The organism is Gordonia sp. NPDC003422, assembly GCF_053588675.1.
The window spans coordinates 1-365,518 of record NZ_JBSFQL010000002.1 but is presented as its reverse complement, the minus strand read 5'-3'; the positions used below and the strand labels follow the sequence as shown (position 1 = coordinate 365,518).

The 365,518-nt window shown below is 66.4% G+C and carries 320 protein-coding genes, 2 tRNA genes, 1 pseudogene and 3 riboswitches; of the genes and pseudogenes, 177 read left to right on the top strand and 146 right to left on the bottom strand.

What is annotated here, in order from left to right; genetic code table 11:
• A partial coding sequence (locus tag ACWDTF_RS03375) for a transposase (RefSeq protein ID WP_449753954.1) occupies positions 1–264 on the top strand: 264 nt, incomplete at its 5' end.
• A gap of 309 nt (positions 265–573) precedes the next feature.
• Here the strand turns inward: ACWDTF_RS03375 and ACWDTF_RS03370 are convergent.
• Positions 574–798, bottom strand: coding sequence for a hypothetical protein (locus ACWDTF_RS03370; protein ID WP_240856566.1), 225 nt, complete (start codon positions 796–798; stop codon positions 574–576).
• 95 nt (positions 799–893) lie between these two features.
• Between ACWDTF_RS03370 and ACWDTF_RS03365 the strand changes: the two genes are divergently transcribed.
• Complete coding sequence (locus ACWDTF_RS03365) at positions 894–2,195, top strand: trypsin-like peptidase domain-containing protein (RefSeq protein WP_433259447.1); 1,302 nt, start codon at positions 894–896, stop codon at positions 2,193–2,195.
• Positions 2,196–3,169: 974 nt separating this feature from the next.
• Here ACWDTF_RS03365 and ACWDTF_RS03360 read toward each other — a convergent pair.
• The 6 genes from ACWDTF_RS03360 to ACWDTF_RS03335 all read right to left on the bottom strand — a co-directional run bounded on the left by ACWDTF_RS03360 (position 3,170) and on the right by ACWDTF_RS03335 (position 8,905).
• Positions 3,170–4,477, bottom strand: a complete 1,308-nt coding sequence (locus ACWDTF_RS03360) for a hypothetical protein (RefSeq protein ID WP_449753953.1) — start codon at positions 4,475–4,477, stop codon at positions 3,170–3,172.
• Positions 4,478–4,499: 22 nt separating this feature from the next.
• Positions 4,500–4,943, bottom strand: a complete 444-nt coding sequence (locus ACWDTF_RS03355) for a hypothetical protein (RefSeq protein ID WP_433258648.1) — start codon at positions 4,941–4,943, stop codon at positions 4,500–4,502.
• Positions 4,940–5,185 (bottom strand): hypothetical protein, encoded by a 246-nt coding sequence (locus tag ACWDTF_RS03350; protein ID WP_355277584.1) that lies wholly within the window; start codon positions 5,183–5,185, stop codon positions 4,940–4,942. Before ACWDTF_RS03350 ends, ACWDTF_RS03355 begins: the two co-directional genes overlap by 4 nt.
• Positions 5,182–7,137: a hypothetical protein gene (locus ACWDTF_RS03345; protein WP_449753952.1), complete on the bottom strand. Its 1,956-nt coding sequence runs from the start codon at positions 7,135–7,137 to the stop codon at positions 5,182–5,184. The genes ACWDTF_RS03350 and ACWDTF_RS03345 overlap by 4 nt, the downstream gene beginning before the upstream one ends.
• Positions 7,138–7,198: 61 nt before the next feature.
• A complete protein-coding gene (locus ACWDTF_RS03340; protein ID WP_449753951.1) occupies positions 7,199–7,612 on the bottom strand; it encodes a nitroreductase/quinone reductase family protein in 414 nt (137 codons plus the stop codon).
• A 36-nt stretch (positions 7,613–7,648) separates the two neighbouring features.
• Positions 7,649–8,905, bottom strand: coding sequence for a hypothetical protein (locus ACWDTF_RS03335; RefSeq protein WP_374246549.1), 1,257 nt, complete (start codon positions 8,903–8,905; stop codon positions 7,649–7,651).
• A 509-nt stretch (positions 8,906–9,414) separates the two neighbouring features.
• Here ACWDTF_RS03335 and ACWDTF_RS03330 point away from each other — a divergent pair.
• From ACWDTF_RS03330 to ACWDTF_RS03320, 3 genes are all read left to right on the top strand, one after another.
• On the top strand, positions 9,415–10,380 hold the full coding sequence (locus ACWDTF_RS03330; protein ID WP_240856572.1) for a helix-turn-helix domain-containing protein: 966 nt from the start codon (positions 9,415–9,417) through the stop codon (positions 10,378–10,380).
• 65 nt (positions 10,381–10,445) lie between these two features.
• Complete coding sequence (locus ACWDTF_RS03325; protein WP_240856573.1) at positions 10,446–11,093, top strand: TetR/AcrR family transcriptional regulator; 648 nt, start codon at positions 10,446–10,448, stop codon at positions 11,091–11,093.
• Positions 11,080–11,862 carry an SDR family NAD(P)-dependent oxidoreductase gene (locus ACWDTF_RS03320; RefSeq protein WP_355277573.1) on the top strand — a complete coding sequence of 261 codons (783 nt, stop codon included), beginning with the start codon at positions 11,080–11,082 and terminating at the stop codon, positions 11,860–11,862. The genes ACWDTF_RS03325 and ACWDTF_RS03320 overlap by 14 nt, the downstream gene beginning before the upstream one ends.
• A gap of 30 nt (positions 11,863–11,892) precedes the next feature.
• On the opposite strand, the gene ACWDTF_RS03315 is transcribed toward ACWDTF_RS03320, so the two are convergent.
• Positions 11,893–11,966: transfer RNA gene (locus ACWDTF_RS03315), tRNA-Leu, on the bottom strand.
• A gap of 105 nt (positions 11,967–12,071) precedes the next feature.
• Between ACWDTF_RS03315 and ACWDTF_RS03310 the strand changes: the two genes are divergently transcribed.
• From ACWDTF_RS03310 to ACWDTF_RS03300, 3 genes are all read left to right on the top strand, one after another.
• Positions 12,072–14,354 carry an MMPL family transporter gene (locus ACWDTF_RS03310; RefSeq protein WP_449753950.1) on the top strand — a complete coding sequence of 761 codons (2,283 nt, stop codon included), beginning with the start codon at positions 12,072–12,074 and terminating at the stop codon, positions 14,352–14,354.
• On the top strand, positions 14,296–15,030 hold the full coding sequence (locus ACWDTF_RS03305) for a TetR/AcrR family transcriptional regulator (RefSeq protein WP_355277602.1): 735 nt from the start codon (positions 14,296–14,298) through the stop codon (positions 15,028–15,030). Before ACWDTF_RS03310 ends, ACWDTF_RS03305 begins: the two co-directional genes overlap by 59 nt.
• 106 nt (positions 15,031–15,136) lie before the next feature.
• On the top strand, positions 15,137–16,015 hold the full coding sequence (locus ACWDTF_RS03300; RefSeq protein ID WP_240856576.1) for a Bax inhibitor-1/YccA family protein: 879 nt from the start codon (positions 15,137–15,139) through the stop codon (positions 16,013–16,015).
• Positions 16,016–16,410: 395 nt separating this feature from the next.
• Here ACWDTF_RS03300 and ACWDTF_RS03295 read toward each other — a convergent pair whose 3' ends face one another.
• Together ACWDTF_RS03295 and ACWDTF_RS03290 are read right to left on the bottom strand one after the other, a co-directional pair.
• Entirely contained in the window at positions 16,411–17,634 is a 1,224-nt protein-coding gene (locus ACWDTF_RS03295) for an acetyl-CoA C-acetyltransferase (protein ID WP_449753949.1), read from the bottom strand.
• A 48-nt stretch (positions 17,635–17,682) separates the two neighbouring features.
• Positions 17,683–18,615, bottom strand: a complete 933-nt coding sequence (locus tag ACWDTF_RS03290; protein WP_240856578.1) for an SGNH/GDSL hydrolase family protein — start codon at positions 18,613–18,615, stop codon at positions 17,683–17,685.
• Positions 18,616–18,654: 39 nt separating this feature from the next.
• Here ACWDTF_RS03290 and ACWDTF_RS03285 point away from each other — a divergent pair, with 39 nt between their 5' ends.
• The 4 genes from ACWDTF_RS03285 to ACWDTF_RS03270 all read left to right on the top strand — a co-directional run bounded on the left by ACWDTF_RS03285 (position 18,655) and on the right by ACWDTF_RS03270 (position 25,903).
• Positions 18,655–20,049 (top strand): cystathionine beta-synthase, encoded by a 1,395-nt coding sequence (locus ACWDTF_RS03285; protein WP_240856579.1) that lies wholly within the window; start codon positions 18,655–18,657, stop codon positions 20,047–20,049.
• A 9-nt stretch (positions 20,050–20,058) separates the two neighbouring features.
• Positions 20,059–21,231 carry a cystathionine gamma-synthase gene (locus ACWDTF_RS03280; protein WP_449753948.1) on the top strand — a complete coding sequence of 391 codons (1,173 nt, stop codon included), beginning with the start codon at positions 20,059–20,061 and terminating at the stop codon, positions 21,229–21,231.
• Positions 21,232–21,246: 15 nt separating this feature from the next.
• Complete coding sequence (gene ilvA, locus ACWDTF_RS03275) at positions 21,247–22,449, top strand: threonine ammonia-lyase (protein WP_240856581.1); 1,203 nt, start codon at positions 21,247–21,249, stop codon at positions 22,447–22,449.
• Positions 22,450–22,543: 94 nt separating this feature from the next.
• Positions 22,544–25,903: a protein kinase domain-containing protein gene (locus ACWDTF_RS03270; RefSeq protein ID WP_449753947.1), complete on the top strand. Its 3,360-nt coding sequence runs from the start codon at positions 22,544–22,546 to the stop codon at positions 25,901–25,903.
• A gap of 541 nt (positions 25,904–26,444) precedes the next feature.
• Here the strand turns inward: ACWDTF_RS03270 and ACWDTF_RS03265 are convergent.
• Positions 26,445–26,960: an SRPBCC family protein gene (locus ACWDTF_RS03265; protein ID WP_355273868.1), complete on the bottom strand. Its 516-nt coding sequence runs from the start codon at positions 26,958–26,960 to the stop codon at positions 26,445–26,447.
• Positions 26,961–27,018: 58 nt separating this feature from the next.
• Here ACWDTF_RS03265 and ACWDTF_RS03260 point away from each other — a divergent pair, with 58 nt between their 5' ends.
• Positions 27,019–30,285: a BTAD domain-containing putative transcriptional regulator gene (locus tag ACWDTF_RS03260; RefSeq protein ID WP_449753946.1), complete on the top strand. Its 3,267-nt coding sequence runs from the start codon at positions 27,019–27,021 to the stop codon at positions 30,283–30,285.
• Here ACWDTF_RS03260 and ACWDTF_RS03255 read toward each other — a convergent pair.
• The 3 genes from ACWDTF_RS03255 to ACWDTF_RS03245 form a co-directional block, all read right to left on the bottom strand.
• Complete coding sequence (locus ACWDTF_RS03255) at positions 30,267–31,100, bottom strand: ABC transporter permease (protein WP_449753945.1); 834 nt, start codon at positions 31,098–31,100, stop codon at positions 30,267–30,269. The two genes, ACWDTF_RS03260 and ACWDTF_RS03255, sit on opposite strands and share 19 nt — an antisense overlap.
• Positions 31,097–32,116, bottom strand: a complete 1,020-nt coding sequence (locus ACWDTF_RS03250; RefSeq protein WP_449753944.1) for an ATP-binding cassette domain-containing protein — start codon at positions 32,114–32,116, stop codon at positions 31,097–31,099. Before ACWDTF_RS03250 ends, ACWDTF_RS03255 begins: the two co-directional genes overlap by 4 nt.
• Before the next feature lie 76 nt (positions 32,117–32,192).
• On the bottom strand, positions 32,193–32,510 hold the full coding sequence (locus ACWDTF_RS03245; RefSeq protein ID WP_240856586.1) for a hypothetical protein: 318 nt from the start codon (positions 32,508–32,510) through the stop codon (positions 32,193–32,195).
• A gap of 126 nt (positions 32,511–32,636) precedes the next feature.
• Between ACWDTF_RS03245 and ACWDTF_RS03240 the strand changes: the two genes are divergently transcribed.
• Both ACWDTF_RS03240 and ACWDTF_RS03235 read left to right on the top strand, forming a co-directional pair.
• Positions 32,637–33,425 (top strand): hypothetical protein, encoded by a 789-nt coding sequence (locus ACWDTF_RS03240; RefSeq protein WP_240856587.1) that lies wholly within the window; start codon positions 32,637–32,639, stop codon positions 33,423–33,425.
• Positions 33,426–33,472: 47 nt separating this feature from the next.
• Positions 33,473–34,549, top strand: coding sequence for a hypothetical protein (locus ACWDTF_RS03235; RefSeq protein ID WP_240856588.1), 1,077 nt, complete (start codon positions 33,473–33,475; stop codon positions 34,547–34,549).
• Positions 34,550–34,628: 79 nt separating this feature from the next.
• Here the strand turns inward: ACWDTF_RS03235 and ACWDTF_RS03230 are convergent, their stop codons facing one another.
• The 5 genes from ACWDTF_RS03230 to ACWDTF_RS03210 all read right to left on the bottom strand — a co-directional run bounded on the left by ACWDTF_RS03230 (position 34,629) and on the right by ACWDTF_RS03210 (position 39,165).
• Positions 34,629–35,285 carry a hypothetical protein gene (locus tag ACWDTF_RS03230; protein WP_240856589.1) on the bottom strand — a complete coding sequence of 219 codons (657 nt, stop codon included), beginning with the start codon at positions 35,283–35,285 and terminating at the stop codon, positions 34,629–34,631.
• A 138-nt stretch (positions 35,286–35,423) separates the two neighbouring features.
• A complete protein-coding gene (locus tag ACWDTF_RS03225; protein WP_449753943.1) occupies positions 35,424–37,151 on the bottom strand; it encodes a SulP family inorganic anion transporter in 1,728 nt (575 codons plus the stop codon).
• A gap of 146 nt (positions 37,152–37,297) precedes the next feature.
• Complete coding sequence (gene greA, locus ACWDTF_RS03220; RefSeq protein ID WP_240856591.1) at positions 37,298–37,792, bottom strand: transcription elongation factor GreA; 495 nt, start codon at positions 37,790–37,792, stop codon at positions 37,298–37,300.
• 147 nt (positions 37,793–37,939) lie between these two features.
• Positions 37,940–38,707, bottom strand: coding sequence for a queuosine precursor transporter (locus tag ACWDTF_RS03215; RefSeq protein WP_240856592.1), 768 nt, complete (start codon positions 38,705–38,707; stop codon positions 37,940–37,942).
• Complete coding sequence (locus ACWDTF_RS03210) at positions 38,704–39,165, bottom strand: DUF4307 domain-containing protein (protein ID WP_240856593.1); 462 nt, start codon at positions 39,163–39,165, stop codon at positions 38,704–38,706. Before ACWDTF_RS03210 ends, ACWDTF_RS03215 begins: the two co-directional genes overlap by 4 nt.
• Positions 39,166–39,213: 48 nt before the next feature.
• On the opposite strand from ACWDTF_RS03210, the gene mca reads away from it, so the two are divergent.
• The 3 genes from mca to ACWDTF_RS03195 are packed head-to-tail and all read left to right on the top strand — an operon-like array spanning position 39,214 to position 42,423.
• Positions 39,214–40,113: a mycothiol conjugate amidase Mca gene (gene mca, locus ACWDTF_RS03205; protein WP_449753942.1), complete on the top strand. Its 900-nt coding sequence runs from the start codon at positions 39,214–39,216 to the stop codon at positions 40,111–40,113.
• Positions 40,110–40,412 carry a hypothetical protein gene (locus ACWDTF_RS03200; protein ID WP_449753941.1) on the top strand — a complete coding sequence of 101 codons (303 nt, stop codon included), beginning with the start codon at positions 40,110–40,112 and terminating at the stop codon, positions 40,410–40,412. Before mca ends, ACWDTF_RS03200 begins: the two co-directional genes overlap by 4 nt.
• Positions 40,387–42,423, top strand: coding sequence for a thioredoxin domain-containing protein (locus tag ACWDTF_RS03195; protein ID WP_449753940.1), 2,037 nt, complete (start codon positions 40,387–40,389; stop codon positions 42,421–42,423). Before ACWDTF_RS03200 ends, ACWDTF_RS03195 begins: the two co-directional genes overlap by 26 nt.
• Here the strand turns inward: ACWDTF_RS03195 and ACWDTF_RS03190 are convergent.
• A complete protein-coding gene (locus ACWDTF_RS03190; RefSeq protein ID WP_240856596.1) occupies positions 42,410–43,036 on the bottom strand; it encodes a histidine phosphatase family protein in 627 nt (208 codons plus the stop codon). The two genes, ACWDTF_RS03195 and ACWDTF_RS03190, sit on opposite strands and share 14 nt — an antisense overlap.
• Positions 43,037–43,056: 20 nt before the next feature.
• Positions 43,057–45,120, bottom strand: coding sequence for an ornithine--oxo-acid transaminase (gene rocD / locus ACWDTF_RS03185; protein WP_449753939.1), 2,064 nt, complete (start codon positions 45,118–45,120; stop codon positions 43,057–43,059).
• Between the two features lie 97 nt (positions 45,121–45,217).
• Here rocD and ACWDTF_RS03180 point away from each other — a divergent pair, with 97 nt between their 5' ends.
• Both ACWDTF_RS03180 and ACWDTF_RS03175 read left to right on the top strand, forming a co-directional pair.
• Positions 45,218–45,664, top strand: coding sequence for an Lrp/AsnC family transcriptional regulator (locus ACWDTF_RS03180; protein ID WP_240856597.1), 447 nt, complete (start codon positions 45,218–45,220; stop codon positions 45,662–45,664).
• A 237-nt stretch (positions 45,665–45,901) separates the two neighbouring features.
• Positions 45,902–46,978 carry a 3-deoxy-7-phosphoheptulonate synthase gene (locus tag ACWDTF_RS03175; RefSeq protein WP_240856598.1) on the top strand — a complete coding sequence of 359 codons (1,077 nt, stop codon included), beginning with the start codon at positions 45,902–45,904 and terminating at the stop codon, positions 46,976–46,978.
• 211 nt (positions 46,979–47,189) lie between these two features.
• On the opposite strand, the gene ACWDTF_RS03170 is transcribed toward ACWDTF_RS03175, so the two are convergent.
• Together ACWDTF_RS03170 and trhA are read right to left on the bottom strand one after the other, a co-directional pair.
• Positions 47,190–48,791, bottom strand: coding sequence for an alkaline phosphatase D family protein (locus tag ACWDTF_RS03170; protein ID WP_374246471.1), 1,602 nt, complete (start codon positions 48,789–48,791; stop codon positions 47,190–47,192).
• Between the two features lie 102 nt (positions 48,792–48,893).
• Positions 48,894–49,568: a PAQR family membrane homeostasis protein TrhA gene (gene trhA, locus ACWDTF_RS03165; protein ID WP_355273839.1), complete on the bottom strand. Its 675-nt coding sequence runs from the start codon at positions 49,566–49,568 to the stop codon at positions 48,894–48,896.
• Positions 49,569–49,643: 75 nt separating this feature from the next.
• Here trhA and ACWDTF_RS03160 point away from each other — a divergent pair, with 75 nt between their 5' ends.
• A complete protein-coding gene (locus tag ACWDTF_RS03160) occupies positions 49,644–50,426 on the top strand; it encodes an isoprenyl transferase (protein WP_240856712.1) in 783 nt (260 codons plus the stop codon).
• A gap of 70 nt (positions 50,427–50,496) precedes the next feature.
• Positions 50,497–51,621 carry a nitronate monooxygenase gene (locus ACWDTF_RS03155; RefSeq protein ID WP_240856600.1) on the top strand — a complete coding sequence of 375 codons (1,125 nt, stop codon included), beginning with the start codon at positions 50,497–50,499 and terminating at the stop codon, positions 51,619–51,621.
• A gap of 23 nt (positions 51,622–51,644) precedes the next feature.
• Here ACWDTF_RS03155 and pdxR read toward each other — a convergent pair whose 3' ends face one another.
• Positions 51,645–53,132: a MocR-like pyridoxine biosynthesis transcription factor PdxR gene (gene pdxR / locus ACWDTF_RS03150; protein ID WP_355273836.1), complete on the bottom strand. Its 1,488-nt coding sequence runs from the start codon at positions 53,130–53,132 to the stop codon at positions 51,645–51,647.
• A gap of 73 nt (positions 53,133–53,205) precedes the next feature.
• On the opposite strand from pdxR, the gene ACWDTF_RS03145 reads away from it, so the two are divergent.
• Positions 53,206–53,994 (top strand): SDR family oxidoreductase, encoded by a 789-nt coding sequence (locus ACWDTF_RS03145; RefSeq protein WP_240856602.1) that lies wholly within the window; start codon positions 53,206–53,208, stop codon positions 53,992–53,994.
• 73 nt (positions 53,995–54,067) lie between these two features.
• On the opposite strand, the gene coaA is transcribed toward ACWDTF_RS03145, so the two are convergent.
• Positions 54,068–55,009, bottom strand: a complete 942-nt coding sequence (gene coaA, locus ACWDTF_RS03140; protein ID WP_240856603.1) for a type I pantothenate kinase — start codon at positions 55,007–55,009, stop codon at positions 54,068–54,070.
• A 95-nt stretch (positions 55,010–55,104) separates the two neighbouring features.
• On the opposite strand from coaA, the gene ACWDTF_RS03135 reads away from it, so the two are divergent.
• The 4 genes from ACWDTF_RS03135 to ACWDTF_RS03120 all read left to right on the top strand — a co-directional run bounded on the left by ACWDTF_RS03135 (position 55,105) and on the right by ACWDTF_RS03120 (position 60,199).
• Positions 55,105–56,313: a DUF885 domain-containing protein gene (locus ACWDTF_RS03135; protein ID WP_240856604.1), complete on the top strand. Its 1,209-nt coding sequence runs from the start codon at positions 55,105–55,107 to the stop codon at positions 56,311–56,313.
• 10 nt (positions 56,314–56,323) lie between these two features.
• Positions 56,324–57,631, top strand: a complete 1,308-nt coding sequence (gene glyA / locus ACWDTF_RS03130) for a serine hydroxymethyltransferase (protein ID WP_240856605.1) — start codon at positions 56,324–56,326, stop codon at positions 57,629–57,631.
• Between the two features lie 44 nt (positions 57,632–57,675).
• Positions 57,676–58,545, top strand: coding sequence for an acyl-ACP desaturase (locus ACWDTF_RS03125; RefSeq protein ID WP_240856606.1), 870 nt, complete (start codon positions 57,676–57,678; stop codon positions 58,543–58,545).
• A gap of 343 nt (positions 58,546–58,888) precedes the next feature.
• Entirely contained in the window at positions 58,889–60,199 is a 1,311-nt protein-coding gene (locus ACWDTF_RS03120; protein WP_355273830.1) for a PhoH family protein, read from the top strand.
• 112 nt (positions 60,200–60,311) lie between these two features.
• Here the strand turns inward: ACWDTF_RS03120 and ACWDTF_RS03115 are convergent, their stop codons facing one another.
• On the bottom strand, positions 60,312–61,124 hold the full coding sequence (locus ACWDTF_RS03115; protein WP_240856608.1) for a class I SAM-dependent methyltransferase: 813 nt from the start codon (positions 61,122–61,124) through the stop codon (positions 60,312–60,314).
• Positions 61,125–61,262: 138 nt separating this feature from the next.
• Between ACWDTF_RS03115 and ACWDTF_RS03110 the strand changes: the two genes are divergently transcribed.
• Positions 61,263–62,150: a L,D-transpeptidase family protein gene (locus ACWDTF_RS03110; protein ID WP_449753938.1), complete on the top strand. Its 888-nt coding sequence runs from the start codon at positions 61,263–61,265 to the stop codon at positions 62,148–62,150.
• 145 nt (positions 62,151–62,295) lie between these two features.
• On the opposite strand, the gene ACWDTF_RS03105 is transcribed toward ACWDTF_RS03110, so the two are convergent.
• The 3 genes from ACWDTF_RS03105 to ACWDTF_RS03095 are packed head-to-tail and all read right to left on the bottom strand — an operon-like array spanning position 62,296 to position 64,998.
• Positions 62,296–62,907 (bottom strand): class I SAM-dependent methyltransferase, encoded by a 612-nt coding sequence (locus ACWDTF_RS03105; RefSeq protein WP_240856610.1) that lies wholly within the window; start codon positions 62,905–62,907, stop codon positions 62,296–62,298.
• Positions 62,904–63,584: a PIG-L deacetylase family protein gene (locus ACWDTF_RS03100; protein ID WP_240856611.1), complete on the bottom strand. Its 681-nt coding sequence runs from the start codon at positions 63,582–63,584 to the stop codon at positions 62,904–62,906. Before ACWDTF_RS03100 ends, ACWDTF_RS03105 begins: the two co-directional genes overlap by 4 nt.
• 13 nt (positions 63,585–63,597) lie before the next feature.
• Complete coding sequence (locus ACWDTF_RS03095; RefSeq protein ID WP_240856612.1) at positions 63,598–64,998, bottom strand: class II fumarate hydratase; 1,401 nt, start codon at positions 64,996–64,998, stop codon at positions 63,598–63,600.
• Positions 64,999–65,199: 201 nt separating this feature from the next.
• On the opposite strand from ACWDTF_RS03095, the gene ACWDTF_RS03090 reads away from it, so the two are divergent.
• Positions 65,200–66,159, top strand: a complete 960-nt coding sequence (locus ACWDTF_RS03090) for a hypothetical protein (protein ID WP_449753937.1) — start codon at positions 65,200–65,202, stop codon at positions 66,157–66,159.
• Between the two features lie 38 nt (positions 66,160–66,197).
• Here the strand turns inward: ACWDTF_RS03090 and ACWDTF_RS03085 are convergent, their stop codons facing one another.
• Together ACWDTF_RS03085 and glpX are read right to left on the bottom strand one after the other, a co-directional pair.
• Positions 66,198–67,898 carry a fumarate hydratase gene (locus tag ACWDTF_RS03085; RefSeq protein ID WP_449753936.1) on the bottom strand — a complete coding sequence of 567 codons (1,701 nt, stop codon included), beginning with the start codon at positions 67,896–67,898 and terminating at the stop codon, positions 66,198–66,200.
• Between the two features lie 61 nt (positions 67,899–67,959).
• The gene (gene glpX, locus ACWDTF_RS03080) at positions 67,960–68,955 is read right to left on the bottom strand and encodes a class II fructose-bisphosphatase (RefSeq protein ID WP_240856615.1); all 996 of its coding nucleotides are present in this window, start codon (positions 68,953–68,955) and stop codon (positions 67,960–67,962) included.
• A 136-nt stretch (positions 68,956–69,091) separates the two neighbouring features.
• On the opposite strand from glpX, the gene ACWDTF_RS03075 reads away from it, so the two are divergent.
• Together ACWDTF_RS03075 and ACWDTF_RS03070 are read left to right on the top strand one after the other, a co-directional pair.
• On the top strand, positions 69,092–69,670 hold the full coding sequence (locus ACWDTF_RS03075; protein ID WP_240856616.1) for a DUF4245 domain-containing protein: 579 nt from the start codon (positions 69,092–69,094) through the stop codon (positions 69,668–69,670).
• A gap of 136 nt (positions 69,671–69,806) precedes the next feature.
• Positions 69,807–70,103 (top strand): hypothetical protein, encoded by a 297-nt coding sequence (locus ACWDTF_RS03070; RefSeq protein WP_240856617.1) that lies wholly within the window; start codon positions 69,807–69,809, stop codon positions 70,101–70,103.
• Positions 70,104–70,105: 2 nt separating this feature from the next.
• Here the strand turns inward: ACWDTF_RS03070 and ACWDTF_RS03065 are convergent, their stop codons facing one another.
• From ACWDTF_RS03065 to ACWDTF_RS03055, 3 genes are read right to left on the bottom strand one after another with little or no spacing between them, the layout of a single operon-like run.
• Positions 70,106–70,339 carry an exodeoxyribonuclease VII small subunit gene (locus tag ACWDTF_RS03065; RefSeq protein WP_240856618.1) on the bottom strand — a complete coding sequence of 78 codons (234 nt, stop codon included), beginning with the start codon at positions 70,337–70,339 and terminating at the stop codon, positions 70,106–70,108.
• Complete coding sequence (gene xseA / locus ACWDTF_RS03060; RefSeq protein WP_449753935.1) at positions 70,336–71,604, bottom strand: exodeoxyribonuclease VII large subunit; 1,269 nt, start codon at positions 71,602–71,604, stop codon at positions 70,336–70,338. Before xseA ends, ACWDTF_RS03065 begins: the two co-directional genes overlap by 4 nt.
• Positions 71,601–72,317, bottom strand: coding sequence for a lipid droplet-associated protein (locus ACWDTF_RS03055; protein ID WP_240856620.1), 717 nt, complete (start codon positions 72,315–72,317; stop codon positions 71,601–71,603). Before ACWDTF_RS03055 ends, xseA begins: the two co-directional genes overlap by 4 nt.
• Before the next feature lie 80 nt (positions 72,318–72,397).
• Here ACWDTF_RS03055 and ACWDTF_RS03050 point away from each other — a divergent pair, with 80 nt between their 5' ends.
• Complete coding sequence (locus ACWDTF_RS03050) at positions 72,398–73,351, top strand: 4-hydroxy-3-methylbut-2-enyl diphosphate reductase (RefSeq protein WP_449753934.1); 954 nt, start codon at positions 72,398–72,400, stop codon at positions 73,349–73,351.
• Positions 73,352–73,590: 239 nt separating this feature from the next.
• Here ACWDTF_RS03050 and mycP read toward each other — a convergent pair whose 3' ends face one another.
• Both mycP and eccD read right to left on the bottom strand, forming a co-directional pair.
• A complete protein-coding gene (mycP, locus tag ACWDTF_RS03045; protein WP_240856622.1) occupies positions 73,591–75,000 on the bottom strand; it encodes a type VII secretion-associated serine protease mycosin in 1,410 nt (469 codons plus the stop codon).
• 3 nt (positions 75,001–75,003) lie between these two features.
• A complete protein-coding gene (gene eccD / locus ACWDTF_RS03040; RefSeq protein ID WP_240856623.1) occupies positions 75,004–76,497 on the bottom strand; it encodes a type VII secretion integral membrane protein EccD in 1,494 nt (497 codons plus the stop codon).
• Positions 76,498–76,621: 124 nt separating this feature from the next.
• Here eccD and eccCa point away from each other — a divergent pair, with 124 nt between their 5' ends.
• Both eccCa and ACWDTF_RS03030 read left to right on the top strand, forming a co-directional pair.
• Positions 76,622–80,704, top strand: coding sequence for a type VII secretion protein EccCa (gene eccCa / locus ACWDTF_RS03035; RefSeq protein WP_355273804.1), 4,083 nt, complete (start codon positions 76,622–76,624; stop codon positions 80,702–80,704).
• A gap of 8 nt (positions 80,705–80,712) precedes the next feature.
• Entirely contained in the window at positions 80,713–82,035 is a 1,323-nt protein-coding gene (locus tag ACWDTF_RS03030; protein WP_449753933.1) for a type VII secretion-associated protein, read from the top strand.
• Between the two features lie 10 nt (positions 82,036–82,045).
• On the opposite strand, the gene ACWDTF_RS03025 is transcribed toward ACWDTF_RS03030, so the two are convergent.
• Positions 82,046–83,956, bottom strand: a complete 1,911-nt coding sequence (locus ACWDTF_RS03025; RefSeq protein WP_240856626.1) for a vWA domain-containing protein — start codon at positions 83,954–83,956, stop codon at positions 82,046–82,048.
• A gap of 230 nt (positions 83,957–84,186) precedes the next feature.
• Entirely contained in the window at positions 84,187–85,749 is a 1,563-nt protein-coding gene (locus ACWDTF_RS03020; protein WP_355273797.1) for an HNH endonuclease signature motif containing protein, read from the bottom strand.
• Between the two features lie 173 nt (positions 85,750–85,922).
• Between ACWDTF_RS03020 and ACWDTF_RS03015 the strand changes: the two genes are divergently transcribed.
• The 5 genes from ACWDTF_RS03015 to ACWDTF_RS02995 all read left to right on the top strand — a co-directional run bounded on the left by ACWDTF_RS03015 (position 85,923) and on the right by ACWDTF_RS02995 (position 89,304).
• On the top strand, positions 85,923–86,063 hold the full coding sequence (locus ACWDTF_RS03015; protein WP_449753932.1) for a hypothetical protein: 141 nt from the start codon (positions 85,923–85,925) through the stop codon (positions 86,061–86,063).
• Between the two features lie 160 nt (positions 86,064–86,223).
• A complete protein-coding gene (gene rplM / locus ACWDTF_RS03010; protein ID WP_240856628.1) occupies positions 86,224–86,667 on the top strand; it encodes a 50S ribosomal protein L13 in 444 nt (147 codons plus the stop codon).
• Positions 86,664–87,266, top strand: coding sequence for a 30S ribosomal protein S9 (rpsI, locus tag ACWDTF_RS03005; protein WP_240856629.1), 603 nt, complete (start codon positions 86,664–86,666; stop codon positions 87,264–87,266). The genes rplM and rpsI overlap by 4 nt, the downstream gene beginning before the upstream one ends.
• 2 nt (positions 87,267–87,268) lie before the next feature.
• On the top strand, positions 87,269–88,612 hold the full coding sequence (glmM, locus tag ACWDTF_RS03000) for a phosphoglucosamine mutase (protein WP_240856630.1): 1,344 nt from the start codon (positions 87,269–87,271) through the stop codon (positions 88,610–88,612).
• On the top strand, positions 88,609–89,304 hold the full coding sequence (locus ACWDTF_RS02995; RefSeq protein WP_240856631.1) for an HAD family hydrolase: 696 nt from the start codon (positions 88,609–88,611) through the stop codon (positions 89,302–89,304). Before glmM ends, ACWDTF_RS02995 begins: the two co-directional genes overlap by 4 nt.
• 248 nt (positions 89,305–89,552) lie before the next feature.
• On the opposite strand, the gene ACWDTF_RS02990 is transcribed toward ACWDTF_RS02995, so the two are convergent.
• The 13 genes from ACWDTF_RS02990 to ACWDTF_RS02930 form a co-directional block, all read right to left on the bottom strand.
• Positions 89,553–90,305 (bottom strand): SDR family NAD(P)-dependent oxidoreductase, encoded by a 753-nt coding sequence (locus ACWDTF_RS02990; protein WP_240856632.1) that lies wholly within the window; start codon positions 90,303–90,305, stop codon positions 89,553–89,555.
• A gap of 40 nt (positions 90,306–90,345) precedes the next feature.
• Positions 90,346–91,632 carry an acyl-CoA dehydrogenase family protein gene (locus ACWDTF_RS02985; RefSeq protein ID WP_240856633.1) on the bottom strand — a complete coding sequence of 429 codons (1,287 nt, stop codon included), beginning with the start codon at positions 91,630–91,632 and terminating at the stop codon, positions 90,346–90,348.
• Positions 91,633–91,689: 57 nt separating this feature from the next.
• Positions 91,690–92,742 (bottom strand): phosphotransferase family protein, encoded by a 1,053-nt coding sequence (locus ACWDTF_RS02980; protein WP_449753931.1) that lies wholly within the window; start codon positions 92,740–92,742, stop codon positions 91,690–91,692.
• 82 nt (positions 92,743–92,824) lie between these two features.
• Positions 92,825–94,645: a helix-turn-helix domain-containing protein gene (locus ACWDTF_RS02975; protein ID WP_240856635.1), complete on the bottom strand. Its 1,821-nt coding sequence runs from the start codon at positions 94,643–94,645 to the stop codon at positions 92,825–92,827.
• 51 nt (positions 94,646–94,696) lie between these two features.
• A complete protein-coding gene (locus tag ACWDTF_RS02970) occupies positions 94,697–95,941 on the bottom strand; it encodes a bifunctional 3,4-dihydroxy-2-butanone-4-phosphate synthase/GTP cyclohydrolase II (protein WP_240856636.1) in 1,245 nt (414 codons plus the stop codon).
• Positions 95,938–96,390 (bottom strand): flavin reductase family protein, encoded by a 453-nt coding sequence (locus ACWDTF_RS02965; protein ID WP_276614663.1) that lies wholly within the window; start codon positions 96,388–96,390, stop codon positions 95,938–95,940. The genes ACWDTF_RS02970 and ACWDTF_RS02965 overlap by 4 nt, the downstream gene beginning before the upstream one ends.
• A 142-nt stretch (positions 96,391–96,532) precedes the next feature.
• Complete coding sequence (locus ACWDTF_RS02960; protein WP_240856638.1) at positions 96,533–97,624, bottom strand: LLM class flavin-dependent oxidoreductase; 1,092 nt, start codon at positions 97,622–97,624, stop codon at positions 96,533–96,535.
• 49 nt (positions 97,625–97,673) lie between these two features.
• Entirely contained in the window at positions 97,674–98,099 is a 426-nt protein-coding gene (locus ACWDTF_RS02955) for a nuclear transport factor 2 family protein (protein WP_240856639.1), read from the bottom strand.
• A gap of 120 nt (positions 98,100–98,219) precedes the next feature.
• The gene (locus ACWDTF_RS02950; protein WP_240856640.1) at positions 98,220–98,966 is read right to left on the bottom strand and encodes an SDR family oxidoreductase; all 747 of its coding nucleotides are present in this window, start codon (positions 98,964–98,966) and stop codon (positions 98,220–98,222) included.
• Entirely contained in the window at positions 98,963–99,763 is an 801-nt protein-coding gene (locus ACWDTF_RS02945) for an alpha/beta fold hydrolase (RefSeq protein ID WP_240856641.1), read from the bottom strand. Before ACWDTF_RS02945 ends, ACWDTF_RS02950 begins: the two co-directional genes overlap by 4 nt.
• On the bottom strand, positions 99,744–100,946 hold the full coding sequence (locus ACWDTF_RS02940) for an LLM class flavin-dependent oxidoreductase (protein WP_240856642.1): 1,203 nt from the start codon (positions 100,944–100,946) through the stop codon (positions 99,744–99,746). Before ACWDTF_RS02940 ends, ACWDTF_RS02945 begins: the two co-directional genes overlap by 20 nt.
• Before the next feature lie 38 nt (positions 100,947–100,984).
• Positions 100,985–102,610 (bottom strand): long-chain-fatty-acid--CoA ligase, encoded by a 1,626-nt coding sequence (locus ACWDTF_RS02935; protein WP_449753930.1) that lies wholly within the window; start codon positions 102,608–102,610, stop codon positions 100,985–100,987.
• A complete protein-coding gene (locus ACWDTF_RS02930; protein ID WP_449753929.1) occupies positions 102,607–103,647 on the bottom strand; it encodes an LLM class flavin-dependent oxidoreductase in 1,041 nt (346 codons plus the stop codon). Before ACWDTF_RS02930 ends, ACWDTF_RS02935 begins: the two co-directional genes overlap by 4 nt.
• 156 nt (positions 103,648–103,803) lie before the next feature.
• Here ACWDTF_RS02930 and ACWDTF_RS02925 point away from each other — a divergent pair, with 156 nt between their 5' ends.
• The 6 genes from ACWDTF_RS02925 to ACWDTF_RS02900 are packed head-to-tail and all read left to right on the top strand — an operon-like array spanning position 103,804 to position 109,766.
• The gene (locus ACWDTF_RS02925) at positions 103,804–104,169 is read left to right on the top strand and encodes a hypothetical protein (RefSeq protein ID WP_240856645.1); all 366 of its coding nucleotides are present in this window, start codon (positions 103,804–103,806) and stop codon (positions 104,167–104,169) included.
• Positions 104,166–105,158, top strand: coding sequence for a hypothetical protein (locus ACWDTF_RS02920; protein ID WP_449753928.1), 993 nt, complete (start codon positions 104,166–104,168; stop codon positions 105,156–105,158). Before ACWDTF_RS02925 ends, ACWDTF_RS02920 begins: the two co-directional genes overlap by 4 nt.
• Complete coding sequence (locus ACWDTF_RS02915) at positions 105,155–105,409, top strand: hypothetical protein (RefSeq protein ID WP_240856647.1); 255 nt, start codon at positions 105,155–105,157, stop codon at positions 105,407–105,409. Before ACWDTF_RS02920 ends, ACWDTF_RS02915 begins: the two co-directional genes overlap by 4 nt.
• An 18-nt stretch (positions 105,410–105,427) precedes the next feature.
• Entirely contained in the window at positions 105,428–106,420 is a 993-nt protein-coding gene (locus ACWDTF_RS02910; protein ID WP_449753927.1) for a dienelactone hydrolase family protein, read from the top strand.
• A 31-nt stretch (positions 106,421–106,451) separates the two neighbouring features.
• The gene (gene glmS, locus ACWDTF_RS02905) at positions 106,452–108,314 is read left to right on the top strand and encodes a glutamine--fructose-6-phosphate transaminase (isomerizing) (RefSeq protein ID WP_355273746.1); all 1,863 of its coding nucleotides are present in this window, start codon (positions 106,452–106,454) and stop codon (positions 108,312–108,314) included.
• 21 nt (positions 108,315–108,335) lie between these two features.
• Complete coding sequence (locus ACWDTF_RS02900; protein ID WP_449753926.1) at positions 108,336–109,766, top strand: NAD(P)H-hydrate dehydratase; 1,431 nt, start codon at positions 108,336–108,338, stop codon at positions 109,764–109,766.
• A gap of 19 nt (positions 109,767–109,785) precedes the next feature.
• Here ACWDTF_RS02900 and ACWDTF_RS02895 read toward each other — a convergent pair whose 3' ends face one another.
• Entirely contained in the window at positions 109,786–110,220 is a 435-nt protein-coding gene (locus ACWDTF_RS02895) for a hypothetical protein (RefSeq protein WP_240856651.1), read from the bottom strand.
• A gap of 216 nt (positions 110,221–110,436) precedes the next feature.
• Between ACWDTF_RS02895 and alr the strand changes: the two genes are divergently transcribed.
• The 7 genes from alr to ACWDTF_RS02860 all read left to right on the top strand — a co-directional run bounded on the left by alr (position 110,437) and on the right by ACWDTF_RS02860 (position 116,078).
• Entirely contained in the window at positions 110,437–111,588 is a 1,152-nt protein-coding gene (gene alr, locus ACWDTF_RS02890; protein WP_449753925.1) for an alanine racemase, read from the top strand.
• 2 nt (positions 111,589–111,590) lie between these two features.
• Positions 111,591–112,712 carry an alpha/beta fold hydrolase gene (locus ACWDTF_RS02885; RefSeq protein WP_240856713.1) on the top strand — a complete coding sequence of 374 codons (1,122 nt, stop codon included), beginning with the start codon at positions 111,591–111,593 and terminating at the stop codon, positions 112,710–112,712.
• Positions 112,709–113,197: a tRNA (adenosine(37)-N6)-threonylcarbamoyltransferase complex ATPase subunit type 1 TsaE gene (gene tsaE / locus ACWDTF_RS02880; RefSeq protein ID WP_449753924.1), complete on the top strand. Its 489-nt coding sequence runs from the start codon at positions 112,709–112,711 to the stop codon at positions 113,195–113,197. Before ACWDTF_RS02885 ends, tsaE begins: the two co-directional genes overlap by 4 nt.
• Positions 113,190–113,903, top strand: coding sequence for a tRNA (adenosine(37)-N6)-threonylcarbamoyltransferase complex dimerization subunit type 1 TsaB (gene tsaB, locus ACWDTF_RS02875; protein WP_449753923.1), 714 nt, complete (start codon positions 113,190–113,192; stop codon positions 113,901–113,903). The genes tsaE and tsaB overlap by 8 nt, the downstream gene beginning before the upstream one ends.
• Positions 113,900–114,409 (top strand): ribosomal protein S18-alanine N-acetyltransferase, encoded by a 510-nt coding sequence (gene rimI, locus ACWDTF_RS02870; RefSeq protein ID WP_355273731.1) that lies wholly within the window; start codon positions 113,900–113,902, stop codon positions 114,407–114,409. Before tsaB ends, rimI begins: the two co-directional genes overlap by 4 nt.
• 44 nt (positions 114,410–114,453) lie before the next feature.
• Entirely contained in the window at positions 114,454–115,500 is a 1,047-nt protein-coding gene (tsaD, locus tag ACWDTF_RS02865; RefSeq protein ID WP_449753958.1) for a tRNA (adenosine(37)-N6)-threonylcarbamoyltransferase complex transferase subunit TsaD, read from the top strand.
• Positions 115,501–115,595: 95 nt separating this feature from the next.
• The gene (locus ACWDTF_RS02860) at positions 115,596–116,078 is read left to right on the top strand and encodes a nuclear transport factor 2 family protein (RefSeq protein ID WP_449753922.1); all 483 of its coding nucleotides are present in this window, start codon (positions 115,596–115,598) and stop codon (positions 116,076–116,078) included.
• On the opposite strand, the gene ACWDTF_RS02855 is transcribed toward ACWDTF_RS02860, so the two are convergent.
• Entirely contained in the window at positions 116,061–116,498 is a 438-nt protein-coding gene (locus ACWDTF_RS02855) for a MarR family winged helix-turn-helix transcriptional regulator (RefSeq protein WP_240856657.1), read from the bottom strand. The two genes, ACWDTF_RS02860 and ACWDTF_RS02855, sit on opposite strands and share 18 nt — an antisense overlap.
• Before the next feature lie 98 nt (positions 116,499–116,596).
• Between ACWDTF_RS02855 and ACWDTF_RS02850 the strand changes: the two genes are divergently transcribed.
• The 3 genes from ACWDTF_RS02850 (at position 116,597) to groL (ending at position 120,271) form a co-directional block, all read left to right on the top strand.
• Complete coding sequence (locus tag ACWDTF_RS02850; RefSeq protein WP_240856658.1) at positions 116,597–118,099, top strand: MFS transporter; 1,503 nt, start codon at positions 116,597–116,599, stop codon at positions 118,097–118,099.
• A gap of 148 nt (positions 118,100–118,247) precedes the next feature.
• The gene (gene groES, locus ACWDTF_RS02845; protein WP_006334733.1) at positions 118,248–118,547 is read left to right on the top strand and encodes a co-chaperone GroES; all 300 of its coding nucleotides are present in this window, start codon (positions 118,248–118,250) and stop codon (positions 118,545–118,547) included.
• Positions 118,548–118,657: 110 nt separating this feature from the next.
• Positions 118,658–120,271 carry a chaperonin GroEL gene (gene groL, locus ACWDTF_RS02840; protein WP_240856659.1) on the top strand — a complete coding sequence of 538 codons (1,614 nt, stop codon included), beginning with the start codon at positions 118,658–118,660 and terminating at the stop codon, positions 120,269–120,271.
• 78 nt (positions 120,272–120,349) lie between these two features.
• On the opposite strand, the gene ACWDTF_RS02835 is transcribed toward groL, so the two are convergent.
• Positions 120,350–120,646: a WhiB family transcriptional regulator gene (locus ACWDTF_RS02835; RefSeq protein WP_240856660.1), complete on the bottom strand. Its 297-nt coding sequence runs from the start codon at positions 120,644–120,646 to the stop codon at positions 120,350–120,352.
• 668 nt (positions 120,647–121,314) lie between these two features.
• On the opposite strand from ACWDTF_RS02835, the gene ACWDTF_RS02830 reads away from it, so the two are divergent.
• From ACWDTF_RS02830 to ACWDTF_RS02820, 3 genes are all read left to right on the top strand, one after another.
• Positions 121,315–121,890: a hypothetical protein gene (locus tag ACWDTF_RS02830; protein ID WP_449753921.1), complete on the top strand. Its 576-nt coding sequence runs from the start codon at positions 121,315–121,317 to the stop codon at positions 121,888–121,890.
• Between the two features lie 110 nt (positions 121,891–122,000).
• Positions 122,001–122,588, top strand: coding sequence for a sigma-70 family RNA polymerase sigma factor (locus ACWDTF_RS02825; RefSeq protein WP_240856662.1), 588 nt, complete (start codon positions 122,001–122,003; stop codon positions 122,586–122,588).
• On the top strand, positions 122,572–123,669 hold the full coding sequence (locus tag ACWDTF_RS02820; protein WP_449753920.1) for an anti-sigma-D factor RsdA: 1,098 nt from the start codon (positions 122,572–122,574) through the stop codon (positions 123,667–123,669). The genes ACWDTF_RS02825 and ACWDTF_RS02820 overlap by 17 nt, the downstream gene beginning before the upstream one ends.
• 52 nt (positions 123,670–123,721) lie before the next feature.
• Here the strand turns inward: ACWDTF_RS02820 and ACWDTF_RS02815 are convergent, their stop codons facing one another.
• Positions 123,722–124,111 (bottom strand): DUF5319 domain-containing protein, encoded by a 390-nt coding sequence (locus ACWDTF_RS02815; RefSeq protein ID WP_240856664.1) that lies wholly within the window; start codon positions 124,109–124,111, stop codon positions 123,722–123,724.
• A gap of 134 nt (positions 124,112–124,245) precedes the next feature.
• On the opposite strand from ACWDTF_RS02815, the gene guaB reads away from it, so the two are divergent.
• From guaB to ACWDTF_RS02800, 3 genes are read left to right on the top strand one after another with little or no spacing between them, the layout of a single operon-like run.
• Entirely contained in the window at positions 124,246–125,757 is a 1,512-nt protein-coding gene (gene guaB / locus ACWDTF_RS02810; protein ID WP_240856665.1) for an IMP dehydrogenase, read from the top strand.
• 28 nt (positions 125,758–125,785) lie between these two features.
• The gene (locus ACWDTF_RS02805; protein ID WP_240856666.1) at positions 125,786–126,943 is read left to right on the top strand and encodes a GuaB3 family IMP dehydrogenase-related protein; all 1,158 of its coding nucleotides are present in this window, start codon (positions 125,786–125,788) and stop codon (positions 126,941–126,943) included.
• A 43-nt stretch (positions 126,944–126,986) separates the two neighbouring features.
• Entirely contained in the window at positions 126,987–128,732 is a 1,746-nt protein-coding gene (locus tag ACWDTF_RS02800) for a GMC family oxidoreductase N-terminal domain-containing protein (protein ID WP_240856667.1), read from the top strand.
• 652 nt (positions 128,733–129,384) lie between these two features.
• Here ACWDTF_RS02800 and ACWDTF_RS02795 read toward each other — a convergent pair.
• From ACWDTF_RS02795 to ACWDTF_RS02785, 3 genes are read right to left on the bottom strand one after another with little or no spacing between them, the layout of a single operon-like run.
• Complete coding sequence (locus tag ACWDTF_RS02795; RefSeq protein WP_355278388.1) at positions 129,385–129,987, bottom strand: energy-coupling factor transporter transmembrane component T family protein; 603 nt, start codon at positions 129,985–129,987, stop codon at positions 129,385–129,387.
• Positions 129,984–130,658, bottom strand: coding sequence for an energy-coupling factor ABC transporter ATP-binding protein (locus ACWDTF_RS02790; RefSeq protein WP_449753919.1), 675 nt, complete (start codon positions 130,656–130,658; stop codon positions 129,984–129,986). The genes ACWDTF_RS02795 and ACWDTF_RS02790 overlap by 4 nt, the downstream gene beginning before the upstream one ends.
• Positions 130,659–130,668: 10 nt before the next feature.
• Complete coding sequence (locus tag ACWDTF_RS02785) at positions 130,669–131,322, bottom strand: biotin transporter BioY (RefSeq protein ID WP_240856670.1); 654 nt, start codon at positions 131,320–131,322, stop codon at positions 130,669–130,671.
• Between the two features lie 127 nt (positions 131,323–131,449).
• On the opposite strand from ACWDTF_RS02785, the gene guaA reads away from it, so the two are divergent.
• Positions 131,450–133,057 (top strand): glutamine-hydrolyzing GMP synthase, encoded by a 1,608-nt coding sequence (guaA, locus tag ACWDTF_RS02780; RefSeq protein ID WP_240856671.1) that lies wholly within the window; start codon positions 131,450–131,452, stop codon positions 133,055–133,057.
• Positions 133,058–133,066: 9 nt separating this feature from the next.
• Here guaA and ACWDTF_RS02775 read toward each other — a convergent pair whose 3' ends face one another.
• Positions 133,067–133,276 (bottom strand): hypothetical protein, encoded by a 210-nt coding sequence (locus ACWDTF_RS02775; protein ID WP_240856672.1) that lies wholly within the window; start codon positions 133,274–133,276, stop codon positions 133,067–133,069.
• A complete protein-coding gene (locus ACWDTF_RS02770; protein WP_449753918.1) occupies positions 133,273–134,586 on the bottom strand; it encodes a PspC domain-containing protein in 1,314 nt (437 codons plus the stop codon). Before ACWDTF_RS02770 ends, ACWDTF_RS02775 begins: the two co-directional genes overlap by 4 nt.
• 85 nt (positions 134,587–134,671) lie before the next feature.
• Between ACWDTF_RS02770 and ACWDTF_RS02765 the strand changes: the two genes are divergently transcribed.
• A complete protein-coding gene (locus ACWDTF_RS02765; RefSeq protein WP_374246533.1) occupies positions 134,672–135,949 on the top strand; it encodes a PspC domain-containing protein in 1,278 nt (425 codons plus the stop codon).
• Positions 135,946–136,638, top strand: a complete 693-nt coding sequence (locus ACWDTF_RS02760; RefSeq protein WP_276614650.1) for a response regulator — start codon at positions 135,946–135,948, stop codon at positions 136,636–136,638. Before ACWDTF_RS02765 ends, ACWDTF_RS02760 begins: the two co-directional genes overlap by 4 nt.
• Positions 136,639–136,655: 17 nt before the next feature.
• Here the strand turns inward: ACWDTF_RS02760 and ACWDTF_RS02755 are convergent, their stop codons facing one another.
• Complete coding sequence (locus ACWDTF_RS02755) at positions 136,656–137,915, bottom strand: serine/threonine-protein kinase (protein WP_449753917.1); 1,260 nt, start codon at positions 137,913–137,915, stop codon at positions 136,656–136,658.
• Between the two features lie 90 nt (positions 137,916–138,005).
• On the opposite strand from ACWDTF_RS02755, the gene ACWDTF_RS02750 reads away from it, so the two are divergent.
• The 3 genes from ACWDTF_RS02750 (at position 138,006) to ACWDTF_RS02740 (ending at position 141,726) form a co-directional block, all read left to right on the top strand.
• Positions 138,006–139,037, top strand: coding sequence for an Rv2578c family radical SAM protein (locus tag ACWDTF_RS02750; RefSeq protein ID WP_449753916.1), 1,032 nt, complete (start codon positions 138,006–138,008; stop codon positions 139,035–139,037).
• A 398-nt stretch (positions 139,038–139,435) separates the two neighbouring features.
• A complete protein-coding gene (locus ACWDTF_RS02745) occupies positions 139,436–140,158 on the top strand; it encodes a hypothetical protein (protein WP_355278375.1) in 723 nt (240 codons plus the stop codon).
• Positions 140,158–141,726 (top strand): DNA polymerase Y family protein, encoded by a 1,569-nt coding sequence (locus tag ACWDTF_RS02740; RefSeq protein WP_240856676.1) that lies wholly within the window; start codon positions 140,158–140,160, stop codon positions 141,724–141,726. The genes ACWDTF_RS02745 and ACWDTF_RS02740 overlap by 1 nt, the downstream gene beginning before the upstream one ends.
• A 16-nt stretch (positions 141,727–141,742) precedes the next feature.
• Here the strand turns inward: ACWDTF_RS02740 and ACWDTF_RS02735 are convergent, their stop codons facing one another.
• Both ACWDTF_RS02735 and ACWDTF_RS02730 read right to left on the bottom strand, forming a co-directional pair.
• Positions 141,743–143,665 (bottom strand): SDR family oxidoreductase, encoded by a 1,923-nt coding sequence (locus tag ACWDTF_RS02735; RefSeq protein WP_449753915.1) that lies wholly within the window; start codon positions 143,663–143,665, stop codon positions 141,743–141,745.
• Positions 143,666–143,845: 180 nt separating this feature from the next.
• A complete protein-coding gene (locus tag ACWDTF_RS02730; RefSeq protein WP_308221016.1) occupies positions 143,846–144,493 on the bottom strand; it encodes a TetR family transcriptional regulator in 648 nt (215 codons plus the stop codon).
• Between the two features lie 74 nt (positions 144,494–144,567).
• Between ACWDTF_RS02730 and ACWDTF_RS02725 the strand changes: the two genes are divergently transcribed.
• Complete coding sequence (locus ACWDTF_RS02725; protein ID WP_240856679.1) at positions 144,568–144,855, top strand: acyl carrier protein; 288 nt, start codon at positions 144,568–144,570, stop codon at positions 144,853–144,855.
• Positions 144,856–145,018: 163 nt separating this feature from the next.
• On the opposite strand, the gene ACWDTF_RS02720 is transcribed toward ACWDTF_RS02725, so the two are convergent.
• A complete protein-coding gene (locus ACWDTF_RS02720) occupies positions 145,019–145,669 on the bottom strand; it encodes a TetR/AcrR family transcriptional regulator (RefSeq protein WP_240856680.1) in 651 nt (216 codons plus the stop codon).
• Between the two features lie 60 nt (positions 145,670–145,729).
• Between ACWDTF_RS02720 and ACWDTF_RS02715 the strand changes: the two genes are divergently transcribed.
• From ACWDTF_RS02715 to ACWDTF_RS02700, 4 genes are read left to right on the top strand one after another with little or no spacing between them, the layout of a single operon-like run.
• Positions 145,730–147,073: a GDSL-type esterase/lipase family protein gene (locus tag ACWDTF_RS02715; protein ID WP_449753914.1), complete on the top strand. Its 1,344-nt coding sequence runs from the start codon at positions 145,730–145,732 to the stop codon at positions 147,071–147,073.
• A gap of 10 nt (positions 147,074–147,083) precedes the next feature.
• Positions 147,084–147,332 (top strand): hypothetical protein, encoded by a 249-nt coding sequence (locus tag ACWDTF_RS02710; protein WP_433258761.1) that lies wholly within the window; start codon positions 147,084–147,086, stop codon positions 147,330–147,332.
• Between the two features lie 42 nt (positions 147,333–147,374).
• Complete coding sequence (locus ACWDTF_RS02705; protein WP_433258763.1) at positions 147,375–150,644, top strand: error-prone DNA polymerase; 3,270 nt, start codon at positions 147,375–147,377, stop codon at positions 150,642–150,644.
• 10 nt (positions 150,645–150,654) lie between these two features.
• Complete coding sequence (locus ACWDTF_RS02700) at positions 150,655–150,882, top strand: DUF167 domain-containing protein (RefSeq protein WP_240856684.1); 228 nt, start codon at positions 150,655–150,657, stop codon at positions 150,880–150,882.
• 51 nt (positions 150,883–150,933) lie between these two features.
• Here ACWDTF_RS02700 and ACWDTF_RS02695 read toward each other — a convergent pair whose 3' ends face one another.
• Positions 150,934–151,398, bottom strand: coding sequence for a tRNA (cytidine(34)-2'-O)-methyltransferase (locus ACWDTF_RS02695; RefSeq protein WP_355274568.1), 465 nt, complete (start codon positions 151,396–151,398; stop codon positions 150,934–150,936).
• Positions 151,399–151,969: 571 nt separating this feature from the next.
• Positions 151,970–152,920 (bottom strand): serine/threonine dehydratase, encoded by a 951-nt coding sequence (locus tag ACWDTF_RS02690; protein WP_374246540.1) that lies wholly within the window; start codon positions 152,918–152,920, stop codon positions 151,970–151,972.
• 32 nt (positions 152,921–152,952) lie between these two features.
• Between ACWDTF_RS02690 and ACWDTF_RS02685 the strand changes: the two genes are divergently transcribed.
• From ACWDTF_RS02685 to ACWDTF_RS02675, 3 genes are all read left to right on the top strand, one after another.
• On the top strand, positions 152,953–153,825 hold the full coding sequence (locus tag ACWDTF_RS02685) for a bifunctional methylenetetrahydrofolate dehydrogenase/methenyltetrahydrofolate cyclohydrolase (RefSeq protein ID WP_449753913.1): 873 nt from the start codon (positions 152,953–152,955) through the stop codon (positions 153,823–153,825).
• A complete protein-coding gene (locus tag ACWDTF_RS02680; RefSeq protein ID WP_240856687.1) occupies positions 153,822–154,145 on the top strand; it encodes a DUF3017 domain-containing protein in 324 nt (107 codons plus the stop codon). Before ACWDTF_RS02685 ends, ACWDTF_RS02680 begins: the two co-directional genes overlap by 4 nt.
• Before the next feature lie 206 nt (positions 154,146–154,351).
• Positions 154,352–155,785 (top strand): Hsp70 family protein, encoded by a 1,434-nt coding sequence (locus ACWDTF_RS02675; protein WP_355274546.1) that lies wholly within the window; start codon positions 154,352–154,354, stop codon positions 155,783–155,785.
• Between the two features lie 228 nt (positions 155,786–156,013).
• Here ACWDTF_RS02675 and metX read toward each other — a convergent pair whose 3' ends face one another.
• Both metX and ACWDTF_RS02665 read right to left on the bottom strand, forming a co-directional pair.
• Positions 156,014–157,162: a homoserine O-acetyltransferase MetX gene (gene metX / locus ACWDTF_RS02670; protein WP_355274543.1), complete on the bottom strand. Its 1,149-nt coding sequence runs from the start codon at positions 157,160–157,162 to the stop codon at positions 156,014–156,016.
• Between the two features lie 23 nt (positions 157,163–157,185).
• Complete coding sequence (locus ACWDTF_RS02665) at positions 157,186–158,511, bottom strand: bifunctional o-acetylhomoserine/o-acetylserine sulfhydrylase (RefSeq protein WP_449753912.1); 1,326 nt, start codon at positions 158,509–158,511, stop codon at positions 157,186–157,188.
• A 60-nt stretch (positions 158,512–158,571) separates the two neighbouring features.
• A riboswitch (SAM riboswitch) is annotated at positions 158,572–158,693 on the bottom strand.
• Positions 158,694–158,944: 251 nt separating this feature from the next.
• Here ACWDTF_RS02665 and ACWDTF_RS02660 point away from each other — a divergent pair.
• The 3 genes from ACWDTF_RS02660 (at position 158,945) to ACWDTF_RS02650 (ending at position 163,123) form a co-directional block, all read left to right on the top strand.
• Complete coding sequence (locus ACWDTF_RS02660; RefSeq protein WP_449753911.1) at positions 158,945–160,924, top strand: cutinase family protein; 1,980 nt, start codon at positions 158,945–158,947, stop codon at positions 160,922–160,924.
• Positions 160,925–160,953: 29 nt separating this feature from the next.
• On the top strand, positions 160,954–161,769 hold the full coding sequence (locus ACWDTF_RS02655) for a hypothetical protein (protein ID WP_240856692.1): 816 nt from the start codon (positions 160,954–160,956) through the stop codon (positions 161,767–161,769).
• A gap of 79 nt (positions 161,770–161,848) precedes the next feature.
• A complete protein-coding gene (locus ACWDTF_RS02650; RefSeq protein ID WP_449753910.1) occupies positions 161,849–163,123 on the top strand; it encodes an MFS transporter in 1,275 nt (424 codons plus the stop codon).
• Here the strand turns inward: ACWDTF_RS02650 and bfr are convergent.
• Both bfr and ACWDTF_RS02640 read right to left on the bottom strand, forming a co-directional pair.
• Complete coding sequence (gene bfr / locus ACWDTF_RS02645; protein WP_240856694.1) at positions 163,081–163,566, bottom strand: bacterioferritin; 486 nt, start codon at positions 163,564–163,566, stop codon at positions 163,081–163,083. The genes ACWDTF_RS02650 and bfr overlap by 43 nt on opposite strands.
• A 103-nt stretch (positions 163,567–163,669) precedes the next feature.
• Positions 163,670–163,849 (bottom strand): (2Fe-2S)-binding protein, encoded by a 180-nt coding sequence (locus tag ACWDTF_RS02640; RefSeq protein ID WP_240856695.1) that lies wholly within the window; start codon positions 163,847–163,849, stop codon positions 163,670–163,672.
• A 124-nt stretch (positions 163,850–163,973) separates the two neighbouring features.
• Between ACWDTF_RS02640 and ACWDTF_RS02635 the strand changes: the two genes are divergently transcribed.
• From ACWDTF_RS02635 to ACWDTF_RS02625, 3 genes are all read left to right on the top strand, one after another.
• Positions 163,974–164,810 (top strand): exodeoxyribonuclease III, encoded by an 837-nt coding sequence (locus tag ACWDTF_RS02635; protein ID WP_449753909.1) that lies wholly within the window; start codon positions 163,974–163,976, stop codon positions 164,808–164,810.
• Between the two features lie 22 nt (positions 164,811–164,832).
• Positions 164,833–165,867, top strand: a complete 1,035-nt coding sequence (trpS, locus tag ACWDTF_RS02630) for a tryptophan--tRNA ligase (RefSeq protein ID WP_240856697.1) — start codon at positions 164,833–164,835, stop codon at positions 165,865–165,867.
• Between the two features lie 75 nt (positions 165,868–165,942).
• Positions 165,943–167,046 carry a YhjD/YihY/BrkB family envelope integrity protein gene (locus tag ACWDTF_RS02625; RefSeq protein WP_355274527.1) on the top strand — a complete coding sequence of 368 codons (1,104 nt, stop codon included), beginning with the start codon at positions 165,943–165,945 and terminating at the stop codon, positions 167,044–167,046.
• 9 nt (positions 167,047–167,055) lie between these two features.
• Here ACWDTF_RS02625 and ACWDTF_RS02620 read toward each other — a convergent pair whose 3' ends face one another.
• Genes ACWDTF_RS02620 through ACWDTF_RS02610 form a run of 3 tightly spaced genes read right to left on the bottom strand, consistent with a single transcriptional unit; the run spans position 167,056 to position 170,207 of the window.
• The gene (locus ACWDTF_RS02620) at positions 167,056–168,321 is read right to left on the bottom strand and encodes a D-alanyl-D-alanine carboxypeptidase family protein (protein WP_449753908.1); all 1,266 of its coding nucleotides are present in this window, start codon (positions 168,319–168,321) and stop codon (positions 167,056–167,058) included.
• A gap of 51 nt (positions 168,322–168,372) precedes the next feature.
• Positions 168,373–169,746 (bottom strand): aspartate aminotransferase family protein, encoded by a 1,374-nt coding sequence (locus tag ACWDTF_RS02615; protein ID WP_240856700.1) that lies wholly within the window; start codon positions 169,744–169,746, stop codon positions 168,373–168,375.
• A complete protein-coding gene (locus ACWDTF_RS02610; protein WP_240856701.1) occupies positions 169,743–170,207 on the bottom strand; it encodes an Lrp/AsnC family transcriptional regulator in 465 nt (154 codons plus the stop codon). The genes ACWDTF_RS02615 and ACWDTF_RS02610 overlap by 4 nt, the downstream gene beginning before the upstream one ends.
• A gap of 134 nt (positions 170,208–170,341) precedes the next feature.
• Between ACWDTF_RS02610 and ACWDTF_RS02605 the strand changes: the two genes are divergently transcribed.
• Both ACWDTF_RS02605 and ACWDTF_RS02600 read left to right on the top strand, forming a co-directional pair.
• The gene (locus ACWDTF_RS02605; protein ID WP_374246553.1) at positions 170,342–171,808 is read left to right on the top strand and encodes an aminobutyraldehyde dehydrogenase; all 1,467 of its coding nucleotides are present in this window, start codon (positions 170,342–170,344) and stop codon (positions 171,806–171,808) included.
• On the top strand, positions 171,808–173,223 hold the full coding sequence (locus ACWDTF_RS02600; protein ID WP_449753907.1) for an NAD(P)/FAD-dependent oxidoreductase: 1,416 nt from the start codon (positions 171,808–171,810) through the stop codon (positions 173,221–173,223). The genes ACWDTF_RS02605 and ACWDTF_RS02600 overlap by 1 nt, the downstream gene beginning before the upstream one ends.
• 679 nt (positions 173,224–173,902) lie before the next feature.
• Here the strand turns inward: ACWDTF_RS02600 and ACWDTF_RS02595 are convergent.
• From ACWDTF_RS02595 to ACWDTF_RS02580, 4 genes are all read right to left on the bottom strand, one after another.
• Complete coding sequence (locus ACWDTF_RS02595; protein ID WP_240858685.1) at positions 173,903–174,799, bottom strand: universal stress protein; 897 nt, start codon at positions 174,797–174,799, stop codon at positions 173,903–173,905.
• Positions 174,789–176,294 (bottom strand): APC family permease, encoded by a 1,506-nt coding sequence (locus ACWDTF_RS02590; protein WP_355274514.1) that lies wholly within the window; start codon positions 176,292–176,294, stop codon positions 174,789–174,791. The genes ACWDTF_RS02595 and ACWDTF_RS02590 overlap by 11 nt, the downstream gene beginning before the upstream one ends.
• Positions 176,295–176,483: 189 nt before the next feature.
• Positions 176,484–177,212: a type 1 glutamine amidotransferase gene (locus tag ACWDTF_RS02585; RefSeq protein ID WP_449753906.1), complete on the bottom strand. Its 729-nt coding sequence runs from the start codon at positions 177,210–177,212 to the stop codon at positions 176,484–176,486.
• An 11-nt stretch (positions 177,213–177,223) separates the two neighbouring features.
• Complete coding sequence (locus ACWDTF_RS02580) at positions 177,224–177,691, bottom strand: hypothetical protein (RefSeq protein WP_449753905.1); 468 nt, start codon at positions 177,689–177,691, stop codon at positions 177,224–177,226.
• Between the two features lie 127 nt (positions 177,692–177,818).
• On the opposite strand from ACWDTF_RS02580, the gene ACWDTF_RS02575 reads away from it, so the two are divergent.
• Positions 177,819–178,430 carry a dihydrofolate reductase family protein gene (locus ACWDTF_RS02575; protein WP_355274508.1) on the top strand — a complete coding sequence of 204 codons (612 nt, stop codon included), beginning with the start codon at positions 177,819–177,821 and terminating at the stop codon, positions 178,428–178,430.
• Positions 178,431–178,473: 43 nt separating this feature from the next.
• On the opposite strand, the gene ACWDTF_RS02570 is transcribed toward ACWDTF_RS02575, so the two are convergent.
• Genes ACWDTF_RS02570 through sdhC form a run of 4 tightly spaced genes read right to left on the bottom strand, consistent with a single transcriptional unit; the run spans position 178,474 to position 181,907 of the window.
• Positions 178,474–179,262: a succinate dehydrogenase iron-sulfur subunit gene (locus tag ACWDTF_RS02570; protein ID WP_240858695.1), complete on the bottom strand. Its 789-nt coding sequence runs from the start codon at positions 179,260–179,262 to the stop codon at positions 178,474–178,476.
• The gene (gene sdhA / locus ACWDTF_RS02565) at positions 179,262–181,016 is read right to left on the bottom strand and encodes a succinate dehydrogenase flavoprotein subunit (RefSeq protein WP_355274504.1); all 1,755 of its coding nucleotides are present in this window, start codon (positions 181,014–181,016) and stop codon (positions 179,262–179,264) included. The genes ACWDTF_RS02570 and sdhA overlap by 1 nt, the downstream gene beginning before the upstream one ends.
• A gap of 16 nt (positions 181,017–181,032) precedes the next feature.
• Positions 181,033–181,485: a succinate dehydrogenase hydrophobic membrane anchor subunit gene (locus ACWDTF_RS02560; RefSeq protein ID WP_240858704.1), complete on the bottom strand. Its 453-nt coding sequence runs from the start codon at positions 181,483–181,485 to the stop codon at positions 181,033–181,035.
• Between the two features lie 14 nt (positions 181,486–181,499).
• Positions 181,500–181,907, bottom strand: coding sequence for a succinate dehydrogenase, cytochrome b556 subunit (sdhC, locus tag ACWDTF_RS02555; protein ID WP_240858709.1), 408 nt, complete (start codon positions 181,905–181,907; stop codon positions 181,500–181,502).
• 225 nt (positions 181,908–182,132) lie between these two features.
• Here sdhC and ACWDTF_RS02550 point away from each other — a divergent pair, with 225 nt between their 5' ends.
• The 3 genes from ACWDTF_RS02550 to ACWDTF_RS02540 are packed head-to-tail and all read left to right on the top strand — an operon-like array spanning position 182,133 to position 184,950.
• Entirely contained in the window at positions 182,133–182,534 is a 402-nt protein-coding gene (locus ACWDTF_RS02550) for a cytidine deaminase (protein WP_355274495.1), read from the top strand.
• A complete protein-coding gene (locus ACWDTF_RS02545; protein ID WP_355274492.1) occupies positions 182,531–183,844 on the top strand; it encodes a thymidine phosphorylase in 1,314 nt (437 codons plus the stop codon). The genes ACWDTF_RS02550 and ACWDTF_RS02545 overlap by 4 nt, the downstream gene beginning before the upstream one ends.
• Complete coding sequence (locus ACWDTF_RS02540) at positions 183,841–184,950, top strand: adenosine deaminase (RefSeq protein WP_240858719.1); 1,110 nt, start codon at positions 183,841–183,843, stop codon at positions 184,948–184,950. The genes ACWDTF_RS02545 and ACWDTF_RS02540 overlap by 4 nt, the downstream gene beginning before the upstream one ends.
• 115 nt (positions 184,951–185,065) lie before the next feature.
• Here the strand turns inward: ACWDTF_RS02540 and ACWDTF_RS02535 are convergent, their stop codons facing one another.
• The 3 genes from ACWDTF_RS02535 to ACWDTF_RS02525 all read right to left on the bottom strand — a co-directional run bounded on the left by ACWDTF_RS02535 (position 185,066) and on the right by ACWDTF_RS02525 (position 187,796).
• Entirely contained in the window at positions 185,066–186,385 is a 1,320-nt protein-coding gene (locus ACWDTF_RS02535; protein WP_240858721.1) for a primosomal protein, read from the bottom strand.
• A gap of 116 nt (positions 186,386–186,501) precedes the next feature.
• Positions 186,502–187,467: a C40 family peptidase gene (locus ACWDTF_RS02530; RefSeq protein ID WP_240858724.1), complete on the bottom strand. Its 966-nt coding sequence runs from the start codon at positions 187,465–187,467 to the stop codon at positions 186,502–186,504.
• The gene (locus tag ACWDTF_RS02525; protein ID WP_240858728.1) at positions 187,467–187,796 is read right to left on the bottom strand and encodes a type VII secretion target; all 330 of its coding nucleotides are present in this window, start codon (positions 187,794–187,796) and stop codon (positions 187,467–187,469) included. Before ACWDTF_RS02525 ends, ACWDTF_RS02530 begins: the two co-directional genes overlap by 1 nt.
• Positions 187,797–187,867: 71 nt before the next feature.
• Here ACWDTF_RS02525 and upp point away from each other — a divergent pair, with 71 nt between their 5' ends.
• Positions 187,868–188,491: a uracil phosphoribosyltransferase gene (gene upp / locus ACWDTF_RS02520; protein ID WP_240858730.1), complete on the top strand. Its 624-nt coding sequence runs from the start codon at positions 187,868–187,870 to the stop codon at positions 188,489–188,491.
• Here the strand turns inward: upp and ACWDTF_RS02515 are convergent.
• The 3 genes from ACWDTF_RS02515 to ACWDTF_RS02505 are packed head-to-tail and all read right to left on the bottom strand — an operon-like array spanning position 188,488 to position 190,680.
• Complete coding sequence (locus ACWDTF_RS02515; RefSeq protein ID WP_240858738.1) at positions 188,488–189,276, bottom strand: ABC transporter ATP-binding protein; 789 nt, start codon at positions 189,274–189,276, stop codon at positions 188,488–188,490. The two genes, upp and ACWDTF_RS02515, sit on opposite strands and share 4 nt — an antisense overlap.
• Positions 189,273–189,872 carry a hypothetical protein gene (locus ACWDTF_RS02510; RefSeq protein WP_240858740.1) on the bottom strand — a complete coding sequence of 200 codons (600 nt, stop codon included), beginning with the start codon at positions 189,870–189,872 and terminating at the stop codon, positions 189,273–189,275. The genes ACWDTF_RS02515 and ACWDTF_RS02510 overlap by 4 nt, the downstream gene beginning before the upstream one ends.
• A 4-nt stretch (positions 189,873–189,876) precedes the next feature.
• Positions 189,877–190,680, bottom strand: coding sequence for a purine-nucleoside phosphorylase (locus tag ACWDTF_RS02505; protein ID WP_240858742.1), 804 nt, complete (start codon positions 190,678–190,680; stop codon positions 189,877–189,879).
• A 119-nt stretch (positions 190,681–190,799) separates the two neighbouring features.
• Here ACWDTF_RS02505 and ACWDTF_RS02500 point away from each other — a divergent pair, with 119 nt between their 5' ends.
• Together ACWDTF_RS02500 and ACWDTF_RS02495 are read left to right on the top strand one after the other, a co-directional pair.
• On the top strand, positions 190,800–191,495 hold the full coding sequence (locus ACWDTF_RS02500; RefSeq protein ID WP_240858744.1) for an enoyl-CoA hydratase/isomerase family protein: 696 nt from the start codon (positions 190,800–190,802) through the stop codon (positions 191,493–191,495).
• Positions 191,496–191,532: 37 nt separating this feature from the next.
• Positions 191,533–192,699 (top strand): amidohydrolase, encoded by a 1,167-nt coding sequence (locus ACWDTF_RS02495; protein ID WP_240858747.1) that lies wholly within the window; start codon positions 191,533–191,535, stop codon positions 192,697–192,699.
• Here ACWDTF_RS02495 and ACWDTF_RS02490 read toward each other — a convergent pair whose 3' ends face one another.
• Positions 192,700–193,182, bottom strand: a complete 483-nt coding sequence (locus tag ACWDTF_RS02490) for a gamma-glutamylcyclotransferase (protein WP_240858749.1) — start codon at positions 193,180–193,182, stop codon at positions 192,700–192,702.
• Between the two features lie 275 nt (positions 193,183–193,457).
• On the opposite strand from ACWDTF_RS02490, the gene ACWDTF_RS02485 reads away from it, so the two are divergent.
• From ACWDTF_RS02485 to ACWDTF_RS02470, 4 genes are all read left to right on the top strand, one after another.
• A complete protein-coding gene (locus ACWDTF_RS02485; protein ID WP_240858755.1) occupies positions 193,458–194,861 on the top strand; it encodes an NAD(P)H-quinone dehydrogenase in 1,404 nt (467 codons plus the stop codon).
• Between the two features lie 595 nt (positions 194,862–195,456).
• Entirely contained in the window at positions 195,457–196,770 is a 1,314-nt protein-coding gene (locus tag ACWDTF_RS02480) for a hypothetical protein (RefSeq protein WP_355274473.1), read from the top strand.
• A 2-nt stretch (positions 196,771–196,772) separates the two neighbouring features.
• Positions 196,773–197,204, top strand: a complete 432-nt coding sequence (locus ACWDTF_RS02475) for a hypothetical protein (protein ID WP_240858759.1) — start codon at positions 196,773–196,775, stop codon at positions 197,202–197,204.
• A 504-nt stretch (positions 197,205–197,708) separates the two neighbouring features.
• Entirely contained in the window at positions 197,709–198,374 is a 666-nt protein-coding gene (locus ACWDTF_RS02470; protein WP_355274470.1) for a DUF3558 family protein, read from the top strand.
• Between the two features lie 374 nt (positions 198,375–198,748).
• Here the strand turns inward: ACWDTF_RS02470 and glpK are convergent, their stop codons facing one another.
• Positions 198,749–200,236: a glycerol kinase GlpK gene (gene glpK, locus ACWDTF_RS02465; RefSeq protein ID WP_355274559.1), complete on the bottom strand. Its 1,488-nt coding sequence runs from the start codon at positions 200,234–200,236 to the stop codon at positions 198,749–198,751.
• A gap of 90 nt (positions 200,237–200,326) precedes the next feature.
• On the opposite strand from glpK, the gene ACWDTF_RS02460 reads away from it, so the two are divergent.
• Together ACWDTF_RS02460 and ACWDTF_RS02455 are read left to right on the top strand one after the other, a co-directional pair.
• Complete coding sequence (locus ACWDTF_RS02460; RefSeq protein ID WP_240858764.1) at positions 200,327–202,069, top strand: glycerol-3-phosphate dehydrogenase/oxidase; 1,743 nt, start codon at positions 200,327–200,329, stop codon at positions 202,067–202,069.
• 86 nt (positions 202,070–202,155) lie between these two features.
• Positions 202,156–202,584, top strand: coding sequence for a pyridoxamine 5'-phosphate oxidase family protein (locus tag ACWDTF_RS02455; RefSeq protein ID WP_240858976.1), 429 nt, complete (start codon positions 202,156–202,158; stop codon positions 202,582–202,584).
• Between the two features lie 4 nt (positions 202,585–202,588).
• Here the strand turns inward: ACWDTF_RS02455 and ACWDTF_RS02450 are convergent, their stop codons facing one another.
• From ACWDTF_RS02450 to ACWDTF_RS02440, 3 genes are all read right to left on the bottom strand, one after another.
• Entirely contained in the window at positions 202,589–203,308 is a 720-nt protein-coding gene (locus ACWDTF_RS02450) for a Clp protease N-terminal domain-containing protein (protein ID WP_449753904.1), read from the bottom strand.
• A gap of 265 nt (positions 203,309–203,573) precedes the next feature.
• Entirely contained in the window at positions 203,574–204,362 is a 789-nt protein-coding gene (locus ACWDTF_RS02445; protein ID WP_240858769.1) for a DNA-formamidopyrimidine glycosylase family protein, read from the bottom strand.
• On the bottom strand, positions 204,355–208,971 hold the full coding sequence (locus ACWDTF_RS02440; protein ID WP_449753903.1) for an ATP-dependent helicase: 4,617 nt from the start codon (positions 208,969–208,971) through the stop codon (positions 204,355–204,357). Before ACWDTF_RS02440 ends, ACWDTF_RS02445 begins: the two co-directional genes overlap by 8 nt.
• Before the next feature lie 93 nt (positions 208,972–209,064).
• A riboswitch (cobalamin riboswitch) is annotated at positions 209,065–209,142 on the top strand.
• Between the two features lie 57 nt (positions 209,143–209,199).
• On the opposite strand from ACWDTF_RS02440, the gene ACWDTF_RS02435 reads away from it, so the two are divergent.
• From ACWDTF_RS02435 to ACWDTF_RS02420, 4 genes are all read left to right on the top strand, one after another.
• The gene (locus ACWDTF_RS02435; RefSeq protein ID WP_355274456.1) at positions 209,200–209,424 is read left to right on the top strand and encodes a CbtB domain-containing protein; all 225 of its coding nucleotides are present in this window, start codon (positions 209,200–209,202) and stop codon (positions 209,422–209,424) included.
• A gap of 28 nt (positions 209,425–209,452) precedes the next feature.
• Positions 209,453–210,283: a CbtA family protein gene (locus ACWDTF_RS02430; protein WP_355274453.1), complete on the top strand. Its 831-nt coding sequence runs from the start codon at positions 209,453–209,455 to the stop codon at positions 210,281–210,283.
• A gap of 4 nt (positions 210,284–210,287) precedes the next feature.
• Positions 210,288–210,761 (top strand): histidine phosphatase family protein, encoded by a 474-nt coding sequence (locus tag ACWDTF_RS02425; protein ID WP_355274450.1) that lies wholly within the window; start codon positions 210,288–210,290, stop codon positions 210,759–210,761.
• A 150-nt stretch (positions 210,762–210,911) separates the two neighbouring features.
• Positions 210,912–212,135 (top strand): acyl-CoA dehydrogenase family protein, encoded by a 1,224-nt coding sequence (locus ACWDTF_RS02420; RefSeq protein ID WP_240858779.1) that lies wholly within the window; start codon positions 210,912–210,914, stop codon positions 212,133–212,135.
• A gap of 7 nt (positions 212,136–212,142) precedes the next feature.
• On the opposite strand, the gene ACWDTF_RS02415 is transcribed toward ACWDTF_RS02420, so the two are convergent.
• The 4 genes from ACWDTF_RS02415 to ACWDTF_RS02400 form a co-directional block, all read right to left on the bottom strand.
• Complete coding sequence (locus tag ACWDTF_RS02415; RefSeq protein ID WP_240858785.1) at positions 212,143–213,387, bottom strand: Nramp family divalent metal transporter; 1,245 nt, start codon at positions 213,385–213,387, stop codon at positions 212,143–212,145.
• 69 nt (positions 213,388–213,456) lie between these two features.
• Positions 213,457–216,309, bottom strand: coding sequence for a molybdopterin-dependent oxidoreductase (locus tag ACWDTF_RS02410; RefSeq protein ID WP_449753902.1), 2,853 nt, complete (start codon positions 216,307–216,309; stop codon positions 213,457–213,459).
• On the bottom strand, positions 216,306–217,121 hold the full coding sequence (locus ACWDTF_RS02405) for an FAD binding domain-containing protein (RefSeq protein WP_355274439.1): 816 nt from the start codon (positions 217,119–217,121) through the stop codon (positions 216,306–216,308). The genes ACWDTF_RS02410 and ACWDTF_RS02405 overlap by 4 nt, the downstream gene beginning before the upstream one ends.
• Positions 217,121–218,479 carry an 8-oxoguanine deaminase gene (locus tag ACWDTF_RS02400; protein ID WP_355274436.1) on the bottom strand — a complete coding sequence of 453 codons (1,359 nt, stop codon included), beginning with the start codon at positions 218,477–218,479 and terminating at the stop codon, positions 217,121–217,123. The genes ACWDTF_RS02405 and ACWDTF_RS02400 overlap by 1 nt, the downstream gene beginning before the upstream one ends.
• 109 nt (positions 218,480–218,588) lie before the next feature.
• Between ACWDTF_RS02400 and ACWDTF_RS02395 the strand changes: the two genes are divergently transcribed.
• The 4 genes from ACWDTF_RS02395 to ACWDTF_RS02380 all read left to right on the top strand — a co-directional run bounded on the left by ACWDTF_RS02395 (position 218,589) and on the right by ACWDTF_RS02380 (position 222,531).
• Positions 218,589–219,137 (top strand): hypothetical protein, encoded by a 549-nt coding sequence (locus ACWDTF_RS02395; protein ID WP_240858803.1) that lies wholly within the window; start codon positions 218,589–218,591, stop codon positions 219,135–219,137.
• Positions 219,138–219,415: 278 nt separating this feature from the next.
• A complete protein-coding gene (locus ACWDTF_RS02390) occupies positions 219,416–220,786 on the top strand; it encodes a PepSY-associated TM helix domain-containing protein (RefSeq protein ID WP_355274433.1) in 1,371 nt (456 codons plus the stop codon).
• Between the two features lies 1 nt (position 220,787).
• Entirely contained in the window at positions 220,788–221,318 is a 531-nt protein-coding gene (locus ACWDTF_RS02385; protein ID WP_240858808.1) for a copper chaperone PCu(A)C, read from the top strand.
• A gap of 10 nt (positions 221,319–221,328) precedes the next feature.
• The gene (locus ACWDTF_RS02380) at positions 221,329–222,531 is read left to right on the top strand and encodes a Dyp-type peroxidase (RefSeq protein WP_240858815.1); all 1,203 of its coding nucleotides are present in this window, start codon (positions 221,329–221,331) and stop codon (positions 222,529–222,531) included.
• A gap of 545 nt (positions 222,532–223,076) precedes the next feature.
• On the opposite strand, the gene ACWDTF_RS02375 is transcribed toward ACWDTF_RS02380, so the two are convergent.
• Together ACWDTF_RS02375 and ACWDTF_RS02370 are read right to left on the bottom strand one after the other, a co-directional pair.
• A complete protein-coding gene (locus ACWDTF_RS02375; RefSeq protein WP_449753957.1) occupies positions 223,077–224,531 on the bottom strand; it encodes an MFS transporter in 1,455 nt (484 codons plus the stop codon).
• Positions 224,532–224,646: 115 nt separating this feature from the next.
• Positions 224,647–226,074, bottom strand: a complete 1,428-nt coding sequence (locus tag ACWDTF_RS02370) for a short-chain fatty acyl-CoA regulator family protein (RefSeq protein ID WP_355274426.1) — start codon at positions 226,072–226,074, stop codon at positions 224,647–224,649.
• A 119-nt stretch (positions 226,075–226,193) separates the two neighbouring features.
• Here ACWDTF_RS02370 and ACWDTF_RS02365 point away from each other — a divergent pair, with 119 nt between their 5' ends.
• The 4 genes from ACWDTF_RS02365 to ACWDTF_RS02350 all read left to right on the top strand — a co-directional run bounded on the left by ACWDTF_RS02365 (position 226,194) and on the right by ACWDTF_RS02350 (position 233,352).
• Positions 226,194–227,768, top strand: a complete 1,575-nt coding sequence (locus ACWDTF_RS02365) for an MmgE/PrpD family protein (RefSeq protein ID WP_433258823.1) — start codon at positions 226,194–226,196, stop codon at positions 227,766–227,768.
• The gene (gene prpB / locus ACWDTF_RS02360) at positions 227,768–228,682 is read left to right on the top strand and encodes a methylisocitrate lyase (RefSeq protein ID WP_240858831.1); all 915 of its coding nucleotides are present in this window, start codon (positions 227,768–227,770) and stop codon (positions 228,680–228,682) included. Before ACWDTF_RS02365 ends, prpB begins: the two co-directional genes overlap by 1 nt.
• Positions 228,679–229,827 carry a bifunctional 2-methylcitrate synthase/citrate synthase gene (locus ACWDTF_RS02355; RefSeq protein ID WP_240858833.1) on the top strand — a complete coding sequence of 383 codons (1,149 nt, stop codon included), beginning with the start codon at positions 228,679–228,681 and terminating at the stop codon, positions 229,825–229,827. The genes prpB and ACWDTF_RS02355 overlap by 4 nt, the downstream gene beginning before the upstream one ends.
• A gap of 135 nt (positions 229,828–229,962) precedes the next feature.
• Positions 229,963–233,352 carry a pyruvate carboxylase gene (locus ACWDTF_RS02350; protein ID WP_355276989.1) on the top strand — a complete coding sequence of 1,130 codons (3,390 nt, stop codon included), beginning with the start codon at positions 229,963–229,965 and terminating at the stop codon, positions 233,350–233,352.
• Positions 233,353–233,600: 248 nt separating this feature from the next.
• On the opposite strand, the gene ACWDTF_RS02345 is transcribed toward ACWDTF_RS02350, so the two are convergent.
• Together ACWDTF_RS02345 and ACWDTF_RS02340 are read right to left on the bottom strand one after the other, a co-directional pair.
• Entirely contained in the window at positions 233,601–235,217 is a 1,617-nt protein-coding gene (locus ACWDTF_RS02345; RefSeq protein ID WP_355276986.1) for a 4-hydroxyphenylacetate 3-hydroxylase family protein, read from the bottom strand.
• A gap of 71 nt (positions 235,218–235,288) precedes the next feature.
• A complete protein-coding gene (locus ACWDTF_RS02340; RefSeq protein WP_355276983.1) occupies positions 235,289–235,855 on the bottom strand; it encodes a flavin reductase family protein in 567 nt (188 codons plus the stop codon).
• A 120-nt stretch (positions 235,856–235,975) separates the two neighbouring features.
• Here ACWDTF_RS02340 and ACWDTF_RS02335 point away from each other — a divergent pair, with 120 nt between their 5' ends.
• On the top strand, positions 235,976–236,920 hold the full coding sequence (locus ACWDTF_RS02335; protein WP_355276980.1) for an AraC family transcriptional regulator: 945 nt from the start codon (positions 235,976–235,978) through the stop codon (positions 236,918–236,920).
• 68 nt (positions 236,921–236,988) lie between these two features.
• On the opposite strand, the gene metE is transcribed toward ACWDTF_RS02335, so the two are convergent.
• Positions 236,989–239,280: a 5-methyltetrahydropteroyltriglutamate--homocysteine S-methyltransferase gene (metE, locus tag ACWDTF_RS02330; RefSeq protein WP_449753901.1), complete on the bottom strand. Its 2,292-nt coding sequence runs from the start codon at positions 239,278–239,280 to the stop codon at positions 236,989–236,991.
• Between the two features lie 164 nt (positions 239,281–239,444).
• Positions 239,445–239,618, bottom strand: a riboswitch (cobalamin riboswitch).
• Between the two features lie 202 nt (positions 239,619–239,820).
• Between metE and ACWDTF_RS02325 the strand changes: the two genes are divergently transcribed.
• Positions 239,821–240,027, top strand: coding sequence for a cold-shock protein (locus ACWDTF_RS02325; protein ID WP_240858851.1), 207 nt, complete (start codon positions 239,821–239,823; stop codon positions 240,025–240,027).
• A gap of 346 nt (positions 240,028–240,373) precedes the next feature.
• Here ACWDTF_RS02325 and uraH read toward each other — a convergent pair whose 3' ends face one another.
• The 3 genes from uraH to ACWDTF_RS02310 are packed head-to-tail and all read right to left on the bottom strand — an operon-like array spanning position 240,374 to position 243,243.
• Complete coding sequence (gene uraH / locus ACWDTF_RS02320) at positions 240,374–240,700, bottom strand: hydroxyisourate hydrolase (RefSeq protein ID WP_240858861.1); 327 nt, start codon at positions 240,698–240,700, stop codon at positions 240,374–240,376.
• Positions 240,700–241,230, bottom strand: coding sequence for a 2-oxo-4-hydroxy-4-carboxy-5-ureidoimidazoline decarboxylase (uraD, locus tag ACWDTF_RS02315; protein WP_240858868.1), 531 nt, complete (start codon positions 241,228–241,230; stop codon positions 240,700–240,702). The genes uraH and uraD overlap by 1 nt, the downstream gene beginning before the upstream one ends.
• Before the next feature lie 9 nt (positions 241,231–241,239).
• Positions 241,240–243,243: a solute carrier family 23 protein gene (locus ACWDTF_RS02310; RefSeq protein WP_355276974.1), complete on the bottom strand. Its 2,004-nt coding sequence runs from the start codon at positions 243,241–243,243 to the stop codon at positions 241,240–241,242.
• A 231-nt stretch (positions 243,244–243,474) separates the two neighbouring features.
• Here ACWDTF_RS02310 and ACWDTF_RS02305 point away from each other — a divergent pair, with 231 nt between their 5' ends.
• Positions 243,475–244,047 (top strand): NTP transferase domain-containing protein, encoded by a 573-nt coding sequence (locus tag ACWDTF_RS02305; RefSeq protein ID WP_433259460.1) that lies wholly within the window; start codon positions 243,475–243,477, stop codon positions 244,045–244,047.
• On the opposite strand, the gene ACWDTF_RS02300 is transcribed toward ACWDTF_RS02305, so the two are convergent.
• Entirely contained in the window at positions 243,969–244,673 is a 705-nt protein-coding gene (locus ACWDTF_RS02300; protein WP_449753956.1) for a TetR/AcrR family transcriptional regulator, read from the bottom strand. The genes ACWDTF_RS02305 and ACWDTF_RS02300 overlap by 79 nt on opposite strands.
• Before the next feature lie 96 nt (positions 244,674–244,769).
• Here ACWDTF_RS02300 and ACWDTF_RS02295 point away from each other — a divergent pair, with 96 nt between their 5' ends.
• Positions 244,770–246,323 carry an MFS transporter gene (locus ACWDTF_RS02295; RefSeq protein WP_355276972.1) on the top strand — a complete coding sequence of 518 codons (1,554 nt, stop codon included), beginning with the start codon at positions 244,770–244,772 and terminating at the stop codon, positions 246,321–246,323.
• A gap of 121 nt (positions 246,324–246,444) precedes the next feature.
• A complete protein-coding gene (locus ACWDTF_RS02290) occupies positions 246,445–247,194 on the top strand; it encodes a hypothetical protein (protein ID WP_355276969.1) in 750 nt (249 codons plus the stop codon).
• Positions 247,195–247,426: 232 nt separating this feature from the next.
• On the opposite strand, the gene ACWDTF_RS02285 is transcribed toward ACWDTF_RS02290, so the two are convergent.
• The 5 genes from ACWDTF_RS02285 to ACWDTF_RS02265 all read right to left on the bottom strand — a co-directional run bounded on the left by ACWDTF_RS02285 (position 247,427) and on the right by ACWDTF_RS02265 (position 252,725).
• Positions 247,427–247,771 carry a hypothetical protein gene (locus ACWDTF_RS02285; RefSeq protein WP_240858982.1) on the bottom strand — a complete coding sequence of 115 codons (345 nt, stop codon included), beginning with the start codon at positions 247,769–247,771 and terminating at the stop codon, positions 247,427–247,429.
• A 5-nt stretch (positions 247,772–247,776) separates the two neighbouring features.
• Positions 247,777–249,585 (bottom strand): acetyl/propionyl/methylcrotonyl-CoA carboxylase subunit alpha, encoded by a 1,809-nt coding sequence (locus ACWDTF_RS02280; protein WP_240858875.1) that lies wholly within the window; start codon positions 249,583–249,585, stop codon positions 247,777–247,779.
• 199 nt (positions 249,586–249,784) lie between these two features.
• Positions 249,785–251,380, bottom strand: a complete 1,596-nt coding sequence (locus ACWDTF_RS02275) for a condensation domain-containing protein (RefSeq protein WP_355276966.1) — start codon at positions 251,378–251,380, stop codon at positions 249,785–249,787.
• Positions 251,377–251,829, bottom strand: a complete 453-nt coding sequence (locus ACWDTF_RS02270; protein ID WP_240858880.1) for a SufE family protein — start codon at positions 251,827–251,829, stop codon at positions 251,377–251,379. Before ACWDTF_RS02270 ends, ACWDTF_RS02275 begins: the two co-directional genes overlap by 4 nt.
• Positions 251,826–252,725 (bottom strand): sulfurtransferase, encoded by a 900-nt coding sequence (locus tag ACWDTF_RS02265; RefSeq protein ID WP_240858881.1) that lies wholly within the window; start codon positions 252,723–252,725, stop codon positions 251,826–251,828. Before ACWDTF_RS02265 ends, ACWDTF_RS02270 begins: the two co-directional genes overlap by 4 nt.
• Before the next feature lie 87 nt (positions 252,726–252,812).
• Between ACWDTF_RS02265 and ACWDTF_RS02260 the strand changes: the two genes are divergently transcribed.
• Positions 252,813–253,796 (top strand): neutral zinc metallopeptidase, encoded by a 984-nt coding sequence (locus ACWDTF_RS02260; protein ID WP_240858883.1) that lies wholly within the window; start codon positions 252,813–252,815, stop codon positions 253,794–253,796.
• Between the two features lie 36 nt (positions 253,797–253,832).
• Here the strand turns inward: ACWDTF_RS02260 and ACWDTF_RS02255 are convergent, their stop codons facing one another.
• On the bottom strand, positions 253,833–254,126 hold the full coding sequence (locus ACWDTF_RS02255; protein WP_240858885.1) for a hypothetical protein: 294 nt from the start codon (positions 254,124–254,126) through the stop codon (positions 253,833–253,835).
• Here ACWDTF_RS02255 and ACWDTF_RS02250 point away from each other — a divergent pair.
• Positions 254,125–254,841 (top strand): neutral zinc metallopeptidase, encoded by a 717-nt coding sequence (locus ACWDTF_RS02250; protein ID WP_240858888.1) that lies wholly within the window; start codon positions 254,125–254,127, stop codon positions 254,839–254,841. The two genes, ACWDTF_RS02255 and ACWDTF_RS02250, sit on opposite strands and share 2 nt — an antisense overlap.
• 124 nt (positions 254,842–254,965) lie before the next feature.
• Here ACWDTF_RS02250 and ACWDTF_RS02245 read toward each other — a convergent pair whose 3' ends face one another.
• Genes ACWDTF_RS02245 through ACWDTF_RS02235 form a run of 3 tightly spaced genes read right to left on the bottom strand, consistent with a single transcriptional unit; the run spans position 254,966 to position 257,510 of the window.
• Positions 254,966–255,628, bottom strand: a complete 663-nt coding sequence (locus tag ACWDTF_RS02245) for a Maf family protein (RefSeq protein ID WP_240858890.1) — start codon at positions 255,626–255,628, stop codon at positions 254,966–254,968.
• 14 nt (positions 255,629–255,642) lie between these two features.
• Positions 255,643–255,885 (bottom strand): acyl-CoA carboxylase subunit epsilon, encoded by a 243-nt coding sequence (locus tag ACWDTF_RS02240; protein WP_240858892.1) that lies wholly within the window; start codon positions 255,883–255,885, stop codon positions 255,643–255,645.
• Entirely contained in the window at positions 255,882–257,510 is a 1,629-nt protein-coding gene (locus tag ACWDTF_RS02235) for an acyl-CoA carboxylase subunit beta (protein ID WP_240858894.1), read from the bottom strand. Before ACWDTF_RS02235 ends, ACWDTF_RS02240 begins: the two co-directional genes overlap by 4 nt.
• A 119-nt stretch (positions 257,511–257,629) precedes the next feature.
• Between ACWDTF_RS02235 and ACWDTF_RS02230 the strand changes: the two genes are divergently transcribed.
• Positions 257,630–258,430 (top strand): biotin--[acetyl-CoA-carboxylase] ligase, encoded by an 801-nt coding sequence (locus ACWDTF_RS02230; RefSeq protein ID WP_240858896.1) that lies wholly within the window; start codon positions 257,630–257,632, stop codon positions 258,428–258,430.
• An 8-nt stretch (positions 258,431–258,438) separates the two neighbouring features.
• Here the strand turns inward: ACWDTF_RS02230 and ACWDTF_RS02225 are convergent, their stop codons facing one another.
• The gene (locus tag ACWDTF_RS02225) at positions 258,439–259,029 is read right to left on the bottom strand and encodes a DUF6069 family protein (protein WP_240858899.1); all 591 of its coding nucleotides are present in this window, start codon (positions 259,027–259,029) and stop codon (positions 258,439–258,441) included.
• A gap of 112 nt (positions 259,030–259,141) precedes the next feature.
• Between ACWDTF_RS02225 and ACWDTF_RS02220 the strand changes: the two genes are divergently transcribed.
• Genes ACWDTF_RS02220 through ACWDTF_RS02210 form a run of 3 tightly spaced genes read left to right on the top strand, consistent with a single transcriptional unit; the run spans position 259,142 to position 261,726 of the window.
• Positions 259,142–259,687 carry a PH domain-containing protein gene (locus tag ACWDTF_RS02220; protein ID WP_240858900.1) on the top strand — a complete coding sequence of 182 codons (546 nt, stop codon included), beginning with the start codon at positions 259,142–259,144 and terminating at the stop codon, positions 259,685–259,687.
• Entirely contained in the window at positions 259,684–260,358 is a 675-nt protein-coding gene (locus tag ACWDTF_RS02215) for a response regulator transcription factor (RefSeq protein WP_240858902.1), read from the top strand. The genes ACWDTF_RS02220 and ACWDTF_RS02215 overlap by 4 nt, the downstream gene beginning before the upstream one ends.
• Positions 260,359–260,379: 21 nt before the next feature.
• Positions 260,380–261,726, top strand: a complete 1,347-nt coding sequence (locus ACWDTF_RS02210; protein WP_355276957.1) for a sensor histidine kinase — start codon at positions 260,380–260,382, stop codon at positions 261,724–261,726.
• Here the strand turns inward: ACWDTF_RS02210 and ACWDTF_RS02205 are convergent.
• Positions 261,698–262,258: a GtrA family protein gene (locus tag ACWDTF_RS02205; RefSeq protein ID WP_240858906.1), complete on the bottom strand. Its 561-nt coding sequence runs from the start codon at positions 262,256–262,258 to the stop codon at positions 261,698–261,700. The genes ACWDTF_RS02210 and ACWDTF_RS02205 overlap by 29 nt on opposite strands.
• A gap of 78 nt (positions 262,259–262,336) precedes the next feature.
• On the opposite strand from ACWDTF_RS02205, the gene ACWDTF_RS02200 reads away from it, so the two are divergent.
• Positions 262,337–263,626, top strand: a complete 1,290-nt coding sequence (locus ACWDTF_RS02200; RefSeq protein WP_374247111.1) for a 5-(carboxyamino)imidazole ribonucleotide synthase — start codon at positions 262,337–262,339, stop codon at positions 263,624–263,626.
• Complete coding sequence (purE, locus tag ACWDTF_RS02195; RefSeq protein ID WP_355276954.1) at positions 263,619–264,131, top strand: 5-(carboxyamino)imidazole ribonucleotide mutase; 513 nt, start codon at positions 263,619–263,621, stop codon at positions 264,129–264,131. The genes ACWDTF_RS02200 and purE overlap by 8 nt, the downstream gene beginning before the upstream one ends.
• A 9-nt stretch (positions 264,132–264,140) precedes the next feature.
• On the opposite strand, the gene ACWDTF_RS02190 is transcribed toward purE, so the two are convergent.
• The 4 genes from ACWDTF_RS02190 to ACWDTF_RS02175 form a co-directional block, all read right to left on the bottom strand.
• Positions 264,141–264,971 (bottom strand): dienelactone hydrolase family protein, encoded by an 831-nt coding sequence (locus ACWDTF_RS02190; RefSeq protein ID WP_240858910.1) that lies wholly within the window; start codon positions 264,969–264,971, stop codon positions 264,141–264,143.
• Between the two features lie 5 nt (positions 264,972–264,976).
• Entirely contained in the window at positions 264,977–265,351 is a 375-nt protein-coding gene (locus ACWDTF_RS02185; protein ID WP_240858917.1) for a nitroreductase family deazaflavin-dependent oxidoreductase, read from the bottom strand.
• A 108-nt stretch (positions 265,352–265,459) separates the two neighbouring features.
• Positions 265,460–266,173 carry a TIGR03089 family protein gene (locus ACWDTF_RS02180; protein ID WP_240858919.1) on the bottom strand — a complete coding sequence of 238 codons (714 nt, stop codon included), beginning with the start codon at positions 266,171–266,173 and terminating at the stop codon, positions 265,460–265,462.
• Between the two features lie 8 nt (positions 266,174–266,181).
• The gene (locus tag ACWDTF_RS02175) at positions 266,182–267,711 is read right to left on the bottom strand and encodes an LCP family protein (RefSeq protein ID WP_374247114.1); all 1,530 of its coding nucleotides are present in this window, start codon (positions 267,709–267,711) and stop codon (positions 266,182–266,184) included.
• A gap of 796 nt (positions 267,712–268,507) precedes the next feature.
• Between ACWDTF_RS02175 and rfbD the strand changes: the two genes are divergently transcribed.
• Genes rfbD through ACWDTF_RS02160 form a run of 3 tightly spaced genes read left to right on the top strand, consistent with a single transcriptional unit; the run spans position 268,508 to position 271,560 of the window.
• Positions 268,508–269,470, top strand: coding sequence for a dTDP-4-dehydrorhamnose reductase (gene rfbD, locus ACWDTF_RS02170; RefSeq protein WP_240858986.1), 963 nt, complete (start codon positions 268,508–268,510; stop codon positions 269,468–269,470).
• 4 nt (positions 269,471–269,474) lie between these two features.
• Entirely contained in the window at positions 269,475–270,386 is a 912-nt protein-coding gene (locus ACWDTF_RS02165; RefSeq protein WP_355279768.1) for a glycosyltransferase family 2 protein, read from the top strand.
• A 46-nt stretch (positions 270,387–270,432) separates the two neighbouring features.
• The gene (locus ACWDTF_RS02160; RefSeq protein ID WP_433258858.1) at positions 270,433–271,560 is read left to right on the top strand and encodes a mannose-1-phosphate guanylyltransferase; all 1,128 of its coding nucleotides are present in this window, start codon (positions 270,433–270,435) and stop codon (positions 271,558–271,560) included.
• Positions 271,561–271,601: 41 nt separating this feature from the next.
• Here ACWDTF_RS02160 and ACWDTF_RS02155 read toward each other — a convergent pair whose 3' ends face one another.
• The gene (locus tag ACWDTF_RS02155) at positions 271,602–272,240 is read right to left on the bottom strand and encodes an O-methyltransferase (protein WP_240858930.1); all 639 of its coding nucleotides are present in this window, start codon (positions 272,238–272,240) and stop codon (positions 271,602–271,604) included.
• A 296-nt stretch (positions 272,241–272,536) separates the two neighbouring features.
• On the opposite strand from ACWDTF_RS02155, the gene sigE reads away from it, so the two are divergent.
• From sigE to tatB, 4 genes are all read left to right on the top strand, one after another.
• Positions 272,537–273,142 carry an RNA polymerase sigma factor SigE gene (gene sigE / locus ACWDTF_RS02150; protein ID WP_355279764.1) on the top strand — a complete coding sequence of 202 codons (606 nt, stop codon included), beginning with the start codon at positions 272,537–272,539 and terminating at the stop codon, positions 273,140–273,142.
• 145 nt (positions 273,143–273,287) lie between these two features.
• Positions 273,288–273,827, top strand: coding sequence for an anti-sigma factor (locus ACWDTF_RS02145; RefSeq protein ID WP_240858939.1), 540 nt, complete (start codon positions 273,288–273,290; stop codon positions 273,825–273,827).
• A gap of 80 nt (positions 273,828–273,907) precedes the next feature.
• A complete protein-coding gene (locus ACWDTF_RS02140; protein ID WP_355279770.1) occupies positions 273,908–275,392 on the top strand; it encodes a S1C family serine protease in 1,485 nt (494 codons plus the stop codon).
• 9 nt (positions 275,393–275,401) lie between these two features.
• The gene (tatB, locus tag ACWDTF_RS02135) at positions 275,402–275,878 is read left to right on the top strand and encodes a Sec-independent protein translocase protein TatB (protein WP_355279761.1); all 477 of its coding nucleotides are present in this window, start codon (positions 275,402–275,404) and stop codon (positions 275,876–275,878) included.
• Between the two features lie 108 nt (positions 275,879–275,986).
• Here the strand turns inward: tatB and ACWDTF_RS02130 are convergent, their stop codons facing one another.
• The 4 genes from ACWDTF_RS02130 to ACWDTF_RS02115 all read right to left on the bottom strand — a co-directional run bounded on the left by ACWDTF_RS02130 (position 275,987) and on the right by ACWDTF_RS02115 (position 280,387).
• Positions 275,987–277,132, bottom strand: coding sequence for an Mrp/NBP35 family ATP-binding protein (locus ACWDTF_RS02130; RefSeq protein ID WP_240858950.1), 1,146 nt, complete (start codon positions 277,130–277,132; stop codon positions 275,987–275,989).
• A gap of 35 nt (positions 277,133–277,167) precedes the next feature.
• Positions 277,168–278,274: a lytic transglycosylase domain-containing protein gene (locus ACWDTF_RS02125; RefSeq protein WP_240858951.1), complete on the bottom strand. Its 1,107-nt coding sequence runs from the start codon at positions 278,272–278,274 to the stop codon at positions 277,168–277,170.
• A 263-nt stretch (positions 278,275–278,537) separates the two neighbouring features.
• A complete protein-coding gene (locus tag ACWDTF_RS02120) occupies positions 278,538–279,065 on the bottom strand; it encodes a DUF1003 domain-containing protein (RefSeq protein ID WP_240858952.1) in 528 nt (175 codons plus the stop codon).
• Positions 279,062–280,387, bottom strand: coding sequence for a magnesium transporter MgtE N-terminal domain-containing protein (locus ACWDTF_RS02115; RefSeq protein WP_355277140.1), 1,326 nt, complete (start codon positions 280,385–280,387; stop codon positions 279,062–279,064). Before ACWDTF_RS02115 ends, ACWDTF_RS02120 begins: the two co-directional genes overlap by 4 nt.
• 102 nt (positions 280,388–280,489) lie before the next feature.
• On the opposite strand from ACWDTF_RS02115, the gene ACWDTF_RS02110 reads away from it, so the two are divergent.
• From ACWDTF_RS02110 to ACWDTF_RS02090, 5 genes are all read left to right on the top strand, one after another.
• The gene (locus tag ACWDTF_RS02110) at positions 280,490–280,978 is read left to right on the top strand and encodes a general stress protein (protein ID WP_240858954.1); all 489 of its coding nucleotides are present in this window, start codon (positions 280,490–280,492) and stop codon (positions 280,976–280,978) included.
• Positions 280,979–281,279: 301 nt separating this feature from the next.
• Positions 281,280–282,713, top strand: coding sequence for an extracellular solute-binding protein (locus ACWDTF_RS02105; protein WP_240858961.1), 1,434 nt, complete (start codon positions 281,280–281,282; stop codon positions 282,711–282,713).
• The gene (locus ACWDTF_RS02100; protein ID WP_449753900.1) at positions 282,710–283,948 is read left to right on the top strand and encodes a carbohydrate ABC transporter permease; all 1,239 of its coding nucleotides are present in this window, start codon (positions 282,710–282,712) and stop codon (positions 283,946–283,948) included. The genes ACWDTF_RS02105 and ACWDTF_RS02100 overlap by 4 nt, the downstream gene beginning before the upstream one ends.
• A 3-nt stretch (positions 283,949–283,951) precedes the next feature.
• A complete protein-coding gene (locus ACWDTF_RS02095) occupies positions 283,952–284,782 on the top strand; it encodes a carbohydrate ABC transporter permease (protein ID WP_240858963.1) in 831 nt (276 codons plus the stop codon).
• A 3-nt stretch (positions 284,783–284,785) separates the two neighbouring features.
• Entirely contained in the window at positions 284,786–285,955 is a 1,170-nt protein-coding gene (locus tag ACWDTF_RS02090; protein ID WP_240858965.1) for an ABC transporter ATP-binding protein, read from the top strand.
• A gap of 212 nt (positions 285,956–286,167) precedes the next feature.
• Here the strand turns inward: ACWDTF_RS02090 and ACWDTF_RS02085 are convergent, their stop codons facing one another.
• Together ACWDTF_RS02085 and ACWDTF_RS02080 are read right to left on the bottom strand one after the other, a co-directional pair.
• The gene (locus ACWDTF_RS02085) at positions 286,168–287,025 is read right to left on the bottom strand and encodes a chromosome partitioning protein ParB (protein WP_240860358.1); all 858 of its coding nucleotides are present in this window, start codon (positions 287,023–287,025) and stop codon (positions 286,168–286,170) included.
• On the bottom strand, positions 287,015–287,707 hold the full coding sequence (locus tag ACWDTF_RS02080; RefSeq protein ID WP_355277135.1) for a metallophosphoesterase family protein: 693 nt from the start codon (positions 287,705–287,707) through the stop codon (positions 287,015–287,017). The genes ACWDTF_RS02085 and ACWDTF_RS02080 overlap by 11 nt, the downstream gene beginning before the upstream one ends.
• A 24-nt stretch (positions 287,708–287,731) precedes the next feature.
• On the opposite strand from ACWDTF_RS02080, the gene ACWDTF_RS02075 reads away from it, so the two are divergent.
• The gene (locus ACWDTF_RS02075; protein WP_355277133.1) at positions 287,732–288,307 is read left to right on the top strand and encodes a suppressor of fused domain protein; all 576 of its coding nucleotides are present in this window, start codon (positions 287,732–287,734) and stop codon (positions 288,305–288,307) included.
• Here the strand turns inward: ACWDTF_RS02075 and ACWDTF_RS02070 are convergent, their stop codons facing one another.
• On the bottom strand, positions 288,308–289,393 hold the full coding sequence (locus ACWDTF_RS02070; RefSeq protein WP_240860371.1) for a magnesium and cobalt transport protein CorA: 1,086 nt from the start codon (positions 289,391–289,393) through the stop codon (positions 288,308–288,310). It lies immediately after the preceding gene.
• A 95-nt stretch (positions 289,394–289,488) separates the two neighbouring features.
• On the opposite strand from ACWDTF_RS02070, the gene ACWDTF_RS02065 reads away from it, so the two are divergent.
• Positions 289,489–290,109: a MarC family protein gene (locus ACWDTF_RS02065; protein WP_240860352.1), complete on the top strand. Its 621-nt coding sequence runs from the start codon at positions 289,489–289,491 to the stop codon at positions 290,107–290,109.
• A gap of 49 nt (positions 290,110–290,158) precedes the next feature.
• Positions 290,159–291,076, top strand: coding sequence for a glycine betaine ABC transporter substrate-binding protein (locus ACWDTF_RS02060; protein WP_355277130.1), 918 nt, complete (start codon positions 290,159–290,161; stop codon positions 291,074–291,076).
• A 10-nt stretch (positions 291,077–291,086) separates the two neighbouring features.
• Here the strand turns inward: ACWDTF_RS02060 and ACWDTF_RS02055 are convergent, their stop codons facing one another.
• From ACWDTF_RS02055 to ACWDTF_RS02035, 5 genes are all read right to left on the bottom strand, one after another.
• Positions 291,087–291,719 (bottom strand): NifU family protein, encoded by a 633-nt coding sequence (locus tag ACWDTF_RS02055; protein ID WP_240860350.1) that lies wholly within the window; start codon positions 291,717–291,719, stop codon positions 291,087–291,089.
• A gap of 7 nt (positions 291,720–291,726) precedes the next feature.
• Positions 291,727–293,778, bottom strand: coding sequence for a ferrous iron transporter B (feoB, locus tag ACWDTF_RS02050; protein WP_449753899.1), 2,052 nt, complete (start codon positions 293,776–293,778; stop codon positions 291,727–291,729).
• Positions 293,775–294,023 (bottom strand): FeoA family protein, encoded by a 249-nt coding sequence (locus ACWDTF_RS02045; protein WP_240860348.1) that lies wholly within the window; start codon positions 294,021–294,023, stop codon positions 293,775–293,777. Before ACWDTF_RS02045 ends, feoB begins: the two co-directional genes overlap by 4 nt.
• Positions 294,024–294,239: 216 nt before the next feature.
• A complete protein-coding gene (locus ACWDTF_RS02040) occupies positions 294,240–295,070 on the bottom strand; it encodes an SDR family NAD(P)-dependent oxidoreductase (RefSeq protein ID WP_355277124.1) in 831 nt (276 codons plus the stop codon).
• 21 nt (positions 295,071–295,091) lie between these two features.
• Positions 295,092–296,630, bottom strand: coding sequence for a flavin-containing monooxygenase (locus ACWDTF_RS02035; protein ID WP_240860346.1), 1,539 nt, complete (start codon positions 296,628–296,630; stop codon positions 295,092–295,094).
• Between the two features lie 133 nt (positions 296,631–296,763).
• On the opposite strand from ACWDTF_RS02035, the gene ACWDTF_RS02030 reads away from it, so the two are divergent.
• Positions 296,764–297,348, top strand: coding sequence for a TetR/AcrR family transcriptional regulator (locus tag ACWDTF_RS02030; protein ID WP_355277149.1), 585 nt, complete (start codon positions 296,764–296,766; stop codon positions 297,346–297,348).
• A gap of 61 nt (positions 297,349–297,409) precedes the next feature.
• Here the strand turns inward: ACWDTF_RS02030 and ACWDTF_RS02025 are convergent, their stop codons facing one another.
• The 4 genes from ACWDTF_RS02025 to ACWDTF_RS02010 form a co-directional block, all read right to left on the bottom strand.
• Positions 297,410–301,270: a multifunctional oxoglutarate decarboxylase/oxoglutarate dehydrogenase thiamine pyrophosphate-binding subunit/dihydrolipoyllysine-residue succinyltransferase subunit gene (locus tag ACWDTF_RS02025; RefSeq protein ID WP_355277121.1), complete on the bottom strand. Its 3,861-nt coding sequence runs from the start codon at positions 301,268–301,270 to the stop codon at positions 297,410–297,412.
• A 192-nt stretch (positions 301,271–301,462) separates the two neighbouring features.
• Entirely contained in the window at positions 301,463–305,329 is a 3,867-nt protein-coding gene (locus tag ACWDTF_RS02020; protein ID WP_449753955.1) for an ABC transporter ATP-binding protein, read from the bottom strand.
• Positions 305,326–306,066 carry a hypothetical protein gene (locus tag ACWDTF_RS02015; protein WP_240860345.1) on the bottom strand — a complete coding sequence of 247 codons (741 nt, stop codon included), beginning with the start codon at positions 306,064–306,066 and terminating at the stop codon, positions 305,326–305,328. Before ACWDTF_RS02015 ends, ACWDTF_RS02020 begins: the two co-directional genes overlap by 4 nt.
• 35 nt (positions 306,067–306,101) lie before the next feature.
• Positions 306,102–307,169: a glutathione S-transferase family protein gene (locus tag ACWDTF_RS02010; RefSeq protein ID WP_449753898.1), complete on the bottom strand. Its 1,068-nt coding sequence runs from the start codon at positions 307,167–307,169 to the stop codon at positions 306,102–306,104.
• Positions 307,170–307,266: 97 nt separating this feature from the next.
• On the opposite strand from ACWDTF_RS02010, the gene ACWDTF_RS02005 reads away from it, so the two are divergent.
• The 5 genes from ACWDTF_RS02005 (at position 307,267) to ACWDTF_RS01985 (ending at position 313,827) form a co-directional block, all read left to right on the top strand.
• Entirely contained in the window at positions 307,267–307,929 is a 663-nt protein-coding gene (locus tag ACWDTF_RS02005; RefSeq protein WP_240860343.1) for a PadR family transcriptional regulator, read from the top strand.
• Positions 307,926–309,440 carry an MFS transporter gene (locus ACWDTF_RS02000; protein ID WP_240860342.1) on the top strand — a complete coding sequence of 505 codons (1,515 nt, stop codon included), beginning with the start codon at positions 307,926–307,928 and terminating at the stop codon, positions 309,438–309,440. The genes ACWDTF_RS02005 and ACWDTF_RS02000 overlap by 4 nt, the downstream gene beginning before the upstream one ends.
• A gap of 56 nt (positions 309,441–309,496) precedes the next feature.
• Positions 309,497–310,726, top strand: coding sequence for an exonuclease SbcCD subunit D C-terminal domain-containing protein (locus ACWDTF_RS01995; protein WP_433258888.1), 1,230 nt, complete (start codon positions 309,497–309,499; stop codon positions 310,724–310,726).
• Complete coding sequence (locus tag ACWDTF_RS01990) at positions 310,723–313,695, top strand: AAA family ATPase (RefSeq protein WP_449753897.1); 2,973 nt, start codon at positions 310,723–310,725, stop codon at positions 313,693–313,695. Before ACWDTF_RS01995 ends, ACWDTF_RS01990 begins: the two co-directional genes overlap by 4 nt.
• 56 nt (positions 313,696–313,751) lie before the next feature.
• Positions 313,752–313,827 (top strand) — tRNA-Arg (locus ACWDTF_RS01985).
• Positions 313,828–313,955: 128 nt separating this feature from the next.
• Here the strand turns inward: ACWDTF_RS01985 and ACWDTF_RS01980 are convergent.
• The gene (locus tag ACWDTF_RS01980; RefSeq protein ID WP_240860322.1) at positions 313,956–314,756 is read right to left on the bottom strand and encodes a DUF305 domain-containing protein; all 801 of its coding nucleotides are present in this window, start codon (positions 314,754–314,756) and stop codon (positions 313,956–313,958) included.
• Positions 314,757–314,771: 15 nt separating this feature from the next.
• On the bottom strand, positions 314,772–315,593 hold the full coding sequence (locus tag ACWDTF_RS01975) for a DUF3105 domain-containing protein (RefSeq protein WP_240860321.1): 822 nt from the start codon (positions 315,591–315,593) through the stop codon (positions 314,772–314,774).
• Between the two features lie 188 nt (positions 315,594–315,781).
• On the opposite strand from ACWDTF_RS01975, the gene argS reads away from it, so the two are divergent.
• From argS to rho, 6 genes are all read left to right on the top strand, one after another.
• A complete protein-coding gene (argS, locus tag ACWDTF_RS01970; RefSeq protein WP_240860320.1) occupies positions 315,782–317,434 on the top strand; it encodes an arginine--tRNA ligase in 1,653 nt (550 codons plus the stop codon).
• On the top strand, positions 317,431–318,852 hold the full coding sequence (gene lysA / locus ACWDTF_RS01965) for a diaminopimelate decarboxylase (protein WP_240860319.1): 1,422 nt from the start codon (positions 317,431–317,433) through the stop codon (positions 318,850–318,852). Before argS ends, lysA begins: the two co-directional genes overlap by 4 nt.
• Positions 318,852–320,186, top strand: coding sequence for a homoserine dehydrogenase (locus tag ACWDTF_RS01960; protein ID WP_240860318.1), 1,335 nt, complete (start codon positions 318,852–318,854; stop codon positions 320,184–320,186). The genes lysA and ACWDTF_RS01960 overlap by 1 nt, the downstream gene beginning before the upstream one ends.
• Positions 320,179–321,258, top strand: a complete 1,080-nt coding sequence (gene thrC / locus ACWDTF_RS01955) for a threonine synthase (RefSeq protein ID WP_240860317.1) — start codon at positions 320,179–320,181, stop codon at positions 321,256–321,258. Before ACWDTF_RS01960 ends, thrC begins: the two co-directional genes overlap by 8 nt.
• Positions 321,239–322,228 carry a homoserine kinase gene (gene thrB, locus ACWDTF_RS01950; RefSeq protein ID WP_240860316.1) on the top strand — a complete coding sequence of 330 codons (990 nt, stop codon included), beginning with the start codon at positions 321,239–321,241 and terminating at the stop codon, positions 322,226–322,228. Before thrC ends, thrB begins: the two co-directional genes overlap by 20 nt.
• 330 nt (positions 322,229–322,558) lie before the next feature.
• Positions 322,559–324,532, top strand: a complete 1,974-nt coding sequence (gene rho, locus ACWDTF_RS01945; RefSeq protein ID WP_355276719.1) for a transcription termination factor Rho — start codon at positions 322,559–322,561, stop codon at positions 324,530–324,532.
• Positions 324,533–324,584: 52 nt separating this feature from the next.
• On the opposite strand, the gene ACWDTF_RS01940 is transcribed toward rho, so the two are convergent.
• The 4 genes and pseudogenes from ACWDTF_RS01940 to ACWDTF_RS01925 all read right to left on the bottom strand — a co-directional run bounded on the left by ACWDTF_RS01940 (position 324,585) and on the right by ACWDTF_RS01925 (position 334,465).
• Positions 324,585–326,159, bottom strand: coding sequence for an aspartate:alanine exchanger family transporter (locus tag ACWDTF_RS01940; protein WP_355276721.1), 1,575 nt, complete (start codon positions 326,157–326,159; stop codon positions 324,585–324,587).
• 93 nt (positions 326,160–326,252) lie between these two features.
• Positions 326,253–327,251, bottom strand: coding sequence for a ChuX/HutX family heme-like substrate-binding protein (locus ACWDTF_RS01935; RefSeq protein WP_240860310.1), 999 nt, complete (start codon positions 327,249–327,251; stop codon positions 326,253–326,255).
• Between the two features lie 40 nt (positions 327,252–327,291).
• Positions 327,292–329,130 carry a sulfite reductase subunit alpha gene (locus ACWDTF_RS01930; RefSeq protein ID WP_240860309.1) on the bottom strand — a complete coding sequence of 613 codons (1,839 nt, stop codon included), beginning with the start codon at positions 329,128–329,130 and terminating at the stop codon, positions 327,292–327,294.
• Between the two features lies 1 nt (position 329,131).
• Positions 329,132–334,465, bottom strand: a pseudogene (locus ACWDTF_RS01925) (glutamate synthase-related protein).
• Between the two features lie 304 nt (positions 334,466–334,769).
• Between ACWDTF_RS01925 and rpmE the strand changes: the two are divergent.
• The 17 genes from rpmE (at position 334,770) to ACWDTF_RS01840 (ending at position 350,574) form a co-directional block, all read left to right on the top strand.
• The gene (gene rpmE, locus ACWDTF_RS01920) at positions 334,770–334,997 is read left to right on the top strand and encodes a 50S ribosomal protein L31 (protein WP_240860304.1); all 228 of its coding nucleotides are present in this window, start codon (positions 334,770–334,772) and stop codon (positions 334,995–334,997) included.
• Positions 334,998–335,125: 128 nt separating this feature from the next.
• Positions 335,126–336,202 carry a peptide chain release factor 1 gene (gene prfA, locus ACWDTF_RS01915; RefSeq protein ID WP_240860303.1) on the top strand — a complete coding sequence of 359 codons (1,077 nt, stop codon included), beginning with the start codon at positions 335,126–335,128 and terminating at the stop codon, positions 336,200–336,202.
• Positions 336,199–337,068, top strand: coding sequence for a peptide chain release factor N(5)-glutamine methyltransferase (gene prmC / locus ACWDTF_RS01910; RefSeq protein ID WP_355276724.1), 870 nt, complete (start codon positions 336,199–336,201; stop codon positions 337,066–337,068). The genes prfA and prmC overlap by 4 nt, the downstream gene beginning before the upstream one ends.
• Before the next feature lie 111 nt (positions 337,069–337,179).
• On the top strand, positions 337,180–338,022 hold the full coding sequence (locus ACWDTF_RS01905; protein ID WP_240860298.1) for a hypothetical protein: 843 nt from the start codon (positions 337,180–337,182) through the stop codon (positions 338,020–338,022).
• Positions 338,023–338,072: 50 nt separating this feature from the next.
• The gene (locus ACWDTF_RS01900) at positions 338,073–338,732 is read left to right on the top strand and encodes an L-threonylcarbamoyladenylate synthase (protein ID WP_240860296.1); all 660 of its coding nucleotides are present in this window, start codon (positions 338,073–338,075) and stop codon (positions 338,730–338,732) included.
• Positions 338,729–339,946, top strand: coding sequence for a serine hydroxymethyltransferase (locus tag ACWDTF_RS01895; protein ID WP_240860294.1), 1,218 nt, complete (start codon positions 338,729–338,731; stop codon positions 339,944–339,946). Before ACWDTF_RS01900 ends, ACWDTF_RS01895 begins: the two co-directional genes overlap by 4 nt.
• Positions 339,947–339,998: 52 nt before the next feature.
• Positions 339,999–341,171 carry an MraY family glycosyltransferase gene (locus ACWDTF_RS01890; RefSeq protein ID WP_240860360.1) on the top strand — a complete coding sequence of 391 codons (1,173 nt, stop codon included), beginning with the start codon at positions 339,999–340,001 and terminating at the stop codon, positions 341,169–341,171.
• Positions 341,172–341,807: 636 nt separating this feature from the next.
• Entirely contained in the window at positions 341,808–342,221 is a 414-nt protein-coding gene (locus ACWDTF_RS01885) for a hypothetical protein (protein ID WP_240860291.1), read from the top strand.
• The gene (gene atpB, locus ACWDTF_RS01880) at positions 342,218–342,973 is read left to right on the top strand and encodes a F0F1 ATP synthase subunit A (RefSeq protein WP_240860290.1); all 756 of its coding nucleotides are present in this window, start codon (positions 342,218–342,220) and stop codon (positions 342,971–342,973) included. Before ACWDTF_RS01885 ends, atpB begins: the two co-directional genes overlap by 4 nt.
• A 96-nt stretch (positions 342,974–343,069) precedes the next feature.
• Entirely contained in the window at positions 343,070–343,324 is a 255-nt protein-coding gene (locus tag ACWDTF_RS01875; protein WP_240860289.1) for a F0F1 ATP synthase subunit C, read from the top strand.
• A 51-nt stretch (positions 343,325–343,375) separates the two neighbouring features.
• Positions 343,376–343,879, top strand: coding sequence for a F0F1 ATP synthase subunit B (locus tag ACWDTF_RS01870; protein WP_240860288.1), 504 nt, complete (start codon positions 343,376–343,378; stop codon positions 343,877–343,879).
• Positions 343,880–345,226, top strand: coding sequence for a F0F1 ATP synthase subunit B/delta (locus ACWDTF_RS01865; RefSeq protein ID WP_449753896.1), 1,347 nt, complete (start codon positions 343,880–343,882; stop codon positions 345,224–345,226).
• 150 nt (positions 345,227–345,376) lie between these two features.
• Positions 345,377–347,005 carry a F0F1 ATP synthase subunit alpha gene (gene atpA, locus ACWDTF_RS01860; RefSeq protein ID WP_240860286.1) on the top strand — a complete coding sequence of 543 codons (1,629 nt, stop codon included), beginning with the start codon at positions 345,377–345,379 and terminating at the stop codon, positions 347,003–347,005.
• Positions 347,006–347,065: 60 nt separating this feature from the next.
• On the top strand, positions 347,066–347,995 hold the full coding sequence (locus tag ACWDTF_RS01855) for a F0F1 ATP synthase subunit gamma (protein ID WP_240860285.1): 930 nt from the start codon (positions 347,066–347,068) through the stop codon (positions 347,993–347,995).
• A 69-nt stretch (positions 347,996–348,064) separates the two neighbouring features.
• On the top strand, positions 348,065–349,513 hold the full coding sequence (gene atpD / locus ACWDTF_RS01850) for a F0F1 ATP synthase subunit beta (RefSeq protein ID WP_240860284.1): 1,449 nt from the start codon (positions 348,065–348,067) through the stop codon (positions 349,511–349,513).
• A 9-nt stretch (positions 349,514–349,522) separates the two neighbouring features.
• Positions 349,523–349,903 (top strand): F0F1 ATP synthase subunit epsilon, encoded by a 381-nt coding sequence (locus tag ACWDTF_RS01845; protein WP_240860282.1) that lies wholly within the window; start codon positions 349,523–349,525, stop codon positions 349,901–349,903.
• Positions 349,904–350,112: 209 nt separating this feature from the next.
• Positions 350,113–350,574, top strand: a complete 462-nt coding sequence (locus ACWDTF_RS01840; protein ID WP_355276732.1) for a DUF2550 domain-containing protein — start codon at positions 350,113–350,115, stop codon at positions 350,572–350,574.
• Positions 350,575–350,994: 420 nt separating this feature from the next.
• Here the strand turns inward: ACWDTF_RS01840 and ACWDTF_RS01835 are convergent, their stop codons facing one another.
• Positions 350,995–351,606: a cob(I)yrinic acid a,c-diamide adenosyltransferase gene (locus ACWDTF_RS01835; RefSeq protein WP_240860278.1), complete on the bottom strand. Its 612-nt coding sequence runs from the start codon at positions 351,604–351,606 to the stop codon at positions 350,995–350,997.
• A gap of 45 nt (positions 351,607–351,651) precedes the next feature.
• Between ACWDTF_RS01835 and murA the strand changes: the two genes are divergently transcribed.
• The 12 genes from murA to ACWDTF_RS01775 all read left to right on the top strand — a co-directional run bounded on the left by murA (position 351,652) and on the right by ACWDTF_RS01775 (position 363,900).
• Complete coding sequence (gene murA, locus ACWDTF_RS01830) at positions 351,652–352,926, top strand: UDP-N-acetylglucosamine 1-carboxyvinyltransferase (protein ID WP_240860276.1); 1,275 nt, start codon at positions 351,652–351,654, stop codon at positions 352,924–352,926.
• A gap of 5 nt (positions 352,927–352,931) precedes the next feature.
• Positions 352,932–353,261, top strand: coding sequence for an ArsR/SmtB family transcription factor (locus tag ACWDTF_RS01825; protein ID WP_449753895.1), 330 nt, complete (start codon positions 352,932–352,934; stop codon positions 353,259–353,261).
• Between the two features lie 172 nt (positions 353,262–353,433).
• Entirely contained in the window at positions 353,434–354,153 is a 720-nt protein-coding gene (locus ACWDTF_RS01820; protein ID WP_240860270.1) for an energy-coupling factor ABC transporter permease, read from the top strand.
• The gene (locus ACWDTF_RS01815) at positions 354,150–354,614 is read left to right on the top strand and encodes a PDGLE domain-containing protein (RefSeq protein ID WP_449753894.1); all 465 of its coding nucleotides are present in this window, start codon (positions 354,150–354,152) and stop codon (positions 354,612–354,614) included. Before ACWDTF_RS01820 ends, ACWDTF_RS01815 begins: the two co-directional genes overlap by 4 nt.
• Position 354,615: 1 nt before the next feature.
• Positions 354,616–355,392 carry a cobalt ECF transporter T component CbiQ gene (gene cbiQ / locus ACWDTF_RS01810; protein WP_240860266.1) on the top strand — a complete coding sequence of 259 codons (777 nt, stop codon included), beginning with the start codon at positions 354,616–354,618 and terminating at the stop codon, positions 355,390–355,392.
• The gene (locus ACWDTF_RS01805; protein WP_240860265.1) at positions 355,389–356,159 is read left to right on the top strand and encodes an energy-coupling factor ABC transporter ATP-binding protein; all 771 of its coding nucleotides are present in this window, start codon (positions 355,389–355,391) and stop codon (positions 356,157–356,159) included. The genes cbiQ and ACWDTF_RS01805 overlap by 4 nt, the downstream gene beginning before the upstream one ends.
• Before the next feature lie 190 nt (positions 356,160–356,349).
• Positions 356,350–357,642 (top strand): NDMA-dependent methanol dehydrogenase, encoded by a 1,293-nt coding sequence (gene mdo, locus ACWDTF_RS01800; protein ID WP_240860264.1) that lies wholly within the window; start codon positions 356,350–356,352, stop codon positions 357,640–357,642.
• Positions 357,643–357,730: 88 nt separating this feature from the next.
• Positions 357,731–359,023 (top strand): AAA family ATPase, encoded by a 1,293-nt coding sequence (locus ACWDTF_RS01795; RefSeq protein WP_240860263.1) that lies wholly within the window; start codon positions 357,731–357,733, stop codon positions 359,021–359,023.
• A gap of 20 nt (positions 359,024–359,043) precedes the next feature.
• Positions 359,044–360,570 (top strand): VWA domain-containing protein, encoded by a 1,527-nt coding sequence (locus ACWDTF_RS01790; protein WP_240860262.1) that lies wholly within the window; start codon positions 359,044–359,046, stop codon positions 360,568–360,570.
• Between the two features lie 63 nt (positions 360,571–360,633).
• On the top strand, positions 360,634–361,821 hold the full coding sequence (locus ACWDTF_RS01785; RefSeq protein ID WP_355276742.1) for an iron-containing alcohol dehydrogenase: 1,188 nt from the start codon (positions 360,634–360,636) through the stop codon (positions 361,819–361,821).
• A gap of 1 nt (position 361,822) precedes the next feature.
• On the top strand, positions 361,823–363,247 hold the full coding sequence (locus tag ACWDTF_RS01780; protein WP_240860260.1) for a MadS family sensor histidine kinase: 1,425 nt from the start codon (positions 361,823–361,825) through the stop codon (positions 363,245–363,247).
• Complete coding sequence (locus tag ACWDTF_RS01775; RefSeq protein ID WP_240860259.1) at positions 363,244–363,900, top strand: MadR family response regulator transcription factor; 657 nt, start codon at positions 363,244–363,246, stop codon at positions 363,898–363,900. Before ACWDTF_RS01780 ends, ACWDTF_RS01775 begins: the two co-directional genes overlap by 4 nt.
• A gap of 69 nt (positions 363,901–363,969) precedes the next feature.
• Here ACWDTF_RS01775 and mftM read toward each other — a convergent pair whose 3' ends face one another.
• Complete coding sequence (mftM, locus tag ACWDTF_RS01770; RefSeq protein WP_449753893.1) at positions 363,970–364,809, bottom strand: mycofactocin oligosaccharide methyltransferase MftM; 840 nt, start codon at positions 364,807–364,809, stop codon at positions 363,970–363,972.
• A gap of 232 nt (positions 364,810–365,041) precedes the next feature.
• Positions 365,042–365,518, bottom strand: a 477-nt coding sequence (locus ACWDTF_RS01765) for a hypothetical protein (RefSeq protein WP_449753892.1), incomplete at its 5' end; no start/stop codon positions are given.

Genomic DNA, 365,518 nt, shown 5'->3' with positions numbered 1-365,518 from the left:
GGGCTGCCCATCTACTTCGCCGACCCGCATAGCCCCTGGCAGCGGCCGTGCAACGAGAACATCAACGGCCTGCTACGCCAGTACTTCCCCAAAGGCACCGACCTGTCCTTCCACGGCCCCGGCATCCTGGCCAACGTCGCCGCCGAACTCAACGCCCGCCCCCGCAAACGCCACCAGTGGGCCAGCCCCGCCGAAAAACTCGACGAGCTACTAAACTCACCACCGTCAGGATCCGAATCAGGTCCTGTTGCATCCACCGCCTGAATCCGCCCCGAGGTTCACAGTCGTCCCCTACAAATTTCTGGGAGAAGACACCAAGGGTCGGGGACGAAGTTTCTTCCCCGACTTTTGTGGGCGCATGTTCCTGGCGTCGCCGTCGGAGGAACGCGGCGACCGGCAATCGGTGACTGAGATCGGGCCCGTCAGCGTCCGCTTCCGGGACATGCCCGGAGGACCATCGTCAGGGGCCCGATCCTGGCCACCGGCCCGACCTCCAACACTGGCCGGCGGCTTGCGATCCTCCTCGCTCGGCCAGGGCGAGGTCCACCACAGAAGGCCGACGCGGTTGAGAGTTCAGTGCACGCTGCTGAGAATGGCGAGTACGACACCGACGATGGTGAGGATGCCGACGATCACGGCCATCGCGATCGCCAGGCGACGACGTCCGTGCCTCGCCGCATTGATACCCACGCCGATGCAGATGAGGATCACGGCGGAGTAGAGCGAGATGCTCAGGGTGAGCAGGGCGGCGGAGGAACTGGATGAGTCGGCCTGGGCGAGAACGGTGCCGGTGATCATCCTTCGAGTACATCACCTCGACGTATCTGGCCGTTTCCTGGGTGGATTGTCAGCAGATTGGTGGTCTTGGTCTTGGTCTGCTCTCAGTGTTCGAGATCACTGTGGACGCGGTGAACACCGAGAACTGGCACTCCGATGGCTATCCCGCACAGCCACATTCCCCGCAGCCGCACTCGTCCGGGTGGTACCCGGGCTCGCAAGCACCTGGCGGATACGCGCCCACTTATGCCCAGCCGCAACCAGAACCGCAGCCCGGGCCACCGACGCGTCGTCGACGAACCGTGACCGCTCCGATCATGGCGACGGCACTCATCGCCGGGCTGCTCGGCGGCGCTGTCGGCGTCGGGGGCAGTCTGCTCGTCGACCGGTCGGACAACGTTGCGGCACCGCTGCTCACCTCCGTGCCGGCCGGCAACAACCCGGCCGACCAGCAACCGGGATCGACAACCTATGCGGCGCAAGTGGCTTCGAAGTTCACCGCCGACATCAAGGTCGCCGGAAGCCAGGGGACCGCCGTCGGCAGCGGGATCGTGTTGTCGCAAGACGGTCATGTGCTGACCAACAATCACGTCGTCGATGGTGTCGGGAACAGCGGACGCATCCAGGTGACCACGTCGGACGGTAAGACGTTCGCGGCGTCGGTGACGGGAACGTCTCCGTCCTACGACCTTGCGGTGATCAAGCTGCAGGACGCAAGCGGGTTGACGCCTGCCGCTCTGGGCGAGTCCTCGGGCGTGAAGGTCGGCCAACAAGTTGTCGCCGTCGGATCGCCGGAGAACCTCTCCAACACCGTGACGTCGGGGATCGTCAGTGCGTTGTCGCGCACCGTGACAGCCGGTGACGGCAGTGGCGGCCCGGTCGCGGTCTACAACGGTCTGCAGACCGACACCGCGATCAACCCCGGCAATTCCGGTGGACCACTGGTGAATCTGAGCGGCCAGGTGATCGGCGTGAACTCGGCCGTCAACACCGGTCAGGCGGCATCGGGCGGCGTGCAGGCCTTTGGACTCGGCTTTGCGATACCGGTGGACGTTGCCAAGCGAGTCGCGAATGAGATTCTGCAGCAGGGACACTCGACCAAGCCGGTGCTCGGTGTGTCGGGCTCGATCGGCGGCGACTCCTCGGACCAGGGGGCGCGAGTGGCCTCCGTCCAGTCCGGCGGCCCGGCTGACTCGGCAGGCATTCGGCAGGGCGACGTCGTGACCAAGATCGGTGACGCCACCATCGGTGGCTATGCAGATCTGATGGCCCAGACGTTGACGCACACACCCGGCGATACAGTGCCGGTGACCGTCGAATCGAACGGTCGCACCCGGACCGTGAACGTCACACTGGGTTCGGTGGTCGATCAGGAACAGACCGTCGTGCGCGAATCCGATGATGGCTCAGGTGAATAGGGGATCGTCGACTGCCGAACAGAAACCGTACATGCGGCCAGAAACCGCGGGCCTGGTCGGAAACCCCTGGTGCGCAGCGGGTTTCTAGCCAGACACGCGGCCTCTGGGTTCGCGACTCGCTGGCGCGCACTCGGACGAGGGCGGTCGTCCGGCCACCCCAGGTCGGAGCGTCGCTCACCGACCTCCTCGGATCAGCGACCCACCCGCCGACGTCGTCGGCAATCGTGGAGGCGGAAAGAGTGAGGCCGTCCGGAACGGTCTACGTGAGGAGCCACCGAGGGCACATTTCCCTCGGAGGCACTTCAGCACGACCGTTTCGGACACGAGGTCGACCGGCCGGCCATCTGGCCCGCCAGGAGCGCCGATCGATCCGCCGGCGCGCATAGATGGCAGCATCGTTGGGGACGAAAAACGCTGTAGCAGAGGGTGCCCGCCAGGCGACACCTTCTGCTACGACGTTGGCTGGGCGGCCCGACACCTGGCGCGGACAAGCACCGACAGAGGTTTCAGCTTGCTCCGTTATCCGACGCAAATTGAAACGCTTCGGTGCGAGTGTTCACCCACTGGCCGGACGCTGCGGACATGGCGATCGCGTTTGCGCAGGTCGGCGGCCCGGTCACGTAGCTCTTCGAGTCAGCGACTCACCGTCGGCGTTGCCGACGATCATGGAGGCGGGAAGAGCGCGGCCTCGTCGCAGAAACCGCATTGGTCGCCAGAAACCGCTGATGTGGCCAGAAACCGCTGGTGCGCCTCGGGTTTCTGACCAGACACGCGGTTTCTGAAACCACGACGCGCCTCGGGTTGGTGAAGCGGCCGCCACGGACCACCCATCACAGAGACCTCACTTGTGGTCAGGGACCGTCGGCAGTTCCGAAGGTCTCTGACCAGATATGAGGTCCCTGTCGACGCGCGGTCCTCGCGGCCGCGACGCCACGTAACCCCAGGTCACGACGCTGGTCACTTAACTCTTCGGATCAGCCACCGAACAACAGGTACAACCCACCGAAGGTGTAGGCGACCATCACGACGATGAGTCCGAGCTGGCCGGTCAGTTGGTGTCCCTTGGGGAGGATGCGCAACGAGCGGTCATGCGCGGCAATGACACCCAATACATGGCCGCACAGGACGAACAGCACCTTCATGGTCGCCAACGCGCCCTGATGTTCCGAAAGAACGTAGGACACGGTGAGATTGGAGATACCCAGAACGTTCCAGCCCGCGTCGGCCGGGTCGGCGAGCAGGATCAGGGTGGCCTGTCCCTTCTCGACCAGATAGGACAGGTAGTGAGCGAAGATGTAGCCGACCACGATCGGCACGATCGAATGGATCAGCTGCCCGGGCAACAGGCGCCGCTGCGCCCAGGTCATACCGCCGACCATCTGCGTGGAAACCCAATAGCTCAGCGCCACGATCAACACAGCGCACGCGAGGCCGACGGTCCGCCACAACTGGGGTGCACCGCTGTCCTCGACGAACCTGCCCCATCCCGGGAAGGCGTTGAAACTGTCGAAGGCAGTGGAGCCCAGCAAGACTGCCACAACCGTCACGATGCCGGGTCCGGGGACGAGGCCGCCGAGCGCGTCGAGCGGATTGCGCCAGGCCAGGCGGCCGTCGGGCCCGCGCCCGACGATGGCCAGGTGGGAGATCAGCGTGCTGTACACCTCGAACGGGTCGGCGGCTGCACACCATTCGCGCCCGAAGACCACGGCACCGACGAGAACCACGGCGACATAACACAGCAGCCATGCGCGTACGGCCCACACCTCGCCGTTGCTGCTGCATGCCAGCTCCAGCCAGGCGAACGCGAACAGGCCCAGTGCGCCGGGCCACACCCCGACCCACGCGGGTAGCCGGACCAGCGGAGACCGATCCCGAAACACCCAGCGGTGCAACGTTCGCCACGGTGACAGGACCCGCCAGAACGGACCCAACAGCAGGGATGCGGGAACCAGACCCACCCACACGAGCACGTAGAGAAAACCGGATAGCGGATTGCGACTCGGCTCCGACGATCCGGCGAAGGCCGCGATCGCCACCCAGCCGACCAGCGCGACGGCCAGCATCCGCAGGACACCTCGGACACGCGCATCGTCCGACACCGCGGCAAGCACCGCGGGTAGCCGTGATCCGACGCGCTCCGGGTCGAGGCGTGGGGTCTTCCACACCAGAATCGTGATGACGAACGAAAACGTCAGTGCCCACGCGCCGCCGATGAGCGCGTACGTGAACGGAATGGGCAGGTCCGTCGAGCCGCCGATCCCATGGGCGACAACAAGACTCACTGGTGCGGCCACCGAGGTCCGGTCAACGGACCTGCAGAGTCGCGACGGTCACGTCGGCCTCGTGCAGTTCGACCGCCACCGACCCCGGCACGGTGACGGTGAACTCGAAGCGCTCGCGCTGCGCTCCTGCCGCCACCTCGAAGCTGTGCTCCGGTGTCGAATGAACGTGCACCTCGTCGGCGGCGTCACTGGTGACGTACAGGACGATGGGTGTGCCGACGGTCGCGTCGATCCGGGCATTGCGCGGGGTGACGGTGCCGTTGGCGATGGTGATGTCGATGGTTGTCGCGGTGTCTGCGGAGGGCGGGGGTGACACCTTCGACGCCCCGGACGGTGAAGCGGCGGCACTGCTCGCGCCCGCACTCTCGTCGGTGCCACCGCATCCGGCCAGGCCGACGGCAACGACCACCGCACCCAAGGCTGCGGTCCACCGAATCATCTTGTGCGACATCGCGTCGTGCGTCATGGATCTCCTTTGGTCACATCGTCGTCATCGGGATTGCGTTCGGATGCCTGTCCGTTCTCCGGTGTGGTGGATTCGTCTTCCAGCGCCTCGTGTGCCATCGCTTCCTCCAGCGCCTCGGCGCGGCGGTCGCGGATCACGATGACCAGGATGACGATGACGATGATCGCCACCGGCAGAAGTGCCGGAATCGCCAGCAGGACCGAATGATCGGCCAGATAGATCGTTTGTGCGGCCGACGTCACCGCGTGTGTCCGGTGGTGTGCCGGGCGCGGGGGGCCGAGTCGCCCCCGTCGTCGGCACGCTGGTCTGCTGGTTCGCCGTCGACCTCGGCCATCTGCTCGCGCCGTGCCCGGTTGACGCGCACCGCACCCCAACCCAGCAACCAGATGAAGGCGAGCGTGCAGGCGAGCACCACAAGCGACGCCATGCCGAACGCCAGAGCCGACGCGTCGGCCTTGCGTTCGCGCTGCAGAATCGAGAGTTCCTGCTGGAAGGGATATGGCTGTCCGGACGCTGCCACGACCTCGGTGGCGTCGATACCGGGATCCGCGGGCAGGAAGAGCGGTACCGCACCCATTTCCTTGCCATTCTGGACTCGCAACAACGTCTTCCAGGTTCCGCCGACGGGGAACGGCTTGGTGGTCTCGTAGGTGGTCGGACCCACCTTGCGCAGGGTGTCGATGTGCAGACCACGCAATTCGCTTTCACCGCCCTGCCAAGCCATGACCTGCACCCACTCGGCGTCGTCGGGGATTTCGCGACTGAGTTCGATGGTGGCGGTGCGCATGGTGTTGCCGTCGTCCTCGGCGGCATCGGCAAAGGTGACAGTGGCTGTGAGATCCGGTGTGTGATAAGTCAATCCGTTGGCAGTGACGATGGCGGCGATGGCCACGAAGCCGACCATGATGCCGCGCCGGATCGCGGGACGCGGGAGTTCTTCGCCGCGAACCGCCACCACGAACAATGCGGCGACCAGGCCGGAAATGGTGGCCGACGGAATTGCCATCAACAGTGCCTCGGTGTTGAAACCGTGATTCCACGGAATCGGGAACACGGCGTTCACCCAGATGCGCTCGAGGAAGAAGCCGAGAGTTCCGGCCAGCACGCCGGCGACCGTCCCGAACAGCAGGCGACGGTGGACAAGCGGTGTCAGCGCAAGGATTTCGACGATGATGGCGATGCCGAGATAGAGCGGGAAGTCGCTGTGCGGTGCTTCCGCCGGTACCCAGACGATCCAGGCGATGACCTCGCGGATGATCGCGGCGGCGAGCACGGCGAAGAGGGCTGCGCCCCGTCCGGCGAGCAGTCGGGCGATCACGAGTGCGAAGACGCCGGCCGCCAGCATCAGCGTCGGATGGAAGACGGCCCGGAACTGCTGGACACCGAAGTCGAACTCCACCTGGTACACCGACATGCCGATGACGAGACCGGCGGCCATCATCGCCCGCCCGAACCAGACCATGAAGCTGCCGCGCCCGGGTGGGCGGCCGTCCTCGCCGACGAGTTCGCCTGCGTCGTCGCGGTGGAGCTTGGGAGCCGCTGCACCTTCCCAGTCCAGGATGATGATCGCGAGCAGCGACAGTCCGGCGCCGCCGATGAGCATGAGATGCGTCGGCCCCCAGAGCGTGACGTCCTGCCCGAAGATGCGATGCCAGACGTCATCGAGCGGGAAACCGATGAGCGCGTAGAGGCCTGCGGTGGCGATCAGAATGCCGCCGGTCGGCGCGTACCAGGTGCGGGTGATCTTGACCGGGATGCGCCCCGACTGTGAGCCGGGCGGAGTCCCTTCTTCTTCGCGCGGCAGGATCATCGCGAGTACGCCGCCGATGAAGAGGAAGAACAGGCCGAACAGGATGAAGTAGTGCGCGGGGTTCGCGAGCGGACCCGAGTCGCGCCCGCGTCCGATGTGAAGACTGACATCCCAGATGAACCCGAACATCGCGGTGATGATCGTCGTGGTGAACAGCAGGCTCGGCAGGGCCACCCACGGGGGCCGCCGGAACAGGCGCCCGGCGAATTCGGCAAAGGTCTGTAGCCACGTGATCTTGCGGGTGCGGTGCAGATAGGCGATGAGGCCGAGGCCGGCCGAGATGACGCCGGCGATGGCGGTCATGAGTGCAACTTGATCGAGCGCCGCGCCGCCGCCCTCATCCGCGGCGAGCAGGAGTCCCGGATGCACGACGACAGTGTCCATCAGGTCACAATGCCTGGTTCACCCATATTGTGTCAATAGTCGTTGATATGGTTTCTGGTGCTCAGGTCGCCCGTGTCAACGCGACCACTGCGATCGTCCTGGTGACCTTGTCCTGGTAGGTCTGATAGTCGAAGACATCGTCGATGAGTTTGCGCCAGACGGCATCGCGCTCGGCGCCGGTGATCTCGGCGCCGGTGACCGGAATCGTGTTGCCGTCCAGGGTGATCGACGCCGGAGTAGCCGCCTTGAGGTTCAGCCACCAGCCGGGCTGCCAGTCGGCGCCACCGTTGGAGGCGACGACGATCCATCGCTCTGCGTCGACCATGTACATCAGGGGAGTGGTCCGGGTCTTGCCGCTCTTGCGTCCGGTGGTGGTGAGCAGGAGCAGATCGGCGCCGCGGAATCGCTTGGGGCGAAGCTTGGTCACGACAGCGTTGACCGCGCGATTGAGGGTGACGAACAGCCGCCGTTTCATGCCGGAAGGATAGTCCGCGCGCGCGCGATGCGTGGTTCAGCTGACCGATACCGCGGTGTGCGACGCCGCGTCCGCCAGGATCTTGTGGAGATTCCAGACCGGTCGGTGCGACTCGAACTGGGTCTCGTAGGGAACCTTCATGGTGGCGACGAGGTTGCCGAATCGGTTGTTCACCCAATCCTGGTAGCGGGGCAGGAGTTCGGTGGTCACGTAACGCCAGCGCAGGTCGAACTTCGACCAATCCCAATTGGCGATAGGGGTTTTCACGCTCAGCGTGCGGCCGTCGGCCATCTTTGCCCGGTAGGTGAACGGGATGAAGTTCCGCAGAGCGGGCACACCCGCGATCGACGGTGAGCCGGCGAGCGTCATGGCATAGGTCAATGCCGCGCCGACACCATCGGCCTTGCGGTAGTTGCGGACGTTGTCGAATTGCCAACCGACGACGTTGAATTGCTCACGTCGCAGCAGGGTGGCATTGCCCTGGGAGACCAGCTTCGGATTGCCCGAGGCGATGTCGCGCCAGGCGTTGAGGACGCCGGCGTCGATGAGTCCCGCGTTGTAGAACTCGGTGACACCCTTGAGGCCGTCGCGAGTGAACGCAACGTGCAGAGGCATCAGGTCGGAGAAGATGGCCTTCTGCATGACCAGGATCTGCTTGGAGAACCACTGCAGGTCGTTGGGGGTGATCTTGTCGGCGCCGTAGGCCAGCGTCTGCAGGCCCTTCGGGAAGATCCCGATGAACTGCTTGCCTGCGACCGACGTCGTCGCCTCGATGATCTGCGCAGCCAGCGGCTGCAGGCCTCGGATGGCATAGATGTCGCCCATCATGACGACGTCGGCGATGCCGCCACCGAAGTCCGCCCCGACGAGTCCGGCCATACCCGACCACTGCAGGTTGCGGTGCGCGATCTGGAAGTTCTCGTAGTACCGGTAGGACTTGATCATGTTGCCGCGCATGGCGTGGAAGCCCTTGTCGGGGTCCCAGGTTGCGAGGTCGATCCCGGCCGTGGAGGTGGCCTGTACGAGCCGGTACTGGAACAGCAACGCCCCATAACGCTGCGGCGCAACGCCACTGGCCCGAGCCTCGCCGACGAGACGGGTCAGCTGCGCGAGATCGGTGGGCAGTGCCTTGTTGACCCCGCCGGCGTCGTGGTCGGCGAACCGGTTGGTCAGCGGGAGGTCGAGATAGCGCTCGAAGGTCGACGCCGTCGCCGGCGCTGAGCTCAGAGCGAGGCCACTGATCGCGCACACGAATGCAACAGCCAGGCCAAGGAGTCGGGTGCGCACGTGAATACCTCGGTTTCTCGGAAGTACGAGGAAACGTGCGGCGACGAGACGCGAATCGCTTTCCGCGACACAGCCCCCCGACTGTCTTGTCGTCAGGTGCTCCTCGAGGAACATTTGACGGGTTTGAAAGCTACCGTCGGGTCAGGAGCTCGTCAAAAGGCGACGGAGTGCGCGGAGTATCCATGTTCGAGCAGGTGGGGGGCTGTTTTCGGGTCGATGGCCGCGCGTGCGGCAGGAAAATGTGATGAGACGCACACGCTTATTCGTCTCATTGGTCGGATTGTGGAGGTTCCGCGGCCCGGGCGGGTCGTGCGCGCTCGGGAGGTGCCGCGCCGTGGGAGATGGCCGATGCGGCGTGAACGCCGGCCGCGGCGTCGACCAAGATCTGAACAGCGGTGCTATCTCGCACTCGGGCAATGGCTTTGGAGGCCGTTGAAGGATTCATGGTTCCACTGTCCAGCCACTGCGCCCCGAACAACAGTGGCACCAATGCCTACTATCGATAAGATAGTGACATGCATGATGTGGCGATCCTTGCCTACGGCGGCATGTCTGGTTTCGAGGCCGGTATCGCGGCCGAGATCTTTGGTATGGCGGAGCTCTCCCGACCGTTCGCGGAGGGGATTCCAAGACCCTGGTATCGCGCCTTCTTCTGTGCGGCCGAAGGGCAGGTCGACATGATCGGGGGTGCCACGCTCACGGTGAGTCACGGTCTCGATGACCTGTCGCGGGCCGACACGATCGTCGTGCCGAGCGTGGCCGACGTCTTCGCATCGCCCTCAGGCGATGCGGTCGAGGCCGTGCGCGCGGCCGCCGAGAACGGTGCACGGCTCGTGTCCATCTGCTCTGGCGCGTTCCTGCTGGCCGAGGCCGGTGTGCTCGACGGGCGGCAGGCGACGACGCACTGGATCTACGCCGAGGAACTCGGTCGCCGATACCCGCGCGTCGATGTGGACCCGCGGCCGCTGTACGTCGACGCCGGAAACGTGTTCACCAGTGCGGGCTGTGCCGCGGGCCTTGATCTCTGTGTCCATATCGTGCGGCTCGATCGAGGTCCTCGGGTGGCGAATGATGTGGCACGACGCCTGGTCATCGCGCCGCATCGTTCGGGTGGGCAAGCCCAGTACGTCGAGACGCCGACCGGCGTCGCCGAGCGCGACGGCGTGATCGCCGCCAGCATGGCGTGGGCGCTGGACAACCTGGACCGGCCGATCGGTCTCGATGAACTCGCCGGCGTCGCGCATCTCTCTCGGCGTAGCTACCTTCGGCAGTTCGCCGCGGAAACGGGTACCACTCCCATCAGATGGCTTATCGGGCAGCGAATCTCGGCCAGTCTTGCGCTCCTCGAGGACGGTGGCACGCCGATCGAGGAGATCGCCACGAGCGTCGGGTTCGGTTCGGCGGTGACGTTCCGTCACCACTTCACGAGAACCATGCACACGACGCCGAGCGAGTATCGGGCGTCGTTTCGCATGGTGTGACGGCAGGAAGTGGAAAACCTACCGCATGGTTTGTAAAAACCTACCGGATGGTTTATTCTTGCGAAGTGAGTCCTGCCGAGCCGTCCACCGCCAAAGGCGCCGCGACGCGTGCGCACCTGCTGACCGTCGCTGCGTCCGAGTTCGCGGAAAACGGCTACGAGGCAACCAAATTCAGTGCTCTGATCGCGGCTTCAGGGCTCACCAAAGGTGCGTTCTACTTCTATTTCTCGTCCAAGGCGGAACTCGCTCGCGCGGTGATCGACCACCAGGAGCAACTGTGGATCGACGTGGTCGAGCGTCGCGTGCTGGCTCAAGAGACACCGATCGCCCAACTCATGGAGGTGCTGCCTGCCATGCTCGAACACCTCGAGAGTGATCCTGGGGCGTGGAGTGTGATTCGACTGGTGCGTGAACTCGGCGACTCGGGAAGTCCCCATAAGCCGATCGAAACGTGGATCACGCTGATCGCCAACATCATCCGCGATGGACAGACGGCCGGACAGATGCGTGCCGACATCGACGCGACCGCATTGGCGACTGTCCTGGTGGGCGCGTTCGACGGCATCAAGACACTTGTGGACGCCGGCGCGACCGAGCAGCGCGACCACGACCTTGCCCACTACACCGAAGTTCTCATGTCGTTGGCCGCAGGCGGGCTCGACATCAACCTCGACGACATCAACCCGACAGGACCGAACCATGAATCATCGTGACTCCACCGTTCTCATCACCGGCGCCAGCTCCGGCATCGGCAAGGACTTCGCCGAGACCCTCGCGGCCCAGGGGGCCAACCTGATTCTGACCGCGCGCAGTGTGGACAAGCTCGACGCCCTGGCGGGCGATCTGCGTGCCCGGCACAGTATCCGGACCGACGTGATCGGCGCTGACCTGTCCGTACCGGGCGCGGCGGCCGAACTCGTCGGGGAGATCGACAAGCGCGGTCTCGACGTCGACTTCCTCATCAACAACGCGGGATTCGGCACTCACGGTGATCTTGCCGATGCCGACCCAACCCGAATCAGCAGCGAGGTCGCGCTCAACGTCGCCGCACTGACCGACCTCACGACCGCCTATCTGCAGCTGATGACTGCGCGAGGTTCGGGCGCGATCATCAACGTCGCGAGTACGGCCGCATTTCAGCCGGTGCCGCACATGGCCGTCTACGCCGCGACAAAGGCTTACGTCCTCTCCTTGAGCGAGGCGCTGTGGTGGGAAGCCCGCCGCAATGGTGTGCGGGTGCTCGCGCTCTGCCCGGGTGCCACGGACACCGAGTTCTTCGACGTCGTCGGCTCCGACGATGCCGCGGTCGGCGCCCGACGCACCACTCGTCAGGTCGTCGACACGGCCCTCGATGCGCTCGCTGCGGGGAAGCCGAGCGTGGTCGATGGGCTGCTGAACAAGGTGAGCGCCAATTCTCCCCGATTCGCACCCCGGCGAGTGGTGCTCGCGATCGCCGAGCGGGCGGTCCGTCCGCGCGGCTAGGCCGCTCGGGCGCGGCTTGCGCCGCGGGCGTGCCCCCAGTCGGACTCGAACCGACACTGTGCCGATTTTAAGTCGGCTGCCTCTGCCTATTGGGCTATGGGGGCTCGCCGTACAGCATGTCATCTGTTCGACGGAAACTCGTTGACCGGTCTAACTTACTGCTGATAACTTAACGCCGGAAAGTGTCCGACAACTCTCGGGGGAGTTCTATGTTGGTCCGGATGACCAGATCGATCATCGCAATGCCACGGCGCGTCCTGCTGGTGGCGGTGGTGTTGCTCGCCCTGTGTGGTGTGTACGGAATCGGGGCCGCGCAACATCTGCTTTCCGGTGGGTACAGCGATCCCAACGCGGAATCCACGAAGGCGGAAAAGGTTCTCGACGAGACCTTCAACCGGGGTGGCGTGCAGGTCGTCGTCAAGCTCGACGGTCCGGCCGGGATGAACATGGCCACCGACCCGGCGGCGCGTGCGGTTGGTCCCGATATCGTCCGTGAGCTTTCGGCCACAGAGTATGTGCAGCAACCGATTCTGGCGGTCTGGACGAGTCCGAGCTTGGCGTCGTCGCTGGTGAGTCGGGACGGATCGTCGGCGCTGATCATCGCAACCCTCAGTGGCGGTGAGGAACTCGCGCCCGCGCATGCGGAGGAGATCGAGGCAAAGCTCTCCGGTGAACGGCAAGGGATTTCGGTCCGGGTCGGTGGCCAGGGGTTGGTCTTCAGCCAGGTCAACGAGCAGACGTCCAAGGACCTCGCGGTTGCCGAGGGGATCGCGATCCCGATCAGTTTCCTCGTGCTCATCGTGATTTTCGGCGGAGCGGTCGCCGCCGCGCTCCCGGTGATCATCGGCATCGTGTCCATCGTTGCGACCTTCGCATTGCTGCGGTTCATCGCGGTGTTCGCCGACGTATCCATCTTCGCGCTGAACCTCACCACCGCACTGGGTCTCGCGCTCGCGATCGACTACACCCTGCTCTTGGTGACCCGATATCGGGAAGAGGTCGCCGGAGGAATGAATCGCGACGACGCGATCATCCGCACGTTTGCGACGGCCGGGCGCACGGTCGCGTTCTCCGCTGTGACGGTGGCGCTGTCGCTGTCGGCACTGGCGATCTTCCCGATGTACTTCCTACGTTCCTTCGCCTACGCCGGGCTCGGGGTGGTCTTGGTGGCGGTGCTGGCGGCCCTGGTGTTGACACCGGCGATCCTCATGCTGCTCGGCGATCGGATCGATGCGGCCGACGTTCGGAAACCGTTGCGGCGCTTGTTCGGTCGGCCGGAACCCGTGATCAAGGCCGCCGAGGACACCTGGTGGTATCGCGCGGTGCAATGGGTGCTGCGGCACGCGTTGCCCGTGGCGGCGGTGACCACGGCGTTCCTCCTGGTTCTCGGCGCGCCCTTCCTGTCCATCAGTTTCGGGTTTCCCGACGACCGCGTGCTGCCGCCGAGCGCCAGCGCGCACGCGATCCAGCAAGAGATCCGTGAGGACTTCGAACACGACCTTTCCTCGACGGTCACCATCGTCGCTTCCGGTGCGGTCGATCCTGCTCAACTCGGCGATTACACCCGTACGCTCTCGACCGTCGACGACGTCGGTTCGGCATCGTCGTCGGCCGGTACGTTCATCGAGGGCAAACAGGTGAGTCCGGGGAACCCCGCAGACACCAAGGGTGACGTGCACATCGTGACCGTTGCCACCGATCGTGAGCCGATGTCCGACGCCGGTCTCGACCAACTCGAAAGCCTGCGCGACGTGCCGGTGCCCGCGGGCGTCGAGGTCAAGTTCGCCGGCGTTGCCGCCGCAAACGACGACACGGTGAGTTCGATCTACGCGCACTTACCCTGGGTTCTCGCGGTGATCGCGATCGCGACGTTCATCCTGCTGTTCCTGTTCACCGGCAGCGTGGTCATGCCACTGAAGGCATTGGTGCTCAACATCTTGTCGCTGTCGGCGACGTTCGGTGCGATGGTGTGGTTCTTCCAGGACGGGCATCTCGACGCGCTGGGCACCACCGCGACCGGCTATCTGGTCGCCACGATGCCGGTCCTGATGTTCTGCATCGCCTTCGGCCTGTCGATGGACTACGAGGTATTCCTTCTCGGCCGTATTCGTGAGGAGTGGTTACGGTCCGACGGAACCCGCGCCGCCAACGACCACGCAGTTGCCCTCGGCCTGGCCAAGACCGGTCGCGTGATCACCGCCGCCGCGCTGCTGATGAGCATCGTGTTCGCCGGGATCGCGGCCTCCGAGGTGTCGTTCATGCGCATGTTCGGAGTGGGTTTGACGCTGGCCGTACTGATGGACGCGACTTTGATCCGCATGTTGCTCGTGCCGGCATTCATGCGGCTGCTCGGCCGGGCGAACTGGTGGGCTCCCGGCCCGTTGCGGCGACTCCACGATCGGTTTGGGCTATCGGAGGAATCTCCCGTCGGTGATGATTCGGAGGTGTCCAGTGACCACACGGCGAGCCCGGTCACCCCGCGGATCCGGTGAGATCCTCGCCGAGGAGATCATCGAGGCCGCCAGCGATCTCCTCGTCGAACACGACGACGAGACGGCAGTGTCGATCCGCGCGGTGGCGAACCGGGTCGGTGTCACACCACCGTCGATCTACCTGCACTTTGCCGACAAGGACGCACTGCTCGACGCCGTCTGCGCACGCTATTTCGAGCACCTCGACGCCGAGATGGCGGTCGCCTCCGAGGGCATCGCCGATCCACTCGAGAACGCGCTTGCGCAGGGGTTGGCGTACGTGCGGTTCGCGCTGGCGACGCCCGTGCTGTACCGGGTTGCGTTCCGCAGGCCTCCGGACAGTGGCGAACGCCTCAAGGTCGACGACGTCCTCGCCGCGTCGGCCTACGCGCGATTTCGGAGCACGGTGGCGGCGATGGCCGACGAAGGCATTTGTGCCGCGGCCGACATCGACGACGTCGTCCTCGAACTCTGGGCCGTGGCCCACGGTATCGCGTCGCTGATGATCGCCAAACCCGGTCTGCCGTGGGGCCGTGATCTCCGGCATGCCGAGAACGTCCTGCGTTCGGTGGGTCTGGGTCGGGCGACGCTGACCAGGCTCGGCGAACGCGCCGACCACGACACCGCGCGGGCGTGGTTTGCGGCTCGGGACGTCCGGAGCGAGTCGTCGAACGACAACATGGTCAAGAGAAGGTAAAGTCGCGGGGGAACGGTGCTCGTTTGCGGAACCCGCACGCAGTCGCCGTCGTTGTCACCACAGATATCCGCAACGAATCAGATATCCGTAACGTAAGGAGCGCTTCGTGCGAGAGAGTAGCAATCCGGTGATGCGCGGGGTGGTCCGCGACAATCAGACCGGGTACGCGGGCTTCGGGACCGGCATGGCCGGCGCCGGACAGGCCGCGATGTTCAACCAGTACGGACAGCAGGTCGATCAGCAAGGACGGCCGGTCGACCCGTACACCCAGCCGGCGCCGCCGAGCACTCGCCAGCTCACCATCGACGACGTCGTCACCAAGACCGCCATCACCCTGGCAGTGCTGACGATCTCGGCGATCGCCACGTACTTCCTCGTCGACCAGAACACCGCACTCGCGACGCCCATGATGGCGCTCGGCGGGATCGTCGGCTTCGTTCTCGTACTGGTCGCATCGTTCGGGCGCAAGCAGGACAACCCGGCGATCGTGCTGGCCTACGCTGTCTTCGAAGGCCTTTTCGTCGGTGCCATCTCGTTCGTGTTCGCCGAATTCATGGTTGGGGATTCCGTCTCGGCGGGTGCGCTGATCGGGCAGGCCGTGCTCGGCACCTTCGGTGTCTTCTTCGGAATGCTCGTCGTCTACAAGGTCGGCGCCATCCGCGTCACTCCAAGGTTCACGCGCATGCTGTTCGCCGGAATGATCGGCGTGATCGTGCTGATGCTCGGCAACCTCGTGATCGGCCTGTTCAACGGTGGTGAGGGTTTTGGTCTCCGTAACGGTGGCCCGCTGGCGATCGTCTTCTCGCTCGTCTGCATCGCGCTCGCGGCGTTCAGCTTCCTGCTCGACTTCGACGCCGCCGATCGCCTCATCCGCGCCGGTGCGCCGTCGCGCGCCGCGTGGGGTGTGGCACTGGGCCTCACCGTCACCCTGGTCTGGCTCTACATCGAGATCCTGCGCCTGCTGAGTTACTTCAACTCCGACTAGTCGCAGCAATGACCACGACGAGGGCCTCGCACCAATGGGTGCGAGGCCTTCGTCGTTGGTGCGGCGGACACTTCCCGCTCAAGGGGGTGCTGGTGACATCTGCTCGCGTGTCTCCCACCTGCGCGCGATGCATTGCGAGGAAATGGGAGAAACGCGAGCACCTGCGTCGTCGAGCCCGCGACCATCGATCGGCGCGTTCCGCGGAACGCGCCACGCGCTCGTGGCGCCCGCAGAAAATAGGGGAAGAAACTTCGTCCCCTACCCTCAGAGTCCTCCCCTAGAAACTTCTGGGGGAGGACTCTGAACCTAGGGGAGGAAAACTCTTCCCCTAGATTCTGCGAGCACGACGCTGACGTATTTGCCCAGGTCAGCGGGCTAATCTCCGAATCTTCGGGTCAGCCGAGCCGCTCGAGCACCATCGCCATGCCCTGTCCGCCACCGACGCACATCGACTCGATGCCGAAGGTCTTGTCGTGGGTCTGCAGGTTGTTGAGCAGGGTCGTGGTGATGCGGGCGCCGGTCATGCCGAACGGGTGGCCGAGGGCGATGGCACCGCCGGAGACATTGAGCTTGTCGTGGTCGATGCCGAGTGCGTCGGCCGAGCCGAGCACCTGCACGGCGAACGCCTCATTGATCTCGACGAGATCGATGTCGGAGATCGACATGCCCGAGACGCGCAGCACCTTGCGGATCGCCTCGATCGGTCCGAGGCCCATGATCTCCGGAGACAGGCCGGTGGCCGCTGTGGCGACGACTCGCGCGAGGGGCGTCAGACCGAGTTCCTTGGCCTTGGTGTCACTCATGATCACCAGTGCGGCGGCGCCGTCGTTGAGCGGGCATGCGTTTCCGGCGGTAATGGTGCCATCCGGACGGAAGACCGGCTTGAGCTGCGACACCTTCTCGTAGGTGGTGCCCGCGCGCGGACCGTCGTCGGTGGTCACGAGCGTGCCGTCGGGCAGGGTGACCGCGTCGATCTCGCGCTCGAAGAAGCCCGCCTTGATGGCGTCCTCCGCGCGGTTCTGACTGAGCACGCCCCAGCGGTCCTGGTCTTCGCGAGAGATGCCCGTGGAACTCGCCACATTCTCGGCGGTCTGGCCCATCGCGATGTAGACATCGGGGATCAGGCCGTCCGCGCGCGGGTCGGTCCACGCCGGAGCGCCACCCTCGGCGGCTTTCGCAGTCCGGGCCTGCGCCTCGTCGAACACCGGGTTCTTGGAGTTCGGTGCGCCGTCGGCGCCGCCCGAGATCCCGAAGCTCGAGACGCTCTCCACGCCGCCGGAGATCAGCACGTCGGCCTCGCCGGCCTTGATGGCATGTAGAGCCATGCGCGTGGTCTGCAACGACGACGAACAGTAGCGGTTCACGCTGACACCGGGGATGTGGTCGTAGCCGAGTTCGACGGCGATCACACGGGCGATGTTGTACCCGCCCTGGCCGCCGGGTTGTCCGATGCCCCAATGGATGTCCTCGATGTCGGCAGGGTCGAGTTCGGGGACCTTGGCGAGCGCGGCGGCGACCATCTGGCGGGAGAGTTCGTCGGGGCGGACGTCCTTGAGCGACCCCTTCCCGGCGCGGCCGATCGGGGAGCGGGCATGGGCAACGATCACGGCTTCAGGCATGAGCCCAAGCTACACCTGCCTACCAAGCGGGTGCTTGGTCAGGGCTGCTCAAGAGACACCGATAGCGCGCCGCACCCGATTGATGAGTCGATTCTGCTCGGCGGCCTCCGACACCTCCGGAGGTTCGGGCAGCGGAGCCGGCCCCCATTCGCCGATGGCGGCCAGCACCTCGGGCAACAGGATGTCGGCGGCCAGCGCGTAACCCGCTGCGGACGGGTGATATTGGTCGGGGGAGAACATGTGCTCCGGTTTGGCGAGGAACTCCTTGGCCATGACGTCGGCCATGGGTACCGGACGGCCTCCCGCCGAACGCACGGCACCGCGCTGGGCGGCCGCCAACCGCAGACCCCACCGGCGCAACACCGTGCGAAGCGGCTGGGGTATCGCGGTGATGACGCCGAAGTCGGGGCAGGTCCCCACGACCACCGCGGCGCCGCCGGCGACGAGCATCCGTACCGCCTCGCCGAGCCGCTGGGCCGACGAGCGGATGCCGTTGGTCGCGGTCACGTCGTTGGCGCCCACGAGGATGACCGCGATATCCGGCCGGTCGCCGGCGATGTGCATCGCCTCCACCTGCGCGGCAAGCCCGCGCGACGTGGCGCCGACGATCGCCTTGTTGCTGTACCGGATCGTTCGCCCGGTCTCCGCCGAGACCCGGCGGGCGAGGATCACGCCAGGTGTTTCGTCGGCGGTGTCGGCGCCGAGTCCTGCCGCCGTGGAGTCACCGAAGACGGTGAGGTGGAGGTCGACGGGGTGGTCGCGCCGATAGGGCACGGGCCCGGTGCCGTCGGGGTAGTAGATCCCGTCGCCGTCGGGTGCATTGTCGGTGCGGTGCGGAATGGTCGTCCGGGCGGCGGCAGCCTGATAGTGCAGAAAGTTGTAGAACGCCCATGACGCACCGGCGCTCGCTGCCGCGGCGGCCACGGTGGCGCCGATGTCACGGAGTCGGTTGTCGGTCGCACCATCACCCACGTCGGACACGGCCCACAGTCTAATCGTCGGGCATGGGACGATGGACGCATGCGCATTGCCAATCACGTCGTTGATCTGGTGGGCAACACCCCGCTGGTCAAACTCAACTCGGTGACCACGCCCGGATCGGGTCTCGTCGCCGCCAAGGTCGAGTACCTCAATCCCGGTGGAAGCAGCAAGGATCGCATCGCCGTCCGCATGGTCGACGCGGCCGAGCGCTCCGGCGAGCTGAAGCCCGGCGGGACCATCGTGGAGCCGACGTCGGGTAACACCGGTGTCGGACTCGCCCTGGTGGCGCAACAGCGCGGCTACAAGTGCGTGTTCGTGTGCCCCGACAAGGTCGGCGAGGACAAGCGCAACGTCCTGCGCGCGTACGGCGCCGAGGTCGTGGTCTGCCCGACCGCCGTCGAGCCGTCACACCCCGACAGCTACTACAGCGTCTCAGACCGCCTGACTCGCGAGATCGAGGGCGCATGGAAGCCCAACCAGTACGCGAATCCGGCGGGTCCGCAGAGTCACTACGAGACCACCGGCCCGGAGATCTGGAACGACACCGACGGCAAGATCACCCACTTTGTGGCGGGGGTCGGAACCGGCGGGACCATCACGGGCACCGGTCGCTACCTCAAAGAGGTGTCGGGCGGCGCGGTGAAGGTGGTGGGCGTCGACCCGGAGGGTTCGGTGTACTCGGGTGGAACCGGTCGCCCGTACCTCGTCGAAGGCGTCGGTGAGGACTTCTGGCCGGACGCTTACGACCCGAGCGTGCCCGACGAGATCATCGCGGTGAGTGACGCCGACTCCTTCGACATGACGCGCCGACTCGCCCGCGAGGAGGGACTGCTGGTGGGCGGGTCCTGCGGGATGGCCGCGGTGGCCGCCCTGCAGGTGGCGCAGCGCGAGGGGCCCGACGCGGTGGTCGTGGTGCTGCTGCCCGACGGCGGCCGTGGCTACATGGCCAAGATCTTCAACGACGAGTGGATGAGCAGCTACGGATTCCTGCGCACGCCCCTCGACGGGAAGACCAAGGAGTCGCTGGTGGGCGACGTCCTGCGGGGCAAGACCGGCGCGCTACCGGACCTCGTGCACACCCACCCGCAGGAGACACTGCGCGACGCCATCGAGATCCTGCGCGAGTACGGCGTCTCCCAGATGCCGGTGGTCGGGGCCGAGCCGCCGGTGATGGCGGGCGAGGTTGCCGGTGCGGTCACCGAACGGGATCTGCTCAGCGCGGTGTTCGAAGGACGAGCGAGCCTCGCCGACCCGGTGTCGGCGCACATGGGCGAACCGTTCCCGTTGATCGGGTCCGGCGAGCCGGTGTCGGCGGCGACCAAGGCGCTGAGCGAATCCGACGCCCTCATGGTGGTCGAAGAAGGCAAACCCATCGGCGTCATCACCCGCCACGACCTGCTGGCCTTTGTCAGCACCCACCCCATCGTCGGTTAGGAGCATCGAGTGAGTGAGAAGCGCAGCGCTGCGGATTCTGTTCGCTGGCAAGGCTTTTCGACCAGAGCAATCCACGCCGGGTACGACCCGGATCCGCAGACCGGCGCGGTCAACGTGCCGATCTACGCGAGTTCGACCTTCGCCCAGGACGGGGTCGGCGGGCTGCGCGACGGATTCGAATACGGCCGCACCGGCAACCCCACCAGGCGTGCTCTCGAAGCCAATCTCGCGGCGCTCGAACATGGAACCTACGGTCGCGCTTTCGGATCCGGCATGGCGGCCACCGATACACTGCTCCGCTCGACGCTGCGTCCCGGTGACCATCTCGTCATCCCGAACGATGCGTACGGCGGAACGTTCCGACTCATCGACAAGGTGTTCAGCCAGTGGGGGATCAGCTATTCGGTTGCCCCGGTCACCGACGTCGACGCGGTGCGCGCGGCGGTCCGACCGGAAACCAAACTCGTCTGGACCGAGACCCCCACCAACCCGCTGCTGAACGTGGGCGACATCGAGGCGCTGGCCGGGGTGGCGCACGACGCGGGCGCGAAACTGGTGGTGGACAACACGTTTGCCTCGCCCTACCTGCAGCAGCCGTTGTTGCTGGGTGCCGACGTCGTACTCCATTCCACCACCAAGTACCTCGGCGGACACTCCGACGTGGTCGGGGGTACCCTGATCACGGACTCCGAGGAACTCGACGAGGCGTTCGCGTTCCTGCAGAACGGCGCCGGTGCGGTACCCGGCCCGTTCGACGGATACCTGACCATGCGCGGCATCAAAACCCTTGCGGTGCGTATGGATCGGCACTGCGACAACGCCGAGAAGGTCGTCGACTACCTGTCGTCGCACGACAAGATCGAGAGCGTCCTCTATCCGGGGCTGTCGACACACCCCGGCCACGGGGCCGCGAGTAAGCAGATGAAGCGTTACGGCGGCATGGTGTCGGTGCTCGTGAAGGGCGGCATCGAGCCGGCCAAGGAGTTCTGCGCGCGCACCGAGGTTTTCACGCTTGCCGAATCGCTCGGCGGGATCGAGTCGCTGATCGAGCATCCGGGTGCGATGACGCACGCATCGACCGCGGGCTCGCTGCTCGAGGTGCCGGCGAATCTGGTTCGCCTGTCGGTGGGCATCGAGGACATCGACGACATCCTCGGTGATCTCGACAACGCACTGGCCTGAAATCCGAAGGCGCCGATGCTGATCACCCGCACTGACATCGACGACGCGGTGGCGGCGCTCGCCCCGGTGATGCGTCGAACCCCGTTGGTCGCCTCGCGGGTGCTCTCGGAGCGCTCGGGCTGCGAGGTGTGGCTCAAGTGCGAGAATCTGCAGCGCACCGGCTCCTTCAAACCACGCGGCGCCTACTTGCGGATCTCGCGACTCGCGCCCGACGAGCGGGCCCGTGGTGTGGTCGCGGCCAGTGCGGGCAACCACGCGCAGGGTGTTGCGTGGTCGGCGACGGAACTCGGCATCCCGTCGCGCGTCTACATGCCGACCGGCGCGTCACTACCCAAGATCGCGGCCACCAAAGCCTATGGCGCCGAGGTGGTTCTGGAGGGTTCGACCGTCGACGAGGCGCTCGTCGCGGCCAAGCGGTATGCCCAGGAGACCGGCGCCGCGCTGATCCACCCGTTCGACCACCCCGACATCGTCACCGGGCAGGCGACCGTGGGTGCGGAGATCCTGCAACAGATGCCCGATGTGTCGGCGGTGGTGGTGCCGCTCGGCGGTGGCGGGCTGCTCGCCGGAGTGGCCGCGGCCATCAAAGTGCAGCGTCCCGAGGTGAAGGTGATCGGGGTGCAGGCGGCGGACGCCGCGGCATGGCCCCGATCGATCCAGCAGAATCGTCCGGTCGCGGCGGAGTCGATGAACACGATGGCCGACGGTATCGCCGTCGCGATGCCCGGAGAGGTGCCGTTCGAGCACGTGACGGCGTACGTGGACTCGGTCGTCACGGTCAGCGAGGACATGCTGAGCACGGCACTCCTCACGATTCTCGAACGTGCCAAACTCGTCGTCGAACCCGCGGGTGCAGCAGGTGTCGCGGCGATGATGGCACCGGAGTTGGCCGACCTCTCCGGGAAGGTCTGTGTCGTCGTGTCCGGCGGCAACATCGACCCGCTCCTGCTCACCCACGTGACCACGCACGGACTCACCGCGGCTGGGCGCTACCTGACGGTCACCGCGACCATCTCCGACCGTCCCGGCGGGCTGATCGCCTTCCTGGAGTTGCTGCGCGACCATGGGGCCAGCGTGCTCGACGTCGTGCACTCCCGCGTCGCCGACGATCTGTATCTCGACGAGGTGCAGGTGACGGTCAGCGTCGAGACACGCGGGCACGACCATCAGCGCGAGTTGCGAGCGGCGCTGGCCGACGCCGGTTTCCTACGAGGGTGAACCGTCGGGTCCGTTTGGGGCCGGGGGCTTGCGGGTCGGATTAGTCTGGATTGGTAGCCCGGGTCGAAGGTCCCGGGCCGACCGAGGGACACCGATGGTCGAGTTCGATCCGCTGTCGACACAGCGCGACGTCAGCCCCGACGCCGCCGCAGAGTTGATTGCGGCCGGATTCGGCGACCCGATGCTGATCGGCCGCGGCGGATTCGGCGCCGTATACCGCGCGGAGCAGCCGGGACTCGAGCGCACCGTCGCGATCAAGATCCTCACCGATCACCTCGACGAGGCGAGTCTGGAACGCTTCTTCCGCGAGCAGCGGGCGATGGGGCGGCTGTCGGGGCATCCGAACATCGTGAACATCCTCGAGATCGGTTCGACGCCGAGCGGCATGCCGTTCATCGTGATGCCGTATCACCCGCACGATTCGCTCGACGCGCACATCCGCAAACATGGCCCGCTCGCCTGGCCGGATGTGATGCGTCTCGGAATCAAGATCGCGGGCGCCCTCGAGACGGCGCATCGGGCCGACATTCTGCACCGCGACATCAAGCCCGGCAACATCTTGCTCACCGAGTACGGCGAACCGCAGCTGACCGACTTCGGTATCGCTCGGATCGTGGGCGGGTTCGAGACCGGCGCCGACATGGTCACCGGGTCGCCCGCGTTCACCTCACCCGAATTGCTGGTCGGCGATGCGCCGAGCGTCGCGTCGGATCTGTACGGCCTCGGCGCGACCCTCTTTTGCGCGCTCACCGGACATGCCGCGTTCGAGCGGCGCAGCGGTGAACGGGTGGTGGCGCAGTTCCTGCGGATCGCCAGTGAACCGGTGCCCGATCTCCGTGGCGGCGACATTCCCGACGAGGTGTCGCGCGCCGTCGAACACGCGATGGAGCGCGAGCCGGCCGAACGTCCCGAGAGCGCGGCAGCCTACGGCGAGGAACTGCAGGACATCGTGACGCGGTGCGGTCAGGCGCCCGTCGAGATGGCGCTGCCCACCCGTAAGCCCGCGGAAACGCTCGGCGGGACGCCGGGGCGACGATCGGGGGCGACGACCGCGCCGCCCACCCCGGCGACCAAGTTCCGGCCGCCGTTGCGGCCGCGCGCGCAGGTGGCGCGAGAACGCCTGATGGACATCCTGAGCGCCGGCGAACGCCGCCGCCTCATCCTGATCCACGGCCCGGCCGGGTATGGGAAGACGACCGTCGCCGCACAGTGGGCGGAACGGCGTCACGGTGAGGGCGTGCACGTGGCGTGGCTGACCGTCGACGACGACGACAACAATTCGTCGTGGTTCACCACCCACCTGATCGAGGCGATCCGGCGGGTCGATCCCGAGGTCACCGCCGACCTCGACGACGTGCTCGAAGACCACCGGGAGCGTGCCGATCTCCACGCCCTGACCACCCTGATCGACACCATCCACGAGTGGGGCGAGGTGATCCTCGTCGTCGTCGACGACTGGCATCGGGTCACCGATCCGGCCGCTCTTGCCGCAATGGAGTTCCTGCTCGACCACGGATGCCATCATCTTCAACTGCTCATCACCAGCAGATCGAGGACGGGTCTGCCGATCAGCCGCATGCGGGTTTCCGACGAACTCGTCGAGATCGACATCGCGGAACTGTGTTTCGACGCCGACGAGGCGCGCACCTTCCTGGTCGATGTGGCCGGACTGGACCTCGAGAGCCGCGACATCACCGAGTTGTGGAATTCCACCGACGGCTGGGTCGCGGCGCTGCAGCTGGCGTGTCTGTCGTTGCGCGGCAACGATTCACCGGCCGAACTGATCGCCAACATCTCCGGTCGCCATCGGGCGATCGGTGACTTCCTTGCCGAAAACGTCTTGGGCACACTGCCGCCCGATATCCTGCGGTTCCTCCTGACGACGTCGGTGCCCGACCACATCTGCGCCGGCTTGGCGTCGGCCCTGTCCGGACAAACCCGCGGGCAGGCCCTCCTCGAGGACATCGAGTCGCGAGACCTGTTCCTGCGCAGGACAGATCCCGACGGCGACTGGTTCCGCTACCACCCGCTGTTCCTGGAGTTCCTGCGCCGTCGACTCGAGCGTGACGATCCGGATGCAGTGACCGGTCTGCATGTCCGTGCGTCGGAGTGGTTCGGCGATCACGACATGCTCGCCGAAGCCGTCGATCACGCTCTGTCGGCAGGGGATACCCGGCGCGCGGTGGAACTCGTCGAAGCCGATGGCCGGACCCTGCTGGAGCATTCGCAGATGTCGACGGTGCTCGGTCTCATCGACAAACTGCCACCGAGTGTGGTGGTCACCAGTCCGCGGCTGCAACTGACGGTTGCGTGGTCGAATGTGCTTCTGCACCACACTGATCGGGCGCGCGCGGCCATCGACCGGGTCAATGCGGGGCTTGATGCCGTTGCCGATGATCAGCCCCGAAAGGCCCGAATGCGGATCGAGGCCGACGTCGCACTCGCGTGTACCGACGCCACCGCAGATCGCGTCGACCGCATCGACGGCCTGATCGCCGAGTGCCTGTCCCGGCCGGAATCGTTGCCTCCCTTCGTGGTGTCGTCGGCCGCCGACGTGGCGACGATGACCGCGACGCTGCGCCTCGACTTCGACGAGGCGCATCGGATGCAGGCATGGGCTGCGCCGTTTCATGAGCAGAACACGGGAGCATATGCCGTGATGTACGGTCATGCGCTCGACGGCCTCGCCTTCATCGAGGAACTCGAACTCGACTTTGCGGAGCGAAGCCTGCGCAGCGCACTGCAGGTGTCGTTGCGTCCGGGCGTCGGTCGAACGCAGGCGTATCGTCTGGCCGCTGGACTGCTGGCCCAATTGCTCTATCAGAGAGGGGCTTCCGAGGAAGCGAGCGGGCTGCTGGAAGAGAGTCTCATCTTGGAGCCGGACGAGGGGATCATCGACATGATCCGAGCGCGGTACGTCACCGCCGCGCGACTTGCCGTTGCGCAAGGCGACCTCGACGCCGGGGCCCGATTCCTCGAGGACGCCGGTGCGGTCGCCGATCGTCTCGGTGCCCGACGACTCCGCGCCTACGTCGAGAGTGAACTGGTCGCGCTCGAGGTGCCAACCCGGCGTGCTCTGGCACCACGCGTCGACTTCGAGCATCGCGACTCCACTGCCACCGGCTGGTTTCAGATCGTCGCGCAAGCCGAGGAAGAGGCAGCGATCCGCCTGCTGCTCAAGGACTCTCGTGATCCCGAGCTCGCGTGCCGGTGGGCCGGAGAGTGGGTCGAGCGCCTCACCGGCACTCGGCGTCGACGCGCTCTCTTGCAGGCCAGGCGACTACTGGCTCTCTGCCTCGCCGCCGCAGAACGCTCCGACGACGCCGCTCACGAGGTGGCCCTCGTGTTGCGAACCTGCGACGACGCCGGGATGGTCCGGTTTGCCGCCGACGGTGGCGGCGGGATCGCCGAGGTGGTCGACGCCGCGCGGTCGGCCGCCGGCGGGCACCTGTAGTCGCTTCCGCTGATCCGAAGAGTACTGATGGTGAGACGACAATGTCGTCTCACCAACCCCTTCGATCGTGGAAGGTAGATCTGGGCCCCGGATCTCCGCTGCCTGATCCGAAGAGTTCGGGAAACAGCGCCGCTGACCTGCGGAAATGAGCCCGCGTCATGCCCGCAAAATCTAGGGGAAGAACTTCTTCCCCGGGGTTCGTAGTCGTCCGCGAGAATTTTCTGGGGGAGGACTCGAAGGGTAGGGGAAGAAGTTTCTTCCCCTACTTTTGTGGCGCCGGTTCGCGCCGCCGACGAGAATGCCGGTGCTGCGCACTCATGGCAACCACGTGGTCGGCCGGCCATTGATCCGTTGGAAGTTGAGCCCGGCTTCCGGGCCCAACTTCAAACGGATCGTGCGTCCATGCTCGACGACGACACTCTTCCCACCTCCACGATCGCCGACGACGTCGGCGGGTGGTCTCGGCTAGCGCCTCCAGCACCTCAGGGAGCGGTGGGGCTGATGAACTGAAACCTCAGGGATCAGTAGAGATTCCGAGCGTTCAGGTCTGCGAGGAAAGGTTCGCGAAGTGCCGGAGCGTGTCCGTTTCGACCGTCTTGAACACCTTCGACGCGGTCGGTCCGGAGAATGCGTTCACCAGCTTCGCCGAGCTGCCCAGCTCTATGCCGAACAGCCACACGAGGCGAGCGCCGACGTCGGCCGGAGCGACCTGGGTGAGTTCGCCGAATCGTCGCACCCCGGGCGCCGACATGGTCGTGGCGTAGAAGGCGTTGCGGTAATTGCCCGTTGACGCATCTTCGTCCCACACGAAGAAGTGTTCGGACAGCCCGGCTCCGGGAAGGGCTGCCTTGCGGGTGGTTCCGACACCGTAGGGAGCGGGCGACGTGAACTCGATCGACTTGATCGCCCGGCACCAGTCGAGAGTGTTCTGCCGGGTGAGCTCCGACCACGCTCGGGCGGGCGTCACCGGCAGATTGACGTCGATGCGGTAGGTGATCGGCGCGTCGTCGAAGAATGCGACGTCGGCGACGGGCTCGAGTTGATAGCTGCGCGGCATGCGTCCATTCATACACGCCAGGGCGGGGGAGGTTCCGCGTTGGCGCTAATCTTGCTGGGTGTATCCGACCACCAGGCACACAGTGATCGGCCTGCTCGGGCCGGTCGCTGTGGGTGCGGTGGATGGCGGTCCCGAGGGCTTGGCGCCGGTCCCTGGTGTTCGCGCACGCCGACTGCTGGTCGCCCTGGCGTTGGCCGGCGGTCGCATCCGTTCCGCGGAACGGTTGATAGCCGATGTCTGGGGCGACAAACCGCCCAAATCGCCGGTGTCGGCGCTGCACACGCAGATCTCTCGGTTGCGGCCACTCTTGGGCGACGGCCGGTTGGAAGGTGTCGGCAACGGGTACCGCATCGCCGATTGCCGTGCCGATCTCGACATCGTCGCCGAGCTCGCGCAGTCACCCGACCCGGCGGATCTCGATGCGGCACTGGCGTGGTGGCGGGGCGTTCCCGGCGACGATCTGGGCGACGACGGCGAGGCGGACCTCGATGCCGAGCTGCGGACACGGGCCGGCCGGGTCCGCGATGTGCTCGAGCAGCGTCGGACCACGTTGGCGTTGGCCGACGGTGATTACGCACTGGCACGCGAGCTGGCCGACAAGCGTTGCGCCGCTGACTCGTTGGATGAACCCGCGCACGTCGATCTGATGCGCGCGCTGGCCGGTGAGGGGCGGGTACCCGAAGCGCTCGCCGTCTTCGCGAGACTGCGTCGGGCACTGTCCGAGCAACTCGGTGTGGACCCCGGACCCGAGATCGCCACGCTGAACGCGGAACTGGTCGCGGCCGAGACCCCCGCCCCGAAGCCACTGCGCCGTGGCCGCAGCGTCGGGCTGAGCACCAAGGTATCGGAACTCATCGGGCGCGACGACGACATCGCCACCATCGTCGGGCTGCTCGGCCGGTATCGACTCGTCACCGTTCAAGGCCCGGGTGGAGTCGGCAAAACCCGTGTCGCCCAACGGGTCGGCCGCACCGTGGCCGATGGGGGCCGTCCCGTCTTCTACGTGCCGCTCGCCCCGATCCGCAACGACGACGACGTGGTCGCGGCGATCGCGACCACCCTGGGCGTGGGAGAGACCGAGCTCGGCGGTGGCGGCCGTCCGCGGCTGGCTGTGGGTGATCTGGCCGACCGGCTCGTCGACGCGGTACGCGGTCAGCGGGCGGTGGTGATCCTCGACAACTGTGAACAGGTCATCGACGCCTGTGCCCGCGTCGCCGCCGATCTCCTTGCCGCAGAACCGGAACTGTCGATACTGACCACCAGTCGCTCGCCGCTGATGCTGGCGGCCGAGCGGATCTATCTCCTCCCCGTGCTCGATGTCGGGGAGGGCGGATCCGCCGTCGAACTCTTCGAGCGTCGGGCTCAGGCCATTCGTCCGGACGCGCGGCTGTCCCGACGCGACGTGTCCGAGTTGTGTGGACATCTCGACGGGTTGCCGCTCGCAATCGAACTCGCCGCTGCCCGTGTGCGTACGATGAGCGTTTCGGAGATATCGGAAGGCCTCGCTGAAAGGTTCGCCCTGTTGCGAGGTACGGACCGAACCGCGCCCGACCGGCACCGCACTCTCTACGCCGTCATCGAGTGGAGCTGGGATCTCCTGGATTCCGGCGCGCAGTCGGCGATGCGTCGTCTGTGCCGGCTCCCCGGCGGATTCACCGTGGATACGGCGTCAACAATGCTGGGGCAAGACGGTTTTCGCCTGGTCGACGTGCTGGCTGCACTGGTGAACCAATCGCTGCTGACGGTGGTCGAAACCGATGGGAACATCCGCTACCGGATGCTGGAGATGGTGCGCGAATTCGGGGAGCAGAAGCTTGTCGCGGCCGAATCGGATGCCGTGGATCGCTCGATGTGGCGCTGGGCGCGCCGCTTTGCGGTCGAGGTGGAGAAACTGCACGCGCGTCGCGTCGACGAGCAACTGTTCGACCGGATCGCCGCCGACGTCGAGAACCTCGTCTGGGTGTTGCGCGGCTGTGCCGAAGCGGTTCACGCTGGGCCGCCTGATCGGGCCGCCGAGGCGGTGGACACCATGGTCACGGTCTTCCCGGTGCTCGGCGGATTCTGGATGGCGCGCGGCTTGCACGGTGAGGTGATGACCTGGGGTGGGCGGCTGATGGCCGTGTTGCCACCTCCACCAACCGATCCCGACGACGACACGCGTCGCAGGTGGCAAGCCACGGTGCTCGCCTCGATGGCGCGTCTGATGATGCGGCGTAACCTGCGCGGCGTGGCCACCGGCCGCTACTATCTGCGCCGGCTGCATCGGCCGCAGCGCAACTACGAGCAGCCGACCGAACTGATGTCGGCGTGCGTGCTGAGCCCCAATATGTTTGCGGCCGTGCGCTATATGGTCCGGGGGGCGCGATCTGAGACGGATCAGGTGCGGGTCGTCGCGTTGTCGGCGCTGATGAACGGACACGAGAACTTCGGTGATCTCGGCCGTGCACTGTCTGACGGACTCGCGCTGCGTGAACTCGCAAAGGGACAACACAACACCTGGATGTCGGCGATGACGCAGACCTCGATCGCCGGCATCTACGCGCAGCAGGCACTGTGGTCGTCGGGAATCCCTTTTTATCGCGAGGCGATCGAGGCGCTGTCGCGACTGGGGGCCCGCGACGACGAGTTGCAGGCACGATCGGCGCTGGTGGCCGCCCTGGTCGCGGATGGGCGTCTCGACGAAGCCGCCGCCGAACTTGCAGTCGTCGCCGATGGTTGGCGACCGGGCGATCCCGACCCGCAGGGCAATCCGGAGGTCGTCGGCGGAATGATGATCGGTGCGGCAGAACTCGAATTGGCGCGCGGCAACGTCGAATCCGCACGAGTCGCCTACGCGCAGGCTGTCCGGCTGATCGACCGTGACCACCCGTTCGGCGCGGAGGATCCCGGCATGGTGATGCTCATCGGGGCCGCGATGATCGGACTGATGCGTGCCGGTGACGGCCAACGTGCAGGCGAGTATGTGAGTGTGCTCGCCGACGGTCTGCACTCGATGTACGGCCCGCTGGGCTGGTTCGACCGGCCGCAGGCCGGTGCGTCGGCCATGGCCATCGGGTACGTGCTTGCTCGCACGGAGCCCACGTCGGCCGACGGTCCGCGACTGCTCGCGCTCTCGGCGGTTCTCGGTGCGCGACAAGACTATGCGTCGCTGCACCACGTGCACACACATCTGGCCGAGGTCTCCGGACTGTCGTCGGATCAGTGGGCCGACCTGTCGGACGAGATACGAACGATGTCGCGACGCCAGGCGCTGGACGAGGTCCGAGCGATCCTGGCGTCGCGACGGAGTGCGCAAGCCCGATCAGATCAGGTGTTGCGCATGTAGGCACGCACGGCCAGCGGCGCGAACACCGCGGTGATCACGGCAGGACCGACGAGCGCCCACACAACGTGCATACCGGCATGACCGGTGGCGGTGAGTTCGCGGACAGCGGTCACGATGTGGCTGATCGGGTTGATGTTCACAAACGTCTGCAACCAGCCGGGCATGGTGTCCACCGGCACGAAGGCGTTGGACATGAAGGTGAGCGGGAACAGGATCAGCATCGAGATTCCCTGTACGGCAGAGGCTTTGCTCATCACGCAGCCCATGAGGGCGAAGATCCAGGAGATCGCGAAGCTGCACACGATCGCCAGCACAGCTGCAGCGATGGTGCCCCAGAAGTCGGGCCGCCAGCCCATGATGATGCCCATGACGATGGTCAGTGTGGTGGCGATCAGGTAGCGGATCATGTCCGCCAGCAGCGCCCCGGCCAGTGGGCTGATCCGGGCAATCGGTAGCGAGCGGAAGCGGTCGAACACGCCCTTGTCCATGTCTTCGCGCAACTGGGTGCCGGTCACGATCGAGGTGGTGATCACGGTCTGCACGAGGATGCCGGGAATGATGACGGGCAGATAGTCGTGGACGTTACCGCTGATGGCGCCACCGAAGATGTAGGTGAACATCAGGGTGAAGATGATCGGCTGCAGCGTGACGTCGAACAGTTGCTCGGGATTGTGGCGGATCTTCAGGACTCCGCGATAGGCCATCGAAAGTGATTGGCGCACAGCCTCGGTGAGGCTGACCGAGGTCTTGGTCTCGGTGCGTGCGGGTCGCGTGGTGATCGCGCGGGGCGCGGGCGAGCGGGTGATCGTGGTCATCGGGCCACCTCATCGGAATCGTCGGTGTCGGCCGGCTGGCCGGTGATGGTGAGGAACACCTCGTCGAGACTCGGCTTCTGCACCGTGATCTCGTCGATGGCGATGTTGTTCTCGCGCAGGGCGATCAGGACGTCAGGCACCAGGTCGGAACGATGCAGCCCGACGGTGATGCGGGCTGCCTCCGGGGACAGTGTGGGTTGTTCACCGAGAACCTGCTCGGTGATCTCACAGACCCGTGCCGCGTCGGACTTGTCGACGGGGGTGAGTTGCAGCGTGCTCGCGCCGATCGATTGCTTGAGTTCGTCGGCAGTGCCGTCGGCGATCACGACGCCGTGGTCGATGACCGCGATGCGATCGGCGAGCTGGTCTGCCTCGTCGAGGTACTGGGTGGTGAGCAACACGGTGGACCCGCGAGCGACGAGGTCGCGGATGGTGTCCCACATCTGGGCGCGTGTTCGGGGATCGAGGCCGGTGGTGGGCTCGTCGAGGAACAGCAGTGGGGGAGTGTCGATGAGGCTGGCGGCCAGATCGAGGCGTCGTCGCATGCCGCCGGAGAAGTTCTTCAATGGCCGGTCGGCTGCCTCGGTGAGCGCGAACTGTTCGAGCAGTTCCTCGGATCGCGCACGAGCCGCGGGGCGGGAGAAGCCGAGCAGCCGGGCGAAGAGGACGAGGTTCTGCGTCGCGGTGAGGTCTTCGTCGACCGACGCATACTGCCCGGTGACGCCGACGAGCGAACGCACCGCGACGGGTTCGCGGACGATGTCGTGGCCGAAGACCGTGGCCGTGCCGGCATCCGGTCGTAGGAGGGTGGCGAGCATGCTCACCGTGGTGGTCTTCCCGGCTCCGTTGGGGCCGAGCACGCCGTACACCGATCCGGTGGGTACGGCCAGATCCACGCCGTTGACGGCGCGGGTCGATCCGAAACGCTTGACCAGGCCGTGTGCGTCGATCGCCAGGTCACCGGAGGTGCCGGCCGACGTCTGCACAGGCAGGTCGGTACTCGTGGTTGTTGTCATGCCACCACGATGACCGATGCCGCTGTCGTGGCGCTTGCGTCGCCTTGCGTCGGCTGTCAGCAGCTGTATTGCCTGATCAGGCGGCTACGGTTCCCGACGGTGCGCTGTGTGGGAGGTCGGCGGCGTAACGGACGACAGCGGCAACCGTGCCGAGTCGTTGTTCGGTGATCGCGATGGCTTCGGCGAGCTGGTTGGGGTCGTCGACGTCGGCGACCAGCGCGACGGTGTATCCGTTGTTGCCGAGCATGAACGGAACCACTTGCGAGTAGTGGGCGCTGACGACGGCCAGCGGGGCTTGCGCGGCGAACAGCGTGCGCGCGTGGTCGGCGACGGAGGCATCGTCGTCGAGGACCACCAGTGTCACATCGGGGCGGGGGTTGCGGATTCTTCTCATGTTCCGACGATGAACCCGCAGGTTACGGACGGTCTTGGGCGAGGCTGTGCATTCGCTGTGGGTGGCGCGAGCGTGCCTGTGGAATTTGCGGCGGCGTCAGGCCGACGCCGACCTACGGTTGCGCGCATGGGAAACCGACATAGCGCACGATCGCATTCGACTCGACGGTCACGTCTGTGGCTGGCCGGCGCCCTGCCGCGGATACATGACGAGCTGGGCGAGGCGTACTTTGCGTTAGCCTACGAGTACTTGCAGTACCTGCACATTCTCGAGCAACGCCTCTTCGATCTGGAATTCGAGATCGAGGACCTCGAGGATTCCGGCTCGGGCCCGGGTGACAGCGAGTTCGACAGGGCGGTGCAGAAACACGCCGACGACGAGGATCTCCAGCGGCTGCTCAGCGGCACCTTTGTGCATGCCCTCCGTGCGGTGGACGTGTTGAAGGACTTGGCGCCGGTCTGGGTGCCCGCCGCAGTGAATGACGTACTCGCCTCCCTCGAGGTCGACGCCGACGATGCACGGGGCCTGGCACAGGTCGGTGCGACAGGAATGGTCGTCTTCGACAAGTCCCCGATGAGGATGCGCGAGGTGTTGCCGTCGGGTCCGCAGATGCCGGAGGTCGACGTCGACGGCGTGCTGTGGTGGACCAAGCGGGCCGCCACCGACGTCGTGCCTGCCAGGTTGGTGCTGGCGCCGCTCACTCGTAGTCGCGATCTGCAATGGTTGCGCGGCGACGGTTGGAAGCCCTCGACCTTGACGGAAGTGACCTGCTTCGACGTCACCGCATCCGCCGAGGCAGGCGTCGACGCCAACCTGCTGCCCTGTGTCGCATTGCTGGCCAAGATCGGACTCGCGCAGCAGCACAACGCGATTCGTGTCGTTGACGGGTCGATGCGCATTTCCCACGCCGCGTAGTCGGACTCGGAATACACTCGCTGACATCGTCGACGTCGGGAGGCACGATGCGTTCAGCGAGGGTCCGTCACGTGATCGTGGTGATATCCGCGATGGTATTGCCGCTGGTGGGTGGAGCGGTCGCGGTGACTCCGACGTCGGCACAGGCCGCGGTCCGCACGCCGGCCGCCGGCTACGGCTTCTCGCAAGGTGCGGCAACGCTGTTTCTCGGTGCTGCCGATCTCGAGCGTGAATTGGCAGCGGTGTCGAAGACCGACGCGCAGTGGCTGCGGGTGATGGTCGACTGGCGGACCGTCGAACGGGTCCGCGGCCGCTACGACTGGACCATGCCGGATCGGGTCATCGGTGCCGCGCGGCGACACCATCTGAAGGTGCTGTCCATCGTGCTGACCGTGCCGACGTGGGCACGCCAGGGCGGCGCGCTCGGGTCCATCTACGCTCCACCGTCGAATCCGGCGAGACTCGGCGACTTCATGAAGGCGTTCATCAAGCGCTATCCCGACGTCACACGGCACGAGATCTGGAACGAACCGAACCTCCCGATCTTCTGGGGGCTCCAACCCGCGAACCCCGCGCAATACACGGCACTGCTCAAGGCCGCTTACCGGGCGATCAAGTCGGTTCAGCCGTCGTCGACGGTGGTGGCCGCAGGATTGAGTCCGGCCGCTGGTGCCGTCGACTTCGTTCGCCGGATGTATGCGGCAGGTGCCAGAGGCTATTTCGACGCTGCCGCGATGCATCCCTATGTGTTCCCGAAGGGCATCGGGGCCGCACCGAACGGGTGGACTGAGACGCGCCAGATTCGTGCGGTGATGGTCGCGAACGGCGACGGCGCCAAGAAGATCTGGCTGACCGAGATGGGCGCCCCCACCAAGCCGGTTGCTCTCGGGTCGCGGACGCCGCCACCCGGATTCGGATCGAATGAGATGGTCTCCCAACGCGAGCAGGCCACCCAGATCGTCGACGTGCTCCGGGCGGCCGCGGTGTCGGGCTATTGCGGTCCGGCGTTCATCTACTCGGTCCGGGACTCGGGAACCTCGACCAACAACCGTGAAGACAACTTCGGTGCACTGCTGACCAACAACTGGCGGCCCAAGTACACGGCGTCCGTGCTGGCGCGGTGAGCGAGTGAGGTATACCGGAATCCCCTCGGCGCTCGAGTATCTGGGGCTCTGAACGACGAGGGGATCCGATGCGTCCGGGCTACTTGTCCTTCTTCTTCGGCTGGTTGAGTAGCTGGATGAACGGTCCTGCGTTGGCAATTGCTGCGCCGATGCCGCCGATCGCGGTTCCGGCCAGTGATGCGCCGGCTCCGAGTAGCAGCGCGCCGCCGATGCAACCGGCCAGCGGTCCGGCGCCGAACAGTAGTACAGCGGGAGCCGACACCACCCCGGCCGCGACGGCGCCCAGTATGCAGCCGACGGTCAAACCCGAAGCCGCACCGATGTATCCACCGATGGCGGCGCTCAAGGTGATGTTGTCGCGAACCCCGGACACGGCTGCCTGTAGATCGGCCTTGTGCTTCACGGGCTGGAAGCGAGAAAGTGCTGGGCTCGTGTCGAGCCGAAGGGTTGCGTTCTTGGCGGTGACCTGTGCGACGACCGGATGTGCATAGTCGTCGACCGCCACGATCAGTGGAACGGTCTCGACGACGCGTCCGGACCGGTTGTGCAGGCGCAGTTGGCCATTCGACTGCGACAGCGTCCCGTTGTCGGTGGCGACCACGACATTCTGGCCGTGACGAGTGACATTCCAGTGCGTGGCATCCTCCGTTCTTGGTGCTGCGTGCGTGGTCCCGCTGGCGACGCCCATGGCTGCGATCACCAAGGTGGCAATGGCCACGAATCTGTTGAGCTTCATCGGATGTGTTTTCCCCCTGAGCTTTCCGGCCGAGTGGCGCGATTGTGGTGGCGCTCAAGTTAGGGCGGGAATCCCAGCGGCGGCAAGGGGGAAAATGGCACGGGCGTTCGGAGTGCGGAAACTTCCGATCACCGAGGTTCAGATGTCACCGCGCAGGCACCCGGTGATCTCGTCGACCTTGGCTCCCGTGGTGGGCGCGAACTGTGTGTCGTCGAATCGTGGCTCACCGTCGACCGTGAGATCGTATTGCGCCAGCTGATCGCGCACAGGGGATTTCATCTCGGCGAAGACAAGGGTGATGTTGTTGCTGCGAAGATAATCATCGAGTTCGACGAGCTCGTCGACCGCGGTGGCGTCGATCTCGGTGATCGGTTCGGCCGCGAGGATCACGGTGTGTACCTCACGCCCTTCCTGTTGGCTCTGCACCACCTCGGAGCGCACGTAATCGTCGAACATGCCGCCGTTGGCGAAGAACAGCGGTGCGTCGAACCGGAGGATCAGCACGCCGGGAATGCGTTGCGCCGTCGGGTTGCGGGTGACGTCGTGGTAGCCACGCAGACCGGGCACCCGGCCGAGTTCGGTGCGATAGGGGCGCCACGCGAGGTTGACGAAGGCGATGAAGGACAGGCCGATCGCGACCAGGATACCGTCGAGCACACCGAGGGCGGCGACACCGACGAAGGCTGCCACGGACAGGATTCCCTCGACCCGGTTGACCCGGAACAGGTAAACAACCCCGCGAATGTCGATGAGCGAGAACACCGCCGAGATCACCACGGCGGCAAGAGCAGATGATGGCAGGTATGCGGTCACGCCTGGTGCCGCGAGGATGAACGCCACGATCAGCAGTGCGCCGAACAGTGGTGCGACCTGACTCTTGGCGCCCGCCTGCTCGGCGACCGGCGTCCTCGACGACGACGCGGAGATCGCGAAGCCGCTCAGGAATCCGCTGGCCACGTTGGCCACACCGATCGCGGCCATCTCCTGACTACCGTTCACGTTCTGTCCGGCCCGGGCCGCGAAAGTCCTTGACAGGACACTGGTGTCGGCGAACGCGATCAGGGCGATTCCGACCGCGGGCACGATGAGGTCGACGACGTCGTTCAGCGTGATTCCGCCGAGAGCCGGTGTCGGCAGTCCGCGCGGCATGGCGCCGGCCACTGACAGGTCGTCTTCCCAGCCGAAGGCCCACACCGCGATGATCGCCCCGACCACCGCGATGAGCACACCCGGAATTGTCTTGCGCCACTGTTTGAGTCCCAAGATGACCGCGAGACAGATGACGCCGATCGCGGTGGCCAGCCAGTCGATCTCGCCGTTCGCGATGCCCTTCACGATGTTCACGGCCTCGTCGACGATCGAGTCGCCGTCGACGCTGAACCCGAGCAGTTTGGGCAGCTGGCTGAGCAGCACGACGAGGGCGATGCCGTTGAGGTAACCGATCCGGATAGGTTTGGACAGCAGGTCGGTGACGAAGCCGAGCTTCAGCAGGCCGCCGATGATGAGGATGACTCCCACCTCGATGGCCAGCACGCCGGCCAGTGCGATGCGCTCGGAGTCGAGAGCGGCAAGGGGGATGATCGCGGCCGCGATGATCGGGGCGAGCGACGAGTCGGGTCCGAGCACGAGGATGCGCGACGGGCCGACGATCGCGTAGGCGATCAGCGGGATGATCGTCGCGTAGAGGCCGGTGACCGGCGGCAGCCCCGCAACCTCCGCGTAGCCCATGCCGGCCGGGATCAGCAGCGCGGTGAGGACCGCTCCGGCGACAAGGTCGCCGCGCAGGTAGCCGCGTTCATAGGTGCGCAGGGTCTGCACGCCGGGGAGCAGCGATATCTTGTCGCCGATGCGAGCTGTGTCGGGCATGGAGGGATTATGCCAACAAGGCAGCGGCCGTCGTGGGAGGACCTGTTCCGACACCGCACACAGAGAACTCCCACATACACATGTGATCTCGTGTGTATGTGGGAGTTCTGTGTGTCTTGCCGTGACCCGTGTCGACGGGTCAGCGATCAGCCGTGGTAGGGCTCCGCGCTGACGAGGGTCACCTTGATCGTCGCGCCGGACGGCACGGTGTACTCGCGCGTCTCGCCGACCTTGGCGTCGATGAGCGCCGAACCCAGCGGCGAGCTGGGCGAGTAGGTTTCCAGGTTGCCGCCCTGTGCACCTTCTTCGCGGGTGGCGATGAGGAAGGTCTCGGTGTCCTTCTCGTCACCGTCGTAGTAGACGGTCACGACGGAGCCGGGGAGCGCGACACCCGACTGGGTCGGGGCCTCGCCCACCTTGGCGTTGTTCAGTAGTTCTTGCAGCTGGCGGATGCGGGCCTCTTGCTGGCCCTGCTCTTCGCGAGCGGCGTGGTAGCCGCCGTTCTCCTTGAGGTCGCCTTCTTCGCGACGCTCGTTGATCTCTGCGGCAATGACCGGACGGTTGGCGATCAAAGAGTCGAGCTCGCTCTTGAGGCGGTCGTGCGACTCTTGGGTCAGCCAGGTCACCTGGGTGTCGGTCATCGGTCACTCCTTATGTGTTGTCCGCGCCCGGGCTCGATTCTCGACCCGGGCATGTGGACTGCTCGGCGCGCGTGGAGCACGCTCTAAATGCAGCAACACGACCCCTCGCGGAGCCGTGTATCAGTACAGGGTACCAGCCGATGAGAGCTAAGGCACATCGTCACCGTCGGCCGACGCCGATCGGAGCGCTTCTTGATAGGTCGGCTCGGCCCGTTTCAGCCACCCGACAACGAGGTAGGTCACCGGCATCACGATCAGCTCGACCAGGGTCTTCCAGAGGAATCCGATGACCGTGTAGTTGATGAAATCGCCCCAGGTGGAAATGCCCAGGGCCGACGCCGCGATCGAACAGAACACCAGCGTGTCGGCGAACTCGCCGACCACCGTCGAGCCGATCAGACGAGCCCAGAGTCGGCGTTCACCTGCGCGTTCCTTCATCTTGACCAGGACAAACGAGTTCAGGAACTCGCCGACTACGTACCCGGCGAGGCCCGCGAGCAAGAACTGGGGGACCACCCCGGCCACTCGCTCGAAGGCTTCCTGGCCGTCGTAGAAGCCTGCGGCGGGCAGGTGAATGGTCAGCCAGAAACACAGGGAGGCGAGGATCAGCACGGCGAAACCGGCGAAGATCGTGCGACGCATCGCCCGGAATCCGTAGACCTCGCTGATCACGTCGCCGAGGACGTAGGCGAGCGGGAAAAGGAAGAACGCGCCGTCGGTGACCAGGCCATTCAGGTGAATGGGACCGAGATCGAAATGCAACCAGTCCTCGAACAGCAGTACACCTTTGGTGCCGGTGATGTTGCTGATCAGCATGACGCCGACGAACAGCGCGACGAGCAGCGGGTAGTACGGGCTCGAGATCGACGCGAACGCCGCGCGCCCACGTGACTGCGGCCGATCGTCGGTCGTCATGCGTCCGTCTCGGACAGGTATGCCGGGATGTCGGTGGTGCAGCCGAAGACCTCGCCGATGACGGGTGGCGCAGAAGTCTTCACCTCAACACGTACGCCCTGCTGCTTGTCGGTGCCGGGGCCGATGAGAACCTCGCGTCGGCCGGTCTCGCTGCCGTCCTTGGATCGCCCGCGCACCACGCAGGCGGCCGGACGACTGGGATCGGACCTGGTCAGCGTGAACTGGACCGCAACAGTGGAGGAGTCGAGGAGCTCGTAGCCGGTGCCCTCGCCCTTGACCTCTTCGTCGGCGAACTTTGTGTAGCCGAGGGCAGCGAGACCGACTCCGGCCACGACGACGAGAACAGATAGTCCGATGAACCAACGCCGGCGGCTCCGGGGGTCGCCGGAGGGCTCCGGGTAGGTGGCGCGAGGTCCGCTCCGCGGAGTCTGCGCGGTGCCCCCGTCCGAACTGTTCACGCGTCAATACCTACCATGGGTGGAGTAGCGACCCGAAGGTGAGGAACCGTGACCGAATCCCAGCCAGGCGGCCCCGGCGCCGGGGCGTTCCGTCTGATGGCGGTCCATGCGCACCCGGACGACGAGTCCAGCAAGGGTGCGGCGACGACGGCGCGGTATGCGGCCGAAGGCAACGAGGTGTTGGTTGTCACACTCACCGGCGGCGAACGCGGCGACATCCTCAATCCGGCGATGGATCGTCCGGGCATCAAGGAACGGATGACCGAGGTCCGCCGCGAGGAGATGGCGAAGGCCGCTGCGGCGCTCGGCGTCGAACAGACATGGCTCGGTTTCGTCGACTCGGGCCTGCCCGAGGGCGATCCGCCCCCGCCCGTGCCGGAAGGGTCGTTCGCGGCCATTCCACTCGAGGTCGGCACCGAGGCGCTCGTCCGTGTGGTCCGCGAATTCCGCCCGCACGTCATGATCACCTACGACGAGCACGGCGGCTATCCGCACCCCGACCACATCCGATGTCACGAGGTGTCGGTCGCGGCGTACGAGCAATCCGGGGACCCCGACGCGTTCCCGGGTAGCGGTGCGCCATGGACGGTCTCGAAGCTGTACTACACACACGGATTCATCCGCGACCGGATGGTGTTGTTCTCCGACGAGTTCGAGCGGCACGGCCAGGAGAGCCCGTTCACGGAGTGGCTCAGCAAATGGGATCGGCGTCGCGGTGACCTCATGGGCCGGGTCACCACCCAAGTGGAATGCGGCAAGTACTTCCCGCAGCGCGACGACGCCCTGCGTGCGCACGCGACACAGATCGACCCCAACGGTGTGTTCTTCGCCGTGCCACTGGAGTGGCAGCAACGGCTGTGGCCGACCGAGGAGTTCGAACTCGCGCAGACCAGAGTGAAGACCTCGATCCCCGAGACAGACCTCTTCACCGGAATCGAGACGGCATGAGTGTGATGACGACGGTGACTGTGCTTGCAGCGCAGCAAGAGCCGCAAGGTCCCGAGTTCGGCAAGGCGTCCCCGCTCGGACTCCTGATCATCCTCGTGCTGCTCATCGCCACCGCTTTCCTGATCTGGTCGATGAACAAGCAACTCAAGAAGCTGCCGAAGACCTTCGACACCGAACATCCCGAGGCCGACCAGGCCTTCGACGAGGGGACGGACACGCGTTCGGCAGTCGTGACGGACGTCGAAACCCATTCCGACACCGCTGCGGCTGCCGATGAACGGAAATCCGCCGACACCTGACGGCGCGCGCAACCGGCTGAGCGCGTCGTCGAGTCCGTACCTCCGTCAGCACGCGAACAACCCTGTCCACTGGTTCGAGTGGGACGACGCCGCGCTCGACGAAGCCCGTCGGCGCGACGTCCCGATCCTGTTGTCGGTCGGATACGCGGCATGCCACTGGTGTCACGTGATGGCGCATGAGTCCTTCGAGGACGACGCCACCGCAACCCAGATGAACGCCGACTTCGTGTGTGTCAAGGTCGACCGCGAGGAACGCCCCGACATCGACGCCATCTACATGAGCGCTACCGTCGCGATGACCGGTCAGGGCGGCTGGCCGATGACGTGCTTCCTGACGCCGGCCGGCGAACCCTTCTACGCCGGGACGTATTTCCCTTCGGTGCCGCGGTCGGGTATGCCGTCGTTCCGTCAGGTGATGGCCGCGGTCACCGAGGCCTGGACGGATCGGCGCGCCGAGATCGACGCGATGGCCGACAAGGTGCGCGAGCACGTCGAGGCCAACGCAGGAGCGCTGCCGCCGGGAACACTGCCGATAGATGAGCGGCTGCTGGCGCATGCCGTGACCGCGGTGCTCGACGACGAGGACCGTGCGGCAGGCGGTTTCGGCGGTGCGCCGAAGTTTCCGCCGTCGGCGTTGCTCGAGGGGCTGATCCGGCACAGCGAGCACACCGGAGATTCGGTGGCCATCGACGCGGCGGTCCGGACCTGTGCCGCGATGGCTCGCGGAGGTATCTACGACCAGATCGCCGGTGGATTCGCCCGATACGCTGTCGACAAGGACTGGGTGATACCGCATTTCGAGAAGATGCTGTACGACAACGCGCAGTTGCTGCGTGCCTATGCACATCTCGCGCGTCGCACAAGTGACCCGTTCATGCGGCGAGTGACCGCTGAGATCGTCGACTTCTTGGACCAGGACCTGCGTGTCGGTGGCGGCTTCGCGTCGTCGCTGGACGCCGATACCGCTGGGGTGGAGGGTTCGACGTATGTGTGGACGCCCAGCCAGCTCGTCGAAGTCCTCGGCGAGGACGATGGACGCTGGGCCGCAGAGCTTTTCGTGGTCACCGAAGCCGGCACCTTCGAACACGGGACCTCGACGCTGCAGCTGCCGTCCGAACCCGACGACCTCGACAGGTTCGATTCTGTCCGTCAACGGCTTCGGGTGGCCCGCGCGGCTCGCACGCAGCCGGCGCGCGACGACAAGGTGGTCACCGCCTGGAACGCGATGGCGATCACGGCTCTCGCCGAGGCCGGTGCCGGGCTCGGCGAACGGCAGTGGATCGACCATGCCGTCTGGTGTGCGGAACAGATTGTCGCGACCCATGTGGTCGACGGCGCCGTCCGTCGGTCGTCGCTCGGAGGGGTGGTCGGGGTGCCGTCGGGTGGTCTCGACGACCATGCCGCATTGGCCACCGCGCTGCTGACCCTGTTCACGGTGACGGGCGATCAGCGTTGGCGCACAACCGGTCTGACCATTCTGGACCGAGCGGTCGACGTCTTTGCCGATCCGGCGGAGCCCGGTTCCTGGTTCGACGCGGCGGGGGAGGGGCTGATCACTCGGCCGCGCGATCCGGTCGACGGCGCCACGCCGTCGGGTGCGTCGCTGATGGCGGAGGCGTTGCAGATCGCAGTGCCGCTGGCCGACGCCGGCGATGCCGGTCGTTACGCCGAGTTGCTCGAGCACACGCTGTCGCGGGGCGCCATCTTGCTCGCGAAACTGCCCCGGTCGGCCGGACATTGGCTCGCCGTGGCACAGGCGCGGGTCGCCGGTCCGATCCAGATCGCGGTCGCGCAGGTGCACGACTCGGACGGGCGGATGACGCGACGAGCCCGTGAGATTGCTCCCGGTGGTGCGGTGATCGTTGCCGGACAGCGTGATTCGCAGACGCTACTGCAGGATCGCGGACCGGTCGACGGCCGCGACGCGGCTTACGTGTGCCGTGGGCAGGTGTGCGGACTGCCGCTGACCGAACCGGAAGCGTTGACGGAGAACGTGATCAGAGGGCGGTAGTCGAGAGGCTCGCGCCCTCGGGTCCGACGAGGTGTGTCATGCGTCGGTCCCCGGCGACGTCGGCCAGCATCGCCGTGCCGGCCGGCCGAAGATCGATGTTGGCGCCCTGGGCGATCGGCCAACCCAGGAAGCGGCAGATGAACGATCGCGAGAGGTGTCCGTGCGACACGATCACCACATCGGAGGTCTCGAGCCGCGCGTCGACCACCCGCACGGCCTCGTCGACACGCTGCGTCATCTGTTGCACCGATTCACCTTGTGGCGCACCACTTGTCCAGATCGCCCAGCCGGGATCGTGGTCGGCGTGGATCTGGACGCGCGTCAGCCCCTCGTAGTCTCCGTAGTCCCACTCGGCCACCAGATCGGACACCTCGTCGGCCACCAGACCCGCGAGTTCCGCGGTGCGCTGCGCACGTCGTCGTGGCGAGACGATGACGTAGGGATCGAACATCCCGAGCCGGTCGGTGACACCCTGCAGCGCCGCGGCATCATGTTCGCCCTTCGCCGTGAGCGCGATGTCGGTCCGTCCGGTGTGGCGGTCGCTCAGTGACCATTCGGTCTGGCCGTGCCGGATCAGCAGGACGCGACGGTGGGTACGTGTGGACGCGGTCATTTCGTCAGCGTAGTCCCGGTTCAGCGGCGGCTCAGTACCTCGCCGAAACGATCGGCCATCCAGTCGATCTCTTCGTGGGTGATGACCAACGGCGGTGCCAGACGCAGCGTCGAGCCGTGGGTGTCCTTGGCGAGCACACCGCGTTGCGCCAGGTTGAGGCAGAACTGCTTGCCGCTGCCCAACTCCGGGTCGATGTCGATCCCGGCCCACAGACCGAGTCCGCGGACGGTAATCACCCCGTGGCCGATGAACGCGCGAAGCCGAGTGTGCATGTGGTCGCCGAGTTCGGCGGCGCGGGCCTGCCAGCTGCCATCGGCGAGCATGTCGACCACGGTGTGACCGACCGCGGCGGCGAGCGGGTTGCCGCCGAACGTCGAACCGTGCTGGCCCGGGTGCAGGACGCCGAGGATGTCGCGGTCGGCGACCACGGCCGACACCGGCAGCACGCCGCCGCCGAGAGCCTTGCCGAGGGTGTAGACGTCGGGGACCACACCCCAGTGCTCGCACGCGAAGGTGGTGCCGGTGCGTCCGAGTCCGGACTGGATCTCGTCGGCGATCATCAAGACGTTGCGGTCGGTGCACAGGGCGCGCACGCGGGGCAGGTAGTCGGCGGGCGGCACGATGATGCCGGCCTCGCCCTGGATCGGTTCGACGAGCACGGCGACCGTGTCGTCGGTGATCGCGGCCGCCAGTGACTCCACGTCACCGAACGGCACCCGCACGAATCCTGGTGTGTAGGGACCGAATCCGGCGCGCGCCTCCTCGTCGTCGCTGAAGCTGATGATGGTGGTGGTGCGACCGTGGAAGTTGCCGCCCGCGACGATGATCTGCGCACGACCGTCGGCGACGCCCTTGACGTCGTAACCCCACTTGCGGGCCACCTTGATCGCGGATTCCACCGCCTCCGCACCGGTGTTCATCGGCAGCACCATCTCTTTGCCGCAGAGGTCGGCGAGGGCGGCGCAGAACGGCTCGAGTTGGTCGGACATGAAGGCGCGGCTGGTGAGTGTCACGCGGCTGAGTTGGTCGATGGCAGACGCGACGATCCGGGGATGACGGTGTCCGAAATTGACTGCCGAGTACGCACCGAGGCAGTCGAGGTAGCGGCGTCCGTCGACGTCGGTGATCCACGCACCTTCGGCCGTCGCCGCGGTGACGGGCAGCGGCGAATAGTTGTGCGCCACGTGCGGTTCGGCGCCGTGGGGTTCGGGGGAGTGGGGTTTGGGGGCGGTGGTCTCTTTCATGGCTCTCAATTCCAGTGTGCAGCATTTGACCCCGCCGCCACCCTTGAGCAACTCGGAAAGGTCGAGAGTGATCGGTTCGTAACCGGCTTGACGCAGTTGCGATTCCAGATGCGGTGCCCGATCGGTCATGATCACGTGCTTGCCGTCGGAGACGAGGTTGAGCCCGAGGACCTCGGCGTCGGCTGCGGTCGCGATGATCGCGTCCGGGAAGAGTTCGTCGAGCAGGGCGCGCGACGCGTCGGAGAAGGCGCCGGGGTAGTAGGCGATGGTGTTCTCGTCGAGCACCCCGAGTGCGGTGTCGAGGTGATAGAACCGCGGATCGACGAGGTCGAGGGTGATCACGGGCAGCCCGGTGACCGCGGCGACCTCGGCGTGGGTGTCGCGGTGCGTGCGGAACCCGGTGCCGGCGAGGATACGGTCGCCGACGACGAGGAAGTCGCCCTCGCCCTCCTGGATGCCGTCGGTGCGGTGGACCGGGCCGAATCCGGCGGTGTGGAACCAGTCGGCGTAGTGGTCGCCTTCGGCTGCACGTTCAGGGAAGGCGAAGCGTGCGGCGATCGCCTTGCCGTCGATGACGAGACCGCCGTTGGCGGCGTAGACCATGTCCGGCAGGCCGGGTTGCGGCTCGACCAGATGCACGGTGTGGCCCAGGGCTTGGTAGGTGTCGAGCAACGTCTGCCACTGCGCGAGCGCGCGCTGGGCGTCGACCGGAACGCTGGGATCCATCCACGGGTTGATCGCGTAACTGACCTCGAAGTGTGCGGGCGGGGTCATCGCATAGGTGCGGGTGCGGTGGGCTCGTACGAACGGCGCGGCGAAGGAAGGGGTCGTCAACGTCATTTTTCGAGGGTATCGTCGGGTGCTGACGCAATCAATCGCCATAGATTGCTCTCATGTTTAACGAATAGCCGAACCAACAGTGTAGAGGATCGATACATTGCGTGCGCTCGATGATTTGGACGACAAGGTGCTCGCTTGCCTCGCGCGGGACGCGCGGGCGACCTACGCGGAGGTGGGTGCCGAGGTCGGCTTGTCGGCCCCCGCGGTGAAGCGACGGGTGGACCGACTCCTCGACGACGGCGTCATCAAAGGCTTCACCACGGTGATCGATCCAGCGGCGATGCAGTGGACAACCGAGGCCTACGTGCAGGTGTTCTGTCGCGGGAACATCTCGCCCGATGACCTGCGCGCGGCCTGGGAGCCGATCCATGAGGTGGTGAGTGCCGCGACCATCACCGGCACGGCCGACGCGATCCTGCGCATCATGGCGCGCGACGTCCACCACCTCGAGCAAGCGTTGGAGCGCATCCGGCAGGCCAGTCCGGTCGATCGGACCGAGTCGATCATCGTCCTGAGTCAGTTACTCGAACGAGGGCATCCGTAGGGGTGGTGTTCGGTGTGCTAGCGTGGTCGCCGTGATCAGCAACGTGCGCGCCTATTGGCGCTTCTTTATCGAGGCTCCGGTCGAGCCTGCGATGAAGCGCTGATTGCTGCACGCACACAACACCGGAGCCCCGAGCAGTGACCGAGAGGTCGCTGCTTTTGTCATTTCAGGGGTTCCGGCCACATCTGGGCGTGCCCCGCAGAAATCGCAGGGCATGACCATGAAAGGCACATCGAAGTGACCACACTCCCGGAACTCACCCCGGTCGGCGAATCGACTTCCGACCGGCGCATCACCGCATTCCGGCCGATTCCTTCACCGGACACCATCCGCACCGAACTGCCGCTGACCGCGCGGCGGGCGATCGCGGTCCAGCGCGACCGCGACGAGATCGCCGACATTCTCGCCGGCCGCGACGACCGACTGCTCGTCGTCGTCGGACCGTGCTCGGTGCACGATCCGATCGCCGCCATCGACTACGCACGCCGGCTTGCCCCACTCGCCGACGCCTACGCCGACCGCCTCAAGATCGTGATGCGCGTGTACTTCGAGAAGCCGCGCACCACCGTCGGCTGGAAGGGTCTCATCAACGACCCCGGCATGGACGGGTCGTTCGACGTGGAGCGCGGGCTGCGCACGGCACGATCGTTGCTGCTCGACATCATCGATCTCGGGTTGCCCGTCGGCTGCGAATTCCTCGAGCCCACCAGCCCGCAGTACATCGCCGACGCGGTGGCCTGGGGCGCGATCGGCGCCCGGACCACCGAGTCGCAGGTGCACCGTCAGCTCGCATCCGGGCTGTCGATGCCCATCGGCTTCAAGAACGGCACCGACGGCAACGTCCAGGTCGCCATCGACGGTGTGAAAGCCGCTGCGGCACAGCATGTCTTCTTCGGCGTCGACGACTTCGGCAACGGTGCGGTGGTGGAGACCGCAGGCAACGAGGACTGCCACATCATCCTGCGCGGCGGCACCGGTGGACCGAACTTCGACACCGACTCCATCGCCACGGCAACCACAGCACTGGAGAAGGCGGGACTGCCCGCACGCGTGATGATCGACTGCAGCCATGCCAATTCGGGCAAAGACCATGTCCGTCAGGCGGAGGTGGCGACCGAGATCGCCGCGTCGGTCCGCGCCAGGCGGGAGCAGGGGTTGGGGTCGCAGATCAGCGGCGTGATGCTGGAGAGCTTCCTGGAGCCGGGTGCACAGTCGCCGGACGCGCGGCCGCTCACCTACGGCCAGTCGGTCACCGACAAGTGCATGGGCTGGGAGGCCAGCGCCGACGTGCTGGCGGCGTTCGCGCGGGTCTGAGCTCCATCCGCTACCTGAGTCTGGGATCCGTGGAAGCACCTTGAGGGGTGCGCCCCAGCAACCCACGCCGGCCCATCTCCGCTCCCTGAGGTGCTCGAGGCTCGTCGCCAGCGCTCCTCGCTCAGGCAGCGGAGGGAGGGGCTTCGGGGCTCGCAGGCTCAGCCAGCGACGGTGGGCTCGCAGCCCGGCGGGAGGGTGGCCTCCGAAGAACTCAGACCACGTCGACGTCGGACCTGCGCGTCGGAATGGTGATGAGCGCGCGACGATACAGACGTGCACCCGGATCGGCGACGGTGTCGGTCACGCGCATCTCGCATTCCCAGCGGTCGGGCCGGACTCGGTTCAGCAGGTAGCCGCGCTGTGCGTTGCCGAACCGAACATGTGGTGAGGCCGCCTTGAGGCGCCGATCATTGTCGTCGCTGTCCTCGCCGTCGCCGCCCGACGAGATAGACGTGCCCGCGAGCTCGACACCGACGACCGGTGACTCGGTGCGATAGTCGGACCGCAGATCGGCGACGACGTTGCGATGGATGTCGCCGGCCAGCGACACGAGACCGGTGACGTCGCGTCGGTGCGCGCCGTCGAGGATGCGCGTCCGGGCGGGTTCGTATCCGCTCCAGCCGTCCATGCTGACTGCGCGCGTGGTGCCATCGAGCCGGGCTAGGTCTGCCATCGGAAGTTGTTGTGCGATCACGTTCCATCGGCGCCGAGGTTGCGCGAGACCGTCGAGCAGCCACTGTTCCTGTGCGGAACCGAGCATGGTGCGTGTCGGGTCGGCGGTGCGAGCGTCCTGTGCCGTGTCGCGATCGCCGTTGACCTGGTCGCTGCGATGGCTGCGGGTGTCGAGCAGATGGAACTGCGCGAGATCGCCAAAGGTGAAGCGGCGGTAGGCGCGCATGTCGACACCGGGCCGGCGGGCCGAGATGCGCGTCGGGGTGTTCTCCCACCATGCGCGCAATCCGGCCGCCCGCCGAATCACGAAGTCGCGCATCGCTGTTCCGTCGGCTGGGACGTCGCCCGCCCAGTTGTCGGCCACCTCGTGGTCGTCGAATCCCATGATGAACGGCGAAACCCGGTGGGCCTCCTGCAGATCGGCGTCGGCGCGGTACAGCGCGTAACGATCTCGGTAGTCGTCGATCGACGTCGCGGCGCGAAACGCCGAGCGTGGGCGTGGATCACCACGACGCGGTCCGCGGGCCGGTGGTGGCGTCTCGTATATGTAGTCACCAAGGTGGAAGACCACGTCCGGAGCGTGCGCGGCGAGGTCTCGGTAGGCGACGAAGTAGCCCTCACCCCAGTTCTGGCAGGACGCGACGGCCACCGTGAGAAGACGGGGCTGCGCGCTGGCCGCAGGAGCCGTGCGAGTGCGTCCGATCACCGAGATGTCGCCCAACGCCCGGAACCGGTAGAAGTACTCGGTCGAGGGTTGGAGCCCACGCAGATCGATGTGCACGGAGTGGCCACCGTCGGCTGTTGCAATCGTGGTGCCGCGCCGAATGACTCGACGCATCGTCTCGTCGGTGGCGACCTCCCAGTCGACGTTCACCGGTACACCGCACATGCCGCCGCCGCGAGCCATCGGGTCGACGGCAAGACGCGTCCACAGCACGACCCCGTCCGGCAGCGGGTCGCCGGACGCAACACCCAGGGTGAACAGCGCATCGTCGGGTCCGGGAGGGGGTCGCATGGAGTCCGCTTCGGCCGAACACAGACTCGAGCTGAACGCGAGGCCGACGGCGAGGGCCGACCAGTTGAGGAACCGTCGGCGCGTCAGTCCGTCGATGTGCGCGTCGCGAAGCGGAGGTCCGGCCACGCGCACAGAACAGCAGGCCAGCCTGTCCAGACATTGACCTCAGATGGACGCGTCGGTGAGAACGAGGTGAACCGGGCAGTGATTCCGTCCGCGGATGATCGTTCAGGCGAGAATAACCAGCCAGACGGCGATGTAGTGCAGTAGTGCGGCGACTGCCGTGCAGACGTGGAACACCTCGTGATGGCCGAAGGTCGAGGGCCACGGGTTGGGCCAGCGGAGGGCGTAGAGGATGCCGCCGATGCTGTAGAGCGCCCCGCCTACTGCCAGCAGGACGATGATCGCGACACCACACTGCGCGATCAGCGCCGGTGCGACGGCGATGATCACCCATCCGAGCAGGATGTAGAGCGTCACTCCCAGCCAGCGCGGCGACGACGGCCAGAGCAGTTTGAGCACCACCCCGGCAACGGCACCCGTCCACACGATGCCCAGAACCCACCAGCGTGCGGGGGACGGCAGGCCCATCGCGCAGAAGGGTGTGTAGGTACCCGCGATGAACAGGAAGATCATCGAGTGATCGGCGCGTTTCATGCGGATTTGCGCGCGCACGGTCTTCCACGGGATGCGGTGATAGGACGCACTCACCGCGAACACGCCGAACACCGTGATCGCGTACACCGCGCAGGCCGCAGCCGCGACCGCACCGCGCGCCATGGCGGCACCGATGACGACGGCGATGCCCGCGACCGCGGCGACGTAGGCCGAGTAGTGATGGATCACGCCTCGGAGTCGGGGCCGGTCGGGGATCGACGGCAACGGTGGGATGATGGTGCTCACGCAACCTACGGTAGCGTAAGTTACTGGCGAGATCGAGGCGCGTAAGGTGTGCCACGTGACACCGAGGACCCGACGATGAAGCTGCTGCCGGACCGGTTGCGGCGCCCGGTGCTCAGCGTCTATGAACGCCGGCTGATCCAGTTGATGGATGGGACGCGCATCCCTCATCATGTGGCGATCATCTGCGACGGAAACCGTCGGTGGGCCCGGGAGGCGGGTTTCGAGGACGTCAGCCACGGCCATCGGGTGGGTGCGCAGCGCATCGCCGACATGCTCGGATGGTGCGCGGACCTCGGCATCGGAGCAGTCACCATCTATCTCTTGTCCACCGAGAATCTGAGTCGAGCATCCGAGGAACTCGACGCACTGATGGAGATCGTGCCCGACATCGTCGACGAGATCTCCGCCCCGGACGGCCAGTGGCGGGTCCGCATCGTCGGCACCCTGGATCAGTTGCCCGCGCCGGTGGCCGACCGTCTGCGCGCGGCGTCGGATCGGACTGCCGGACGTGACGGCATGAATGTCAATGTCGCGGTCGGGTACGGGGGCCGGCAGGAGATCGTCGACGCGGTGCGTGCGCTCCTCGAGGAACGGCTCGAGCAGGGCGCCTCGCCGGCCGAGATGATCGACGCGGTCACCGTGGAGGCTATCGACGCGAACCTCTACACCAAGGGGCAGCCGGATCCGGATCTGGTGATCCGGACCTCTGGTGAGCAGCGGCTGTCGGGCTTTCTGCTGTGGCAGAGCGCCTATTCGGAGATCTGGTTCACCGACGCGTACTGGCCGGAGTTCCGTCGGGTCGACTTCTTGCGAGCCCTGCGCGACTTCTCCGCACGGAACCGTCGCTTCGGCAAATAGTGTCGGGCGCCAGACACCAGTGCTAAATTAGAACACGTTCTAATTTGCGCCGCGTCGAAGGAGTCCGTTCATGCACACCCAGATCTGCGACGAACTCGGAATCGAGTTCCCGATCTTCGCATTTACCCATTGCCGAGACGTGGTGGTCGCGGTCAGCAAGGCAGGCGGATTCGGCGTCCTGGGGGCTGTCGGTTTCACGCCGGAACAACTCGAGATCGAACTCAACTGGATCGACGAGCACATCGGCGACCATCCCTACGGCGTCGACATCGTCATCCCCAACAAATACGAGGGCATGGACGCCGAGATGTCGGCCGACGATCTCACCACGATGCTCCAGTCGATGGTGCCGGAGCAGACGCTCGACTTCGGTCGAAAGTTGTTGCGCGACCACGGTGTTCCACTCGACGAGGACAACGACAACTCGCTGCAGTTGCTCGGCTGGACCGAGGCCACCGCGACCCCGCAGGTGGAGATCGCGCTGCAGCATCCCAAGGTGAGTCTGATCGCCAACGCGCTCGGCACGCCTCCGGTGGACATGATCGGCAAGATCCACGACGCCGGACGCAAGGTGGCCGCGCTGTGCGGCTCGCCGAAGCAGGCGCGTAAGCACGCCGACGCCGGGGTGGACATCATCATCGCGCAGGGCGGCGAGGGTGGTGGCCACTGCGGAGAGGTCGGGTCGATCGTGCTGTGGCCGCAGGTGGTCAAAGAGGTTGCGCCCGTGCCGGTTCTGGCCGCCGGTGGGATCGGCAGTGGTCAGCAGATCGCCGCGGCGCTTGCCCTCGGTGCGCAGGGCGCGTGGAGCGGATCGCAGTGGCTGATGGTCGAAGAGGCCGAGAACACGCCGGTCCAGCAGGCGGCCTACATCAACGCCGGCAGTCGCGACACCGTGCGCAGTCGGTCGTTCACCGGCAAGCCGTGCCGAATGCTTCGCAACGACTGGACCGAGGCCTGGGAGAACCCGGAGAATCCGGATCCGCTCGGAATGCCGTTGCAGTACATGGTCTCCGGCATGGCGGTGGCCGCCACGCACAAGTACCCGGACGAGAGCATCGACGTCGCCTTCAACCCGGTCGGCCAGGTCGTCGGACAGTTCCAGAAGGTGGAGCGGACGGCGGCGGTCATCGAGCGGTGGGTGCAGGAATACATCGACGCGACAAGCGCTTTGGAGACGCTCGCCAGTTCGGTGTGAGCGAGGGGCCCTCGAACCTCAGCTCAGGGACTGGCTGGGACTGGTCGGATCAGGCGCGTCAACGCATCGAGGCCGGCGTCGAAGGCCGATGCCGCGGGGGTGCCGAAGCCCACGGCGATGCCGCCCTGTGGTAGCGGCTCCGCGTCGGCGTGGCGAAACAGGTCGAGTCCGAACACGGCGATGCCGTCGGCGTGTGCCCGCGCAACCACGGTGGGCTCGTCATCCCGCGGCACCGGAATGAGGACGTGCAATCCTGCTGCGATACCCGGGATCTCGATGCCGATGGACGCCAGTCGATCGGTCAGCTGGTCGCGTCGTCGTCGATAAACCTGTCGGCTTCGTCGGATGTGGCGATCGTAGGTTCCCGACGTGATCATCTCGGCGAGCACGAGTTGATCGACGATGCTCGCGTCGGGCTCGCGGGCGCCCTTGGCCGTGGTCACCGGATCGATCAGGTGCGACGGCAGGACCAGCCACCCGGCTCGCACCGCGGGCGAGAGGCTCTTGGAGACCGACCCGGTGTAGATGACGACGTCAGGAGCCAGGCCCTGTAGGGCGCCGACCGGGTCACGGTCGTACCGGAGTTCGCCGTCGTAGTCGTCTTCGACGATCAGTGCACCGGTGCGTCGCGCCCACTCCACCAACCGCATTCGGCGTTCGGGGTGCAGGGCGACCCCGGTCGGGTATTGATGGCTCGGCGTCACCAGAACGGCGGTGGGGGCCGCGCGCTCCACATCGTCGACCAGCAGTCCGTTGTCGTCGATCCTGATCGGGACGATGTCGGCACCCCCACGCACCAGTGCGTCACGGTGGAACGGAAGTCCATAGGCCTCCACGGCCACACGTGGTCCGAGTACGGTGCGCGCCAACAGTTCCAGCGATGCCTGGACGGCGGTCATCAACACGATCGACTCCGCTGTTGTGCGGACCCCGCGAGCGCGAGCGAGATACGTGCGCAGCGCTTCCCGCAGTTCGGGTCGTCCGCCGGGATGAGACGGTGCGAAGGCGCTGTCGGGCGCTCTGGTCAGGGCGTGTCGGGTCGCGTTGATCCAGTCGGCACGCGGAAACAGCCCGGCGTTGGGTTGGCCCATCGAGAAGTCGTGGCGTACCTGGGCCATGGCCTGCGCTTGCGGCGCTCGTGGCTCTACGCCCGGAAGTCCCTCTGCGACAACGCCGGATGCCACTCGTGTGCCCGACCCTCGACGGGCGGTGAGCCATCCCTCGGCGATGAGTTCGGTGTACACGGCGGACACGGTGTTGCGGGCCAACCCCAGGTCCGCGGCCAGGGATCGGTAGGGCGGCAGCAGGGAACCGGGTGGTAACTGCCCGGTCGAGATAGCGTGGCGCAGTGCTGCGGCCAGCGTGTGCCGTCGCTGCGAGCCGCGGCCGCGAGGATTCCCGTCCGGGTCGGGCTGAAGGTCGAGGTACAGGTCGGTTCCCAGGCGACGCGCGACCGAATCCCACGGATCGGTGTCGGGAGAGTTCTCAGAATTGACCCGCATATCTGCCATCGAATTGCACCACCTTTCTGGTGCAATTCTGCCCTACTGTGGACGTTGTCGAACCACCACGAACGGAGATGAGATGAAGGCAGTTGTGTTCGGGGCGACGGGCACGCTCGGCTCGGCGCTCACGCAACGATTGAGCGACAACGGTGTCGACGTGGTGTCGGCGTCGCGGGCATCTGGCGTGGATGCCTATCGCGGAGAAGGATTGGACGCGGCGATTGCGGGAGCAGACGTGGTGGTGGACTGCCTCAACGTCACGACCATGAAGGCGAAAGAGGCTGTCGACTTCTTCACGACCGCTGCGGGCAACGTGGGTCGCGCAGCAGCGGCAGCGGGAGCGCCCGTTGTGTGCCTGTCGATCGTCAACGCGTCCGACCCGGCGGTGAATCGCAAGTTCGGTTACTACCAGGGGAAAGCCGCGCAGGAGGAGGCCTACGCCAGCGTCGTGGCGCCCGAGAACCTGACCATCGTGAAATCGGTGCAATGGTACGAACTCGCCGAACAGTTGCTGGGCATGATGCGGCTCGGGCCGATCGCTGCGGTGCCGCACATGCGCGCTCGGCCGGCCGCCGCCGCCGATGTCGCGTCGGTACTCGCCGACGTCGTCGCGGCAGCGCAGCACAAGCCCGCCGATGGCGTAATCGAGGTGGCCGGTCCGCAGGTTCTCGACCTGGTCGATGTCGCGAAAGCCATTGCGCGACAGAAGGGGTCACCCAAGTGGGTGGTCGGGATCCGCTTCGGTGGTGCCGCCATCCGGGACGGTGGGCTGGTGCCGTCCGCGCCGGACATCGTGACACCGACCGGCCTCGACGACTGGCTGGCCGAAAGATCCGGTCCTGCCGCGACCGTGGAGAACCGGCGATGAGCACCGCCACGCGGCCGGCGACCCGGATGTGGATTCCGCCGGGCTCGACGAGCGTTCGCCGGACCGGCGCGGGTCACAGCTTCCGCAGCCGCACCCGATTGATCGAATGATCGACGTCCTTGCGCAGCACCAGGGATGCCCGGGGTCGGGTCGGGAGGATGTTCTCGATCAGATTGGGGCGGTTGATGGAAAGCCAGAGATCGCGTGCGGCCGCCGTCGCCTGGTCGTCGGTGAGGGACGCGTAGGCGTGGAAATGTGAGTTGGGATCGGCGAACGACGTGGTTCGCATCTTCAGGAATCTCGACACGTACCACTGTTCGATGTCGTCCATCTTGGCGTCGACGTAGATGGAGAAGTCGAACAGGTCCGACACCATCAGCGTGGGACCGGTCTGTAAGACGTTGAGTCCCTCCAGGATCAGGATGTCGGGCTGGCGCACGTAGTGGTAGACGTCGGGCACGATGTCGTAGGCGATGTGGGAATAGACGGGAGCGGTCACCTCGCGTGCGCCGGACTTCACCTCGGTGACGAACCGCAGCAGTGCACGCCGATCGTAGGATTCTGGAAAACCCTTGCGATGCATGATTCCTCGGCGTTCCAGAACCGACGTCGGCAACAGGAAGCCGTCGGTGGTCACCAAGTCCACCTTGGGGTGGGAATCCCATCGGGCGAGCAGGGCGGCGAGGACGCGGGCGGTGGTCGATTTGCCGACCGCCACGCTGCCCGCGATGCCGATCACGAAGGGGACCTGCCGGGAGTGCTGCCGTTCGCCGAGGAACGTCGACGTGGCGGCGAACAACCGCTGCCGGGCGGCGATCTGTAGGTGGATGAGACGCGAGAGCGGTAGATAGACGTCGGCGACCTCGTCGAGGTCGATCTGTTCACCGAGGCCGACGAGTTCGGCGAGCTCGTACTCGTTGAGCACCATCGGCATCGATTGCCGCAGGTCACGCCACTGCTTGCGATCGAGTTCCAGATACAGACTGGGATCGCGATCGGAGGTGTGGCGCGCCATCAGAAGCGACTTCCGGTCACCGTGGGGGGCTCGGACCTGGTCGTCATGCGCTACAGCCTATTAGTGTCACCTCACGGTCGCGTAGCCTGCCTCCCATGTCCTCATTGGTCGCCGACTACCTGCGCTTGGGCCTGGCTTTCGACCGCCTCGAAGAGGGATTCGTCGACGCCTACACCGGCGACCCCGCGATCCTTGCCGAGGTGGCGGGTGCGCCGACGCCCGAGCCTGCGGCGCTGGCACGGCGCGCACGTGACCTGCGTGCTGAGTTGCCCGCCGGCCTCGACTCCGATCGGGCTGCCTTTGTCGGTGCTCATCTGCGGGCGCTCGAGTGCTCGGCTCGCACATTCGCGGGCGAGCAGATCGGGTTCGTCGACGAGGTCCGTGCCTACTTCGACGTCGACATCGCGATGGGCGACGAGGAGACCTACCGTCGCGCACACGTCGAGCTCGGCGAGGCGCTCGGTGTCGCCGATGCCGAGGGCGACCGACTCACCGGCGCGTACACGGCTTATCGCAAGGCCGACGAGATCGGCCCAGAGAAGGTCGACGAGTGCGTGCGGGCGTTCAGCGGAGCGTTGCGGGAGAAGGTGCGTGATGCATATCCGTTGCCGGACAACGAGATCGTCGAGTTCGAGGTGGTCACCGACAAGCCGTGGTCGGGGTTCAACTACTACCTCGGCGACTATCGCTCCCGGGTGGCCATCAATGTCGATCTCACCCAGCACATGTCGAACCTGCCGCACCTGATCGCGCACGAGGCCTATCCCGGCCACCACACCGAGCATTGCCGGAAGGAACAGTTCCTCGTCGAGCAGAGCGGTCAGAACGAGCAGTGCATCTTCCTGGTCAACACACCGCAATGCCTGATGGCCGAGGGCCTCGCCGACCACGCTCTCGGAGCCATCGTCGGTCCGGACTGGGGGATGTGGGCGCAGGAGATCTACGCCGATCTGGGTCTGCGATTCGACGGTGAACGTGCGCAACGGGTTTCGCGGGCAGCGGGCGGCCTGCTCGGGGTTCGGCAGGACGCGGCCCTGCTGCTGCATGATCGGCACGCCGACCACGACAGCGTCGTCGCGTATCTGCGGCGATGGCTGCTCGCCCCCGAGGAACGGGCGCGCCAGATGCTGCGGTTCCTCACTTCACCGCTGTGGCGTGCCTACATCTCCACCTACGTCGAGGGCTATCGGCTGCTCGACCAATGGCTCGACGCCGATCCGGCCGGCGACCGCGCTGCCCGTTTCGGCCGGCTCCTCGACGAACCCCTGATCCCGGCGTCCTTGCGCGCGGAACTGACCCAATAGACTGTCCGGCATGACCGCGAACTCTGAGTCCGTGAACTCCCAATCGCTCGCCGATCTCGACCCCGACGTGGCCGCCGCCATGAACGGTGAGCTGAGTCGCCAGCGCGACACCCTGGAGATGATCGCGTCGGAGAATTTCGTGCCGCGTGCCGTGTTGCAGGCGCAGGGCAGTGTGCTGACCAACAAGTACGCCGAGGGTTACCCGGGTCGCCGCTACTACGGCGGGTGTGAGTACGTCGACGTGGTCGAGGACATCGCCCGCAACCGCGCCAAGGAGCTGTTCGGCGCCGACTTCGCGAATGTGCAGCCGCATTCGGGCGCGCAGGCCAACGCCGCCGTGCTGGCCGCGTTGATGGAACCGGGGGAGACGCTGCTCGGCCTCGACCTCGCGCACGGCGGGCACCTCACCCACGGCATGCGGCTGAACTTCTCGGGCAAGCTCTACGAGAACGCCTTCTACGGCGTCAGCAAAGAGGACTTCCGCGTCGACATGGACGAGGTGCGCAAGATCGCCCTCGACACCCGGCCCAAGGTGATCGTCGCCGGCTGGTCGGCGTATCCGCGCACCCTCGACTTCGAGGCGTTCCGCTCGATCGCCGACGAGGTCGGCGCCTACCTCTGGACCGATATGGCGCACTTCGCCGGACTGGTGGCCGCCGGCCTGCATCCGTCTCCGGTCCCGCACTCCGACGTCGTGTCCTCGACCGTCCACAAGACACTCGGCGGGCCGCGGTCGGGCATCATCCTGGCCAAGCAGGAGTGGGCCAAGAAGCTCAACTCGGCGGTGTTCCCCGGCCAGCAGGGCGGCCCGCTGATGCACGTCATCGCGGCCAAGGCCGTCGCCCTGAAGATCGCCGGCACCGACGAGTTCAAGAAACGTCAGCAGCGCACGCTGTCGGGCGCCAAGATCCTGGCCGAGCGGCTGACCGGTGAGGACGTGTCCAAGGCGGGCGTGTCCGTGCTGACCGGCGGTACCGACGTCCACCTGGTGCTCGTCGACCTGCGCAACAGCTCGCTCGACGGTCAACAGGCCGAGGACCTGCTGCATCAGGTGGGCATCACCGTCAATCGCAACGCGGTGCCGTTCGACCCGCGCCCGCCGATGGTCACCTCGGGTCTGCGCATCGGTACGCCCGCACTCGCCACCCGCGGATTCGGCGACGAACAGTTCACCGAGGTCGCCGACATCATCGCCACCGCGTTGGCAGCAGGGGAGTCGGCGGATGTCGCAACGCTGCGTGGTCGGGTGTCGCAGCTGGCGCTGGACTTCCCGCTCTACGACGGTCTCGAGCAGTGGGGACTGATGAGCGGGTCCTGACCCGGAATTGCTCCCGCCCCGCACGCGTCCGTATCCTTGCACCGATGAACGCCTTGGATGAAGACGACCTGATCATCGCGCTCGAGAAGGCCCTTCCCGAGATCGCGGAAGACCACCAGGCGGCAGCCACGCCGTGGAGCCCGCACGACTGGGTGCCGTGGGACGACGGCCGCAACTTCGCGTTCCTCGGCGGTGACGACTGGGATCCGTCGCAGGCGACGCTGTCCGACGAGGCACGTGCCGGATCGCTGGCCCTGCTGCTGACCAAGGACAACCTGCCGTCCTACCACCGGGTGCTGGCCAAGCATTTCCCGGCGTTCTCGGACTGGCGGCAGCTGGTCGGTGTGTGGACCGCCGAGGACAACCGGCACGCGATCGTGCTGCGCGACTACCTGGTGGTCAAGCGCGCGATCGATCCGGTGGACTCCGAGGAGCGTCGCCGTGAGCACGTGACCAAGGGCTACCGGCAGAACACCGCCGCAGAGGGCGAATTGGGTCCGCTCGACGTCCTGGCCATGATGGCCGTCCACGAGAACCAGTGTGTGCACTTCATCAAGCGGCTCTCCGCTGTCGTCGGCGACGACGTCTACCAGCAGATCCTCACGAAGATCTCCAACGACGACCGCGTGCAGGGCGAGACGTTTGCCGCATTCCTGAATGCCGGACTGGTGGCCGACCAGGACACCACCGTCCTCGCCCTCGACAAGGCGCTCGCCCGCAACGAGGCGATCGGTAGCGACATCGACGATTTCGAGCCCGAATGGGCGCTCATCTCCGACTACGAGAACGCCGACACCAGGCAGGCCACCGCCGCCACGATCGTCGACGCGATCAAGCTGGAGAGCGTGCACGGACTGGGTGACGACGCCGAGGCCGCGCGGCAGCGGATTCTCGCACTCGCCGGCCGCGGGTGAACCTCGACTGAACTACTGAAGCGATTCGGCGCCACCGGGGGCGAAGAAAACCCTGGTGGCGCCGATTTGCGTCCCTGTGAAAAAGATACGTCCGGTTAACGCACAATTCACGCCGACACCCCCGTGTCGGCGCGCCGCGCCGACCGTACGCGCGTACGTTGACGAGTGACGGGCCGCGGGGAAGCGGTTCGTCCGGGAGGTTCAATTCGTGGTTTGCACCAGCAGCACGAGGGGGCCGGCCCCGGTCCTCGTCCACCTCGGCTGACGCCGAGGACCGCAGACACTGGACCGACCGGTCGACCTAACAGGTTTGTGCGGGCGCCGCACAAACGTAGGAGCCCACGTGACCACACGCACCTACGTCCTCGACACCTCCGTCTTGCTGTCCGACCCCTGGGCGGTCATGCGCTTCGCCGAGCACCATGTGGTTCTGCCACTGGTGGTCATCGGCGAACTCGAGGGCAAACGTCACCATCACGAGCTCGGCTGGTTTGCGCGCGAATCCTTGCGCATGCTCGATGACCTGCGATTGGCCCACGGTCGCCTCGATGTCCCGATTCCGATCGGCGACGACGGCGGCACGCTGCAGGTGGAGCTGAACCACACCGATCCCGCGGTGCTGCCGGCCGGTTTCCGTACGGAGACCAACGACTCACGCATTCTGGCGTGTGCGCTCAACCTGCGTGCCGAGGGCCGCGACGTCACGCTGGTCTCCAAGGACACCCCGTTGCGCGTGAAGGCGGGTGCTGTCGGCCTGGCCGCCGACGAGTATCACGCCCAGGACGTGGTGGTCTCCGGTTGGTCGGGCATGACCGAACTCGACGTCGACTCCACGGTGATCGATACGCTGTTCGCCGACGGAGTGGTGGATCTCGATGCCGCACGGGAACTGCCGTGCCACACCGGAATCCGACTTCTCGGACATGGCTCGTCGAGTGCGCTCGGACGGGTGACGGCCGAGAAGCGCGTCCAGCTGGTGCGTGGTGACCGAGAGGCCTTCGGACTGCACGGCCGTTCCGCGGAGCAGCGCGTCGCTCTCGATCTGTTGCTCGACGAGAGTGTGGGCATCGTGTCGCTCGGCGGCAAGGCCGGCACCGGCAAGTCGGCGCTGGCATTGTGCGCGGGACTCGAAGCGGTGCTCGAGCGTCGTACGCAGCGCAAGGTCGTCGTCTTCCGTCCGCTGTATGCGGTCGGCGGCCAGCAACTCGGCTACCTGCCGGGCAGCGAGGCCGACAAGATGGGCCCGTGGGCGCAGGCGGTCTTCGACACCCTCGAAGGCCTTGCGTCTCCCGAGGTCATCGAGGAGGTCCTGGCGCGCGGCATGCTGGAAGTGTTGCCGCTCACGCACATTCGTGGCCGGTCGTTGCACGACTCGTTCGTGATCGTCGACGAGGCGCAGTCGCTGGAACGCAATGTGCTGCTGACGGTCCTGTCGCGCCTGGGTACGGGGTCACGGGTGGTGCTCACCCACGACGTCGCGCAGCGCGACAACCTGCGCGTCGGGCGGCACGACGGTGTGGCCGCCGTGATCGAAAAGCTCAAGGGTCACCCGCTTTTCGCGCATGTCACCCTCACCCGCAGCGAGCGGTCGCCGATCGCGGCGCTGGTCACCGAGATGCTCGAGGAATTTGGGCCGGGCGCACCGGGAGCGTAGCGAGCGGGCGCCATTCAGGCTCAGCGCACCGGGAGCGTAGCGAGCGGGCGCCATTCAGGCTCAGCGCACCGGGAGCGTAGCGAGCGGGCGCGATCGAGCTGAGCCTGCGTGATCAGGCCGGGGTGCATTCGAAGAGGTTGAGCTTGTAGGTGCTCACCATGGGTGTCCACCCGATGGCCTTCAGTCCGTAGCGGTACAACGGGGGCCAGGTACGGGCGACGTCGGGTTGCGGCTGCGCGAAGGTGCGTGATTCGAGTAGCCGCAACCCGCACGACTCGAGAGTGCTCGGGTCGTCGCACACCCATTTCATCCGTGCCGCAACGGCTTTGAACACCGGATTGCGATCCTGCGTGCTCATCATGGCCTTGCCGCCGGTGTCGATGGCGAGTTTGCTGCCGGCGAATGCGCGTGCGATCGAGGACAGGACGGCGGTCACCTCGTCGGCGTCGAAGTAGAGCAGGACCGCTTCGCTGAGCAGGAACACCAGTCCGTCGTTCGCGGATACTGTTGTGTGCCAGTCGGTGTCGAATATGGACCCGGCGAGCATCGTGTACCGGTCGGAGTCGGAGAAGAATTTTCGACGCAGTGCCATGGTGTCGTCGACGTCGAGGTCGAACCAGCGCACGCGTCCGTTGTCGAGTCGTTGGAATCGCGTCGACAGACCGCACCCGAGATCGACGACCCTGCCGTCGGGATGCTCGGCGAGAAAGTCCCGGACGTACTGATCGAAGATCGACGCCCGTGTCACCGAACCGCCGAGCGACGGTCCGCGGAACTTGGCGAAGTCGTAGTCGATGGCGTCGACGAGTTCGGCGGCCTTGCGATCGTGCAGCACGCTGTTCTTCTTGCCGGCGTCGAGCGCCCGACCGTAGAGGGGGATGAGGAGAGTTTCTTGGATGTCGCCGAGTGCGACCGGTTCGCCCATGCCCGACAGCGTACTTAGGGTTACCTAATTCAGCTAGGTCCGCTTGACCCTATCCAAACCGCACCGTGACCGTCGCGTGACTCACGGCCACTTGCGCACTGGCACACTGATGTGGTGCGAAAGTTACTGATGAGGCGAATGAGACTGTTGGTGCTGATGGTGATTGCGGTGCTTGCCGCCTTCGCGGTCGGTGCCGGCCAGTCCGTTGCTGCGCCGGGAACGACGACCACGCCGCCGCCGAGCCCCGGGCCGACCGGGCAGACCCCTGGCCTGGGCATTCCCATTCTCGACGGGCTGCTGAACATGTTGGCCGGTGGGCTCGGATCCACCGAGGGCAACGGCGCGAATGGCGACTCCAACCAGCTGATTGTGGTGAGCGCCCCCAAGGAGGCAGACACGACGGCCACGTTGACCGCCTTCGAACGTGGCTCCGACAAGAGCTGGAAGCCGGTCATCGGCCCGACCAAGGCCTTCCTGGGATCGCTCGGCATGGGAGAGCCCAAGGACAACGTCTACCGGACGCCGAAGGGCAACTTCGCTCTCGACCAGGCATTCGGACGTCAGGTCAACCCCGGCACCAAGATGCCGTACTTCAAGACCGACGCCCAGGACTGGTGGGACTCCAACATGAAGTCGCCGACCTACAACACCCATGTGCGGTCGGTGAACGGGCCGGGCGGCGACAGCGAGAACCTGTACAAGGTCGGCGCGATGTACGACTACGCGGTCAACATCGCACACAACCCGCAGCGGACTCCCGGCAAGGCGTCGGCGATCTTCCTGCACGTCACCGACAATCAGCCGACGATGGGTTGCGTAGCCATTGAACGCGAGCTGATGAAGAAGACGCTCGTGTGGCTGGACCCGGCGAAGAAGCCGCGCATCGTCATCGGCGTCAACGAGAAGGCGCCGTCGGGCAATTCGACGACGCCGGCACCCGGTGGCGACCTCCTCACCGGTCTGCTGACCCAGCTGATGAACCTCGTCCCGGCGCTATTGGGAGCCGGAGCGGGCAGTCTCAACTGACCTGCTCCCGCCGGCTGATCACCCCCGCTGCCTGAGGTGCGAGGAGCGCTAGCGACGAGCCTCGAAGGCCTGGTGAGACAACAATGTCCTCTCACCAGGGGCTTCGAGGCTCGCAGGCTCGCACCTCAGCCATCGGTAGGGTGACTCAGGGAGCGGAACTTGGCTTGCGCAGAACGGTGACCGCGAAGTCCGCCTCTGGGTGCCACGCGCGCAGGTCCCAGGTGGCAAACCGATGCTCGACGCGGAGCCCCGCGTCGGCCACTGCCGCGTCGAAATCGGCGAGGGCGAGTGTGCGATTGGTATGGAAGCCGACCACGATGACCCCGTCTGGCGTCAGGTGTCGGGCGAGCGCACGCAGGACGTCGGCTTCGGTGCGGGGAGCGACGAACACCATCACGTTGCCGGCGCAGACGATCGCGTCGAAGGGTTCGGTGATGCCGTGCTCGCCGAGGTCGAGACGGGCGAGGTCGGCGACGATCCACTGCGGACCCGGATGGTCTGCTTGGGCGGCCGCGATCAGTTCGGGGTCGACGTCGACACCGACCACCCGATGTCCGGCGTCGTGCAGATACGCGCCCACCCGGCCCGGACCACAACCGGCGTCGAGGATGTGCGCGCCTCGCGGCACCATCGCGTCGATCAGTCGGGCCTCCCCGGCGAGATCGGCGCCCTCGGCGGCCATCGTGCGGAATCGGTCGATGTACCACTCGCTGTGGCCGGGTTTGGTGTCGGTGAACCACCGCGGCGTCGACGTCATGGCGCACTCCGCTTGAGTTCGAAACATGCTGCGCGACAACCGCCGAAGTCGTCGCGCACCGGGGTCATCATGTCCACCTGTTGACGAGCTTGATCGATCACAGGGGTGTCCGGGTCGAGCACCGACAGGTACTTCTCATGCGCGGCCAGTGAGGCCACCGCCGCATCGACGTGCTCTCCGACGTCGACGCCGTGCGTCGGATGTGGTCCGTTCTCGAACAGCCATGCGGGCCGCAGCGTGGGATCGAGGGCGTCGTAGGCATCGAGCACGGCGGCCGAGAACTCCATGTGGTCGCGCTGGTTGGGCGCACCCGGAGCCCACTCCGGGCCACCGTACAGCGACAGGATCACTTGCGGTGCAACATCTTCGATGCACTGGGTGATTCGTTGCCGCAACTCGGGGGTGTTGCGGATGTCGCTGTCCGGAAAGCCCCAGAACTCTACGACGCCGACTCCGACGATCGCCGCCGATGCCCGCTGCTCGGCCTCGCGCAGCGGGCCGGCCTCGGCCGGTGGCATGCCCTCGATACCTTGTTCCCCGCTGGACGCGAGGGCATAGACCACGCGTTTGCCCTCCGACGTCCAGCGATCGACGGCCGCGGCCATGCCGTACTCCGGGTCGTCGGGGTGGGCGACGAGGACCAATGCCGTCTGCCAGTCCGTCGGAAAGCTCTCCATTGTGTGGAGTATGTCAGCGTTCGCGGTCGAGGTTGGCCATCTTCAGGACGTCGAGACGCTTGTCGAGTTCTTCCTCGGAGAGCTTCTCGCCGATGAGGCCGCGGTCGATGACGGTCTGGCGGATGGTCTTGCCCTCCTTGAGGGCCTGCTTGGCCACGGCTGCCGCTTCCTCGTAGCCGATCGCGGAGTTCAGCGGCGTGACGATCGACGGTGAACTCTCGGCCAGGGTGCGCAGACGCTCTTCGTTGGCGCCGAGTCCGGTGATGCAGCGGTCGGCGAACAGGCGAGACACGTTGGCCAGCAGCTTGATCGACTCCAGCACGTTGCGCGCCATCATCGGGATGTAGACGTTGAGCTCGAACGCGCCGTTGCCGCCACCCCAGGTGACCGCGGCATCGTTGCCGATGACCTGTGCTGCGACCTGGGTAACGGCTTCGGGGAGAACCGGATTGACCTTGCCTGGCATGATCGACGAGCCAGGCTGCAGGTCGGGCAGGTGGATCTCGCCGAGGCCGGTGAGCGGACCCGAACCCATCCAGCGCACGTCGTTGGCGATCTTGGTCAGTGACACCGCAACGGTTTTCAGCTGTCCGGACAGTTCGACGAGGCCGTCGCGCGCGGCCTGTGCCTCGAAGTTGTCCTTGGCCAACGACAACGCGTCGACGTCGGTCAGCTGGACCAGGGCGGCCACCACCTTGGTGCCGAAGCCGGCCGGTGCGTTGAGGCCGGTGCCGACCGCGGTGCCGCCGATCGGAAGCTCGCCGACGCGCGGCAGGGTCGCGGTGAGCCGCTCGACACCTGCTTCGACCTGGCGGGCGTAGCCACCGAACTCCTGGCCGAGGGTGACCGGCACCGCATCCATGAGGTGTGTGCGGCCGCTCTTGACCACCTCGCGCCATTCGGTTGCCTTGCCCAGCAAAGCAAGTCGGAGGTGATCGAGAGCCGGGATCAAGTCGGTGACGGTCGCCTCGGTCGCCGCGACGTGAGTGGCGGTGGGAAAGGTGTCGTTGGAGGACTGCGACATGTTGACATGGTCGTTGGGGTGGACCTCGACCCCGGCTGCCTTGGCGATCGACGCAATGACCTCGTTGGCGTTCATGTTGGAGCTGGTCCCGGACCCGGTCTGGAACACATCGATCGGGAACTGGTCGTCGTGCTGACCGTCGGCGATCTCCTTGGCCGCGGCGATGATCGCGTCGGCCTTGTCGGCGTCGAGCAAGCCCAGATCCTTGTTCACCTGGGCACAGGCCGCCTTGAGCAAGCCCATCGCCCGGATCTGCGTGCGCTCCAGTGGCCGGTGGCTGATGGGGAAGTTCTCCACTGCACGCTGGGTCTGTGCGCGCCAGAGGGCGTCGACCGGCACTTTGACCTCGCCCATGGTGTCGTGCTCGATGCGGTATTGCTGCTCGGTCATGGTGCGCTGGTCCTCCGAAGGTCGCGAACAAGTAAGGGTCTCCTTATGACCGTACTCCGTGGCATATGGTGACCTGTCAGTGCCGTGGATCTACGCCATGTGGCGTGGATCTACGGCACAAGTGATCAGCGGGAACCGAAGTTGTCCACAGATGTCCTCGGAGGGCGCTATTCCGCCGAATGCCCGGCGACACTGTGCGATGTGCCGGCACCGTCGAAACCGCCAGATCGCAAGCGGCTGGAGAACCTGCTCCGTGCGCAGGATGGCGTCATCGCTCGCCGGCAGGTTGCCGAGTGCGGATTCACAGATCCATATATCCGGCGCAAAGTTCGTCGTCGCGAATGGGCACCCGTGTACTCGGGCACATTTGTCAATCACACCGGGCCGCTGACATGGGAGCAGCGCGCGTGGAGCGCCGTGCTCGATGCGCACCCGGCCGCGCTCAGTCATGCGTCGGCAATGCGCGATCCCGGTCAGTTCGACGACGGGCTGATCCACATCACGGTCGACCGTCAACGTCGCGTCACCCGACGACCTGGCATCGTCGTCCACTACGGATCACGGCTGGAAGAGAAGGTGCTGTGGCACGCGCATCCGCCACGGTTCCGTCCTGAAGAGGCGGTGTTGGACATCGCCGAGGCGGCGTCGTCGGAGTTTCGCGTGATCGCCTGCTTGTCGGACGCAGTGCAGGCACGCAGGACGACCGTCGATCGATTGCTGGCCGCGATGAGCAGACGGCCACGGATGCGCAGGCGTGCGCTCGTGGAGGGGGTACTCGCGGATGTCCGCGACGGGACGTGCTCGGTTCTCGAACACGGTTATGTTCTGAGAGTCGAACGTGCGCATGGTCTTCCGAATCCCCAGCGGCAAGCACCGACAGGCGTTGGACGCCGCGGATTCCGCGACGTCGACTACCCCGAGTGGGGTCTCGTCGTGGAATTGGACGGCCGAGCCGATCACGACGGCCCCGCCGCACGGGACCGCGACTTGGAGCGGGACCTCGATGCGGCCGTGGATGCCGACCGTCTCACCCTGCGGATCGGCTGGGGGCAGGTCTATGACCGCCCGTGTTCGACCGCCCGCAAGGTGGCCCGTGCCCTGAGCAACCGTGGGTGCACAGGTGCAGTAACTCAATGCCCTTCATGCCCTACAGTGCCGTAGATCTCAGTCATCTGATGACTCGGATCTACGGCGTTGCTTCACCGCTCCTTGGAACGAATCCGCACTCCGCCCAGCGGGACAGTGACTGCGCCACCGGGGTCGGTGAAGAAGTCGTTGCCCTTGTCGTCGACGACGATGAAGGCGGGGAAGTTCTCCACCTCGATCTTCCACACCGCCTCCATACCCAGCTCGGGGTACTCGATGACCTCCTGGCTCTTGATGCAATCGAGCGCGAGGCGGGCGGCGGGGCCGCCGATCGAACCGAGGTAGAAGCCGCCGTGACTGTCGCAGGCGTTGGTCACCTGCTTGGAGCGATTGCCCTTGGCGAGCATCACCATCGAGCCGCCCGCAGCCTGGAACTGCTCGACGTAGGAGTCCATGCGGCCGGCGGTGGTGGGTCCGAACGATCCGGACGCCATGCCTTCGGGTGTCTTCGCGGGGCCCGCGTAGTAGACGGGGTGGTCGCGCAGGTAGTCCGGCATCGGCTCACCGGCGTCGAGGCGTTCCTTGATCTTGGCGTGGGCAATGTCGCGGGCGACGACCAGCGGGCCGGTCAGCGACAGTCGAGTCTTGACCGGGTGCTTCGACAGTTCGGCGAGGATCTCCGGCATCGGACGGTTCAGGTCGATGTCGACGACCGCGCCGCCCTCGATGTCCTCGGCGACGCCCGCGTCGGGCATGTAATGCGCGGGGTCGGTCTCCAGCTGCTCCAGGAAGACACCGTCCGCGGTGATCTTGCCGAGGGCCTGACGGTCCGCGGAACACGAGACCGCGATGGCCACCGGGCACGACGCGCCGTGCCGGGGGAGGCGTACGACGCGGACGTCGTGGCAGAAGTACTTCCCGCCGAACTGCGCCCCGATGCCGAAGGACTGGGTCAGCTTGAAGACCTCTTCCTCAAGCTCGGTGTCGCGGAACCCGTGCGCCGACATCGACCCCTCGGTCGGCAAGGTGTCGAGGTAGTGGGCCGACGCGTATTTCGCTGTCTTCAAGGCGAATTCGGCGGAGGTTCCGCCGATCACCACGGCGAGGTGGTATGGCGGGCACGCCGCAGTGCCGAGTGAGCGGATCTTCTCGTCGAGAAACTCCAAGAGCCGCTTGGGATTCAGGATCGCCTTCGTCTCCTGGAACAGGAACGACTTGTTGGCCGAACCGCCGCCCTTGGCCATGAACAGGAACTTGTACTCCGGGCCCTTCGGTCCCTGCTGGGTGGAGTAGATCTCCACTTGCGCAGGCAGATTGGTGCCGGTGTTCTTCTCGTCGTACGTCGTGAGCGGCGCCAGCTGCGAGTATCGGAGGTTCAGCTTGGTGTAGGCGTCGTAGACTCCGCGCGAAATCCACTCGCCGTCGTCGGCGCCGGTCAGCACGCCCTCGGATTTCTTGCCCATCACGATGGCGGTGCCGGTGTCCTGGCACATCGGCAGCACACCGCCGGCCGAGATGTTGACGTTCTTGAGAAGGTCGAGCGCGACGAAGCGGTCGTTGCCCGACGACTCCGGGTCGTCGATGATCTTGCGCAACTGCGCGAGGTGGGCGGGCCGCAGGTAGTGGCTGATGTCGTGCATCGCCTCCGCGGTCAGCTTCTGCAGTGCTTGCGGCTCGACCTTCAGGAACTTCTGGCCGTCGACCTCGAAGGTCGACACACCGTCGGTCGTGATCAGGCGATAGGGCGTGTCATCGGCGCCGGAGGGCAGCAAATCGGCATAGCGGAACTCCGGAGCAAGGGCTGGTTTGCTCACCAGGAAATCGTATCGCCGCGTCGTGCGGCGCTCCTGGTGAGCCCAGGCTCACTAAATCGGGTCAGAGATCGAGGCGTGCGTACTCGCGCAACTTGGTGGTCTGGTGTACGGCCTCGATGCGGCGGATGGTGCCGGACTTGGACCGCATGACCAGCGAACGGGTGGTGGCGCCGCCGGGACGGTAGGTCACGCCGCGCAGCATGTCGCCGTTGGTGACGCCGGTCGCGCAGAAGAAGGAGTTCTCACCGGCCACCAGGTCGTCGTTGGTGAGGACGCGGTTGAGGTCGTGTCCGGCGTCGATGGCCTTCTGGCGCTCGGCGTCGTCCTTCGGCCACAGCTTGCCCTGGATCTCGCCGCCCATGCACTTCATCGCGACGGCGGTGATGATGCCCTCGGGGGTGCCGCCGACGCCCATCAGCATGTCGACGGTCGAGTAGTCGCCGGCCGCTGCGATGGCCCCCGCGACGTCGCCATCGGAGATGAGGCGGATCTTGGCACCGGCCTGCCGGATCTCGCCGATCAGGTCGGCGTGGCGCGGGCGGTCGAGCACGACGACGGTCATGTCGGCGACGTCGATGCCCTTGGCCTTGGCGACCGAGTTGACGTTCCACTCGATGGATTCGTCGATGTTGATGGCGCCCTTGGCTTCCGGTCCGACGGCGATCTTGTCCATGTAGAAGACGGCGGACGGGTCGTACATGGTGCCGCGCTCGCTGACCGCGATGACGGCGATCGAGTTCGGGCGGCCTTCGGCCATCAGGGTGGTGCCGTCGATCGGATCGACCGCCACGTCGCAGTCGGGTCCGTCGCCGTCGCCGACCTCTTCGCCGTTGAACAGCATCGGGGCCTCGTCCTTCTCACCCTCGCCGATCACGACGACACCGCGCATCGATACGGTGGAGAGGAGCTCGCGCATCGCGTCGACCGCTGCGCCGTCGCCACCCTTCTTGTCGCCGCGGCCCACCCAGCGCCCGGCCGCGAGGGCCGCCGCCTCGGTCACCCGAACCAATTCCATGGCGAGGTTGCGATCTGGTGCCTGATTGGTGCTCGTGGACATGTACTCGACTCCTCGGCGTCGGCGACGGTGCTCTGGTTCCCATCCTTGCATGTCACGCCGGACGTTCGGTCGGCGACCCCGCCGAGGTCAGAGGTGTCGGCCGCAGTGGGATTTGCCTCAGTGGGATACTCGGGGCATGGCACAGAAACCGCGGTATCTGACCAGCGGCAAGGACATGATCTGGTCGCTGATCCCGCTGCTGGCGATCTGCGCGTTCGTCGCGATCGTCTCCGGCAACTGCTCGGTGGGGCTCACCGGCCGCGCCGACGACGACCGTACGCAGGCCTTCGACGTGGAGCACGCGCTCAAGGCCGACGCGGCGGACATGCCGTTCCCGATTCGTCTGCCGGTCATGCCGTCGTCGTGGAAGCCCAATTCTGGTTCGGCGCCGTCGGTCGACGGGCATCGTGTCAGCACGGCCGGATGGGTGAGCGCCAACGGTGCCTATGTGCAGTTGACCCAAAGCGATGCATCCGAGGAGTCCCTGATCGGCTACTTGCGCGGCGACGAGGGCTACGACGCCGTGACCGCGGGTGGCACCCGGGAAGTCGCCGGTCGCACCTGGGTGACGTACTCGACGGGCGAGAAGAAGAAGTTCTGGATCACCGATCTCGGTGACGTGCGGATCGCGGTGCTCTCGCGTGGCTCCGACGCGGACATGGAGCAACTGGCGACCGCGACCCTCACGCAACAGCCGCTTCCGCGTCGCGGGTAGCGATACCTGCACATGAATGGCCACATCTGCGGTGACCCCGCGCACATCTGTCGTTCGAATGACCCGAATTCGAGTAGTGCGCTACTCGTGAGGTAGTGGCTCCGGATCCATAGCGTTTCCTATCAGGAGGCGCGCCATGATGAATGACTCGAGATGGATCGGAGTGCTCTGGCTGCGCGGGGTCCAGGTGGCCGCTCTCATGGTGGTGGTGATCGCGGCAGTGGTGCCGTTCGCCCCCGCCGAAGGCCACGGCCTCACCCCAGACCTGACGAATGTCACCATCGACCCGATGGTGACGGCGATACCGGTCCGGGTAGCGGTGACCGAGCGGCCGGCCGGAAGCGTCGCTGTTCCGCCAGATTGCGCGCGATGCCGGGCCGCGGCCGCCGTGTTGTGGATGACCGACGCGGGGCAGCGGGCGGCACTGAGCTGAGGTCAGTCCTCTTCGGGATCGCCCTGGGACAGAACGGCTTCGATGCGTTCCCGTGCGCCGCTGAGGTGGTGTTCGCAACGCGTGGCCAAGGCCTCGCCGCGTTCCCACAGGGCCAGCGACTCGTCGAGATCGAGTCCACCGTGTTCGAGGGTGGCGACGATTTCGGCGAGTTCGTCGCGTGCCTGTTCGTAGCCGAGTTGTTCGACCGGGACGCGTTCGTCGTCGGGGCTGCTCACGAATCGTCTCCCTTGTTCGAGTTCTTTCCGTCGGCGGGCCCGTTCACGGTTGCCCGTGCAGCGCCGGTGGCGACGCGGATCCGCAGTTTCGCGCCGGGCGGCATGTCTGTCGCATCGGTGACGATCTGCGGGGCCGAACCGGCGGGCACGTCGGTGCGCTGCACCACCGCGTATCCGCGGGCGAGTGTCTGTGCCGGTCCCAGTGTGCCGAGTTGTGCCGACAGGTGGTCGACGCGGCGGTCCTGCATATCGATTTGCCGGCCGATGTCGCGCCGCAGAGCGCGACGCAGGTCGCCAACACCTGCGGCCTCGGCATCGATCAGCGTGTGCGGGCGTGCCAGCACCGGCCGGGCGCGCAGGCCTTCGACGATGTGGGTTTCGCGGCGCACCCAGTTGCGCAGGGCGTGCGCGCTGCGTCGGCGCAACGTGGCGATTGCGGCGAGCTCGGCGTCGACGTCGGGCACCACGCGTTTGGCGGCGTCGGTGGGGGTCGCGGCCCGCACATCGGCGACGAGGTCGAGGAGCGGGGCGTCGGGCTCGTGGCCGATCGCGGAGATCACCGGGGTGGTGCAGGCGGCGACCGCGCGCAGCAGCGCCTCGTCGGAGAACGGCAGCAGGTCTTCGACGCTGCCGCCGCCGCGGGCGATGATGATGACCTCGACGTCGGGGTGCTCGTCGAGAGCGGAGAGCTGGCCGAGGATGGCCGCGACGGCGGTCGGGCCCTGGACTGGTGCGTCGCGGATCTCGAAGCGGACCGCCGACCAACGCTGCGTCGCCACCGCCACGACATCCCGTCCGGCTGCGCTGGCACGGCCGGTGATGAGGCCAATGCTCTTGGGTAAGAAGGGAAGTGGCCGTTTGAGCCGACGGTCGAAGAGGCCTTCGGCGGCCAGGAGTTGCCGCAGACGTTCGATCCGGAGCAGGAGTTGGCCGATGCCGACCGGTCGGATGTCGCTGACGCGCAGCGAGATGGTGCCGCGTCCGGTGTAGTAGCTCGGGCGGCCCAGGACGACGACGTGACTCCCGTCGGTCAGCGGAACTTCGGTGCGCGCCAACAGATCCGGACTGCAGGTGACGGAGATGGAGATGTCGGCGGCCGGGTCGCGCAGGGTCATGAAGGCGGTTCGGGTGCCGGGACGCCGACTGATCTGGGTGACCTGCCCCTCGACCCAGATCTGGCCGAGCCGGTGAATCCAGTCGGCGATCTTGGTGTTGACGGTCCGAACCGGCCAGGGGTGCTCGGCGCTGTTCGGCGAGGAGGTCACGTGGTGGAGTGACGCTTGTTCTGCGCGGCGATCCGGTTGTCGAGCATCGTCACGAAGGGCGCGCGATTGCGGTTGGCCTTCTCGTAGTCGATGAGCGCTTGGAGGTCGTCGGAACTCACCGAGCGCAGCTTGGCACGCAGCTGCGCGAGGGTGAGGCCGTCGTACTCGATGTACTCGACGACCTCGGGTGCCGACTTACCTGCTGCTGCGGGCTTCTTCGCGGGCTCGGGTGTGGAACTGATCACATCGTCGGGTGCGGAGCTGTACAGCGCGAACCGGCCGGCGGCGGGTGCGTCACCATCCGGCGATGTGGCGGATTCATCGGTCGCGGGCTCGGGGGTGGTCGGCTCGGCCGGCTTCTTGGTGGGCGTCTTCTTTGCCGGGGTCTTCTTCGCGGGCTTCTCCGCAGCGGGTTTGGGTTTGGCCGGTTTGGTCTCGATGGGCGTCGCGGTCTGTGCGGTGAGGGCGTCGTCCTCGTCGAAATGCGCCCATGCAGGCTGTTCGTCGGGCTTGTCGAAGAGCATCTCGAGAGCGGCGTCGCCCTTGATGGCCAGCTCGGCTATGTTCTGTTGCGCGCGCATGCCCGCCTGCAGCGTCTGGCTGACCGCCGTCATCGGCAGGGTCACCAGCAGCGTGGGCAGTTTGCGGGTCTCCTCGATGGCCGTGACGATCAGTCCAGCGGCGATACGGGCCGGGTACGGTGCGCGAACCATGCCAACACTCTGCCATCACATCAGCGTGCATCCAACATGTGTATCCAACCGCGGGGCGTTCAGCCCGTACCCTGGAATCCATGAGTGATTCGAAGCGTGTTCTGCTCGCCGAGCCGCGCGGCTATTGCGCCGGGGTCGACCGTGCGGTGGAGACCGTGGAACGTGCACTCGACAAGCACGGCGCGCCCGTCTACGTCCGCAAGGAGATCGTGCACAACCGCCATGTGGTGGAAACCCTGAGCGATCGGGGTGCGATCTTCGTCGGCGAAACCGACGAGGTGCCCGAGGGCGCCATCGTGGTGTTCTCCGCGCACGGCGTGTCCCCGGAAGTGCACAAGACGGCAGCTCAGCGCAGCCTCAGGACGATCGACGCGACCTGCCCGCTGGTCACCAAGGTGCACCAGGAGGCCAAGCGGTTCGCCCGTGACGACTACGACATCCTGCTCATCGGCCACGAGGGCCACGAGGAGGTCGAGGGCACCGCGGGCGAGGCGCCCGAGCACATCCAGCTCGTCGACGGCCCGGACAGCGTCGAGAAGGTGTCGGTGCGCGACGAGTCCAAGGTGATCTGGCTGTCGCAGACCACCTTGTCGGTCGATGAGACGATGGAGACGGTCAAGCGGCTGCGCGAGAAGTTCCCGCTGCTCGCCGACCCGCCCAGCGACGACATCTGCTACGCCACCCAGAACCGTCAGGTCGCGGTGAAGGCGATGGCGCCGCACTGCGAGCTGGTCATCGTCGTCGGTTCCAAGAACTCGTCGAACTCGGTGCGCCTGGTGGAGGTCGCCGTGCAGAACGGCGCCCAGGCCGGCTACCTCGTCGACTACGCACGTGAGATCGACGACGCGTGGCTCGACGGTGTGACCACCGTGGGTGTGACGTCGGGCGCGTCGGTGCCCGAGGTACTGGTGCGTGGAGTGCTCGACTACCTGGCCGAACGTGGCTACGACTCCGTCGAGACCATCAACACCGCCAACGAGACCCTCACCTTCGCGCTGCCCCGCGAGTTGCGACCGGCGCGCACCGCGCGCTGAGTCTCCGCCGTCCGCCGGCTCAGGTACGGAGCACCGACCCTCCGCTGGCAGGCTGCGTTCCCCCCAGGTCAGAGCGCTGGTCATAAGACTCTTCGGAACAGCGTCCCACCCGCCGACGTCGTCGGCGATCGTGGAAGCGGGAAGAGCCAAGGTCGCCGAAGCGGTCTTCCGCAGCCCGATGGCGCCTCGGACTGCAGCGTTTCCGCAGTTCAGGAGGCCGAAGGGAGTACTTCTTCGCGTCAGAATTCGTCCGGATCGAGTCGTTTGATGCGTCGGTGCGGGAAGGCGATCGCCAGTACGGCAGCGATGACGATCCCGCAGACTCCGACGCCCGCGATCGCCACATTGCGGGCCGTGTGGTCGGGCGCCGGTGCCACCTGCGGCGCCGCGATGGGCGCGGGCGCATTCGGATCGGGTTCGCCCGCAGGAAGATCGGCGGTGAGCGCGGCGAGCGGATCGATGACCCCGTGGCCGATCTGCTGGTCGTGTCCGGTGCCAGGGGCGTGCGCGGTACGGATGATCCGATCCATCACCTGGCGGGCGGACAGTTGCGGGTATCGCGCGCGGATCAGCGCGGCGGTCCCGGCCACGTATGGTGTGGCAAAACTGGTGCCGGTCAACGGGATCGGGCCGTTCTGTGTTCGCTGGGCAGACACCAGCCTCGACGATCCGCGGGCGCTGTCGAGGCTGACGATCTCGGTGCCGGGCGCCGCCACCGACACCCACGGGCCGTTCAGACTGTTGGAGACCGGTGCGCCCGTGGCGGCGTCGGCCGAAGCGACCGCGAGAACCAATGGGGAGAACCAAGCGGGCGCGGCCACCGTGGTGACCGATCCCCAGCCCCGCTGATCGTCGGCGGCGGGCGGTGGATTCTGCGGCGTGCAGGCGCCATTGGACTCGACGTTGCCGGCGGCGACCACGACCACCACGTCGTGGTCGTAGGCGTATTTGACCGCCGCACCCAGGGCGGGATCGTCGAGTTGGTCTGCCGTCGGCGCGCAGGCCACCTGCGAGATGTTGATGATCGTCGCATCGAGATCCACCGCGCGGACGATGGCGTGCGCCAAGGTGCGGAGCGTTCCGAAACCGGCACCCACACCGGGATTCTTGTCGTCGCCGCGCCGATCCTTGGCCGCAAATGCGCCGCTCGACTGTCGGATGGCGATGATCGTCGCTGCCGGAGCGACACCCGAGAAGGCGTCGGTGCTACTCGGACGCCCGGCGATGATGCCGGCGACGAGCGTGCCGTGGGCGTCGCAGTCGTCGAGTCCGGTGCCGGTCGACACGTAGTCGCCGCCAGCGATCACGCGCCCGAGGCGAGGGTGCGGGGTCACCCCGGTGTCGATCACCGCGATCCGCTGCCCGGCACCGCGGCTGAACCGCCACAGCGCAGGGAGATTCATCATCGCCTGTGCCGGACTGGGTTTGAGGTATCCGCGCGTGGAGATCGCGGTGGTGCACAGGTGACTTTGTCTGGTGGCCTCGGGCGGGGCGACGGGGGCCGAGCGGATGAGGGACCGCGGGTTGATCGTCGGTGGGGTGATGGCCGCCGCGGGAATCGCGACCGACGCGAGGAGGGCCGATGCGAAGAGGGTTGGGGCGATCAGCGCCACCAGACCTGTCCCGCTTCGCCGCCGCCGATGAGCCATCGTCTACAGCTCCCGGACCATGCGGTAGAGGTCGAGTATCCACAGGAGCAGCGGCACGATGGCGGTGACGAGCACGTACTCCAGGACCTCGGCGCCGCGGCGCATGACGGGGGAGAACGCGATCTTCGGTGCGATCACCCCGAACACGATCGATGCCGCGAGCACCAGGACGGCGAGCGTGAAACCCACCACCGGCCACCGGTCGTCACCGAAGGCGAGTCCGGCGATCACGGCGATCACGGTGACAGCACCGCCGATGATCAGGGTTGCCGCCTGAATGAGATCGGTGTGTGAGCGGCCGCGCAGGCACAGCACCGCGCCGATGATGAACGCGAAAACGGTCGTCTTTGCGTTGAATCCGGTGTACGGGGCTGCCGCGAGGATCGCGGCGCAGGTGGTGACGGCGGTGACCCCGACGATGATTCCCGTCAGATACGCGTTCGCCACATACGACCGGCTCTCGAGTGCATCGGCCTTGGGTAACGCCATCGCGCCGATCGCGCCGATGCCCTCGATCGCCGGCCGCGGCTCGAGGTCGTCGACGTCGATGGGGGCGCCGGCCGTCGGCACCGGCGGCAGCGGCAACTTGGCGAGCACGATGGTGGCCCGTGGAGCGAGCGCGAGTACCAGGAGACCGACGGCGGCCACCACCGCAGCGACGTCGGCCACCGACGCCTCGATCAGGACTCGTGCTCCACATCCGAGCAATCCGAGAAGCGCGACGCTCGTGACGGCACTGTGCGTTGCGGGTCCGGTGCCGGTGACCCGGTAGGAGACCACCGCCGCAGCGAGCGTCATCGCGAAGCCCAAAGTCAGGTGCGCCGCACCGAACTGGCCCGGTGTGATGAGCATGCCGGTGACGCAGACCGCCGGCATCGCACACAGCGAGAGGATCGTCGACGTCGCTGTGTCCCGGTAGTACCTCGACACGATGGTGGCAGCGGTGATCAATGTGATCGCCAGCAACCCGCCGAGCCCGGCGACCCACAGGGTGCCGTCGGTGCGGCGGACCGAACCCAGGGCCACCGATCCGGCGACCGCCGCGACAATCGCAAGCCCGTAGCCCACGTGGCGCGCCGATGCTGCCGACCAACTGACGAACCGGGACTCGTTGAGGCGAGCCACCGCGTCGACCACATCGTCGAACAACACCGGCGACTCGCCCGTCCGTGTCGATGTCAGTAGCAGCAGATCACCGTCACGTATTCCAGACTCGGACAGGGATCGATTGAGGGCCAACGGGTTCTGACCCACCAGAGCGAGGGTCCAGCGGTTCTGCCGGTCGTGGGGACGGCCCCCGGCCGAAGCCTCGGAGTCCGGATGGTCGGGGTCGCGCCGCGCGGGGTTGCGCGACTCGATCTGCGCGACGAGGTCACCCATCAGGGCGGCAATCGGGACGGCGGCAGGCAACGCCACATCCAGCTGGGTGTTGCCACCCAGTACCGATACCCGGACGAGCGCGGGTTCGATCGCCAGGTGTGTGTCCACAGGCGTCATCAGGTGATCCTCCCCGAACAGTTGAACCGCTAACATAGCCAACCTCGGCGCAGTCCACTGCGGAGAATGCACAAGCTGGGGACGATGCACATGCGGGGTTGCTGGATCGGCAGGGGGAGGCGTGATGGTGACGACGACCGAGGGGTTCGTTCGACGACCCCGCATCACGCCGCCACGAACTCCGGGCGGAGAAGTCAACATCCAGGCCCCACCGGACGTTCCGCGCGTCGTGCCCGGCAGTCTCCTGGTCAAGCTGTTGCCGGTGGTCATGATCGTGGCCGTGGTCGGCATGCTCGCGCTGATGTTCGTCACCGGCGGACGCAACATCCTGTCCAACCCGCTGTTCATGATGTTTCCGCTCATGATGGTGATGTCGATGTTCGGGATGTTCGCTGCCGGTGGACGCGGTGGTCCGAAACGCGCGGCCGAACTCAACGAGGAACGCAAAGACTATTTCCGCTACCTCGGTCAGATGCGCGCGCAGGTGCTCGAGACGGTCGACAAGCAGCGCGCAGCACTCAGTTGGAGTCACCCCGACCCGACGGTACTGCCGAGTGTGGTCGGGACCCGACGAATGTGGGAGCGCCGGCCCAACGACGCCGACTTCGTGCACGCCCGGGTCGGCGTGGGGTCGCAGCGGCTCGCGACGCGGCTGATGGCACCCGAGACCGGTCCTCTCGAGGACATCGAGCCGGTCTCGATGGTCGCGCTCCGCCGTTTCGTTCGCACGCACTCGGTGGTGCATCGGCTACCCACGGCCATCTCGCTGCGGGGCTTTCCCGCGGTGAACATCGAAGGAGCGCGACAGGAGACACGAACCCTGGTCCGCGCGATGCTCCTCGAACTGTGCGTCTTCCACGGCCCGGATCACCTGCGAGTGGGCATCGTGACCGGCGATCCGGCGGGGGAGGTGTGGGACTGGGCGAAATGGCTACCGCACGTTGCACATCCGACCCTGCGCGATGGTGTCGGAGCGGCGCGGATGGTCTATCCGTCGTTGGTCGACCTGGAGAACGCGTTGGCGGCCGACCTGCTCGAGCGCGGCAGGTTCAGCCGGTCGGCGCCCCCGTCGGCCGGGCGGGCGCACCTGGTGGTGATCATCGACGACGGCTATGTGACCGGCGACGAGCGGCTGATCAACGACGCCGGGACGGAGGGCGTCACCGTCATCGACCTCACCGCCCCTGACGACGGTCTGGCCGCGCGACGGGGCTTGCAACTGGTCGCTCGTGACGGTCGCGTCGCCGCACGGAGTGCATTCGGCGTCGAGGAGTTCGCCGACATGGACTCGATGAGCGGCGAGGAGGCCGAAGCCATCGCGCGTCGGCTCGCGCGGTACCGCTTGGCGACCGCCGCCACGATGGCCAATCTCGAGTCGGAGGTAACCTCGACCGACCCGGGTCTCCCAGCGCTGCTGGGGATTTCCGATGCATCGCGATTCGACCCGAACATCGGCTGGCGGGGACGATCTGGTCGCGAGCGTCTGCGCGTACCCATCGGCTATACGCCGGCCGGGACGACGGTGGAACTCGACATCAAGGAGAGCGCACACGGCGGCATGGGGCCGCACGGATTGTGTATCGGCGCAACCGGTTCGGGTAAGTCGGAGTTTCTGCGCACCCTGGTGCTGGCGATGCTGGCCACCCATTCGCCATCCGAACTCAACCTGGTACTCGTCGACTTCAAGGGCGGCGCAACCTTCCTCGGGCTCGAGTCCGCACCGCACGTGGCAGCGATCATCACCAACCTCGAGCAGGAACTCTCGATGGTGGACCGGATGAAGGATGCTCTCTCGGGCGAAATGAACCGCCGCCAGGAGATCCTGCGCGCGGCAGGCAACTTCGCCAATGTCACCGACTACGAGCGCGCCCGCGCGTCGGGTGTGCGGCTGAAGCCGCTGCCCGCGCTGTTCATCGTTGTCGACGAATTCTCTGAACTCCTCTCGCAGAAGCCGGATTTCGCCGAGCTGTTCGTCGCCATCGGCCGGTTGGGACGGTCGTTGCACATCCACCTGCTGCTGGCGTCACAACGACTCGAAGAGGGCAAGCTGCGCGGCCTCGATTCGCATCTGTCTTACCGCATCGGGTTGAAGACCTTCTCCGCCAACGAGTCCCGCACGGTGTTGGGAGTACCCGACGCCTACCACCTGCCGAGCGTGCCGGGTTCGGCGTACCTCAAGTGCGATTCGTCGGAGCCGTTGCGATTCAACACCTCCTACGTGTCCGGCCCGTATCATCCGCCCGTCTCGGCGGATGCCGCCTCCGAACCGGCCCCGGCGTCTTCCGTGCCGCAGGGTCACCTCAAGGTGTTCACGGCACTGCCCGTGCCCTGCGACGATATGTCACCGCCGGGAGCGGGCCGCATGTCACCGACCGAGTCGCTGCTCGATCGCGCGGCAAGTCTTCTCGACGAAGAGCCGCCCGCTGGGTTGTCTGCGGTGGCGGTACCGAGTCTGCTGGAGACCCTGGTAGGCCGGATGGCGGGCAGCGGGCCGCCCGCACATGAGGTGTGGCTGCCTCCGCTCGACGAATCGCCGACCATCGACCAACTCCTCGGTCCGCGCGATTGGACTCGGCCTGCGGCGGTGGGGAATCTGGCGCTGCCGGTCGGCATCGTCGACCGGCCTTACGAACAACGACGCGACCAGTACGTCATCGATGTGTCCGGCGCCGCCGGAAACGTCGCGGTCGTCGGTGGGCCACAGTCGGGCAAATCGACAACGCTGCGCGCGCTCATCATGTCGGCGGCGGCGTCGCATACGCCGGAGCAGGTTCAGTTCTACTGCTTGGACTTCGGTGGTGGCAGTCTCGCCGGTATCGCGGGACTGCCGCACGTCGGCTCCGTGGCTACGCGCGGCGACATGGATGCGGTACGACGCACGGTCGCCGAGGTGGCTGCGATCGTCCGGGCTCGTGAGCTTCTGTTCGCGCGGTTGGGAATCGAGTCGATGCGCGACTATCGCACTCGGCGCGCCGAGTGGTTCGCGACCGGGCTCCTCGATCCGGCCGATCCGCTCGCCGAGGACCGATTCGGTGACGTCTTCCTCGTCTTCGACGGAATCGGGGTGCTGCGCAACGAATTCGAGTCCCTCGAAGACCAGATCAACGTGATTGTCGCCCAGGGTCTGTCCTACGGCGTGCACATCATCGTGTCCGCGTCGCGATGGGCCGAGGTGCGTCCGGCGATGCGTGATCTCATCGGCAGCCGACTCGAGTTGCGTCTCGGTGATCCGATGGACTCCGAAATGGGCCGTCGGGCTGCGCAATTGGTGCCACAGAACCGGCCAGGGCGCGGGCTCACCGCGCAAGAGTTGCACATGCTGATGGCCCTGCCGCGGCTCGACGGTGTCTCGACGGCCGAGTCCTTGCCCGCCGGGGTGGCCCAGGCCGTGGAGAAACTGTGTGCGGCCTATCCGGCACGCGCGGCGATGCCGGTCCGCAAACTCGGTACCGAGATCGGCGCCGAGGTGGTGGTTGCTGCGGTCGAGTCCGCGGGAATCACGCTGCGTCCCAACCAGGTTGCCATCGGTGTGGGGGAGCTCGAGCTCGCCCCGGTGGTGTTGGATTTCGGAACCCAGCCGCATTTCATGGCGTTCGCCGACGTCGAACACGGCAAGACGAATCTCCTGCGAACCATCGTGACGGGTCTCGTCGCGGGTGCGACACCCGACCAGGCGCGGATCGTGTTCGTCGACTATCGACGCACCATGCTCGGCGTCATCGACGGTGATCATCTGGCCGGCTACGCGAGTTCGGCCGAGCGGGCGGCAGTGATGATGCAGCAATTGGCCGGCTATCTGTCCGAGCGGCTGCCGCCGGAGGATCTGACGGTCCAGCAACTGCGCGAGCGTAATTGGTACGAGGGCCCGGACGTGTACGTCGTCATCGACGACTACGACATGGTCGCCACTGCGTCGGGCAACCCGATGCTGGCCCTCGTCGACCTCGCTGCGCATGCCCGCGACATCGGCCTGCATATCGTGCTCGCCCGACGGTCCGGTGGAGCGGGGCGGGCTCTGTTCGACCCGCTGATCGCGCGGCTCAAGGATCTGTCGTCCGATGTGCTGTTGATGAGCGGGGACCGGGACGAGGGGTACATCATCGGCCGGGCCCGGATGCAGAACCTCATTCCTGGCCGCGGCGAACTCATTTCGCGCAGCCGGCCACAGGAGATGATCCAGATCGCGTATACGGCGCCGGTCGAATGAGTCACGTGATGACGCAGGCGATACTCGGGAAGAGGGTTGCCGATCCGTCCGTCGTGATCGACCTCGGCTACGGTCGGGTCACCTCGTCGAGGACACCGGGTGCGGTGCTTGCCGACGTCGGTCAGATCCTCGATGCGGTCGACTCACCCACCGTGCGTACGGCTTCCGGAACCATGCCCGTCCGTCAGGCATGGCGGATGGTGTTTCACCAACTCGGACCTGCGATCGGCGGAGTGGACTCGGCTGCGCCCCTGATCGTCGGGCATCCGAGTACGTGGGGTCCGCGCCGTGCGTCGGTGCTGTCGGAGGTCGGTGTCTATGGCCGTGCGGTATCTCTCGTGCCGCGAGCGATTCTGATCGCGCGAAGTCACTGCGACCCAGCCGTCCTCAGGTGCGCGGTGGTCGAGACCACGCACGTGCCGCGCCCGATCGTCGACCCGGCCCGGCCGCCGAAGCCGGCCTGGGATGTGGCGATCCTGCGGCGCGCAAGCTCCGGATGGATGGTCGAGCGCAATGCGGTGCTCGACCCTGCCGATGGGCAGGCCGGCGTGATGTCGATCATCGACGACACGGTCGAGGCCGTGTTCGTCGATGGTGCCGACCCGGCCGATGTGGATGCCGCGGTCGAAGTCGTCACCGCGCATGCCGTTGCGGGGCGAGTGGTACCGGCCGAGCCTCGCCTGGTGCTGCGCTACGGCGCACGGACGGGAGTGACCGCTCGTCCACACTCCGATGCGGCCGAGCCGGTGCTCGCTGTCCCGGCACGATCGACCCGCCCCCGCACGGCGATCCTCGTCGCGGCTGCGGTGGTTGCGATGCTCGCCGCGGCAGGTGTGGTGGCGGTGGGTATGGCGTCGCACCGCGAGCAGACGCGGGCGGTGGAACCCGAGTCGGTGGTCGTCGGTCGCACCACCCTGACGGTGCCCGGAGGTTGGCGCCAGACCGCGCAACCCACCCCGAGCGGCACACGCGCCGACCCGTCCACGTCGCGGACCTTGTTCGTGTCGGCCGAGGACGGGCGGCGGATCCTCCTCATCCAGACGCGCGTACGGAGCGATTCGACGCTGTCCTCGGTGGCGACCAGCCTGGGCAACCGGATGCGGCAGCGCGGCGACGACGTGGTCACCGAGTTCTCCCCGTCGACGCGATTCGCCGGACGCGACGTCATCAGCTACCGCGAGGAGCCCGCGTCGGGAAGCGCGATCCGTTGGTATGTCATCGTCGACGACGGGCTGCAGGTGTCCATCGGCTGTCAGCCGGGTAACGCGGCCGAACCCGTCGACACCGAATGCGAGCAAGCGGTGCGGACCGCGGTGATCGCGCCGCGGTGAGAAGAACGCATCACTCGAACGGGCAGTGCTGTCCGTCGGTGAACCCAGTCCGCGCCCTGAGGGACGTCACGCGGCCGTCGGTGTCAAAAACCGCAGCAACGTAGCGTCCCGTGCTGGGCTCGAGGAAGAAATCTGCGGTCCCGTCGACCGACGACGTACGGCAGGTGCCCCTGGGGTAGCCGGCGTACGCCTGTCTGACGTCTGCGCGTGACGAACCGAGTTGCACGCCCTTGTCGGTGGCGAACCAGTCGAAGGCTGCGATCGTGCCATCGGGGTCAGCCCTGACCTGAGCGCTGTACTGATTGGAGTTCTGCGGGCGGAAGAAGAACAGTTGGGTTCCGGGTGGGTAGAGGCCCTGAGTGACCACCGTCTTGCTGACGTAGGTGTTCGGAATCTTCGACGACGGATCGCCGATGTACACCCCGCCTGCACCGCCGAAGGTCAGCAGGCTGGTGGGGCTCAGTGTCACCGAATCGTTCGTCGGCTCAGCGCGGCTCCCTTGGCAGATGTCCACCACGAAGTCCGAGGTGGCCAGTCCCGCGCGTGACGACGCGCGGCGCACCGAGCGGTATGTCCAGACGTCGTTGCACCAGCCGAGATCCGTGGCGAGCAACCAATCCGGAGTCTTCGGCTCGTCCGGCCCGTTCTGTTGACTGCTCCCTACGCCGATCGCTTCCGGCCCGCCCCACGACTCCCACACGATGTCGCTGATGGTGCTCGACGCGGTCGATGCGAACGAGATGCCGTTCGGTCTCTCTGTGCCGAAGCCAACCGCGTACTGCTCGTAGTTCGCCCGGCCCAGCACGGGAGGAGTCGCCGGCGCCTTGCTCGGCAGGCAGTGGCACAGCACCACCGACCGGACGGTACCGTCCGCGATCGCGTCGGCCCCGGAATAGCCGATCTGGTAAGCGGTTCCGGCCGCCTCGTCTGCGACAAAGACTGCCGTGTGGTCGCTGTCGGAGCGAGGTTGCCCGTACAGCTCGACCGCCCGCGACCCCGCGCTGCCGGCTGTCACACCGTCGATCGTGACGCCCGACGCGCCAGGCGGATTCCCGGGCGCGATCTCGACCAGCGTCCCACTCGCGTCGAACACGTAGGTGCAGTTCTCCCACACGATGATCGTGCGGTCGCCGTCTCGGGTGCCGGTGCGCGGGAAGCCCGGCACCTTGCCGGCGACGGTGTCGATTGAGTCGCCGATCGTGGCCTGTCCCTGGCCGTTGGGCGACAACCTCGACCGTGCGGCCTGCGCGTTCTGCGCGGCTGCCAGACGCGCAGTCATTTGTGCGGCGTTGTCGGCGGTCAGGAATACTCCGCCGCCCTGTTGGGCCACACACTGCAGCGACGGTGCGTCGGTCTTGAATCCGACGGCGCTGATCGTGACGTTCGGATGTTGCGTGCGAATGGCTTGGGCGGTCGCGCACGGATCGGGCTGACAGTTGGACTCGCCGTCGGACACCAGGACCATTGACGATGCGGTGTCGGGCAGCAACTTCGCCGCCTCGGTGAGGGCATCGCCGATTGGCGTGAAGCCCTGCGGGGTGAGTGCGCCCAGGGCGGCGTCGACCGACGACGGTTCGACCTTGCCCATCGGGACCACGACCCGCACGTCCCGGCAGCCCTGAGCTTGCGTGGTCGTCTTCGCCGACTGCTGCGAGCCGAACACGACGACGCCCGCCTCGGTCCCCGGCGGCAGCGAACCGACGAGAGCCTTGACCGCCGCGCGTGCGGCGGTCCACCGCGGACCTGGCGCGTCCTCTATCAGCATCGACTCCGACGCATCGACCACGACGACTGTCGGTACCGCGGCCGGCGCCACCACGTCGCCCGACTCGGGCGAGCTCTCGCCATCGATCGACGAGCACGCGCTGAACACCAGCGTCGCCAAAACGAAGGGGACCAACCATCGCCAGGTTGTCGACATGCGCGAAGTCTAGGAATCCGTTGACCGGGACGCAGCGCGATGCGGCCGATACAACTGTTCGGACGAAGATCCGTCAGCCGCCCCGACTTGCTGCTAGTGGCGTCGAGCCATTCCGCTCCCTGAGGCGCCGCCCTGAGGAGCGAGCATGCGAGCGTCTCGAAGGGTGCCCGAGGCGCTGGCCGAGGGCCTCGAAGGGCAAGCAACCCAACAGCATTGGCGACCACGAGAGCCTACGGCCAGGTGATGATGGTTTTGCCGGTGGTGGCGTGTCGCCAGATGACTGCGCGTCCTTCGGCCAACGTGGGTATCCAGATGTCGAGGTGTTTGAACTGGTGGCAGGGGATGCAGAGTGGGATGAGGTCGTCGGTGATCGTCCAGCCGCCGGCCATCGGGTCGGCGTGGTTGTAGGGCCGTACGTGGTCGAGTTGGCATTCGGCCACGGGTCGGCCGCAGTAGGGTCCGCGGCAGTGGTGATCAGTCAGCGCGATGGCGCGCCGCTGCGCGTCTGTTGGTTCGTAGTCCAACGCCCCGACCGGGGGTACAGGTAGCCCACCGTGTCCGGTGGGGTCGATCGGCTTCGGGTTCGGCGGGCGAGACAACACACGGATCGCGCCGGAACTGTCGCTGCTGCTGTCGAGGTGGGCGGGCACGTGGATACGCCCGGCCTTGCGGGGTCGTCCGGCGCGCAGCATCGTGATGCGCCCGTGCGGGTCGGGGTCGGTGGGATCGGTGCGATGCATGAACCGTTGGGCTTCGCGGTACATGCCGGTCCAGGTGGCGTCGGTGGCGAGTGCGCGGGCGTGGGCTGGGTCGATGACGCCGTAGCCGGGGACGAAGGGCACCATCTCCCCGGTCAGACCGGCCAGGGTGGGCGCATCGGTCACAACGACGACGGCAGCTTTGGTCGGTACCAGCGCTGTGGAGGGTTTCGCGGGCGCAGCGTCCGGCTTTGCAGCGACGTCAGCATCAATATCGATGTCGGTGACGTCGTCGGCGGGTTCGGGTTCGGGGTGAGGCTTCTGGTTCGCGCGCGCACCGCAGGTGTCTGACCCGCATTGGCACTCCAACTCGGTACGGCCGCGGGTGATGGCCACCAGCGCATCGGCACGTTGTTGACCGGGCAGGCGCGGGTCGTCGGCGCAGAGGTAGTGGTTGATCAGTCCGGTGATCCGGGATTGCAGGTAGCGGGCGTCGCCGAGTCCGAGGGTGGCTGAGATGGCGACCTGCCCGTACGGGGCTTTGGAGAAGCGGACGTCTTGGTAGCGTTCGGCGAACTCTTCCCGCACCTCGGCCGCCGCCAAGGGGTCCAGCGCGATCACCAGTTCATCCAACTTGTCCGAGAGCACCGCATTCGTCGACGCATCGGCCGCCAGGATCAGGGCGGCCTCCTCAGCAGCCGCCCGTTGCTCAGCATCCACGCCGCACACCGCGTGCGCGACCAGCGATGCCCGTGATTCGGACAGATCCCCGGCGAGGAACGCTGCCCGTACTTGCGGGAGGTCTTGCAGCAAAGCGCCGAGGGTCATCCACCGGCCGGCCGTCGCCGGGGGGACGGCGAAATGCAGGGAGACTTCGCGCAGGGCGGCTTTGTCGGGCATGCGTTTGCGATACCGGTCCGAATCGGCGGCCTGCACGCGGTCGAACACTTTGCGGCCCAGGTGGTAGGCGGCCAGGATTTTGCGGGCCATCACCTCGAACTCGATCCGGGTGAACGCCGAAGCTGCTGTGGCCAGGTCGGTTTCACCCGCGTCGGCCAGGGTGGCCTCGCTGGTGTCCCGCCCCGGTTCGAACATGTGTTCACTATCGCATGGGGGTACGACAAGAATTGTTCGGCGGAGTTCGGGGTGTGCACAACTTGTGGTCGCTGACATGAACGGCTCACCAGTGGTCTCGACACGACGCCTCGCCTGGCGGCTCGGAGTCGGCTCGACCAGCGTGACGGGGGCTCGGAGTCGGCTCGATCAGCGTGACCGGGCTCGGAGTCGGCTCGATCAGCGGGACCGGGCTCGGTGTCGGCTCGATCAGCGTGACCGGGCTCGGTGTCGGCTCGATCAGCGGGACCGGGCTCGGAGTCGGCTCGATCAGCGTGGGGGTGGCCGCGTTTTGACCCCGGACCTGGCGCTCCCGTACTCTGGATCGCTGGTGCGTGGCACCTGTTCACCTTGTGTGCGCAGGTAACAGCAGCTCCGGGTCCCCGCTGGTCGCCGGAATCCCTGCCGCCGATGCGCCCGACCAGTAGCAAACGACAACAAGAGTTGAGGACAACTGTGCCCACCTACACCCCGAAGGCCGGTGACATCACGCACGCGTGGCATGTCATCGACGCCACCGACGTGGTGCTCGGCCGCCTCGCCGTGCAGAGCGCGAACCTGCTCCGCGGCAAGCACAAGCCGACCTACGCGCCGCACATCGACGGCGGCGACTTCGTCGTCATCATCAACGCCGAGAAGGTTGTGCTGACCAGCAACAAGGCCGAGCGCAAGCTGAACTACACCCACTCCGGACATCCCGGTGGGCTCAAGTCCCGCACCACAGCCGAGCTCCTCGAGTCGCACCCCGAGCGGGTCGTCGAGAAGGCCATCAAGGGCATGCTGCCCTCGAACAAGCTCGGCCGTGCCATCGCTTCCAAGCTGAAGGTGTACGCCGGCCCGAACCATCCCCACGCGGCCCAGCGCCCCGTCCCCTTCGAGATCAAGCAGGTGGCCCAGTGACCAACGAGAACATCAGCGACGAGGCCGTGGAGGCCGCCGTGGAGAATGCAGCCGAGGCTCAGGCCGAAGCCGGTGACAACACCGCTGCCGCCGAGACCGCCGTCGAGCAGGCCGTGGAGAGCGTCGAGGCTGTGGAAGCCGCTTCCGACGACTACGACACCGCCGCCCCGGCCGCCGAGGTTGTGGCCGATCGCGGACCGGTCGTCATCGACCGCCCGATCCAGACCGTCGGCCGCCGCAAGGAGGCCGTCGTCCGCGTGCGTCTCATGCCCGGCACCGGTCAGTTCAGCCTCAACGGTGGACGTTCGCTCGAGCAGTACTTCCCCAACAAGGTTCACCAGCAGCTGATCAAGGCTCCGCTGGTCACCGTCGAGCGCACCGAGTCCTTCGACATCTACGCCAAGCTCGTCGGCGGCGGCCCCTCGGGCCAGGCCGGCGCGCTGCGGCTCGCGATCGCACGTGCCCTCATCGAGGTCACCCCGGAGGATCGCCCGGCACTGAAGAAGGCCGGCTTCCTCACTCGCGACCCGCGTGCGGTGGAGCGCAAGAAGTACGGCCTGAAGAAGGCCCGCAAGGCGTCGCAGTACTCCAAGCGCTGATCTTGGCACGCCTTTTCGGAACCGACGGCGTCCGGGGCCTGGCCAACGCGGAGCTCACACCCGAGCTCGCGTTGCGCCTGGCCTCGGCCGCCGCGGTCGTTTTCGAGGAAGACTCGCAAGCACCCACCACCCGCCCCCGGGCAGTGGTGGGCCGCGACCCGCGCGCATCCGGCGAGATGCTCGAGGCGGCGGTGTGCGCCGGCCTCGCCGCGACCGGCGTCGACGCCATCCGCGTGGGTGTTGTACCCACGCCTGCGGTGGCCTTCCTGACCGCGGACTACCGCGCCGACTTCGGCGTGATGATCTCCGCCTCGCACAACCCGATGCCCGACAACGGGATCAAGTTCTTCTCCGGCGGCGGACACAAGCTCGACGACGCGGTCGAGGACCGGATCGAGGCCGCCATGGCCGACGAGTTCATCCGGCCCATCGGAGCCGCGGTCGGTCGGATCGTCGACGCGCCGGATGCCGGTGAACGCTACGGCCGTCACCTCGCGGCCGCGATCAAGCAGCCGCTCGACGGGCTGACCCTCGTGGTCGACTGTGCGCACGGCGCCGCATCGACGCTGGGACCGCAGATCTACGAGGCCGCCGGCGCCACCGTCATCGCGATCCACGCCGAACCCGACGGCATCAACATCAACGAGGACTGCGGCTCCACCCACATGGACAAGCTGCAGGCCGCTGTGCTCGAACACGGCGCCGACCTCGGCCTGGCCCACGACGGTGACGCCGACCGCTGCCTCGCCGTGGACTCCACCGGCGCACTCGTCGACGGCGACGTCATCATGGCGATCCTCGCGACCGCGCTGCGCGAGCGAAACCAATTGCGCGACAACGTTCTCGTCGCCACCGTGATGAGCAACCTCGGTCTGCACATCGCGATGCGCGAGTCCGGGATCGAGTTGCGGACCACGGCGGTCGGCGACCGCTACGTGCTCGAGGAACTTCGTCGCGGCGGCTACTCCCTCGGCGGTGAGCAGTCGGGGCACATCGTGATCCCGGAGTTCGGCACCACCGGCGACGGCATCCTGACCGGCTTGCTACTTGCCGAACGCATCGCCGTCACCGGTAAGCGTCTCGCCGATCTCGCGAGTATCGTCACGGTGCTCCCGCAGGAGCTCATCAACGTCCGAGTTGGCGACAAACACGCTGTGGCGCAGTCGCAATCGGTGAAGCAGGCAGTCGTGGCCGCCGAGGTGGAACTCGGCGACACCGGACGGGTTCTGCTCCGTCCGTCGGGCACCGAACAACTCGTGCGGGTGATGGTCGAGGCGGCCAGCGCCGACGCCGCGCACTCGGTTGCGCGTCGGATCGCCGACGTCGTGGAGACCGCAGGCGGATGAGCGCTCCCCAGGCGGTCCTGTTCGACTTCTCCGGCACCCTGTTCCGGTTCGAGGCCCGCGACGACTGGTTCGACGGGCTGCACGACGAGCACGGCGACCCGCTGCACGTCGACACCCAGGCCGAACTGATCCGGAAGATGACGCAGCCGGTCGGCGTTCCCGACACCATCACCGGTGACGACCGAATCGCCTGGGAAAACCGGGATCTCGATCCCGCACAGCATCGCCGCGCCTATCTGGCGATGCTCGGACAGTCGGGTCTCACCGTTCCCGAGCACGCGGTGTCGCTGTACGAGCGGGTCCTCGATCCCGACTCGTGGGTGCCGTTCGACGACACGGTCGCCGTCCTGCAGGGGTTGTCCGCCGCCGGAATCCCGGTGGGCGTCGTCAGCAACATCGCTTTCGATCTGCGCCGGGTGCTACGCAAATACGGAGTGTTCGAACTCGTCAGCACGTACGCGCTGTCCTACGAAGTCGGTGCGATCAAACCGGATTCGGCAATTTTCGAAGCGGCACTCGACGCTATCGGCGTCGAACCGAAACACGCCCTGATGGTCGGCGACAGCGACGTCGCCGACGGTGGTTCCGTCGAACTCGGTTGCGCGTTCGCGCTCGTGCACGACGTCTCGCCGGCGCAGCGGCCGACCGCATTGCTCGATGCCGTGCGCGCGCACGGTATCGAGATCGGCTGAAGCCGCAGTCTCGCTGGTCGTGCGTTCCGCGACTCTCTTCCGCTGCCTGAGGTGCGACGAGCGCAGCGAGGAGCGTCGAAGGCCTGGTGAGCGGACATCGTTGTCTCACCAGGCCTTCGAGGCTCGTCGCTAGCGCTCCTTGCACCTCAGGCAGCGGTTGTTTGTTGCTCGTCGCACCTCAGGCAGCGGTTGTTTGTTGCTCGTCGCACCTCAGGCAGCGGTATGGGATAACCCAGCAATCGCTGAGATCAGAAGTTGCCCTTGGCCGCCCAGCCGCCGTCGACGGGGTAGATCTCGCCGGTGAGGAAATCGCCCTCGCGCATCAGGTAGGCGACCATCGACGCGATCTCCGACGGCCGGCCGAGCCGACGGACGATGTGCGCGTTGGCATTTGCCTGGCGCATCTCCTCGGTGATGTCGGCGAGGATGGGGGTGTCGATGGTGCCGGGGGCGATCGCGTTGATGAGCACGTTGTGCGGACCGTACTCGTAGGCGGCCTGCTTGGTGAGGCCGATGACGCCGCCCTTGGCGGCGGAATACGAAGCGAGATTGGGTAATCCGCGCAGCGCGGCCATCGACGAGATGTTCACGATGCGACCACCGCCGCCCTCGATCATGTTCGGGATCACCGCGCGCATACCGAGCCACACGCCCTTGAGGTCGGTGCCGACGACGTTGTCCCAGGCCTCCTCGGTGAGCCCGACCACCGAGTCCTCGCTGATCATGTTGACCACGCCCGCGACATTGGCCAGGCAATCGACCCGACCGTGCCGGTCGATGATGTCGGCCACCGACGACGCCCAGTCGTCGGCGACCCGGACGTCCAGTCGGATCGCCTCGGCGGAACCCCCGGCCTCGGCGATCTCCTTGAGGGTGACCTCGCAGTCCTGCAGGTCGGCGGCGGCGACGTGCGCGCCGTCGGCGGCGAGGCGGATGGCGGTGGCCTGTCCGATGCCCTGATGGGCTCCGGTGACGATGGCGATCTTTCCGTTGAGAGACATGTGTTCTCGATACCTTTCGTTGACTATGGGTGGTGGACGATCAGGGTTGTTCGGCGAGCAGGTCGGCAAAGCGCTCGATGGCGGCAGCGCGTCGGGTCGGGACGTGTTCGGACGGAACCTGCTGTGGGGGAGGGGAATACGCCTTCAAGTACTGGCGTGCCACGCTGTCACGATGCACCTCGTCGGGTCCGTCGTAGAGACGTGCGGCGCGAGCGGCCCGATACATGAACTCCAATGGCAGGTCGGCGCTGTAGCCGAGGGAACCGTGGACCTGGACCGCGCGATCGATGACGTCGTGCAGGATGCGGGCGCCGAAGAACTTGATGAGGGCGATGTCCTTGCGTGCGTTGGACGTACCCTCTTCGTCGATGCGCCACGCGGCGTGCAGGGTCATCAGGCGCAGGGCCTGAATCTCGGCGGCCGAATCAGCGATCCAGTTGCGGACCGTCTGCTTGTCGGCGAGCACCGAGCCATGCGCCGATCGGTAGGTTGCGCGCTCGCACATCATGTCGAAGGCACGGCAGGCTTGGCCGATCCAGCGCATGCAGTGGTGAATCCGGCCCGGCCCCAACCGGATCTGCGCCACCACGAAGCCCTCACCGCGGCCACCGAGCATCGCTTCCTGCCCGACCTTCACGTCGCGCAGGCGCACCTCACAGTGGGAGCCGTACGTGTTGTCGCGGGGACGCGGATTCTCGATCGAACCGATGTCGCGGACCACCTCGAGGCCCGGGGCGTCGATCGGGATGATGAACTGCGATGCGCGGCGGTGCCGGTCGGCGTCCGGATCGGTCACCGCCACCACGATCATGAAGTCGGCGGTGCTGGCGTTGCTGATGAACCACTTGTGGCCGTTGAGCGTCCACTGCTCACCGTCCCAGGTGGCGGTGGTGGTGAGATTGGTGGGATCGGCGCCCGCGTTGCCCGGCTCGGTCAGGGCGAAGGCCGAGTACATCTCGCCGGCCAGTAGCGGGTCGAGCCAGCGGCGACGCTGCTCGTCGGTGCCCACCGCGGCCAGGATCTCGGCGTTGCCGGAATCAGGTGCCTGACAGCCGAATACGAGCGGACCGTACGGACTCGCACCCAGGATCTCCTGCATGAGACCCAGCTTCACCTGTCCATAGCCCTGGCCGCCGAGCTCGGGGTCGAGGTGGGCAGCCCAGAGTTCTTGTGCGCGCACCTCCTCCTGCAGTGGGGCAATGGCGCGCAGCAGCGTCGGCCAGTCGAGATCGAGGACCTCGAGTGGGAAGATCTCGGCGCGGACGAAATCCCGCATCCAGTCGAGCTTCTTCTGAAATTCGGGTTCGGTGGAAAAGTCCCAGGCCATTCTGGTGTGCTCCGTTCAGTGAGAAAGAGGTTGGGGGGACGGGTTGGGTTCGATGGATCAGCCGACGATGCGGTGTGCTCGGTCGAAGAGTCCATTGGCGTAGCGGCGCAGCCGTTCTCCGACGTCACGACCGGCTGCACCGGCACACGATCGGGCGTAGGTGCCCTCGAGGATCATGCCGATCTTGAAGCACGCCAGGACGGTGTACCAGTCGATCGCGCTGAGGTCGCGGTCGGACTGCGCGGCATACCGCTCGAGCATCGAGGCTCGGCTGGGCAGGTCGCCGGTGGCGCCGAGGGCGCTCTCGTAGAGATCGGACTCGCCGTCGTACTCCGGCCAGATCGCCGACAGCATGCCGACATCGAGCAACGGATCGCCGATGGTGGCCATCTCCCAGTCGACGATCGCGGCCACCTCGGGGCGTTCCATCGCGTACATGACGTTGGCGATGTGGTAGTCGCCGTGCAGGATTCCGGGCCGGCTGGCACCGGGCCGGTTGTCGTCGAGCCACGACGCCAGCTTCCCGACGTCGCCGAACTCCGGTCCTGGGTACCCGGGAGTGTCTGCATAGCGGTCGAATTCGCCGAGCCAGCGCGGGACCTGGCGCTCGAGGAAGCCGTCCGGCCGGCCGAAATCGTCAAGGCCGACATCAGTGTGGTCGACGGCGGCGAGTGCGGCGAGGGCATCGACGAGCGCGAAGCCCATCACGCGACGCCCCGCGGGTGCCGCGGCATACGCGGCCGGCAGGTGCGTCGCCGCGTTGAACCCGTCCACCGGCTCCATCAGATAGAACACCGCGCCGAGGATCTCCTCGTCGGTGCTGCCGGCGATGAATCGAGCGTGCGGCACCGCGGTGTCGGCCAGGGCGGCCAACAGGCGCATCTCGCGTGAAATGGCCGAGTTCGACCCGGGCCTCAGATGCAGCGGGCCGCGCCGCAACACGAACTCGGTGTCACCGCGGGAGAACCGGACCATGATGTTCTGCGTGCCCCCGCCGATGGGGGCCGGATCAGTGATCGCGCCGTCCGGTAAGCCCTCACGCTCCATCCAGTCGCTCAGCGCGGCGAGATCGACGCCGGCGATCGCTTCGCTGGTGGGGGTCGTGGGCATGTCTCCACGCTATGAGCGCACGCCATTGAGTGGAACCGTCGAGTTGAGGTGGCGTTGTGGAGAACTACAAACCGAACCGACGTCACTCACCCGAAAGTTCGAGCACCTGAAAGGCCATCTTCGCCGACAACAGGCTGTCGAGACTGGTCGGATCCTGTCGACAGATCTCTCGGATCCGGCCGAGCCGATAGCGAATCGTGTTCTCGTGCACGTCCAATGCCTGGGCAGTGGCCTGCACCTTGCCGTCGGCTGCGACAAACGCGCGCCACGTCGCCAGCAGGGTGCCGTCGTCATGATCGCGCACGGCCGCGACGTAGGAGTGCGCGAAGTGCAGCGCTTCCTTGACGTGTCCACTGCTGACGACGACGCGGAAGAGTCCCAGGTCGTCGAGGCTGACCACGCGGGTGCCCCAGTCGAATGAGCGTGCGATGGAACCGATGTCGCGCAGTTCGCGATGGGCGTGGGGGAAGTCGGTGGGCACCCGGCAGACACCGGAGATGACGGTTGTGCCGAGCGACAATTGGCCGGCGAGACGATCGGCGATCGTCGAAACGTCGGTGCGGATCGCGTCCACGTCGGGATTGTCGTGGGAGAGGCGCACCATCACGATCACCGCGCCCGGCAGCCGCACTGCGGGTGGCGCGGGGATCGACATCACCGCCGAGAAGGTGCGGGTGACCAGCGACTGAATCGCCGACGCCGACATCTGACCCTGCGCGTCGTCGACCGTGAAGCGCACCAGCACATGCGGATTGGTGAGGTCGATGCCGAACTGCGGACCGCGTCGAACCAGATGTTCCTTGTCTCGGCCGCTGCGCAGGAGGTCGGAGAGGTAGTCGTCGCGGGCCTGACCCTCGGTCTCGATCTGCCGGCGTTCGGAGAGCATCTGCAGCGCGAGCACGGTCGCGCCGCGTTCGGCGATGTTGGCGTCGATCGATTCCAGGCTGCGACCGACCTCGACGATCCCGAGGAAGCCACTCGGTTTGCCCTCGATGACCATGCGGCACATGAGATGCCGACGACCCAAACCCACGGCGAGCTGGGCGGGGACCACGGCCGACGGGGTGTTCACACTCAGCTCGGCGAGCGTCGCCCGTACCGACGCGGTGTTGCGGACCTTGGCGCTGATGATCGGTGGCGCATCCATTCTCAGCGCTTCCGGTGCCGCCCAGGCGAGTACGTCGAAGTCGTTGTTGTAGAGCACCACGGGTTTTGCCGACAGTTCGCTGAGCAGGCCGACGACGCGCCCGATGTTGGCGCCCTCGAGGACCGCGTTGGTCAGCCGTTTGTGGACGTCGGCGAGATAGGCGAGAGTCGAGTTGTTGCGGGCGATCTCGGCAGCCTGGCGCCGAAGCCGGGTGTTGAGCATGGCCTGGCTGATGAACAGCGCCGACAGTCGCGCGAACAACGTCGCGAGCTCGATGTCGTCTGCGGTGAACTCGTGATCGCGGCCGCGGCTGTCGACGAAGATCACGCCGATGACCTCGTCGTCGAACACGAGCGGAACACCGAGCATGGCGCGGACATCCCAGTGCGCCATGGTCCGGTGATGGGGCCGCGGATCGTTGAGGGCGTCGCGGATCACCACCGGCTGGCGGGTGGTGATGACCTCCTGGCTGAAGCGGTCGCCGTCGAACCCGGATTCCTGGCGTTTGACCGCCTGGGTGATGTCACCGGCCTCCTGGCAATAGCCGGCGGCGCCGCGATACCGACCGTTGCCGTGGCGCAGGTAGACCGAGCACCGCGTCACCCCGAGCAGGGCGCACAGCCGTCGGCCCACCAGGGTCAGCAGGTCCTCGAGTTTCGCGTCGGTGATCGCCTCGGTGGTGACCTGGGCGAACGCCGCGATGACCTCGCGCTCCCGGCTGACCAGGGTCGACGGGGGATCAGCGGAGACGGTCATCCTCACCTCGAACGTGAAACGGTGTGCTGCTGATCACACTAGCAGCGGTTTTCAGGCACCGGTGACGGCCTGCGCCTCGAGTACGTGCCCCATGCGTTCCTGTTTGGTCCGCAGGTAGCGCACGTTGTGCGGTGTCGTGACGGTGGGTAGCCCGACGCGTCCCACGATCTCGAGGTCGAAACCGTCGAGCCCGCCGTACTTCGCGGGGTTGTTGGTGATCAGACGCAATCGACGGGCTCCGAGATCGGCGAGAATGGCGGCCCCGACGCCGTAGCTGCGGGAGTCCACCGGCAGGCCCAGCGCGGTGTTGGCGTCGACGGTGTCGAGCCCCTGCTCCTGCAGCGCGTAGGCACGGATCTTGTGTGCGAGCCCGATCCCGCGACCCTCGTGTCCGCGCAGGTAGACCACCGCGCCGCAGCCTTCTTCGGCGATCGCGGCGAGGGCCTGCTCGAGCTGTGACCCGCAGTCGCAGCGCAGGGATCCGAGGATGTCACCGGTGAGGCATTCGCTGTGGACCCGCACCAGGGCTCCGCGGTCGGTGTGGCTGGCTGCGGCGAGGTCGCCCATCACCAACGCGAGGTGCTCGGTGCCGTCGAGTTCGCTGCGGTAGGCGACGGCCCGGAAGTCGCCGAATACCGTCGGCATGGTGGCCGAGGCGACCTGATGCACCAGCGATGTCGATGTACTGCGGTGATGGACCAGGTCGGCGATCCGCAGGACCGGGAGGTCGTGCGCCGCGGCGAAGGCGAGCAGGTCGTCGCCGCACCGCATGGTGCCGTCGTCGGCGACGATCTCACCGATCACGCCGACGTCTCCGACACCGGCCATCGTGACCAGGTCGACGGCCGCCTCGGTGTGGCCGGCGCGGGTGAGGACGCCGCCCTCGCGAGCACGGAGCGGGAAGACGTGACCGGGGCGCCGCAGGTCGGCCGGGCGGGTGGTGGGGTCGGCGAGCGCACGCACGGTGGCCGCCCGATCGGCCGCCGACACTCCGGTACCGGTGTCGACGTGGTCGACGGTGATGGTGAATGCGGTGCCGTGCGCGTCGGTGTTGTGGGTGACCATCTGCGGCAGGTCGAGTGCACGCGCTCGTTCGTCGGTCATGGGTGCGCAGATGATCCCGGTGGTGTGACGCACCATGAACGCCATCGCCTCGTCGGTGACCAACGACGCCGCACCGATCAGGTCGCCCTCGTTCTCGCGGTCGGCGTCGTCGATGACGACGGCGAGACCACCCGCGGCGATGGCTGCGACGGCGTGCGACACGGCCTCGGCGGGCCCGATGGCGGCGGTCATGACGCGATCTCCAGCGCGCGATGTGTACCGAAGATCCGCGCGTGATAGGTCAGCGGGTCGGCGGACGTGTGCCCGGTGGCGACGACATTGCCGAGGGCGATGACGTGATCGCCACCATCGACCAGGGATTCGGATGTGCAGGCGAGCCAGCCCGACGACCCGGTGAGCCGCGGTAGGCCCGCGTCTGCGGTCCAGTCGACGCCGTCGAACTTGTCGGCGCCCTTGCGGGCGAACTGCAGTGCGACGTCGGCCTGCTGGTGGGCCAGGACATTGACGCCGAACGTGCCTGTCTCGCGGATGATTGCGAGCAGATCGGAGCCGCGGTCCAGGGATACGAGCACCATCGGCGGAGTCATCGACAGTGAGGTGAACGCACTCACCGTGGTGCCGTGCGGTCGTTCGCCGTCGAATGCGGTGACGACGGCGACGGGGGTGCAGACCCGCGACATCACCTCACGGAACTCGGGTACGACGCCATCGGCGATTGGATCGCTCACTGTGAACTCCTGGAAGATCTGTGGGTTGGGGGGCCGTGGCGCCGGCGCGGATGGGCGGCACCGGCGCCACGGTTGCCTGGTGGGCGGTCGGGCGTTACACGCCGACCGGTGTTTTGGCGGTCATCTTGTGCACTTCGGGAACGACCTTCTCGCCGAACAACTTCAGGCTCTTCTCGGCCTCGGCGAGTGGGAGTCCGCCGAAGGAGAACGCCGCGTTGGGCAGGAAGTCGCCGATCAACTCGTGCCGGTGGGCGTACTTCTCGACGATCTGCTCGGGCGTGCCGTAGACGTTGGCCTCCACATACGCGTCGGCCGCAGCTTCCATGCCCGCCTCACGGATCATGTCGGCGCCTGCCTGATAGGTCTCGTAGCCCGGTGTCTCGCGCCAGTGCTTGCCGGCGAAGTCGTAGTGCTTGATCACCGACAGGAAGTACCGGTTGATGTGCTCGTAGGCGAGGCGTCGGGCTTCTTCCTCGTCCTCGTGGCAGATCACGAAGTCCTGGATGACCGGCGGGCCGGGTTCGGTGCCCTGGGCATCGCGGAACAGTTGCTTCCAGCCGTTGATCTGCTCGGCATGCTTCTCGAACGGGAACTGCATGAAGGTCATCATCTGCACGCCCATGTCGGCCACGATCGGCACCGAATCCGGCGACATGGCGGCGGCGAAAAGCCTTCCGTCCCAACTGGTCGTCGGGTTGGGACGCGGGCGGACCTCGACCTCGACCTGCGGGAAGTTCGGTCCCTCACTGGAGACGAGACCGGTGCGGATGCCGCGCATCACGACGTCGGCGCCCTCGTTGAAGCGCGAGCGTGCGTCCTCCATGGGGATGCCGAAGGTCTCGTACTCCATCTTGGCCAGTCCGCGGCCCATGCCGAGAAGCACACGGCCACCCGACATCTGGTCGAGCATGACGGCCTTCTCGACCACCCGCAGCGGATCGTTCCACGGCAGGATGACCGCGCCGAGGCCCAGCTTCACCCGTGAGGTGCGGCCGGCGAGATACGACAGGATCGCGAAGTTGTCGGGGCACATCGAGTAGTCGTCGAAGTGGTGCTCGGCCGACCAGACCGAATCGAATCCGACCTTCTCGGCGAGCACGCCGAGTTCGAGGTCGTGGCGGAAGACCTCTTCGTCGCTGATGTTCTCGTGATAGTTCTGGAAGACCAGAAGAATGCCGACGTCCATGTGGGGCTCCTTGAGGGTTGAGAGGTGAATGTGATTGGGGGAGTTGTGGTCAGGGTGCGAGGAAGACGGCGCGGGTGTGCTCGGTGTCGAGGAACTCCTTGACCGTCTCGATCTTGCCGTCGCGTACCACGAAGACGAAGTGGTAGAGGTTGTTGTAGACGCGACCGTTGGTCATCTCCGAATACGACTCGGTCTCGACCGCGACGCGCTCGCCTTCGGCGGTGAACGCCAACGGGGTGAGCCGGATGGCACCGGTGGTGGTGGCGGTGGACAAGCTCGACAGCATCTCGCCGAACGCCTGCTTGTCCTTGGTGCCGGAGATCCCGTCGATGGTGCCGCCCACCCACCAGGTCGCGGTGGGGGACAGGTAGGAGAGAATTCCCTCCACATCGCCTGTCGAGAACACCTCCATGAAATCGGCGACGAGCTCCTTGTTCTGCTGCTCGAGACTGACGTTCGCGGTACTGGTTGCCACCGGTTACTCCTTCTGTGGTGTCAGCGAGTGCTGAATTCGTTTGCAGTACAGACGCTATGGAAAAGTGTGGTCTGCGTCACCGGCCGAGTTGGGAGCTGTTGTGGGTTGCCACAACAGGCCTCAGCGCGCACCACCGCTGAAGGAGTTCAGCAGACCGCCGTCGACCGGCACGGTGGCGCCGTACATGTAGGTGGCACCTGCGACATCGACGATGACCTGCGCGATCTCCTCGGGTTTTCCGGTTCGGCCGGCCGGGATGGACGACACGATGCGGGCGCGTGCCCGTTCGGACAGACCCGACGTCATGTCGGTATCCACAAAACCCGGCACGACGAGATTGACCCGGATGTTGCGCGGGGCCAGTTCCGCGGCGAGAACCTGCGTCATGCCGGACAATCCGGCCTTCGCGGATCCGTAGGCCACGTCGCCGGGGAAGCCGCGCAGGCCTACGACTGCACCGACATTGACGATGGCGGAGCCGGATTCGAGAAGCGGGACGGCCGCTCGGGACATCTCGAAAGCGCCGGTGAGATTGGTGGCCAGCACCAGATCCCAGGATTCGCGGGTGAGGTCGTCGATCCGGCCGCCGCGGTGGACGCCGGCGACATTGATCAGCGCGTGCGCGGAACCGTATTCCTCGGCAACGGTTTTCATCGCGCGCCCGACCGAGTCGGAGTCGGTGACGTCGGTCTTGATCTCCATCACCCGCTGCGGATGGGTGAAGGGCGAGGTGGCCACCCCTCTCGCGAGCGAGATGACGTGATCACCCTGTGCGGTCACCCGTTCCACCACCGCGCGGCCGATTCCGCGGGACCCGCCGGTGACGATCCAGACCAGGGGCCGGGTGTTTGCCGGTTGCGTGCTCATGCTTTCAGGAACTCCTGCAGCTCGGTGAGATAGCGGTCGCGGTCCTGCAGGAACGGCGCATGTCCGCAGCCCTCAAAGGTGACGAGCCGTGCGTTCACGGCCAACTCGACGGCGGCCTGCGCGCCGGAGTACGGGACAAAGGCGTCGTCGGTGCCGTGCAGCGACAGGATAGGGGCGGTGATCGCGGCGAGCTCCTTGCGGAGGTCGATGCGCGCGAGGTCGCGCAGGGAGTTGTCGCCGAGGGGTCCCATCTCCATGAACATGCCCCAGATCCAGTTCAGGACATCGTCACTCGGTGGTTCGGAGAACACGGCCTGTGCCACACCGCGGAAGGTGTCGGCCCGATTGGCAGCAGCACTGGCGAGGACCTGCTCGACGTCGTCGACGGTGCCGCCGTGCGGCCAGTCGTCGGTCGCGGTGTAGCGCGGCGACGCGCCGCCGGTGAGGACGAGTCCACCTGCGCGGTCGCCGAGTTTCGCGACGGCAGCAGTCGCCACGGCACCTCCGAACGACCATCCGTTGATCACCGGCGCTTGAAGCGACAGGTGGTCGACCACGGCAACCACGTCGGCGGCGTCGCTGTCGATCGAGACGTCGTCGAAGTCCTTGTCGGACTTACCGCATGCCCGCAGATCGATGAGCACGACCTCGTGGCCGGCGGCGCGCAGTGCCGGCGCGACGGTGTCCCAGCATCGGGTGTTGGCGCCCCAGCCGTGCAACAGGACCACTGCGCGGCCAGTGCCGGTGTGGTGTTCGAAATAGATGCGGCGGTCGTTCTCAACGGCGAGATAGCTCATGGTGTTCTCCTTCTTGATGGGATTCGAGGTCGAGCAGTTCGGCGGTGGACAGATCGTCAAAGATACTGTTGCCGTGCGATTTAGGGGTATGGTCCCGCAGGCTTCGGGGCAGGAGCGCGGGTGCGTCGGCGAAGACGGGCATGACGTGTTCGGCGAGGAGTTCCATCGACTCGACGACGTGCTCGTGGGCCATGCCGCCGAACTTCATCCAGCAGATCAGGTGATCGAGTCCGGTCTCTTCACGCAGGATCTCGATCTCGCGAACGAGTCCGGCCGGGTCACCGAGGTAGCAGACGCCGCCCTCGCGGAGGCCGTCGAGACTCATCGCTCCCTCGCCGGCGCTGGCGGCGAGTTCGGCGTACCGCTCGTAGCCGACGGCGTCGGAGCCCTGGGGGATCGCCGACATGACGGTGTCGAAATACCAGCGCAACGGCTCGCGAGCACGTTCGACGGCGGTCTGCTCGTCGCGTGCCAGGTGGATCTGCCAGTTCATCGGGAAGTCGATGGCGGTGGGTTCACATCCGTGGTCGAGCAGGGCGCGTTTGGTGCGAACCACAAAGCCGTTGAGTTCGGGCAGCGTCATCAGGGTGGGGGTGACGAGGAGGTTGTGTCCGTCGTCGGCGAGCAGATCGAAGGTCTCCGGCGAGATCGACGCGATGTAGATGGGAGGTGCAGGACGCTGGAGGACGCCGGGGCGGCAGTCGGCCTCGACGATCTGAAAGTGCTTGCCGATGAACGTGTACGGTTCCCCGACCGGTTTGGTCCACAGGCCGCTGATGATCTGCAGCGCCTCGGCGAACACCTCCCGGCTGACGTCGCGACGATCCTGCGCGCCCATGGCCCGGAACTCGTGTGGCTGATAGCCGCGTCCGACTCCGAGGTCGAGGCGGCCGCCCGAGAGCACGTCGACCATCGCGTAGTCCTCGGCGATGCGCACCGGCCAGTTGAAGGTCAGGTTGCTGACCGCGATGCCGATGCGCATGCGTTCGGTGCGCTCGGCGATGGCTGCGGCGGCGATCTGCGGCGACGGCATGGACCCGTAGTCGCTGCCATGGTGTTCGGCGAGCCACACCTCGTGAAAGCCCAGTTCCTCCGCGATCTCGACCTGCGCAAGCATCTCGTCGTAGGCCCGGCGGAAATCGCGGTCGGGGGTCTCGAGCACGTAGAACACGCTGAACTTCATGCCCGATCCCTTCCGTTCTCGATGTGATACCTGACACGTTAGGAATCGGCGGCCGCCACCGGTACCGGCTCCGCTGCGCCGTTTGTGGGTTCCCACAAAGGTGGGTCGGCCGACACCCGCTCACGGAGGGTGCGCTTGTCGAGTTTCCCGACGCTCGTGCGGGGCAATGCGTCGACGACGACGATGTGGTCGGGAATCCACCACCGGGGCAGCCGTTCGCGAAGGTCGGCGTACAGAGCCTCGATGTCGGATGGGGCGTCCCCGGCGCCGACGACGAAGGCGACGGGCCGCTCCTGCCAGCGAGGATGCGTCATCGCCACCACGGCGGCCTCGGCGACCGCCGGATGGGCGAGCAACTGTTCCTCCAATGCGACCGAGCTGATCCACTCACCGCCGCTCTTGATCAGGTCCTTCGCCCGGTCGACGATCTCGAGGTAGCCGCGGGAGTCGATGGTGCCGATGTCGCCCGTCCGCAACCAGCCGTCGACGAAGCGATCCGGGTGCGGGTCGCCGAAGTACTCGGTGGCGACCCAGGGCCCGCGGATGAGGACCTCGCCACGGCTGACGCCGTCGTGCGGGGCGTCGGACCCGTCGTCGGCGAGCAGGCGCCACCGCAGTCCGGGCAGTAGGCGCCCCTGTTTACGGATGTAGTCGGCGCGCGCCGCGGAGTCGTCGTCGGCGACCGAGGCGGGCGGTCGAGAGAAGGTGGCCATCGGGGAGATCTCCGTCATTCCCCAGCCCTGGAAGGCCGGCACGCCCAGTCGTTCCTCGATGTCGCGGATCAGCCCGGTGCTCGGTGTCGAGCCGCCGAGTACGAGTGCTCGCAGTGAGGTGAGGTCGATGTGCTCACGAATGGCATGGGCGACGAGGTCGACCGCGACGGTCGGCACCATGCCGGTGTAGGTGACCTGGTGTCTTTCGATGATGGCAGCGATGGCGGCGGGAGCGGGATGCGGACCCGGCAGAACCTGATCGGCGCCGGACATCAACGCCGCGAACGGAACTCCCCAGGCGTTGGCGTGGAACATCGGCACCACGAGCAGCACGCGATCACGCTCGCTGATCGCGTGACCGTCGGCCAGACAAGCGGCAAAGGTGTGGAGGTACAACGATTTGTGGCGATATCCAACGCCTTTCGGCGATCCGGTGGTGCCGGAGGTGTAGCAGAGCGCGGCCAGGTCGTCGTCGCGGCGGGGAACCGGCTGCGTCAGAGGTGGGTTCGTGGCGATCAGGTCCTCGTACTCGCCGTCATCAAGGGAGACCACGGGCATGTCCGGACGGCGCCGTCGCGCCTCCGACAGCAGGTGCTCCAGCGAAGGATCGGCAAAGACGAGCGTGTCGTCGGCGTGGTCGACGATGTAGGCGATCTCGTCGGCCTCGAGGCGGATGTTGATCGTGTGGAGGACCGCGCCGGCGAGCGGGATCGCGAGGTAGAGCTCCAAGTGCCGGTGGTGATTCCAGGCCAGGGTGCCCACCCGGTCGCCCGGGCGGACACCACGTGCGACGAGGGCGGCGGCCAACCGCAGAACCCGGTCGGAGTAGGTGCGGTAGTCATAGCGCATCGTCTCGACACCGTCGACGTGGTCGATGATGAGCTTGTCGCCGAACATCTCTCGCGCCCGAAAGAGAAAGTCGGTGATCACCAGTGGCGCGGCGTCGGTCATGCGAGCACCTCGGCCGGCTCGGGATCGGCGAGCCGGGCGCGAACGCGTGGGATGACCTCGGTGGCAAGGAGTTCGACGCGCGCACTACCGGATTCCACCGACTCACCGGGCAACTGCGCCCAGAAATGGACGTCGACGATCTCCGGTGTGGCACGCAGCAATTCGCTGATCTCGGAGACCGCGGTGTCGGCATCCCACAACGTGTACGACCCGGCCTCGACGAGTTGTGCGGGATCGGTGAACTGGGGGATGGGACCGAACGCACCCATCTCGATGTATTGGTTGATCTGGTAGAGCGCATGCTTGCCGATGCGGGCCCACTCCCGCTCCGGATCGTCGGCGATGATCGCCCACTGGCCCGCGTAGATCCGGGCCTCGGAACGAGGCTTGCCGAGCTTGTCGACCGCCGCGAGATACGACGCGTGGTGTGCGTTCTGGGTGCTCAGGAACCCGTCGCCGATGCGTGCCGCGCGCTCGATGGCGGGATCGGCCATCGCACCCACCAGCAGCGCCGGGACGGATTCCGGCGTCGGCGTCACCGGCAGAGCAGGTTTGCTCAGGCGGCGGCCCGCAAACGGCTCATCCGATCCCGACCAGCAGTTCCGGATGATGTCGACGCCCTCTTCGAGGAGGCTCGGTCGATTACGCAGGCTGCGACCGAAGGCGGCGAACTCCGGCTCCCAATAGCCCTGCCCGACGCCGAGGTCGAACCGGCCGCCGGTCAGTAGCGACAGCGTGGCGGCGTCCTCGGCCAACCGGATCGGGTTGTGCAGGGGCGACACGATCAGATTGGTGCCGATCCGCAGTCGGCTGGTGCGCTCGCCGATCGCCCCGGCGATGACGAACGGCGAGGGCGTGTAGCCGTCGGCCATGAAGTGGTGCTCGGTCAGCCACACCGAATCGATTCCCAGCGATTCGGCCCACACCATCTGGTCGAGCGCCTCTCGATACAGGGTGGAGAAGCTTCTCGGTGGGGTGCCGTTGGTGTCGCCGGCCGGATTGCGGAAGTCGTACCAGAGTCCGAAGTGTGTGCTCATGCCACGACTGTGGCCGCGATCACAGGGGGAAGGAAAGGTCCGGGTGCCCTGCGGCTTGTCGGAAAACCCAAATCCGGGAGAGAATGCCCGTGACCGGAACCACAATCGGGGCGTCTGCGTCCAAGTCTTTGGATGCGTGTGGAAGGGGACCGATCAATGAACCGTGTGAAAGTCGACTCCGACGAGGTGTCCGACGTGGCGGCGTTCTATCGGCGCACGTCGCTGGTGGTCGGTGCGGTCTCGCAGGATCTCGCCGCGCACGAGTTCGGCACCTGGGCGCGCGAACACGGTGACCAGATCGACGACGCGCGACGCGCCGACACCACACCGCACCCAGACGCCGAGCTGATGAGAACCCTCGCGGCCCGCTATGCAGCGATGAGCGCCGCCGTCTCCGATCGGTTGGGCCGACAGTCGCAAGCCGCTGCGGAACTGGCGGACGCGCTCACCGCCGGCACCTCGAAGCTGGTCGCCGGTGATGCGGCCGCAGCGGCCATGATCCCTACCGGTGGACAGCCGTGAGGGAGTCTCGTGATTCGCTCGCGGCGTTGCGCGCCGACGCGCGAGCCGGCGTGCACCAGCTGCTCGAGTTCGCGGCCATCGGCCGCACGTTGGGTGTGTCGGTGCCGTCGGATGCCGACATCCATGCACGTCTGGCCACCGCCGACCGATTCGACATCGCGGCGTTGTCGGCGGACAGCCGCAGACTGCTGGCTGCTCACCGCGCGGTGTCCGAGCACCTGCATCGCCTTCCCGAACAGCAGATTCGGCTCGATCGCGGATGGCACGGCTCCACCGCGAACGATGCGATCGTCGCCGTGATCAACCATCAGCGTCGGGCAGAGTCCGATCTCCACGTGTTACGCACCCTCAGCGACGCGACCTCGGCGGCAGCAGCGGGGATCGACCGTCTGCTTCGGACCTTTCTCCTCACCATCGCGCGTGTCGCCGAGCCGACCATCGCCGGATGCCCGGTCGCCGACCTGCCGGGCGCGGTCCTGACCGGTCGGGTACCGCTGGATCTCGTCGTCGCCGACATCGCATCCCGATTCCAGCTGTTCACCACGGCGGCCGACGCGGCGTCTCGCGGAGTGGTGCAGATTCTCGAACTTCTCAACAAGGCGACCGCCGGCCTCGACGACGAGTCCTACCCCGAACCCGCCGGTGGCCGACCCGACGTGGTGCGGACCCGCAGCGACATCACCCATGTCGAGGACCAGACGTTGCCGAGCGTCGAGATCTCTCAGCACGACGTCCCGGTGGGTGACGTTCCAGCGGGCAACAGCGTTCAGGGCAGCAGCGTGCAGAGCGGCGGTGTTCAGGGCGGCACTGTTCCGGGATCGGCCGAGCGAGTGATCGTCGATGGCGAACCCGGCCCGGGTGGGCGGCCCACGCCCGCCGACGTGCCACTGCGGTTGGGTGGTGCGGCAACCACGTCATCGACCAGCCGGCAAGCTCAGCCCGACGCCACTGCCTCAGACGGAGACCTGGCGCTGGCGGGTGATCAGTGAATCTTTCCGACCAGATCGAGCAGGTTGCGCGAGCCGCGACCGCCGAGGTCGCCGCCGCGTCGCGAACCTTCTCGCTCGCGCAGCAGGATCTCGCGAAGGAGTATGCGGCGCAGCGCAGTTCCGATGTGGGGGCACAGGCTGTCCGCGCCGGACTCGAGGAGCAGGCCGACGCCGCGGACGCCCTTCCCGGGATCATGCTGCCCGCCGATGTCGCCGACTCGAGTCCCCATCTGCCACCTGGCGACGCATGACCACATAGGCTGTCTGCTGTGCCAGGCAAGAAGCGCAAGCCATCGCAGTCGCCCGCGCAATTGATGTCGCGCCTGTCGCGGCGGGGCCCGCATCGTGTGCTCCGCGGTGACCTCGGAATCGTCGGGGTGGCGGGCCAAGTGTTCACACCTGACGAGGGCCGTCGGCTGCCCGCGATCGCCTTCGGGCACGGCTGGCTGGCCGGTTCGGCCCGCTACCGCGATCTGATACACCATCTCGCGTCGTGGGGGATCGTGGTCGCCGTCCCAGAAGGCCAAGGTGGTCTCCTCGCCTCCGACGTGGGTCTCGCGGCCGATCTGCGTTCGACGCTCGCGATCGTGTCGAACGTGCCGCTCGGCCTCGGCAAGGTGACCGTCGATCCGGCACGCATCGGCCTCGCCGGGCACGGTTTCGGAGCGTCGGCCGCCGTCATCGCAGCGTCCGACCAGCAGCTCCTCGGTCAGGCGCCACCACCCGTCCGGGGTGTCGCGGCTCTGTTTCCGGCCCCGACAACCGGTGAACTCGTCCCCGCCGCACGTTTGGTCACCGCGCCAGGTGTGATCGTCGCCGGTTCCGGTGAGATCGACACGGTAGGCGTCAACGCGCTGCCGCTCGCCGAGGTCTACGGGCAGGCCAGTGGTGAGGACGACACCTCTGCCGATGTGGTGTTGCGCACGCTGCCCGGCGCCACCGCGCGCGGTCTTCTCGAGCGACGGACGCTGAAATCGCTGATCGGCAGCCACGGCGCCGACCCGAAGACCCACCAGTTTGTACGTGCACTGTGCACCGGATTCTTCCTGCACACCCTCACCGACGACCCTGAGTATCAGGCGTTTGTCGATCCCGACGCGGTGCTGGGGAAATCGGTGGTCGTCGACCTCGCCGACCCCCCGCCCGAGCCCTTGGACAAGGTGTCGAGGCTGCTCGGGGCAAAGCCGCGCAAGCGTCATCCGCTCGCACGTGTCGCCGCGGCCGCTCTCGCACGCCCCGAAGGACCCGCTCGGTCGGCCTGATCCACCCGCCGCACAGGTACCCTGACTACCTATGTGTGGAATCGTCGGATACGTGGGGCAGCGCGACGCCCTGGACATCGTCGTCGAAGCGCTGCGGCGAATGGAATACCGGGGCTACGACTCGGCCGGAGTGGCCATCCTCGATGGTCAGGGCCATACGGCGATCCAGAAGCGGGCCGGCCGGCTGGAGAACCTCGACAAGCAGATCGCGACCGTGGGACGCGAGTCGCTGACCGGAAGCACCGGGATGGGGCACACGCGGTGGGCGACGCATGGCAAGCCCACCGACCGCAACGCCCATCCCCATGCGAGCAGCGACGGCAAGATCGCCGTGGTCCACAACGGGATCATCGAGAACTACGCGGTGTTGCGTGCCGAACTCGAGGAAACCGGGATCGAGTTCACCTCGGACACCGACACCGAGACCGCGGTGCACCTCATCGAACGCGAGTATGCGACCGGTGCCGCCGCCGGTGACTTCGTCGGCAGTGCCTATGCCGCGCTGCGCCGGTTGGAAGGCGCATTCACGCTGGTCTTCACCCATTCCGATCACCCGGATACCATCGTCGCGGCCCGCCGGTCGACGCCGCTCGTCGTCGGCGTCGGTGATGGCGAGATGTTCGTGGGTTCGGATGTGACCGCGTTCATCGAGCACACCCGCGATGCGGTCGAGCTGGGGCAGGACGAGGTGGTGGTCATCACCGAAGACACCTACGAGATCACCGACTTCGACGGCAACCCGCGCGTCGGCAAGCCGTTCCACATCGATTGGGATCTCGCTGCCGCGGAGAAGAGCGGTTACGACTTCTTCATGCTCAAGGAGATCGCCGAGCAGCCGCGCGCGATCGCCGACACCCTGCTCGGGCACCTCGAGGGCGGTCGAATCGTGCTCGACGAGCAGCGCCTCACCGATCAGGACCTGCGCGACGTCGACAAGGTGTTCGTCGTCGCCTGCGGCACCGCCTATCACGCCGGAATGCTCGCCAAATATGCGATCGAGCACTGGACCCGACTCCCCGTCGAGGTGGAGCTGGCCAGCGAGTTCCGCTACCGCGACCCGGTGCTCGACCGCTCGACGCTGGTCGTCGCGATCTCGCAGTCCGGGGAGACGGCCGACACGCTCGAAGCGGTACGCCACGCCAAGGATCAGAAGGCGCGCGTGCTGGCCATCTGCAACACCAACGGTGCGCAGATCCCCCGCGAATCCGACGCGGTGCTCTACACCCACGCCGGACCGGAGATCGGTGTGGCCTCCACCAAGTGCTTCCTCGCGCAGATCGCGGCCGCCTATCTGGTCGGTCTGGCGCTGGCGCAGGCCCGCGGCACCAAGTACGCCGACGAGGTGGCCCGCGAATTCGCCGCGATGGAGGCGATGACCGACGCGGTGGCCGAAGTGCTCAAGACGATGGAACCGGTCCGTGACCTGGCCCGATCGTTGGCTCACCACAACACGGTGCTGTTCATCGGTCGCCACGTCGGCTACCCGGTGGCGCTCGAGGGCGCACTGAAGCTCAAGGAACTCGCGTACATGCACGCCGAGGGCTTTGCCGCCGGTGAGCTCAAGCACGGTCCGATCGCCCTCATCGAGGACGAGTTGCCCGTCATCACGGTGATGCCGTCGGCGGATGGTCGTGCCGTGCTGCACTCCAAGATGGTCAGCAACATCCGGGAGATCCAGGCCCGCGGCGCGCGAACCATCGTCATCGCCGAACCCGACGACGCTGCCGCGCGGGCCGTCGCCGACGACTTCATCCCGATCCCCAAGGTGCCCACCCTGCTGCAGCCGCTGGTGACCACGGTGCCGTTGCAGGTGTTCGCGGCCAGCGTCGCCCAGGCCCGCGGCTACGACGTCGACAAGCCGCGCAACCTGGCCAAGTCGGTCACCGTCGAATAGATTGCGGCCCAAGGGTTTGCGATGTCGACGCGATACCTGACCGCGGACCAGATCCGGGCGGCCGAGCGGGCCACCGGGAACCTCCTGACCAGTGGCACATTGATGCGCCGTGCGTCGGCGGGTGTCGCGCATGTGGTGGCGGGCGAACTCGACCGGACGGGCGGCTCTTATGGCCGGCGCATCGGCATCGTTGTCGGTGCCGGCGACAACGGTGGCGACGCGCTGTATGCGGGATCGTTCTTGGCGCGGCGTGGAGTGGCTTGCACGGCAGTGCTTCTCGCGCCCGACAAGGCCCATGCCGGTGGGCTTGCAGCGTTCCGGCGGGCCGGCGGGCGGGTGGTCGACGCGTTGTCGCGCGACCTCGATGTGGTGATCGACGGCGTCGTCGGCATCGGTGGTCGAGGGCCGTTGCGTGCCAACGCCGTTGAAGCGTTTGCGGCGGTTGGTTCGCAGGCAACGACGGTGGCCGTCGACCTGCCGTCGGGCGTCGACGCCGACACCGGCGAGGTGCACGACCCCGCCGTGCGTGCGGACATCACCGTGACGTTCGGCGTTGTACGGAACGCGCATCTGTTGGCGGCGACGCAGTGCGGGCGGGTCGAGGTCATCGACATCGGCATCGCCGCAGGTGCCGGCGATGGGGCCGGCCTGTGGTCGTTGTCGGATGACGAGGTCGGTTCTGCGTGGCCGGTTCCCGGGCCGGCCGACGACAAATACACCCAAGGCGTGGTCGGGATCATCGCCGGTTCGCACCGCTATCCTGGCGCGGCGATCCTCTGCAGCGGCGCCGCGGTGACCGCGACGTCGGGCATGACCCGGTATGTCGGGTCGGCGCACGCGGAGGTGGTGTCGCATTTCCCGGAGGTCGTCGCGGCGCCGGAACTCGCCGACGCCGGACGTGTCCAGGCATGGGTGATCGGGCCCGGCGGGGGTACCGATGATGCTGCGCTCGAGGTGTTGCGTGAGGTGTTGGCCACCAATTTGCCGGTGCTTGTCGACGCGGACGGGTTGACGCTGGTCGCCGGGCATCCGGAACTGGTGGAGGGACGCGACGCGCCTACGTTGCTGACCCCGCATGCGGGTGAGTTCGCACGGCTCGCGGGTTCGGAAGTGGGCTCGGATCGGCTCGCCGCAGTCACCGATCTCGCTCGACGCTGGGGTGTGACCGTGCTGCTGAAGGGTCGGATCACGCTGGTCGCCGACCGGGATGGCGGCGTGGCCGGCAACGACGCCGGCGCTTCGTGGGCAGCGACTGCGGGCGCGGGCGACGTGTTGTCCGGGATCGCCGGTGCGTTGCTGGCTGCAGGTCTCGATCCGCAGCTGGCCGGAGCGTGCGCGGCCCGCGTGCATGCCCGCGCCGCACAGCTGGCAAGCCGAGGAGCGCCGATCGGGGCGTCGAACCTGCTCGCCGCGGTACGACCGGCGATCCGGGAGTTGCTCGGTACGGATTGACCGCCACACTCCGGAGTGCTCAGAGCACGACGAGCAGCACGCCCGCGGTGAACAGCACGCCGAAGGCGACGAGGGTGGTTGCGGCTCCTACTTCGGTGGAACTGGGTTGGCGCGACCCGGGTTGGCAGCATTGGCACACCGCAATGCTCAGGGCGGCCACGGACACCACACACCCGATCACGGTGGTGATCACGCCACCGCTGGCCACGGCCCGGAAGCGGTCGTATTGTGCCTGTTCAGCTGGAGTCATGGACCAGTCCGGTGCGGTGAGTGCGGCGCCGGCATCGACCAGGTACGCCAGTAGTCCACCGCCGGCAGCCAGCGCCAGACCGAGAATCGTCACGGCGATGGCCACCCACGTGACGGTCAGGTGAGTTCGCGTGGAGAGCAGGCGGAATCCGGGCGGGCGAACGGGCGAGGACACGCGTGGGTAGGCGTCACTGCTGGGATGCATGCATCCATTGGACATTGCCGCACGCATCCGGCGAATCGGTAGATCTACTCATCCCTCCCACCGGGCCGCAACTTTCGGACGGTGGTGGGCCGCGCAAACATCGATCGAAAGAATGTTTGAATTCCGTCGAGTTTCCCGATCCTTGTCCGCGCGGCACTGTGAACTCCGGCGAACGCATTGAAGAGCACTCGCCGACATCTGGGACAATGGTCGGCGATGACTTCATCTGCCCTGGCTGCGACCGTCGACCTCGACGCGATCGCTCACAACGTCACTGTCCTGCGCCAGACGTCTGGCACCGACGTATTGGCGGTGGTGAAGGCCGACGCGTACGGCCACGGTGCGGTCCCGGTCGCACGGGCAGCTCTGGCGGCGGGCGCGGCCGAGCTCGGCGTCGCCCATATCGACGAGGCACTCGCGCTGCGCGCTGCCGGGATCGACGCCCACATCACCTCGTGGCTCCACACGCCGGGTGCCGATATTGCCGGCGCGATCGACGCGGGGATCGACATCGCGCTGTCGTCACGGCGCCAGCTCGACGCGGTGATTGCCGCGGCACGAGAGTCGGGGCGGGCGGCGACCGTCACGGCCAAGGTCGACACCGGACTCAACCGCAGCGGCGTCGCTTCCGACGAGTGGGACGACTTCGCCGTCGCCCTGGCGAAGGCCGACGCCGAAGGTGCGGTCGCACTGCGAGCCGCGATGTGTCATCTCGTGCGCGGCGATGAGCCCGATCACCCGCTCAACTCGGAGCAAGCCTCGCGTCTCGATGCCGCGGTGGCCGATCTGCGCCGGCTCGGAGCAGGTCCCGAAGTTGTCCATATCGCGAATTCACCTGCGGCGCTGACACGTCCGGACCTCGCGCGCGACCTGGTGCGGCCCGGTATCGCTCTGTACGGCCGAACGCCGGTGCCCGAGCGTGGCGAGTTCGGTCTCATCCCGGCGATGACCGTGTCGGCGGAGATCGCGCTGGTCAAGAACGTTGCTGCGGGGCAAGGGGTCTCGTACAGCCATACATGGATTGCGCCGCGCGACACCGTGGTTGCGGTGGTGCCCGTCGGATACGCCGACGGCGTGCCGCGGCTCTTGTCCGGAAAACTGCGGGTGCGGATCGGGGAGCGCGACTTCGCCGGCGTCGGTCGGGTGTGCATGGACCAGTTCGTCATCGACCTCGGACCCGACGGTGGCGGCGTCGCCGAGGGTGACCGCGCCGAGTTGTTCGGGACCGGTGCCGGTGGCGGTCCCACAGCCAGGGAGTGGGCCGATGCCATCGGGACCATCGACTACGAAATCGTGTCCCGCATCGGTAACCGCGTGAACCGGGTGTACGTGGGCGGCCCGAAACAGGCGGAACAGGTGGGGCAGTGACAGTGGACAATTCGCAGCGGATCGGTTGGCTGGCCGGTGTCGCCGGGGTGGCCGGCCTCGGTGGCGTCGCCGCGGCGGGTGCAGCCCGTAACCTCGCCCGTAAACGCGTGGCCGGCAAGGTGGATCCGTACGCCGACGTCGATTTCACCACTATCTACGCCGACGCGGCGAGCACGGTGGAGACCGACGATGGTCTCGAACTCGCTGTTCGCACTGTCGATCTCGGTGGGGTGGCCGATGGTGCGACTCCCGAGTTGACCGTGATCTTTGTCCATGGATTCAGTCTGCGGATGGCATCGTGGCATTTTCAGCGTCTGCAGCTCGCCGAAGAATGGGCCGATCGGGACTACCGCCTGGTCTTCTTCGATCACCGCGGCCACGGCAAGAGCGACCCGGCACCCGACGACACCTGCACCATCGCCCAACTCGGCGACGATGTGGCAGCGGTCATCCGTGCCACCGCACCGGTGGGACATGTTGTGCTGGTTGGACATTCGATGGGTGGCATGTCTCTGATGGGACTTGCGCGCAGGCATTCGCATCTGTTCACCCACGACGGACCGGTGGCCGGAGTGGGCCTGGTCGCGACCGCGTCGCGTGGTGTCACCGAGGCCGGCCTCGGTGAGGGATTGGGCAACCCGATCGTCGACGCGTTCCGGCTGTCGGTGCGTCGCGCGCCGCGTCTCGTACAGGCCGGGCGAGGAGTGACCCGAGCAGCGTTGGAGCCGGTGTTGGTGGCCGCGAGTTTCGGGCCAACCTTCTTCAGCCCCAAGGCTGGTCGGGCGGTGGAGAAGATGATCCAGAACACGCCGATCGACACCATCGTCAACTTCTTGAACGCGCTCGAGACGCACGACGAGACAACCGCCCTTCCGGTCATCGCGCAGGTGCCGACGACGGTGGTCTGCGGAGACCGGGATCGGCTGACGCCGCTGGAGAATTCGGTCCGCATGTACTCGGAGTTCGGATTGGACTCGCGCCTCGTGGTGGTCAAGGGCGCCGGGCATATGGTGCAGATGGAGCAGCCGCGTCTGGTCACCGACGCCGTCGTCGATCTCGTCGATCGTGCACGGGTGGCCCTGCCGGCGCCGCGATCGAAGTGGTGGAAGCGAATTCGCGTATGACCCCCGGCAGTACGAGTCCCGACAGTACAAGTCCCGACCGCCGGTCCAGCGGTGCACGCGCACTGCCGACCGTGACCGACACCGAGGCCTTCGGCAGCGAGATCGCCGCAGAATTGCGCGCAGGTGATCTGGTGATCCTCGACGGGCCGCTCGGTGCCGGGAAGACCGCGCTCGCACGGGGAATCGGTGCCGGGTTGGGCGTGGTCGGCCGGGTCAGTTCGCCGACGTTCATCATCGCCCGCGAGCATCGGCCCGGGGATTCCGGCCGGCCGGGCATGGTGCACGTCGACGCCTATCGACTCGGTGGACTCGACGAACTCGATGCCCTCGACCTCGATACCGATCTCGAGGACACCGTGGTGGTGGTCGAATGGGGTGAGGGCGTCGCGGAGCGGCTCGCCGATCACCACCTGTTGGTGCGGCTGCGGCGAGACCCGGACACCGATGTGCGGCGCGTGGAATGGGAGTGGGTGACCAGTGAGTGACCACAGGGAGGCCGGTGGTCTTGCTGGAACCACCGTGCTCGCCATCGACACGGCGACCGACTCGGTGGTCACCGGAGTGGCGGTTCTGCGACCCGGCGGCACGGTCGACGTGCTGGCCGAGCATGCCGTCGCCGACCATCGGAGACATGCCGAACTGCTGACGACCTTGATGTCGGACTCACTTGACGAGTCGGGGGTCACCCGAGACCAGATCGGTGCGGTCGTCGTCGGCTGCGGGCCGGGACCGTTCACCGGACTGCGCGTGGGCATGGCCACCGGGTCGGCCTTCGCCGACGCGCTCGGCATTCCCGCCTACGGTGTGTGCTCACTGGATGCCGTTGCAGTACAACGTGATCCGCATCAGTCGTCGGTGGTCGTGGTGACCGACGCCCGACGCCGCGAAGTGTATTGGGCGCGCTACCTCGACGGCCTTCGGGTGCAGGGTCCGGAGGTGATGGCACCGTCCGCGGTCCTCGAGGCTCTCGACGGGATCGACGTCGACGTGGCATTCGGCTCGCCCGCCCACGCCGAACTGATCGGGTTGCCTGTGGGTTCGGTGCGGGTGCCGTCGGTGGCCGGACTGGTGCAGACCGCGGCCGACACCATCTGGTCGGCCACACCGCCGGAGCCGCTGGTGCCGCTCTACCTGCGTCGCCCGGACGCCGTGGAACGCAATGTGTCCCAGGCGAACAAGGTCGGTTCATGACCGCCCCGGAAGCGATCATCGACGGACTCACCTATGCCGACATTCCGCGCTGCGCGGCGCTGGAGAAGCAGATGTTCGCCGAGGACTCACCCTGGCCGGCAACGGCATTCCGAGCCGAGCTGAATGCGCCGTACAACACCTACTTCGCCGCGCGCGAGGAGGTCGGCGGGGAGGTCGTCGGGTACGCGGGGATTTCCACCCTCGGCGGACCCGGCGAGTACGAGTGCGAGATCCACACGATCGCCGTGGCACCGGAACGACGCGGGACCGGGTTGGGCCGGGCATTGCTGCAGGCGATGCTGGTGGTCGCCGACGCCTGCGACGCGCCGGTGTACCTCGAGGTGCGGACCGACAACGACGTCGCCATCACGATGTACTCGCGCCACGGCTTCGCCACGTCGGGTATCCGCCGCAACTACTATCAGCCGTCCGGAGCGGACGCGTACACGATGATTCGTCCGCCGGTATCCGGCCGGCCGCTCGATCCGGAGGAGGGACCCGCATGAGCGCCGACCGTGAACTGATCGACCGCGGACTGATCGACCGCGGACTGATCGTGATGGGCGTCGAGAGTTCCTGCGACGAAACGGGTGTCGGGATCGTGCGGTGGACCCCGGCCGACGGTGAAGCGCCCGGCCACGCCACGCTACTCGCCGACGAAGTGGCCTCCAGCGTCGACGAGCACGCGCGGTTCGGTGGTGTGGTCCCGGAGATCGCGTCGCGGGCGCACCTCGAAGCGATCGTGCCGACGATGCAACGGGCAAGGGAGGCAGCAGGTATCGACCGCCCGGATGCGATCGCGGTGACGATCGGCCCGGGGCTGGCGGGTGCGCTGCTCGTGGGAGTGGCCGCAGCCAAGGCGTATGCACTGGCATGGGATGTGCCGCTCTACGCGATGAATCACCTCGGGGGTCACGTCGCGGTGGACACCCTCGAGCACGGGCCGATGCCCGAATGCGTTGCGCTGCTGGTCTCCGGCGGACATACCCACCTGCTTCACGTCACCGATCTCGGCAAGCCGATCGTCGAACTCGGTACAACGGTCGACGACGCGGCGGGCGAGGCATTCGACAAGGTCGCCCGCCTGCTCGGCCTCGGTTTCCCGGGCGGCCCGGCGCTCGATCTCACTGCGCGCGAGGGTGATCCACGTGCGATCGACTTCCCCCGCGGCATGACCGGCCCTCGCGACGCGCGGTACGACTTCTCGTTCAGCGGACTCAAGACCGCGGTCGCCCGGTACGTCGAGAAATGCGATCGAGACGGGGTTGCGCGTCCGGTCGCCGACATCGCCGCGTCGTTCCAGGAAGCCGTCGCCGACGTGCTCACCATGAAGGCGATTCGTGCGTGCACCGATCTCGGCGTCGAGACACTGGTCCTCGGCGGCGGCGCCACGGCCAACTCGCGCATCCGCTCGCTCGCGCAGGAGCGCTGCACCGCGGCCGGCATCACGCTGAGGGTGCCCAAGCCGCGCCTGTGCACCGACAACGGCGTCATGATCGCGACGCTCGGCGCCCATGTCATCGCCGGTGGCGCACAACCGTCGCCACTCACCGTCGCCACCGACCCGGGATTGTCGGTTCAGCTCAGTCAGCTCTGATCTCCGTGCGCGCGTCGCTTCAGGGTTGACACGCGGCCTCGCTAGAACGATCATTCTAGGTACGTGACCAGGTACACCACCCGGAGGTGGCAATCATGTGGATTGCGCTGATCGTCGGAATCGTCATCGGATTGACAGTCGCCATGTCAGCTCGCAGGCTGCTGCTGTGGGCGTTGGCGCGCAAACTCCGACACGGAGTGGCCTGCCTCGCCCAGGGTGACATTGGTCCGCTGGCGGCCGGGTATCACGAGGATGCGGTGCTCTACTTCCATGAGGGTGACCACCGCTGGCGCGGCCGTTACGAGGGCAGGGCTGCCATCGAGGGATTCTTGCTCGACTTCGTGGACGCCGGCCTCGCCGGAGACATCTGCTCCATCGTCGTCGGCGGTGCGCCGCGGTCGATGACCATCGCCATCAGATTCGACGACGCGGCGGTCCTCGACGGCGAGCAGATCTACACCAACCGTTCCGTACTGTGGGCGCGGGCACGCTGGGGCAAGATCGTCGAGCAGCGTGATTTCTACGAAGACAGCCAGCGTCTGATCGAACTGGACCGGCGGCTACCCGTTGGTGGCTGACCGGCCTGACGCCGCGGCCCGGATCATCTGAGGACATCCGCCGGACAGGTCGGCGAGGATCGCTCGCTGGGTGGGACGCGCTGCGCAGTAGCGTGTTTCGCCTTCGGCGGTCAGTTCGGCGAAGACGGATCGACGATCGTTGGCGCACATGCTGCGCTCCACCAATCCGTCCTTCTCCAAGCGGGCCACCACACGCGACAGTGCGCTCTGGCTGAGGTGGACGTTGTCGGCGAGGTCGCTCATCCGCCGCTTGTGATCGCTTGCGGCCCAGAGTAGTTCGAGGACTTCGAATTCGCTCGAAGTCAATCCGTGCCCCGCCTGAAGCTCTCGATCGAGGGCGCACAGCACGCGGTGGTAGCTCACGGAGAGGTCATGCCACGCCGCCGCGAGATCGTCGTGCGTGGCAGCGTCCTTGCTCATGGCCGCATGCTAGCGCCGTCGGACGGTAAATGCAACCGCAATAAATGTAAGCGCAATTAATGTAGAAGCATCTAATGCATGTGCATATAGTTTCCTGCATGGCACACACAACAACCGAAGTGGTCATCAGCGATCGGCAGCGACTGCCGAAGGCGGGGGATGACGCCCCCACACACATCACCAGCGGCTCCGGATGGTCGGGACGAACGTGGCTACTCCTGGTCGTCCTGGCCGGAGCACTGTTCCTCGACGGACTCGACATCTCCATGGTCGGAGTGGCCTTGCCGTCCATCGGTGCGGATCTGGGTATGGCGCAATCGGAACTGCAGTGGATCGTCAGTGCGTACGTGCTCGGATATGGGGGCCTTCTGCTGCTCGGCGGCCGGGCCAGCGACCTCTTCGGCCGCCGTCGTGTGTTCCTCACCGCGCTCGCGGTGTTCGGCGTCGCGTCGGTGGTGAGTGCCGTCGTCGACGTCAACGCGCTCGTCATCGGGTTGCGCTTCGTCAAGGGCATCGCGGCGGCTTTCACGGTTCCGGCCGGTCTGTCGATCATCACGACCACGTTCGCCGAGGGGCCTGCGCGCAACCGCGCACTGTCCATCTACACCGTCTGCGGCGCCAGCGGCTTCTCTCTCGGCCTCGTGTTCGGTGGCCTGCTCACCGAGTTGTCCTGGCGCGCAACCCTGTTGTTCCCCGGGCCGGTGGCATTGCTGCTGCTCTTCGCGGGACTGCGGGTGATCCCGGCCGTCCGACGCAGGCCGGTCGACTGGGCACATTTCGACGTCGCCGGCGCAACGACGAGCACCGCGGCCTTGTTGTTGCTGGTGCTCGGGGTGGTGCGCGCGCCCGAGGTGGGCTGGGCGGCGCCGGCAACCCTTGCGGTGTTCGGTGCGGCCGCAGCGTCGTCGGTCGCCTTCGTCGTCATCGAGCGTCGGCATCGGCATCCGCTGCTGCGACTGGGCATCCTGCGTTCGGTGACCCTCGTCCACGCGAATCTGTCGGGGGCGCTCATGTTCGGCGGGTATGTCGCATTCCAGTTCGTGGTGACCCTCTACCTGCAGGACACGCTCGGCTGGTCGCCGCTCATGATGGCCCTGGGTTTCCTGCCCGCGGGTCTCATCGTGGCCGCCAGTGCCGTCAAGATGGATCGCGTACTCGACCGAGTTCCGACGCCGGTGCTCATGATCGGCGGATTCGCGGCCTTCCTCGGCGGCTACCTCTGGTTCGCGCGGACGGAACCGGGCATGGGCTTTGCCGAGTTCCTCTTGCCCACCATCGTCCTGCTGGGAATCGGGTTCGCGTTGACGTTTCCGTCGGTCAACGCGCAGGGCACGGCCGGGGTGGCCGACGACGAGCAGGGCCTCGCGTCCGGGCTGGTCAACACGAGCGTTCAGGTCGGTGGGGCGGTGATGCTCGCCGTGGTCACTGCGATCCTCACGGCATCGGAGCAACCGGCCGGGTCGGGCGGTCTGCCCGGCGGGATGACGACGGCGATCTGGTTGGTCAGCGCCCTGTCGGTGATCGGATTGGTGGGAGCGCTGGGTGTGTCCTGGCGGACGCGCCGATCCGCTCGAGCGATTCCGCTGCCGGCGAACACTTGATTTGCAGCCGTCGCCCTTGAGTGCTGGCACTCGCATGTATAGAGTGCTAGGTGGCACTGAACAAGCCTCGGCACCCGCGACGACGAGGTTTTTCCAGGGCCATGAACGTGCAGATTCTTTCTCAGTACGAAAGTTGAGGACTCACATCGTGGCGAGCGTGAACATCAAGCCGCTTGAGGACAAGATCCTGGTGCAGGCCGTAGAGGCCGAGACGACCACCGCGTCGGGTCTGGTCATTCCGGACACCGCCAAGGAGAAGCCGCAGGAAGGCACCGTCATCGCGGTCGGCGAGGGTCGGGTGACCGAGCAGGGCAACCGCGTCCCCGTCGACGTCAAGGAAGGTGACACCGTCATCTACAGCAAGTACGGGGGCACCGAGATCAAGTACGCCGGCGAGGAGTACCTGATCCTGTCGGCACGTGACGTGCTGGCTGTCATCGGCAAGTAAGACCCGCGAGAACATCGCGAGTCCCACCCGCCCCGGCGGCCCGTTTCACGGGCGCCGGGGCGGGTGTGTTCGGCCCCTACATTCGTTTCTTCATTTCACGAAAGTGACTCATGCCCAAACAGATTGAATTCGACGAGAACGCGCGGCGCGCGCTCGAGCGCGGCATCAACCAGCTCGCCGACACCGTCAAGGTGACCCTGGGCCCGCGTGGCCGCCACGTCGTCCTCGCCAAGTCCTTCGGTGGCCCCAACGTCACCAACGACGGCGTCACCATCGCCCGCGACATCGACCTCGAGGATCCGTTCGAGAACCTCGGTGCGCAGCTGGTGAAGTCGGTCGCCACCAAGACCAATGACGTCGCCGGTGACGGAACCACCACCGCGACCGTGCTCGCCCAGGCCATGGTTCGGGCGGGTCTGCGCAACGTCGCGGCCGGCGCCAATCCGATCGCGCTCGGTGCGGGCATCGGCAAGGCCGCCGACGCGCTCGGCGAGGCGCTGCTGGCCGCCGCCACCCCGGTCGACGGCGAGAAGGCCATCGGTCAGGTCGCGACCGTGTCGTCACGTGACGAAGAGGTCGGCGAGATGGTCGGCAAGGCGATGACCGTCGTCGGAACCGACGGTGTGGTCACCGTCGAGGAAGGCTCGGGACTGCAGACCGATCTCGAGATCACCGAGGGCGTGCAGTTCGACAAGGGCTTCCTGTCGCCGTACTTCGTCACCGACCCCGACAGCCAGGAAGCGGTCCTCGAGGACACCCTGATCCTGCTGTACCGCGACAAGATCAGCTCGCTGCCCGACTTCCTGCCGCTGTTGGAGAAGGTCGTCGAGGCCGGGAAGTCGCTGCTGATCGTCGCCGAGGACGTCGAGGGCGAGCCGCTGTCGACGCTCGTGGTCAACTCGATCCGCAAGACCATTCGTGCCGTTGCGGTCAAGGCGCCGTTCTTCGGTGACCGCCGTAAGGCGTTCCTGGAAGACCTCGCCGTGGTCACCGGTGCGACCGTGGTGACCTCCGACGTGGGCCTGAGCCTGTCGACGGTGGGACTCGAGGTGTTGGGCTCGGCCCGTCGCGTCGTGGTCACCAAGGACGCCACCACCATCATCGAGGGTGCCGGCACCAAGGAGGCCATCGCCGATCGTGCTGCGCAGCTGCGACGTGAGGTCGAGCAGAGCGATTCCGACTGGGATCGGGAGAAGCTCGCAGAGCGCCTCGCCAAGCTTGCGGGCGGCGTCGCGGTGATCCGCGTCGGTGCAGCCACCGAGACCGCGCTCAAGGAGCGCAAGCACCGCGTCGAAGATGCGGTCGCAGCGGCCAAGGCCGCGGTCGAGGAAGGCATCATTCCCGGTGGCGGTTCGGCGATCGTGCAGGCCGCGGCCGGGCTCGACGCCCTCGCGGCCGAGTTGCCCGACGAAGAGGCCCTCGGTGTGCGCGTTGTTCGCGACGCCGCACGGGCGCCGCTGTTCTGGATCGCCGCCAACGCTGGTCTCGACGGCGCCGTGGTGGTCGAGAAGGTCGCCGCCGCCGACAAGGGGCAGGGCTTCAACGCTGCGACGCTGACCTACGGCGATCTCGTCGCCGAGGGCATCATCGATCCGGTCAAGGTCACCCGGTCCGCGGTGGTCAACGCCGCGTCGGTGGCGCGGATGGTGCTGACCACCGAAACCGCTGTCACCGATCAGCCGGCCGACGCCGGAGCCCACGCCGGGCACGGGCACGCCCACTGACGGTTCCCGCTGGAACGACAATCGGGGGCTCCCGCTCGAGAAGAGCGGGAGCCCCCCGATCCGTCTGTGTTCAGCGGGTCAGCTGGCGATCCGGCGGCCGACGCCACGCTTCATGAGGATGCTGCGTTCGGATTCCGACAGTCCACCCCAGATGCCGTAGGGCTCGGCGACCGCCAATGCGTGCTCGCGGCACTGCGCGATGACAGGGCATTGGTGGCACATCTCCTTGGCGCGCCGCTCACGCTGCGCACGGGCCCGGCCACGCTCGCCGTCGGGATGGAAGAACATCGCCGAGTCGACACCGCGACAGAGACCCTGCATCTGCCAGTCCCAGATATCTGCGTTCGGGCCGGGGAGATGATTGGGCTGGGGCATGGCAGCTACTCCTAGGTCGGTCGTCAATTTCCTAACGCAAGGCACACATTAAGCGGGCCTGAGAAACGCAGTCAATACCGCCAAAACCCCTGCTAACCAGGGTAAAAATCTCGTGTTTGTTAACGGCTGGTTAGGTAAGCGGACCGCGATACCACATCGTTCCGGTACCGGAAACGCCACCCGTGATACCTACGCGGACAGGCACTGTGACCTGCGAATAGTGGTTCTGAGAACGATTCGGAGCGGTCGCAGGGTGATGTTGCACCGTGTGTGGGCGATTGTGTTTGATTTACCCATGCGAAACCTACGGATAATCTGCTGGTGATGTGGCGTTGGAATTAACGTTTGTGACCGTTCGTTAAATTCATGCAAACCCAAATTCAACGTGGTGAGCCAGAACACTTTTCCAGGGGGGAAACATCACATCTGAACTGCGCGGACGGGGCTCCGATGACGGATACGAGAACTGGCGCGATGCCGTACATGCCGGGGGACAGGGCGATGTCGCCGACGCCCTCACCCGCCTGCACCGCATCCAGGCACGACCCGACTGTCCGGACGACCTGCGTTCGCTGTGTTGGAGTACCGCGGCGTCACTGTATCGACAAGCAGGCCGACACGCGGCCGCGACGACGTTGGACGGACGAGCCGCCGGTGCTGCAGTTTCTATGACCGGCGACTCGAATCGCTGGCCGCGTGCGGCCTTGGCCGACGCGCTGATCGGCCTGGCAGCCGACAATCTCGGCCTCCTGCGCTTCGGTGCCTCGCGACGGCTGCTCGACCGCGCACGCGTCGTGCTCGCCGACGTCGGCGCTCGCGACCCCGCACAGTGGAGCGCCGACGACTGGGACGACGGTGGCCGGGGGTGGTTACGCATGCTGTGGGTGCGGTCGGAGCTGGCCATGTACAGCGGCGACGGGCAGACCGCAGTCGAGTTCGCCCAGGATGCGGTCGAGACCGTCGCAGGTGTCGATTCGGGGCCGACTACCCGCCACCGCATCAAGACAGACCTCATCGCCGCAGCAGCCCAGGCGTCGGTCGGAAACAGTACGGGCGCAGCCGAGGTGGCCCGAATCCTTGCCCGCCGGGCAGCCGACGAAGGACTGTTACCTCTGCAGTGGGCCGCGTCGTCGTTGCTCCAGGGTGTCGGCGCGGCGTCGACTACCGAGCGTGACCTGCACGTTCAACTCGAAACCACGCTCCGACGCAAGGGCATGCCGTTCACGTCGGCTAAGGATCGCTAAGGTAAACGAGGGCTTGCCGCGGGTCGATGGCGACTGTAGGTGTGCGGGGGGTCTTATCAGGACCGGTGAGTTCGGTCAACCGACATGTAACACGGGGATTCCTACTGACGATGAAGCTGACAGGTGGTGAGTTGGACGACGCTGTCCGTGCCGCAGGGCAAGGGGACAGGGTCGCGCTCACGTCAGTTCTCGAAAGTGTGCAGGATCCCATTCTGCGCTACTGCCGAGGGCGAATTGGAGTCGGAGAACGCCATTTGTTCTCCGCCGATGACATAGCGCAGGAGGCGTTGATGGCGGTGATGACCGCGTTGCCCAGGTACCAGGACCAGGGTAAGCCGTTCATGGCCTTCGTCTACGGCATCGCGTCGCACAAGGTGGCCGACGCACTGCGAGTGGCGGGGCGGGTGAAGGCCGATCCGGTTGATGCGGTGCCCGAGGTCACCAACGTCACCGGCGGGCCAGAACAGCTCGCACTCGACGCCGACGCCAGCAGACGGATGCGGGCACTGCTCGACATCCTCCCGGAGAAGCAGCGTGAAGTGCTGGTGCTGCGCTTGGTGGTCGGGATGTCCGCCGAGGAAACCGCAGCAGCGGTGGGAAGTACGCCCGGGGCGGTTCGGGTCGCCCAGCACCGGGCATTGGCAAAGCTGAAGAACGAGTTGAACAGGACAGGAGGGTCAAATGAACGACGCGCATGACTGGCGTCATCGCCGGGCGAACACCGGCAATGACCCCCTGCCCGACAATCACGGCGGCCCGACCGGGCCGGTCGACTGGCCCCGCGACGGGGCTGACGGCGAGCCGGTCGACATCTCGCAGGTCGCCTTCGACGACCAGTTCATCGACGCGTTGTCGCGCGACGTACCGGTGGAGACCAGTGACGACGAGGAGTACCAACTCGCCGCGCTGCTGTCGGACTGGCGCCACGGGATCGTGGACCAGCCGGCACCGGAGTTGCCGACAGTCGACGAGGTCGAACGCGCCATCGCCGCCACCGAGCGTGCGAGTCGGGGTAAGCGGATGGTCCGCCATCTCCGCGTGATCTCGGGTGCTGCCGCGATCGTCATCGTGGCTGCCGCAGGTCTCACCGTGCTGTCGGAGGGTTCGCAGCCCGGAGATCCGTTGTGGCCGGTCAAGAAGGTCGTATTTGCACAGGCCGCATCCGAGACCCAAGCCGCTCATGACGTGCGGTCGAATCTCGAGCAGGCCGAAGCGGCGATGGCCATCGGCGACACTTCGGCCGCGGCGAGCTATATCGCCAAGGCGGAGAGCCAGATGGGGCCGATGCGTAAGGGCGACACGCGAGATCAGATGAACGATTGGATCTCCCGTTTGCGTGCGGGCACTGCGAAATCCGCGAGCCCGACCGGCGGTCCGTCGACGACCGGCCCGGGCTCGGTGACCACGTCACCGGGTGATGACTCGGCCACGGTCGATCCGCGTACGCGGACCGGAACCGACGCCCGAACGACTCCTCCGGAATCGACCAATCCGCGCACCGACACCACGACACCGGGGACGACGCCGCCGACAACACCGCGCGGCGACACACCGACCACGACCAACCCGCCCGGACCCGGACCGTCCAACCCGCCGGGACCCGGACCGACGAATCCACCGGAAACGACGCGACCGACGGTCGTCCCGACCACGACCTTCACGACGGCGGTGCCGCTACCACCGCCGTCGTCGACGTTGCAGAGCACGCCGGCCGATGTCCCCGACGAGCCGGTTCCGACGATCACGACGACCACCACCACGGCGGTTCCGTCGCGCTGAGGCTTCTTCCGCCGGCTGAGGGTAGCTCCGGAAGCGCAGGGGCTTCTTCGGGTCAGCGATCCTCGTCGAGGTGATTGCGCGCGTCCGCATACCCGCGGCAGTAGTCCCACGTCACGTAGGCGTCGGGGCGTGGGTCGACGGCGGGCTCGTGTGGACGGACCGTGCCGTCGATCAGGAGCTGAAGAAGGTTGGCGCGCAGCATGTCCCAGTCGTGGTAGTGGTCCTCGTGGCAGTCGTCACAGACCACCACCAGGCCACGGACCCCGCGATGGGCCAGGAGTGCTTCGTAGACGGCGAGATCGGCGAGGTCCTCTTCGACAGCGAGTCGCTCGCTCTCGTCGAGCGGGATGCCCGGCTCCACAGAGTCGAGAGCCGAGGCGGGATCGCTCGGATCGTCGGCAAACGGGTCCGGCGGAAGGCCGGGTGGAAGGTGGTCGCGCACACAACCACCGTAGCCGATGGTGCGGCACGCGCGCCGTATCCCTACACACCACCTGTCTGCGTCGGGCGAACGCTTCCGCGAGCACCGCACCGGGGTGGGCAATACCGATTGGCCAGAGTCGATACCATGGACAGATGACGCATGTTCGTACCGGTGGAGACGATCCCGGCAAGGTCGCGATGCTCGGCCTGACCTTCGATGACGTCCTGTTGCTGCCCTCGGCCTCCGACGTGATCCCGAGCGAGGTGGACACCTCCTCGCGAGTGACCAAGAACATCTCCCTCCGTGTGCCGCTGGTGAGTTCGGCGATGGACACCGTGACCGAGGCGCGGATGGCAATCGCCATGGCCCGCGCGGGCGGTATGGGTGTCCTGCATCGCAATCTGTCGATCGAGGATCAGGCCGGCCAGGTGGAGACGGTGAAGCGGTCGGAGGCCGGGATGGTCACCGACCCGGTCACCTGCTCGCCGACCAACACGCTCGCCGAGGTCGACTCGATGTGTGCGCGGTATCGCATCTCCGGCCTGCCGGTGGTGGACGATCGCGGTGAGCTGGTGGGCATCATCACCAACCGCGACATGCGCTTCGAGGTCGATCAGGATCGTCCGGTTTCCGAAGTGATGACCAAGGCGCCGCTCATCACCGCGCACGAGGGTGTTTCGGCGGAAGCCGCGTTGGGTCTCCTGCGGCGCAACAAGGTGGAGAAGCTGCCGATCGTCGACGGCAACGGCCGGCTGACCGGTCTCATCACCGTCAAGGATTTCGTGAAGACCGAACAGCATCCGCTGGCCACCAAGGACGCCGACGGTCGACTGCTGGTCGGCGCCGCCGTGGGTACCGGCGATCCGCAGTGGGAGCGGGCCATGGCACTGGCCGACGCGGGTGCCGACGTCATCATCGTCGACACCGCACACGCCCACAACCGCCTCGTGCTCGACATGGTCGCCAAACTCAAGGCCGAGGTCGGTGACCGCGTCGACGTCGTGGGCGGCAATGTCGCGACCCGCGAGGCCGCACAGGCTCTCATCGATGCCGGTGCCGACGCGGTGAAAGTCGGTGTCGGACCGGGCTCCATCTGCACCACCCGCGTGGTCGCTGGTGTCGGTGCACCACAGATCACCGCGATCCTCGAAGCCGTCACGGTGTGCAAGCAGGCCGACGTCCCGGTCATCGCCGACGGCGGTCTGCAGTACTCGGGCGACATCGCCAAGGCGCTCGCCGCCGGCGCGTCGACCGCCATGCTCGGCTCGCTGCTGGCCGGTACCGCCGAGGCTCCGGGCGATCTGATCCTGGTGAACGGCAAGCAGTTCAAGAGTTACCGCGGCATGGGTTCGCTGGGTGCGATGCAGGGACGCGGGCAGGGCAAGTCGTATTCGAAGGACCGCTACTTCCAGGACGACGTCCTCAAGGAAGAGAAGCTGGTGCCCGAAGGCATTGAGGGCCGGGTGCCGTTCCGTGGCCCGCTCACGCAGGTCATCCATCAGCTCGTCGGTGGGCTGCGGGCGGCGATGGGATACACCGGGTCGACGTCGATCACCGATCTCCAGCAGGCGCGCTTCGTGCAGATCACCGCGGCCGGCCTCAAGGAGTCGCATCCGCACGACATCACATTGACCGCAGAGGCACCCAACTACTATTCCCGCTGAGTGAAGCGGACAGCAGAAAGGCGCACCGGTGCGTGATCTCGTCGAATTCGGTATGGGCAGAACCGCCCGACGGACCTACGAGCTGGATGACATCAGCATCGTGCCGTCACGGCGAACCCGATCGTCCAAGGATGTGTCGACGGCATGGCAGATCGATGCCTACCGGTTCGAGGCGCCTATCCTGAGCCATCCCACCGACGCGCTCGTCTCCCCGCAGATGGCCGTGGAGCTGGGCAAGCTCGGTGCCCTCGGCGTCATCAACGGCGAGGGTCTGTGGGCTCGGCATCGCGACGTCGACGCCAAGATCGCCGAACTGGTCAAGATCGCGGCCGAGGACCCGGATCCCTATGCGGCCGTGCGGCATCTGCAGAAGTTGCATGCAGCGCCACTGGACAGTGGACTGCTCGCCGAGGCGGTGTCGCAGGTCCGTGAGGCCGGTGTGACCACGGCGGTGCGGGTCAGTCCGCAACATGCGCCCGAGCTGACGCCCGCGTTGTTGGCTGCGGGCGTGGAGATCCTCGTCGTGCACGGCACCATCATCTCGGCCGAGCATGTGGCGCAGGTGGATTCGGAGGGCGCGACGCGAGAACCGTTGAACCTCAAGACCTTCATCGCCGACCTCGACATCCCGGTGATCGCGGGCGGCGTCCACGATCACCGCACCGCATTGCATCTGATGCGGACCGGCGCGGCAGGCGTGATCGTCGGCTACGGTTCGGCCACCGGCGCGACCACGACCGGTGAGGTTCTCGGAATCGGAGTACCCATGGCCACAGCGATCGCCGACGCCGCCGCGGCCCGCCGGGACTACCTCGACGAGACCGGCGGCAGGTACGTCCATGTGATCGCCGACGGCGACATTCACACCTCCGGTGACCTGATCAAGGCGATCGCGTGCGGAGCGGACGCCGCAGTGCTGGGGACGCCGCTGGCCGCGAGTGCGTCGGCCCCTGGTCGTGGCTGGTACTGGCCGTCGGCGGCAGCGCATCCGGATACCCCGCGTGGTGCTTTGCTCCAGGTGGCGATCGATGAGGATCGGCCCACGCTCGACCGGGTGCTCACCGGTCCATCCGACGACCCGTTCGGAGAGTTGAACCTGGTGGGCGCGCTGCGACGGGCCATGGCCAAGGCCGGATACTGCGATCTCAAGGAGTTCCAGAAGGTGGGCCTCTCGGTCCACCGGTGACCCGCGTCACGCTATGTGACAATGTGCGTTAGTATGGTTGCTCATGGCAGCCCCATGTGATTTCGACGTGCTCATCATCGGTTCCGGATTCGGCGGGAGCGTGAGTGCGCTGCGCCTGGTGGAAAAGGGATACCGGGTCGGTGTCATCGAGGCCGGTCGGCGCTTTGAGGACGAGGAATTCGCGAAGACCAGCTGGCGCCTGCACAAGTGGCTGTGGGCGCCGAAGCTGGGCCTCTACGGCATTCAGCGGATACATGCGCTGAAGGACGTCATGATCATGGCGGGTGCGGGCGTAGGTGGCGGGTCGCTCAACTACGCGAACACCCTGTACAAGCCGCCGACCCCGTTCTTCACCGATCCGCAGTGGAACCACATCACCGATTGGGAGGACGAGCTCACTCCCTACTACGACCAGGCACGACGCATGCTGGGTGTGGTGACCAATCCGACCTTCACCGAGTCCGATCGGGTGATGAAAGAGGTCGCCACGGAGATGGGTGTCGCCGACACCTTCACCTCGACGCCGGTCGGCGTGTTCTTCGGTGCCAAGACCGGCCTCGACGGCGAGCCGGGCGAGACCGTGGCCGATCCGTACTTCGGCGGTGTGGGACCGGCGCGCACGGCCTGCACCGAATGCGGCGCGTGCATGACAGGGTGTCGGGTCGGCGCCAAGAACACCCTGATGAAGAACTACCTGGGACTCGCCGAACGTCGTGGGGCCACCATCATCGCGCGCACCACCGTCGACTCGCTCGAGCAGAAGACCGACGGCACATGGTCGGTGGGCACGCACGGGTCGTCGTCATGGGGTCCGCTGGGTCGTCGGGCCCGCGTCTACACCGCGGGGCAGGTGATCGTCGCGGCCGGCACCTTCAATACGCAGCGATTGATGCATCACGCGAAACATACGACGCTGCCGGGGATCTCGGACGCGATGGGCGAGCTGACGAGGACCAACTCGGAGTCGATCCTTGGTGCGATGGCCGGGAAATTCGATCCCGCACACGACTATTCGCGCGGCGTGGCGATCACGTCGTCCTTCCATCCGGAATCCAACACCCACATCGAGCCGGTGCGTTATGGCAAGGGCTCCAACGCGATCGCTTACCTACAGACGGCGCTGACCGACGGCGGATCCCCGGCGAACCGGTTCGGGCAGTTCCTCCGGCAGGTCATCCGGAATCCGTTCTTGCTGGTGCGACTCCTGGTGGTACGCAAGTGGAGCCAACGCACGGTGATCGCACTGGTCATGCAGAACAACAACAACTCGCTGACCACCTTCGTGCGCAAGCGTGGACCGTTGCGCTACATCACGTCCAAGCAAGGCATCGGCGAACCCAATCCGACCTGGATCCCCAAGGGCAACGAGGCCACTCGACGGATCGCGGGCAAGCTGCCGAACGGACTCGCCGGCGGCACGTGGGGAGACATCGTGAACATGCCGCTCACCGCGCACTACCTCGGCGGCTGCGCCATCTCCGACGACCCGAAAGCCGGTGTCATCGACCCGTATCACCGCGTGTGGAACTATCCGACCCTGCACGTCACCGACGGCGCGTCGATCTCGGCGAACCTCGGTGTCAACCCGTCCCTGACGATCTGCGCGCAGGCCGAGCGTGCGATGGCGTTGTGGCCCAACAAGGGCGAGAATGACCAGCGTCCCGCACAGGGCCGTCCGTACGAGCGGATCAGTCCATGCGCTCCCACGGCGCCGGTGGTGCCGGAATCCGCGCCCGGAGCGCTGCGCTTGCCGATTACTCCGGTCGAGCGGATCGTGCACACCAGCTGATCGCATGACCCGCGATTCTGATCCGAAGAGGTCGGTGACTAGCGCTCTGGCCTGCGCGTAAGCGTCCACCACCCCACCGCTCTCTGAGGTGCCCGAGGCGCCGGCCGAGGGATGCCTCGAAGGGCAGGCGAACGGGCCACGTCAGCGAGGCGCCGGACCACTGAAAGTAGGGGAAGGTTTTTCCCCTACTTTCTGCCCCTGCTTGTTGAGTCGTCCGCGAGAAAGTTCGCGGGGAGGACTCCAGGGGTAGGGGACGAGTTTCTTCCCCTATTTTTCGTGGATCATCGTTGCCGCGCCGCGCTCCACGGCCCTCTTCCCGCCTCCACGATCGCCGCCGCAGGCGGCGGGTGGGTCGCTGACTCGAGGAACTCGGTGACCGACCCGCTGACCCGTACGTTCCGCTCCCTGAGGTGCTCGAGGCGCTAGCCGAGAGCCTCGAAGGGCATGGCGAGACAGGGTAATTCGGCGACCAAGCAGCAGCGGTCACCAGGCCTTCGAGGCTCTTCGACTTCGAGACGCTCCCATGCTCGTACCTCGCACGGGGCTCCTCAGCCCGGCGGCTAGCGCTCGTCGCACCTCAGGCAGCGGAGGGAACTCAGTCGGCGGACGATGTGCGGTCAGCCGGTGTGGGGCAGCATGTTCCCTCGGCCAATCAGTCCAAACCGCGTGCGGTGAGCGTGTCGGCGAACCCCTCGGCGGTTCGCAACGCCGCGATCACGATGGGTGCGAACAGGATTCGTGCACCCGGTCGTAGGCCGCGCGCCTGCCGTGCTTCGTCCACCTCGCGGATGATCTCGACCATCATCGGGATGGCCCGGATCGTCAGTGCCAGGGCCATCGCGATGTGGTCGACCGGAACCCCGATGCGGCGCATCGGTTTCAGCACGGCGACGATGGTGTCGAGCATGTCTGTCGTGCGGGTGGTCAACGTGACCACCGCTGCCAACGCCACCGACAAGACCAAAACTCCGCAGACCACTACCGCCCGTTGCCAATCGGTGAACACCCACTGGAAGGCGAAGATGAACAGCGTGATCCACAGCATCGGTCGGAGCTGACGCCACGCGGTGACGGGTCCGAGACCGGCCAACGCGTACACCATGGCCACCGCGACTGCAGCGATCCCCAACGCCGCGGGGGAGCGTACCCACACCGACATCGCGACGATCCCCGCGCCCAGCCCGACCAACTTCACGCCCGGCGGAAGACGATGCAGCAGGGTGTTTCCCGGGCGGTAGACGCCCAACGCGCTCACGACATCATCCGGCGGTAAGCGGCGATCGCGGCGGCGGGCACATCGTCGGCCACCACCCGGCCGTCGTCGAGCACGATGACCCGGTCGAAGTCGTCGACGAGGTCGAGGTCGTGGGTCACCACGATCAGTCGTTCGTCGAGCGTGGTGAACACCTCACGCAACATCCGGCTGTTGCGCAGGTCGAGCAGCGTCGTCGGTTCGTCGGCGACGATGATGCGGGGTTCGGTCACGAAGATCGACGCCAGCGCGAGGAGTTGCTTCTGTCCTCCGGACAACCGTGCGGCCGGATGGTCGGCGTGATCGGCCAGTCCGAAACGGTCGAGGACGGCGCGAGCCCGCTGTGTCCGTTCGGCTTTCGTGAGTTCGGTGCGCCGCAACGACAGTTCGATGTCCTCGATGACGGTCGGCATGATGATCTGCCGGTCGGGGTCGGAGAAGATGAATCCGACCTCGCGTCGGACGCGACGTTTGTGTTTGGCCGCGTCGATCCCGTTGACCGTGACCGTGCCGGTGTCGGGGGTGACGAGAGCGTTGATCATCCGGGCGAGCGTCGACTTGCCGCTGCCGTTGGCGCCGACCATCCCGATGCGTTGTTCGCCCAGCGTGAGTGAAACATCGCTCAGCACAACCCGGTCGTCGTAGGCGTGGGTGACGTCGGCGATCTCGATCATGTGCTGGTGATCAGGGTTCCGGTGGTGAGGGCTTGCGGAGCCGAATCGGTTCGATCAGGCCAGGCCACCCGCGGTGCACCTGGGCGGCCACGAGAGCGGTGATGACCGCCTTGATGACGTCGCCCGCCACATAGGGTCCGTTGGTGGTGATGGCCGCCCACCAGGTCAGGTATCCACGGATCACCAGCCAGGCCACACCGCACGCGTAGATCACCACCAGGCCACCGAGCAGGTTGATGAGAATGCCCCAGGTCACCCGATAGCGCGGTTTGCCGTCGCCCGACGGCGTCGACAGCATGACCGCGGTGAGCACGCCGATGACGATCACCCCGGGCAGGAAGCCCAGGAAGTAGCCGCCGCGGGCGGAGGCGAGCGACGCCTGACCATTGATGCCGCCTGCGAGAATCGGCAGTCCGGCGATCGCCAGCACCATGAAGATTCCCACCGCGAGGGTGCCCTTCTTCGGGCCGAGGATCGCACCGGCGAGCATCACGCCCATCGTCTGCAGCGTGATCGGCACACCGCCCGGCAGATTGATGGCACCCGGCAGTCCGAGCGCGGCGATCAGCGCCGCGAACACCGCTGCCTGCGTGATGTCGGTGACCGACAGGGACCAGGGATTGTGCCGTTTGTGCGGCTGGGTTCCGGAAGAAGCGTTGTCCATGACGATCTCGCAGTATTCCACCTCAAACCCGCGTCGCTGCGCTGGCCCGTCAATGAGATCTCCCGTCGAAACCCGCCGGGCACCCGCGCGCCCAGGCACTGACCGGTTCGCCACTACACTTTCTTCCGTGACGGATTCTGCTGCTCAGGGCTTCTTCGACGGATCGCGGTTCGACGGGCCGCGACCGGTTCTGGTCGTCGACTTCGGCGCGCAATACGCGCAGCTGATCGCACGACGGGTGCGGGAGGCCCGGATCTACTCCGAGGTCATCGCCCACGACGCCGGACTGGCCGACTTCACCGCCAAGGACCCGGTCGCGATCATCCTGTCGGGTGGTCCGGCGTCGGTGTATGCCGACAACGCACCGGGGCTCGACCCGCAGGTCTTCGAGCTCGGCATTCCGGTGTTCGGCATCTGCTACGGATTCCAGTCGATGGCGCGCCAGCTGGGGGGCGAGGTCGCCAACACCGGTGGTCGCGAGTTCGGCCGCACCACGCTCACCTTGAACGGGGAGGGCATTCTGCATCAGGGCCTGTCGGACACCCAGCCGGTGTGGATGAGCCACAACGACGCGGTGCAGGTCGCCCCCGAGGGATTCGTGGTGACCGGCTCGACGCCGGGCGCACCGGTCGCCGCCTTCGAATGCGTGGAACGTCGCATGGCGGGCGTCCAGTACCACCCCGAGGTGCTGCACACCCCGCACGGCCAGCAGATCCTCACCCGATTCCTCTACGAGATCGCCGGACTCGAGGCCACCTGGACCCCGGCCAACATCGCCGACACCCTTATCGACGCGGTGTCCGACCAGATCGGCGACGGCCTCGCCATCTGCGGACTTTCCGGTGGCGTGGATTCGGCGGTGGCCGCAGCCCTCGTACAGCGCGCCATCGGCGACCGGCTCACGTGTGTCTTCGTCGACCACGGACTCCTGCGAGCCGGTGAGCGCGAGCAGGTCCAGCACGACTTCGTCGGCGCCACAGGAGCCAAGCTGGTCACGGTCGACGCGGCAGAGACGTTCCTCGATGAACTCGCCGGCGTCAGCGACCCGGAGACCAAACGCAAGATCATCGGCCGCGAGTTCATCCGGTCCTTCGAGGGCGCGGTGAGCGAGGTTCTGGGCGATCACGCCGACGATGGCCAGAAGGTCGAGTTCCTCGTGCAGGGCACGCTGTACCCGGACGTCGTCGAGTCCGGTGGTGGCAGCGGTGCCGCGAACATCAAGAGCCACCACAACGTCGGCGGACTGCCGGAAGATCTCGAGTTCGACCTCGTCGAACCGCTTCGGCTGCTGTTCAAGGACGAGGTCCGCGCGGTGGGCCGTGAGCTGGGCCTACCCGAGGACATCGTTGCGCGGCAGCCGTTCCCCGGCCCGGGTCTGGCGATCCGCATCGTCGGCGAGGTCACCGCTGACCGGCTCGCCATGTTGCGCAAGGCCGACCTGATCGCCCGCGAAGAACTGACCGCAGCCGGCCTCGACACACAGATCTGGCAGTGTCCGGTGGTCCTGCTCGCCGACGTGCGGAGTGTGGGCGTCCAGGGCGACGGCCGCACCTACGGGCACCCGATCGTGCTGCGCCCGGTGTCGAGCGAGGACGCGATGACCGCCGACTGGACCCGGGTGCCCTTCGAGGTGCTCGAAGTGATCTCCACCCGCATCACCAACGAGGTGCCCGACGTCAACCGCGTCGTCCTCGACGTCACGAGCAAACCCCCGGGCACCATCGAGTGGGAGTGAGGGTTCTGCTCAACGCTGCGATCGCGCACCGGTGACGATCAGGAGCAACCCGACCACCAGCCCGACCCCGACAGCCAGCCAGCCGAGATTCGACGCGTCGGGGAAGGTCGGTCCGTCCGCGATGCCCCACACCGCGACGCCGAGCGCGAGCAGTCCGAAGAGCACCAGCCCTGGCGAACGGTGCCGCTCGATGGCCGACGTCTGATCTGTGTCACTCATCGCACAACCTCCACTTTGCCCATACCGCTGTGGGCGTCGATCGTGAGTACCGGACCGGCGGTGCCGTCACCGCCGCCGTCCAGGCCTTCCGGACAGTGATAGTCGCCGAGTCCGGTGCTGCATTCCGCGCGAACGTTCATGTCGGGGCCCACCTTCACGGTGATCTCGCCCATGCCGCTGCGCAGTTCGACGCTCCGGTCGGAGGTCAGTTCGACCTCGCGCAAGTCCAGCACCATGGCGCCCATGCCGAGCGTGTATTCGGGCTTGATGTCGTTCTCCGTCAACGGTTTCCAATCGCGGTCGCCCACGCCGCCCTCCGGGAAGCCGGAGAACCCGGCGGCGGCTGTTGTGACGACCGTGGCGACGCCGAGGATGATCGCGATCGGTACGAGTCCGGTGCTGTGTCGTCCGGAACTGCGACGTCGAAGACCCGCGTAGATCAGACCGGCACCGACGACGGCCAGCGCGAGGGACAGCACACGTCCGGGGGTGAACCAGTCGATGCCCGCCTGATGGGCGGCGGTCCCGGCTGCCCCCACGATGACTGCGATGCCCAACACGACGAGGGTGAGCGGTGAACGGCGGTCGCGGGGAGGCTCGTAGACCGGCGTCGCCGGCTCGGGAAGATCCCACGCGAAGCTGGCGGCGCCCAACGGATCCCAGGCCGGGGGTGTGGTTGTCGTCGGTTCGAGGACGGCGGTCGGGTTGTCGGTGGTGTCGCTCCGCGGGGCAGGCGTGGGCGGGTGCTCTCCGGGGTTCATCATGGCGCGTGGTATCCATCTCTCGAAGTGGTCGGAAGCACCGAAGTTGGGTGCGGCGGTGTTGGCAGGGGAAGTGAGGGCGCCGGGTTGGGTGTCGACCGACGTTCCCGGCGGCGGGGTGGGAGTGCGGAGGTACAGCAGCCACCAGCCGACGAGCATCAGGATGGCGCCGACCAGGCCACCCGAACCCCAGGTCCGGTTGGGGCCGAAGGACGTGATGACCACGATGGCCAGTACGGCGAACAAGATGAATCGCGGGCCGTGCAGCTTGATCCGCGTCGACGGCCGACGACGCCGCGCGGCAGCCGCGCGCGCCTTGGCCGCACCCGGCATGGCGATCCACGCGGCCAGATACAGCAGCAGTCCGCTGCCGCCGAAGAACGCGGCGACCACAAACGCCACCTTGACCAGCGTCGGGTCCACCCGATAGCGCGCTGCGATGCCGCTGCACACACCCGCGATCGTGCGCGGGTCGTCGGGCCGCACCGGACGCGTCGCCCACAGGTCGGTGACCTGCTGCTGGAGATCCTTGGTGTCCATGACGACCATCGTGGGCCGTGGGAGCCTCCCGATGCATCGGGTATGACCCTGAGTTCTGCCCGGAATCCCGGGATCGGATCCGGGATCGACCCTGATGTCGAACCGGTGCCCGCGTGCCAGTATCGGAAGGGTGAGTGACGTGGAGGTCGACGCTGCGCCGAGACTGGTGCGACGCGACGGTGGGCGGGTGATCGCCGGTGTTGCCGGTGGCATCGCCGACCATCTCGGCGTGGACGCCTTCCGCGTCCGCATCGTGTTCGTGGTGCTGGCGGCACTCGCGGGCGCAGGTGTGGTCGCCTATGGACTGCTCTGGTTCTTCTGCCCGCCCGGCGACGACACGACGCCACCGCCGCCGGGGGTGCGCCGACAGTCGCTTGGCCTGGCGTTGATCGGCCTGGTGGCCATGGCGGTGGTGGGGTTCGCCGCGTCGGGCACCCCGGCCGCCTACTTGGTTCCGTTCGTGTTCATCGCGATCGGCGCCAGCCTGGTATGGCGCGAATTCGACACCTCCCGAACCGCGCCACGCACACCGATACTCACCTGGACCCGGCTGATCGGCGGTGTGGTCCTGGTCATCGGTGGTCTTGTGGTGGTGGTCCTGGCGGGCAACCGTAGCTTCGGTGGGCTCAACACAACGATCCTCGCCGTGGTGGCCACCCTGATCGGTGTGGTGCTGTTGACGGTCCCTCTGTGGATGCGGATGTGGCGCGCGCTCAACGAGGAGCGCGCCGCCCGCATTCGCAACGCCGAGCGTGAGGAGATCGCCTCGCACCTGCACGACTCCGTGCTGCAGACGTTGGCGCTCATCCAGAAGCAGGCCGGCAAGCCGGAGGCGGTCGCCCGTCTGGCGCGCAGCCAGGAAAGAGAGCTGCGTGCATGGCTTTTCGGTGATCCGGCCCATCGCAACGATTCGCTGGCCGCCGCACTGCGCGGAGTCGGCGCGGAAGTTGAGGACGCCTACGGGATCGAGGTCGAGGTGGTGACGGTCGGCGATCTGCGTCCGGAGGAGACCGCCGACGCCAAGCGGTGGGCAGCGTTGGTCGGGGCGACGCGGGAGGCACTGGTCAACGCGGCCAAGCACTCTGGGGAGCGGACGGTCGACGTGTACTGCGAGATCACCGAACCCGAGGTGGAGGTCTTCATCCGCGACCGTGGCGCTGGTTTCGACCCCGACGCGGTCGCCGACGACCGGCAGGGCATCGCGCGGTCGATCCGCGCTCGCATCGAACGCGCCGAGGGAACTGTGCGCATCGATTCGACGCCCGGCCGGGGTACCAACGTGCGGCTGGTGGTGCCACGCCTCGACGCGGGCGTCGAACACGAGAAAGATACGGGTGGACAACCGGATCAGGAGGACGGGCACACACGATGAGCGACGTGGCTGGACAAGTGGAATCCCAAGATCGAGTGTGCGGTGTCTACCTGGTCGACGACCACGCCGTGTTCCGGTCCGGGGTGCGTGCCGAACTGGCGGGTGAGTCGGGTCTGCGGGTGGTCGGGGAAGCGGGCACGGTCGCCGAGGCCGTCGCCGGGATCGCCGCGACGACACCGGATGTGGTGCTCCTCGATGTGCACATGCCGTCCGGCGGCGGTGTCGCCGTGCTGCGCTCCGTCGTCGACGCGATGGGTTCCGACGCCCCGGTCTTCTTGGCACTCAGCGTGTCCGACGCAGCCGAGGATGTGATCGCGACAATCCGTGCGGGCGCCCGCGGCTACGTGACCAAGACGATCAGCGGTGCGGAACTGGCCGACGCGGTACGCCGGGTGGCCGACGGCGACGCGGTCTTCAGTCCGCGTCTCGCCGGCTTCGTGCTGGATTCGTTCACCGGTAAGTCGAGTGCGCCTGAACCGCCGCTGGATCCGGAGTTGGATTCGCTGACCCGACGCGAACTCGAGGTGCTGCGGCTCCTTGCGCGTGGCTATACGTATCGGGAGATCGCCGAAGAGCTGTTCATTTCGATCAAGACGGTGGAAACCCACGCCTCCAACGTGTTACGCAAGACGCAGCAATCCAACCGCAACGCGCTGACCCGCTGGGCGGCGACGAGGCACATCGGCTGAACAGGTCGTCTGCGAGCTCAGCGCACTATGGCGATGATGAGTACCGCCGCGATGGCGAGGAGCACGAAGAAGCCGAAGATGGCGGCCGCGAGTGGCCCGCTCGACGACGACTTCCGAGGTGGCACAGGCGCATACACGCCCGGGTACGACGGTGGTGGCGCCGGCGGATAGGCCCCGCTGGGTGGCAGTGGCGGAGTGTGCGGTGACACGCCGCCGGAAGGTGCAGGCGTCGACATCGTCTGCGCGTAGGCTGCAGCATTGCGGACCGGGGCATTGTGGACCGGTGCGTGTGAGCCGGTGGGTGTGCGGGGTGGCATGGTGCTCGGCGGCAGGGTGTTCGGGGACTGCGCCCAGATCGGAACGCCGCCACCTGGTTTCGCGAGCTTTCCGGTCAGCACCTGCTGCGTGGTCCGGTGGTTGCCGGCGGCCACTCCGGCGAGCAGGTCGCGTGCCTGTTCCATCGTCGGTCGCCGGGTGGGGCTCGGTTCGAGCAGTCTGAGCAGAACCGGCTGCAGCGCACCGGCTTTGGTCATGGGATTGATTCTGGCCCGGGCCACGCGGTGCAGGAGTACCAGCGAGTTCTCGTCGATACCGAACGGCGGCTGCCCCTCGATCATCGTGTACACGGTGGCTCCGAGCGAGTACACGTCCGACGGCTCGCCGGGTTCGGTACCGCGTGCGACCTCCGGGGCGAAGTAGGCCGGCGTGCCGGTGATGACGCCCGCCTGGGTGAGGGTCACGTCGTCCTTGGCGCGGGAGATGCCGAAGTCGGTGATCTTGACCAGTCCGGCGTTGCGTGCGCCGGTGGCGATGAGGATGTTGCCGGGCTTGATGTCGCGGTGCACGATCCCCGCGGCGTGCGCCTCGGCCATCGCGTCGGCCACCTGGGCGCCGATCTGCGCGGCCTCCTGTACATCCAGAGTGGTTGTGGCATGCAGGATCTGGGCGACACTGCGCGATGGGAGGTACTCCATCACCAGCCACGGTTCACCACGGTCGAGGGCGACGTCGTGCATCGCGATGGCGTTGCGGTGGGAGAGCTTCGCGGCGATGCGGCCTTCGCGCATCGCGCGCTGACGGATGTTGTCGGCCGACTCCTCGGTGAGCCCCTCGGTGGAGACGACCTGTTTGACCGCGACCTCGCGGTCGAGGAGCTGGTCGCGCGCCAGCCATACCGTGCCCATTCCGCCGCCGCCGATGCGCGACAGCAGGCGATATCGTCCGGCCACCAGGTACTGCGGACCTGGCATGCGACGATTGGTGGACTCGGTGGACATAGGGCGATGATAGCGGCCGGGCCGGGTGCGCATGCCCTGGCCGGTGTGCCGCGCTTGACAGCGGCGTCGCACGTATGTTCGACTCGCGCTATGCGATGGTCGGATCAGTCGGTCGACGCCGACGACGGCGCATTTCCCGGGTTTGCCCGATCGGGTCTTGTCCGCTCGGTGCAGACACCGGAATTCGAGGGCATCACCTTCCACGAGGTGCTCGCCAAGAGCGCGCTCAATCGTGTTCCGGAGGCGTCGCATCTGCCATTTCACTTCACCGTGAACACTTTTCGGGGTTGTACGCACGCGTGTCGCTACTGCTTCGCGCGACCGACCCATGAGTATCTCGATCTGGATGCCGGTCGAGACTTCGACAGCCAGGTGGTGGTGAAACTGAACGTCGCAGCGGTGCTGCGGCGGGAGTTGCGCCGTCGGTCGTGGACGCGGGAGGTGGTGGCGCTCGGCACCAACACCGACCCCTACCAGCGGGCCGAGGGGCGCTACCGTTTGATGCCCGGGGTGATCACGGCGCTCGCGGAGTCGCGCACCCCGTTCTCGATCCTCACCAAGGGCACCTTGCTGCGCCGCGATCTGCCACTGCTGCGGCAAGCTGCCGGGCAGGTGTCGGTGAGCATCGGCATTTCGCTGGCATTCTTCGACGCCGACCTGCAGAAGCAGATCGAGCCGGGAACGCCGTCGCCCGCGGCGCGGCTCGCCCTCATCCGCGAGGCTGCCGACGCCGGATTCGCCCCGCACGTGATGGTCGCCCCGGTCATCCCGTATCTGACCGATTCGTCGTCGCATCTGGACGAGTTGCTGGGGGCGATCGGTGCGGCGGGAGCGTCCGGGGTGACGGCGTTCCCCATGCATCTGCGCGGCGCGACCAAGCCGTGGTTTCTCGAATGGCTGGCGGCCGAGCATCCGGCGCTGGTCCGCCGATACCGCGGACTGTACGGCCGTGGTGCCTACGTCACGCCGGAGTATTCGTCGTGGTTGCGTGAGCGGATGCGTCCGCTGGTGGTTCGGCACAGTCTGGCCGGTTCCGGCGGCATGCGCGGCGACGCGGCCGACGACGCCGATGCCACTCCGGTGGCGAGGCCCGAGTTGCAGCAGGCTCTGACGCTGTTCTGACGGCTGCGGTTGACGGTTGTCGGTGGCCGGTTCTACGATCGAATTATCGAAAACACGTTCGAGTGATCGATGGCGCGCACCTTCCCGGCTCGCTTGAGTACCACGCTGGATCTGGAGGGTGCAATGGATATGTCGTCGGTGTCGGATCGCTGCCGTCTCAACCGCTGTCTGAGGTGCGAGGAGCACAAGCGACGAGCCTCGAAGACCCGGCGTCGACATCTCACCCTCCTGCAGAAACTAGGGGAAGAAACTCTTCCCCTAGCCTTGGCTTCTTCCCCGGGAATTTTTTCGGGGAAGACACGAGAACCAGGGGACGAAGATTCTTCCCCTACTTTCAGTACGCGGTTGCTCGGCTACTCGACGATGTCGGTCACTGAACTCAAAGGTGCGGCGCAGTGATGAGTGGTACGCCGATTGCGGAGCTCCGCAAACGGATGGCGGCGATGTCCGGCCAACCGGATCAGCATGCGGTGGACGTCGCCGACCCGGTGGAGGGTGCGTTGCCGATGCCCTCGCCGTTGTCGGAAGTTCTGCCGCACAAAGGAATTGCCCGCGGAACGGTCGCCTGTCTGGATGGGATGAACTCGGTGTTGATCGCGGTGATCGCCGAGGTGACCCGCGCCGGTGGTCAGGTGGGGATCGTGGGGCTGCCCCGGCTGGGTCTGTTGTCCGCGGCGGAGATGGGCGCGGATCTGTCGAGAATCGCAACGGTGCCGTTGCCCGGCGCCGACCCCGTCGAGGTGGCGGCGGTTCTGCTCGACGGCATGGACCTGGTGGTGCTGGGCGCCGGTGGTCTCGATGTCGCGCCGTCGCGCAGTCGGGTGGTGATGGGCCGGGCGCGTAAACAGTCGTCGGTTCTGCTCGTGGTGGGTGGTAGGTGGCCGGGTGCGCAGACCCACATCGACACGGAGGTCCTCACCTATCGGCACAGCCCGGGTCTCGCCGACCCTGCCGATATCCGGTGCGGTTTCGGAAGAATCGGTGGGATGCGTTTGCGGATAACGGTTTCCGGACGTTCGCGTCGTCCGGAAACGGTGCTGGCTGATCTGGTGGCACGCCCACAGGGGGTGGAGATGGTGCAGGCCACCACGACACAACACGAACTGGCGGTGGCGAACTGATGCGGGTGCTGGCGCTGTGGTGTCCGGACTGGCCGGCGACGGCTGCTGCGGCCGAGGTCGATCTGCCACCGCAACACCCCATCGCGGTGTTGTCGGCCAACCGCGTGGTCGCCTGTTCGGCATCGGCCCGGACGATGGGCGTGCGTCGTGGCATGCGGAAACGACAGGCGCAGTCCGCATGTCCGGAGATGACGCTGGTGGCCGCGGACGAGAACCGGGACGGGCGGTTCTTCGAACCGGTCGCTGCGGTGGTGGCCGAGATCGTGCCCACCCTGGAAGTGCTGCGCCCGGGGCTCCTGGTGGTGCCCGGTGATCGCGCTGTTCGCTACTTCGGCGGTGAAGGGACCATGGCCGAGGAGGTGGTCGACGCGGTGTCGGCCTGCGGGGTCGAATCCCAGGTCGGTATCGCCGACGAACTGTTCACCGCGGTACTCGCGGCTCGGCGCGGACAGCAAGTCGAGCCGGGCGGGGACGGCCACTACCTCGCGAAGCTGCCCGTCGCGGATCTGGCAGTGGAGCCCAGCCTGAGCGATCCGACCCGGACCGAACTGGTGGATTTGTTGCGGCGCTTGGGAATATCCACCATCGGTGCGTTTGCCGCGTTGTCGGCCACCGACGTCGCATCACGCTTCTCCGCGGATGCGGTGGTTGCGCACCGGCTGGCCAATGCGCAACCGGGACGGGTGCCGTCGGGTCGCCGGGAATCGCTCGACGTGATCATCGAGCATGCCTGTGACCCGCCCGTCGACCGGGTCGATGCCGCGGCCTTCCTCGGTCGGCACCTGGCCGAGAAGTTGCATCGCCGTCTGCTCGATGCGTCGGTGGCCTGTACTCGACTGGCCATTGAGGCGACAACTGAACGTGGACAGCGGCATTCGCGAACCTGGCGATGTGCGCAGCCGTTGACTCCGGATGCGACCGCGGATCGTATCCGATGGCAGTTGGAAGGCTGGCTGACCGGTGGTCGTGGTCGGAGCGCGGCCGACCGGCCTGATTCGCCGATCGCCGCTCTGCGGCTGGAACCGGTGGAACTCGTGGATGCCGGTGCCCTCCAATATGATCTCGGTGGCGGTGACGCGGAGGCCGACGAACGGGCCCGCCGATCCCTGGTGCGCATTCAGGGCATCCTCGGTGGTGATGCGGTCAAGGTTCCGGTGCTCAGCGGGGGCAGGGGACCGGCGGAACGGATCACCATGGTGACCCTGGGAGATGAGCGGGTGCCGAGCCGGGATCCGAACGCGCCGTGGCCTGGTCGGCTCCCGCAACCCGCCCCCGCGGTTCTGGCGGAGACCGAGATTCTCGTGCTGGATGCTGTCGGACAACCGGTTTCGGTGACCGGACGGGGAGCATTCACCGCGGAGCCGGCCACGGTGCGGCTCGTTCGGATCGGCCGGCATCCGGCCGGCCGCGGCGCAGCCTGGGAACTGTGCTGGTGGGCCGGCCCATGGCCGAGCGGAACCGACGAGGCCGGCATCACCGCCCGTGCTCAGGTCCTGCTCGACGATTCCCGGGCGCTGTTGCTCTGCTACCGTTCCGGCGGCTGGGTCGTCGAGGGGGTCTACGAGTAGCCCGCGATCAGGTGGGTCAACTCCGCGACTTGCCCAGTGCGGCATCGGATTCGCCGAACATCAGATACTCCTGATGCAGAACACGCGTCGTCAGTGCGGGTGTCAGGCGCCGTCCGATCTCGGCGATGGTGCCGAGCGTCGAGTTGATGTGTTGGGGTCGTCGGAGGATGCCGTCGAGTACCCGGCTCGCGGCCTTGTCGACGTTCCAGGTGCCCGGCTGATTGTCGTAGGCTTCGGTCGGCGCGATCATCCGGGTTTGCACCAGCGGCAGCCGCACATTGGTGAAGCTCACGTGATCGGACAGGGTTTCGGTCCCGGTGACATCGCTGAACGCCTCCAGCGCAGCCTTTGACGCGGCGTACGCACCGAAGCGGGGCCCGCGAGACTGCACGGCAATCGACGTCACATTGACGATGTGCCCGGACTGCCGCGCGACCATGTGCGGCAGCAATTCCAGGATCAGGTTCACCGCACCGAAGTAGTTCACGGCCATCACGCGTTGGTAGTCGTGCAGCCGGTCCACCGAGTTCAGCGTTGCCCGGCGAATCGAACGGCCCGCGTTGTTCACCAGCACGTCGACGTGATCATGTTCGGCGAGAATCGTTTTGACGAGCGCGTTGACTGCCTCGGAGTCGGTGATGTCGCATTGGTAGGCCACCACCCGGCCCGGTGGAATACCCTTCTTGCTCGCGGTGGCGTTGAGTTCGGCGACCGCGGAATCGAGTTCGTCGGCGCCGCGGGCGACGATGAACACATTGGCCCCACGTGCGACGCACATCCGTGCGGTGGACTTGCCGATGCCGGTGGAGCCGCCGGTGATGAGCACGTTCTTGCCCACAAGTGGTCCGCGCGGGTCGGTGCGGCGGTTGCGGCGCGGGTCGAGGTTCTTGGCCCAGTAGCGCCACAATCGCGGGCCGTAGTCGTCGAGGTCGGGCTGGCAGATGCCGTGCTCGTGCAGGACCGACGCGGTGTGCTCGGATCTAAAGTCGACGGGCAACGACATCGTGTCGAGAATCGCGGGCGGAATGCTCTGCTGGGCGGCCACCAGGTCACGTCCCACTCGCAGCGGACCGACGCCCGACAGCGCGATCGCGGGTTCGACGAAGCGATTCGGGATGACGTTGAATCCCTTGGGCGCGTTCAATCCTGGCGCGATCGCGTTGTACATGTCGGTGATGGTGCGACGCTGCGGATCGCTGAGATGGAAGACGAGTCCACTCCGATCCGGTTCGACGTCGAGGAGCGCCACGATCGCGTTCACGACGTAGTCGACCGGCACCATGTTGATCATGCCCAGGTCCGGCATCGGGAGTCGCAGCGCCGACGGCAGTCGGCCGAGCAGCGCGAGTTGGCCGAAGAAGTAGTACGGCCCGTCGATCTTGTCCATCTCGCCGGTCCGGGAGTCCCCGACCACCACCGACGGGCGAAACACGCGCCAGCGCAGACCTTCTCGTTCCCGGATGACGCGTTCGGCCTCGAACTTGGTGCGGTGATAGGGCGACGGGAATCCTTGGCCGGTGTCGAAGTCGTCCTCGGTGTAGACCCCGCGGTGATCTCCGGCGACGGCGATCGACGAAATGTGATGGCACAAAGCGTCATGTGCGACAGCGAAGTCCGCGACACGCGACGTGCCCTCCACGTTGGCGGCATGCTGGGAGTCGGCGTCGGCTGCCATGTCGTAGATAGCGCCCAGATGCACGACGTGGTCGATGTCGGTGATGCTCGTCGCATCGATTCCGAGGCCGGGGGCGGTGAGATCGCCGACCACGAGTGTGACGCGGTCGGAGCCGGGCAGGTCGGCGAGCATCTCGGTGAATCGCGACTGCGATGCCTCACGAACCAGTGCGTGGATGGTGGCGGTGCTGTCGACGGTCAGTATGCGCTCGATGACGCGGCGGCCGATGAATCCGCTGCCACCGGTGATGAAGTAGTTCGGCATGTGGGGTGTCCATCTCTGTCGAAGCTGGATCTGTCTGTCACTCAGGGTGACACTTACATTGGCCGATGGCAATGTGCCGAAATCATCGACTCTGCCATCAGTCGAGTTATGCTCAAGTCATGTGACTCACGGTCGGGGAGTGGTCGCGAACCCACAGTACGTCGTTCATCGATAAGGGGGTCAGTGATGCGTGGTCGGCGCCAGCCACAGGCCCACGGTTGCGTCGACGAGGGTTTCGCAATGGTGCGACCAGGCACCGGCTCGTCGGCCGGACGTGATGTCGGGGTCGTCGAGGGAGCGCTCGAATTCGGCAAGCGTGTAGACCGTCATGTGCTGGCTCATCGTGATGCGTGCGCTGAGAATGGTGTCCGACAGGGTGGGCAGCGCAGCGAAGAACCCCTGCAGCGCGTCGGTCAGGGCGGTCGACTCGTCGACGGAGGCGTACAGCAGTGGCGTGGTGGCCGGGTTGGCGTCGACGTGCGCGCAGAAGCGAGCGTAATGCGACGGTTCGCCGAGATTGCCGAGGTACTCCATCTCCGGGCGGACCAGGCACCGAATCCAATCGCGAATGGAGGGTCGCGCGGGCAGTCGGTCGAGTTCGCGGAGCCGGCACTCTTCGATCTTCGAGTTGTGATTCCGCAGAATCGCGCTGATCAGGCCAGTTCGGTCGCCGAAATGGTGGCCGACGGCGTAGTTGTTCCGCTGGCCCGCAGCCTTGCTGATCTGCCTGCTGGATACCGCGTCGATGCCGTGCAGTGCGTAGAGACGCTCGGCAGTCGTCCGCAGGAGCGCACGGGTGGCCGCTGTCTGCTCGCTCCGCGTTGCCACCACAAATCACATGATGCCTCATGTTTGGCCGCCGCCTCGTGTGACATGCGCCCGACCTCGCAGGAAGGTACGCCGTGAAACGCAGCCTGGATGACCTGGAGATGCTGGTACGGCACAGCGTCTCGCAGGTGCTCTCCATCCCGCCGAGTGCCTTCGATCCCGCCACGGCGCTCGCCGATTACGGTCTGGATTCGATCGGGATGCTGGACCTGATCGTTCAGCTGGAAGAGGATCTCGGGATCCGGCTGAGGTATCGCGATCGGAACCTACTGCAGACCGTCAATGGGATCGTCGAGCACATCAGGGCGTCTGAGCAGGCCCTCGTCGTGCGATTCGACTCGCTGATTCGGCATCGCCTCTAAGGTGTGTCTCCCTTGCAATCCTAAGTCACTTGACTTATGGATTGGGACGTATCACTATCAAGTGGCGCCGATCACCACGTGGGGGGTGATCGGCCTTCATCACGTCTCACGGGTGGGGTTGATGGGTGAATTGCGCGTCGTGACACCGAGAACGGCACTGCGTTCAGGTTTCGCTGGTGATGGGTGCCAACCAGATGCCGACGAGCGCGTCGACGAAGATATCCACCTGCTCACGAACCTCCAGTGGGGAACCAGCGGTGTCGTTGAGCGTGCGTTCGACGTCGGCGAGCGAGTGCAGCAGCAGGTGCCGGGTGAACGCGCTCCGTGCGTCGAGCACGTCGGTGGGCATCATCGGCAACACGCGGTACAGGCCGGCCACCGTCTCGGCGAGAGGCTTCGAGTCGACGACACCCGCGTGCAGGACGAGTTCGGAGACAGTCGGGTCGGTCGTCACCTGCACGCAGAAGCGCGCGAAATGGCAGGGCACGCCGAGCGCGTACAGGTACTCGACGTGGGGGGCGACCATGCATCGCAGCCAGTCGCGCAGATCGCTGATGTAGCCGAGCGAAGTGAGTGCGGCGCTGCGATATTCGTCGAGTCGCCGATTGTGCACAGTGAGGATTTCCCGGATCAGCTCCACGTGGCTGCCGAAGTGGATGCCGACCGCATAGTTGTTGCCGAGCCCGGCCTCTTTGCTGATCTGGCGATTCGACACCGCGGAGATGCCGTGCTCGGCGTACAGCCGCTCCGCCGCGCACAGCAGGCGCGCTCGTGTTTCGCCCTGGCCGCCGGCCTCGGTCTGCTCATCCGACACAGGGTTCGATGATGCCTCATTTCGTTCGTCCCACAGTCAAGACCACGAAAGGTGGTTTCGGTGCGTAGAAGTTCTTCGGTTCGGACGCGGTGGCGCGCAGGGGTCGTCGCTGTTGCGGCCGGTGTCGTGGTGGTCGCCTCGGGGCTGGGCCCGGCGCGGGTGTCGACCATCGCGTCGGCGGTGCCCACGTGTGCCGGTACACACTTCGTTGCGTCCTGGGCGATGAGCCCGACCGACTCGGTGACGCCGGTCGACGCGTCGGCCGGACCGGTGCCGATGGTGGTGAGCAATCAGACGTTCCGCATGATCGTGACTCCACACCTCGGCGGCGAGGTGCTGCGGGTGCGATTGACCAACCGTTTCGGGTCGTCGCCGATCACGTTCGGTCGGACGACCGTCGCGACCCAACTCCGCGGTGCGCGCGTGAGCACGCCGGTGGCCGTCCACTTCGGCGGCAAGAACTCGGTGACCGTTCCCGCGGGTGCAGATGTGGTCAGTGACCCCGTGGTATTCAGGGTGCGCGCGTTTGTGCCGCTGGCCGTGAGTATTCACGTACCGGGCACGATGGGCCCGCCGACCAAGCATTGGAACGCCAACGCGACGTCGTTCTACACCGGTGCCGGTGCAGGTGATGCGACCGGCCGAACGAGTGCGGCCGGCTACACGTCGACCACCAAGTCGTGGTTCTATGTCAACGCGCTCGATGTGCGAGCTCCGGCGTCAACGAGATCTATTGTGGCCTTTGGGGATTCGATTACCGACGGATTCGTGGGTGCCACCCCGCTGTCGGTGCCCGCCGATCCCAACGCGGCGGACCGGCAGGGGCGCTACCCGGATGGCCTCCAGCGTCGGCTGATCGGGGCGAGCATCCCGATCTCGGTGGTCAACGCGGGCATCGGCAGCAATCGTCTCCTCACGAGTGGCGAACCGCTGCTGCTGGGGCCGCGCGGGTTGTCGAGATTCCGGCGTGACGCTCTCGAACAGAGCGGCGTCGCCGGCGTGCTGCTACTCGAAGGCATCAACGATCTGGGCTTGCCACCGTTCGCGAATGCCGATGGCATGATCGCCGGCTACCGCGACGCGATCGGCCAGGCGCATCGTGCCGGCGTGAAGATCTGGCTGGGCACCATCAAACCCGCCTCGAACGCGCTGGTCGACGGGGTGCTGCTCAATCCGCAGAGTGAACACCATCGGCAGCCGATCAATGCCTGGATCCGTGGGCAGCGATCGGCCGACGGTGTGGTCGACTTCGACGCGGCGACGCGAGATCCGGCGAATCCTTCGGTGCTGCGGCGTGAGTTCGCGAGTCCCGACAACCTGCACCCGAGCCTGGCGGGCTATCGGGCGATGGCCCACGCGGTCGATCTGCCGATGCTCGCCACCGCGTCGTCGCCGCACTGCTGAAGGAAGTGTCATGGTCACTCCCAAGGTGTCTCGTCCGCCGCTGATCGACGACATGCTGCGATTCGCGTTGCATTGGCTGCCGTACGGCGGCGGTAGCGCCGGCGACATCCTGGTGGAGTTCGGCATCTCCGAATGCGAGTTCTTCCGTCGCGTGTTGCGTGTGGTGCGCGAATCGGAGCCGCCGCCGGCGTGCAGTGTGGCCACCTGGCGGCAACTGGGACTGTTGTGCGTGGCGAGAATCGGTCGGGAGCACGACTAGGACCCCATCGTCTATCGAAACTATGTTCGATACACTGGTTGGGTGGGCTGGGATCAAGGTCCTCCGACCTGGTCGGAGATGGAACGGGTACTGTCGGGGCGCGCTCGCGGACATGGGCGTCCGGGGGAGGCGTTCGGCCCCGGTGACAACTCCGGCGACGGTAACGACAGTCCGGCGTGGTCGCGCAAACGTGGGAAATACCAGCCCGACCCGGTGGCCCGCATCGCATCGTCGGTGCCGTATGCCGAGTTGCATGCGCACAGTGCCTACAGCTTTCTCGATGGCGCGTCGATGCCGGAGGAGATGGTCACCGAGGCGCAGCGGCTGGATCTGCGTGCCCTGTCCATCACCGACCACGACGGCTTCTACGGACTCGTCCGCTTTGCCGAGGCAGCAAGGGAATTCGGGATGCCGACGGTGTTCGGCTCCGAATTGTCGCTGGAACCCGACGTCGCCCGGACCGGGCACAACGACCCGCCCGGCGAGCATCTGCTGGTGCTCGCCCGCGACAGCGAGGGATACCGCCGATTGTCGAGGACGATCGCGGCCGCGCACATGGTCGCGGGGGAGAAGGGGTTGCTTCGGTACAACCGCGACGCACTGCCCGCTGCGGCCGGTGGTCACTGGCTGATCCTCAGCGGCTGTCGCAAGGGCGCGGTGCGCCGTGCTCTCGACCGGGGCGGTGCGTCGGCGGCCGAGGCTGCGCTAAGCGATCTGGTGCAACGCTTCGGACGCGATGACGTGGCCGTGGAACTGACCGCGGCCGGGCTGCCCGACGACGACGATCGCAACGCGGTGCTCGCCGGCCTCGCGCGGCGGGTCGGGGTGACGACGGTGGCCACCACCGGCGCGCACTTCGCTGGTCCGCGGCGCCGGAAGCTGGCGATGGCCATGGCGGCAGCGCGTGCGCGCACCGACATCGAGACCATCGCCGGCTGGATGCCGGGTGTCGCGGGTGCGCATCTGCGCAGTGGCGACGAGATGGCCCGTCTGCTCCCGGCCCACCGTGACGCCATCGACAATGCGGTCGGGCTGGCCGCCGACTGCGCCTTCGAACTGGGATTGATCGCGCCGGAGCTACCGCCGTTCGACGTCCCGGACGGACACACCGAGATCAGCTGGCTGCGAGAGATGACGATGACCCGGGCTCGTCGCAGATACGGCACCCCGACCGAGCATCCACAGGCGTATCGGCAGATCGAACACGAACTGGCCATCATCGAGACGCTCACCTTTCCCGGCTACTTCCTCGTCGTCGCCGACATCGTCGACTTCTGCAAGGACAACGACATCCTGTGTCAGGGTCGGGGGAGTGCCGCGAACTCTGCCGTCTGTTACGCACTGGGCATCACCAACGTCGATCCGGTGGCCAACAAGTTGCTGTTCGAACGGTTCCTCTCACCGGAGCGCGACGGGCCTCCCGACATCGACGTCGACATCGAGTCCGACCGTCGTGAAGAGGCCATCCAGTATGTGTACCGGCGCTACGGCCGTGATTTCAGCGCCCAGGTGGCCAATGTCATCACCTATCGGGGTAAATCGGCGATCCGGGACATGGCGCGCGCGCTCGGATATGGCACCGGCCAGCAGGATGCGTGGAGCCGGACGCCACAGGATGCCCCCGACGATGTGACGGAACTGGCCGGTGAGATCCTCGGTATGCCAAGGCATCTGGGCATCCATTCCGGTGGCATGGTGATCTGCGACCGTCCGATCGCCGACGTGTGTCCCACCGAGTGGGCTCGGATGGAGAATCGCAGCGTCCTGCAATGGGACAAGGATGATTGCGCCGCGATCGGGCTGGTGAAATTCGATCTGCTCGGACTGGGCATGCTGTCGGCTCTGCACTATGCGATCGATCTGCTCGCCGAACACAAGGGCATCGAGGTCGATCTTGCCAAGCTGGACCTGACCGAACCCGCCGTGTACGAAATGCTTTGTCGCGCAGACTCTGTCGGGGTGTTTCAGGTGGAGTCACGTGCCCAGATGGCCACGCTCCCGCGGCTGCGTCCACGCACCTTCTACGACCTGGTGGTGGAGGTGGCACTCATCCGCCCCGGCCCCATCCAGGGCGGCTCGGTGCACCCATACATCCGGCGGCGCAACGGACTTGAGAAACCCACCGTCGAGCATCCGTCGATGAACAAGGCGCTCGAGCGCACTCTCGGGGTACCGCTCTTTCAGGAGCAGCTCATGCAGTTGGCGGTCGACGTCGCGGGGTTCGACGCCGCGGGGGCCGACCAGTTGCGTCGGGCGATGGGTTCCAAACGCTCGCCGGAGCGGATGGAACAGCTCCGCAGACGGTTCTACGACGGTATGCGAGAATTACACGGCATCACCGGCGACGTCGCCGACCGCGTCTATGAGAAGATGGCCGCCTTCGCCAATTTCGGCTTCCCGGAGAGTCATTCGCAGAGTTTCGCATCGCTCGTCTTCTATTCGTCGTGGTTCAAGTTGCACCATCCGGCGGCGTTCTGCGCGGCGTTGCTGCGGGCGCAGCCGATGGGGTTCTACTCGCCGCAAACACTGGTCGCCGACGCGCGACGGCACGGCGTGACGGTGCACCGTCCGGACATCAACCTCTCGCTGCCCTACGCGACGCTGGAGAATCAGGGGCTCGAGGTGCGTCTGGGACTCGACGGTGTGCGTGGTGTGGGCACCGAGGTGGCCGAACGCATAGTCGCCGGGCGGACGGCTGGTCCCTACCGCGACATCACCGATGTGTCGCGGCGGGCAGAGCTGACGACGCGGGAGCTCGAAGGGCTGGCCGGTGCAGGTGCTTTCGACGTCTTCGGGGTCAGCAGACGTCAGGCGTTGTGGGAGGCGGGCGCCGCCGCAACGGTGCGCGACGATCAGCTGCCGCTGGCCTCGGCTGCGGCGACGCCCACACTGCCCGGTTTGTCCGATATCGAACTGGCTGCGACCGATGCATGGGCGACCGGGATCACACCGACGTCGTATCCGACCCAGTTCCTACGCCCGCGACTCGCGGCGATGGGAGTGATCGCCGCCGAGAGGCTATTGTCTGTACCGGACGGTTCTCGCGTCGTGGTCGGTGGTGCAGTGACACATCGGCAGCGACCGGCAACCGCTTCGGGTGTCACGTTCATCAATCTCGAGGACGAGACCGGGATGGTCAACGTGGTCTGTTCGGTGGGCCTGTGGGCCAGATATCGTGAGCTGGCGCAGTCCGCGTCGGCGTTACTCGTCCGCGGCAAGGTGCAAAATGCGGAGGGTGCAGTAACTGTGGTTGCAGATCGACTGCAGCGCATGGATCTTCGTGTGGGGACGAGGTCCAGGGATTGGCACTGAAAGGGGAGTTATGCCGCAGCAGGTGGTGGTGACGGTGAAGCCGAACAGCCGCAAGGGGCCGCTGGTGGAGACCGGGCCCGACGGATCGGTCACCATCTACGTCCGCGAACCGGCCCTGGAGGGCCGGGCGAACAAGGCTGTGGCGGAGTTGCTCGCCAAGCACCTCGGCGTACCCAAGACCAAGGTCGCACTGGTGGGCGGCGCAACCGCCCGCACCAAGCGCTTCCGTGTTGGCTGAGTGTCAATCACGCTCTCGATCAACAGAATTCACTCTGGGGTTGCCCGGAGTTCAGATCGCTCCGCGAAAGCCGTGCTGACGCCAGGCCTCGTATATCGCGATGCTCGCCGCGTTGGCGAGGTTGTGGGAGCGGCGTCCGGCCAGCATGGGGATCCGCACGCGATCGGTGATCTCCGGGTCGGCGAGGACCTCGTCGGGTAGGCCGGTGGGTTCGGGGCCGAACAGCAGGACGTCGCCGGGTGCGTAGTCGACATCGGTGTGGAAGCGTTCGGCATGTGCGGTGAAGGCGAACACGCGTTCCGGCTTCAGTGTGGTCCACGCCGTGATCAGATTGGGATGCACTGTCACCGTGGCCATCTCGTGATAGTCGAGCCCGGCCCGCTTGACCTGGGCGTCGGTCATCGTGAATCCGAGCGGCTCGATCAGATGCAGCTCGCACCCGGTGTTGGCGGCCAACCGGATGGCATTGCCCGTGTTCGGCGGGATGCACGGCTGATAGAACATGATGCGGAACAAGCGGGCCATCCTTTGTGTCGAGCGTGTACCGGTGAATCTACGTCTCTCCGCCGGCCGAGATGCGCGGAGCCCTCCTCCCGCTGGCTGAGCCTGGATAAATCTGGGCCCAAAACTTCCGCTGCCTGAGGTGCGACGAGCGCTAGCGAGGAGCCTCGAAGGCCTGGTGACCGTCGCTATCTGGCCGCCCAATTAACCTGTCTCACCACGACCCCTCGAGGCTCGCAAGCTCGCACCTCAGGGAGCGGTAGGAGCCCGCACCGGTAGTGGCTGTCATGCCGCGCGGCCCCGCCGAAGGTTCGACGGGGCCACACGAAGGAGAGAGATGCGGGTGTCAGAAGAGCGTCACTGCCAGGTCCAGATCCACCGACGGTTGCGCGAATCGTAGCGGCGCACCCGGCGACGACGCCGTGCCGGCGGCTGGGGCTGACGGTTGTTGTTCTTCGGCTGGGGAGTCGGCATTGACTGGCCTTTCTCGTTGGGGAGTCCTCGTTGTCGGGAACTCGCTGACACCAACGACTTTGCGCTCTGAAGCTGCCAAGGCCATCGACGCATTCTGGGAGGTCGCTGAGCGTTAGGGGCCAAGCGTGGTGTTCGCCCCGCACAGCACGACACACAGCGTCGAATCCGCTTGTGGCCGAACCTGTCCGGTCATGATCGCGGCGACCGACGAGGCCGTGCCGTGTTCGACGAGGATGCGGTGGTCGCGCCACAGTTGCGCACGTGCGGCGATGATGTCGTCGTCGGTGACGATGACGCTGGACACCTGCCGGTTGCCGGACACCAGATCCCAGCAGATGTCGCCCACCTCGGTGGCGCCGAGGGAATCGGCGGCGACGCTGTCGAGTTCCGTCGGTACCGGCACTCCCGCAGCGAGTGCCTGATGCAGGCACGACGCCCCGACCGGCTCGACCCCGATCACCCGGTCGCCGGGCCGTAGGGCTGCTGTCAGACCCGCGAGCAGCCCGCCGCCGCCGACGCAGGCGACGGTGGTGACCGGACCGTCGAGGTCGTCGGCGATCTCGAGTTCGATGGTGCCGGCACCGGCGACGATGTCGGGAAGGTCGTAGGCATGGAGTCTGAGTGCGCCGCGATCGTCTGCCATCGCGTGCGCGGCCTCGGCGGCCTGCGCATACCGATCGCCGACGAGGTGCACGTCCGCGCCGAGAGCACGCAGCGTGTCGACCTTGACCTGCGGAGCGGTGACGGGCACGACGACCGTGCACGACGCGCCGACCAGCCGCGCCGCCCAGGCCGCCCCGATCGCGGCGTTGCCACCCGAGGCGACCACCACACCGGCCGACGACAGCAAGCCCGATTCGCGGGCAGCGAGAACGGCGTTGAGACTCCCGCGAGCCTTGAAGGATCCGCCGAGCTGCAGATACTCGAGCTTGAACGCCACCTCGACCGAGCCGTTGACGGTCTCCATCGGCGCTCGGAGAATCGGTGTCCGACGCAGCCGGCCCTCGATCCGCAACCGAGCCGCCATCACTGCTCCGAGGTTGACTGCCACCCGTCCGACCATAGTGCTGCGCTCGGGGTGGAAGAATGTCCGGCGTGACTGCGATACGACTCGATGGCAAGACCACCCGCGACGAGATCTTTGCCGATCTGTCCGAACGGGTCGACAAGCTGCGGGCCGCAGGCGTGTTCCCCGGGCTGGGGACGGTCCTGGTCGGCAATGATCCCGGGTCACAGTCGTACGTGAAGGGCAAGCACGCCGACTGCGCGCGGATCGGCGTCGAATCGATCCGCAAGGACCTGCCGGAGGATGCCACCACCGACGAGCTCAACGCGGCGATCGACGAGCTCAACGCCGATCCCACGTGCACCGGATACATCGTGCAGCTGCCACTGCCGCGTCATCTCGATGAGAACGCCGCCCTCGAGCGCATCGATCCCGAGAAGGACGCCGACGGCCTGCACCCCATCAATCTGGGCCGCCTGGTTCTCGGTAAGGAGTCGACGCTGCCGTGCACTCCGCGTGGCGTGATCCACCTGCTGCGCCGCTACGACATCCCGATCGCCGGCGCACGCGTGACGGTCGTCGGCCGCGGAGTGACCATCGGTCGGCCGATCGGTCTGCTACTGACCCGGCGCAGTGAGAATGCGACGGTGACGCTCTGCCATACGGCAACCCGCGACCTGGCCGCCGAGGTGTCGCGGGCCGACATCGTGATCGCCGCGGCAGGTGTCGGCCACCTCATCACCGCCGACATGGTCAAACCGGGTGCCGCAGTGATCGACGTGGGCGTCAGCCGCACCGACGCCGGCCTGGTGGGTGACGTCCACCCCGACGTCTGGGAGGTCGCCGGATTCGTCTCCCCGAATCCCGGTGGCGTGGGACCGCTGACCCGCGCATTCCTCCTCGTCAACGTCGTGGAACGGGCCGAGGCGATCCTCGCCGGGCAGGGGACAGGCCGGCGATGAGCGCCCGGACGGACCCCCGCGTCGAGCAGCTACGGCATGCGCGGCGGATTCGTTCGTATCTCATCCAGATTCCGTACCTGCTCGTCATGGCAGGCGTGGTTGCTGCGGCATTGCTCGTCCTGTTCGACCGCTGGCGGCGAGGGTCTTTTGTCTTCGGCGCAGCATTGCTGGTCGGTGCCGTACTGCGGGCTCTCATCCCGTCGTCGCGGGCCGGATTGCTGCAGGTTCGCGGTAAACCTTTCGACGTCGTGGCCATGGCAAGTGTGGGCGGTCTCATGCTCTGGCTGGCCACGTCGATCGACTCGTTGGGCACGAATTGATTACAATAGATACCTGAGCGTGACCTTGGGGTGTGTTCCGGTCGCGCGACCAGGCATTATCCGCGTGCTGTCGCCGAGTTCGACGACCGACAGGATCCGCGGTGAGCGCAACCGACCACCAGGGGAGCAGTATCACTTCGCCAACGAGCCGAGACCCGAACTTGATCGGCGCATCGACGTCGATGGGCGTCTCTGCGGGTAGTGGCATGATTCACGTCGTCCTGCTCACGCACGACGACGTGGGTCGCAGCGAGGTCGAGTCACGAGTCATCGACGTCGACGAGAGCGACGGCCTCGACACCGCCGGCCGCGTGAACGCCGGCGTCGATCTGATGCTCGCCGCGGCGCGCGACGCGGAACTGCGGGTGGGCCCGATCGGTGTGACCGCCCGGACAGGTAGCCAACGACGCCGCCTGCGCTCACGTGGCAGCGGAAAGCGTCGACAGGTCCGCTTGGTTCCCGAAGAGGAGTCGACGGTGGCCTATCTGTCCGAAACCGGGCAGATCGACCGTTTCGGCTCGGTGGTGGTGGTCGACGCCGGGGACACCGGGATGTCCATGTACACCGTCGACCCTCACAACGGCCGCGTGTCGGGCCTGTCGCGCTCCGAGGTGATGAGCGGTCGGAAACTCGACCGGGCGCTCGCCGACGCGGTGTCTGATGGCGCTGCGGGGACCGAGGTGCCGCGCGGTCGGGTCGGCCGGAGTGCGCTGTTGAGCGCGTGCCGCACGGCCAAAGAGGAAATCGTTTACGGCTCAGCCGAACCCGGGGCGTCGTCGGTGACACTTGCCGACGGCTCAGGGCGACTGTCGTTGTCGGCGTCGACGGTGGAACGTACTGCCACGCCCATGGTCGACAAGGCGCGAAAGGTGTTGGGCAAATACATCTCCGACGCAGCCTTGAACGGGGGCGCGCCCGAGGCGGTCGTCCTCGTCGGTGGTCTGGCGAACCTGCCGGTCATCGAGGGGATGGCCGACGACTCCGGCCTCGAGGTCATCCGGCCGGCGTCGCCAGAGCTGGCCTCGGCGACGGGCGCCGCGCTCCTCGCGCAATACAACCGGGTCGGCGTCGCTCGGCTGGCGTTCATCGGCGGTCGCCGAGATCGCGAATGGCTGTCCACCACACCACTTGCCGTGGCAGGCGCGATTCTCGCAGCTGCCATGATGACGATCTACGCGGTGAGTTCGTCGCTCACCGGAAACAATGTGCCCGAGCCGACGCCGCTACCCGCGACGTCCTCGGTCGTCAGCCGACCCGTGGGGACCTCGATGCCGGCGACCACCGAGCGCACACTGACCACGACCACCACCCTGCCGACGACGTTCGTGCCGGTGCCCCCGCCGACCTACACCCAACCCGGGGTGACCGACCCGCCGGGCTGGGCTACCACCGAGCTGACGCAGACCACCACACAGTCGACCACCACGCGCACGTTGTCGCCGTTCCCGTTGCCCTCGTTGCCATTTCCGCCGAAGAGTACCCCGCCGACCATACCGCCGGGCCTGCTCCCGCCGGGGATTCTGCCCCAGACGACCAAGACGCCGCCCCCTCCGCCGGTGTCGCCGCTGCGTCAGGCGCCGAGTCGATCGGCGACGCCTCCTACCGGGCCGACCACACCGAGTACCACTCCCGCGCGCTGAGCTTCCCTTCCGCCGGCTATGTACGAGCGTCGAGGCCGCCCGCCGCCGCTGCTGGCGCTTTCTATCGCTGCCTGAGGTGCGACGAGCGCTAGCGAGGACCTCGAAGGCCTGGTGACCGTCGCTCCTTGGTCGTCGAAGCACTCTGTCTCACTTGCCCTTCGAGGCTCTCGGCTAGCGCCTCGAGCACCTCAGGGAGCGGAAGGGCCCCTCACCTCTCAGGCGGTCGGCTCAGGTGCGCGCGAGGTTCACCGTCTGCTTGAGCAGGTCGCTGATAGCGTCGAACTCGGTGAGGAAGCCGTCGTGCCCCTTGTCGGAGCGGAGGACCTGCAGCCCGCCGACGCAGTTGCCGAGTTCCTCGGCGAGTTCGACCTGTAACCGCAACGGGTACAGGCGATCTGAGTCGATGCCGCCGACAATGGTCGGCACCTGACACGAGTTGAGCGCTGCCGTGACGCCACCGCGTCCGCGTCCGACGTCGTGGTGGTTGAGTACTTCGCTGAGGACGACGTAGCTGCCCGGATCGAATCGTTCCTTGAGCTTCTCGGCTTGGTGCTCGAGATAGCTCTGCATCGCGTAACGTCCACCCTCCAATGGGTTTTCGTCGCCCTGAGGTGCATTCGCGAACCGCTCGTCGAGTTCCACCTCGCTGCGGTAGGTGAGATGTGCGATGCGCCGCGCGATACCCATGCCGGTCAACGGCTGTGCACCGGTGGCGTGGTAGTCACCGCCCTGCCAGTTCGGGTCGGCCTTGATGGCGGCGATTTGTGTTGTCTGCGTGCCGATCTGGTCGGCGGTGGCTCGTGCACCGACGGCGAGCACCAGTGCGCTGCGCACTCTGTCGGGGTATTCGATTGCCCACTCGAGAGCCCGCGCACCTCCCATCGAACCGCCGAGAACCGCTCCGACGCTGCGGATTCCGAGTCGGTCCATGAGTGCGACCTCGGCCCTGACCTGGTCGAGCACGCTGATCTGGGGGAAGCGCGAACCCCACGGAACCCCGTCGGCGTCGAGTGACGCGGGACCCGTGGATCCACGGCAGCCGCCGAGGACGTTGGCGGAGATCACGCACCACTCGTCGGTGTCGATGGCGCAGCCGGGGCCGATCAGTCCGTCCCACCATCCGGGGGAGGCGTGATGTGCGTCGGCGGGGCCGGTGACGTGCGAATCCCCGGTCAGCGCATGCAGAGTGAGGATCACGTTGTCGCGCGACGGCGACAACGTCCCCCAGCGTTGGAACGCCAGGGTGACGTTGTCGATCTGCTCGCCGCTGTCGAGCGGTATCGACCCGACCGGGACGCTGATCAGCTGCCCGTCTGGGGCGTTCTCCCAGTCGGGCTGATCGGCTTGTTCCGTCCGCCGGTCGATGCTCACCGACACCGCTGCCACACTCCTGTCTGTCGTTACTTCGCTGCCGCGAATCCGGTTTCGAGGTCGGCCAGGATGTCGTCGATCCCTTCGATGCCGACCGCGAGCCGCACGAGGCCCGGGGTGACGCCGGCGGCCAGCTGCTCGTCGGGGACGAGCTGGCTGTGCGTCGTCGACGCCGGATGGATGACCAGCGAACGCACGTCGCCGATGTTGGCGACGTGGCTGTGCAGGGTCAGCGCGTCGACGAACTTCTTGCCCGCGTCGACGCCGCCGGCGATCTCGAAGCCGATGATCGCGCCCTGTCCCTTGGGGAGCAGCTTCTGGCCGCGCTCGTACCACGGTGAGCTGGTCAGGCCGGCGTAGGCGACCGACTCGACCTGTGCGTGCTCGTTGAGGAACTGTGCGACCCGCTGGGCGTTGGCCACGTGCCGCTCGATGCGCAGGCTCAGCGTCTCCAGGCCCTGTGCGAGCAGGAAGGCGTTGAACGGCGAGATGGCCGCACCGGTGTCACGCAACCACTGCACGCGTGCCTTGAGTGCGTAGGCGGGCGCGCCCAGGTCGGCGAACACGGCGCCGTGGTAGCTGGGGTCGGGGGTGGTGAAGCCGGGGAACAGGTCCTGACCGTCGCGCTGCACGCGCCAGTCGAAGGTGCCGCCGTCGACGATCACGCCACCGATCGCGGTGCCGTGGCCGCCGATGTACTTGGTGGCCGAGTGCACCACGATGTCGGCGCCGTGGGCGAGCGGGTTCAGCAGGTACGGCGTGGCAACGGTGTTGTCGACGATGAGGGGCAGTCCGTTGCGGTGGGCGACCTCGGAAATACCTTCGACGTCGAGGATTTCGTTGTTCGGGTTGGAGATGGTTTCACCGAACAGTGCGCGGGTGTTGTCGCGGATGGCGGCCTGCCACGAGTCGAGATCCTCGGGATCGTCGACGAAGCTCACCTCGATGCCCAGCTTGGGCAGGGTGTAGTGGAAGAGGTTGTAGGTCCCGCCGTACAGACGCGGGCTCGACACCACGTGTCCGCCGGTCTCCACGATGTTGAGGATCGCGTAGGTCTCGGCGGCCTGACCCGACGCCAGCAGCAGAGCTGCGACGCCACCCTCGAGAGCGGCAATCCGCTGCTCGACGGCATCCTGCGTCGGATTCATGATGCGCGTGTAGATGTTGCCGGGTTCGGCGAGGCCGAAGAGGTTGGCGGCGTGGGTGGTGTCGTTGAACGTGTAAGACGTGGTCTGGTAGATCGGCAGTGCGCGTGCGTTGGTCGCCGGGTCGGGACCCTGGCCGGCGTGGATCTGCTTGGTCTCGAAGCTCCAGTTGTCCGCTGGATTCTGGCCGTCGTTGGCTACGTCAGACATGGGGGAGTGATCTCTTTCTACGGTCGGCAGGGAATTGACCCTGTTGGGGTCCGACCTTCGGACCCGCGCTTGCCGGGGAGTCGCTTTCGCGGTCCCACAACCCGGTCATCACCCGGAGCACCCCACCGCGGTTGGAGGGTTGCCGATCAGCGAGCCGGGGCTTGGCGCTGATGCTCATGACCTGGCGTCAAGGATATAACACGCGGATCTGTCCGAGAGAACCCTCCTACTCGGGGTGGGTCGAACCTCGGAGGGCTGTAGTCCGACCGGGTGAACTGCATGAATCCGTATCCCAAAAGCCCAGTTCGAGATCGTTAGCTTTGCTACTTATACTTCGCGTTTCGCGATCGTGGATCTAACATCATCTCAGCCCCGGGTCTCGACAGAAACCCCCCCCGCTCTGCGTCCCGGGTTGGACGAAAGACTGGAACAAATGTATGATCGGCCCGTCGCCGCAGCCGGATCCCCTTCATCCAACTTCTCTGTGTCGCACCGATCGGCCGTCGTGCTGGTCGCGCTCGTATCCGCGCTTGCGGTGGTGATTGCGTACTGCTTGCCGGGCGGTGTCGCGTATGCAGAGGAAACGACCAAGAATGGCTACGACTGCAGCAAGGCTGGCGCAGTGGTTGTTGTTGGCGGGACGAATGATCCCGATGCGAAGGGGCTCGTCGGGGTCACGCAGCGATACACCGGCGTCGGCCCTGACGGTAAGCCGGACACTGCGGATGACGACACGCGATACAAAGGCGTCGACGACGAAGGCAATCCCAAAGACTACGAGATAATTTATGCGGACTACCCGACGACGCTGTGGCCGCTTGGCGCCGCTGGCTACGACGACAGTGTGAGTCAGGGTGAAGCGGCGACCAGGTCTGCGGTCGCGAGCTATCAGAGTTCGTGTGGTTCGGGCAAACCTGTGGTCGTGACGGGCTACTCGCAAGGTGCTCGTGTCGCGGGAGACGTGTTGTCTCAGATTGGCCAAGCCGACGCGAACAATAAGAAGGTTCAGGGCGTCCTCGTCGACAAAGATGGCAATTACATCAATGAGGCCGGCGAGCGAGTAGCTGAGCCCGTGTATGTCGACATCGAAGCGGATCAGATTTCGGGTGAGTTGTATTCCGATCCCCGGCAAGCGGGCAACAAAGAGGGTCGGGGTATCGAGCTGTCGTTGATCGGCGTCATCCCCGGTCTCACGATGCAAGGCTCGCGCGGCACCGACGATGAGGATTCGGGCTTCGGGACGCTCGACGGGCGAGTCACGTCGGTCTGCGTCGACGGTGATCCGATCTGCGACCTGCCCGATCCGCTGTATGACCCCATCGGCGCGATCGACGGCCTGCTTGGCTACTTCACCAAGCATGGGCTGTACCCGTACCAGATGTTCCGAGACCCGGACCTTGGGGAAAACGGTGTCTGGACGTCAGGGCGCACAGTTGTCTGCGAAGACCACATCTGCCGAGTCTCCGCCACCTCTGCGTTGGTCGAACTGATCCAGCAGGGCGCAGACGCTATCGGGCTGAGCGCGCTCACCGTCCCCGATTTCCTGAAGGGCCGTCCGACCCTCGACATCCCGTTCGGTCTGGAACTCGCGCACTTCGGTGATCTCACTCGACTCGTGGGCGGCCTACTGCCGCCACTGCCGAAGCTTGGCTACGGTGCGTACTTGCCCAGCCTGTTCGTCGTCACCGACATCATCGACGGCATCGTGGGTCTGCAGCCTGCGCTGATCAAGCGTGGCGTCGAAGAGTTCGCGAAGAGCGTGGTGAGCATCGCGCTATATCCCGTGAACGTCGTCCGCTACTGGTCGGGGCTCGACATCGTCGCGCCGACGCCGTATATCGAGCCGCCAAATCACACTGCGAACACACTGCAGGTGACTAACGCGGTCAACGCCTTGTACAGCCTGGCTGACACACCCGGAGAGCCAGCGGACGATGAAGCTGCCGACGAGGGGCAGCAGGTGACTGCGCTTCGCCAAACAACGCCTGACGAGTCTGTCGTTCCCCCTGCCGGCGATGACACTGGCAACCCGCCGAATGGCGACGACGAGGGCGCAAAGAAGAACGATCCTGTTGTTCCGCAATCAAACCAGCCGGTGGTCAATAACACTCCCGGCCCCGAAGGCAACGGTGAGGGCGACCCAGGCGCCCCGGACCCCGAGAACCAGAACCCTGGCACGCCAGGACCCGGCAATGAGAACGCCGGTAACCAGGGCGGGCAGACACCTCCCGCTGGCGAGGGCGGCGAGCCGGACGGCGAGGCGGGTGCCGACCCCGATCAGAACGTCACCGACAACGATGCCGGCGACAAGAAGGACGGCGAGAAGAAGGACGGCGAGAAGAAGAACGACGGCAACACACCGTCCGGCAACGGCAACGCGCCTTCTGGCGGCGACGACTCAGACGACAGCTGAGAAGTAGAAACACAAGGTCGGGGGACCGCATGACAACCAGATCAGCAACGATCGTCGTGCTGTTGACAGCAATGCTCGCCGCTCTGCTCACGACTGCGTCGGCTCAGGCTCGTCCGAGCGACGCGTGCGCCGGGAAGGGGCTCGTCGTCGTGGTCAACGGCACCAACGACGACCCGCCGCCCGACACGACGCCCGCGGTGGCGCGCTATCAGCGCATGGGATATCGGGCTCACACGTTGGTCTATCCGGCGACCATCTGGCCGCTGGGGGCGTCGTCCTACGACGACAACGTGCGGCTGGCCGTGCCGCGTCTGGCCCGGTTGCTCGATTGGTGGGTGCGCGCCTGCCCTTCCAAACCTCTTGCGCTGGTGGCTTTCTCGCAGGGATCGCGCATCGTCGGCGATGTGGTTTCTGCTGCCGGTAACGCACGTCCGATCCAGACGCCGAAGGGTCCGGTGACACTCAGGCTCCCGGCCGACAAACTGCGCGTCGAACTGTACGCAGACCCCCGCCGTGACCCGGTTCCCGGTGTGAAGGGTGCCGGCGTGGAGACCCTGTTCCCGAACACGACGGTGTACAACGGCCTCACCATGACCGGTTCTCGTCCCGGCGGGTTTGGGCGACTCACAAGCCGCGTAGTCGAAGTCTGCATCGTCGGAGACCCCATCTGTGACTCGGTGCGTCCACCAGACAACGCGCTGATCCCGACGCTCGTGCTGAGTGTGTTCCGATTCAGCCTGCGTCACACCCGCTACGGACCCGACGCCGACCAGCCGATGGCCAGCGACCCATGGAGGCACGCCACCAACGGCACCTGGATGGCTCCACCGCCCAGAATCGGCTGACGAGCGCACGGTCAACGTGTGAAGGAATTCACGCGTGGTCGGGGAATCGTGCGGGCTGTGCGCGTCGTTGGCTTGGAGCATGTCTCAGATCGCCCCCGGTCAGCAAACCCTCGATCAGCGCTCGCAGAGCCCGGTAGCAGCCGACACCTCGTCGACCGTGCGTCGGTGGGCGATCATCGCGCTCGCGCTGGGTGGCTTCGGGATCGGCACCACCGAGTTCGTGGCCATGGGGCTGCTGCCCAACATCGCCGAGTCGCTCGAGGTCAGCGAACCCACCGCCGGCTACGTCATCTCCGCCTACGCGCTCGGCGTCGTCGTGGGTGCGCCTCTGATCGCGGCACTGACCGCACGCATGTCGCGTCGCACGCTGCTGATCGCCCTGATGACCGCCTTCACCGTCGGAAACCTGGCGACCGTGTTGGCACCCAGCTACGGCCTACTGATCGTCGCCCGATTCGTGGCGGGACTACCGCACGGCGCCTACTTCGGAGTCGCCGCGCTCGTCGCTGCACACCTTGCCGGCCCCCGACACCGCGCCAAGGCGGTCGGGCAGGTGATGCTCGGACTCTCGGTCGCCAACGTCCTCGGCGTTCCCGCTGCGACGTGGCTGGGCGAGACCTTCGGGTGGCGTAGTGCTTTCGCCATCGTGGTGGTGATCGGGCTAGCCACGATCGCGGCGTTGGTCCGCAGCCTGCCGTCGTTGAGCGACATGCGGGTCACCAATCCGATGACCGAACTCGGCGCCCTGTGTCGCGCGCAGGTGTGGTTCACGCTGGCGATCGGCGTCGTCGGATTCGGCGGCATGTTCGCCTTCTACAGCTATCTCAACTCCACGCTGACCACGTTGACCGGGCTGTCGGTGTCGCTCGTGCCGCTCGCGTTGATGCTGTTCGGCATCGGCATGATCGTCGGCAACGTCCTCGGTGGCGCCGCCGCCGACCGTAACGTCACCCTCAGCATTCTCGGTGGTCTGATCATGACCGCGGTCGCGCTCGGACTGTTCGCGGCGTTGGCCCAGAATCCTTGGGCTGCACTCATATTGACCTTCGTCGTCGGTGTGTCCGCAACCGCGATGATCCCGGCGCTGCAGACGCGCCTGATGGACGTCGCCGACGACGCGCAGACTCTCGCAGCCGCACTGAATCACTCGGCGCTCAACATCGCCAACGCGGCGGGCGCCTTCCTCGGCGGAGTGGTGATCGGGGCAGGCTACGGCTACCGCGCGCCGTCGGTGCTCGGCGTGTTCCTCGCGATCGCGGGGATGCTCGTGCTGGGTCTGGCGCTGCTACAAGCGCGCTTCTCGAGTGGCCGTCAGCCGACAGTCGGCGGGGTCGCGACCGACTTGGAGATGTAGAGCGGCTCACCGAGACGCTCGAGCAGTTCGAGTTGGGTCTCCAAGTAGTCGATGTGATGTTCCTCGTCCTTGAGGATCTCCTCGAACAGCTTGGCGCTGGTGATGTCGCCCTTGTCGCGGCACATCTTGATGCCCGGCTTGAGCCTCTCGACCACCTCGATCTCGATCGCGAGGTCCGACTCGAACTGTTCCTTGAGTGTCTGGCCGATCCGCAGCGGAAGCAGCTTCTGGTAGTTCGGCAGCCCCTCCAGGAAGAGGATGCGGTCGGTCAGGATCTCGGCGTGCGTCATCTCCTCGATGGATTCGGCACGTGTCGTCGACGCCAGTTCGGTCAGGCCCCAGTTGGCCTGCATCTTGGCGTGCAAGAAGTACTGGTTGATAGCAGTCAGTTCGCTGGTGAGTTGCTCGTTGAGCAACGCAATGACCTCGTCATCGCCACGCATGGCAGCCTCCGTTCGCCCAGGGGTGTGGAACGAACGTAACACGCCAAAATCCCTCACGCCGCTGATCGCGTGAAGGTGTGAAATCCGTTGTGCCGTATTGAGGTTAGGCTGCGCTGGTTGTGGACATCCTTTCGCCGAGAATCGCGTTCAGCTTGTCGATGCAAGTGCCGCATCCTTCGCCTGCTCCGCATCGCTCGCCGATCGCGTCGGCTGTGATGGCGCCGTCATCGACGTGCTGATGAACCTCGTCGACGGTGACTGCGCGGCAAATGCAAACGAACATGGGAACTCACTTCGGGGCTGGGTTAGGAAAGGGTTGCATAATTTCTGGCTTTCCACAAGGGTTGCCTTACCTATTGCAGTCCTGACCGGCGTCCTGTCGGTGGCCACCCGTAGGCTCGGTCACCGTGTCGATCACGATTTCCACCGTCAATGTCAACGGCATCCGCGCCGCGATGAAACAGCGGTCGGAGGCCAATCGCGGCCTGTCCGCGTGGCTGGCCGAGACCGAGTCCGACGTCGTGCTGCTGCAGGAGATCCGTGCATCCGAGGATCAGGCGCTCGACGTGCTGGCACCGGTGCTCGAGCAGGGCTGGCAGCTCGTCATGAGTGAGTCGGTGGTGAAGGGCCACGCCGGTGTCGGAGTGCTCACGCGCGGCGCGCCGGCCGCCGTCCGGGTCGGGTGCGGCAGCGACGAATTCGACCCGACAGGCCGCTACCTCGAAGTCGACCTCGACACCCCCATCGGACCTCTCACGGCGGCGAGTCTGTACCTTCCCAAGGGCGCCGCACTGACGTCGGACCCCAAGGACATCGCCAAGCACGACGAGAAGGTCCGCTTCATGACGGATTTCGCCGATCATCTGGGCCGGCTGGTGCGTCGCCGACGCCACGTCGTGGTCGGCGGCGACTGGAACATCGCCCATGCCGAGGCAGACATCAAGAACTGGAAGGGCAACCTCAAGAACCCGGGTTTCCTTCCGCACGAACGGGAATGGGTCGGCAATCTGCTCGCATCCGGCTGGTACGACGTGATGCGCGAGCTGTATCCCGACGACGCCGGCCCGTACTCGTGGTGGTCGTGGCGGGGCAAGGCGTTCGACAACGACTCCGGGTGGCGCATCGACTACCCGCTGGCCAACAAGTCCTTGGCGTCGCGGGCCGTGAAGGGTGCGGTGGACCGTGCCGCCGCCTACGACCTGCGGTGGTCCGACCATGCACCGGTCACCGTGAAATTCGAGTGACACCGTCTGAGAGACTGGACCCATGACCAGCGATTCCGTTGATTCGACGCCGCGGCGCCGGGTGCTCTCCGGCATTCAGCCGACCAGTGATTCCTTCCATCTGGGGAATTACCTGGGCGCGGTGAAGCAGTGGGTCGAGTTGCAGGAGGAGTTCGACGCCTTCTACTTCATCCCGGACATGCACGCGATCACCGTTCCGCAGGACCCCGCGCAGCTGCGGGAACGGACTCGCGTCAGCGTCGCACAGCTCTTGGCGGTCGGCGTCGATCCGGGCAGGGCGACGATCTACGTGCAATCCCACGTACCGGAGATCGCACAACTCACCTGGGTCCTGTCGTGCATCACCGGGTTCGGTGAGGCCAGCCGGATGACGCAGTTCAAGGACAAGTCCGCCAAGCAGGGAACCGAAGCTGCCGGCGTCGGCCTGTTCACGTACCCGATCCTGCAGGCGGCCGACATCCTGGCATTCCAGGTCGATCAGGTGCCGGTCGGTGAGGATCAGCGCCAGCACCTCGAGCTCACCCGCGATCTGGCACAACGTTTCAACAAGCGATTCGGCAAGGCTTTCCGCGTACCCGAGGTCTCCATCGTCAAAGAGTTCGCCAAGATCTACGACCTGCAGAACCCGACGGCCAAGATGAGCAAGTCCGCCGACACCGACAAGGGCTTGATCAAACTTCTGGACGATCCGAAGGCATCGGCCAAGAAGATTCGCTCGGCCGTGACCGACACCGGGTCGGAGGTGACGTTTGATCCTCAGGAGAAGCCGGGCGTCAGCAACCTGCTCACCATCCAATCGGCATTGTCGGGCGTCGGCGTCGACGACCTCGTCGCAAAGTACGAGGGCAAGCGTTACGGCGATCTCAAGGTCGACACCGCCGAGGTGCTCGCCGAGTTCGTCACCCCGCTGCGTGGCCGGGTGTCGGAGATCCTGGCCGACGAGACCTACCTCGACGGCATCCTCGCGCAGGGCGCTGCCCGTGCGCGTGAAGTGGCTTCCCGGACGCTGGCCGACGTGTATGACAAAGTGGGGTTCCTGGCCCCGAACGCGCGGTGAGCATCTAGCAGGCGGTGACCGCCGCGGGTCGGGGGATAGCGGGACAGTGCAGCACCGACCCGGAAGGCGGCACCGATGACGTCATCGATCGAGTCCCCAGCGAAGGCCCAACACGCCGAGAAGTCGCAACCGGCTGAGAAGTCCGAGCCATCGCTGGTCGACAAAGCCAAAGCCGCCTTTGCGGCGGCTCGGAAGCGGTGGCCGTGGATCGAGCATCTCGTCGCGACCGTCGAGCGGTACAACGATCGACGCGGCAACGTCTACGCCGCCGCGATCAGTTTCAACGGCATCCTCGCCCTCGTCCCGATCACGATGGTGGTGTTCGCTCTCGCCGCCGTTGTACTGGTCAACCAGCCCGAGTTGCTCGAGCGACTTCAGGACGCGGTGGTCGATGCCGTTCCGGGCAAGGCCGGCGACCAGGTGAACGACGTCATCAACTCGGCCATCGACTCCCGGGCTACCGTCGGCATCGTCGGCCTGATCGGCGCCGCGTTCACCGGCATCGGATGGATTTCCGGTGTGCGCGTGGCGTTCACGGAGATGTACGGAGGCCGTGTCGAACGCAACGCAGTGATGTCCAAGGTGTGGGACCTGCTCACCTTCGTTCTGCTCGGACTCGCGTTCGCCGCGACCATGGCACTGACCACGCTCGGCAACAGTGGGCTGACGACGAAGGTGTTGTCGTGGGTGGGGCTCGACGACGCGTCGTGGGCACCCACCGTGGTGCGGGGGGTCTCGATCCTGGTGTCGGTGTTCGCGTCGTGGCTGCTGTTCACCTTCATCCTCGCACGACTTCCGTTGGTGCCGTTGCCCTTTGTCAACGCGATGAAAGCAGGTCTGGTCACCGCCATCGCCTTCGAGATCGTGAAATCCCTTGGCGGCCTCTACCTCAAATCGGTCCTGAGTAGCCCCGCCGGTGTCGCGTTCGGCCCGATCCTCGGCGTCATGGTCTTCGCCTACCTCGCCTCGCGGATCGTTCTGTACGCCTCGGCGTGGTGCGCGACCGACCCGATCAACAGCGAGTTCCAGGTCGACGAGGAAGAAGAGACCCTGCCGCCGGTGGTGATTTCCCCGACCACACAGGTCAATCCGGTCCCGAAGCCCGGCGTGATCGCGGCTGCGGTCGGCGCGGGAGCGGCGGCGAGTGCGGTGCTCGGGTGGATCATGCGACGTGACTGAGCACGTGCGTCAGCGCTTCGACCCGAAGAATCGGAGACCGAGTAGGAGCAGGACAACCGCCGCGAGCGCGGCGACGAGTCCGATGAGGACTTGCACGGAGGTCGAACCCGTGCTGTCCGACGACGGACCGGCGCGCTGCGTCACCTCGGGTCGGGCGGCCGGGGTCGACGCGGCCGGGGCAGGTGTCGCCTCGACGAGCAAGCCCACCGACACGGTGGGCGCTGCGCGAAAACCATAGTCGAGCAAGGACTTCGCCTGATCCCAGTACATGCTGCCGCCCACCGACAGGCCGTACATCTGCACGATGACCAGTGTGCGCCCGTTGCGTTGCACCGCCCCGACAAAGGTCTTCAACGCATCGTCGGTGTAGCCGGTCTTGCCGCCCAGCGCGCCTGGATAACCTTCGAGGAGAAGGTGATTGGTGGTGTACATGTCGTAGGCGGGGTGGGGCTTGTCGCCGGGGATGTCGGGCCGAGGTGGGTATCCGGGGAACCGGTAGGTCGGCTTGGCGATCATCTCGCGAAAGGTGTTGTTCCGCATGGCTTGCCGATACAGCAGGGCCAAATCGTAGGGGGAGGTCGACATGCCGGCAGCATCGAGGCCCGACGGGCTCGCCGCCCGTGTGTCGTGTGCGCCCAGTGACGCGGCCAACTCGTTCATCTTCGTCAGCGCCTGCTCACGTCCACCGAGTGATCGGGCCAGTGCGTTTGCGCAATCGTTCCCGGACACCATGAGCAGTCCGGTGACCAGGTCGCGCGTGGTGTAGTGACCGCCGGGGCCCATCCCGCACGAATCGCCCTCGGTACTCCAGTCCTCGACCGTCGGCTCGACCACGGCGTCGAGGTCGAGGTCACGCAGGGCGACGAGTGCGAGCAGCACCTTGATGGTCGACGCCGGACGGTAGCGGCCGTGCGGGTCTTTGGCGGCGATGACGTGACCGGATTCGAGGTCGGCGACGAGCCATCCGGCCGACGTCAGCCCGGGCGGGACGGGCCCCGCGGCCGGGTCGGCGACCAGCCCGCATCCGGCGAGCCGTTCGCCTCCGACAGCGGGCTTGGGTACGGGCAGCGGCGGCGGGGTGGTGGCGCCGGGCTGTACGACCTCCGAAGCGTCGACCGCAGGTGGCGTCTTCACCTTGTGTGGGCAGTGGTCGGTTACCGGCGTGGGCGGTGCGGCATGGGCCGAGCCCGGGAGAACTCCCGGCACGGCGGTGGCGGCGACCAGCCCGGTCACCGCAACAATTCGCTTCGCGCGATGCGTCCACCCCGACTTCATCGCCGAGGACGTTACCAGCGATGGTGCCGGAGGTCACAGCGACGCGAGGAGTCAGAGCAGCGTGTATGCCTCGGTGAGAACCGACCGCAGGATCTGTTCCATCTCGTCGAACTCTGCCTGTCCGGCGATCAGCGGTGGCGCGAGCTGAACCACCGGGTCGCCGCGGTCATCGGCCCGACAGTAGAGGCCCGCGTCGAACAGCGCGCTGGACAGGAAACCACGCAGGATGCGCTCGGATTCGGCTGCGTTGAAGCTCTCCCTGGTGGTCTTGTCCTTGACGAGTTCGATGGCGTGGAAGAAGCCCTCACCACGCACATCGCCGACGATCGGCAGGTCGTGCAGCTTCTCGAGCGTCGCACGGAATGCGGGTGCCTGCGTCTTCACATGATCGTTGAGCCCCTCGCGTTCGAAGATGTCGAGGTTGGCGAGCGCGACCGCGGCGGACACCGGATGGCCACCGAAGGTGTATCCGTGGGGGAAGGTCGTCGACCCGTCGTTGAACGGCTCGAACAGTCGATCACTCGCGATCATCGCGCCGATCGGTGAGTACCCCGAGGTCATGCCTTTCGCGCAGGTGATGATGTCGGGTACGTAACCGAAGTCGTCGCACGCAAACATCGATCCGATCCGGCCGAACGCGCAGATCACCTCGTCGGAGACCAGCAACACGTCGTACTCGTCGCAGATCTCGCGAACCCGTTCGAAGTAGCCCGGCGGTGGCGGGAAACAGCCACCGGCGTTCTGCACCGGTTCCAGGAACACCGCGGCGACGGTGTCGGGTCCCTCGAACTCGATCGCCTCGGCGATGCGATCGGCCGCCCAGCGACCGAACTTCTTCGGGTCGGCGGCGAGTTCGTCGGTGGGGGCGCGGTAGATGTTGGTGTTGGGAACCCGGAAACCACCCGGGGTCAGGGGCTCGAACATCTGCTTGAGCGCGGGCACGCCGGTGATGGCCAGTGCGCCCTGCGGGGTGCCGTGATAGGCGACCGCGCGCGAGATCACCTTGTGCTTGAGGGGTTTGCCGCTCAGCTTGAAGTACTGTTTGGCCAGCTTCCAGGCCGATTCCACGGCTTCGCCGCCGCCGGTGGTGAAGAACACCCGGTTGAGGTCGCCGGGCGCATACGCGGCGAGGCGTTCGGCGAGCTCGATGGCGGGTGGGGTCGCGTACGACCAGAGCGGGAAGAATGCCAGTTCCCGAGCCTGAGCGGCGGCAGCCTGCGCAAGTTCCTCGCGGCCGTGTCCGACCTGTACGACGAACAGGCCGGCCAGTCCGTCGAGGTAGCTGCGGCCGCGATCGTCGAAGATCCGGACGCCCTCGCCGCGCGTGATCACCGGCGGTGCGATTCCTTCGCCGTGCCGGGCGAAGTGGCCCCACAGGTGGGCGGCGCTGCGCTCACCGAGTGACTGATGTGTTGCTGCGGTCATCGGGTTCCCCAATTGTATTGCTGTTTGACGAGTTTCAGGTAGACGAGGGTCTCGGTGCTGGTGACCCCGGGGTGGGCGCGGACCTTCTGGTTCAGGATGGTCAGCAGGTGGTCGTCGTCTTCGCAGACCACCTCGATCAAGATGTCGAACGAACCGGCCGTGAGGACGACGTAGTCGATCTCCGCGTGTTCGGCCAGTGCCGTCGCGACGGCCTGAGTGTCGCCCGCGCACCGGATTCCGATGAGGGCCTGGCGGGCGAATCCGAGCTTCAGCGGGTCGGTGACGGCCACGATCTGCAGAAGTCCGGAGTCGCTGAGTTTCTGGACCCGGTTGCGGACGGCAGCCTCGGACAGCCCGATCTCCTTGCCGATGGAGGCATACGAGCTGCGCCCGTCGGCCTGCAGCAACTCGATGATGCGCTTGGCAGTGTCGTCCAAGGGCGTGTTGGTTGTCTCGGCCACAGCTCTACCGTGACGGATTTCGTGGTTTGGCGCAACTTTCACCGACGATTTCATCCGAAAATCTTGCCCTAACGTGTCGAATACGCAGAGAGCCGGGTAGAATCGCGCACGTGCTGAGGACGAAGGCGTGCTGGATTGCGGGTGAGTCGGTCGAGGGATCGGGTGAACGCCACGTCGTTGTCGATCCTGCCACCGACACGCCGGTCGCGGAACTACGGCTTGCCACGATCGCCGAGGTCGACGCCGCAGTCGCCGCCGCGAGGCTCGCGCAGAAGTCATGGGGGACAACGACACCGGCGGAGCGGTCGAGTGTTCTCGCCGCCTTCGCCGATGCGATCGACGCCGCGGCGGAGGATCTTGCGCAGGAGGAAGTGGCGCAGACCGGCAAGGCAGTTCGGCTTGCCCGCGAGTTCGACGTGCCCGGCAGTGTGGACAACGCCCGCTTCTTCGCCGGGGCGGCGCGCAATCTCGAGGGGAAGGCCACCGCGGAGTACTCGCCAGACCACACGTCGTCGATCCGGCGTGAACCGATGGGCGTGGTCGGGTCCATCACGCCGTGGAACTATCCGCTGCAGATGGCTGTCTGGAAGGTCTTGCCCGCGCTCGCCGCCGGTTGTGCGGTGGTCCTCAAGCCTGCCGAGTTGACGCCCCTCACCACGCTGACCCTGGCCCGGCTGGCCACTGAGTCGGGCCTGCCCGACGGCGTGTTCAACGTCGTCGTCGGCACCGGCATCGAGGTGGGCGCGGAACTCGCGGGACATCGGGGCGTGGACATGGTCACCTTCACGGGGTCGACCGGGGTGGGCCGAGCGGTCATGTCGCAGGCGGCGGCCAACGGTACCCGTGTCCAACTCGAACTCGGCGGCAAGGCGCCGTTCGTGGTCTTCGACGATGCCGACCTCGACGCTGCCGTGCAGGGCGCGGTGGCCGGGTCGCTGATCAATGCCGGACAGGATTGCACGGCCGCCACCCGAGCGATTGTCGCGCCCGAACTCTACGACGACTTCGTGGCAGGGGTCGCCGACGTGATGTCGTCGGTGGTGATGGGCGATCCGCGCTCGGCTGCAACCGATCTCGGCTCACTGGTCTCCCGGGCGCATCGGGACAAGGTCGCCGGGATGGTCGATCGTGCCCGCGCTGCGGGGGCACGGATCGTCGTCGGCGGCGAGGTACCCGCCGGACCCGGGGCGTTTTACCCACCCACCCTCGTCGCCGATGTCGACGAGCATTCGGAGATCTATCGAGACGAGGTCTTCGGTCCGGTGTTGACCGTTTCGTCGTTCACCGACGACGACGATGCCATCCGCCGGGCCAACGACACGGTGTACGGGCTCGCGGCCTCGGCGTGGACCAGGGACGTCTACCGGGCCGGGCGAGCGTCTCGAGAGATCCATGCGGGCTGCGTGTGGATCAACGACCACATTCCCATCATCAGCGAGATGCCGCACGGCGGCGTGGGGGCCTCCGGCTTCGGCAAAGACATGTCGACCTACTCACTCGATGAGTACCTCGCCATCAAGCACGTCATGAGCGATATCACCGGCAAAGCCGAAAAGAACTGGCACAGGACGGTTTTCGCAGACCCCACGAGGACCAGCTGATGACCTGGGCCGCCACTGCCGGACCCGAAGCGATCGAGATGGTCGCGCAGGCGTCCTCGGCCCCGTTTTGGCTCGATCGCCCCGATCGCCCCGCTGCACGCCCCCGTCTGACCGGCATGGTGGATGCGGATCTGCTGGTGGTCGGAGGTGGATTCACCGGTTTGTGGACCGCGGTCACCGCGGCCGAACGTGATCCCGGACGCCGCGTCGTGCTGGTGGAGCGCGACCGGATCGCCGAACACGCATCCGGCCGCAACGGCGGATTCTGCTCGGCAAGCCTCACCCACGGGATCGGCAACGGGCTCACCCGCTTTCCCGACGAGATGACCCGCCTGAGCCAACTCGGCAGTGCGACACTCGACGAGATCGAAGCGGCTCTGGACAGACTCGGCATCGACGCCGACGCCGAGCGGACCGGCGAACTCGACATCGCGAACTTCGACTGGCAGTTCGAGGACCTCGCCGAGATGGCCGACCAGGCAACACTTCTGGGTCAGCAACTGTCTCTGCTCGACGAGTCTGACGCGCGCGAGCGGGTCCATTCGCCGATGGTCCGCGGCGCAGCCTTCGACCCCGAGGTGATCATGCTCGATCCGGCGAAGCTCGCCTGGGGTCTGGCCCGGGCCGCCGAACGCCTCGGCGTGCAGATCTTCGAGGGCACCGAGGTCACCGCACTCGCCGACGACGCTGGTCGGATGCGGGCCGACACTGCCTTCGGCTCCGTCGCGGCCGACAAAGTGGTGCTGGCCACCTCCGCGAGTCCGTCACTCGTCCGTCGTCTGCGCCTGTACACGGTGCCGGTGTGGGACTACGCACTGATGACCGAACCGCTGAGCGCCGATCAGCGGGCCTCGCTCGGCTGGGCCGGACGCGAGGGTCTGGCCGACAGTGGGCCGCGCTTTCACTACTTTCGGCTCACCGCAGACGACCGCATCTTGTTCGGCGGTTGGGATGCCCTGTATCACTTCGGATCTGGTCGGTCGAGGCGCCACGAGTACGACGCCGGAGAGTTCGCGCTGCTCGCCGAGCACCTACTCCAGTTCTTCCCGCAACTCGCAGGCGTCAAGGCCACGCACACCTGGGGCGGCGTCATCGACACCAGTTCCCGGTTCTGCGCGTTCTGGGATCGGTCTTACGGCGGTCGGGTTGTCACCGCAGTGGGATTCACCGGGCTCGGTGTCGGTGCCTCGCACTTCGCGGCGGCCTCCGCGCTCGACTTGGTGGACGGTCTCGACACCGAACGTACCCGGCTGAAGATGGTGCGCTCCAAGCCGATTCCGTTCCCACCCGAGCCGCTGCGCTGGCTGGGCATCACGGTCACCCGACATCAGCTCGCGCGCAGCGAGCGGCGCGCGGGCGCCCGGGGGCTGTGGCTGACGGCGATGGACAAGGTCGGACTCGGCTTCGACAGCTGATCCGAAGAGTACTGCCTTCGGCGTCCTGAACTGCGGAAAACTGTACCTGGGAGCCCAGTCAAATGCGCAGTGCGCGTGGCCGGGCTGAGGCGTACAGACATCCAACGGGGTTAGCGGCGTGTTCCTGTGGTCTCACCGGCTCGCCGCAGCAGGTGGCGTCTGAAGCGGTCGCCGTGACGTGTCTCCGAGGGCAATATGCCCTCGGTGGCACCTGAGATGGACCGCTTCGGACGCCTCCGGCTCTTCCCGCTTCCACGATCGCCGACGACGTCGGCGGGTCGGTCGCTGATCCGAAGAGTTAGGTGACCAATGCTCTGAACTGGGAAAATGTGTCAGCGTCGGGCTCACTGAAAGTAGACGGGGAAGAACTTCTTCCCCGGGGTTCGTAGTCGTCCGCTAGAAAGTTCTGGGGGAGGACACCAATGGTCGGGGACGAAGTTTCTTCCCCGACTTTTTGTGGGCGCGTGTTCCTGGTGTCGCCACCGGCGGAACGCGACGGCCGACAAGCGGTGACTGAGATCGGGCCCGTCAGCGTCCGCTTCCGGGACATACCCGGAGGACCACCGTCAGGGGCCCGATCCTGGCCACTGGCCCCGACCCACCTTCCCGCCGCCACGATCGCCGACGACGTCGGCGGGTGGTCGATGACTCCTCAGCAGGCGTTCAATCCTTTGGGGGTTCAATCCTTTGGGGTGACGATGACCGGTGCGGTGGTCCAGCGCAGGATGCGAGCGGCGGTGCTCCCCAGGAAGACACGCTTGTCTGCGCCGAGATGCCCTGAGCCCACGGCCACCAGGTCGTTCTGGTCCCACGTCAGATTGTCCAGGGCTTCGTCGAGCGTCGAGCCGTCGGCGACGACCACGTCGACGTCGAGATCGGTGTCCACCGATGCCTTGGTCGCTTCCAGCAGCTCTTTCGCCACCGAGACCTGGTGGGCGCGCGCGGCACGGGCTGAGTCGTCGTCGAAGGGTGAATCCAGGGAGACGAGGGAGAGCAACCGGAGGTCGAGGCGTCCGAGTTCGGCCAGTTCGAGTGCGAACGGCAACGGGTTGGCGGCCGATTGCTTCACGGGCACGGCGACAGTGATCATGTCGAGGCTGACGTTCTCACGATCGGCGTAACTGCGCGGGGCGAGCGCGACCGGGAGCGGCGAGGAATGCAGCAACTCGGTGCTGACGGTCCCGAGGCTGTGGCGGCGCAACACGCCGTCGTTGGTGCCACCGACGACGATCATTGCGGCACCGGCCTGCTCGGCGAGACCGATGAGTCCGGCGGCGAACGACTCGTTGACCACCACGACGGTCCGGGTTTCCACGCCGTCCGGGATGCGGGCTGCGCCTTCGCTGAGCCATTGTGCGGCTTGGTTTTCCAGACGTTCCTGATATTGATCGAGCCCGGGGCTGCCGTCGAAGACCATAGGCTTGACGACGCAGACGAGGTCGATGGCCGCACCGGTGGCGCTGGCCAGCGCGCACGCGAGCGCGACACCGTCGTTGCCCGATGGAGTCGCCAGGTATCCGACGGTCAGGCGTAACGGATTGGGCGCGGTGTCGTTGGCTTGGGACTCAGTAGACATCGGGCACCTTCACTTCGGTGGTGGCGGTCAGGGTCTTGCCGCGGAAGAAGTCGCTGTTGTGGGCGAAGCAGGCGAGCATCAACGGGATTCCCAGCACCAACATGCCCACGCCCAAGATGAAGACGCCACCCACACCACCCACCGACGTCGACCCGTAGTCGACAGCGAACATGTCGATCGCCGATTTGACGAACGCCCACGTCATCGCCAACCCGCCGAGGAGGGGGAACAGGCCGCGGAAGAAGAAGTTGCGGGCGGATTGGAACAGTGTGCGGCGGAAGTACCACACGCAGGCGTACGCGGTGATGCCGTAGTAGAAGGCGACCGCGAGCCCGAGTGAGGCGATCGAGTCGGCCAAGGTGTTGCTGCTGAGCAACGACAGGACGAGATAGAAGGCGAGGGCCGAGCCGCCCATGACCGCGGTGCCGAACGCGGGTGTCATGTAGCGGGGATGGATGACGGCGAAGCGGTCCGGCAGCGCCTTGTACACGGCCATCGACAGACTGCCTCGCGCAGTGGGCAGGATTGTCGACTGCGTCGACGACAGCGCCGAAACGCTCACGGTCAACAACAGGGCCGCGGCCATGAAACCGCCCGCGACCGGGTCGCCGAGAATGGTCAGCACGTCGTCGGTGTTCTCAGGGTTGTTCAATCCGATCCCGGTGTCACCGAATCCGGCGAACGACTCCACGGCGTAGGCCACCAGAACGTAGGTGGCGACCAGGATCAGGCAGGTGATGACCGCGGCCCGCCCCGGGGTCTTGGCGGGGTTCTTGGTCTCCTCGCTGATCGCGAGGCAGGCATCCCATCCCCAGTAGATGAAGATGCAGAGGATGACAGCCGCGGCGATCTCCGACGACGTGAGTCCGGTCGGCGACAGCCAGCTCAACTCCGGGGTGATTGCCTGCTCGCCGGCCTTGCCCAGCCCGACCTTGGTCAACGCGATCACGCTGGCGGTGATCAGGACCGCGAACTGGATGAACATGAGGACGGCCTGGATGCGCTCGCTGATCACGATCCCGCGAATGCTGACCCACGTCATCAGTGCGATGAAAGCGGAGCCCAGGAGCACCTTGATCCACAGGTTTTCGGCGAGGGAGTCGAGCGTCAGGAACTTCAGCAGGTACACCGCGGCGACCTCGGCCACGTTCGCGAGCACGATGATCGCCGACACCGCGAGACCCCAGCCGCCGATCCAGCCGATCCATGGTCCGAATGCCTTGGTGCCCCAGGTGAAAGTGGTCCCGCAATCCGGGGTGTCACGTGAGAGCTCGCGGTAGGCGAAGGCCACCAACAGCATTGGGATGAAGGCGACCACGAACATTGCCGGGGCCTTGGTGTGTACGTTTTCCACGACGTACCCCAGCGTCGCCGCGAGGCTGTACGCCGGCGCCACCGCCGAAAGACCGATGATGACGTTGCCGAGAAGCCCGATGGAACCGGCACGCAAGCCCTTGTCGCCGCCTTGTATCTCGGCCTGTACCGCCTCGCTCATGACTTGCTCCCACGTCTGATGCGCGTGTGCTCTGCGCATTGGTGGGAACAGACTAAGGTTTCCGTCGCAGTTGTGCAGTCTGACGACGAAATCAGTCGTCAAGTCTCCAACAATGTCCGGATTGGCTGCGTCGAACCGACACAGTGTGAGCGTTTCGACGCTCCGGGCCGATCCGCGGCCGCCGCTGTGTCACCCCCGTCGGCGAATCCCGGTCAGCCACCGACGCATGACCGCATCGGCGAGTGCGCCTGCCCGGGCCTCGGCCTCGCCTGCCGCGTCGGCGAAGGCCGCCGTCGCATCGTCACCGATCGCCGCCGCGACAGCGGCGTACGAGTCGGGGCCCGAGAGCCACTCCCGGACCGACGACTCGCCGGCCTCGATGTGGAACTGCACTCCGTAACTGGCGCCAAGGCGGTAGATCTGGTGAGGACATTCGTGTGACGAGCCGAGCAGCACGGCGCCCGGTGGCAATGCGAACGTGTCGAAATGCCATTGCACGGTTGAGAACTCGTGTCCCGGCGTCGCCGACCAGACCGGGTCTCGGCGCCCTTCCTCGGTCAGGACCACGCGGTGCACCCCGAGCTCCGGGGTCTCGGCGCGCGTGACTCGTGCGCCGAGTGCCGCCGCCAGCAGCTGGGCGCCGAGGCAGACTCCCCAGATCGGAACGCCACGCTCGTGTGCCTCGCGCAGGAAATCGATTTCTTTCGCCAGCCAGGGCAGACTACCGGCGTCGCCGACACCCATTGCCCCACCCATGACGACGATGGCGTCGACGTCACCGAGGTCGCCCGGCAGCGGCTCCCGCCAGACGCGGACGGTGGTCACATCTGCGAGGTCGTCGAGGGCCGGCGAATACGCTCCGGGCGGCTCGGTTTCCGCATGCCGCAATTCCAGGACACGAAGGCGTTCGGAGGACACAGCTCCTGACGCTAGCGTCCCTTCGATCCTGGTGCAGCGTGTGCGCGGGGCCGCCGGGCATCGTCGCAGTAGACGGTCGCGTACTTGCCGTGCGCCTGCTGCACGACGACCCGGTGCTCGTTCACCCAGATCTCGCATCCGGCGTAGTTGCCCATCGACTGGAACATGACGTTGGTGCGCTGATCCCGCATCGTGCGGGTATAGACCATGACCCCGGTCCACAGATGGCTCGCGGCGTCGTGGCGGGGCAGTGGCACGTCGGTCTGTGCCTGCATCCGGTTGTTGGTGTCGAACCAGGTTGCCGCGCTGTTGTATTCGCGGTCGGAGGTCAGAACGACGGTGATGCGGTCGCCCTGCCCGGTGGCGCCGGGGGCAGGACCAGTGGCGCCCGGAGCCGCGGCGGCCTGCGGTGCCCAGGCGGGCATCAGGATCGCGAGGCAGGTGAACAGGATCGGGACGAGGGTGCGGCAACGTGACATCGGATCTCCTCGGGTCGCAAAGAATCGGGACATCAACTTGGACGCAGCGGACCCGAAGTCGGTTCCCACCACCAGCGATGAGTTTTGTGCGCGGCCGCGGTCTGTCAGTGCGACGAAGGGAGATCGCATGCGCGTAGTCGTTGTCAACCACGTCAGCATGGACGGGGTCATCCAGGCGCCGGGCCGCGCCGACGAGGACACGAGAGGTGGTTTCCGCCACGGCGGATGGGCGTCGGCGGCCAACGACCCGGCGGCGGGCCCGGCGATCGGTGCCGCGATGGGGCCGGTGATGGGCGCGGACTTCTCGTGGCTGTTCGGCATGCGCAGCTACGAGGACATGCTGGGGCACTGGAATGCGGTCGGCGGACCGTTCAAAGAGGGGCTCAACAACACGACCAAGTATGTTGCGTCGTCGCGCCCCGACGTCGAATTGGCCTGGCCCAATTCGATTCTCGTCACCGGCGACGTACCCGCTCAGATCGCGGAGATGCGCGAGCGCCCGGGTGGCAACCTCGTCATCATGGGCAGCGGTCAACTCATCCGCTCCCTGTTGCCGCGCGGACTCGTCGAGGAGATGCTGCTCATGGTCCACCCGCTCGTGCTGGGCTCGGGCGCCCGCATGTTCGCCGACGACGCCGACGAACTGCAACGCTTCGGCCTGGAAGACGTGTCGTCGGCAGGCGGGGTCGTGTTGCTGAGGTATCAGGCGGCCGCAGAAACAGACGCACCCGCCTCGTGAACCGGGGCGGGTGCGTCTGGGCTGCAGAGAAGATGCGTAATCGTCAGCGCGAGAACATGAGTGCGCGCTTGACCTCCTGGATCGCCTGCGTGACCTGGATACCACGCGGGCAGGCGTCGGTGCAGTTGAAAGTGGTGCGGCACCGCCACACACCGTCCATGTCGTTGAGGATGTCGAGTCGCTCGACGGCCCCTTCGTCGCGGCTGTCGAAGATGAAGCGGTGCGCGTTCACGATGGCCGCCGGACCGAAGTAGCTGCCGTCGTTCCAGAACACCGGGCAGCTCGTGGTGCAGCACGCACACAGGATGCACTTGGTGGTGTCGTCGAACCGGGCGCGGTCGGTGGCCGACTGGATGCGCTCGCGGGTCGGCTCGTTCCCGCTGGTGATGAGGAACGGCTTGATCGCGCGGTACGCGTCGAAGAACGGTTCCATGTTGACCACGAGATCCTTCTCCACCGGCAGACCCTTGATGGGCTCGATGGTGATGGTGATCTCTTTGCTCTTGTCCTTGGGGAGCAGGTCCTTCATGAGGAGCTTGCACGCCAGGCGGTTGACGCCGTTGATGCGCATCGCGTCCGAACCGCACACGCCGTGGGCGCAGCTGCGACGGAAGGTGAGGGTGCCGTCGAGGTAGCCCTTCACGTAGAGCAGCAGGTTGAGCAGACGGTCGGTGGGCAGCGCCGGTACTCGGAAGCTCTCGAAGCCCTGCGCGTCGGGATCCTCCGGGTTGAACCGGAAGATCTTCAGGGTCACCATGGTCGCCTCGTCGGGCACCGGTGGCAGTGGCGGCTCCTCGGTGTTGGGAGCCGGGTTGTCCATGATCGCCGTCATCAGTACTTACGCTCCATCGGCTCGTATCGGGTCTGGACCACGGGCTTGTAGTCCAGCTCGATGTCGGAGAGCAGGTCGGTGCCCTTCTTGTACGCCATCGTGTGTCGCATGTAGTTCACGTCGTCGCGGTTGGGGTAGTCCTCGCGGGCGTGGCCGCCACGGGACTCCTTGCGATTGAGTGCGCCTGCGACGGTGACCTCGGCCATCTCGAGGAGGAAGCCGAGTTCGATGGCCTCGAGAAGGTCGGAGTTGAAGCGCTTGCCCTTGTCGTGCACACGGACGTGGGCGTAGCGCTCCTTGAACATGTGGATGTCGGACAGCGCCTGCTTGAGGGTCTCCTCGGTGCGGAACACCGACGCGTTGTTGTCCATCGACGCCTGCAACTCGGTACGGATGTCGGCGACCCGCTCGTGGCCGTGCTCGGAGAGCATGTCGGCGATCCACCCGTCGACCATCTCGGTGGGGTTCTCCGGCAGCTCGGCGAAATCGGCCGAGTTGGCGTAGTCGGCCGCGGCGATACCCGCGCGTCGACCGAACACGTTGATGTCGAGGAGCGAGTTGGTGCCCAGGCGGTTGGCGCCGTGCACCGACACGCAGGCGCACTCACCGGCGGCGAACAGCCCGTGCACGATCTCGTCGTTGTTGCGCAGCACCTGACCTTCGATGTTGGTCGGGATGCCGCCCATCACGTAGTGGCAGGTCGGGTACACCGGCACGTATTCGGTGACCGGGTCGACGCCGAGGTAGGTGCGGGAGAACTCGGTGATGTCGGGCAGCTTCTCGTTGAGCACGTCCTCACCGAGGTGGGTGACGTCGATGTAGACGTAGTCCTTGTTGGGGCCCGCGCCGCGACCCTCGAGGACCTCGAGCACCATCGACCGCGCCACGATGTCGCGGGGGGCGAGGTCCTTGATGGTGGGGGCGTAGCGCTCCATGAAGCGCTCACCCTCGGCGTTGCGCAGGATGCCGCCCTCGCCGCGAACCGCTTCCGAGATGAGGATGCCGAGCCCGGCCAGGCCGGTCGGATGGAACTGGTGGAACTCCATGTCTTCCAACGGGAGTCCCTTGCGGAAGATGATGCCCATGCCGTCGCCGGTCAGCGTGTGCGCGTTGGACGTCGTCTTGTACATGCGTCCCGAACCGCCGGTGGCGAACACGATCGACTTGGCGTGGAACACGTGGATCTCACCGGTGGCGAGTTCGTAGGCGACGACGCCGGTCGCGACCATCTCGCCGTCGGCGTTCTCGCTCAGGCAGATGTCGAGGGCGTAGAACTCGTTGAAGAACTCGACGTCGTGCTTGACGCAGTTCTGATAGAGGGTCTGCAGGATCATGTGGCCGGTGCGGTCGGCCGCGTAGCAAGCACGACGCACGGGCGCCTTGCCGTGGTCGCGCGTGTGGCCGCCGAAACGCCGCTGGTCGATCTTGCCCTCGGGGGTGCGGTTGAACGGCAACCCCATCTTCTCGAGGTCGAGCACCGCGTCGATGGCCTCCTTGGCCATGATCTCCGCGGCATCCTGATCGACGATGTAGTCGCCGCCCTTGACCGTGTCGAAGGTGTGCCACTCCCAGTTGTCCTCCTCGACGTTGGCCAGCGCGGCACACATGCCGCCCTGAGCCGCGCCGGTGTGGCTACGGGTGGGGTAGAGCTTGGTCAGCACGGCCGTGCGGGCCCGAGGCGCTGCCTCGATGGCGGCTCGCATGCCTGCGCCGCCGGCACCGACGATGACGACGTCGTAGCGGTGTTCCTGCATGTGTTCTCAAGTCTCCTTAGTTGGACTCGACCGACCCGATGGTCAGAATCGCGTAGGTGCCGAGGACGAGGATCAGGATCATCGACAGCCCGAGTAGCACGTTGAGCCAGAATCGGGTCGAATCCTTGCGGGAGTAGTCGGCGATCACGGTGCGAACGCCGTTGCCGCCGTGCAGCTGGGCGAGCCACAACATGGTGAGGTCCCAGATCTGCCAGAACGGATGGCTCCAGCGCTCGAGCACGAAGCTGGCATCGATGCGGTGCACGCCGTCGTCCCACGCCAGCATGATGAACATGTGGCCGATGGTCAGGATGATCAGGGCGAGGCCGGAGAACCGCATGAACAGCCATGCGTTCTTCTCGAAGTTGCCGCCCTTGGGCTTGCGCGGTGACCGCGGGTTGTCGAGGCTGGCCGGGCGGTCGTGCTGAGTGCCCAGCGTCTTGGCGAGGTGTGTCTCGGAGGTCGTCATCTTCTGCGCGTCTCCTAGAGCGAATGGGTGATCAGGATCTGCAGCAACCGGATGGTCGCGGCACCGAACACGATGACGAACAGGCCGAGGATCGCCCACAGCATCTGGCGCTGGTACTTCGGACCCTTGGACCAGAAGTCGATCAGGATGATGCGCAGACCGTTGAACGCGTGATAGAGCACGCAGGCGACGAGACCGATCTCCATGAGGCCGATGATCGGCGTCTTATAGGTCTCGATGACCTCGGAGTACTTGTTCGGATCGACGCGGATGACCGCAGTGTCGAGAACGTGTACGAAGAGAAAGAAGAAGATGGTCACACCGGTGATGCGGTGCAAGACCCAGGACCACATGCCTGGGTCGCCACGATACAGAGATCGCCTGCGCACCGGCTCGGGTGCGACTTCGGTGGGGGTGCTCATCGGGAAAGTGGCCTCCAACATCGTCGATGGACGCGCCGAATCGGCATGCTCCGACTCGACCGTGGACCCATGTCAAAAGACTCTAAACCCATGGTGGGACCGGTGGTAAATTGCCCGAACCGATTTGGGCGACAAGAGATTCCGACTTAGGTTTGCCTTACCAAGGATCTCGTGGTAGCGAATATCACACCCCGCAGCACTCATCTGAAAGGTCAGGAGGTTGTTGTGCGCATCGAAATTGACTGGAATACGTTGCGAGACAAAGCCAATGACATGATCCCGCGGGCTTACGCGCCCTATTCCGGGTTTCCGGTCGGCGCAGCTGCTATCACCGACGACGGTCGGATCGTGGCGGGTTGCAATGTGGAAAATGTCTCATACGGGCTCGGCATCTGCGCCGAGGTCGCGCTGGTCGCGCAGCTGATCTCTGGCGGCGGATCGAGGCTGGTGGCGGTCAGTGTCTGTGATCGGCGGGGGGCCGTGCTGATGCCGTGTGGGCGGTGCCGTCAGGTGCTCTACGAGCATGGCGGACCCGATCTCCTCATCGACCATGGCTCCGGACCGAAGGCGCTGGCCACGCTGCTGCCGGACGCATTCGGTCCCGACGATCTGGAGGTGGCCCAGTGACCGAGGTCGACGAGGTGATTCATGCGGTGGCGGTGATCGCGTCCAAACGGGACGGTCGGGAGCTGACCGACGCACAGATCGCGTGGGTCGTCGATGCGTATACCCGCGGTGAGGTGGCACCCGAGCAGATGTCGTCATTGTTGATGGCGATCTTCCTGCGGGGGATGACGCGCCGGGAGATCGCCACGTGGACCCGGGCGATGATCGACAGTGGCCGCCGGATGGACCTCTCCGGATTGCGGCGCGACGCCCGACCGCTCGCCACCGTCGACAAGCACTCGACCGGCGGCGTCGGAGACAAGATCACGCTTCCGCTCACACCGCTCGTCGCGTCGTTCGGGGTCGCGGTTCCGCAACTGTCGGGTCGTGGACTCGGACACACCGGCGGCACCCTCGACAAACTGGAGTCGATCCCGGGGTGGCGTGCGGATGTGTCGGCCGACGACATGATCGCCCAGCTCGAGGACGTGGGCGCGGTGGTGTGCGCGGCGGGTGCCGACCTGGCACCCGCCGATCGCAAGCTGTACGCGCTGCGCGACGTGACCGGGACCGTGGAAACCATTCCGCTGCTCGCGAGTTCGATCATGAGCAAGAAGATCGCCGAGGGCACCGAGTCGCTCGTGCTCGACGTCAAGTTCGGGTCGGGCGCATTTCTGCGGGACATCGACCAGTCGCGGCTGCTCGCCGAGACCATGGTCGAACTCGGCAGCGACGCAGGGGTGCGCACGGTCGCGCTGCTCACCGACATGAACACCCCGCTCGGGCTGACCGTCGGCAACGCCGTCGAGGTCGCCGAGTCCGTGGAGGTCCTGGCGGGTGGCGGGCCCGACGATGTGGTCGAGCTGACGCTGGCCCTGGCACGCGAGATGCTCGACGCCGTCGGCCTGACCGCGGCCGATCCTGCCGAGCACCTGGCCAACGGTCGTGCGATGGACACCTGGCGGACGATGATCGCCGCGCAGGGCGGCGACCCTGATGCAGCCCTTCCGGTCGCGGATCATTCCGACGTGGTGGTCGCACCCGCCGACGGCGTCATCACCGTGATGGATGCGCGGGCCGTCGGTGATGCGGCGTGGCGGCTCGGCGCCGGCCGATCCCGCCCGGGGGAGTCGGTGCAGTCGGAGGCGGGCGTGACCATCCACGCCAAACCGGGCGACCGGGTGCGGGCGGGCGAACCGCTGTTCACCCTGCACACCCAGACACCCGAGCGTTTCGCCGGGGCGCGAGCGGTGCTCGTCGACGCCGTCGAGGTCTCGGCGGGTGGCGAACCTCCCGCCCGCTCCCTGGTGCTGGATAGGGTGAGCTCATGAGGCCGCTGGATCTCGCCAACATCACACTCGCCCCCAAGGTTCTGCTCCACGACCACCTCGACGGCGGGCTGCGGCCGGCGACGGTGCTCGACCTCGCCCAACAGACCGGATACGACGACCTGCCCGCCGACGACGTCGACGATTTGGCGCGCTGGTTCCGGGAGGCCGCCGACAGCGGGTCGCTGGAGAAGTATCTGGAGACCTTCGCGCACACCGTCGGGGTGATGCAGACGGCCGACGCCCTGGAGCGGGTCGCGCGCGAATGCGTGGAAGACCTCGCCGACGACGGCGTCGTGTACGCCGAGATCCGCTATGCACCCGAGCAGCACCTCGAACGGGGACTGACGCTGGACGAGGTGGTGGAGGCAGTGCTGCGCGGTTTCGCCGACGGTGAGGCCACCGCAGCTCAGCGCGGCAAGCCGATCGCGGTTCGGTGCCTGGTCACCGCGATGCGTCACGCCGCGCGATCTCGCGAGATCGCCGAACTGGCCGTGCGTTATCGGGATCGCGGTGTGGTCGGGTTCGACATCGCCGGCGCCGAGGCCGGACACCCACCGACCCGACATCTCGACGCGTTCGAGTACATGCGTGCCAACAGCGCCCCGTTCACCATCCATGCCGGCGAGGCGTTCGGGCTGCCGTCCATCCATGAGGCGATCGGATTCTGTGGCACCGACCGCCTCGGACACGGTGTGCGCGTCATCGACGACATCGAGCTGCCCGCCGACGCCGACCCGGCAGCAGAGTCGTTCGTCGGCGCTCGGCTGGGGGACATCGCGAACATCGTGCGCGACAAGCGAATTCCACTCGAGCTCTGCCCGAGTTCCAACGTGCAGACCGGGGCCGTGGCCTCCATCGCCGAGCATCCGTTCAACGTCCTCGCGCGGCTGCGCTTCCGGGTGACGGTCAACACCGACAACCGGCTGATGAGCGACACCACCATGAGCAACGAGTTCCTCCAACTCGCACGCCAATTCGGTTACGGCTGGGCCGATTTCGAGCGGTTCACAGTGAACGCGATGAAGTCGGCGTTCATCCACTTCGACGAACGGCTCGCATTCATCGACGACGTGATCAAACCGGGGTACGCCGTGCTGCTCGGGTGACCGTCCGCCGCTCTGAGGTGCCACACCCCATCCTCCCTGAGGTGCTCTCGGCTGGCGCCTCGAGCACCGCAGCCGGCGGTGGTGGATGCTCAGCCGGCGGGAGCGTGACGGGCGATCAGCCCTTCTTCTCCAGGCGGTCCTCGAAGTCGTGCTCGAGTGCGCGCCAGGCTTCGGCCTCGTTGTCGAACGGCGGGCTCGGAGCCATCCGCTTGGGGTCGGGGTTGACGGCGTAGTCGACAAACCAGCCGAGCGGAGTGGTGGAGGCGAGTGCCTCGCCGACGGCGTTGTCGCCGGCGTAATCCGCTGCGTCGGTGAACAATTCGACGGCGAGGTCGAGCTGATTGCGGTCCATGCGGCGCGGGCCGTCGGCGATGTCCTCGGACAGTCCGGGCAGGATGTAGACGTTGTCGTCGATGACGTCGAACTCCAACGAGCCGTCGGTGGCGCCGGAACGAACGTCCTCGAACGTCGACAGGTCGGCCAGGTCGTGGTTGTTCTGGTTGGCGATGAACCGCGAGAGTGACCGTCCGGAAGTGAACACGAAGATCTTGCCGTTCGCGCCCAGGAACACCGGCTCGTCACCGAGGTAGCAGCGCAGCGTCAGGTACTCGTTGGCGCTGGTGACGATGCGGATCGGGTCGATGCCGACAGACGCCCAGAAGTCGTCTTCCAGGTCGTCCTCGTCGTCTTCTTCTTCCTCGTCCTCTTCGTCGGTGTCGCTGTCCTCGTCCTCGTCGTCTTCCGAGTCCGATTCGTCGTCGTCTTCGTCGGAATCGGCGTCGGTGTCGACGATCTCGATGTCGTCGTCGGCCGGCTCGTCCTCATCCTCGGCAGAGGCTGCGGCTTCGAGTTCGGCTTCGGCCGCGACCACGGCGTCGGCGTCGACCTCGGGCGTCTTGATGACATCGTCGATCGCGTCGAGCACGTCATCCCAGTGCTTGGCGATGAGCCGGCCGATCCGGACCCACAGGTCGGTGCCCTCACGCCCCTCGAAGTTGCGGGTGCCGGTGGTCACCGCGCCGAGGATCGGGTTGCCGTTGAAGAACTTGGTGATGGTGGTGAGCTCACACACCTCGCCGAGGATGCGCACGATCTCGAGCGCGTCCTCGAGTTCGGCGATGACCTCAGGGGTGGGATCCTCGGCCGCCAGTTCCGGCACGCCGACGAGGTCGTAGCTGTGCCGATCGTCGGGGACCAGCTCGTCGGCCTGCAGTCCTACGACGATCGACCATGCGGGATGGTCGGCCAAGTCGTTGTCATCGTCGTTGCGGATGAACGCCGCGAGTTCGGCCACACCTGGCAGCACATAGAGATCCTCGTCGAGGCCGAGGAAGGCCTCCCATTCGTCGTCGCCCTCACGCCAACGTGGTGCCCACAAGGTGAAGCTGTTTCCGTCGGTGAGTCCGAGCTCAATAGGGACGATGTCTCCGGCCATGGGGACACAGCGTAGCGATTCTGTCTGTGACGCCGGGTAGTGACCCCACGACAGTTGGGTGAACGATCGCCCATTTCCAACTTCGTTGCGCCCAACTTCGTTGCGCGTAGCGTGGTTCATCGGGGGCGATAGAACCCCTCAAATGTCTGAGACATGTTGGTCGTCCGCACCGCAGACACCTGCACCGGATTGCCTGCCTCCACCATCTGCCCGTTCCCGATGTACATCGCGACGTGACCCGACCAGACGGCGAGATCACCCGGCTGCAGATCTGCCTGTGACACCTGGACGCCGGCGGTGTCCTGATCTTGCGCGAGCCTGGGCAGCTCGAGACCGGCCTGGCGATACGCCCACTGGGTGAGTCCACTGCAGTCGAAGCCGTCCGGTGTCGTGCCACCCCACTGGTAGCGCACGCCGCGCTGCGAGAGGGCGGCGCGTACTGCCTTGGCGGCGCGTTCGTTCGGCGCGTAGGCGGTCGAGCCGTCGGGCAGAGTGATCGGGATCCGCCCGCCGGGGTGGTCGTTGTTTGTGGTCCGGTCGTTCGTGATCCGGTCGCCGGGCGGCGCCACCTCGGCGGGCGCGACGTGCCGGGCCAACGCCAACATCTTGGTGGTGTCGGCCTTCAGTTCATGCCGTGCGCGACCGACGATCTCCATGCCGCGGGTCACATGATCGATGGCTACCGGCAGGATGGTCGCCAGCCCGGCCGGGGTGTACAGCTGCGGCCCGAGTGCGGTTGCGATCCGCTCGAACGAATCCACCAGTGTGTTGAGCGCGGTCGAGGCGACCTTGACCTTGCGACTGGCGTCTTCGACGATCCGCGAGAACTCGACGCCGTCGTTGCGCAGGGCGGTGTTCCGGTTCTGTGTGTTGATGGTCGCTCGTCGGGCGGCATCTCCGCCTTCGCCACGCCAACCATCGCCGAGACCACGCACGGAGGCCGCCGATCGCTCGCGGGTGTGCGTGAGATTCGCTGTGGTCGTGCGGACCTGATCGGCGGGATTGCCGGCCGGCAGCACGCCGGTGCCGAGCGCGGTGATCAGCAGCCGAAGCGGAGCGATGAGAAGTTCGACGGTGAGCATCAGGCCTTCCTCGCAGCGTCGGGCGTGGTGTCGCCGGCAATGTCCTTGCCGCACCGGCAATCGCGGGCGTTGTACGTCGTGTTTGCGCGCTCGGTCTTGTCGGAGACCGCGTCGTGCTGTCTGGCGGTGGTGTCCAGATGCCGGGTGTAGAGCTCGAACACCTGCACTGCCGCCGACAGGAACTCGGCGCCGATCAGCCCGAAGGTGATGGCGAGATCGGTGACGGCGCTGCGTTGCCGGGCCGCGTCCGCGTGGGTGTCGGCCGCGGCGGATCGCTGCGCAGCGGCGAAGGTTCGCAGGGATGGCGAATCGATGGTCAGTTGGCTCATAAAAGATCAGACGCAGCGGACCCGCACTCGGTTCCGAGCGCCAGGTTCGCGCACGTCATATCGTGTTCGCCATGGAGTGCCTCATCGTCGACCACCCGCTCGCGGCCGCCCGACTGACCACCATGCGCGACGAGAAGACCGACAACGCCGCTTTCCGTGCGGCGCTGTCGGATCTGACACAGATGCTCATCTACGAGGCGTTGGCCGGCGCGCCCGTCGCCGACGTGCCCATCCGCACCCCGTTGTCGGAGTTCGCGGGTTCGCGGCTGGCCAATCCGCCGTTGCTGGTTCCGGTGTTGCGGGCGGGACTGGGCATGGTGGAGCAGGCCCACGCGATGGTGCCCGAGTCGCACGTCGGCTTCGTCGGTGTCGCGCGTGACGAACGGACGGCGCAGCCGGTGCCCTACCTGGAGTCGCTGCCCGACGACCTGTCGACGACAGCGGTCTTCGTCCTCGACCCCATGCTCGCCACCGGTGGCTCGCTGCTGCACACGATCGAACTCCTGGTGGCCCGCAAAGCCGCCGACATCACCGCTGTCTGTGTGGTCGCTGCTCCCGAAGGTGTTGCAGCACTGGAGAAATCAGGGCATCCGGTCCGTCTGGTGGTGGCCGCTGTCGACGATGGTCTCAACGACGACTTCTTCATCGTCCCCGGTCTCGGTGATGCGGGCGATCGTCAGTTCGGCCCGCGCTAACCGGCGTCGGACACTGCCGACCAGCGGCCGGCGTTGCGTGTCACGGTCACCGGATGGTCGAAACATTTGCTGATCGTGGTCGAGGTGAGGGCGTCGTCCACCGGTCCGGTCGCCACCACCACGCCGTCGCGGAGCAGCATCGCGTGCGTGGTGCTGGCGGGCAGGTCTTCGAGGTGATGGGTCACCAGCACGGTCGCGAGATCGGTGACGTCCGAACGTAACTGGTCGATGCCCGCCAACAGCTTCTCGCGGGCGGCGAGGTCGAGGCCGGTGGCCGGCTCGTCGAGCAGGAGCAGCGCGGGAGTCGGCATCAGCGCGCGGGCGATGAGTGTGCGTCCACGTTCGCCCTGGCTCATCACCGTCCAGACGGAATCGCGACGGTCGGACATGCCGAGCAGCGCGAGCAGGGCGTCGGCGCGATCATGCTCGGCGTCGTCGTATCGATGCCGGCGGTCGAGCTCCGGGGTATTGGTGAGACCGGTCAGCACCACCTCGTGGGCGGTCAGCGGCACGTCGATGCGCCACCGTGGGTCGACGTGGCCGATATGCATGCGCAACTCGCGCATGTCGACGCGTCCGATCCGTCGACCGAGGACATCAACGGTGCCGCGCGTCGGGTGTTCGCGGGCGCCGAGCATGGCCATCAGGGTCGATTTGCCTGCGCCGTTGGGTCCGAGCAGCGCCCAGTGCTCTCCGGGGTGTACCTCGAGACTCACGTCGTCCAGGAGGAGGCGTCCGGACCGCACGACGTCGAGGTGCTCGGCTCGCAACACGGGGTCGGTCACGACGCGGCCCAGTGCTGGAGCATCGGTTCGTTCGCGAGGGTCGATCCACCCTGGGTGATGAGCAGACTGCTCGGCGAGATCGTGTACACGACGCCTTCGTTTTGCACGATGAATGTGTTGCCTGATTTCGTCGGGTAGCCGATCTCGATGTCGCCTTCCGGAGCGGAACCCTTGTAGTACCAGCGTCCGGTCTGGGTGCCGACCTGACAGATGATCACCCGCGACCGCGAGGTCTGCCCGACCATGACCACCTGATCGCCGGCGTCGTTGCAGCGGGGACCGTTCACGAAACCCAAGGAATCGGTGCCGGGCACCGTTGGTGTCGGGCGAGGCGCGACGGTGGTGGTCTCGGTGGTCGTGTCCGCGGTGGTCCGACTCTGCGTGACAGTGCTGGTCACTGCCGAGGGCGACGATGTGGCTGCCGTGTTGTTGTTCTCGTCGTCGCCGGGAATGAACACAAGCGCGCCGAGGACACCGGCGATCAGAATGAGCACGCCGGCGACGATGGCCGCGATGACCGCCGGTGACGACCAAGGTGACCGTTCCGGTGGTGGGTACGACCCCGGCGGGGGATAGCTGCCCGGTGGGTAGGTCATCGGCTCACACCTCCCCGATGATCTGGGCCAGCAACTCGCCCATCCGGGCTGCCGAGTTCCGTCCGACGTCGAGGACCTCGGCATGGCTGAGCGGTTCGCCGGTCATGCCGGCCGCCAGGTTGGTGACCAGACTGACCCCGAGGACCGCCACGCCGGCGGCGCGGGCAGCGATGGTTTCGTGCACCGTGGACATCCCGACCAGATCGGCGCCCAGGGTGCGCAGCATCCGGATCTCGGCCGGCGTCTCATAGTGGGGGCCGGGCAGACCCGCGTACACGCCCTCGGCGAGGTCGGGGTCGACGCGGCGGGCGACCTCGCGCAACCGCGGTGAGTAGGCGTCCACAAGGTCGACGAACTGCGCGCCCACGAGTGGCGAGCGGGCCGTGAGGTTGAGGTGATCGGAGATCAGCACGGGCTGACCCACCGACATGTCGGCGCGCAATCCGCCTGCCGCGTTGGTCAGCACGATCGTGCTGACCCCGGTCGCTGCTGCGGTACGCACCGGATGCACCACTCGTGCGAGATCGTGCCCCTCGTAGGCGTGAATACGGCCGAGCAGGAGCAGAATGCGGCGATCGCCGATCCGCACCGAATGGATCATGCCGCCGTGTCCGGCCGCCTTCGGTGGTGTGAAGCCCGGGATCGACGCCATCGAGACCGATCGGACGGGCGTACCGAAAGCCTCGGCAGCCGGTGCCCAGCCCGAACCTAGTACCACGGCCACGTCGTGCGCTGCGGCATCGGTCTCGGCGGCGATGGTGGCGGCCGCGACCGCTGCCGCGGCGTCGGCGTCGACGGTGGGATCCATGCCGCCCACACTAGGACGTGTCTCGCCAAGGGGATTGGGAGACACGTCCTGGGACGCGGGTGGATGCGGTGTACGCGGTGCCGACTAGTCGGATCAGGTCCAGGCGATATGGTTCTCGCATGCCTTACCTGAAGACCAACGGCGACGTCATCGAGCTGTATCTGGGCACCGAAGGGGTCGAACTCGACGAATCGAATCCCGAGAACCGCTTCCGCCTCGACTGGCTCGACACCGTCACGGCGTTGCTCGACGACGTGGCGGCCGCGGCCAAGCCGGTGATCATCACGGCGACCGGCAAGTACTTCAGCAACGGCCTCGACACCGACTACGTCTTTGCCAACCCCACCGGCCTGCCCGCTTACCTCGACCGCGTACATGCGCTCTACACCACGGTGTTGACGTTGCCGGTGCCGACGATCGCCGCCCTGAACGGTCACGCCTTTGGGGCGGGCGCAATGCTCGCGCTATGCGCGGACCATCGGTTGATGCGCACCGAGCGGGGATTCTGGTCGTTGCCCGAAGCAGCACTGAACATGCCGTTCACGCGGGGTATGGCAGCGCTCGTCCGCACCCGGATTTCGGATGCGGCGGCCACCGAGGCCATGCTCACCAGCCGTCGGTATGGCGCTGACGATGCCGCGTCGGCAGGGATCGTCGAAGAGGCGGTCGCCGCAGCCGAACTCGTCGACCGCGCCACCGAGGTCGCCACCGCACGCGCGGCCCTGGCCGGTCCCAACCTCGCTCTGATCAAGCGCGGACTGCGCACGCCATTGCTCGACGATCTCGCTGTCCCGACACCGAGTTCACTGCTATGAGCGGCGTGGCCGTGTCTCGACGAGGTCGGGTGATCGTATGGGCGATCTGATCGAATCCTGGCTGGCCGCGCACGGCACCGACCTCATTGCGTGGCGCCGGGCCATCCATGCCTACCCGGAACTGTCGCGGCAAGAGGTGCGGACCACCGAGCTGGTGATGACCGAGCTGCAGTCGGTCGGCCTGAATCCGCGTCGGCTCCCGCTCGGAACCGGCGTCGTGTGCGACCTCGGACCGAGTGGGGAGGCGCGGATCGGTTTGCGCGCCGACATGGATGCCCTGCCGATCACCGAGCACACCGGGCTGCCGTTCACTTCGACTGTCGACGGGGTGTCGCACTCCTGCGGGCACGACGCGCACACCGCCATCCTGATCGGGGTCGCCAAGCTGCTCGTCGAGGCCGAACCGCTGCCGGTGGGGGTGCGGCTGATCTTCCAGGCCGCCGAGGAAGTGATGCCGGGCGGCGCTCTCGACGCCATCGACGCCGGGGTGACGACGGGCCTGAGCAAGATTTTCGCGCTGCATTGCGATCCACGGTTGCCCGTCGGGACGGTCGGGCTGCGCGCCGGTGCGTTGACGTCGGCCGCCGACCACATCGACGTGCAACTGCGATCACCCGGTGGGCACACATCGCGCCCGCACCTGACGGGTGACCTCGTCTACGCGATGGGCACGCTGATCACCGGTCTGCCGGGCATCCTGTCGCGTCGCGTCGACCCGCGTTCGGGAACGGTGATGGTGTGGGGCGCGGCCAACGCCGGCAGTGCTCCCAACGCGATTCCGCAGGAAGGTCGTCTGCGCGGGACGGTTCGAACCGGTGAGCATGCGACGTGGGCGCAGCTGGAACCGTTGGTCCGCAGCATCGTCGGCGAACTGGTCGCGCCGCTGGGCGTGCAGTACGACCTGGCCTACTTCCGCGGCGTGCCACCCGTCGTCAACGACGAGAACGCGATCGAGATGCTGGAGCGGTCGATCGAGGCGATCGGTCCGAACGCGGTCGCCGACACCCCGCAGTCCGCGGGTGGCGAAGACTTCTCCTGGTACCTCGAGCACGTGCCCGGTGCAATGGGCCGGCTCGGCGTGTGGGACGGCATGGGGGTGCAGCGGGACCTGCACCAACCCAACTTCGACATCGACGAACGCGCACTCGCAATCGGGGTCCGCGCGCTCGCCGGACTGATCGTCGGGCCCGGCGCCGGGGTCTGATCAGCCTTCTACGCTGCCCGGTCCGGGGCCGACGTTGCGGGACTCCCGAAGCCGAAGATCCTGGACATATTCGGCCGGTGCGCCCGCGATCTCAGCGGCCTCGGCCATCACACCGAGGTAGCGGGCCGACGGCAAGCCGCCTTCGAAAGCATCGAGAACATACAGCCACGCGAGGACGGGTCCGTCCGCGGTGTCGACTCGCGCGCGCACCTTGCGGTGGATGCCGAGTTCTGAGCCTTCCCAGCGGTCGAGGTAGTCCTCGTCTTCGACGGGCACGTCGTAGAGCACCACGAACACCTTGGCCTCGACGTTGTCGCGGTCCTCGGTGACGGTCGCCAACGAGCCTTCCCAACCGATGTCCCCGCCGCCGAAGGTGAGGCGCCACCCGTTCAACCATCCGGTCCCCGCCATCGGCGAGTGCGGGGCGCGCTCGGCCATCTGTTCGGGATGCATGTTCGAACCGTAAGCCGCATAAATGGGCATGTCGCCTCTGACCTGCTCTTTCTCGACGGAGTGGCGCGAAAACGGACTCCGATCGCGCCACGTTGACCCGGGCCACGACGATCGTATTACGACAAGGCGTCGTGCACCGCAGTCGCACCGGGTCCTTCAGTGCGTCGGCCCGACCATCCCGTCGTCGACGACCGGGCGTCCGGGCATACCCTGGACAGGGCGCACGCCGGTACTTCGAGCCAGTGACCAGCCCAAGATCGTCGCCGGCTCGACGAGGGCCATGGATGGCCGGAACAGGAGTGATTGTGACCAAGATCGTCATCATCGGTGGTGGACCGGCCGGTTACGAGGCGGCGCTTGCCGCAGCCGCATACGGCGCGGACACCACGGTGATCGATTCGGACGGGATCGGCGGCGCGTGTGTGCTGTGGGATTGCGTCCCGTCGAAGACGTTCATCGCGTCGACCGGCATCCGCACCGAGGTGCGCCGGGCCGTCGACCTCGGCATCAACATCAAGACCGACGACACCCTCGTGACCCTTCCGCAGATCCATCAGCGTGTCCGCGATCTGGCCTTCGCGCAATCCGCCGACATCCGTTCCCGGTTGATCAGCGAGGGCGTCACCCTGGTGTCGGGTACCGCAACGCTGGAGCCGACCCAGGTGGGTGTCTCCACGCATGGGGTCCTGGCGACTCTGTCCGACGGGAGCACCCAGCGTTACGACGGTGACGTGGTGTTGCTCGCGACGGGCGCCTCGCCGCGCATCCTGCCCGACGCCCAACCCGATGGTGAGCGGATTCTGACCTGGCGTCAGCTCTACGACCTGGAAGATCTTCCCGAGCACCTCATCGTGGTCGGATCGGGTGTCACCGGTGCCGAATTCGTGCACGCCTACACCGAATTGGGTGTGAAGGTGACTCTGGTGTCGAGCCGCGACCGTGTGCTGCCGCACGAAGACGAGGATGCCGCGCTGGTGCTCGAGGAGGCCCTCGCCGAGCGAGGTGTCGAGCTGGTGAAGCACGCACGGGCGAACAAGGTTGAGCGCAACGGCGATTCGGTGACCGCCTATCTCGCGGACGGTTCCACCGTCACCGGATCGCATGTGCTGATGACGGTCGGTTCGGTGCCCAACACCACCTCGCTCGAACTCGAGGCTGCCGGGGTGGACGTCGACAAGGGCGGCTACATCCGGGTCGATCGGGTGTCCCGGACGTCGGTCACCGGCATCTACGCGGCCGGCGACTGCACGGGACTGTTCCCGTTGGCGTCGGTCGCCGCGATGCAGGGCCGGATCGCGATGTACCACGCCCTGGGCGAAGGTGTGTCGCCGATCAAGCTGAAAACCGTTGCGTCGGCGATCTTCACGCGTCCGGAGATCGCGACGGTCGGGGTGTCGCAGAACGCCATCGACGCCGGCGAATATCCCGCCCGCACCGTGATGCTGCCATTGGCCACCAACCCTCGGGCGAAGATGAGCGGTCTTCGACGCGGTTTCGTCAAGATCTTCTGCCGACCGGCGACCGGCGTGGTCATCGGTGGCGTGGTGGTCGCGCCCACGGCGTCGGAGCTGATCCTTCCGATCGCGCTCGCGGTGCAAAACAAGCTGACCGTCAGCGACCTTGCGGCGACCCTGTCGGTGTACCCGTCACTGTCGGGATCGGTGACCGAGGCGGCCCGGCAATTGGTACGGCACGACGATCTGGACTGATCGCGTCGGTCAGGTGACCTCATCGCTCTCTGACTGGGAGAGTTGGCGCTGTGAGCTGGGGAAATGTGACCTGTCATCGTTCGATCCGGGAGGCGCGACGGACACCCTGTGTCGTGTTGGAGAATCTGTGTGCTGCAGCACCCAGATGACCTGATTCGACACAGGTGTGGCCTGAGTTCACGCGGATTGCCGCAATGACCTGGCTGGTAGTCGCGGCCTGGGCTTCGCTCCGGCCACCTGCCGCGTCGATCTGAGAGAACGCGAGTTGATTTGGAGAATGCGAGTGCTGCAGCACTAGCGTTCTCCAGTTCGGCACCGGGTGTCGTGAGTGTCGCCATTTCGCAAGGTTCCGAGCCACGTCCCGGGCAGCGGCGCTCTTCCCGCCTCCACGATCGCCGACGACGTCGGCCGAGGGCGCTGATCCAATGAGCGGGGACGGAATCGATGAGCAGTAGGAAGGCTGCCTGTCCGACGCCGTCATGGTCGCGCAGTTCCCGACGCAACCGAATTGTGCACAACGCCGCGAGCGATCGCCATCGTCGGTGATCGCGGGGTATGGTCCGTCAGAACCGAATTCCGGTCCGTTGGGGGTGTCGTGGGCGATCCGCTAGATCAGATGAAGGGTGCGCCCGGCAACATCGACGGGCAGCGGACGGCTTGGGAGACGATGAGCATCGGCGAGGTGCTGGGGATTCTGGCGAAGATGGGCCGCGGAAATGCCAGCGGCGACGCCGAGGCGTTCGCCGGTACCCCGGGTCTCGTAAAGCAGGCGGTCAACCAGATGAACAGTGCATTTGGAACCGACCTCATGCTCGGGCGCGCGGCGGACGGAAGCGTGACCCGCGCACGTCTGCTTGCCAACGCAATAGACACGAGTGCGACCAGAGGACAGCAGGTCGTGGACGCAGTCGAACGCGGTGGCCAGATCGCGGGCGACGCGGCCGCGCTCGCGCCACAATTTCAGGCTCTCCAAGAGCACGTGCGCGACAATCCGGAGGATTCGGCCGCTGCGCGCGCCGCGGTCCGTGCAGCGATGGACAGCACCTACAGCAATCCCATGCTCGCGGCCCAAGCGAATCTGCCTGCAGAGAGAACAGATGACTCTGCTTCGAGGGAACTCAGCAACATCGGCAACCTGGGTTCGACCGACCCGAATAACCCGAACCGTGACAACTCGTCGAACTCTCGCGGCCAGACGGCGAACACGACCGACATCACCGGCGGCGGACCCAACGGCCCGGGGAGCGGACCGACGCCGACTGGCGGCCCGTCGCCGTCGTCGAACTCGCCGAACCGGACGACCCCCGTCGACACGACTAACACGAACAACCCGTCGCGGCAGAATCCTGGTTCGCCCGACCGCAATCCGGACTCGTTGAACCGCGGAGGCCGGGGGACGCCGAACGTCGTGCCGGCCAACATCGACAACCGGCACCCACCCGGCCCTGGCAAGGGCGCTCCCAACAACATCCCGCGCGGTGGCGTTCCCGCGGGTCTCGTGCCGGGTGGACCGCGGAGCCCGGTGATACCGCCTGGGCTCGTGCCGCCTGCCGGAGCGCCCGGGGGAGCAACCAATCCCGGTGCTGGGACACCGAATTCGAATCCCGGGGCCGCCCAGCGACCGGGTACGCCCGGTGTACCTCACGGCGCTGGACGGCCACGCTCGGACGACAAGAAGCACACTCCCGCGATCTACCTCCACAGCGACGACAACGGCAAGGAGATCGTTGGTGACCTGCCACTCGTCGGACCGCCGGTGATCGGCGACTGGGCGCCGCGTGCTGCGCCTGCCGCGAGCGTCCCGGTGCCGAATGACACAGCTCCAGAAGAGGGTTCGGTCGACCTTCGACTTCCGACACCCACGACCACGCCCACATCCGAGAAGCCGGTCGAACAGCGTGAGGCGTAGGTATGCACCGCGTTGAACGGCTGCCCGGAGGTGTCGCCCGGCTGGTCGACAGTGTTCCCGACGGCGACATCCCGCAGTGCCTGGCGCTGCTCACCGCGTCGGTCATCGACGTCGCCGACGTGCATTCGCCCGAGATCGCGGAGGCGCTGACACAGTGGCGTGAGCGCGGGACCGCGTCGGAACGATCACGCGCACATGTGCGTTCGGTGGTCGCCCAGCACGACCTCGACGCGTTCGTTCACCAGCGACGCGGCGACATCGACAAACAGCGCGAGAGCTTTCGCCGCGCACGCGCCTTCGAATGCATCATGATCACCATCGATTCGGAGAGCCAGGAACCTCGAACCGTGCTCCGCGAGTCCGTGTACGAGGCGGCCGCGGCAATGGGAGGGACCGGCGGAGTCGTGGGTATTCTGGCCGACTTCGTGGTGTGACAGGGTTTGATCCACAGATCTCGTTCCGCCGGTGGATCGGTCGACGATCCAAGGTAGTGTTGCGACAATCGTTACATCGGCAGCCGATGGCGCATACGGGGGAGGTCGGGTGGGAGACAACTACACGTCCAACGACGATATGGGCCTTCAATTGCCCGGATACGAGGCTTCGGACATTGACTCCGTGCGGCGCGGTCCTAACGGCCCAGGTGGCGTCGTCCGGTTCTCGACTGAGGACTGGGAAGGGCGAGCGAGGACGGCGGAATCCGCGGCACGTACCTTGCAAGAGGCGATGAGGAATCTGGATCGCGCGGTACCTCAGAATTGCTTCGGTGAGTGCGTTGAAGGTAAAGCCATGTATTCACGCGTGAGGCAAGCCATCACGACGTGGCGCGATGACCTTGAACAGCAGTCAACAGACTTGAGGAACCTGGCAAGCGATTGTCGCCGTGCAGGAGCTAAACTCGACCGTGCCGACGTCGATGGGTCTGTGGGAATCCAAACGTGAGTGGTCGGCACTATTGGCGACCAGAACGTCACGCTTTATCCGTTCTCCTCGGCGCTTTCGTTGCCCTAGTATCTGCATCGGGCTGTACAGTCAGTGGCACCGCAGTAAGTGAAGGACCCGCCGCCTCGCATTCTGCCAGTAGGGCGCCTGAGGTTAGGCAACGTGACGATGCAGGTCGCCTACTGCCGTTCAAGACAGTTTTCCCGAACCGGTGGAGTCAAAACAATGATGGCACAACATACGAGCCTTGCACATATGTGACCGAGCCCGTTCTCATGAAGATGGGTCTTGATCCCAAATCAGCGAAAGACGCAGCGGTCGCCGACCATCAGACAGTCCGAGGATGCGATTGGCGATTCACGAACAGTGAGTCTTCCTCGTTATCCCAGTCTGTAGGGAATCTTGCTGGCGCTGGTGTCGCGGACCTCGATGGTTACAAGGCGGAGTTTGACGACTTCCGTTGGTTCCCAGACCAGTTGGTGGATGGGCGCACAGTCGCTACGTTTTCGCTCGGAACTGATCACTGTGCGACGCTGATAGTCTCGGGTCGAGCTTTGGTTATGACGGCCGTATGGCTGGGGCAGCATGACCCTGACGTGTCAGAAAATTGCGGTTTAGCATTCGCCTTCACGCGTGCAACTATCAATAAAATTCCAAGGTAGGCAGTCCATTTGGAGCCGACCCGGGGCGTCCTGCAAATGCGAAGTCTTTGGCTCGACCGGATGGAAAAAATCTAGGGGAAGAAAACTCGTCCCCTAGTTTTGGAGTCTTCCCTGAGGAATTTCTGGGGGAGGACTCCACAAATAGGGGAGGAAGTTCTTCCCCTATTTTCAGGGTCGGTGGCCGCCGACATTTTCGGCTCGCGCGGGTTTCGATATTTCAGGGGTCGGTGGCCGCCGACATTTTCGGCTCGCGCGGGTTTCGATACGCGTCGGGTTGGTTTCGAGACGCGCCATGGTCGCTCCGCTCCCTTGCCGCTCCTCAACCCGGCGGCTGCGCTCACTCGCCGCTCCTCGACCGGCAGGGGCTACGCGACTTACGCGAGGTCGAAGCTGTGCTCGACCGCTCGGTTCCATTCGCTGTACAGGCGATCTCGTTCTGACGCGTCCATCGACGGTTCCCAGCGTTTGTCCTCGGCCCAGTTGGCGCGGATCTCGTCTTCGCTGTCCCAGTAGCCGACGGCGAGGCCGGCGGCGTAGGCGGCGCCGAGGGCGGTGGTCTCGTTGACGACCGGTCGGACGACGGGGACGTCGAGGATGTCGGCCTGGAACTGCATGAGGAGGTCGTTGACAACCATGCCGCCGTCGACCTTGAGGGTCGACAACTCCACACCGGAGTCGGCCTGCATCGCCTCGATGACCTCTCGGGTCTGAAAAGCGCTGGCCTCCAAAGCAGCTCGGGCCAGGTGGCCCTTGTTGACGAAACGGGTGAGGCCGACGATCACCCCGCGTGCGTCCGAACGCCAACGGGGCGCGAAGAGGCCGGAGAAGGCGGGCACGAAGTAGGCGCCACCGTTGTCGTCGACCTGTGTGGCCAACTGTTCGATCTCGGAAGCATGCGAGAAGAGGCCGAGGTTGTCGCGCAGCCACTGCACGAGAGAGCCGGTCACCGCGATCGACCCCTCCAGCGCGTACCGGGCGTCCTGGTCACCGATGCGGTAGCACACGGTGGTCAGCAGGCCGTGGTCGCTGAACACCGGCTCGGTGCCGGTGTTGAGGAGAAGGAAGTTGCCGGTGCCGTAGGTGTTCTTGGCCTCGCCGGGTTCCAGGCAGGCTTGACCAAAGGTTGCCGCCTGCTGATCGCCGAGGATGCCGGCCAACGGAACGCCCGGTAACGAGCCGTGCTCGCGCAGAGGGCCGTAAACCTCTGCGGAGCTGTGGATCTCGGGCAACATCGCGGCAGGGACGCCGAAATCCGCGCACAACGACTCATCCCAGGACAGGGTGCGCAGGTCCATCAGCATCGTGCGCGACGCGTTCGTCACATCGGTGATGTGTAATCCGCCGTCGGCACCGCCGGTCATATTCCAGGAAATCCAGGAATCCATTGTGCCGAAACATAGTTCACCGTTCTCCGCGCGTTCTCGACTGCCCTCGACACTGTCGAGTATCCACCGCGCCTTGGGGCCGGCGAAGTACGTGGACAGCGGAAGGCCGGTTTTGTCCCGATAACGGCCCGGGCCGTCGTCGCCGGCAAGTTCGGTGCACAGATCGCCGGTGCGGGTGTCCTGCCACACGATCGCGTTGTGGATCGGCACGCCGGTCTCTCGATCCCAGATTACCGTGGTCTCGCGCTGATTGGTCAGCCCGCACGCGGCGATGTCGTCGTACTTCAGATCCGCCGACGCCAGGGCCGCAGCGGTCACCCGGCGGGTGTTGCGCCAGATCTCCTGCGCGTCGTGCTCCACCCATCCCGCCTTGGGGAAGATCTGTTCATGTTCGATCTGCTCGCAGCTGACCACTCGCCCCCGGCGATCGAAGACCATCGCTCGGGTCGACGTGGTGCCCTGGTCGATCGCGGCCACATAGGTGTTTTCGCTGCCCACGCGGCCAGTGTCGCACGCGCCGGTTCGCTGCCACTGCAATCCGCGCGAGATCAATTAGGCTCGATGATCATGGATACCGAGTTCAATCCGGATCGACCTGCGGATATGGGCCCGCTGTATCGCCAGGAGGCGTGGCGCAGGCTCGGAGCGGAACAATTCGACATCGTCGTCATCGGTGGTGGTGTCGTCGGTGTGGGTGCGGCGCTCGACGCCGCCACTCGCGGTCTGCGTGTCGCGCTGGTCGAGGCCCGCGACATCGCGTCGGGCACGTCGAGTCGGTCGTCGAAGATGTTCCACGGCGGTCTGCGCTACCTCGAACAGCTGGAATTCGGCCTGGTCCGTGAGGCGCTACGCGAGCGTGAACTGTCGCTGCGGTTACTGGCCCCACACCTGGTCAAGCCGCTGCCGTTCCTGTACCCGTTGACGCAGCGCGTCTGGGAGAGGCCCTATGTCGCGGCGGGCATCTTTCTGTACGACCGCATGGGTGGAGCCAAATCAGTTCCCGGACAACAGCATGTCACTCGGTCCGGTGCTCTGCGAGTGGCTCCGGCGCTCAAACGCGACTCGCTGATCGGTGGTATCCGCTACTACGACACCGTCGTCGACGACGCGCGCCACAGCCTCACGGTGGCGCGCACCGCGGCCAACTACGGTGCGGTCATCCGAACCTCCACCCAGGTGGTCGGATTTCTCCGTGAATCCGACCGTGTGCTCGGTGTTCGTGTCCGAGACACCGAGAACGGCGAGGTCACCGAGGTGCGTGGACACTGCGTGATCAACGCGGCGGGCGTGTGGACCGACGAGGTGCAGGCTCTGTCGAAACAGCGTGGCCACTTCAAGGTGCGCGCCTCCAAGGGGGTACACATCGTGGTGCCGCGCGATCGCATCGTCAGCGAGACCGCGATCATCCTGCGGACCGCCAACTCGGTGCTGTTCGTCATCCCATGGGAGACGCACTGGATCATCGGCACCACCGACACCGACTGGAACCTCGACCTCGCGCACCCGGCCGCAACCCGCGCCGACATCGACTACATCCTCGAGCGGGTCAACCAGGTGCTCGTGACTTCCCTGACGCACGACGACATCGAAGGCGTGTACGCGGGATTGCGACCGCTGCTCGCGGGGGAGGACGACCAGACGTCCAAGCTGTCGCGCGAACATGCCGTTGCCACCGTCGCGCCCGGTCTCGTGTCGATCGCGGGCGGCAAGTACACCACCTACCGGGTGATGGCGGCCGACGCCGTCGACGCATGCAACGACTTCATCCCGACTCGGGTGGCGCCGTCGATCACCGAACGCGTACCCCTCATCGGCGCGGACGGATACTTCGCCCTGATCAACCAGTGCGAACACCTCGGACAGCGATACGGACTGCACCCGTACCGGATTCGCCGACTGCTCAATCGTTACGGCTCACTCATCGACGACGTGCTGTACTACGCGGCCGGCGATCCGTCGTTGCTGCGACCGATCGCGGCCGCACCGCAATACCTGCGGGTCGAGGTGGTGTACGCGGCCATCGACGAAGCGGCGCTGCACCTCGAGGACGTCCTCGCCCGACGCACCCGCATCGCGATCGAGTACTCGCACCGCGGCGTCGGCTGCGCCGAAGAGGTCGCCGAACTGCTGGCGCCCGTGCTCGGGTGGAGTCCCGAGGACATCGCCTTCGAGATCGATACCTACCGCGCTCGCGTCGAGGCCGAAGTCGCTTCGCAGACGCAGCCCGACGACGAGTCGGCCGACGCACTGCGTGCGGCCGCACCGGAGGCACGTGCGGAGATCCTGGAGCCGGTCCCGGTTGACGGCTGATGAATACGGGGCGTTAGGCGGGACCTTGGGCTCTGTGCCCGGTAACCTCGGCGGGTGAACAATGAGATATGGGAGAAAGACAGGTCATGGTGGACAACCCGATCAAGGAATTGACCGTCGATGAGTCGTGGAATCGGCTTTCTCAAGTCGAACTCGGCCGGATCGCACTGAGTTTCGGCGGACTTCCCGACATCTTCCCGATCAACTTCTACGCCGGCGACGGGCGCATCCTGTTCCGCACCGCAGAAGGAACCAAGCTCTACGAGCTGACCGCCAACGAGCATGTCGCCTTCGAAGCCGACAGCCACGACGGCGTCAGTGGCTGGAGTGTCATCGCGAAGGGCACCGCACGTGTCCTGCAGTCTCATCGCGAGATCGAGGCCGCCGACCAGACTCCGTTGAAGCCGTGGATCCCCACGCTCAAGTACAACTACGTGGAGATCGCGGTCGAAGAGATCACCGGTCGGGACTTCACTTTCGGCGAGGAGCCGGAGCGGTACACCTCCGACGGCTGAGTTCTCAGGCCAACTCCGACAACCGATCCAGCACGGCCTCCTCGAAGGCGTCGGCACCTGTGCCGGCATCGACGAGGATCGGTCCCACGGTGGGGTCGGCAAAGAGTGCGATCAGCAGATGTTCGGTTCCGACGTAATTGTGGCCGAGGCGCTCGGCGGTTCGGACGGTCTCCTCAAGCACCGTCTTGGCGGCATCGTCATACGGGATGAGCGCTCGCGGTTCGGCCTCGCTTGGCGCGTTGATCGCTGAGAGTTGTTGGGCCACAGCGTCCGTGTCTACGTCGAGGGATCGGAGAGCGGCTACCCCCAGCGACTCGGTATCGCCCAGAACCCCTTGACCGAGCAGCGCCGTGGTGACGTATTCCGAGCGCTCGGAGGTGGCCAGGTTGTGCGCGTTCACGACGGCATTGCGTGCGCGAGGAGTGAAGCGGGCGAACGGATTCGACGCAGCTTCGGCAGGGGCCGCGGGAGATTGTCCGACGAATCGCTTCTGCGCCGCTTGCTTGCTGACGCCCATGCTCGAGCCGATCGCCGTCCAGGACGCGCCGGTGCGTCGGGCCTGATCGACGAAATGTCCGATCAACGAGTCGGCGAGGTCGCCGAGGTGCTGTGCGGCGATGACAGCCCCGGAGAGTTGTTCGAGCGGATCGGTATGGACGGCACGAATGCCGTCGATGAGGTCGTCGAGCCGGACGTTCGTCAGGGGTTTGTTGTCTGTGGGCATGCGTCAACTCTAGGTTGACGGGCATTGGTCGTCAACCCTGGGTTGACGAGCTGGCAGGCGGCGCCCCTTGCCGCTGGCTGAACGCGAGCTCACGAGCCTCGAAGCCCTTGGTGAGCTGAGAATGCCGTCTCACCAGGCCCTTCGAGGCTCGCTCCGCTCGCACCTCAGGGAGCGGAAGGGGCATGCTCAGGGGGAGGGCCACCATCTCAGATCGGATGGGGAGCGGGTGGAGGGCAGGGGGCCACGTGGGGAGGGGCGCGTCGGGTCAGCGTTGGCAGGTTGGGCAGAAGTAGATCACCCGGTCGCCGTCGTCGGCGTCGCCGAGACGGTCACGCCGGATCGGGGTAGCGCAGCGTCTGCACAACTGGCCGCGGCGACCGTAGACCCAGGTGCGTGCGTTTGGGGCCGTCTGACCAGTCGTGCTGCGAGCAGTGCGTATCCGGTTGTTCCACAGCAGCCGACGGCACAGGTCGACCATGGCCGGGATGTCGACGTCGGCCACCGGTGTTGTCGGCAGTACGCCGCGCAGAAAGCAGGCCTCGCAACGGTAGACGTTGCCGACACCCGCCATCAGGCGTTGGTCGAGCAGGGCGAGACCGATCGGCGTGGAAGGCCGCGCCTCGATTCGCCGGACAGCCTCGGCGGCATCCCAGTCGTCGGCGAGCAGGTCCGGTCCGAGATAGGCCAGCGCTGCATCGGGGTCGGCGAGCAGTTCGAGGATGCCGAGTTCGAAGCCGACCGCCTCGGACTTCTGGGTGCGCAGGACGACCCGCGCGTGATGGCCCGGCCGACGCCACCGCGTCCCGAGAGGGTGCACGTGCCACGCGCCCTCCATCTTGAGGTGGGAGTGAATCGATGGCACCGCAACGCCTTCCGGGTCGACCACATCGATCAGCAGGTGCTTACCGCGGGAGCGGACAGCGGTGACGGTGTGTCCGGTGTAGTCGACGGTGGCGAGGGTCGGCGTCCGGAACTGGCAATAGGTGAGCACCTGGCCGTCCAATGCGCGACGCAGCCTGGCCGCCGCTGCGAAGACGGTGTCGCCCTCAGGCATGGAGTCCGTAGCGGAGTCGGACGCCGCGCGGGGTGGTCGCGAAACCTGCCTCGACGAAGGCTGCGGCGATCTGGGTGCCGAGCACGTTTGCGCCGTCGACCTGGTCGATGGTCAGTCGATTGATCCGACCGGACCGGACCGCGTCGGCGAGAGCGGAGCTCGCCTCGCGCAGCAGATCGGCGTCGGCGGTGAAGGTCAGCACCGTCTTGCCGCCGCGTTCGACGAACAGCGCGGGCTCACCGTCGGCGATCACCACCAGCGCGCCGGGTTTGCGGCCCGGTCGGTGGCCGGAGTCGTCGGCGCCGGTGGCCGGCCAATCCAGAGCAGCCCCATAGGGATTGGCCGGATCGGTGGTGGCCAGCACCACTGTGTGGTGAGTCTTGCGGTCGTCGAGCGCGTGGTGTCGGAGTTCGTCGACGATGGATGGCCGAGCGAACTGGGCGCCGCCGAGCCCGTCGACGTAGTAGCCGCGACGAACGTGGCCGTTGTCCTCGAACACGCTGAGCGCCTTGTAGACCCGAGCGAAACCGCCGGTCACGCCCTCGGCTGCCACCGCACCACGAGTGACCACTCCGTGGCGGACCAAGAGTTGCTCGCAGACGGCCTGGGTGGCGGTGGTCGGGTCGACGTCGTCGCGGTGGAGGCTGAACCACCGGCCGGTGGTCGACGGTGAACTGGGCCGGGCGCCCGGATGTTCGGCCAGGAACCTGGTCGAGAGTCGTTGTGGCCGAAGCCTCGGCGCGCGGCCTCGTGATCGGTGGGCGGGCGTGCCGCGCGCACCCGCGGATCGCGCCGGCCCGCGCCGGTCGGGCCGCAGCAGCGCACGCACGGCGGAGAAGGAGTCGTTGCCGACCTGGCCCGACCACACCAGATCCCACAGGGCGGTCTCGATGTCGGCGTCCTGCGACCCGATCTCCGTGTCGCCACGCACACCATCGGCGAGCTGCGGAAAGCGCAGGGCTCCGCCGGGATTCAGTGCGTCCAGCAACAAACTGTGCGTCGCCGTCAGGTCGATCTCGTCGGCGTCCGCCAGCGTCACTGGGAGCAGGTCGATGGGGTGGAAGGCGATCCAGCCGTCGGCACTGCCGATACGGCCGTGTCCCGACCACACCACCTCACCCGAGGACAGCAGTTCGTCGAGCATGGCCGGGGTGTAGTCGGCGACCCGGCTCGGCAGGATGAGGGACTCCCACGCCGACGCCGGAAGCTGGTATCCGGCAAGCTGATCGATGACGGTCGCCACGCCGTCGACTCCGCTGAGCCTCTCGTCGGATGCCACGTGATGCCAACTCGACAGGAAGCGGGTCAGCGTGGGCGCGTCGACCGGTGCGATGTCGGCGCGGGTGGCGGCGAGCGATCCGCGCCGGATCTGCCCCAGCACGTCGGCGTGACACCACTGCGTCGTCGATCCCGCGTCGGGGTCGGGCAGGAAATCGCCCTCGATCACCTTGCGCTCACCGGCCAGGCGCACCAGGGTATCTCGGACCACCGCCGTCGCCATCCCGATACCCTCGGCCGCCTCGGCAACGGTGAACGGACCGTGCGTGCGCGCGAAACGGTGGACCAGGTCGGTGACGGGATCGGGGACCGGCTCGGTGTAGGCGGCCGGAATGCCCAGTGGCGCGGGGACTCCGAGGGCATCACGCAGGCGTGCGGTGTCTTCGACCGCCGCCCACAATGGGAAGCCGCGATGGGTGACCGAGATGATCGGGCCGGCGCGGTGCAGGTCGGCCAGTACGGCAGCGGCGTCGTCACCCTGATATCGGGCGGCCACGTCGTCGGTGGTGAGCGGGCCGAGCCAGCGAAGCAGGTCGACGATGTCCTCGGCGTCGCGCGCCTGCCGAGCCGGATCGAGACGCTGGAGTCGGCGTACGACGTCGGCGATCACCGCGGGGTCGAGCAGCTCGCGCAGATCCACCCGGCCGAGGAGTTGGGCGAGCAGGCTCGTGTCCAACGACAGTGCCGCGGCACGGCGTTCGGCGAGCGGTGCGTCGTCGGAGTACATGAATGCACCGACGTACCCGAACAGCAGCGACGCCGCGAACGGCGATGGCTCGGGGGTCTCGACCTCGACCATCCGCACCCGGCGTCTGGCGATTCCGCGCAGGAGGTCGGTCAGCGCTGGCAGGTCGTACACGTCCTGGAGGCATTCGCGCACCGCTTCCAGCACGATCGGGAAGTCGGGGAATTGTGATGCGACGGAGAGGAGTTGCGCGCTGCGCTGACGTTGCTGCCACAAGGGAGCCCGGCGGCCGGGGTCACGTCGGGGCAACAGCAGTGCACGCGCGGCGCATTCGCGGAATCGCGATGCGAACATCGACGAGTCGGCGAGCGCATCGGTGACCATCTGCTCGATGTCGTCGGGGTCGACGACGAAGACTGAGGCGTCGGGTGGTTCGTCGTCGGTGTCGGGCATCCGGACGATGATGCCGTCGTCGGAGGCGGTGGTCGCGCCGTCGAGACCGAGGGTCTGCTGCAGCCGCGCCGAGATGGCACTCGCCCACGGCGCGTGGACACGTAAACCATAGGGGGAGTGCAGGATCACCCGCCAGTCGCCGAGCTCGTCGCGGAAACGTTCGACGACGAGGGTGCGGTCGGTGGGGAGGTGGCCGGTCGAGTCGCGCTGCTCGGCGATCAGTGCTGCCAGGTTGTCGCGCGCATAGTCGGTGAGGCCGAGTGCATGTGCGTGTTTCTCGAGTTGCTCGGGATCGGCGATGGCGCCGGTGAACTTGCCGATCGCCACGCCGAGTTCGGCGGGCCGTCCGACGGTGTCGCCGACCCAGAACGGCAGGCGGCCGGGCTGTCCGAAGGCCGGCGTGACGAGAACACGGTCGTGGGTGATGTCCTCGATCCGCCAACTCGTGGCGCCCAACGCGAACACGTCCCCGACGCGCGACTCGTAGACCATCTCTTCATCGAGTTCGCCTACGCGGGTGGATTTTTCCCCGACCATGAAGACACCGAAGAGCCCGCGGTCGGGGATGGTTCCGCCGGAGGTGACGGCCAGATGCTGAGCTCCGCGTCGGCCGCTGATGGTGTTCGCGTCGCGATCCCAGGTGACGCGAGGGCGGAGTTCGGCGAATTCGTCGGACGGGAAACGTCCGGAGATCAGGTCCAGCGTCGATGCGTACACATTGCGGCTGAGTTCTCGGTACGGCGCGGCGCGGCGGATGACGTCGAACCATTCGTCGACGTCGAGGTCGTCCATTGCCGCGGCGGCGATCGTCTGCTGGGCAAGGACGTCGAGCGGATTCGACGGGACGCGCAGTTGCTCGATGTCGCCGGCGAGCATGCGTTCCACGGCGACCGTGCAGTGCACGAGATCGGTGCGGTGCTTGGGGTAGAGCACGCCCTGGCTGATCTCGCCGACCTGGTGACCCGCCCGGCCGATCCGCTGGAGACCACTCGCGACCGACGGTGGCGATTCCACCTGGATGACCAGATCGACCGCGCCCATGTCGATGCCGAGTTCCAGTGAACTCGTTGCAACCACGCAGCGCAGCCGACCCGACTTCAGGTCGTCCTCGATCTCGGCCCGCTGCTCCTTGCTCACCGAGCCATGGTGGGCGCGGGCCAAGGCGGTGGGTGCGCCGCCGCTGGCGCCGCTCGCCATAACAAGCGCAGGTGCGCCACCGGCTACACCGGGATTTGGCGCATTGGTGACCGGCGTCCCCGAGCGGTCGGCGTGGATCTCGTTGAGCCGAGCGGTGAGTCGTTCGGCGAGGCGCCGGGAGTTGGCGAAAACGATCGTTGCGCGGTTGCTTTCGATGGCGTCGACGATCGAGGCCTCCACATGCGGCCAGAGGGAGCCGGCGGTCGGGGAGAAGGCGTCGTCGAGGTCGTCGTCGGGTGCATCGGCGGGCGGCGGGATGTTCGCCATGTCCGGCACAGGCACGTCGACGCGCAGATCGAAGGTCTTCGCGGCGGGCGGTCGGACGACGCGGCAGGGACGGGAGCCGGCCAGGAACTGCGCGACCAACTCTGGCGGTCGGACGGTCGCCGACAACCCGATCCGCTGTGCCGGCTCGTCGAGCAGCTCGTCAAGTCGTTCAAGGGAGACCGCGAGATGGGTGCCGCGCTTGGTGCCGGCGACGGCGTGCACCTCGTCGACGATGACGGCGTCGACGTTGCGGAGAGTGTCGCGGACCGACGAGGTGAGGATCAGATACAGCGACTCGGGGGTGGTGATGAGGATGTCCGGTGGCCGCCGGGCAAGGAGCCGGCGCTGATTGGCCGGCGTGTCCCCCGAGCGCAGGCCGACGGTGATGTTCGGTTCGGGAAGGCCGAGCTCCTGGGCCGCACGCGTGATCCCGGTCAGGGGGGCGCGCAGGTTGCGCTCCACGTCGACCGCAAGTGCTTTGAGTGGCGAGATGTAGAGGACGCGGGTGCCGTGCGCGCGGTCGGGTTCGGCGGCCAGACGGTCGAGCGCCCACAGGAACGCCGACAGCGTCTTGCCAGACCCGGTAGGCGCGATGACCAGTGTGTTCTCACCGTCGGCGATGGAGTTCCATGCCCCGGTCTGAGCAGCAGTGGGCTCCGGGAAGGCGCCACTGAACCACCGCCGCGTCGGGGCGGTGAAGCGCTGCAGTACAGACGCGGTTCGGGCCACCTCGCCATCATCCCCTACGGCTGTGACAACTCCGTGGCGCGAGCGCGAGCAGGCCGAGCCGGTCAGGGTATAAGGTCAGCACACGCCAGTGCGGGGAATCCGGTGCAAGTCCGGAACGGTCGCGCCGCTGTGAACGACGGTCAACTGAGAATCGACGTGAGTCAGAGTGCCGCGCTGGTAACCGGTTCAAACGAACTGCCGACGCGTGATCGGCGAAAGGACAGGCAGATGACTGCTTCCACCAAGGCGGCACCCGCATCTCGGGCGCTCGCGGTACCCAATCTCTCCGTCGCCAGCGCGGCACTGTGGCTCAGCCTCACCGTGCTGCTGGCGTCGATGGCCTACTACTTCCTGGGCTACGACCAGGGCGCGGTGTCGGTGTTCGGTTCCGACACCCACATCCACGAGTTCGTCCACGACGCCCGCCACTTCCTCGGCTTCCCCTGCCACTGAGCGAATCTGAGCCAGGAGACAAATAAACATGGAGAAGAAGTTCATCGGCGCCGGCCTGTTCTCAGGCCTGATCGCCGGAATTCTGTCGTATCTGTTCGCCCGACTGTTCATCGAACCGCAGGTCGCCAAGGCCATCGACTACGAGGATCTGCGTTCGGGCGCCGAGGAGGAACTCGAGATCGCGGCGGGCGGACACGTCCACGGTGAGGGTGGCGAGGTGTTCACCCGCGCCATGCAGCAGAACCTCGGTGCCGGAGTCGGCACGCTGGTGTTCGCGTTGTGCATGGGCGCGTTCTTCGCAGTCGCGTTCACCGTGCTGTGGACCTATGTCGGACGGCGTTACCCTGCGACCGATCCGCGGTGGCTCGCCGGCGCACTCGGGGTGATCGGGTTCGTGTCTTTCTTCGCGGTTCCGTTCTTCGCGTACCCGGCGAATCCGCCGGCGGTCGGCGACGACGACACCATCGGCGCGCGCTCGGGTGCATTCCTGACCATCACGTTGATCTCGGTGGGCGCGGCGATTGCGGCCGTCGTGTTCGCGTTCTGGTTGCGCCCCCGCATCGGCGGGCTCGTCTCGGCCATCGTGAGCGTGGTGGGGTACCTGGCGGTGATCACCGTCGCGGTGACTCTGCTGCCGGAGTTCCACGAGGTGCCCAAGGAGTTGCGCAACGACCAGGGCGTGATCGTCGCCCCCGGGTTCCCCGGTGACGTCATCGGCGACTTCCGGGTGTACGTGATCGCCAACCAGGTGATCCTGTGGACCGTGCTGACCGTCGTGTTCGCCCTGGTTCTCGGCTACCTGGCGCGGCCTAAGACGTCGGCGACGGCGTCGAAGGGCATCACGGCCGAGGTCAACTGAGGTCATGCAGATCATCACCGCCGGCCGCACCGGCCCCAATCGGGACCTGCGGTTCGGCGGTGATCTGTCTCTGGACGACGCCGGACGGCGCACGGTCAACGATTTGCGACGCACGGTCAGCGATATGGGGCGCACGGTCAGCGGGCCAGAGACGGTGGCGCTGGAGACGTCGGCGCTCTTGAGTGGGCAGTTCGACGTCGACGACGCATTGCGCACGATGGACTTCGGGGAGTGGGCAGGGAAGCTGCCCGAGGAGATCGATCCTTCGGCACTCGGCCTCTGGTTTTCGACTCCGGATGCGTGCCCGCACGGCGGGGAGACGGTGGCCGACTTTGTTGCGCGCATTCATGACTGGCGTGCGTCGGCGACGTTCGGGGTGTGCGTGGTGTCGATGCCGGTCGCGCAGGCGTTGCTCGTCGACGATGCTGCAGGCTACTTCGCAATCGAGGTCCGGCCGGCGACGTCGTATCAACTCTGATTCTGGTTGCCATGGCGCTCGCTTTCCGAGCGCCGTGGCAACCAGTGCGACGGTGAAACATTTAGGCCCAAGTGTGTCTTTACTTCCGGAGTGACACCTGACACAGTGAAACTGAAACGTGTTTTAGTTGTCTCGAGATGCGAGGTGGAGATGTTCGAGTGGTCCGACGAGGATCTGATGGTGCGCGACGCCCTGCGGGCGTTCATCGACAAGGAGATCCGACCGCACATCGATGAGCTCGAGACCGGGCAGCTGCCGCCCTACGACATCACCCGCAAGCTGCTGTCGACCTTCGGTGTCGACGCCATGGCCAACGACGCCTTGGAGAAGGAGCTCGCCGCCGAGGCTGAGGGCAAGAAATCGTCGGGTGGCGGTGGCGGCAGCATGGCCTCGTCGATGTTCATGATCGTCAACATCGAACTTGCCGGTGTCTGCCTCGGACTCGTCGGATCGATGGGCGTCAGCATGGGGCTCACGGCGTCGACGATCCGCGGCAAAGGCACTCTCGCACAGAAGAAGCGGTGGCTTCCCGAGCTGGTCACGATGGAGAAGGTGGGCGCGTGGGCGATCACCGAACCCGACTCCGGCTCCGACGCACTGGGCGGCATGAAGACCACGGTCAAGCGCGACGGCGACGACTACATCCTCAACGGGCAGAAGACCTTTATCACCAATGGCCCGTACGCCGACACCATCGTGGTGTTCGCCAAGCTCGACGACGGCAGCAACACCCCGATGCGTGACCGCAAGGTGCTGTCCTTCGTCCTCGACAAGGGGATGCCGGGTCTCACCCAGGGCAAGGCGTTCAAGAAGATGGGCATGATGAGTTCGCCGACCGGTGAGCTCTTCTTCGACAACGTGCGCCTCGGCAAGGACCGTCTCCTCGGCGAGACCGAGGACACCGGCGAGGATTCACGCGGTTCGGAAGGTGCGAAGGCCGGCTTCACCGCCGAGCGGGTCGGCATCGCGGCGCTGGCGATGGGCATCATCAACGAATGCCTGCGTCTGTCCCTCGATTACGCCAAGACACGCAAGTTGTGGGGCCAGGAGATCGCGCAGTTCCAGCTCATCCAGCTCAAGCTTGCCGAAATGGAAGTCGCGCGAATCAATGTGCAGAACATGCTCTTCAGTGCGATCGAGCGGACTCAGGCCGGCAAGCCGCTGAGCCTGTCGGAGGCGTCGGCGATGAAGCTGTACTCGTCCAAGGCCGCGACCGACGTCGCGATGGAGGCGGTGCAGCTCTTCGGTGGAAACGGCTACATGGCCGAGTACCGCGTCGAGCAGCTTGCGCGAGATGCCAAGTCGCTCATGATCTATGCCGGCAGCAACGAGATCCAGGTGACCCACGTCGCCAAGGGGTTGTTGCGCGGCTGAGCCTTATTCACTCGGTGATCATCAACACGATGAGAGCGATGTTGAGCATGACGATCATCGCCGCCGCGGCCCCTGCGACGATCTGCAGGGGTCGCGAGTCGGTGAAGGAGCCCATGAGCTTGCGGTCGGCGGTGAGCCGACCCAGCGGGATGATGGCGAAGGGGATGCCGAAGCTCAGCACCACCTGGCTGATCACCAGGGCCCAGGTGGGTTCGACACCGACCCAGAGCACCACCAGTGCCGGGACGAGGACGAGTGTTCGGCGCAACAGGAGCGGCACTCGAACGTGCAGCAGGCCCTCCATGATCGACGCGCCGGCATACGACCCGACCGACGTCGCGGCGAGACCCGACGCCAGTAGGCCGATGGCAAAGAAGGTGGCGACGGTCGGACCCATGGCGTCCTGCACCGCGGTGTAGGCGCCTTCGATGGTGTCGGTGCCCTCCTTGCCGCGGAGATTCTGTGCGGCAAGGAGCAGCAGCGCGATGTTGACCGCTCCGGCGATCAGGAGCGCGATCACCACGTCCCAACGGGTGACACGCACGAGCCGGCGCTTGTCCTCGTCGGTGTGGTTGGCGCCGTGTCGGTCGATCACCAGGGACGAGTGCAGGTAGATCGCGTGCGGCATGACCGTCGCACCGAGCATGCTGGCCGCGAGAAGGACCGTCTCCGGGCCTTGCAGGTGGGGGATGAGCCCGCCGAGAACGTCGGTCGCCGGGGGAGGATTGATCACCAGGCCGGTGAGGAAGCCGACCACGATGACCGCGAGCATCGTGAGGATGACGCGTTCGAAGACCTTCTGCTGCCGCGGATTCTGCAGGAGCAGGATGATCATGGAGACGACGCCGACGATCAGCCCGCCGACCACCAGCGGCAGGTCGAACAGCAACTGCAGAGCGATCGCACCACCCACGATCTCAGCGAGATCGGTTGCCGCAGCCACAATTTCGGCTTGTACCCAGTAGGCGCGCCGAGAGCGCCGCGACAAACGTTTGCCCAGCAGTCCGGGCAGGCTCTGGCCGGTGACGATGCCCAGCTTGGCCGACTGGTACTGGATCAGCATCGCGATCAGGTTGGCCATCACCAGGACCCAGACGAGCAGGAATCCGTAGCGGGCGCCCGCGGTGATGTTGGCTGCGACATTCCCGGGGTCGACGTAGGCGATCGCCGCGACAAACGCAGGACCCATCAGGGCGGCATTGCGCACCTTTGCGCCACTGGGTGTGTACTGCGCTGCGCGTAGCGATGCCATGGCGACCAATCTTGCACGAAATCTGATTGAGTTCAAGCTGGACGAAACAAAAGTTTCGGTCGCCCGAAACTACCCGGGTGGCCGAGTGTCCGTGCTGGTAGGGGCGGCATCTTGGGTGAGCCGCCAAATACGGTCCCTGGACATCGGTGTTTCGTAGGGTCGGACTCCAATCGCACGACGGATGGCGTTGGCCAACGCGGGTGCGACGGGGTTGTAGGGGGATTCGCTCATCGACTTGGCGCCATACGGCCCGAGGTCGTCGCTGGTCTCGGCGAAGAAGACCTCGGTCGGCGGAATGTCGGCCATCTGCGGCACCCGATAGGTCCGGAACACCGAGGTGATCGGAACGCCCTTGCCGTCGAGGATGATCTCCTCGTAGAGCGACGACCCGATGGCCTGAGCGACGCCGCCCTCGACCTGGCCGAGGCACTGCTGAGGATTCATCACCGTGCCGGCGTCGGCGGCGTGCACCGAGTGCAGGATGCGGACCGTGCCGGTGTCGACGTTGACCGCCACCCGGAACGCCTGCACGTTGAAGGCGATGGAACGCAGGTCGCCGCGCTCCTCGCCGACGGCGGTCAACCGGGTGCCGCCGGGGTCTCGGTGCTGGTCGTCGGACGCTGCGATGAGCTCGGCGAAGTCGAGCATTCGTTCACCGACGAGCACCCCGTCGGCGGTGACGGTCACCTCGTCGGGTGTGCATCCGGTGATGGCGGTCGCGGTTTCGATGAGCGTCGTACGCAATGCCAGACATGCCGCGTGCAAGGCCTTGCCCGCGACGGTGGTACCTGCGGATGCGAAAGCGCCGGTGTCATAGGTGGCGGCGTCGGTGTCACCGTGGTGTAGGTGCACGCGGTCGGGCGTCGTCTGGAGTGTGGTCGTGGCGATCTGGAGGTGCACGGTGGTGGTACCGTTGCCGAATTCGCTTGTGCCGATGCCGATGTCGTAGTTGCCCTGGGCGTCGACGCTGACCCGTACCGACGACAGGTGTCCGCGGGGTGCCATCGTGGCGATGGCCGCAAGTGCCATACCGTCGCCGACGCGCCAGGCGCTGCCCTCGGGTGCCGGCACGCCGTTGCCGCGCTCGAGGGCGCGCTGAGCGAGGTCGAGGCACTGATCGAGGCCGTAGCTGCCGTACAGCAGATCGGGTTCGGGTTCGGGGTGGGTGATGAGCAGTGGATCCCCATCGCGCACGGCATTGATGCGCCGCATCTCGAACGGGTCGATGCCGAGGTCGAGCGCCAACTCGTCCATCGCGCTCTCGATCGCGAAGATCACCTGGCCCAGACCGTAGCCGCGGAAGGCGCCCGACGGCGGATTGTTGGTGTAGACGACCTCCGCGTCGACCCACTTCACCGGGCAGTTGTAGACCGACACCGATTCGGCGCATGCGTGGAACATCACGCCGATCGCGTGATTGCCGTACGCACCGGTGTCCGAGAGCACGTCGATGCGCAACGCGGTCAGTCGTCCGTCGGCGTCGGCGCCCAGATCCACCGACACGCGGAACGGGTGACGATAGGTGGTGCGGGTCATCTCGTCGGTGCGCGTCATCTCGTACCCGCACGGCCGGCCGGTGCGCAGGACGGCAAGTGCCACGAGATCTTCGGTGAGCAGTTCCTGCTTGCCGCCGAAGCCGCCGCCCACGCGTGCGCTGAACACTCGAATCTTGTCGGTCGGCAGATCGAGGAGCAATGCGAGCTCGTCGCGCACGAGGAACGGCACCTGCGTGCTGGTACGGATCACCAGTCGGCCGTCGTCGTCGAACCATCCGATGCTGCCGTGGGTTTCCAATTGCGCGTGCGACACGCGCCCCGTGCTCCACGTTCCCGAGACGGTGGCTGCGGACTCCTCGAGCGCGGTGTCGACGTCGCCGCCGAAACCCTGGTGGAAGTCGGCGATGACGTTGCGGTCGGCGTGGTTCACACGATCGAGCGGCGTGCGATCCGGATGGATCAGGGGTGCGCCCGGGCGGCGTGCTTCCTCCGGGTCGAAGACCGCGGGCAGCACCTCGTAGGTGACCTCGATCAGGCGACAGGCCTCCTCGGCGATCGCAGCAGTGGTCGCGACGACGGCCGCCACGCGCTGGCCGACGAACCGGACGACGGGGTCGAGCACGAGGCTGTCGTCGGGATCGTCCTCGCGATGCTCGTGCCGAGCCGTGGAAAACCTTCGGGTGGAGACGTTCTCATGCGTCAGGATCAGTTCGACGCCGGGCAGCGTGGCAGCTTCGGTGGTGTCGATCGCGGTGATGCGTGCGTGCGGATGAGGGGAGGGTAGGACGCGGATGAACAACATGCCGTCGACCGCGACATCGAAGGTGTACGGCTCGGTGCCGGTGACCACCCGCCGGGCGGCGATGGGGTTGGCGGATGTGCCGACTGTGGCGGAGCAAGCCTCGGAGGGTTGGGGAGGTGTTGTCGCCAGGCCTTCGAGGCTCGTCGCTAGCGCTCCTCGCACCTCAGGCAGCGGATTGGTTGGTTGCTCCTTTTCGGCAACGGCGGAGGTGATGGAATCGCGGATCGCGCGATATCCGGTGCAGCGGCACAGGTTTCCCTTCATGCGCCGCGGCAGGTCGTCGAGGTCGTCGGGCTCGAGGGTCGACGCGGTGACGATCATGCCTGCCGTGCAGAACCCGCACTGAAAACCGAAGTTGTCGACGAAGGACTGCTGCACGGGATGAAGGTCGTCGGGTGTGCCGAGTCCTGCGACCGTGGTGACGGAACGATCCTCGGCACGCTGAGCCGGAAAGATGCAGGAGTGCACCGGATTTCCGTCAACAAGAACCGTGCAGGCACCGCAATCGCCTGCGTCGCAACCCTTCTTGACCTCGAAGTGAGCATGGTCGCGCAGCAGGGTGCGCAGACATTGTCCGGGATCGGGACTCGCGTCGACCGCCTCGCCGTTGATCTCGAATCTCATGACACCGCACCCACCAACTCGGCGCGAATCTCCTCGGCGAACACCATCGACGTCGCGCGTCGCCAGTCGGCAGCACCGAGCGGGTCCGTGTAGTAGCCCGCGGCGGAACCGACATCGTCACGCAGACGATCGGTGTCCGGCATCGACGGATAGCGCAGAACCGTAGGCCATTCGGTGGCCGCCGTGATCCCGACAACCACCGTGCCGTCTTCGTCGAGGCGACCGGTCATCACGACACCGGACCGACCCAGCTCTGCGAGAGCGATCTTCCGAAAGGCAGTCGTGCCGCGCAATGCGTGTGCGGGGAAATCGATGGCCCGCAGGACTTCTCCGCTCTCCAGCGTGTTGGTTCCATTGCCGGTGACCAGCTCGCTGACGGGAATGTCGCGGTCGGTGCCGTCGGGCCGCCAGATGTGCGCGCTCCCGTCGAGCGCAACAGTCAGCGAGACCATCGATGCGGCGGCGAACGAGCGGCAGATGTTTCCGCCCACAGTGGCCATGTTCCAGATCTTGAACGACGCGAGGAGTGCGTTGGCGCACTGGGCGAAGAGTGGATGTGCCCGCCATCCGGACTGCGGCCGAAGTGCTGCCAATTCGGCGATGGGGCAGTTGGCGGCGATCCGGAGGCCGCCGTCGGGCCTGTATTCGATTGCAGGCCAACCGATGCGGCTGATGTCGACCAGGCCGTCGACGTCGATCTGGGGTTCGGAAAACATCCATGTGCCACCGGCCACGATGCGCTCTCCGGGCGCCAGGGCGAGATCGGCTCGATCGTGCGCGAACCGATATCCGGTGACGGTGTGCAGATCCATCAGCCGGCCCGGTCGATCAGGAGACGATGCTGCGTTGCGACCTCGGCGGTGACACTGTCGAGGTCGACGGTCTGCATCTCACCATTGTCGATCAGCTTTCGGCCGTGCACCCACGACGCCTTGATGGGCGGGATCGCGCCGAGGACCAAGGCCGCGACCGGGTCGTCGATGTCGCGGTGCGCGACGGTGGTCAGGTCCCAGAGGACGAGGTCGGCGAACTTGCCCGGCTCGATCGATCCGATCTCGTCGGCGCGCCCGAGCACTCGGGCACCACCGAGGGTGGCGAGTTCGATGGCGGTACGTGTGGACAACGCGGTGGGTCCGCCCTTCGCCCTGGCCATCAGCACGGCCTGATGGGCTTCCTCGAGCAGTCGGCACGATTCATTCGACGCCGCACCGTCCACGCCGAGCCCGACCGGCACTCCGGCATCGACCAGTTCCCGGGTGCGGCAGATCCGGTTGCCCAGACGGGCATTCGACGTCGGACAGTGGGCGACACCGGTCGAGGTCGCGGCCAGGCGACCAATTTCGTCGTCGTCGAACTCGATGCCGTGCGCGAACCACACGTCGTCGCCCACCCACCCGACCGACTCCATGTATTGCAGTGGAGTGCAACCGAAATGCTCATCGCAGTAGGTGTTCTCGTCCAGCGACTCGGCCAGGTGGGTATGCATCCGCACGCCGAGTTCGCGTGCGAGGAGCGCGGATTCGCGCAGCAGGTCGGTGGTGACGGAGAACGGGGAGCAGGGCGCGAGGGCGATGCGCACCATCGCGCCGGGGTCTGGGTTGTGCCACCGGTTGACCGCATCACTGCTCGCGGTGAGGATCTCGTCGAGCGATTGCACCACCGAGTCGGGTGGCAGTCCGCCGTCCTTCTCAGAGAGGTCCATCGACCCGCGGGTCGGATGGAATCGCAGCCCGATCTCACCGGCTGCAGCGATCTCGGCGCCCAGCAGATCGCCACCTTCACGCGGGAACACATAGTGATGATCGGTGGTGGTGGTGCACCCGGACAGGGCGAGCTGGCTCAGACCGCCCAACGCGGCGGCATGAACGGCCGGCTCGTCGATTCCGGCCCAGATGGGGTAAAGCGTGGTCAGCCACTGGAAGAGGGTGTGATCGGCGGCCAGTCCGCGGGTGATCCATTGGTAGAGGTGATGGTGGGTGTTCACCAGACCGGGTGTCAGCACGCATCCGGAGCCGTCGATCCGGGTCACGTCGTCGCCCACCTCGATCGGTCCCTGGCCGACGGCCGCGATCCGGTCGCCGTCGATGAGGACCGATGCCGATTCCAATTCCCGTCGCGCGGTGTCGACGGTCACGACATGACAGTTCTCGATCAGGGTCTGGGCGGCCACCGCGACAGGCTACGGCGGCGAGATTACAGCCGGATTTCGGTGGACGTGTGCGCAGCTCATCCGGTATGCGGAGGGTCGTCGGCGGTGCCGGATTGATAGGGTTAGGCGCATGGTCGGGTCTCCTAGTTTCACCGCGCGCTTGCGTGGGGGCTATGTGGGCGCCGTATCCGGTACGGCCTCGCTCGCCGCGCACTGCATGGGCGGCGGTTCCCTCCCGTCCAGCGAGACCCTGATGGTGCTTGTCGGCGGTTGCGTCGCGGTCGGGGTGTGGAGTGCGGGCCGCGCAGGCCGAAACCTCACCGATCTGATCGTCCAGTTGTGCCTCGGGCAGTTCGCCGGGCACATCCTGCTCGCCGCTTCGGCCGAACACATGCACGGCTCGACGATGGGCGTGACACCCTCGCCGCTGATGGCCGGCGCTCACCTCGCCATGGCGGTGGCCGTGGCCCTGGGCCTCGTGGTCGCCGAGTCGTTGGTCGAGCTGATCGCCCGCACCGCACTGCGGTGGACGATCTGTCTCGGATCGCCGCCGCCCACCGCGGAAGCGCCGTGGCGACCCACACTGTGGCAACTCCCGGTTCGATCGCTGCGTTCGCGGCTCGCCGGTGGCGGAGGGGTCAGCCGAGCGCCACCCGTCGCCGCGTCGCCCGCCTGCTGACCTCAGCGGGTTCTGGTTGCCCTTTTCCCCTCGGATTCTTCGACATTCGAGGGGTCTGACCGTGCTGCGCGCGAGTTCGCCGCGGTGAACGCGCCACGCGCCGCCTTCTACCTTCAGCCCCGATCGGCCTTGATCATTCCCTCTGGGTCGATCATTCGTGAAAGTACGTACCCATGACGGACCTTCTGTCCTCACCTTCCGTTCCTCCACCCGTCCCGTCGCAAGACGACTCTCCGCCGGAAACGTCGACAACGTCCGCCGGCAACTGGCGACCGCTGATGATGCGCCTGCACTTCTATGCCGGTGTGCTGATCGGGCCGTTCATCCTCGTGGCCGCGCTCACCGGCGCCCTCTACGCAGCTGCCCCGACCATCGAACGAGTCGTCTACGGCGACGTGCTGAGCGTCGACGCCACCGGCTCATCCGTGCCGCTGACCGCGCAGGTCGCGGCCGCACAGCAGGCGAATCCTGGCCTGTCCGTGACCGGGGTGCGGCCCCCGGCGTCGGCCACCGATTCCACTCGGATCTACTTCGCCGACCCGGCACTCGGTGAGGAGAAGCTGCGCGCTGTGTTCGTCGACCCCTACTCCGGGAAGGTGCTGGGCAGCGAGCCGACCTGGTTCGGATATCTGCCATTGAGCAGCTGGCTCGACGGCTTCCACAGCAACCTGCAGCTCGGTGAGACGGGCGCGCTCTACAGCGAGCTCGCGGCGTCGTGGTTGTGGGTGGTCGCCCTCGGTGGTCTCTACCTGTGGTGGCGTCGGTTCCGGCAGGCTCGAGCACGCGGACGGCGCGGCCGGTTCTTCGGGGTCGACCGCTCGGTGACCGGTCGGGCCCGTACGGTGAATTGGCATGGTGCGGCGGGTGTGTGGATTCTCGTCGTGCTCGTCTTCCTCTCGGCCACCGGTATCACATGGTCGACGCATGCGGGTGAACATGTCACCGAGTTGCGTACCGCGATGTCTTGGGAGCGCCCCGATCTGGCCACCTCGCTTCCCGCGGCATCTGACGCCGCCGGAGGTCATGCCGGGCATTCGATGGCCACACCGACCGTCGACTTCTCGACGATCGACTTCGATCGGGTCGTCGCTGTGGCCGCAGCGGCCGGAGTGCGCACGCCCCTCGAAGTGACGCTGCCCAGCGAGCCGGGGCAGGCGATCAGTGTCGCCGAGATCGAGAAGCCCTATCGCCTGTCCAGCGATGCGGTGGCCATCGACCCCACGACGATGCAGACCGCGGGCCGCGTGGACTACGACAGCGACTACTCGCTGATGGCGAAGCTCGCCGACTGGGGGATCCGCGCGCACATGGGATTCCTGTTCGGCTTCCTCAACCAGCTCTTGTTGCTGGTCGTCGCGCTCACTCTCGTCACGGTGATCATCCGGGGGTACCGGATGTGGTGGCAGCGCCGACCCACGCGCGGTGGCGCCTGGGGCGTCGGACGAGCTCCTCGTCGCGGCGGCATCCGTCAGATCCCGTGGCCTGCCGCGGTTGTGCTGGTGGCGGCGGCCGTTGCAGTGGGATGGTTCCTGCCGCTGCTCGGCTGGACGCTGCTGGCGTTTCTCGTGGTCGACGCGGCGCTGGCTCTGATCGCTTGGGGGCGCCACCGGACGGCCGCGGAAGTATCGGCTGCACGAAAGGGCAAGTGAGGTGACCACATTCAGAACGAGCGGTCGCGCGATCGTGTTGGTGGTCGCTGTGGCCTTGACGTTGTTTGTCGCCGCGTGCGGCGACAGCGGTGACGACAAGGCAGATCTCACCGTGGCCAACCAGTGGGTGAAGGCGGTCCCGCAGGGACAGATGACGGCGGCCTTCGGCGTCCTGACCAACACCACCGACAGCGACATCCATGTGACGGCTGCATCATCGCCTGCCGCCGGCCGCATGGAATTGCACGAGGTTGTCCCCGGTGTCGGCGGTGCGATGCAGATGAGGCAGAAGGACGGCGGGTTCGTCATCTCGGCACACGGCTCCTTGGAGTTGACGCCCGGCGGTTACCACCTGATGATGTTCGACCTGCCTGCACCTTTGACCCCGGGCGAGGACGTCGCGATCACATTGACGCTCTTCGACGGAAGTACGACCTCGTTCTCGGCCCAGGTGCGGGACTTCGCGGGTGCGAACGAGGACTACGGCCCCGGACACGGCATGCCCACCAGCACCACGGCACCTGGCGCCTGAGCGGTGTGACATGTCGAGAACGGAACTGAGCCGGCGGCGCCTCCTCGGGGGAGGCGCCGCCGCGCTCGGCGCCATCGGGGCGGGTGCTGCAGTATCGACGCTGGCGTCGTCCGGTGCGGTCACCGGTCCAGCGGGCCAGGAATTCGGACGGCACACGGTGCCGTTCTTCGGTGACCATCAGGCCGGGATCGAGACGCCGCCGCAGGCGCACGCCGTGTTCATCGCTCTGGATCTGAGGCCGGGATCGACGACGCGAGAGGCGATTTCGATCCTGAAGTTGTGGACCGCGGACGCCGCCCGATTGACCGCGGGTGCGGCTGCCCTCGCCGACACCGAGCCCGAACTCGCCACTTCGCCGTCGCGCCTGACGGTCACGGTCGGGTTCGGTCCGACGCTGTTCGAGCGGCTACGACTCCAGTCCCCGGCGTCGGTGCGGCCACTGCCGTCCTTCGGGATCGACGCCCTCGAGCCGGAATGGGGTGGGGGCGACCTGCTCCTGCAGCTTTGTTGCGATGATCCGACGACGCTGGCCCACGCGCAGCGCGTGTTGTTGAAGAACACCCGAAAGCTCGCCACCATCCGGTGGATTCAGCGTGGCTTCCGGCCGGCCCGGGGCGCGCACCCCGACGGCCAGACGATGCGCAACCTGATGGGATCGGTCGACGGGACCGTCAACCCCCGATCGGGTAGCGGCGACTTCGCCGACGTCGTCTGGGCAGGGCCGGACCAGGGGTGGCTCGCCGGCGGCACCACGATGGTGATCCGCCGCATCCGCGTCGAACTCGATACCTGGGACGAACTCGATCGGCACGGACGAGACCTCGCCATCGGCCGCCATCAGGACACCGGTGCTCCGCTCACCGGAAGTCACGAAGACGACGAGCCCGACTTCGCGGCGACCAAACGGGGCATCCCGGTGATCCCGGCGAACTCCCACATCGCGCGTGCCCACGCGAAGGGGCCGCGGGAACGTTTTCTGCGGCGGGCCTACAACTTCGACGACGTGCCGTCTGGCGGTGCCACGACGAACGCGGGCCTGATCTTCACGACGTTTCAGCGAGACATCGACACCCAGTTCATCCCGGTACAGCAACGGCTGGCCGAGGCTGACCTGCTAAACGAATGGACGACGCCGATCGGGTCGGCGGTCTTCGCGATCCCGCCCGGTGTCGCCGCGGGCCGGTATCTCGGACACCAGCTGTTCGAGAGCTAGACGCGTTCTTCGACCACCTGCCGGCTCGCTGACCTGGGCAAATACGTCAGCGTCGTGCTCGCAGAATCTAGGGGAAGAGTTTTCCTCCCCTAGGTTCAGAGTCCTCCCCCAGAAGTTTCTAGGGGAGGACTCTAAGGGTAGGGGACGAAGTTTCTTCCCCTATTTTCTGCGGGCGCCACGAGCGTGTGGCGCGTTCCGCGGAACGCGCCGATCGACAGTCGCGGGCTCGACGACGCAGGTGCTCGCGTTTCTCCCCTTTGCGCGCAGTGCATCGCGCGCAGATGGGAGACATGCGAGCAGATGTCGCCAGCACCCTCTGAGCGGAAGCGTCCGCCGCCGAGATGGTGGTCCAAGACCGCCGCCGACGCGCATTGTCGGCGTGTCGCGATCTCAGGAACCGCGTGTCTGGTGAGAAACCCGGTGCGCACCAGAGGTTTCCGACCGCACTGGCGGTTTCTGGCCACGAATGCGGTGTCTGCGACGAGGCGCGCTCTTCCCGCCTTCACGATCGTCGACGGGGCGGCGGGTGGGTCGCTGCTCCGATCTCAGACGCGTTCTTCGACGACGCGCCGACTCGCCGGGATGGTGAGTGCGACGACGCTCGCAACGACGCAGGCGCCCAGCGAGATTCCCGCGGACCACAGATAGCCCACTTCGCTGGGCACCGCGATCGTCTGGCCGTCGGGGGCGGTGGCCGCGATCATCGACCACGTCAGGATCATCCCGACGACGGCCGCCGACATCGACGTCCCGACCACTCGCATGAGGGCGTTGACGCCGTTGGCCTCGCCGGTCTGTTCGACGCGTACCGCCCGCATGATCAGCGACGGCATCGCCGAGTACGCGATTCCCAGCCCGGCGCCGATCAGGCAGCTGATGGTGACCATCAACCCCCAGTTCAGGGCCCACGGCCCGGCGATCGCGACGATGAACACGATGTAGCCGGTACCGATCACCAGCCCGCCGAGCGACAGCGAGATCCGCGGCCCGAAGGCATCCGTGAGCCGACCGCTGATATGGGAGAAGACGAACATCAGCAGACCGCTCGGGGCGAGGATCAGACTCGCCGTGAGCATGTCGAAGCCGAGTCCGTTGGGGCTCGAGGTCGGCGCCATCAGGAGCTGGATCGGGATCAGCTGCATCGAATAGAACGCGAATCCGGTCGCCACGGATGCGACATTGGTCAGCAGGACGGGACGCTCGACGACCACCGCGAGGTCGATCAGAGCGTTGGCGTGATGACGCTCGAAGTACGACCACAGGGCGCCGACCACGATGAAAGCGGCAAACAGTCCGAGGGTCAGTGGACTCGTCCACCCCCACGCCGATCCCTTGGACAAGGGCAGGAGAAGGCAGACGAGCATCGCGGCGAGTCCGGCCGCGCCGATCAGGTCGAAGCGGCCGCCGCTGCGGGTCGGGCTCTCCGGGACGGTGATCGCGATGCCGATGGCGCCCAGGATTCCGGCGGCGGCGCACGCCCAGAACAGGGCATGCCAGCTGAGATGCTGGGCGATGGACGCGGCGAACGGCAGGCCCAGTGCGCCGCCGACACCGAGCGACGCACTCATGGTGCCGACCGACGAACCGAGGTGTCGGGGCGGCACGATGTCGCGCATCACGCTGATACCCAGCGCGATGGTGCCGAAACCGAGGCCCTGCAGACCCCGACCGATCAGGAACGGGACCAGCGCCGTCGACAGCGCACACACCATCGAACCGATGGCCACGCAGCTCATGCTGCCGATCAGGGCGAGTCGCTTGCCGTACATGTCGCCGAGACGACCACCGATCGGTGTGATCACGGCACCGACGAGCAGGGTGATGGTGAGCGCCCAGGATGTGTTGCCGGGATCGGCGTGCAGCAGCGTCGGCAGCTGGGGGATGAGCGGCACAATGATCGTCTGCATCAGCGCCACTACGATGCCCGCCGCACAGAGCACGGTGACCGCAGCGCGGGGGTGCCGTTCGATCGGTTCCGGTGCGCCTGCCACTCCGGGCACATCCGTCCCGCACGTCGCGCTCACTGTTCTGCACACCTCCGCTCTGGATGCTATCCCGGCCGATCGATCGTTCGGATCGAGGGCCCGCACTCGGGGAGCGGGAGTATTCGAGTGGTCAGGTCGTCGCCTGGCGGTAGGGAATCGAATCGCTGACAGTGGCGTCGACGAGGATGGGCTGACCGAGTTGCGGGAAGGCGCGCTGCGCACACGCGGGTCGGCTGCACACCTTGCAGCCCGCACCGATCGGCACGACGGTCGTTTCGTCGGCGAGGTCGATGCCGCTGGCGTAGATGAGCCGTTCGGCATGCGAGACGTCGCAGCCGAGACCGATGGCGAAGCTCTTGCGCGGCGACAGGAAGCCCTGCTGTTCGTCGGTGGTGCGGGCCAGCCAGAAGTAGGAGCGCCCGTCGGGCATCTGCGACACCTGCGTAGCGATGCGGCCCGGCGTCGAGAAGGCGTCGTGCACCACCCACAAGGGGCAGCTGCCACCGACGCGGGAGAAGTGAAAGGCCGTGGCGGACTGACGTTTTGAAATGTTCCCCGCGCGATCGGTACGCACGAAGATGAATGGCACACCGCGTTTTTGGGCGCGCTGGAGCGTGGACAGCCGATGGCAGACCGTCTCGAAGCCGACGCCGAACCCGAGACTGAGGAGTTCGACGTCGTAGCGCGCCTTCTCGGCCGCGTCGAGGAACCGCTCGTAGGGGAGGAGTAGCGCGCCGGCGAAGTAGTTGGCCAGGCCGATCCGCGCGACGGGTACCGACGCCGGGTGCATGTTGTCGGCCTCGGCGACGAGGGCGTCGATGACCGGACCCTGGGTGAGCAGTGCGAGTTGGGTGGCGAGCTGGAAGGCGCGCTGTCCCGACGAGAGTCGCCCGGCGAGGTGCAGCACGCGGCTGTCCTCGTCGAAGCGACGTTTGGGCCCTCGGGCCGCGCCGGCCGGATCGGGATCGTGGCCGATGGTGACCGAGATGCCGAACTCGTCGCGCAGGAGTTCGGCGAGTTGGAGGTCGAGACCGCCGACCGAGAGCCGATGGTCGACGAAGAGCTGCTCGGCCGCTCGGTCCAGGGAGTCGATGTAGTTCTTGCGGTCGTAGAAAAAGTCGCGGACCTCCTCGAACGGCATCGGAGTGGCCGACGGCGTGCCTTCCGCCGAGACCCGTGCACGATGCCCTTCCAGTTCGGTGTCGGCGGTGACCAACCGGCGATGCATGTTCACCAGCGTCTGCCCGATCGCCGGCATGCGCGCGACCAGCTCGGAGATCTCGGCACGGCTGACGTCGCCGGCGTCGGGTTGTGCGGCCAGTACATCGGCGAGGTCTGCGACCAGGCGTGCGTCGCCGTCCGGCGCGAAGTAGTCGGCGTCGAGGTCGAACTCGCGCGTGAGCGTCAGCAGCACCGGAACGGTGATCGGCCGCTGGTCGTTCTCGAGCTGATTTACGTAACTGGTAGACAGGTCGATCCGCCGCGCCAGACCCGCCTGGGAGAGGCCTCGTTCATCGCGCAGCCGACGAAGCCGCGCACCCACAAACATCTTGGCCATGGGAACAGCATAATCGACACAGCTTCCACAACATTCGCAAAATGGCTCAACGATATTCGCTGAAATACGCATTTGCCAGGCCTTTTGCGACGTCCGGGCGTGTGCGTACGGTGCAACACATGATCACTCATCACGTCCGCACCCACCGCAGTTCCGAAGATTTCCCGCAGTCGGAGCACCTCGCCCAGAAGATCGCGGAAGTCGCGACCGACCCCGTTGCGGTGCCCGACGACACCGCGGCGATGGTGATCAACCGCATCATCGACAACGCTGCCGTGAGTGCCGCCTCGGTGATCCGACGTCCGGTCACCACTGCTCGCCGCCAGGCGCAGGCACACCCGTCGACCCCCGGCGCCGGGAGCGGAGCGAGCGGGCCGAATAGGCACGGCGCCGGGAGCGGAGCGAGCGGGCCGAATAGACACGGCGCCACCGTCTTCGGTATCGACGGCACCTACTCGCCGGAGTGGGCCGCCTGGGCCAACGGCGTCGCGGTGCGTGAACTCGACTTCCACGACACCTTCCTCGCCGCCGAGTACTCCCATCCCGGCGACAACATCCCGCCGCTCGTCGCGGTCGCCCAGCACCTCGGTGTCGGCGGCGCGGACCTGATCCGCGGCCTCGCCACCGCCTACGAGATCCAGATCGACCTGGTGAAGGGCATCTGCCTGCACGAGCACAAGATCGACCACGTCGCCCACCTCGGACCGTCGGTGGCCGCGGGCATCGGAACCATGCTGAATCTCGATCAGGAGACCATCTACCAGGCCGTCGGCCAGGCGCTGCACCTCACCACCTCCACCCGGCAGTCGCGCAAGGGCCTCATCTCCAGTTGGAAAGCCTACGCACCTGCCCACGCCGGAAAGATCGGCATCGAGGCCGTCGACCGTGCGATGCGCGGTGAGGGCGCACCCGCCCCGATCTGGGAGGGCGAGGACGGCGTCATCGCCTGGCTGCTCGGTGGCCCCGAGGCGTCCTACGAGGTTCCGTTGCCCGGACCCGGTGAGGCCAAGCGCGCGATCCTCGACTCCTACACCAAGGAGCACTCGGCCGAGTACCAGAGCCAAGCGCCGATCGACCTCGCACGCAGGATGCGCGAGAAGATCTCGAACTTCGACGACATCGAGTCGATCGTCCTGCACACCAGTCATCACACCCACGTGGTGATCGGCACCGGATCGGGCGACCCGCAGAAGTTCGACCCGAGCGCCAGCCGCGAGACCCTCGACCACTCGGTCATGTACATCTTCGCCGTAGCGCTGCAGGACGGTACCTGGGATCACGAGGCGTCCTACGCTCCCGAGCGCGCCAACCGCCCCGACACCATCGACCTGTGGAAGAAGATCTCCACGGTGCAGGACCCGGAGTGGACCCGTCGCTATCACTCGACCGACCCGAACGAGAAGGCCTTTGGTGCCAAGGCGGTCATCACACTGAAGAACGGTGAGGTGATCACCGATGAACTCGCGGTCGCCGACGCGCATCCGCTCGGTGCACGTCCGTTCGCGCGGCCGCAGTACGAGGCCAAATTCGCCACGATGGCCGACGGTGTGGTGGAAGTCGAAGAGCAGCAACGCTTCCTGGCCGCGGCCACCGGACTGGCCGGCCTGGCCGCCGGCGAGTTGGGCGCACTCAACGTCGCGGTGCTGCCCGCGCTGCTCGACAAGGCTCCCTCGACCGGCAAGGGGATCTTCTGATGTCCCTGTTCTCTTCGGCCGTCACCGACGGCGACAAACGACTGGCGCTGCGCGCCGGTTTGACCTCCGGTGAGTTGCAACGGTGGCCAGGAGCGTTCTCGCCCCTGGTGGCAAAGCTCGTTACCGATATCGGATTCGACGGGGTGTACGTTTCTGGTGCGGTGCTGTCGGCGGACCTGGGCCTCCCCGACATCGGGCTCACCACGCTCACGGAGGTGGCGGCGCGGGCCGGGTCGATCGCACGTGCGACCGACCTGCCCGCGCTCGTCGACGCCGACACCGGATTCGGCGAACCCATGAGTGCGGCAAGGACTGTCGCGACACTCGAGGACGCCGGGCTGGCCGGGTGTCACCTCGAGGATCAAGTCAATCCGAAGCGATGCGGGCATCTCGACGGCAAGGACGTCGTCCCGGTCGGCGACATGCTCAAGCGGTTGGCGGCAGCGGTCAACGCACGGCGCGACGAGAACTTCGTCATCTGCGCACGCACCGACGCCCGTGCGATCGAGGGCTTCGACGCCGCGATCGACCGGGCCAAGGCGTATGCCGACGCCGGTGCCGATCTCATCTTCACTGAGGCGCTGCGCGATCTCGGTGAGTTCGAAAAGTTCCGGGCCGCAGTCGATGTCCCGTTGCTGGCCAACATGACCGAATTCGGCAAGTCCGAGCTCCTCACCACCGATCAGTTGCGCGACGTCGGCTACAACGCGGTGATCTATCCCGTCACCGCCCTGCGGATCGCGATGGGTGCCGTCGAAGCGGGACTTCACGAAATCCATTCCGCAGGAACGCAAGCCGGACTGCTCGACGGTATGCAGCACCGGAGTCGGCTCTACGAACTGCTTCGTTATGCCGAGTACAACGATTTCGATTCCGATCTGTTCAACTTCTCACTCGAGGGTGCATCACAATGAGCACAGAGGCGATAACCACGGGCACGATCTCGACCCCCAAGATCTACAAGGGCCTGTCCGGCGTGGTGGTGGACACCACTGCAATCTCCAAGGTCGTCCCGGAGACCAACTCGCTGACCTATCGCGGTTACGCGGTCCAGGATTTGGCCGCGCAGTGCAGCTTCGAGCAGGTCGCGTACCTGCTGTGGAACGGCGAGCTGCCCACCGACGGACAACTGGCGCTCTTCACCCAGCGGGAGCGTGCGAGCCGTCGGATCGATCGGTCGACGCAGTCGCTCCTGGGGAGCATCCCGGACAACTGCCACCCGATGGACGTTGCGCGTACCGCCATCAGCTACCTCGGCAGCGAGGATCCCGACGAGGACAACAGCAATCCGGAAGCCAACTTCGACAAGGCATTACGCATGTTCGCGGTTCTGCCGACGATCGTCGCCGCCGACATGCGCCGGCGTCGTGGGCTCGATCCGATCGCACCGCATCATGGCCTGGGGTACTCCGAGAACTTCCTGAACATGTGCTTCGGCGAGGTCCCGGACCCGGTCATCGTCAAGGCCTTCGAGAAGTCGATGGTTCTCTACGCCGAGCACAGCTTCAACGCGTCCACCTTTGCCGCCCGGGTCGTCACCTCGACGCAGTCGGACATCTACAGTGCAGTCACAGCGGCCATCGGGGCGCTCAAGGGTTCGCTGCACGGCGGAGCCAACGAAGCCGTGATGTACGACATGATCGAGATCGACCGTCCCGAGAACGCTCGGAGCTGGCTGAACGCCAAGCTCGACCGCAAGGACAAGGTCATGGGCTTCGGGCACCGCGTCTACAAGAACGGTGACTCGCGCGTGCCGACGATGAAGGCCGCGCTCGAGGACGTGTCGCATCACGTCGGCGACGAGCGCTGGCTCGGCATCTACGCCGAACTCGAGGCCGTGATGGGCGAGCGGACCGGCATCAAGCCGAATCTCGATTTCCCCACCGGACCCGCCTATTACCTGATGGGCTTCGACATCGCGTCGTTCACGCCGATCTTTGTGATGAGCCGAATCACCGGGTGGACCGCGCACATCATGGAGCAGGTCGCGTCGAACGCACTGATCCGCCCGTTGAGCAACTACGACGGACCAGCCCAGCGCGAGATCGCGACGGTCTGACCCGACCCAAACGCGCACAGCCACGGTTGATCTCTGTGAGGTCAACCGTGGCGTGCGGGTTTGTGCAAAGGTCTTCATACGGGGGTTGTGCAAACAGCGGCCCGTGCGCGTGCGCACCCGATGAGAGAGAGTCAAGTGTTCGACAAAGTTCTGGTTGCCAACCGCGGCGAAATCGCCATCCGCGCTTTTCGTGCGGCCTACGAGTTGGGTGCGCGCACGGTCGCGATCTTCCCGTATGAGGATCGTAACTCGGTGCATCGTCTGAAAGCGGACGAGTCGTATCAGATTGGGACGCCCGGACATCCGGTGCGCGCGTATCTGTCGGTCGACGAGGTCGTGGGTGCGGCGCAGCGGTGCGGTGCGGACGCGATCTACCCCGGTTACGGATTCCTGTCGGAGAACCAGGGCCTGGCGGCGGCGTGTGCGGCGGCCGGGATCACCTTCGTCGGGCCGTCGGCGGATGTGCTGGAGCTGACCGGTAACAAGGCGACCGCGGTTGCGGCTGCGAAGGCAGCGGGCCTGCCGGTGCTGGCGTCCTCGGAGCCGTCGTCGGACATCGACGAGCTGGTCGCATTCGCCGAGCAGATGCAGTTTCCCGTCTTCGTGAAGGCCGTCGCGGGTGGTGGCGGTCGCGGGATGCGGCAGGTGGAGCGCATCGAGGATCTGGCCGAGTCGATCGCGGCGGCGTCACGGGAGGCCGACGCCGCGTTCGGCGACCCGACGGTGTTCCTGGAGCAGGCGGTGGTCAATCCCCGCCACATCGAGGTGCAGATCCTGGCCGACACCCAGGGCAACGTGATCCACCTGTTCGAGCGGGATTGTTCGGTGCAGCGTCGCCATCAGAAGGTGATCGAGCTGGCGCCCGCGCCGAACCTGTCCGAGGAGTTGCGGGAGAAGATCTGCGCGGACGCGGTCGCTTTCGCCAAGCACATCGGCTACTCGTGCGCGGGCACTGTCGAATTCCTGCTCGATGAACAAGGCAGGCATGTGTTCATCGAGATGAATCCGCGTATTCAGGTGGAGCACACGGTGACCGAGGAGATCACCGACGTGGATCTGGTGGGTTCGCAGTTGCGGATCGCGTCGGGGGAGTCGCTGGCCGATCTCGGTCTGTCACAGGACAAGCTGCAGATCCGAGGCGCCGCGCTGCAGTGCCGGATCACCACCGAGGATCCGGCGAACGACTTCCGGCCCGACGTCGGACGTATCACCGCCTACCGGTCTCCGGGTGGTGCGGGTGTGCGCCTGGACGGCGGTGCTGTCCTGGGGGCCGAGGTCAGTGGCCACTTCGACTCGATGCTGGTCAAATTGACCTGTCGCGGAAGGGATTTCGCGACCGCAGTGCGACGGGCACGACGCGCGGTGGCGGAATTCCGCATTCGCGGCGTCTCGACCAACATCCCGTTCCTGCAGGCCGTGCTCGACGACCCGGATTTCCAGGCCGGCAAGGTGACGACGTCGTTCATTCCCGAACGACCGTGGCTGTTGACGTCGCGCAGCTCGGCCGATCGTGGCACCAAGATCCTCACGTATCTCGCCGACGTCACCGTCAACAAGCCGCACGGCGAACGCCCGACCACCGTCTACCCGCGCGACAAACTCCCCAAGATCGACAAGTCGGTGCTCGCGAACCCGCCGGCCGGGTCCAAACAGCGACTCGACGAACTGGGTCCAGAGGGATTCGCCACGGACCTTCGCGCCCGCGAGGCATTGGGTATCACCGACACCACCTTCCGCGACGCGCACCAGTCGTTGCTGGCGACCCGCGTGCGGACCAGTGGTTTGGTGACGGTCGCGCCTTACATCGCAGCGACGACGCCACAGTTGCTGTCGATCGAATGCTGGGGTGGCGCCACCTACGACGTGGCGTTGCGGTTCCTCAAGGAAGACCCGTGGGATCGGCTTGCCCAGCTGCGTGAGGCGATCCCGAACATCTGCCTGCAGATGCTGCTCCGCGGTGCCAACACGGTTGGCTACACCCCGTACCCCCGCGAGGTGACCACCGCGTTCGTTGCCGAGGCCACCGAGGTCGGCATCGACATCTTCCGGATCTTCGACGCGCTCAACAACATCGAGCAGATGCGTCCGGCGATCGACGCGGTCCGCGAGACCGGCACCGCGGTCGCCGAGGTCGCCATGAGCTACACCGGTGATCTCGCCAACCCGGACGAGGATCTCTACACCCTCGACTACTACCTCCGGCTCGCGGAGCAGATCGTCGGCGCCGGTGCGCATGTGCTGGCGATCAAGGACATGGCCGGTCTGCTGCGGGCGCCTGCCGCGACCAAGCTGGTGTCGGCATTGGTCAAGGAATTCGAGCTACCCGTCCACGTGCATACCCACGACACCCCCGGTGGTCAGCTCGCGACCTACATGGCTGCGTGGGAGGCGGGTGCGTCGGCGGTCGACGGTGCGTCCGCGGCTCTGGCCGGCACCACATCGCAGCCGGCGTTGTCGGCGATTGTCGCGGCGACGGCGCACACCGGACGCGACAGTGGCGTCGACCTGCAGGCCGTCTGTGACTTGGAACCGTATTGGGAGGCGCTGCGCAAGGTGTACGCGCCGTTCGAGTCGGGGCTTCCGGCTCCGACCGGGCGCGTGTACACCCACGAGATTCCCGGCGGACAGTTGTCGAATCTGCGGCAGCAGGCCATCGCACTGGGCTTGGGTAACCGGTTCGAGGCGGTCGAGGAGGCCTACGCCGCAGCCGACCGACTGCTGGGCCGGCTGATCAAGGTGACCCCGTCGTCGAAGGTCGTCGGTGATCTGGCGCTGGCGATGGTCGGACGTGGGATCACCGCGTCGGAGTTCGCCGCCGATCCCTCTTCCTTCGACATCCCGGACTCGGTGATCGGTTTCCTGCGTGGCGAACTCGGCGACCCAGCCGGCGGCTGGCCCGAACCATTGCGCACCCTGGCGCTCAAGGGCCGGGCCGAACCGCAGCCCACCGTCGAGTTGTCCGCGGAGGATTCCGCCGTGCTCGACAAAGCCGGCCGCGACCGCCAGGTCACGCTCAACCGGCTCCTGTTCCCCGGTCCGACAAAGGAATTCGAAGACCACTTCGAGAGCTACGGCGACACCTCACGACTGTCGGCCAACCAGTTCTTCTACGGACTGCGCTACGGCGACGAACACCGCGTCGTCCTCGAACCCGGTGTCGACCTGCTCATCGGCCTCGAAGCCATCAGCGACCCCGACGAGAAGGGCATGCGCACCGTGATGTGCGTGCTCAACGGGCAGCTGCGGCCAGTGCAGGTGCGTGACCGATCCATCGACTCCGCCGTCGAGGCCTCCGAGAAGGCCGATCGTGGCAACCCGCATCACATCGGTGCACCGTTCGCCGGGGTCGTGTCCATCTCGGTCGACGTCGGCGACGAGGTGGTTGCCGGAGCCGCCATCGGCACCATCGAGGCCATGAAGATGGAAGCCACCATCACCGCCCCGGTCGGCGGCAAGGTCGCCCGCGTCGCCGTCGGGCCGGTCACCTCGGTGGCCCCAGGGGACCTGCTCATCGAGATCGGCTGAATTGCAACCACTCCCGCCCTTCTTGTGACCGGTCTCTACCGCTCCCTGAGGTGCGAGGAGCGATAGCGACGAGCCTCGAAGGGCCTGGCGACGTATCTCACCAGGCCCTTCGAGGCTCGCAAGCTCGCACCTCAGGGAGCGGAGCGGGATTCCGCAACGCGGGGAGCGGATTTGGGGATTCGCACCTCAGGGAGCGGGGGAGGGGTAGCGCTCCTTTCACCTCACCTCAGCTCAGGGAGCGGCGGAACTCAGTTGCCGAAGTAGCTGACGTCGTCGTTGCCGATGAGGTCGGGGACCGTCCAGCCGTCGAGGTCGTACTCGGACAGGCACTGCTCGGCGAGACCCTTCATCTGCTCGACGCCGCCGCGGTTCTGGGCGGCGAACAGCAACTCGGCCTTCACGTTCTCGTGGTTGCCGGAGTAGTTACGCTCGTACAACTCGTGCCGACCACCGAACTCGGAGCCGATCGAATCCCACAGCGCCTTCATGACTTTCACGCGATCGACGGCGGTGATGCCGTTGGAGCCGCGCACATACTTGTCGAGATAGGGGCGCACGGTGGGACTCTTGAAGTCGGCGGCGCTGGACGGCAGGTAGATCAGACCCGACGCGACGTCCTGCTCGATGATCTCCTTGATGCGCGGGTAGCCCTGCATCATGAACATTCGGTAGGTGAGCCCGTATTCGAGACGCGGGATCACGGTGTCGCCGATCCATGGCTCCGGGTTGTGTGCCATCGCGTCTGTGAGCGTCCAGAACAGGTTGCGCCACCCGATGACCTCGCCGACGCGCGTCTGGACGCCACGGAAGCCGCCCGAGCCGGTGCAGTCGAGTGCTTTCATCAGGAGCCCGGCGATGAAGTCGAGCTTCACGGCAAGGCGGGTGCAGCCTTGGAAGGTGAAGCGCGGCAAGAAGCCCGACTGCGGGAAGAAGGCGTTGATGCGGTCGACGTCGCCATACATGAAGACGTTCTCCCACGGCACCAGAACCTTGTCGAAGACGAAGATGGTGTCGTTCTCGTCCATCCGGCTCGACAGCGGATAGTCGAACGGGCTGCCCATCACCGCGGCCTGCTGTGTGTAGGAGCTGCGGCAGATCAGCTTGATGCCGGGAGCGTCCATCGGCACCGTGCAGATGAGGGCGAACTCCTTCTTCTTGATCGGCAGGCCGTAGTGGGCGATGAAGTTGTAGTTGGTGATCGCCGATCCGGTGGCGACGACCTTGGCGCCGGAGACGATGAGGCCGGCGTCGGTTTCCTTCTCGACCTTCATGAACACGTCACCCACCTCGTCGGGCGGGAGTTGACGGTCCACCGGCGGATTGATGATGGCGTGATTCCAGTAGAGGACCTTCTCCTGCGATTCGCGGTACCAGCGTTCCGCGTTGGCCTCGAACGGTGCGTAGAGGTCCTTGTTGGCGTGCAGCGTCCCGAGGAAGCTGGCCTTGTAGTCGGGGGAGCGGCCCATCCAGCCGTAGGTCATGCGCGCCCACTCGGCAATGGCGTCGCGCTCCTTGATGAGGTCTTCCGAACTGGTCGACGCCTTGAAGAACGGCATGGTGACGCCGCCGTTGCCGGTATCGGTGGGTGCGGTCACCTTGTCCTTGGTCTCCGGGTCGTGCATCGAGTCGTAGAGCCGTGCGGTCATCCGGATCGGATTGCGGAAGGCGGGATGGGTGGTGACATCCTTGACCCGCTCGCCGTGCAGCCAGATCTCACGACCGTCGCGCAGGGACTCGATGTACTCGTCGCCGGTCATGGGGCGTGAAGCGAAGTTCTGCTTCTTGTTGGCCTCCGCGTCGGCGGCCGGGTTGGTCTGTGGGGCCCCGTTCTGTGGTGTCTCGGTGGGGCGCTCGATGGTCGTCATGATTGATACCTCTTTCTGATCGATTGATCGTGACTGTCGATGAATCGCGTTCGTATGGAACGGTTTTGTGGTCAGGCAGGCTGGTCGAGGGTGCGCTGGAACGGGGTGAAGTCGGTCGTCGAGTCGAACCACCCGGAGTGCGGATCGTCGGCACACAGGGTCCACAGCGAGTTGACCGTGGGTTCCCCGAGATCGTGGAAAGTGCTGCGGTAGTAGAGAAGTGGTGATTTTCCGGTGGACTCGGCGTCGACGATCTCGCCGATGAAGATGAGGTGGTCGCCGCCGTCGTAGCTGCGCCACGGGACGCAACTGATGGTGGCTGCGGCGTCGCAGAGAATCGGTGCCGTCGGCCCCTGTGCCCATACCGGACCGGGGGTGGCAGGTCGGCCGGCGAAATGCATCGCGATGTCGAGCTGATCGGCGGCAAGGATGTTCACCGCGAACGGCTTGTCTTCTAAGTAGCTGCACGCCTTGGATTTTCGGGTGAGCGTGACTTGGCACAGGCGTGGTTCCAGTGAGACGGCGGTGAACGCTGTCACTGTTGCGCCGTGGGGTTCGCCGTCGGCGTTCGCGCAGGTGATGACCGTGACGCCGCTGGCGAACTGGCCGAAGACATTCTGTAGCGTCTTGCGTTCCATGTGACCTCTCCTTTCGATGAGGCAGAATGTGAGGTAGAACATAAATCGACCACAGCCAGTCTTCGATCCGCCGAACGCGATGGGGATCCGGAATACGCGGTGAGGTCGTGAGGAGTTGTCATGAGCCAAGTCGAGCGGCTTCGGATTCCGGGTGATGCGGAGTGGGAAGCGGCCTCGGCGGCGGTGTCCGACGCGTACTTTCCACACGAACTGAGTCCTCGGGAGGCGGGCAGCACGGCGATCGACGCCGACGTCGCGGTGACCGTCGTCGGGCCCCTGAGAATCGCGCGGATCGGTTGGGGCGCGGAAGTCGCGATCGCATCGGACCATCCCGGCGCGTACGGGATCAATGTTCCCCTCGACGGGGTGCTCGAGACCAGCGTCGCCGGGAGCACGGTGGTCTCGACCAGCGGCTCGGCGACGATCAATCCGCCCGACACTCCGGCGGAGATCACCCGCTGGTCGAGCACGTGCACCATTCTCGGGGTCAAGATCGACCGCGATTTCCTGCAGCACGAGGTCTGTCGCGTGACAGGTGGACCCGATGCGCGTCTGCCCGACCAGCTTGATCTGCACTCGCCCGAAGGCGCGAGCTGGTTTCGGCTCGTCCAGTCGATCGCGGGTCAGCCCGACGACGACCCGCTGCTGGCCAATCCACTGGTGGCACAACAACTCGCCGCTTCACTGACGGACGCATTTCTACTCGCCACGCTCACCGACGATCCTTCGGACCACAAGACCCTGCAACCGCGCATCGTCACACGAGTACTCGACGCCCTCCGCGCGGATCCGTCCCGACCGTGGGCGGCGGCAGACATGGCCGAGATCGCGGGCGTCAGTGTGCGCCGCCTGCAGGAAGGATTCCGGGACTACGTGGGCCGCACTCCGCGTGAATGCCTCGTCGAGATCCGACTCGCCGCGGTTCACGACGACCTGGCGTCCGGCGTTGAGTCGTCGGTGACGGACGTGGCGATGCGGTGGGGATTCACCCACACCGGACGGTTCGCGGCGGCCTTCCGGCGCAAGTACGGGGTGGCGCCGTCGCAGGTCCTGCGCGATCGGTGAGGTGCACACACAGAACTACCACGTACACACGAGATCCCTTGTGTACGTGGTAGTTCCAGGTGTATGTATCAGACCAGCTGCTCGCGCATGGTCTGCGCGGCGGCGACCATGTTGGTGAGCGACTCGATCACTTCTTCGTTGCCGCGGGTCTTGAGCCCGCAGTCCGGGTTGACCCACAGGCGGCGAGCGTCGACCGCCTTCAACGCGGCCGCCAGCGACTCCTCGATCTCGCCGGTGGCGGGCACGCGCGGCGAGTGGATGTCATAGACACCCGGTCCGACCGCATTGGAGAAGCCGACCTTGTTGAGGTCGTCGAGCACCTCCATGTGCGAGCGGGCCGCCTCGATCGAGGTGACGTCGGCGTCGAGGGCCGCGATCGCCCCGATGACCTCGCCGAACTCCGAGTAGCACAGGTGGGTGTGCACCTGGGTGGTGTCAGCGACACCCGACGTGGACAGTCGGAACGCGGTGACGGCCCAGTCCAGGTAGGCGGGCTTGTCGGCGTCACGCAGCGGCAGCAGCTCGCGCAGCGCGGGCTCGTCGACCTGGATGATGCCGACGCCTGCCTTCTCGAGGTCGACGGTCTCGTCGCGAATCGCGAACGCGATCTGATTCGCCGACTCCGATAGCGGCTGATCGTCGCGGACGAACGACCACGCCAGGATGGTGACCGGCCCGGTGAGCATGCCCTTGACCGGCTTGGCGGTCAGCGACTGCGCGTAGGTGATCCAGTCGACGGTCATCGGCGTCGGACGGCGGACATCGCCGTACAGGATCGGCGGACGCACGCAGCGGGTGCCGTACGACTGCACCCAGCCGTTCTGGGTGGCGAAGAATCCGTCGAGCTGCTCGGCGAAGTACTGCACCATGTCGTTGCGCTCGGGTTCGCCGTGCACCAGCACGTCGAGACCAATCTTCTCCTGCAGTGCAACCACATCGGCCACCTCGGCCTGCATGCGGCGTTCGTACTCCGCCTCATCGATCTCGCCCTTGCGCAGCGCGGCCCGAGCCAGTCGGATGGCCGAGGTCTGCGGGTAGGAGCCGATCGTGGTGGTGGGCAGCGGAGGCAGACCCAGCTGCTCGTACTGCTGCTCCAGCCGGGCGGCGGCCTCACCGCGGGTGATGTCGGCCGACGTCACGGCCTCCAGCCGGGCGCGGACCGCCGGGTCGTGCAGCCGGTCATCGGTCTCACGGGTGGCCAGCGCGCGCCGGCTCTCGTCGAACGCTGCTGCCTCGCTGTCGCGACCGTCGCGCAGGGCGTGAGCCAGCGCCGCGACCTCGCGATACTTCTCCGACGCGAAGGCCAGCCAACCGCGGAGGTTGTCGTCGAGCGTGTCCTCGGCGTCGAGGGTGTAGGGCACGTGCAGCGTGGAGCACGACGTGGAGACCGCAAGGTTGCCGACCGACCCGAGGATGGAACCGAGGGTTCCCAGGGCCTTGTCCAGGTCGGTGCGCCAGATGTTGCGCCCGTTGACGACACCTGCGACGACCAGCTTGTCGGCGAGCTCGGGGACGGCGGCGACGGAGTCGACGCTGCCCTCCACGAGATCGACGGCGATGCCCTCGACACCGGTGCGGGCGAGTTCGCCGAGCGCGCTGCCCGGGTCGCCGAAGTAGGTGGCGACGAGGATCGCCGGCCGGCGCGAGACCCCGGCGAGGCGTTGGTATACAGCACCGGCGAGTTGCGGCAGGCCCTCGACGGCGTCGGTGACCAGCGCGGGCTCGTCGAACTGCACCCATTCGACGCCGGCGTCGAGCAAATGGTCGAGGAGCTCGAAGTAGGCGGGCAGCACGTCGTCGATGCGTGTGATCGGGTGAGCGGCGCCGTCGACCGCCTTGGCCAGCGCAAGGAACGTGACCGGTCCGATGATCACCGGCCGGGCAGCGACGCCCAGGCCGTGGGCCTGCGCGATCTCGGCGAGAACCTTCTCGGGGCGCAACCGGAACGTCGTCGAGTCGGAGATCTCCGGCACCAGGTAGTGGTAGTTGGTGTCGAACCACTTGGTCATCTCCAGCGGAGTGACGTCGGCGTTGCCGCGTGCGGCGGCGAAGTAGCGGTCGAGCGGATCGTCGATGCCGGCCACGCGCGGCGGCAGTGCGTCGAGCATGGCGGCGGTGTCGAGCATCTGGTCGTAGTACGAGAACGAGTTGACCGGGATCGAGTCCAGCCCGGCGTCGGCGAGTTCCTGCCAGGTCTGACGACGAAGATCGGCGGCGACCTTGTCGAGGTCGGTGGCCGAGACGCGTCCGGCCCAGTAGCCCTCGACAGCGCGCTTGAGCTCCCGACGGGGCCCGATCCGGGGTGTACCCAGGACAGTTGTGGTGAACCGGCGAGCCGGTGATTTCCCAGAGGTTGACATGGAAATGCTTCTCCTGCAAACGATGTGGATGGTCCACCGCCGGCAGGGAGGGTCGACAAGCCCCATCGCGCACGGCACTGCCACAGCACGATTCGTCTTCTTCGACCAGCGCCCATTCCACGAGGCGGTGAGCCACCGGACGCGGCGCGTCCGGTACCGCTGGCAGGTCTTCGGACTCGTCGGCGGGCGCGGCAGAAGGTCTCTGCTGCGCGGTCCTACTGGCCGTCGCTTCCCAGACCCGTGGTCCAGTGCTTGTGACGGCGGTCGTTCCGACATACCGCTGCGGGACAGTTCCGGATTCTCACCGGATTCCCTCTCACCCGTCCCGTGTGGGACAGGTTCGACGCCGAACGCGGGAGCAGGGGCTCCATAGTCAACCCGGTCGGCGAACCAGTTGCGTGTGCCAGGTTACCGTCCAGCTCAGTCCTGGCCAAAGGGGAGTGTGGACGCCGATTAAGCGGGGACGCCCATCGTGTGGCAGGATAGATCGGCGCGCCTCAGTTGAGGTGCGTCTGCATAAAGAGAGAAGTACACAGCATCATGGCTCAAGGAACCGTCAAGTGGTTCAACAGCGAAAAGGGCTTCGGCTTCATCGCTCCGGACAACAGCACCGATGGTGACGTTTTCGTTCACTACTCGGCCATCCAGGGCGGCGGATACCGCAGCCTTGACGAGGCAGAGCGCGTCGAGTTCGAGGTGGAGCAGGGTCCCAAGGGTCCCCAGGCGACCTCGGTCACCAAGCTCTGACACCGACTTAACAGCGACGCCGTCCGGATTTTCCGGGCGGCGTCGCTGTTGTTGTGGCGTCTCTATCCCCTACCGCAGGCCAGGTGCGAACCCTCCTCCGCTGCCTGAGCTAGGTGCGACGAGCCCTTGCGAGGAGCCTCGAAGGCCTGGCGACGTCATCTCACCAGGCCCTTCGAGGCTCGTCGACTTCGAGACGCTCCATGCTCGTACCTCGCAATGGGGCTCCTCAGCCCGGCGGCTTGCGCTCCTCGCACCTCAGGGAGCGGAAGTTGGGGCACCTCAAGGTGGAGCGGGAGTGTGGCACCTCAGGGAGCGGAAGTGGGGCACCTCAAGGTCGAGCGGGAGATCAACTACCCCGATACGTCGAGTACGAGTACGGGCTGAGTAGAACCGGCACATGGTAGTGCCGGTCGGGATCGTCTACTTCGAAGCAGATGTCGATCTCCGGATAGAAGCCGTTGATGTCGTTGTCGGCGAACCATTCTCCGGTGTCGAAGACGAGGTGGTAGATCCCCGGCACCAGCGGATCGGTGTTGACCTGACCGATACGTCCGTCGGAATCCGTACTGCCCGAGGCCAACTCGGTACCGCTCGCGTCCTGCAGGGCGACCGCCACCCCGACCGCCGGAGAGCCGGACACCGCGTCGAGGACGTGCGTGGACAACCCGGTCATCAGCCCGCCTTCTCGTCGGCGAATTGTCCGGCCGGTGCCAGCATCCGAATCAGCCTGCTGCGGTTGATCTTCGCGAGCTCCATGCGCAGCACGCGTCGTTCGGTGTCGGCGTCGTTGCGGATGCGTTCCTTGAGGATCGCGAGTAGTTCGTCGGCCGGGCGTCCGTTGGCGAACACCAGGTAGACGTGGCCGAACTTGTCGTCGTAGGCCTTGTTCAGATCCTTCAGCTCGGTCAGCACGGCCGGGTCGGCGCCCGATACCCCGCTTTGTTCACGCTGCGACGACGGGTTGTCGGGCCGGTCCCCGATGCGGGGATGGCCCGACAACGCCTCGTCGAGGTCGGCGTCGGTCAGCTCGGCGAGAATCAGATCCGCGTACTCGAGCAGTGCTTCCTCGTCGGCGAACGGACGTGCCCGGGCAACCCGAAGGGCCCAGATCGACGAGCTGCAGCACTCGTAGAGCGTGCTGATCGCCTGCCGTTCGCTGAGCTCGTTGAAACTCTCGAGCCCACGCCAATCCACCCGTCGCATACCCCTACCCTAAGAGAGTTCGGGCTGGCGGCTGAATCGGGCCGAGGTGATCGGATTGGCGTCGGCGACGAGATCATCGAAGCGGTAGTTGGCGATCTTCGCGATCTCGATGAGCGCAAAGGACTTCTCCGACGTCTCGGAGTTGTCCATGCGTGCCCAGCCGTTGCGCAGCACGCGGTCGTAGCGTTCGGTCTCGCGGGCACAGATCACCAGCGGGAACCCGAAGTGCTCGCGGTAGGCCGACGCGAGGTTCACCACGTTCTCGTGTTCGGTTTCCTCCAGGTGCGAGAGACCCTTGTGGTCGACCGCGATGAGCTCGCCGGTGTCCTCGTCCTCGGCGCCGAGGTCGGGGAAGGCCTGGATGAGCTGCATGTGCTGGTCGTCGCTGCCGGTGAGCATCGCTTCCTGGAACGCGCTGCGCAGATCGTGGACATCCTCGAACGGCCGCTGTTCGAAGGCGCGGTCGAGCACCCAGTCGACGTTCTGCACCACGCCACCGAAGGTCGCGCGGAACTGCTCGATCGACATCGCGTTGACCTCGTCCAGGGTGATCGCACCGCCGCCGGCAACCGCCGGGCCCTTGCGTCCGATGTGGAAGAACAAGAGGTTCAACAGGATTGCGCTGATCGCGCCCATGGTGATGCCGGTGGAGAAGGGTATCTGTAGGAAGATGTTGGGCATCGCCTGGTCCACGCCGGGCAGTGCGGGCACCTCGATCGGGGTGCCGTCCTTGGCCATCACGGTGGTGGGGGGCGAGGACTGCGAGTGCTCGACGTAGAGGGCGATGGCCAGCGACGTCGCCGAGATGATCAGGTTGCGGTGGTCGGTGAAGTCGACGGTTGTCAGGGTCTGGATGCCGACGATCGCGACCGTCGCGAACATGATCAGCGCCGCGCCGCCGAGAACCGGTGCGGGAATGGACTCGACGACCTTGGCCAGCTTGGGCAGCACACCGAGGATGATCATGATGACTCCGGCGCAGGCGACGACCCAGCGGCTCTTGACGCCGGTCAGACGCACCAGTCCGACGTTCTCGGAGAACGCGGTGTAGGGGAACGAGTTGAACGATCCGCCGATCACGGTGGCCAGGCCGTCGGCGCGAACGGTCGCCGCGACGTCTTCCTTCTTGATGCGCTTGCCGACGATCTCGCCGGTGGCGAAGACCGAACCCGTCGATTCGACGATGACCACGAGCAGCACCACGATGAGCGACACGATCGCGACGATGTCGAAGCGTGGCCAGCCGAAGGCGAACGGCGGGGTGAAGCCCAACCAACTCGCTTCGCCGACGCTGCTGAAACTGGCGTCACCGAGCAGCCACGCGACGAAGGTGCCGGTCGCGAGGCCGACCAGAACGGCGATGGTGGCCATGAACCCGCGGAAGAACCGCTGCATCAACACGATCAGCAGAATCGTCCCCAGTGCGTACATGATCCAGCGCGGATTGGCGGGGTCGTGGTCGTGCGTCGCGGGGTCGGTCACCGCGTCGCCCGCGCCGATCGGCAACAGGCAGATACCGATGATGGTGATCAGCGTGCCGGTCACGACCGCGGGCAGGAATCGGATCAGTTTGGCAAAGAACGGCGCGATCAGGAAGGTGAACACACCGGCCGCGATGACGGCGCCGTAGACGGTCTGCAGGCCGACGCGAGCCGCGTGCTCGCCGGTGCCGGCGTTGTCGTTGGCGATTTTGATGACCGGAGCCAGAGTCGCGAAGGTGATGCCCTGCAGCAGGGGTAGGCGGACGCCGATCTTCCAGAAGCCGACCGCCTGCAGCAGCGATGCGATGCCGCAGGTGAAGAGGTCGGCGGTGATCAGCATGGTCAGCGCTTCGTCGTCGAGATTGATGGCGCGCGCGATGAGCAGCGGGACGAGGACGGCGCCCGCATAGAAGGCGACGACGTGCTGGGCGCCGAGGGCGACCATCTTGCCGAACGGCGGCACCTGGTCGACGGGATGGATGCGCTTCTTCGGCTTCTTGGGGGTGGCTGCTGGTATTGCATCCGTCGCCATGATGTTCTCCTGGGTCGTGCGTTTGGGGGTTGCGGCGTCTGGGGTGTGGCAGGCGAGTTCGCCCTGCCACCGGGCACGCAGGAGCGAACATCGCGATCATCGACCGGCAGCTAAATAGTGGACCCGGTGTGCGAACCTCGCTGGGTGGCGGATCGTATATTGCGACCGGGTAAAAGGTGCGGATCGGACATCGATCAGCGGTGATCGGAGGCGGCTGTGGGCGAGAGTGACGTGGAGGTCGGCGGACCTGTCGGACGCTCCGGAAACGTGCTGGGTGTGGTGCTCGCCGCCGGTGCCGGCACTCGATACGGAATGCCGAAAATACTTGCTCACCAAGGGGAATGGCTGACAATCGCGGTCTCCGCGCTGCGGGACGGAGGGTGCCCGGAGGTGATGGTCGCCATGGGTGCCGCAGTGGTGTCGGCGCCGGCGGGAGCATCGGCGATCGTCGTCCCCGACTGGTCGGATGGAATGGGGTCGACGGTCGCTGCTGTGCTTCGCGCCGCACGCAATGAGTCCGGACTGGCCGGAGTTCTTTTACATGTTGTTGACACGCCGGATGTGGGCGCGGACGTCGTTGCCCGGGTGCTCTCGGCAGCCGAAGGCCACCGCTCAGTGTTGGCACGAGCGGTATTCGACGGCCGCCCCGGGCACCCGGTCTACATCGGGATCGATCACATCGATGGCGTGCTCGCCGTGGTCGGCGGCGAGGTCGGAGCCAGGGCCTACCTACGCGACCGTGCGGATGTCGTGGACGTCGAATGTGGGGATCTCGCGACGGGGGCCGATGTCGACGTCGAATGAGCCGACGCGTCGTCGCCGGCGCTCTGCGGTGTCAAGACCAGCATGACGGTGTCGAGCGTCCTTGTGGCGTCCACTCTGCCGCGGTCGTGTCCGACAAGTCGGGGTTGGGTGGTCCGGAAGAACACCGAACTCAGCAGCAGGTAGGCGAGCGCACCGGCATCGGCCTCGGGATTCGCGAACCCGGCAGCCTGGGCGTCTTCGATGAAGCCGGTGATCGCGGCCAGTCCGTGCTGGGGGCCGTAGTCGTTCTCCGCCATCACTGCGTGGATGTCGGTGCGGAGGTCCGCGTCGGCCTGGGTGGCGAAGAGGACGTCGAGCCCGGATTCGAGGAAGTTGCCGACGGTCTCGGTGAAGTAGGCGATGCCGGCGCGCAGGTCGTCGAGGTTCTGCGGTGGTTCGGGCGGCAGCGTCTTGAATTGCAGCAGGGGCCGCAGCGACTCGTCGAAGACGGCCTTGATGAGCCCCTTCCGATCGCCGAAGTGATAGAAGATGGTGCCCTCGGAAATGCCCATGCGGGAGGCGACTTCGCGTGTGGTGAGACGGGCGATGCCGCGTTCGGCCAGCACTTCGACGGCGGCGGCGACGATCTCGTCGCGGCCGGTCTTCGGGGGTCGTCCTCGGCGCATCACACCGGCCACATTATCGGATTCCTGTCAAGTTCTTGAGTGAGAACTCAAAATATGTCACGCTTTATTGAGTTCGCACTCAAATAGGAGGCTCGCATGGATCGAAAGTGGTTGGCGCTGACCGCCGTGGGCACCGGCGTCTTCATGCTCTTGCTCGACGTCACGATCGTGAATGTGGCGCTGCCCGACATCCAGGCCGATCTCGGGTCGTCACTATCCGGCCTGCAGTGGGTGATCGACGCCTACGCGCTGACGCTGGCCGCACTGCTGCTGACGTCGGGAACCATCGCCGACATCGTCGGTCGCAAGGTGGTGTTCGCGACCGGCATCGTGGTGTTCACCATCGGCTCGCTGCTCTGTGGTCTCGCCCCGACGATCGAATTCCTGGTCGGCGCGCGGGCATTGCAGGGCGTCGGCGGCGCGATCATGTTCGCGACCTCGCTGGCGCTGTTGGCGCAGGCGTTCGCGCCGAAGGAGCGGGGTGTCGCCTTCGGCGTGTTCGGTGCGGTGACCGGTGTGTCCGTTGCAGTCGGCCCGGTGCTCGGCGGCCTGCTCACCAGCGGGATCTCCTGGCACTGGATCTTCTACGTGAACATCCCGGTGGGGATCTTCGCGCTCGCGATCACGCTGTGGGGAGTCGATGAATCCAAGGCGCCGGGTGCGCATCGCATCGACTGGTTGGGGTGCGTGACGTTCAGTGCCGCGTTGGCGTTCCTGGTCTTCGGACTGATCCGGAGTCACGCTGACGGCTGGGGATCGTTGACGGCCGCTGGCTCGCTTGGCCTTGCGGCAGTGCTCCTGATCGCGTTTGTGATCGTCGAACGTGTTGTGTCCCAACCGATGATCGACGCTTCACTACTGCGGGTACCGACCTTCAGCGGCGGACTCGTTGCGGCGTGGGCCATCTCGGCGTCGATGTTCTCGGTGCTGACCTACCTGGTGATCTATCTGCAGTCGATCATGGGCTATTCGGCTCTCGAGGCCGGTCTCCGGTTCCTGCCGTTCTCGGGTGTGGTGTTCCTCGCGGCCGGTGTTGCGGGCCGACTGTCCGACGTGGTGCCGGTGCGCTGGCTGATCGCGCCCGGGTTCGTGCTGGTTGCGGTGGGCCTGTGGCTGCTGCGCGGCACCGATCCGACCGGTAACTGGACACAGCTGATCCCCGGATTCGTGGTGGCCGGGATCGGCACCGGCCTGATCAATCCGCCATTGGCGTCGACGGCTGTCGGGGTGGTCGAACAGGCCCGCGCGGGAATGGCGTCGGGCATCAACTCGACCTTCCGCCAGATCGGTATCGCCACCGGCGTCGCACTACTGGGCAGTCTGCTGGCCGCGCGCTACTCCGACGTGGTCAGTGACGCCCTGGCCGACGGTCCGCTCGCCTCGAGGTCTCGGGAGATCGGTGACGCGCTCGCGAGTGGCGATGTCGCGCAGGTGATGCAGGGCGTGCCCGGCCCGATGCGGGGACAGGTGCTCGCCGAAGCCGCACAGGGATATGTCGCGGGACTCGACCAGATCCTCGCCATCGCGTCGGTGACGGCCGCAGTGGCGGCGGTGGTCACCGCGGTGTTGATTCGGCAGAAGGACTTTCATCACGAGCGTGAGGGTGACTACGCCGGGACGGGCCAGGTCGCGGCATCCCTACGATCCTGACCGTTTCCGTTTCGTTGCCGTCTCGTGGTCGTTCCGGTGCACTCCGTTGCCGTGATGCGAGAGCACTTGTGCCTAGGGTGCACCAAGGGGCAGAAATCCGGGGGCCGCGAACCGTGAGGTGATGGCCGTGACGCGTACACATCGCGCATGGGTCGCTGCCATCGTGGTCGGGATCGCGCTGGTCGCCGGATGTGCGCGCGGTCCGGACACACCGACTGCCACGGTCACCTCGTCACACGATGCCCATGTGCCGGCAGAGTTCGACACCACCTTCCGATGGATCGCCGGGCCGGCACTCGACATGTCGAGTCCCGAGGGTACGTTTGTCCGCGCGTACGTCGAGTCCTTCGAACTCGCCAACGCCGGTGGATCTGTGCAGTGGGGTTACCGCGGCTTCGTGCAGGCCTCGCCGTCGAACATCGACCAGATGATCCTGGCGTATCCGTCGGGTGTGTCGGCTGGACGCCACGCCGTGGGCACGGCCTTCTTCACGTCGCTGCGTCGGATCGACGGTGTCGATCGAACTCGTATTGTGCTGTGCCGCTATGGATATCGGTCTGTGCGCGACGGTGATGCGTGGGTGTCGAAGGTCGACGATCCGCACCCGGTGGAGATCGACTTCCGGCGTGAGGGTGCAACACCGCCTACCGCTGCGAGCGGCCGCTTGCGTACTCCGGAGACCGCAGTGTTCGGCGGTTGGTACACCACCCGATACGACTTCGCCGCCGTCTACCCGACCCCGACCGCCGACCAACATGCCTGTGCCGCAACGGTTCCGGACGCGGCACTGAATCGCGGACCTGCGCGTGGCGACCAACCGTGGCCGACGATGGCTCCGAGTCCTGGATGGTCGGGTCGGTCGGTGGTGTGAAGAGTCTCGCTCCCGCTGGCTTAGCCCATCTGCTGATTGATTTCGACAAGCTCAATCCAAGGAGTAGCCGAGCCCCTCAGGGCGAGGCGTATCGAAAGCCGGCGAGATTCCGTGTCCGCAACCCGGTGGTCGCTGACACCGCCGTCTCCCGAGGTTTCGATACGCGGCGGGCTCGCTGCGCTCGCTCGTCGCTACTCAACCAGCAGTGGTCGGCGGCTCTTTCCGATCAGCGTCAGGCCGGTTCGACCGTGAGCCCGAGCGCACCCTCGGCAAACCGGGTGACGGGGCCGGTGGCGACCTCGACTGCCTCGTCGTAGCCGGAGCGGGCGCGCGCCCACAGGTGGCCCGTCTCGCCGTCGCGGGTGACACCGATCAGGGCGATCAGCTCACCGGTGGTCGGAATGCAGATGGCCCAGACGAATTCGGTTTCGCCTGCCCAATTGCGGTCGGCGGTCGAGACGTATCCGGCGGGGTCGTCTACCCCGAGATCGGACAACGCCGGGACATCGGATATCCGGTCGTCCGCACGAAGCGCACGCAGATACCAGGTCCCGGCGTTGATCTCGACTGCTTGCAGCGTTACTACTTCAGCTCGAGGAGGACGGTGCCCTGGGTGACAGCGGCGCCGGCCTCGACGGAGAGTCCGGTGACAACGCCGTCCTTGTGCGCGGTGACCGGGTTCTCCATCTTCATGGCCTCGAGGACGACGACGAGCTCGCCCGCGGCGACCTGCTGGCCCTCCTCGACGGCGACCTTGACCACGGTGCCCTGCATCGGGGCGGCCACGGCGTCACCGGATGCGGCAGCGCCGCCACCCTTCTTGCGTGAGCGGGCCTTCGGCTTCTTGCGGACCACGCCGTTGCCGCCGCCACCGTTGCCGAGTGCGAGATCGCCGGGCAGCGACACCTCGACGCGGCGTCCGCCGACCTCGACGACGACCTTCTGGCGCGGGGCCTCGTCGTCGTCCTCGATCGCCTCAGCACCGGTGTAGGGCTCGATCGGGTTGTCCCAGTCGGTCTCGATCCACTTGGTGTAGATATCGAACTTCTCGACGCCGTTCTCGTCGACGTGGCCGTGGAAGGCCGGGTTCTCGACGATGTGGCGGTGGAACGGCAGAACTGTGGCCAGACCCTCGACCTGGAACTCGGCCAGCGCGCGACGCGACCGTTCGAGCGCCTGCTCGCGGTTCTCGCCGGTGACGATCAGCTTGGCCAGCATCGAGTCGAACTGTCCGCCGATGACGTCGCCCGCGACGACGCCGGAGTCGACGCGCACGCCCGGGCCGGTCGGCTCCTTGTAGACGGTGATCGGGCCGGGAGCGGGCAGGAAGTTGCGGCCCGCGTCCTCGCCGTTGATGCGGAACTCGAAGGAGTGTCCGCGCGGGGTCGGGTCCTCGGAGATCTCCAGCTTCTCGCCGTTGGCGATGCGGAACTGCTGGCGCACCAGGTCGATGCCCGCGGTCTCCTCGGTGACCGGGTGTTCGACCTGCAGGCGGGTGTTGACCTCGAGGAACGACACCAGGCCGTCGCTGCCGACGAGGAACTCGACGGTGCCGGCACCGTAGTACCCGGCCTCACGGCAGATGGCCTTGGCCGAGGAGTGGATCTTGGCGCGCTGCTCATCGGTCAGGAACGGAGCGGGGGCCTCCTCGACGAGCTTCTGGAAGCGGCGCTGCAGCGAGCAGTCGCGGGTGCCCGCGACGATGACATTGCCGTGCTGATCGGCGATGACCTGTGCCTCGACGTGGCGCGCCTTGTCGAGGTAGCGCTCCACGAAGCACTCGCCGCGGCCGAAGGCGGCGATTGCCTCACGGGTCGCCGACTCGAACAGGTGGGGGATCTCCTCGATGGTGTAGGCGACCTTCATGCCGCGTCCGCCACCACCGAATGCGGCCTTGATGGCCACGGGAACACCGTGTTCTTCGGCGAAGGCGACGACCTCGTCGGCATCCTTCACCGGGTCCTTGGTGCCCGGCGCCATCGGCGCGTCGGCCTTGAGGGCGATGTGGCGGGCGGTGACCTTGTCGCCGAGGTCGCGGATGGACTGCGGCGACGGTCCGATCCAGATCAGCCCGGCGTCGATGACGGCCTGCGCGAAGTCGGAGTTCTCCGACAGGAAGCCGTAGCCGGGGTGGATTGCGTCGGCGCCCGACTTTGCGGCGGCATCCAGGATCTTGTCGAACACCAGGTACGACTCGGCCGAGGTCTGTCCGCCCAGCGCGAAGGCCTCGTCGGCCAATTTCACGAACTGTGCATCCGCGTCGGGCTCGGCGTAGACGGCGACACTGGCGAGTCCGGCGTCACGAGCGGCGCGGATCACGCGCACGGCGATCTCGCCGCGGTTGGCGATCAGGACCTTGCTGATGACGGACGGGGTCGTGGAACTGGGCACTTGTTCTCCTGGGCCTTACTCGTGCTGGGTGCTGCGACTTGCGGCGCTGCACAGGCATGTCGGACATCGAGTCTTGTGGGTGCACCCGCGCGGTCGGGGTGTGACCTCAGCGGGTGACGTACGACACCTGGGAGTGTATGTGTCGCACGTTCCGGGGAATACCCTAGCCCACCGAGCAATCGTTCGGTGGAGCCCTATGTCACATCGTCGGACCGAAGGTGCTCGCGTCACCGAGCGATCGAACGAGTTCGGTGAATGCGTGCAGGTAGGCGTGCACGGGACCGACGTCGGGGTCGATGCGATCGCCGTCCTCGGAGTGCGGAGTGGAATTGTTCACTCCGGGTGTCGCGGGCTGCGCGGACTCGCGGGGGAAGCGTGCCGAATACCGCATTCCGGACGGCGTGCGGTTGATCCAGATGTACACCTCGTCGGGTGCATAGCTGTGGCTGCGGATCACCTTGGCCCTTCCGGCGTCGGCCACGCCGGCACCCGGCGCATACCGGGTGTCGATGAAGGAGATCACGAACCGCGGATGCCCCTTGTGGCCGAGCAGCTCGGCGACGCGGAGGAACGGCAACATAGCGCCCCGCCTGCCGTTCTTGAGCTCGGCCGTGGCGCGGGTGATGGACTCGTCGAAGCTCGGCGAATCCGACATGTCGATACAGAACGGTGCCACCGCGACGAACCAGCCGAGCGCAGTGAGCCATTGCGTGTCGTCGCGTGTGTGCCGGGGAAGGACGCAGCGGAACTCGCTGTCGCCGGTCAGTTGGTGGTGAACGACGGCGAACGCGGCCAGAACCCCAGCGGTGAGGGTGCCGCCGGCCTCCGAACAGACGGCGTTGAACCGGTTGGCGCCCGCGTCGTCGAGGATCGTGCCCCACAGGGATTCCTGGGGGTCGTCGGTGGCGGGATCGGGATCGACGGTGGCAACTCGCGTCGACGCAGAGGTATCGGACCCAGAGGTGTCGGACGCAGAGGTATCGGACGCAGAGGTATCGGACGCAGAGGTGTCGGACGCAGAGGTGTCGGACGCAGAGGTATCGGACGCAGAGGTGTCGGCCAGCAAGGGCGGCATGTCGCCGGAGCCCGACGCGAGGAAGCGTTGCCACGTGGCCACCGCGGGATGGTCGGCGCCCGACTGATCGGCAAGACGTCGTTCCTGTGCGCTGAAATCGACGTAGCTGCCCACCTCGGGCAGGTTCGCGGCCCGGCGCTCACGGACCGCGCGGTAGAGCGTCACGAGTTCCTGCTGAGCCATGATCAGCGAGTAGCCGTCGACCAGCGAGTGGTCGGCGGCGAAAAGCAGGGTGAACGACCGCTCCCGGCCGACCGTCGCGAACATGTACGCCGGCCACTGCAGCGGGGCAGTGGCCCGATCGAAGGACCCGGCGATCTGCTCCATCAGCGGACCCGACGCGTTGTACCAGCCGATTCGGCCCATCTTGAGCTTGACGGTGCCCGGCGCGGTGGTCAGACGCTGCAGCCCGCGGCCCTTGATCACGACGTGACTGCGCAGCACCTCGTGCCGATCGATCCACTGCGTCAGGACCGAGCGGATCGCGGGGATCGACAGCGGTTCGTCGAATTCGATCGACAAACCCAACCACGACTCCCGGCCACCCTCACGGCGGGTGCGCACCCGGTACTCGAAGGCGGAGCGCAAGTGCTCCTCGTGATTGTGCGACGTCAACCGCGAATCGGTGCTCCATGCGCCGAGCCCACCCGGCACGAAAGGCGTCCATTCGACGAGCCCACCGGGTTCGAGCGGTTCGTCGCGGATCTGGACGAACTTCATGCCCCGGGATGGTTGGAACTCGGCCCGGCGGAGGTCTGGGTGCGGACCTGACCCTTGATGCGCCCCAGCATCCCGGCCATGCCGCGCAGGCGCAGCGGGCTCACCGCCGACCCCAGTCCGAGGTCGTAGTAGAAGTCGGCGGGCACCTCGAGGATCTCCTCGGCCGATGCGCCGTCGAGGCCCTGATGCAGGATCGACGCGAACCCGCGAGTGGTCGGTGCCTCCCGAGGCGCGCTGAAGTAGAGGCGCACCGCGGACGGCTGCGTCGCGTCGACCGACAGGAACACCGGCGACTGGCACTCGGGTACCGGTTCCATCGCGTCCTCGCGCAAGTGATCGGGCAACGCGGGCAGTTCCCCGGCGAACTCGAGCAACAGCGTGACCTTGTCCGAATCGCCGAGAGCCCCGAAATCGTCGACGATCTCGGCCAGGGCGGGCGGCAGGGTCATGCCGCGGAACCGGGCGGCGAACCCGGCTCGGTGCCGACGGCGATGGGCACCCGGACCGCGTTGCCCCACTCGGTCCACGAACCGTCGTAGTTGCGCACCTTGGTGAAGCCGAGCAGGTGAGTGAGCACGAACCAGGTGTGGCTCGAACGCTCGCCGATGCGGCAATAGGCGATGGTCGGGGTGTCGGGGTCGAGGCCTTCGTAGACATCGTCGAGTTCGGCCCGCGGGCGGAATCGGCTGTCGGGCGCTGCCGCCTTCGCCCAGGGGATCGAGACCGCGGTCGGGATGTGGCCACCACGCAGTGCGCCCTCTTCGGGATAGTCGGGCATGTGCGTGCGTTCGCCGGTGTACTCCTGCGGTGAGCGCACATCGACCAACGGCTCGGTGCCGATGGCGGACAGGACCTCTGGCGCGAACGCGCGGATCGTGTCGTCGTCGCGCTCGACCACCGGATAGTTCGATCGCGGATACTCGGGCACGTCGAAGGACGTGTCCCGGTCCTCGGCCATCCACGCGTCACGTCCGCCGTCGAGCAGTCGGACGTCCTCGTGGCCGAACAGGGTGAACACCCACAGCGCGTAGGCGGCCCACCAGTTGCTCTTGTCGCCGTAGATGACGATCGTGTCGTCGCGTTCGATTCCCTTGCTGCGCATCAATTCTGCGAACTGCTCGCCGTTGATGTAGTCGCGCGTCACCGGATCGTTGAGATGGAGGTGCCAGTCGATCTTCTGCGCCGTCGGGATGTGCCCGATGTCGTAGAGCAGCACGTCCTCGTCGGACTCGATGATCTTGAGGCCCTTGGCGCCGAGATGCGCGGACAGCCACTGGGTGGTGACCAGACGTTCCGGATGGGCGTAGTCGGCGAAGGCCGGGTTCGGGTCGGTTTCAACACTCACGGTCTGAGTCTAGGGGTTTGTGGCCCAGTCATTCGGCTCACCGACAATCCACGCTCGGGGGGTGTCGCGATTGCTAGATTCGTTTCCATGATTCGTGCAGGTGAGCGGCGTGTGTTTCGTGTCGGGATCGCATTGGCCGCCGTCGGCGTGATGGTGCTCGCGGCGTGTGGTTCGCAAGGGTCGGACAAAGGTTCGTCGTCGACGACGAGTGCGAGCCCGTCGTCGACCACCTCCACGACCACCACGACGACGTCGACCAGCACCTCGGCGCCGTCCGGTGGCGTCGTGCCCGGCGCATGCACGAAGGCGGCATGCCCCGACCTGGACGAGTCGTCGGGCAATCTCATGCGCGGAGTGGTCACGACGGAGAATGCCAACGGAACCAACGTGACGCAGTTCCTCACCGACGCCCTCGATGACCTCGACGAGTCGTGGGGTCAGTGGTTCAGTCAGGTGCAATGGGGCGATGCCTCGCCCGGCCGCGCCCTGATCGCGCCGGGCACCACTTTCATGACTCGTTGCACCGACTCGGAAACCGGTGAGGCCGAACCGGTGCCGTCCGACGAGAAGAATGCCTACTTCTGCTCCGCGGATGCCGCGCCCAACGGTGCGGGGGTGACGCGGCAGGGTTCGGTTGTGCTCCCGGTGCAGACCTTCGTCAACTTCTGGCACGGCCAGATCGTCGGTGTCCCCGCACCATTGGGGGCGGGCGAGTTCGCCGCCGCGACCGTGGTCGCACACGAGTACGGCCACAACGTGGTGTACCGGATCGCGCAACAGGGCAACATCCCCCGAAGTGGGTATCCGCAGGGCGACAACAGCGAACTGATCGCCGACTGCTTTGCCGGCAACTGGGCGGCGACCGCGCTGCGGCAGCGATTGCTCCGACCCGACGATCTGCGGCAGGCGGTGTCGTTGATCGAGGTCGTCGGGGACCCGGAACCGGGACAAGGCCACGGGACCAGCGCGGAGCGGGGTTTGGCGATCCAGCGTGGGTTCGGTCTGCCCGGCCGGCCCGGCCAGCCCATCGATTGCCTCACCACGTACTGGCCCGAGGTCTTCGGCGCCTGAAACGGCAGCGGGGGCACGCCACCAGAGTTCATTCGTTCAACGCTGCCGATGTGCGGCCGCGCTTGATAGGTTCTTGGCCATGAACGGTGCGGGACGTACGCGTTTGACACGGGTGTTGGTCGGTGTTGCCGTCGTCTTCTCGATGCTCGCGGTGGCCGGTTGCTCGGTCCTGGATTCCGGTGACAAGAATGCCGGTTCGTCGAGTCGCGCGGCGTCCTCATCCTCTGCCGAGACGTCGAGCCCGCGCACCGCCACGTCGACGCCGAGTAGTCCCGGCACCTGCAGCGCGACATCGTGTCCCAAGCTGCCGACACCGTCGTCGGACGTCATGGAGAGTGGCGTCACCGACTCCAACGCCGACACCGCGGTGCCGGCCTACCTCACCAGCCTGTTCAACGACCTCGACGAGACCTGGGGCGGATGGTTCGGCGAACTGGGTTGGGGGAGTCCGGATCCCGGCCGTGAACTGATCGAGCCCGGCACCACCTTCCGGACCGAGTGCATCGACGACGAGAACGACGCGAACATCCCGTCGAATCTGGCCAACGCGTTCTTCTGCCCAGTGGACACCCAGCCCAACGGATCCGGTCAGCCGACGAAGGGCACCATCGTGTTGCCGGTGCAGACCTTCCAGGCGATCTGGCAGGGCAACGTCTTCGGGGTGCCGTCCCCGGTGGTCGGCGACTTCACCGCTGCGATCGTGGTCGCGCACGAATACGGCCACAACATCGTCTACCGGATCTCCGAGGTCCTCGACATCCCGGAAAGTCAACAGCCGCAAGGCAACAACTCCGAGCTGATCGCAGACTGCCTCGCCGGCAACTGGGCAGCCACGGTGTTCCAGCGTGATCAGTTGTCGCCCAAGGATATTCTTCAGGTCGCGACTCTGCTGCCGATCATCGGTGACCCGGGCCCCAACCAAGGACACGGCACCATTCGTGAGCGCGCCACCGCGCTGACCATCGGACTCACTGGGCCGCAACTGAATCGGCAGGGCCAACCCGTCGACTGCCTGTCGAAGTACTGGCCGGAGAAGTTCTCCTGATTTGGCAGTGTCATCTCGCCAGGGGCTTCGAGGCTCGCAGGCTCGCACCTCAGCCGGCGGGTGGGTCACCATCCGCTCCCTGAGGTGCCCGAGGCACAAGCCGAGGCCTCGAAGGGCTCGCGCCTCAGCCGGCGAGAGGGCGCCAGAAGTCGTCGATGCGCAGGCCGACTCGTTCGACAAGCATCCGTACGAGAGGCAGTCCGATACCGATCACCGACGACGGATCACCGTCGATCTTCTCCACCAACCAGCCGCCGAGCCCGTCGAGGGTGAAGGCGCCGGCGACCTTGAGGGGCTCGCCGGTGGACACGTAGCGCTCGATCACCTCGTCGGCGGCGTCGGCGAAATGCACCGTTGTCGACGAGGTGTCGCCTGCCTCGGCACGGTTCGCGCCGTCGAGGCGGATCAGGTGGTGTCCGGTGAGCAGGTCGGCGTGCCGGCCGCGCATGGTCTGCCACTGGGTCAGCGCTCGCTCGGCGGTGTGCGGCTTGCCGAGGAGCTGATCACCGAGGTGGAGCATCGAGTCGCATCCGATCAGCACGACCGGTGCCCGATGATCCGCGAGTGCCGCGATCTCCGGCGTTGCGGCCACCGCTTCGGCCTTCGCCCGCGCGAGCGCGAGCACCACCTCGGCCGGGTCGGTGGAGTCGGGCAGCGCGGCGATGACCGCATCCTCGTCGACGTCGGAGACCCGGACGACGGGATCGATGCCCGCGGCCTGCAACACACGCAGGCGTGCAGGGGAGGCGGAGGCCAGCACGAAGACCGGTTTGTCTGCAGCTATCACGGAACCGGGAGCGCTCAGTAGCGCATGTTGGTGAAGCTCGTCGGTGCGCCCCACTGCGGGCGCAGCCGATCGATCGCACTGCCCCATTCGTTGCGCGGCTCGGTGGAGGTCTGGGCCGACCCCCCGCCGGCAGCAGCACCGGCGATGAGAGCGGTCAGCACCGCGAGCTCCTCGTCCGACGGGTTGCCGCGCACCACCCGCAGGAAGGGGCGGGCGGGCGCTTGCGACGTCGTGTCGTCGGTTGCGTTCTCGGTCATAGCGGGATGTTTCCGTGCTTCTTCGGCGGCATGGTGACCATCTTGCGCTCGAGCAGCTTGAGGGCGGTCGCCACCTGGCCACGGGTGTGGCTCGGCGGGATCACCGCGTCGACGTAGCCCCGTTCGGCCGCCACGTACGGGTTGACCAGTGTGTCCTCGTACTCCTGCTGTAGCTGCAGGCGCAGTGCGTCGACGTCGTCGCCGTTGGCCGCAGCCTCCTTGAGCTGGCCGCGGTAGACGAACCCGACCGCTCCCGACGCGCCCATGACCGCGATCTGGGCGGTCGGCCACGCGAGGTTGACGTCGGCCCCCATGTGCTTGGAGCCCATGACGTCGTACGCGCCGCCATAGGCCTTGCGGGTGATGATGGTGATCTTGCCGACGGTGGCCTCGCCGTAGGCGTACAGCAGCTTGGCGCCGCGGCGGATGATGCCGTTGTATTCCTGGTCGGTGCCGGGCAGGAACCCGGGCACGTCGACCAGCGTCACGATGGGGATGTTGAAGGCGTCGCAGGTTCGAACGAACCGTGCGGCCTTCTCGGAGGCGTTGATGTCGAGGCAGCCGGCGAACTGGGTCGGCTGGTTGGCCACGATGCCGACGCTGCGACCGTCGACCCGGCCGAAGCCGACGATGATGTTGGTCGCGTAACCCTCTTGGACCTCGAGGAACTCGTCGTCGTCGAGGATGCGCCGGATGACCTCGTGCATGTCGTACGGCTGGTTCGGGGAGTCCGGGATCAGGGTGTCGAGCTCGAGGTCCTCGTCGTTGAGGGTGTCCTCGATCGACCCTGCGGCCGGCTGCGTCACCGGCAGACGCGGTGCGTCGGCCCGGTTGTTGCTGGGCAGGTAGCCGAGCAGTTCCTTGACGTATTCGAGGGCGTCCTCCTCGTCGGAGGCGACGTAGCTGGCGGTACCCGACTTGGCCATGTGCGTCTGGGCGCCGCCGAGTTCTTCCATGGTCACTTCTTCGCCGGTCACGGTCTTGATGACGTCGGGGCCGGTGATGAACATCTGGCTGGTCTTGTCGACCATGACCACGAAGTCGGTGAGCGCCGGGGAGTAGACGTGTCCGCCGGCGGCAGCGCCGAGGATCAGCGAGATCTGCGGGATGACGCCGGACGCGCGGACGTTGCGGTGGAAGATCTCGCCGTAGAGACCGAGGGAGACCACACCCTCCTGGATGCGGGCGCCCGCACCGTCGTTGATGCCGATCAGCGGGCGGCCGGTCTTGACCGCGAGATCCATGACCTTGACGATCTTCTCGCCGTACACCTCGCCGAGGCTTCCGCCGAACACGGTGGAATCCTGACTGAAGACGCACACCTCGCGACCATCGATCGTGCCGTAACCGGACACCACACCGTCGCCGAGCGGACGGCGATCGGCGAGCCCGAAATTGGTGCTGCGATGCCGGGCGAGGGCGTCGAGTTCGACGAACGAGCCCTCGTCGAGCAGATGGGTGATCCGCTCGCGGGCGGTCAGCTTGCCTTTTTCGTGCGTCTTCTCGACGGCTGCTTCGCCGACCGGATGCTTGGCCTCGTCGATGCGGTTACGCAGATCAGCGAGCTTTCCCGCAGTGGTGTGGATGTCGGGAGCCGCGTCGCCGTCGCGTGAAGCTGTGGTCATGACTGTCGATGCTAACGACCCGAGTGTGAGCTACGTCAACCGGATCGACGTGAGATATCCCTCAGGTTTCCGAGCGATCGGTCGGTGGGATGGCGACCGCGCCCCGTAGGCTCATCGACATGGACGAACCGGTCACCCAGAATCTGCGCGACGCCATCGACGAATTGCGTCCGAGGATCGCCGACACGCGCTGGCAGCGCATCGAGGTGGTCGAGGCCACCGGGTCCACCAACGCGGACCTGATGGCTCGTGCTCACGAGCCGGAGATCGTCGGGACGGTCCGCATCACGACCGATCAGACCGCCGGCCGCGGCCGCCACACGCGCGTGTGGGAGGCGCCTGCGGGAACCCAGGTCGCGATCTCGGCCGTGCTGCCTGCCGGGGACAAACCCGATCGTCTGGGGTGGTTGTCGTTGGCGACCGGTGTCGCGGCGGCGTCGGCGATCGAATCGGTGACGAGCCTGCGCCCGGTCCTCAAATGGCCCAACGACGTGCTGATCGACGGCAACAAGGTCGCTGGCATTCTTGCCGAGGTCACCAGCGTCGGTGACCTCGGAATCGTGGTCGTGGGCATCGGCATCAACACCAACATGACCGCCGAGCAGTTGCCGGTGCCCACGGCGACGAGTCTGGCTATCGCCACCGGCCAACCGGTCGACGCGGCCGCGGTGGCCGTGGAGTATCTGCGCGCGCTGTCGGGGCAGGGGTGGCCGGAGGACATCGCAGCCGTCACCGAGAATTATCGCGGGCGGTGCGACACCCTGGGGCGTCGTGTGCAATTGGCCCTGCCCGGCGACGAGACGATTGTCGGCACCGCCGTGGACATCGACTCCGACGGCCGCATCGTGGTCGAGGACGCGGACGGTCGGCGGACCGTGGCCGCCGCCGGCGACGTCACGCATCTGCGCAGCGTCGACTGAGACCCGCCCTATCTCGGCTGGTTTGTGGTCTTGCGTCCCATCGCCGGTATCAACGTCAGCAGCGGCAGTCCGATGATCAGGTGCATCACCGCTGTGCCGATCTTCACCGAGACCTGGGCCGACAGCACCAGCGGGATGATGACCGCAGCGGCGACGAGCAATCCGACGATCCAGGTGTAGAACTGGTCCGGCGACGGTGTGCTGATCTGCAGCACGTACCAGAGCGCACCGGCGGCCAGGGCACACAGGAAGCCGACGACCGCGAACCAGTACTCGTCTCGGGCGACGGGATTCCAGATGCCGTACTTGCCGGATTCGTTCACCTGATCGACGATCGCGCGGATGATGAACGCGGCCAGCCAGGCCGCGAGTCCGGTCACGACGCCGGACATCACGACGCCGCCGACGAACATCCCGACGTTCACATTCGGGCCGCGCTTGGGACGCGGCTGCGGCGGCGGATACCCGCCCTGTGCATAGTTGCCCTGGGCGTACTGCGCATTCGGATCGCTGCTGTATGCGCGCGATTCCGGACGGTAGTCGGGCTCGTAACGGGCGGTGCCCGGATCGCGGGGATCTCGCGGGTCGGAAAAGCTCATGTGTTCCTCACCGGGCACGATATGCCCTGTTCGGTGGCGGTCTCTGACGCATTCTACTCAGGGCGGCGATTGGTGGCCCCGGCCTGCGAATCCACCCACTAAGCTGATCGCCATGGCCTATCCGCGGGAGAACCTGGCGCCCGGCGAGCGCATCGTCCTGCATCGTCACCCTCATTGGAAGTGCCTGCTGGGGCCCTTCCTGATCTTCATCCTGGTCACCGTCGTGGTCGGGGTACTTGCCGGCGTGGTGACCGGAAACGACCTGGGCTCGACACCCACCATGGTGCTGTTGATCATCCTCGGCGTGCTGTGGCTGGCCGGCTTCGGCTGGTACTTCGTGCGTCCCCTGGTGTCGTGGAAGTCGACGCACTTCGTGCTCACGGATCGTCGCGTCATCTTCCGTAACGGCATCATCACCCGCTCGGGAATCGACATCCCGATCCGGCGGATCAACACCGTGGAGTTCCGGCACGGCCTCATCGACCGGATGCTGCGCACCGGCACGCTCGTCATCGAGTCGGCGTCCGACGACCCGCTGTCCTTCGACGACATCCCGCAGGTCGAGAAGGTCCACGCGCTGCTGTATCACGAGGTGCTGGACATGCAGGACGACGAAGACGGCGGCGCGCGGGCCGACACCGGGACAGTGGACCGGTGACCGACGTCCTGCTCGCCGAGGACGACGCCGCGATCGCCGAACCGCTCGCGCGCGCTCTCGCACGCGAGGGTTACGGCTGCGAAGTGGTGACGACGGGTACCGCCGCCCTCGAGCAGGCCCTCGACAACCGGTTCGAGTTGCTGATCCTCGACCTCGGGCTGCCAGAGGTCGACGGCCTGGAGGTGTGTCGTCGTGTTCGCGCGCAACGGCCTGCGCTCGCGGTCATGATGCTGACCGCGCGGACCGACGAGGTCGATTTCGTGGTCGGACTCGATGCCGGCGCGGACGACTATGTCGGCAAACCGTTCCGCCTGGCCGAACTCCTGGCCCGGGTGCGCGCGCTGCTGCGCAGGCGCCCGGCGGGCGACGTGGTCCTGGAAGGCGGTGACATCCGTCTGGATGCCCGTGGCCGTCGGGTGTTGGTGGCCGGACGAGATCTCGTCCTGGCCAACCGCGAGTTCGACCTCCTCCGATTCCTCATGGAACGATCGGGCGAGGTCGTCAGCCGCGACGAGATTCTGACCGAGGTGTGGGGGTCGGCGGATCTCCGTTCGTCGAAGACCCTGGACATGCACATCTCATGGCTGCGCCGAAAGATCGGCGACGACCGTCGTGAGGGTCCGCGTCACATCGTGACCGTGCGCGGCGTCGGCTTCCGCTTCGATCCCTGATCCGCCGTCGAGAAACTCCTCATGCGCCGCCGAATACTCAACACGATGCTCGCCATGCTGCTGGCGGTCGGTGCGCTGCTCGGGATTCCGCTGAGCGTCGTCGCGTGGTGGTGGGTCGCCGACAACGCCCATCAAAGCCTCGACGCCCGACTCAAGGTGATCTCCGATCAGCTCATCCGGGCGGAGGGGCCCGACGGTCGGGTCCCGCCGGATGTCCTGACCGGCGAAGACGTCGCGGTGCTGCTGCCGCCGGACGGACGGCTCACACTGCGCTATCCCGACGCCACCGGGATCGAACGCACGACCACGACCGGCAGTCAGATCGACGGCAAGACCATGGCGGATTCGATCGGGCTGGGTGATGCCGGAACACTCGCCCTGGAGATCCCCCTCGATCAGGTCCGCGACGACCAGCTCGCGGCGGTGGGGATCGTGGCGATCGTGGTGGCCGGTTCGATCGTGGCGGGCACCGTGGTCGCGGCAGTGACGGCCGGTCGGATCGCCGACCCGCTGACCGACCTGGCCGCACGCGCCGGCGCCATGGCCCGTGGTGACTTCCGCAGCGACTGGAAGATGTACGGCATCGCGGAACTGGATCGGGTCTCGCGCGCACTCGGCGACGCGAACGCGGAGATCGCCCTGCGGCTCGAACGCGAAGGCGAGATCGTCGGCGACGTCTCGCATCAGCTGCGCAGCCGCCTGACCGCCATCCAGCTGCGCCTCGACGAACTGTCGATGCACTCCGACCCTGCCGTGGTGAACGAGGCAGAGGCGGCCTTGTCGCAGGTCGAGCGTCTGTCTTCCGAACTCGACGAGATGGTCGCGGCGGCCCGCGACGACCGTGGCGCGCCGCATGTCACCGACGTCCGTGACATGCTCACCACCCTCGTCGGCGATTTCCGCAGCGCGTTCGACGCACAGCACCGCGAACTGTCGGTGACCTTCCACGGCACGGCGCAGGCGTTGAGCGCCCGCCCTGGACGGCTGCGCGAAGCGGTCAGTGTCCTGGTCGACAACTCGCTACAGCACGGCCGGGGTGAGTGTCGAATCACCGTCGGTGAACTGCCGAGGGCGAACATGCTCAGGATCACCGTCGCCGACGACGGTGAGGGGGTGCCCGACTCGGCCGCCGAGCACATCTTCCGGCGGGGTTACTCCGCCGGGCGCGCCGACGGGGTCGGCGGCAACGGCGTCGGCCTGTCGCTGGCCCGGGCGCTGGTCGAGGCCGACGGTGGTCGACTGGAACTGACGGTGCGTCGACCGCCGGAATTCGCGATTGTCGTCCCGTCGGGCACCGATGGTGACGACCCGCCGGGTCCGACCCCGCCGCTGACCGGCATCAGGCGTGACCGAGTTCCTCATCGTTGAGTTCGGCGAGACTGGCGTGCAGGTCGGTGGACCCGGCGTCACCGCCGCGCAGCTTCTCCTCGGGGAAGGCGAACTTGCGCAGCGCCCAGAACCGGAACGCCATCTGCAGGATGTTGCCGATGATGAAGCCGAGGATGAAGTCGACGACCGCCAACTCGATGGCGCTCAGGTTGTCCCGGACGTCGAAGACGTTGTTGGCCAAGAACAGCGGTGCCGCGGCCAAGATCACACCGATACCGCTGATCGCGAAGAACAGCAGCGCCTCGTGGTGGCGTTCCCGTCCACCGCGGTTCTTGAAGGCCCACTCGCGATTGAGGATGTAGCTCAGGATGGTTGCCAGGGTGCCGGAGATGACACGGGCGATCACCGGTTTCGTCTCGAGCACCGTGAAGGTCAGCAGATAGAAGATCGCCAGGTCGAAGACGAACGTCGTGCCACCGACGAGGGCGAACTTGATGAGCTCGTGGTGGCGCATCGCGAGGCGACGAACCGGCCCGGGGAGTCGAGCGACGAGCTCGTCGATGAATGGCACAAGATCCGAGTGTACGAAACAAAAGCGTCGGCGATCTCGACCGGTCGGTCATGCGCCGGACATGTCCGGCATGCCACGATGGGTCGCGTGAACCCAAGCGAGCAGGTGCCACGGCCCCAACCGGCCGACCGCACCCAGGCGAGGACGGGCGGAACCGACAGCGTGGGACTACCGACCGTGACGATGATCGGCGGCGGTCAGCTCGCCCGGATGACCCATCAGGCCGCGATAGCCCTCGGCCAATGCTTGCGGGTGCTGGCCACCACGTCGTCGGATCCGGCCGCGCAGGTCAGCGCAAACGTGGTCCTCGGCTCGCATGACGACCTCGACGACCTGCGCCGGGCCGCCGACGGGGCGGTGGCACTCACCTTCGACCACGAAGGTGTACCGCTGGCACACCTGCAGCACCTCGAAGCGGAAGGTGTGGCAGTGCGTCCGCCGTCGAAGGCGCTGCACTTCGCGCAGGACAAACTGGCCATGCGTGAGCGGTTGTCGGAATTGGGGTTGCCGGTCCCGGACTACGCCGACCTCGCCGGTGACCGTGACGGAGCCCGCACCCGGCTGGTCGAGTTCGGTGACGCACACGGATGGCAGGTGGTCATCAAGACGGTGCGCGGTGGCTACGACGGACGAGGGGTATGGCTCGTTGACAACCGCGACGCCGCGCTCGAGGTCTTCGACACCCGTCCGACCGATCTACCGGCGCTCATGGTGGAGAGCAAGGTCGACATGCGGCGGGAGTTGTCGGCGATGATCGCGCGTTCGCCGTTCGGCCAGGGTGGTGCTTGGCCGGTGGTCGAGACCGTGCAGCGCCACGGGCAGTGCGCCGTTGTGCTGGCACCCGCCCCGGGCCTCGACGCCGACGTCGCAGCCCAGGCCCAGCAGATGGCACTGCGGCTTGCCGCGGAACTCGGTGTGGTCGGTGTGATGGCGATGGAGCTCTTCGAGACGACCGACGGTGAGCTGGTGGTCAACGAGTTGGCCATGCGCCCGCACAACAGTGGGCACTGGACGATGGACGGCGCCATCACGTCGCAGTTCGAACAGCATTTGCGCGCCGTTCTCGACTATCCGCTGGGTGACACCTCGCCCCGCGCGCCGATCACGGTGATGGCCAACGTGCTGGGTGCGCCCGATGCGCCGGATATGTCGATGGACGAGCGGCTGCATCACCTGATGGCACGGATGCCCGACGCGAAGGTCCACCTGTACGGTAAGGGCGAACGACCGGATCGTAAGATCGGACATGTCAATATCGTTGGCCGGGTGGATGATTCACTCGCCGATGTACGTGAACGTGCCGAACGTGCGGCGCATTGGATGTCGCACGGCCAGTGGACCGACGGATGGGATGTGCACGGTGAGTGAGGGTTTGGCGCCACGCGTTGGCTTGATCATGGGCAGCGACTCGGATTGGCCGACGATGAAGGCCGCCGCGGAGGCGCTCGCCGAGTTCGACGTGCCGTTCCAGGTGGGCGTGGTGTCGGCGCACCGCACCCCGCAGCGCATGCTCGACTACGCGGCCGGCGCCGCCGAGAACGGCATCGAGGTCATCATCGCCGGTGCCGGTGGCGCAGCGCATCTTCCGGGCATGGTGGCCTCGGCGACACCGCTGCCGGTCATCGGTGTCCCGGTTCCGCTGCGCTACCTCGACGGGATGGACTCGCTGCTGTCGATCGTGCAGATGCCGGCCGGGGTGCCGGTGGCGACCGTGTCGATCGGCGGCGCGCGCAACGCCGGACTGCTGGCGGTGCGCATCCTGGCGTCGGGCGACGCGGAACTGCGCGGACGCATGGTTGCCTTCCAGCAGGGCCTCGAACGGATGGTGCTCGACAAGGACTCCGCGCTTCAGCAGGAGTTGTTGGGGGAGTAGGTTGCGTGGCTACAGTTCGAGCTTGCTGTGGAAGAACTCCAGAACCTGTTGGAGCGCTTCGTAAGTCGGCTCACCTGGTGCGTCGATCAGATCCTCTGTGAGAACCGAGTGCGGCTTCGGGAACTCCGAATCGGGGTTCGCGGTGGAGTCCGGCAGTTCGATCCCGATGAAGGCGTCGCCGAGCTTCTCCTCCAAGAACCGGAAGCGTGAGCCGGGTGCCAGGACGTCACCTTCGAATCGGAGTCCCATCACCTGAAGCCCCTTGGCGCATCGCACCTGCACTTTCTCCAGGTCGGCGTCGCTGATGTCGATCGTGGACCTGCGGCCGGGAAGCGCGGCGAAGGGCAATGACGGCTGTGACAGGACGGGTGCCAGCATGCGCTCGTCGGTCGCCATCGCGAGGGCGAATCCACCGGTGAAGCACATGCCGACCGCCCCGACGCCGGGTCCGCCGCAGCGTGCGTGTTCCTCGGCGGCCAGCGCGCGCAGCCAGGACGCCACCGGCGACGTCTTGCCGGTCGCGAGGACGGTGAACTCGCGTGAGATGCAGGCGCGCCCAATGGTGCCCAGCATGTTGGTGACGGCGCCGACCCGGCCGAGACTCGACGGTCGGGGATCGCGTCCGTCGACCCCGAACAGCGACGGCATCACGGCGGTCGCACCGAGATCGGCAACCCGCCGCGCGAAATCGGCCACCTTGGGACTGATCCCGGGCATCTCCGCGATGACGATCACCGCAGGCCCGGTGCCCTTGCGGTAGACACGGCGAGTTGCGCCGTCGTAGGTGACGTCCTCGGAGGTGAAATCGTCGAGCGGATCGTCGGTGTGTGTCCGGCTCATCGGCGTCACGCGCCGTGCAGGGTGCCGATGAGCACCGAATCGAACAGTCGGCCCGGAATTTTGGCGCCTTTGACGATGTCGGGGGAGTCGGACGGGACAACTCGCGGACCGGTCACGGTGTAATGCCGGGATTTGCGGATCAGGCCGAACGAGCCGGCAGCTTGCACATTGCGCACCCAGTCGGTGTGGCGTCCGTAGGTGAGGACGATGGACAGTCGGTCGCCGTCGACCCACGCCAGAACCGGTATGGAGTACTTCTTGCCCGACTTGCGGCCGACATGTTCGACCATCGCGTACGGGGCGAGCTTTGGCGCCCATTGGCGCTGAATGGGATTGGTGATCTTCTTGTTGATCCGGCCCACGACCGCAGGAATCTGCATGGCCTCCACTCTGCCCGAAGGGATCGGATCGCGGTAGGTCTTCGACCTCAGGAGTGTGGGAAGGGCTCGCTCCTCGCTACTCAACCAGCAGGGGTGCGGCGTCGTAAGTCAGGTCAGGATGAGGTCTGCCTTCTCGGTCGCGGCTCGTGCGTCGAGTGCGTCGGGCCTGGCGCCGGAGACGTGCACGAGCGACGCGCCGACCACCAACGGGCCGAGGAGATGGGCGAGCACGCCGTCGGGCGTGTGCCACTCCCGAGTCGAGAGGACACGGGTGTTGGGACCTATGCCCTCGTGTTCGGCAGCCGAAAATGCTTGGGCGACAACGTCTGCGACAGTTGCCGTCTCGAGTGCCGGACCGGCCTGCGACGACGACGCGAACTGATCGCCGTGCACGCGGACCACCGAGCCGTAGTCGGCGACTCCGGGCGGCAAATTGCGAAGGGGCAGCGCGAAGGCGTCGAGCGAGGCGATCACGAGTTCGTCGGCGTCGGGATGGTCGTCGATACCGTCGATGCCGGTGAACGTGACCACCTCATCGGCCGCGTCGTCGTGCCCGAGTCGGATGTCGGCGCCCGCCCACCAGGCACCGAGCAAGATGCCGGCCGTCTGCCAGTGCTCTGGCAAGTCCACGCGGACGACGTCACCGGAGACCACCCCGATCTCGTCGATGAGGTAATTGGCGGTCTTCGCGGCCCAGTTGCCCAGCGTTGCGCCGGACAGTTCGGTGCGCTCACCCGTCCGATCGTCGTAATAGGTCAACAGAGGTCGCGACCAGTCGGTGATGACGCCGAAGACGGCGTCGGTGACGGTGCGCGCGGTCATGGCTGCCATCAATTCACGCAGGTCGGACCGTCGGTGCCGGCGGTGATGGGCGGACGGTTGTTCCCGACGCGCTCACTGGCGGGACGGTTGTCCTCCTGAGATCCGGTGTCGGAGAACGATCCTGGGCCGGCGTAGGTGTTTGTCAGCACCGCGCGCAGCCGATGTGCGTCGATGTTGGGGTCGAGAAGAACTCGTGCGCCACCGAGGTCGCGCGCAAGCATCCGTGCGCCCTCGTTGTCCTCGTGTGCGTAGACCACAGAGTCGCGGACGTCGGCGGGCTCGGTCGACGTGCGGCCGGCCTGGAAGCCCTTGTTGGTCAGGATGTTCGCCACATTCGACGCCAGACCGTCAACGGTTCCGGCGTTGACCACGTCGACCGTGTAGTCGCTGCGTTCGCCTTGTCTCTTGCCGCCGTTCAGTAGCCCGTCGGTGAACTTCTTGACCGCGTCCGGATCGACGCGGACGACGCTCTGCTCGCCGTCGTCGCTCCAACCCTGTTCGTCGACCACCGGGATGGTCGCGAACTTCACCTTTCCGCCGCTGAGATCGCGCAGTTGTTCGGCGAACGACAGGATGTCCCAATCGTCGTCGATGACCACCGACCGGGAGACGGCCTCCTCGAGATCGGTGAGCTTGGCGGGATCGGTGAGCGTCTTGGCGGACAGGATCTTCTGGGTCAGCGACGCCATATATGCCTGCTGACGGGTGATGCGGTCGAGATCGCCCCGGGGGAGCCCGTGACGTTGTCGGACAAAGCTGAGTGCCCTTGGGCCGCTGAGGGTTTGACGTCCCGCTCGGAATTTCGCGCCGGTCACCGGGTCGGCGCTGGCCTCCTTGAGGCAGACCTCGACGCCGCCGACCGCCTTGGTGAGCAAGGCGAATCCCAACAGGCCGACTTCGGCGTAATGGTCGACGCGCACACCGGTCAGGCCGGCCACGGTGTCGATCAGGGCCTTACGTCCGGCGAGGACACCTGCGGCCTCGGCCTGTTTCTCGGTCTTGCCGGAATTGACGGCGTCGACGCGCGTACGTTCGCGCGTCGCTCCATAGGCGGCGTTGATCTTCGTCATCCCGATGCCCGGCGCCTTCACGTAGGAGTCGCGCGGAATCGAGATCGCGGTCGCCGACGACCCGTCGTTCGGGATCCGGATCAGCAGGATGGTGTCGGTGTTGGTGGCCACCTCGTTGCCCGCGCGCAGCATCCGCTGCTCCTCCTCGGACAGCGGGTTGCCCTTGGCGTCGGTCCGTGAATCGGTGCCCACCAGCAGGATGTCGGTGGCGCCGTCCTCGGCGTCACCGAGCCCGAGACCACTGATCTGATTGATCTTGCCCTGCAGGTTGTTCATGCTGTTCCAGGCGTATCCGGTGCACAGCAAGACCGCCGCCGAGACCAGCGCGATGAAGCCGCGTCCCCACGCCGAACGTCCGAGCCAACCGCGGCCTCTCGGGCCCGTGCGGGCGGGCGGTGGCGCCGTGGCGGAGTCGGTGACCGCAGAGTCCGCGACAACAGAGTCGGCTGCCCCAGACTCGGCTGCCACAGAGTCGACTACAGCGTCCGCCGCCTTCTTGCGAGCGGGACGCTCCGGTTTGCCGCCGGGCGGGCGCGGTCGGCGCGGCTTGGTCGATGCCGCCTCAATTCTGCGTCGGTCGTCGCTGCGGGGTCGATCGTCGGTTCGGGGTCGACCGTCGGGCCGAGGCCTGCTGCCGGTCTTACGTGTGTGGATTTCTCCGGACGACCGGCGATTCGTGCCGTCCTTCTCGCCGGGGCGCGCGGGACGTCGCGGACGTTCGCCGCCCGCCGGTGTGCGATTCCTCCGGTCGGGTCCGCGATCACGCGCGTGTGGGTCTCGGGTCCGTTCTGATGAGCGCGGTTCACGAGGCTCCGAACGTCCGGCGTCGGCTGCGGGTCTACGCGGGCGAGGCTTTCGGGGCTCGGTGGCCGAGTCGCGCCGCTGGTGTTCGTCGCCGAGCTCTTGGCCGCCGAGCTGTTGGCCGCGAAATTCTTTGTCGCGGGCTCGCTCGCCGCCCGCTGTGCGGGGTGCTCCCGACCGGCCGGGGTCGGTCGGCCGACGACGTCGGCGCGGATCCGGGGCGGTGTCGGGGCGTGGTCGCGGACGTCCTCTGGCGCCGTCAGGTGGGAGATCCACGAGTGGGCGATACCTTTCGACTGGACCACGTGCCAACGGCACATCGTGAGACGGCCGTTGTTGGAGTGGTTGACGTTTCTGGTGTTGTTTCTCTGACGCCAGGCTACTGAAGTGACTCGAGAATCCGGGCACGCAACGCCGATGGAAGCCCGACGCGACGCGCAAGGTCGTGTCGTCGTACGGCACGATGGTGCCCATGGGGATGCGAGATGCAGAGCCGACGACGGTCTACGTACTCGGGGCCGCAGGCCAGCTCGGGTCGGCGCTTCGGGCGCGTCTGGCAGCGGCTCGTCTGCAGGCCCGGGTGAAGTGGCTGACCTCGGCCGACGTCGACATCGCGGATGGCTCCTCCGTGGATGCCGCGCTGAGGGGCCTCGCCGGTGGGGACGTGGTGCTCAACTGCGCCGCGTATACCGATGTCGACGGCGCCGAATCGGATCGTGCCGGTGCCTTTCTCGTCAATGCCGAGGGACCTGCCAACCTGGCCCGCGCCACGGCACCGGCCGGTGCCTGGTTGATCCACATCTCGACCGACTACGTGTTCAGCGACGCCGCGGCGGGGGCAACGGCGACAGGCGGCACTCGACACCCCTTTGAGCCGGACGACTCCACGTCGGTGACCCCGGCGACCGTCTATGGGGCAAGCAAACTCGCCGGCGAACGGGCGGCATTGGCCGCCGACCCGCGCACCACGGTTGTCCGCACCGCCTGGGTGTACACCGGCACCGAGGCGAGCAAGGACTTCGTGGGGACCATGCGTCGCCTCGAACGCACCCGCGAGTCGGTGTCGGTCGTCGACGACCAGCTCGGCTCGCCCACGTACGCCCTCGACCTCGCCGCCGGTCTGTGGGAACTCGCCGCCGCAGGTCCCTCAGAGCGGGTCGCCGGCGCGGTCCTGCACGCCACCAACGCAGGCGAGGCCACCTGGTTCGACGTCGCACGAGCAGTGTTCGCCGATGTCGGAGCGTCACCCGACCGCGTGCTGCCCTGCACCACCGCCGAGTTTCCGCGGCCCGCACCGCGGCCCGCCTACTCGGTGCTCTCGCAAGCGTCGTGGACATCGGCCGGTCTGACACCACTGCGGGGGTGGCGTGCCGCCCTCGACGAGGCGATCGCCGCGCCGGCGCCCGAAAGTAGTTCGTTACCCTGAGCCGGTGTCTGTGCCCCGAGAAGGTCTGCCCACCGACGATCACGTCGCAGTGGTGACGGTGACCTACTGGTCCGGTGAATATCTGGAGACGTTCCTGCGCAGCCTGCAGGTGGCGACCGAGCGACGGCCCCGGGTGATCATCGCCGACAACGAGTCCGGTGACGGCGCGCCGGAGGCCGCCGAACGCGACCATGAGCGCGTCACCCTTCTGCGCACCGGCGGCAACATCGGTTACGGCGGGGCGATCAACCTCGCGGTGGCCCAGATCGACCCGCAGATCGAATTCATCGTGATCGCCAACCCCGACGTCGAGTGGCTGCCCGGATCCATCGACGAGCTGCTGGCCGCGGCCGATCGGTGGCCGCGCGCCGGCTCGCTCGGGCCGTTGATCCATGAGCCGGACGGATCGGTGTACCCGTCGGCACGCAGGGTCCCCGATCTGGTGTCCGGGACCGGTCACGCCGTCCTCGGCACGGTGTGGAAATCCAATCCGTGGACGGCCGCCTACCGGGCCGAGAACGAGTCACCGACCGAGCGGAGGGCCGGCTGGCTGTCTGGCTCGTGTCTGCTGGTGCGCCGCGAGGCGTTCGACGCGATCGACGGCTTCGACTCCCGTTACTTCATGTACATGGAGGACGTCGACTTCGGTGATCGTCTCGGCCGCGCGGGCTGGGACAACGTCTACGTCCCGTCGGCCGAGGTGATCCACACCAAGGGTCACACGGCCGGACGCAATCCGGAGAAGATGCTGCCCGCCCACCATCTCAGCGCGTATCAATTCCAGGCCGACCGCAACCCGGGGATGTTGCGGGCGCCGTTGCGGCTGGCGCTGCGGGTCGGCCTGGCGGTGCGGTCGCGCCTCGCCGTGCGTTCGGCGCGTCGGGCCTCATCTGCCGAAACGAGCGAGAAATCGTGAGTGGTGGTGAAGTGTTGGGGAACAGACCGATGGAAGGAACCGACAAGTGGATGTGAACACCGTGGGGGGCTCGGTGTCCGAAGGTGAGATCGACCCAGGCAAGGCCGACGCCGTGCAGGCAGTGGTGCTGGTCGGGGGCAAGGGCACGCGCCTGCGACCGCTCACCATCTCCGCGCCCAAACCGATGCTGCCGACGGCCGGGTTGCCGTTTCTGACTCACCTGCTGTCCCGAATACAGGCCGCGGGGATCCGGGATGTGGTGTTGAGCACGTCCTTCAAGGCGTCGGTGTTCAGCGAGTACTACGGCGACGGTTCCAAGCTCGGACTGCACCTTCGCTACGTCACCGAGGACGAGCCGCTGGGTACCGGCGGCGGAATCCGGAACGTTCTCGACGAGCTGACCGCGGACACGATCGTCGTGTTCAACGGTGACGTCCTCGGCGGCACCGACGTTCGCGACGTCATCGGCGGACATCGTGAGTCGGGCGCCGACGTCACCTTGCATCTCGTCCGGGTCAGCGATCCTCGCGCCTTCGGGTGCGTTCCGACAGACGAGAACGGGCGTGTGACGGAGTTCCTGGAGAAGACCCAGGACCCGCCGACCGACCAGATCAACGCCGGTACGTATGTGTTCCGACGCGAGATCATCGAGTCGATCCCGGCCGGAGTGCCGGTGTCGGTGGAACGCGAGGTCTTTCCGCGTCTGCTGCTGGAGGGCAAGCACATCCACGGGCACGTCGATCACGCTTACTGGCGCGACATGGGCACCCCGGAAGACTTCGTGCGCGGCTCGGCCGACCTGGTGCGCGGCATCGCTCCGTCACCCGCACTCGGCGACCGCCACGGCGAATCGCTGGTCCACGAGGGTGCCGGCGTGGGGCCGGGTGCCCTGCTCATCGGCGGTACCGTCGTCGGCCGTGGCGCCGAGATCGGGCCGCGCGCTCGACTCGACGGCGCAGTCATCTTCGACGGAGCAGTCGTCGAAGCGGGTGCAGTGGTGGAACGCAGCATCGTCGGCTTCGGAGCTCGCGTGGGTCCGCGGGCCCTGATCCGTGACACGGTCATCGGAGACGGTGCCGACATCGGTGCGCGCTGCGAGCTCTTGCGTGGTGCACGAGTCTGGCCGGGCATCCAGATCCCGGACAACGGCGTGCGGTTCTCCACCGACGTCTGATCGGCCCGGCCTTGGCCGCAGTTGCGCGAGTGAGTAGGGGCTCAGCGTGCTTTCGCGGCGGCGAGCACGCCGGCGCCGAGCGGGATCACCACCGGTAGGAGTCGTTCGTCGTCGGCGATGAGCATCGCGGCCTCGCGGGCTGCGGCGGTCAGTGGGTCGTTGCGCGTGGGGTCGCCGACCGCCCCCTGCGCGGTCGCGTTGTGCACGACGACCACTCCGCCCGGACGCAGCATCCGGATCGCCTCGGTGACGAACCGGGGATGGTCGATCAGCGGGCCGTCGACGAACACCAGGTCGTAGGAGGCATCGGTGAGGCGGGGGAGTACCTCGAGCGGCGTGCCGTTGATCAGGCGGGTCCGGCCGGCCGGGATGTCGCCGCCCGCGAAGGACTGCCGCGCCGCGCGATGGTGTTCGGGTTCGGGGTCGATGGTCGTCAGCACGCCGTCGGCGGCCATACCGTTCAGCAGCCAGAGTCCACTCACGCCGGTTCCGGTGCCGATCTCCACCACGGCCCGCGCATCGGTGGCGCGCGCGAGCACGGCCAGCAGCGCACCGACAGCGGGGCTGACCGGGGCGGTGCCCAACTCGTCGGCACGTGAGCGAGCGGCCAGCAATGCGTCGTCTTCGACGATGGCCGACTCCGCGTAGGAGTTGAGGTCGGCAGGCGATGAGTCGGTCACGCATCGAGGTTAATCCGCATGCGCCCCGGATCGTGGTCACGGCACGCCACAAAGTGGCCTCGCGCACCCCGCGAGCAGGCCATTTCGTTTCGACCTGTGCGACCGTCCCACATCCTCAGCGAAACCTCAGGGGTCTCATACGGCGACCACACGACGGTGGGAGAGGCTGAGATCGCGGCCGACGGAATACCCGCCCGATGTCCGATGTTCGCAGGAGTGAACAGTCGCCGCACCGAGCGGGAGACCGCTGACAGACGGGCGATGCGACAGCACCAGAAGGGAACAAACCTCCGACGATGACCGAACCCCTGGAGTCCACCGACATGGTCCTCACCGGGACCGCCGGATTCGACGCCACCGGCGACGAACTCCTCATGCCGTCGTGGGACGAGTTGGTGCGTGAGCACGCCGACCGGGTCTACCGCCTGGCCTACCGGTTGTCGGGCAATCAGCACGACGCCGAGGATCTCACCCAGGAGACGTTCATCCGCGTCTTCCGGTCGCTGTCCAACTATCGCCCGGGAACCTTCGAAGGGTGGTTGCACCGCATCACCACCAACCTGTTCCTCGACATGGTCCGGCGGCGCAGCAAGATCCGCATGGAGGCTCTGCCCGAGGAATACGACCGGGTGCCCGCCGACACGCCCGATCCCCAGCAGATCTTCGACGCGAGCAATCTTGATCCCGATCTCCAACGTGCCCTGGATTCGTTGGCTCCGGAGTTCCGTGCCGCCGTAGTGCTCTGTGACATCGAGGGTCTGTCCTACGAGGAGATCGCGACCACCCTGGGCGTGAAGCTGGGCACCGTCCGAAGCCGTATTCATCGTGGTCGGCAGACCATTCGCGACGCGCTCGCCGCACAGGGCCACACGGACAGCCGTTCGGTCGCAGTCGGCCGCTGAGCTGGCCCGGCGCGTGTTCCGCGTCGTGACGTCGAGGTGAATGCGTGCGACTCGGGAACCTTGCCGCGCCAGGCGACGTTGTCACTTTCGGATAGGCTTGGACGTCGCATGCGACCACGCGTCGCGGGAGAGGGGTGAATTGTCGATGATGGATGGCCATCGTGGTGGGTCGGCCCGCGGTGACGAGGGCGCCGACGCGGCGTCGGCACCGAGCTTTCGACGCCGCCGCATGGCGTGGAATCCCGGTAACTGGAATCCGGCACCGTCGTCCATCGGACCCAATCGTGGCTATCGTCGCCCGGGCAGCCCCGGCGGCAGACAATTCGCCCCCACCGAACACCTCGCCCCGGAAGCCGTCGCAGCATTTGTCGACGGTGAGCTGGGCATGACCGCGCACATGCGCGCCACCCACCATCTCGCGTTGTGTCCCGAGTGCGTCGCTGCGGTCGACGCACAGACGTCGGCCCGCGCCCGCCTTCGTGAGTCCGGTCGGGTCGCCATTCCGGACTCGTTGCTCAGCCAGCTCACCCAGATCCCCACCCGCGAGATCGACATGACCCCGCGTGACACTCCGACCGACCGGATGGGCCCCGACCGTATGGGCCGCAGCCTGCCACCTGCCGCACCCATCACACCGGGAACCCCGTTGACCCGGGGCCGGATGACACGTCGGTGGGGTCGCTGAGCGTGGATGACAACCGAGAGACAGGCACCCCCGGCACATCTGATGAGTCCCGTGACGACGCTGCGGCCACACCGGCGTCGGTGAATTCCCCGTTCGAGCGGCCACAGAACTCGGAACCGACGTCGTCGGTGACCCCGCCACCCGCACGCCCGCGCCACGCCCCGGTGTCCCCGGCCGCCGCGCAGGTCTTCGGACGACCCTCAGGAGTGCGTGGCTCCTTTGCTGCCGGCCCCACGACGAATCGGCCCCAGCCCCAGGTCGCGGCACCCGACCCGGTCCTCGCCGAAGCCTTCGGTCGGCCGGACGGATCCGCGGAGACCCTTCAGCGCGACCCGCTCGCCACGTACGGCGAGAAAGACGAACCGCCGACCCCCACTGATCCCTGGCGGGACCCAGAGAGTGCGGCGCACCTCGACGCCCCTGCGGTGGCCACCGAGAAGTCGGCAGAACCCACGGTCGCCGGGCCCAAGCTGAGCGTCCGCGACGTGCTGTCGGGCAAGCGGGTCAGCTGGGTCGCGCTGGTGATCCTTGCGCTGATCGCGCTGGTCATCGGTGTCCTCGGGGGCCTTGTCGGCCGGATGACCGCGGAGACGGCGGCACCCTTGCACAGCGATACCGTCGAACTGGCCACTGACGATTCCGTCGGGAACGGCGCACCGCGGTCTTCGGTTGCGCAGGTGGCGCAGAAGGTCGCGCGCTCGGTGGTCGAGATCGACGTGCGCACCGCCAGCGCTTCCGGTACCGGTTCGGGCTTCGTCATCAGCGGCGACGGCTACATCCTCACCAACAATCACGTGATCTCGCAGGCCGCGAACGATCGCAGCGCCAAGCTCGAGGTGGTGTTCTCCGACCGCTCCCGGGTGCCCGCCCGCATCGTCGGCCGCGACATCAAGACCGATCTCGCCGTCATCAAGGTCGATGACGTCGCCAATCTCGTCGTCGCGAACCTCGGCAACTCCAACGATCTGCAGATCGGTGAGGAAGTGGTTGCCTTCGGTTCGCCGCTCGGCCTCAACCGGACGGTGACCAGCGGAATCGTCAGTGCGCTCAACCGCGCCGTCTCACTGCCACCGGACGCCGAGTCCGACACCGACGCGGTGATCGACGCCATCCAGACCGACGCCGCGATCAATCCGGGTAACTCCGGCGGTCCGCTCGTCAACGACCGTGCTCAGGTCGTCGGCATCAACACGGCCATCCGCAGCGGTGGGGGCGGTTCGATCGGACTCGGTTTCGCGATTCCGATCAGCCAGGCCCAACCGATCGCGCAAGCCCTCATCCGGGACGGCAAGGTCACTCATCCGCAGATCGGCGTCAACGTCAGCTCGGTGCGCAACGAGCGGGTGCTCGGTGCGCTCGTCCGTAACGTCGTCGCGGGCGGTCCGGCCGATCGGGCGGGTGTTCGGGAGAACGATGTCTTCGTCTCCTTCAACGGCCGTCCGGTCGAGAGTGCCGACGAGTTGAACGTCGCCGTACGAACAGCGACAATCGGCAAGGCAACACCATTCAAGTATTGGCGCGACGGGCGCGTCTTCGACGGCACCGTCACGCCTGCCAGTGACTGAGGCGTAGACATGTTCAGCAGCGTGGGTTGGGGAGAGATCGCGATCCTCATCGTGGCCGGGTTGATCATTCTCGGTCCCGAACGTCTGCCCGGCGCGGTGTCGTGGACGATGAAGTCGCTGCGTCAGGTTCGCGATTATGCGTCGGGCGCCACCAGCCAACTCAAAGAGGAACTCGGCCCCGATTTCGAGGATCTTCGCAAACCGCTCGCGGAACTCAACGAGCTGCGTGGCATGACGCCCCGCTCGATCGTCACCAAACATCTACTCGACGGAGACGACTCCGTCTTCCGAATGGCTTCGGAGGCAACGACTTTCGAGCGGGACGGCGATACCCCGGCGATCAAGCCGGTCTCCAAACCCCTGCCTACCGACGCCTTGGGGGTGGATACGTCGAAGATCGACATCACGAAGTCGGGTCCCTCCGAGGCAGCACCCCGGCCGCGCAGCACGGAACGGCCGTCGGTCACCGACTGGGATGCCACCTGATCTGTCTGCGGCTTGGCGGACACACCCTGTGTCGAATCGGGTGATCTGTGTGCTGCAGCAAACAGATTCTCCAACAGGACACAGGGTGTCGGTCGCGACTCCCTGAGATCAGCCGTGGCGGGTGGTGTCGATGCCCAGGCTCATGCCCGCCAGGCCACGGCGCCGCACGGCGAGTTTGTCCGCGACGGCGCGCAACGCCGACCCCGACGGTGAGTCGGGCGCGGACAGGACGACGGGGACGCCGGCGTCGCCGCCCTCGCGCAGCGCCTGCTCCAGTGGGATCTGTCCGAGCAGTTCCACCGGCGCGCCCACTGCTCGTGTGAGCCGCTGCGCCACCTGCTCGCCGCCACCGGATCCGAACGGCTCCATCCGGGTGCCATCCGGCAGTTCGAGCCACGACATGTTCTCGACGACGCCCAGGATCTTCTGGCGGGTCTGCAGCGCGATGGCGCCGGCCCGTTCGGCAACCTCGGCCGCCGCCTGCTGCGGGGTCGTCACCACCAGGATCTCCGCCCCCGGGATCAGCTGTGCGATGGAGATGGCGACGTCGCCGGTGCCGGGCGGCAGGTCGAGCAGCAGAACGTCGAGATCGCCCCAGTAGACGTCGGCGAGGAATTGCTGCAGCGCACGGTGCAGCATCGGCCCACGCCACGTCACCGGAGTGTTCCCGTCGGTGAACTGTCCGATGGAGATGAACCGAACGTCGTGGCTGATCGGCGGCATGATCATCTTCTCGACCTGCGTCGGCTTGGCGTCGCTGCCGAGCATCCGCGGGACCGAGTGGCCGTAGATGTCCGCGTCGAGCACACCGACCGAGAGGCCTCGTGCCGCGAGTGCGGTGGCCAGGTTGACGGTCACACTCGACTTACCAACACCGCCCTTGCCCGACGCGACCGCATAGACCCGCGTCAGCGACCCGGGCTGGGCGAAGGGGATCACGGGTTCGGACTTGTCGCCACGCAGCTTCTTGCGCAGTTCGGTGCGCTGCTCGTCGTTCATCACGTCGAGGCCAACGCGCACCGTGCCGACACCGGGGACGTCGGCGACCGCGTGCTCGACCCGCTCGGCGATCTCGTTGCGCATCGGACACCCGGAGGTCGTGAGGTAGACCGCCACGTCGACACTCGCGTCGTCGTTGATCGAGACCGACTTGACCATTCCCAGGTCGGTGATGGGTTTGCCGATCTCCGGGTCGCGGACCTTGCTGAGGGCGGCGCGAACCGAGGATTCCGTTGGTGCGACTCCGGTTGTCATCAGCGCCAGTTTACCGGCGGCATCCGACGTGGGATTCAGCGCACCGGTACCGGCGTGGAACGCCCAGCGGACGGGTTCGCCGGCCGTGCGCCCGGATTGGGCGCCGTCCGCTTGGGGCTCGTGCGCGGCTGGCCGGGCAGTGGCGGCAAGGTGATGTCGGGCAGGCAGATCACCACACAGGGCTTGGTGGTCGTGGTGGTGCTCGACGACGAGGACGAATTCGACTTCGAACCGCTCTTGGAGGAGGACGGCTTGGATGGCTTCGACGACGACTTCTTGGAGGACGACGCCGCGTGCTTCGGTTCCGGGATCGGATTGGTCGGCATAACGCCCGTCGCATACGCCCCCGCCCAGGACAACACATTGGCCACGTACTCCATCGAGTGGTTGTAGCGCAGCACCGCGGCGACTTTGTTGCTGTCGTTCATGATGTCGGAGACGCCCGCGCACAGATAGCGTCCGGCCGAGTAGGTCGCGTCGAAGACGTTGTTGGGGTCGGCCTTTCCGTCGCCGTTGGCGTCGGAGCCCCAACTCGCCCAGGTGCTCGGGATGAACTGCATCGGCCCCATGGCGCGGTCGTGCGCAGAATCGCCGTCGATCCGGCCGCCGTCGGTGTCGTGGATGACGGCGTTGCCGGCCAGTGAACCGTCGAGCACGGGACCGGCGATCGGGTTGATGGTGGTGCCGTACTGGTCGACCGACCCGTTGCTCGCGTGGTTGGACTCGATGCGTCCGATGCCGGCCAGCAGGAACCATGGCAGCTTGCACTGCGGGGACTCGGCTCCGAGTCGATTTGCGGCGAGTTTGTAGGCCTGCAGGACGACGCCCGGGATACCGAGCGGACCGCTGGGCAGGTCGGTGGCGATCCGCAACTGCGGTGTCAGCGCAGCCGCTGCCTTGGGTGGTGGCGGAGCGAAACCGAGCACGGTGACCGGCTCGGACGCGACTACCGCGGCGACCACCACGGGTGTCTGTTCTTCGGCAGCGACAGCGGTCACGCCGCCATGCGCACTCGAGGTGGCGGTGCCGAGCACCATCGCACCCACCAGCACGCTGCCGGTGGCGACGCCGATGGCCCGCCGGGGTACCCGCAGCGGGCGACGCGGGCCCTGGGCACGTCTGAAGAGGTCACCTGGCCTCATCGCTTGCCACCCGCCATATCGGCCCCATCCACGATGCCGATCCCGCACGCTTGTGCAGACTCGCTCACGTCAGCTCCGTTGCTCGCACACATCACTCAATTCGCCCCCGACAGCGCATTGGAAAAACGTTGCGGGTCGCGATGCCGAACACGGACGGGCGACCCGAATCTGTGACCCACCATACATATGGGTCGCACGACCCAATGCAGGAACCGTCGCTTTGTGTGCTCACCTGCAGATGATCGGTCCTTGGACCTCGGAAGTTACTCAGACCGCCTTCTGGTGCGATCCGCCTTCGCCGAATCGTCGTCGCCGGCCGCGGTGATGCGTTCGGTCAGCTCGTCGAGCAGGTCGTCGAGTTCCTTGCGCAGGTAGTCGCGGGAGACGGTGTCACCGACGGCAAGTCGGACCGCGGCGAGTTCGCGTGCCAGGAACTCGGTGTCGGCCTTGGTTTGGGCGGCGCGGCTGCGGTCCTCGTCGAGCGCGATCCGGTCGCGATTCTCCTGCCGGTTCTGGGCCAGCAGAATCAGCGGGGCGGCGTACGCGGCCTGGGTGGAGAAGGCCAGGTTGAGCAGGATGAACGGGTACGGGTCCCACCGGATGGAAACCGCGATCAGATTCAGCGCCACCCACACGATGACGATGACGGTCTGGATCGCCAGATACCGGCCGGTGCCGAGGAAGCGGGCGATGCGCTCGGCATAGCTGCCGACGATGTCGGAGTCGAGGTTGAACGAGATCCCTCGACGCGTGCTCGGCTGATCCAGTTTGCGCCCGGACTGCTCGCTCATGAGCGGCCCACTCCGGGTACGTGGGTGCCCAGCCCGACGGTCGGGGTCTCATCGTCGTCGGGCTCGTTCTCGCGCCAGTCGCGGGGGAGGATCTCGTCGAGCAGGTCGTCGACGCTGACGGCGCCGAGCAGATGGCGCTGTTCGTCGACGACCGGCCCGCAGACCAGGTTGTACGTCGCGAAGTACCGAGTCACGGTCTCGAGGGAGTCCTCGGGCCGCAGGTTGGCCAGGTCGGTGTCGAGGATGCCGCCGACGATGTTGGCCGGGGGCTCACGCAGCAGCGCCTGCAGGTGCACGCAGCCGAGGTACTTGCCCGTCGGTGTGGCGGTGGGCGGTCGGACCACGAACACGATGCTCGCAGCGGCCGGGGTGAGGTCCGGATTACGGACGCGGGCCAATGCCTCGGCGATGGTGGTCGACGCGGTCACGACGATGGGCTCCGACGTCATGATGCCGCCGGCGGTGTCGGGGGAATGCAGCAGCAGTCGACGCACCGGTTCGGATTCCTGCGGGTCCATCTCCTCGAGCAGGGCCTCGGCCTCGGTGTTGGGCAGCTCGCCGAGGAGATCGGCGGCGTCGTCGGGATCCATGGCCTCGAGAATGTCGACGGCCCTCGCGCGATCGAGGTGGGCGAGGACGTCGGTTTGGTCGTCGGGCGGCAGTTCCTGCAGCACGTCGGCGACGCGTTCGTCGTCGAGGGCCGCGACGATCTCGTCGCGCCGTTTCGCCGGTAGCTCACGCAGGGCGTTGGCAACGTCGGCGGCGCGCATGCCCTCGAACTGGAGCAGGACCTGAGCCACTCCCTGGCCGGGCAGGTTCAGTGCGCTCTGGGTCAGCCCGCTGACATGCGACCACTCCACGACGTGTGTTTCACCGCGGCGCCGCAAGCCACGACGACCACCCCGGATGGCGACGCGCGACACGACCCAGTCGCGGGTCCGAGTCTGCTCGATGCCGAGATCGATGACGTTCACCTCGGCGTCGGCGAGTTCGGGTAGGTCGGGATCGTTCACCTTGACGTGACTGTCCAGGATCTGACCGATCGCGAGGGCCTCGCCGGGGCGCAGATGCAGGCGTCTGAGACTGACATTGCCGGTGTTCAGGGTCACCGCTTGGGGGTCGATCGAGGTGACGCGCAGCATCGGAACGAAAATTCTTCGGCGAGTGGTCAATTCGACCGCGAGGCCGAGCGCGCGAGGTTGTTGGCCGACGAGTCGGACGCTCACCACCACGTCGCGGACGCGACCGATGGATTCACCATCAGGACCAAGGACGGCCAATCCGACTAATCTGGCCACGAACACCTTGCTCACCGACGCCATGGGAGTAAGGGTAGTGGTAACGGCGCCGCGTGCGGTGTCGCCGACCGTCGTGTTGGGGATGTCGCGCGCCACACGTACAGGTGCGATCCAGAGGAGCCCGACATGACCAATCCGATGCGACCCGGCCAACAGACACCGGGCCTGCCGACTCCGCCCAAGGGCTGGCCGATCGGTTCCTACGCCACCTATGCCGAGGCTCAGCGCGCCGTCGACTACCTGTCCGACGAGCACTTCACCGTGCAGGACGTGACGATCGTCGGCGTCGACCTCATGCAGGTCGAGCGCGTGATCGGTCGGCTCACCTGGGGCAAGGTGATCGGTGGCGGCGTGGTGTCCGGAGCGTGGTTGGGCTTCTTCTTCGGTCTGCTGGTGTCGTTGGTGTTCACCGGCTCACCGTTTGTCCCGATCCTGGTGGGCATCGTCGGTGGCATCATTTTCGGCCTGATCTCGGCCACCATCCCGTACGCGGCGACCCGGGGTCAGCGCGATTTCGCGTCGACCATGCAGCTCGTCGCCGGACGATACGACGTGCTGTGCGACCCGAAGAGCGCGGAGAAGGCCCGCGACATGCTCGCCCGACTGGCGGTCTGAGGACCCTCGAGGGGTTATCCGAGTCCGATGCTGCGCGGACGCTGCCGAGCAGGACACGACCCGATCACAATCGGCGACGATGTGGCACGTCCATGCCGAATGTGTTGCATGTCACGAATCTTGCCGTATAGCGTAGCCCTCCAGACGCTCACGGTGCGGTCACGTCGTGCTGCACCGCGTACGACATCGAGGAGGCTCCGTGCGGAGTTCGGTCAGCGCTGGTGGTACGAGTCGTCGGGGATCCCCAACTGAACAGGCAGGCCCACCAAGACAGGTGGGCGCGACTGAGTCGCGAAAGTCGATGGGAACCAAACGAATAGGGCGCAAGGCCACCGTCGCGGTCGCAGCACTCGCGGCGGCTCTGCCGATCATCAGCGCGTGCGGGGACAGCTACTCACCCGGGGTCATCAACTTCTATTCGCCCGCCGACGGTGCGTCGACCTTCGCCAAGATCGGTGACCGGTGTTCCTCGGAGTCCGGCGGCGAGTACAAGGTGGTCACCACCGTCCTGCCGAAAAACGCCGACGACCAGCGACTTCAGTTGGCCCGACGTCTGGCCGGCAACGACAAGGGTCTCGATCTGATGTCCATGGACGTCGTCTGGACCGCGGAGTTCGCCGATGCGGGTTGGGTGGTGGCGGTTCCCGACCAGGTGGCCGCCGAAGTCACCGCGCGCACCCTTGGGGGTCCGCTGGAAACCGCGACCTGGCGCAAGAAAGACGAAGATCGCGAACGTCTCTTCGCGATCCCGATGTCGACCAACACCCAGTTGCTGTGGTACCGCAAGGATGTCCTCAAGACGATCGGCGCGAGAGGTCCGGCCAAGAACTGGGAGGGGATGCTCGTCGACGCCCAGAAGAGCCTTGCGGACGGCGGACCGTCGTACATCATGGTGCAGGGCAAGCAGTATGAGGGCCTGATGGTCTGGTTCAATTCGGTGCTCGTGAGCGCCGGCGGCCAGGTCGTCGATCCGGAGAACCCCGACAAGGTCACGCTGGTCGACACCCCAGAGCATCGGGCCGCCACCGTGCGCGCGCTGCAGATCATGAAGTCCATCGCCACGGCACCGGGCGCCGATCCATCCCTCACCAACTCCGACGAGGGGTCCTCGCGTACCGGAATGGAGAAGGGGCAGGCCATCTATCAGGTGAACTGGCCGTTCGTCTTCTCGGGGATGGCGACGAATGCGGCGGCCGGGTCGGTCGATTTCCTGCCGGACGTGAAGAAGTACGCGGACCTGTTCGACGCCGACGGGCCGAAGGAGGACACCACCGACGAGCAACTGGCCCCGGTGAATGCCGAGGTACGTAAGGTCTTCGACTTCGCCCAGTACCCGGGGGTCGGCGACCGGCCGTCGCGAACCACCTTGGGCGGATTCAACATCGCGGTCGCCAGCACGTCTGCGCAACAGGATCTTGCATTCAAGGCCGCCCAGTGCATCACCTCGGCGGAATCGCAACGGCAGTTCGCGCTCGAAGCCGGACCGCCGCCGGTGATCGGGGCGCTCTACTCCGATCCCGAGTTCCGGGCCGCCTATCCGATGGCCGACGACGTGAAGGAGCAGCTGGAGGCCAATCGCGCTGCAGTCCGGCCCAAGTCTCCTGTTTACCAATCCATTTCGACGCTGGTCACGGCCAAGTTGAGTCCGGTCGGGCAGTGGGACCCGGAGACGATGGCCGACGAACTCGCTGATGCGGTGCAGAAAGCGATCAACGGGGAGGGGCTGATCCCGTGACAACCGGAGACCACGAACCAGGCAGCGTCAACGAACCAGGCACGGTCGACGAACCAGGCGCCGGTGACACCGGTGACGATTCCCGGCCACGCGCCGGGCGGCACGCACTGCCCGACGACGCTCCGCCGGCGACCGGCGGAATTCCGTTGCGCAAGGACGAGTCCGGCACTCCTCCAGTGCACTCGGACATCTGGACCCCGCCGGCGTCCGCCGGGCATGCCGAACCGCAGAATGCCGACACCGTCGCGTCGCCGACGGTTGCCTCACCGGCAGCTGCGGTCCCCGCATCGGCCGCCACCACCGCTGTCGCCGAACGGACCGCCACACCGGAAACCCCGAGTGCCGGAGGCAAGATCAGCGAGGGCAAGTCCGCGGAGCGCCGGCTGGCCTTCTGGCTGGTCGCGCCCGCGGCGATCATGATGCTGCTCGTCACGGGATATCCGATCCTCTACGCGGTCTGGCTCTCGTTGAACAAGGCGAGCTTGTCGGCGCCGGGTGAGCGGGAGTTCGTCTGGTTCAGCAACTACGTCACGGTGCTGACCGACAGTTATTGGTGGACGGCGTTCTCGGTGACGCTCGGGATCACGATCGTGTCGGTGGCCATCGAACTGGTTCTGGGTATGGCGATCGCACTTGTCATGCACCGCACCATCTTCGGTAGGGGCACTATTCGCACGGTTGTGTTGATCCCGTACGGCATCGTCACCGTCGCGGCGGCGTTCTCGTGGTACTACGCCTGGACCCCGGACACCGGATACCTGGCCAACTTGCTGCCCGACGGGACCGCCCCGCTCACCGAGCAATGGCCGTCCCTGGCGATCATCGTGCTGGCCGAGGTCTGGAAGACGACGCCGTTCATGGCGCTATTGCTTCTTGCGGGCCTGGCGCTGGTACCCGACGACCTGCTCAAGGCTGCGCAAGTCGACGGTGCAGGTGCGTGGACGAGGCTGTGGCGCATCATCATTCCGCTGATGAAGCCGGCCATCCTGGTGGCGTTGCTGTTCCGCACGCTCGACGCATTCCGCATCTTCGACAACATCTACGTGTTGACCAGCGGATCGAACAACACCTACTCGGTGTCGATCCTCGGTTACGACAACCTGTTCGGGGCGTTCAACCTCGGTGTGGGCTCGGCGATCTCGATCCTCATCTTCGTCTGCGTCGCGATCATCGCGTTCATCTTCATCAAGGGATTCGGCACCGCCGCCCCGGGTAGCGACGAGGAGGGGAGGTAGTTCATGAAGCACAGTGCGAAATCCAAGGCGTGGTGGTCGATCGCCAACATCTTGGTGATCCTGTACGCGGTGATCCCACTGCTGTGGATCATCAGCCTCTCCTTCAAATCGCCGGCGACGGTTCTGGACGGCAACTTCATCCCGCAGGAGTGGACGCTGGAGAACTACAAGGGCATCTTCGACACCAGCTCGTTCACGTCGGCCCTGCGTAACTCCATCGGAATCGGACTGATCACCACGCTGATCGCGGTGATCCTGGGCACCATGGCGGCCTATGCCGTCGCCCGGCTGGACTTCCCCGGAAAGAAGCTGCTCATCGGGGCGTCCCTGTTGATCGCGATGTTCCCGCAGATCTCGCTGGTGACACCACTGTTCAACATCGAGCGTCGTCTCGGCCTGTTCGACACCTGGCCGGGACTCATCCTGCCGTACATCACCTTCGCGCTGCCGCTGGCGATCTACACGCTGTCGGCCTTCTTCCGGGAGATCCCCTGGGAGCTGGAGAAGGCGGCCAAGATGGACGGCGCCACCCCATGGCAGGCGTTCACCCGGGTGATCGCGCCGCTGGCCGCGCCGGGCGTCGTGACGGCCGCGATCCTGGTGTTCATCTTCGCGTGGAACGACCTGCTCCTCGCCCTGTCGCTCACGTCGACGGAACGAGCGATCACCGCTCCGGTGGCCATCGCCAACTTCACCGGTTCGAGTCAGTTCCAGGAACCCACGGGATCGATCGCCGCCGCCGCCGTGGTCATCACCATCCCCATCATCATCTTCGTGCTCTTCTTCCAACGTCGAATCGTGGCCGGACTCACCTCCGGCGCCGTGAAGGGATAACCCATGGCAGAGATCGTTCTGGACAACGTCACCAAGAAATACCCCGACGGTTCGACCGCGGTCCACGAGGTGAACATCGAGATCGCCGACGGCGAGTTCGTGATCCTCGTGGGGCCCTCCGGGTGTGGAAAGTCGACCACGCTCAACATGATCGCCGGCCTCGAGGACATCACCTCGGGCGAACTGCGCATCGGTGGTCAACGGGTCAACGAGCGTGCGCCCAAGGACCGGGACATCGCCATGGTGTTCCAGAGTTACGCGCTGTACCCGCACATGTCGGTGCGCGACAACATCGCCTTCCCGCTCACCCTGGCGAAGATGTCCAAGGACCAGATCGCGTCGAAGGTCGAAGAAGCGGCGCGCATTCTCGACCTCGGTCAATACCTGGATCGTAAGCCCGCCAACCTCTCCGGCGGCCAGCGCCAACGTGTGGCGATGGGGCGCGCGATCGTGCGCTCGCCCAAGGCATTTCTCATGGACGAGCCGCTCAGCAACCTCGACGCCAAGCTGCGTGTGCAGATGCGTGCGGAGATCGCCCAGTTGCAGAACCGACTGAACACCACCACGGTCTACGTCACCCACGACCAGACCGAGGCGATGACGCTCGGCGACCGTGTGGTGGTCCTCCGCGCCGGCTACGTTCAGCAGATCGGGACACCGCAGGAGCTCTACAACCACCCGGCCAACGTGTTTGTCGCCGGCTTCATCGGCTCGCCGTCGATGAACTTCTTGCCGGGCCGACTCGGCTCGGCGGGGATCGAAACCGCCATCGGCACAATCTCACTCGACGATCACCAGCAGGTGGTCTCCCGGGCAGGCGACGTGGGCAGCAACGGCGACGTGCTCGTGGGCATCCGGCCCGAGCACCTCGAGGACGCGGCACTTCTCGATGCGACCACGCGTGCGCGTGGCGGCACCTTCAACGCGACCATCGATGTCCTCGAGTCGATGGGATCAGACACCTACGCCTACTTCAGTGTTGACTCGGAGCGTGCGTCGAGTGATGCGCTCACCGAGTTGTCGGCCGACTCGGGAGCGGATTTCGGTGGCGGTCAGATGATCGCGCGGCTCTCGCCGGAATCAAGGGTCAGCCGTGGTTCGACTGCCGAACTGTTCTTCGACACCGCCAAAGTCGCTGTGTTCGACCAGAGTTCGGGCGCCAACTTGCGCTGATGCGAAGAGTACTGCTTTCGGCCGCCTGAACTGCGGAAATGCGTCATGGCGTGCTCGCAAAATCTAGGGGAAGAGTTTCTTCCCCTAGGTTCGAAGTCGTCCGCGAGATTTTTCTGGGGGAAGACACCAAGGGTAGGGGAAGAAGTCTCTTCCCCTACTTTTTGTGGGCGCAGGTTGCCTGGCACTTCAGCCGGCGGGAGGGACTTCCAGCGCTATCTCCGCCGCCGTCGCGAGTGGTCCCGCAGTTCGTCAAAGATGTCGTCGTCCCAGATGTGCTTGCGCACCAATCGGTATCGCTCGCATGCGACCCACATGTAGAGTTCGGCGTCGCTCTCGAGGTCGGGACGGATCTCGGCGCGGCGTGCCATGCGCACCACCGGCAGGAACTCTTCGCCGAACCATCGTCGCGCGGCGTCGACTCGGCCCAGGTACTCACCGGTCTCCTGGCTGCGCCGAAAACCCCACGCCTCAACGTTTTCGGCGAGCTCGGCGTAGTCGAACGGGTAGGAGAGCCGAATGGCGTCGGCCTGGGCACCGGTGAGTGGAACCCGTGAGAGGAACAGCCGCCGATGGTCTTTGAGCACGAGGTCGGACGGCGCATTGATGCCCTCCGGTGAGATTCGGGTGTGGATCTCGGTGACGTAGGCGTCGATCGTGGTGAAATGTCGCGCGAAGGCGATGGAGACGCGATGGTGCCCGTCGATGACGAAGTGCATCGATCCGATGCGATAGAGCTGGATCGGCGGAACCGACTCGCCCCGTCGCTGGGCTGCTGCGAGTCGTTGCCACCGTTCCCGGATCCGTGATGACGTGGGCCGGAAGTAGCGGTCGAAATCCCTGGTGCGGTCGACACTTCCGACGATCGAGGACACCTCGACCACCTGCAGGCCCAACGCGGTCTCGCCGGTACGGCCGAGAGCGGCGACGACTTCGTCGAACGGCAGGATCGTGTTGACGTCGGCCGGAGCGCGGGTGAACCAGTGTGCGAGACGGGACAATTCGGCCTGTCGGCGGAGACGGGCGAAGTCGTTCTCGGCGTCAGCGTCGGGAAACCCGGTGTCACGCGCCATGTCGTCGTCTCACCACCTCGAACTCGCGCGTGCCCGGCTCGATGTCGAACTCGCAGTAGCCGACCACGTTCATGGATATCGTCGCCTCGCCGACCATGCGGTCGCGTGGTGATCGGCCGTACGGATGGACGTGACCGTGGACCAACAATGTCGGGTCCAGTGACCGTATCAGCGGATGGAAACAGTCGAACCCGCGATGGCACGCGTCGTCGGCGTCGCCGACTCCACGGGCCGGGCTGTGCGTGAGCAGGATGTCGGGGCGGGCATCTCCCCGGGTCAGTGCCGTGGTGCAGCGCAGACGCCAGCCGCGAAGACGCTGCTGGGTGTCGGTGTACTGATTGGGCCCCGGGTTGTAGCGCCGGCTGCCACCGAGCCCGCTGATGCGCAGACCGCCGACGGTGACCGTCCGGCCGTCGGCATTGACGGCACCGTTGGGTCCGGGGTTCGACGTCGGAAGACCGGCTCGCGTCCAGCCGCCCCGACCCTCGCGATACCCGTGCAGATCACGATCGTGATTGCCGGGCACAAAGACGCACGGCGCATCACAGAGCTCGGAGAGGACCTCGAGGTAGTCGAACGGGAGGTCGCCGGCGCCGAGGATGACGTCGGGTTTCGCGTCGAGTCCGACGCCAAAGGTCAGCGATTCCACCACCTCGTCTGCCACCGCCAGAACTCGCACCACCGTTCCCACGTTAGTGTGTGCAAGGTGAGCGAGTCCGTTACCGATACCCTCGGCCGGTTTCTCCGGGATCGCATCGGTGTCGAACCTCAGCGCGCGTCGGTCACCTTTCTCGGTGTTGAACCCGTCGACGTCCTCCGATTCTCCACGTCCGAGCAGGTCGTGTACGTGACGTCCGGCTGCTCGCGCCACCCGATGTCGGACCCCACCGACCTCCACGCCGACCCGGTGCGCGGGCCGCGCGCCGAGTTGGTGGTGCGTATGGCAGCGGGCTCCTCGTTGCCGGGGCTGCACAAGCGGATGGCGACGGTGGCGGCCGCACCCGCGGTGGAAGGGCTGATCCTGGCTGCCGATGCGCTGGTCGACCTGGGTGAACCGCTGTGGGACACGGCGACGAGCACCGCGTTCCTCCTCGACGACGACGACCTGGGAGAAGTCCCTCTCACAGAACCGATGGACTCGATCCGCCTGCTGCGTGCCGTGCCGATCACCGCGAACGAGGCCGCGTGGGTACGCCTCAAGGGTGCTGCTGCATTGCGGGAGGCGTGGACGGAGGCGGGGATCGACGTGACGCACGCGGATCGGTCGTCGGCGAATCCCTGATCAGAGCCAGTGGTGGCGCCGGAACACCCAGAACAGGGTGGTGCAGGCGACGACGAGGCACAGCACGACGGCCGGGTAGCCGTAGCGCCACCCCAGCTCGGGCATGTGCGCGAAGTTCATGCCGTAGATACCGGCGACCATCGTCGGCACTGCTCCGATGGCGACCCACGCCGAGATCTTGCGCATGTCCGTGTTCTGCTGGATGCCGACTTTCGCGGCCGCGGCATCCAGCAGTGAGGTGAGCACCTCGTCGTACTCGACGACGCGCTCGACGACCGTGGTGAGGTGGTCCGCGACGTCGCGCAGATGACGGCGGATCTCCTTGGGGATCAACGGATTGTTGGTGTCGGTGAGTCGGGCGAGCGGCACCGACAGTGGTTGGACAGCGCGCCGCAGTTCGAGGACCTCGCGTTTGAGCAGGTAGACCGGGTCGATGTTGAGCCAGCGTTTCTGCCTGCCGAAGACCGACTCTTCGATGGCGACGACGTCGACCTCCATCCGCTCGGTCACCGCGAGGTAGCTGTCCACCACCTTGTCGGCGATGGCGTGCATGACCGCGGTGGGGCCGAGCGCCAGCCGCTCAGGGCGAGCCTCGAGTTTGCGTCGAACGCCTGACAGGTGGGTGTGGGCGCCATGGCGGACCGTCACGACGAAGTCGGGTCCGGCGAAGATCATGATCTCGCCGGTCTCCACCACCTCGCTGGCGTGTTCCATCGATTCGTGCTCGACGTACTTGACCGTGCGCAACACCATGAACTGGGTGTTGTCGTAGATCTCCAACTTGGGGCGCTGGTGCGCGTGCACGGCATCTTCGACGACGAGCTCGTGCAGACCGAACGCCTCACCGACACCGGCCATTTGTTCGTCGTCGGGAGCATGCAGCCCCAGCCACACAAAACCTTGTCCGGACTCTCGGACCTCGGCCAGCGCCTGTTTGTAACCGATCCGCCCCGGCTGTCGGATGCCGTCGACATAGACCGCGCAGTCCACCACCGCGCGTGCCACCGGCACCGGGATGCGCGGCAGCGGCGGCTTGTCCCGCCGCGGGTAGACAAAGCCGCGTCCGCCCGGACGGAGGTTCGGCATCGAGGGCACGTGATGGATGCTACTCGCGTGGTTGGTCACCGACCCGACCACTGACGGGGCTTCGCGATGGGCGGCGACTTTGTAGGATTCCGTCCGTGTCCTTCGACGTCACGGTCTACACCACGACGCTGATCACCCTGCTGGTCATCATGGATCCGCCGGGCCAGATCCCACTGTTCCTCAGCCTCGTCGGCCACCGCTCGCCCGAGTACCGGCGTCGGGCCGCGTGGCAGGCGCCGTTGGTGAGTTTGCTCGTGATCAGCGTGTTCGCGGTCGGCGGCAAGGCGATCCTGACCTATCTCCACATCGGGATCCCGGCGTTGCAGGGGGCGGGCGGACTGTTGTTGCTGCTGGTTGCACTTCAGTTGCTCACCGGGCTGGGAAATGCGGGATCACCACAGGCCTCCGAGGACGTGAACGTCGCCCTGGTGCCGTTGGGAACTCCGCTGCTCGCCGGCCCGGGAGCGATCGCGGCGGTGATCGTCGGGGTCAGTGCCGTGTCGGGCGATGCGGGCGGCTACCTCGCGATCGCAGCGGCCATCGTGAGCGTGCACATCGTGGTGATGCTGGTCCTGCGCTACTCGACCTATCTCATCCGCATCCTGGGCGTCGGCGGAATCACTCTGCTGGCCAAGATCGCGGGTCTGCTGCTGGCCGCGATCGCCGTGCAACTCATCGCCGACTCGATCGCCGGTTTCATCGCCGAGGGCGTCTGAGTGTTGGGAGGCCACACGCTACGGTGAAGCGGTGGTGAACGGGGCGCTGATGACAAGGCTGACGGCGGTGGGGCTGACCGCTGTGGCGGTGCTCGTGCTGCTCGTCGGCTGTGCGCAGCCGACCACGTCCTCGACGTCCGAACTGCATGTCGGATCGTCGTCGAGCCCCGCGATGCGCGTGATGGCCGAAATCTATGCGGGAGCGTTGCGCAACACCGGCACCGGGGTTGCGCGCGAGGTGATCGTCGGCGACGACCCGGAGTTGCTCGACGCCATGCAGAAGACCGACGTCGACCTGTTTCCGGCGTTCACCGGGCAACTGCTGAGCGTGCTCACGCCCGAGACGACCGCGGTGACCGCCGACGCCGTCTACAACGACGTCAATCGTGCTCTGCCGCAGGGTGTTTCGGTGGGGGACGCGACGCCGGTGTCGGCCTCGCCGCAGGTGGTGGTCGCCACCCGGGTGGCCGAGCCTGCGCAGGTGACCGGTCTCGCCGATTGTGGACGGCTACCGGCGGGATTGACGGTGGTGACGGTCGGTGCGCCCGACGACGCGGTGCTCCGCTCATTTGCCGACGCCGGATGCCGATTCGGGGCAGTCCAAGCCCTGCCGGATGCGTCGGCCGTCGTGGATCGGGTGGCCACCGGGACCGCGGTGGGAGTGCTCACACCCCTGGAATTGTCCGGTGACCGTCGCGGTTCGGCGACTTCCGTTCAGGCTCTGCGGGTTTCGACACCCGATACCGAGGGCGGACCGGTGAGTGCAGTCGTCGCAGCAGGTCCACGTGCCCAGACCCTCGTGCCGGTCTACCGCAGTGCGGCGTTGTCCAGCGACGACGTGAAGACCGTCAACAAGGTTGCCGGCGAGATCACCACGGCCGACCTCGCCGCGATGGCCGCGAGCGTCGCACGGGGGAACGACCCTCACGAGATCGCGGTCACCTGGCTGGGCGATCACGGTCTGTAGTGGTGCGTCTCTAGCGGCCGCGACGACCGACACCCGGCAACGAGAGCCACGTGCGCGGCGAGCGCTGGGGCGTCTCGTGGTCGCCGACCGTGTGCAGTGAGCGGAAACCGGGAACGCGAAGCAATTGTGCGGCCAGGTTGCTCTGCAGCGTGTTGTTGGCGGCGGCACACCCGTGGCAGTGGCCGGTCAGACGGACCGTCACGTCCCCGTTCTCGACGCCGACCAATTCGACGGCCCCGCCGTGTGACGCGGTGTACATGCCAAAGCTTCCGGCGAGAACTGCGCGAACGGCGTCGGCGACCTCCGCGTCGGCGGCCTGGCGGACCGCTTCGCGTTCGTCCGAGGCGATGGCTTCGTGTGCGTCGGGCCATCCACCGGGCGCGGTGAGGATCTCGTGCAGTGCGCCGCGGATGCGCCGACCATCCGCGGCTGCGGTGTGATCGGCGCCCAAACGAGTGCGTACTTCACCGGGTGTCACCCACACCGACTCGACGGTGCCCTCGGCGGCGAGGTCGGCGAGAGGAGTGGGCAGGTCCGCGGCGTCGACCTGGCCGGTCTTGCGAACCAGACCCGGCCCGACGCGCCACCGTACGAGAGCGGGATCGTCGGGGTCGGCCGGCATCGGCAAGAGGACGAGACTCATGGCGGCATCACCCGGTCACCGCGGCCGTGATGGTGTGACCGATGTAACCGGCCACCCACGCGAGGGCGAACATGTAGACCCACGCGATGATCGGCCATCGCCACGAATTGGTCTCGCGCCGCATCACTCCGATCGTCGACATACATTGCAGCGCGTAGACGAAGAACAACAGCATGGCCACGATCGTCGGCGGTGAGAACACGACCTCACCCTTGTTGGGGCCGTCCGTGTACGTCATTTGTTCCAGGGCCGACGTCGGGTCGTCGGGATCTTCAGCAACAGCGATCTGGCCCAGAGTCGACACGACGACCTCTCGCGCCGCGAACGAGCCGAGGATGCCGATGTCGATGCGCCAGTCGAATCCCAGTGGGGCAAACACGGGCTCGACGAACTTGCCGATGGCGGCACCGAAGCTGTTGTCCATCACATACGAACGCGACTCCGCGTCGCCGGCCGCTTCGGCTTCCTCCTGGGTCGCACCCTGCTGGAGTTGTACGGCGACGGTGTCGTTCTTGATCTGCTCCGCTTCGTCCGTGCGGGCGGGCAGCGACAGCAGAATCCACAGCACGATCGACGTGAGCAGGATGATCTTGCCGACCTTGCGCAGGAACATCCGAGTCGAATCCCACACCATCATCAGGACCGTGCGGGCCGCCGGGATGCGGTACGGCGGCATCTCCATGTAGAAGGGCATCAGTCCGCTGCGCAGCGCCGGAGTGCGTTTGAACACCGCCGCCGCCGTCATCGCCGACACCCCGCCGAGCAGATACAGGCCGAACATCACCGCACCCTGCATGCCGAACGGACCGAACTTCGCGTCGGGCGATACCAGCATTCCGATCAGCAGTACGTACACGGGGATGCGGGCCGAACAGGTGGCGAGCGGGGCCGCCATGGTGGTGGCGATGCGATCCTTCGACGACGGGATGCTGCGGGTGGCCATGATGCCGGGGACCGCACATGCGAACGACGACAGCATCGCGACGAAGGCGCGACCCTCGAGCCCGGCACCGCTCATCGCGCGGTCGGTGACGAACGCGGCGCGGGACATGTAGCCGACGTTCTCCATCAGGGCGATGAGCAGGAACATCAGCACGATCTGCGGCACGAACACGAGCACACCGCCGACGCCGCCGATGACCGCGGTGGACAGGAAGTCCGCGAGGATCGGCCACGTCACGTACTCGGTGACCAGGCCTCCGAGCCACCCGAAGAACGACTCGACCAGGTCCTGTAGTGGCGCCGCGACCGTGAAGACCACCTGAAAGAAGCCGAACATGATGCCGAGGAAGACCAACGTGCCGACCACGGGGTGCAGCAGGACACGGTCGACGGCGTTGGTGATGGAGTGCGAGCGGGGTGCTTTGTAGCCGGCCAGTTGCAGGACCGACGCCACCCAGTCCTCGTGTTCTTGGCCGTCGGCGACCGTTGGCGGCGCGACGGCAGGCCTGCTCCACGACTCCGGCGCGCCGAGCAGGGTCCGGACAGACTCGAGGGTCGACTTGCGAGTCCCGATGACGGCCCGCACCGGGACGCCGAGCGCTTCCTCGAGTCCCTCGGGGTCGGCCTTGCCTCCGCAAGCGGCCATTTCGTCGGTCATGGTGAGCACGATCGCGATGGGGATGCCGAGGTTCATCGCCTCTGCGACAAGTCCGAGTGACCGTTGGAGCACCGTCGAGTCGACGACGATCAACGCGGCGTCGGGCCTGTCGGCGCCCGATATCTTTCCGTCGAGCAGGTCGGCGACGACCTGCTCGTCGGGTGAGATGGGCTGGAGGCTGTAGGTGCCCGGGAGGTCTTCGAGATTGATCTCGATCGGTTTGGCGGCTCCGGCACCGGCCATGGCCGGGACCTTCGCCCGCCCGATCGATCGTGTCACGGTGACACCCGGGTAGTTGCCCGTCTTCTGGCGTAGCCCCGTGAGTCCGTTGAACACCGACGTCTTGCCGGCGTTGGGGCTGCCGATCAGCGCGACCGACGGTGCATCCGCCAGCGGCTTCTGGCCGCCGCCACCGTGTTCGTGGTGGTGCCCGCCGCCGGGATCGTGGCAGTCGCTCATGACGCCACATCGCATTCGATGAAGTCGGCTTCGTGTCGGCGGAAACAGATCTCGTAGTCCATCACCCGATAGACGCTCGGATCGCCGAGCGGTGCGCGGCGCATGCGGCACACGGTGGTGCCGTGGATGAAGCCGAGGCTGGCGAGCCGGTGACGTATCTCCGGTGGGCAGGACTCGCTGAATCCGTGTATCCGGGCGCTCTGACCGACGTTGAGTCTGGCCATCGGCATCGTGCTGGCTGCCATCGTCGCAGGCCGCCTTTCGAGGTAAATCGACCCTAACTCGATTTACTTTACGCGCGGGTAGGGCGGTTCTGGTCGCAACAGCGAGTCTTTGGGTCTTTAGCCCCGGAGCCGAACGGGCCGAATGTCACCGGTGGCGAACACGACACAGGGCCGCCTGCGCCTTGCGCGAGCGGCCCTGTGTGACTTGGGTTTTGGGCAGACCTGAGTCCTGTTGGGTCAGTTCACCTTCGACAGTGCCCAGCCGGTCACCTTGGCGGTGACCCACTGGTACTTCGACGCGACGATCCGCACCCAGATGTCGAGTAGCTGGGCGTCGGCGCCGACGAGGATGCGTGCCTTGTTCTTGCGCACACCGTCGATGATGATGTCGGCAGCCTTGGGCGAGGTCATCCGCGCGAGGTATTTGTCGAAGAAGGCGGCACTCGACTGCTGGTCGTGGTCGCCGGACACCGTGGCGTTACGCGCGATTGCGGTCTTGATTCCGCCGGGGTGGACACAGGTCACCTTGACGGGGTGCTTCGCGATGATCATTTCCTGACGCAGCGCCTCGGTGAAACCGCGGACCGCGAACTTGGCGGAGTTGTAGGCGGCCTGGCCTGGCTCGGCCAGCAACCCGAAGAGCGACGACGTGTTCACGATGTGTCCGTCGCCGGACGCGATGAGGTGGGGGAGAAATGCCTTGGTGCCGTTGACGACTCCCCAGTAGTCGACATCCATCACGCGCTCGATGTCTTTGAATTCGGTGCGTTCGATCTCACCGTGATGGGCGATGCCGGCGTTGTTGAACACGGCGTTGACGACGCCGTAGTGCGCGACGACGGTGTCGGCGTAATCGAGTACGGCCTCACGCTCGGCGACGTTGAGGATCTGGCTGTGCACCTGCGCGCCGGTCTCGCGGATCAGGTCCTCGGTGACCTGGAGGCCGCCGGGGTTGACGTCGGAGATCGCCAGGCGTGCACCGCGTTGCGCCAACTTGACCGCGAGGTCGCGGCCCATGCCCGACCCTGCGCCGGTGATGACGACGACCTTGTTGTTGAAGTCTTTCATCTGCTGCTCCTGTCTGCTGGGTCAGGCGGTGACGGTGTCGGTGATTGACGCCGTGCTCGCGGACGTGGTGTCAATGGGCGCCTTCGTCCGGGACACCTCGAAGGCGGAGATGTCGAAATGCTTTGTCGCACGACGGAAGTTGAAGGTGAAGCCGGGCCACAGTGTGGTGATGTTGCCTCTGGCGTCCTTGTACCAGGAGGCGCAGCCGCCGTTGACCCATACGCTGTTGCGCAGGGCGTGCTGGATGTCCCGGTTGAACCCGCGCTGTGCCGACTCGGTCACCTCGGTACGGGTGATGCCTTGGGCGCGTGCAGTTTTCAGGTAGTCGACCAGATAATTCAACTGTGATTCGATCATGTACACCATGGAGGTATGGCCCAGCCCCGTGGACGGTCCGACCATCAGCAGCATGTTCGGGAAGCCGTGCACGAAGGAGCCCTTGTAGCCCTGCATGCCGATCTCGTCCCAGACCGCTGCGAGGCTGCGGCCGTCCTTGCCGACGATCCTGCCGAACACCGGTGAATCGGTGACGTGGAACCCGGTCGCGACCACGACCACGTCGACGTCGCGCGTGGTGCCGTCCACGGTGGCGACGCCGGTGGGGGTGACGCGGGCGATGCCGTCGGTGACGAGGTCGACGTTGGAGCGGTTGATGGCGGGGTACCAGTCGTTGGAGCGCAGAATGCGCTTGCAGCCGACCTGGAAGGCCGGGGTGGCCTTCTTGCGAAGCGCGCGGTCGGAGATGCCGCGGGCAATGTTCGCGCGGCAGATCAGCTCGACGGGTTTGAGTGCCTTCGGCGAGTAGGTCAGACCGAAGGCGGTCGCTTCGTTGGCAGCGTAGATTGCGCCGCGCACGGCGGACTGGAAGCCGGGCACGTTTTCGTAGGCCCAGTGCTCCGCGCCGGTGTACGCGCGCTCGGTGCGGGGGACGATCCACGGCGCTGTGCGCTGGTACACGTCGAGGCGCTCGGCGACCTTCGCGAGCTCGGGGACGAGCTGGATGGCCGATGCGCCGGTACCGATCACGGCGACGCGCTTGCCGGTGAAGTCGTAGTCGGTGTCCCAGCGTGCGGAATGGATGATCTTGCCGTCGAATCCGTCGATGCCCTCGATGTCGGGGAGGTTGGGTTCGCACAGCGGGCCTACGGCGCCGACCATCACGTTGGCGCGGACCTGGGTGGCCTCACCGTCGCGCTCGGTGTCGATCAGCCAGACGCGCTGCTCGTCGTCCCACGCCGCGTGGGTGACCTCGGTGCCGAAGCGCGTGTTGGCGCCGATGCCGTAGGTGTCGGCGACACCGTTGATGTAGCGGTGGATCTCCGGCTGATGTGAGTAGGACCGCGACCAGGTCGGATTCTTCGCAAAGGAGAAGGAGTACAGCTGCGACGGGACGTCGCACGCCGCACCGGGGTAGACGTTGTCGCGCCAGGTGCCGCCGAAGTCGCGGCCCCGATCGAGGATGACGAAGTCGTCGAAGCCTGCCTGCTTGAGCTTGATCGCCGCACCGAGCCCAGAGAAGCCTGCTCCGATGATGGCAATCTCTACATCGTTCGTTGTCATGAAGTCACCATAGGAAGCTACTGAACTCATGTCAATAGCTTATTGAATCTGATTCAGTAAGTGGCTAGGGTCGGTGTGTGTCGACGGTGAGAGGAGGGAATCCGTGTCGGTGACCCAGGGTAAACGCACGCGGATGAGTCCCGAGGCGCGTCGCGAACAACTCATCGAACTCGGTCTGGAGATGGTGTCGGAGCGTCCGCTCGACCAGGTGTCGATCGAGGCGATCGCTGAGGCCGCCGGCGTCTCACGAGCGCTGCTGTTCCACTACTTCGAGTCCAAGCAGGACTTCCATGTGGCCATCGCGGCCACTCAGGCTCGGCAGATGCTCGAGTGCACAGCGCCCGACCCGTCACTCGAGGACCCGCTCGCGATCCTGCAGTCGTCGATGACCGCGTTCATCGACTATGTGAGCGAGAACCGGTCGTCGTACACGACGTTCATGCGCGGTGCCTCAAGTTCGGACGAAGCGATGCGGGCCATCTTCGACGGCACTCGTGCGGTGATGGCGCAACGCGTGCTCGACCATGTTCCCGCGCTCGGCCTCACCGTGACCCCCGTCGTCGAGATGACCGTGCACGGCTGGATCTCGTTTGTGGAGGAGACGACGATCAGTTGGCTCGGTGGTCCCCGGATTTCTCGGGACGAGTTGCTGGCCCTGATCACCGCGGCGTTGCCGGCGTTGGCTGGGGCGGCGGGTGTGGTGGTTCCCGAGGCCTGACCCCCTGAGGTGCGGGCGAAGCGAGCCCCGACCGCACCTCACGGCGGAGGGGCCGTCGCTACTAGGCGAACGCCTCGCCGATGATCTCCTGCTGCTCCACGGCGTGGACTTTGCTGGAGCCCGACGACGGTGCCGACATCGCGCGCCGCGAGATTCGACGCAGGCCGCCGAGCGTGTCCGGGAGCACCTCGGGCAGCCACAGGCCGAGGAACGGCCACGGTCCCTGGTTCGCCGGCTCCTCCTGGACCCAGGCGAAGTCGGTGGCGTTCGGGTACTGCTCCAACGTGTTGCGGAGTCGGCGGTGCGGAACCGGGTAGAGCTGCTCGATCCGGACAACCGCGACGTCGTCGCGATCATCCTTGTCGCGGCGTGCGGCCAACTCGTAGTAGAGCTTGCCGCTCACCAGCAACACCCGCTTGACCGTGCTGCGATCGCCTCCGCCGACATACTTCGGGTCGTCGATCACCGAACGGAACTTGTCGTCGGTGAAGTCTTCGACCGGGGAGACAGCGGCCTTGTTGCGCAGCATCGACTTCGGGGTGAACACGATGAGCGGGCGGCTGATGCCGTCGAGCACATGGCGGCGCAGCAGGTGGAAGTAGCTGGCCGGCGTCGACGGTAGGGCGACGGTCATCGATCCCTCGGCACACAGCTGCAGGAAGCGTTCGATACGCCCCGAGGTGTGGTCGGGGCCTTGGCCCTCGTGACCGTGCGGAAGCAGCAGCACGACGTCGGAGAGCTGGCCCCACTTGGCCTCACCGGAGGAGATGAACTCGTCGATGATGGACTGCGCGCCGTTCACGAAGTCGCCGAACTGCCCTTCCCAGAGCACCAGGGCGTCCGGGTTGCCGACCGAGTACCCGTACTCGAATCCGACCACCGCGAACTCGGACAGCGGCGAGTCGTAGACCATGAATTGGCCACCGCCGTGCTCACCGTCGATGGGCTTGAGATGGTTGAGGGGGGTGTACTCCGACCCGTTCTCCCGGTCGATCAGAACCGAGTGACGCTGCGTGAACGTGCCGCGGCGGGAATCCTGTCCCGACAGGCGCACGGTGCGACCCTCGAGGACGAGCGATCCGAACGCGAGAAGCTCGGCGAACGCCCAGTCGATACCGCCGTTGCGTGATGCCTCCTGCCGGCGGTCGAGCACCGGCTTCACGCGGGGATGCGGGGTGAATCCGTCGGGCACGTTGACGAAGGCATCACCGATGGTCTGCAGGGTCGTCTTGTCGACGGCGGTGACGAGCTTGGTGGGCAGCGTCTGGTCGGATTCGACGGACGGGCTCGGCTCGGGGCGGTACTTCTCCAGTTCTTTGACCTCGTTGAAGACCCGCTCGAGCTGTCCCTGGTAGTCGCGCAGGGCGTCCTCGGCCTCCTTGGTCGAGATGTCACCACGACCGATCAGGGCTTCGGTGTAGCTCTTGCGGACTCCACGCTTGGTGTCGATCACGTCGTACATCGCCGGCTGGGTCATCGACGGGTCGTCACCCTCGTTGTGTCCACGACGGCGGAAGCAGACGAGGTCGATCACGACGTCCTTGTGATAGGTCTGCCGGTAGTCGACGGCGAGCTTCGCCGCCCACACGCAGGCCTCGGGATCGTCGCCGTTGACGTGGAAGATCGGCGCGCCGATCATCTTCGCGACATCGGTGCAGTACTCGGACGAGCGCGAATGCTCCGGTGCGGTGGTGAATCCGACCTGGTTGTTGACCACGATGTGCACGGTTCCGCCGGTGCGGTAGCCGGGCAGCATGGCCAGGTTGAGGGTCTCGGGCACCACGCCCTGTCCCGCGAAAGCGGCGTCGCCGTGCAGCATCAGCGGCAGGATCGAGAACTCGCCCTCCTCGTCGAGCTGGTCCTGCTTCGCGCGGACCAGACCTTCGAGAACCGGATCGACGGCCTCGAGGTGACTCGGGTTGGCGGTGAGCGACACGGTGATCTCGTTGTCGCCGAACATCTGGTAGTACTTGCCCTCGGCGCCCAGGTGATACTTCACGTCGCCGGAGCCGTGCGCCTGCGACGGGTTCAGGTTGCCTTCGAATTCGGTGAAGATCTTCGAGTAGGGCTTGCCGACGATGTTGGCCAGGACGTTGAGCCGCCCGCGGTGCGGCATACCGATGACGACCTCGCCCAGGCTGTGCTCGGCGCTCTGGTCGATGACGGCATCCATCATCGGGATGACCGATTCCGCGCCCTCGAGCGAGAACCGCTTCTGCCCGACGTACTTGGTCTGCAGGAAGGTCTCGAAGGCCTCTGCGGCGTTGAGCTTCGACAGAATGTACTTCTGTTCTGCGACAGGCGGTTTGGAGTGCTTGATCTCCACGCGCTCGCGCAGCCACTTCTGCTGGTCGGGCTCGAGGATGTGGGTGAACTCCACGCCGACGTGGCGGCAGTAGGCGTCGCGCAGAATCGACAGCACGTCGCGCAGCTTCATCTTCTCCTGGCCGTGGAAGCCGCCGACGTTGAAGGTGCGGTCGAGATCCCAGAGCGTCAGACCGTAGGTCAACACGTCCAGATCGGGGTGGCTCGCCCGGGCGTCGCTGTCCATCATCAACGGATCGATGTCGGCCATGAGGTGGCCGCGGCTGCGGTAGGCGGCGATCAGTTCGAGCACTCGGGTGTTCTTGTCGACGGTTCCCGCGGGGATGTCGCGGCGCCACCGGATCGGCTCGTAGGGGATGTGGAACGCGGTGAAGATCTCGTCGTAGAACGCGTCGTCGAGCAGCAGCTCGTGGATCCGTCGGAGGAAGTCACCCGACTCGGCACCCTGGATGATGCGGTGGTCGTAGGTGGACGTCAGTGTCATCAGCTTGCCGACGCCGAGCTCGGCGATCTGCTCGTCGCTGGCTCCCTGGAACTCGGCCGGGTACTCCATGGCGCCCGCGCCGATGATGGCGCCCTGACCCTTCATCAGGCGAGGAACCGAGTGGACGGTCCCGATGGTGCCCGGGTTGGTCAGCGAGATCGTCACGCCGGCGAAGTCGTCGGCGCCGAGTTTGCCGTCGCGGGCGCGGCGGACGATGTCCTGGTAGCCGGAGTAGAACTCGGCGAACCCCATCGTCTCGCATTCCTTGATGGCGGCGACGACCAGCGTGCGGTTGCCGTCCTTGCCGACCAGGTCGATGGCGAGCCCGAGGTTGGTGTGTGCGGGCGTCACCACGTTGGGCTTGCCGTCGACCTCGGCGAAGTGCCGGTTCATGTTCGGGAACGACTTGATCGCCTGCACGATCGCGTAGCCGAGAATATGGGTGAAGCTGATCTTGCCGCCGCGGGTGCGGGCCAGATGGTTGTTGATGACGATGCGGTTGTCGATCATCGCCTTGACGGGCACGGCGCGAACGCTGGTCGCGGTCGGGATTTGCAGCGACGCCGACATGTTTTTCGCGATCGCGGCCGCGGGACCACGCAAGACCTTGTTCTCGTCGGCCGATTCGGACTTGTCGGTCGATGTCGCCGTCTTGGCGACCGGGCGGCTCTGCGACCGCGCCGATCCGTCGCGGCTCGCCACGCTCTGCCCGGAGGCCGCCTTGGTGGCGGTGGCCTCCTTGGCCGGTGCGCTCTTGCGCGCCGCGGGACGGGTGGGTGTCTGGTCGAGGGTGACCTGCTTGGACGCAGAGCCCTCGGACGATGCCTTGGTTGCGGCCGGCTTCGCAGCGGACTTGCTCGCAACAGGTTTGCTTTCGGCGGTCTTGCTCTCGGGAGCCTTACTCGGGGCGGGCTTGTTCGACGAGGCAGTCGCGGGGGCCGACCCGTTGCCGTTGGCGTTCGATCCCGACTCGGCGCCGTTGGCTGACGGCTTGTAGTTCTTCAGCAGGTCGTGCCAACTCGGATCCACCGAATCAGGGTCCTGGATGAACTGCTGGTACATTTCCTCGACCAGCCACGTGTTCTGCCCGAAATCGGATAACGAACTGCTCACAGCGGTATCTCGCCTCAATTCCCAAAAAGGTGCCGGGTTTTCTGCCACCGAGGTCTCTCGTGAAGACTATCGGTGAACCACCTGCAGATGGTACGCGCGTGAAAGCAGTCCGTGCGCACCGACCTGCTACTTCACGGTCAGTTCCACACGTCGTCCACACGAGGACAGAGCCTCGTCATCTGGCTCGGACTTTCACGCTGTCGTGGGGCCGGCGTCGTTGCCGGATGGGCCCACCGGAATCGGCGATTCGTCGGGATCGACACCTGCATCCCAGAACGCTCGATACCTTCCGGTCAACGACAGCAACTCGTCGTGTGTTCCCATTTCGACGATGCGTCCGTCTTCGACAACGGCAATCAGGTCGGCCCGTGCGGCGGTGGCAAGTCGGTGCGCGACGATCACCGACGAGCGACGCCTGGTGACCGCGGCGCCCGCAGCGAGCACGAGCGCTTCGGTTGCCTGATCCAGTGTTGCGGTGGCTTCGTCGAGAAGCAGCAGATCGGGTTCGACGAGTTCGGCACGCGCCAGAGCGACGAGTTGCCGCTGGCCTGACGACAGGCCCTGGCCGCGCTCGCCGAGCGGATGATTCATGCGTCCGGGAAGTGACCGGATCATGTCGATGGCACCGACTGCCGCCGCGGCCCGAGCGATCGTCCGGTGGTCGGCATCGGGCCGGCCGTAGGCGATGTTCTCCGCGACCGTGCCGGTGAACAGGTGTGGTTCCTGGGGGACAAGTCCGAGGCGTTGCCGGTAGCCCGACAACGTGTACTCGCGGATGTCGACGCCGTCCATTCGCACCGAGCCGGAGGTCGGGTCGTAGAACCTCGCCAGCAGTTTGACGATCGTCGACTTGCCTGCGCCGGTGCGCCCGACCAGGGCCACCGACGTGCCCGGCGCAATGGCCAGGTCGAGGTCGGTGAGTGCGTCGCCGGCGGCACCGGCGTAGCGGAACGAGACGTGATCGAGCGTGGCAGCCCCGTCGAATCGGGCCGGGCCGGGTTCGGTGGCCGACGGCGACGCGGCCAGCGAACTCGGTGTCGACACCAGATCGCCGATCCGTCGCAATCCCACGGCGGCCTGCTGGTACCCGTCGAAGACCTGCGTGAGCTGCTGCACCGGGCCGAACAGCATCGCGAGATAGAGAATGAAGGCGACCAGGGTGCCGGCCGACATCGCGCCCGTCGACACCTGATGGGCACCCACCGCGACGGCGACGGCGGTCGCGAGATCCGACATGAAGGTGATGAACGGGAAGTAGATCGAGATCGCGCGTTGGGACACCATGCGCGCGTGCACCCAGTCAAGGGTCCGCGTGGTGAATCGTGCGTCGGCGACCGCGACGTGACGGTAGGTCTGCGTGGTCTTGATGCCGGCGATGTTCTCTTGGAAATCTGCGTTGACCGCACTGACGAGTTCGCGGGACCGGGTGTACGCGCGCGCTGCGATGCGCCGGAACACCACGGTGGCCACCACGACGACGAGAAAGACCGGGAGGATCAGCGCGCCCAGGACCGGGTCGGTCACGACGAGTGCGATCGTGACGCCGATCAGCGTGAGTGCGGCGACGATGGCCGAGGAGAGGCCGGTCTGCAAGAACGTCGACAGCGCGTCGACGTCGGTGGTCATGCGGGTCATGATGCGGCCCGACAACTCACGCTCGTAGTAGTCGAGTCCGAGGCGTTGCAGGTGCGCATACGAGCGGATGCGCAACCCGTACAGGACTCGCTCGCCGGCCCTTGCCGAGGTGATCGTCATCGCCGAGGTCGCCACCCAACCCAGGCCCACGAGCGCCACACCCACCCCGGTGGCCCACCACAGTGTCGCCTCGTCGGCGTTGGTGGCAGCGTCGATCACGGTCCTCGCGAGGGTCGGGAACATCAGCCCGATCAGGGTGTCGGCGGCGATCGCCACGATCGCGGCGACCATCAACCACCGGACCGGTCGAAGGATGCCGCGCAGAGTGAAGTGCGGGTTCTCCCGGCGCGCGGCGACCGTGTCGACCTGCGGGTCCTCGGTTGCCGGTGGCAGCGCGGCCACCGCCTCGGTGAGTGCGGGCGTGGCAGGCATCGACCCGAGGGCGGAACCGATGCCCGGGCCGCGTCCCATGCCGCCGGTGGCCGGGGCCGGATTCCGGATCGGTCGAGCCGGGGCGTCGGCGCCGGTCGGAACCCGATCGGGCCAGAGATCCTCGGCGGAGTCGGGAGACATGGTGATACCGGCCGGGACCTCGGGCATCGTGGGTGACACCGGCGCCATGAGGTCACGGAAGCGTGGTGACGTCGTCTCGAGTTCGGCCACGGTGCCGACCGCGGTGATCACGCCGCCCTCGATCACGGCGACACGATCGGCGAGGGTCAGGGTGGAGCGTCGGTGGGCCAGAACGAGCATCGTACGGTGCTGGGCGCGGAGACCGCGCAGGATGCGGGCCTCGGTGGCGGCGTCGACCGCCGACGTCGCGTCGTCGAGGACGAGGATGCGTGGGTCGGCGAACAGGGCGCGTGCGAGGGCGATGCGTTGACGTTGTCCGCCGGACAGGGTGAGTCCTCGTTCGCCGACGACCGTCGCGTACCCGTCCGGGAGGTCGTCGATGAACTCGGCCGCGTCGGCGCGTTGTGCTGCGTCGACGACGCGCTTCATCACCGCCGCATCCACGTCCTCGGCGGCGACGTCGAGCGCGATGTTCGCGACGATCGTGTCCGAGTAGAGGAACGGCTCGTCGAAGACCACCGCGAGCGCGTGGTGCAACGCGTCGGGGGCCAGCTCCGACACCGGATGGCGGCCGTCGGCACCGACGATGTCGATCGACCCGGCGTCGGGTGTCAGGTATCCGCTGACGAGGTCGGCCAGCGTCGACTTGCCCGAGCCGGGCGGCCCGACGATGGCGACGCATTCGCCGGGTGCGATGCGCAGATCCACGCCGTCGAGGACCGCCGGTTCGGAATCGGGATCGTCGTATCGGTGGTGTCCGAAGCGGACGGCGTCGAGTTCGAGTCCGAGTGGTCCCGGCGGCAGTGTGCCGGTGTTGCCGATCGCCGGGTCGCGGGGATGCTCGGTCACGTCGAAGACACGCTCGACCGCGGCTCGCGCCAGCTGTGCGCTCACCACCAGGTTGGTGAGGAGTCGGGCCATGGCGGTCATGCTCGCCACATACGTCGTGAAGGCGAGAAAGGTTCCGGTGGTGATGTGGCCATCCATCGTCAGATAGCCCCCCACGGCGATCACCGCGACCATGCCGATCTGCGGGATCGCGGCCATGGTCGGTGCGAATCGTGCGTTGATCCGGGCGGCGCGCAGTCGCCGTGCGTAGAGTGCGGCACCGAGGTCGACGAGTTCGTCGACCGCGCGCTGCTCCTGCCCGAAGCCCTTGACGACGCGGACACCCGTGACCGTCTCCTCGACGTGCTGCGCGACGTCGGCAGCGGCTTGCTGAGCCGACCATGTGGCAGCGAACAGACGCCGACGAGTACGCCAGATGACCAGTGCAACAACGGGAATGATGAGCAATGTGACGGCGGTCAGCAGAGGCGACAGGTAGGCCATGATGCCGATCGCGATGACCACCTGGACCGCGGCGCCCGCCGACAGGGGAACCATCGCCAGCAGCCCCTGCAGGATCTGGAGATCGGAGATCGAGCGGGAGACGATCTGCCCGGTCCGGATCTCGCGCTGCGCCAGGCCATCCAGATGCAGCAGCGTGTCGAGCAGTCGCAGGCGCAGAGCGTTCTGCACGTTGATGGACAGCCGGCCGGCCGTGATGCGGCGTCCGTACTGGCAGGCGTACCGGACGAAGGCGAGCACCACGAGCATCGTCACGATCGCGGTGATGGACAGCCCGTGGGTCGCGACGCCGGTGGCGTTGTCGACGGCGGCCTTCGCCAACAGGGGAGTGGTGAGGTCCACCGCGACGGCGATCGCGGTGGCGATCAAGGTGGTGACGACCAGCCGCCGGTACTTCCACGATTCGGCGGCCAGGCGTCGGATCCATCCGGGTGATGTCGCGTCGGCCGCTCTCTCCTCCGACGGGGACGGCTGGACTTCGTTGTCGAGGGCCGTCGTCACCACCGGCGCACGGGCGGCAGGCCGGCGTCGTACACGACCGTCGAATCGACATGCCACGCGACCGGCGGGGGTCCGAAGACCTGCCGGGAGTTACGCACCACTCGTCGGCCGATCGCCCGACTGCCGGCACCACCGATGACGGCGCCGATCCCGGCGGGCATCAACTTGCCGAGCACCAACGGCGCCTTGCGATATGCGTACTTGCGCGACAGTTTGGCGACGAGCTTCTTGTTGAGTTTGGTGATCGCGCTCTGCGGGACCGACGAGCGGCCGAGTCGGCGCAGCACGCCTCCCCGGGTCCCGACCACGCGTCCCAGCGCGAGCACACCCTCTTCGCCGAGCGCGACGGTGAGCACCAACGTCTTGCGTCTTTCGTTGTCGTGCAACGGAATTCCATGGACCTCGGCGATTGCCAAGGCAAGTAGCGCGGAGGCCTCGATGAAGAAGGCCGATTCGCCCGTCATCGCACCGAGTGCGGTCATCGTCCCGACGCCCGGGATGGCCGCAGTGGCACCCACCGCGCCGCCCGAACCGGTGACGGCGTGCAAGTAGCGCTTCTCGAGACGTCGGATGAGTTGCGCGGGTGAGTCGTTCGGGTACTTCGCGCGCAACGATTCGACGTACTTCTTGACCCGGGGGGCCTGGAGTCGTTGGGCGCGGTCGAGCACACCGCCGGCCACCTCGACGGTCCGACGCGACGTCGGAGGTTCGGGCTGTTCCCACTGGGGCTGTTGCATGTTCTGTGGCTGGGGCGGGTATCGGGGGTCGAATGTCATGAGAGGGGTACCCAATCTCGAGCGGGGACGACTTCGGTTGCCGGCGGTGGCCCGGGTGGCGTGCCATCTCCGAATGGCCGTCCGCCGAGTTCTTCGCGATGGTGCGGCGTCAGCCATCCGCGCAGGTCCGGGCCCTTGGGAACGATCTGCGTCGGATTGATGTCGCTGTGCACGATGTAGTAGTGCTGCTTGATCTGGGTGAAATCGGTGGTGTCGCCGAACCCGGGCGTCTGGAACAGGTCGCGAGCATACGCCCACAGAACCGGCATCTCGCTGAGCTTGGTGCGATTGCACTTGAAATGGCCGTGGTAGACGGCGTCGAACCGGGCGAGCGTGGTGAACAGCCGCACGTCGGCCTCGGTGATGGTGTCGCCCACCAGGAATCGTTGCGTGGACAGCCGTTCGGATAGTTCGTCGAGCTTGGTGAACAGGCGGTCGTAGGCAGCGTCGTAGGAGTCCTGGCTGCCGGCGAACCCGCACCGGTACACGCCGTTGTTGACTTCGGTGTAGACGCCGCGGTTCACCTGGTCGATCTCGTCACGCAGGTGTTCGGGGTACAGGGCGGGTGCACCCTCGCGGTGGTAGGCGGCCCATTCCAGCGAGAAGTCGATGGTGATCTGCGGAAAGTCGTTGGTCACCACTTCGCCGGTGGCGGTCTCGACGATGGCCGGCACGGTGATGCCCTTGGGGTAGCCGGGGAATCGCTTCTCGTAGGCGTCTTTGAGTCGCGGGATGCCCAGGACCGGGTCGACGCCGCCGGGGTCGAGATCGAAGGTCCACGAGTTCTTGTCGTGCGTCGGACCGCACAGGCCGAGCGAGATCACGTTCTCGAGTCCGAGGAGCCGGCGCACAATCAGCGTCCGATTGGCCCACGGGCATGCACGGGCGGCGACGAGACGGTAGCGACCGGGTTCGACGGGATACCCGTCGCGACCGTCGGCGGTGATCCGGGTCTCGATGTACTTGGTGTCGCGCACGAACTCCTGACCGGTGGTCACATAGCTGCCCTGCTCGGCGTCGCCGTGTGTCGTGCCGGTGTCTCTCGTTCCGCTGTCGGGGGCCATGCCTCACACAGTAATGATCTGTACCGACTCTTGGCATCGGTTGCCCGGCGCGGTATATTCCAGTCGGAATATTTGGTCGGAAACATGGAGTTGGGACATGGGTGAACACGGCTCGGCGCAGCCTCTGCCGCCGATCGCGATGCTGATCCTCGGTTTGCTGGCCGAGCGGCCCATGCATCCCTACGAGATGTTCCAGACCACCGTCGAACGCCGGGAGGACAGGTTGGCCAAGATCCGGCCCGGCACCATGTATCACTCGGTGGACCGTCTGAATTCCAAGGGACTCATCGAGATCCAGGAGGTTCGACGCGAAGGCAATCGGCCCGAGCGGACCGTTTACGCGATCACCGAACACGGACGTGAGGTGCTGACCAGAAGCCTGGAGCAGATCCTTGCCCGGCACCCGGAGGAGTATCCCGAGCTCTATCTGGCTCTGTCCGAGGCGCACGGGTTGCCCCGGGCCCGGGTGATCGAGTTGGTCGGCGAACGAATCGAACGGATGCAGACCGAGCTCGCCGAGTACGAGGCGGCGGTCGCGGTGGCGCAGGCCTGCGGCAAACCGGAGATGTTCCACCTCGACGCCGGCTGCAAGATGGCCACGCTACGCACCCAGATCGACTGGCTCACCGATCTCGTCGACCGCATGCGAACCTCGCGGATCGCCTGGCTCGACGACCCCGACTTCCTGACCACCATCAACGGCCTGCCTGCGGGGGCGGCGGCCGATCCCGAACGCGCACAGAAAGAGAACACACCATGACCACCTCTCCGCCCTCAGCTGGGCAGATCACCAGCCGGCCATGGGTCGCACTGCTGGCGCTCTGTGTCGGCTTCTTCATGATCCTCGTCGACATGACGATCGTCGCGGTGGCGCAGCCGCAGATTCAGGCCGCGCTGGACACCGACGTCAACGGGATCGTCTGGGTGTCGAGCGCCTATCTGCTCTTCTACGCGGTGCCGCTGCTCATCACCGGCCGGCTCGGCGACAAGTTCGGGCCGAAGAACGTCTACCAGCTGGGTCTGCTGGTCTTCACCGCCGCCAGCCTGTGGTGCGGTCTGTCCGATTCGATCGGTGAGCTGATCGCGGCCCGAGCCCTGCAGGGTATCGGCGCGGCGCTCATCACCCCGCAGACGATGGCACTGATCACCCGCATCTTCCCGCCGGAGAAGCGCGGCGCGGCGATGGGTGTGTGGGGCACGGTTGCCGGTGTGGCCACCCTTGTCGGTCCACTGCTCGGCGGCATCCTCACCGACAGTTTCGGCTGGGAGTGGATCTTCTTCGTCAACATCCCGGTCGGCATCGTCGGCCTGGTCCTCGCCGCCGTGCTGGTGCCCAGCGTCGAAACTCATGACCACCAGTTCGACTGGATCGGCGTGATCCTCTCGGCGGTCGGTCTGGCGGCCCTGGTGTTCGGCATCCAGGAGGGTGAGACCTACAACTGGTCGGCGTGGATTTGGGCACTCATCGTGGGTGGCGTGCTGGTGATGGCGTTGTTCGTCTACTGGCAGTCGCGGATTCGGACCGAGCCGCTGGTGCCGCTGTCGTTGTTCCGCGATCGCAACTTCTCGCTCTCCAACATCGGTATCGCCACCATGGGCTTCGCGATCTCCGGTCTGATGATCCCGACGATGTTCTTCCTGCAGCTCGTCGGCGGTATGTCGCCGACCCAGTCGGCGGTGATGATGGTGCCGATGGCCGTGCTCACCGGCGTCCTCGCGCCGATCGTCGGCCGCATCCTGGACCGCGTCCACCCACGCGTGATCATCGCCTCGGCCCTGCTGCTCAACGCCGTCGCGGTCGGACTGCTCGGCATGCTGGCTCAACCGGATACTCCGGTGTGGCAGTTCGTGATCCCGCTCTGCATGATGGGTATCGCGTCGGCCGGGATCTGGGCCCCGTTGGCCGCCACCGCCACCCGAAACCTGCCCTGGCAGCAGGCCGGTGCCGGCGCCGGCGTCTACAACACGACGCGGATGATCGGTTCGGTGCTCGGCGCGTCGATGGTCGGCGCACTGATGCAGACACGACTGGCTGCGGAGCTGCCCAACGTGAACACCAACGAGCACCGGGACACGGTCGCCCAGTTGCCGGCCTTCCTCCGGGAAGGGTTCGCCGACGCCATGGGGCAATCGCTGTACCTGCCGGCCGCGGTGCTGCTGATCGGTGTGGCGGCGACGGTGTTCCTGGTGCGGCCCAAGCACCAGACGCCTCGGGCGGCCACGGAGGCACTGCTCGCCGAAGGTGAGGTGGAGGGAGCAGGCGCGGCCTGAGGACGCGCGTCGTCGCCTCCCGAATCCTGTCGGTGCCCGGCCGTACCGTGTAATCCATGCGGATCTTGCACACCTCGGACTGGCACCTGGGCCGGACCTTTCACGGTGTCGAACTGCTCGACGACCAGCGACGTGCCCTGACGCAGCTGGCCGCGATCGTGGCCGAGGAAGCCGTCGACGTGGTGGTCGTCGCGGGCGACGTCTATGACCGGTCGGTTCCCTCGGCAGACGCGATCGCCACCTACGACGCGGGCCTGGCCGAGATCGCCGCCGCCGGGGCACAGATCGTGATCACCTCCGGCAACCATGATTCGGCGACCCGGCTGGGCTCGGCATCCGCCTTCGCCGCTGCGGGCGGACTGCATCTCCGTACGACGATCGCCGGCATCGACCGTCCGGTCGTCCTGTCCGACCAGTTCGGTGACGTGGCGATCTACGGCATCCCGTATCTCGAACCCGATACCGCGCGTGGCGAACTCGGCGTCGAACAGGATCGCGGGCACAGCGCGGTCCTCGCCGCGGCGATGGATCGGATTCGGGCGGATCTCGAGGGCCGGTCGGCGCGATCGGTGGTCGCTGCACATGCATTCGTGGTGGGTGGCATCGCCTCCGAGTCCGAGCGGTCGATCAGCGTCGGAGGTGTCGAAACGGTGTCCGCAGATACTTTCTCGGGCGTCGATTATGTGGCCCTGGGGCACTTGCACTCGCCGCAGCGGCTCACCGACACGGTGCGCTACAGCGGCTCGCTGCTGCCGTATTCGTTCGGTGAACGTACGCACCGGAAGTCTGTGTGGATCGTCGACCTCGACGCGCGTGGGGTGTCGGAGGTCCGTGCACACGACCTGCCTGGGGTGCGCGAACTCACTTGTCTGCGTGGCACTCTCGACGACCTGCTCACCGACCCGGCCCTGGAATCCGCCACCGACCACTACGTGGAGGCCGCCCTGACCGACAAGGTGCGCCCCGTCGACGCGATGCGCATACTGCGGCAACGCTTTCCGCACGCGGTGCATGTGCGGTGGGAGCGTCCCGAGCAGGGTGAGGGTGTCGACTATCGCTCACGAGTTCGGGGTCGCACCGATGCCGAGGTGGTCACGTCGTTCATCACCGATGTCCGGGACGAGCCGACTCCGGGTGAACTGGCGATCGTCGATCGTGCACTGCGCGCGGTGGTCGGTGAGACCGAGGCGGACGGTGTCGGCGCCAGCGCACCGGAATCGGTTGCTTCGGAAGGGGAGTGGGCCCTGTTTGATGTCGGGGTGGTCGATGTGGCGGAATCCGCGTGAGACTGCACAGACTCCGCATGCGCGCCTTCGGGCCGTTCGCCGAGGACACCGAGGTCGACTTCGATGCGCTGTCCGCCGAAGGCCTCTTCCTGCTGCACGGTCAGACGGGTGCGGGAAAGACGACGGTGCTCGACGCGGTTGCCTTCGCACTCTATGGCCGGGTTCCGGGAGCTCGCGACATCAATCGGCGGCTGCATTCGGATCATGCACGCCCGGAACAGGTCCCGGAGGTCGAACTGGAGGCGACGATCGGTGGGCGCCGGATGCGGATCATCCGCTCACCCGAACACCACCGGCCCAAGAAGCGGGGCCAGGGCACGCGCAAGATCAACGCCTCCGCCACGCTCCACTGGGTGGACGGTTCGGGACCCGATCTGACGCGTTTGCCGGACATCGGCGATGTCGTCGTACGGCTGATCGGTATGAGTGCGGAACAGTTCTTTCAGGTGGTTCTGCTTCCCCAGGGTGAGTTCGCGAAGTTCCTGCGGGCCAGTTCCGAGGATCGGGAACGGTTGCTGGAGAGGCTGTTCGACACCGAGCGCTTCGGTGACCTGGAAGAATGGCTTCGCGACTGTTCGCGTGCGAGCGAGGCGACCGTGACCGAGCGAGTGACAGCGCTCGACCGCATCGCCGGGCAGATCGTCGCGCTGGGAGGGGTGGATGCGCCGCCCGCAGCGCCGGACCTGGACTGGGCGCAGGAGTGTCTCGACGCTGCGCGTTCGGTGTGCGACAGTGAACAGGCGGCCCTCGATGCCGCCAGGGCCGCAGTCCACGTCGCACAGGCCGCACACGACGCAGGAGTGCAGCGCGCCGAACATCGACGCCGAGGGAGGCAGGCCACCGAGCGGCTCGATCAGCTCCGCCTCGGTGAGGCCGATCGCTCGAAGGTGGCTTCGGCTCTCGACGCAGCACGGCGGGCTGCGCCGATCGCATCGCTGATCGACGAGCACGAACATGCCTGTAGCGCTTACGATGCCGCCACCCGCGCATGGGAGAGCGCTCGCGCGGCCATGGCGGCAGTAGCCGGCGGTGAGGCGGTCTGCGACGCGAACGAAGCCGAGTTGCGGGTGGCGGTGGACGGCTGGACCGCCGAGTCCGGTCGGTGGGAACCACTGGCGGCCCGGGTCGCAGAGAGGCCGGCGTTGGTCTCCGACATCGAGACCCTGAAGCGCGACGTCGGTGCCGCGCAGACTCGTCGTGCGGAATTGGCCGGACTGTTGGCGGCGGCTCCTGGTCGCCGTGACCAGGTCCAAGCTGCGCTCACCACGGCGCTCGAGGCGCGTGGGCGAATCCCGCAACTCGAGTCCGAGCGCGAGCACGCCGAACGGATCGCCAGGGCGCTGCTGGCCCGCACGCAGGTCGATCAGTCTCTGCGGCAATCGGATACGGCAGTTCTCGAAGCCCGCGAGATCCACGTGGCCGCCCGCGAGCATCTGCTCGACCTGCGTACACGCAGACTGGCCGGGATGGCCGCCGAACTCGCGGCGGAGTTGGTCGACGGGGAGCCGTGCGTCGTCTGTGGGTCGCAGGAGCACCCGCAACCCGCGCGAGCGGGGGACGCGTCACCCGTCGGCGATGCGCAGGAGTCAAGTGCTGCGAACGCAGAGCAGCGTGCCGCGAAAACACGCGCACGGGCCGAATCGGACCGCGCCGCTCTGGTCGAACGCCGCAAGAGCCTCGACGAGACCGTCGGAGACGCAGACGCCACGGACACCGAGCATCGGCTGCAACGGATAGGTGAACAACTCGCGGATGCGCGTCGTTGCGCCGAAGGTGTTCCGGCGCTGCAGGTTGCGGTCGAGAATGCGGCCGCGGAGTCCGACGCTCACCGGGCAGAGGCAGCCGACCTCGATTCGGCGCAGTCGGCGCGCAATGAACGGTTGTCTGCGTTACGGACCCGTCTGGCCGAGCTCGACGCCGAGGTCCTCGAGGCCACAGGCGGACGCGTCGGAGTGACCGAACGGCGTCGTGAACTGGCCGACCTGTGCCGCCTTGCGGGACAGTTGCGCGATGCCCTGCGGGAGCGGGAGTCGGCCCGGGTCCGGCGTGACGAGATCGCCGCGCGCCTGCGCGATAGGTGTGTCGACGCCGGCTTCGAGGATCCTGCCGGCGTCCGGGCCGCACTGGCCCCTGCCCAGCAGATCCAGAAGTGGGAATCGACTTTGCAGCAGGCGATCACGCTGCGCTCGGCCGCGCTCGAGACGCTCGGCGACCCCGACGTGACATCCGCCCTCGAGGGCGATCCGGTCGACACCGGCGCCCTGGCAGCGAGTCTCGCGCTCGCACGCGGCGCGGCAGACAAGGCGGCCAGCAGTCATGCGGTGGCGGCCCGGCGAGCGGCAGATCTGGAGCGATACGTCGCCGAGTTCTGGGCGGCGTCGGATGCGCTGGCGCCGCTGCAGGCCAAGTGCGCGGAACTGTCGGGGCTTGCCGAACTCGTCAGCGGACACGGCCAGAACGCGCGTCGGATGTCGTTGCATTCGTACGTGCTGGCAGCGCGTCTGGAGGAGGTGCTGGTCGCCGCGTCGGCCCGTCTGCACCAGATGTCCTCCGGACGTTACGAATTCGTGCACACCGATGCCGTCGGACCGCGAGGACGCCGGGGTGGCCTGGGTATCGAGGTGCGTGACGAGTACACGGGTGCGGTACGCGCGACGACGACCCTCTCCGGCGGTGAGACCTTCTTCGCATCGTTGGCGCTTGCCCTCGGTCTCGCCGACGTGGTGTCGGCAGAGAGTGGCGGTCGGGTCCTCGACACGATCTTCATCGACGAGGGTTTCGGCACTCTCGATCCGGAAGCACTCGACTTGGTGATGGGCGTCCTCGACGACCTGCGTTCCGGTGGGCGAGTGGTGGGAGTCGTGAGTCACGTCGACGAGTTGCGCGCTCGAATTCCCGCTCAGCTGCAGGTGGTGCGGGGCGACAGCGGTTCGACGGTCCGGATGAGTGAACTGCTGCGCGTGTCGTGAGCAGCCCGATTGGGGATCGCCCGAGCCCGTGCGCTACTCTGTGTTTCGCCCGTTGAGCCCCCGTAGCTCAGGGGATAGAGCGTCTGCCTCCGGAGCAGAAGGCCGCAGGTTCGAATCCTGCCGGGGGCACCACAAAATCTGGGGGAAGAACTTGTTCCCCGGGGTTCTTAGTCGTCCCCTAGAAGTTTCTGGGGGAGGACTCCAAGGGTAGGGGAAGAGTTTCTTCCCCTACTTTCTTCGGCGACGTGCCTGGGTGGAGATCAGTTCATCGGCAACGGCTGCGCATTGCGTTGCGCCAGCATCGTTTTGATGGTGTTGATCTCGTTGCCCTGGGTGTTGATCATCGACGTGGCGAGGGAGCGCACGTAGTCCTCGTCGACGTTCTCCGGGTTCGCGGCGTACTGCATCATCGGCGTGCCGCCCTCGTGGTGGCGCAGCATGAGTTGCAGGAAGTAGGTGTCGGCCTCGGCGCCGCGCAGGCTGTACAGCTTGGCCATCTCGGCCTGAGTCGCCATGCCGGGCATCATCGGCTGGTCGGTGGCTGCGGGAGCCGGAGTCCCCGACGGCATCGGCATGCCGCTCATGTCGCCGTGATCGTGATGGTGGCCGTCCTCGGACATACCGCCCATGTCGTGGCCCATCCAGGCCATGTGCTCACCCGGGTTGTCGAGCGGATAGCCCCACCGCGTAAGCCACGACTGCATCTGCCCGATCTCGTTGCTCTGCGTGGTCAAGATGTCGTAGGCGAGCGATCGCACCTGGATGTCCTCGCCGGTGCGGTAGATGATCGACGCCATCTCCACACCCTGCTGGTGGTGAGCCGACATGTCCTGAGCGAAACCGACCGCGGCCGAGTCGGCGGCGGGTCGGTCCTCGGTGCTCGCGTCGTCGGCGAAGCTGGCCTGGATCACCAGCCCGAGTCCGACGCCGACGAGCAGGATCGCCACGCCGGCCAGGGCGAGCAGGAGTCGACTGCGCGAAGCGGGCTCGGCTGCCTCGGCAGATTCGGGCTCGGCAGCGACGGTCGTCGCGTCATCGTGAGATTCAGGGCTCTCGGTCATCGAATTCACCTTCTCCTAGCCGGTCGGCATCGGCTGCGTCACGGGCGCAGCGGGCTTGCCGTCCATCGGGAAGGCGTCCGGCCCGGGCGGGCCCTGGTCGGCCGGCGGCGGGTTCGACGGGTCGAAGCCCGGGGTCGGCCCACAGGTCGCCTGAACCTCGGGGTACGCCGATGCCTGCGGATTCTCGCGGTACACATTGGTCATGGGGTTGCGTCGCAGCGCGGTGATGAACTGGTTCACCCGCGGATCCTTGGCGGAGTCGAGCTTGAGCTGATGTCCCCAGCTCTGCAATGACAACGGCGTGCTCAGGCCCGGGTAGGGCGACATGAACAGGTACTGCTCGCCGCGAACCAGATTCTTGAGGTAGTCGAGATCGCCCGACGAGATCGTGTCCGGGTTGTAGGTGATCCACACCGACCCGTGCTCGAGTGCGTGGACCGCGTTCTCCGAGCGGATCGGGTTCGGGTAGACGATGCCGGTACAGGTCGCCCAGATGGCGTCGTGCGGACCGCCGAACGGCGGCGACTGGTCGTAGGCGACCCGCTTCTCGGTGTGCGTGGCGGCCGGGTAGTAGCGCTTGACGATGCCCTCGATCTTGTCGGAGGGATCGGGATTGGCCGGTGTCGGAACGAACTCGGAGATGGTTTCCGGCGCGATCCGCGCGGCCTCTTCCTCGGCACGCTTGTCGAGGAACCGCGGCACCAGATAAATGGCGAGTCCGGCGACCAATGCGACGACCACCACGACCGCGCCCACCATCATCCAGTCGATGCCGCCCGACGGCGACTTGCCGCTCTTACTGGTCTTGGGGACGTGTGCCCCGGCTTTGCCCGCCATGTATCTCTCTCTGTATCCCGCTACTCGACACCGCGTTGTGTTACCGCTTGGCGCCACCATCGACCACCCCGGGCGCCGTCATGCCACGCGGCGTGGACAGTCTACTTGTGCGCCGACGCGTGCCCGTTGTGGCCACTGGGACCGGGCGATTGTCTGCGTGAGTCGGCGGGCCAATAAGATGGTGCTCTGTGACTCCCGCCGACCTTGCCGCGCTGCTCGCGGCCGTGACACTGACCGTGGTTCGTGACCACGGTCTGGACGAGACGCTCGTACCCGATTCCGTCGGCGTCGAGCGTCCACGTCATGCCGACCACGGCGACTACTCGACCAACATCGCGCTGCAATTGGGCAAGCGCCTCGGCGTTGCTCCGCGCGAGTTGGCCGGGTGGCTCGCCGAGGCCTACTCGGCCGCCGACGGCGTCGAGAAGGCCGAGATCGCAGGGCCCGGGTTCGTGAATCTGTGGCTGGCGGCGGCCGCGCAGAACACCGTGATCACGACGGTCCTCGAGCAGGCCGAACGCTACGGCCGGGGAGACGACCTGGACGGATCGGTCATCAACCTCGAGTTCGTGTCGGCCAACCCCACCGGGCCCATCCACCTCGGTGGCACGCGCTGGGCGGCCGTCGGCGATGCACTCGGACGGGTTCTGCAGGCCCGCGGTGCCGACGTGACACGCGAGTACTACTTCAACGACCACGGCGCGCAGATCGACCGGTTCGCGCGGTCCCTGGAAGCGGCGGCCCTCGGGCAGCCGACCCCCGAGGACGGCTATGCCGGGGCCTACATCGCCGACATCGCGAAGCAGATCGTGTCGCGGGTGCCCGACGTCCTTGACCAAGCGGCCGATGAGCGGGTCGAGACCTTCCGGTCGGTGGGCGTCGTGCTCATGTTCGACCACATCAAGGAGAGCCTGCACGAGTTCGGCACCGACTTCGACGTGTTCACCCACGAGGACAGCATGTTCACGTCCGGCCTGGTGGACGAGTGCATCGCCGAGCTCAAGGCCAACGGCAAGATCTACGAGAAGGACGGCGCCTGGTGGCTCCGGTCCACGGAGTTCGGTGACGACAAGGATCGGGTTGTCATCAAGAGCGACGGCAACGCCGCCTACATCGCCGGCGACATCGCCTATATCCGCGACAAGCGCAACCGCGGCTTCAACCTGTGCATCTACATGCTCGGTGCCGACCACCACGGCTACATCAGCCGGCTCAAGGCTGCCGCGGCCGCGCTCGGCGACGATCCCGACGTCGTCGAAGTACTGATCGGGCAGATGGTGAACCTCGTCCGCGACGGCAAGCCGGTCCGGATGAGCAAGCGCGCGGGAACCGTCATCACCCTCGACGACCTCGTGGAGGCCGTCGGCGTCGACGGCGCGCGCTATTCGCTCATCCGGTCGTCGGTCGACGTCAACATCGACATCGATCTGGATCTGCTCACCAAGCAGTCCAACGAGAACCCGGTCTATTACGTGCAATACGCGCACGCACGTCTGAGTGCGTTGTCGCGCAACGCCGCCGAGCTCGGACTTGCCGCCGACGTCGCGCACATCGATCTGCTCGACGATCCTGCCGAGGGCGAATTGATCCGCACCATCGGCGATTTCGACGAGGTGGTGGCGACCGCGGCGACCCTGCGCGAACCGCATCGCGTCTGCCGCTACCTGGAGTCGCTGGCAGGTGCCTATCACCGCTTCTACGCACGCTGCCGGGTGCTCCCACAGGGCGACGAACCGCCCGCCGACATCCACCGCGCTCGACTGGCGCTCTGCTCGGCGACCCGTCAGGTCCTGGCCAACGGTCTCGACCTGGTCGGCGTGAGCGCACCGGAGCGCATGTGAGCGCGCACCCGGCCGGACCCCGGCACGCCGAACTGCTCGCCGCGCCACATCTCGCGCAGCGGCCCAGCGATCCGTCGCAGCTCGCCGAGATCCCCGCAAATGTGTGGCCGCGCAATGCACTCCGCAACGACGCGGGCGAACTGGAGATCGCGGGTGTCGCGGTCTCTGCGCTCGCCGAGGAGTACGGGACGCCGCTCTTCGCGATCGACGAAGCCGATTTCCGGTCGCGGTGTGCCGACATGGTGTCGGCGTTCGGGCCCTACGGTCGAGTTCACTACGCATCCAAGGCATTCCTGTGTACCGAGATCGCCCGCTGGGTGCATGAGGAAGGGTTGTCGCTGGACGTCTGCTCCGGCGGTGAACTCGCCATCGCGCTGCGCGCCGGATTCCCGCCCGAGCGAATCGCCATGCACGGCAACAACAAGAGTGTCGCCGAACTCGCCGCGGCACTCGATGCCGGCGTCGGCCATGTCGTCCTCGACTCCTTCGTGGAGATCGATCGGCTCGACGCGCTGGCCGGCGAACGTGGCCTGGTCGCCGATGTCCTTGTCCGCGTGACGGTGGGTGTCGAGGCGCACACACACGAATTCATCTCGACCGCACACGAAGACCAGAAGTTCGGCTTCGCGCTCGCCGGTGGGGTAGCGATGGACGCGGTGCGGCGGGTGTTCGCCACCGACAACCTGAGGCTCGTCGGTCTGCACAGTCACATCGGTTCGCAGATCTTCGACATGGACGGTTTCGAACTCGCCGCGCACCGCGTGCTGGGTCTTTTGCACGACGTCGTCGCCGAATTCGGCGTCGACAAGACGTCGCAGATGTCCATCGTCGATCTCGGTGGGGGACTGGGTATCTCGTATCTCCCCGAAGAGGATCCGCTGCCGATCGGTGCGGTTGCCGAGACGCTGGCGGCCATTGTGCGTCGTGAGTCGGCTGCCGTAGGTCTGCCGATGCCGACCATTGCCGTGGAACCCGGCCGGGCGATCGCCGGACCGGGAACGGTGACGCTGTACCGGGTGGGCACCATCAAGGATGTGGCGCTCGGCGGCGGTGCGGTTCGGCGCTACGTGTCCGTCGACGGCGGGATGAGCGACAACATCCGAACCGTGCTCTACCAGGCCGAATACGACGTCCGTCTGGTCTCGCGGGTCTCGTCGGCGCGCGCGGTGGTCAGCCGCGTCGTCGGGAAGCATTGTGAGAGTGGCGACATCGTCATCAAGGATTGTTGGCTGCCGGATGATCTGGCGCCCGGAGACCTCATCGCGGTGGCAGCCACTGGCGCCTACTGCTATTCGATGTCGAGCCGATACAACATGACGATGCGCCCGCCGGTCGTGGCGATTGCGAACGGCGCCGACCGACTGCTGTTGCGGCGCGAGAACATTGACGACTTCTTCAGCCTGGAGGTGAGCCAGTGATGGCAGACGACAAGCTCGAGCCGGACTCGCTCGAATCAGACCGATCCATCGGGATCGCGGTTCTCGGCATGGGAAATGTCGGCGCCGAGGTGGTACGCATCATCACAGACAACGCCGCCGACCTCCAGTCACGCGTCGGAGCGCCGGTCCGCCTGCGCGGTGTTGCGGTCCGCGACCTGAGCCGGCCCCGCAAGATCGCGCAGGAACTCCTGACCGACGACCCGGAATCGCTGGTCGCACGCGACGATGTCGACATCGTCGTCGAGCTGATGGGCGGGATCGACCCGGCCCGCGGCCTGATCCGGGCTGCGCTCGAGGCCGGGAAGTCGGTCGTCACCGCCAACAAGGCGCTGCTCGCCGAGTACACGGGCGAGCTGGCGACGGCGGCGGCGCAGGCCAAGGTCGATCTCTACTTCGAGGCCGCCGTGGCCGGCGCCATCCCGGTGGTGCGTCCCCTGATGCAGTCGCTGGCCGGTGACACGGTCGAGCGGGTGGCCGGAATCGTCAACGGCACCACCAACTTCATCCTGTCGGCGATGGACGAGACCGGCGCCGACTACCACGCCACGCTGGCCGAGGCCGGCCGCCTCGGCTATGCCGAGGCCGACCCGACCGCCGACGTCGAGGGATTCGACGCGGCGGCCAAGGCAGCCATCTTGGCCTCGATCGCGTTCCACACACGGGTGACCGCCGCCGACGTGTACCGCGAGGGCATCTCGTCGGTGACCTCCGATGATCTGGTGGCCGCCAAGAAGTTCGACTGCACCGTCAAACTCCTGTCCATCTGCGAGCGGATTCACGACGCCGACGGCTCGGAGCGGGTGTCGGCCCGCGTCTATCCCGCACTCATCCCGCTCACACATCCGCTGGCGTCGGTGAACGGCGCCTTCAACGCCGTGGTGGTCGAGGCGGAGAACGCCGGACGGCTGATGTTCTACGGCCAGGGTGCCGGTGGCGCTCCGACCGCGTCGGCGGTGCTCGGTGACATGGTGATGGCCGCTCGCAACAAGGTGCACGGCGGGCGTGGTCCGCTCGAATCCACCTATGCGTCGCTGCCCATCGCCTCGATCGACGACGTGCCCACCCGGTACTACGTATCGATGCAGGTCGCCGATCGTCCGGGTGTGCTCGCCCAAGTGGCGGGTGAGTTCAGCAAGCGGTCGGTCAGCATTGCCGCGGTGCGGCAGGAGGGGGCCGGCGACAACGCCCGCCTGATCGTCGTGACGCACCGGGCGCCCGACCGGGCGCAATCGGAATGCGTTGCGGCGCTGGAAGACATGGACGCCGTGATCAAGGTGTCGAGTGTTCTGCGATTGGAAGGAACCGATGACTGAAGCGACGCCCGTGCACACCGCGTGGCCGGGTCTGATCGAGGCCTATCGGTCCCGACTGCCGGTGGCCGATGACTGGAAGGTCGTCACGCTACTCGAGGGTGGGACCCCGCTGATCAGTGCACCGCACCTCTCGGCGCTGACCGACTGCGAGGTCTACCTCAAGGTCGAGGGCCTCAACCCGACCGGGTCGTTCAAGGATCGCGGTATGACGATGGCGGTCAGCAACGCGGTCAACAACGGTAAGACCGCAGTGCTCTGCGCCTCCACCGGGAACACCTCGGCGTCGGCAGCGGCGTATGCGACCCGCGCCGGGATCACGTGCGCGGTCCTCATCCCGGAGGGCAAGATCGCCATGGGCAAGTTGGCTCAGGCAGTCATGCACGGCGCCAAGATCATTCAAGTTCAGGGCAACTTCGACGACTGTCTGGAGATGGCCCGTAAGGCGACCGCCGAGTTCACCGAGATCGAACTGGTCAACTCGGTGAATCCCGCTCGCATCGAAGGACAGAAGACGGCGGCCTTCGAGATCGTGGACGTCCTCGGCCGCGCTCCCGACGTGCACGCGCTGCCCGTCGGCAACGCCGGGAACATCACCGCATATTGGAAGGGCTACACCGAGTATCACGCCGACGGCATCAGCGATCGCCTGCCGCGCATGCTCGGTGTGCAGGCGGCCGGCGCCGCGCCGCTCGTGAACGGTGCGCCGGTGAAGAACCCGGAGACCATCGCGACCGCGATTCGCATCGGGTCGCCCGCCAGTTGGAATCAGGCGGTCGCCGCGAAGGATGACTCGAACGGCCAGTTCCGGGCTGCCACCGACGAAAAGCTTTTGGAGGCTTATCGTCTCGTGGCCGGCAAAGAAGGTGTGTTCGTAGAACCGGCGTCGGCGGCGAGTGTCGCCGGCCTGCTGGCGGCGCGCGCCGACGGCTGGGTGTCGGCAGGGTCCACGGTGGTCTGCACCGTCACCGGGAACGGGCTCAAGGATCCCGATACCGCGTTGTCGGGGATGCCTGAAGTGGAAGCGATTCCGGTGGATCCGGTGGCGGTGGCGCATGCCCTCGGCGTGGCCTGAGTCGACCGTGACCACCGACGCCGCCGAGACCGCCACCTCTGGTGGCCGACTACCCGAGGGCCTGTCGATCCAGGTCCGCGTACCGGCGTCGAGTGCGAATCTGGGTCCCGGGTTCGATTGTCTGGGAATCGCTTTGGGTGTCTACGACGAGGTGACGGTGGTGACCGTACCCGGTGGTGACATCGAGGTGGAGGTCGACGGGGAGGGTGCCGGCGACGTGCCCCGGGACGGCAGCCATCTGGTGGCGCGCGCCCTGACCCGTGGACTGGAGTATGCGGGAATCTCCGCCCCCGGCTTGAAACTCCACTGCCGCAACGACATTCCTCATTCGCGCGGACTTGGTTCGTCGGCGGCCGCGGCGGTGTCGGGGTTGGCCGCCGCGTCGGGCCTCATCTCTGCGTCGGGGATCGGCGACGGTCTGTCGGCGGATGAACTGGTGCAGTTGTCGAGCGAGTTCGAGGGGCACCCGGACAACGCCGCCGCCAGTGTGTACGGGTCGGCGGTGGTGACGTGGACTGCGGACACCGCCGATGCGCCCCGCTATCAGGCGCGTCGACTGCAGGTGCACCCCGACATCGGGGCCACGGTCTTCGTTCCCGACACGGAGTCGTCGACGTCGTTCACCCGGGGGCTGCTCCCCGACACCGTCCCGCGCGCCGACGCCATCTTCAACCTCAGCCGTTCGGCACTGGCGGTGGTGGCGCTGACGGCGGACCCCACCTGCCTGATGGCTGCTTCCGACGACCGCCTCCACCAGCCGTACCGCGCAGCAGCAATGGCCCCGACGGCCGAACTCGTCGCGAAACTGCGCGCACACGGGTTCGCGGCGACCGTCTCGGGCGCCGGACCCAGCGTGCTGGTGCTCAGCATGCGGCCGGTTCCTGGGGAGATTCGTGAACTCGCCGCAGCGTCCGGCTTCACTCCGCGTACGGTGGAGGTCGCCGGAGGCGTCGAGGTCACTGTGTCCTGACAGACCTGGTCTCGCCTCATCGGCGTGTTGCCGGTATCATGCGATCGGAGTTACCATAGTCTGGTCTAGCCGCTCAGGCGCGCTCTGCCGTGTTTCCCACCGATCACTGATCGAAGTTATCCGGCCTCCCTTGGTCGGGGTCCTCCGATTCCAGTTCAGGCGGTCGTCGAAACACCGGTAGTCCCCGAGCAAGCTCGCAGCGGACCCACACAGATTTCTCCTCAACAGAGTTTTCACCGCCCACCGCGGGCGGCCATCCCTGAGGTGACAAGCAGGGAGATCAAGACCTTGCGCAGCTGATACAGCCGCGAAAGGAACGAAAGGACATCCGTGACTGATACGGACCTGATCACCGCACCCGTCGACCGCGATTCCGCCGACGATGCGGCGACCGGTGGCGCAGGTGCCACCAAGACGAAGGCACGTTCGACCCAGCGCACCGGGCTCTCGGGCATGGTGCTCAGCGAACTGCGGACCGTCGCCGGTGAACTCGGCATCAAGGGCACGTCGGGAATGCGTAAGGGCGACCTGATCGCCGCCATCAAGGAGCGTCAGGCCGGTGCGTCGGACGCGAAGGCCCCTGCCAAGGCGTCGGCCCCGGCCGGCGAACGCAGCGCACCCGAGAAGAAGTCCGAGCCCGAGCAGATGACACTCGGTGATTCGGCGTCGGGCAACGGCGCACCGCAGCGCACACGGCGCCGGCGCGCTGAAGCGCCCGACGCGACGACCGAGGCTGCGGCCGGGGCCGATTCGGCCCAGAAGGAGTCGGCCCAGAAGGATTCGGCCCAGAAGGATTCGGCCCAGCAGGATTCGGCCCAGACCGAAAACACTGAGGCGCCCGCGAAGGGCGAAGGCCGGAACAACGAGGTCCGGAACTCCGACGGTGGCGACGGAAACGACCAGCGCAACCGGAACCGCAACCGCAACCAGGGCGGCAACAACCAGAACGCCAACCAGGGCGGCAACAGTCAGAATGCCAACCAGGGCGGTAACAGCCAGGGTGGCAACAACAACCAGAACCGGGACAACAACCAGAACCGGGACGACGACGACGGATCGGGCCGCGGTCGCCGCGGTCGTCGGTTCCGTGAGCGCCGGCGCGGACGTGACCGCAACGACGCGTCGGGCGGCGGCGAACCCCAGGTCTCCGACGACGACGTGGTGCAGCCGGTCGCGGGCATCCTCGATGTCCTCGACAATTACGCGTTCGTCCGCACGTCCGGGTATCTCGCCGGGCCCAACGACGTCTACGTGTCGATGAACCTCGTCCGCAAGAACGGCCTGCGCCGCGGCGACGCCATCACCGGAGCCGTGAAGGTGCCGCGTGAGGGTGAACAGCCCAACCAGCGCCAGAAGTTCAATCCGCTTGTGCGTCTCGACACCGTCAACGGCGGTGACGTCGAGGCGGCCAAGAAGCGTCCCGAGTTCGGCAAACTGACGCCGCTGTACCCGAACCAGCGACTGCGCCTGGAGACGACGCCCGAGCGTCTCGACACGCGCGTGATCGATCTGATCATGCCGATCGGCAAGGGGCAGCGCGCCCTGATCGTGTCGCCGCCCAAGGCGGGTAAGACGACGATCCTGCAGGACATCGCGAACGCGATCACCATCAACAACCCGGAATGCCACCTGATGGTGGTGCTCGTCGACGAGCGTCCGGAAGAGGTCACCGACATGCAGCGGTCGGTCAAGGGTGAGGTCATCGCCTCGACCTTCGATCGTCCGCCGTCAGATCACACCTCTGTCGCCGAGCTGGCCATCGAGCGGGCGAAGCGTCTGGTGGAGAGCGGCAAGGACGTGGTGGTCCTGCTCGATTCGATCACCCGCCTCGGTCGTGCCTACAACAACGCGTCTCCGGCGTCGGGCCGAATCCTGTCCGGTGGTGTCGATTCGACTGCGCTCTACCCGCCGAAGCGTTTCCTCGGCGCGGCGCGCAACATCGAGAACGGCGGCTCGCTGACGATCATCGCCTCCGCGCTGGTGGAGACCGGTTCGACGGGTGACACGGTGATCTTCGAGGAGTTCAAGGGCACCGGCAACGCCGAGCTCAAACTCGACCGCAAGATTGCCGACCGCCGTGTGTTCCCCGCGGTCGACGTCAATCAGTCGAGCACCCGCAAGGACGAGCTGATGATGTCGCCCGAGGAGTTCTCGATCATGCACAAGCTGCGGCGCGTGCTCTCGGGCCTCGATTCGCAGCAGGCGATCGATTTGCTGCTCAGCCAGCTCAAGAAGTCGAAGACCAACATCGAGTTCCTGATGCAGGTCCAGACCAACGCACCCGGAGCGATGCGCGACGAGTGAGACCCATCCGCGGCGCAGGTGTGAACGCTCCTACCCGCTGCTTGAGGGCAGCTCAGAGAATGCAGATCACCTGAGCCGCGATGATCTTCACCACCATGGCCGCTGGGTATACGAGCGCATAGCCGAGTGCGATGCGCGGGTCGCCGCCACCGCGGGCGTTGGCGAAGGCGAGATGGGCCGGGTTGGTTTGTGATCCGGCCAGCACACCTGCCATGCGCAACCTGCCGACCCGCAGCACCCAGCGGCATGCGGCAAACATGCCGATGCCCAGCACGGCCGCGGTCACGATGCCCGTGACCAGCATGTCGACGATCTCGCCACCGGTCAGTGCGGTGAGAATGAGTGAGCCGGCCCGTTCACCGGCGTAGGCGAGGAACAGCAGCAGCCCGATCTCGGACACCACCTGAGCCGAGGTGAGCGGCATCGATGTGGCGACCGGCCCGATCCGCCCGAGGCGGCCCAACACGAGTCCGACGATGAGGGTGCCCGCGGCCGCGCCGAGCGACAGCGACCCGACGAATGGCACGGGGATCGAGATCACGCCCAGCCCGATACCGGCCGCGATCCCGAGACCGAGTGCGGCAGCATTCAATTCGGTCATTCCGCGGCTCGAATCGCCCAGTTCTCGAGCGATGTCGGCCATCCGTTCGGGTGGCGCGACCACCCGCACCCGGTCACCGAGCTGCAGCACGGTGTCGACGTTCGCGATCAGATCCTCGTCGCCGCGTCGTACCCGGGTGATGGAACCGTCGTGTCTGTCGAGTTCCAGATCCCGCACGCGTCGTCCGGCCAGGCGGGGCGCCGAGATCGTGATCCGCCGGAAGTCCAGCGCGCTGCGGTCTGCGGTGAGGTCGTGCGACGACCGGTGTCCGAGTTCGTCGGCGACCTTTTCGACCTCGTCGGCAGGCCCGACGGCGGTGACCAGGTCCCCGTGGTGCAGGATGCTGTCGTCGTGCACGTGCTCCGGCGGGGTGGTGGAGTCGTGGGCGACGCGCGAGAAGGTGATCCGATGGCCGTGGCGCTTGCGGAGGTCGGCGACGGCGATGTCGGGCCGGTCGACACGGACCGTGACGTCGACGACATCTGCCTGGGAATCGGGGTCTTCTCGTCCCTTCGCCAGCGCGAGCCCCACCATCACCAGCATCGTCACCACACCGAGCAGATACGTGGTCGCGTAGCCGACGGTCGCCTGAGGTGATCCGCCGGTGGCCGCGAGCGCCGGAGTATTGGTGACCGCCCCGGCGAACGTACCCGCGATCGCGGTGGGCGAGAGCCCGAACGTCGTCCCCAGGCCCTGTGCTGTCGCGGCGGCAGCGATCACCACCAGCGTCACGGTGACGACCAGATGCCAGGCCGTCCGCAACGTCGCGAAGAACGTCGGACCGGCCATCAGCCCGGTGGTGAACGCGAACAGCACCAGACCGAGGTTGCCCAAGATCTCCGGGATCGAGATGTCCACATCCAGCGCCGTACCCCACGCCGTGATCACCATGGCGGTGAATAGCACTGCGGCCGGACCCAATCCGACGCCGCGGTAGCGGATTCGCCCGAGCGCCACACCCAACCCGACGACGAGCGCGGTGAACAGCAAGGGCTGATCAGCAAAGAAGCTCAGGACCGCCGTCATGCAAGCAAGTATCGCCCCGCCGGTCAGGTCGCCGCAGGCCACCAGCGGGATCTGATGACCTTGTACCCACCAGGTGTGATCGGGGTGACAAGTCTAAGTGACCAAGTCGCCGAGCAGGTGATCCCAGGCCTCGAAGGTCGCTGCGGAGACGGTGCCGGTCTGCGTCGCCACCAGGGCGCAGTGCGCGTGCCGGTCGTAGATCTCGATGGAGCCCGTTTCGCCCCAGGCGCCTTGGGACCAGGTGATCCAGCACTCGGTGGCCAGATTGAAGTTGATCATCGCTCGGCAGCCGCCAGAGGCGAGGACCATCTGACCGCGATGCTCTCGCGCGCCGTCCAGCTGGTCATGGCGCATCTGGATGCATCCCGGCGCCGCGGTTGCCAGCGTCATCGGCATACCCAGCAGGGCGGCGTGTTCGAGGGCGGCGATGACACGCCGCGATTCGACGCGCGTGTAGCGATTCTCGCGAAACGCCGGTAGCGAAAACAGGCGTTGCACCCCTCCGTCGTCGAGTATCGAGTCGAACTGCGCTATCTGGTCGGCTTGCGGCGCGGGTACGTCGCTCGGCGTGCTCGCCCCCGAGACGTCGGCCGCAAGGTCGCCTTCGGAGGCCAGGTCGCCGTCGGGCGCGCCGGCCAGGGACAGCGACTCGAAGGCGAGACGATCGGAGTGCTCGGTCAGGTAGGTGGCGTGTGCGGTGTTTCCGTCGGTGTCGAACAGTCGCAGGGTGGGCGGCACATGCGCAGCCGGATCGGTGACCAGCGCCGAACCGAGACGAGCAGCGTTGAGACGCAACGTGATCCGCGACGGATCGGTCCGGATGGGGCCACCCATACTGACGGGCGCGTCGTGGATACCGACGTCGTTCATGATCACCGGTCCGGCGACGGTGACGCCGACGACCTTGTCGAGTGCCGGCAATTGACGTGTCACCGTGGCAACCTCGGAGTTCAGCAACGAGCCCGCGAATCCCGGTGTCGCCAGCAGGGTGTCGAGATCGCTCGTGGTGCGCTGTCCACGCGGACAGCAACAACCGCGATCGGCCCCGCAGGTCGGATTGCTCTTGTCATGAGCGTCGGGGGAGTGGGGCATCGTTGCCATTCCTAACTGCCGTTGTCGCTGGTGGTGCGGTCTAGTAGACGTCGCGCAGGTAGCGCTTGTCCTTCTTGAGTTGATCCACGTAGTCCTGGGCACCCTCTTCGTCGAGGGAACCGTGTTCGGCCACGATCTGGTGGAGCGCGTCCTCGACGTCGCGGGCCATCCGGGTCGCGTCGCCGCACACGTACAGATGCGCACCGTCCTGCAGCCACGCGAACAGCTCAGCGCCCTGCTCACGCATCCGGTCCTGTACGTAGATCTTGTGGTCCTGGTCCCGGGAGAACGCGAGATCGAGACGGTTGAGAACGCCGTCGGTGACGAACTGGTTGATCTCGTCCGCGTAGATGAAATCGCTGTCACGATGCTGATCTCCGAAGAACAGCCAGTTCTCGCCCTGCGCGCCCCGGCTCTGCCGCTCGTGCAGGAAGGATCGGAACGGCGCGATACCGGTGCCCGGGCCGACCATGATGGCACGGGCGTCGTCGGCGGGCGGCCGGAACGACTTGTTGGGCTGGATGAACACCGGAACGGTGTCGCCGACGTCGCGGTGGTCGGCCAGGTAGGTCGAACACACTCCGCCACGCAGTCTTTCACCGGAGCGGTAGCGAACGGTCGCCATGGTGATGTGCACGGTGCCCGCGTGCGCGAGTGGGCTCGACGAGATCGAGTAGACGCGCGGAGCCAACGGCCGAAGTTCGGCGATAAGTTCCTCGGGTGTGATGGTGATCGTGGAGTCGATTTCGAGGAGGTCGAGGACGTCACGACCCCACAGCCACGCGTCGAGTGCCTCATGGTCTCCGGTGGCCGACAGGTGGGTCAGCTCGGGATCCTCGGTGCGCGAGGCGATGTAGTCGACGAGGTACTTGGACGGAGCCGCAATCTCGAAGCGGTTGCTCAACGCCTCCCGCAGCGAGTACTGGCTCTTGCGGTCGGTGATCATCTCGTCGCCGGTCGCGCCGAGACGCGCGAGTACCTTGTCGACGAGGATCGGGTCGTTGAGCGGTGCGATACTGATGCCGTCGCCGGGCTCGTACTCGATGCCGCTGTCGCCCAACGAGATCACCACATGCCGGACCTCTTTGTCCGACGTCGGTCCGGACAGCACGGTGTTGGCGAGGATCTTGGCGGGATACGGGTTCTTGCGACCCCAGTCGGACTTTGCGGACTTGGCCTTGGCGGGCGCATCTGACGCCGGCGCTGCTGCGGGCTCGACTCCGGCGACGGACTCCGCGGTGGTCACCGAGTGTGCCTGTGCACCATCGGTTTCGATGGCGCTGAGTGCGGGCAGCGCGTTCGCCAGCCACTCGTCGGCCGGCTTCTGGAAGTCGATGTCGCAGTCCACCCGGTCGATCACCCGGGTGGCGCCGAGCTCGGCGAGACGGGCGTCGATGTTCTTGCCCGCCTGACAGAATCCGTCGTAGATGGAGTCACCGAGCGCGACCACGCCGTAGTAGAGGCCGTCGAGGCGCGGCGCGTCGGGTGCGGCCAGAGCCTGCCAGAAGTCCTCGGCATCGTCGGGCATGTCGCCCTCACCGTAGGTCGAGACCACCACCAGGAGTCGCCGAACGGCAGCGAGGGTCGTCATGTCCATGTCGGCCATGTCGGACACCTGGGGGTCGAATCCGTGTGTCGTCGCCAGGGTTTGGGCGGTATCGGCCACCCACTCTGCGTTTCCGGTCTGCGTCCCGTAGAGGATCTGCAGGCCGACCGGGCCCGACTGCTCGTCGGTCGCCGCCGCGGTCGCGACTCCTCCGGCCACGACGGCACCGGTGGGCATCGCCATGCGGGTGTTGAGCCCGGCGAGGAATCCGGCGAGCCACGCCTTCTGCTCGCCGGTGAACGGGACGTCGGTGGGGATGTAGGGGAGTTGCATGTCACCCGGCCTTGGTTTCTGTGGAGGAGGAACCGAACTCTGGTGCCGCGATACGCAGCAGGTCGGCGATGTCGGGCATCGCCTGGGTGGCGAACAACTCGTCGAAGCTCGGCAGTCCGGCGAGCTTCTCGCGATTCTTGCTGTCCTGCAGCAGAATCCACCCATAGGTTGCTGGTGCGTCCATCGACCGCACGTTGCGCAGCGCAAGTGCCTGCTTGTGGTCGTCGACGCGCTTGGCGGCGATCAGCGCCGCGACCTGCTCGGCGTCGTACCCGGACAGGATGGTGCGGGCGTACTTCGCGACCCGGCCGATGAGATCGAAGTCCTCGGTGAGCACCAGGTTGCGCGCAGCGCGGGCGATGACCTGTTCGGTGGCCTCGGTACCGGTGGCCACGGTGCTGCGACCGCGCGCGAGGCGGCCGGCGGCCAACTCGCGGGCGAGTTCGAAGACGGTGAACGCGTTGAGGAGTCGGTACATGTCGTCGTTGTCGGTCTGGCCGTACTCCGGGAGCGCGCCGCCGGCGACCGGACGCTGGGTCCGCATGCTGATCTTCAGTTTGCGTACCTGATCGGCCGCGATCGCCGACGACAACTCGTCGAGCAACTCGCGGTGGGAGAGGGTGGCCATCAGCACGTCGCTGTCCTGGTAGGAGAGCAGCGCGCGGGGCATCGCGTAGGAGATGTAGTGGCGTTCGGTCTCCCAGTTCTCCAGCAGACGGGTGGCCAACGCCGATCCCGTTGCCTCCGCATGCATCTGCAGCATGGTGTGCACGGCGAGGTGATGGATGGGCGCCAGCGGGTCGTCGACACCGGTGATGGCACCGATGACGACCGAGTCCGAACTGATCCGGCTCTCGAGTTCGCAGGCGGGGTCGTACTGGTAGAGGAATCCGCCACTCATCCCGTTCGCCAGGCCCTTGCCGTAGCCGCCCAGATTCAGTACCGCACCGTTGGTCATGTACTCGCAACCGAATTCGCCGAGTCCCTCGACCACCGCGGTGGTACCCGAGTTGCGGACGGCGAACCGGTCGCCTGCCTCGCCTTCGACGAACAAGCGTCCGCCGGTGGCGCCGAACAGTGCGAAGTTGCCGACCAGGACGTTGCCGCCGACCGCAGGTGACCCGCCGCCGGGGGAGCGGACGACGACGACGCCGCCCGACATCGACTTGCCGACACCGTCGTTGCAAGTGCCGATATGCGTCATCCGCATGCCGTCGTTGCAGAAGGCCGCGTAGGAGAGACCGGCGGATCCGGTGGTCGTGACCTGCACCGAGTCGGGCGCCAGGTAGCGCCGTCCTCGATCGTCGGAGTGGACTGCGGGCAGCACGGAAGCCGTTTGGGCGTCGATGCGGTAGTTGACCAGTCGTTCGATGTCGATGGCCAGCTGCGCGCCGACACTCTTGTTCCGATTGCCCAGGCACACGGGGTCGGTGGTGACGGTGTCGGCTCCCGCGTCGATGAGGTGCGCGTGGACCTGTTCGACAAGGGCGTCGTCGATGGCGTAGTCCCGTTCGAGATAAACAGGATCGACGATCTCGGGCATGTCGACGCGAGCCAGCAGTGCGGACAGGCGCAGGGTGCCGACCAGGTGCGCGTCCTGTGCCAGGTGCAGCAGATCCGTGCGACCGCGGGCGGCGCGCAGCGAGGGCACGCCGATCGACGCCAGGATCTCGCGTACCTCGTGGGCGATGTTGAGCAGGTACTGAGCCATCGACCGCGGATCTCCCTCGAAGACCTCGGGATTGGTGGTGAGTCCGGCCGGACACTTGATGTTGCAGTTCTTCGCCATCACGCAGCCCACCATCATCAGGGCGGCGGTGCCGAACTCGAAACTGTCGGCACCGAGTAGCGCCGAGGTGACCACATCCTGCCCGGTCTGGTGCGCGCCGGAGGTCCGCAACACGACCTTCTGTCGAAGTCCGTTGGCGCACAGGGCCTGATGGACTTCGGCGAGACCGATCTCGGCGGCCCGGCCGGCGTAGCGAAGGCTCGACACGGATGCCGCGCCGGTGCCGCCGGTGTTGCCGGCCACGTTGATCACGTCGGCACCTGCCTTGGCCACACCGACGGCGATGGTGCCGATGCCCTCCGACGAGACGAGTTTGACGATGACTCGCACGCGCGCTGCCTTGCAGTCGTGGATGAGCTGCGCGAGGTCCTCGATCGAATAGGTGTCGTGGTGCGGGGGCGGTGAGACGAGTTCGACGCCGGGGGTGCCGCCACGCGCCGCGGCGATCTCGACCGTGACCTTGGGTGCCGGAAGTTGACCTCCCTCACCCGGTTTGGCGCCCTGGCCGATCTTGATCTCCAGCTCGGTGAGCATCGGGTCGGCCAGGTAGCCGGCCCAGATGCCGAACCGTCCCGAGGCGAACTGCTTGATGCGCGAGGCGCGAATGGTGTTGTACCGGGACAGATGTTCGCCACCCTCGCCACTGTTGGAGAGGCCGCCCACCATGTTGGTACCGTGTGCGACGGCTTCGTGTGCGGGCGCGACCAGCGCGCCGTGGCTCATCGCCCCAGACGCGAACGTTGCCGTGATCTCATGTGCGGGTTGAACTTCGGTGAGTGCGATGGGCGCACCCGGTTGTCTCCGGCATGGTTGTCTCCGGCGCGGTGGTCGTTGGCTTGGAGTGCGAGGACGTCGCGCAGGGCGCTGGGCCGCTGCGTGCGTGTCGAGGCGAGTTCGGTGGAGAACGAGCGGTACGCCGCGGTGATCTCGAAGGTGTCGATGTCGTGGTCGGACAAGCGGTCGAAGCTGCTGTCGACGTACGCACCCGCGTCGAGCCCGAAGGCGTCGCCGAGTTTGCCCACGGTGAGCAGTCGCACCGCGTCCCCGGCGCCCACCGTGCGCGCCGCCTCCGACTCCCTTCCTGCGGTGGCGAAGCTGATCTTCTCGGCCGTGAGTTCCTCGTACTTGCGGACGGCGGTGGTACCGAACGAATGTCCGGCGCCGTCGGCGCGCTCCTTGAACAGCCCGAGGAGTGGCAGATCCTTGTCGGTGCGCGGTGGTTCGTCGCTCATCGCCGAGCGATGCGCCGCTCCGAGCGCCTCGGCGATCGGAGCAAGGCCGACCCCGCCGACCGGCGAGGGCAGGTTCGGGAACCACCGGCGCAGGTTGTCGTCGGCGGTGTCGAGGAAGTTCGGTTCGAAGAATTCGCCGCCGATGTAGCTCTCCGCGGTGCACAGACCGACGCGGCCCATCGTCTTCATGAGTGACTTCTCGGCGGCCTTGGCCCACCGCGCGAACGCTGCGTCCGGTTCGTCCGGCGCGAGCTCCCGGGCACGTCGCGCGACCGAATGCGGGTGCACCGCAGCCGCACCGAAGCCGAGCACCGCCGCGAGATGGTGCGATGACTCGATCTGGCCGCTGTCGACGACCAGGGAGACGCGCAGGCGCAGTCCCTCGGAGATCAGCCGTTGGTTGATGGCCGACACCAGGAAGATCATCGGTAGAGCAGCACGGTCGCGGCCGATACTCCGGTCACTGAGGACGGCAATGCCGCCCTGCTGCTTGGCGAAGGAGACCACCTCGTCGCCGAGCCCGTCGACCGCCTGCACGAGGGCGGTGTGAGCGTCGTCGTCTCCGGCTCGCAACGCGTACGTCGCGTCGAACCGTTCGATCGGTGCCTCGTTCTGTCCGTACAGGGTCGCGAGATCGGTCGCCGTCAGAATCGGTGTGCCGAGCACGATCTGGCGAGACTTCCCGGAGCGCTTGCCCAGCCGCGGACGGGTACCGAGGGCAATGCGCAGCGACATGCCGTCGGCCTCGCGAATGCTGTCCAGGGGTGGATTGGTGACCTGGGCGAATCGCTGTGAGAAGAAGCGGGCGACGTTGGCCTCGATGTTGGTGAATGCGTTGATTGCATTGCCGAAACCCATCGCCGACACGCGCTCGGCGCCGGTGTCGAGCATCGGATCCATGAAGTAGCGGAAGCTCTCCTGATCCAGGTAGTGCGCGGCGAATCGCTGATGGTCGGTCAGTTCCTCGTCGTGACCGTCGGTGGCGGCGACGGCCACGTCGAGCGCGGCGAGATCGACCTTGGCGGCCGCCAGCAGTGCTGGGTAATCCTTTGCTGCGGCGAGCTTTTCGTACGCCTCGTCGGTGGTGTAGGTGCGATGGTCGCGGTGGTCGTAGTAGATCATCCCGCCGGCGGACACCCGGCCGCGCGAGATCACCGACTCCGGCGGCACCGAGATCTGACCGGCCTCGGAGAACGCGCACAGATACTCGGAGGTCTCCAGCGTGCGCAGGGGCCGCAGGCCAAGTCGATCGAGGCGGGCGCCGATCACCGAACCGTCGCCGAACACCACGGCCGCCGGGCCGTCGTTCTTCTCCTCGTAGAGGGAGAAGAACTCGAACATGGCGCGCACCTGCGGAGAGAGCGAGCTGTCGTTCTCCCAGGCCGGCGGCATCATCGACACGACCGCGGTGACGAGATCGACCTGGTCTTCGGTTACCCGTGCGGCGACGGTCTGGTCGAGGCGTGAGCTGTCGGACTGGCCGGGTGGTCGCACGATGGTGCGTCGCTGCGCTGCGGCGGCCGTCACCTGGGCGATGCGATTCTTCTTGTCGGTGTTGAGCTCACCGTTGTGCGCGAGGTAGCGAAACGGCTGGGCCATCGTGGGATGCGGGTCGGTGTTGGTCGAGAAGCGTGTGTGGAAGTACAGCGTGTGCACCGCATGGTCGGGGTCGAGGAGGTCGGTGAAGTAGCCGATCACCTCTGGGGAGGAGAGGCGTCCCTTGAGTACCTGGGTCCGCGCCGAGAGGGACAGCGGATACAACCCGGCCAAGGCGGGATGGGTGTAGCCGATGGACTCGATGTGCAACAGCGCCTGCTGGACGAGTTGGTCGAGGTCGGCGGGTTCGGGACACGGGTCCGGTGCGGCGAACACCCACTGGCGGATCGGCAGCTGATGGGCCACCGCCGCGGGCCGCAGGACGCCGTTGTCCACGGGCACGTCGCGCACGGTGAGCACGGTGAAGCCGCGATCGGTCATGGTCCGCTCGATGAGGGCCGTCGCCTTGGTGGCACCGGCGGCGGTGTCGGGCAGGAAGAAGTTGCCCACACAGAACTGGCCGAGGGCGAGCTTTCGTCGACCGGTCACCTTCCGGAAGAAGCGCAGCGAGAGGTCCATGGACACGCCACCGCCGTCGCCGACGCCCTCGGAGGACATGCCGCCGCGGTGCGGTACCGAGCACAACGCCTCGGCCGCCTTCTCGATCACCTCGTGTCGCTGGACGCCGTCCTTGCGGGCGATGAAGCCGACCCCGCAGCTGCTCTTTTCGTCGCTTGGAATCCCACAGCAGATGCTGTGAGGGGATTTCAGACCGCATTCATCCTCTGTTCTCGGCAGTGATCGTGGTGATCAGGGGAGGGCAGGTGACGTCGCTGCGACGATGAAGCGACGTCGGGGAGAACTATAACTTAGCTAAGGCTTACCAAGATAAGCCCTACCTAATGCGTGGTCGAATCCCGGGAATGAAACCAACGTCGTCCCTGTTGACGCGAGTGACCCCGGTACAAGCGCGATTTCTTCGGAAGCGATTGCGCGTGGCATACTGGTCGGTCGAGTCCGGTTCCGGTTCACACCGTCGAAGTGCGACGGTGACCCGGCGACCACAGAAAGGGACAACCACCATGAAGCAGGGCATTCACCCCGAGTACGCGACGACCACCGTCGTCTGCGGCTGCGGCAACACCTTCGAGACCCGCAGCACCGCTGCCAACGGACGTATCAACGTCGAGGTCTGCTCGCAGTGCCATCCGTTCTACACCGGCAAGCAGAAGATCCTCGACACCGGCGGCCGTGTCGCGAAGTTCGAGAAGCGCTACGGCAAGCGCACCAAGAACGCAGAAGCCAAGTAGTCCGGTGTCGCAGTAACTCCCGTGACGACGCCCACCCGGTCCATCCGGGTAGGGCGTCGTTGGCGTCTGAAGGGGGATCGTCGGGGTACGGGGTTGTTCGGGTGAGTATCGGCAGAGGTGAGTGAGCAGTGAGTACGCAGAGTCCGTCGGCGATCGATGACATCCTCGCCGAGCACGCGGGTCTCGAACGTCAGCTGTCCGATCCGTCCCTGCACGACGACCCCGGCGCCGCGCGCCGCGTCGGCAAGCGGTTCGCCGAGCTCGCGCCGGTGATGGCAACGCATGCCAAACTGCAGGCCGCCCGCGACGATCTCGACGCGGCCCGTGAGCTGGCCGCCGACGACCCGGCCTTCGCCGAGGAGATCCCGGCACTCGAGGCCACCGTGGCCGAGCTGGATGCGACGCTCACCGATCTGCTCGCTCCCCGCGATCCGCACGACGCCGACGACGTCGTTCTCGAGATCAAGTCGGGAGCCGGTGGCGAAGAGTCGGCGCTGTTCGCCGCGGACCTCGCCCGGATGTACCTCAAGTACTGCGAACGCAACGGATGGAAGGCGCAGGTACTCGGCGTCACCGAGTCCGACCTCGGGGGCTACAAGGAAGCGACGCTGTCCATCAAGTCCAAGGAAGCGGTCCGCGACGGCGTCTGGTCGCGTCTGAAGTTCGAGGGCGGAGTTCATCGGGTGCAGCGCGTGCCGGTGACCGAGTCGCAAGGCCGGATTCACACGTCCGCGGCCGGGGTGCTCATCTATCCCGAGCCCGAAGAGGTCGAAGACGTCGTCATCGACGAGACCGAACTGCGCATCGACGTCTACCGGTCGTCCGGCAAGGGTGGTCAGGGCGTCAACACCACGGACTCGGCGGTTCGAATCACCCACCTGCCCACGGGAATCGTGGTGACGTGCCAGAACGAGCGCTCCCAGTTGCAGAACAAGGCTCGCGCATTGCAGGTTCTCGCCGCGCGGCTGCAGTCGGCGGCCGAGGAACAGGCGCAGGCCGCCGCGGCCCAGGATCGAGCGGCGCAGATCCGCACGGTCGACCGCTCCGAGCGCATCCGAACCTACAACTTCCCGGAGAACCGCATCACCGACCACCGCATCGGCTACAAGGCCAACAATCTCGACGCTGTGCTGGGCGGCGACATGGATGCGCTGCTCGACGCACTTGTCGCGGCCGACCGTCAGGCGAGACTCGAGGCGCAGTGACCGCGGTCTCTGCCGAGATCGCCACGGCCACCACGTTGTTGGCCGATGCCGGGATCGACACCGCACGCGTCGACGCCGACCGGCTGATGGCGGATGTTCTCGGCATCGAGATCGGCCGACTGCTGCTCGTCGACGGCATCGACGACGCGCAGCGCACAGCCTTTCGGGCTGCGGTCGCGCGACGTGCGACGCGGGAACCGTTGCAGCACATCATCGGTCGGGTCGGCTTCGGTCCCCTCGAGCTTGCCGTCGGGCCGGGGGTGTTCATTCCGCGGCCCGAGACCGAACTCATTCTTGAATGGGCGGTCGACGCGGCGTCGTCCGTCGACGGATCGCGCCCCGTCGGAGTTGCCGACCTCTGCAGCGGGAGTGGCGCCCTGGCACTCGGCATCGCGACGATGGTGCCGCGAGCGGAGGTCGCTGCGGTAGAGGAGGACACCGAAGCGTTGAAGTGGTTGCAGCGCAACGTCGTCGAACAGGGTCTGGGTGAACGCGTCCGCGTCTGCGCGGCCGATGTCACCGATGCCGTCGCGATGCACGACGTGCTGCCGGATGGATCGTGTGACGTGATCGTCAGCAACCCGCCGTACGTGCCGGCCGATGCCCAGGTCAGTGCCGAGGTTGCCCATGATCCGGCTCGCGCCGTCTTCGGTGGGGCCGACGGGATGTCGGTGATCATCCCCATGGTCGAGGTGATCGGGCGGGCGCTCCGGCCCGGTGGCCGGGTTGCCATCGAGCACGACGACACCACTGCCGGCAGCGTCGTCGAGGTACTCGGCGATGCGGGAGTCTTCGATTCGATCGTCGCCCACCAGGACCTCGCCGGCCGGCCGCGGTTCGTCTCCGCGACACGCGCCGCGGGGTAACCGGCGGCGCTTTCCGTGCACGGTCAACGGTTTTCGACGCACGGTCAACGAGTTTGGGGGGTGCGGGAATTCGGTTGACCCGTGACCACACGTCACTACGCTTGGCGGCATATGACAACGAATCACGCAGAAGACATCGACACCTTCCTCGCGGCCTACGACGAACAATTGAGAGGAGATGCCGAGGCGTCGTCGGCGACCGACGTCGAGAGGTGCGGTCCGCTGTACCTGATCACTCTCGCGGGCGGTCGGGGGTTGGTGACCTATCGACCCTTCACGACGACCCACGACGAGCTCGCCGCGCTCGTGTGCTCCGCCGTCGACTACTTCCGGGCGGTGCCCGGACTGACCTCGGTGGAGTGGAAGACGCGTGGCCACGACATCATGCCGGGGTTGTACAAGAGTCTGCTGCACAACGGATTCCGGGATGGGGGCACGGAATCGATCATGATCGGGCGCCCCGAGTTGCTGCTCGCCGAGGACACCGCACCCTCGGGTGTCACCCTCCGGCGCATCACCTCGGCGGCAGACGTTCGAGCAACCAGGGCGATGGTCGACAGCGTGTTCGGCGCACGAGGCGAGCCCTCGGAAGCGAGTGTGCAGCAGGAGTTGGCGCGCCTGCACGACGGGACCGGCCGGCAGGTCTGGGTCGCCGAAGCCGACATTGACTACGTGACGTCGGACAACGTGGCTCAGCACATCGTCGGGTCGGGACGGCTCGAACCCGTCTCCGGCACCGACTTCGCCGGAATCTGGGGCGGTGCAGTGGTTCCCGAGTGGCGGCATCGAGGCATCTACCGGGCGCTCACCGCGGCCCGAGCGGGTGCAGCCCTCGAGCAAGGAAAGACGCTGATCCAGTCCGACTCCACTGAATACTCACGACCGATCCTGGAACGGTCGGGGCTGATCAAGGTGTCGACCACCACCCCCTATCGGCTCGCCGTGATCGACTGACGAAGCGTCGGCTGCGTTGTCGCGCAACCCGTGCATGCGAGGATGAACGGGTGAGCATTGTTTTCGACTGCAACGATCCGGAGAGTCGCAGCGCGGGTATCCGTGCCGCCGTGGGGGCGGCCAAGGCGGGCCGGCTGGTCGTGATGCCGACCGACACGCTTTACGGACTCGGTTGCGATGCCTTCGATGCCGATGCGGTGGCGCAGTTGTTGGCCGCCAAGCACCGTGGCCGTGACATGCCGGTGCCGGTCCTGGTCGGTTCCTGGCACACCATCGACGGCCTGGTGCTGTCGGTGTCACAGGCCGCCCGCGACCTCGTCGAGGCGTTCTGGCCGGGTGGGCTGAGTCTGGTCGTCGAGCAGGCGCCGTCGCTGGCGTGGGATCTCGGCGACACGGCGGGCACGGTGATGCTGCGGATGCCACTGCATCCGGTGGCCATCGAGGTCTTGCGCGAGGTCGGTCCGATGGCGGTGTCGAGTGCGAATGTGTCCGGTCAGCCGCCGGCCACCACGGCCGAGCAGGCCCGGACCCAACTCGGCGAAGAGGTGTCGGTCTACCTCGACGGCGGACCCTCACCGGCCGCGCAGGCGTCGACCATCGTCGATGTCAGCGGGCCGAACCCCCGGGTTCTGCGGGTGGGGGCGGTATCGGTGGCCGACGTTGCCGACGTGCTCGACGTTGACCCGGAGTCACTGCTGGAGCAGCGATGACCGGCGTCACCGGGGACGCCGCCGTCGACGATCTCGTCGCACGCGAGCGGGAGCGCCGTTCGACGTCGATACAGCTGATCGCCAGCGAGACCGAACCCACTCCGGCGGTCCGGGCCGCCATGGGCTCGGTGTTCGACGCGAAATACGCCGAGGGCTACCCGGGAGGGCGGTATCACGGTGGTTGCGAAGTCGTCGACGAGGTCGAAAGCCTGGCCATCGAGCGGGCCCGCACCCTGTTCGGTGCCGAATACGCCAACGTCCAACCCGCGTCGGGCAGTGCGGCGAGCCTGGCGGTGTACGCCGCCTTCGCCCAGCCCGGCGATCCCGTGCTGGCGCTGCGTCTCGACCAGGGCGGTCACCTCACGCATGGTTCCCGGGCGAACTTCTCCGGCCGATGGTTCACCCCGCTGCACTACGGGGTGCGCAAGAGCGATGAATGTATCGACTACGACGAGGTGCGCGACCTCGCGTTGGTCCACCGGCCCCGCATCCTCGTCGCGGGGGCGGCCTCCTACTCGCGGCTGATCGATTTCGCCATCCTGCGTCAGATCGCCGACGAGGCCGAATGCGTGCTGTGGGTGGATGCCGCCCACCTCGCCGGTCTGGTGGCCGCGGGAGTCGCACCGTCGCCGGTGCCGTTCGCGGACGTCGTCACGGTGTCGACGAACAAGGTGATCCGAGGTCCGCGCGGAGGTCTGGTGGTCGCGCCCGAGCGTCACCGAAACGTGCTGGACAAGGCGGTGTACCCGTTTGTTCAGGGTGGGCCGGCGATGAACTCGATCGCTGCCAAGGCCGTCGCGTTCGCGGAATCGGCCACCGACGAGTTTGCCGCATACGCACGGACCGCGGTTGCCAACGCGACCGCGCTTGCCGACGCGTTGGTCGGTCGGGGTCTGCGGATCGTGTCGGGCGGGACCGACACCCACCTCGCCGTGGTCGACGTATCGGCCCGCGGCCTCACCGGCGTCGAGGCGCAGCGTCGGCTGGCGGCAGCCGGAATCGTCGTCGACAAGGCGGTCCTCCCATTCGACACGCAGCCGGTGGCACTCGGATCCGCCTTCCGGATCGGGACGGCGTGCGCCACGTCTGCCGGCCTGGGAGCCGCCGACATGAGCATGCTCGCGACCTGGATCGATGAGGCGTTGAGCGTCGCTGCCGACGACCCGGCGCAGGCGCGTATCCGCGACCGGATCTCCGAACTGCCGGCCGGGTAGCGTTGTGCGCGTGCCGCCACCGCTGAGCCCGTCCGGCGCCGACCCCCACGTGATGATCTGGGCGGCCGGCGGCGGCGTCGGCGTCCCATTTCGCGAGCTCTTGCTGGTCGGTCTGACGGCGGCCGCGATCACCTATCTCGTGACCTCGGCGGTGCGAGTGTTCGCCATCCGCGCAGGCGCGGTCGCGGTACCGCGTGTGCGGGATGTGCACGTCATCCCGACCCCGCGCCTCGGTGGTCTGGGCATGTTCGCCGGGGTGGTCGCGGCGATCGCGCTGGCGGCCAACCTGCCCGCGCTGAACCGCGGGTTCGCGTACACGACCGACATGAGTGCGGTGATCGCCGCCGGAGCAGTCATCGTGTTGGTCGGTGCGGTCGACGATCGCTGGGGTCTGGATGCCTTGACCAAGTTCGTCGGCCAGGTGACGGCGGCCGGGGTGATGGTCCTGATGAAGATCAGCTGGCTGCAGGTGCCCGTACCGTTCGGCGATATCGGCACGCTCGTGCTGGATCCGCTGCAGTCGGGACTGCTGACAGTGATCATCACGGTCGCGACCATCAACGCGGTGAACTTCATCGACGGGCTCGACGGACTAGCGGCCGGGCTCGGGCTGATCGCGGCGTCGGCCATCTGCATGTTCTCGCTGGGGCTGCTGCGTGATCAGGGCGGCGACGTCAGTTACTACCCGCCCGCGCTGATCTCGGCCGTTCTGGCCGGCGCATGCCTGGGCTTCTTGCCGCACAACTTCTCGCCCGCCCGGATCTTCATGGGGGATTCGGGGGCGATGCTGATTGGTCTCATGCTGGCTGCGGCGTCCACGAGCGCGTCTGGCCGTATCGCAGTGAACGCCTACGGCCCGGCGGACGTGTTCACCTTGTTGTCGCCGTTGCTGCTGGTGGCGGCCGTGGTCTTCGTGCCGATGCTCGACATGCTGATGGCGGTCATCCGACGAACGCGCGCCGGGGTCGGCTTCTACACGCCGGACAAGATGCATCTGCACCACCGACTGCTCGAGTTGGGCCATTCGCAACGCCGAGTGGCGTTGATCATCTACTTGTGGGTCGGGGTGCTCGCATTCTCGGTCGCGGCGAGCACCATTTTCCCGCTGTCGGTCGTCGCACCGGTGTTCGCGGGCGGTCTCGTGATTGCGATGCTGGTGACGATGGCGCCGCGTCTGCATCGCCGCTATGCCGAGCTGCGGACCGCGACGCGCGCCTTTCGTTGACCCGAAGCGTTCGGTGAGCATTCCTCTGACCTGGGGAACTCGGCGGTCCCGCCACGGTCGTCCCACCAAAACCAGGGGAAGAGTTCCTTCCCCGAGGTTCGTAGTCGTCCGCGAGAATTTTCTGGGGGAGGACTCCAAGGGTAGGGGAAGGAGTTTCATCCCCTACTTCTTGTGGCGGGTGAGTCGCCGATCCGCAGAGTCCGGTGGCCGGGCCCGTTGGGCTGGAAATCTGTACGCGGGAGGCCGATGAAGTGGGCACAGTCTACTTCATCGGGGTGGGGAGTCCAGCTTTCCAACGTGGTTGCTTGCGCTCGTCACACCTGGCTGGCGGCCGGGACGCTTCGTTCCCGGCTCTACGATCGCGTTGGTCGATGTCGAGGCCCGGGGTGGTAAGGGGACAGTAAAGAATCGTGTACTATCCCCTGTAGTAGGTGATGAGACCGATCATTCGGTCAGGCGTCACCCAACCGGGCGGACAGCATGTCCCATGACGGCATACCCCGCGATGAGCACGCCCGATCCATGTTGGTAGGGTCACACCCGAACGTGAGCTTACGCCCGGCGACCTGGTCGCCGAACGCACGCGCGGTGCTTCGTGCCCATCCGGCGCGAGGTGAGAGAGCTGAGGAGAGGCGCATGACGACTTCTGCACCTGACTCGGCCCCCGTTTATCCGCAGGCTCCGACCGGCCTCCGCCGGCCCGGTGCGATCGCGGTCGTGGTGAGCGGCATCGTCATCGGTCTCGCGACCTACCTCGGCCACCCGGTGTTCGGGGCGTTCTTCGTCCTCGGCATGGTCGGGATCTTTGTCAATGCGGCGATGGTGCGCCAGGTCGTCGAGACGGTGGCGGCCGCACCGGATCCGCACAAGAAATCGTTGGCACTCAATTCCGCTGCCCGGCTCGGCGCCATCACGGTGCTCGCGCTCGTGGCGGCTTTCCTGGTCCGGCCCGATGGGCTGGGCGTCATGTTCGGGCTCGCGATCGGCCAGGTGATCCTGGTTCTCAACGCGGTGATTCCGGTGATGAAAGGACTGCGCAAGCAGCTATGACGGATACGACCTACTTGGCCGAGGCGGCCATCCACGTCGGCGTGCACGAGACGGTCACGATCGGTGGGATGACCTTCAACACCGACACGATCCTCTCGTCGGCGATCGCAGCGGTGATCGTGATCGCCATGGCCTTCTACGTCAAGGCGAAGGTGACATCCAGCAAGCCGAACACGGTGCAGCTCTATTTCGAGGTCGTGACCGTGCAGATGCGCGGGCAGATCGAGAGCGCCATCGGCATGAAGATCGCCGGCTTCGTCCTCCCCCTCGCGGTCACCCTGTTCACCTATATTCTCGTCGCGAACTGGCTCTCGATCCTGCCGGTCCAGTACGCATCGTCCAACGGCGAGGTGCACGAACTGCTCAAGCCCGCGGCCAGCGACGTGAACTTCGTCTACGCGATGGCGCTGTTCGTCTTCGTCTGGTACCACGGGGCCGGCATGCGGCGTCGCGGCGTCTTCGGCCACCTGGGCAAGCTGGTCAAGGGCCACGTGCCCGCGCTGGCAGCGATCAACATCATCGAAGAGATCGCCAAGCCCGTCTCGCTCTCCCTCCGTCTTTTCGGCAACATCTTCGCCGGCGGCATCATGGTCGCCCTGATCGCGCTGTTCCCGGCCTACATCCTCTGGGCGCCCAACGCCCTGTGGAAATCCTTCGACCTGTTCGTGGGTCTGATCCAGGCGTTCATCTTCGCCCTGCTGACGATCCTGTACTTCAGCCAGGCCATGGAGCTCGACGAAGACCATCACTAGACCATCTACCCTGCTCGACCCCGGGCGGCGCCGCCAACCGGGACCCAAGACCTGACAACCGAGATTGTCAGTTCCACCCGAAAGGAAAGTTCAGAAATGGATCCAACAATTGGTATGGGCGCCCTGATCGGCGGCGGTCTGATCATGGCCGGCGGCGCGATCGGTGCCGGTATCGGTGACGGTCTGGCCGGCGCCCAGCTGATCGCGGGTATCGCTCGTCAGCCCGAAGCTCAGGGTCGTCTGTTCACCCCGTTCTTCATCACCGTGGGTCTGGTCGAGGCCGCCTACTTCATCAACCTCGCGTTCATGGCGCTGTTCGTGTTCGCCACCCCGATCTCGGCCGAGCAGTAAGCGCTTCGCCCGACATCGACCTGACGCTGTTCCGATAGGGGAAACGCAAACATGATGCTGTATCTCGCCGCAGCCGCCGAAGAAGGGGAGAAGCCGCCGAACTTCTTGATCCCCAACGGCACGTTCTTCGTGTGTCTGTTCATTTTCGTCGTCGTGCTGATCGTGATCCGCACGCTGGTGGTCCCGCCGATCGTCAAGGTGCTCGACGAGCGCGATGCGAGGGTGGCGAAGACCGTGGACGACACCAAGAGCGCTGCGGCGAGCTACGAGGATGCGGACACCCACTACCGGGCGGCCATGAAGGAGGCCCGTGGGGATGCCACGGGCATCCGGGACGAGGCCCGCGCAGCGGGCAACGAGGAGCTTTCGGCGGCGAAGCGGCGCGCGACCGAGGAGGCCGACGCCGCTCTCGCTGCCACCTCCGAGTCCTTGAAGGCAGAGGGTGACCGTGCCGCAAGCACGGCGCACGCGGATGTCGACCGGTTGTCGGCCACGCTGGCCGGCCGAGTTCTCGGCACCGAGGTCGATACGACCAACAAGGAGAAGGTGAACTAGGTGGACATCCTCATTGGCAACTTCATCGGGTTCGCCGTCATCGTCTTCTTGTTCTGGAAGTATGTGCGACCGCCGCTGAGCCGCGCGGTGCACAACCAGAAGGAAACGATCGCCCGGCAGGTGATCGAGAGTGAGGAAGCGAAGGCCCGGCTCGCCGACGCCCAGGCTGCTCACGATCGCGCTCTGGCCGAGGCAAAGGCCGAGGCCGCGGAGCTCCACGAGTCCGCACTGAAAGACGCCGAGGGCATCCGGGAGGACATCAAGGCCCAGGCCGACTCCGAGGTCCGGCGGATCAGCGAGCACGGCAAGTCTCAGGTCGAGCTGACTCGTTCGAACCTGGTTCGCCAGTTGCGTACCGATCTCGGTCTCACCGCCATCGACGGCGCGGACAAGCTGGTGCGCTCGCACCTGTCCGACGAGTCCAACCGCTCGGCGAGTGTCGACCGGGTGATCGCCGAGCTCGAGGCGATGGCATCGAGCACGCAGACGGCTGTCCCACACAGCTCGGAACTGATCGGTCTGCGTCACATGCGGGCCGGCAGCCGTGAGGCTGCGCGCGTTGTCTCCCACGAGTTCGATTCCGCGAGCAAGGATCTCGACGGACCTGCACTCACCGCGGCGGCCGCCGAATTGACCCAGGTCATCATCGTGCTCAACGCCAATCCGGTGCTGCGCAAGAAGCTGACCGAGGACGAGGACAACCCCGCAGGCAAGGAGCAGCTGGTGTCGACGCTGTTCGGCGGAAAGGTCGCACCCATCGTCGTCGATGTGGTCGCCTCGGCGGCCAAACAACGGTGGTCGACGTCGACTGACTTCATCGCGGGGCTGCGCAGGCAGAACGCTCTGATCGTGCTCACCGCGGCCGAGCGGGAAGGCCAGATCGAGCAGGTCGAAGACGAGCTCTTCCGCGTGAGCCGCTTGCTGGACGCCAATCCGCAGCTGGCCTCCCTGCTGTCTGATCACACCCATCCAGCCGACAAGCGAAATGGCTTGCTGGAGAAGCTGATCGGCGGACAGGTCACCGAACACACCTGGTACCTGCTGTCGCACCTCATCGCGCTGCTGCACGGCCAGCCGGTCGAGGTCGCCGTCGAGCAGCTCGCCGAACTCGCGGCAGCCCGCCGCGGCGAGTCGGTGGCTCACGTCGTGTCCGCTGCACCCCTGTCCGATGCTCAGATCGAGCGTCTCGGGACGGTGCTCGGCAGCATCTACGGCCGGACGATCTCGGTGCAGACCGAAGTGCGTCCAGAGATCCTCGGCGGCCTGCGCATCGGGGTTGGCGAGGAGATCATCGACGCCGACATCGCCACTCGCCTCGCGAAGGCGACCGAGACGCTGCCGCGCTGACACAGCCGAGACATCGAAGCGCTCACGCGCCGAGACAACGAAGCGCTCACGCGCCGAGACAACGAAGCGCTCACGCGCCACCAACCACCACCCGACGACCACCACACCCAGGCTCGCAAGCCGGACCAGAACAAGGAAAGACGAGAACCCATGGCGGAGTTGACGATCTCACCAGACGAGATTAAGGGAGCGATCGAGCAGTACGTCTCGTCGTTCGAAGCCGAGGCGTCGCGCGACGAGGTCGGCATCATCACCGATACCGCGGACGGCATCGCGCACGTCAGCGGCCTGCCCAGCGCTATGGCCAACGAGCTGCTGCAGTTCCCCGGCGGCATCCTCGGCGTGGCGCTCAACCTCGACGAGGACGAGATCGGTGCGGTCATCCTCGGTGACTATGAGGACCTCGAAGAGGGCCAGGAAGTCAGCCGGACCGGCGAGGTGCTCTCCGTCCCGGTCGGCGACAAGTTCCTCGGCCGCGTGGTCGACCCGCTCGGCGCGCCCATCGACGGACTCGGCGACATCGAGGCCGAAGAGCAGCGCGTTCTCGAACTCCAGGCGGCCACCGTGCTCGAGCGTCAGCCGGTCGAGGAGTCGCTGGCCACCGGCATCAAGGCCATCGACGCCATGACCGCGATCGGTCGCGGCCAGCGTCAGCTCGTCATCGGCGACCGCAAGACCGGCAAGACCGCGGTCTGCGTCGACGCGATCCTGAACCAGAAGGCCAACTGGGAGTCGGGCGACGAGAACAAGCAGGTCCGCTGCATCTACGTCGCCATCGGTCAGAAGGGTTCCACCATCGCGGGCGTCAAGACCGCGCTCGAAGAGGCCGGAGCGATGGAGTACACCACCATCGTCGCCGCTCCCGCGTCTGATTCCGCCGGTTTCAAGTGGCTCGCGCCCTACACCGGTTCGGCCATCGGACAGCACTGGATGTACCAGGGCAAGCACGTCCTGATCGTGTTCGACGACCTCACCAAGCAGGCCGAGGCCTACCGCGCGATCTCGCTGCTGCTGCGCCGCCCGCCGGGCCGCGAGGCATACCCGGGTGACGTCTTCTACTTGCACTCGCGTCTGCTGGAGCGTGCGGCCAAGCTGTCCGATGAGATGGGCGGCGGTTCGATGACCGCACTGCCGATCATCGAGACCAAGGCCAACGACGTGTCGGCGTTCATCCCGACCAACGTCATCTCGATCACCGACGGCCAGGTGTTCCTCGAGTCCGACCTCTTCAACAAGGGCGTTCGCCCGGCCATCAATGTCGGCACCTCGGTGTCGCGCGTGGGTGGTGCCGCACAGACCAAGGGTCTGAAGAAGGTGTCCGGCTCGCTGCGTCTGGAGCTGGCCCAATTCCGTGAGCTCGAGGCGTTCTCCGCGTTCGCCTCCGACCTCGACGACGCGTCGAAGGCGCAGCTCGAGCGCGGTGCACGCTGGGTCGAGATGCTCAAGCAGGATCAGTACAGCCCGTACTCCGTCGAGGACGAGATCGTGTCGATCTACCTCTGCGGTGAAGGCCACTACGATTCGGTGCCGGTCAGCGACGTCCGCAACTTCGAGACCCAGTTGCTGAGCCACCTGCATCACAACGCGACCGGCGTCTACGACTCCATCGCCGGCGGCAAGGTGCTCACCGACGATCAGGCCGAGGCCCTTGTCGACGAGACCAACAAGTTCAAGAACAGCTACCTCACCCACGACGGCCAGCGCGTCGTCAACGAGGCCGAGGCATCTGCGATGGACTCCGAGGACGTCGAGCACGAAGAGATCAAGATCCGCAAGTGATCGTGACCGCATTCGACAGCCGGGCCATGAGCCCAGCACAGAGGAAAGGGGTGAGGGAGCATGGCCAGTATTCGTGAGCTGCGCTCGCGCATCCGGTCGGTGCAGTCGACCAAGAAGATCACCAAGGCGCAGGAACTGATCGCGACGTCGCGAATCACCAAGGCACAGGCCCGCGTGGCCGCGGCCAAGCCGTACGCGAAAGAGATGACCACGGTGCTCTCGGAGCTGGCCAGCAACGCCGGTTCGCTGGATCACCCGTTGCTCGTCGAACGCGAGAACCCGAAGCGGGCGGCTGTGCTGGTCGTGACCAGCGACCGCGGTATGTGTGGTGGCTACAACGCCAACGTGCTGCGTGCGACCCGCGAGCTCGTCGCCTTGTTGAAGGACGAGGGCAAGGAGCCCGTGCTGTTCGTGACCGGGCAGAAGGGCGTCGGGTTCTTCAGCTTCCGTGGTTCGGAGGTCGCCGATTCGTGGACCGGGTTCTCCCAGGCCCCGGAGTACGCGGACGCAGCGCAGGCGAGCAACTTCCTCGTCGACCTGTTCCTCGCCGGATCGGGCGAGCAGGTCGAGCGCCCGGGCGGCGACGGCAGCCTGGAAGGCGTCGACGAGTTGCACCTGGTGTACACCCGGTTCGTCTCGATGCTGACCCAGTCGCCCGAGGTGCGCCGTGTGGCTCCGCTGGTGGTGTCCGAGCACGACGAGGGCAGCGATGTCGAGGTGACCGAGAAGTCCCGGAACTACTCGTTCGAGCCGGGCGCGGATCACCTCCTGGATGCGCTGCTGCCGAGGTACGTGGCTACGCGCGTCTATGCGGCGTTGCTCGATTCGTCGGCATCGGAATCCGCAGCGCGTCGTACGGCGATGAAGGCGGCAACCGACAACGCAGAAGAGTTGTCGAAAACGTTGTCGCGCGAGGCCAACCAGCTTCGCCAGGCACAGATCACCCAGGAAATCAGCGAGATCGTCGGCGGTTCGAGCGCGCTGGCATAACAGCCATGCGTCGCCGTTCTTGTCGGCCCGACACCATACTTCGATCGAAGAGGAAGTGACCCAAGCATCATGACCGCAGCAGTAGAAAGCCCCTCCGCGAAGTCGGCGGGCTCCACCGACGGGCGGGTCGTCCGCATCATCGGCCCGGTGGTCGACGTCGAGTTCCCGCGCGGCTCGATCCCAGACCTGTTCAACGCGCTGCACGCCGAGGTCACCCTCGAAGCTGTGGCCAAGACCCTCACGCTCGAGGTCGCACAGCACCTCGGCGACAACCTGGTGCGCACCATCTCGATGCAGCCGACCGACGGCCTGGTCCGCGGCGCTGCGGTGTCCGACACCGGCAAGTCGATCGTCGTTCCGGTCGGTGACGTGGTCAAGGGCCACGTGTTCAACGCTCTCGGCGACTGCCTCGACGAGCCGGGTCTCGGCCGAGACGGTGAGCAGTGGAGCATCCACCGCAAGCCGCCGCCCTTCGACGAGCTCGAGGGCAAGACCGAGATCCTCGAGACCGGCATCAAGGTCATCGACCTGCTGACCCCGTACGTGAAGGGCGGCAAGATCGGGCTGTTCGGCGGCGCCGGCGTGGGCAAGACCGTTCTCATCCAGGAGATGATCACCCGTATCGCGCGTGAGTTCTCCGGTACGTCGGTGTTCGCCGGCGTCGGCGAGCGCACCCGTGAGGGCACCGACCTCCACCTCGAGATGGAGGAGATGGGCGTTCTCCAGGACACCGCCTTGGTGTTCGGCCAAATGGACGAGCCGCCGGGCACGCGTATGCGCGTGGCCCTGTCGGCGCTGACCATGGCGGAGTACTTCCGCGATGAGAAGCACCAGGACGTGCTGCTGTTCATCGACAACATCTTCCGGTTCACCCAGGCCGGTTCGGAGGTCTCCACCCTCCTCGGTCGTATGCCGTCGGCGGTGGGTTACCAGCCGACTCTGGCCGACGAGATGGGCGAGCTCCAGGAGCGGATCACCTCGACCAAGGGTCGTTCGATCACCTCGCTGCAGGCCATCTACGTGCCCGCCGACGACTACACCGACCCGGCGCCGGCCACCACCTTCGCGCACCTCGATGCCACCACCGAGCTCTCGCGTCCGATCTCGCAGCTGGGTATCTACCCCGCCGTGGACCCGCTGACGTCGACCTCGCGCATCCTGGAGGCTTCGATCGTCGGTGACGAGCACTTCCGCGTCGCCAACGAGGTCAAGCGCATCTTGCAGAAGTACAAGGAACTGCAGGACATCATCGCCATCCTCGGTATGGACGAGCTCTCCGAAGAGGACAAGGTCACCGTGCAGCGTGCACGGCGCATCCAGAAGTTCCTCGGCCAGAACTTCCTCGTCGCCGAGAAGTTCACCGGACAGAAGGGTTCGGTGGTGCCGCTCAACGACACCATCGAGGCATTCGACCGCGTGTGCAAGGGCGAGTTCGACCACCTGCCCGAGCAGGCGTTCAACAGCTGCGGTGGACTCGACGACGTGGAGGCCGCCGCCGCCAAGATCGCCGGAAAGTAGCGAACCGACATGGCTGACAAGTCCTTCCACGTGGAGGTGGTCTCCGCCGATCAGGAGCTGTACTCGGGCGAGGCGACTTTTGTGATCGCTCAGACGACCGTGGGTGAGCTCGGTGTCCTCGCCGGACACGAGCCGCTGCTCGGTCAGCTGGTTCCGGGTGGCTTCGTGGTGATCGTCGAAGAGTCGGGCACTCGGAAGGCGGCTTCGGTGGAGGGTGGCTTCCTGTCCATCACCGGCGAATCCGTCACGATTCTCGCGGAGGCGGCCGACTGGGCCGACGACGTCGACGAGGCATCCGAGCGGCAGGCGTTGGAGTCTGCCGAGCCCGGTTCCCCGGAGTACAACCACGCACATGCGCGTTTGACTGCGGCACAACACCTTTCGAAGTAGCGAGAGTGAGCGCCAGCGCGCGCTGAAACTGATGTGATCGGCCAGTCACTCCGGGACACCCCGGGTGGCTGGCCGATTCGTTTGTTCGGATGGCATGCTGGTGCACATCAGCCCGTTCGCGTGACGCTGTCGACAGCCCGATCGACAGTCCGGTCGAGATCGTTCGATCGGTGGGGACCACGCGTAGTTGTCGCAAGGAGGTGTCGGGGGTGACGCTTCTCGCCGTGCTGCTGACCGTTCTGCTCGTGGTCGCAGTGGCGCTGTGTGCGCTGCTGGCCTTCCGGCTCGGACAGCTACGGAGTGCCGGGACCCCGGTGCTTCTACGAGAGATGCCCGCCGGTGTCGACGAGGGGTGGCGGCACGGCACCATTCACTACACCGACGAGACACTGCGCTATTACCGGCTCAGTTCGCTTCGGCCGGGTCCCTCGGTGACGTTCTGTCGGCAGGGCATCGACATCGTCGGCCGGCGTGAGCCGATGGGGACCGAATGCGACATCATGGACGGGCTCGTTGTTCTCCAGGTACGCGAGACGCCGTATGACTCCGATGCCGTCGAACCGCGCACCGACACCTACGAGATGGCGATGACGCTGGGTGCGGTCACCGCGTTCCAGTCCTGGCTCGAGTCGCGACAGTCCGACCGCTCGCAGCGTCGTCGTAGTGCGTGAAGTATTCCCAATCGCTCCCTGATCCGAAGATTCGGTAATCAAACCCGCTGACCTGCGGAAATGAGCCCGCGTCGTGCCCGCAAAATCTAGGGGAAGAACTTCTTCCCCGGGGTTCATAGTCGTCCGCGAGAATTTCCTGGGGGAGGACTCCAAGGGTAGGGGAAGAACTTCTTCCCCTAGTTTTGCGGCGCCGGTTCGCGCCGCCGACGAGAATGCCGCCGCTGCGCACTCATGGCAACCACCTGGTCGGCCGCCCATTGATCCGTTTGAGGTTGAGCCCGGGATCCGAAGAGTACTGCCTTCGGCCTCCTGAACTGGAGGTATGCGCAGGCTTCGCGGCGGCGGTCCCACCGAAAGGAGGGGAAGAAGTCTCCTCCCCTACTTTTCGTGTTGCCTATGCACCCGTCGGGGCGGGACTGGTCACTCAGGCCGGTCACGATCCCCGCCGGGCACCCAGCACACATCGCCCGGGATCTCGCCGTCGGGTCCAGGTGACCGGTTCGCCACCCGAGCGAGGATGAACAGCAGATCCGACAGCCGATTCAGGTATTTGGCGGGCAACACGGACGTGTCGTCCGGGTTCGCGGCCACGGCCGCCCAGGCAGATCGTTCGGCGCGGCGCGTGACGGTCCGCGCCTGATGCAGCAACGCGCTCAACGGGGTGCCGCCGGGCAGGATGAACGAGTTGAGGGCGGGGAGGTCCGTGCCGAACTGATCGCACCAGGATTCCAGTGCGTCGATGTAGGACTGCTCGATACGTAGCGGCGGGTACTTCGGGTCGTCGACGACAGGCGTCGACAGATCGGCGCCGGCGTCGAAGAGGTCGTTCTGCACTGTGGTGAGAACGGTTCGGACGTCGTCGGCGATCGGTCCGCCGACGGCGAGGGCCATGCCGATGACGGCATTCGCCTCGTCGCAGTCGGCGTAGGCGACCACCCGAGGGTCGGTCTTGGGAACTCGGGAGAAGTCGCTGAGGCCGGTCGAGCCGTCATCGCCGGTCCGCGTGTAGATCCGCGTCAGATGCACCGCCATCACTCGAATGTAGCGGCCCGATGCGCGGCCGATAAGGTGGCAGGCGTGAGTGATCGTTTTCTGGTCACCGGCGGAGTCCGGTTGGCGGGCGAGGTGTCGGTGGGTGGCGCCAAGAACAGCGTCCTCAAACTGATGGCGGCCGCCCTGCTGGCCGAAGGCACCACGGTGCTGACCAATTCGCCGGAGATCGCCGACGTGCCGTTGATGGCCGACGTACTCCGCGGATTGGGTGCCGTGGTTTCCCAGGATGGGGACACCGTATCGATCACCGCGCCCGCGGAGCCGAAGTATCACGCCGACTTCGACGCGGTCCGACAGTTCCGCGCCTCGGTGTGCGTGCTGGGACCGCTGATGGCTCGCTGTCACCGGGCCGTCGTCGCGCTGCCCGGTGGCGACGCGATCGGATCGCGACCGCTCGACATGCATCAGTCGGGACTGCGTGCGTTGGGTGCGCACAGTTCGATCGAGCACGGGTGTGTGGTTGCCGAGGCCGATGCCCTGATCGGAGCTCCGATCGCGCTCGAGTTCCCGTCGGTGGGTGCCACCGAGAACATCCTGATGGCCGCCGTCCTCGCCGAGGGCGAGACCACGATCGACAACGCAGCACGCGAACCGGAGATCGTCGACCTGTGCGAGATGCTGCAGCAGATGGGGGCACAGATCGAGGGTGCGGGCACCTCGACCCTCGTGGTGCGCGGCGTCGACCGCCTGCATCCGACCACCCACCGCGTCGTCGGCGATCGGATCGTGGGCGCAACCTGGGGCATCGCCGCGGCCATGACCCGCGGCGACGTCTCCGTGCACGGTGTGCGGCCCGAGCATCTGCAGCTGGTCCTGAACAAGCTGGTCGACGCCGGCGCGCAGGTGGACACCTCCAGCGACGGCTTCCGCGTCCGACACGACGCGCGTCCCACCGCCGTCAACGTGTCCACGCTTCCGTTCCCGGGCTTTCCGACCGACCTTCAGCCGATGGCGATCGGGCTGGCCACGATCGCCGACGGGATGTCGGTGATCACCGAGAACGTCTTCGAGGCCCGTTTCCGTTTCGTCGAAGAGATGGTCCGACTCGGCGCCGACGCACGCACCGACGGGCATCACGCGGTGATCCGCGGCATCGAGCAGCTGTCGAGTGCCCCCGTCTGGTGTTCGGACATCCGGGCCGGCGCGGGGCTCGTTCTGGCCGGCCTGGTGGCAGACGGCGTCACCGAGGTGCACGACGTCGAACACATCGATCGTGGGTATCCGCACTTCGTGGAGATCCTGCGTGGACTCGGTGCCCAGATCGAGCGCGTCACCGACACCGACCGAGCAGGGAGCTGAATCGGGTGGACGGCGCCGACCACTCTCACGCGCACGCTGATGCCGCCGACCGTCCGCACGAGGTCGACGTCACCGAGTGGACCCGACGATTCGACCTCCTCTCCGATCCGCACCGACTCGAGATCCTGATCGTGCTGCACCGGCAGCCGGGCATCTTCGTGGGTGACATCGCCACGGCCGTCGGTCGGACCGAAACGGCGGTGTCGCAAGCGCTTCGGGTTCTGCGGCACCAGGGCTGGGTGACCTCGACCCGGGTGGGACGCTCGGTGAGTTATCGGCTGGACGACGAGACCGTGCACGAATTGCTGCACTGGATGGGCGCCGGTCACGAGTGACCGTTGAAGGATGCCGTCACGAGTGACCGTTGAAGGATGCCGTCACGAGTGACCGCTCGAGTGGGCGCTCGGCGCACCGCAGGACAGGGCGGGCCCTGCCCGAACGGATAGTCTGTCTGCTCAATCATCTGAATAAGTGGACAGATGTTGCGGGTGGTCCTACCGTTTTTCCATGTCCTCGACAACCACCACCGTCGCCATGCACATGAGCGATGGCATCATCAACGCGCCGGTCTCCGCGATGTTCGTGGCGATAGCGATCGCCGGCCTGGCGCTCTGCGCATGGCGGGCCCGCACCGACCTGGACGAGAAGACCGTTCCGATGGCCGGGCTGGTGGCAGCCTTCATCTTCGCGGTCCAGATGATCAATTTCCCGATCCTGCCGGGGGTGAGCGGGCACCTCCTCGGCGGAGCGCTGGCCGCGATCCTTGTGGGCCCCTTCACCGGAGCCCTCTGCGTCGCGATCGTCCTCGTCGTGCAGGCATTGCTGTTCGCCGACGGTGGGGTGAGCGCGCTGGGCGCCAACATCACCAACATGGCGTTGATCTCGACCTTTGTGGGCTATCTCGTCGCTATCGGACTCCTGCGGCTGTCCGGGCGGCGTGGGCGGTCACTCGGCCCGCTCGGGGTGATCTCCTTCATTGCGGCGCTGTGTGGAACCGTCTGTGCTGCAACGGGATTCGTCATCGAGTATGCGATCGGCGGCGCTGCGACCACCTCGCTCGGCACCGTCGCCACCTACATGTGGGGCACACACGTGCTGATCGGTGTCGGCGAGGGACTCATCACCGCGGTAACCGTGGTGGCAGTGGCTCGGGCACGGCCGGACCTGGTCTATCTGTTGCGACACAGGCCGGTCGACGTCACGAACCCGGTTGGAGTCGCGGCATGAGTGTCACGAACAGTCAGCAGACCCCGTCTGCGACCGGGCCCAAGATCCGGTTGCGCTACTTCCTCATCGGTTTCGGTGCGGTCGCCCTGCTCGTCGCGGGCGTCATCTCGTACTTCGCGAGTTCGTCGCCGGACGGCCTGGACTCCGCAACGCAGCGTGGTTGCGAGACGGTGATGGTCGACGGCGTAGAACAGTTGAAGGGCAACTGCATAGCGCAGCACGCCACCGATCACGCGATGGCGTCCTCGCCGCTGGCCGACTACTCGGTCAAGGGAATCGGTGACTCCAACGGTCTCGCCGGGATCATCGGCGTGCTTGTCACGCTGGCGGTGGCCGGCGGCCTGTTCTGGCTGATTCGTCTTCGCTCGCCCGGTCGCACTTCCCCGTCGCTTCGCTCGCCCGGTTGCAATTCCCCGTCGCTTCGCTCGCCCGGGCCACGCCGAACTGAATCGGGCATCTGACGTGGGTGCGGGCCACGCTCATCCGCTCTACCGGGAGGGCCGATCGTGTGTTCATCGGGCGCCGGTGGAGGTGAAGCTGGTCTGCCTGGTCGTCTTCGTGTTCGCCGTGGTGGCGACGCCGCGTGAGATGTTCTGGCCGTACGCGGGTTTCGCGATCATTGTGTTCGTGGTGTGGCGACTGGCCGACGTGCCGGTGCGGTGGATCGCGCCGCGGATGCTGATCGAGGCGCCGTTCGTGGTGCTCGCCGTTCTGTTGCCCTTTGCCGAGGGCGGACAGCGAGTCGAGATCGCCGGGCTGTCGATGTCGCTCGCCGGCTTGTACGCCGCGTGGGGCATCGTCATCAAAGGCACTCTGGGCGTGGCGGCCTCGCTGACCTTCGCCGCCACCACGCCTGCCCGAGAATTACCGCTTGCGCTGAGTCGGCTCGGAGTGCCTGCCACCATCACTCCGGTGATCGTGATGATGTTGCGTTACATCGATGTGCTGTCGGCGGAGGTTCGACGCATGCAGGTGGCGCGCCTGGCCCGAGGCGATTCGCCGCGGATGATCCACCAGGCGGGTGCGATCGCCAAGGGCGTGGGGTCGATGTTCCTGCGGTCCTACGAGCGCGGCGAGCGGGTTCATCTCGCGATGATGTCGCGCGGCTTCACCGGGGTCATCCCGGAGATGCCGGGTGTGGCGACAGCGACGAGAGCCACCCGTGCACAGTGGCTCGTAGTGGTCATGCCCGCGGCCGCGGCGGTCATGGTCGCAGCAGCGGCGTGGAGCCTGCGATGACCGGGCCCGCGATCGAGGTCTCGAACCTGCATTTCACGTATCCGGATGGACGCGTGGCACTTGCCGGCGTCGACCTCACGATTGCGCCGGGTGAGCGAGTCGCGCTGCTCGGACCCAACGGTGCAGGCAAGACCACGCTGATGCTGCAGCTCAACGGAGTACTGTCGCCGACCCTGGGCTCGGTCGTGATCAACGGTGTCACCGTGAGTGCCAAGACGATTCGCGAGATCCGGTGCCAAGTGGGACTGGTGTTCCAGGACCCCGACGACCAACTCTTCATGCCGACGCTCATCGAGGACGTTGCCTTCGGGCCGGCCAACTTCGGTGTGAAGGGTGACGAGCTCGCCGACGTGGTCGACCAGGCGCTCGACGCGGTGTCGATGAGAGAGCACGCGCGCCGCAGTCCGCACCATCTGTCCGGGGGACAGCGGCGCCGCGGGGCGCTCGCCACGGTATTGGCCTGTCGCCCAGATATTCTCGTGCTCGACGAGCCTTCCGCCAATCTTGATCCGGTGGCCCGGCGACAACTCGCGGAAACACTTCTCGGACTGCATCAGACGATGCTCGTGGTGACCCACGATCTGCCCTATGCTGCTCAACTCTGCGACCGAGCCGTCATCGTGGATGCCGGCCGGATCGTCGCCGACGGTGCCATCGACGACGTTCTCGCCGACGAGGGACTCCTCGCGGCCCACCGGCTCGAATTGCCCTGGGGATTCAACGCACACAGTCTCTCGGCGGCGCGCGCCGCCCGCGCCGGCGGCTGACCGTTCGGCCAGCCTGACACCTCTCCGAACGGTCAGGTGTGGACCTGCTCCCAGGAGGAGCGTCGCAGGCGTAAAGGACGGTTTGCTTCTCGGGAGGTGTCGGACCCGGATGTGACGCGCGTAACGTCGCCGATGCCCCACTAGATCAGCGACGACACGCGTGCGCCCCAGCTCGCGGGAGGACAGCATCATGCAGGTTGACGAATTACTCAAACCGTTTCCCATCAAGGAGTTTCACCCGTTCCCGCGGGCGATGATGGGCCCCGGCGCTCACGAGATGATCGGGCCCGAGGCACTCAAACTGGGCTTCAAGAAAACCCTCGTCATGACCACGGGTCTGCGGGGAAGCGACACCGTCCACAAGATCGTCGAGTCGTGCAAATACCACGGTCTCGAGGTCGTCCTGTTCGATCAGGTCGAGTCCAATCCCAAGGACTACAACGTGATGGACGCGGTGTCGCTGTACAACTCGGAGAAGTGTGATTCGTTCATCTCCATCGGCGGCGGCTCGGCACACGACGCCTGCAAGGGCGCTCGTATCTCGGTGGCCCACGATGGGCGCAACATCAACGAATTCGAGGGATTCAACAAGAGCGAGAACCCCAAGAATCCGCCGCACATCGCCGTATCCACCACTGCCGGAACGGGTTCGGAGACCTCGTGGGCGTATGTCATCACCGACACCACCACCGACCCCGACAAGCCGCACAAGTACGTGGCCTTCGACGATGCCTCGGTGACCACTCTGGCGATCGACGACCCGGTTCTGTACTACGACTGCCCGGTGGCCTTCACCGCCCAGTGCGGATTCGACGTTCTCGCACACGCCTCCGAGCCGTACGTGTCACGACTGAACTTCCCGCCGTCGATGGGCAACGCGCTGCACGCGGTCAAGATGACTGCCCAGCACCTGCGCGAGGCGACCTGGAACCCGACCGAGCTGTCCGGCCGCGAGGGCATGATGTACGCGCAATACATTGCGGCACAGGCCTTCAACTCGGGTGGCCTGGGCATCATCCACTCGATCAGCCACGCGGTGTCGGCGTTCTACGACACCCACCACGGTCTGAACAACGCCATCGCACTGCCGCGTGTGTGGGCGTTCAACATGCCCGTGTGCTACGAGCGGTTCGCCGACATGGCCGAGGCGATGGGCGTCGACACCCACGGCATGACCAAGGTGCAGGCTGCGGATCAGGCACTCAACGCCGCCATCCGGCTGCTGCGCGATGTGGGCATCCCGGAGAAGTTCACCGACGTCAACCAGGATTCGCACATCAAGAACCGATTGGGCCAGGGCCCCACCAAGTTCTACGAGAACCGCAAGGAGATCTCGGGTGCGCCGGAGTCGATCGATGCGATCACCAATCACGTCCTCGGCGACGCCTGCACCCCGGGCAACCCGAAGGAGTGCACCTTCGAGACGGTCCGACCGGTCGTCGACCACGCGTTCAACGGCGACCTCGATGACCTGCTGACGTAGGTCAGCAGTTGGGCGTGGCCGGCGTCCTGCCCCCGAGGCGCCGGCCACACCATTCTTTCGTAACACCAACCCCCGCAAGGAGACACCGATGTCCGTGCAGATCGTTTCCGACTCGTCCGCCGGTTCCGGCCCAGCGCCAGATGAGGCAGTCGGCGATGGCACGGCAGAGTTTGTCGACGTGGCCGACGTTGTCGAGAAGTTCGCTGCGGCAGGCTATCTCGCGGATCAGCGGTTGGCCACCACGGTGTTCCTGCAGCACAAGCTCGGCAAGCCGATCCTGCTCGAAGGACCCGCGGGCGTCGGCAAGACGCAGCTGGCCAAGACACTGGCTGAGGTCACCGGTCGGGAACTGCTGCGTCTGCAGTGCTACGAGGGGCAGGACGAGACCACGGCCCTGTACGAGTGGGACTACGGAAAGCAGCTGCTCTACACCCAGGTCTTACGCGAGAAGATCAGTCAGGTCGTGGCGGACGCGTCGACGCTGTCGGAAGCGGTCGACCGCATCGGCGCCGAGGAGAGCGTCTTCTTCTCCGAACGCTTCCTCGCGCCCCGGCCGCTGCTGGAGGCGGTACGCGCCGACCATCCCGTGGTCCTGCTCGTCGACGAGGTGGACCGCGCCGACGAGGCGCTCGAGGCAGTTCTCCTCGAACTCCTCGCCGAGTATCAGGTGTCGGTACCCGAGATCGGAACCTTTGTCGCCACCCACCAACCGATGATCGTGTTGACCTCCAACAACACTCGCGATCTGTCGGCCGCCCTGAAGCGACGCTGCCTGCACCTGTCGCTGGACTACCCGGATTCCGCGCGCGAACTGGAGATCATCAAGTCCAAGAACACCGGACTCTCGGACACGTTGTCGGCCAAGCTGGTCGAGATCGTGCGCGGTCTGCGCGACCTCGATCTTCGCAAGGCGCCCAGCATTTCCGAGGCGATCGACTGGGCGCGCACCCTCGCAGTACTCGGGGCCGACGAACTCACCGCGGACGTGCTGGCGCAGACCGCGAACGTGGTCGTCAAGTACGACCGGGATCTCGCCCGTGCCATCGACGCCCTGCCGAAGCTCGTCGATCCCAACGCCGAGGTGCCCGAACACCTGCATTCCCACGGTCATTCACATGGGCACGGGCACAGTCACTCTCATGGCGAGCACAGTCACGACCACGGCGACCACGACCATGGAGATCACGATCACGGCAAGGACCAGAGCGACCACAGCGGACAGGCCAAGCGCGCCGCCAAAGATGTTCCCGGACGGCATGGTTCGGACTACTACGGCTCGCCCGGAGCCAAGAGCGACGCAGGTACCCGGACCATCAGCCCGGGCCAGGGTGATCGCTCGTTCAAGTCGCGCGGCGGCGGTGCGCGCAAGCGGCCCTTCTGAGCGGGACGGGAGTCCAGCGCATGGAAGCCGCCATTCACCGCTTCGTCCGTCTGCTGCGCCTGCACGGCATCCGCATCGGGGTGTCGGAGGCGATGGATGCGATGTCGGCAACCGCGACAGCGGAGATCCTCGCCGACCGCGAACTCCTGCGATCGGCCCTCGAGGTGTGTCTGGTCAAGGACCGCCGGGACGAGGCCACCTTTCACGATGTCTTCGACCGCTTCTTCGCGTTGCGTCCGGTACTCGAGAACGCTGATGCACACGGCCACTCGCACACCCACGATGACCTGTCGGACTCCGGCGAACTCACCGAGTACAGCCTGTCCGATGAAATCAGCGAGACACCGCAGCAGGGCCACAGCCACGGACCGCCGTCGAATCTGAAGGAGTACTTCGACCCGGAGGACCTGGCCGAGCAGTACAACCTTCACCAGGAGGCCAACCGGCTCGACATGGCCTCGCTCACCGACGAGATCGTGCTGTCCTCCGACGAGGTGCCCAACGCCGAGGCCGCCGCTCGGGTCCAGCTGACCGTGTCGCGTCTGGCCAACCCGGGCCGGCCCGGCGATCTGGTCACCGACAACCGAACCCAACTCGACGTCGAACTCTCGGTGGCGCAGGAGATGGCGTTGCTGACGTGGCTCGACGATCCGGACGCGGCGTCGGGACCGCAGCCCGACGCCGAGGAACTCGCGGCGCTGCGCAGCGCGCTGGCCGGACTGCTCGACGGGCTGCCCGAAAAGCTCCGCGACCACCTCGAACAGCTCATGGCCACCGACCATCAGATCGAGGAGCGTGAGGTCAAGGCGGAGGTCCGCGACCTCATCCACGAACACGAGCGGGCCAGTCTGGAGGATTCGATCCGGCGTCTGATCCGCAGTCTGCACGGGGCACCCCGGGCGCGTCGGAAACTGGCCGCCCGCGGGACCGTGGACGCCGCTCGCACGATGCGGGCCAACCTGCGCTACGACGGTGTGCCGTTCCGGCCGATCACGGTGGCCAAGGTGGAGGATCGGCCCAGTCTGCTGATCCTGGCCGATGTCTCGCTGTCGGTCCGAACCGCCGCCCGGTTCACGTTGCAGCTCGTGCACGGTCTGCAGTCGATGGTCGCGCATGTGCGGTCGTTCGCCTTTGTCGCCGACCTGGTGGAGATCACCGACCTGTTCGCCGAACACCAGCCCGAGGAGGCCCTGTCCCTGGTGGTGTCAGGACTGCAGGCGGGGGGCGTCCTCGACACCGACGCCGACTCCGATTACGGGCTGGCCCTCGGGAAGTTCCTGGAGGAGTACGGGGGCGCCGTCACCCGCCGCACGACGGTGATCGTTCTCGGCGACGGACGCAACAATGGTCGCGACCCCAATTTCGAGGCGTTCGAGGAGATTTCGCGTCGTGCCCGCGAGACGATCTGGATCACTCCGGAGGCCGCCTATTCCTGGGGGCTCGGTTCCTGTGATCTGCCCGCGTATGCGACCTATTGCGACCGCGTCCACGTGGTGCACGACCTCGCCGAACTCGAGCAGGTCTCTGTCGATGCATACGGCGCGTGACGCCGATCACGCCGCGTAGGATCGCGGATACGGCGGGGACCGGGAGCGAACGGGTGAGAGTGCGTGCAGGCGAAGGTCGATGGTGAGGAGTTGACGCGGTCAGACCTGCGTGTCGCCAAGTTCCATACACCCGAGATCATCGTGGGTTCCGGAGCGCTCGCCGAGATCGCCGGGGCGGCCCGCGGCCTGGGTGTGCAGCGCTTGATGATCGTGTCCGACCGCGGCATCGTGGCCACCCCCTGGTATCCGGAGCTGGCTGCGTCACTGCGCTCCGAGGGCCTGTCGGTGTCGTCGTTCAGCGAGGTGTCGCCCAACCCGCGCGCGCCCGAGATCAGCGCCGCCCTCGAGCATTACGATTTCCGGCGCTGCGACGGCATCGTGGCGCTCGGAGGCGGGTCGGTGATCGATGCCGCGAAAGGCGTCGCGATTCTCGCGGCCAATGGCGGGCACATCCTCCAATACGAGGGCATCGACAAGGCGACATCGCCGCTTCCACCGCTGATCGCCGCCCCAACCACGGCGGGCAGCGGCTCCGACGTCTCGCAGTTCTGCATCGTCAACGATGTCGACCGCATGACCAAGGTGACCATCATCGGGCGCGGGCTGGTGCCCGACGTGGCGGTGATCGACCCACGCACCCTGGCGACGCTGCCCCCGGAGGTCGCAGCCCAATCGGGGATGGACGCCATCACCCACTGCATCGAGGCCTACGCCTCGGTTGCCCACAGTCGACTCACCGACGGCGCGGCGTTGTCGTCGATCGCGACCGCGTGGCGGAGCATCGAACGATTCGTCGGCGACCCGTCCGACACCGTCGCGGGCACCAACATGGCCTACGCCTCTCTCGAGGCCGGGATGGCGTTCACCAATGCGATCCTCGGTGCCACGCACGCGATGAGTCATCCGGTGGGCGGCCTGTGCGACGCCCCGCACGGCGCGATCAACTCGGTGTTGTTGCCGCACGTCATCCGCTTCAATGCCGAAGCCGATCCGCGGCCCTATGTGGACCTCGCTCGAGCTGTCGGCGTCGACGATTCTGGGTCGCCTCATGCGGTCGCCGAGCGATTCGCGGATGCAGTTGCGCGACTGTCATATTCGGTGGGACTTCCGCGTACCCTGCGGGCGGTCGGCGTGCTCGGCGAGCACTTGCCGGTGCTGACCGCCAATGCGATGGTCGACGCCTGTATGACCACCAACCCGCGTCAACCCACACCCGACGAGATATTGGGCATGTATCGCGAGGCCCTCTGAGATGGCAGTGCAGGGTCGACTCGCCGACGACGGAGCTCCCGACGAGGAGGCCTCGCGCCTGGAATCCCTGCTGGGCCTGCACTCGGTCAAAGGATCGCACTACGCGCAGTACCGCGGTGTGGAGCAACGACTCACCAGGGTGGTCGAGGCGCTCGACCGCATCTCCCGCGCGCTCGTCCAGACCGGTGAGGGGCCGGAGACACTCGTGTTGTCGGTGGTGCGCGCAGTACAAGAGCATCTGGACGCCGAGTGGGTGGTGTTCGCGCTGTGTGACGGCGAACTCGACCGCACCGGGCCGCGCCACCTGATGATGGGTCGCGACGGCACGATCTACGCATTCGAGGGCGTGCATGTCGCACGCACGCCGAGTCATCTGCCCGACGAGGTGCTCAACCGGCTCAACGACATCTTGCGCAACCAGATGACCCGACTGAAGCGGCCGATGGTCGACGACCATCACGTGCACGTCCCGCTGCATCTCGACGGCCGGGTGGTCGGCGGGTTGTCGGCGTGGACGCCCGAGCACAAGGTCGTCGATTCCGCCGATCCGGTGGTGCTCCGCATTCTCGCGCGGCAGGCGGCCGTCGCGCTGCTCAATGCGGCGCTGCTCGAGGAGAGCCGGCATCAGCTGGCGCGCGCCGAGCAGGCGTTCGCCCAGGCGACGGCGCAGGCCGCCGACCTCGCGGTACGCAACACCGAGCTGCAGCGCACGCAGCGCGAACTCTCCGCCGTGATGCGTCAGCGGCTGGTGACCGAGGAGCGCGAGCGGATCGCTCGCGAACTGCACGACTCGGTGACACAGTCGGTGCTCTCGGCCGGGGTGCACATCGAGGTCTGCCGGATGGAATCCGATCCGAAAACCGCAGACCGACTGGAGGTCGCCGGACGTCTCACCCGAAATGCCGTGGAACAACTGCGTTCGGTGATCTATGCGCTGAACCAGGCCCCGTCGGTGGAGGGACTGAGTCTTGGCGAGGTACTCGACGAACTGTGTTCGATGCATCTTCCGAAGGAACTCGAAACACAGGTTCGGGTGACCGGTCGGATTCGTGACCTGCCCGATGACATCCAGCACGCCGTGCTCAGGATCGCGGGCGAGGCGCTGTTCAACACCGCGGTCCATTCCGAGGCGAACACGGCCCGCGTCGACCTGACCTATCTCGACGACGCCGTGCAGCTGGCCGTCGACGACGACGGGGTCGGCGATCCCGGTCACCTACGACGGGTTCTGCGCGCCGCGACGCTGGGAGACCTGGCCGGGCGCCACCGCGGGTTGGCGAACATGGCCGCGCGTGCGGACGAGTTGGGCGGTGAACTGCGGATTCGTCGTTCGCGACTGGGTGGTGTGCGCATCGTCGTCACGATTCCGGCGGTCGAGTCACGTCGTGGCAGGGCCACGCCATCCGAGCAGGAGGTCATCCGATGAACAGTCCGGCAGACACCACGGCGATCCGAACGATGCTCGTGGACGATCACGCACTGCTACGAGAGGGGATTCGGTCGCTGCTCGACCGCGAGTCGGCGATCTCGGTGGTCGGGGAGGCCGGCTCCTACGACGGGGCACTTGCCGAGGTGCAACGGTGCCGCCCCGATGTGGTGGTGGTGGATCTCAAGCTCACCGCGGGAACCGAATACGAGGGGTTGCGCCTGATCACCGAGATCGCCGGTCGACATCCCGACGTCGCGACACTGGTGCTGACCACCTTCCTCGACGACGATCTCGTCGTCCGCGCGGTTCGTGCGGGCGCGCGCGGGTACGTCGTGAAGGACGTCGACACCACCGAGCTGGTGCGGGCGATTCAGGCCGTCTCCGGAGGTGGCAGCGCCTTCGATCCGCGGAGCGCGGCCATCGTGCTGCGTAGCGTCTCCGGTGATGGTGCGGGACCGGAGGCACTGACCGAGCGCGAACGCGAAGTGCTGCGGTTGCTGGCAGATGGGTTGTCCAACAAGAAGATCGGGCAGACACTCTTCATCTCGGAGTCGACCGTCAAGTTCCACATCCGCAACATCATCCGCAAACTCGGCGTCTCCAAGCGCACCGACGCCGTGTACATCGCGAGCAAGCGTGGATTGATCTGAACGCAGTCGGGTGGCCCGAGGAATGTCCACTCATCCGTGTGAAGTTGGGCCCGGATTCCGGACTCAACTTCACACGGATCGTCTTGCGACGGGAGTGAGGACCATCCATCCACCGAGGTGGGTGAACAACTCGACCCCGTCGTGCTCAACCTGGCCGGCCCAAGCTGCGAGGTCGTCGAGCGTGAGTTGGATCAGGTGGCCGAAATGTTCGCTGGGATGTTCCTCGAAGGGCACCGCGACGACGACGCGGCGTCGGGCTACCCGTAGAGCCTCCGTCAGAGCCCGGACCGTTGCTTGCTCGTCAAGGTGTTCGAGCAGGTGGATGAGGGTGACGGTGTCGACCGCATCGGTGTCGAACGGTAGGTCGGTGGCGTCACCGACCACCGCGCGAAGCGGCGTTTGCCTGCGCCGAGCCGCCGCACGCAAGTGCTCGACGGCGCCAGGGGAGATGTCGCAGGCACTGACCTCGAAGCCGTCCTCCGCGCACTGGAGTGCGAGGAAGCCAAAACAGGAACCGACCTCGAGCAGACTGTCGCCGACGACCAGCGACCGCGCGCGCGCATGAACCGGACCGAACGGTGACCCACCGTCGCGGAGCTCGGTGATCGAATTGTCGTAGAACGCTGCCCAGGACCCAGCCTCGGTGCTCGCCGCCGAACGGATCATCTGCACGGCGGCGTCCTCGAACTGCCTTTGACCTGCGATGACACCCGCGTCGACGAGGCCGACGAGACTGCCGACCACGGCCGAATCCGAGATCGACCCGCCATCGAAGGGATGAACGATGTCGACCGACACCGGGCCGATCCGCCAGCCGAGATCGCCGCACCGCCGAAAACCTGCCGGCACAGACCGGCAATGACGCACAGAAACCGTACGAACCGATTCGAGATGCTGGGCAATGGTCACCCTATAGACGCTAAAAGCGCGCTGACCTGCGCATAACTGGCCGTCCAGGCGCGCGTACTGTCCAAAAGGACGGTTTGCGGCGTAGATCACATCGATGGAATTCGGCGTGCGAGCGGGAATGTTTGCGTTCGGTCGGTGGTTGAAATCCCCGTGACCAGCGAGAATGGAAACCGGCGCACGCCGTGACCAGGCGATTTGACCCTGACAACGCAGCCCAGTAACTTTCTTCAAGTCAGCGCGCCACGGCGCCGCCCCGGACAGACTCCCGAGAGGGAGCGGACGGGGAGAGGAAACCGGGTTCTGCACTGACCGCCCCCGAGAAATCGAACAGGGTAGCTTCGCGCGCCTCGATCGACCATCTCGGGACTGCCAGACACTCCCGATCGGAACCAAGACCGAGAGTTGCGGACCGGCAAGAGGGTCTGGTACGCTGGAAGAGTTGCGCCGGAGACGGGGCAACTACTCCAAAACGAACAAAGCTCGCAGGTGAGCGCCCGATGTGGGTAGTGCCGGTGGGTGTGTGTTCTTTGAGAACTCGATAGTGTGATGATGAATTGTCTGATGCCAATTTTGTTTGGCATTGTGTGTCCAAGTGTTTTTGGATGGATGATGATTTTTTTTGTGGCATCTGTTCCTCCTCGTGGGGCAGGTGTTGCTTGTTTTTGGATTGGTCAGGTTTTTCTTTCCTGATTGTGTTGAAACTGTGCTG

Coding starts and splice junctions, on each gene's coding strand:
- ACWDTF_RS03370 (WP_240856566.1), bottom strand. CDS start 798: ATGATCACCGGCACCGTTCTCGCCCAGGCCGACTCATCCAGTTCCTCC.
- ACWDTF_RS03355 (WP_433258648.1), bottom strand. CDS start 4,943: ATGACGCACGACGCGATGTCGCACAAGATGATTCGGTGGACCGCAGCC.
- ACWDTF_RS03345 (WP_449753952.1), bottom strand. CDS start 7,137: ATGGACACTGTCGTCGTGCATCCGGGACTCCTGCTCGCCGCGGATGAG.
- ACWDTF_RS03340 (WP_449753951.1), bottom strand. CDS start 7,612: ATGAAACGGCGGCTGTTCGTCACCCTCAATCGCGCGGTCAACGCTGTC.
- ACWDTF_RS03330 (WP_240856572.1), top strand. CDS start 9,415: ATGCATGATGTGGCGATCCTTGCCTACGGCGGCATGTCTGGTTTCGAG.
- ACWDTF_RS03320 (WP_355277573.1), top strand. CDS start 11,080: ATGAATCATCGTGACTCCACCGTTCTCATCACCGGCGCCAGCTCCGGC.
- ACWDTF_RS03310 (WP_449753950.1), top strand. CDS start 12,072: ATGTTGGTCCGGATGACCAGATCGATCATCGCAATGCCACGGCGCGTC.
- ACWDTF_RS03305 (WP_355277602.1), top strand. CDS start 14,296: ATGATTCGGAGGTGTCCAGTGACCACACGGCGAGCCCGGTCACCCCGC.
- ACWDTF_RS03295 (WP_449753949.1), bottom strand. CDS start 17,634: ATGCCTGAAGCCGTGATCGTTGCCCATGCCCGCTCCCCGATCGGCCGC.
- ACWDTF_RS03285 (WP_240856579.1), top strand. CDS start 18,655: ATGCGCATTGCCAATCACGTCGTTGATCTGGTGGGCAACACCCCGCTG.
- ilvA (WP_240856581.1), top strand. CDS start 21,247: ATGCTGATCACCCGCACTGACATCGACGACGCGGTGGCGGCGCTCGCC.
- ACWDTF_RS03270 (WP_449753947.1), top strand. CDS start 22,544: ATGGTCGAGTTCGATCCGCTGTCGACACAGCGCGACGTCAGCCCCGAC.
- ACWDTF_RS03265 (WP_355273868.1), bottom strand. CDS start 26,960: ATGCCGCGCAGCTATCAACTCGAGCCCGTCGCCGACGTCGCATTCTTC.
- ACWDTF_RS03255 (WP_449753945.1), bottom strand. CDS start 31,100: ATGACCACGATCACCCGCTCGCCCGCGCCCCGCGCGATCACCACGCGA.
- ACWDTF_RS03250 (WP_449753944.1), bottom strand. CDS start 32,116: ATGACAACAACCACGAGTACCGACCTGCCTGTGCAGACGTCGGCCGGC.
- ACWDTF_RS03245 (WP_240856586.1), bottom strand. CDS start 32,510: ATGAGAAGAATCCGCAACCCCCGCCCCGATGTGACACTGGTGGTCCTC.
- ACWDTF_RS03240 (WP_240856587.1), top strand. CDS start 32,637: ATGGGAAACCGACATAGCGCACGATCGCATTCGACTCGACGGTCACGT.
- ACWDTF_RS03235 (WP_240856588.1), top strand. CDS start 33,473: ATGCGTTCAGCGAGGGTCCGTCACGTGATCGTGGTGATATCCGCGATG.
- ACWDTF_RS03230 (WP_240856589.1), bottom strand. CDS start 35,285: ATGAAGCTCAACAGATTCGTGGCCATTGCCACCTTGGTGATCGCAGCC.
- ACWDTF_RS03225 (WP_449753943.1), bottom strand. CDS start 37,151: ATGCCCGACACAGCTCGCATCGGCGACAAGATATCGCTGCTCCCCGGC.
- greA (WP_240856591.1), bottom strand. CDS start 37,792: ATGACCGACACCCAGGTGACCTGGCTGACCCAAGAGTCGCACGACCGC.
- ACWDTF_RS03215 (WP_240856592.1), bottom strand. CDS start 38,707: ATGACGACCGACGATCGGCCGCAGTCACGTGGGCGCGCGGCGTTCGCG.
- ACWDTF_RS03200 (WP_449753941.1), top strand. CDS start 40,110: ATGAGTGTGATGACGACGGTGACTGTGCTTGCAGCGCAGCAAGAGCCG.
- ACWDTF_RS03195 (WP_449753940.1), top strand. CDS start 40,387: ATGAACGGAAATCCGCCGACACCTGACGGCGCGCGCAACCGGCTGAGC.
- ACWDTF_RS03190 (WP_240856596.1), bottom strand. CDS start 43,036: ATGACCGCGTCCACACGTACCCACCGTCGCGTCCTGCTGATCCGGCAC.
- rocD (WP_449753939.1), bottom strand. CDS start 45,120: ATGACGTTGACGACCCCTTCCTTCGCCGCGCCGTTCGTACGAGCCCAC.
- ACWDTF_RS03160 (WP_240856712.1), top strand. CDS start 49,644: ATGAAGCTGCTGCCGGACCGGTTGCGGCGCCCGGTGCTCAGCGTCTAT.
- ACWDTF_RS03155 (WP_240856600.1), top strand. CDS start 50,497: ATGCACACCCAGATCTGCGACGAACTCGGAATCGAGTTCCCGATCTTC.
- pdxR (WP_355273836.1), bottom strand. CDS start 53,132: ATGGCAGATATGCGGGTCAATTCTGAGAACTCTCCCGACACCGATCCG.
- ACWDTF_RS03145 (WP_240856602.1), top strand. CDS start 53,206: ATGAAGGCAGTTGTGTTCGGGGCGACGGGCACGCTCGGCTCGGCGCTC.
- coaA (WP_240856603.1), bottom strand. CDS start 55,009: ATGGCGCGCCACACCTCCGATCGCGATCCCAGTCTGTATCTGGAACTC.
- ACWDTF_RS03135 (WP_240856604.1), top strand. CDS start 55,105: ATGTCCTCATTGGTCGCCGACTACCTGCGCTTGGGCCTGGCTTTCGAC.
- glyA (WP_240856605.1), top strand. CDS start 56,324: ATGACCGCGAACTCTGAGTCCGTGAACTCCCAATCGCTCGCCGATCTC.
- ACWDTF_RS03125 (WP_240856606.1), top strand. CDS start 57,676: ATGAACGCCTTGGATGAAGACGACCTGATCATCGCGCTCGAGAAGGCC.
- ACWDTF_RS03115 (WP_240856608.1), bottom strand. CDS start 61,124: ATGGGCGAACCGGTCGCACTCGGCGACATCCAAGAAACTCTCCTCATC.
- ACWDTF_RS03110 (WP_449753938.1), top strand. CDS start 61,263: ATGAGACTGTTGGTGCTGATGGTGATTGCGGTGCTTGCCGCCTTCGCG.
- ACWDTF_RS03105 (WP_240856610.1), bottom strand. CDS start 62,907: ATGACGTCGACGCCGCGGTGGTTCACCGACACCAAACCCGGCCACAGC.
- ACWDTF_RS03100 (WP_240856611.1), bottom strand. CDS start 63,584: ATGGAGAGCTTTCCGACGGACTGGCAGACGGCATTGGTCCTCGTCGCC.
- ACWDTF_RS03095 (WP_240856612.1), bottom strand. CDS start 64,998: ATGACCGAGCAGCAATACCGCATCGAGCACGACACCATGGGCGAGGTC.
- glpX (WP_240856615.1), bottom strand. CDS start 68,955: ATGTCCACGAGCACCAATCAGGCACCAGATCGCAACCTCGCCATGGAA.
- ACWDTF_RS03075 (WP_240856616.1), top strand. CDS start 69,092: ATGGCACAGAAACCGCGGTATCTGACCAGCGGCAAGGACATGATCTGG.
- ACWDTF_RS03070 (WP_240856617.1), top strand. CDS start 69,807: ATGATGAATGACTCGAGATGGATCGGAGTGCTCTGGCTGCGCGGGGTC.
- ACWDTF_RS03055 (WP_240856620.1), bottom strand. CDS start 72,317: ATGGTTCGCGCACCGTACCCGGCCCGTATCGCCGCTGGACTGATCGTC.
- ACWDTF_RS03050 (WP_449753934.1), top strand. CDS start 72,398: ATGAGTGATTCGAAGCGTGTTCTGCTCGCCGAGCCGCGCGGCTATTGC.
- mycP (WP_240856622.1), bottom strand. CDS start 75,000: ATGGCTCATCGGCGGCGGCGAAGCGGGACAGGTCTGGTGGCGCTGATC.
- eccD (WP_240856623.1), bottom strand. CDS start 76,497: ATGACGCCTGTGGACACACACCTGGCGATCGAACCCGCGCTCGTCCGG.
- eccCa (WP_355273804.1), top strand. CDS start 76,622: ATGGTGACGACGACCGAGGGGTTCGTTCGACGACCCCGCATCACGCCG.
- ACWDTF_RS03030 (WP_449753933.1), top strand. CDS start 80,713: ATGACGCAGGCGATACTCGGGAAGAGGGTTGCCGATCCGTCCGTCGTG.
- ACWDTF_RS03025 (WP_240856626.1), bottom strand. CDS start 83,956: ATGTCGACAACCTGGCGATGGTTGGTCCCCTTCGTTTTGGCGACGCTG.
- ACWDTF_RS03020 (WP_355273797.1), bottom strand. CDS start 85,749: ATGTTCGAACCGGGGCGGGACACCAGCGAGGCCACCCTGGCCGACGCG.
- ACWDTF_RS02995 (WP_240856631.1), top strand. CDS start 88,609: ATGAGCGCTCCCCAGGCGGTCCTGTTCGACTTCTCCGGCACCCTGTTC.
- ACWDTF_RS02990 (WP_240856632.1), bottom strand. CDS start 90,305: ATGTCTCTCAACGGAAAGATCGCCATCGTCACCGGAGCCCATCAGGGC.
- ACWDTF_RS02985 (WP_240856633.1), bottom strand. CDS start 91,632: ATGGCCTGGGACTTTTCCACCGAACCCGAATTTCAGAAGAAGCTCGAC.
- ACWDTF_RS02980 (WP_449753931.1), bottom strand. CDS start 92,742: ATGCCCACGACCCCCACCAGCGAAGCGATCGCCGGCGTCGATCTCGCC.
- ACWDTF_RS02975 (WP_240856635.1), bottom strand. CDS start 94,645: ATGACCGTCTCCGCTGATCCCCCGTCGACCCTGGTCAGCCGGGAGCGC.
- ACWDTF_RS02970 (WP_240856636.1), bottom strand. CDS start 95,941: ATGACCGCCGCCATCGGGCCCGCCGAGGCCGTGTCGCACGCCGTCGCA.
- ACWDTF_RS02965 (WP_276614663.1), bottom strand. CDS start 96,390: ATGTCGCGGGTCTGCACCCCCGTCGCCGTCGTCACCGCATTCGACGGC.
- ACWDTF_RS02960 (WP_240856638.1), bottom strand. CDS start 97,624: ATGGACGTCGGCATTCTTCTGGTCTTCCAGAACTATCACGAGAACATC.
- ACWDTF_RS02950 (WP_240856640.1), bottom strand. CDS start 98,966: ATGAGCACGCAACCGGCAAACACCCGGCCCCTGGTCTGGATCGTCACC.
- ACWDTF_RS02945 (WP_240856641.1), bottom strand. CDS start 99,763: ATGAGCTATCTCGCCGTTGAGAACGACCGCCGCATCTATTTCGAACAC.
- ACWDTF_RS02940 (WP_240856642.1), bottom strand. CDS start 100,946: ATGAAGTTCAGCGTGTTCTACGTGCTCGAGACCCCCGACCGCGATTTC.
- ACWDTF_RS02935 (WP_449753930.1), bottom strand. CDS start 102,610: ATGACCGACGCCGCGCCACTGGTGATCACCGACTTTCTCTTTCGGGCG.
- ACWDTF_RS02930 (WP_449753929.1), bottom strand. CDS start 103,647: ATGAGCACACACTTCGGACTCTGGTACGACTTCCGCAATCCGGCCGGC.
- ACWDTF_RS02925 (WP_240856645.1), top strand. CDS start 103,804: ATGAACCGTGTGAAAGTCGACTCCGACGAGGTGTCCGACGTGGCGGCG.
- glmS (WP_355273746.1), top strand. CDS start 106,452: ATGTGTGGAATCGTCGGATACGTGGGGCAGCGCGACGCCCTGGACATC.
- ACWDTF_RS02900 (WP_449753926.1), top strand. CDS start 108,336: ATGTCGACGCGATACCTGACCGCGGACCAGATCCGGGCGGCCGAGCGG.
- ACWDTF_RS02895 (WP_240856651.1), bottom strand. CDS start 110,220: ATGCATCCCAGCAGTGACGCCTACCCACGCGTGTCCTCGCCCGTTCGC.
- alr (WP_449753925.1), top strand. CDS start 110,437: ATGACTTCATCTGCCCTGGCTGCGACCGTCGACCTCGACGCGATCGCT.
- tsaE (WP_449753924.1), top strand. CDS start 112,709: ATGACCCCCGGCAGTACGAGTCCCGACAGTACAAGTCCCGACCGCCGG.
- rimI (WP_355273731.1), top strand. CDS start 113,900: ATGACCGCCCCGGAAGCGATCATCGACGGACTCACCTATGCCGACATT.
- ACWDTF_RS02860 (WP_449753922.1), top strand. CDS start 115,596: ATGTGGATTGCGCTGATCGTCGGAATCGTCATCGGATTGACAGTCGCC.
- ACWDTF_RS02855 (WP_240856657.1), bottom strand. CDS start 116,498: ATGAGCAAGGACGCTGCCACGCACGACGATCTCGCGGCGGCGTGGCAT.
- ACWDTF_RS02850 (WP_240856658.1), top strand. CDS start 116,597: ATGGCACACACAACAACCGAAGTGGTCATCAGCGATCGGCAGCGACTG.
- groL (WP_240856659.1), top strand. CDS start 118,658: ATGCCCAAACAGATTGAATTCGACGAGAACGCGCGGCGCGCGCTCGAG.
- ACWDTF_RS02835 (WP_240856660.1), bottom strand. CDS start 120,646: ATGCCCCAGCCCAATCATCTCCCCGGCCCGAACGCAGATATCTGGGAC.
- ACWDTF_RS02830 (WP_449753921.1), top strand. CDS start 121,315: ATGACCGGCGACTCGAATCGCTGGCCGCGTGCGGCCTTGGCCGACGCG.
- ACWDTF_RS02825 (WP_240856662.1), top strand. CDS start 122,001: ATGAAGCTGACAGGTGGTGAGTTGGACGACGCTGTCCGTGCCGCAGGG.
- ACWDTF_RS02820 (WP_449753920.1), top strand. CDS start 122,572: ATGAACGACGCGCATGACTGGCGTCATCGCCGGGCGAACACCGGCAAT.
- guaB (WP_240856665.1), top strand. CDS start 124,246: ATGACGCATGTTCGTACCGGTGGAGACGATCCCGGCAAGGTCGCGATG.
- ACWDTF_RS02800 (WP_240856667.1), top strand. CDS start 126,987: ATGGCAGCCCCATGTGATTTCGACGTGCTCATCATCGGTTCCGGATTC.
- ACWDTF_RS02790 (WP_449753919.1), bottom strand. CDS start 130,658: ATGATCGAGATCGCCGACGTCACCCACGCCTACGACGACCGGGTTGTG.
- ACWDTF_RS02785 (WP_240856670.1), bottom strand. CDS start 131,322: ATGGACAACGCTTCTTCCGGAACCCAGCCGCACAAACGGCACAATCCC.
- ACWDTF_RS02775 (WP_240856672.1), bottom strand. CDS start 133,276: ATGAGTGACACAGATCAGACGTCGGCCATCGAGCGGCACCGTTCGCCA.
- ACWDTF_RS02770 (WP_449753918.1), bottom strand. CDS start 134,586: ATGGTCGTCATGGACACCAAGGATCTCCAGCAGCAGGTCACCGACCTG.
- ACWDTF_RS02765 (WP_374246533.1), top strand. CDS start 134,672: ATGTCGAACCGGTGCCCGCGTGCCAGTATCGGAAGGGTGAGTGACGTG.
- ACWDTF_RS02760 (WP_276614650.1), top strand. CDS start 135,946: ATGAGCGACGTGGCTGGACAAGTGGAATCCCAAGATCGAGTGTGCGGT.
- ACWDTF_RS02755 (WP_449753917.1), bottom strand. CDS start 137,915: ATGTCCACCGAGTCCACCAATCGTCGCATGCCAGGTCCGCAGTACCTG.
- ACWDTF_RS02750 (WP_449753916.1), top strand. CDS start 138,006: ATGCGATGGTCGGATCAGTCGGTCGACGCCGACGACGGCGCATTTCCC.
- ACWDTF_RS02745 (WP_355278375.1), top strand. CDS start 139,436: ATGAGTGGTACGCCGATTGCGGAGCTCCGCAAACGGATGGCGGCGATG.
- ACWDTF_RS02740 (WP_240856676.1), top strand. CDS start 140,158: ATGCGGGTGCTGGCGCTGTGGTGTCCGGACTGGCCGGCGACGGCTGCT.
- ACWDTF_RS02735 (WP_449753915.1), bottom strand. CDS start 143,665: ATGCCGAACTACTTCATCACCGGTGGCAGCGGATTCATCGGCCGCCGC.
- ACWDTF_RS02710 (WP_433258761.1), top strand. CDS start 147,084: ATGGTCACTCCCAAGGTGTCTCGTCCGCCGCTGATCGACGACATGCTG.
- ACWDTF_RS02700 (WP_240856684.1), top strand. CDS start 150,655: ATGCCGCAGCAGGTGGTGGTGACGGTGAAGCCGAACAGCCGCAAGGGG.
- ACWDTF_RS02690 (WP_374246540.1), bottom strand. CDS start 152,920: ATGGTCGGACGGGTGGCAGTCAACCTCGGAGCAGTGATGGCGGCTCGG.
- ACWDTF_RS02680 (WP_240856687.1), top strand. CDS start 153,822: ATGAGCGCCCGGACGGACCCCCGCGTCGAGCAGCTACGGCATGCGCGG.
- ACWDTF_RS02675 (WP_355274546.1), top strand. CDS start 154,352: ATGATTCACGTCGTCCTGCTCACGCACGACGACGTGGGTCGCAGCGAG.
- ACWDTF_RS02665 (WP_449753912.1), bottom strand. CDS start 158,511: ATGTCTGACGTAGCCAACGACGGCCAGAATCCAGCGGACAACTGGAGC.
- ACWDTF_RS02660 (WP_449753911.1), top strand. CDS start 158,945: ATGTATGATCGGCCCGTCGCCGCAGCCGGATCCCCTTCATCCAACTTC.
- ACWDTF_RS02655 (WP_240856692.1), top strand. CDS start 160,954: ATGACAACCAGATCAGCAACGATCGTCGTGCTGTTGACAGCAATGCTC.
- ACWDTF_RS02650 (WP_449753910.1), top strand. CDS start 161,849: ATGTCTCAGATCGCCCCCGGTCAGCAAACCCTCGATCAGCGCTCGCAG.
- bfr (WP_240856694.1), bottom strand. CDS start 163,566: ATGCGTGGCGATGACGAGGTCATTGCGTTGCTCAACGAGCAACTCACC.
- ACWDTF_RS02640 (WP_240856695.1), bottom strand. CDS start 163,849: ATGTTCGTTTGCATTTGCCGCGCAGTCACCGTCGACGAGGTTCATCAG.
- trpS (WP_240856697.1), top strand. CDS start 164,833: ATGACCAGCGATTCCGTTGATTCGACGCCGCGGCGCCGGGTGCTCTCC.
- ACWDTF_RS02625 (WP_355274527.1), top strand. CDS start 165,943: ATGACGTCATCGATCGAGTCCCCAGCGAAGGCCCAACACGCCGAGAAG.
- ACWDTF_RS02620 (WP_449753908.1), bottom strand. CDS start 168,321: ATGAAGTCGGGGTGGACGCATCGCGCGAAGCGAATTGTTGCGGTGACC.
- ACWDTF_RS02615 (WP_240856700.1), bottom strand. CDS start 169,746: ATGACCGCAGCAACACATCAGTCACTCGGTGAGCGCAGCGCCGCCCAC.
- ACWDTF_RS02600 (WP_449753907.1), top strand. CDS start 171,808: ATGACCTGGGCCGCCACTGCCGGACCCGAAGCGATCGAGATGGTCGCG.
- ACWDTF_RS02595 (WP_240858685.1), bottom strand. CDS start 174,799: ATGTCTACTGAGTCCCAAGCCAACGACACCGCGCCCAATCCGTTACGC.
- ACWDTF_RS02590 (WP_355274514.1), bottom strand. CDS start 176,294: ATGAGCGAGGCGGTACAGGCCGAGATACAAGGCGGCGACAAGGGCTTG.
- ACWDTF_RS02580 (WP_449753905.1), bottom strand. CDS start 177,691: ATGTCACGTTGCCGCACCCTCGTCCCGATCCTGTTCACCTGCCTCGCG.
- ACWDTF_RS02575 (WP_355274508.1), top strand. CDS start 177,819: ATGCGCGTAGTCGTTGTCAACCACGTCAGCATGGACGGGGTCATCCAG.
- ACWDTF_RS02570 (WP_240858695.1), bottom strand. CDS start 179,262: ATGACGGCGATCATGGACAACCCGGCTCCCAACACCGAGGAGCCGCCA.
- sdhA (WP_355274504.1), bottom strand. CDS start 181,016: ATGCAGGAACACCGCTACGACGTCGTCATCGTCGGTGCCGGCGGCGCA.
- ACWDTF_RS02560 (WP_240858704.1), bottom strand. CDS start 181,485: ATGACGACCTCCGAGACACACCTCGCCAAGACGCTGGGCACTCAGCAC.
- sdhC (WP_240858709.1), bottom strand. CDS start 181,907: ATGAGCACCCCCACCGAAGTCGCACCCGAGCCGGTGCGCAGGCGATCT.
- ACWDTF_RS02540 (WP_240858719.1), top strand. CDS start 183,841: ATGAGGCCGCTGGATCTCGCCAACATCACACTCGCCCCCAAGGTTCTG.
- ACWDTF_RS02535 (WP_240858721.1), bottom strand. CDS start 186,385: ATGGCCGGAGACATCGTCCCTATTGAGCTCGGACTCACCGACGGAAAC.
- ACWDTF_RS02530 (WP_240858724.1), bottom strand. CDS start 187,467: ATGCTCACCGTCGAACTTCTCATCGCTCCGCTTCGGCTGCTGATCACC.
- ACWDTF_RS02525 (WP_240858728.1), bottom strand. CDS start 187,796: ATGAGCCAACTGACCATCGATTCGCCATCCCTGCGAACCTTCGCCGCT.
- upp (WP_240858730.1), top strand. CDS start 187,868: ATGGAGTGCCTCATCGTCGACCACCCGCTCGCGGCCGCCCGACTGACC.
- ACWDTF_RS02510 (WP_240858740.1), bottom strand. CDS start 189,872: ATGACCTACCCACCGGGCAGCTATCCCCCGCCGGGGTCGTACCCACCA.
- ACWDTF_RS02505 (WP_240858742.1), bottom strand. CDS start 190,680: ATGGATCCCACCGTCGACGCCGACGCCGCGGCAGCGGTCGCGGCCGCC.
- ACWDTF_RS02500 (WP_240858744.1), top strand. CDS start 190,800: ATGCCTTACCTGAAGACCAACGGCGACGTCATCGAGCTGTATCTGGGC.
- ACWDTF_RS02495 (WP_240858747.1), top strand. CDS start 191,533: ATGGGCGATCTGATCGAATCCTGGCTGGCCGCGCACGGCACCGACCTC.
- ACWDTF_RS02490 (WP_240858749.1), bottom strand. CDS start 193,182: ATGCCCATTTATGCGGCTTACGGTTCGAACATGCATCCCGAACAGATG.
- ACWDTF_RS02475 (WP_240858759.1), top strand. CDS start 196,773: ATGCACCGCGTTGAACGGCTGCCCGGAGGTGTCGCCCGGCTGGTCGAC.
- ACWDTF_RS02460 (WP_240858764.1), top strand. CDS start 200,327: ATGGATACCGAGTTCAATCCGGATCGACCTGCGGATATGGGCCCGCTG.
- ACWDTF_RS02455 (WP_240858976.1), top strand. CDS start 202,156: ATGGTGGACAACCCGATCAAGGAATTGACCGTCGATGAGTCGTGGAAT.
- ACWDTF_RS02450 (WP_449753904.1), bottom strand. CDS start 203,308: ATGCCCACAGACAACAAACCCCTGACGAACGTCCGGCTCGACGACCTC.
- ACWDTF_RS02445 (WP_240858769.1), bottom strand. CDS start 204,362: ATGCCTGAGGGCGACACCGTCTTCGCAGCGGCGGCCAGGCTGCGTCGC.
- ACWDTF_RS02435 (WP_355274456.1), top strand. CDS start 209,200: ATGACTGCTTCCACCAAGGCGGCACCCGCATCTCGGGCGCTCGCGGTA.
- ACWDTF_RS02430 (WP_355274453.1), top strand. CDS start 209,453: ATGGAGAAGAAGTTCATCGGCGCCGGCCTGTTCTCAGGCCTGATCGCC.
- ACWDTF_RS02425 (WP_355274450.1), top strand. CDS start 210,288: ATGCAGATCATCACCGCCGGCCGCACCGGCCCCAATCGGGACCTGCGG.
- ACWDTF_RS02420 (WP_240858779.1), top strand. CDS start 210,912: ATGTTCGAGTGGTCCGACGAGGATCTGATGGTGCGCGACGCCCTGCGG.
- ACWDTF_RS02415 (WP_240858785.1), bottom strand. CDS start 213,387: ATGGCATCGCTACGCGCAGCGCAGTACACACCCAGTGGCGCAAAGGTG.
- ACWDTF_RS02410 (WP_449753902.1), bottom strand. CDS start 216,309: ATGAGATTCGAGATCAACGGCGAGGCGGTCGACGCGAGTCCCGATCCC.
- ACWDTF_RS02405 (WP_355274439.1), bottom strand. CDS start 217,121: ATGGATCTGCACACCGTCACCGGATATCGGTTCGCGCACGATCGAGCC.
- ACWDTF_RS02395 (WP_240858803.1), top strand. CDS start 218,589: ATGGTCGGGTCTCCTAGTTTCACCGCGCGCTTGCGTGGGGGCTATGTG.
- ACWDTF_RS02390 (WP_355274433.1), top strand. CDS start 219,416: ATGATGCGCCTGCACTTCTATGCCGGTGTGCTGATCGGGCCGTTCATC.
- ACWDTF_RS02380 (WP_240858815.1), top strand. CDS start 221,329: ATGTCGAGAACGGAACTGAGCCGGCGGCGCCTCCTCGGGGGAGGCGCC.
- ACWDTF_RS02370 (WP_355274426.1), bottom strand. CDS start 226,074: ATGGCCAAGATGTTTGTGGGTGCGCGGCTTCGTCGGCTGCGCGATGAA.
- ACWDTF_RS02365 (WP_433258823.1), top strand. CDS start 226,194: ATGATCACTCATCACGTCCGCACCCACCGCAGTTCCGAAGATTTCCCG.
- prpB (WP_240858831.1), top strand. CDS start 227,768: ATGTCCCTGTTCTCTTCGGCCGTCACCGACGGCGACAAACGACTGGCG.
- ACWDTF_RS02355 (WP_240858833.1), top strand. CDS start 228,679: ATGAGCACAGAGGCGATAACCACGGGCACGATCTCGACCCCCAAGATC.
- ACWDTF_RS02345 (WP_355276986.1), bottom strand. CDS start 235,217: ATGACGACCATCGAGCGCCCCACCGAGACACCACAGAACGGGGCCCCA.
- ACWDTF_RS02340 (WP_355276983.1), bottom strand. CDS start 235,855: ATGGAACGCAAGACGCTACAGAATGTCTTCGGCCAGTTCGCCAGCGGC.
- ACWDTF_RS02335 (WP_355276980.1), top strand. CDS start 235,976: ATGAGCCAAGTCGAGCGGCTTCGGATTCCGGGTGATGCGGAGTGGGAA.
- metE (WP_449753901.1), bottom strand. CDS start 239,280: ATGTCAACCTCTGGGAAATCACCGGCTCGCCGGTTCACCACAACTGTC.
- ACWDTF_RS02325 (WP_240858851.1), top strand. CDS start 239,821: ATGGCTCAAGGAACCGTCAAGTGGTTCAACAGCGAAAAGGGCTTCGGC.
- uraH (WP_240858861.1), bottom strand. CDS start 240,700: ATGACCGGGTTGTCCACGCACGTCCTCGACGCGGTGTCCGGCTCTCCG.
- uraD (WP_240858868.1), bottom strand. CDS start 241,230: ATGCGACGGGTGGATTGGCGTGGGCTCGAGAGTTTCAACGAGCTCAGC.
- ACWDTF_RS02310 (WP_355276974.1), bottom strand. CDS start 243,243: ATGGCGACGGATGCAATACCAGCAGCCACCCCCAAGAAGCCGAAGAAG.
- ACWDTF_RS02300 (WP_449753956.1), bottom strand. CDS start 244,673: ATGCGCCGAGGACGACCCCCGAAGACCGGCCGCGACGAGATCGTCGCC.
- ACWDTF_RS02295 (WP_355276972.1), top strand. CDS start 244,770: ATGGATCGAAAGTGGTTGGCGCTGACCGCCGTGGGCACCGGCGTCTTC.
- ACWDTF_RS02290 (WP_355276969.1), top strand. CDS start 246,445: ATGGCCGTGACGCGTACACATCGCGCATGGGTCGCTGCCATCGTGGTC.
- ACWDTF_RS02275 (WP_355276966.1), bottom strand. CDS start 251,380: ATGAAGTTCGTCCAGATCCGCGACGAACCGCTCGAACCCGGTGGGCTC.
- ACWDTF_RS02270 (WP_240858880.1), bottom strand. CDS start 251,829: ATGACCCTGCCGCCCGCCCTGGCCGAGATCGTCGACGATTTCGGGGCT.
- ACWDTF_RS02260 (WP_240858883.1), top strand. CDS start 252,813: ATGATTCGTGCAGGTGAGCGGCGTGTGTTTCGTGTCGGGATCGCATTG.
- ACWDTF_RS02250 (WP_240858888.1), top strand. CDS start 254,125: ATGGAGAGTGGCGTCACCGACTCCAACGCCGACACCGCGGTGCCGGCC.
- ACWDTF_RS02255 (WP_240858885.1), bottom strand. CDS start 254,126: ATGACGTCCGACGACGGTGTCGGCAGCTTGGGACACGATGTCGCGCTG.
- ACWDTF_RS02240 (WP_240858892.1), bottom strand. CDS start 255,885: ATGACCGAGAACGCAACCGACGACACGACGTCGCAAGCGCCCGCCCGC.
- ACWDTF_RS02235 (WP_240858894.1), bottom strand. CDS start 257,510: ATGACCACAGCTTCACGCGACGGCGACGCGGCTCCCGACATCCACACC.
- ACWDTF_RS02230 (WP_240858896.1), top strand. CDS start 257,630: ATGGACGAACCGGTCACCCAGAATCTGCGCGACGCCATCGACGAATTG.
- ACWDTF_RS02225 (WP_240858899.1), bottom strand. CDS start 259,029: ATGAGCTTTTCCGACCCGCGAGATCCCCGCGATCCGGGCACCGCCCGT.
- ACWDTF_RS02220 (WP_240858900.1), top strand. CDS start 259,142: ATGGCCTATCCGCGGGAGAACCTGGCGCCCGGCGAGCGCATCGTCCTG.
- ACWDTF_RS02210 (WP_355276957.1), top strand. CDS start 260,380: ATGCGCCGCCGAATACTCAACACGATGCTCGCCATGCTGCTGGCGGTC.
- ACWDTF_RS02200 (WP_374247111.1), top strand. CDS start 262,337: ATGGGTCGCGTGAACCCAAGCGAGCAGGTGCCACGGCCCCAACCGGCC.
- ACWDTF_RS02190 (WP_240858910.1), bottom strand. CDS start 264,971: ATGAGCCGGACACACACCGACGATCCGCTCGACGATTTCACCTCCGAG.
- ACWDTF_RS02185 (WP_240858917.1), bottom strand. CDS start 265,351: ATGCAGATTCCTGCGGTCGTGGGCCGGATCAACAAGAAGATCACCAAT.
- ACWDTF_RS02180 (WP_240858919.1), bottom strand. CDS start 266,173: ATGACCGCGCGCACCGTCACCGACGCCGTCTTCGGCGTCATCACCGAC.
- rfbD (WP_240858986.1), top strand. CDS start 268,508: ATGGTGCCCATGGGGATGCGAGATGCAGAGCCGACGACGGTCTACGTA.
- sigE (WP_355279764.1), top strand. CDS start 272,537: ATGACCGAACCCCTGGAGTCCACCGACATGGTCCTCACCGGGACCGCC.
- ACWDTF_RS02145 (WP_240858939.1), top strand. CDS start 273,288: ATGATGGATGGCCATCGTGGTGGGTCGGCCCGCGGTGACGAGGGCGCC.
- tatB (WP_355279761.1), top strand. CDS start 275,402: ATGTTCAGCAGCGTGGGTTGGGGAGAGATCGCGATCCTCATCGTGGCC.
- ACWDTF_RS02130 (WP_240858950.1), bottom strand. CDS start 277,132: ATGACAACCGGAGTCGCACCAACGGAATCCTCGGTTCGCGCCGCCCTC.
- ACWDTF_RS02125 (WP_240858951.1), bottom strand. CDS start 278,274: ATGAGGCCAGGTGACCTCTTCAGACGTGCCCAGGGCCCGCGTCGCCCG.
- ACWDTF_RS02120 (WP_240858952.1), bottom strand. CDS start 279,065: ATGAGCGAGCAGTCCGGGCGCAAACTGGATCAGCCGAGCACGCGTCGA.
- ACWDTF_RS02115 (WP_355277140.1), bottom strand. CDS start 280,387: ATGGCGTCGGTGAGCAAGGTGTTCGTGGCCAGATTAGTCGGATTGGCC.
- ACWDTF_RS02110 (WP_240858954.1), top strand. CDS start 280,490: ATGACCAATCCGATGCGACCCGGCCAACAGACACCGGGCCTGCCGACT.
- ACWDTF_RS02105 (WP_240858961.1), top strand. CDS start 281,280: ATGGGAACCAAACGAATAGGGCGCAAGGCCACCGTCGCGGTCGCAGCA.
- ACWDTF_RS02095 (WP_240858963.1), top strand. CDS start 283,952: ATGAAGCACAGTGCGAAATCCAAGGCGTGGTGGTCGATCGCCAACATC.
- ACWDTF_RS02090 (WP_240858965.1), top strand. CDS start 284,786: ATGGCAGAGATCGTTCTGGACAACGTCACCAAGAAATACCCCGACGGT.
- ACWDTF_RS02085 (WP_240860358.1), bottom strand. CDS start 287,025: ATGGCGCGTGACACCGGGTTTCCCGACGCTGACGCCGAGAACGACTTC.
- ACWDTF_RS02070 (WP_240860371.1), bottom strand. CDS start 289,393: ATGCCGAACCTCCGTCCGGGCGGACGCGGCTTTGTCTACCCGCGGCGG.
- ACWDTF_RS02060 (WP_355277130.1), top strand. CDS start 290,159: ATGACAAGGCTGACGGCGGTGGGGCTGACCGCTGTGGCGGTGCTCGTG.
- ACWDTF_RS02055 (WP_240860350.1), bottom strand. CDS start 291,719: ATGAGTCTCGTCCTCTTGCCGATGCCGGCCGACCCCGACGATCCCGCT.
- feoB (WP_449753899.1), bottom strand. CDS start 293,778: ATGAGCGACTGCCACGATCCCGGCGGCGGGCACCACCACGAACACGGT.
- ACWDTF_RS02045 (WP_240860348.1), bottom strand. CDS start 294,023: ATGGCAGCCAGCACGATGCCGATGGCCAGACTCAACGTCGGTCAGAGC.
- ACWDTF_RS02040 (WP_355277124.1), bottom strand. CDS start 295,070: ATGAAAGACTTCAACAACAAGGTCGTCGTCATCACCGGCGCAGGGTCG.
- ACWDTF_RS02035 (WP_240860346.1), bottom strand. CDS start 296,630: ATGACAACGAACGATGTAGAGATTGCCATCATCGGAGCAGGCTTCTCT.
- ACWDTF_RS02030 (WP_355277149.1), top strand. CDS start 296,764: ATGAGTCCCGAGGCGCGTCGCGAACAACTCATCGAACTCGGTCTGGAG.
- ACWDTF_RS02015 (WP_240860345.1), bottom strand. CDS start 306,066: ATGCAACAGCCCCAGTGGGAACAGCCCGAACCTCCGACGTCGCGTCGG.
- ACWDTF_RS02010 (WP_449753898.1), bottom strand. CDS start 307,169: ATGGCCCCCGACAGCGGAACGAGAGACACCGGCACGACACACGGCGAC.
- ACWDTF_RS02005 (WP_240860343.1), top strand. CDS start 307,267: ATGGGTGAACACGGCTCGGCGCAGCCTCTGCCGCCGATCGCGATGCTG.
- ACWDTF_RS02000 (WP_240860342.1), top strand. CDS start 307,926: ATGACCACCTCTCCGCCCTCAGCTGGGCAGATCACCAGCCGGCCATGG.
- ACWDTF_RS01995 (WP_433258888.1), top strand. CDS start 309,497: ATGCGGATCTTGCACACCTCGGACTGGCACCTGGGCCGGACCTTTCAC.
- ACWDTF_RS01980 (WP_240860322.1), bottom strand. CDS start 314,756: ATGACCGAGAGCCCTGAATCTCACGATGACGCGACGACCGTCGCTGCC.
- ACWDTF_RS01975 (WP_240860321.1), bottom strand. CDS start 315,593: ATGGCGGGCAAAGCCGGGGCACACGTCCCCAAGACCAGTAAGAGCGGC.
- ACWDTF_RS01960 (WP_240860318.1), top strand. CDS start 318,852: ATGGCAGACGACAAGCTCGAGCCGGACTCGCTCGAATCAGACCGATCC.
- thrC (WP_240860317.1), top strand. CDS start 320,179: ATGACTGAAGCGACGCCCGTGCACACCGCGTGGCCGGGTCTGATCGAG.
- thrB (WP_240860316.1), top strand. CDS start 321,239: ATGCCCTCGGCGTGGCCTGAGTCGACCGTGACCACCGACGCCGCCGAG.
- ACWDTF_RS01940 (WP_355276721.1), bottom strand. CDS start 326,159: ATGACGGCGGTCCTGAGCTTCTTTGCTGATCAGCCCTTGCTGTTCACC.
- ACWDTF_RS01935 (WP_240860310.1), bottom strand. CDS start 327,251: ATGCCCCACTCCCCCGACGCTCATGACAAGAGCAATCCGACCTGCGGG.
- ACWDTF_RS01930 (WP_240860309.1), bottom strand. CDS start 329,130: ATGCAACTCCCCTACATCCCCACCGACGTCCCGTTCACCGGCGAGCAG.
- rpmE (WP_240860304.1), top strand. CDS start 334,770: ATGAAGCAGGGCATTCACCCCGAGTACGCGACGACCACCGTCGTCTGC.
- ACWDTF_RS01905 (WP_240860298.1), top strand. CDS start 337,180: ATGACAACGAATCACGCAGAAGACATCGACACCTTCCTCGCGGCCTAC.
- ACWDTF_RS01895 (WP_240860294.1), top strand. CDS start 338,729: ATGACCGGCGTCACCGGGGACGCCGCCGTCGACGATCTCGTCGCACGC.
- ACWDTF_RS01890 (WP_240860360.1), top strand. CDS start 339,999: ATGATCTGGGCGGCCGGCGGCGGCGTCGGCGTCCCATTTCGCGAGCTC.
- ACWDTF_RS01885 (WP_240860291.1), top strand. CDS start 341,808: ATGACGACTTCTGCACCTGACTCGGCCCCCGTTTATCCGCAGGCTCCG.
- atpB (WP_240860290.1), top strand. CDS start 342,218: ATGACGGATACGACCTACTTGGCCGAGGCGGCCATCCACGTCGGCGTG.
- ACWDTF_RS01875 (WP_240860289.1), top strand. CDS start 343,070: ATGGATCCAACAATTGGTATGGGCGCCCTGATCGGCGGCGGTCTGATC.
- ACWDTF_RS01870 (WP_240860288.1), top strand. CDS start 343,376: ATGATGCTGTATCTCGCCGCAGCCGCCGAAGAAGGGGAGAAGCCGCCG.
- atpA (WP_240860286.1), top strand. CDS start 345,377: ATGGCGGAGTTGACGATCTCACCAGACGAGATTAAGGGAGCGATCGAG.
- ACWDTF_RS01855 (WP_240860285.1), top strand. CDS start 347,066: ATGGCCAGTATTCGTGAGCTGCGCTCGCGCATCCGGTCGGTGCAGTCG.
- atpD (WP_240860284.1), top strand. CDS start 348,065: ATGACCGCAGCAGTAGAAAGCCCCTCCGCGAAGTCGGCGGGCTCCACC.
- ACWDTF_RS01845 (WP_240860282.1), top strand. CDS start 349,523: ATGGCTGACAAGTCCTTCCACGTGGAGGTGGTCTCCGCCGATCAGGAG.
- ACWDTF_RS01835 (WP_240860278.1), bottom strand. CDS start 351,606: ATGGCGGTGCATCTGACGCGGATCTACACGCGGACCGGCGATGACGGC.
- ACWDTF_RS01820 (WP_240860270.1), top strand. CDS start 353,434: ATGTCCTCGACAACCACCACCGTCGCCATGCACATGAGCGATGGCATC.
- ACWDTF_RS01815 (WP_449753894.1), top strand. CDS start 354,150: ATGAGTGTCACGAACAGTCAGCAGACCCCGTCTGCGACCGGGCCCAAG.
- ACWDTF_RS01805 (WP_240860265.1), top strand. CDS start 355,389: ATGACCGGGCCCGCGATCGAGGTCTCGAACCTGCATTTCACGTATCCG.
- mdo (WP_240860264.1), top strand. CDS start 356,350: ATGCAGGTTGACGAATTACTCAAACCGTTTCCCATCAAGGAGTTTCAC.
- ACWDTF_RS01795 (WP_240860263.1), top strand. CDS start 357,731: ATGTCCGTGCAGATCGTTTCCGACTCGTCCGCCGGTTCCGGCCCAGCG.
- ACWDTF_RS01790 (WP_240860262.1), top strand. CDS start 359,044: ATGGAAGCCGCCATTCACCGCTTCGTCCGTCTGCTGCGCCTGCACGGC.
- ACWDTF_RS01780 (WP_240860260.1), top strand. CDS start 361,823: ATGGCAGTGCAGGGTCGACTCGCCGACGACGGAGCTCCCGACGAGGAG.
- ACWDTF_RS01775 (WP_240860259.1), top strand. CDS start 363,244: ATGAACAGTCCGGCAGACACCACGGCGATCCGAACGATGCTCGTGGAC.